This is a genomic window from Gaetbulibacter jejuensis, assembly GCF_039524015.1.
GTDB lineage: Bacteria > Bacteroidota > Bacteroidia > Flavobacteriales > Flavobacteriaceae > Gaetbulibacter_B > Gaetbulibacter_B jejuensis.
In genome coordinates this window covers 115,343-507,001 of sequence record NZ_BAAAGF010000003.1, presented here as the reverse complement: position 1 = coordinate 507,001, position 391,659 = coordinate 115,343, and the positions used below count along the sequence as shown (strand labels likewise).

Sequence of the window (391,659 nt, the reverse complement as noted above, 5' to 3'; positions counted from 1 at the left end):
ACCTCTTACCTTTCCGAACAGAGAAGTTAAGCCCGTTAGCGCCGATGGTACTGCAACAGTGGGAGAGTAGGTCATCGCCTTTTTTAGAAAAGCATTCATAATTTTATGAATGCTTTTTTTTTGTTTTTAAGGGTTATGATAGATGATATTTGTTAAGAATAAATTATAGTATAATTACTAATTATTAAACATACTATCTAGAATAGTTTTTAAGCCTTTAAAAGCAAAAAAAATAGCTAACCCACAGATTAAACATCCAATAATTAAAATAGGAATATAGAGTGGTTTTTCTTGATTGCTAAATGCGATGTAAATTAGAGTAGGACCAAGGAACATACACAATAAAGAGAGTCCCATTTTTTTTAGGCCTTGTATTAAAACTTCTTTATTTGTTCGTTTAGTTTCCATGCTTATAGTTTTGAATAGCTAAGCGTACACTTTTATGTTTATTTAGTAAGTGTTGTGCTTCCTCTTGCTGAATGTTAAGTTCGCTCATGATCATTTTTGTACCTCTATCAACTAGCTTATTGTTGCTCAATTGCATATCTACCATTTTGTTTCCTTTAACATGGCCAAGTTGAATCATAGTGGTTGTTGTAATCATGTTTAAAACAAGTTTTTGAGCTGTTCCTGCTTTCATTCTTGAGCTTCCTGTAACAAACTCTGGACCAACAATAATTTCTATAGGAAATTGAGCTGTAAGTGACAATGGACTTTTATAATTACAGGTTATGCATCCAGTTACGATGCCTTCTTCATTACATTTTTCTAAACCACCAATAACATAAGGTGTTGTACCAGATGCTGCAATACCAACGACTACATCTTTTTTAGAGACTTCATATTCCTTTAAGTCTTTCCATGCTTGGTCTTTTGAGTCTTCAGCGAATTCTACCGCTTTTCTTATTGCTGTATCTCCTCCTGCAATTAAAGCTATAACTAAATTGTGTGAGACACCAAATGTTGGAGGACATTCTGACGCGTCAACAATTCCAAGTCTGCCACTTGTGCCAGCTCCTATGTAAAATAATCGACCTCCATTTTTTAATTTTTGAACTATTACTTTTACGAGTGCTTCAATTTGAGTAATTGCTTTTTCAACAGCCATTGGGACTGTTTTGTCTTCGTTGTTGATGTTAGTCAATAACTGGTTTACTGTCATCTTTTCTAGATGATTGTAATTGGAATCTTGCTCTGTGGTTTTTGTAAAGTCCATAGCTCAAAAATAATGATTTTTTTGCTGCGTTAATGATGGTAGTGGCATCCTTTTTTGTTTTACAAAAAAGATATAACGGACAGCATGACCCGAAGGGTAACGCCCTAAAAATAAAAAAGCTCCTAATTAAAGGAGCTCTTATATTAAATTGAGTTTATAATATTGTTGAAGGTGCTGCTTGGTCGCATTACTTTGCTTTCGATGTCGTCTTCGGTTAGGTAATAGCCTCCAATATTTGTTGTTTGACCTTGAACTGCATTTAGCTCGTCAACAATTTTGGTTTCGTTTTCGGTAAGAGCTTTAGCAACTGGTGAGAACATAGTTTTTAGTTCGCTGTCGTTTGACTGATTAGCCAAAGCTTGAGCCCAATACATTGACAGGTAGAAGTGACTCCCACGATTGTCTAACTCGCCACATTTTCTTGAAGGTCCTTTACCGTTTTCTAAGAGTTTTCCGGTTGCTTCATCTAAAGTGTCAGCTAAAACTTGGGCTTTCTTATTGTTGAAAGTTTCGCTTAAATGCTCTAAAGAAACCGCTAAGGCTAAGAATTCACCTAGAGAATCCCAACGTAAATGGTTTTCTTCTAATAGTTGTTGTACGTGCTTTGGAGCTGATCCACCAGCACCAGTTTCGAACAAACCACCACCATTCATTAATGGTACGATAGATAGCATTTTTGCACTTGTACCTACTTCTAATATTGGGAAAAGGTCTGTAAGGTAGTCTCTTAATACGTTCCCTGTTACTGAAATGGTATCTTTTCCTTCCTTAATACGTTCTAGTGTGAATTGCGTTGCAGCAATTGGGTCTAAAATTCTTAGATCTAATCCAGAAGTATCGTGTTGTGGTAAATATTGGTTAACTTTTTTGATTAACTCTGCATCGTGAGCACGATTTTCGTTTAACCAGAAAATTGCTGGGGTTTGTGATGCTCTTGCTCTAGTTACTGCAAGTTTAACCCAGTCTTGAATTGGTAAATCTTTAGTTTGACACATTCTCCAGATATCACCAGCTTCAACTGTGTGCTCCATTAATGTGTTTCCTGATGCATCAACAACTTTTACTGTTCCGTTAGAAGTAATTTCAAACGTCTTGTCGTGCGATCCATATTCTTCAGCTTTTTGAGCCATTAAACCAACGTTAGGAACTGTTCCCATTGTTGTTGGGTCAAAAGCACCATGTTTTTTACAAAAATCGATTGTAGCTGTGTAAATACCAGCATAACTACTATCAGGAATTACAGCTTTAGTATCTTGTTGTTTTCCTTCGGCATTCCACATTTGACCTGAAGTACGTATCATTGCAGGCATTGAAGCGTCAATAATAACATCGCTTGGTACATGTAGGTTAGTAATACCTTTATCACTATTTACCATAGCTACTGCAGGACCATTATTGAAAGCTTCGTTAATTTCAGCTTCGATTAAAGCTTTTTTGTCGGCTGGTAATTTTTCTAATTTAGACACAAGGTTACCAAATCCGTTATTTTCTTCTACACCAATTTCTTCAAGAATATCTCCATATTTTTCATACACATTAGCAAAAAATACTCTTACTGCATGACCAAAAATAATAGGGTCAGACACCTTCATCATTGTAGCTTTCATGTGTAACGAAAAAAGTACTCCTTGTGCTTTGGCGTCTTTAACTTGTTCTTGTAAAAAGTTTAATAATGCTTTTTTGTGCATTACAGTACCATCAATGATTTCACCTTTTAAAATTGGGAAACTATCTTTTAAAATGGTTTCATTACCATTTTGGTCTGTATGAACAATTTTTATGCTAGTATCGTTATCTAGTGTAAGTGATTTTTCGTTGTGTGCAAAATCTCCTTCAGTCATTGTAGCAACATGAGTTTTAGAGTCTGAACTCCAAGCTCCCATTGAATGTGGATTTTTCTTAGCGTAGTTTTTTACCGCTTTAGGTGCACGTCTGTCTGAGTTACCTTCACGTAACACAGGGTTTACAGCACTCCCTTTAATTTTGTCATATCGTGCTTTGATAGCTCTTTCTTCGTCATTTTGAGGATCTTCAGGATAGTTAGGTACATTGTAACCTCTTTCTTGAAGTTCTTTAATTGCAGCTGTTAATTGCGGAATTGAAGCACTAATATTAGGTAATTTAATAATATTTGTTTCAGGTAATTTAACAAGTTCACCTAGTTTAGCTAAGGCGTCTTCTACTTTTTGGTCTTCTTTTAAAAAGTCAGGGAAGGTTGCTAAAATTCTTCCTGCTAATGAGATATCTTTAGTTTCTATAGTAATTCCAGACGATTTTGTAAATGCTTTTACAATTGGTAAAAAAGATTGAGTTGCCAACGCTGGAGCTTCATCTGTTTTTGTATAAAATATAGTAGAAGATTTTGTCATTTGTTGTTAAATTTTATCTATTTATGAACTTTGTATTTTTAAAATCTTGCAAATATAATAATTTCAAGTGGCTATCCCTTGTAGTTTATAGGCAATTATTCAATTATGATATTGTATGTGTTTAAAAGCCCAAAAATTTGCTCTTTTGAAAATTTTGCTTGATTAATATTATTAATTTCTGGATTGATGCTGTAGTTAATTGCCGACCTTAAGTCGGCTTTTTCAAGGTTGGTGTTATCAAAAACAGCATTTTTAAGATCACAATCCGTAAAGATTGCTTTAGAAATATTGGTTTTTGTAAAATCTACTTGCTGTAAATTACAGTTTAAAAAAGGAGTGTCTTTAATATTTAGATTTGTAAATGAAGCTAGATTTAAACTACAGGAATTGAATGTAAAGGATAATAAAAAATCATTACAATCATGAAAGTGGAGCCCTAAAAGTTTACAATTGTTGAACTGTACATTATTGAAAGTAGTATGTTTTATGTTAGCATTACTAAAGTTACAATTGGTAAACTCACACTCCAGGAAACTAATATTTGAGACATCAGCATTAGAAAAATCACAATCTATAAACGAGCAATTGTCGTATTCAGCTTTAGGTAAAAGGGTTTTTGTGTAGTTTTCAGCGCTAAATGTTTTATCTAAGAGTAGTGGTAGGTCCATATTATTGTTTAAAACATCAAATATAGGTGTAAAAAAACAAAAGCCATATCATTGTAGCTAACTACCTTGACATGGCTTTCTCTGAAACTGTTACTACGTGATCTAATTAACACTTCTGCTAAATCAGCCGTATTGGAATTTACATTCACAATCGTCTTTTTCAATTCAAGTTTCACAGTATCAATGAAACATCTCTATAACTTTCAAAATGTATTGACTTGTTATTCAATGTTTCAGTTTAATTGTTTTTCTTGATGTTTTGTCTGTTAAGCTTCGTTTTCACGTTACTTACTTTTCAAAACATTGCACCTATCTTAACATTCGCTTTCGTTCCTGTTACCTTCGAGTACTTTCCACTTTTCTAGTTTTTGTCTGCCTAAACATACAGTACTTTTAAAAGCTTCATGGTTTTTCAACTTAATCATGCATACACATGCTGTTTCAAAACCTCAAAAAACAATTTTATAAAGAACGTTACTTTATTCCGACTTTAACATTAACACCTTTTTTATGGTGACCAACTCAAGGTTGTTGTTTAATCGTTTAGCTAATATAGGTCAAGAAATGAAAATTGCAAATTTTTTAGACCATTAGATATCAACCATTTATGAACCGAAGTTATTAACAATGGTTAATAAAAAAGCCTTGAGAGTATCAAGGCTTTTTTATTATATGGTTTGAAGTGCTTATTTTCTAACTTCTTTAATTCTTGCTTTTTTACCAGTAAGACCTCTAAAGTAGTAAATTCTTGCACGTCTAACTTTACCTCTTTTGTTAACTTCAATTTTTTGAAGTGCTGGTAAGTTAATTGGGAAAATACGCTCTACACCAATTGTTCCAGACATTTTTCTAATGGTAAATGTTTCAGAAGTACCAGATCCTTTACGTTGTAATACTACACCTTTAAAAAACTGAGTACGTGTTTTACTACCTTCTTTAATTTCGTAGTATACAGTAATTGTATCACCTGCACCAAATTCAGGTAAGTCTTTTCTTGTTACAAATTCGTCTTGTACAAATTTTACTAAAGAATTCATTTTGTTTAATTTTAAAATGGTTGATTCAAACCAACATTCACGGATCTCGCCAGAGGTTAATCTGAAATTGGCTGCAAAGATAATTAATAAATACTAACGTACAATTAATAATTAATAATTTTTTGGTGTTCCCAAGCCAAAGTGTAAACACTTGTCTTGGTCAGGCTATCCATTGTATCTTTTTACGTGTCTTCGTCAAGCCTTGACTGACGTAAAAAGGATGCCATTTCTATCCTTAACACAATAACACTACCTAGTCTTTCACTTTTAAGAAGGATATTTAATATTGTGTTACTCCTCTAATAAATCAGGTCTGCGCTCTTGTGTACGCTTGTAGGCTTGTTCTTCGCGCCATTTTTCAATTTCAGGGAAATTACCACTAAACAAAATTTCAGGTACTTGCATACCTTTATACTCACGAGGTCTAGTATATATTGGAGGTGCTAAAAGATTATCCTGAAACGAATCGGTTAGGGCAGAGGTTTCATTACCCAATACACCAGGAATTAAACGTATTACAGCATCGCATAATACAGCAGCTCCTAACTCGCCACCAGATAACACATAATCGCCAATTGAAATTTCTTTGGTAATAAACTTATCACGTACGCGTTGATCAACACCTTTATAATGACCACATAATATAATAATGTTTTCGTGTAAGGACAGTTGGTTAGCAATACCTTGGTTTAAGCGTTCACCATCAGGTGTCATATAAATAATTTCATCATACTTGCGTTGTGCTTGTAAACCAGAAATACATTTGTCAATAGGTTCAATCATCATGACCATTCCTGCTCCACCACCAAACTGATAGTCGTCTACAGACTTGTAATTATCGGTTGTGTAATCTCTAAGGTTATGAAAATGAACTTCTACCAAGTTAGCATCAATAGCTCGTTTAAGTATAGAGGCTTCAAACGGACTACTTAATAGCTCAGGTAAAACGGTTATAATATCTATGCGCATGTTTTAAGTATTGGCTGCAAAGATAGGTTTAATTAGATTATGTTTTTAGGAGGTAATCAACTTCAATTATAAATAGTATGGATTCAATAATTTATAGATGTTTCATGGGTCTAATATTGATGTTTTGCAATAATTTTTGTTAAAAAAATATCTTTTAAACAAAAAAACGTGCTTTTTGTCGGTGTTTTTGAGGATTCAGAATAAAAAAGCAAATATTGTTTTAGTGATAAATGGAGTGAAAGCATATAAATTAATGCTTGAAGAAGGATTTTAAAGTGTAGCGTTATGAAGTTTAAAATAAAACCTGAGTTTTTTTTTAAGAAGTTATTAATTGTTATTTTTTTATTATTAATTGGTAATATAATTGTTAATTTTTTAAAATTCAGTGATTTTCCCAAACCTCGAATAGTTGAAATTATAATCGTCTTTTTTGATTTTGATTTAGAAGAAAACCTACCAACATTTTACTCTACGTTAGCTATATCAATAGCTAGTTTGTTGCTTTTAATTATTGCAATGCGAAATAAGAAAAGGAACCTTAAATATATCGATTGGTTAGGGTTATCTTTTGTGTTTTTGTTTTTAGCAGTTGACGAGTTTACTAGAATACATGAATATTTATGGAACCCGACACATAATTTATTACAAACTACAGGACTCTTATACTACTCTTGGTACATACCTTATGCCATATTGTTTTTAATAATAGCTGTTTTTTATATAAAATGGTTTAATAGATTGCCAATTGAAACCAAAAAGTTGTTTGTTGTATCAGGACTCATTTTTATAACAGGAGCTATTGTTTTTGAAGCGGTTTCAGGATATTTTGATGAGCTATACGGTGTTTCTAATTTTTGGTACTGCTTTTTCTATACCATTGAGGAGTTATTGGAAATGCTAGGAATTGCATTGTTTATTTATGCATTATTAGAGTATATATCTGAAACAAAGTATTTAAAAATTAAAATATCTTAAACTTTTAGGTTGTTTTTTTATTCAGATATTTTGGTTCATTAATTTCTTTTTCAAATTCAGATTGTCGAAAAAATGGCCATACTCTTTCGTCTCCATCTTCAATGTTTTCCAATTCTTTTTCGTCCGAATATTTAGAATAAATTCCGAACGTTATTAAATTTAAAAACCATTTAATGGGATTCGGAAACTTTTGGTCTTTCCATTCGTATTCGTTGTCCGATTTTAGAAATAGAATAAATCGTTTGATGTATTTTTCCGTTTCATCAGTCAACTTATGTTTTCCGAGATTTCTGTGTTCCCTTAAATCATCGTAGTAAAACCAAAATTCGCTTTCAATTGCTCGAATTCCTTTATCGTCTGTTGGGTAAATAGGCTCAATTCTATTCATAAACTCAAAGTTAGTTATTGTTCCAGATAGATAGTGTCGAAGGTTTTCAGCTAATATGTTTCTCTGATTTCTGTTCATTTCACAATTTTTGGTCAAATGCATTAAATAATAAAGATATGGATTATCTATATCGACAGTTAAACGAAGTTAGTAAATTTTAGAGGACTTTTCGATTAGGAAATCAAATGTAATGTGATTACTCTATTGTATTACTCTTTTCCATATAGTGTTGACAGTGTTCCGTTTAAACAAAAAGGGATTACTGATGTATGAGTTTCGTTTCTATAAATGTACCAATCTATATCAACATTATCGTAGTTTCTTTTTTTAAGGAACATACTAAATTTAATCATATTTGATACCATCATTGGGCTTTCATTTTCTCCAGTAGAAATGAAAACTTTGGTTGGAACAATATTCCAGTTTTGGTTATCTGTGAATTTAATAATTGCTGGTTCTAAAAAGATTTCTTCGTTAAGTTGAAATGACGGACTGTTTATACCAAATCTTGTAAAGTAATTATCAGAATTTACAAAACAATATGCCGTAAACAGACCTCCAAGAGAATGTCCTGAAATCCCTCTATCGGAATTTGTTTTATAGTGTTTATCTATAAATGGTACAATTTCTTTTTTAAGACATGCTAAAAATTTATCAGCTTTACCAGTTTTGACTGTTCCTTCTTCTACACCAAATTTTTTCTCAATTCTTCTTTCGGTTATCGTGTCACGATACGGTGTGTAGTCATTAAATCTATTAATGTTTGATTCTATTCCATTTACCTTATGGCTGATTCCAACAAGAATCACATCTTCTATTTTTTCATAATCAATGTAAGATGATTCGAAATATCCAAATGTGCTTTTCCCATCCAAAACATAAAGCACAGGATAAGTTATGCTGTCCTGAATAGAGTAGTTCTCTGGAAAAGACATATGGATTAAATAGTCCTTGTTTGTGATTTTAGAATTAATGATATGGTCTGGTTTAAAGCTATCACGTCCTTTTGGGTCTAATTTTTGTGCAAGTGATATATTTTGAAAAATCAACAAAAGACAAGTAGCAATAAGTAGTTTTTTAGATGTTATAAATATCATTATTTCTTCTTGGGTTTAAATTTGGACTAAGCCAACTTAATAAATTTTTAAGGACTTTTCGATAGGGAAATCAACTGTAATAAATTATATAAGTTGTTGACAATAGTTATTTTTCATATTTACAATTTGTTCCTTCTTCAAAAGAACCGTCAGTTTCACAAGTCTTAATTAACTTTCCGTTTTTATAATATTTCCGAAAAGTGTATTTTTTATTTTCCATAAAGGTTTCTACTTTGTCAAAACCATCGAAATTGTAATGTGTATTTGTCAATCCACTAACTTTTTCATCATCTGAATATATAATTCTGGAATATTGTTTTCCATCTTTTCTGTTATAAATATGCAATCCTTGTTTTAAACCATAAATATCAACAAAGTTTATTGTGTCATTGTTTAAAATGGAAAATGTAGGGTTTTTTCTAACTACTCTAAATTTATGTTCGGATTCGGTTATTTTTTTACCATTTAAAGTTATTGTATAATCTTTATTTTTAAGTCCTTTTATTTTATATGACAGATTAAAAGCACAATCACAATCAGCTACTTCTTCAATCCATTCTTCAGTGACTAAATCGAGTGAATCATTTACTTTTTCTTTGTTAACTTTATATTCTCTTAATCCATGAAAAGTCAAATTTAGTGTATCGTTTTTTAGCTCTATTTCACCTTTTTCAGTACGATTACAATTTGCAACAGCAAAAATGTTATATGTGTGAAAATCGTCTTCTTTATTTATTTCGATAATTCGATTCTGTAATTTGTATAAGTTTGGATAATAGATTCCTTTTTTACACTCACTGGAATTATAATTAATCAATTCAATTTTTGGTTGTGAAGTACAATTAAAATTGACTAAAAATAAATTAATCAGACTTATATAAAATATTCTATGAAGTTTTTTCATTTAATTATTGCCAATAATAAAGATATGGATAGTTTTAATAAACAAAAAATCCGTAAAAACTTTACGGATTTAGTATTCATCTAAAAAAGCAAACCATTATATGCCTTTTTGTTTATTAATTTCATCTTGAAGTTGGCGTCTTACTTTTTGCTCTCTTTCTAAAGCAGTCCTACGATGTTCTTCAAACTCTTCTTCGGTTTCAGCTAACGATTTTTTAGCTTGCTTAGTAATAGCATTACTGTTTTTAAACTTATATATAAAGAGTAGCAACAGTGCAAATAATCCTCCAATAATACTCCACATAAGTACATTGTAGCCTCCTTTGCTCATTTGCATGCCAAACAATGCCATACTATCTTTTTCAAGATTGGTTTTGTCTAATGTGTCTTTGGTATTTGTAAGATTACTTTTAAGCTCAGTAATCTCTAAGGCTTGTGTGTCTACTATAGCTTGTGTGTCTGCCAAATCCTTGTGTATGGCTTTAAGCGAATCTAGTGTGTGTGCTTTTAGTGTATATAACCAGTTCTTTTTTACAACTTTATACTCTTGATAATTGTTTGAGCGTTGTATAACGAATTCAAATTGATTGTCAATACTCCCTTCGTTTAATGATAATTTGTCTTCTTCAGTAGTTTCCTGAGCAATTAGGGTTGTAAAGGATAATATGCAAAGTGTTGTAAGAAAAAGGGTTTTAAAATATTTCATTTTAGTTAGGCTGTTTTTAGCTGTGGTTAATTTTGAACAATATAGCAATTTCTATTGATGTTTGATTATTTTTTAAGCAAATAGCCTCACATTTTGTGAGGCTATTTTATATACGAATGGTTTTATGTTTTGGACGTTTTAGTCTATTAATAATAGGTGTAACGTCTTACTTTTGCAATATATTTTGCTAACCTAATCACCTGATGGCTATAACCATACTCATTATCATACCATATATATAGTATCACATTTTTACCATCTTTTCTAACAATGGTTGCTTTACTATCATAGATTGAAGGAGCAGAGCTACCAACGATATCGCTAGATACCAATTCGTCGCTCATTTCATATTTAATTTGTTCTACCAAGTCACCTTCCAGCGCATATTTTTTCATAATGGTATTGATACCTTCAACAGATGTTGATTTCTCTAATTCCAAATTCAAAATTGCTAAAGAGCCATTTGGTACAGGAACTCTAATTGCGTTAGAAGTTAATTTTCCTTCTAAAGATGGTAATGCTTTAGAAACTGCGCTTCCTGCTCCAGTTTCGGTAATTACCATGTTAAGTGCTGCAGCACGACCACGACGGTATTTTTTATGGAAATTATCAACTAAATTTTGATCGTTGGTATAGGCGTGGATAGTTTCTAAATGACCAGTTTTTACTCCAAAAGTGTCTTCAACAGCTTTTAATACAGGTGTAATTGCGTTGGTTGTACAAGATGCTGCTGAAAAGATATTGATGTTGTCAGGATTGTTTTCAAGATGATTAACACCATGAACAATATTTGGAACACCTTTACCAGGAGCAGTAAGTAATACTTTGTCAACACCTTTTGATTTTAAGTGTCTGCTTAAAGCTTCATTGTCTCTAAAGGCTCCAGTATTGTCAATTACTAAGGCTTTATCAATTCCGTATTTGGTATAATCGATATCTTCTGGTGCATTTGCTGAAATGATATTTACAGTTGTACCATTTATAATTAAAGCGCTGTTTTTTACATCGGCAATAACAGTTCCTGGGAAATCACCATGAACAGAGTCGTTACGTAATAAAGATGCTCTTTTTTCTAAAACAGTTTGGTCTATGGCGCCTCTTGTAACAATAGCTCTTAAGCGTAATTGACTTCCTTTTCCTGTTCTGGTCATTAGCTCTCTAGCTACCAAACGACCAATTCTACCAAAACCATAAAGCACAACATCTTTAGGTTCAATAGAGTTGTTTTTACTAGCATCTTTAAGTTTGTTGGCTACAAATGCAGTTGCATTACTGTATTTTTGATCTTCTAAGTGAAACTCATAGGTTAATTTTCCTATGTCTAGTTTAGCAGGAGGAAGGTCTAATGTTTTAATAGCCTGAGCGATTTCAACAGAGTCGAAAATAGAAATTGGTTTTTGTACAAACTCGCCTGCATATTCGTGTAAGTTCAAAATCTCGCTAACATTTCTGTCAATTAATTGATTTCTGAACAAAACTAGCTCTATGGATTTGTCATACCAAAGGTCGCTAACAATTTTGATAAATTCTACAGTTGCTCTTCTACGATCTGCTTGAAAAGCCAATTCACTTTCATAAGTTTTTGTAAGACTCATTTTATAATGTTTAGTGTGTTGTTAAAATGAAATTTTTTGCAAAAGTAATATATTTCAAACGTTTTCGTAAACTATTTTAACAAATAAAAAACCCTTTAACTGTTAAGTTGTTAAAGGGTGATTTTGAGTTATTGTTATCAAAATGAGTTTACTTCCAATAGAAGCTCTCTTTTTTTCCATTTTTGTTGATGATTTCAAACTTTAAAGGGTCATTACTTGATTTATTTTCAAGTGCATGTTTTACTTCATCAATACTGTTTACAGATTTATCATTTATAGCTGTAACAATGCTTCCTTCTTCAATTCCATTCTTTTTCCAAAAACGCTCATACGTTTTGTCTAACGATGAAATTTTAACACCATTTTGAGCATCTAGTTTTCTTAAGTCTTTCTCTTTGGCATTTTTAACCAACCCAATAATAGGAAGTTGTAAGGTTTGATTCCTTATTAAAGTTACAGGAACAATTTTAGTGTCGTTGTCTCTTAATAATGTTACGTTTACAACATCATCAGGACGTTTGGTGCTCAAATATCCTTTTAGGTCAGAAAACTTAGAAATTTTAATATCGTCTAGTTTTTTAATAACGTCACCACTTTGTATTCCTGCCAAATCAGCACCAGAGTCTTCTTCAACACTGTTTACATAAAATCCTTCAGTAGTAGCAACACCTAATTCTTCGGCATATTTACTATTTAATGATCCACCAGTTACTCCTAAAATTCCATTTTGAACATCACCATACTCCATAATATCTTCAACCACTTTTCTGGCAATGTTACTTGGTACAGCAAAAGAATATCCAATGTAAGATCCTGTTTGCGATGAAATAGCTGTATTTATTCCTACCAAATCACCATTAGCATTTACTAAAGCTCCACCTGAGTTTCCAGGGTTTACGGCAGCATCAGTTTGAATAAACGACTGATGGTTTTGACCTGTTAAATCTCTTGACTTCGCACTGATAATTCCTGCAGTAACAGTGGAAGTAAGGTTAAATGGGTTACCAACTGCTAAAACCCATTCGCCAATTTTAGCTTGATCAGAATCTCCAAAAGTTACAAAAGGAAGTTCTTCATCAGTATCAATTTTTAAAAGCGCGATATCTGTTTTTTCATCACTACCAATCAATTTAGCATCATAAATTTTATTGTCGTTAGATGTAATAGATATTTGATTTGCGCCATTAATAACATGATTGTTGGTTATAATATATCCATCAGGAGAAATAATAACACCACTACCTGTTCCTACTTGAGCACGTTGAGAGTTTCTTCCGTAGAATAAATCTTCAAATGAAGTTGGTCCTTTTACAATAGTTGTGTTTTTAACGTGTACCACTGCGTGTACTGTTTTTTCGGCTGCATCAACAAAATCAGGAACATTTGAAATGTTGTAAGCGCTTGTTACAGTATTGTTTGTGGGCAGAAAAGATACCTGCTCATTATTATTTGTAGTAGATGCCAAAGCACTGTTGTCTTGTTCTAAAAATAGCTTGTAGGCGGATAATGTTATAATTCCACCTAATACTGAAACTAAAACTAAGGTTAAAATCTTTTTCATTTGTTTTATTAGGTTTTGAGTTATGATTTGATAATTATTTAACGATTAAAATTAACTATTTATTGAATTAACAGTTTCAATTTAACGATTTTTAACGTCGCATTTAACGCGTATTTAACACTGCAAAAACCAATGTTTTATTCCTATATTTGTACCGCTTATGAAACTTAATTTCTATAAATATCAAGGTACAGGAAACGATTTTGTAATGATCGATAACCGTTCATTACACTTCGACAAAAACAATACCAAACACATTGCTTTTTTGTGTGACAGACGTTTTGGCATAGGTGCTGACGGACTGATACTGCTTGAAAATCATCCTGATTATGATTTTAAAATGGTGTATTACAATGCCGATGGTAACGAAAGTTCTATGTGTGGTAATGGTGGTCGTTGTTTGTCAGCTTTTGCAAAGCAACTAGGTGTTATCAATGATAAAGCTACTTTTATAGCTATTGATGGTTTACATCATGCTGTTATTGAGCAAGGTGTTGTGAGTCTTCAAATGCAAGATGTTTTAAAAGTTAATAAACAGCAAGACTATGTGTTTTTAGATACTGGTTCGCCTCATCATATAGAAATGGTTAATGACTTAGAACATTTTGATGTCAAAACAAAAGGTTCAGCTATTAGATATGGTAATTTATATGGTGAAGCAGGAAGTAACGTAAATTTTGTTGAAAAAATTTCTGAAGATACTTTTGCTGTAAGAACTTATGAACGTGGAGTAGAAGACGAAACGTTGTCTTGCGGAACAGGAGTGACTGCTGTAGCTTTGGCGATGCATTATATTGGAGAAACCGAAAAAAATCTAGTGACATTAAAGACAAAAGGAGGCGATCTTAAGGTGTCTTTTACTGTTGAAAATGGCACGTATAAAAATGTATGGCTTATTGGACCAGCCACTTTGGTTTATAAAGGGACTTTTGAATGATAACTCTAAAAGGAAAGCATATTTATTTAAGAGCGCTCGAGCTAGAGGATTTGGAGTTTATCCATCAGGTAGAAAATGATGAATCCATTTGGGAAATAAGCAGTACCATTACACCATATTCCAAATTTTTAATAAAACAGTATTTAGAAAATGCGCACAAAGATATTTTTGAAGTCAAACAATTACGACTAGTCATTTCTAGTTATAATGATGACGCTTTAGGACTCATTGATCTTTTTGATTTTGATTTCAGAAATAAAAGAGTTGGTGTTGGTATTTTAATTAAAAATCCTGAGGATAGACAAAAAGGGTTTGCTAGTGAAGCTTTAGGATTGCTTATAGATTACTGTGTAAAACATCTAGATGTGCATCAATTATATTGCAATATTTCAGAAGAAAATACTGCAAGCATTAATTTGTTTGAAAGTCATGGGTTTCAAAAAATAGGACTAAAAAAAGATTGGACCTATACTAATGGTTCTTATAAAAACGAATATTTATTACAACGTATTTCAATTTAAATGTATATAAAGAAAATTCTTTGGGCAATTGCTCTTATAGGTCTAGCAGTAGCTGCTTACTTCGCGTATTTTGTGTATAGTGCAATGTTTAAGCCTAATACAAGTTTTAATAATGAAAATGCCTATGTGTTTATTCCTACAGGAGCCGACTATAACGAAGTAAGAGCACAATTGGAACCATTGTTATTGGATATTGATGCTTTTGATGCGTTAGCAAAGCAAAAAAAATACACAGCTAATATAAAAGCTGGTAGGTATGAAATTAAAAAAGGAATGAGTAATAACGATATTATCAATTCCATTAGAAGTAATAATATCCCAATTAAAGTATCTTTTAATAATCAGGAAACATTAGAAAAACTTGCAGCTAGAATTGCAAACCAAATAGAAGCAGATAGTTTGTCTTTAATTGAAACTATGACTTCTGAAGCATTTTATGAAAAAAGCGGTTTTTCAAAACAAACAGCCTTAGGGATGTATATTCCAAATAGCTATGAGTTTTTCTGGAATACTTCAGCTGAAGAATTTAGAGATAGAATGCTAAAAGAATATAACCGATTTTGGAACGACAGTAGAAATGCGAAAGCTAAAGCATTAAACATGTCTAGAGATAAGGTTATGGCTTTAGCGTCTATTGTATATGAAGAGTCAAAGCAAGCTAGCGAGCAACCTCGTATTGCAGGTGTGTATATGAATAGGTTGCGAATAGGAATGCCTTTGCAAGCAGACCCAACATTAAAATTTGCAGCTTACCAATTGCCTCAATATAAAAATACAGTAATAAAACGTGTATTGAATATTCACAAAGAAATAGAGTCACCTTATAATACATACATGAATGCTGGATTACCTCCAGGGCTTATCGCAATGCCAGATATTTCGGCAATTGATGCTGTGTTGAATTATGAAAAACACAATTACCTTTATTTTGCTGCTGATGCTAAACGCTTAGGGTTTCATAAATTTGCTAAAACCTTAAGTCAGCACAATGTAAATGCTAGAGAGTATCAGCGTTATTTATCTGCTCAAGGAATAAATAGGTAATTTTAATGCGAAAAAAAATCTGTTATATAGCCTTTCTATTTGTATCAGTATCTTTTTCGCAATCTACATTTGAATCGTTTTTAAAGCCTAGTGATAGTTTAAATCCTTCAAGACGTAATGCAGTTGTAATAGCTGAGTCTTCTTTAGCAGGACTAACGCTTATTGGTTTAGATAGACTTTGGTATGCCGATTATCCTCGTTCAAAATTCCATACATTAAATGATAACAATGAGTGGTTGCAAATGGATAAACTTGGTCATGTGTTTACATCTTATCAATTAGGAAGAGTAGGTGCTAATGTTTTAAATTGGAGTGGTGTACGTAAAAAAGACCAGCTTATTTATGGTTCTACTTTAGGCTTTACCTTTTTAACAGCAGTTGAAGTTATGGATGGTTTCTCTGAAGAATGGGGTTTTTCTTGGGGAGACATGATAGCTAATGCAGCAGGAACAGGCTTGTATGTTGGTCAAGAATTACTTTGGCAAGAACAGCGTATTGTTTTAAAATATTCTTTCCACCAAACTAAATATGCTGCTCAACGTCCTGATAAACTTGGAGATGGCTTTTTTGAAGAGTTTTTAAAAGACTACAATGGTCAAACCTATTGGCTCAGTGCTAATGTACACTCGTTTTTCAAGGATAGTAATTTTCCTAAATGGCTTAATGTAGCTATTGGTTATGGAGGAGATGGTATGTTATCTGGTGAAAATGAGACTGTTAATAACTCAATGATAAGTCAAAATAGAATTCGTCAATTCTATTTAAGTTTAGATGTAGATTTGTCAAGAATTAAAACGAACTCTCGTTTTTTACGAACGATATTTGACGTTTTTAATGTTATTAAGGTACCATTTCCAGCATTGGAGTTTACCGATAAAAATGGCATAAAGCTCCATGGAATCTATTTTTAGAGCGGTTAAACGATTAATTTTCAGGTTTTAAAAAAAAGTTATATCTTTGCACGCTGAAATTTTAGGTCCATTTTTGGGGAATTAAGGACTTAATAAATTAGCTATTATGATAAAAAAGAAAACTAATTTTTTTGTTATCCCTCTTGCAATTGGCGCTTTAATTTTTTTAGCGTTGTATTCAAACACTAAAGTAGATTTAACAAATTATTCTACTGAGGGTTTGGAAATAGATTTTACAGTATCTAAGGACATTGCTTTATTAGCAAAAGATTCTAAAGGTGCAGTATCACCTATTTCAAATGACATTCAATTTCCTTACTTAGGGAAATCTTACGTAGGTTTTAAAGAAGCTCTTGGATTCAAAGAATCTGGTAGCAATTATTTTAGAGTTAACACACTTGGTTATTTAGGAAAGTACCAATTTGGTGCTGAAACATTAAAATTGATAGGTATTTATAACCCTAATCAGTTTTTATACAATCCTGAATTACAAGAAAAAGCTTTCTTAGCAAATGCTGAACGTAATAAATGGATATTACGTAAAGACATTAACCGCTTTGTTGGAAAAACAATAGGAGGTGTTAATGTTACTGAATCTGGTATTTTGGCTGCAGCGCATTTAGCAGGTCCAGGAAGCGTAAAAAAGTATTTAAGAAGTTATGGTTCAAACAACTTTAAGGATGCTTACGGAACTTCAATTAGACATTACCTAAAGAAGTTTTCTGGTTATGATACATCGCATATTGTACCCAACAAGAAAGCAAAAGCAGTACTTTAATAAAGATTAATCTTTATGAATAGCAAAGATTGACGGACGTTTATGTAAGTCAATCTTTGTTTTTTTCCACTCATTCACGGTTTGCGTTTTTATATACTCAGTAGGTAATGTAATATCACAAGCAATACATATTCTTGTATTTTGGTGTAACAAACTGCAAATATCTTCTAGCATTTTATTGTTTCTGTAAGGAGTTTCAATAAAGAGTTGTGTTTGATTTTGTTCAAAAGATAACTTCTCAAGTCGTTTTAAAGCAGACTTTCTTTCAGCTTTGTCTATTGGTAGGTAGCCATTAAAAGCAAAATTTTGTCCGTTCATTCCAGAACTCATTAATGCCAAAATAATAGAAGAAGGTCCAACCAAAGGTACAACTTGTATGTTGTTTTGGTGTGCAAGCTTCACAATTTCAGCACCAGGATCGGCAATTCCTGGACAACCAGCTTCAGAAAGCAAACCCATGGGTTTTCCTGCTTTACAAGCATCTAAAAAGTTTGAAATCTCAAAATCTTCAGTGTATTTATTTAATACATTAATATTTAACGAAGGCTGCGATTTTCTTGGGCTTACTCGTTTTATAAAATGTCTAGCTGTTTTTTGATTTTCAACAATATAATCGTCAACCATTTCAATAATCTTCTTTACTGAAATTGGTAAAACTTCAAGTGGAGGATTATCTCCTAAACGTGTAGGTATAAGGTATAATTTACCGTAAGTATTGTTCATTCTTAATTAACAATGAGCTTTTTAAATTGTGTTTGTCCATTATTATTAACTAGTTGTACTAGATAAAGTCCGTTTGATAATTCTTTTGTAGAAATAGTAGTTAACTGATTGTCAAATTCATTAACAGACTTTACAAGCTTACCTTGCATGTTAAATAAATGAACAGAATTTAATGATGAATAAAATTGTAATAGGTCTATAGTGAAACTTTCGTTTGCAGGATTAGGATATAATTTAATGTCAGATAATTGATGCTCATCAACACTTAAATTAGCATCAATGATTTTATAGATCGTTCCAGAAGACAAGCCAGCAACATATAATTCTCCATTAACATCTTCACCAAAACAACTCCATCCATTTCCTGAATATTGTTCAGTAAAGGTATAACTCCAAGTGCCTTCGTTGTTACTTAAAATTCCTATTTCATTACTGCAGTAATCAGCAAAAAAGTAAACACCATATAAATTAGGTTGAGTTGAACCTCTATAAATATAACCACCAGTTATTGAGCATTTAAAGGCTCCAGATGAGGTATGACCATATTCAGCAACCGGAAAAGTCATTTCAGCCATAGGAGGACAGTCGGCTGTGTTATAGGTAGAATTTCCTTCATAACAACGCCATCCATAATTAACACCTAAAGCAGATGCAGAAGGAGTAGCCATATTTATTTCTTCGTACTCATTTTGTCCAACATCAGCAATCCAAATGTCATTGGTTAGACTGTCAAAAGAAAACTTCCAAGGATTTCGCAGTCCATAAGACCAAATTTCGTCAAGAGCAGTTGCGTCACCAACAAAAGGATTTGTAGCAGGAATAGCATAGTTGTTTCCTCCACTAGTATTGTCTACATCTATTCGAAGCATTTTACCTAATAAAGTACTGAGGTCTTGAGCTCTATTTCCTGGATCACCACCTGAACCTCCATCTCCTGTAGCTATGTATAAATAGCCATCATTTCCAAACGCCATGTCACCACCATTATGATTGATATAAGGTTGAGAAATAGTCATTAATATGAGCTCAGAACTTGAGTCTGCTGTATTGCTATCGCTTCTTGTGAATCTTGAGATTACAGTATCACCTGCGTTGTTTATATAATTAACATAAAAATAACCGTTCGAAGCATAATTTGGGTGAAAAGCTAATCCTAAAAGTCCTTGTTCACCACCATTATCAGTAACGTTTACGTCAATATCTAAAAAAGGAGTTGGGTTAATTGTGCCTTCTTGGTTTATGATTTGGATATAACCAGATCGTTCTGCAACAAAAAGTCTATTATCACCTGAATGCTTGATGTTTACAGGGTTTGAAAGTCCTGTAGCAAAAGTTTCAATCTCAATATCTTGAGCAAACCCAATAGAAAAACTAAAGAGTATAACTAGAGAGGTTAACTTTTTCATAGTATTAATTTAAGGGAGTTTGTTGCAACAAAATACAAAAAATCTAACAATATCAATGAATTTAATTGTTAATCAGGTTTTTAGAAATAATGTTGCATGAATTGTCAAGAAGAGAGTATACATGCTCAAAATCTTTAATTGTTCCATAGTAAGGATCAGGAACATTTTTGTCTTTGATGTGAGGGTCTACTTCTAAAATAAGCTTTACTTTAGAACTATCATGAGTGTTCCTAGCGAGTTTAATTACGTTTTCAAAATTAGATTGATCCATCACAAAAATATGGTCAAAAGTATCAAAGTCAGAAACTTTAAACTGTCTTCCGCGTTGGTGCGAAATGTTAATTCCGTTAGCTTTTGCTACAGCAATTGACCTATGGTCTGGGCTGTCTCCAACATGATAGTTTGCTGTACCAGCTGAATCTACATAAAACTTGTCAGAAGGTAGCTTAGATTCTAAAATACCATGAGCCAATGGTGAGCGGCAAATATTACCTAAGCAAACCATTAGAATACTTACCATAACTTAATTTTAGAGCGATAATTTTTTAGAAAGATCTTCTACGTATTTTCTAAACTGTTTGTCAGTAGAAGATAAATTGTCTACAGTTTTACAAGCATGTAATACTGTTGCGTGGTCACGTTTTCCAATTTGAGAGCCAATACTCGCTAAAGAAGCTTTAGTGAATTTTTTAGCAAAAAACATGGCTAATTGTCTAGCTTGTACAATGTGACGCTTTCGGGTTTTAGACTGTAATGTGCTAACGTCCATTTGGAAGTAGTCAGAAACTACCTTTTGGATATAGTCAATTGAAACTTCTCTCTTGGTGTTCTTAACAAATTTTTCAACAATATCCTTAGCTAAGTTTATTGTAATTTCCTTTTTATTGAATGAAGATTGTGCTATTAAAGAGATTATAGCGCCTTCTAATTCTCTAACGTTAGTTTTAATGTTTTTAGCAACATACTCTATAATTTCTTCAGGCATTTCAACACCATCTCTGTAGAGTTTGTTTTTAAGAATAGATACTCTTGTTTCAAAATCAGGACTCTGTAGTTCTGCAGAAAGTCCCCATTTAAAACGAGACAATAAGCGTTGCTCAATATCTTGCATATCAACAGGAGCTTTATCACTTGTTAAAATGACTTGCTTACCATTTTGGTGTAAATGGTTGAAGATATGGAAGAATACATCTTGAGTTCCAGATTTGCCTGAGAAAAACTGAACATCATCAATAATTAAGACATCAATAATTTGATAAAAATGAATAAAGTCATTTCTGTTATTCTTTTTTACTGAGTCAATATATTGTTGTGTAAATTTTTCAGCAGATATATAAAGTACCGTCTTTTCAGGATACTTGTCTTTAATATCAATACCAATAGCATGAGCTAAGTGGGTTTTTCCTAATCCAACACCACCAAAAATAAGTAATGGGTTAAACGATGTTCCTCCAGGTTTGTTAGCAACTGCTAAACCTGCATTTCTTGCTAACCTATTTGAATCTCCTTCAAGGAAATTTTCAAAGTTGTAGTTAGGATTTAATTGAGACTCAATTTTTACATTTCTAATTCCAGGAATTACAAATGGGTTTTTAAGCTCAGGATTTTTATTGTTTAAAGGAATATCAACATCTTGCGACTTAACAGCTGTCCTGTTAGAACTTGGTATTTTTTCAGTAAATGGTTGTTTGTTACCATAGGTGTTTTCCATTTTAATAACATATACCAATTTAGCAGTTTCACCAAGTTCTTTTGTAAGCGCAACTTTAAGGATTTTTACATAGTGCTCTTCAAGCCACTCGTAGAAGAATTTACTAGGTACTTGAATGCTTAAAGCATTGTCTGTAAGTTTAACTGCTACAATTGGTTCAAACCAAGTTTTGTATGCTTGGGGCTGTATGTTATCTTTTATAAAAGAAAGGCAATTATTCCAAACCGATTGCGCAGTTACATTCATTCTCTAAGTTAATTTTTGATGTTTAGTTAGTTTAGTTTAGTAAAAAAAAGAGAAATTCGAGTTTCTCTTGAGTCATTTTTTTTACCTGACAAATATGTGAACAAAATTCTTAAAAAAAAAATCAAAACTCGTTGAATTTTAAGAATTTTTTTCTCATGTTTAAAACTTGTTGAAAGTACAAAAAAAAAATTAAAATTTTATGGTTAATCCTACAAAATGCTCTGAAAATCAGATTAGAGTACGTTATGGTGAAACAGATCAAATGGGTGTGGTTTACCATGGAAACTACGCGCAATATTTTGAAATAGGTAGAACAGAGTGGTTAAGAGAATTAGGAGTAACTTATAAACAAATGGAAGAAGATGGTGTTATGCTTCCGGTTATATCTTTAAGTGTAAAATTCAAAAAGTCAGCGTATTATGATGATGTTATTAAAGTGATAACAAAACTAAAAAAAATGCCAGCAGCAACTATAGAATTTGACTACGAAATTTTAAATTCTAAAAATGAAATTTTAACGACAGGAAATACCGTTTTGGCGTTTATAGATATTAACAAGAATAGACCTACAAGATGTCCAAAATATATTTTAGACAAATTACAAGATTAATCGTTTAATGGGCTTATAGAAACTTCAAATAAGCTATCAAAAGCATTAAAAATAGATTCGCTTTCTTTTAATCTTACAGAAATATTAAGTTGGCAATCTAATTCTAGTTTTTGATCTAAAACCTTTATGTTTTTTTCTTTTATAATACGCATCACTTTATTCATGTTTTTGTAATCAAAAGTGATTTTGTAATGCCTGTTAATAGTTTTAGTAACAATTTTTGAAGCTTCTAAACTTAATTGAGCCGCTGTTTTATAAGCATTTATTAAACCACTAACACCTAGTTTTACGCCTCCAAAGTATCTTACAACTACAATTAAGATATTTGTGACTTCAAAAGATTGTATTTGCCCATAAATAGGCATGCCTGCACTGTTGTTGGGTTCACCGTCATCATTTGCTCTAAACTGTATATTGGTTTCGTCTGTTCCTATTTGGTAAGCATAACACCAATGTCTGGCTTGGTGGTGTTGTTTTTTTAAATCTTCTATATATTGTTTAACCTTATCTTCAGAAGACACAGGAAACGCATATCCAAAAAATTTACTGTTTTTGTCTTTGAATAAGATTTCTTCAGATGGTTTGTTTATGGTTTTGAAAGTATCTTTCATTATGCTAATGTCACTAAAATTATCGAGACAATCGCCAAAACAATACCTATCCAGTTTTTAGCTGAAAGTTTTTCTCCAAATAAAACCAAACCTGTTAAAGTGGAAAGCATCACAATACCTACATTATTTACTGTAAATAGAGTAGAGCTCTCAAACGTTTCGTGGTCTAGTGCTTTTAATAAAAAGTAAATAGAACTGTAGTTTATAATACCAAGAGTAATACCTCCTAATAAACTTTTAGGTTGAAATTTAAATTCGCCTTTAAATAGTTTTGCAATAAGGGTTAATACGCCAATTAATGCTGCGCAACCAAAAATTGTTGCAGAAAAAATAGGAATTCCATTTTCAGGAACGTAAGTAGTTTCTAGATATTTAATAGAGGTGTCTATAACTCCAGAACCTAAAAACAAAAGTATAGGAAAGAGTAAGTTTTTCTTAAAATTGATTTTAGAACCCGCTTTTATGGAAGCTAAATATACTGCAGCTAAAGCTAGCAATATACCTATTAGCTTTTGCAAGCCAGTACTTTCATTATAGACGTAAATACCAAAAATAACAGGAATTACAACACTCATTTTTGAAGCTACTGAAGCAACAGAAACACCGTTTTTTTGAACTGTAATCGCCATTACAATAAAAATACTTATAAATAAAACACCTAAAAAAACGGCTCCCAAAAACCATTTTGAGTTGGTGATTTCAGAAATACTGATAGGCGAATCGTAAGCGATTAAACCAACAATACATGCTATAAAATAGTTGACAACTATAGCTTGAGTAGTGTCGATTTTAAATCGTTGAAAGAGCTTAAAAACAATAAAAATTAAAGTTGAAGCGAGTATGCTAAAAACTAAATACATTAAAATAAATGGTTGTTTATAGTGAATAAATTTACAACATCTTCAGTAGTTGGGTTGATGTTCCAGGTATGAATGCCAAGTTTTGATGCAGAATCAGTGTTCTCTTTGGTGTCGTCAATAAAAAGGCACTCTTCAGGTTTTAAATTGTTTTCATGGAGTACAAACTCATAAATGTTAGCGTTAGGTTTTCTTAAATTGATTTCGTGCGATAAATAAAACACATGAAATTGGTTTTTAAAATCGTCGTAAAATTCCACCTTGTCTTTTATCCAATTAATATGTAATTCATTAGTATTACTTAATAAAATTAGTTTGTAGTCATCAGTTTTAGCTAGTGTTTTTAAAAACTCTAAACGATGAGTAGGGAAATCTCTCAAAATATAGTTCCAAGCATCAAGAATGGATTCTTTTGAGAGTTTAGGGAAATTCTCTACATAAAACTCTATAAACTCTTCGCTAGATATTAGTCCTTGTTCATACAAACTATTTATGGCAATGAGTTCTTCAGGGAAAGTTTCAACTTCAAACAAATTAAGAGCGTTATTCATTGCGCCTTCTTTATCTAAGTTGATAAACACATCACCAAAATCAAATATTAAGGTTTTAATCATAGTTTTTTCGTGTAAACGGATTTTTTTTAGTTATACATCCTTATCAGGATTTTCATAAATCCTTAAAATATCATTTTTAATGTTTTCTTCAGAAATTAGCTTTCCTGTAAAATTTGGTGCTTTTATACCTTCTTTAAACATAGTTTGTCCTGTAAATACACGCGCTTCATCCCAAACACCAGAATCTATAAAAAGCTGTAAGGTTTTTGAGCCTCCTTCAATAATTACAGAATTAATTTCAGCATCATATAAAGCTTTGCAAATTGATTGTGCTGACGTGTCTTTGACTACTATGGTTTGCGCTTCATTATTAAAGACCTTATATGCTTTTGAAAGCGTTTCGTTTTTGTCTAAAACCACACGAATAGGATTTGTTCCAGTCCAATCCCTTACTGTCAAGCTTGGGTTGTCTTGTAAAACAGTATTTGTACCAACCAAAATAGCTTGTTCTTCACTGCGCCACTTATGCACTAATTGACGTGAGTAAGTGTTAGTGATCCAAACAGGCTTTTGTTCTTCTTTAGTTAAAGGAGCAATAAAACCATCAGTAGTTTCAGCCCATTTTAAAATAATATAAGGACGTTGCTTGTTGTGAAACGTAAAGAAGCGTTTATGATGTTTTTTACAAGCGTCTTCTAAAACGCCAACAACAACATTGCATCCAGCATTTTTTAGTTTTTCAATACCTTTTCCTGCAACTTTACTATGAGTGTCAATAGTACCAATTACAACTTTAGGGATGTTATGTTTAATAATTAAATCGCTACAAGGCGGTGTTTTTCCAAAATGACTACAAGGTTCTAAAGTAACATAAAGTGTTGCTTTTTCTAGTAAAGACTTGTCTTTTACTGATGCTATGGCATTTACTTCTGCATGATTGCCGCCATAAGGACTTGTAAACCCTTCTCCAATAATAGAGTTGTTATGCACAATCACGCAACCAACCATTGGGTTTGGTCTTGTGGTTCCCAATCCGTTTTTGGCAATTTCAATACAGCGTTTTATGTAATAGTCGTGTTGTTTCAAGAAGAGTAATAATTAACAAATATTATAATTTATATTTATAGAAAATTAAAATAACATTGAAAAATTTCTTTTATCGCTTATTATCTTATTTAGTTTGCATTTTTATAATGATAATAGGTTATTCACATATGATTTCAATACCTAAGATGGAGTTTCCATATGTATACAAATCAATCTTAACAAGCGCTATTGTAGCATTTTTTCTGATAGCTTTACCATTATTATATATAATTAAAGATTTAATTAAATGGTTGAGAAACAAAAACTGAAATCTACCAAAGCAATTGAATGATTTCTTATCAAAATCGAATTTATAATATGTATCTTCATCCCGAAAAATTTCGGGATAAAAATAATACAATAAAGTGAGCAATAATAATATTGTAATTAGAGAAATACAGCCTGAAGATGACCAGCAAATTGCAAAGGTTATTAGAGAGGTGCTTATTGAGTTTGGAGTGCCTAAAGTTGGAACAGCCTATGAAGATAAAGCTTTAGATTGTATGACAAAAACGTATGATACTCCTAAATCTAAATATTTCGTTATTGACCACAATGGTAAAATTATTGGTGGAGCAGGTATTTCGCAATTAGATAACTACGAAGGAAATGTTTGCGAGTTGCAAAAAATGTATTTTTTACCAGAAGCTAGAGGTACTGGTTTAGGTGCAAAAATGATGGCAGTTTGTCTTGAACAAGCTAAACAGTTTGGGTTTGAGCACTGTTATTTAGAAACCTTGCCATATATGAAAGCAGCCACAAAACTCTACGCTAGAGTAGGGTTTCAGTCACTAGATAAGCCAATGGGATATACAGGACACTATTCGTGTAATGTATGGATGATAAAAAAGTTATGAAGTTAAAAGACATTCAAACATTATTTCATAAAACGCTAGATACTGTTTATGGTAAACAAGAGGTCGATAGCTTTTTCTATCTCTTGACCGAGCATGTTGTTGGTTTAAATAGAATGGTTTTAGCTTTAGAGCCAAATGCTATCATCAATAAAAAAAACGAAGAAGTTTTTCAAGATGCTTTAAGCAGACTAGAACAGCAAGAGCCTATTCAGTATATTATTGGAGAAACCGAGTTTTACGGTTTAATGTTCAAGGTCAATCCAGATACCTTAATTCCAAGACCTGAAACCGAAGAACTTGTAGAGTGGATTATCAAAAATCACTCAGCTCAAAACCAAGATGCTCAATTAAACATTTTAGACATTGGTACAGGAACAGGTTGTATTGCGATTTCTTTGGCTAAACACTTGCCAAATGCTAAAGTTTATGCTCTAGATGTTAGTAAAAACGCATTGGAAGTAGCGAGACAAAATGCTGAAAATAATAATGTATCTGTGCAATTTATAAATGATGACATTTTAAATCCTGATGGGTTTAAATCAGATTTTAAATTTGATATCATAGTGTCCAATCCGCCTTATGTACGACAACTTGAAAAGCAGGAAATAAAACCAAATGTGCTCAATCATGAGCCACACCTAGCGTTATTTGTTGATGATCATGATCCGTTGTTATTTTATCGATCTATATGTGAATTTTCAACTATTTATTTGAAAGAAAAAGGCACTTTGTATTTTGAAATTAATCAATATTTAGGAAAAGAAATGGATGATTTAATACAGACATTTTCTTTTAAAAACGTAGAGCTCAAGCAAGATTTATTTGGTAATGATAGAATGGTGAAAGCAGTAAAGGTTTGAGGTTTTTAATAATTCTTAATGACTAATTGCACTTAATATGGCTTTAATTTTTTTTGAGTCAGAAAAGGTGAGAGGTGTTGAAAATAACGAACCATCACTTTCAATGGTTGAAGAAGCTGATGCGTGAATTTCCTTTAATCCTATTTCTTTAAAACGTTTAGCGTTATTTTGGTTAATGCCACCACCTGCTAAAATGGTAATTCTTCCTTTAGCTTTTTCGTTTAGTTTTTTTAGAGTATTAATGCCTTTTTCAGCTGAAGGTTGTAAACCGGAAGTCAGTACTCTTTCAGTACCTAAATTGATGAGCTGTTCGAGAGCTTCTTCAGGATTTTTAACGCAATCAAACGCACGATGAAATGTAAAAGAAAGTGGTTTGGAGAGTTCTACAAGTTCTTTTGTTTGTTTTAAGTCAATAGTATCATCTGCATTTAAAACCCCTGAAACGATGCCTTGAAAACCTAAGTCTTTACATAGTTGAATGTCTTGTTTCATGATGTCAAGCTCATCTTCTGTGTAGACAAAATTACCACTTCGAGGTCTGATTAATACAAACACCGGAATTGAAAGTGTATCTCTTACTTGTTTTAATAAACCATAACTAGGTGTAATGCCACCAACAGAAAGTTCTTGACATAGCTCAATGCGATGAGCTCCTGCGTCTTGAGCGTTTTTAGCTGATTGATAGGAATTGGCACAGATTTCTAAAAGCATGTTTTTGTGTTTGTCACATCGAGTGATTTTGATTTATCAAAATTGTATCGAGATGATTGTTCTCGATACAAAATTATTACATAATTTCACTCGAACTGACTATTATATTGGTTAATTCACAATTATTTCATCAATAAACGTCCATGCTTTGTTACCAGCACCTTGTTTGCCTTCTGGAATAATACCATGGTTTGGGATTTTAAAGGTGATATAACGTCCTGAAACATTGGGTTCAAACTTTATGCTGATAAGTTTTTCTGTTGCATTCGGAATCTGCATTTTTTCAACTTCATTTTCGATTTCTATTTCGATTTCATTAGGAGCATAAATCCATTGGCCTTGTCCATTGTAAAATCTAGTTTCAATAGAATTGATTTCTGTTTCTTCACCTAAATCAATAATGATCTCAATATCTTCTCCCCAAAATCCCAACCATTCTTTATCTCCATAACGTGAATCGCTTCCAGAAACACCATTGATTAATCCTTCAGCACCACTTCCAAGATAGGATTTGTGAGGTGCTTTATTTATGGTAATCTTTTTTCCTACTGCCTTATGATGATTAATGTTTTGAGTGAAAACTTTGCCTAATTGTTTTTCATTATTAAACAGGGACGCTTTTATGGTCACGCTTTTAGTAATTGGAATAGGTTGATTATAAATTTCTGATTGCAGTGTAGGTTCCGAACTGTCTAGGGTGTACCTTATAGTTTTACCGTCAGTTAGCGTTTTTAGTTGATAGCTAAGGTTATCATTTGATAGTAACTCACCTTCAATCTCATAAAGATGATTAGCATAATTAATATCTAAAGCATCGAGTCTCTTGTGAAAATTCTCAACACGCTTCACAAAATCAGGATAATTTTTGTTTTCTGGTTTTGACCATACCACTTCGCTCATGGCTAACATTCGTGGAAAAGCCATATATTCCAATTGACTTTCGGTGTTAATGTACTCTGTCCAAATGTTCCCTTGTGCACCTAAAATGTATTGTGCTTCGTCATCATTGAGTTCCTCAGGGATTGGGTTAAAACCATATACTTTTTCTAATGGTAAAAAACCACCAATAGCTAAAGGTTCGTTGTCGTTTTCACTTTGATAATAATCAAAATAACAATGAGACGTAGGTGTCATAATTACATTGTGGTGTTGCTTCGCAGCTTCAACAGCACCTTCAATTCCTCTCCATGACATTACAGTTGCATTTGGAGCTAAACCGCCTTCAAGAATTTCGTCCCAACCTATAATTTGCTTGCCTTTGCTGTTAAGATATTTTTCAATACGTGCTATAAAATAGCTTTGTAGTTCGTGTTCGTCTTTCAAACCTTCATTCTTTATGAGTTTTTGACAATATTCACAGTTTTTCCATCTGGCTTTTGGAGCTTCATCACCACCAATATGAATGTATGTGCTAGGAAAAAGAGTAGCAACCTCGTCTAAAACATTTTCTAAAAAAGTAAATGTTTCTTCTTTTGGACAAAAAATATCTTCAAAAACTCCCCATGTTGTAGCAACATCTATTTGTTTTCCAGTACAACCTAATTCAGGATAAGCAGCAATGGCAGCTTGTGCATGACCAGGAAGTTCAATCTCAGGAATTACGGTAACAAATCTACTTTTAGCATAAGCCACAACCTCTTTAACTTCTTCTTGTGTGTAAAAACCTCCATATGTTTTACCGTCAAATTGTTGAGGTTGGTCGCTATAATGACCAATAAGGGTTTCGTTTCTATAAGCTGCAATCTCTTGCAGTTTTGGATATTTTTTGATTTCTATTCGCCAACCTTGATCGTCGGTTAAATGCCAGTGAAACGTATTCATTTTAAGCATCGCTAAAGCATCAATATATTTCTTTATGAATTCAACTGAAAACATGTGTCTGGATACATCTAAGTGCATACCTCGATGCTCGAATTGTGGCTCGTCTTTTATTGCGGCACAAGAGATAAGTGCTTTTGCTTCAGAAAACGTTTTATTTTCAAATTCGGTAGGTAGCAATTGTCTTAATGATTGTATTGCATAAAATGCACCTTGATCTGTTTTGGCTTTGATTACAATTGACTTCGGAAGAATTTCAAGCAAATATCCTTCTGGATTTTCAATGCTATCATCTTTTATGAATGAAATAGAATTATTGTCCTGTAGCTTTATGGAACTTCCATTTTCAATGTAGGATTTTAAAAATTCTGCAGAGATTTTAAAATCGTCAGTATACTTTATTCCGGTAGAATTGTCTAAAACAAAATGTCCTTTATTAATAGTTTGCTCTGAAGGAATTGGGATAATTTGAGGCTTAATGTTGGGTGTTTCAGTGTTTTGACAATTGAATAAAAAACTGATAAAAACAATACAAACGGCTATTTTCTTGAAAGGCATTTTAGTATATTAGATGCTTTAAATATAACTTAAAAAAGATAACTTTTCTCAATTACTTTAATGGATATTAAACAGCAAATAGAAACCCTTCGTGATGAATTGCGTAAGCATAATTATAATTACTACGTATTGGATAATCCTACAATAAGTGATTTTGATTTTGATGTAAAGCTTAAACAGCTTCAAGAGTTGGAAGCAAAATATCCTGAGTTTTATGATGCAAGTTCGCCTACATTGCGTGTAGGAGGAGAGGTTACAAAGAATTTTGAAACTGTTGCTCATGAGCATCGTATGTATTCTTTGGATAACTCTTACTCTAAAGAAGATTTGTTAGATTGGGAAACTCGTATTAAAAAGCAAGTTGATGGTGAAGTACAATATACTTGTGAACTTAAATATGATGGTGCGTCTATTAGCTTAACGTATGAAAACGGACAACTTACAAAAGCGGTTACAAGAGGTGACGGATTTCAAGGTGATAATGTTACCACCAATATAAAAACCATTAAATCGGTTCCGTTGCAGTTGAAAGGCGATTTTCCTCCTAAATTTGATATAAGAGGTGAAATTGTATTGCCTTTTGAAGGGTTTAATAAAATGAATGAAGAGCGTATTGAAATAGGAGAAGAACCATATAGAAACCCAAGAAATACAGCTTCAGGAAGCTTGAAGCTACAAGATAGTACTGAAGTAGCTAAACGTCCTTTGGAGTGTTTGCTTTATAATATTACAGGAACTAATTTGAATATTTCCACACAATTTGAAAGTTTAGAAAAAGCTAGAGCTTGGGGATTTAAAGTTCCGCAAGCCGCTAAACTTGCTAATTCAATTGATGAGGTTTTAGAATTTATTGCCTATTGGGATGAGCATAGACATAATTTACCTTACGAAACAGATGGTGTTGTTATAAAGGTAAACAGTTTGTATCAACAAGAGGAATTAGGATATACAGCCAAAGCACCACGTTGGGCAATGGCTTATAAGTTTAAGGCAGAGCAAGTTTCTACTCGATTAAATGAAATTACTTATCAAGTAGGACGTACAGGAGCAATTACTCCAGTTGCAAATTTAGAACCTGTAGAATTAGCAGGAACAACTGTTAAACGAGCGTCATTGCATAATGCAGACCAGATTGCTAAGTTGGATATTAGAGAAGGTGATGAGGTGTATGTAGAAAAAGGAGGAGAGATAATCCCTAAAATTATAGCTGTAGATTTAAGTAAACGACCAGCAGATTCTAAACCAACTGAATATATTACCCACTGTCCAGAATGCAATACTGAATTAGTAAGAACTGAAGGTGAAGCACAACATTATTGTCCGAATTACAATGGATGCAATCCTCAAATTATTGGTCGCATACAGCATTTTATTTCAAGAAAAGCAATGGATATTGATGGCTTAGGAGGAGAAACCGTTGCTTTGTTGGTTAATGCAGGTTTAATTACAAATTATTCTGATTTATATGAATTAACTGTAGACCAAGTGTTGCCCTTAGAACGTATGGCTCAAAAAAGTGCTGAAAACCTTATTAACGGAATTGAAGCATCTAAGCAAATTCCTTTTGAGCGCGTTTTGTATGCGTTAGGTATAAGGTATGTTGGAGAAACCGTTGCTAAAAAACTAGTTAAACATTATAAAACAATTGATGCGATTAAAAATGCTTCGGAAGAAGAACTTGTCAATGTAGATGAAATAGGAGTGAAGATAGCAGAAAGTGTTGTTGCCTTTTTTGCTTCGGAAGCGAACAGCTCTATTATTGAAAGACTGAAACATTTTGGAGTGCAATTGGAAATTTCAGCCGAAAAATTAGCAAATCAAACCAATAAATTAGAAGGATCTACGTTTGTAGTATCTGGCGTGTTTACTTCTGTGTCAAGAAATGAGCTTAAAAAGCTTATTGAAGACAATGGAGGTAAAGTGTCTTCTTCAATATCTTCTAAAACAAGCTATGTTGTTGCTGGAGACAACATGGGACCAAGTAAAAAAACAAAAGCAGAATCCTTAAATATATCTATTCTTTCAGAAGAAGAATTTTTATCAATGATTAGGTAAAATCCTACAAAATGTTAATTTTTATCGATAAAATGCATTTTTATTCGTTTAATTGTATTTTTTATTTATATTTGTCCCAATAAGGGATTAATTAAATAAATGCAAAAACCAAAAACATTAATAGCATTGCTTGCTGTACTTAGTGTTGTCTTTTTAGGATTACAACTCTTTAAGTATGAGTATTATGCCTCAGGTATTAGAGCATTGCTTTTGGTCTTGCTTAGTATCTTATACTGTTCGCGCGTTGAAAATAAAAGAAAGTTTTTCTTTTTGTTTTTAATAACATTTACAATTGCTGATGTTTTTAACTTCTTGTCTTGGCAAATTTCTCCTGATAGTTTTATGGCTGACTACTCTTATTACATTATTAATGCAATGTATATTTTATCATACTCGTTTTTGATTGTTCAAATATTAAAAACACTGGATATTAAACAAGTGGTTACCAAATTGCCAGTTCATATAATAATTTTATTGGTTTTAGATATTTCGTGTGTAATTGTGGTGACTAATACTACAAAACCTGAATTACAATTTGCAGAGTACTTACTTGAGTTTGTTTATAATACTGTTATAATGGCTTTGTTGTCTGTAGCGCTTATAAACTACATATACAAAGACGATAAAAAATCGATGAACTTTTTAGTGGGTTCAATTTTTATAGTCTTTTCAGAAGTAATACAACTAGCTTATTTTTATGTTTCGGAAGTAAACGTATTAAATGTACTATGTTCTATCTTCTTAGTGCTTGCTTTTGTATTCTTCTATTTACAGGCAAAAATTAGCCACGAGGAAAATTATAATAAACTAGAAGTTTAATTTTTTTCCAATCACAGGAATGTCTTTTTTGTAAAAATAAAGGATAATAGCAGAAAGTATAAAAGTTACTACTGCAGTTGAAAATAAAACTCCTCCATCATTATTAACTTGAATACCTAGTTGTGTTAAATGCATAACTATTGCACCAAAAATCACACCTAATGTTAGTGTTGCACCTGCCCAAACAGTTTTGGGAATAAGTAAAAGTATTCCGGCTATTAACTCAAGAATTCCAATAGCAATCCTGCCATAAGGTTCAAGACCAACTTGCGAAAAAATGTATACACTATCAGGATGTGCTGTAAACTTAAATCTAAGAGTTTGAATTAAAATAATTGCAACTGCTAATCTGAGGATAAAAAGAAGTTTAGTTTTCATGAGATTATTTTTAGTTAATATCCCATTTAGACGCAAAACTAGTTTAACCCTATCATTTTAGTGTTAAAATTCTAAACTATAATAGAGGTTCCTTCAGCAGCTTTGTTTTTATCAGCATCAAAATAAAAGTCGATTTTACCTAGGTTTATACCATAGCAACCTACTTGGTTTACAAGGGTGTTTTTACCTTCAATATTTTTAACAACAGTTGGTTTAGGCAAAAATGTATGTGTGTGTCCACCAATAATTAAGTCAATATCTTTGGTGGCTTTTGCTAAGTTAAGATCGCTTACTTTTTCAGGACTGTTTTTGTAGTAATACCCAATATGCGAAAGACAAATAATTAAATCGCAACGTTCAGCCTCTTTTAAAACGCGCGTCATTTCCTGAGCAGTTTCAATAGGATCCATGTATACAGTTTCTTTATACATATCTTTACCTACCAAACCATCTAACTGAATTCCAAGACCAAAAACACCAATTTTAATACCTTCTTTTGTAAAGGTTTTGTAAGGTTTTACATGAGTGTCCATTATGGTATTTTTAAAATCATAATTAGCTGAAATAAAATCAAAATCAGCATGTGGTAATTGTGCATATAAACCATCTATACCATTGTCGAAATCATGATTTCCAATTGTAGCTACATCGTATTTAAGCATACTCATCAGCTTGAACTCCAATTCGCCACCATAATAATTAAAGTAAGGAGTGCCTTGAAAAATATCGCCAGCATCCATTAATAAGGTATTAGGATTTTCTTTTCGTATCGCTTCAATTAAACTAGCGCGTCTAGCAACACCACCTTTATTTGCGTTTCTGCCATCTTCAGGTCCAAAAGCATCAATATGACTATGTACGTCATTGGTATGAAGAATGGTGATTTTTTTTGGAGGAGTTGCAAACGATTGTAGTCCTAAACCACCTAATCCTATTAAGGTTGATGCAGCAGCTGTTTGTTGTATAAAGTCTCTTCTTTTCATGGCTTAGTTTTTTAATTGAATAAATCTGTCATCAATTACAGGATTAATAGTGTCTACTTTTTTGAAATAATCTATGAGAGCATTTCTAATTTTGTAATCTAAATCATAAAGACTGTCGTTGGTTTTGAAAAAATCCATGTGGTCACCACCATTGTATAAGTAATCATTGGTTAAAACAAAATAATTTTTATCAAAGTCAATAGGAGAGTCGTGTAAACTAGCTGAAGCAACATTGAAATCTGCGTCAATAGCTAATTTTAATTTAGAAATTGGATGCGCTCTTTTTGCTTTAGCTAAATATTCTAATAATTCTTTTACTTGAGCGCCTTTTAAGTCAACCACAACCATTGAGTTTTCAAAAGGCATTAATCCATAAGCAGTTCTTGCTGTAACATTACCTTTAGAGAGTATAGATCGAATTCCACCATGATTAAGTAAAACAAAATCGATGTCTTTTCCTGTTCTTTTCTTAAATACAGGGTTTGCTTGTTCGTAGATAGCATCAGCCATAAAATTTCCTACAGCTGTGTTGTATTCTCCATCGTTTTTTGAGTAGGTATCAACAGAATATGCTAAAACACTATCAAGGTTTTTGTTAACATGTTCACGATAGGGTTTAATGAATGCTTCAACGTCAGAATTAGCTTGAAGACTATCGGTAATTTGTATCTGTTTACCTTCAATTCTATATAAATGATTTTCTTGTTTACAAGAGGTGAAAATCAAGACTGAAGCAACAACTAAAAGGTGTTTGAAATTCATAGGATATTTTAAAAAGTTACAAAAAGATGTAGCACTATTTACTACATTTGCAAAAAGGATAAAGATAAATGATTTTAAAGGCATTTAGGGAAAAATCAAATCAAAAATATATCAACAAATTGTTAAATTCTAGGAATGTGTCTTTTAGCAATACTAAGGTTGATAAAGTAGGAGTGATTTTACACTTAAGTGAATTTTCTGATTTTGAAGCTTTCAGAACGTTTTTTGAGTCCATAGACATTAAGCGAAATAAAGTTAAAATTGTCGCTTATGTTGAAGATAACAAAGATAGTAACGACCTTTGGGATACGTATTTCAATCCAAAAGATTTTGGTTGGAACGGAAAAATAAAAAACGTAGAACTTCAAACCTTTATTGATACAGAGTTTGACATCTTAATTAGCTTTTATAAGCAAGATGTTTTAGACCTTAATTTAATTAGTGTAGCTTCAAAAGCTAAGTTTAAAGTAGGGTTAGCAGGAATTGATGATCGTTTTTACGATTTAATAATAAATGTTGCACCAAAAGAGTTTACGCTATTTAAAAACGAATTAAAAAAATATTTAACGGTTTTAAACAAAATATAATGAATACATTTTACGGCACAGGAGTTGCCTTAATAACGCCTTTTAAATCTGATTTAACTGTAGATTTTGAAGCACTTACAAATATTGTTAATTACAACATAGATAACGGAACAGACTACTTGGTTATTAGTGGTACAACAGGAGAGAGTGTAACCATCACTTCCGAAGAAAAGAAAGCCATAATTAATACTATAGTTGAAGCAAATAATGGTCGTTTACCTTTAGTTTTAGGAATTGGAGGTAATAATACAGCAGCAGTTATTGAAGAGATTAATACAACCGATTTATCTCATATCGATGCTATTTTATCAGTGTCTCCATATTACAGTAAGCCAACACAAGAAGGCATTTATCAGCATTTTAAGACCATTTCGCAAGCGTCTCCAAAACCTATTATTTTATATAATGTACCAGGAAGAACATCGTCAAACATGTTGCCAGAAACTACATTGCGTTTAGCAAATGATTTTGAAAATATCATAGCAGTTAAAGAAGCAGGTAACAATGTGGCACAATACTTAACCTTGATTAAGAACAAACCAGAAGATTTCTTGATTATTTCAGGAGATGACGATTTAGCGCTTGGTGTAGTTTTAGCAGGTGGAGCAGGAGTGATTTCGGTAATTGGGCAAGCATTACCTAAACAATTTACCAAAATGATAAATCTTGGTCTTGAAGGAAAAGCAAGTGAAGCTTACGCAATTCACTTTGATTTAATGGATATTACAAGTTTAATTTTTGCAGAAAACAATCCTGCAGGTATTAAGGCTGTTTTTGAAACGCTTGGTCTTGCAAAAAGCACAGTAAGATTGCCACTTGTAGAAGCAACAGAAGGGTTAAAATCTAAAATTAAAGAAGCGGTTAATAAGCTAGATTAAACCTAAAAAGTTAAAGTTTATATAAAGCTTACTCATAACACGTTACAACCTTTATTTTAGCACAAAATTTTTGTTTTTATAATACGTTATAAATACGTACTTTTGCATTCTGTTTAAATTTTATGAAGAATTTATTTTACACACTTTTATTAGGATTACTGTTAACCTCTTGTAGCGAGTTTCAAAAAGCACTAAAATCTGAAGATATAGCTGAAAAGTTCACTTTAGGAACTGAACTTTTTGAAGCTGAAAAATATAGTAAAGCTAACAGGTTGTTTGCTCAAATAGTTCCGCAATACAGAGGAAAACCACAAGCTGAAAAGTTAATGTATATGTACTCTAAGTCTTATTACATGATGAAAGACTATCACTTGTCTGGTTACCAGTTTGAGCGTTTTGAAAGCAGTTACCCTAGAAGTGAAAAAGCTGAAGAGGCTTCGTTTTTGTCAGCAAAAAGTTTCTATATGCTGTCTCCAGTTTATAGTAAAGAACAAAAAGAAACTTATGAAGCATTAGATAAACTTCAAATCTTTATTTCTAAATATCCTAATTCTGAATACTTACCAGAAGTAAACGAAATGGTAAAGGAGTTGGATTACAAATTAGAAAAGAAGGCATATGAAATTGCAAAACAATACAACAAAATAGCTTATTATGACGCTTCAGATTATGAAGCAGCTATAAAAGCTTTTGATAATTTTTTAATAGATTACCCAGGAACTAGTTTTAGAGAAGATGCTATGTTTTATCGTTTAGATTCAGCATTTACTCTAGCTATAAATAGTGTAAGAATTAAAAAAGAAGCACGTTTAAATACTGCTGTTGCCTATTACAATTCTTTTATTAAGTTTTATCCTGAGTCTGAACATGCAGAAGCAGCCAATAAAATGAATGAAGAATTACAAACAGAATTAGAGACATTCAAAGTAAAAAGTTAATTATTAAGATAATGGATTTAAAGAAAACCAATGCTCCTGTTACAACTGTAACTTATGACAGAAATGAAATTGACGCTTCAACAAGTAATATTTACGAAGCTATTTCTGTAATTTCAAAAAGAGCTGAACAAATTAACACTGACATTCGTAGAGAACTTATCGATAAACTTGAGGAGTTTGCAACCTACAATGATAGTCTTGAAGAAATTTTTGAAAACAAAGAGCAAATAGAGGTGTCTAAGTTTTATGAAAAATTACCTAAGCCTCATGCACTAGCTGTTCAAGAATGGTTAGATGACAAAATTTATTTCAGAAATACTGAAGACAACAATCAGGAATAAGATTTAAGATGTCAATATTAAGCGGCAAAAATATATTACTTGGCATCACTGCTGGTATTGCTGCTTATAAAACAGCTAACCTAGTAAGGTTATTTATAAAAGCAGGCGCAAACGTAAAGGTCGTTATGACGCCTGCTTCTAAAGACTTCATTACACCTTTAACACTTTCTACATTATCAAAAAATCCAGTTCATTCTTTGTTTACAAATGAAGAAGATGACAATGCTGTGTGGAATAATCATGTAGAACTTGGGCTTTGGGCAGATATTTTTGTGATAGCTCCTGCAACAGCCAACACCATGTCTAAAATGACTAATGGTACTTGCGACAATTTACTTTTGGCTACTTATCTTTCAGCTAAATGTCCTGTGTATTTTGCTCCTGCTATGGATTTGGATATGTACAAACACCCATCTACAGTGCAGTCTTTTAAGGCTTTAAAATCTTTTGGAAATATTATGATTCCTGCAACAAGTGGCGAACTTGCAAGTGGTCTTGTAGGCGAAGGCCGTATGGCTGAACCAGAAGATATTGTTGACTTTATTGAAAAAGATATTTTAAACAAACTACCACTTCGTGGAAAAAAAGTATTGGTTACTGCTGGACCAACGTATGAAGCTATAGATCCTGTTCGCTTTATAGGTAATCATTCTAGTGGTAAAATGGGATTTGAAATTGCCAAAGCTGCAGCAAACCTTGGAGCTGAGGTTGTATTAGTGTCAGGACCTAGTCACGAAACAGTATCTAGTAGTTTAATAAAATTAATACGAGTTACCAGTGCTTCTCAAATGTATAATGAAGCGCATAACTACTTTAATGATGTTGATATTGCAGTGCTTTCAGCTGCAGTTGCAGACTACAGACCAAAAAATGTTGCAGACCAAAAAATAAAAAAGAAAGAAGCAACGTTTAGCATAGAGTTAGAAAAGACTAAGGATATATTAGCTTCATTAGGAGCTATTAAAACCAAACAGTTTTTAGTTGGCTTTGCATTGGAAACCAATAACGAGTTAGAACATGCAAAAGGAAAATTAAAAGCTAAGAATTTAAATTTAATTGTATTAAATTCGTTAAACGATAAAGGAGCAGGTTTTGGAGGTTCAACAAATAAAGTTACTTTTATAACTAATGATGACCAAATCATTGCCCAAGAGCTAAAGTCTAAAACACAAGTAGCTGAAGACTTAATGAATCAAATATTAAAACAACTCAATGCGTAATTTTCTTTATATCTTATTTTTATGTTTCGGTTTAAGTGTTACTGCTCAAGAACTTAATTGTAACTTGGTAGTTAACGCGCAGCAAACTGGTAACGAAAATGTTCAGGTGTTTAAAACTTTAGAAAGACAATTAACAGAGTTTGTAAACAACACAACTTGGACAGATAAAAATTTTAAACCACAAGAACGCATCAATTGTAGTATGGTAATCAATATTTTAGATTACAATAGCGATGTGTTTAATGCGACGTTGCAAATACAATCGTCTCGTCCTGTTTTTAATTCAACCTATAGTACTCCAGTTTATAATTTTAACGATAAGAATTTTACATTTAGATATCTTGAGTTTCAAAATTTAGTATTTAATCCTAATCAGTTTGAATCTAATTTGGTATCGGTTTTAGCATACCATATTTATATGATTTTAGGTTTAGATGCTGATACTTTTGAGCAAAATGGAGGTGATGAATATTACAGACAAGCGCAAACTATTTTAAACTATTCGCAGCAAGAAAACTTTAAAGGTTGGAAGCTAGAAGATGGTCAGCAAACACGCTTTGTTTTAATAGACAACATTTTATCTCCAATGTTTAAAGAATTTAGAAATGTGATGTACGCTTATCATATGGAAGGATTAGATAAAATGCATAGAAACGCAAAATCTTCAAAAGAGGAAATAGCTTCGGTTATAGAAGAGTTAAAAGCTATGAATAGCAGACGACCTAATTCTTTTCTTATGCGTGTGTTTTTTGATGCAAAATCCGAAGAAATTCAAGACATTTTTTCAGGAGGACCAAGTGTAAACATTACTGAGGTAATCACATCACTTACTAGAATAGCTCCTATGCATGCTTCAAAATGGAGAAACATAAAATACTAGACACTTTAAAAAAGTGGTACTAGTATAGATTTTTGTTGAAACTTTAGCTTACAATACATTGCTTACATCACTATCCATAAAAAATTACGCTTTAATTGATAACCTTCAGGTTAATTTCAATAATGGGCTTACCATAATTACTGGAGAAACAGGAGCAGGAAAATCAATACTGCTTGGTGGCTTGTCTTTAGTGCTTGGTAAAAGAGCCGATTTGAGTAACGTTAAAGACGCATCAATAAAATGTGTTATTGAGGCCACTTTTGATGTTGCTAATTACAACCTAAAATCGCTTTTTAAAGACGAGGACTTAGATTACGAACCATTAACCATTGTACGTCGCGAAATATTGCCTTCAGGTAAGTCTAGAGCTTTTATAAACGATACACCTGTAAACTTAGATAGTTTGCAAACCTTAGGCGAACATCTTTTAGATATTCATTCGCAACATCAAACCTTACAGTTAACCAATGACGATTTTCAGTTTCAGGTTATTGATGCATTGGCAGATAACGCTAAGTTGCTTTCAGAATATTCTAACAAACTTTCAACATATAAATCGCTAAAACGAGATTTAACTCAATTGCAAGAGCAAAAAAATGAGTTTACCAAAGAGCTAGATTATAACCTGTTTCTTTTAAAAGAATTAGAAGCAGCAAAGTTGGAAGACGACGACTTGGAAACTTTAGAAGAAGAGTATGAAACGCTTAATAATATAGAGGAGATAAAAGATAAACTTTCAGCATCTTATCAATTGTTAAGTAATGAAGATATTGGTGTTATTAGTAATTTAACAGAACTCAAAAATCAGTTTGCTAAAATTTCAGAATATTCGGCAAACTATAAAGCCATTTTTGAAAGAATCAACAGTAGTTTAATAGAGTTAGACGATGTCTTTTCAGAAATTGAAACAGCTCAAGACCAGCTAGAAGATGACCCTAACCGATTAGAAGTAGTGAATGCTAAACTGCAAGTGCTTCATAATCTAATGCAAAAGCATATTGTATCTAATGTTTCTGAATTAATTTCTATTCGAGAAAACCTTAAGGAAAAAGTATCTGTAACTGAGAATATGGATACTCAAATTGTTGCTATTGAAAAGAAACTTAAAACGATTGAACAACAATTAAATCAACTCGCTAAGGATATTCATAAAACACGAGAAAACGCAATACCAAGTTTAACTGAGCAATTAGAAGCTATTTTAGGAAGTTTAGGAATGCCTAATGCTAAATTTAAAGTAGAGTTAAAGCTGGTAGATAAATTCCTTTTAAACGGAAAAGATGAATTGAGCTTTTTGTTTTCAGCCAATAAAGGTGGTCAATTTAATGAGCTTAAAAAAGCAGCATCAGGAGGAGAGTTATCTCGTATTATGCTTGCTATAAAGTCAATTTTATCAAAATATACGCAACTACCAACCATTATGTTTGATGAGATAGATACAGGAGTTTCAGGAGAAATTTCAAACAAAATGGGATCTATTATGCAGCAAATGAGTAAAACAATGCAAGTGTTTACAATAACACATTTACCGCAAATAGCATCAAAAGGAGATGCACATTTTAAAGTCTTTAAAGAAGATGTTGATGAGGTAACCCAAACGCAGTTAAAAAAATTAACTTCAGAAGAACGTATTGTAGAAATAGCACAAATGCTTGGAGGTGCAACACTTTCAGATTCGGCTTTAGAGCATGCTAAACAATTATTAAATTAAGATATTGTGAAAAGCAAGTATTATTTAATAGTCTCTTGTTGTGCGGCTTTAATGGTATTAAGTAGCTGTAATAACGATCCTTGTGATGTAGCGCATACAGTTGTAGATGGCGAGTGTATACCAGATTATGTCTTTCCTCAGAATGAAGACCTAATATCAGGAGATCGATTTTACCATGCCAAATATGGAGTTATTACCTTTAAAGACGATAATTGGTATAATGATGAAGGAAGTATTATTACAGAATTGAACAGTAAAAAGCAGTAATACATTTAAAGTTTTATTAATTTTGAATTTAATATTGATAAAACCTAAATAGGTAATCAAATACCAACTAAATTATAAATATTCAAAAAACTAGTAATATGTCATATAACTTATTAAAAGGAAAAAAAGGAATTATTTTTGGAGCATTAGACCCAAACTCAATAGCTTGGAAAACTGCAGAGCGCGTTCATGAAGAAGGCGGAACATTTGTGCTTACCAACGCACCAATTGCTATGCGAATGGGACAAATAAATGAACTTGCCGAAAAAACAGGTTCAGAGATTATTCCTGCAGATGCTACATCAATTGAGGATTTAGAAAATTTAGTGTCAAAATCAATGGAGATTTTAGGCGGAAAGATTGATTTTGTTTTGCATTCTATTGGAATGTCTGTAAACGTGAGAAAAGGAAAAGCTTATACTGATCAAAATTACGATTGGACTCAAAAAGGAACCGATGTTTCTGCAATGTCATTTCATAAGGTAATGCAAACACTGTATAAAGCAGATGCAATGAATGAATGGGGAAGTATAGTAGCCTTAACATATATGGCTGCACAGCGTGTGTTTCCAGACTATAATGATATGGCAGACAATAAAGCCTATTTAGAAAGTATAGCGCGTAGTTTTGGGTATTTCTTCGGAAGAGATAAAAAAGTAAGAGTAAACACTATTTCGCAATCACCAACACCAACAACAGCAGGTCAAGGTGTAAAAGGGTTTGATGGTTTTATTGCTTATGCTGATAAGATGTCGCCTTTAGGAAACGCCACAGCTTTAGACTGTGCTAACTATACAGTCACTTTATTTAGTGATTTAACCAAACGAGTAACACTTCAAAACTTATTTAATGATGGTGGATTTAGTAATATGGGCGTAAGTGATGCAGTTATGGAAAAATTTGTTGAATAGATAACATACATAATTTTAATACATATAATTAAAAAGAAGAAGGGCTTTTGGCTCTTCTTCTTTTTTTATACAATCACTTGATTTTTAAGTAACTGTTTTTTGTCGGCTTTTTTAGTTTTTAATCGATTAGAATTGAGAGTAGTTTCTTAACAGAAAATTAATCAATACATTTATACATTAACGTTTTATTAACTATTAATTAAAATAACAAATTATGAAAAAAATTACTTTATTGATAGCGTTGGCTATTTTTTCATTTTGTTGGCAATCAAATGCTCAAATTTCTGAAGATTTTGAAGTTGACCCTCCTTCAGGATGGACATTTATGCAAACAGAAGGAGATGACCCAGGATTTGTACAAACAAGTAGTCGAGCAAATTCTGGCACCTATTCTTTTTACCATAATGATGATAATATTGCAACAGAGTCTACTTCTTGGATGATTTCACCATCATATACTGTTTCTACAGGTGATGTTTTAGAGTTTTATTATAATCATAACTATACTTCAATAGGTTATGGAGTAGAAGAAGGAATTTGGATATCTACCACTTCGGCTGATCCAATAAATAATCCTGGAGACTTTACATTATTATATGATTTACTTGCCAATGCATCTGAAGATGTTTGGACTTTATATTCACAAAGTCTAGATGCTTATGCAGGTCAAACGGTTTATTTTGCTTTTAAATATGTTGGTGATTGGGAAGATGAACTTTATATTGATGACTTTTTTGCTGGAGCTCCACCTACTTGTCTTGAACCGTCTGCTATGACGGCTAACAATATTACTTCTACATCTGCTGATTTGTCTTGGACTTTAGGTGATGCAGAATCAATGTGGAATTTAGAGTGGAAAGCTGGAGCTGACTTTAATCCTGGTGCAGGTGAAGAAGATGGGTCAGATTCAGTATCAGGATCTCCTGAATATAATAGTCAATTAACAGGTTTAACTGCCAATACAGAATATTATGTGTATTATCAAGCTGATTGTGGTGGTGGAGATACAAGTACTTGGGCATCATTTACGTTTACTACGCTAGCAGAAACACCTAACTGTGCTGAAGCACCTATTACACCATTAGACGCAGCTGTTGATGTTGAAGGTGAGACTGTATCTTTAAGTTGGACTGCTCCATCATCTGGACCAACTCCAACAGGATATAATATTTATTCTTATGATGATGCCACCGGAACAAACCCAGTTTTAGAGACAACTGTAGCAACAACAACAGCTTCAGTAGATTTTTCTTATAGTCAAGTTGTGTATTGGTCTGCTGTTCCTGTTAATGTTTCTGTAGAAGCTTCTGGTTGTGCTATTTGGAGTTTTACTATTGAAGGTGCTCCAATTGGTTATGACTGTAGCAACCCAATTGTTGTTTCATCAGTACCTTATTCAACATCAGATGACACAGCAAATTATGGAGACGCATATGATCCTTCTGATGTACCTGCTTTAACAGGCGCTCAGTATACTAATGGAACAGGAAGCTCATCTTACTTAGGGTCTAATGACGCTGTATACTCGTTTACACCTGCTTCTGATGGCGTATATAGTTTTGATTTAACATTACCTACATCTGATTGGCACTCTTTATGGTTATTTGAAGGTTGTCCTTTTTCATCGGTAGTGGCTTACCATACTTCAACCAGTGGTTCAACTAGAAGTTTACCTTTAATTAGTTTAACGAGTGGTACAACGTATTATGTTGTAGTATCAGCTTGGACAAGTTATCCTCAAACATCAACTTATGATTTAGATATTTATGAAGTTACTTGCCCTGCGCCATCAGGTATGACTGCAGATAATTTAACTGAAACTTCAACTGATTTATCATGGAGTGCTGGTTATGCTGAAACAACTTGGAATATTGAGTGGAAAGAAGGTGCTGATTTCACTCCTGCAATGGGAGAAGAAGATGGATCAGATACTGTAAGTGGTACACCAGAATATAATGGTATGCTTACAGGGTTGAATGAGAGTACTACTTATTATGTGTATTATCAAGCCGATTGTGGTGGAGAGACAAGTGATTGGGTGGCGTTTACCTTTACAACACCAGCTGCACCACCAGCTAATGATGAATGTCTAGGAGCTATTGAGTTAACAGTTGAAGGAGAAATAGCAGATTTACCTTCTGCAACTCAAATTCCTGGAACAATAGCAGGAGCAACAGATTCAGGTATTGCAGCACCTACAGGTACAGCTAATGATGATGTTTGGTATAGCTTTACAGCAACTGCAACAGATATAAATATTGATGTAACTGATGATTTTGATGGAGTTATCCAGTTATTTTCAGGAGATTGTAATAACCTTACCTCAATTGAATATGATGACTATGACAGTACTTATGGAAATCCAAGAATAAGTCGTACTGACTTTGTTGTAGGACAAACATATTATGTAAGAGTATATTACTATTATTCTGGAACACCAACTTCATCAGATTTTACAATAGCTCTATGGTCTACTTCTGAAGTTTTATCGGTTGGTGATGTAGAAGAGAATAGTCAATTTACATATTTCCCTAACCCAGTTAATGATAAATTAACGCTTAACGCTCAAAGCAACATTCAAAATGTTGCAGTATATAATATATTAGGGCAAGAAGTAATAAACGCTTCTCCAAACACATTAGATGCTGAGGTTGATATGGTAAATCTTAATAGTGGTGCTTATTTTGTTAAAGTAACAATTGATAATGCTACAAAAACTATTAGAGTTATAAAAAACTAAATAGTTTTTAAATAAAAAGAAGAAAAGCCTTAGCTAAATAGCTAGGGCTTTTCTTTTTTTAGTACTTTTAAAATTAAACACTTATATAAATGAAAAAAAACATTTTATCTTTTAAAATAGTATTTCTAATGAGTGTAATTGTTTACTCTCAAACATATTTTTCAGATCAAGCTTCTAATATCGGATTAGGTTTTAGTAGTGGTAATACTCCTTTTGGTAGTGGAATAACTTTTTATGATTATGATAATGATGGTTGGGACGATATAACTTTGGCTTCTCAAGCTGGAACTGCTTTACGCTTTTTTAAAAATGTTAATGGCGTTTTTGTTGAAGAAGTGCTAATTGTGCCAAAAATAAACTCACAATCAAAGCAAACAAATTGGGTTGATATTGATAATGATGGAGATAAAGACCTTTATGTGACAAGTAACGTGTCAGGAAATAGGCTTTTTGTTAATAACGGAAGTATGAGTTTTCACGAAGTTACTTCAACTTGTGGTTTACCAACTAATAATATTTTTACTTATGGTGCATCTTGGGGAGATTATAATAACGATGGCTACCTTGATGTTTTTTTAAGTAATAGAGATGTTACAGGTGTAGTGCCAAATTATTTGTATAAAAATAATGGTGATGGAACATTTGTAAATGTAAGTAATCTTGTAGGTATACTAGAAGTTAGTGATTTATCTTTTTGCTCTGCTTTTTTTGATTATGATAAAGATGGTTGGCAAGACATTTACGTTTCTAACGATAGAGTAGATAACCCAAATGTACTTTATAAAAACAATGGAGACGGTACTTTTACTGATGTTAGTGTTAACACAGGTACCAATCTTTACATCGATGCTATGTCTGTAACAATAGATGATTATAATAATGACGGTTGGTTAGACATTTATGTAACAAATACACCAAGTGGAAATGTGTTATTACAGAATAATAATGGAGAGACGTTTACCAATGTTGCTTCAACAGCAGGAGTCCTTTTTAATAGCATAGGTTGGGGAGCAGTTTTTTTGGATGCTGAAAATGATATGGATTTAGACTTGTATGTAAGTGGAGAATTTAATGGTTCAGTACCAGGTTTTTTATCAGCTGCTTTTTATGAAAATAATAGTAGTGGCTTTTTTAGTATTCCTACCAATGTTGGTTTTGTTAATGACTACAGAAAAAGTTTTTCTAACGCAATTGGAGATATTGATAATGATGGGTTTCCTGATATTGCTGTGAATAACATTAATAATGAAAATATATTTATTTGGGAAAATCAAACAGTTTCAAGTAATAATTGGCTAAAAGTAAAACTTCAAGGAACTGTTAGTAATAGAGATGGTATTGGTTCTTTAATAGAAATTTCAATTAATGGAGAAAAGCAATATAGATATACACTTTGTGGAGAAGGTTATCTCTCTCAAAACTCAGGGACCGAAATTTTTGGACTTGCAGATAATACAGTTGTTGATTATGTAAAAGTAACATGGTTAAGTGGTATTGTTGATGTTATTAATAATGTAAATGCAAATCAAGTTTTAGAGATTATAGAAGGTGAAAACTCGCTGTCTAAAAATGATAATGAGTTTTTAGATTTTAATTATAATAATCCAATATCTGACTATTTAAAGATAAACTCACAAAACAATTTAAATAAAGTTTCAATTTTTAATATGTTAGGGCAAGAACTGTTAACTAAAACACCAAATTCTTCAAAAGTAATTATAGATGTAACTGATTTAATAAAAGGAGTATACTTGGTAAAAGTCTTGACTAGTGAAAGAACTGAAAAGACAATTAAGGTAGTAAAAAAATAATCTATTTTAAATACAACCTAATATAAAAAATAGACTTAAATAGTGTTGTGCGATAATCAAAAGTGTTTTCAACTAAGAAAAAAGTATTTTATCTAAGTTTCGAACTTTAAAACAAGGGTTTAATCTTTTTTTAATATTTTTAATGAGTTATTAATCTAATTATAAATGAAATATGAAAAAAATTACTTTACTACTCTTTACAATTGCTATTAGTTCATTTACACTAAATGCACAGCATACATTTTCAACTGTTCCTGGGCCTGTGAACGTAGCAGAAGGTTCACCAGTTACTTTAAACATCAATGATATGGTAAATTCAGCATCTGTACCTGCTGGGTCATATTTGTCTTACACTGTCACTCTTGATTGGGCGGCAGGAGGAGGAGGTCCTTGGTCAAATGAAGCTGAGGTTAGAGCTTTAACAGCTGCAGGGGCAACCAGTTTATCACCAGCAACTTCTGGTGCTGGAAGTGATGGTAATCCAACTACAATGACTTTTGAAGGAATTTTTAGTGATTTTTATGATCCAACGGTAGATGGAACACTTGATATTGTTCTTTTTCAAACTTATTCTGGTTCTGATGCCAATTTCTCTAATATTGTAGTTACAATTGATGCATACACACCACCACCACCACCAGCTACTGTAGCTACAATTACTATTGGTACAGCACAATGCGGTGTAACACAAACCACAACCAATGCTTATGACCCTGGAGTATCAGACGTAAATTGGATTGAATTTGTATACGATGGAACTTGTGATGCTCTTACTTTTGATACATTTTCTTCGGTATTAGAAGATACAGAAATAGGACTATATGATAGTGATGGGATTTTTATAGACTCTAATGATGATGCTCCTTCAGGAGGATTGTTAAGTGAACTTAGTATATCTAGTTTAGCTGCTGGCACTTATTATATTGTTGTTGGAAGTTATGATATAACATTTGGACCAATATCTTTTAATGCTACTTCTGATGGAACTGAAGTGAATGATATCACTGTTAATGTTTTGGCAGATGCTCCTTTATCTTTAGATAATGTAGATGCCTTTGATAACTTCTCTTATTTCCCTAACCCAGTTAAAAATGAGTTGAATTTAAAAGCTCAAAGCAATATACAAAATGTATCTATTTACAACATGTTAGGACAAGAAGTTGTTAGAACTGCTCCTAATAGTTTACAAAGTGAAGTTAGCATGAGCAACTTAAGCAATGGTGCTTACTTTGTAAAAGTTACTATCAATGATGTAACTGAAACTATCAGAATTATAAAGCAATAAAAATATTAAATATTGTATTTTCAAAAGCCACCAATTAGGTGGCTTTTGTGTTTAGTTTAATTACCTTTGTGGTATATGAATACACTTGATTTTTCATTTATAATACCAGTATTTAATAGGCCTGATGAGGTTAATGAGCTTTTAGAAAGCTTTACTTTGTTAGAAGGCGATTTTAGCTTTGAAATAGTTATTGTAGAAGATGGTTCTAATATTGACTGTAAAGCAATAGTAGCATCTTATATTGACAGATTGAATATTTCCTATTACTTTAAACCTAATTCAGGACCTGGAGATTCTAGAAACTTTGGAATGAAAAAGGCAAAGGGAAATTATTATATCATATTAGATTCAGACTGTTTATTGCCTAAACATTACTTACAAACGGTTAAAAGTAGTCTAGATAACGAATTTGTTGACTGTTTTGGAGGTCCTGATGCGGCTCACCATTCGTTTACATCGCTACAAAAAGCTATAAACTTTGCTATGACTTCTTTTATTACTACTGGTGGAATAAGAGGAGGAAAGACAAAAGTAGATAAGTTTCAACCACGAAGTTTTAATATGGGATTGTCTAAGGCTGCATTTGAAGCTTCAGGAGGGTTTGGTGTAATTCATCCAGGTGAAGACCCTGATTTGTCAATACGGTTAATTAATCTAGGTTTTAAAACTAAATTGATTAACGAGGCATTTGTATATCACAAACGCCGAATTTCTTGGTCTAAATTTTACAAGCAAGTCAATAAGTTTGGGTTGGTTAGACCTATTTTAAACCAATGGCATCCTAAAACAGCAAAACTCGTTTATTGGCTACCAACATTGTTTTGTTTAGGTTTTTTAGCTTCAATAATTTTGTTTGGTTTAGGAATTGACTTAGGACTAAAATTATATGCTTTATATTTTATAGCAGCCTTTATTTTAGCATTAATTAGCTCCAAAAGTTTGGTTGTAGCTATACAAGCTATTATTGCAATAGCAATACAGTTTTTTGGTTATGGTTATGGGTTTTTAAAGTCTACATTAGCTTTAAAGTTTACTAAGAAAACTCCAGAGCAGGTATTTCCTCATTTATTTTTTATACATGGTTAGTAAACTAAAACATAAACTGCTAAAGTCAATAAAGAGTAAAAAACTCAATGTGTTTGGGTTGTTTTTGCTTTTAGCATTTTTGTTTTTGGTAATTTCAAAACTATCCAAAGAGTATACTGAGTCGGTTAATTTTGCAATTAAATTTTCCAATGTTCCCGAGCATTATGTGTTAACAAAAAATGACTCAGCCAATGTAAATGTAGTGATGAACTCTCATGGGTTTAATTTAATGCCTTTATACTTTTCAGATCATTCTTTAAAAGTAGATTTTGAAAAAGATCTAAGCTTGGTTGACGACCATTATATTTGGGTGCCTAATGCAACTGTCCATAATATAAAACCTCAGTTAGGAGATAAAGTTGAAGTTGTATCAATAAAACCAGATACTTTAAAGTTTTCGTTTCAAACGTTAGCAGTTAAAAAAGTACCTGTTGTTGTAGATTCTAAAATTTCATTCTCTTCAGGGTATGATTTACTAAACGGTTTAACGGTTTCTCCAGATTCAATAAACGTTATTGCGCCTCAAAATGTAATTGATAACATAGAGTTTTTAAACACCAAATCACTAGCTTTAAAAGAGGTGAAATCTAATATCAACTCAAAGGTTAATGTGGTTTTACCTAAGGTTGATTATAACATCAAATTATCAGAAAATAATGTCACAGTAACTGGAGACGTCGAAAAATTTACTGAAGGTACAATAGAAGTACCGTTGAATATAAATAATACGCCTAATAATGCCACAGTAAATTTTTTCCCTAAAACCGTATCTGTATTGTATTATTTACCTTTAAAAAACTTTAAAGAAATTAAATTACAAGATTTTAGAGTAGAATGTGATTACAATGAAGTTTCAGGAAGCAATCGTACGTTCTTAACGCCTAAAATTACCAGATTACCTAATGTGGTTAAAAATGCCAAAATAAAACAAAGCAAAGTAGATTTTATCTTAGTAGAATGAAAATTGTAGGTCTTACAGGTGGTATTGGTAGTGGGAAAACAACTGTTGCTAAATTGTTTTCTGAATTAGGTGTGCCTATTTATATCGCTGATGTTGAAGCTAAAAAATTAATGAATAGGTCTAAAGTAATCCGCAGAAAGTTGATTGCACTTTTTGGTGAAAAGGCTTACACTAACGAAGGCTTAAATAGACCTTATATTGCTTCAAAAATATTTAATAACAAAGAACTGCTTGAACAAATGAATGCTATTGTGCATCCAAAAGTAGGTGCGCACTTTAAGCGTTGGCTTAAAAAGCAGAATGGTGCATATGTTATTAAAGAAGCAGCTATCATTTTTGAAGAAGGTATGCAATCTCAATACGATTGTATCGTTTTGGTTACTGCAGATTTAGAAGAACGCATAAATCGTGTGTTACAACGCGATAATACTTCAAGAGAAAAAGTTTTGGCAATAGTCAATAACCAGTTAAGCGATGAAGAAAAGATTAAAAAATCTGATTTTGTGATAGTTAACAATACTATTGAAGATACAAAAGTTCAGGTTTTAAAAATTCATAAATCATTGATAAAGTAAGTCAACAACTCAAATTTTAACATTTTTGTTAATGTAAGGTTAAAGGGTACAAAAACTAAATGTTAAAATCTTAAATTTGAACGATGGGCAAAAAGCTATTCATTTTAATGGTGGTTTTAATGAGTTTATCACTCATAGGGATTATTTTCGTTCAAGCATATTTTATTAATAATACGCTTATAAATGAAAAAAATCAGTTTACCTTAAACGTAAAACGTTCGTTAAGTTTTGTTTCAAAAGCAATTGAAGACAAAGAGTTCGCTGTTTTTGATAATAAACTTCAAGAGTTTATAGAAAAAGGAGGTAAGCCTGATACTACAGCACTGTCTGAAATAATCCTTAAGTATCAAGATAACGCTAATAACGAAACCGTAATTTTTAGAAACGGTATTTTAGAAGAAAGCTATAAAATCCCATCACTGTTCTTTGAAATAGGTTTAGATAGTATAAGTTTAAACAGGGTACAAAGCAATCAGGAAACAAAAGTATACAGCAATAATAATTTAACAGGAGAATTTAAGATTAGTCCTGAAAAATCATTTCAAAATATACAATCTATGTCGCCTTTGCAGCAAGCACATTTTATTGCAGCTACAAGAGAGCGTTTTAAAAACATTCCGGTTTATAAAAGAATTACCAGCGAAGAGGTTTCAGGGTTTTTAAAAAAGCAACTTAAAAATAATGGTATTGATATCAATTTTGAGTTTGCTATTTACGATAAAGATTTGGCTACCAAAGTACAGTCTGATGATTTTGAAGTATCGAGTGCTACACTTGGTGTTCCGGTATTTTTAGATAATAATGGAGAAAGTGATTATAGACTATATGTCGATTTTCCTGAGCGTAATAAGTTTTTGTTTTCAACCATTTTAAAAATGTTGTTGCTTTCAATAATCTTTACAACAATTATTATTGTGGCATACTCAAGTGCTGTTTATCAGTTGATAAAGCAACGTAAAATATCACAGATAAAAACAGACTTTATCAATAACATGACGCACGAATTTAAAACACCAATAGCAACAATTAATTTGGCTTTAGATTCAATAAAAAACCCAAAAATAATTGGCGATCAAGAAAAAGTGATGCGCTATTTGGGAATGATAAAAGACGAAAACAAGCGTATGCATGCCCAAGTTGAAAACGTTTTGCGTATATCTAAACTAGAAAAGAATGAGCTTAACATTAGTAAGGATAGAGTGAAGTTGCACGACTTAGTAGAAGACGCAATTACACATGTAGAGTTGATAGTTGAAGATAGAAAAGGTTATGTAAATATGCATTTAGAAGCTGCTAAATCATCTGTTTTAGCTAATGAAAGTCATTTTACCAATGTTATTGTAAACATTCTGGATAACGCTATAAAGTATAGTGACGATGCACCAAAAATAGATGTATATACAGAAAACGTAGGCAATAACATACTATTAAAAATAGCCGACCAAGGTAACGGAATGTCAAAACAAGTTCAAAAACGTGTTTTTGAAAAGTTTTATAGAGAGCATACAGGAAATGTTCATAATGTAAAAGGCCATGGTTTAGGTTTGGCTTACGTAAAAAGAATAGTAGAAGACCATCAAGGTCATATATCAGTAGAAAGTGAAAAAGGAAAAGGTAGTGTATTTACAATTAAGCTGCCACTAATATCATAATTATGGAAGAACTAAATAAGAAAATTCTATTAGTAGAAGACGATCCAAATTTTGGGACTGTATTAAAGGATTACTTAACCATGAACGAATATACAGTTGTTCATGCTAAAAACGGAATGGAAGGTTTTGAGAAATTCAAAAAAGACGATTTCGATTTATGTATTCTTGATGTCATGATGCCTTATAAAGATGGATTTACACTTGCTAAAGAAATTCGCGAAAAAAACGCTGATGTTCCAATCATTTTCTTAACTGCTAAAGCTATGAAAGAAGATGTTTTAAAAGGATATAAAGTAGGAGCAGACGATTACCTAAACAAACCTTTTGACAGTGAAGTATTGCTTATGAAAATTAAAGCAATTATGCAGCGTAAAGCAACTGACTCTGTAGCTGATAGCAAACAATTTGAATTTAAGATTGGTAAGTTTGACTTAAACTCTAAATTACGTTTCTTAAAATTTAATGGAGGAGAACCAGTTAAGCTTTCTCCAAAAGAAAACGAATTATTACGTTTATTGGCTTTACATGAAAACGATTTAATGCCAAGAGAATTAGCATTGACCAAGATATGGAGAGACGACAACTACTTTACTTCAAGAAGTATGGATGTTTACATAGCTAAACTACGTAAGTACTTAAAACCTGACGAAAATGTTGAAATTTTAAACATACATGGAGAAGGGTTTAGGTTGGTTGTCAATCAAAACGCATAAATTATATAAGAAAGCCTATCGATTTTGATAGGCTTTTTTTTTATGATTTTATATTACGTTCAATTGTAGCTATGATCTCTTTGACATTGGTTTGGTAGTCAAACCAAAAGGTGTCCTTATTCTTTTTAAACCAAGTTAATTGGCGTTTTGCAAAACGCCTTGTGTTCTTTTTTATTTCTGAAATGGCAAAGTCTAAAGTCCACTCGCCATTAAAATAATTGAAAAGCTCTTTATAGCCTACTGTGTTTAGTGCATTTAAATGTTGTTTTGGTATTAAAGCTTTAGCTTCTTCTAGAAGACCTTCTTTAACCATAATATCTACACGAGAGTTTATTCTATTATAAATTATTTCTCTGTCAGCAGTAAGCCCTATTGAAATGGTTTTAAACTGTCGCTGCTTTTTGTCTTTGTTCAAAAAAGAAGAGTAGGGTTTGCCCGAACCAATGCAAACTTCTAAAGCTCTTATCACTCTATGCGGATTCTCAATGGCTATGGTGTTATATGTTTTAAGGTCTAATTCTTTTAATTGTTCTTGTAAGGTAATTAGTCCTTTAGTTTCTAGTGCTGTGTTAAGTTGTTCTCTAATTTCTGGTTTTACATTAGGAAACTCATCCAAACCTTTGGTAACAGCATCAACATAAAGACCAGAACCACCAACCATAATAACAACATCATGTGTTTGGTATAATTCAGAAAGTTTTGTAATAGCATCAACCTCAAAAGCACCTACATTATAGTTGTCTTCAATGCTTTTATGATGAATAAAATGGTGTTTAGCTGCACTCAATTCGTCTGCTGTTGGAGCAGCAGTACCTATTTGCATTTCTTTAAAAAATTGTCTGGAATCAGCCGATACTATTTCGGTATTAAAATGTGTAGCCAATTTAATACTTAAAGCGGTTTTGCCAATAGCAGTAGGACCAACAATGGAGATTAGATATTTACTCATGTTCTAGCTTATTGCCACAGTTGTAACAAAAATCGGCTTTTTGCTTATGGTCGTCAACACCACAATTAGGACAAGGATAATCTTTTTCTAAAGTAAATAACCCTTTTTTCTTTCTGTTTTGAGCAAATTCAGCAGTAACAATTCCTGTAGGAACAGCAATGATACCATAACCCAAAATCATGATTAGCGAAGCAATAACCTGACCTGTTGGAGTAACAGGATGTATATCTCCATAACCAACAGTTGTTAGTGTTACAATACACCAATAGATACTCACAGGAATACTTGTAAAACCATTAACCTCGCCTTCAATAACATACATTAATGAACCTAAAAGCACACAAACTACGAGTACAAAATAGATGAAAACAATTATTTTGGTTCTACTTGTTTTAATGGCTAAACGAAGCTCTGAGGCTTGACCAGTAAAGTGTACTAAGTTTAAAATTCTGAAAATACGTAAAAGCCTTAATGCTCTTACTACGGATAAAATTTGTGCACCACCAAAAAAGAACGATAGGTACATTGGTAGAATTGCTATAAAGTCGATAATTCCATAAAAGCTAAAAATGTATTTAGATGGTGTTTTAATGGAAATAATCCTCAGGATATATTCAATAGTGAAAAATACCGTTATAACCCATTCGCAAATTAAAAGCACGTTGTGATACCTTTCGTCAACAGAGTCAACGGTTTCTAGCATCACCATAAGAACACTTAGTAAAATTAGACCAAGCAGGACAATATCAAAAGCTTTTCCTGCTACAGTGTTGGTGCCATAAATTATGATGTGCACCTTTTGTCTAAAAATATCAAATTTTGATTTCACTTTTATTATCTATTGACGCTAAATACCAAATCTACAAAATTATAGTTGAATGCTGTTGAGTACTCTGCTCTTTCTTAATTTACTTATTATTATTGCTTTTTCTTTAATAAAATAAGTGAGTTTTTTTGAACATCAACTATTTTCCCAAAAAAGGTTTTTAAACTATCATAATATTGAGGTTCGTAATAAGACTGAGTAAAATTAAATTTAAAATATAACAAAACAGAATTCTCATTTACAGTTGTTGTAAAGGTAAGTGATCCAGTATTGTTTGGTAGCTTTAAAACACAGTCTTCAGGAGTTTCTAAAATCTCATAAGCGTCACCAATTTCGAGCCTTAGCATATATAAGTAAGCATCTTTATAGCCGAAATCAATAGGGTAAGTTCTTTCTTGTAGTTTAAAAGGGTTTTCTGTGAAGAATTTAAATAAAAACGGATTTAAATAAATGTTATTAGCAGTTATATCACTTTCGTAAACAATTTCAAACTCTTCTTCAAATTCATAACTGGTTTTTCCTTCGCTGAGTACTTTATGGTCTAAGAAGTCAAGGTTTACATAGGTTTCTTTAAAATAATCTAAGTACTGATTGTTGTTAGAGTAATAGCTTCTTTTTAAAGGTAACCCATGGTATCCTGTGGATTTCGAAGAAATTATTCCTGAAATGTTAGCTTCAGCATCTATGCTAAGCTCAGCTTTGTAAAATCTTGAAGATACTTTTTCATCACTAATATCTATCCATGAACTAGCATCTTTGAAGTCTAATAATCTTCCGTAGTGATTTAAACATTTAAATGGTATTTCTCCAAAGGATAAGTATTCATCAGTAGCGTCTAAAAAGTACTGCTCGTTGTTAATGGTTGCAGCTACAATAAGATAATTAAATTCAGAGATTACTGGGAAAAGCTTAGTAGGCAATCCATTATTTCTAGTAGAAATTAAAACAGGTTTAACATTGATGTCATTTTCTTCAAGTAAGTTATGAAGTAGGATATTGATTTCTGAAGCACTACCAGATTTTTCCTTTATTAAATTTTTTACTGATGTGTCTTTAAACAGGTTGTGTTTTCCATTCCACGTATAATTGTTTTGTACGTACTCGAGAATTTTAGAGGCTTTTTTTAGTTCGTCATTTTCATTTATGATACTATCGCTTAGTAAATTTTTTAAACCACCACTTTTTCCTAATTGACGACCTATGTTATTATCTGTTTTTAGTTCTTTATCTGTCGTTTTCCAGTTTTTTGTGATATTGTCAACTCTTCCATCAAAACCTCTAAACACTTTAAGTTCATATTCAATCCTAGATAAATAATTACTTTTTGTGGTCATGTAATCTTCTTCAATAAAGGCTGGTATATCTTTCATTATATATCTTGTATCTGTACAATTAGCATAACCACCATTTCCAACTGATAAGCAGTTGTGCCTTATGTTGCTGTCTTGGTGAAACAGTTTTAAAAACCCAACCAGTTTAATGTTGTATTCGTAGTTACCAGGAATGCTAGTATTATACTCGCTATAAAGTTTAGGAATATCTTCTTGAAAGCTCCATCCTTTATATTTGAAAACAAATGGAGACTCTAATGTGTAACTATAAATAATTACAGAACCTTCCTTAATATTTGGAAAAGTAGATTTTACTATAGTATAGTTTTCGTTATATTTTTCTTCAAATATTTCACTGTTTTTAAGTTTGGTTTTAGTGACCGAACCATTTTCAAGATTGTATGTGGTAGCTCTTAAATCAGATACTTTTTCCTTTTTGTTTTTGTTGTTGTATAGAAATATTTCCAAGTTGGCTTTATCAAATCCGTTTCGGTTAAAAATCTTAACCTTTTTAGTGATTTCGGTTTTAAGTTTAAAACTATTTTTATCTATATAGCTGTTACCATATTCATAAATAACCAAAGCATTAGCAGTCGAGTCCTTTTCGTAATAATTTGTTTCTAGATCTGCTTTTGTTACAGATGCGCCTTCGGAGTTAAAAACAGACTGACCAGTAAATGTAAAAGAAGTAAAAAATACAAGTACTAAAGCGAAGTATTTCATTTAGTGTTGATTAAGGTTGATGATTTTTAGATTCTTGTTTTTTCGTAAGTAGTTTTGAATAATATGCTGAGAGTCTCTATTGTTTTCCATTGGAGTGATTAAAGACTCTAATACATCCATATTGGTAATTTGATAGTTTAAATTGAAGTGTCCTAAACCGTTGAACAATCCATTTTTTATCAATACTACGCTACGTTCATCAACTTCTCGTCCTTTATCAATAATAAGCATATTCTTATTTGTGTAACTGTTTTTATCAATTAATTGCTTTACACGATTGTTGTAGTCAGTAATACTTTCTTCTTGTATACAAGCTCCTGAGCATTGTTTTATAGTATAGTTAAAGCAATTACTTTTTGTTGGATATACACCAGAAAGCTTTTGACAAAGCTGGAATTCTTCAATAGCTTTAAAGATAAAATGTTTTGCACTTTGCTTATTACTAAATGTGGTAATTGCATGTTTTCTACCATCGGCTTTGTCTATAGTTAGGTTAATATAACCATTGTCATCAGTAAAACTATATAACGCATAATTAAAAATGTGTCTGCGTAAAGCTCTATTAAATAAAGGCTTGTTCTTTTTTATTTCCTGAGATTCTTTTAGTAAGGCAATAAGTTCACTGCCAGTTTCTTCATAAGTTACAGCTGCTGTTTGTAGTTGAATTTTTTTAGACTTAGAACTGGTGTTGGTAAAATGCTGGCTAATTCGGTTTTTTATGTTGTTGCTCTTGCCAATGTAAATGATTTCACCATCTTCATTGTGTATGTAATAGACTCCAGTGCTGTTAGGAAGTTCGTCAATTATACGCTTTAAACTAGGTTTTAGTTTTGATTTAGCTTCAACTTGTATTGCATCTTGAACAATAAATTTTTCAAGGTCTTTGGTCAATAACATTTTAAACAACTTTACAGTTGCCATAGCATCACCAGCAGCTCTATGTCTGTCGCTTACAGGTATTCCCAATGATCTGGTAAGTTTACCTAAGCTATACGACTCTTGACCAGGAATAAGCTTTTTAGATAACTCTACAGTACACAATGTTTTTCGCTTGTAACCAAAACCCAAACGCTTAAATTCGGTTTTTAAAATACGATAATCAAACTGCGAATTGTGCGCAACAATAATACAGTCTTCGGTAATTTCAACAATACGTTTAGCAACCTCATAAAACTTAGGAGCATTTTTGAGCATGTTGCTATTAATGCCTGTAAGGTTTACTACAAAAGGTTGAATTTCTCGCTCAGGATTTACAAGACTTATAAATTGATCAACTACTTTATGACCATCAAATTTGTAGATTGCAATTTCGGTTATACCTTCTTCATTGTACTTTCCACCAGTAGTTTCTATGTCGAGTATTGCGTAAATGAGTATGCTTGTAAAAAGTTGTTAATTATAATTTCTAGCTCCAAATATACTACTTCCAACTCTAATCATGGTACTTCCGTTTTTAATGGCAAGTTCATAATCGCCACTCATTCCCATTGAGATGGTTTGTAGGTTACAATTTTCAGTTTGAAGCGGTTTTAATGTTTCAAATGTAGTTTTTAGGTACTGAAACTCTTTTTCAATTTGATTGGTATCTTCAGTAAAAGTCGCCATACCCATTACTCCAGTAATACAAACGTTTTGTAGTGTTGAAAGTGCTTCAGAAGTTATTAATGCTTTAGCGTCGTTTGCAGACATACCAAATTTACTGTCTTCTTCAGCAATTTTAATTTGAAGTAAACAATTAATAGTTCTATTGTGTTTTTGAGCTTGTTTGTTTATTTCTTTAAGTAACTTAAAGCTGTCTACACCATGAATGAGGTTAACAAAATCAGCCATATACTTTACTTTATTTCGCTGAACATGACCAATCATATGCCATTCAATATCTTTTGGCAATTGCTCGTGTTTGTCAACCATTTCCTGAATTTTGTTTTCACCAAAAATGCGTTGACCGCAATTGTAAGCTTCCATAATAGCGCTTACAGGTTTGGTTTTTGAAACAGCTACCAAAGTAACATGCTCAGGAAGTTGAGATTTTAATGTATTTAGTTGTTCTGAAATTGTCATTATTGTTTCAATACTTTTATAAAATGGTTTTAAAACTCATAAATAGTTACACCACTACGTATTTTGGGTTCTATAAACGTACTTTTTGGTGGCATTTTAAGTCCATCGTCAGCAATTTGCTTCATGTCTTCAATATCCACAGGAATCATACCAAAACCAACAGCAAACTCACCATTGTCAATACAACTTTTTAAATTAACAATATCTTTTTTTCCGTTGATGTAGGTAATTCTAGAGTCGTTACGTAAATCGTCAATCCCTAAAATAGGTTGTAGAATGGTTTTATATAAAATTTGAGTATCAAGAGCATCCAACGACGTTTTAAAATCATAAAGCGATTTTCTAAGATACAGTGAGTAGAACTCACCATCTAGATACATGCTGAAATGATGTTTTTTAGAGGGTTTGTATGGCATAATGCCTCTATTTTCAATTCGGTAAATAGCATCTAACTGAATTAAAAACTCCTCTTTGGTCAATCCGTTAAGGTCTTTTACAACTCTGTTAAATTCATGAATTTGTAGTTCAGATTCAGGAATCAGATAACTCATAAAATAATTATAAGTTTCAGAACCATTGTGGTTTGTGCTGTTTTCTTTCAAATCTTTATACAGCAAATAAGATGATGCAGACCTATGATGACCATCAGCAATATACACTGTAGGCATGTTTTTAAACTCCTCTTGAATGATGTTAATAGTGTCTTGGTTGTCAATCATCCAAAGATAATGTGTGTCTCTGTATGTTGTTGTAAATTCAAACTCAGCGCGTTGTTGCTGTATGTTTGAAATTAAATTTTGAATTGTACTGTTATCAGGATAGGTGAGGAGTACAGGTTCTGCATTAAAACCAACCGTTTTTAAGTAGTCTTTAAACACATGCTCTCTGTGAACAATAGTGTCTTCGTGCTTTCGTATCACATTGTTTTCGTAATCTTCAGCACTTGCCGCAGCTACAATACCATTAAAAACCTGACCTTCTCGATTTACAATTTTATAAACGTAAAAACAATTGGTTTGGTCTTGTACAAAAATGTTATCTTCCTTAAACTCTAAATAGCGATTTTTCACCAGTTTATAGCGTTCAATTCCAGAAATTTCCCTGTCGTATTTATACCCTGGATTTACAATATGTAAAAATGAAAACGGATTATAATCCAATCGTGCTTCCCTTTCAGCTTGTGTATAGGTTTGGTAAGAGCGAGATGCTACCAAACTCACTTTGTCTCTTGTAGGACGAACAGCTTTAAAAGGGATTATTTTTGCCATAGTACTTCCTGCGAAAGCAGGAATTTCATTTGTTATTAAATTAAGTGTGTTGTTATGAAAAGATTGCGAAACTTAGTTTTGTAAGTTTCGCAATACAATATAATGTTGTTTTGTTATGCAAACTGCTTCGCTACGGTTTCAGCTTTTCTGCTTTCTGAATAATCATAAAACCCTTCACCAGATTTTACACCTAATTTTCCTGCTTGTACCATATTAACAAGTAATGGACAAGGTGCGTATTTTGGGTTTTTAAATCCATCATACATAACGTTTAAAATAGATAAGCACACGTCTAAACCAATAAAATCAGCTAATTGAAGTGGTCCCATAGGATGTGCCATACCTAATTTCATTACAGTATCTATTTCGGTTACACCAGCAACTCCGTTGTAAAGCGTTTCAATAGATTCGTTTATCATTGGCATTAAAATGCGGTTAGCAACAAAACCAGGATAATCGTTAACCTCAACAGGAACTTTACCTAAGGTTTTTGAAAGTTCCATAATAGTATTGGTAACGTCATCACTAGTGTTATAACCTCTAATAATCTCAACCAATTTCATAATTGGTACAGGATTCATAAAGTGCATACCAATTACTTGTTCTGGTCTTGAGGTTACGGCAGCTATTTGCGTTATGGAAATTGATGATGTGTTTGTTGCTAAAATAGTGTCTTTAGGACAAGCTTCGTCTAGTTGCTTAAAAATATTAAGTTTTAAATCTACATTTTCGGTAGCAGCTTCAACCACTAAGCTCGTGTCTTTAACACCATCAGTAATGCTTGTAAAGGTTGAAATATTGCCTAGAGTTTCTTCTTTTTGAGCTTCAGTAATTTTTTCTTTAGCTACCATTCGGTCTAAGTTTTTAGAGATGGTATCCATTCCTCTTTTAAGTGAAGCTTCACTAATGTCTATTAAGTTTACTTTAAAACCACTTTGAGCAAAAGTATGTGCAATACCATTTCCCATGGTTCCAGCTCCTATGACAGCGACATTTTTCATAAATAAATTAATTTTTGTTCCTGCGAAAGCAGAAGTATTTGTTATCTGTTAGTTTAAATAATTAAGAGTTCCATTTAAAACTGCTCAATAATCATTGTAGCTATACGTAAGGCTTCAGTACCATCGTGTAAGGTTACAACTGGTGTTGTATTGGTAGTGATTGCATGAGCAAACGTTTCTAGTTCGTCTAGTATAGCATTATTATTAGCAACTTCAGGATTGTCAAAATAGATTTGCTTTTTGATGCCTTCAGCATTTTGAAGAATCATATCAAAATCACCTGGAGTTTCAGGTGCATCTTTCATTTTTACGACCTCACATTTTTTCTCTAAAAAGTCCACTGAAATGTAAGCGTCTTTTTGGAAAAAGCGTGTTTTACGCATGTTTTTAAGCGATATTCTACTTGCGGTTAGGTTTGCAACACAACCGTTTTCAAACTCTATTCTTGCATTGGCAATATCTGGAGTATCACTAATTACCGAAACTCCACTTGCCGAAATAGCTTTAACTTTAGATTTTACGACGCTTAAAATAATATCAATATCATGAATCATTAAGTCCAATACCACAGGAACATCAGTTCCTCTAGGATTAAACTCAGCCAAACGATGCGTCTCAATAAACATTGGGTTTTCCAGCTTATCTTTAATAGCTGTAAACGCTGGATTAAAACGTTCTACATGTCCAACTTGTCCACGAATATCGTGTTGCGCTAACAACTCTCTTATATGTTCAGCTTCTTCTACAGTATTGGTAATAGGCTTTTCAATAAATATATGTTTGCCTTTAGCTATTGCTTTTTTTGCACAATCATAATGCGAAAGAGTTGGTGTAACAATATCTACCATATCAACCGCATCAATAAGCGCATCAATAGAATTAAAATATTTATAACCAAACTCAGCTTCTACCTTTTTTGCGTTGGCTTCATCAGCATCATAAAACCCTATAAGGTCATATTTTTCAGATTGTTTGAGAAGTCTTAAATGAATTTTACCTAAGTGACCAGCACCAAGTACACCTGCTTTTAGCATTGTTTTTTACGTTTTTAACAAAAATAAGATTTTAGTTTTAGAAATTCTAGATTAGAAATTAGAAAAAATGGTTAAACTTCAACTTTTAGACTTTGAACTTTTTTGGGTTTGAATTACCTTAGCAACGAAAACCTGCCATACATTGAAAGATACATTTAAGCATCAAGGATTACGACAACAATTGGTTAATACCATTAAAGAAAAAGGTATTACAAACGACAACGTTTTAAAGGCTATTGGAAAAATACCAAGACATTTATTTATGGATTCTGGTTTTTTAGACCATGCTTATCAGGATAAAGCGTTCCCAATTGCTGCAAACCAAACTATTTCGCAACCCTATACTGTGGCTTTTCAAACTGAATTATTACAAGTAGAAAAAGGACACAAAATACTTGAAATAGGCACAGGAAGCGGTTACCAAACTGCTGTGTTATGTTTGCTAGGAGCTACTGTGTATAGTATTGAACGCCAACTAGAGCTGTTTAAAATTACTAGCAAATTTTTACCTAAACTGGGTTACAGACCAAAAAAATTAATTTTTGGCGATGGTTATAAGGGGTTAAAAGAAGAAGCTCCTTTTGACAGTATTATTGTAACTGCTGGAGCACCAATGGTACCTAAAGCCTTGTTGGGTCAATTAAAAATTGGTGGACGTTTGGTGATTCCTGTTGGAGAGGATGTGCAAACCATGACCTTGTTTGTTAGAAAAGGACCAAAAGACTTTGAGCAAAGAGAGTTTGGTGAGTTTAGGTTTGTGCCAATGCTTGAAGATAAAAACTAGTTGGCAATAAAATGAAAAGATTATATAGAATAATTACTGGAGTTATATTCATAGGAATCTTTTGGTTGTGCGAATATAATTTGAGTCATGGTGAATTTGAGATTTACCTCAAAAGAGACATTAATGAATTAAAAGATACTCTATTCTTTGTCTCGATTCTTATCTCAATTGTTGTTGCGTTCTTCATGGTCTTTGAAGAAAATCTTGCAGACGGGAAATGGAAAAAAATTGACCATATTTTATATATAGGAATTATGTCTTTTCTAATTTATCCTATGACTGAGAAAATAGTATTAATTTCAGGACTTAAACTAAACCGAATTTCAGAAAGTGGACAATACAATGAGCCATTTATTATTTCTGTCAAAGACCATTATAGCAATAAAGACAATTATGTTTGGGGAAGAATCCCAAATAAAACGGAATCTGGACAAGCGGAAAAAATAAAGTTAAGCCAAACACTATATGATGAAGTAGAAGAAAACCAAAAAATTAAATTGAATTTGAAAAAGGGAATATTCGGAATTCCTTATGACCCAATCGGGACAAAATAAAATTAATTAAATATGAATACATGAAAGATGAATGGATTGATCTTTCCGACTTATTCCTGCAAAGAAAAAAACTGAAAAGAATAAAAAACATTAATCTCGTAAATAAATACTAGGTATAGGGTTTTTAGCAGTTTCTTTTGCCCAATATAAATTAATAATCCACCAACGTTTTCCGTCGTAAAGCAACTGTATACTATTAATACCTCTCATAAACGGTTTGCTGTCTAACTTGCTATGATAGGCTTCATAAGTGCTAAAAACATGAGTAATTTTGCCAAAGGTTTCGGTTTTTCTATGAATTTCTTTTTCAATGAAACCATTTTCAACCAACCATTTTGCTGATGATTTTATATAGTCTTGAGGTGACATATAGCGTACTCTGTAAATACTGTCTTTAGGCTTTGTAGATGCTATAAGTTTAGCTTCTGGTTTAAATAAATATTTAAAAAGATCCCAATTGCGCTCTTCTTCTTTTTCTCCTGAAATAACCTTGTATAAGGTCGTAACAATAGAGTCTAGCGATTTCACATTTTGAGTATAATCAGGAACTGTAGCGATGTCTTGTGCTTGTGTTGAAAACGCTATCAACACAAACAAAATGGTGCAAAATTTATTCATACTTCAAAAGTAATTAAAAAAACTTGAGACCAAACAAAATGGCATCACTTTGAAATCCGCTTTGGTAGGAACGTAAATAATCCAGTCGTAAAAATCTAAACTTCCCAAAACCAATATTGTCTATACCAATGGTATATTCTTGATAAGGTTTGTTGTCTGGTGTTGCAAGGTTGTGTGCACCAATTATTAAATTGAAATTAAGCTTGTTTAATAACGGAATCTTTCCAAGGATAAACCCATTAAAATCGTGTTCAGCATGCATTTCTAAGTACGAATCGTTTGTACTTGCAGTATAGTAAGGCAAGTTATTAAAAACATTTAAGTATGAACCTTGTCCAATATGGGTTTGGTTACCATTAAAGTGTTGGTAATCCATAAACGCAATATTATCAGCATTAAAGAATTTACCTGCTTTTATGTTGTATTGAAATAGGCCTTTATCGGCAATATTAAAGCTTTGGGTAAGTCTTGCTTTTACTTGGTCAAAATTGTAATCATCTACTGAAGCCGAAAACCCTTTTTCATAGCCTAAGTAAAGCGTTGGGAACTTTCTGTTTGGGATATTGTATTTACTATCAGGATAACTTAAGTAGTCTTGGTCAAAGTTTATTCTTGCATCAAGACTCGCTTTTATAATGTTGTGTGTTTCAAAAGGAGCAACGCCATAAGCTGTTGGATCTATTGGGTTATTGCTAGTGTAATCCCTGTCATCTTGTGGATACCAAGCTTGGTCTGTGGTATTAAACAATGCTTTTCGTCTTTGGTAGCTTAGGCTTGCGTTAAGTCTTAGTCCATTAAAAACTTCGTCAGAAAAGGCTACATTAACATAGCTTAAGTCATACAGTTTCATGTAATTCTTTTCTGCTAATAGCGAATATGCTGAATTGAGCAGATTAGAAATAGGTTCACTAGAATTGAATTGCTGTACAACAACACCTCCAGAAACCGATAAAAATGGTCTGCTAACATCATTAAACTTGTATGTTGCGCTAAGCGTTCCTCTTAATCTGTCGTCACTAAAACCATAGTTTAGATTTCCGTTTATGCTTAAATATCTTTTATAATCATCATAGTTTTTTCTGAAATAACCACCAACATTTGCATTCCAACCTTGAACAGTGTTAAAACTTATTTTTGATATTGGCGAAGTGATACCAGCACTCCAGTTTTCATAAGTGTTTGAATAATTGTAACCTGAAAGGATATCGCCTAATTTAAACTTATTATTTACAGCATCTACTGAGTCTTTGTAGGTTTTGGAGTCTCTAACCACTTGAATGCTATCTTTCTTTTGGTAGTCTAAAACTTCTTCGTCAGTAAGCGGAACTGGTCTTAGTGTTTTCCAGTAGGTAGAATCTTTTTTATTGGCTTCGTCTTCAAAAGAGACTATTTCTCTGCCAAAATCTTTTTGGGTTAAATCCGTATTGAAACTGTAATTGCTGTAAACCGCAGTAAAACGACCATCTCCTTTTATACCAAATAAGCCATATTGAAAATCAATAACCTGAGAAATTTTTGCCCAAATAGCATAGTTTTGAGAGTAGGAGTAGTTTTGAGTGATGGTTATTTTGTCAGCAGCAGGAATTTTTGCCTGAATACCTGTAATATCTAATTCAATTCCATAAACGGTCCATTGGTCTTCAACAATATAGATAAACCCTGAAAACACTGGGTCGTTGTCTCGTTTTGGTGTCGCCTTAATTTTATTAATGAGATTACCTTTGTCATCATAAAACACACCTTCTAGCTTGTAATTGTAGTACCCAAAAGCGTTGTTGGCAATAGGAGAAACAATTTGATTACCAAGTTCAATAGTATTATCATAAATTTCAAAATCTACATCAATAGCATTGTTAAAGCTAAAACCATTGTCGTCTCCACTAACTTTTGAAGCTATTATTTTTTCTTTTAACCTGTTAGGTCTTAAAAATTCTAGTTTTGAAACCGTTTCTGAAAGGTAAATAACACCACTTCTTGTAGAATCGAGTCCACCACCAAGATCACCAATTTCCTGTCCTAGTATTTTCTCAGGAGCGTTTTTAATTCTAATTAAACCTCGTGAGTAAAAATCGGCTTTATAGCTTTGGATTTTTTCAAGATTTTCTTTTCGCTTAGCGATTGCTTGCCTAATAATTTTATTGGCAGGATTTTCTTCGGAATTAATAACTACTTCGTTAAGTGTTATTTCCTCGTCAATTAGCACAGCATCTAAAGTGTATGGGAAACTACTGATGTCAACTTTCTTTTTTAAAGTTTTATAGCCTAAAAACTGAAAAACAACAGTATGTGCTCCTGTTTTGGTCAGGTTTAGCTCGTAGTAACCTTCAGTATTACTGGTGGTTCCTGTGTAAGTGTTTTCAATGTAAATGTTTACAAAAGGTAGTGCTTTGTTGTTTTTGTCGGTAACTGTACCTTGTATTTGAGCGAATGAGGTGTAAGCGGTAAAAAAGCAAAGAGCAAGAAGTAATTTTTGTTTCATTAGGTTGTTGATTGATGGGTTCTATAATAATAGACGCACTTTTTTATAAAAAGGTTGCCTTAAGAACACCAAACATAGCTATAATTTTTAGCTGTAATTGTTAAACTATCCTAAATTACTTATAAATTTTCTTAATTCTATCAAGATTTCGCTTATTGTCCCTGTCTTTAATCGTATCGCGTTTGTCGTATAGTTTTTTACCTTTTCCTAAAGCAATTTCTACTTTAGCTAAGCCTTTTTCGGTAATAAATACTCGCAAAGGAACAATAGTGTTTCCTTTTACATTTACTTCGCGTTCTAGTTTTTTAAGCTCTCTTTTGTTGAGTAATAATTTGCGTTCAGCCTTAGGTTTATGGTTGTAGTAGTTGCCATACACATACTCTTGTATGGTCATGTTAATAACAAAAAGCTCGCCTTTGTCATTAAATTCGCAAAAGCTTTCTGCAATTGACGCTTTACTATCTCTAATAGATTTTATTTCGGTACCAGTTAATACAATACCAGCAGTGTAAGTATCAAGAATTTCATACTCAAACTTAGCTCTTTTGTTTTTTATGTTTACTGGTTTTTGCATAGGAGCACAAAGCTACGCTTTTTTTGCATTTACCAAAAGAAACTAAGCTTACTCTATGGTTAATAATTGATGTGAAGCAACACCATTTGTAACTGTTACAATGAATAATGATGTGTAATTGCTTTCGTCTAGTTGCTTGTAAACCTCTTCACCAATAATTGTGTTTGCAAACACAGGTGTTGTATTGCTGTGTCCTACAACCAATACGGTTTTGCCTTTGGTGTTTTCGATAAAAGCTTTTTTATCCATTTTAAAAGGATCGTAGGTTGTGATCTCCAAATTGTGTTTTGAGGCAGAGGGTTGTGCGGTTTCTATTGTTCTGTGGTAGTTGGTAGAGTATACTGCATCTAATTTAATATTGGAAAGTAGAGTACTCCATTTTACAGCTCTTGATTGCCCTTCTTTGGTTAAATGCGGATTTCTATTACTAGAGTCGCTAGTGTCTTTTTCTGCATGTCTTATAAAATAGTAGGTTGTAATTTCAGAAGGGGAAGCGTCTTGAGCATTTACCATTGGTATTAAACCAAAAGTGAATACTAGGAGTAAAACATATTTCATACTAAATAAAAACAAATGATGATTACCAAAAATAGAGGGTAATCATCATTTGCTATAATAAATATATGTTAAAGTTTTGATTTGTAGCTGCTAGTAGTTGGCAGTTGCTAAGGAGCCATTAATTATATCAACTCCAGAGGATGTGCCTATTCTATCAGCACCTACATCAATATATTTTTTTGCAGTTTCGTAATCTCTAATGCCACCAGAGGCTTTAATTTTAGCATTATCGCGTACAGTCTTTTTTATGATTTTTACAGCAGTAAGTGTAGCTCCACTTTTTGTAAAACCAGAAGAGGTTTTAATAAAATCTACTTTAGCATCTAAGCAAATTTCACTGGCTTTAATAATCTCATTTTTTGAAAGTTCGCTAATTTCTATAATTACTTTTAAAGGTGTTCTTCCAATAGCAAGTTTAACATCGCTTATGTCTTTAAATACCGCAACATAGTTTTTGCTTTTTAGGTAACCAATATTAATTACCATATCAATTTCATCAGCTCCTTTTTCAATAGCGTCTTTAGCTTCAAACACTTTCGCTTCGGTACTCATTGCTCCAAGAGGAAACCCAATAACAGAGCAAATCTTTACACTGCTTCGTTCTAGTAATTGTTTTGCTAATGCTACGTAGCTGCTATTAATACATACAGAATAAAACTGATGCTCCTTGGCTTCATTGCATAAGTCGATAATATCCCTTTCTGTGGTATCGGATTTTAATAAAGTGTGGTCAATATATTTATTGATCTTCATGGATGTAGGTTAATAGTATTATTCACAGTTCTTCATAATCATGAGGGAACCTGTGAGTAAAGGTTAATAATACAGTTTATGTAATTTGAGGACTAATAGCAATTCAAATTTAGTAAAATAATCTTATATATTTTAATGAGAAAACCTAAAGTTTTATTGTGTTGACGTTAAAGTTTCCTAATGTTTTCAATAAAAAAACCTCTATGAAAGAGGTTTTATATTGATAATGAGAATGTTGTTTTTTTACATTATAGGTTTTACTGTATAGCCTTTTTTCTGTAATAATTTTATTACTCCATTTTCTCCAGGTAAATGTCCTGCACCAACACCAAAAAAAGTAGGTTGCTGTTTAGCGAAGTCTTCTATTTTAGCAATCCAGTTTTTGTTTCTGTTGTCTAAAATGACATCTTTGTGTTTAGTATTGGTAAGATTAACATCTTCTTCCATAAGTTTAGCAAGTCCTTCAATATCTTTTTCAACATAAAGTTCCATCATTTTTTGAAAAGCAGCTTTATCAAAACTCATATTGTCTTTAGCTGATCGTAATAAGTCCTGTGCTTGGTCTTTATAAGGAATTTGATCAAAAACTGCCATTTGTTCTTCTACAGTTTCTAGACCCAAAACTTCTTCTTCTTGTTCGTGAGCTATTTTCATAAGTTCGTTTTCAAACGATTGTACTGCTGCACAGTCTAAAAGTTTTGGATACATCATAGCTGTAATAAAAAACGGTTTGATGTTACCAATCATTTCAGCAGGCATTCCTGTTTGTGTTTTTAAAAAGTCACTAAGAATTGTGTAGTCTTCAGCACTCACTAAATCCTTAAGGGTTTTACCATCTTTCATATATATATCGTTTGCCATTTTCACTGCCATAGAAGGGTCGTCCATATCTATTTCTAAAACTAGGAGTGATGTGTCGTCTAAGGCTTTTTTGATATTAGCATCTAAAGAAGCATCACAGGTCATGTGAATGGTTCCATACAGATAAGAAGGTTGTTCTAATCCGTTTCCAGAAATTTCCCAAAGTAAAGATTTTTCAAGGGTTTGAGCAGTGCTAGTTGTTGAAAATAAACTAACCGCAAACAGTAAAAGAAAAGTAAAGTGTCTCATAATTGTGTTTTTTTAATTAGTGTATAGATGCTTAAAAATGTTACAAAAAAAAGCAACACTCCTCTAATTAAAGACTTGTGCTGCTTTCACTAACCAACCAATATAAAGACGTTTTAAAACTACATTTGTTACAGTGTTTAGTATTCTTCTGAAACTAAATCGCCTTGGTTTCTAAATACTAATTTATCATCAAAAGCATCTAGTAAAATAATACTGTCTGTAGATACTTTTCCAGATAGTATTTCTTTACTTAACTCGTTTAATACTTCTCTTTGTATCACTCGTTTTACAGGTCTTGCACCATATTCTGGATTATAACCTTTTTCAGCTAAGTACTCAACAGCTTCAGGTGTTGCGTCAAAAGTGATACCTTGTTTTGCAATCATTTTAGTAATGCCTTTTAGTTGTAAACCAACAATAGCTGTAATGTTTTCCTTGCTTAAAGGCGTAAACATAATAGTATCATCAATACGGTTTAAAAACTCTGGTCTTACCGATTGTTTTAATAAGGCTAATACATCTACTTTTGCGGCTTCCATAGCAGCATCAATATCTTTTGTAGCTTCAAAACGCTCTTGTATCACATGACTTCCCATATTTGAAGTCATAATGATTATCGTGTTTTTAAAATCTGCTAAACGTCCTTTGTTGTCTGTTAGATGTCCTTCGTCTAGTACTTGTAATAAGATGTTGAAGGTATCTGGATGCGCTTTTTCAATTTCATCCAATAATACTACAGAATACGGTTTGCGTCTTACTGCTTCGGTCAATTGTCCGCCTTCGTCATAACCTACATATCCTGGAGGCGCACCAACCAATCTGCTTACCGAATGACGCTCTTGGTATTCACTCATATCTATACGCGTCATCGCATTTTCGTCATCAAACAGATATTCTGCCAAGGCTTTTGCCAATTCGGTTTTACCAACACCTGTAGTTCCTAAAAACAAGAAAGTTCCAATAGGCTTTTGCGGATTTTGTAAACCTGCACGACTACGCCTTACAGCATCACTTACAGCAGCAATAGCTTCTTCTTGTCCAACCACACGCTTGTGTAATTCGTCTTCAAGCTTTAGTAGTTTTTCACGTTCGCTTTGTAGCATTTTGGTAACAGGAATTCCTGTCCATTTTGCAACCACTTCGGCAATATCATCATAAGTGACTTCTTCCTTAATCAATGAGTTTCCAGATTGATTCTCTTGAAGTTCTTTTTGAAGTTTATCTAACGATTCTTGGGCTTCCTTAATTTTTCCGTAGCGAATTTCAGCTACTTTACCATAATCGCCTTCGCGTTCGGCACGTTCAGCTTCTAGCTTGTAGTTTTCAATAGCTTGTTTGGTATTTTGAATATTGTCAACTACTTCTTTTTCGCTTTTCCACTTGGCGTAAATTTCGTTGCGTTCTTCTTTTAGGTTTGCTAAATCTGAACGTAAAGACTTTAATTTTGCTTCATCTTTCTCACGTTTTATGGCTTCAATCTCAATTTCCAACTGCATGATTTTTCTGTCTAAAACATCCAGTTCTTCTGGTTTTGAATTGATTTCCATACGTAGTTTAGATGCAGCTTCATCCATTAGGTCAATCGCCTTGTCTGGAAGAAAACGGTTGGTGATATAACGCTCTGATAATTCTACAGCACCAATAATCGCTTCGTCTTTAATACGCACTTTATGATGTGTTTCGTACTTTTCTTTAATACCACGAAGTATTGAAATGGCACTTTCGGTATCAGGTTCATCAACCATAACTTTTTGAAAACGTCTTTCAAGGGCTTTATCTTTTTCAAAATATTTTTGGTATTCATCTAAAGTTGTTGCACCAATAGCACGTAACTCACCACGCGCTAACGCTGGTTTTAAAATATTGGCAGCATCCATAGCGCCTTCGCCTTTTCCAGCACCAACAAGTGTGTGAATTTCGTCAATAAAAAGTACAATGTCGCCTTCGCTTGTGGTTACTTCTTTTACAACCGCTTTTAATCGCTCTTCAAACTCTCCTTTATATTTAGCACCAGCGATAAGTGCTCCCATATCCAAGGCAAATATTTGCTTATCAACTAGATTTTCAGGGATGTCACCATCTACAATTCTATGTGCTAAACCTTCAGCAATAGCCGTTTTACCAGTTCCTGGTTCACCAACAAGAATTGGGTTGTTTTTCGTACGACGTGATAAAATTTGAAGAATGCGACGTATTTCTTCATCACGACCAATAACAGGATCCAATTTTCCGTCTTTGGCTAATTGGTTTAGGTTTTTAGCGTATTTGTTTAACGAGTTATAAGTGTCTTCTTGACTTTGAGACGTTACTCGATCACCTTGACGTAGCTCATCAATGGCTTTTACAAGGTCTTTTTCAGTAACGCCTTGGTCTTTTAGCATTTGTGCAATCTTACTGTTTGACTTAAACACAGCAAGAATAAGATGCTCAACAGACACATAATCGTCATTCATTTTTTTAGCAATAATTGCTGCTTCGTTAAGGCTTTTTCCAGCTTCGCGAGAAAGCATAATGTCACCACCAGATACTTTAGGTAAACTTTCTAGTTGTTTATCTAAAACCTGTTGTAGGGTCTGAACGTTTACATTTAGCTTTTTTAAAATAAATGGTAATACGTTTTCATCAACAAGCGTAATGGCTTTAAAAATATGCTCATTTTCTATTTGTTGATGTTGTAAGCTTTGGGCAAGCTGTTGCGCTTGCTGTATCGCTTCTTGTGATTTTATTGTATAATTATTAAAGTTCATGTGTTTAAATTTTTCCTTTCTTTGTGGAGTATAAGTCAATAATCTTACCAACACGTTTTGTGAGACAAAATGTCGTTTTACAGCAGTTATAACGTGACTTTTAGTCAGTTTGTAAGATTTTAAGTTTAGAACGACTTAGTAGTATAAGGTATGAATTCCGTATCGAGACGGAATGAAAAAAACAAATGTTATGGGATTTTTAAAAAACATATTTGGCTCTTCAGAACCTAAAGACGAAAAGGTATTGCCTTGGATATTTTTAGACGATATACAACAATTAGATTTTATAGAAGAAAAGTCTAAAACCAAACCACAACTTATTTTTAAGCACTCTACACGATGTGGTATTAGTCGAATGGTTATGCGACAGTTTGAAGCACAATATCCTTTTAGTAGTGATGATGTGGATTTGTACTATTTAGATTTATTGACCTATCGAGACATCTCCAATACCATAGCGCAACGTTTTGGTGTATTTCATGAATCTCCACAATTACTAGTGGTAAAAAATGGAGTAGTGGTTACTGCTTCTTCGCATGGTGCTATTAACGATTTAGAGTTAAGTACACTACTTTAATTTTTTTAGTTATTTAAAATTTTATGGTTTTTATTAAAACCTTAACAATTTATTTCTAAACGATTGTTTAGATTTGTGGAATAGTATACCGCTATAACTTTATTAAGTATTAATTTTTGTTCAAAAAAGATATCAAACCCTAAATAAAATAAGCATAATGAGAAAATTTGAAAAAGCAATTATAGGAATCACTAGTTTGTTAATGGGTTTAGTATTAGTAAGATTCACCATTTCTAAACTTGCAGGTTGGGAAATATCGGTAAACGCATTTATTGAAATGGCAAAACCATTAGGGATTAACCCTACTTTTTTTAGAGTTTTTACAGGAATTTTAATTCTACTAGTTGTAACCCTGTATTTTACAACAGTAGTGTTTGCTCTATTTGAAACTAAATTGCAATCTTATAAAAAACTGAACTTTATATCAGTTAGCACGTATTCAAATACTTTAGGCTTACTCACCATGGTAGGCGCTTTGCTTGCTGAGTTTTATTTGCGTGTGCAACCTAAGTGGTTGCTAGTTTATATTGCAGCCGCTATTGTTATCTTTTCGGCTATAAACCTATTGATTATAAAAAAGCAACAAAAGCAATTAACACAAATCACTATATAAACACTATCACCATGAACATTTTAAAAACACTAAGCCTATGCTTGGTAATGAGTTTAACGTTTTCTTGTAAAACAGAACAAAAAAAAGACGAAAAGTCAACAACAGAAACACCACAAGCCACTATGGAAGAACTAACACCTACGCAAACAGAAGCTCTTGAAGCTCGTAAATCAAATTTTAGTAAACAAGCAGATGATAAAACCAAAGCTATTTATAAAGATGGTTTAGATGCTGTATTAGAGTCAGGAATATTAGACAACGCTAAGCAAGTAGGCGATGCAGCACCTACTTTTACGCTTAAAAATGCAGTAGGCACTGAAGTAGCATTGCAAGATTATCTTGCTAAAGGACCAGTAGTATTGGTATGGTATAGAGGCGGATGGTGTCCTTACTGTAACATCAATTTGCGCTATTTGCAAGAAGAATTACCAAACATAAAAGCACAAGGAGCTAATCTGCTAGCTATTACACCAGAGTTACCAGACCAATCGATAAGCACAAGTGAAAAAAACCATTTAGAGTTTGAAGTCCTAAGCGATATAGGTAATGGTGTTGCGAAAGAGTATGGTGTAGTTTTTAAACTTACCGATGAAGTAGCAAAAATTTATAACCAAAAGTTTGACCTTAACAAACACAATGGTGACGACTCTAACGAGTTACCACTAGCAGCAACGTATATTATAGATACTGATGGAACTATACGCTATGCCTTTTTAGATTCTGACTATAGAAAACGCGCAGAACCTAGTGATCTTACTGCTTTTTTAAAGCAAATGAAACAATAGTTAATTATTACTTAAAGTATTAAAAACACCCTTATTGGGTGTTTTTTTTGCTTAAAAACTACGTAACGTTACGTATTGTTTGGTGTTTTTAAGTTGGCTATATTGCTATGTTTTGAAGTGGATAATTATAATTTAATTCATATGTTTAAAGTAGGCTTAATACTTCAAATTCATTAATTTAACTAGTTATTGTTAAAAGATGAACGCAACCATTTGATGAAATATGCATCTATATTACATAAACTTAAAAACAAGTTTCTTATGAAAAAATTAGTTTTAGTTGTTTTGGCACTATTTTTTATTAATTGTAGTAATAGTGAAGATATTTCTGAACTCAACAACCAGAGTACAATTGATGTCTATGTTGCAGGACAAAAAAATGGTAATGCAACTTATTGGAAAAACAACACTGAAATCACTTTAGATAATGGTGGGTTTAGTACTTCAACTGCTAATAAAATTATTGTTCATAATAATAATGTTTATGTTTTTGGAAGTAGTGGTTCTACATATATACTATGGGAAAATGGTAGCTTAACAAACTTAAATGAAGAATTTCAGGAACCAAGCTATGAGTTAGACTATATAACTGATATGATAATAGATAGTAATGATGTGTATTTTATAGGATATTTAAAGAGTTTAACCAATCCAACAATTTATGATTTAGTTTATTGGAAAAATGGTATAAAAACAGTTATTCTTTCAAATTGTATTTATAGACATCAACAATCTTCAATTAAAGTTATTGATGATAATATTTATGTTTTTCAAAAAACAATAATAATCAAAAAGGTGTTTTTATAAATAATAGCTTTATTCCTATTGAGTCTTCACATTTAGCATATGGTATAAAAGTAAAAGAGAATGATATTTATGCCTACGGTACTATAACAGGAAATTCTGATATATTAGGTTTTTATAAAAATATCATAACTGGTATAGAAACAACTGTTGAACAACCTATTGTAAATTTGGCTTTTGATGTGAGTGATATTTATACTGTAGCATTTCACATTGATAATAATCCTTATAGTTCCCGAAGAGAAATTTTAAAAAACAATGAATCTTATTATGTCTCACCTGAGGGTTTTGAATCGCATATCATAGATTTAAAAGCTGTTAATGGTGATGTCTATGTTATAGTTAGAGAATTAACTTCTGCTAATTTAGGTCCAAATAAATTATTGATTAACAATGAGGAAGAATTAATTCTAGATGAAAATCCTTTCAACCTATTAAATAGTGTTTACATTGAAGTAAATTAAGGGTTAAACGAAGTACTAAAGCTAATGTTGGTAAACAATCGCTATTGCAGGCTTATCTTTAAAATCCCTGCCGAATTTTTTAGCTTATCATGTGCTTGAAAAGTCTTTACCAATACACACTCTCATACACTTAACCGTTAACCAAAACACATCAAAATACACCCTTATTGGGTGTTTTTTTTTGCTCAAAAACTACGTAACGTTACGTATAGATTTTTAATTTTTAAAGGTTAACTTCGCTTAGCGCTCACTACAGATTATAAAAGCAATCTATATATTTTAAAGAGTTAGCAAATATTAGAACCAAGTCTATGAAAGGTATATACATAACAATCATACTTTCTATTTTTTTTAGTTGTTCTTCATCTAAAACGGTAATTAGGGAAGAGAAATGTCCAGAAATTTACAAGAATAAGTATACGGAAATTTTGAATGAAAAATATGTTGCTGTAAATGGAAAAGACACTACAGAAATTAATGAAATTAGATATGAGTGTGTATATTCTGCTTTTTACACTCATAAAGTGATGTATGATAAATTTGGGAAATGGGATAAGGAAATTTTTCCGAGTAACAGAAATCACCCAATACTAATGTGGAATAATATAGACCTTTTGTCAAACGGAAAAAAATATACAGTTTTTACAAACGGACTAGAGGAATGGAAACATATTTACGCATCTGTTATGATATTAGATGAAAAAGAAAGAGACGTTTTGACGGAACAAACTGAAGAAAAAATCGCAATAACTAACCGCTTTGGAGAATTGATAAAACACCACAATCCAGAAAAGAAAGATTTTTATGAAGTTTATTGGAAAATGGTTGACCAAAAGCGTTAGGACCTAATTAAGCAGTATCAAAAGAATATATAACGTTTGCTAAAAAAGGTAATGTGTAATAGTTTGTTATTGCTTACTTTTTTTAGATTATATAACAGGTTTAATTTGAAGCTTTTGTTGGTTTGGGCTGCGTAACGTTATTAACAGTTTTTTAATTTTTAAAGATTGACTTCGCTTAACTGTTGATTTTAGATAATTAAAATTAACTTGTGGATAATTTGAAACAGTCACTAGAAATTGAGAAAAATATGAGTAAATACCTTGATGCAAGTCTTGAAGCTGGAAAAGAGTTCTATAAAAATTTCAAGGACAAAGGAAAAGTTCTGATGTTGAACTTACTGAAATTTAGGGTGACTGCTGATTATTCAGGTATAGATAAATTAAAGCCTAACACTGAAATCAGCGGCGAAGAAGCCTATCAATTGTATATAAAAAGTACTCTACCTGAATTAGAGAAAGCGGGAAGTAGAATTGTCTATTTTGGAAGGAGCCTAAATTTCCTTATTGGACCCGAATCTGAAAAATGGGATGCAATTTTGCTAGTAGAACACGAATCTGTTTTGAAGTTTATGGAATTTGCTCAGAATCCGGATTACCTTAAAAACGCAGGACACCGAATAGCAGCATTGGAAGATTCTAGATTACTACCATCAAATGAAATAAAAAATTACATTTAGTAAACCTTGCAAAAACTGTTAACCAAAACACATCAAAACACCCAACAAGGGTGTTTTTTATTTTGAACTTTAATCGTTTAAAAATCATATCTTTATTGAGTAAATGTTAACTAAAAAAACAAATATGAAAATTTACCTAGTAGTTACTTTAACTTTTCTAACCTCAATAGTAGGGTTTTCTCAAACGTCTGAAACAGACTCCATTTCTAAAGCTAAAATAAAAGAATTACAATTTATGGTAGGAAACTGGAAAGGAACTGGTTGGATGATGGGAAGACATGGAAAATCAGAATTTGACCAAACTGAAAGAATAGAGTTTAAGTTAGACTCAACAGCTGTACTTATTGAAGGAAAAGGACTATCGAAAGGGAAGGTTGTCCATAATGCTCTTGCTATTTTAACTTATGATAAAATTAAGGGTAATTATGTATTTCGTTCATACTTACCAAGCGGACTGAATGCAGAGTTTAAGGCTGAAATAATTGAAAACAAATTGTATTGGTATCCTACTGAAAATACTCGATATATTATATGGCAAAATGAGAAAGAACAGTGGTACGAAACAGGAGAATATAAAATAGGACAAAACTGGAACCAATTTTTTGAAATGACTCTTGATCGAGAAAAATAACGACTAACACTATTTTTTACCATAATTGTAAAAACTCAATCTAAATTAAAAAATATAGTAACTTTTAAACCGTAATAGAAGGTTGTGTGAACCTGATAGGTAAATTACAAAGGATTAGGCTTTTACTACATTTCATCAAACCCATTTAACAATTCAGGAATTATTAATTTTAATTCTTACCAAAGTAATAGACTTTTGCAAGTGTAAATAACTAACACTAACACATACTACTATGAGCAAAAAGAAAACCATAATACTTAGGGTCATTTTACTTGTTGGTACAGTAACCTCATTGTTTTTTGTGCCATGGCTTTTGGTAAAAGCTTGGATACTTCCATTACCAAATACGGTTCAAGAACAGCTAGACGAAGCCATAGGTCATGGCTTTGATGGAATGGTTGTGTATGTAGACCAAGCCAACAAGCCACCTCAGTATTTTGCTTCTGGTTGGCACAATAGAGATACTAAAATACCAGCTAAACCCAATGCACTTTTTAAAATAGCTAGTATTAGCAAGTTGTATGATGCTGTTGCTGTTACTAAGTTGGTGAACGATGGTAGGCTTTCATTGGACAAAACCATTGCAGATTACCTACCAGAACTTGTAGGACGAATTGAAAATGCCGATAAAATAACTTTACGATTAATGATTCAGCATCGAAGTGGGATTCCTAATTTTACTGATGCGCCAAACTTTTGGGGAAATCCAGCTACTAGCTATGAAGAAAGTTTAGCGTTGATATTGGATAAACCAGCCAATTTTAAACCAGGTGAGGACTATGAGTATTGCAACACCAATTATTTGTTAATCAATAAGATTATGGACGATGCTTTAGGGTACCCAAACTATCAATTTATAAAAGAGGAAATCCTAGTGCCATTAAAACTTAACAATACGTTTGGCTCGTTAAGTGAAGTCAATATTGATGATGTAATGAGTGGTTATCATGTTGGGTATCCTTATGATTTAAAAGAGGACGAACGTGGTATGGTAGCCACTGCAAAAGATGTAGGTACATTTTTAAGAGCCCTAAACGATGGTTCCCTATTTAAAGAAGGAGAACAGGACATTTATAGTTCAATATATGAATACGAACACTCTGGTTGGGTTCCAGGATATCAAAGTTTTGCCAAATACTATAAAGATATTGATGCTGTGGTAGTACAGTTTTACAGTACAACCGATCCAAAACTTTACAACTGGAACCTATCGGAAATAGTGAACAGCAGAATTAAAAAAATAATAAGCAAAGACAAAACAGAATAGAGTTAGATAAGCATTAAAACAATTAGTGAAAACACCCAAGTAGGGTGTTTTTTTGGTTCAACTACGTAACGTTACGTATTGTTTGGTGTTTGGAGAGTATGTATATTGCTCTATTGTAGATGTATAAATCGAATAGTTTAAAAACCTTAAGACATTAAAATACTATTTGTAGCCTATGCTATAAATGTTTCGTTGACGCTTTTTTTAACCAACCTGAAAAACACCCATCTTGGGTGTTTTTTTATTAGTATTATATTGTTATGTGTTGATTTTGTGGTTTTTAAGTGTTAAATTCGTTCGGTAATCTAAGTAGTGTAGTGATAAATTTATAGTTTAAACCAATCGTAATCTTAATGTTTAATATCTAAAACGAAATCATGAGAACACCCATCTTATTCATTTGGACAGTAGTTTTAATATGTTGTGTAACAACTCAATTACAAGCCCAAGAATCGTGGATTGACACTTCTATTCATGATGGGTTAATAGAGTTGCAAACTAAATATTCTTTTAAAACTTTGGTTTCTAATGATTCCATTAATACTACAACAGAGACTTTAAGTCATTTAAACAACGCAAAGCTGTATTTTGATAAAATTTTTCAAACCGAATTAGATTTTGCTGTTCTGTTTATAGAAAATAAAAAGTGGAATAAACATGCATATTTTCCTCCACCAGGATTGCCACAAGCAGGAAAAGGAAATATAATACTAGGACTTGATAAGTCAATAGTTTCACAAGAAGTTGAAAAAATGATTACTCAATTACCTAAACAGTATTGGGCTACATTAAAACCAGTTTATGGTGAAACTATTAATTTGGACCTATTTTATCGAGAAACTTTAGCAATACACGAGTTGGCTCACCTTTATCATTTTAAAGAAGGCACTAAGCCGCAAAGAAAGTGGTTGCAAGAACTGTTTGCTACAATGAGTATGTATTCATTTATAAATGAACAACAAAATTCTTTATTTGACTTAATGAATACCTATCCAGAATTTGTTTTGCAGTCTGGTGATAGAATGGCTGAATATAAAACTCTGAAAGATTTCGAAGAGAAATATGTTCAAAAACTCACGCCTCAAAATTATGAGTGGTATCAAATGCAACTTTATAAAGCAGCAAAGTCAATAATTGATTCAAAAGGTAGTGATATTTTAATACGCTTACATGATTTTTTAATTCGTACAGATTTAAGCAAAACTGAATTACTGACTGACTCAGAATTATCAAGGCGCTTATCGGCTGAAGTCGGAAAGGAAATAGCAGATATTTTAACAAACTGGATGTATAAGTAATCAACTGTTCTAAACTGGTTTTAAAATATAATAAAGTTAAAATTGAAAGCAAGATGTAGCATGTAGTAAAAACGCTAGTTATAAGCTGATAAAACCTAATGATAATGGAAATTTTAGATGCAATTTTAAACGTTGATCCCAACTATATAATAATCGGTTTGTTGGCTTTTTTCTTTACGCTCGAACAGCTGTTAGACAACCCTTTTTCTTTCAAAAAACGCGGAACCCATTTATTACAAAACATTCTTTTTCAAATAGTATTTTTTGCAATTAACTTATTTTTCATTTCTATTTTAGTCTATTGTATTGAGTGGCTTAACGCTCATGAAATAGGACTTCTCTTTTTATTTGATATACCGTTTTGGATAAAACTAATTTTAAGTGTAATGCTTTTTGATTTTGCGACATATTGGTTACATAGAGCGTCGCACAAAGTTCCTCTTTTATGGCGATTGCATAGAGTGCACCACAGTGATACAACTATGGACTCTTCAACAACATTTAGGTTTCATCCTATTGAGCTCGCAATTATTTACCAAGGCGGTAATATTGTAGCAGCAGGAATTTTTGGATTAGATGTAACAGCATTGGCTTTTTACTATTTTATAGTTTACATTTTCTTCTTTTTAGAACATTCAAATTTAAATTATCCCAAATGGTTAAATACCACACTAGGCTTAATCTTTGTGATGCCAGATCATCATAGAGTGCATCACCACCAAGAACAATTTTATACAGACTCAAACTTTGCAGATATTTTTATCATTTGGGACCGAATTTTTGGAACGTTTAAACTAATTCCTACTGCACAAATGAACTATGGCTTAATTGAATTTGAAGAAGAAAAAAAACAGTCCTTTCTCTATTTAATGAAAAGTCCATTTATAAATATTAAAAGAAAATAAAACCGCGTTTTAACTTGATATTCTAATGGTGTTTTATGGGTTTTGATTTGTGATGTGTTGACTATGTGGTTTTTAAGTGTTAAATTGCTTAGCATAGACAATATATAGTCTTGATACACTAACCAATCAATATAATAGTATGAACCGTAAAAAATTTTTAAAGTCTACAGCAGTTGGTATTGGAGCATTTTCAATGATACCTATGCTTAATGCTTGTAAAACAGAATCGACAAAAGAGGCTGAAAGCGAATCTTCAGAGGTTAAAGAAAAGCCTTCTTTAGAGCATAAAATAGTTACTAATGATAATGGTGATGCGTTGAATGTTTTGGGCGATAATCAAACTATTAAGCTAACAGGAAAAGATACTAATGGACAATTTACATTAATAGAACAAAACAATGACCCTGGAGTAGGAATTCCGCCTCACGTTCATGAAAACGAAGATGAAGTATTTCAAGTACTGTCTGGTAAGGTTGAAATGAGCATAGACAATACCACTACTGTTCTGCAAGCTGGCGATTTAATTTTTTGCCCTAAAGGTGTACCACATTCTTGGAGAGTTATAGGCGACGAAAAAGCTAAGGCAATGTTAAGTATTTTTCCAGCTGGATTAGAGGATATGTTTTCAGAATTATCGCAATTACCTAGTGGACCTCCTGACATGAAAAAGGTTACTGATATTTGTGCAAAGTATAAATTAAAATTTGTTTAAATCTAGTCCCTTTATCACTCTATAGTTGAGAGGTATTAGGCAAAATAAACACATTAAAAAACATCCAAAATGGGTGTTTTTGTGTTAGTACAGTTACAAATTGATTTTATGCTTAAAAAAAATTAACTTCGTGATGTTACTATAAACAGATATAATTACTTGTAATAATGTAATTTAAAATAAAAACAATGAAACACATTAGAATAATTATTATAACGATATTGCTAAGCTCATTTAGTGTTCAAAATTCACTTTTTGCTCAAAGTAGTAGTGAGCAAAGGTTTCAAACCAAATTAAATCAAACTCTTGAAAAAAACAAAAAAGGACTTATAGATTACGATACAACTTTTAAGGAAATATGGTCTCATTTACAATTTGTTTCAAAAGAAAAGGAAAAGTTAAATTGTGTCAATAATAACCGTAAAGCCTTGCAAGAAATTGATATGCTTTATCCTATTTATAAAGCAATGCGTGAAGGTAGATATATACCAGTATATAACCCTATAACCGAAAAATGTAATGATTGTGAAATAAGCTTAGGTTTAGTAAAATATGCTGCTAATTCAGGTAATGCCGATGCTAATTGGTATTTAGGGTTGCTTTATGATTCGACCAGTAGGTTCCATAGTGATTTTAATTTTAAACCAGATTTCCAAAAGTTTCAAGATTATCTATCTAAAGCGCATCAGTTAGGTCATAACGAAGCTGCAATTGTACTTGCAAATGCCTTTGAAAACAAACAAAAATATTCTAAAGCTGTCGAGTGGTATGTTAAAGTAAAAAGTCACTTACGCTCCCAAGCACTTACATCAGTTAGTGTTATTTACAGAGAAGGAAAAGGTGATGTTGTTAAAGACCAAAAAACAGCTAACGATTATCTAGTGGCTGCAGTTAATGATAAAGGCAGTGACCCTTCAAGTAAAGAGTATGCTCAATTTCTCTATGCTAAGTATTTGTATCTTGGAATTGAAGGGTTTAATAAAGATATCCAAACAGCAAAAAAAATATTACAAGCCTTAAATTATAAAGAGGATTATAGTGCTGAAAAATTTATAAAAGAACACAACATAAAGTTTTAAAAGTTAATACACTTATATGCTCTGTGTTTTGTATCTAATTTTATACGCTCTATCTTAGCTTAAGATAAAAATGTAATCATGAATAAATTTACACTGTTACTTTTAGTATTTACACTAACGTTAAGTTGCTCAAACAATGAGAAAACTAGTAAAACCCAAGAGGAGTTAAGCCAGTTGCAAACTGAACTAGACAGTATAAAGCAGTTGTACAAAGACAATATAAAAACTACAACCAACCAAATAGCTACATTTTTAACTTTTCAAAAAGGAGATGCCGAACAAGCCATGAACTTTTACATAACCTTGTTTGATAATTCTAAAATTGAAGATGTAAAACGTTGGGGAAAAGATGCTCCAGGACAGGAAGGAACAATAATGCATGCAACATTTAGTTTAAACGGAAAACAGTTTATGTGTAGCGATAGTCCTGCAATACACGATTGGGGATTTACTCCAGCAGTTTCTAATTTTGTAGAGTGTAAGGATAATAGTGAACTAGAAGAATTATTCACAAAACTATCAGAAAACGGAACAGTGATGATGCCATTAAACAACTACGGTTTCAGTCAGAAATTTGGTTTTGTCGAAGACCAGTTTGGTGTGTCTTGGCAACTCAATTTAAAATAAAAACGAGGGTAATCTTTTGTTGACACTTTTTAACTAACCCATCTTAAAACACCCAATTCGGGTGTTTTTTTATTGTAGCTACTTTTTACAATCCTCTAAACCCCATTCGTCTAATCCTCTTAAAATAGTTTCTAACGATTGTCCTCTTTCACTCAATCGATACTCAACTTTAGGAGGCACTACAGGAAATACTTTTCTTGTAATAAGTCCATCGTGCTCTAACTCTCTCACAGTTTGGGTAAACATTTTATTAGAGATACCAGGAATTTTCTTTTGCAAAACGCCTGAGCGTAATCCTCCTTCTAGCAAATGAAATAATATTAAAGGTTTCCATTTTGTGCCTATTAAATTCATGGTGTAATTCAAAGGGCAGTGAAGTTCTTTATTCAAAATTTAAATTTTATTATATTAATAATTAGCATTTTACTCCTTTTGGTAACTATACTACTTTTTGGTAAGTTATTGCCTATAAAGCAAATATAAATTAATTTTGCCATTAAAAATAAAGTTTATGACATCTATTAAAAATTATCCAAAATCATTTTCGCATATAGGTATTACAGTACCTGATATTCATAAAGCTGCAAAGTTTTATTCTGAAGTAATGGGTTGGTATACCATTATGCCACCTTCTGAAGTTAAAAAAGAAACCGATACTGCCATTGGGCAAATGTGTATTGATGTGTTTGGTAACGATTGGGACACTTTTGAAATTGCTCACTTAGCCACATCTGATGGAATAGGAGTGGAGCTCTTTAGTTTTCCACATGGTAAAAAAGAAGCACCAGAGTTTAATCCGTTTAACACTGGTTTATTTCATTTTTGTGTTCAAGATCCTGATATTGAAGGTTTAATTGAAAAAATAGTAGCTGCTGGCGGAAAACAACGAATGCCAATTAGAGAGTACTATCCAAACGATAAACCGTATAAAATGTGTTATGTCGAAGACCCTTTTGGGATTGTTTTTGAAGTTTACACACACAGTTACGAGTTAACCTATTCGTCTGGTGCTTATGCACATAAGCAATAAAACAATAAAACGTCGTATTAAAAATAATGTGAGTATATAAGAAATAAGCCAAAAGAGTTAAAATAAACTAATCTTACAAAACTTAAACACTATAAAAACTCCCTAATCTGGGAGTTTTTTTATGAAAATTACGTAACGGTATTACGTGTATAAAATTTAAAAATATTAATTTCGCTCAGCAATTTGTATGGGTAATGAAAACGACCCATATTTTTATTTTAGCAAACATTTTAAACCCCAAATATTTACCAATTATGAAACAAATTTACTTTTTAGCAATTTTTATTTTGAGTATTAATAAAATTAATGCACAATTAAATGATGTAGTTACAACAGGATTAAACACACCAAATAATATTATTCTTAACGGAAATGATTTATACATTTCTGAATATAATGGAAATAAAATTTCAAAAATTGACATTACAGCTACAAATCCAGTTGTAACAGATGTGATTTCAGTAAATAGTGCTTATGGAATATGTCTTAAAGGAAATGATTTGTACATTGCTGAATATCATGGAGATAAAATTTTAAAAATAGACATTACAGATACAAATCCAGTTGCAACAGAAGTGGTAACAGGTTTGACTAACCCTTCTGGACTTGTATTTGATGGAGATGATTTATACATCGCTCAAGGTAATGCAAATAAAATTGTAAAAATTGACATTACAGATACAAATCCAGTTGCAACAGATGTAATAACAGGCTTAAATAACCCTTATGGACTTGTTATTAATGGAAACTATTTATACATCGCTGAATATAGTGGAAATAGAATTTCAAAAATTGACATTACAGCAACAAATCCAGTTGCAACAGATGTGATAACAGGTTTAGCTAATCCTGAAGGTATTGTTCTTAAAGGAAATGATTTATACATCTCTGAATTTGGTGGAAATAAAATTTCAAAAATTGATATCACAGCAACAAACCCAACAATAACAAGTGTGATAACAACAGGCTTAAATAATCCTTCTGGGCTTGTATTTGATGGAGATGATTTATACATCTCTGAATTTAGCGGAAACAAAATTTCTAAGTATACAGATCTTACGTTATCAATTGACAATATCTCTTCAGAAAATGTTGCAATTAAAGTCTATCCTAACCCAACAGCTAACATTATTAAAATAACCAATTTAACTGAAAGTGAAGATTATATAATTTATAATATCTTAGGGATGGAAATAAATAGAGGAACTATTTCTAACAATGAAAAAATCAATGTTCAAAATCTTACTGATGGAACATATTTTTTAAAATTTAATACTGGAAACGCAGTAAAGTTTATAAAAGAATAATACTGCTAGTACTGTATATAAACTATGGCTTTGTTTGTCCTTATATGCGAAATCCTACAGATTTTTACGCAGCGTACATAGTCAAAGCCATTAAGCGAAACATAAAAACTCCCAATTTGGGAGTTTTTTTATGAAAACTACGTAACGTTACGTATTGTATACTGTTTTAGGAGTTGGTATCTTGCTGTGTTTTGGATAGGGATAATTAAAACAACCCACATCTTATAAAGTTACCTGTAATTAACCAAACAACGAAAATAGAAAATGAGTAAAACATATAGACTTTCTTTTTTAGGCTTATCATTTCTTATTTTAATAGTTATAGGAAAGCTTCTAACTGGTAACTTTGATTTTATTTTAAACCATTTTTGGTTTACCTCTGGTTTACTTCTATTAATATTACTTTCATTAATTGACCAACCTCATTTCTCTAAAGATTCAAACATATTTGTAAATGCTATTACTGCTGGAATTTCACTTTTAATAGTTAAAGAAGTTGACAGAGATTTTATTTTTTACACTTTTCTTTCAGTAATAACATATCTAATTATAAGTAGTTATCTATTGTTATGGTTAAGACAAAAAAGTTTAGGTTTAGAATCAAAAATAATAAGGTTTATATCTAGAATTAACAGAGAAATAGGTAAACCCGAAGCTTTGTTTTCTAGTTTTTTCATTTGGGGAGCATTCAAGCAATTTGGAACTGGAAACGATCAATTCAACGGATTACTACTATTTTGGGCAATCTTTATAACATTAAATATTCCATCTTTATCAAAAGCAATTGAAGACTTATTTCAAATAGGTAAAGATAAAAGTAACAAACTCGCTTTGGGTCAAATTTTTGGTGTTCAATCTAAAAACACATTTTTAGTACGTCTTTATGATTCATCCGAAAGAATTGTAAATACTAGAATATTTGACTTTGTAGAATTTAAATATTCAACAGATAAAAAAATACGAAAAGGGTTACTTCTTGATACATATCTACTAAACCAACAACAATGGGTAAAAGTCTTATCTAATAATGAAATAGAAAAAATATTTGATAAAAACATTTTTGACAATCACAAATCAGATGTTGTATATAGAATCGACAATATCCCTGAAAATGATTACTTAAATAGATTTGTAGGTATTGTCACTGAAAATAGTACAATTAATAAAATTAGATTTATTTATAATTCTAAAATTAAAATTAACGAAGGTCAACTATTAGAAGTTAATATTCATAATCAAAAGATTCTTTATCAAATTGTCGAAGGAACAACTAAAATCGAACAGTTAGAACAAAAAAACCAAACGGGTTTAATAATTGGTGAAGCAATTCAGCTTGGTACTTGGAATACTGGACTATCAAGATTCGAACAATTTGGGTGGGTTCCTGAAATAAACTCACCAATATACCTTTCTTCAAGAATAGAAGAACAACAAAATAATAATAATGAATATACGATTGGATATATTCCTAATACTAACTATCCCGTAATTATAGATAAAGAAACATCAATAACTCATCATACAGCTATTTTAGGAATAACAGGTTCTGGAAAATCAGTATTCACTAGAAATCTTATAAAACAAATAACTTCAGACACAACTAAAGTCATTATAATAGATTTAACAGGAGAATACAGAGATAAAATAAATGACATAAAAGCTATAATTACTGATGAAAGTGCTAAAAAAGCATTTGATGCAATCGAGTTATTAAGTAAGGAAAAAGCGAAATTTCAAAATCAATGGGATCACGAATTAATTGAGGCTCAAGAAAAGATTATAAAAACTGAATTCTACAACTCAATAAAACTATTTCTAGAAGGAGATGAAACGGAATCAATTTTTGAATTACCAGACATATCTAACAGCTCAAATGTTTTAGATTACACAAAATGGTTTTTCTTAACATTATTTAAAACTGCAAAAACTAAAGACAGTTTTGGAAAAAGAGTTTGTGTAGTTCTTGAAGAAGCTCATACAATAATTCCTGAATTAAATGCAATGGGAGTTTCAGATTTTGCATCAAAAGCATCAGTAAATACAATTTCTCAAATTGCTTTACAAGGTAGAAAATACAATATTGGATTTTTTGTTATTGCTCAAAGAACAGCTAATGTTTCAAAAACAGTTCTAACTCAATGTAATTCAATAATATCTTTTCAGGAATTAGATAAAACAAGTAGTGATTTCCTTTCTAATTATATGGGACAGGAATTTGTAAAAATACTTCCGAATTTAAAATTCAGACAAGCAATTGCAGTTGGAAAGGCATTTAAATCAAATGTTCCTATGATATTTGAGGTACCTGAAATAAATGAAGATGAAGAATAATAACTACAGGTAACAACGTATAAAATTAATTGCTAGTTTTAGATAATTTACGAAAGTCCTCGCAGATTTTCTATTCGGTTTGTTCTTGCTATATTAGTTACTGAAGCACTTTAAGTGAAACACAAAAAACTCCCAAACTGGGAGTTTTTTATTTAGTTATTAAAATCGCTAATAATGTTTTTTAGCTGTAGTTTAAGGTCTTCACCAGTATCGTACACCATTTGTTCGTTACTAGGAAATGGTACTCTACGGTTGTTCACTAGGTCTAGGTCTTCGCGTGTTAAGGCACGTTTGTCGCCTCTAAAGGTGGCAAACAGGTTTTCAAACACAAAGCCACTATCAATAGGAAACGCATCTAGCGTAGTGTTGCTTTTTAAATCGGTATACACCACATTGGCAACTACCTGTGAGCTTTTACGTTGCAATACTTCAAACAGTCTTGCTTTTACTGTCACAATTTTATCTACTTTAATATCGTTACCAAGGCTATCCTTCATCACATTACCATTGCTATCAAGTTGGTATTTCCAACCATCAACAATTTGCTTTTCGCGTAGTAATTGACGCTCAGTAATTTTTTCAGGTGTAATATTAATACGCTTTAACTGTAATTGCATTGCAAAGTCATAGTCAATCTCATTGCTTGGATTAGCATGGTAAGCTGTCCAAAATTGGTCTAAACCATAGGTGTCAAAATTAAGTAACTCATTTTCCAAACGTTTAGGAATAACCTGATTGGTTTGGTTTTGTATAGTTACAATTACATAATGGATTCCACGTTCGTGCGCTTCTTGCATTAAAGCTCTAGTATCTTCATAGTTTGGGTTAATCTTTTCAATATATTGATAGATACTGTAGGCTTCACGAATGTTGTACTTGTCTTCGGTTTCTAAAAGCGCTAAGCCTTTTTCATATAAATAGTCTGACGCAAACTCTCTGGCTTCAATAATATCGTTGGTATAATCATTAAACTTAAAGTTTATGGTTTTACCATCAACTACCAAAGGCAATACAGGTTTTACTGCTTCCTGACGTGCATTAAGCGCAAGGTACAACTCATAAATGTTAGTGTACAGCTCTGGGTTGTTATCCTTTTTAAGATGCTTTATGTTGTTTAAATCGCGCTCATTAGCTTTGTAGTAAGCGTCTTGAAGCATAAGCGCATAATCTTGTTTACGTTTGCTGTTTTTATTGGTTTCAAGCTTTTTTAAAGCATCATAAATCGCTTGGTTGTAATTACCAGTATTTATGGCTTTTTCAACTTGTTTTCTTCCACTACAGGAAACTAATACTGAAAGTAATACCGAAAGGAGTAATAATCGTTTCATAAGCTGTAATTTTAGGGTTATAGAAAAGTGTTTTCAATTTTGATGCCAAAAAAGAACCCTCATTGCTGAGGGACTTAAAATTAGTTGGTTGATTATTTAACTTTTTTGGGTTTGAAAACAGGCAGCAATTGTGTGGAAACTTCTCCAAAGCCAATGCGAGTACCATCTTTTTCGCAATAACCTCTCATGATAACCGTATCGTAATCGTTAATGAATTTTCGTTCGCTACCATCTTTCATTTTTAATGGTTTTTCACCTCTCCATGTCAATTCAAGCATAGAGCCATAAGAGTCAGGAGTAGGACCAGAAATGGTACCACTTCCCATCATATCACCAGAGTTTACAGGACAACCGTTAATAGTGTGGTGTGCCAACTGTTGTACCATATTCCAGTACATGTATTTAAAGTTGGATTTGCTCACTATGGTTTCTTTAGCGGTTTTAGGCTTTATAGATACTTCTAAGTTAATGTCATAACTCTTTTTACCCTTGTACTGTAAGTAAGATAATTGTGGTTTTAAAGGCTTAGGGCTTTCTACTCTGTAAGGTTCAAGCGCATCTAATGTTACAATCCATGGTGAAATGGATGATGCAAAGTTTTTAGCTAAAAAAGGACCAAGTGGCACGTATTCCCATTTTTGGATATCGCGTGCTGACCAATCGTTAAACAGTACCAAACCAAAGATGTATTCTTCAGCTTCTTCAATTGGGATAGGTTCACCAAGGTCGTTGGCATCTGTAGTAATAAAAGCCATTTCTAGCTCAAAGTCTACCAACTTAGAAGGTCCAAACTCAGGAGTATCACTACCTGCAGGTAAGGTTTGCCCTTGTGGACGATGCACAGGAATACCAGAAGGGATGATAGAAGAACTTCTACCATGATACCCTACAGGAATGTGCAACCAGTTAGGCATTAAAGCGTTTTCTGGATCACGAAACATGGTTCCTACATTGGTAGCATGCTCAATGCTTGAGTAAAAATCGGTATAGTCACCAATTTGAACAGGTAATTGCATTTCAATTTCGTCTAAACGAAAGAGAACAATTTCTTTATGTTTTTTGTTGTTTTTTAAAGAGGTGTTGTTGCTGTCAAAAATTTGTGCAATTCTATTTCTTACAGCTCTCCAAGTTTTTCTTCCATCAGCAATAAAATCGTTTAAAGTATCTTGAAGAAAAATATCATCTGTTAATGGAATATCGTCAAAGTAACCTAGTTGGTGCAATGCTCCCAAGTCAATGGCAGTGTCTCCAATACGAGTACCAATAGTAATGATATCGTCTCTAGTAAGGAAAACGCCAAAAGGGATGTTTTGGATAGGAAAATCAGAATTCTTTCCAACGTGCAACCACGAAGTTCTATCAGGATTATTTGCAGATAATGGCATAGGCTATTGTTAATTATAAGTTTTATAAAATCTATTCAAACCTACATAAATTTTTTAATCTTTTTGAATAAAAACCATAAAAAGTAGGTTGGTTTTATATAGTTGATAAATTGTTGAAAATACAATAGTAAATATATAGGTTTTGGTGTATTTAACAGATTGTATTTATTATTTTTGATAAATTTTTTAATCAAACCCAATATTATGCAACGCGATCAAGAGATATTTGACCTAATACAAGAGGAAAAAGAAAGACAACTACATGGTTTGGAGCTTATTGCTTCAGAGAATTTTGTTAGTGAGCAGGTTATGGAAGCTGCTGGCTCAGTATTAACCAATAAATATGCTGAAGGGTATCCAGGAAAGCGTTATTATGGTGGTTGCGAAGTGGTTGATGTTGTTGAGCAAATTGCTATTGACAGAGCTAAAACCTTATTTGGTGCTGCTTATGCTAATGTGCAACCACACTCAGGAAGTCAAGCAAATACAGCGGTTTTTGCTGCATGCTTAAAACCAGGAGATAAAATATTAGGTTTTGATTTGTCTCATGGAGGACATTTAACTCATGGTTCGCCAGTAAACTTTTCTGGTAAGTTATACAATCCTGTGTTTTATGGTGTAGAAGAGGAGACAGGAGTATTAAACTATGATAAAATACAAGACATAGCTACTAAAGAACAACCACAGCTTATAATTGCTGGAGCTTCGGCATACTCTAGAGATATCGACTTCAAGCGTTTTAGAGCTATAGCTGATAGCGTTGGCGCAATTCTTATGGCAGATATATCGCATCCTGCAGGTTTGATTGCTAAAGGTATTCTTAACGACCCAATTCCTCATTGCCATGTGGTGACAACAACTACACATAAAACTTTAAGAGGACCAAGAGGAGGAATGATTTTAATGGGTGAGGATTTTGACAATCCGTTTGGTTTAAAATTGAAAAATGGTAACCTACGTAAAATGTCGTCCTTGTTTGATTCGGCAGTTTTTCCAGGAAATCAAGGTGGACCATTAGAGCATATTATTGCTGCTAAAGCAATTGCTTTTGGCGAAGCTTTAACTGACGAGTTTATGCATTACATACTTCAAGTAAAGAAAAATGCAGCAGCTATGGCAAAAGCGTTTGTTGATAGAGATTACCATATTATTTCTGGTGGAACCGATAACCACATGATGCTTATTGACCTAAGAAATAAAGACGTTTCTGGTAAAGATGCTGAACAAGCCTTGGTAAAAGCAGAAATAACCGTTAATAAAAACATGGTGCCTTTTGATGATAAGTCGCCTTTTGTAACTTCAGGAATACGCGTTGGAACAGCAGCAATTACTACCAGAGGATTAAAAGAAACTGATATGGAGTACATTGTTGAATTGATTGATGAGGTTATCAAAAATCATGATAACGAAAGTACTTTAGAGGCTGTTGGAGAAAAAGTTAACGCGTTAATGCAAGACCGACCATTATTTTCTTAAATTTATGAAATGAAGTTGAACAGAAACATATTAGTATTTTTCATTTGTGCTATTGTTTTAGTAGTTCAACCTGTACATTCACAAATTTTTTTTGAAGAACAAGCCAATGCACTCGGAATTAATATTTCGGGAGGCTCTACTGTACGACTTGGTGGCGTAAGTTTTTTTGATTACGATAACGATGGTTGGGATGATTTAACTTTTGGAACTAAAGATGTTGATCCTGTTCGGTTTTTTAAAAACAATAACGGCACTTTTGTAGAAGAAACCTTTAATATTAATATCAATGGTCACTCCAAACAAGTTATTTGGGTTGATTATGATAATGATGGCGATAACGATTTGTTTGTAGCCAGATTAGATGCAAACAATAAGCTGTTTCAAAATGATGGTAACTTCAATTTTACCGATGTTACTGCTTCAGCAGGTTTTTCAAATGCAGCATTGATTTCTTATGGTGCTTCCTTTGGCGATTATGACAATGATGGCTTTTTGGATGTATTTATATCCAATAAAGATGATGATGGCATTATTCCTAATCAGTTATACCATAATAATGGAGATGGTACGTTTACTGATGTTTCGGTAGCTGCAGGAATTAGTACAGTTGGGCATTTATCGTTTTGTTCTGCCTTTTTTGATTATGATAAAGATGGTTATTTAGATATTTACATTTCAAATGACCGAATGAACAATCCTAATATAATGTACCACAACAATGGAGATGGTACGTTTACTGATACTAGTGCTGCAACAGGAACTAATATTATCGCTAATGCTATGTCTACAACTATTGGCGATTATAACTACGATGGTTGGTTAGATATATATGTAACCAATACTTCTGAAGGTAACTTTTTACTTAAGAATAATGGAGATGGTACCTTTACTGATATGGCAAACTATACAGGAACCTTGTTTCACAGTATAGGTTGGGGAGCAATTTTTTTGGATGCTGATAATGATATGGATTTAGACATGTATGTATCAGGAATGATTAACAATCCAAATATTGGTGTGTTAACTTCTGCATTCTATGAGAGTGTTCCTGGTTATATATTTCAAATTCCTTCTAATGCTGGATTTGCAAATGATAACTACCGAAGCTTTGCCAATGCCATTGGTGATGTTGATAATAATGGTTATCCTGATTTTATTGTAATGAACGAATCGCCAGATAACCATACCTTATGGCAAAACTCAGGTGGTACTAATAACTGGTTAAAAGTAAAGCTCGAAGGTGTTATTAGTAATAAAAACGGAATTGGTTCGTGGATTGAAATTATGGCTAACGGACAAGTGATGTATAGGTATACTTTATGTGGAGAAGGGTTTTTAAGTCAGAATTCTGCTAGTGAGTTTTTTGGATTAGGAACAGCAACCACTATAGATTATATAAAGGTAAATTGGTTGAGTGGAGTGGAAGACATGTATTACAATGTAAATCCAAACCAAACCCTAACATTAGTTGAAGGTGAAACCTTGTCTACTAACGAGTTTTCTCAAGCTAATTTTCATTTAACACCAAATCCTACTACAGGAATTATACAAGTGTTTAATATAACCCAACCTACAAAAACTGTAGTGTATGATGTTGCTGGACGCTTAATAGACGAAATGACATTAACTTCTGTAAATCATACTATTAACCTTAAAGCACAAGCTAAAGGCATGTACTTTGTTACCTTAGAGCAAGGTGGACGTAAAGTTGTTAAAAAAGTAGTATTGCAATAAGTTTTATTGCATTAATCTTCTTCAAATATAATATGCTGATATGCTCCTAAATCAGGACTTGTGGTTCTGTTAGTGTTTAAAATATCAACAGGTACTTGAGCAGCAAAAAAGTCGTATAAGTCATTGCCTAAGTTATTTGCTCCAGAATCTTCACCAATTCTTAAATCGTTTTCAAAAGGAAGTTTAAAATCAGGATCACTATTGAAGATACAATTATCATAAAGCTCACTATTGTTTAAATTATAGTTGTCACCAGGAAAGTTATTGTTATTATCTTGGAATCGTATCAAGCAATTGGTGAATTTAAAACCAAAATCGGCTCCATCATTTTCATCTAAAATAATCTCAGGATTATCATTTCCGTAAATGATACAGTTATTAAAATTAGCGTCTAACACATTAGGCGTAGCATTTTCGTTTTCATCTAACAAATAGTTATTTAAAAACACTGATGGAAATTGTCTAAAACTACTATCCCAATAGTTGGCAATGGTACAGTGTGTAAAATTGTAAGTTCCTCCAAAAGTTCCAGCAAATGACGACTGACCAGAGTTGTTAATCACAAGATTTTCTCCTGTTATAGCACTAGCTCTCGCCAAAATACCAAAGTTACTAGAGTTGTAAATTTTAGAGTTAGTGATGTTTAATTTGTTAGGATCGTTTTGGTTGCCTTCGGTTAAAACACCTACAGTTGCATTTTTAATAGTCGCAAAATCAATGCTATTGTTTGTGCTACCACTATATAACCAAATGGTTCCCCATTGTCCAGGAATGTCTTCATAAAGTGGTTCTAAACGGTCTCCTTGTATAATGACTTCGTTTTCTAAAATATCTTGGTCAGTACTTAATGCGCCATTAATTTGTAAAGACGCAGTATTAGTAATTAAAAGCCCAGAATTAGCATGAAAATGGACTCTTGCTCCAGCTTCCATTGTAAGGGTTTCACCTTCGTTTACAGCAGCATAACCATAAATAACATAAGGTTTTTCGTTGGTGAAAGTGAGTTCGTCATTTTCTAAAAAGCGACCTTGAATTTCGGTCTGGTCTGGTGTACCATCACCATCTACATCAAAAGCCAATGTTTCAATAACACCATTAGCATCTTTGCTTGGGTAAATAAATACAGCATCTTTAACTAAGGTTACCAAGTCCACTTTTTGATAATTACTACCAGAATCGAATTCAATGACATCAGTATATAAAAACTGATTGTCACTAGCTGCAAGCGCTTCAATATCTATTGTGGTTTCAATGAACACGTACATGCTATCTTTTGCCAATAACTCGATGTTTTGAAATTCCTTTCCTGCCATTCCATCGACATTTAAGCGGTAGTTAGAAGCTTCGCCTTGTCCAAGTCTAAGCGTTGGGATTACAATATCATCATTACTTCGGTTATACACTTTAAGGTTGTAAGTACTTGAGCCAATATTAGTAAACACAGTGTCTAGATATACAGTGTCTTTAGAGAACTCAAGGTTACCAGTACTTGGAGAAAAATCGAAATCCTCACGACAAGAACTCCAAAATACGAGAACAAAAAGTGTGAATACAAAGTATAGAATTTTTTTCATGTTAATGTCTTTATCTGTAGCAATATGCCAAAAATATAACTTTTGAAGTCATATTTTTATTATAAAGACGAAAAATTATTTGTTCATTTTTTTGAGGTTAAAAGACTTTGAAGTTAATGCTTTAATCTTGCTGTTGTTCTTTTAGCATCAAATTAAATTCTTTACTCAAGGTGTTTAGTCTATCTAATAGCGGAAGTTCTTGGTTGGTATCAATTAATGCTTTGTTGATGTTTTTAGCACTACAAAAGTCAAAGAACAGTTGATGATATTCATTAGGTATCTTTAGCTCTTTGGTGAGCATTCGTGAGTTAAAAAACGAATGTGTTTCAAACAGATGAATAAAATCTTCAGTTTCTGCATAAACTATTTCAGGAGTTTTGTTTTTCTTTTTAAAGAGCTTGCCAATTAGTTTTGCAATAGCAACAAAGTCCATATTGCCACTAGGAGGTGGTTGGTATAAATAAGGTCTTTCTTTATAGTCGTTGTTGATTTGTGTGCTAAACTCTTCAGTATATACTATAGAATCGAACTTTTTCTCCTTGGCTTTTAAAATTTCAACTTCATCGAGTTCGTTAGTGATTTTTTTAAGTTCTATAACAGTGTCTTCTTTAAAATGTTCTGATGTTACAACAATTGTTTTTTCATGATGAAAGAGTGAACTAAACACTAAAGTGTCATTAGGTTGAGCACTGATATTAAAAACACCTTCGTCGTTAGTGTATGAAAGTATGTGTTGTGTGCTATTAATGATTTTTGCACCTTTTACTGTAGCTTCAGCGTCGTAAACAATACCTTTTAGTTGTTGCGCATTTAAAGACAGTGAGACTAGAAGAAAGAGAATGATTGATAATGATTTCAATTGTAATAGCTTAGTTGGTTATTTCAAATAAAGAGAAATAACTGCATAGCTAATTCAGGATTAAGAAACTTTAACAACGGTTTTAGGCAATTTTTAACTAAAGAGTGTCGCAATTTCTGGAGTAATGCGTGTTGGTCGATGTGTTGTTTTAGACATCAAGCACCATTCAGTTTCTGAGGTAGTCAGTAATTTATTGGTTTGCTGGTTGTAGATTTCCACAACTCTAGTAGATTTGACACCTTCGGCTTTGGTTACAAATGTTTTGAGAGTGATTACATCGTTTAAAATTGCTTCACCTTTATAGCGTATGTGATGGCTTAACATTACCCAATAAAACGTATCAAGTATTTCAGGTGTTGCTCTCGCGTTCCAATGTTGCTCAGCTATATCTTGAACCCATTGTACATACTGTACATTGTTTACATGGTTGAGCATATCTAGATGCTGATTGGAAACAGTAATTTGGGTTTCAAAAGTTTGCATGCTATTGCTCAATAATTTCAACTTCAAAAAGTTTATCCCAACGTTTTCCTGTTACAAATAAAGTATTGGTATCAGGGTTGTAGGCAATACCATTAAGTACGTCCAGTCCTTGATGTTGTGTAACCAGTTTGTGTAAAGGTGAAAAGTCGATAACCGCTTCCATAGCACCATTTTTTGGATTGATAATAGCTACACCATTAAATTGATATAGGTTAGAGTATATTTTTCCGTTAACCCATTCCAATTCGTTTAGACCAACAACTTTTCCTTTTTCTCTATACACTTGTATGGTTTCTTCTTCGGCAAGAGTTTCAGGGTTTAGCAACCAGATGTTCTCTGTGCCATCACTTTTAAAAATACGAGTACCATCGTTACAAAGTCCCCAACCTTCGTTGCTTTTTCCGTAGGTGAAACTGCTCAACTTCTCAAAACTGTTGACGTCATAAACAAAGCCTGTGTTTTCTCTCCATGTCAATTGATAGATTTTATCGTTTAAAACGGTTAAGCCTTCTCCAAAATATTGGCTCTGTAAGTTGATGTTCTTTAAAACTTCGGCAGTTTTATAATCTACTTTTCTCAGTTTAGATTCTCTATATTGTCCAGTGCTTTCATACAATTCACCATTGTAAAACTCAAGACCTTGTGTGTAAGATGTAATGTCGTGAGGATAGGTGTTTACAATCTTATAAGTGTAAATCTTAGGCTTGGTATTATTTAAAACAGTAATTTTTGTAGACACATCAGCAGTCGTATCGTCGTAGCTAATAGTTGCTGTTAGCGTTTGAACACCTAATTTTAAATCGTTTGTTGCAAAAGATTCAGAAACCTGTTTGTCGTTAATTTTATAAGACACAGCAGTTATAGTTTCATTTTTTGGGTTCTTTATAGAAAGATTTAAGGTTTCACCTAAGGTTATAACGTTGTTTTTAGCATTAGTTTGAAGCGAAAAGTTATGTTTTTTAGTTTCGGTACTACTTCCGCAAGCAAATAGAGATAAGGCTAAAAGTGTGATTGATAATAGTTTAAAGCTGTTGTTCATGCCTATAAATTTTGAAGCAATTTATTTAATAAAATTCAGTTTAAAAAACTATTGCAAAAGTATTAAAAGGTTGTATCTTTGCAGTCGGCAAGTCCTACACAACCAGCTCCTGTTTAATCCTCCAGGGCGGGAACGCAGCAAAGGTACGCGGTCGTAGCGGTGTGATGTAGGTAGCTTGCCTTTTTTTGTACCCAAAACTCAAATCTTTTTCACTTTTTCTTCTGAATGAATATTACATTGTTAATTTTACAGTATTAATTATAGTTTATGTCTAAAGTTGTTTTAATCACAGGAGGTTCTTCAGGTATAGGGAAATCTATTGGAGAGTTTCTTTTAGAAAAAGGATTTGTTGTTTATGGAACCAGTAGAAATCCTGAGCGATATTCTGAAAGTAAGTTAAACCTTTTAGCTTTAGATGTTTCAAATACCCAAACTATTACCAAAGCTGTTCAAACTATTATAGACAAAGAAGGTCGACTAGATGTCTTGGTTAATAATGCAGGAGCTGGAATTACTGGACCTATTGAAGAAATTCCAGACGAGGAGATAAAACGTAATTTTGAAACTAATTTTTTTGGACCTATCAATGTAATAAAAGCGGTATTGCCACAAATGCGTAAGCAAAAAAGTGGACTAATTATCAATATCACCTCTATTGCTGGATACATGGGATTGCCATATAGAGGCGTTTACAGTGCAAGTAAAGGTGCGTTGGAATTAATTACGGAAGCCTTTAGAATGGAGATTAAAGATTTTAATATTGAAATGACCAATATTGCTCCAGGAGATTTTGCTACTAATATTGCTGCTGGTCGTTACCATGCACCAGTACAAGAACAGTCGCCTTATAAAACACCTTACGGAAACACTTTAAAACTGATGGATGCGCATGTTGATAGTGGAAAAGACCCATTGTTGATGGCAAAAGCAGTTTATAAAGTGATAAGTACTAAAAACCCAAAAGTGCACTATAAGGTAGGCGAGTTTATGCAAAAATTTTCTATTGTTTTAAAACGTATTTTACCAGACAAGGTGTATGAAAAAATGCTGATGAAACATTATAAGCTGTAATAGTAATCCATTTCGTTTTTTACTACCGTAGATTGTTAATATTATTTCATAATATTTCTAATTAAAACCTGCATATAAATTGTAATTTTGCAACTTAAATAACACAACAAATAAATTAAATACATGAAATTTTTTATTGATACAGCTAACCTAGATCAAATCAAAGAAGCTCAAGATATGGGTATTTTAGATGGTGTAACTACAAACCCATCTTTAATGGCTAAAGAAGGTATTACAGGAACAAACAACATTTTAAAACATTATGTTGATATCTGCAACATTGTAGATGGTGATGTAAGTGCTGAGGTTATTTCTACCGATTTTGAAGGTATGGTTAGAGAAGGTGAAGCACTAGCTGAATTACACGATCAAATAGTTATTAAATTACCTATGATTAAAGATGGTGTAAAAGCATGTAAATACTTTAGTGATAGAGGTATAAAAACCAACGTAACTTTAGTGTTTTCTCCAGGACAAGCCTTATTGGCTGCAAAAGCAGGAGCAACGTATGTGTCACCATTTATTGGACGTTTAGATGATATTTCAACTGATGGACTAAACCTTATTGCTGAAATTCGTCAAATCTATGATAACTATGGGTTTGATACTGAAATTTTAGCAGCTTCTGTGCGTCATACAATGCACGTAATTGATTGTGCTAAACTAGGAGCAGATGTAATGACAGGACCTTTAAGTTCAATTACAGGGTTATTAAAACACCCACTTACTGACATAGGTTTAGAGAAGTTTTTAGCCGATTATAAAAAGGGTAACTAAGAATTAGAAATATATAGAAAAAGAAAACTCCTGAATAATTCAGGAGTTTTTTTATTGGGTTTATCTGCTAACGAGCGTTTGTATCTCGTTTTCAAAATCTTTATTAAAGAGGCTTCCTCTAGAGGTCACTATTTTACCGTCATCATCAACTAAAATTACAGTGTAAATTGAGTTGATAGCCAAAACATTTGACATGCTTTTATCTTTAAATCGATATTCGTTTTGGGTTGGAAATTTTGAGTTTTGTAGCGTGCTTTTCCAGTATTTTTTGTCGTCGTTGTTAATATTAATAGCAATAAACTCTACCTCAGGAAACTTAGCTTTTAGACGTTTGGTTCGGTAGTGGCTATTCTTAAAAATTAAATCGTTGTTAGAAGACCAGAAATAAATAACTGTTGGTTTAGATATTAAGCTATTCAGCATAACATCTTCATCATTAAAACCTACAAGTTCTGCATTTGGTAAATTTTTTCCTGGTTTTAAATTATTTAAAATAGTTAATAGCTTATTTATATCTTTTTTGTCATTATCGTCAGTTGCTTTTTCTAAGTAAGAGTTTAAAACTTGAGAAATTTCATCAGAGTCTGTACTGTTGTAAACAAACTCTCTGGTGTTAATTTTCAATAGGTAGTTTTTGACTTTATTAGAGGTTACTAAACTATCTATTAATCGTAATTTTTCTAGATTATAGTTAAGCGATTGTTTATCAAAAGCTTCATGGTAAGCTACGTTGTCATAATAATCAGTTAATGCCAAATTATTAAAGTGAGCTAGCATAAATTGATTGTAGCTTGGATATTCACTTAAATGGTCTAGTCCATAATCTATTTCTTTTCTGTAATCATAAAAATCTTGAGGCAAATCTTTGTAATGGGCTAGTTGATGATTACCGTAGTAACCAAAAGGGTAAATTTCTTTATAATAATAGTAATTGTAGTCAATATTGGCTTCAGCAATAGACTTAAATAAGTCAGAAAAAGGTTTCTTGTCTAAAAAACTATTTAATTCTTCAAGCTTTATTTTTTTTGTAGAGTCTAAATACGATTCAAGCTCTTCAGGCGACATTCGGCAAAACGTATTACGCTTTTTTATTTCAATTTCATTTTCTAAAAATGTTTTAATCAGGTAATTGTTCTTTTTTGAACCAAGACCTGTAAATACTAAAGACTCGTCAAAATCTATAGTGTTTAGTCTAAGCATAATACTATCACTAGGCTCTAAAAGTACCAATTGGTATTCGCCTCCATGCATAAAAGAAAATAAACCAGGTTTAAAAGTCTCTAGCTTTTTTAAAAAACGATTCTGCTTATCAAGAAATAAAGTATCGTATCCAGTTTCTGGACTGTATAATGTAACGTGATTATTTTTAGGGTTAATAATTTCACCGCCAAAATAGGTGTAATCACTGTTTTCAGTTGAAATATCTTTGCATCCAAAAACCAATACAGATGCTAAAAAACTTATGATGTAAAACTTCATATATATTACTATAACGTAGGCTAAATATGCATATCACACAAAAATAAAATTTGAAACGTATATGTGTTGTTAATACGCTGTTAAAACTTGAGTTGCAAGCTTTTTTAATACATCGAAAAAACAGCTTTAAGTTTCTTCTTTATGGATTCATTTTTCTACTTTTGCAAAAAATTAAAATAGACACTATGTTAACAGTATCTAATCTTTCGGTTCAATTTGGTAAGCGTATTTTGTTTGATGAGGTAAATACCACATTTAATCAAGGTAATTGCTATGGTATTATTGGAGCTAATGGAGCAGGAAAATCTACTTTTTTAAAGATTTTATCAGGAAAAATGGATCCTACATCTGGTCACGTTCACCTAGAGCAAGGTAAGCGTATGTCAGTTTTAGAGCAGGAGCACAATTTATATGACGAGCATACTGTGTTAGAAACTGTAATAATGGGAAATAAACCATTATTTAAGTTAAAAACAGAAATAGATGCGCTTTATGCAGATTATACTGATGAAAACGCTGAAAAAATTGGAGAGCTGCAAGTACAGTTTGAAGAAATGAACGGTTGGAATGCCGATAGCGATGCTGCAGCAATGTTGTCTAACTTAGGTATCAAAGAAGATCTTCATTATACCTTAATGAAAGATTTAGATGGTAAGCAAAAAGTAAGAGTGTTATTGGCACAAGCCTTATTTGGAAATCCAGATGTGCTTATCATGGATGAGCCTACCAACGACTTGGATTATGAAACAATTTCATGGTTAGAAAATTTCCTAGCCAATTATAACAACTGCGTTATTGTGGTATCTCACGACCGTCACTTTTTAGATGCAGTATGTACACATATTTCTGATATTGATTTTGGAAAAATCAATCACTTCTCAGGTAACTACACATTTTGGTACGAGTCTTCACAATTAGCAGCAAGACAAAGAGCACAACAAAACAAAAAAGCTGAAGAAAAGAAAAAGGAGCTTGAAGAGTTTATTAGACGTTTTTCTGCCAATGTTGCAAAATCTAAGCAAGCTACCAGTAGAAAGAAAATGATTGATAAGCTTAATATTTCTGAAATTAAGCCATCGAGCAGACGTTATCCTGCAATTATTTTTGAACGAGAAAGAGAAGCAGGGGATCAAATTTTAAACGTTGAAAACTTATCAGCTTCAATTGATGGTGAAGTACTATTTCAAAATGTAGATATCAACTTAGCTAAAGGAGATAAGGTAGTAGTGTATTCTAAAGACTCTAGAGCAACTACCGCGTTTTATCAAATTATTAACGGAAAAGAAAAAGCCGATTCTGGTAAGTATGCTTGGGGAGTTACAACCTCTCAATCTTATTTACCACTTGATAACAGCGAGTATTTTGAAAACAAACTTACGCTTGTAGATTGGTTACGTCAATGGGCAACTACCGAAGAAGAACGCGAAGAGGTTTACATTAGAGGTTTTCTTGGGAAAATGATTTTTAGTGGTGAAGAAGCCTTAAAAACTGCCGATGTATTATCTGGAGGTGAAAAAGTGCGTTGTATGTTGAGTAGAATGATGATGATGAGAGCTAATGTTGTGATGTTGGACGAACCAACAAATCACCTTGATCTAGAAAGTATTACAGCATTCAACAACTCATTAAAAAACTTTAAAGGAACAGTCTTGTTTACAACACATGACCACGAGTTTGCTCAAACGGTTGCAAATAGAGTAATAGAACTAACTCCTAACGGAATTATTGATAGATATATGACTTTTGATGAGTATATGGATGATAAAAAGATAAAGGAGCAAAGAGAAAAAATGTATGCTGTAACAGCATCTTAAAACTAAAATCCTGATGAATTTCATCAGGATTTTTTTTATACTTTAAGTTCAGATTTTACTGATTCTACAATGGGTAGTGCGTTGTCCAATTCGTCTTTGTTAACAAAGAGTTCTTGAAATCCTTGAATGGATGACCCAAAACCAGCAAGCCTACCAGATTCTGATTCGTCTTTAATAATAGCATTAATGCCAATGCTTTGTAATCTGTCCAATACCAATTGCACAATAATAAAATTACCTGAAAACACTTTTATATAATTAACATCCTCCATAATAATTCGCTTTAAATTCTTTCTATAAGATACAAAAAAAGTACCATAGAATTTCAAAATAAAACAAAAATTTAACAAGGTAACAAAGCATGACTAGTTTGATGAATTACTGAGGACTTTTATTTTTTTTAAAAACCGCTTGATGAGTTTTTTCGTTTATATACCAAACAATTATAAACTTAAATCTAAAGTATTATGAAAAAGATTAAATTATTCAGTTCAATTATTTTGTTAGCAACATTTACTATAGGCACAAATACTATAGCACAAAGCAAAATGAAGAAAGAGGATACCAAAATGGTAGGTGGAGCTGCAATGTACCCAAGTAAAAATATTGTAGAAAATGCTGTAAACTCTAAAGACCACACTACACTAGTTGCAGCAGTTAAAGCAGCAGGATTAGTTGATGTGTTAATGAGCGAGGGACCTTTTACAGTTTTTGCACCTACAAATGATGCTTTTGGTAAGTTGCCAAAGGGCACAGTTGAAAACCTATTAAAGGAAGAAAACATCTCTACACTGCAAACTGTATTAAAATATCATGTGGTTGCAGGAAAATGGAGCGCTAGTGACGTTATGGGAATGATAAAGAAAGGAGATGGAAAAGCAAAAATAGAAACTGTAAGTGGTGGATGGTTAACAGCGTGGACCAAAGGAGGAGATGTTTACATTACTGATGAAAATGGTAACTCAGCTAAAGTTACAATAGCAGATGTTAACCAATCCAATGGAGTTATACACGTTGTTGATACAGTGCTTCTTCCAAAATCATAATAAAGTTGTATTAGTCATTAATAAAGGTCTCAATTGAGACCTTTTTTTTGTTTTAATTACTGTTTGTTATTGAATTTTTGTTTTCTATAAGTTTTATCAATAATAATATTATTTATAAAAATGTAATTTTTAATCTTTTAGGATGCATTTTTCTTAATTTTATAGAATATAGAATCATAAAAAAATAATAAAAATGGAAAACAATAATCATTCTAACAATTCAGACCCAAACAAGTGTCCTTTTTTAAGCGGAAAGCAAAATACTGTTGGTGGAGGTGGAGTAAAGAATAGAGATTGGTGGCCAAATGAATTAAAATTAAATATTTTAAGACAACATGCTGCAAAATCGAATCCACTAGGAGAAAATTTTAATTATGCTGAAGCATTTAATAGTATAGACTTTGCAGAATTAAAACAAGATGTTTTAAATATTATGACCGACTCGCAAGATTGGTGGCCAGCAGACTATGGCCATTATGGAGGTTTTATGATTCGTATGGCGTGGCATAGTGCAGGTACTTATAGAGTTGGAGATGGTCGTGGAGGAGCAGGTACAGGTAATCAGCGCTTTGCACCAATAAATAGCTGGCCAGATAACGGAAACTTAGACAAAGCAAGATTATTATTATGGCCAATAAAAAAGAAGTACGGTAATAAAATCTCGTGGGCAGATTTAATGATTCTTGCAGGGAACTGTGCGTTAGAGTCTATGGGATTCCCAACCTTTGGTTTTGCTGGTGGACGAGAAGATATTTGGGAACCTGAGCAAGATGTATATTGGGGAAGCGAAACAGAATGGGGAGCAAACGAAGAGCGTTATGGAAATAGTGATAACTACAATGAACGAGATTTAGAAGATCCTCTTGCTGCTGTTATGATGGGATGGATTTACGTAAACCCTGAAGGTCCAGATGGAAAACCAGACCCAATGGGTTCTGCTAAAGATGTAAGAGAAACTTTTGGTCGTATGGCAATGAATGATGAAGAAACAGTTGCTCTTGTTGCTGGTGGTCATACTTTTGGTAAAGCACATGGAGCTGCAGATCCTGGTCAATATGTAGGTGCTGAACCACATGGTGCACCAATAGAACAAATGAGTACTGGTTGGAAAAACACTTATAAAAGTGGTGTGTTAGACGATACAATTACTAGTGGTATTGAAGGTGCTTGGACACCAAACCCAACGCAATGGGATGCCGATTATTTTGATGTGTTATTAAATTATGATTGGGAATTAACCAAAAGTCCTGCAGGAGCACATCAATGGACGCCAACAGCAGCGTCTAAAGCACGTATGGCTCCAAAAGCAGGTGACCCAAACGGGAAGCAAGCCTTAATGATGACTACAGCAGATATTGCTTTAAAAACAGATCCTGAATATTTAAAAATCTCACAACGCTTTCATAAAGACCACAAAGCTTTTGAAGATGCTTTCGCTAGAGCTTGGTATAAGTTAACGCACAGAGATATGGGACCAATTGATCGTTACTTAGGGCCAGAAGTTCCTAGTGAGCAATTAATTTGGCAAGATCCTGTTCCTAAAGTGGATTATAAACTAAGCGACAGTGACATTACCTCATTAAAGAAAATGATTTTAGCGTCAGGTTTGTCTATTTCAGAATTGGTAAGAACAGCTTGGGCTTCGGCTTCAACGTATAGAGATTCTGATAAGCGAGGTGGGGCAAATGGAGCACGATTAAGATTAGAGCCACAACGCAGTTGGAAAGTAAACAATCCAGAAGAATTAAATAAAGTTTTGGGTGTTTATGAAGGCATTCAAAACCAATTTAACGGAACAATTTCTATGGCAGATTTAATTGTGCTAGGAGGTGTTGCGGCTATAGAAGAAGCTGCTAGTAATGCAGGTCATACTATTTCAGTGCCTTTTGCTCAAGGTAGAGGAGATGCTACTCAAGAGCAAACTGATGTTGAGCAATTCAACTATTTAAAACCACTAGGTGATGGATTTAGAAATTATATGAACCCAAATGTTAAGGTTGCTGCTGAAGATTTATTAGTAGATAAAGCTAATCTTATGGCATTGTCTATTCCTGAAATGTCAGTATTAGTAGCAGGTCTAAGAGTTTTAGGTGCTAACTATGATGGTTCTAAGCATGGAGTATTTACTGATAATGTAGGGCATCTTACCAATGACTTTTTCAAGAATTTAGTAGATATGACCTACACATGGAGTGCAACTTCTAGTGATGACCAATTATTTGAAGGAAGAGATAGAAGAACTGGTGAAGTGAAGTTTACAGGTACTCGTGCCGATTTAATTTTTGGTTCAAATACTGAATTAAGAGCAGTAGCTGAAGTATATGCAGCCGATGATGCTGAAGAGAAATTTGTTAAAGATTTTGTGGCAGCTTGGACTAAAGTGATGAATGCTGATAGATTTGATTTGAAATAATTGATAAATAGTAACTCTAAAAAGGAATGCATTAGTTATGTAATGTGTTCCTTTTTTTATTGAATACATAGATATGAACGAAAACGAATTATTTTTTAGAACCATACAGTCTGGTAATACCGAAAACATAAAACTACAACTTGATAGAAACCCTAAATTAGTTAGTATAACTGATGCAAGAGGTTTTACGCCTTTAATTTTTGCTAGCTACTTTGATAAAGAAGGTATTGCTAAAGTGTTATTAGAGCATCATGCAGATGTTAATGGAAAGGATGCTTCTGGTAATACAGCCTTAATAGGAGTGAGTTTTAAAGGAAATCTTGCGTTGGTTGAGATGTTGCTAAAACATGATGCTAATGTAAATGCGCAAAACAATAATGGTACAACTGCTTTAATGTATGCAACACAATATAACCAAGAGGCAGTTGTAGATGTGCTTTTAGCTCATAATGCTGATAAATCACTTAAAGATTTAGAAGGTAAAACAGCTTTGGATTATGCTAAAGAAAAAGAACTAAAGACAATAGCAGAGAAATTATAAAACATAAAAAAAACCACTTCATTTGAAGTGGTTTTTTTATTCTTCTTTTTCAATTAATGCTATTATTTATCGATAGATCCAAGAACACGAGACATAAAAGTATTTAAAGCTTCCTTTTTTGGTGTGCCATCTTTTACCATTTTGTGTACTTCAATTGCACCATACATATTAGAAATTAATTCACCTATAACATCTAACTCCTCATCTTTTAATGATGGTACTTCGGTTAGGTTTTCTAAGGTTTCAATAGTCTCTAATACGAAGTCTTCGTCATTATCTTCGATAAACTGGGTTAATTGTTTTATTACTGGTAACTTCATAATTTAAATAACTTCATTAACAAGTTCTTTTAAAACATCGAACTTATTAGTTTGTACTTGATTTTTGAATTCACCATTTTTAAAAGTAGCAAACGTAGGTAAGTTGTCTACAGTTGCTAATTTTCTACTCTCAGGAAATTTTTCAGCATCAGCAATAACGAAAGTAATATTTTCATTTTCTGTTGCTAATTTCTTGAACTTTGGCTTCATTATACGACAGTTTCCACACCAAGTTGCTGAGTATTGCACAACAACTGTATCGTTTTCAGAAACTATACTTTGTAAATTGTCTTGATCTAATTCTTGAACCATAACTAATACTTAGTTTAAGTGTGCTTTTAAATACTCTTTAGTACCTTGAGCATTAGCTTGCATTGCATCTTTACCTTCTTCCCAGTTAGCAGGACAAACTTCACCTTTTTCTTGCACGTGAGTTAAAGCATCGATGATTCTTAAATATTCATTTACATTTCTACCAAGTGGCATGTTGTTGATACTCTCGTGTTGTACGATACCTTCTTCATCAATGATGTAAGTAGCTCTGTAAGTTACGTTATCGCCATCTACAGTTACAACTCCAGTTTCTTCGTTGTAAGTTTCGTTAGAGATATCTAAAATACCAAGAGTTGATGCTAAGTTTCTGTTAGAATCAGCTAAAAGAGGGTAAGTTACACCTTCAATTCCACCATTATCTTTAGCAGTACTTAACCAAGCAAAATGAACTTCAGCAGTATCACAAGAAGCTCCAATTACTATAGTGTTACGTTTTTCAAACTCACCTAAAGCAGCTTGAAAAGCGTGTAATTCAGTAGGACATACGAAAGTGAAATCTTTCGGGTACCAAAATAATACTACTTTTTTGTTATTGTTTTTTGCTTCTTCAAGAACGTTTAATTTAAAGGTGTCACCCATTTCGTTCATTGCGTTTACATTTAAATCTGGAAATTGTTTTCCTACGAATGCCATGTTTATTTATTTTTTAAGTGATTATTAATTTCACTACAAACATAAGGACTTAAACAGCGTGTTTTGATAGAAATAAATAATATAAAATTATATACAAATAGTATTAGAATATGACATCAAAATAAGGTGTTGATTTTTGTTAAATCAGCAATTATTGATACTCTAAAATATCAACTTGGTAAAATGAGTTTAAAATGATTGAATTAATAATTATTTCTTAGCAGATAATTGTTTGATTTTAATCGAAAACGCAGCAAAAGTTAAGGTCATAAAAGGGCTTAACCAGTTAAATATGGCGAAAAAGAAATAATCTACAACAGGTACTCCAAGCACACCACTTTGGTAGGCTCCACAAGTATTCCATGGTACTAAAACAGAAGTTACAGTACCAGAATCTTCAAGAGCTCTACTTAGGTTTTCTGGAGCTAACCCTTTATCTTCATAAGCTTTTTTAAACATTTTTCCAGGTACAACTAATGCTAAGTATTGGTCTGATGCTGTAATATTTAAAGCTAAACAACTAGCCACTGTACTTGCAAAAAGACCAAATGTGGTTGTTGCTAAACTTAGTAGTGCTTGACTAATTCTTGTTAATGCTCCAATGGCATCCATAACACCACCAAAAACCATTGCACAAAGAATTAACCAAATGGTTCCTAACATACCATACATTCCTTTTCCTGAAGCAGAAAATAAATCTTGTAGTGTTTCATTGTCAGTAGCTATTGTAGTTTTTACTGTAATAGCATCCATAACACCTTTGTAAGCAGAAGTTAATGTTAAAGAGTCAGTTCCTGCAATTTGTGTGACTATGTGTGGTTGAAATAGCAATGCAAAAATTCCTCCTAATAATGTTCCTATCAAAAGTGCAACAAGTGGAGGTGTTTTTTTTATGATGAGTACAATAACAAATATGGGAACTAAAAACAGCCAACCATTAATATTAAAAGTGCTATCAATATCATTAAGCAGTAAAGAGGTATCAGCATTTCCTGTTGCGTCTTGCGTAAATCCTAAAATGATAAATACTATTAATGTGATTACAATTGTAGGTACTGTGGTTAAAGCCATATACTTTATATGTGTAAATAATTCACTTCCTGCCATGGCAGGAGCAAGGTTTGTAGTATCACTTAAAGGAGACATTTTATCTCCAAAATAAGCACCAGATAAAACAGCACCTGCTGTCATTCCTAAAGAAACACCAAGCGCTTCGCCAATACCAATTAAGGCGATACCAACGGTTGCTGAAGTTGTCCAAGAACTTCCTGTAGCTACTGATATGATTGCACATATAATTACACAAGCAGCTAAAAATATGGTAGGATTTAGTATTTGTAAGCCATAATATATCATAGCAGGAATAATACCACTAATAAGCCATGTCCCTGCTAAAGCACCAACCATGAGTAGAATTAAAATAGCTCCTGTGGTTGATTTTACATTTTCAGCCACTTCATCAATCATTTGGCTAAACGTTACTTTATTATAAAAGCCAACAACAGCGGCAACAGCAGCGCCTAAAAGTAAGATAAACTGATTGCTACCACTAAGCGCATTATCACCATAAACAAATACATTAAAAGCTAGCATACCAACTAAAGCAATAACAGGTATTAAAGCTTCCCATATATTTAATTGTTTGTTTTCAACAATATGTTCATCTTGTGGTTGTCTAGGCTTTATATCTTGGCTTTCCATAGGTGTTAGTTAGAAGTTTTATTGATGTAATGTTACGATAATGTTGTCTATAAAGCAAATGCAGATGTTTAACTGTTTTTAAATACTTGAATTATAATGATTTTGTAAAATAAAAAAGACGCTTTCGGTTTATGAAAGCGTCTTTAGTGTATTAATTATGTCAAAAAAATTAAACTAAGCTAGCTTCACTTTTTTTATCTAAGATGTTTAAAGATTCCATACATTCACGCATCATGTTGTATGTGCGTTCAATATCAGCATCTAGTCCTATAGAAAAACGAATAAGACCATCGCTTAATCCCATTTCTTTTTGCTCATCTTCTGGTATTTCAGAAGATGTTGAAGAACCTGGAGCAGAGAATAATGTTTTATAAAACCCTAAACTTACAGCAAGATACCCAAGGTTTTTTTCTTGCATTAGTTCCATAAGTGCATTGGCCTTATCAAGTGAACCAACATCTATGGTAAGCATACCTCCAAAACCATATTTTTCGTTCATCATGCTTTTAAATAACTCATGTGAAGGATGCGATTCTAATCCTGGATATACCGTTTTTAAACCATCTGCTTGAAATTTTTGAGCTAAATATGTAGCGTTATGGCTATGTTGTTGCATTCTTATGTGTAGTGTTCTTAAGTTTTTTAAAACAGAAGCAGAGCGTAAACTATCCATTGTGCTTCCTAATAGCATACAAGCACCATCATTAACGTTTCTTAAGGCGTCAATAAATTCTTGAGTTCCACACACAACACCACCAACAGTATCGCTAGAGCCATTAATAAATTTCGTTAAACTGTGTATAACAATATCAGCACCTAATTTAACAGGTGATATTGATAATGGCGAAAACGTATTGTCTACTACAAGTTTTAAATTATGTTTTTTTGCTATAGCAGCAAGTCCTTTTATGTCGGCAACTTCTAATAAAGGGTTACTAACCGATTCGCAGTATAAAACTTTAGTATTTTCGGTAATTGCAGCTTCAACAACATCTAGTTTAGTAATATCAACAAATGAGGTACTAATATTAAGTTTTGGTGTGAAGTTTTTAAGAAACGCATAAGTACCACCATAAATAGTTCTACTAGATACCACATGATCTCCAGCACCACAAAGCTGTAAAATTACAGGTGTAATGGCTCCCATACCTGATGCAGTTACATTAGCAGTTTCAGTACCTTCCATAGCAGCAAGAGCTTCTCCTAAATAAAGGTTAGAAGGCGATGAGTGACGCGAATACAGGTAGCAACCATCTGCATTACCTTCAAACGTATCAAACATAGTTTTTGCTGATAAAAAGGTGTAAGTAGATGAATCTGAAATAGAAGGGTTAACACCTCCAAACTCACCAAAATATTGTAAGTCTTGTATATTATTTGCGGGTTTAAATGACATAGTAAAGTGTATTTAGTTAATACATCAAAAATCCGAATAAATAGATGTATTATCAATATATATTTAAAATTTTAGATTATTAATCTGTTATTTGTTACTTTTATAAAAATATTTTACGAATTCAATCTACTAACATGTTAGTTTGAAGAAAATTTTTCAATATGATTTTTGACGATATAGATAAAAAGCTTCTGCATTTGCTTCAGCAGGATAGTAAACAAACCAATAAAGAGTTGTCGTTAAAACTGAATTTATCGGTAACTGCTGTTTATGAGCGTATCAAAAAGTTAGAGCGTGAAGGTGTTATCAATAAATATGTAGCGCTAATTAAGAAAGAAAAGATTGATAAGTCGTTTATTGCTTTCTGCCATATAAAACTTATTCAGCATACTCAAGAATATGTGGTTAAATTTGAAAAAGATGTTGCTAATTTAGAGGAAGTCGTAGAGTGTTTTCATATTAGTGGTGATTATGATTACCTTTTAAAAGTTATAGTAAGCGATATGGAAGCCTTTAGAGAGTTTATGGTTAATAAATTAACCTCTATAAACCATATTGGTAGTACACATAGTATGTTTGTAATTAACGAAGTTAAACACACAACAGCAATACGCGTTTAATTATGAAATCTAACACTTATAAACTCATAGAGTTTTTCATTATTTTCATTCTAATACCAATAAGTTTTGCGTTAGAGTATTCACCATTTATTAAGTTAGGTATTGGGTTAGGAGGATTCTTGTATGTTATATATCTATTACTTAAAGTTGAACAGAAACAATTTAAAGTAGCCAAAGGTTTAAACTGGAAACAGTTTTGGAGAGAAACTGTCATAAAACTAGCCATTATAGCTGTATTAACCACGCTTTTCGTTTGGTTTACTGATAATGTTCGTTTATTTGAAGTGTTGTTAAACAAGCCCTTGCTGTGGTTGGTCATTTTGTTTGTTTATAGTGTGTTTTCGGTATATCCTCAAGAACTTATTTATAGAACGCTTTTTTTTGAAAGATACGCTGTATTGTTTCAAAGCACCTCTTTTGCAATAGTTTTAAATGCAGTAGTGTTTTCATTAGCACACATCATGTTTAAAAGTACTTTGGTGCTTGTTTTAACCTTTCTTGGCGGACTCTTGTTTGCGCTAACCTATACCAAAACAAAATCAACACTTTTGGTTTCCATTGAGCATGCTATTTATGGGTCTTGGTTGTTTACAGTAGGCATGGGAACTATGCTAGGTTTTCCTTCTTAAAGCGAAATGAGTTTTAGAGATTTACAAATCGTAATACTCAAGTAAATTATAGCTTTAAAATTAGTGAACTCACATTCGTAAATAAAAATACAATGTTGTATTTTTGTAATAGTTTTAAATAAAATCTGACAAAAAACAATCTTATGAATTCATACGATGTAGCCGTTATAGGCTCTGGTCCTGGTGGATATGTTGCAGCTATCCGTTGCGCTCAACTAGGAATGAAAACTGCAATCATTGAAAAATATTCAACTTTAGGAGGAACTTGCCTTAACGTTGGTTGTATACCAAGTAAAGCACTTTTAGACTCGTCTCACCATTACGAAGATGCTATTAAGCATTTTGAAGAGCATGGAATTGATATTTCTGGTGAGGTTAAGGTAAACTTAGAAAAAATGATTGCTCGTAAGCAATCTGTAGTAGACCAAACTACAGGTGGAATTGATTTCTTAATGAAGAAGAATAAGATTGATGTATATGAAGGTTTAGGAAGCTTTAAAGATGCTACTCATATCCTTATCAAAGGAGAAAAAGAAGAAGAAATTGAAGCTAAAAACACCATTATAGCAACAGGTTCTAAACCATCTAGCTTACCATTTATAAATATTGATAAAGAACGTGTAATCACTTCTACTGAAGCGTTAAAACTTAAAGAAGTTCCTAAACATTTAATTGTAATTGGTGGTGGAGTTATTGGTCTTGAACTAGGTCAAGTATACAAGCGTTTAGGAGCTGAGGTTTCTGTTGTGGAGTATGCAGATAGAATTTTACCAACAATGGATGCTGGTGTTTCTAAGGAGTTGAATAAAGTATTGAAAAAACAAAAATTCAACATCAATGCCTCTCATAAAGTAAAATCGGTAGAGCGTGTTGGAGATGAAGTTATCGTTAAAGCTGATAATAAAAAAGGCGAAGAAGTAGAATTTAAAGGCGATTACTGTTTAGTATCAGTAGGTCGTCGTCCTTATACTGATGGTTTAAATGCTGAAGCTGCTGGAGTAAAAATAAACGACAGAGGTCAAGTTGAAGTAAATGATCATTTACAAACAAGCGCTTCAAACATTTATGCAATAGGAGATGTTATTAAAGGTGCAATGTTAGCGCATAAAGCTGAAGAAGAAGGTGTGTTTGTTGCTGAAACCTTAGCAGGACAAAAACCACATATAGATTATAACTTAATTCCTGGTGTAGTTTACACTTGGCCAGAAGTTGCAGCTGTTGGTAAAACCGAAGAGCAACTTAAAGAAGCTGGAGTAGAGTATAAGGTAGGACAATTTCCTATGCGTGCTTTAGGACGTAGTAGAGCAAGTATGGATCTTGATGGATTTGTAAAAGTTTTAGCAGATAAAACTACCGATGAAATTTTAGGAGTACACATGGTTGGTGCTCGTGCTGCTGATATGATTGCAGAAGCAGTTGTAGCTATGGAGTATAGAGCAAGTGCTGAAGATGTATCTCGTATGTCTCATGCACATCCAACATTTACTGAAGCTATTAAAGAAGCAGCTTTAGCTGCAACTGGAGATAGAGCTTTACATGTGTAGATTTATAATATTGTTATTCTGAATTAAATTCAGAATTTAAAAAAAGCAAGCCATAAGGTTCGCTTTTTTTTGTTTTAGATAGAATGAAAGACAAAGGAAAGCGTAAGAAAATACTCAAAATGAGTATATAAACATATTCATATAATCTTTAGATTTGTTAAAATGTAAGTTATTTCTTAACCCTAAAATCTGAAATCATGAAAAACAGTCTATTAATGATTACATTATTTATTTCTATTAATACTATTACAGCGCAAACACTAGAAGAAATAAACCAAGCCTCTATAAAAATGTGTGAGTTTTTTGATGCCGATAAATCAAATAAAACAAGGAAAGAGATCCTTGAAGAATTTTGGAAAACCGAAACCAGACCATATCTCCTACAGTCAACTAATTTTCAACATTATGAGTTGTATCAAATTTTAGAGACTAGACTGTTTTTTAATTGTAAAGCGTATCATGACCTAACTATCTCTGACCCTGAACCCATTATAGGTCCAGATACTTCATATGAGCGCATAAAATCAGAGGTGTCTAAATCAAGTGTGGAAAAGTTTTTAAAGCAAAAGCAATTTTATTACGAGATGGCTTTTGTAGGTAAAACCTATTTTGAAATAGCTGATGGCATATGGAAAATACATAAAGATAAAACAGATGATTATACATTATATAAGTACAAACAACTTAATGACACACAATTTGAGCTAGAATTTATAGAAAGTAATGACAGTGAAAATAAATACCTTAAAGGCGACAAGCTAATTATTGAAATAATCTTCTTTGATCGCAAAGACAAGCTATTTAAACTTTCTAAAAGCATAAAGGGAACGTCTATTTATGATTTTGAATATTATTACTACGACTAGACGTCTTCTTTTTTAAAATCAAAATAACTATTATGAAAAAAAACCTACTACTAATTACAACATTACTCTTCACAAGTATAGTTTCTGCACAATGGACAGAGTTAGTCAAAATGGCAGAAGAGAGAAACAAACCAGAAGAATACTATGAGTATTATGAAAATGGTAATGTAAAACTAAAAGCATTTAAAGATAAAGATGGAAATTTTAATGGCATGGCTATAGTTTATTATGAAAATGGAAACATCCAAGTCAAAGGTAACTTTGTAAAAGATAATTTTGATGGAGATGTATATTTTTATAATGAAGAGGGAGTATTAACTGAATTAAAAAAATTTACTTTAGGTACCGTAAATACTAAGTATGTATACTTTGAAAATGGAAAGATAAAAAGTATAAATAATTTTGAAAACGATTTATTAAATGGCGAGTTTAAAGAATTTTATGAAAGCGGGAAATTAAAATATCATTTATATTATAAAGACAATAAACATCACGGTGAAGGTAAAACCTATTATGAAAACGGTAATTTAGAATCTAAGGGAAACCTAATTGAAGGCAAACAAGATGGATTGTGGAAGTATTATTATGATAATGCATCATTGGCATCAGAAGTAGTCTTTAAAAATGGAGAAATAGTTTCTCAAAAAGAATACGATCGAAAAGAAGAGTCTAATACTAATGATTATGACGATATGTTTTATTGGTCAGACTCCTATTCTTCATCTAATGAGGATATTGATAAAGCCTTTAAAGAGTTAACATCAGTTAGAAATTTACAGTTAGTAAGTATAGATGAAATAAAAAATAATTCTGGTTATTTTGGAAGCAATAACTCTACCACACATAGTTTTAAAATTAAAACAGATGAAAGCACCAGAAAATTATTTGCTTCAATAAGGTATGAAGCAGATAAAGTATATTATGAAGGACGTTATTATTATGATGTATTATATGATGTGCAAATAATATTTGATGATGTTTATGAAGTGTATCAAAATGGTGATAAAATTGAATTTGTTTTTTATGAAGATTATGGGTTTTTAAGAAGAGCAAAACCACAAGGCGAATATTGGTCTGATTATGTTAAAAATGAATTTAACTTTTCAATTACTATTTATGACGATGACATTAGAGAAGAAACATTAAAGAATTTTAAGTACTTAGTCGAAAACCCAATTATGAAACGTGAATAATAAACATAAACAGATGAAACAACCTATTGGTGTGAAAAAAACAGCTTTTATTATCTCACTTTTTTTATTTTCTAGCTTTGTTATAGCCCAAGATATATCAGACAAACAAATCCTAAAACATATTAAAGGAAAAGAAATTGAGTGGATTACTGACGAAAATAATTTGGCAAAAGTAAAGATGAAATCCACCAAAAAATGGGGAGTTTACAATATAGATGCCTATTATGATTTAGATGAAGCAATCATCGATTTTGATGAGGTAGTAGCTCCAAAATTCGATTCTATTGGCTGGTTTAAAAATATGGAGCCTTTTACTATTGTAAAAATCAAAAAAAAATACGGTATTCTTTTAAATCCTTATGAAATACATGATGCAGCTGAGAGAGCCAACTGCATTTATGATGCTATAAAAATGAAGGAAGTAGATGGTAGGTATTATGCGCTTGTAAAGCAAAATGAAAAATGGGGATTAGTAGATTGGTTTGAAGATATAGTTTTAGTAGATCCCACTTTCGATAACCCTGAAGATGTACCTTTGGTTTGGATAGAAGGTTGGGCAAAAGATATGTTTGTAACTTCCAAGAAAAAACTAAAAGCGGATATACTCATTTTTGATGAAAGTAATGGCGATGGTGTTTTTAAAGCAAGGAATAAAGCCACTAAAAAATGGGGGATGTATCAATCATTGGGCGAAAATGATTTAACAACACTTATACCTGCAAAATACGATAGTATTCGTTTTTTTGGATACAACTCAAAATATACAGCAGTTTACAACAAAGGTAAAGTGGGTATGCATTTGTCGTATTGGAGTTATAATGAAAACACAAAACTGTCAGTACCTTGTATTTACGAAGAGTATAAAAATTTTGATGCAGATGGTGTACTAAAATTAGCTGTGAAAAAAGATGGAAAATGGGGTTGGGTAAACTGGTTAACAGGCAAAGAACAATCAGAATTTAAATACGAAACGCTCGACGATTTACCATATCCTTATTATAAACAAGACATTTGGATTGAAGACTAAATAAATCTTACATTAGTAATTTTTGAAAATGAACCTTCAACCCTTAAAAATACCAGCAGGCTGGACAGTTGATTGGAATTTGTTAACCGATACAGATCCAACTGAAGACACCATACATGAGTTTACAGGCAGTTCTCTATTGCTTATCAGTTCGCATACACTATTAAAAGCCATTGATGTATCATGGCGACCAGAAGGCGATATTAATGGTGCATACCAACTACAGGTTATATGTTTGTTGCCAAAGTTCAATACTAAAACTAATGCATTAGATTATGAAGGAGTTTGGGAAGCGCCAGAATTAGAGTTTTCTACCAAGAACCGATTAGAACTGGTCGATAAACTAAATCATTTACTGTTTTATTTAAAGCCTTATACAGATACACGTATTTTACTACAACCTGGTGTTGTAGACAAACCTAATGAAGCTATAAGACAAGAGTTGTTAACTAACGATTTAACGGAAGAGCTTGTAGAAAAAATAATAGCATCTAACCATAAAAAACTTCAGGAGTTACTTCTAGACCACAAAGCTGTTTCCTATGCTGATGTAGAAAAATTATCAAAAGAAGGTGCTACTAAAGGTGTAAAAAACAAGGCGAAGCAACTGCTAAACAGTAAGCAGTTTAGAAATCTGAAATCTGAAGTATCATCAAACGTTGATAAGACTAAACTCATTTCATCAATTACGAATAAGATGGAAGCTGTTCTTGCAGAATTACAGCAGCTAAAACCAGAAAAAGAATTCACGCTTAAAACTCATGAGCCCAATGGCTATTGGAGCTTCCATTGGAAAAGCAACAAGCTTTGGAAAACTGAACATTATTTAAAAGAATGGTTTACTGTTAGTTTATATGGTAATAGTGATGCGTTCTCATTAAGTGGCTCACATAGTATTAAAGATGTTTTTGAACAACTTGAAGAGGGACATTTTCTATATAAAGGAAAAACAATAAAAACGCTTTTTAAAATGCTTGATACCATTGAAAAGGAAACAAAAGATGCAGTTTTAAAAGCTATAGATCAACAATTTGACCCTAGTTTCTAAAAAAACAGTAAATATTGCGTAATTAATTATAACTAAGACAATCATTGATTATGATAAAATGCAACCTAATAACTTATGTGCTTTCTATACTTTCAATAGTATTGTTTTTAGGCTGTGATGATGCTAAGAATAAAACAGAAAACGAATTTTTAATAACAAAAGAAATTATTAAAAAGTTTACTGATAATCCGTCAAATGACTTTTATACTAATTGTATATTCCAAAAAGGACTTCCTATTGTATTTAATAAAAAAGAAAATCTAGAATTAGTAAAGGCAACATTAAACCTCAATGATGATTTTGAGACTAAAGTAAAAAATGCAGAAGGTTTTATTATTCCAGACACTTTACTACCTAAACTAAATATCATCACTCAAAAGCAAATAGATAGTTTAGAAGCTATAAAACATACTAAAGACAGAAGAACAATTTATGAAGAGTTAGGTTGTTTAGATGGTTTGTTAAGTGTTACCAAACCAATTTACAACTATGAAAAAACTAAAGCTTATATAAGTCTGTATTTTCATTGCTCAGGAATTTGTGAAAAAAAAGGTATGTTTATTTTGAGCTTAGAAAACAATTCGTGGTCAATAGAGAGAACCTTAGTTGACTAAAATTATTTTAATACTTTTTTCTACGTTTTTTTTGTTGTCCCTGGTTTTAGTTTTTACAATTCTTCATCTTTAATAGGTTTGCTAAAAGATATTTCTTACCGCTTGATTGTGTGTGTATAGCATACTTTAAATTGTACATTCTTCAACTTAAATAAATCTGTTTTTCAAGAAGATTTAGTAAATTAAAAAAAAGTTACACAAAAAAATGTGACTTTAATTAGATGTAGGTGTCTAAATATAAAACCATATTTAAAATTATTCCCTAGCTATTGGAAACCATTAATAACATTAATGCAGTATCTGATGAGGATTTGGTAAGAAAAATTGTCAAAACCAACGATACATTGCTTTTTGAAGTGCTATATGACAGGTATGCCACTATGGTGTATAATAAGTGCTACGGTTTCGCAAAGGATGAAGATGAGGCAAAAGATTTGACTCAAGATGTGTTTTTAAAGCTCTTTGTTAAATTGGCTAGTTTTAAAGAAAAATCAAAATTTTCTACTTGGCTTTATGCATTTACATACAACCACTGTGTAAACTATGTTACTAGGAACACAGCAAAAAAAATAGAAAAGAACGCAGTAGATTATCAAGATATTGAGAACATTTCTTTTGAAGAAGATGATAAAGACTTCCTTCAAATGAAAGTTCATAATTTAAAAGAAGCCCTGAACCTAATTTCTCCTGAGGAGAAAATGATTTTATTACTAAAATACCAAGATTACCTTTCTATAAAGGAAATTGAAAGTGTTTTAGGTATTGGAGAAAGCGCAGTGAAAATGAGAATTAAGCGCGCCAAGGACAAACTTATTAATGAGTATAAAAACAACTTTGAGTAATGGAAAATCCGTTTAAGCAAATAGACAAGCCTTTAAAAGAGGTGCCTGATGAATTGAAGGCAAAAGTCATGAATGATATTGCCATTGCTAAATTACTTATGGAACTAGCTAGTCTGTTTTCAGTAGACGTGGCAAAAATTATTGAAGCAACTATTAAAGAAAGGAACAAATAAAAATCAACTAAAAAAGCAATACATGGAAAAAATAACTGAATGGAACGAAGACGTGATGAACTCTTTGTCTGTTATGACTACCGAAATAGGTAAGGTAATACCCAATATAATTGGTGCTATTGTAGTATTAATTATTGGATGGATACTTACAAAAGTAGTTGTTGGTATTATCAAAAAAGCATTAAAGTTTGCTAAAGCAGATAAGCTTGATGATAAGATTAATGAAATAGAAATTTTTGAAGGTAAAAAGTTAAACTTCAACATTATAAAAATTACCTCAAAGTTTGTAAAATGGGTAATGTATATCATGTTAATTATTGTAGTTTCTGATATACTAAACTTAACAATGGTTTCTGAAGAGATAAGCAACTTACTTCGTTATTTACCTCAATTATTTACAGCTTTAGTCATTTTTACAGTTGGATTGTTATTAGCAAATTTTGTCAAAAAGTCGATTAGGTCATTTTTTGAATCTATGGAGCTTTCAGGTGCAAAAATTATAAGTCAAATAGTGTTTTTGTTAATTCTAGTGTTTGTGTCAGTTACAGCTTTAAACCAAGCAGGAGTTGACACTGATATTATCACTAGCAATATCACTATGATAATGGCTGCCTTTTTATTAGCATTTGCTTTGGCATTTGGTTTTGGAGCAAAGGTAGTAGTAGGAGATATTTTAAGAACCTATTACGCAAGAAGAACCTATGAGATAGGACAAATCATAGAGTACAATGGTAAAACGTATGAGGTTTTAGCTATTGAAAACATATCAGTAATATTAAAAACTGATACAGGAAAACTTATTGTGCCAATTAAAGATATATCCGAAAGTCACATTAAGGTACAAGGTTAACTATAGTTAGGGTTATAGTAATTTAAATTTGGTTAATATTTAAAGAACCTTGATACCTTGTGGCTTTCTTAAACCCTTTTCATTAATTTGAAGAGGGTTTTTTTATTTCCTTTTCTTTTTTTTGTTGTAGTTTTTGTCGCCTCTAGTTTTAGGCTTCTTATATTTTTTGGCTATTTCTCTTCGGTACGAACCGCCTTGGTTTGTTTTCTTGTTTTTTTCTTTCTTTTCATGAAAAGCAGCGCCTGGTTCATAATCATCTTTGTTACGTTTTAAAGGGTTGTAATGCTCCTTTATTTGCGGTCGTTCTTCTTCAATTAATTCCGTAGAAACAGTTACTTCCTCAGGAAATTCAATTAATGCTATTTTTAAATTCATGTAGTTTTCAATAGCTTCAATGTAATCCTGCTCGTCTTCGGTAGAAAATACAATACTGGTTCCTGAGTTTTCAGCTCTACCAGTTCTACCTATTCTATGCATATAGTTTTCAGGATATTTTGGTGTGTCAAAATTTATTACATGACTTACATTATCAATATCCAAACCACGAGCCATAACATCTGTAGCTATTAAAATACGATGTTCGCCACTTTCAAAAGCTTCAATACTACGTAGTCTGTAGTTTTGTGTTTTGTTGGAGTGAATCACACAACAATTACCAGGAAAGATGTCTTCTAGCTTTTCAAACAAGCGGTCAGCCATTTTTTTATTAGACACAAAAATCAGCACTTTATTAAAAGTTGCTTTATCAAATAGCACATGTTCTAATAGGTTAACCTTTGTGTAAAAGTTCTTTACCTCGTAGCGTTGTTGTATAATGTTTTCAAGAGGTGTTCCTGTAACAGCAACAGTAACGCGTTGTGGATTGATGAAAAAGTTTGTGATTAATTCATCTACATCTTCGGTCATAGTTGCTGAAAACATAATGTTTTGTCTGCGTTCAGGTAAAATATCGAAAATGTTCATGAGCTGATGTCTAAACCCAAGGTCTAACATAACATCAACTTCATCAATAACCAGTTTTTGAATAGACTTAAGCTGTAATACTCTACTCACGGCAAGGTCGTACAATCTACCTGGAGTAGCAACTATAATGTCGGTTCCTTGAGCAACAGCTTGTTTTTGAGTGTTGATGTTTGTACCACCATAAACACCCAAAATTCTATTGTTGATGTATTTAGAAAGTTTTTCAATTTCCTCAACAACTTGTACAACCAATTCTCGAGTTGGTACCAAAACCAATACACGTGGGTTTTCTTGTCTAGAATATTTTAGGTTTCTAAGTATAGGAAGCATGTAGGCAAAGGTTTTACCAGTACCTGTTTGTGCAATTCCTACCACATCTTTACCAGAAGCTACAACATTAAATGCTTCTGATTGTATAGGAGTTGGTTTTACAAATCCTAAATCGTCAATGGCATTGTAAAGTGGTGTGTTAAGGTTTAAGTCCTGAAAAGTAACATCGTGTTCCATGTTGCAAAAATAGGCTTAATCCATTAAACTTAGTAGCCATATTCTATTAAACTTGGAATAAGGTTTTTGGTTTGTGTTTTCCAGTCCTTTTCAACGCTATCCCATTCAGTATAACATTTGTACCTTTCGTATGGTGTTTTTTGAGAGATTTCTTTTATTGGTCCTACAATGGCTAAATACTCTTCACCTTCAGCTTCTTCGTATTCATATCCAAAAGAAATAGCATAGTATTCGTCACCTTCATTTTTAATTTTCCCAACTACAGTCATAGTGTCTGGATAGCCTTCGTCTTCGCCAACATAATTGTAAAGTGCAAGTTTTGCAAACTCTTCAGGTTTAATATATTTTTTAGGAACTTTATTAAACTGATTAGTTTTGTGGTAGGCTTCCATGATTTCGTATCTAGAAAACAAACTATCCATTTGTGTTTCAATAAAAGCGTTGTCAAGTGGGTAGTTGTTAACAATTCGTGCTGTTGTTGCTTGTAAGCTAAACCATTGGTTGTCTTTTTCTTTTGCTAGAGTAGAGGTGAAAGTATCGGCGAATTCATTCTTGTATGAAGACTTATTTAAAAAGTTTAAATACGAATAGATTAATGAGTTCATTGAATAGTCGTACTCGTCTTTATCTTTTTCTTCTAAATATTTTTGAAGATCAGACTCCATGTACTGAAACAGTTTTTCCATATTGTCACTTACCAAACTACTGTGACCTGTACTGTCTTGAAGGATGTTTAATGATACATCTAACACATCTGAACGGTATTTTTCATGCTTGATTAAGGTTGAAAAATCTTTGTAGTTTTCAATAGCATAATTAAGTGAATCGGTAAATGGTGATACTACTCCCCAAGTGTAATTTTCAGTATTTACAGGTGGATTATTAAGAAATAAATCTTTGTAAACACTCAAGGCATCATCATTTTCTAAATCTGGAATAATTGTTAAAATTGTTGCTTTTAAATCATCGTTTGTACTTTCATTGGTATACAGATTTTTTAAAACGTCTAAAGTTTTACTATCGCTAACCAATGAAAATTGTTCAGCTATTTTGTCTTTTATAAGATTGGTTTTTTCTTGAGAATCGTAGCTGTAGTTTAAAGCTTCGTAGAGTTTAGGAAGATCGGTTGTTTCAAACTCATAATAATCAAAAGCGCCAAGTGCATTATGGTATACAATTGAATCTTTTGAGCGTAAGTCGTTAAAAATAGCATCAGTTTTTGAACTGAATACATCAAACTCAGGTTCTTTTGAAATGACTTTAAAGGAGTTGAATATAGAATCAGTTAGTTTGCTGTCGCGTTCTTCGTCGCTTAAATAACCTGTCATTAAAAACAAGCGTTTGTTTTGAAGCCATAATTGATGTTTAGTAATCACCTTTGTACCTTCATTTTGAATATGAAATTCAACACCATCTTCATTACCAACTTTGATGTTTTTTTGCTTTATAATACTGTCATTCCAAGATTTAAGCGCGTCAATATTGGTTTCAAAAAACTCATCTTTAGATGCTATTTTAAAATAATCTTTCAAATCGCTGTATCCAAACTGATAGGTTCCTCCAGACATTTCATTGAGTGCAAAATAGTCGTTGGAGTTTTTAAGATAGGTACTTTCATAACCAACAGTGTCAATAACTCTTTTAAGGTCGTCAAAAAACAGAACTTCAAAGTTTGTGCCTCTTGGTTGTAAGGTTGTAAGCTCAGGAGTTTTGTAAGGTTCAAACTTAAAACTATTAAAAAAAGTATCGTCAGTAGTCGCTTTTTCTTTCTCGTTTAGTTTTTGTTTTAGTAAAAGGTATGCTCTGTTTCCTCTTAAATAAATTCTGCAGATAGTATGAAATTTACCATCAAGCAATAATTCATATTCTCGTCCTTCATTACCATCTAAAAATATAGTTTTAGGAGGTGATAATAATTCAGCTCTTGCAGTTAATGTTTCTTGCATAGACTCAAATCCACCAGCAGGATCTTCCATAAAATATCCAAGCGGTTGGTCGTTATATCTAAATAGGTAATTATCGTCGTTTTTATAGTCTGGTGCAGAATAAAGGTATAAATAGTAAGGTTCACCATCTTCTTCTAACGGATTTGGGTATTCGCGCGACAAGTCAGTAGGTTCTTCTGGGATAGTGATAGAAAATGCACCTTTTTCACTCACAAAATCCAGCCATTCTTTAACTTCCATAGGTTTAGCGCTTGTAACTTTAAGCGAATTAAAGAAGCGTTTGGTATTGTTGTTGTCAACACTGTCTTTTAAATCTTCAACCGATAAGTAGTACAGTATATTATTTTGTAAAGTAAACTGAGCACTCATTAGTTTTTCTTCATTAATCTTTACAAGTATCTTGTATTGGAGTCCATCACTGTATTTTATTTCCTTTTTGTCTAGCAGCTCTCCATTAAGATTGTTGACGATGTTGTTTGTGAAATTATCAACAATTTCACTCGGTTTACTATCTTGATTTCGATCTCTTAAGTCTAAAGCAAAAAAGGAATACACGCGCTTTGAATTCGTGTCATTGTAGGAATAGATGATAAAACTATCATAATCATCTTGATAGTTTGGTTCATTAGGTAGCTCTAATGAGTAACCCAAATCGGTATTTGTATACGTATACCAATCCCAAAGAGTTAAATTTGAAAAACTAAGGTTAGAAACCAAAACAAAACATACTGTAAGAAGTATGTTGGTTGAAAAAGAGCGCTTTAAGTTCATGTGCAAAAAGTAGATTTTTGTTTAGTATTAAGTAAAGTCTTTTATATTATTCTAAATTGATAGTTTCTTAATAAATTTGGAAACTTATAAGAATTACCCTTTTGAGAACAATATCCAAGCAAAACATTAGTAACGTTGAGCAATATAAACAAAAATTATTGCATTGGAGCCAACAGTTTCGCGAAGTTGTTTGGTTAGATACAAATGCTTTCAACACTCAATATTCTACATTTGATGCAGTTTTAGCAGTAGATGCTATAACGAGTATTCAAACCGATTATGAAAATGCATTTAAAGCATTAAAGGACTATCAAACCCAAACAAAAGATTGGATTTTTGGATATTTAACCTACGATTTAAAAAACGATGTTGAGCACTTGACTTCAAGAAATTTTGACGGTTTGCAGTTTCCTGAATTGTTCTTTTTTCAACCCAAAAAATTATTCCTTTTTAAAGATGATGTGGTTGAAGTTCGGTATTTAAATTTTGTTAGCGATGAGCTTGATGTCGATTTAAAAACTATAGATGCTATAGATGTTTTAAATACCGTTGAAGAGCCTCAAACCGAAAACATTAAAATAAAGCTTCGCATCCACAAAGATGACTATTTTAACAAGGTGAATACCATGTTAAAACACATTCATAGAGGAGATGTTTATGAAGCTAATTTTTGTCAGGAGTTTTATGCTGAAGACACTTTAATTCAACCCTTAAACATTTATAACAAGCTTAATGCTATTTCCAAACCGCCTTTTGCAACGTTTTTAAAATTAGACGATAAGTATTTACTTTCGGCATCACCAGAACGTTACCTAAAAAAAGAAGGAACTACAATTGTGTCGCAACCTATTAAAGGGACAGCTAAACGTTCAAAAGATAAAGACGAAGATGACAGACTTAAAACAGAGCTTGCTAAAGACGAAAAAGAACGAAGTGAAAACATTATGATAGTGGATTTGGTAAGAAACGATTTGTCTCAAACTGCCACTAAAGGCAGTGTAGAGGTGAAGGAACTTTGTAAAGTCTACAGTTTTGAACAAGTACACCAAATGATTTCAACCGTAACATCTCAAATTGAATCCACGACACATCCAGTTGATGTAATAGCAACAACATTTCCAATGGGAAGTATGACAGGAGCTCCAAAAATTTCGGCAATGAAAATTATTGAAACTTTAGAAGAAACCAAGCGTGGTTTGTATTCTGGAGCTGTTGGGTATTTTACACCTCAAGGCGATTTCGATTTTAATGTAGTGATACGTAGTATTTTGTACAATCAAAGCAATCAATATGTGTCCTATTCGGTTGGAGGTGCAATTACCGCAAAAAGCGACCCTTTAAAAGAGTATGAAGAATGCTTGATTAAAGCTAAAGCTATGCGAGAGGTGTTGGAGAGTTGAAAATTTCCGCTTAAAGTTTAATGTTAAAGGTTTCAAGTTGTTATATTTGAAATAGGTATTAAAAACTAATGCTAGAAAGATTCAACAAACATATCATCCAAAATCTTCCTTTTCTAAAAGAAAGTAAACTCCTTATTGCAATTTCTGGCGGAATTGATAGTGTGGTGTTAATGCACTTGTGTCGTGCTGCTAATTTTAAGTTTGCTTTAGCACATTGTAATTTTAATTTAAGAGGAAAAGAAAGCGATGCAGATGAAGATTTTATCGTTCAACTTGCTGATGATTTAGAAATTGAAGTGTTTGTGCAGAATTTTGAAACCGAAACCTATGCTAAAACACAAAAACTATCTACGCAAATGGCAGCAAGGGAGTTGCGCTACAACTGGTTTAATGACTTAGCAACACAACTTAAGTTTGACTACATTTTAACTGCTCATCATGCTGATGATGATTTGGAAACCTTTTTAATCAATCTCACAAGAGGAACAGGTTTAGAGGGTTTTACAGGAATTCCTATTATAAATAACAATACGGTTAGACCATTATTGCCATTTTCTCGTTTGGAAATTGAAGCGTATGCCAACGACAATAATTTAAAATGGAGAGAAGATAGTACAAACGCATCCACAAAATATTTGCGCAATAAAATACGTCATGAGGTTATTCCTGTATTGAAAGATATTAATCTGCAATTATTGCAAACCTTTAGTCAAACTCAAGCCTTTTTAAAAGACTCAAAAGCAATAATTGACGATAGGATAGATGATGTTTCCGATAAGGTTATAAAAGACATTACAGAGTTTGAAATTCAATTTGATATTTCAGAAATTAAGAAACTCAGTCATCCAAAAGCCTATTTGTATGAATTATTAAAAGTATATGGTTTTACCGAGTGGAACGATGTATTTAATTTGTTAGATGCGCAATCAGGTAAACAAGTGTTTTCTGAAACCCATCGTTTAATAAAAGATAGAGATTACTTGCTGTTGAGTGATTTAAACACTGAAGATAAGCAGCAAGTAATAACAATTTCTGAATGTGACGATAAAATTAAAACTACTGCGGGAGTTCTCTTTTTTGATGAAGCTGATGCAATTTTCGGAAAAGACGCTAATCGTATTTTTGTAGATAAGAAAAAGCTCAAATTTCCTTTAACAGTAAGACATTGGCAAGAAGGCGATTATTTTCATCCGTTAGGAATGAAAGGAAAAAAGAAATTAAGCAAATACTTTAAAGACGAGAAGATGTCGCTCTTAGACAAGGAACACACACTTTTGCTATGCTCTGGAGATTACATTATTTGGGTTATTGGTAAACGTGCCGACAGTCGTTTTAAAGTTACTGACAAGACTAAGAAAATTATTAAAATAGAATTAAAATAACTTGATTTTACAAGGACAAATTGTCGATATTCTTAATCGACGCATCTTTAAAGGTGAAATTACTATTAAAGATGGAAAAATAGTAGCTATTGAAGAGAAAGCACATAACGTAAACCAGTATATACTACCTGGTTTTGTAGATGCTCACATACATATTGAAAGTTCTATGCTAGTGCCAAGTGAGTTTGCACGAATTGCTGTAACTCATGGTACAGTGGCAACGGTTTCTGATCCTCATGAAATTGCGAATGTGCTTGGAGTAGAAGGTGTGGAGTTTATGATTGAAAACGGAAAACAAACACCTTTTAAATTCAATTTTGGTGCGCCTTCATGCGTTCCTGCCACTACTTTTGAATCGGCTGGAGCTGTTATAGACTCTGATGGAATTAAGCAATTAATGGCAAATCCAGAGATTAAGTATTTAGCAGAACTTATGAATTATCCTGGTGTGCTTAATGACGATCCAGAAGTTTTAAAAAAAATAGAATGGGCAAAACACTTTAATAAACCCATTGATGGTCATGCTCCAGGTTTGAGAGGTGAAGCAATTTCAAAATACATCAACGCAGGTATTTCAACTGATCACGAATGTTTTACGTTTGAAGAAGGTTTGGAAAAGCTCCAAAAAGGTATGAAAGTCTTAATACGCGAAGGTAGTGCAGCTAAAAACTTCGATGCTCTAATCGATTTGTTACCAAAACATTTTGAAAACATGATGTTTTGTAGTGATGATAAGCATCCAGACGATTTAATACTTGGTCACATCAATACGTTGTGTGCAAGAGCTGTAGCAAAAGGTATAGATGTGTTTAAAGTGCTGCAAGTAGCTTGCATAAACCCTGTAGAGCATTATAATTTAGATGTAGGTTTGCTAAAAGTTGGCGATGCGGCTGATTTTGTTATTGTCAATGATTTAAAGGATTTTAAAACCCTTCAAACCTATATTAATGGTGAGTTGGTTTATGATAAAGGTGAATCTAAAATTCAATCAACTCCTTTTGAAGTGTTGAATAATTTTAATACTGAAAAAAAGCAAGTTGAAGACTTTAAGTTTAAAACAACTTCTAAACAAATACGCGTTATTGAAGCACTAGAAGGACAATTGGTAACAAATGAAATTATTGCTGAAAGCTTGCTTAAAGATGGAAATTTGATATCAAATATTGAAAACGATATCTTAAAGATGACTGTCGTGAACCGTTATCAAAATCAAAGTCCAGCTCTAGGGTTTATAAAAAACTTCGGACTTAAGGAAGGAGCTATAGCAAGTTCGGTAGGTCATGATTCGCATAATATTATTGCTGTTGGAGTGGATGATGAAGCGATTTGTAAAGCGGTTAATCAGGTTATTGAACATAAAGGTGGTATTTGTGCGATTTCCAATTCCGAAGAAAAAATAGTACCACTTCCTGTTGCAGGAATTATGAGTGATAAAGATGGTGTTGCTATTGGAAAAGACTATGCAGCATTAGATGCTATGGCAAAACAATTAGGTAGCACGTTGAATGCGCCATATATGACTTTGAGTTTTATGGCGTTGTTAGTGATTCCGTCGTTAAAGTTGAGTGATAAAGGGTTGTTTAATGGTAGTACATTTACGTTTACACCAGTAGAAGTGAGTTAATAATGCCAATAGTAGAGTCAAAGTACAAAGCGCCTTATTTTTTTAGAAACGGATTTGTGTCAACAGTGTATTCTGGTTTGGTGCGACGCGTTAAAGATGTTGTTCAAGAACGAGAACGAATCCATTTGCCAGATGGCGATTTTCTGGATTTAGACTGGAGTTTTTCAAAAGAAAAAACCAATAAACTTATAGTATTGTTGCATGGATTAGAAGGTCATGCGCAACGACCATACATTACAGGAACTGCAAAACTGTTTAATACAAACAACATAGATGCTGTAGCAGTTAATTTTAGAGGATGTAGTGGAACACCAAACTTAAAATTTCGTTCGTACCATTCTGGTGCTACCGAAGATTTAGAAGCTGTTATTCAACATGTTTTAGAGCAAAAATCATATGCGCATATATACATAAAAGGCATCAGTTTAGGCGGTAATATGGTTTTGAAATATATAGGAGAACGCGATGATGTACCTAATCAAATTAAAGCTGTAATTGCTGTTTCGGTACCTTGTAGTTTAAAAGGATCTTCGGGTGAATTACATAAAATGAATAATATTTTATTTCACAATAATTTCAAAAAGCATTTGCTAAAAAACTTGAAAGAGAAGCAAACACAACATTCTGGTAAATTGAGTGATAAGGAATTTAATTCAATTAAAACTTTAAAGGATTTTGACGATGTTTATACCTCCAAAGCGCATGGATTTAAAGATGCTTTTGATTATTATGAGAAGAGTAGTAGTCTTCAGTTTTTATCAAATATAAAAATACCAACCTTACTTATTAATGCCTTAAACGATTCGTTTCTATCACCAGAATGTTTTCCTGTTAAAGATGCAAAGCATAATCCTAATTTACATTTAGAAATGCCTAAGTATGGAGGTCATGTTGGGTTTATCGATAGGAAGAACATCTATTACAACGAAAAACGAGCCTTGGAGTTTATATCTTCTGTTAATTAGCTTTTAAACTTTCAGGAAAGCCATTAACAGTAATATCCCAAAGTAGAGGCAGCATAAAATACACAAACAAGGTTAAAATGACTATTGATATAACATTCATTATAATGCCTTTGCGAACCATATCAGGAATTCTCAAATAACCAGAACCAAAAACCACAGCGTTTGGAGGTGTTGCCACAGGAAGCATAAAAGCGCAAGATGCAGCCACTGCAGCACCAACCATAAGAATATAAGGATGCATATCTACAGCTATTGCCATTGACGCTAAAACAGGTAATAGCATAGCTGTGGTTGCTAAGTTGGAAGTGATTTCGGTTAAAAAGTTTACAGCAGCAATAAGTAATAACACAATTAGTATTGATGAAATTCCTACTAAGGTTGTCATTTGGTTGCCAATCCATTGTGCTAATCCGCTTGTTTCAAATCCCTTTGCTAAAGCCATTCCTCCTCCAAAAAGCAAAATAATTCCCCAAGGTAATTTTACAGCATCTTCCCAAGTCATGAGTTGCTCTTTTTATCTTTGGAAGGAATAAAAAATAAGACTATAGCAAAAATAATAGCTATGATGGTATCATCGAGCTGTGGTAATATTGTATTGAATAAAAAGGAGCGTGTAATCCATAAAAATGCTGTTGTAGCAAAAACAATGGCTACAGCTTTCTCTTCGTAACTCAGTTTTCCTAAGTTTTTTAAAAGTCTTTTAATTTCTTGTTTTCCACCAGGAAATTCTTTCTGTTTAAAAGTGAAAGCAAAATTGGTGAGGTATTTCCAACAGATGAAAAGTAATAAGATTGAAATAGGAAACCCAAACATAAACCACTGTAAAAATGTAATTTCATAGTTGTAAGTATCTAGAACAACACCAGCTAAGACAAGATTTGGAGGAGTGCCAATTAAAGTTGCAATGCCACCAATAGAGGCGCTGTAAGCTATGGCAAGCATTAGAGCTTTACCAAAAATTAGGTTTTCGTCTTCAATTGTGTCAGGATTATCTTTTAATTGAGAGACGATAGCAATGCCAATAGGTAGCATCATTACAGAAGTAGCTGTGTTGGAAATCCACATCGATAAAAACGCTGTAGCAACCATAAACCCAAGAATAATATTTTTAACGTTTGAGCCAATAATGTTAATAATGTTTAAGGCAATGCGCTTGTGTAAATTCCATTTCTCAATAGCAATTGCAATAATAAAACCACCTAAATATAAAAACACAAACTTATGACCAAACGCACTTGTGGTGTCACTTAAACTCAAACCGTTTGATAAGGGAAACAAAGCTATAGGAAGTAGTGCAGTTGCTGCAATAGGAATAGCTTCGGTAATCCACCAAACTGCAATCCATGATGTAGATGCTAGTATAGCATTGGCTTCGCTTGATAAGCCTTCTGGATGAAAAAAAAGTTTGATGATAATAAATAAAGCAGGTCCTAAAATAAAACCGATACGTTTGGAGGTGTTCATAGTCTATTAATGCAAATATGCAGTAATGATAGTAAATTTTAATCAATTTATTATTTGTCTTTTTTTATTACATTTAAGGAAACCAATCTTTTATGCTTAAAAAAGTCTTTGGAAGCGCAGTTTTTGGCGTTGAGGCAACAACCATTACTGTTGAGGTAAATGTCGATAATGGAGTGGGTTATCATTTAGTAGGTCTTCCTGATAACGCGATTAAAGAAAGCAATTATCGTATTGCGGCTGCACTTCAAAATAACGGTTATCGAATTCCTGGAAAAAAAATAATTATCAATATGTCGCCTGCCGATTTGCGTAAGGAAGGTTCTGCTTATGATTTAACATTGGCAATCGGAATTTTAGCGGCTTCTAATCAAATAAAAGCTGAAAACCTAGAAGACTATCTCATAATGGGAGAATTGTCTTTAGATGGAACATTACAGCCTATTAAAGGTGCGTTGCCTATTGCTGTTAAAGCTAGAGAAGAAGGTTTTAAAGGGTTTATTCTGCCAAGTCAAAATGCAAAAGAAGCTGCGATTGTTAATGATTTAAAAGTTTTTGGAGTTGATAACATCAAACAGGTTATTAACTACTTTGATAAAGATGAAGCTTTAGAGCAGACTATTATAAACACAAGAGAAGAATTTTATAAAAATCTCGATTTTCCTGAGTTTGATTTTGCTGATGTAAAAGGTCAGGAAGGAATAAAACGCTGTATGGAAATTGCTGCAGCAGGTGGTCATAATATTATTTTAATAGGGCCTCCAGGAGCAGGGAAAACAATGTTGGCAAAACGATTACCAAGTATTTTACCTCCAATGACATTGAGTGAAGCGTTAGAGACTACAAAAATCCATTCGGTAGTTGGTAGAGTAAAAGAGCATACAGGACTGATGTCACAACGACCATTTAGAAGTCCTCATCATACTATTAGCAATGTTGCTTTGGTTGGTGGAGGAAGCTACCCTCAACCAGGAGAAATCTCTTTATCTCACAATGGTGTGCTTTTTTTAGATGAATTACCTGAGTTTAAAAGAGAGGTTTTAGAAGTAATGCGTCAACCTTTAGAAGATAGAGAGGTAACGATTTCTAGAGCTAAATTTACAGTAACCTATCCATCGTCGTTTATGTTGGTAGCAAGTATGAATCCGAGTCCTGGAGGATATTTTAACGATCCTGATGCTCCTGTAACTTCGTCTCCTGCTGAAATGCAACGGTATTTAAGTAAAATTTCTGGGCCATTATTGGATAGAATTGATATTCATATTGAAGTCACGCCTGTACCTTTTGAAAAACTATCTGATGACAGAAAAGGTGAATCTTCGGTTGATATAAGAAAACGCGTTACTGCTGCTCGAGAATTTCAAACTAAGCGATTTAAAGAGTTTGATAATGTGCATTATAATGCGCAAATGAATACAAAACAGATTAGAAAATTTTGCGTTTTGGATGATAATTCAAAACAATTGCTTAAAACAGCAATGGAGCGTTTAAATCTTTCTGCTAGAGCTTATGATAGAATTTTGAAAGTAGCACGTACTATTGCAGATTTAGAGGCTAGTGAAGCAGTAAATGGAGCGCATATTTCAGAGGCTATTCAATATAGAAGTTTAGATAGGGAAGGTTGGTTAGGCTAATGAAAGCATGGTTTAAAAATATAGGTCCAGGACCATTGGTTGCAGCGGCTTTTATTGGACCTGGAACAGTAACAGTTTGTACGCTTGCAGGAGTTGGGTTTGGTTATGCGTTGCTTTGGGCTATGTTGTTTTCAGTATTTGCTACAATAGTATTGCAAGAAATGTCAGCGCGATTAGGAGTAATTACTCAAAAAGGCCTTTCGGAAGTTATAAGAACTGAAATTAAAAATCCTGTTTTAAAGACTATTGTAATTGTTTTAATGTTGTCAGCGATAGTTGTAGGTAATGCAGCTTATGAAGCAGGAAACATTAGTGGAGGCGTATTGGGTTTGGAAACGTTATTTGGTAATCCGAGTGTTGAAATTGGTGTGTTTGATGTGAATGTTTTTAGTTTAATCATCGGTTTGGTTGCGTTTTTAATTTTAACTATTGGAAATTATAAAACACTAGAAAGAATATTAGTAGCTATGGTTATGGTAATGAGTGTTGCTTTTTTAGTGACAGCAATACTAACAAAGCCTAACTTAATTGAGATTTTTAAAGGCTTGTTTGGTTTTAAAATGCCTAAAGAAAGTGTGTTGACTGTTGTTGGTTTAATAGGAACTACTGTAGTGCCTTATAATTTGTTTTTACATGCAGCATTGGTTAAAGAAAAGTGGCGTGCTGAAAGTGATTTGAAGCATGCTAGAAAAGATACTATAGTTGCTGTTGTGTTGGGAGGAGTGGTGTCAATGTGTATTATTATTTCAGCTTCAGCGATTCAGACTAAAACAATTAGCAATGCTGCGGATTTAGCTTTAGGGTTAGAGCCTTTGTTTGGTAGTTTTTCAAAGTATTTTATGGCTATCGGACTGTTTTCGGCAGGCATTACAAGTGCAATTACTGCGCCTTTGGCAGCTGCTTATGTTGCTAGTGGGTGTTTGGGTTGGAGTACCAATTTAAAATCTAAGACCTTTAAAGGTGTTTGGTTGTTTGTTCTAGTTTTAGGAGTTGTATTTTCTTCTTTAGGAATAAAATCTATAGAGCTAATCAAGTTTGCACAAGTAGCTAATGGATTGCTGTTGCCTGTAGTTGCTGTGTTTTTGATTTGGGTTATGAATAAATCTGAATTGCTGGGTAAATATAAAAACAGCTTATTGCAGAATATTGTGGGAATAGTGATTCTTTTAGTGGCTATTTTCTTAGGTTTAAAAAGTGTTTTAAAAGTGTTTAATGTGTTATGATGAATGGATATACTGTAGATATTAATGTTGATGTTGGAGAAGGTTTAGGTAACGAAGCTAGGTTGTTGCCTTATGTGTCTTCGTGTAATATAGCTTGTGGAGGACACGCTGGAAATGAGGAAACAATGATTGTTGTTGCTAAACTAGCTAAAGAGTTTAGTGTAAAAATTGGTGCGCATCCTTCATTTCCTGATATAGAGAACTTTGGGAGAAAGCCAATGGAGATGTCTTGTGCTGATTTATATACTTCGGTAAAACAGCAGGTTAGAGGGTTTATGAATGTGTTGCGTACCGAACATCTTGCATTGCATCATATTAAACCTCATGGTGCATTGTATAACCTGGCGATGAAGGATGAAAAGACTGCTAGTGTGATTATTGAGGTGATAAAAAGTATAGCGCTACCCGTAAAATTGTATGTGCCTTATGGTTCTGTGATAGCAAATTTAGCTTTGAAAGAACAAATTCCTGTAATGTATGAAGCGTTTGCAGATAGAAATTATAATGAAGATTTAAGCTTAGTGTCAAGAGATAAAAGCAATGCTATTTTAAATTATCCTGAAGCAGTTTTTGAACATGTTTTTAATATGATTTCAAGGCAGAAAGTAAAAACAATAAGTGGAGTAGAAGTCGATATAAAAGCAGATACTTTTTGTGTGCATGGAGACTCTCCAAACGTTGAAAAAATATTGCAATATCTTACCGGAAAATTAAAAGAACTTCATGTTAAAATAGCCTAATATTTTGATGGATTTTAATCTAAAATATAAAGCTTATGGTGAGCGTTCAATTTTAATAGAATGGCCTAATGAAATAAATGAAATTATTCTTGAAGATATTCTAATTTTTAAAAATAGTATAGCTGATAATTATATTAAAGAAGTAGTTGAGATAAATAATGCATATAACTCGATATTAATTATTTGCAAATTTACTATTGATAATATCAATGATGAAATTTCAGCATTGAAATCGATTTATTTTAATCGTAAAAAAGTTGGACATAGAAGCCAATTGTTGTGGAAAATTCCTGTGTGCTATGATGCGTTTTTTGGTATTGATTTAGAAGAAATCTCTGCTCAAAAAAAGCTGTCAAAATCAGCAATTATAAAACTACATTCGCAAGCTATTTATACTGTTTTTTTTGTAGGCTTTTTACCTGGTTTTTTATACTTGGGAGGTTTAAAAAATCAACTACATTTTCCTAGAAAATCTTCCCCTAGAATGGAAGTAAAAAAAGGAGCTGTTGCCATTGGAGAATACCAAACAGGAATATACCCAAATGTGAGTCCTGGAGGCTGGAATATTATAGGTAATTCGCCAGTTGAGTTTTTTGATGTTTCCAAAGACGAGCCTTGTTTTGCGAAGAGTGGAGATAAAATTCAGTTTTACCCAATATCTTTAAATGAACATAGAGCTATTTCAGAATTAGTAGCATTGGAGAGTTATGAATTAGAAAGTGAGGTAATAAATGGTTGAGGTTTTAAAATCAGGATTATATTCAACTATTCAGGATTTAGGTCGGTTTGGTTTTCAGCGTTATGGAGTACCTTTTTCTGGCGCTATGGATGCCTACAGCTCAAAAATTGCAAACACAGTTTTAGGCAATAATGAAAATGATGCTGTTTTAGAGATTACAATGACAGGACCAAGGCTTCTTTTTAAAACACAAACAGTCATTTGTTTAACAGGAGCAGACTTATCTCCAAAATTAAATGACGTATCAATTAGTTTAAATAAAGCGATAAAAGTGAAAGCAGGAGGTGTACTTTCATTTGGTAAACTAAATTATGGTTACAGGTGTTATTTAGCGGTTTTGGGAGGTTTTCAGTCTGAAAGTGTAATGGAGAGTAAAAGTATGTTTTCAAACGTGACTAAAGCAAATAAAATAGCTGTGGGAGACTCTTTGAAGATTAATACAGCTTCCGTTTTTAATTTAGAACATAATGCAACACTTAAAGTTAATACGAATCACTTTAAAAGTAAAACTATAGAGGTATTTGAAGGACCTGAGTTTGAAAGCTTAAGCGATAGTCAAAAAGCGTTACTTTTTAACCAAGAGTTTTCAGTGTCCCAACTTAATAACCGGATGGCTTATCAACTTAATGAAAAGTTAGAGAATAACTTATCGCCAATAATAACCTCAATGGTTTTACCAGGAACTATTCAGTTGACACCTTCAGGTAAGCTAATTGTTTTAATGCGAGATTGTCAAACAACAGGCGGTTATCCTAGAGTCCTTTATTTAAACGAATTGTCTATTAGTAGATTAGCGCAAAAAAAGCCTAATGAAAAGATAAGATTAAAATTGTTAAAGCAGTAAAACAATAAAAAATACTTTACAGTATTGAAAGATTTCAATATTTTAGAACCAACTATTAATTCAAAACTTATGAAAAAACTAATTTTACTTTTGTTAGGATTTGCTTTAGGAGCAGTATTGACTTACTTTTTTTGTTGTAAACAATCTGAAACAGGAATGGAGAACTTAACACCTCCTAAAGGATTGATAACACCTCAAGAAGCTAAAGCTTTGGATACGGCTTACAATCCAAGGTATCAATTAATCAGTGACTCTATTGTGACGCGAAGAGGAGGAGATAACCGATCATCTTGGTATTCACTTGATGATATGAGAGCTTACTTGGATTATGCTGAAAACGAAGCCGATTCGTTAGGGTTTACAATGAATGGTATTAGGGTATATCTTGGAGCTTATCCAGATGCTAACGGTATTCCAGGTTATACAACGATGTTTTTTGTGCCAACAGGCTATCTAAAAAGTGCAACCAACACATCTGATGGTAGTATGAATGCTTTTAGCCACTTTATGCAAGGAGGAAAAGGAGATATTACTGGAGGTAGTGGATTTAATGAAGGCGGTAATGGGCATCCTCCTGGAGCTAATTATCCTCAATAAATTATAGTCTACTTTTGGTCAAGTTTATAAATGATTATGCAAGCTACCTCTACTTAGTGGTAGAAATAATAGCAGCTGTAACGGGTTTAATCTTATATAAAAGATACCGTCATACAGCTGCTAAATACTTTATTTACTTTTTAATTTATGTGGTAGCGTTTGGTGTTATAGGACGCTATACTTTTTGGGTTAGAGATGGAATTTTTAGCTTTTTACAAGGTACTTTATTAGAAAAAAACTATTGGTGGTATACAATATGTTGGAGTTTAGGGGCAATTGTGTTTTTTGTATGGTATTATCTCAAGATTCTCACTAATCAAAGGGCTAAAAGTACTTTGAAAATAGCGCTTGCTTTATTTTTAATAGCTTCACTTTGTATTATCATTTTGACTCTACCTGATTTTTTTAAAACTTCTATTCCTTCAATTAGTGTTTTAGGAGCAGTAATAATTATGCTCTGTGTGTTTTATTATTTTTTTGAAATGCTACAAAGTGATAAAATTTTAAAATTTTATAAATCACTGAATTTTTATATCAGTTGCACTATTCTTGTCTTTTGGTTAGTAAAAACACCTTTGGCTTTTTTTGAGCCTTATTTTAGACTAGCAGATATGGATTATGTTAATTTAAGAGGGTATATTAACTTATTTGCGATTTCATTAATGTATTTGACTTTTACTGTAGGTCTTATAGTTTCAAACCCTGATTATGACTAATTTTTTAATGATTTTTTTACAAGAACAACAACCAATATCAACTTCTGCTGAAAGGAATTTGTTGATTTATATGGTGTTTGTGCTTTTTATTTTATGCGGATTTATCGTTGTCTTTTTTATAGTGTTTCAAAAACGAAAAAATAAACTCTTACTAGACAAAATAGCGCAACAGCAGGCGTTTGATGAAGAAATTTCAACAGCTCAAACCGAAATACAAGAGCAAACCTTAAAGCATGTAGGTTGGGAGTTGCACGATAATGTCGGTCAATTGTTGTCTTATGCTAATATGCAACTGAATATGCTAGGAGCATTAGTTCCTGAAAACATAAAAGGGAAAGTTGATGAGACATCAAACATCGTTAAAGATAGCCTCAAGGAAGTTAGAGCACTTTCAAAGTCTTTAAACAATGAAGTATTACTAAATATGGGTTTTGAAGACTCTGTAAGTAATGAACTTAACCGATTAAAGCGGATGAAATTTTCATCAACTGAATTGGAAGTTAAAGGCGAAAGAAAAGAGTTTAGCGATAAAAAGCATGAAATAATTGTATTTAGAATTCTACAAGAGTTTTTTTCAAACACAGTTAAATATTCCGAAGCTCAAAACTTAAAAGTAACGCTCAACTATCAATCTGAAGAACTAATTATAACAGCAACTGATGACGGTAAAGGTTTTGACATGAAATCTGCTGAAAAAGGCTCTGGACTGATAAATATGAAAAGTAGAGCAGAATTAATTGATGCTAAGTTTGATATATATTCAAAACCTGATGAAGGGGTTACTTTAACCTTAACCTATCCTTTAGGTTAAAGGCAAGCGTCCCAAATAGTATCTTTTGGTAAAGGCGCAATAACCGAAATGGCTTCTTTTTTTACAGGATGAGTAAATTCTAGTTGTCTAGCATGCAAACTAATGCTTGCATCAGGATTACTTCTTTTGAAACCATATTTTAAGTCGCCTTTTATAGGACAACCAATACTTGCTAATTGACAACGTATTTGGTGATGTCTTCCTGTTTCTAGTTCAATTTCCAACAAGAAATAATTGTCAAGTTGCTTCAAGATTTTATAATGTAAGATAGCTTTTTTACTATCTGAAGTTTCTTTTATAAAAGCAGTAGACTTATTGTTTTTAGGATTTTTACGTAGCCAATGAATTAACGTATCTTGTTGTTTAGGTGGTTGGTTTTTAACTAAAGCCCAATAAGTTTTATTAGTTTTTTTCTCAGCAAATAGCTTGTTAAGTCTTGGGAGTGCTTTACTGGTTTTTGAAAACAATACAATTCCTGTTGTGGGTCTGTCTAAACGATGTACAACACCTAAATACACATTTCCTGGTTTGTTGTATTTATCTTTAATATAGCTTTTTACAACATCACTTAAAGGCTTGTCACCAGTTTTATCGCCTTGTACAATATCACCTGCACGTTTATTAACCACAATAATGTGATTGTCTTCAAAAAGTACCTGAAGATTTGATTTATTTGATAGAATTTTTTCTGACACGTGTTTAGTTAGTGATTAAAAAAAAGTAATGAGCCCATTAAAGAGAGCATAAAGTTAATAAAGAAACAAATAACACTAGTTTTAATTGAAGAAGTGATTTCTTTTGTTTTAAGATAATTGACTGTAAATAAAAATATCATTGAAATAAATCCAATTAAAGAATAACCAAAAGTCCTATATATAACATTTTCTATTAGATCAGACTTCATTATCAGATACTGTTCGTGTGAACCTATGAAGAAGAAACTTGATAAAATAAAAGAAATTAAGCAAGTTATTAAAATCAAAGCTAGATTAAATGCTTTTAGAAAACTCACTTGTTTTAAGATTAATACTGTTCAGAGTCGTTAGGGAAATTAACCGATTTTACATCACCTACATATTGCGAAATAGATGTTGTCATCTCTTCGTATAAATTCATATAGCGACGTAAAAAACGTGGGTGGAACTCATGAGTCATTCCTAACATATCATGAACCACTAGTACTTGACCATCAACACCATTTCCAGCTCCAATACCAATTACAGGAATACTAACACTCTCAGCAACTTCTTTTGCTAATTTTGCAGGTATTTTTTCTAACACAATAGCGAAACAACCTGCTTTTTCAAGCATTAAAGCATCTTCTTTTAATTTTTTTGCTTCTTCTTCTTCTTTAGCTCTTACTGTGTAAGTTCCAAATTTGTATATAGATTGAGGTGTTAAACCTAAATGTCCCATAACAGGAATTCCAGCATTCAGTATACGCTTTATAGATTCTTTAATTTCTTTACCACCTTCTAATTTTACGGCATGACCTCCTGATTCTTTCATTATTCTAATAGCAGATCGCAAAGCCTCTTTAGGATCACTTTGGTAGCTCCCAAAAGGTAAGTCTACAACCACTAAAGCTCTGCTTATAGCTCTAATTACCGAAGAGGCATGGTATATCATTTGATCTAAAGTAATTGGCAGTGTAGTTTCATGTCCTGCCATAACATTACTAGCAGAATCACCAACCAAAATAACATCAACTCCTGCGCCATCAACAATTTTTGCCATGGTATAATCATAAGCAGTAAGCATGGAGATTTTTTCTCCGTTTTGTTTCATCTCTATTAAAGACTTTACGGTAATTCTTTTGTATTCTTTTTTAGCTACTGACATAAGATTATAGTTTGTTTATTTCTGTAAAAATAATGAGTTTTAATGAATTTTTATCAATGGAACAGTCTACAAATAAGGAAAGATTAACAATCCACTAAATTTACACCAACTGCTAAACCGCCTTCACTGGTTTCTTTGTATTTGGAATTCATGTCTTTAGCGGTTTCCCACATCGTGTTTACTACTTTGTCAAGCGGAACTTTTACGTTATTAGGATCAGTATCTAAAGCTAATTCTGCAGCATTAATCGCTTTTATAGCTCCCATAGAGTTGCGTTCTATGCATGGGACTTGTACCAAACCACCAATTGGGTCGCAGGTTAGTCCTAAATGGTGTTCCATAGCAATTTCGGCAGCAACTAGAACTTGTTCAGGAGTTCCTCCAAGCAATTCACACAAAGCTCCAGCAGCCATTGCTGATGATACTCCAATTTCGGCTTGACAGCCTCCCATTGCAGCGCTTATAGTTGCACCTTTTTTAAAGATACTTCCAATTTCTCCTGCAACTAGTAAAAATCGTTTGACATGCTCAAAATCAGCTTCATGGTTTTCAATTACCATATAATACATCAATACAGCAGGTATTACACCAGCACTACCATTGGTTGGTGCAGTAACCACACGACCTAATGAGGCATTTACTTCATTTACAGCAAGTGCAAAGCAGCTTACCCATTTTAATATTTGTCGAAACTTTACTTCGGTTTTTCTAATAACTTGTAGCCATTCTTCAGGAGATTGATAAGGTAAATCACCTTTAAGTTTTTGGTGCATGTCATAAGCGCGACGTCTCACATTTAATCCTCCAGGAAGATTTCCTTCTGTATGACAACCTACATACATGCATTCTAGCATAGTGTTCCAAATTCTGCTTAACTCTGAATCGATATGGTTTTCATCATTAATAGACTTTTCATTTTCCAATACCACTCCAGAAATAGGTAGATTTAAGTCTTTACAAAACTTAAGTAAATCAACTCCTGTTTCAGTAGGATACGGAAATGTGCAGTAAAAAATGATTTTATTGGCTTTGGCTGTTTTTCGTTCTTCCTGTACAACAAATCCGCCTCCAATAGAGTAGTAGGTAGATTTATAATTTCTACCATTTATAGTAGCCGTAAACGTTAAAGCATTGGCATGAAACGGTAAAAACTTTCTGTTGAAAGTAATTTCAGTTTTTGGGTTGAATTCTAAAGGCTTTTCATTGTTGAATAAAAGGGTGTTGGTGTTTTTTATTGATGCAATAATGACATCAATGGTGTCAACAGGAATACGTTCAGGATCAGCACCACTTAAACCTAGCATAACCGCATAGTCTGTAGCATGTCCTTTTCCTGTTAAGGATAAAGAACCATACAAGTCAACAGCAATTTTTTCAACTTTATCAAACCTGTTTTTATCTTTTAATTCTTTAATCCAGCGTTCAGCTGCTCGCCAAGGACCTAAAGTATGAGAGCTTGAAGGACCAACGCCTATTTTTAGCATATCAAAAACCGAAATACACTCCATTCACGAAATCGTTTTAGTGCGCCAAATATACTCACATTTGAAGCATTCTCAATATAATAATGTGTAAAATTAAAGTTATAAAAAGTGACATCGTGTCATATTTTTTGTCATGGCACAATCATTGACTTATACAAACCGAATTAAAATTAGAACACAACATTTCTGCGAAAGCGGAAATCTTAAAAACAAATAAAAACAAATTATGAGTAAAATTATTGGAATCGATTTAGGTACAACAAACTCTTGTGTTTCTGTAATGGAAGGTAATGAGCCAGTTGTAATTCCTAACGCAGAAGGTAAGCGTACAACACCATCTGTAATCGCTTTCGTAGAAGGTGGTGAAATTAAAGTTGGTGACCCAGCAAAACGTCAAGCAGTAACAAACCCAACAAAAACGGTTTATTCTATCAAGCGTTTTATGGGTAACAAATATTCTGAATCAAAAAATGAAGCAGAACGCGTACCTTATAAAGTAGTAAAAGGTGATAACGATACACCAAGAGTTGATATTGATGGTCGTTTATATACACCTCAAGAATTATCAGCAATGATTCTTCAAAAAATGAAGAAAACTGCTGAAGATTATTTAGGTCAAGATGTAAGTGAAGCTGTAATTACAGTTCCTGCATACTTTAATGACTCACAACGTCAAGCAACAAAAGAAGCTGGTGAAATCGCAGGATTAAAAGTTCGTAGAATTATAAACGAACCAACTGCTGCAGCTTTAGCTTACGGATTAGATAAAAAAGGACAAGACCAAAAAATCGTAGTATTTGACTTTGGTGGTGGTACACATGACGTATCTATCTTAGAATTAGGAGATGGTGTTTTTGAAGTATTATCAACAGATGGAGATACACATTTAGGTGGTGATGATGTTGATGAAAAAATCATTAACTGGTTAGCAGATGAATTTAATGCTGAAGAAGGCATGGACTTACGTAAAGACCCAATGGCTTTACAACGTCTTAAAGAGGCTGCTGAAAAAGCAAAGATTGAATTATCATCTTCTGCACAAACAGAAATCAACTTACCTTACGTAACAGCTACAGCTAGTGGACCAAAGCACTTGGTACGTACATTAACACGTTCTAAATTTGAGCAATTAATTGACGATTTAGTAAAACGTACTATTGAGCCATGTGAGTCTGCATTAAAAGCAGCAGGTTTAAGTAAAAGTGATATTGACGAAGTTATTTTAGTTGGTGGTTCTACACGTATTCCTGCAGTACAAGAAGCTGTAGAAAAATTCTTTGGTAAAAAACCAAGTAAAGGTGTAAACCCAGACGAAGTTGTATCATTAGGAGCTGGAATCCAAGGTGGTGTATTAACAGGAGATGTAAAAGACGTACTTTTATTAGACGTAACACCATTATCTCTTGGTATTGAAACTATGGGTAACGTAATGACCAAGTTAATTGAAGCGAATACAACTATTCCAACAAAGAAAAGTCAAGTATTCTCAACAGCTGCAGATAATCAGCCATCAGTAGAAATTCACGTATTACAAGGTGAGCGTCCTATGGCAGCAGACAACAAAACAATTGGTCGTTTCCATTTAGATGGTATTCCACCAGCACAAAGAGGTGTTCCACAAATTGAAGTAACGTTTGATATAGATGCTAACGGTATCATTAAAGTATCTGCGACTGATAAAGCAACTGGTAAATCTCAAGATATCAGAATTGAAGCGTCTTCAGGATTAACAGAAGATGAAATCCAAAAGATGAAGCAAGAAGCAGAAGCAAATGCTGAAGCTGATGCTAAAGCAAAAGAAACTGCTGATAAATTAAACAGTGCTGACGCTATGATCTTCCAAACTGAAAGTCAGCTAAAAGAATTTGGTGACAAATTATCTGATGATAAAAAGAAACCAATTGAAGAAGCACTTGAAGAATTGAAGAAAGCTTACGAAACAAAAGATATCGCAGTAATTGATCCAGCTTTAGAAAAAATAAACGAAGCTTGGAAAGTAGCTAGCGAAGAAATGTACAAAGCACAAGCCGAAGCACAACAAGGTGCAGCAGGAGCAGAGCAACCTCAAGGTGATGCAGGAGCATCTAACGAAGGTAGCGATGTAGAAGACGTAGACTTCGAAGAAGTGAAATAAGTTCGGAGCTGTCATGCTGAACTTGATTCAGCATCTCAAAAATTTTTACATAACATTTGAAAAAGCGCAATCAGTCATGGTTGCGCTTTTTTATCCCCAAAAAAAAATGAAAACACAAATTCCTTATTCTATATTAGAATTGGCCACTGTAGCAGAAAATACTACCATTCAAGATACTTTTGCTAACAGTTTAGATTTGGCACAACAAGCTGAAAAAATGGGATATCATCGTTTTTGGCTTGCCGAACATCATAATATGAAAAGTATTGCAAGTTCAGCAACTTCAGTGTTAATTGGCCACATTGCAGGAGGCACAGAAAAAATACGTGTAGGTTCTGGTGGTATTATGTTGCCTAATCATTCACCACTAATTGTTGCAGAACAGTTTGGTACTTTAGGTAACTTATATCCTAATCGAATTGATTTGGGTTTAGGTCGTGCTCCAGGAACCGATCAGGAAACAGCTCAAGCTATTAGGTCTGATAGAATGACAGCTGTATATCAATTTCCTGATGAAGTGAGTCGAATTCAGAATTTTTTCACAAGTTCTTACAGAGGTAAAGTTCGTTCATATGTTTCGGAAGGTGTAAATGTGCCGTTATATATATTGGGTTCTAGTACAGATAGTGCTTATGTTGCTGCAAAAAAAGGACTGCCTTATGTGTTTGCTAGTCACTTTGCACCAGCACAGTTAAAAGAAGCTCTAAACATTTATCGTCAAAACTTTAAGCCTTCTGCATATTTAAAAACACCCTATACTATGGCAGGAATTGGTGTAATTGCAGCCGAAACTAATGAGATGGCAGAAACGTTATCGTTATCAATGTATCAAATGATTTTGGGTGTACTTACAGGAAATATCGATTATGTAAAAGCTCCAAGTGTTATAACACCAGAATTGCGAGATGTTATTAACCATCCTAAAGTACAGCAAATGACACAGTATAGTTTTATAGGAGATAAGGCTACTGTAAAATCTAAAACAAAGCAATTTTTAGAAGATACCAAAGTAGATGAGTTAATTGCTGTTTCGCATATTTACGACCATCAAGATAGGGTTGCGTCATATCGTATTTTTTCTGAAATCATGCAGGAGTTATAAGGTTTTTATTTTATGGGTTTATCTAGGGAATTTTACTAAACTCAACACATATTATGTAGAAAACAATCATCTGTTTGGTTGTTTTTTTTATTTTCAAACACTTACTTTTATATAAAAATTACACATGTCATTTTCACCAAAAATTCAATCAACGTATCAACCTAAACGGTTAGCTGTAAAACTCACAGCAAAAGGCGAGCAGTTTGTTTTAAACGCGCATCCTTGGGTATTTTCTAACAGTATTGTTAAGATAAATGACGACGCAAAATCAGGTGATTTGGCAATTGTTTTCAATAAGAATAAAAATAAAGTTATTGGTTTAGGCTTGTACGATGCGTCATCACCAATTCGTATTAAAATGCTACATAGTGGCATGGAAAAAGCTGAAATTAATGCAGCGTTTTTTAAGCACAAGATTGATACAGCTTTTGAAAAACGATTGGATTTGTTACAAACTAAAACCAATAGCTACCGTTTATTATTTGGAGAAAATGATGGTTTTCCAGGTTTAATTGCAGATGTGTATGCATCTGTTTTGGTCGTTAAACTATATTCTGAAATTTGGTTACCCTATTTAGCAACCATATTGCCAATGCTTCAAGAAACAGCACAAGCCAAAACGGTTGTCATTAGATTAAGTCGTGGATTACAAAACTCAAAAGCGCATCAACTAAAAGATGGCGATGTAGTTTTTGGAACGTTAGAAAATGAAGTCATTCAGTTTGTAGAGCATGGTGTAAATTTTTCGGCAAACGTTATCAAAGGTCATAAAACGGGTTATTTTTTAGATCATCGCGAAAATCGAAAACGCGTAGGTGAGTTGAGTCAAGGTAAAACAGTGTTAGACGTATTTTCGTATGCTGGCGGATTTTCGGTGCATGCTTTGGCTAATGATGCTACAGAAGTAACAAGTTTAGATATTAGTGAGCAAGCACTAGAAATTGCTATTGAAAACGGAAAGCTAAATACCTACTCTGGGATTCATAAAACCATTGCAGGCGATGCTTTTGACGAAATGCAAAAACTGATTAATGTAGGTAAAACCTTTGATGTAGTAGTGATAGATCCTCCAAGTTTTGCCAAGCAAGAATCAGAAATAGCATTAGCCAAGAAAAAGTATGCGCAATTAGCTGCTTTAGGAGAACAGCTAACAGCTAAAAAGGGTATGTTAGTATTAGCTTCGTGTTCGTCAAGAGTTCAGTATCAAGCCTTTTTTGATATTAATTCGCAAGCTTTAAAACAAGCAGGTAGACCATTTCAATTACAGTTAAAAACACAACACGATAGCGATCATCCAATTGGATTTCCAGAAGGCGCTTACTTAAAATGTGGTTACTATAAGCTTGGGTAGTTCATTACAGACTAACTAATTATTAGCATGTTTAAAATGTCAAATTGACAATTTTTTTGTGTATAAAGCTTTTTAGATCAGTTGGTTTGGTAAATGAAATGTTAAAATAAATGACAAAGATTCATTTTGGTATTTTTTTTGAAATATAGTATCATGAAATCAGATTAGATTTCAAATTTGAAATAATGTTTAACTTAAATTTTTTAATTATGAGCAATTTAGTAACTGTTCCAAAAAATGGAAGTTTAGCAACTACAAATTCAAATTTAAACTTCCCAACATGGTCTAATTGGTTAGATGATTTATTTAATAGAGAATTACCTTCGGTTTTCACTTCCAACTTTAATACAGGAATTACCTTACCAAAGGTAAATATTAAAGAAACAGCAGACGCTTATTATGTTGAAATGGCTGTTCCAGGACTTAAAAAATCAGATTTCCAAATAGATTTAGACAATCAAGTTTTATCAATATCTACTGAAGTAAAGCAAGAAAATGAACAAAAAGAAGCGAATTACACGCGTAGAGAGTTTGGTTACTCATCATTTAAACGCACCTTCACATTACCTGAAACAGTAGATGAGGATAAAATCCAAGCAAGCTACACAGAAGGTATTTTAAATATTCATTTACCTAAAAAAGAAGAAGCCAAACAAAAACCGGCTAGGACTATTAAAATATCTTAAGTGTTTTTTCTAGAGTTTTAATACAATATTCAAGAAGAGGTTCATAGACAATCTCTTCTTGAATTTAATACAGTTTTGTTTAACTTTTTAAGGCTTTTAGTTATGAAGAAGTATATGTTTTTACTCGTGTTATTTTCATGGTGTGTAAGTTGTAATGGACAAAATTCAGAAGAGAAAAAAGAGTTAAGCAACTTAAAAGAGCATGTTAATAATGATAAACCAAAAGGCAGCTGGAAGGTAGATAAAGAGTTTGATGAACACGGAAACTTAATTAAGTATGATAGCATTTATTCATGGTCTTCTAGTAGCCATTTAAATAATTTGTCTTCTTTAGACAGAGATAGTATAATAGAATCTTTTAAATCAAAATTTCATTCTAGCTTTTCAAAATTTAATGATGATAATTTTGGTGCTATTTTTTCTCAAGATTCACTTTTTAACCAACGCTTTTTCAACGATACTTTTTTTGATAGTAACTTTGGAAAGGATTTAATGGAGTTAGATAAGTTAAGGGAACAGATGATAGCTAGACAAAAAGAATTTCTTAAAAATTACTATCCACAGATTATCAGTCCAGAAAAATAAGAACTTAACCAATAGGGTGTTTTTTTTCTTTGGCTTGCTTTTAGAATTCACTTAAAATATTATGCATGCATAGTAAAAATATAGTATATTTGTTAGACAAAATATACAAACAATGAGCACAAAGCTAACAGAGTTATTAGATATAAAACACCCTATTATTATGGCGCCAATGTTTTTGGTGTCTAATGTAGCAATGGTTAAAGAAGCTATGAAATGTGGTATTGCAGGTTGTATTCCAGCATTGAACTACAGAACTTTAGAGGAGTTACGTGCTGCAATTAAAGAGTTAAAAGCAGCAAAAGTAGAAGGCGGTTCGTTTGGGTTTAATTTGATAGTTAATAAATCTAATCCTAAAGCTAAAGACCAACTGCGTGTATTGTGCGAAGAAGGTTGCGATTTTATTTTAACCTCATTAGGAAGTCCTGAAGAAACCATCAATCAAGCACATGCTGTAGGAATTAAAGTTTTTTGTGATATAACCGATTTAAAATTCGGTCAAAAAGTGGAAAGTTTAGGTGCTGATGCTGTTGTGGCTGTAAATAATCAAGCAGGTGGACATCGCGGAAATATAGACCCACAAGCACTTATAAAAACGCTAAACGATAATTTATCTATTCCTGTTATTTCAGCAGGTGGAGTAGGAACCAAAGCCGATGTTGATACTATGTTAGCTTATGGAGCTGCAGGTGTTTCAGTTGGTAGTCCGTTTATTGCTTCAGAAGAGGCAGGAGTTACTAATGAGTACAAACAAGCTTGTGTAGATTATGGTGCTGATGATATTGTTATGACCGAACGTATTTCAGGAACACCTTGTACAGTAATTAATACACCTTATGTAAAAAAAATAGGCACCAAATCACCTTGGTTAGAACGTATGCTTAACAAAAACCGAAAGCTTAAAAAATGGGTAAAAATGGTCCGTTTTTATATTGGCATGAAAGCCACTGAAAAAGCAGCACAACAAGCCACTTATAAAACGGTTTGGGTTGCAGGACCAAGTATAGAACATACCAACGCTATTTTACCTGTTAAAGACATTGTAAGTAAATTAATTTAGAAGTATTGAAACGGTTAAGCTTTCTAGTTCTCATTTTAAGTGTTGTTTTTGCGTGTAGTGATTCAAACAAAATACAATCAGGAGATATTGTTTTTAGAAGTGCAACAAGCAGTTCGCTCTCTGAAGCAATTAATAATGTAACACAAACTCAAAAAGCAACAAACTATAGCCACATTGGTGTTTGTGATGTGGTAGAGGGTACAGTTTACATTTATCATTCCGATTTAGGTAAAGGTGTCGTTCACGAATCTCTTGAAGCCTTTATGAATTCAGCTGATAGTGTAAAATATGTTGCTGATTTTTACAGAATTAAAAACATAACTTCAAATCAGGTTGAAAATGCGCTCAATCGTGCCAAAACATTTTTGGGCCAACCTTATAACACCACATATATTTTAGAAGACAACGGACTCTATTGTTCAGAATATATCTACGAAGTGTTTAAAGAAGACACTATTTTTGAGCTAGAGCCTATGACTTTTAAAAACCCTGAAACCAAAGTATTTCACGAAGGTTGGATTAAGCATTATAAAGAATTAGGTATTGAAATTCCTGAAGGAAAACTAGGTTGTAACCCTAATGGAATGGCAAACAGCAAACATTTAGAGTTTGTAAAAAGTTTAACAACCAATTAATAACAAAAGTTTTGTAGCTTTAAAGTATGGAAATCACTCTAAAGTATACAGACGCTTCACATTCAGACTTTATAACATTAGTCAGTCATTTAGATGCCGACTTAAAAATTCGTGATGGTGACGACCACGAGTTTTACAATCAGTTTAATAGTATCGAAGCCTTAAAACATTGCATTGTAGCTTATCATGGTAATCATGCAGTAGGTTGTGGCGCCATAAAACCTTTAGATGATACCTCAATGGAAGTAAAACGAATGTTTGTATTTCCAGAACAACGCGGTAAAGGGATTGCTACTACAATTTTAAAAGCTCTAGAACAATGGACCAAAACATTGGGTTATACCTCTTGCAAGCTAGAAACAGGAATTAAACAACCAGAGGCCATTGCACTCTACAAACGCAACGGTTATAACATCATTTCTAATTACGGTCAATACGCAGGAGTAGAAAATAGCGTGTGTTTTGAGAAGCAAGTATAACGCATAATTGCTTTTTTGAATTGAGAACACTAAATTAGTTAACACGTAATTTAATCCTATTCTATGTATACAAAAAAAGTTTTCGGCATTAAAGACATGGCGATGTGGACGCGCTATGAAACCATTGTATTTTTAATAATAGCAATTATTGAGGTGGCACTATTTGTATGGAGTGACCAAGTCATTCAATTTCCATTTACACCTGTTGCACTTATTGGTACAGCAGTAGCATTTATCATAGGTTTTCAGAGTAATTCGGCTTATGGTCGTATTTGGGAAGCTAGACAAATTTGGGGAGCAATTGTCAATTCGTCTAGAACATTTGGTATGATGGCTCAAGATTTTATCACTAATGAGCATACTAAAAACCCAATTTCAGAAGAAGAACTCCAAAACGAACGTAAAATAGTTATCCATAGACACATTGCTTGGTTAACCGCTTTACGCTATTCTATGAGGCAATCAAAACCTTGGGAATATGTTATGCGAGAACACACCAATAAAGAATGGGCAAAAAAGATATATGTTCCAGAATTTAACGAAGACTTTGATGCTACGATAAAAAACTATCTTACAGAAGACGATTTTAAATACCTTTCCAATAAAGGCAACAAGCAAACCGCAGTACTATATTTACAATCTAACCATTTGCGTCAATTAAAAGAACGTGGACTCATTTGGGAATTCTCATTTTTAGAGTTAGAAAACGTAATAGAAGAATTATTTACACACCAAGGAAAATCTGAACGTATTAAAAACTTCCCATATCCAAGGCAGTTTGCCTCGTTAATGCATTATTTCACATGGATTTTCTTGTTGATTTTACCTTTAGCAATGGCATCACAGTTTGGTGAAATAGCAGTAAAAATTTCAGATAAAATAGGGTCTTGTCCAGATTGGATTATCTGGTTGTCAGTTCCGTTTTCAATGGCAGTAATGTGGGTATTCCATACCATGAATAGAATAGGACGTGTTGGTGAAAATCCGTTTGAAGGTTCAGCAAACGATGTGCCTATTTCAACCATAGCAAGAGGCATTGAAATTGATATGCGCCAAAATTTAGGCGAACCAAAAGAGGACATTCCAGCACCTTTTGAAGTTAGAAACCACACGCAAATGTAAACCAAAAAGCAGCTTAAAAATGAGCTGCTTTTTTTATATCTTTAAGAAATGAGAGAAGACTTTAAAACTATTCCGTTAGTAAAAAATGAAACCCAAAAACGTTTCGAGATAGAGGTAGATGGTCATTTTGCTTTTATCAATTATGGCGAATTTGGTAATCAAATCGCATTAGTACATACCGAAGTTCCAGAAGCATTAAGTGGTAGAGGTGTAGCAGCAGTTTTGGTTGAGAAAACCTTAAACTACCTAGAAGCACAAGGCAATTCACTTTTACCATTTTGTCCGTATGTATTTGCCTATATCAAAAAACATCCAGAATGGAAACGTATAGTAAACCCAAAATTTAAGGGTTATGATAAACTTTAAACACAACAAAAAATATGTCTAATACCAAATTAATAATTGAAGAACGCGCAGCTAACATAGGCAATTTTATTGTTGGTAGATTGTTACCCTTTCGTCAAAAACGAATGGTAGGACCATTCATTTTTATTGACCACATGGGTCCAGCTTGTATGAGCGACCAAGATAATATGGATATTGCTATGCATCCGCATATTGGTTTGTCTACCTTAACCTTTTTGTTTGAAGGTGCTGTAATGCATCGTGATAGTTTAGGAACTGCTATGGAAATTACTCCTGGAGCTGTAAACTGGATGACCGCAGGAAAAGGCGTTGTACATACCGAGCGTACACCAGACCGTTTACGAGATTCTAAAAAAATGCTTCATGGGTTACAAATTTGGGTGGCTTTACCAAAAGCCGATGAGCAATGCGAACCATCGTTTACACACGTTTCTGCAAACGACATTCCTAGTTGGACAGACAACAACGTGCAATTTAAACTCATAGCAGGTAAAGCCTTTGGTAAACAGTCGCCTGTGCCAGTGTATAGTCCGTTGTATTTTATCGAAATTAAAACAACCGAAACCAAAACCATTTCCATTGGCGAACATTTATTTGGCGAAAGCGCGCTTTACATTCTAGAAGGTAGCATTACTAGCGATGGTCATACCTATGGACCTAAACAACTTTTGGTAGCTAAAGACGCGACACTTTGTGCTTTTGAAATTGAAGCCAATTCAACCGTGTATATTTTTGGTGGTGATGCTTTTCCAGAAGAACGTTTTATTGAGTGGAATTTTGTGGCTTCAGACAAAGCGCTTATTGAAAAAGCCAAACAAGATTGGAAGGACAACAAATTTCCGAGTGTACCAACCGAAACCGTTCGTATTCCATTACCAGAACCAAAACGTTTTGGAGGATGATATTTTCATTGAAAATGAAATCGAAGATGAAATTTAAGTTGAATTACATTAATAATACCAATAAACAATAATGAAAACTGTATCAGCTGCCATTGGCACACAACTTTATAAAACCGAAATTCAAGCTAAAAATCATATTATAACTGCCGATGAGCCAGAATCGGTTGGCGGACAAAATTTAGGCTTAACACCAACCGAGTTGTTAGAGTCGTCATTAGCTGCATGTTCTGCTATGACTATCAGGATGTATGCCAATAGAAAGGAATGGGATTTACAACAAGTAATTGTAAATGTTGGTTTTAAACGCAATATAACCACACAAACGGTAACCTTTAAAAAGGAGATTGAGCTCATTGGTAACCTTGATGATGAACAACGCCAAAAACTCTTACAAATGGGTTCAAAGTGTCCTATTGAAAAAATGATTACAGGTGAGATTGTTGTTGAGTCTGCGTTAAAATAACACAAGTTAAAACATAAAATTATGAGAGATTTTGAAACCTTAAGTCAAGCTATGAACGCACTACGCGAAGAAGGCTATGTTGAAGACTTTAACCTTAAGCAAAACTGTATTGAGTGTAGAAATGGTGAGTATACAGTATTTCATAATGAGTTTGAAATAGACGAGTACTTCCGTTTTGAAGGCATGAGCGATCCAGGAGATAATAGTATACTGTATGCCATTTCATCAGAAAAGTATGGTTTAAAAGGACAATTGGTAAACGGTTATGGTATTTATACCGAACCTATTACCAACGAAATGCTACAAAAGCTTAAGATGGATTAAAGCTGTTTTTTATAGCACTTTTGTTAATAACTGTTTACAAGTTAAAAGTCTAAGGTGTTGGTTTTAAGGTGTTAAAAAATTAACTTCGCTTAACGGTAGATATGGATATTAAAACTATACATATCCTTTTAAAGTTGTGTGTAAGTTTGACGGACGGTACGAAAAAAAAAGAAAAATTGAACAAAAAACAAAAGTGTAAACATATTGAATGTGACATAGAAACTGAAGGCTATTTAGGTTACTGTCAATTTCACTTTTCTGGAGGTGTTCTTGGTAATGGAGAAACTTACGAACAATATGAGATTATTGAACAAGATTTTATAGATTTTATTAAAATTGTTCCAATTAATGAAACTGAACATTTAAAAGTTCATTCACCTATTTTAAGAGATATTATAATCAGATGTTGCGTTCAGATAGAAGTTTTCTTTAAAGAATGGGCTAAATATATTTGCTCTGAACATAACGATATAGAATTATTTACTTTATATCACGAAAAGTATAGAAAAACACAAGAATTTAAAAAAGCAAGAAACTGGAACTTTAGGAACTATTTTATAATAAAAGATACTTATATAAAGTCAAAGCCTTTATTTGTAAGACCAATGGAAAAAAACATTGAGCCTTTTGATTCTTGGATTACAGAAGAAAAAATCCCTGACTGGTGGAACGCATACAATGCTATCAAACATGATGGTTTAAACAGTAAAAAAATGGCGAACTTACAAAATGCCTTAGATTCATTAGGTGCTTTATTCACTTTACATTGTGCAAATAATTATTCCAAAGCATACTTAAAGGAATTTTCAAGTCCAAAAATAATTAATAAATTAGGAAAACTAAGTGTTAGCTTTGGACAAATAACTACACCTTTAGACTCGAAAAAGTATTTATTTAAAGATGTCTATAGTAATTTCGGAAGTGGAATTGAAATAGAAACAAGCAGTAAGTTTAGAGACAGAGCACGTGGAAAAGATAAAAGTGTATAAAAACCTACACACAACAATGTATAAAATTAATTGCTTGTTTCTAGCCTACTTCTGAAAACCCTCACCTTGAATTACAACTCATTTCTGTTAAACTTTTTTTTAAATTAAAAGACTATTAACAACAAACAGCAACAATTTTAAATAGATATAGATATTGATTATTAAAGCAATCTATATTTTTATAAAGTTGATTTTAATATGAAAAAACTAGTAATCATATTATTTCTGGGACTTCTTTCATGTAAAACAGAAAAAAATATTTCATCTAAAAAATGTTATGAAAGTGAACAACGGGATGTTTTGGAGAATTCAGTTCGATTGTTTGAACTTAAATTAAAAAAACAATATCCTGAGCTTTCCAATGAAGCAGCTTATTTTGAATTTATTTCTGATTGGAGTGACAAAAAACTGTCAGTAGATTTTTTTAAAGATTCACTGGAATTAAAAATCCGTAATCTGAATTTATGGACAGAGTCCAATCGCTCGGGAAAAGACATGGAGTTGGAAAAGAGGTTATTCAATGTTGATTCAATGAATCCAATTAGGATTAAATTGAACGAACAATTTTCTAAATGTATTGCATTTTCAACAAAAGTAGAAGGGATTAGAAATTTTTTAATAGTAAATACTAAGTATCGATATAGTCCAAAACTTGCCAAGAAAAGTTTATTACATACAAGTGAATATGATTTAAAAGAGTTTGATAATAGATTAGTTATAGTTCTTGGTGTATATTATCAGACAATGTTTAACATAAAAGTACTTTAGACAGCAACTTTTATAGCTTATTGCGGCTAAACTTTTTTTAAACTAAAAAGAACATTAACTAAAAGTAACAACACTGAAAAAATATGAATAACGATAAACTTTTGAAAACGGTAAACGAGATTAAAAATTCAGACATTTATGAGAATTCTGAAAATTGGGAAGCTCGTGGACTTAACTCTTCAGACCAGCAAGTAATTGATATACTCAGAAAAGCAACTAATAACTTTCTCGATAGACTTGTCAAAATTGACAATTCAAATGAAACATCTGAAACAAAATTGAAACAGATTTCTAATCTCGTTGACGAATTGCCTTGGGACGAACTCGACACAGAAGAAAAAGAGTTTATGGCAGACACTCTAGCACCTGCAATTGAAGCGGCTGGATTCAACCCATGGAAGATATTTTAAAAAACCCATTCCTGCCTATCAGTTTGGCACACAGCTTGTTTGTAACAAAACACAATAGTTTACTACTTATAAGTAAACACGTTTAACCTTAAAAAATATAGTTATGATACATAAAGGTGCAATAGTACTAGGCGTACTTATAGGAGCAGGAGTAGGAGTGTTGCTAGCTCCAGAAAAAGGCAAAGTAACCAGAGATAAGCTTAAAAAAGAAGGTAAGGACATAAAAGACCAAATAGTAAGCGACTTTACCGAAGTAAAAGACGATGTGTCTAAAGCGGCACAATCTGGTAAAGAAAAGTTTAAAGCAGAGGCAAAGGATTTTGCATCTAAAGCCAGTTACAAAACCGAAAAAGCCATTACTTTTTTAGAAAAACAATTGGCTGTGCTTAAAGAAAAAAATAAAACCTTACAGCAAACCAGTTAATCGTTTTTTAATGTTTTGGTGACTACTGTTTACCAAAAAAAGTGTAACTTCAAGATTAATAAAACACATCTAAGACATGAAAAAACTATCTTTTGTACTACTGCTGTTAGTATTAGTGACAGCTTGTAATTCTTCAAAATCTTCAAGCGAAGATGCGTTGTATAACACACAATGGGAACTGGAGCATTTATCTGGTCCGCGAATCGCTTTTGAGGGTCTTTTTCCTGATAAGAAACCACAAATAACATTTAATAAAGAAGACCAAAAAGTCACTGGTAACAGTGGTTGTAATGGGTATTCGGCTGGTGTTACTATTGATGGTAATAGTATTTCTTTTGGCGAACCAGGACCTGCAACAATGATGTATTGTGGTGAAGGTGAAAACCATTTTAAAAATATTATTAAAAAAGTAAATGCTTATACAATTGATGAGGAAGGTAAACTGCATTTGTTGATAGACGATGTCACAATGATGCGATTTAAAAGCGTAACACCTTAACTTATTAAGCAATGAAACAAATCGTTTTAATAGTATGTGCTATACTAAGCTTAAGTAGCTGTAAAGACAATAAAGACACTACAAAAGAGGTAATACACGATGTTAAAGAGGTTATTGCAAATGAAGAAACACTAACCGCTTTGGTAGAGTTGGGTTGCTTTGAGTATAGTAAAGACAATAACAAGGTAAGGTTTAAAATCACCAATATTTTAGAAGATAGTATTACAGGAACTTTAAGTTATGCCTATGCTGAAAAAGATGCAAACCAAGGTGTTTTTAAAGGAACTTTAAACCATGATAAACTTATAGGAACTTATACATTTACTTCAGAAGGTGTTGAAAGTAAGCGTGAAGTTGCATTTAAGGTCAATGATTCTGTTTTAATTGAAGGCTATGGAGAATTAAACGACTCTGGAACAGCGTTTCAAGACAGAGCAACTATTAAATACACGTCTACAATGCCATTGGTAAGAACTACGTGTGAGTAACAACTTTAATTAAATTCTTTAAAAATGGTCAACTTTATAGTTGGCCATTCGTCTTTTAAAATACCATAGCAGCAGGTATTACGTCGAAAACCATCTTTTAAAACGACATCGCGTCGAAGAATGCCTTCAAGCGTAGCACCAAGTTTTTCTACAGCTTTCCTAGAACGTATGTTGCGCTCATCTATCCTGAATTCTACTTTTTCAAAAGCTAAAGTTTCAAAGGCATATTGCAGCATTAAAAACTTCATGTTGGTATTGAGTCCGCTACCTTGAAACTCGCGTCCTATCCAAGTCCAACCAATATGCAGTGTTTTATTGTCCCAGTTGATGTGACCAAAGCGTGTGCTACCAGCAAATTTCTGTTCTTGTTTATCGTAGATAATAAACGGAATAATGGTTTTATGGTAAAATCCATCAACAGCAGTTTGCACGTAGTTTTTTAGCTTTTCAGGAGAAGAAATATCGCTAGGCGAATAGGCAATTAAGTCTTTTTCGTTAGCGACCTCTTGTAACTTTTTATAATTGCTTAAACCCAGTAAGGTTAAGCTAACACGATCGTTTTCTATTGGAGGAATATTCATGCTCTTAGTGTCTTGTGGTAACAGGTAAATGTTTCACTATAAAGATACTAGTTTTATCAATTGAATGTTACAATACACACATAAGTATTAAATAAAGGTTAATGTACTTTTTAAATTCTAACCGATTGTTTAGTTTTGTATGGTAATTTAGATGTTTATTTAGTTACATGGCAAGAAAAAAAGAATATAACGAAGATGTAGTCGTTGAAAAAGCTATGAATGTGTTTTGGCGCAATGGCTATGAAGCTACATCTATGCAAATGCTAGAAAAAGAAATGGGAATTAACAAATTTTCTATTTACTCTAGCTTTGGCAATAAACACGGTCTTTTCTTAAAAAGTTTGCAATGCTATAAAAACAAGGTAAGTGTCATTTTTGAGAAGTTTAAAAACGCTACCAATGGCGTAGATGATATTAAACAGTTTTTTTATGATTCAGTTGATTTGGAGATTAAGAATACGACTCAAAAAGGCTGTTTAGTAACGAATACGTATAATGAGTTTTGTAATAGTGAAGATGCATTGATAAAATCACAAATGGATGATTTTATGTCTAACCTCAAAGCTATTATCATTGAAAAGTTACAAACAGACAATAGCAAGTCCCAAGACACTATTTTAAAACAAGCTAATTACTTGTTATTAGCAAAACATGGACTTGCAGCAGCAGCAAGAGTAAACACAGATCAAGAGATTAAAGATTATATAGAAATGACCTTTAGCAATCTATAATCCTTTTTTTTGGACTAAAACTAAACGAACGTTTAGAAATAATTAACATAAAAATTAAAATCTATTATTATGACAACATTAAAAATTCATAACATTGAAACTGCTCCAGAAGCGAGTAAAGCATTATTAGAAAACTCACAAAAAGCTTACGGAATGATTCCTGGTTTACATGGTGTATTGGCAGCAGCTCCTCAAGCTTTAGAGGCCTATCAAAAAATACACGAATTGTTTACACAAACGTCGTTTAATGAAGAAGAGTTAACTGTGGTATGGCAAACTATAAATGTAGAGCACGAATGTCATTACTGTGTGCCAGCACATACAGGAATTGCAAAAATGATGAAAGTAGACGATGCTATTACTGAAGCTTTACGTAACGAAACACCTTTGGCTGATTCAAAACTAGAAGCCTTACGTACTATGACACTAACCATTGTTAGAAATAGAGGTAATGTTACTCAAGCAGATTTAGATGCGTTTTATGCTGCAGGTTATGGTGAAACACAAGTACTAGAAATTATTTTAGGACTGTCGCAAAAAACCATAAGTAACTATGTAAACCATATTGCAAACACACCAGTTGATGCAGGTTTTAAAAAGTATGAATGGACTAAAGAGACTGTAAATTCATAATTAGAAAAACCAATAACAACTGTATGAAAAAGAATAGGAGAGACTTTATTAAAAATATGGGTTTAATGGGAACAACAGGTCTTTTAATGCCCAATATAGTATTAGCAAACACAAAAGAGAACACACAAAGTATGATACAAAAAGAGCGACCAAAAGTTTTGTTTTTTGATGTAAATGAAACGCTTTTAGATTTAACCGATATGAAAAAGCAAGTAGGAGAAGCTTTAAACGGTCGCGAAGACTTACTATCGCTTTGGTTTACAACAATGCTTCAATATTCATTAGTAACAACAGCATCCAATCAATATGAGCATTTTGGATACATTGGAGCAGCAGCATTACAAATGGTTGCTGCAAATAACAATATTAGTATGTTGCAAGATGAAGCTAGAAACATTATTGTAAAGTCTTTACGTGGTTTGCCAGCACATCCTGAAGTAAAAGAGAGTTTAACGCAACTAAAAGAAGCGGGTTATAAATTGGTGTCGTTTACAAATTCTTCAAACGAAGGTGTTAAAAAGCAATTTGAAAGTGCAGGATTAACTCATTTTTTTGATGAACGATTGAGTGTGGAAGACATCGGGAAGTTTAAACCGTTTACTGATACCTATACTTGGGGAGCACGTAAAATGGGCATTAAACCAGAAGAATGTATGCTAGTAGCAGCTCATGGTTGGGATGTTGCTGGAGCACTTTGGGCAGGTTGGAGAGCAGCTTTTATTAGCAGACCAGGACAACAACTATTTCCGTTGGCACCTAAAACAGAAATCTCTGAACCTGATTTAAAAAAGATTGCAGATATTTTAGTAACTTATAAGTAATTCTTAATTCTTTACATACAAAAAAGGCCATCATCACAGATGGTCTTTTTTTATGCTAAGCGTTTAATTAAATCAGCATTTACAACATGTTTACCTTCAAAAGGATGAATGCTTACTGTATCTCCAAAAAGGGACTTTGCACGTTGTATTTCAGAAGCAATACGTTCTTCGTTTAAATATTCGTCTTCAGTACCATAAATTAGAGACACTTTAGTGCTTAAATAACTAAAATCTTCAGGAGTTAATTCTTTAGGAATTCCACCAGAATGAATATATAAATGAGAGCATTGTAGTTTGCGTTTTGCAAGATAGCGCATTGCTACACTAACACCTTGCGAGTAACCAAGCACAACAAAATTGAGGTTATTGGGTATATTTTCAGCTTCAAAAACAGCATCAAAATAACGCATGACATTTTCGGTTTCTTTCACAGTGTTTTCTTTGGTAAGCCAACTTGCACCAACATATTTAGATTTTGGCGGAATATAATATTTACTTTGTGCTTGTGGTGCAATAAAATAGTTTTCATTAGCATCAAATTGTTTGAAATATTTTAGAAAATACCGACTTAAATAACCCATGCCATGACACACAAACCATACAGTTTTAGTGCTTTTGGTTAACGTGTTTAAAGTGGAGTATGAGTTTGTAGTAGTATAGCTTATTTCCTTTTCAACTTGAGTCATATTTTGCTCTTGGTTTTTGTATTTTTGTTAGCGACATTAAAAATACAGTATTTATGCCATTAACTAAAGAAGAGATATTAAAACAAGCTAACGCAATTAGTAAGAATACCTTAATGGAAACCTTGCAAATTGAAATGATTGATTATGGAGATGATTTTCTAGTTGCAAAAATGCCTGTAAACTCTAGAGTGTACCAACCAGATGGAGTATTGCATGGTGGAGCAACAGCTGCTTTGGCTGAAAGTGTTGGTAGTTTTGCTTCAAATATATTCTCAAACTTAGAAGAGGTTTTTGTACGTGGTATTGAGATTACTGCTAACCATGTAAAAAGTGTTACCGAAGGTCATGTGTACGCTAAAGCTACTTTTTTACATAAAGGAAGAACAACGCAGTTGTTAGACATTCGTGTCACTGATGATAACGATAACTTAGTCTCTATTTGTAGATTATCTACTATAAGTTTGCCTAAAAAGAAATAATGGAGTTTCAGTCTTTAATAGCGCGATTATCTCAGCAATATAACAATCAATTGCCTTTTGTGGTTTACAGATCACCAAACCAGTCAAGACTAAACGCTTATTTGCAGTTAAATGATATCTTGTTTTCGGTTGAAAATTTCTCAGAAAGAGGTTTTGTTTTTGCACCTTTTAATTCTGAAGCTAAAACAGTTTTAATTCCGCAAGCAGCTTCAAAACATATTGTTAGTGATTATAAATCTACTAATACCAAAGTTGAGGTTGAGGTTTCTGTTGAAGAGCAAGAAGATGAAAAGCAACAACATATTCAACTTATAAAGCAAGGAGTTGAGGCCATTGTTTCTGGAGAATTTGAAAAGGTTGTATTGTCTAGAAAAGAGACTGTAAATATAAAGTCTAAAACCATATTTCAATTGTTTGAAGATGTCTTGAAAAATTATCCTACTGCGTTTGTATACCTATGGTACCACCCAAAAGTTGGGTTGTGGATAGGTGCGACACCTGAAACATTGTTATCGGTAGAGAATAATAGATTTTCAACAATGGCATTGGCAGGAACCCAAGAATATAAAGGGAATATGGATGTGGTTTGGGGACAAAAGGAACAACAAGAGCAGCAAATAGTAACTGATTTTATTGTTGATGGACTGTCTAAAACTGTAAAAAGTATAAGCATTGGTGAGGTCAATACAGTAAAAGCTGGAAATTTATTGCACCTTAAAACTAAAATAACAGGTTTGCTTAAGGACGATTTACAGCATGTGATAGAAATTTTGCATCCAACACCAGCTGTATGTGGTTTGCCTAAAGAGGAAGCTAAGACCTTTGTTTTAAAACACGAAAACTATCAAAGAACCTTTTATTCAGGGTTTTTAGGAACACTTAATTTACAAGACAGTAAAACCAGGAATCGCAATCGACGAAATGTTGAAAACAATGCGTATGCAACAGTAAAAACAACCACAAATTTGTATGTGAATTTACGTTGTATGGAAATTGTAGATGATACTGCTACTGTTTTTGTAGGAGGAGGGATTACAAAAGACTCCAATCCAGAAGCTGAATGGTTAGAAACGGTTGCTAAAGCCAAAGTGATGAAACGAGCAATATTGTTATGACATCATCTCATTTACACGAATGGCAAAGTAAGTTACCTTACAAAGACACAGTACAACCTGTGTTATTTGTAGGACATGGTTCGCCTATGAATGCTATTCAAAACAATGCATTTACACAAGAGTGGAATGCACTAGGCGAAACTTTGGAAACACCTATTGCTATTTTATGTATTTCTGCACATTGGTTAACTAACGGTACATTTGTTACTAATATGGAAGCACCAAAAACCATTCATGATTTTGGCGGTTTTCCTCAAGAGCTTTTTGATGTTCAATATCCTGCAAAGGGATTACCTACGTTAGCTGAAGAAATTACGCATCATATCACATCAACTCATGTAGGATTAGATGATGAATGGGGACTCGATCATGGTGCTTGGAGTGTTATCAGTCATATGTATCCAAAAGCTAACATTCCTGTTGTGCAAATGAGTATAGACTATTTTAAACCACCTGAATATCATTATAAATTAGCACAACAGTTGTTAGAATTAAGAAAAAAAGGAGTGCTTATTGTTGGTAGTGGTAATATGGTACACAACTTAAAAATGATTGCTTGGGATAAGGTTGAGCAGACTTATGGTTTTGATTGGGCTTTAGAGATTAATGAGCTTTTCAAAACCAAAATAACATATGGTAATCATAAGGATTTAATCAATTATAAATCATTGCATAACGACATTGTTAAAGCCATACCAACTCCAGATCATTACTATCCTTTATTGTATACTTTAGGACTTCAAACGTCTAAAGATGATATACAATTTTTTAATGATACACCTGTTGCAGGTTCACTAACGATGACTTCGGTAAAAATAGGGTAGTATTAAAATTCGTTAAGTCGTGCATATTAAGTAATTTTGTAAGACTATTTTATAGAATTGTATGTCATACCCAAAAATTCCGCTAGCACAAACAGTTATTCAGCTTTGTAAAGCTAAAAATATTAAGCATATTGTATTGTCTCCAGGTAGCAGAAATGCACCTTTAACTATAGGTTTTACTCACGATCCATTTTTTACTTGCTATAGCATTGTAGATGAACGTAGTGCTGCTTTTTTTGCTTTAGGAATCGCTCAAAATACTCAGCATCCTACTGCATTAGTGTGTACTTCAGGAAGTGCATTATTAAACTATTATCCAGCTGTTGCTGAAGCATTTTATAGCGATGTTCCCTTAGTGGTGATTTCTGCAGATAGACCTAAACACCTAGTTGGTATTGGAGATGGACAAACCATCAATCAAAAAGACGTTTATAAAAATCATATTTTATATTCAGCCAATTTAAAGCTCGACATTAAAAACTTGCCAAAAACAAGTGGAGACGATGATGAGCCTGCAATAATAAAAAGTATTGAAAATAAACTGGAACGCTTTTTAGGAATTAAACAAGCTCTACAGGAAGAAAACGAAGAAGAAATAAATCTTGCACTTAATACTGCAATTCACAAATTAGGACCTGTGCATATCAATGTTCCGTTTGATGAACCTTTGTATGAAACGGTTAAGGAATTGTCAGTTAACCCAAAAGTAATTACAGTAGATGCTTCACCGAAAAAAGTTGATAGTGTCGATTTAAAGCTGTGTTTAGAAGATTGGAGTGATGCTTCCAGAAAAATGATTTTGGTAGGTGTTAATCCTCCAAACGAAATTGAGCAAAAATGGTTAGACGAATTGGCAAATGATAATAGTGTTATTGTGTTTACTGAAACCACATCTAATTTGCATCATAAGGAGTTTTTTCCAAGTATCGATAAAATAATTGCACCACTTACTGATGCTGAGTTTACTGAGTTGCAACCTGATATTTTGTTAACTTTTGGAGGTATGGTAGTGTCTAAAAAAGTGAAAGCTTTTTTAAGAAACTACAAACCTAAACAGCATTGGCATATTGACAGTAAAAAAGCAAATGATACCTTTTTTTGTTTAGAAAAGCATATTGAGACCACACCTAATGAGTTTTTCTCTGAGTTTCTTCCCAAAATAACACACTTTAAAAAGAGTAACTACAAGTCAGTTTGGAAAGCAGTAAAACAAAAACGAAACGATTTACATAAAGCGTATTTAGCAGAAATCCCTTTTAGTGATTTTAAAGTTTTTGATACTGTTTTTAAAGCATTACCAAAACAAACAGCATTACAAATAGGTAATAGTTCAGCCATTAGATATTCGCAATTGTTTAATATTAGCAAATCTTTGCAGGTATTTTGCAACAGAGGAACAAGTGGTATTGATGGAAGTACAAGTACAGCTATAGGTTTTGCAGTTGCCAATAAAAACCAAACAACCTTTGTTACTGGTGATTTGAGTTTTTTATATGATAACAATGCCTTGTGGAATAACTATATTCCTAAAGATTTCAGGATTATTGTTGTTAACAATGGAGGAGGAGGTATTTTCCGTATTCTTCCAGGACATAAAAACACCGAAAACTTTGACCAGTATTTTGAAACCAAACACAACCTTACAGCAAAGCAGTTGTGCGAAATGCATGGTTTAGATTATAAAACAGCTCATGATCAAACGCAGTTGAACGAGCAGTTATCAACCTTCTTTAATGCATCAAAACAACCAATGTTGCTTGAGGTGTTTACACCTTCAACAGTAAATGACGAAATATTGCTTAACTACTTCAGTTACATTAAGTAATCGTTAAAAAGTGACTTTTAGGCTTTTTAGGTGTCTAAAAAATAGCTATATTTAATAACGATTAATTTTTTAAAAACTAAAATTTTACAAAATGAGCAAAAGAGACGAACTAATTGCAAAATATGCAGCTGATTTAAAAGACAAAGTTGGTGTAACACCAGATATGGACTTATTAACAAAAGTAACTATTGGTTGTGGACCATCAATATATAATGCTGATGCATCTACTGTATCAGGTTCTGATGAGTCAGAGTTGGCTACTGTAAAAAACAACTTCTTAATCAAGAAATTAGGATTAAAAGACAGTCCAGATTTAGATAAAGGTATTGCTAAAGTAATGGAGCAATATGGTCAGTCTAACAGAAATAAATACAGAGCTGTTGTATATTATTTATTGACTAAGCATTTTAAGAAAGAATCGGCTTACTAAAAGTCTGTTTTAAAACAATATATAAGCGTTACAAACTTGTAGCGCTTTTTTTATATCCATAAACTAATATCATTACCTTTGCAACATGATAAATATAGGAGAATACAATACATTAGAAATCCTTAGAGAAACCGATCCAGGATTGTTCTTAGGAGATGATGAAGGTAATGAAGTTTTATTGCCTAATCGTTACGTGCCTGAGTCTTTTGAAATTGAAGACAAACTAGAAGTATTTGTTTATCTTGATAATGAAGAACGTCTTGTTGCGGTTACTGACAAACCCTACATTAAAAAAGGCGATTTCGCAGTATTAAGATGTAATCAGGTTACTAAGTTTGGTGCTTTTTTAGATTGGGGAATGGTAAAAGAACTGTTTTGTCCATTTAAAGAACAAGCATTTAAAATGAGAACAGGTGGTTGGTATTTGGTGTATTGCTATTTAGATGAAGAAACTGAACGCCTTGTAGCTTCAAGTAAAACCAATAGGTTTTTAGATAATAAAGAATTGACTGTATCACAGTTTGAAGAAGTTGATATCATTGTATCCCATCCATCTGAAATAGGAATGAATGTAATTGTCAATAAAAAGCATTCAGGACTTATTTTTAACGAAGACATTTTTAAAGATATTAGCATAGGAGACCAACTTAAAGGTTATATAAAAAAAATACGTCATAACAACAAGTTAGATATTGTTTTAGAACAAATAGGTTACAGAAGTATAGAACCTAATGCTGAACTCATTTTAAAAGAACTTGAAGATAACTCAGGCTATTTAAATCTTAATGATAAGTCTGATCCAGACACCATTAAAGACCAGCTTCAAATGAGTAAAAAGAGCTTTAAAAAAGCAATTGGTACATTATACAAGCAAAAACGTATTGAAATTAAGGAAGACGGAATTTACCTTAAATAGTCACATTAGAGTTATTTAACTCTTTTCTCATCCATTTTTCACTTTCTAGTAAGCAAGTAAAGTCTTTTCTTTTTATATGACAAAAGTAGCTTTCCAGTTTAGAAATATCTGTAGTACGATTAGAATAAGCGACAACAGCTTTGGCTTTAGCGTTTGGAAATCTCTGTTTAAATTTTTCAGAATCTAAAATATTTATGGAGTAAGAATTTACTCTGTTTGAGATAATACCAAAAGGCTTTTGAGTACCAAAATGTAAATCGATAAGCGAAATTAAGTCTTTAGAATTTTCAAAATCACTAAAAACACCTTCACTTGTTTCAATAACAACAAAGTTTTCAAAAAAATGAGCGATACCATTTTTTAAGTTGTAGGTTTTTAGGATTTTAGATTTTAATTGGGACTCTGTTAATCGCATTAAATAGGTTGTTTTTAAAAAAATCAGCGGCAAAGATACTGTGTAACAAGAGGTCTTAAATGTAATCCATTGCACTTTAACGTTTTTAGTGTTAATTTTATAATAGTTAATGTGTTTTAGTGAGAAGTTTTTAAAGTTTTGCTTTTGAGCTTAATTGGTTTGCAAACAGTTGATTAATAATTGTTTGTGTGTTGTTTGTAGCGAAAACGATTGCGTTTGTTTATAAGTGATACAAAACGTCAAACAAAGCTTGTTTTAATGATTTTCTTTAACGCTTTGAGTAGCTAAAACTACTTTTTTGTTCACCCAATTAAAAGCATCAATGAACGCGTTAAACCTTTTTCTTTTTAAATTGAAATAGTGGTCTTCCACTATAAGCATTCGTTTTGAATTATGGCTATAAGTAACTATAGCATAAGCGTGCAACAGTTTAAGTTTTTTTCGATGCTCTTGTGCATCAACTAGGTTTATAGAATAAGAATTAACTCTGTTAGAGATAAAGCCAAAAGGCGTATTATTAAAAATATCAAGACATAGCTCATAAGCTTCTTTATAATCTTCAAAAGAAACATAAGCACCTTGTTTAAATTCTGCAACTACAAGATTTTTGAAAAAATGAAAATCGCCAACCTCAAGGCAATATGTAGCCTCGACCTGATTTGCTATAGGAGAATCTAAAACCTTCATTTATCAATCGTCTTTTGTGCAAAATTAGTTACGCGTCAAAGTCCGACCAAAAAAATGAATTTAAATTAGATGTAAATATGTATTTTTACGCTGAAAACAATTCTTATGAGTAAAATTGATTGGCAAACAGCCAAAGAGTATACAGATATTACCTACAAAAAGTGTAATGGAGTTGCTAGGATAGCCTTTAACAGACCTGATATTAGAAACGCTTTTAGACCAAAAACAACAAGCGAACTTTACGATGCATTTTACGATGCAAATGAAGATACAAGTATTGGTGTAGTGTTACTTTCTGCCGAAGGACCTTCAAGCAAAGATGGAATTTGGAGTTTTTGTAGTGGAGGAGACCAAAAAGCTAGAGGACATCAAGGGTATGTTGGTGAAGATGGTTACCACAGACTTAATATTCTTGAAGTACAACGTTTAATTCGTTTTATGCCAAAAGCGGTTATAGCTGTTGTTCCAGGTTGGGCAGTTGGTGGAGGACATAGTTTACACGTAGTTTGCGATTTAACGCTTGCTAGTAAAGAGCACGCTATTTTTAAACAAACTGATGCAGATGTTACCAGTTTTGATGGTGGTTATGGATCGGCTTATTTAGCTAAAATGGTAGGTCAAAAGAAAGCACGTGAAATCTTTTTCTTAGGAAGAAACTACTCTGCACAAGAAGCCTTTGAAATGGGAATGGTAAACGCTGTAATTCCTCACGACGCGCTTGAAGATACAGCCTATGAGTGGGCTCAAGAGATATTGGCAAAATCACCAACCTCTATAAAAATGCTTAAATTTGCGATGAACCTAACCGATGATGGTATGGTAGGACAGCAAGTATTTGCTGGTGAAGCAACACGTTTGGCTTATATGACTGATGAAGCTAAAGAAGGTAGAGATGCCTTTTTAGAAAAAAGAAAGCCAAATTTTGATAAAAAGTGGATTCCTTGATTTAGCCATAAAAATTATTTGAATGAGTAAACTTAAACCTTGGTTGTCTGCTTTTCGACTAAGAACACTTCCTTTATCTGTTTCTGGAATTATTATTGGAACCTGTTTCGCGTTTTATAGCGGAAACTATAATACAGCCATTTTTGTACTTGCTATTTTAACTACTGTAGCGTTACAAATTTTATCAAATCTTGCTAACGATTATGGCGATGGTGTTAAAGGTACCGACAACAATGAACGACAAGGACCAGAACGTGCTATACAAAGCGGAAGCATTACTCCAGCTCAAATGTTGGAAGCCATTAAGGTAAATATACTTATAGTTATTGTATTATCACTTTTGCTTATTTATATGTCTTTTGGGCAAGGTAATCTATTGTATTCTCTATTGTTTATTGTGTTGGCAGGACTTAGTATTTATGCAGCAATCAACTACACTATGGGTTCAAAAGCCTATGGTTATAGAGGATTAGGGGATGTTTTTGTGTTTATCTTTTTTGGACTTGTAAGTGTAATGGGTAGCTACTTTTTATATGCTAATAAGATAGACCACAATGTGGTTTTACCTTCAATTTCATTAGGGTTATTAAGTGTTGGTGTACTCAATTTAAACAATATGCGAGATATCGATTCTGATATATTATCAAACAAGATTACACTTGCCGTAAAACTAGGTAAGCAACATTCTAAAACGTATCATTTAGCATTAATTTTTGGAGCTATATTGGTTTCGCTGGTGTTTACTATTTTGTATTACACTTCACCACTAAACTTTTTGTTTTTTGTGGCTTACATTCCGTTGATAATTCATGCCAAAAAAATAAGTAAAGCTAAAACTGCTTCAGACTTCGATTCGCAGTTAAAAGTATTAGCACTTACTACATTTTTATTTTCTGTACTTTTAGGCGTAGGGTATATCTTATAAAAAAAAATATTTTTATAAATACTTGTAAATCAATAAATTAATTTATATATTTAATTCGAAAATTTTGTAGGTCAGCATATTTTGCTACAGTGTTGGCAATGAAATTTGGGGCTTTAAAACTCAGACATATGTATTTCAATGTGTCTGAGTTTTTTTGTACTTTTCTTCCTTAAATTAACAATAAAACACTTACATGAAAAAACTCGCCCTAATTGTAATGCTTTTGGCATTACATTTTACTACAGCCCAAGAAAGTACTACTAAACTAACTGTTACCGAAAGTGAAGAATACAAAGACAAAGTTAAAGCCAACGATATCCTTTCAATTCATACTACAGAGTCTGGACTTACAGGTATAGTGCGTAATAGTAAAAGAGATATTCTGTTTGATATTTTTGACGCTAATCTTAAAAAAGTATTTAATGAGGTTGTAGAGAGCGATAAAAAAGAAACGTTTGTAGGTGAGTTATTTTATGACAACGAGATTAAATTTTTTACTGTTTATGCGCCAAAAAAGACTGAGCGTATTGTGTACTGCCATATTTTTGACATTGCAGCTAAAACTCATAAAAAGGTCAAACTTTTTGAAACTACAGTAGAGAAGAAGCAGTTGTTGTTTTCAGGACAAAACAAGCGTCAAACCAGTTTTGCCATTTCACCAAACGGAAATTATTTTGCCATAACTACCGATAATATTAAAAAGAACAGCAACTCTTACACTATTAGAGTGTTTAATTCTAACAATTTAAGTTTGCTTTACGAAAAGGCGTACCAAGAACACGAAAAGCGTTTTTATGAGCACAACGATTTATCTATTGACGATAACGCAACGGTTTATGGACTAGGAAAATTGTTTATTAAAGGACGTTCGTTAAAACGAAAAGGAGATGCTAATTATGAGTTTGTACTTAACAAAGTCACACAGTCTGGTACAAATGATATCACAATTTCTTTAGGCGAAGATGAGCACATCCAGTCGCTTAATATTTCAATCATTCAAGATGAATTGCACTTGCTTGGGTTCTATTCTGAAAAAAATGTATTTAAGATTAAAGGTGGTTGCAATTTTGTAATTGATACCAATGCGCTTGCTGTAAAACGTAAACGTTCTTATGAGCTGCCAATTGAGGTATATAAAGACTTGTATGGTGAAAACAGAGCAGACCGAAAAAAATCTAAAGGGAAAGAGATTTCTAACTTTTATGTAGATTATGTATTGCAAGATAACAATGGTAATACTTACATTTTAGCTGAAGAGTTTTATATTACACAAACCTATGTGTCAACAGGAACTACAGGAGGTTATTGGGTAACAACCTACCATTATGACGATATTTTAATTATGAAATTTGATGCTAAAGGAGAGTTAAGTTGGGGACGAAGCATATTTAAAAAAGCAACAGCACCTTCGTATAATGCTTTTTTAAAAGACGACCAATTGCACGTTATTTTAAATTCTGGTAAGCGACTTACCGAAAAGAATGATGGAAGAACCAAAGTATCAAAAGGTTTCCTAGAATCTACTGCGTTATTTGATTTTGTATATTCAGCTGATGGAAAAGTGTCTTACGACAAAATACAAGACAATAAAGGCAATACCTACTACACACCATACTTTGGTACCTTTGAAAACAACACCTTTATTATGGCTAGTGATGGTAGAAAGAAAAAACAATTTATGATTTTAAAATAAAACAGTAATCCTATGAAAATTACATTTTACGGTCATGCCGCTTTAGGCATTGAAGTTAACGACGTACATATTTTGGTAGACCCTTTTATTACTGCCAATGACAAGGCAAAACATATAGACATCAACAGTTTAAAAGCCGATTATATTTTGATTACGCATGCGCATCAAGATCATATTTTAGATGTCGAAGCCATTGCAAAACACACCAATGCAGTTATTGTATCTAATTTTGAAATTACCTCGTATTATGAAGCTCAAGGCTTTGAAGTACACCCAATGAATCATGGTGGTTCGTGGGATTTTGAATTTGGCATGGTAAAATACGTTAACGCTATTCATACCTCGTCGTTTCCTGATGGAAGCTATGGTGGACAACCAGGAGGTTTTGTGATTGAAGGCGAACACAAAAACATTTACATAGCAGGTGATACAGCCTTAACTATGGATATGAAACTGATACCATTGCGTACTAAACTAGACTTAGCCATTTTACCAATAGGTGACAACTTTACCATGGGAATTGAAGATGCCATTACAGCGAGCGATTTTGTGCAATGCGATAAAGTATTGGGTTACCACTTTGACACTTTTGGATATATTGAAATTGACCACGAAGAAGCCAAACGCCAATTTTTTGACAAAAACAAAGACTTAATGCTGCTAGAAATAGGTGAGAGTATTGAGCTGTAGCTGTTAATAAAAATGTATAACTAACTATTTGTAATTTAGTTTTTTACAGTAAATTGGTTGGACGAAAAAATGCTTGACTAAAGGTGTGGATTGTTAAAGCAATCCATATCTTTTTAAAGTTGTGTGTAATGTAACAAAACCAACAAACATTGAAGAAAGAAACCATAATACAAGGCTCATTATTTGAGGAAGACTATTTAATTAGAACTTTAGGAAGTCTTGGAAATTCGCCAGAAGTCGCACTTACTGAATTGGTTGCTAATGCTTGGGATGCTGGTGCTACAATTGTCGATATTTACATTCCCGAAGAAAAAGGACTGAATCTAATTATTGAAGATAATGGTGTTGGTTTATCAAAAGACGAATTTTATTCAAGATGGATGAAATTAGGTTATAATAGACTAAAACATCAAGGAAAAAAAGTCCTTTTTCCAAAAGGCGTTGACCAACAAAGATATGCTTATGGAAGAAACGGAGTTGGAAGACACGGAATGCTTTGTTTTAATAATGAATACAAGGTTATAACTAACAACAGTGGGAAAAAATCTGAATTTACAATTACCACAAAAAGTGAAAAAGAGCCCTTTATTATCAAAGAACAAAACTTTGGAACTTCTGAAAAAGGGGGAACAAAACTTATAGTTGAAGTCGTTAAAAACTTACCTAAACCCGAACACATTTTAGAAGTAATTTCTGCAAGATTTCTACACGACCCAAATTTTAAAGTTTCAATTAACAGAAAAACAATTCAGTTAGAAGAACATAAAGGTTTGATATTTTCAGAAACAGTAAACATTGAAGATATAGAACTCAAAATACATCTGATAGATTCCAAAAAAGCACGAAAATCAACATTATATCAAGGAATTGCTTTTTGGCAAAGTGGTAGGCTAGTCGGCGAACCTTCTTGGATTGTAGGTTTCAATATGGTTTTAGATGGCAGAACTAAACAAGCAAAAAGATATTCAGTTGTTGTACAAACCAATGATTTAGCAGAATTCATAAAAGAAGATTGGACAGGATTTAAAAACACAAAAGAACTAAATCCAATTTTTGACAAAGTTGACGAGACCGTCCATAAGATGTTTTCGGAAATTGCAAAAGAGAACATAGAAGAAACAACAAAACAAATAAAAAATGAATATAGAAAAGAGTACAACGAATTAAGTCCTCTTGGAAAATATGAATTTAATGAAGCAATAGAGAGTATTGCTTTAAATAACCCAACAGCAAGACAAGATTCTGTTAATCTAGCGGTTGAAACCGTTATAAATTTAGAAAAAACAAGAAGCGGAAGCGAACTACTTCAAAAACTTTCGTTATTCTCTGAAGAAGATGTTGAGGGTTTAAATAAACTTCTTGATAAGTGGACAGTTAAAGATGCATTGACAGTATTAGATGAAATAGATAAAAGAATTTCAGTAATCGAAGCTATAAGAAAATTATCTAGCGATAAATCGGTTGACGAACTTCACGTTCTTCATCCTTTAATTGCAAGTGCGAGGTGGATTTTTGGCCCTGAATTTGATTCTCCTGAATATGCTTCGAATAATCAACTTCAAACAACAATCGAAAAAGTATTTAATAAAAAAATAGATAAATCTGTTTTTAACAATCATAAAAAGAGACCTGATATCGTAGTTGCTGGAGATTCTACGTTCTCAATCACAGGAACTGTAGATTTCGATACTTCTAATGGAATCACGAATATTAATAAGGTTCTGATTATCGAACTTAAAAGAGGTGGATTTAAGTTAGGAAAAACAGAAAGAAACCAAGCAGTTGGTTATGTTGAGGATTTTATGAATTGTGGAACATTAATCGGTTCTCCTTATATTAATGCTTTTGTAGTCGGAGAAACTTTTAGTGAAAAAATTCAACCTATATCAAAAGTTTCTAATGGAAGTGATGTAGAAATGGGGAAAGTTCAGATTTGTCTTTTTTCACAAATTGTTGACTCATCCGAAAGGAGACTTTTTAACTTGAGAAAGAGATTAAACAAACGATATGATAATGCTTCTGGTATGGAGTTATTTGAAAGACAGAGAAAAATAGTAATATAAAAAAAACACTACACACAACAATGGCAAAAAGTAATTGTTTGTTCTGCCTACTTCTGAAAATTCTAGCAGATATTCACACAACAAACCATACACAAACACGTTAAACGATATAAGTCAAAAAAAAAATCTACTAGCAACTAGTAGATTTTTTTTGTGTTTTAAAACGACGCTTCATTAAAAATAATGAGAGGTACTTTAGCGTGGTGACTTATAGATTTACTCTGGCTTTTATTAAATAGCTTTTCAAAGAAATTGTGTTTTTTAGCAATGACACACATCATGTCTAATTGTCTGCTTTCACTAAAAATACGAGTTCCTTTTGCTACTGAGACATCAGTTAATTGATAAAAATGAGTTGGTACTGGGTTTAAAAACGCAATAAGTTTCTCTTTACTAGACGCTTTTTCAGGTGTTAACGCTTTATCTTTTAAAATATGAACCACAGAAACTTGTGCTTCAAAATGTTCAGCTAGCGCTTTTAATAAGCTTAAACCATTGGTATAAGATTTTATAGAGTAGTCTACAGCAAAACCAATTTCGTTAATGTCATTAAATACAACGTTAGAAGGTACAGCAATTATTGGGCAAGTGAGTTTACCAATTAAACCAGCAGTGTTGCTACCCAACGTTACTTCTTTTAAACCACTAGCACCTTTGGTTCCTAAAATTACTGCATCAATACTATGCTCTTTTACTTTTGCCTTTACAGCACTTGTAAAATAGTCGTTAATTATAGAGGTTTTAAACGTGTGGTTTTCGTTTTTAGGTAAGGCATCTATCTGTTTTTTTAAGCGGTTTAGTTCAGAGATAGCTTCGTTTTTCATAGACTCCATAATTATAGAGTTGGCACGCTTAGAGGTAACTGCTGTTGATGGAGCAGCAACTTGTGGCTCGTACGAATGCATTAAGTAAAATGTACATTCAGCATCTTTAAGCAGCTCTAAAGCGTATGAAATCGCTTTCCATGAATTATCAGAAAAATCGGTAGGTAATAGTATATTCTTCATTTTTTTGCTTTGAAATAATTACACTATAAAATTAAAGGTTTTTTGGCAAACAGTATATGATAAATATCAGTAGTTTTTATCTGTTTTTACCAGACTTTAACCATTCTTCTCGCAAATCGTCACTAAGTTTTCCTGTACCATCGTGTTTCCAACCTGGTGGCTTGGTAAGGTAATGCCAACGGTCTTTTAACGATTTTTTTCCTGAAAACGCATCTTTAAGCATATTGTACCATTCAACAAAAGCAATCTTTACAGGATTGTATGTGTTGATATTAGTTACCAAACCATAACGTACTTTTTCCTCGCTAAGTTCGGGTTGAAATGTACCGAACATCTTATCCCAAATAATAAGGATGCCAGCGTGATTTCTATCTAAATAAATAGGGTTACTACCATGATGTACTCTGTGATGCGAAGGTGTGTTCATAACAGCTTCAAACCACTTTGGCATTTTATGGATAGCTTCTGTATGAATCCAGAATTGATACAGTAAGCTAATAGACATTTGCAGTAAAATCATAGCAGGATGAAAGCCCAAAAGCGGTAACCACAACCAAAAAATAAACGAGTAAAACCCACCAGACCACGTTTGTCTTAATGCTGTACTTAAATTGTAATGTTGCGACGAATGGTGCACCACATGAGATGCCCAAAACAAACGACACTCATGCGAAATACGATGAAACCAGTAGTAAGAGAAATCATCAGCAAAGAAAATTAAAATAAAACTCCACCAAGCCACAGGAATGGTAAAGAGCCTAAAGTTTTCATAAATCACTACAAAAGCTCCAAGTACAATAGCTTTACTAAAAAAGCCTAAAAACACATTGCCTAAACCCATAGCAATAGAGGCAAAGGCATCTTTGGGTTCGTAACCTTTGGTTTCTTTAAATTTTTCGCGTGTGGTAACATATAATTCCAGTGCCATTGATAAGATGAAAAAAGGAATGGCAAAGTGGATGATATTTGGAAATTCAGGCATTAAGTAAGATATTTGTGTTTCTAAATTTAATACTTTTTTTATTATCCTAAATCAGGATTAAAACAATCCAAAAATATAAATGCTATGACCAAAACAGCTCGTGTTTTATTATTATTTTCCATTTTAACAGTATCATTTACGCAATCCACTAAAGCCCAAAACCCAGACCAAATGGGAGCGTGGTACATGTATTTTTTTGATACTCAGTTTAAAGAGAGCAAATTTGGGTTGCAAGGTGATGTGCAGTACAGAAACTGGAACATCATGGGAGATTTAGAGCAGTTGCTTATACGTTCTGGTGTTACGTACAGACCAAAAAATACGTCAGTAAAATTAACCTTAGGATATGCGCATATTACATCTGGAGCCTTAGGTGAAAGCGATGATACTTCGGTTGAAAGTAGAATTTACCAAGAAGCACTTTTACCACAAAAAATAGGAGGTCGTGTGTATTTAACGCATCGTTTTAGATATGAGCAACGTTTTGTTGAAGACCAAGATTTTAGAACGCGTTATCGTTATAACCTGTTTATGAATATTCCGTTTAATAAAAAAACGTTCGAGAAAAATACCATTTATGCAGCGTTATACAACGAATTATTTATCAACGGACAACAAGATATAGGTGATGATAGAACGGTTGAGTTTTTTGATAGAAACCGTACGTATTTAGGATTAGGTTATGTGTTGAACTCAAAAATTAAGTTTCAATTGGGTTGGATGAACCAAAAAACCAATGCACAAGGAAAAGGGCAACTACAAGTGAGTATGCACCATAAATTTTAATGTATTTCATCATGTTGATTACCCAATGAAAGCCACATACCACAAGTACATTCTTAATTTTAAACAACCTAGTGGAACATCTAGAGGAATTCTTAAAACCAAAGAAACTTGGTTTATTAGTATAGAAGCCAATGGACAACAAGGTATAGGCGAATGTGGGATTTTACGTGGTTTAAGTGCAGACGACAGACCAGATTACGAAGAAAAACTAAAATGGACTTGCAATAACATTCATTTAGGTTTAGAGGAGCTGTATAGTGAGCTTGTTGAATTTCCTAGTATTCAATTTGGGTTGGAAATGGCTTTTAAATCTCTTGAGAGCGCATCGTCGTTTCAATTATTTCCTTCTAAATTTACTAACGGAGTAGACGCTATTTCAATTAATGGATTGATATGGATGGGAACCGAAGCTTTTATGAAGCAACAGATAAAAGAGAAAATTGAAGCAGGTTTTTCATGTATTAAAATGAAAATTGGCGCTATCGATTTTCAAACAGAATACAATCTGCTTAAATCTATAAGAAAAGAGTTTTCAAAAAGCGATATCGAGCTTAGGGTTGATGCCAATGGTGCGTTTTCGGTTGATGACGCTCTAGATAAATTAAACTATTTAAGCGAGCTCGATTTACATTCTATTGAGCAACCTATTAAGCAAGGGAATTGGTATGAAATGGCGAGTTTGTGTGAAGATACACCATTACCAATTGCTTTAGATGAAGAACTTATAGGTGTTTTTGATACCTCTGAAAAGCAAAAACTATTACAAATCATTAATCCGCAATACATTATTTTAAAACCAAGTTTTATAGGTGGTTTTAAAGGAAGCAAAGCGTGGATTGACTTAGCTGAAGAGCGAAGTATAGGTTGGTGGATTACTAGTGCATTAGAGAGTAATGTTGGGTTAAATGCCATTGCACAATGGACGTATACTTTACAAAATACAATGCCACAAGGCTTAGGCACAGGCAGTTTGTTTACTAATAATTTTGATAGTCCGTTATTGGTAAAAAATGGTAAATTGCACTTCAATAAAAATTTAGATTGGAACTTTAACTTATAATTTATGTATATAGCACAAGCGTTTAATGTCTTACACGATTGGTGGAGATATTTTATAGGGTTTATAATAATAGCAGCTGCTGTTGTAGTTGGTCAAATACCTTTTACTGCATTGGTGATGTTTAAAGCAATAGAAGAAGGAGATGACCTTGCGAATTTAAACGAACAAGCAATGCTTAGTATGCTTGAACCTAATTTAAATTTGTTTTTAATGCTGCTATCCTTTGCTATTGGTTTGGTTGGAATTTTTATAGCTATTAAAGCATTACACAAGCAAACCATAACACATTTAACAACCTCTAGACCTAAAATAGATTGGAAACGTGTGTTCTTTGCCTTTTTCTTTTGGGGAATTGTATCTAGTGGCTTAACACTGTTAGATTACTTTATGTCACCTGATGACTATGTAGTGAATTTTAAACTTGGTCCTTTTTTAATTCTTTGTGTTATTGCCATTATTATGGTGCCTTTACAAACCAGTTTTGAAGAATATTTGTTTAGAGGTTATTTAATGCAAGGAATTGGGGTATCTACCACAAATAGAACATTTCCTGCTACTTTTATGGTGTTATTGATAGCAGTAATAGTATATTTTGCTTTACCTTATTTAATTGATTTTAAATGGTATTTTAAGCTGTTGTATTTATTAGTATGTTTAATCGCTTTAGTATTGGTAAATTCTGTTTTCAAGAACAGTTTAGAAAGCGAAAAATTTGATAGCATATTCAAACTATTCAATAGGAACTGGGTACCGTTACTAGTTACATCGGCTGTCTTTGGATTGTTGCATATTTCAAACCCTGAGGTTAAGCAATTGGGTAATGTAATTATGGTGTATTACATTGGTACAGGACTCTTTTTAGGGATTATGACTTTAATGGATGAAGGTATGGAGTTAGCTTTAGGGTTTCATGCTGCAAACAACTTGTTTACAGCTTTATTGGTAACTGCTGATTGGACTGCTTTTCAAACACATTCTATTTTAAAAGATATGTCTAACCCAACTGAAGCAGGATTTATAGATGTATTTTTACCAGTGTTTGTGATGTTTCCAATACTGTTATTTATCTTTTCTAAAAAGTACAAATGGACGAATTGGAAAGATAAATTATTTGGTACTGTAGAAGAGCCACCAAAAGAAGATTATAAAATATTAGAATAAAAAAAGCGACCGTTTGGTCGCTTTTTTGTTGTCTTGTTTTTGCTTTCTATTCTATAGGTTTAAATAGAATAGCTGCTTTGTTAAAATCGGATGCTGCATTAATTACATTTCTGAATTCTTCGTAACGGTCTAAATCATATTCTAACGTCTTATAAAACTCTTGAATGGTAATTACTAATGTATTGCCATCTAACTTATAACCAGATTCAAACTTACATACTTTGTTACCCTTACTGTCTTTGTAGCTTTCGTCAATATTTAAACTGCTTAAACCTTCAACAGTATATCCTTCAGGAATATTAACTGTAATAGTGTAGTTATATTCATTAGGATAAGTCATTTCAATTGGGTTAACTCTTTCGGTTTCCTGGTACAGTTCGCTTTGTGTACCAATAATTAATCCAGCTTGAAAAATATAACTGTCACCAGCATCTTCAATTAAGGATTCTGAAGACACCTTAGATTCAACTATAAAAGGTAGGTTATATTCTGTTTGGTTAATTTCCCCATTTTTAGTTTCAAAGCTTAAGCTTTCTTTGTCTTCAATACCAGAAGCTGTAAGATAGTCTTTGAACTCTTTTACACCTTGTTCTGACGATAAGTTAAGAACAGCTCTGTTAGTAACAGACCAATGTCCTGTGAACTCTTGGTGCATGTCGATAATAGTGCTTTCAAAATCTTCGGTAAACGTAATGTCTGTAATACGATTCACTTGACTATAATCAGGATCTGCCTGAGAGATTTTAGAGAAATAGTGGCTAAAATCACTTTTAATAAACAATCCGTAGTTGCCTAAAATATTGAAAGGAGCTTCACCAACTCTGTATTCAATTCTATCAGGAGCGATGTATTTTTTCTCAGTAGGTAAGTAGATTAAGAAATCTCTAAGCATATTAGGAATAAAGAAGTCTGGGTCAAACTTATACTGAAATCTATTAGCAGTAATAACAACTTCGTATTCAATATCTAAAGCTTTTAAAAAGTTTGCATATACTTTTATGATACCAAAGTCACTTGCTGAACGGTTTTTAAGAATATAGTCTAAATCAGACAGCTCGTCATTGTTGTTTTTGATAACATTAAAGTTACTTTTAATAAAATTATCTACTCTAGATGCTTTTTCAAATACCGAAAGGTCAGTTTTTCCTTCGATAATGGTAGCTAAATCTGCATCAATTTTACTGGTTGCAGTTTCAGGGAAAAATCTTCCGCCAACATTATTGGAAACGTTAGTCCAAAACATGTCTTGGGTAATGTCTTGACCTTGCGGAAAACATTGATATACTACTGTAATTTTATTGGCATCTGGTGTAGCATATTCTTCTTCAACCATTGCAGGAATGTTTTTTAAAGTCAACGATTTGGCATTGTCACCATCAATTGTAACGTCTTTAAATGTAGAGTCAGTTCTATATGCTTTAACATTGGAATTAAGTTTTCCTGTGATAAAAATAAACTGTGCTTCGTTGATTTTGTAGTTGCTCTGCATAGTTTCTGAACCATACATGTCAAACTCTTTTTCAACTGTGTAAAGCACTTCTATTTCTGAACCTTTTTCAACACCTTCAATAGCAAAAATCTTGAAGTCTCCATATTCGTCAACATTTTTAACCTCTTTAATATTGTCTTGGTTAAGCACAGTAACTTTTCCTTTGGCGTTAATGGTTCTTGCTTTTATGTCTACAACCTTTTTTACTTCGTACATTGGGATGTAAACTGTGTTGTGTCTTGCAATACCTTTATCATCGTTTACTCGTGTGATGGTATGTTCGGTCTCATAGCGTTTGGGCTCAGGAGACATCATACTAGACGCGTATTCAACAATATGCTTTTTTAAAATACCTATTGAGGATTCTTTTTCATCTTCAGCAGATAGTTTATGAAGTTTAGGCTTTTCGGTCCAATCGTAGGTTCTAAAATGTTGGGAAAAACTACTACTTGTACTTACAAATAGTAATACAATCAATGCTTTTTTTATCATTATATCTTTTCTATTATTATACTTTTTTTGTAGGCTTTTATAAGGCTTTTGATAAAGCTGTTCCAAGTTTCAAAATCTTTGTTTTGAATGCTTAGCGTTTTTACATAAATAGATTTGTTTTGAGTAATGGTATCTTCATCTACAGTGTAAGAAATGCTGTAACCATACTTTGGGTTATCAAACGTAAGGTCTTTAGGAACATAGTTTACTTTGTAGCCTTCAGGAACTTTAAACGTTGTGGTGAAGCTTTTTATAAACTCATGGTCAATTTTCTTGCTGTATTTTCGGTCTTCTAAATCAATACTGCTGTTTGATAACGATCTGTCTATGTTTAGGTTAATATACGTTTTATTGCCAATAGTTTTAGCATAACTATCAATACTAAGGTCGTAACCTAATTGTAATGGAGTACTTTTGTTATCAAAATTCTCCAGAGTAATGTTGGAGTAGTTGGTCTTGTTGTTTCCAAGAGATAACGTAGTATTTAGGAACTCCTCTTCGGTTTTATCATCTTTTTTATAGGTGTAATCTGAAATGAAATTCACTTTTTCATAACCTTTAAGCGCTCTTTTTTCAGAGACTTTTACAATACCATCTTCTAATGAAAAATGACTTGTAATGGTAGATGTGTTTTTATCTGCATTTTGAACAGGTACTTTGATAACTTTGAAATTATCAGCATCAATACCTAAAAGCGCTTCTTTGGTTTGTGTAAACTCACTAGGCATTCCAAAAGGCACATAACTATCAGTAGCATCTAAAAATATAGTGTCGTTTTCTACCATAGCAGTTGTTATCATGTGGTTGTCTACCATTGGAGTAGGTACTTCAAAATAAGAATAGTGTCTGTCTCTAGTTCCAATCCAAGTTCTGTAAGATTCAATACCTACATGATTAAGCATTTCGTAGAGCAAGTTTGCCATGTCTTTACAATCGCCATAACGCTTGTCACAAACACTTGCAGCACCACGAGGAATAAATCCTCCAAGACCATCTTCAAAAGCAACATAAGTAATATTGTCTTGTACCCAATTAAAAATGGTTTCGGCTTTTTCTCTATCGGTAGTAAGGTCTTTTGTGATGTCTTCAGCAATAGCATATACTTTTTGTAGAGAAGACGTATCTATTTGATCAACCAAAGAGCTGTACCATTTGTATAAATCATTTACATCGTTTAATACATTGTGGACTTTACCGTCTTCTTCATAGTTTTTGATGTAAACGATAATGTGTGGTAAATAATACAGAATAGCTTCACTGTCTTCTTCACCTTGGTAGCCTTTAATATTATCTACAGTCCAAGTGTAAGTGTAACCGTTTTTGGTGTCTTCTTTTTTGAAGTCTAGATTTATGTTTTCGGTATTAAAATCGATGTACCCAATATTTACATTTTTAGGAAACTCAATAGAGAGTTGCGCACTTTTAGTAGGCACATAAGTTCCAAATCTGAATAGTCCTAAAAAATGAGGGTCTTTAATAATTTCTTTATAGCTTAAATTGGTAATTGCACCTTTAGTAACAGCAGGAAAAATAAAGTTTTTAGACTCTTGGTCACTGTAAAACACACCATTGTCAAAAGCACGTTTGGTTTCGATATAATCTACCTTTACTTTTTTATCTTGACTAGGAATGTAGGTGTAAGCATCAATATCTTCTATTGAAGTAAAGCTGTCAAAGTGCATAGATTCGTTAGCAAAATAAAGTTTGTTAGAAGTTAAAAATTCAGCTTGTTCTGATATGTTTTTGGCAATATCAAACTTGTGATTTTTTAAACCAATTTTTATGTGCTCGTGACGTTTTAAATAAATATAATCCTCGTTCGAAAAATCTTGAGCAAATAGAAAAAGAGGACATAACAATAGGATTAACAGGGACTTCTTCATAATTCGTGCTTTATTGTCAAATATATATTTTTTTAATTTTAAATTTTTAGTACAATTCGTTAAAAATACTATAATTTTAACACATCTAATATCATACCAAAAATGATTCCTACTTTTGACAAGATACATTTAAAATTTAAGCTTAATAACACTAGTTATAACCATGAGGAGCTTAAAGAAGTCTCGTATAGTTTAATAAAAGAAGGTGAAGCTTATGAAAAAATTATAGGCAATTTTCTTTTAGATTGGTTAGACGAAAAGGATTTTCTGTATGTGAAAACCTCAGGTTCTACAGGTAACCCTAAGCTTATAAAAGTAAGCAAGCAAGCTATGGTAAATTCTGCAATAGCAACAGGGAATAGGTTTAAGCTATCTCCAGGAGATACAGCATTACATTGTTTGCCTACAAACTTTATTGCAGGTAAGATGATGCTAGTAAGAGCAATGATTTTAGGTTTAGAACTGGACATTGTTGAACCAAGTACACTACCAGCTTATGACGATGAAAAGCCATATAAATTTTGTGCTATGGTACCAATGCAACTACAAAAATCATTGAAAAGACTACAAAATATAAATACATTAATTGTTGGAGGAGCTGCAGTTTCAAAATCATTATTAAAAGATATTGAGCCATTAAAAACAAAAGTATTTGCTACTTATGGTATGGCAGAAACCTTAAGCCATATCGCTATAAAACCATTAAATAATTACAAAGGAGAAGCGCATTTTAAACTATTAAAAGACGTTAAAATATCACAAGATGATAGAAACTGTTTAGTGGTTGAAGCGCCAAAGCTTACAGGCAAAACTATTGTAACCAACGATATTGTAAAATTATATTCTAAAACAGAATTTGAGGTTATAGGTCGTTATGATAATATGATTAACTCAGGTGGTGTTAAATTATTTCCTGAGCAAATTGAAGCAAAGCTAGACGGAAAAATAAGCCAACGTTTTTTTGTGGCTTCTCAACCAGATGACACTTTGGGAGAACGTGTGGTATTGGTTTTAGAAGGACAATCAACTGAATTAGATACAGCTATTTTTTCTGATTTAGAAAAATACGAAGTGCCAAAACAAATATTTTCTGTAGAACAATTTGCTGAGACGTCATCGAAAAAAATCCAGAGGGCTAAAACGCTAAGTAAATTAAACTAATTTGTTTCTAGTTTTTTTAATTCATTTGTAAATGCATTTGAAGCATCAATACTAAAATGACTTGTTTTAAATAGGTATACACCCATGCTGTTGATGGTTAACATAAAATCACAGGTTTCATAACCTCTGTCAAAAAGTGATGAAATAATTTTTTTTTCATCATGTAAGCTGTAAAAAGAGTTGTAGCCTGAATCATAATGAGCTATTAATAAATCGGAATTCATTTTTGTTTTCAATTTATTTAATAAGTCTTTGTTACTATCACTACTTATATTTTGATAATTATCGTACCAACATTTATTCTTGGACTTTAAATATGATATGGTTAAATATTTTAAACTATCTAAATCTTTATTGAAAGTTTCTTTTAAATATTTTTTTAAATCAACAATTTCTTGCTTTTTTAGTTCTCCAACTTCTATTGATGACGTACTTGTTTTTATATCTGAAAGGGTGTAGTCTTTCGTATTCTTTTCAGTATTGTTTTTAGTAGATTTACAGGAAAAGGCAAATAAAACGAATAAAATCAAAAATAAATTTTTCATAAGAAAGCAAAGCGTTTTTGTTTTTAGTCTTTATGAAGAAATAACATAGTATGATTTGTGGTATTTAGTATTTCTTTAGCTCTTTCATGTTGATCTTCAAAAGTTTTTAAATCAGTGCCTTTACAAATACCATAAGAATAATGATATCTTAGAATTTCTAAATCTATTTTTGAGAGCTCGATTATAGATGAATTGCATTCAGCCAAAAAACTATCACATGATAATATTACTGTTTTATGAAAAAAGCCTAAAGAAGAGAAAAAATCTTTCTTAGCATCAAATATTAATCGTTCTTTATTGAATAAAATTTGAGGATTTAATTCTAACATACACTTGTAAAACTGTTGCTTTCCATCCCAATTTATATAATAGCCAACTCCATCTTTTCCTTTTATTCTTTGTTCGTATTTATAATCTTTTTCTGAATTTAAGCTATAGATAAAATAATTAGCATCATTTTTAGAATTAACTTCTCTAATTTTTAAAGAATCAACTTTATCAGATAAATCTAAAGCAAACTTTAAAAGTTCTTTTTTAACAGTTTTATCGACAGTTTTGTCAAAAAATAATTTTACTTCATCTTTCCAATATTTTATGGTTTGCTTTTCTTTAACATGTTTCTTCCAATGTTTACTGCTTTGAAAAACAACATCTTTATACAATTCTAAAAATACAGAATCTCTTTCCTCGTAAGGAACCGTAACTCCATCAGTTCTATTTCCATAATTTAATGATACTACAGAGTCTTTATAAATAATTTTTTTTGTCTCTAAGCTATCTTGAGACCTAAGGCTATTAGAACCCAAAAAAAGCACTAAAGCTATAATGAAGAAGTTGTTTTTTTTGTGCAATACCATTAGTTTAATCAATTATAAATTTAGTTTGGGTTGGATGCTCTTTTTTTAATAAAGAATATTTTTCAATTAAACGTTCGTAATTAAAGATGGTTACATCAGAATCATAAACGTTTTTATAGTGAAAATTTAAAATATTAAAATCTAAATCAGTAAGCCTTTTGGTTGGACTATAGCAATCAGCTAGTATGCTTTCACATGGTACATTGTTAATCAACCAAAATTGACCTAAAGATTTGAAGAATTGAACTTTTAGACTATTGATTTGATCATTAAATGAAAAAAAAGATAAAGTATTTAATCGTAAAACACCACTGTAGAATTTGTTGTTAGAGTGTAATAAATTATAGGTTATTGGTTTTTGTTGAATAATATTAGGATGCTCTTTATCTTTTTTTGAATTAATATAGTAGATTAAATAATTAGAGAGTTCTAATTTTGAAACGACACTTATTTTTAAAGAATTAGAATTTTTTGAGATTTCATTAAAAAAAGAACTTAGTTCTTTTTTTGTCTTCTTATCAACACTTTTATCAAAATAAACTTTGATGTCAGATGTCCATAATTTAACATGAGATAATTTGAAGTTTTTTCGTCTAGTTTCTTTATTTCCAAAAACAGCGTCCTTATAGTGTTCAATAAATTCAGGGTCAAAATCTCCAAAATCAACCTCAAATTCTCCCATTGGAATACTTTTTTCAACAACTAGTGTGTCGTTTTCAAGATAAATTGCATTTTTTAAATTGATATTTTTTGAATTTTTTAAGCTTTTTATACTTACATACTTTCTATTAATATCTAAATTATTTTGCCCAATACTTATTGAACTTATTAAAACGAATAAAATCAAAAATAAATTTTTCATAAGAAAGCAAAGCGTTTTTAAGTTAAACCTGCAACACACCCAAATTAAAAGGTTTTTCAATAGGAGCATGGTTAGCGGCTTCAATACCCATACTAATCCAGGTTCTGGTGTCTAAAGGATCAATAACCGCATCGGTCCATAATCTGGCAGCAGCATAGTAAGGCGATACTTGGTTGTCGTAACGCGCTTTTATCTTGTTGTAAAGTTCGTCTTCTTTCTCTTTGGTGAATTTTTCACCTTGTTTCTCTAATGAGGCTTTTTCTATTTGTAATAATACTTTAGCAGCACTATTTCCACTCATTACAGCAAGTTCAGCACTAGGCCATGCAAAAATAAGTCTTGGGTCGTAAGCCTTACCACACATCGCATAATTACCAGCACCATAACTATTACCAACTACAACGGTAAATTTTGGCACCACACTATTACTCACAGCGTTTACCATTTTAGCTCCATCTTTTATGATTCCAGAATGTTCACTCTTACTACCTACCATAAAACCGGTAACATCTTGTAAAAACACTAACGGAATCTTCTTCTGGTTACAATTGGCAATAAAGCGCGTGGCTTTATCGGCAGAATCATTGTAAATCACACCACCAAACTGCATTTCGGCTGGTTTGGTTTTCGATCCAGTAGTTTTTACAATATGACGCTGATTTGCAACAATACCAACAGCCCAACCATCAATTCTGGCATAACACGTAATAATGGTTTGTCCGTAACCCGCTTTATATTCTTCAAACTCACTATTATCTACAAGACGTTTTATAATCTCGTACATATCGTATTGATCGGCACGACTTTTAGGTAAAATACCATAAATATCTTGTGGGTTTTCTTTAGGTTTTTTTGCAGCAGTACGATTAAAACCAGCTTTGTCAAAATCACCTATTTTATCAACAATATTTTTTATTTTATCCAATGCATCTTTATCATCTTTAGCCTTGTAGTCCGTAACACCGCTAATTTCACTATGCGTTGTTGCACCACCGAGCGTTTCGTTATCAATACTTTCGCCAATAGCCGCTTTTACCAAATAACTACCAGCAAGAAAGATACTTCCTGTTTTGTCCACAATAAGCGCTTCGTCACTCATAATAGGTAAGTAAGCACCACCAGCAACACAGCTACCCATTACAGCAGCAATTTGTGTAATGCCCATACTGCTCATAATGGCATTGTTTCTAAAAATACGACCAAAATGCTCCTTATCAGGGAAAATTTCGTCTTGCATTGGCAAATACACACCAGCCGAATCCACAAGGTAAATAATTGGCAATTTGTTTTCAATCGCAAGCTCTTGTGCGCGCAAATTCTTTTTTCCAGTTATAGGAAACCACGCACCAGCTTTCACAGTCGCGTCATTAGCCACTACAATACATTGTTTCCCTTTTATATAACCAATTTTTACCACAACACCACCAGACGGACAACCACCATGTTCTTTATACATGTCATCACCTGCAAAAGCGCCAATTTCAATACTTTTGGCTTTATCATCAAGCAAATAATCAATACGTTCTCTAGCAGTCATTTTTCCTTTAGCGTGATGTTTTTCAATACGCTTTTCGCCACCGCCAAGTTTTACTTTTGCAAGTCGTTTCTTAAGTTCAGAAACCAATAATTTATTATGATCTTCGTTTTTGTTGAAGTTTAAATCCATCAGATGTTATATAGTTAATTAGGGCGTTCCCACGCAATAGCGTGGTCGGGTTTTTCGCTATATCTCCCTAAAAATAGGGAGGATGCCGCTGCAACCCCTAACGCAAGTTGTTAATGCAGGCTAAAAATACAAAACTTAACCTTGCTACGAAAACGTTGTAATGTAAAAGCTATGTTAAAAATATTACCATGTAAATAGTTTCCTTGGAAAATAAAATATTTTGTTATATATTTGCCATGGAAAATAAAAACAATCACACATGAAACATATTATAGCATTCGCAGGAAGTAACAGCACAACATCAATTAACAAACAATTGGCTACATACGCTTCAGGGTTAGTAGAAGGAGCTAAAGCAGAAGTATTAGATTTAAATGATTTTGATGTGCCGCTATTTAGTACAGATTTAGAAAAAAGCATGGGCGGACAACCAGAAAACGCTCACAAGCTATTCAATAAAATAAAGGAAGCTGATGGTATAGTTATTTCATTAGCAGAACACAATGGCGCTTATGCTTCAGTTTTTAAAAACCTATTTGATTGGATATCTCGTATAGAAGCCAAAACATTTTTAGGAAAACCTATGTTGCTTATGGCAACATCACCAGGAGCAAGAGGCGGACAATCGGTATTGACCATTGCTGAAGACCGTTTTCCAAGACATGAAGCAGATATTGTAGGCGTGTTTTCTTTACCGCAATTCGGAAATAATTTTTCTGAAGGAAAGATTACTAATAAGGAATTAAACGACCAATTATTAGTTGAAGTAGATAAATTTCAAAACGCAATATAGTTATGAACATCCAGCAAGAAGACGATACTAAAAAAGGTGCTTTTTACATAGAGCAAGATGCGAAACGAATAGCTGAAATGACTTACGTTTATGCAGGAGAACAAAAAATTATTATCGATCATACCGAAGTAGATGCAAGTCTAAAAGGTCAAGGTGTTGGTTACAAACTAGTAGAAGAAGCTGTAGCATTTGCAAGAGAAAGAGCGTTAAAAATTTTACCACTTTGTCCGTTTGCAGCAGCAGTTTTTAAAAAGAAAGCGGATGATTATAATGATATAAAAGCCTAAAAACTATGGGAGATATTTCAAAAGACGTTAATTCTTCGTTTAAGGACAACCGTACAAAAGCGTTGATTAATATTTTGTACACAGCCAATTGGATTACTGGAAAACAAAATACATTTTTTGCAAAGTTTGGGTTATCACCACAACAATACAATATTTTACGCATTTTACGTGGTGCAGATAAACCATTGACAATGCAAGATGTAAAATCAAGAATGATAGACAGAGCGCCAAATGCCACACGATTGGCAGACAAGCTTTGTGCAAAACAACTCATTGAGCGTATCCCATCTGAAACAGATAGACGTGTGGTACAAGTTGCCATCACCAGTGAAGGATTAAAACTTTTAGAAGATATATCAGACAATTTTAATGACGATTGGTTAAAAAATATCACAGAAAAAGAAGCATCACAATTAAGTGATTTATTAGATAAATTAAGATAAAAGGGGAAACCCAGAAAGGATAATAAAATGAAAACAGTAGTTCACAAAGCAGGAACAAGAGGATTTGCAAATCACGGATGGTTACAAGCCAATCATTCGTTTAGCTTTGCAGGTTGGTTTAATCCAGAGCGCATTCATTTTGGAGCGTTACGCGTATTAAATGATGATGTTATTGCACCAAAAATGGGTTTTGGAACACATCCGCACGATAATATGGAAATTATCACCATTCCTTTAAGTGGAGAGCTTAAACATCGCGATTCTATGCATAACGAATGGCAATCTGTATTACCAGGAGAAGTGCAAGTAATGAGTGCCGGAACTGGAGTGCAACATTCTGAAATTAATGGTTCTGAAGATTCGCATTTAAGTTTGTTTCAAATATGGGTAATACCTAACAAACAAGGTGTTTCACCACGTTATGACCAAAAAACATTTAGTGATTCCGATAGGAAAAATAAACTACAAACTTTGGTAACATCTATTGATGATAATCATGAAGGAAGTTTAAAAATTCATCAAGATGCTAAACTATCTCGCATTGATTTAAGTCAAGGTGAAACGTTTACCTATAACCTAAAAAGTAGTAACCATGGTGTTTACGTAATGACTATTTATGGAGACATTATAATAGGTGATCAAAACCTTGAAACAAGAGACGCTATAGGTGTTTCAGAAACTGAAAGCTTTTCAATAGAAACAAAACAAGATTCTGAATTGTTGTTTATTGAAGTTCCTATGATGACTTTGTAAAACAGGTAACAATTATCATATAAAAAGCACTTATGAAAATGAGTGCTTTTTTACTTTTTTTGCTTTTCTATTTTTTAAAGTAAATATTACTAAAGCAATAAAAATACCACAACCAGCCATAGCAGCACCAACCCAATCAGCAGCTGTATATCCATAACCCATAGCAATAGGAAGTCCTGCAAAATAAGCTCCTGATGCATTACCAACATTAAAAGCACTTTGATTTAACGAAGAACCTAATGTTTCAGAGCCTTTAGCCGATTTTATAATAAGCATTTGTATAGGTGTTGATATAGAAAAAGAAACAATACCTATTATAAAAGTCATCACTAATACAAGTACTTTATCTGATGCTAAAAATGTATTTAGAGAAAGGCATAAAACCATCATGCAAAGCACAATTGTTACGGTGTTTAATGGAGAGAACTTTTCAGTAAGTTTTGCGCCTAAAAAATTACCAATTACCATTCCTAATCCAGCTAAAATCATGGCATAAGACACAACACTTTCAGGATGTCCAGCAACATCAGTAATCAATGGAGCTATATAACTATACCAAGCAAAAAATCCACCTGTACCAATGGTTGTTAGTAGTATTATCAGCCATAACTCCAAACGTTTAAAAACCTTAAATTCACTTAAAAAATTTGTGTTGTTTGATTGTCTTATTTTTGGCATCCAAAACTTTACGCCAAGAACAGCTAGAACACCAACAAATCCAACCATTAAAAATGAAATACTCCAACTAAAGTTTTTACCTAAATAGGTTCCTAAAGGCACGCCCAAAAGGTTTGCAACAGTTAATCCGCTAAACATAATAGCAATTCCTTGTGCTTCTTTACCTTCTTTAGATAGTTTCCCTGCAACTACAGCACCAATACCAAAGAAAGCACCATGTGGTAAGCCAGATAAAAAGCGTAAAATCATAAATGAATTGTAGCCAGTAGCAAAAGCAGAAAGTGTATTAAAAACTGTAAACCAAAGCATAAGTATTAATAGCACTTTATTTGCAGGCCATTTACTTCCTAAACCTGTAAGAATAGGAGCGCCAATTACAACACCTAAAGCGTAGGCTGAAATAAAATGTCCAGCATCAGGAATGCTAATACTAAAAGCATTTGCAACATCAGGTAAAATACCCATAATAACAAATTCTGTGAGTCCTATTCCAAATCCTCCAATGGCTAATGATAGTAAGGCTTTATTCATATTTTTATACGTAGATTTTTCAAAAAGAAATAAACAACAAAATTAGTTCTATTATTAAGTAATCAACGCATAAAAAATGATAAGAAAAAGTTAATTAAGAAATTAAGAAAAAAGAGTTGTTAGAATTAAGAATTTCAAAATTTATTGTGATATATACAGCGTATTTGTGAGGCTAAATTTACAGCTTGAAAAAGATATTTTCTTAAAGAAAAATTAAAAGCACCTTACTTTGGTTGAATTTTGTGAGTTAAAACACGATATTTGTATTTGCTAACTAAAAATAAAGATTAAGAAATGGCAATGAATAAAAATACAGTGTTGGCTTGGGCCACATGGATTATGATTTTTGTAGGATTAGGTTTAATAGGACTAGGAGCTTTTCGCTATGACGATGTTGCAGGTTGGGGATTTGCTGCTGTTGGTTTTGGCTTTTTCTGTATTGCTTGGGTGTTTAATGCATTAAAAGGAAGAGTATAATTATGAGCGACGATAAAAAAGTAATTTTTTCAATGTCTGGTGTTACCAAGACATTTCAATCGGCTAATACGCCAGTACTTAAAAATATTTATTTAAGCTTCTTTTACGGAGCTAAAATTGGTATTTTAGGTCTTAACGGTTCGGGTAAATCTACATTATTAAAGATTATTGCAGGTGTAGATAAAAACTATCAAGGCGATGTGGTTTTTTCACCAGGATATTCTGTTGGTTATCTAGAGCAAGAACCACAACTAGATGATGAAAAAACAGTGATGGAAGTAGTGCGAGAAGGCGCTGCCGAAACTGTAGCTATTCTAGATGAATACAACAAAATAAACGATATGTTTGGTTTGGAAGAAGTGTATAGCAATCCTGAAAAAATGGAAAAGCTTATGAACCGTCAAGCCGAATTACAAGATCAAATAGATGCTTCTAATGCTTGGGAATTGGACACCAAATTAGAAATTGCCATGGATGCATTACGTACTCCAGATGGCGATAAAAAAATAGGTGTACTTTCTGGTGGTGAGCGTCGTCGTGTAGCTTTATGTCGTTTATTGCTACAAGAACCAGACGTATTACTTCTTGATGAGCCTACCAACCACTTGGATGCAGAATCGGTACATTGGTTGGAGCATCATTTAGCACAATACAAGGGAACAGTTATCGCTGTAACGCACGATAGATATTTCTTGGATAACGTTGCAGGTTGGATTTTAGAGCTGGATAGAGGAGAAGGTATTCCTTGGAAAGGGAATTATTCTTCATGGTTAGACCAAAAGTCTAAACGTATGGCTCAAGAAGGAAAAGCAGCTTCAAAACGTCAAAAAACATTAGAACGCGAGTTAGAATGGGTACGTCAAGGTGCAAAAGGACGTCAAACCAAGCAAAAAGCGCGTTTAAAGAACTACGATAAATTAATGAGTCAAGATCAAAAACAACTTGACGAAAAGCTTGAAATTTACATACCAAATGGTCCACGTTTAGGAACCAATGTTATAGAAGCAAAAGGTGTGAGTAAAGGTTATGGCGATAAGTTATTGTACGAAGATTTAAACTTCAATCTACCTCAAGCAGGAATTGTTGGTGTTATAGGACCTAATGGTGCAGGTAAAACCACGATTTTCAGAATGATAATGGGTGAAGAAACACCAGATAAAGGAGAATTTGTAGTAGGTGATACTTCAAAAATTGCTTATGTAGACCAAAGTCATTCTAATATAGATCCAGAAAAAACCATTTGGCAAAACTTTAGTGATGAGCAAGAATTGGTAATGATGGGAGGAAAGCAAGTCAATTCTCGTGCGTATTTAAGTCGTTTTAACTTCTCTGGAAGCGAACAAAACAAAAAAGTAAAATTACTATCAGGAGGAGAGCGTAACCGCTTACATTTAGCAATGACACTAAAAGAAGAAGGAAACGTACTACTTTTAGATGAGCCTACAAACGACCTTGATGTAAACACGTTACGTGCGCTAGAAGAAGGTTTAGAAAACTTTGCTGGTTGTGCTGTGATTATTTCTCACGACCGTTGGTTTTTAGATCGTATATGTACGCACATATTAGCTTTTGAAGGCGATAGCCAAGTCTATTTCTTTGAAGGTAGTTTTAGTGATTACGAAGAGAACAAGAAAAAGCGTTTGGGTGGCGACTTAATGCCGAAACGAATTAAGTATAAAAAATTAGTTAGATAGATAAAAAAAGCCTGCAAAATGCAGGCTTTTTTATTTAAGTGATTTTAATTTATTCATACAAATGGCCATTTGTAAAATCTTTATAGCTCTCCTCAACGTCATTTTTTAAAGATTCCATTTCAATAAGCTTCTTATTTTCAGCCTTTAACTTTCTCATTTTTATTACTGCAACCACAATAAAAAACATAAATACTGCTGCTGTAATAATGAGTACAACCGTAAGCTGAGTAGTGCTTACAAGTAACTTTGGAATTGAATATAAAGCATTCATAATTAGGTTGATAGTTGGGGTTAATCAAGCCAAATATACAATTTTAATTAAAACCGTAACTATTTCATTATAAATTTGTTAATAAAAAAATGGAGTAATCACTATTTGTACCAATCTAATTGAACGACTTCAATAGCATCATTTTTATCATTCACAATGGTTTTAAATTTTTCCACATCGCTAAGTCCACCTTGGCCTCTGTAATGGTATGGATATACTTGCTTTGGTTTAAAATCTAGAACAGCACTTGCAGCACTTTCAACATTCATGGTATATGGTAAGTTCATACATACAAAGGCCATATCTATATCTTTTAAGTTGCGCATTTCAGGAATGTCTTCAGTATCACCTGAAATATAAATTCGTTTTCCTCCCATGGTTAAAATGTAACCATTACCACGTCCTTTTTCATGGAATTTTAAAGCCTCTTCTCTTAAGTTGTACATTGGTACAGCTTCAATATTAATTTCAACACCATCAAAAGTGTAGTCTCTATTTTGCGAATTATTAAGAACCAATGTGCGATCTCGTAAAGGTTTTGGTAGCAATTCAGCTACTGCACCAGGAGCTATAATCTTAATAGCACTTCCTAATATTCCTGACAAGGTTTCTTCATTAAAATGATCACCATGAATGTCGGTAACCAAAATAATACTAGGTGGTTTTTGTCCATCAAATTGTTCTGCTCCTCCAACAGGATCAACATACACCACAACATTTTTATACTCCAAGACCATAGTAGCATGTTCAATAGGAGTAATTTTTATTTCAGAAGAAGTATCAGAAGTTGTTGTTTCAACATCAACATTGTTTTCAATAATTGTCTCAGTGGTTGCTGGTTCTTTTTTATCTGTTTTACAGCTTATAAAACACAATGCTAAAATAGCGGTAATAAAAATTGAATTTCTCATAATAGAAGTATTTGAGTACTAAAGATAATGATTGCGTTACATTTTTTAAAGCCTGTAACATTTTTAATTTTTTTACTACTGATATTTTAAGAGCATTAGTTTTGAAAATGATATTTTTTAACGAAATTGCTTATTCAAAAATTGTTCAACTATAAAAACACTACACAATATGTCTGATGATTTTGATTTATTAGAAACCAATTCCAATGAAAAACAGGAAAAAGTAGATGTTAATTGGGGAAAAGCCATTGACACTATGAAATCTAAATTGGCACAGGAAGATGATCCTGAAGTGCGTCAAAAAATACTTAATGCAACATTGGACGATGTAGTGCATATGGCAGAAAAAGATAGAACGTCTTTACTAGATGCCATTAAAGATTTAACTGATTATCAAGACGAAGTTGGGATTATTTTTGAAGATTTCTCTAGCTTAAATGCTGATGAGCAAAAAATCATTGACAATGCCATAAAACGTCTAGAACGCGCAAGAGTTGAACTAGAAGATGCCGAAGCTAAACCAGATACTTGGTGGAATAACCTTTGGGGAAGAAAAAGCAAAATCAAAAAAGCACAAGACGAGCTTGCTGCTGCCCAAAAATCTCGTGACGAAGCTGATAACAAAGCCAAAGCAATGTTTCAGCAACGTATAGAATCGGCAGATGTACAAACTTTATTAAATGAGTTATCGTTTAAAAGTCAGGCAGCTGTAAAGCGTTTAAAAGATCGTGAAGTAGAAATTAAAGAAGTTGAAGACAAACTTCAAGACGCGATTGTTGAAGCTACAAAAAACCATACAAAAGCTTTAGAGAAGAAGAAAGAAGTAGAAGCAAAGCTTGAAGAAAACTATGCTTTACTAAAACAAGCACGTCAAGAGTTAGAAGAAATTGTAGATAAGCAATCTGCTGAATATGCTGAAGCTGTTGGTAAAGTAACCACTTTAGAGCAAAAAGTAGAAGAGCTTGAAGGACTTAAAAATGCCTATACAACGCTTGCTGCAAGTAAAGACAGTTTTGTGCATAAGCATAACTTAACCATCAAGGTATTAACCTCTTTACGTAGTAATTTACAAACACATCGTGCAAAATTAAAGAGTGATACTGAAGAGCGTTTAAAATATTACGACGGTTACGTAGTGGCTTTAAAAGCGCGAACTGACCAAGAATTTGCAGCTATTTTAGAGCATTTAGGTGTAAAAACTGATGAACATATTGGAGAAACTCTTGCATCAATGCATACAGCAAGTGCTAAAGCACGTCAAGAAATGATGGATAATATTCCTGTGCATGAAAAAGTAATGCAAGGTGTTTACAGCAGTTATGCTGAAGCGTTACAGGAAATTCGTACCAAAGATTCTGAAATTCAAAAGAATTTTGCTGAGCGTTATGGTATTGATATGAAAGAAATTTTTGAAGATTACTATAAGGCAGATGCTAATAAACCTTCAGGTGAAGGAGAGCCAACTGGCGACAAAAAGCCTGAAAATAATGACGACTTATTATCTTAAAAAGTAATTGGTATTCAGTTTGCAGTTAGCAGTATTTTTATAATTGACTGCAAACCGAATACTGTTCACTGCAAACTCAAAACATGATTGTAACTCCTTTAGATTCCGCTACACTAGACTCCAAAGCGCAATATGTATTCTATCATAAAATGGTAGACTTTGCCCTAAAGGAACTCATTGTAAGTGTTCAAAATCAAGGATTATGTAGCACACAAGAAGTTGTTTATTTTAAGCAGTTTTGTGATTTGTTATTGTATTCAGTCGAAGCTATGCGTATTAAATATATGTACGACGATGAAGACAATATGAAAGTAGATTTAACCGATTCAGGTTTTCCTAACTATTTGGAGTTCAGGTATCTTTTTAATGATTTATCCTTAAAAGAAGACTACATTTCTAAACTCAAAGATGTTAGTCAATTACAAGATGAGTTTTTACATGAGTTACTTCATAAAAAACAACCCATAAAACGAGAAAAACTGTTTCAAGCGGCTTCAATAGTTTATTACACCTCAGTAGAGCAAAAGTATATTTTTAATCGTTTTGTACAAGGTCGCATTATGGAAACACCTAAAGGCGTTTCACCAGAGTTTATGACCAGTTGGAGTTTTTATGATGTAGCACATAATAGGCCATTTATATGTTTCATGTACTTTGATTATAGTGGAGGACGAAATCTGTTAAAAGACAGAGATAAAATTTACGAAGTCTTAAAGACCACTGCCGACAGAGATATGGATTTAGACACTATGGCTTATGGAATAGACAGAAAACTGCCTGAAGTACATCCAAAACACATTAAACGAATAGATTTAGGCCCTTTTCATAATGTATTTGCAAAAGACGAGAATGAAATCACACATGCCATTTTAGAAGGTATTGCCAAAAAAGAATTAAGTCTAGAGTCGTATGCACTGTCACTGAGTATTGACGAAGTATTCTCAGGAAGTGAGTTTAAAGAAGGTAGCTTTTTCAATAAGCAAACCTTACAAAAGTGGAGCGAACCTATACATCAAAAATATGTATTTGCACCACATCGTATTATTCAAATGCTGTATAACAAAACACCTGAAATCATGAATAGACTAGCTAAACCGCCTATTCAGGTTTCTGAATTAAAAATTAAAAAAACAACGTCATAACGAGGAAGAAAGTGACGTGGTTCTCTTTTAAGCAAGAGGTTGCTTCATTTCATTCTCGATGACGACAAAATAGAAACATGGAACACAACTCAACATTTCCTATAAAGCAAACCGAACTTGATATGCTTCGTGATGAAGCAACATCCTATTTAAAAAGTGTACAGTGGGAGCAAGGTCAACGTGCAAAAAACAAAGATAAAGATGCTAAAGATGAATCTATTTTACTGTATTTGTCACGTGCCAATAATGGAAGCAATGTTGAGCTGACTTCAGTTTCAAAAACTATATTAGCTTTAAAAAAGCGCTTATTACCAGACTCTGTTGCTATTCCAATTCACTTAAACCAAACCTTATTTGCAGTTCAAGAAGGTGTTACTTTGGGTATTTGGATAAAAGACAGTTACTACGATGCTTCAGGATTATCAAGTTTAAACGAGCGAAAATCTGCTTTAGATACTTCAGGAAAACGAGAGTACGAAAGCAAAATGCAAACCGCAACAGCCTTTATGCTATATGCTACGGCTTACAATATTTTGCATAACCTTAAAACCATTGCTTCAGATGATTTAAGCGTTATGAAACAAAAATTTGCAGGTCTGCCAGAAGTATCTTTGTTATCACCATTAAAAGGAATTTCGTGTTGTCTGTACTATTACGACAAGTATTTGTCGCATCCAGATATTATAAAAAGTGATAAAGACGTTACCGATTTTACGGTTGTGTATTTTGAAGCTTTAATAGACGAAATCCAAATGCGTAAAAGCACGTTGGAGTACACCGAAACTATTTTAGATAGAACCTATAAATTAGAAAAATCGGACTTTGCCGTATCTGGTTGGGACAATGTATTTGCAGGAGCTGCCAAAAGTGTAGAGTTTAATAAAATTCAATTTGAACAAATAGTAGGTAACAGAGATGCAAAACACTTTGCACGACGTTTAACCGAGCGTATGTTAAGCTACGATTTTACAGCAAAAAAGAATCCGTTTCAGGAGTTAGGAGGTTTTATGCCAGTGTTTATGGGTTACGGAATTCCAGGAACAGGAAAAAGTATGCTTATTGCAGCTATTGCTACACGCTTAAAAGAGCATTGTGACAATCTCGATATTCCATTTTTATTTCATCCAATGCCTGATACGTTGATATCAACATTTCAAGGTGGATCTGCCGAAAAAATGGTAGAGTGGATGAAACCATTACAAGATCCTTCAAAACTCATTTTTGCTCCAATTGATGATGCCGAAAATAATCTTCAAGAACGAACTGCACAAGGTGTTTCGGCAGGTGTAAAAGAAGTTATAGGTGTGTTTTTAAGATATACCGAAGGTGCTTATGCTGTTAATTACGGTAATAGCTCAATTGGATTGTTTACTAACCTTCCAGAAATGTTGGATAAAGCAGTAATTTCACGTGTTCAAGGACGATTTAAAATTGATGGAGCACGTACTGAACAAGACTTTTTAGATCAAGATCATTTGTGGTGGCGAAAATTACAAGACACTATGCCTGATTTTGTAAATATGAACAATCCAGAGGCTTACACTTATTTAAGCGATCAAGGTTTGGCTAAAAACATGGGAGACATTTTAAAAGCTGTTGAAAAACCTTCAGAAGAGCGTGTTATGGAAACTTTTGAAAAAGTAGAAAAAATGCATCGCTTTGAAGACCACATGTTTTATGCATCATTATATACTGAAATCCAGAAGATATTTCCATTCTTTTCATCGCGTGATGTTCGTAATATACAATCGGCAATTTCATTGCGTTTAACTGACTTTGACTTAGAACAAGATTGGTTTGACAATCCTGAAATCTATTTCAAAAAAGATTATGATACTAAATTAGGAATGCTTCAGGAACTCATGCGTGCTAATATGAAAGGGCTTGATTTTTCTGATATAAGAAAACAAGAAGTTATTAGATACCTAGATAATGTAGCAACTATTGCAGATACCGATTTTAAACGAAAAGTTGATGCAAGAGTTAATCAGCTTAATATTGAATTGGAAGCAAGAACTCAGTTTGACAAAAAGAACGATTAATGCAAAAACTAAAAGCAGCAAATCTATATCAAAGTGAACTACTTCCTGTAAGTGGTAAGTTGGTTGAGCGTTATAATCAGTGTTTAAAAACATTAGGGTTTTCGCCAACAAAGCTTACTAGTTTTTCAATTGATGGTATAGGTTGGAGTCCTGAAATTGCTGAAGAAAAAAAGGAATTACTTTACTTAAACCATGGCGAAGCCAATGCACATGCCATTATTATTTCTCCGTTGCAAAAAGGAAAACCTGTCTATTTGCCTACACATACGTTTGACAGAGAGTTAATGAAATTGGTTTTTAAAACCTATGGTAATAAAATAAACGATATAACTAGAGACTCGGCAATTTGTCTCGATTTTGATCAAGGTATCGATGCATTTTATGGACCTATGGATGTTTTAAAATACAAAACTATAAACATTCATTTTAGGTTAATAAACAACCTTAATAAAGCACAAAAAAAACAACACGAACTTATTGAGCAGTTTAAAGAAGGTAATAATTTTATTGATGAAACCTTACACGAAAAATTATTGCAATCGGCAAATACCTATGGAGATTTGCGTAACAGGGATTTAGAATTACCAGAACTTCAATATAGTGTGAGTTCGTTTTATACAAGAGCTTTTGGAGGTGTGTATGTGTTACGCGATTTTATTTCGGATATTATCGTGTTTGAAGATGAAAAATGGTACAAAGAAGCTATTAATGATACTACACATGATGTGTTGATGTACCATATCAATCATGATGAATTAATTGAAAAACTACGAAATCATTTAATTGCTGAATGCGATTTGGATGAAGTGATTAAAACCCCAAGATACGATCGTGTAAAAAAATATGAACTCTCTCAACAACTTAAAGAGACTCAACACTCTCTAAAAGAAATATTTGAGAGTAAAATTTTATATAAGAGTTATTTAAATAAAATTGATATCAATGCACTTAAAAAAATTAATAGTGTAGAGTTATATTTAGAACGCTTAGAAGTTAGCAACGAGTATAAATTAAAGGACATGGTAGATGTTGATCTATACCATGCATTACACCAACCTCATTCATCTTTAGAGCCAATGCATCAAGATTTAATATGGAAGCTTTTAATAAATGTTTCTCCAAAGGATGTGTTGTTTTTGTATTGGTATGATAAAGAACAGTTTTATAAAACCTATGAGACTTGGGATGACTCGTTTAAAGATTGGGTAATTGACACGATACGTAACAATATTTAAATAAAATAGACTAATTTTATAAAGCATTCACTTAAAAAACAAACACATGGGACTAGATCTTGTAATTTTTATAGCTGCTATACTTTTTGGCATTTTCTTGTATTGGAGAGAGTCTAATGGTAATGGAGCATATCGTTTTGTGAATAAAATTGTAAACAGTAAAGAGTTACAAATGAAGCCTGATAGTAAAAAAGGATTCATTTATAAGCAAACCTTTATACCTAGATTAATTTTTGTTGTAGCCTTATTTTTGGTTGTAGCTGTGGCTGTTCAATTTTTAACTCCGTTTCAAATCTTTGGAAGCTATAATGGAGTTTCAGCTTTTGCTTCAGTTATTGTTGGTACACTTGTAGGAACTTACATTGCAAATTTTGTAATTAAATCAACTAAAATTATTGAGGAGAAAAGTGATTCTTTAGAAGATAAGTTTGATGACGCTGTTGAAAAAGGAAAAGACTTTATTGAAGACTTAAGAACTAAAGACGCTGAAATCGAAGAAGACATTAAACCTGAAGTTGAAGCACCAAAACCTAACGAGAAAAGTGCTCGTGAACGCTTGAAGGATAAAGGATTGATGTAAATTCACTAACAACTAAAAACTAAACATGAGATTATTCTGGAAAAACGGAAAGCCTGCAATTTTAACTTACATTTTATTAGTGTTGGCATTATTCTTCTTTAGGGACGATTATCAACCAGTTTTATTATTTCTTAGAAAATACATTTTTATTATTCTGTTAAGTGGTATAGTCTTGTTTTTTGGATTACGAAAGTTTAGAAAAACAGCAAGTACAGGTGGTCGATTAGGTATTTTAGGTATTTTGCTTGTGTTTTTTGGTTTGCTCTATATGGTTGGATGGCATTTTAAAATGTATGATTACATGAAAACCTACAATGTCTTTAATCATTTAAATAAAGTTGAAATCAACGAGCTTCCTCTAACTCAAAACGAGCGTATACAACCTCTTCGTAACATTTTCTCAATGGCAAACGAAAGTGTAGGAGAGACTAAAGATGTGTCGTTACCTCACTTAGTTCGTGTCGATGGCGAAAACAAATGGACTATGGCCATTCAACCTTCAGAAAAATATACATTACAGCAAATAAGCGATAATACCGAAGAGGTTTTTTCAGTCTCTAGTACAACACCATTTCCTAGGTTTTCAAGTGAAAATCGTATTCCTGTAGTGTTTTCAATAGGTGAGTCTTTAAAATTTAGTAGAAACACTTACAACGCAGTAGTGCAACGTTTCAACCCTTGGATGTTGTTTAATTATGAACCTGGAGATGTGTTTTATATGAAAAACGATTCCGGAAAATGGGTAGAAGTAGTGAGTTTGATAAAATGGAAAGGCTTCTTGTTTCCTTATCCAACTTTTGGAGGTGTTATGGTTATTGATAATGGTGAACACGATATTAACGATTATTTTGAGCGTGTTTTAATAGGAAAAGGGTCCTATATAAGTCCAGACGAGATGAACAATCATCCGTATTTAACACGTCAAAATACATTGTCTGAAAAAGTATCTCGCATACAAGCAGAATCTTTAAAATTCCTTGGAGGTTTTAGCGACCCACTACCTTGGAACATGGAAACAGCAGTCAAGATACCAGATTTACCAGACGATCAAAACGAGCAGCCTTTTGTAACTGATTTTGATTTTTCTGACACAGATACCAATGCTTATAGCGGATTGTATCATTGGTTTGGTTTAGAACCAGTAGGTGATGAGCGCACAAGTTTAACATTTAGTGTTTTTATTCCTGCAGACGGAACTGATAAGCTGTATTATTATGATCATGCAGCTAAAAAACAAGGTTATGCAGGTGTTTCGGCAATGCCTTTAAAAGTTATAGAGTCTCGTAAAGAGTTTGACTGGACAGTTAATAAACCTGTTGAATTTAGACCTTATATAAAAGATATTGCAGGAAGAAAACGTATGTTTTTTTTAGGAACTATTTCAGCAATTCGTGAGGGTTCAGACAATTTTGATGGCTCTGCAACACCAGACTTAGCCTTAATTGATGCTGAATATAGAGATGTTATTTGGATTGATGTAAAACACCCAAGTCAATGGGATAAAACAGTTTATGACCAATTAAACGAAGCTTGGAGATCGAGTGAAGGTATTGGGTATTATTTTGTTGAAGAGACAAAAGATATTGATATTGTTGAGCAAGCTATAGACTCGGTTTTGGCAATCCCTAGAGTTGATAAAAATGCTGAAGAAATTGAACGCTTACAACGTCAAATAGACTCTTTAAAATCTATTGAGAATTAAGGTTGCTATTCTTTCTACATTCTTAAACTATCAACATTTATATTATTTTAATTGGATTGGATTCCGCATCAAGTGCGGAATGACAAATTAATTTCAAACCTCTAAAATCATCTTTATATCACTACGTTTATAAGGAGAATTTTTTTCAACAGGAATTTCTATAAAACCATATTTTCGGTATATATAAATTGCGTTTTCCAACTTGGTGTTAGAGTACAACATTAAAGCTTTAAACTGATGTTGTTTTGCGAATTCTATACAATATTGCATAAGCTGTTGCCCAATTTTATAACCACGATGTTTTGGTGAAACTGCCATTTTAGTAAGTTCAAATACATTTTTAGCGCTTGTTGGCATTAACGCAACAGTTCCAAGAATAGTTTCATTAAGTTTAGCAAAAAAGATAAAACCGCCTTTATTAATGATGTACTCTTCAGGTTTACTTAAGACTTCTTCATCATAAGGTTCTACATAAAAATAGGTTTTAAGCCATTCAATATTCAAATCATAAAAATGTTGAGAATATCTAGTATTAAAGGGGATGATTTCAATTTGCATGAGCTTTAATAAAATCGGTAATCAAATAAGTAATCAATTTTCCAACTTGGGTTTCGGTTTCTGGAGTAGGAGCAGCTTCGCAAATATGCAAATATTTTGCATTTTCGTGAGCACCAAAAAAGGTGGCGAACTGTCGTGCTTTGTTAGTGCTAAAACCACTTGGTGTCATTGCACTGCTTGGAATATTCAATATAGCATCGCAATCTATTTCAACACCAAAAGCAGTACCAGAAACATGCTCTAAAGCACGTTGCATTTCTGCTTTAAACTTAAGCTCTTTTCTAATTTGTATAGCCTCAAAAGTATTATATGCTACAGATTTTACTTTATCTAAAGTTTTAAATGTAGTTGAAGATGTATAGTTTTCGTGTAGTCCAAACACAAAATAGTTTTTCAAAAAGCCTTCAGCGTAAGCATAACTAAAGCCATTGCCACTGTGTCTGCCTTCTTCAGCTCTAAAATCGCTATGCGCATCAAAGTTTACAGCGTTAATTGTTGAGTTTAGCGCTAGCGAAGTTCCTTTAATATTTCCGTAGGCATTATTGTGTCCTCCACCAATAACAATTGGTGTTTTACCTGCTTTAACTATTTGATGGATTAAATGTGAAACTTGTTTGTCGATTTTAGCTACTTTTCGACGTGCTTTAGCAATATCCTTTTTGTTGGTTTTATCTAAGTTTTGAAGTTTTTGTAATGATTTAGAATAGTCTAAATGACCTAGGATAACTACTTTACTAGCATTTAAAAACGCGTTACTTTGTATATTTGTTAAAATTTTTATTGTAGCATCCCATGCTTTTGAAGTCCCTGTGTTTCCTAGGTTTCCAAAGACTCCAATATCTTCAGAAATACCAAAAATTACATAGTCAACATCTAAATTTACTAATTCATCGTATATATTAGTGGAGTTAGGAAGTAAAATAACTTGTTCTCCAAACTTGGTTTCGCCTGAGCGTTTTTTTAAGATGGTTTTTAAAGTATCTTTATCAAAAAGTATAAGGTTGTCCATATTGGAAATGTTATTAAAAAATAATAATTAAAAATACAGTTTTATTTATTTTCAGGCTTAAAATTAAATTTAATTAAAAGATTAAAAACAAGAATTAACGTTTAAATAATTTAAAAAAGAAAAAACAATGGAGAATTCAAACAGTAAAAGTACAGGATTAAAAGTTGCTTTAGGTATTTTGTTGGCTCTTTTCTTAGGAACAGGATTTTATACCTCTAAACTTTATAATGACAAGAAAGAAACCGAAGCGGTTTTAACCAAAGAAAAAGAACAGGTAATGGCAGACCTAAATAACATGGCTAAGCAATATGATATTGCTATTGGCGAAAATGAAGTTGCCAATCAAAATTTAGTTGAGGCTAGAGCACGTATTGAAGGCTTAATGGACTCACTAAAAATATCTCAAAACAGTGTTAACAGTTTGTGGAGATACAAAAAACAATTTTTAGCATTACAAGAAGAAATGGATGTATTGCTAGCTGAAAATGACAAGCTAAAAGTAGAAAACTCTTTATTAGCAACATCATTAGATAGTACTCAGTTACAATTAGCAGAACGTACAATGTTTACTGATTCATTATTAGTGCAAAATACTGAGTTAGCAACAGTAGTTGAAAACGCTGCAGTATTACAAACTGTTGGACTTAAAGCTTACGGAGTTATTGAGAGAACTTCAGGTAAATTAATACCAACAGAGCGTTCTAGAAGAAGTGATAAAATTAGAGTTTGCTATACTGTTGCTAAAAACACTTTAGTAGGTGCAGGTGATAAAGAATTATATGTTCAGGTATTAGATCCTAATGATAATGTACTTGGTGCTAACGAGCAAATACAGTTTGAAGATAAAATATTAAACTATAGCTTGGTGAGTAAATTTAACTACGAAAACAGAAGTTTAAACATTTGCGAATTTGTAGCTCCTAATAACGATGAGTTTGAAGAAGGACGTTATACAGTAAATGTTTTCAATGAAAAAGAATTAATCTCATCAACTGAGTTTACATTGAAATAAGCAAATTAATTGATTGATTGTAAAAAGCCGAATGAAAATTTTCATTCGGCTTTTTTATTTTAATCTAATCTAATACCATTAATAATAACTTCATCAATTAAGTTTTCTCCAAACGCATAAGGAATAAACTGGTAATTAGGAATCTCTTTTGTAATGATTACATTCGCTTTTTTACCTCTACAAATACTGCCATACATATTGCTTAATCCCATGGCATAAGCACCATTTATGGTTGCAGCATTAATAGCTTCTTCAGGAGTCATTTTCATTTTTATACATGCTGTACTTACTACAAAATTCATATTTCCACTAGGTGTTGAACCTGGATTATAATCGGTTGCTAATGCTAGTGGTAAGCCTGCGTCGATCATTTGTCTTGCAGGTGTGTAGGGAATACTTAAAAAATAGGAGCAAGAGGGTAGAGCAACAGGCATTGTATTACTGTTTTTAAGTGCTTCAATATCTTCTTTATTCATTTCTTCTAAATGATCTACTGAAAGCGCATCATATTTCACTCCTAAAGCTACACCTCCAAAAGCATTAAATTGGTTTACATGTATTTTAGGTTTTAAACCATGAGCGACACCTGCTTTAAGTATTTTTTCTGTATCGTCTAGGTCAAAATAGCCTTTTTCACAAAATACATCAATGTATTCGGCTAGATGCTCTTCAGTAGCTTTTGGTATAAGTTCGTTTACTACCAGATCTACATAAGCACTTTTATTATTACTGTATTCTTTAGGAACAGCATGAGCGCCTAATAGTGTAGGCTTAATAAAAGCAAGCGATTCGCGTTTTAATCGTTTTATCACTCGCAACATTTTAAGTTCTGCGTCAACGGTTAAGCCGTAACCCGATTTTATTTCGACAGTACCAGTACCTAGTTTTATGACTTCATTAAGACGTTTTAGTGATTGTTGGTAAAGTTCTTCTTCAGAAGTGTTTTGAAGTTTTTCAGCAGAATTTAAAATACCACCACCATTATTGGCAATTTCTTCGTAGGACAAGCCATTAATTCTATCTACAAATTCTCTAACTCTATTTCCTGCGTATACAATGTGTGTATGAGAGTCGCACCAAGAAGGCATCACCACTTTTCCTGTGGCATCAATAACTTCATCAGCATCAATATCTTGGTAATCGTCCATTGAGCCATACTCAACTATAGTGTCATGCTCAATAAATAAGTAAGCGTTTTTTATTACAGGAAGTGTTTTCATGTCACTGCCTTTTACAATGGTAACATTGGTATCACGAACTTGAATAAGTTCTTTTATGTTGGTTATTAGTATTGACATAGCTAAGGGTAAAATCATAAAATTAACAAAATTACTTCTGTTATCAGGAAATGGAACCAAAATTTTTTCTAAATACGATGTATAAAAAAAGCGCTGACTGTTTGTCAACGCTTTTTATAAGATGTATTTAAAAGTTTATTCTTTAACAAACTTAAAAGTTTTGTTATGTCCTTCAAATTTGATAATGTAAATTCCATTGTATAGAGATGATACATCTAAAGGGTTATTAGGTGAAATAGTTGAATTAACAACGTTTTTTCCTAAAATATCATAAACTGATACATTGTAACTTTCATTATTAGGAGCCTTAACGTAAAGCTTATTTTTAACTGGGTTAGGGTAGATGTTAAAAGTGTTTTGAGTTAAATCATTAATTCCTAAAGTATATAACTCGTTTTCAAACCAATTCACATCAAAGTTTTGATAGTCAACAGTAGCTATATCTAAGTCGCCATCATTATCAAAATCATCAATAGCTAATGTGAAAATTTGGGCTTGAGTAGCATCAATAACAGATTCGCTATTAAATCCACCAATATCCGTACTTTCAAACCAAATTAAATCATTACCAGCAGTTCCTCCATTTGTAATGACAAGATCATTATAACCATCATCATCCATATCAGCAGATTCAACAGTTCCTGGATTAGCCATAGAAATTGAAATTATATTTTTAGTATACGTGCCATCTAATTCCTTATTGAACCAAGCTAAATCACCAAAACTATCAGAAACTAAAATATCAATATTTCCATCGTCATTTACATCAGCGAAATCTACATCAAACAAATAAACGTTTCCTGAATCAGTTACAGGGTTTGCATCAACTGTAAAAGCTACTGATCCACCAGGGATTAAATCGTTATAGTATACATCAACTCTTCCGTTTGCTGCATATTCAGCAGTAGAAATAACTATATCTAAATCACCATCATCATCAAAATCTATCATATCAATATCTCCTGGTTGGTTTAATCCAGAAACTATCGTGTTTTCACCTCCAGGGAAGTTTCCAGTTCCATCATTAGCATACCAAACTACTTTATCATCACCATTAACAGAAACAATTACATCAATATAAGTGTCATTATTAACATCAGCAGTATGTATGCCTGCAGCGCTAGTTACGCTACTTGAAATTACATTTTCAGTTCCAAAACCACCAGAACCATTGTTAGCAAACCAAACTGCTTTATTATCGGCATAAGAAGCAGCAACAATGTCTAAGCCATTAATCCCATCAATATCAGCTAATGATATACCTCCAACTTGAGATAGAGTAGATGAAATTGTCACAGGAGCAGCAAATGATCCATCTGCATTATTGATATATAATTTAATAGTACTAGCGTTATAAGCAGATACAACTAAATCAGGATATGCATCATTATTTATTAGCCCAGATACAACAACATAAGGGTTTGTTCCTGCATTAGTATCAATAGGCATTTTTGTCGAAAATGTAGTTTGAGATGTTGAAGTTGACAGTATAAAAACTCCAAAAAGTAAAGTAAGTAGTGTTCTTTTCATAAATGTAGTAAATTGAATTAGTTAATAATATATTGATTTATTTCATGTTACCAATCATATCTTCTGGTTTTACCCATTCGTCATATTCTTCAGCTGTAACATATCCTAAATTAATTGCTTCTTCTTTTAATGTAGTTCCATTTTTATGAGCTGTATTAGCAATTTCAGCAGCTTTGTAATAGCCTATTTTAGTATTTAATGCTGTTACAAGCATTAAAGAGTTGTTTAGTAACTGTTTTATTACTGAATGATTAGGTTCAATACCACTAGCACAGTTTTCTTCAAAACTTACACAAGCATCTCCTATAAGTTGAGCAGATTCTAAAATATTTGCAGCCATCATAGGCTTAAATACGTTTAGTTCATAATGTCCTTGAGTACCACCAACAGTAATAGCAACATCATTACCCATAACTTGCGCACAAACCATTGTAAGGGCTTCGCATTGCGTTGGGTTAACTTTTCCAGGCATAATTGAGCTACCAGGTTCGTTAGCAGGAATTATGATTTCTCCAATACCAGAACGAGGTCCTGAAGCCATCATTCTAATATCATTTGCTATTTTATTTAATGATACCGCAAGTTGTTTTAAAGCACCATGCGTTTCAACAATTGCATCGTGAGCAGCTAGAGCTTCAAACTTATTTTCAGCAGATACAAATGGAAGGTTAGTAAATTTTGCAATGTATTGTGCTACCAGTTCAGCATAACCCTCAGGAGTATTAAGACCTGTTCCCACTGCAGTACCACCTAAAGCTAACTCAGCAAGGTGAGGTAAAGTGTTTTCGAGTGCTTTTAATCCATGGTCCAATTGTGATACATAACCAGAAAACTCTTGCCCTAAAGTTAGAGGTGTTGCATCCATAAGGTGTGTTCTACCAATTTTCACACAGTCTTTAAACTCAATAGATTTTGTGTGTAACGTGTTTCTAAGTTTTATAACTCCTGGAATTGTAGTTTCTACAACTTTTTTATAAGCTGCAATATGCATTCCTGTTGGGAAGGTATCGTTTGATGATTGCGATTTGTTAACATCGTCATTAGGTTGAATGGTTTTATCGCCTTCACCAATAACTTTACCAGCAAGTTGATGTGCTCTATTGGCAATAACCTCATTTACGTTCATGTTGCTTTGTGTTCCTGAACCTGTTTGCCAAATTACTAACGGAAATTGATCGTCGTGTTTGCCTTCTAAAATTTCATCACAAACTTGAGCAATTAAATCGCGTTTTTCGTCTTCTAAAACACCTAACTCATTATTAGTATAAGCAGCAGCTTTTTTTAAATATGCAAAACCATATACTATTTCTAAAGGCATAGAAGCTGGTGCGCCAATTTTAAAATTATTTCTTGAACGCTCAGTTTGCGCTCCCCAAAGTTTATCTGATGGGACTTTTACTTCTCCCATCGTGTCTTTTTCTATTCTATAAGTCATGATGTTTGTTTTATTAGATGCACAAATTTAACATTTTTCATCGTTCTTTTAGGTTTAAAAAGCATGAAGTTATGTGCTTAAATATTAAAAAAAACTTAAATGTTTTTAATTCCTACCAATTTAGTAGATTAATAAGTATCTTTATACTTTAATTTTTAAAATCATAAACATGGCAACAATTAGATTAGGAGATGTAGCACCAAACTTTACTGCACAATCTTCAGAAGGACAGATTAATTTTCATGACTGGTTAGGTGATGGATGGGGAATCTTGTTTTCGCATCCTGCCGATTATACTCCAGTTTGTACTACAGAGCTTGGTACTGTAGCTAAATATAAATCAGAATTTGATAAACGTAATGTTAAAGTAGTAGCGTTAAGTGTTGATGGAGTAGAGTCTCATAAAGGATGGATTAACGATATTAATGAAACGCAAAACACAACAGTAAACTTTCCAATAATTGCAGATGAAGATCGAAAAGTATCTGAACTTTATGATATGATACATCCTAATGCAGATAGTAAATTAACTGTTCGTTCTGTATTCGTGATTGATCCTGATAAAAAAGTAAAACTTATTATTACTTATCCAGCTTCAACAGGTAGAAATTTTGATGAGTTATTACGAGTTATCGATTCGTTACAGCTTACAGCTTATCATAAAGTAGCTACACCTGCTAACTGGAATAATGGAGATGACTGTGTTATCGTTCCTGCGGTTGCAGATAAAGATATTCCTGAGCTTTTCCCTAAAGGGCACAAAGTTGTAAAACCTTATTTGCGAACAACTCCACAACCTAATTTAGATTAGAGGATCAACAATTAAAAAGATTAAAAAACATCATGTAGTTAATTCATGGTGTTTTTTTATATATGTGAAAAGATTTATAAATAGGCTGTTACTGTTTTTAGATTGCTCAGTAGTGAATAAGCTGTTAATAAATTTTAGTTTCGTATTGTAAAACAAAACACTTTGTTTTATCTTTGCATCAACAACAAAAAAATAGCACATGTTTGAATTTGATCAATACTTAGGATTTTTAGCATTTTTAACCATTTTAACAATTGGATTTTGGTTAATGATATTTTTATTGACTTTCGTAATCCCTTACTGGATTTTTGGTGCTTCAATTGAAAGACTTAAAGAAATTAGAGCTGAAAAGAAAGCTCAAAGATTACAACAATAATTTTTTACTATATATTATAAAAAAAGGACGCAATTGCGTCCTTTTTTAGTTTTATACATTTTAGGTTTACCCTTCAAACTCAAAGTCGTCTCCACCACCATTACCATCGCCACCTCTTTGACGTTGGTTGTTTCTATTTTGTTGGTTAAATCTATAAGTGAACGACAGGTTAAAAGTACGTTGTCTCCATTGAAACTCACTATGACTAATAAACGTATCGGTTGTAGAGTCAGAAATTCTTTTTCTGCTGTTAAATACATCACTCACATTAAAAGCTATTGAAGCATTTTCATTTAAGATGTCTTTACTAAAAGCAACATCGGTTGAAAACATTCCCTTTGTTTTATTTTGAGCATCTTCACTTGGTCCTCTATAAAATAAACGTGTTTGCCAATCGATTTTTCCTGGTAAAGTATATTTATTGTTTAATCGAGCAAACCAACTAATGTTTTCAGCTCCAAAATCGGTTCCGTTATAAAAACCTTCGGTTTTAGATTGGAATAAGTTGAAGTTTCCGTTTAAGTTCCATTTTTTTGATGGTCTGTAGGTTACGGTAAACTCAAAACCAAAACGGTCGTTTGTTGCTAAGTTAATAGGAACACGTCTTATTACTGGTACTTCAGTTCCTCCAACAGTAACTGTTTGTCCTGTATCTTCTGTAATGAAAGTAAATACATCTGTAGCATGTTGAAAGTAAATAGAAGAATTTAAAGTTACTTTTCCAAATTTGTTTAAGTATCCAATGTCAACAGTATTTGAGTAACTTGGGTCAATATCAGGATTTCCTTGAAACAGGTTAGTTGCACTACTTCTTGATGGAAATGGATTTATAAAACGAGAACGTGGTCTTCTAATTCTTCGGTTATAACCAAATGTGATGCTTTGGTTTTCAGTAATTTCATACCCTAAATTTACGGTTGGGAAAAATCCAACATAGTTTTTCTTGTCGAAATCACCACTTGTAACTTGGTCAATAGTTATACGTGTAGATTCCATACGTAAACCTAATAAATAAGAAAATTTGTCTTTTATTTTACTACCAAATTGAGAGTATACAGCGTTAATATATTCTCTGTAAACTAAGTTATTACTTACATCAGTGTCTAAAACATAATCATTACCATCATAAAACTCTAACGCATAATCGGTATCTAATTCGTTAAAGTTACCTCTATACCCAAATTCAAATTGACCTTTTTCACCAATAGGCATTACGTAGTCACTTTGTAATAAAATTTGATCTTGTTCTTCAAGAGTTGTTACTCTTTCAGAAGCATCTCCATCTTGCTGAATTAAGGAAAACTCATCCTCGTTACTATTTTCATATTGAAAATCGAACGTAAACCTGTGCTCACTGTTTCCATTAAATTGCTTGTCGAAATTAACAGAGTACTGTAAGTTTCTGTCGTCTTCTTTTTCAAGTTCAAGTCTTGGAGATTCATTAATTAATGCTCCAGTTGCATCAACCTCTCTAATAGTGTTAGTAGTTTCATCGTCATCATCACTTTTTCTGTATACAACCGAAGCTGTTAATGAAGCAGTGTCATTAATGTACCATTCAACACCTGTATTAGTTGTAATTCCTTTTCGCTGTCTGTCAAAATCTCTGTATTCGTTTAAAAATGTGTTAGGGTCGTCACCATTAAAATATTCAGTTTCAGTAAGTGAATTCCCAGGAGATTCTCTGTAATTATATCCAGTAGTATTGAAAAAGTTGAAATCTCCAGTTCTGTAGTTAATATTCCCAGAAATTCCAGCTTGTGTTGGATGTCCTGCATTTACAGTAACAGCACCATTTAATCCTTGTAATTTACTACGTCTTAAAATAATATTTAAAATACCTGCAGTTCCTTCGGCATCATAACGAGCAGAAGGAGAGGTGATTACTTCAACACGCTCAATAGATTCAGCAGGTAGTTGTCGTAAAGCATCGGTTGAATTTAAACCTACCAATCCTGAAGGTTTACCGTTAATTAAAATACGTACGTTGTCTTGACCTCTTAAAGATACATTTCCTTCAACATCAACAGAAACCGAAGGAACGTTATCTAGTACATCACTTACTGTACCACCACGAACCGTAAGGTCTTTACCAACATTATATATTTTCTTGTCTAGTTTTATTTCAACAGTAGTACGCTCTGCAATAACTTCAACCTCTCCAAGAGCTTCTACATCTAAAGCTAAACCTACAGTACCAAGATTTATATCGCTAGTTAATGATTTATCATAATAAGTTTTCTTTTCGTAAGAAATGTATTCAACTGATATGTCATAAGTTCCTGCAGGTACATTTATAGAGAATTTACCTTCGCTATCTGTAATGCCTCCAGTAACTATTTTATTCTCTTTTTTACTAAAAAAAGCAACAGTTGCATACTCTAATGGTAAGTTTACCTCACTGTCCATTACTATACCAGAAACGGTTATTTCGTTAGGTGTTTGCGCAACAATTGAGTTGAAGCTTAAAAGTAGAATAAGTGTTTTAAATAGATGTTTCATGAATTGATTTTGGTTGGGTTAATTTTTGTTTTTCTTTTTTCTCTTGTTCTTTTTTTTATGTTCCAAAGGGTTTTTAACTGCTTCTTGAATTTTACCAATAACTTCATCTTTACATATATCTTTTAATTCAGTAAAATGAGTTCTGTCCAATTCATTTAATTTTTCTTCGCGTATATATGAAGGGAAGTTTGATTGATGAATTTTCTGTTTTTCATCAAAATAGGAGTTTAGTTTTTGCTTGATGATTTCTTTTTGAAAATCGTCAACACTTAAGCTGCTAACAAGATTTTCTATAAATTCAAGTTTGTCAGCTTCATATTGTTCTTTCATCTCTTGCATTTGCTTCTCATTACTGTTTTGAGAATGTGTAGCTAGAGAATAAAAACTGAAAAAAAGTAAAAAAAAGAATAGTTTTTGCATGCCTAGTTTTTTAGTTAGACAGCAAAAATATGGTAAGGTTTAGTGGGTTTTGGTTAAAGTTGTGTTAAAGAAATAAACCTTATTAAGGCTAAATAATTTCTAAAATTTTGGTAGCAGGCCTGCCAATAACAGCCTTTTTACCATTAATAGCTATTGGTCTTTCAATAAGTTTTGGGTTTTCAGTCATAGCTTTTATAATTTGATCGTCAGTAAGGTCTTTACCTTTAAATTCTGATTTCCAAATAGCTTCATTTTTACGCACTAATTCAATAGGTTGAATTCCTAATAAATTAATGATGTCTTTTAGTTCTTTTTCAGAAGGAACGTCTTCTAAATATTTAATGACTTTAAATGGTTTTCCATAAGTTTCAAGAACTTCAATACCTTGTCTTGATTTACTACATCTAGGGTTGTGGTAAATTTTAAGCATAATAATTTTTTATAGTGTTTGTTGTGTGTCTTCTTTTTGTCCCATCATCATTAAATAGGCTTTTAAAAATGGCTCAATATCTCCATCCATAACAGCGTCTACATTACCTGTTTCATGACCAGACCTTACATCTTTTACTAGTTTATATGGGTGCATAACGTAATTACGTATTTGACTTCCCCATTCAATCTTCATTTTTTCGGCTTCAATATCATCTCTTTGAGCCAATTGTTTTTGCAATTCTATTTCGTATAACTGCGATTTAAGCATTTGCATTGCTCTTGCTCTGTTATCATGTTGCGATCGTGTTTCGGAACAAGAAATTTGAATTCCTGTAGGCTTGTGAGTAAGCTGTACTTTGGTTTCAACCTTATTAACATTTTGACCACCAGCTCCACTTGAACGCGCTGTTGTAATTTCAATATCGGCAGGATTGATTTCTATTTCAATTGTATCATCTACCAAAGGATAAACGTATACCGAAACAAAACTTGTGTGTCGTTTGGCATTACTGTCAAATGGCGAAATACGTACCAAACGATGCACTCCATTTTCACCTTTTAGCCATCCAAAAGCATAATCGCCTTCAATCTCTAAAGTTACCGTTTTTATACCAGCAACATCTCCTTCTTGAAAGTTAAGTTCTTTAACCTTAAAACCATTTTTTTCAGCATACATAAGATACATACGCATAAGCATACTTGCCCAATCGCAGCTTTCGGTTCCACCAGCTCCAGCAGTAATTTGAAGTACAGCACTAAGGCTATCTCCTTCATCTGAAAGCATGTTTTTAAACTCTAATTTTTCAATTTGAGTTACAGCTTTTTCAAATCGGTCATCAACATCTTCAGCAGTAGCTTCATCTTCTTTATGAAACTCATAAATAACTTCTAAGTCTTCTACAAGTGTTTTTGCAGTGTTATAATCTTCAACCCATTTTTTCTTTTCTCTTAGCGACTTCATTAATGCTTCAGCAGCTTTGGAGTCGTTCCAAAAGTTTGGGTCAAATGTTTTTTCTTCTTCGTTAGCTATTTCAATTAATTTGGCATCTACGTCAAAGATATTGTCTAAGCGAACCTAGACGGGAATTAAGATCTTTTATTTGATCTGATGTAGTCATAAAATTGTAAATTTTGACAAATTTAAAATTAAAACCTGCATTGTAAAAGATTTGCAAGGATATTTTTAAAGGAATTTGTTTAGTTTTATGCCTTAATACTCAATTATGAAAACGCTTTTTTTACATTCATTTTTACTTTTATGTATTTCTACTTCCTTTGCCCAAGGATTAACAGGAAAAGATTTAAAAAATTACGAAGGATATTTTAATTTCTTTTATGAAGAAGCTCAAGATAAAATCTATCTAGAAGTTACTCAGTTAGATGAGGAGTTTTTATATGTAAACTCACTAGCAACAGGAGTTGGTTCTAATGATATTGGTTTAGATAGAGGACAACTTGGAGATAACAGAATTGTAAAATTTGTTAAAGCAGGAAACAAATTACTTTTAGTACAACCTAATCAAAATTACAGAGCAATAACCGATAACGAGTTAGAAAAGAAAAGTATTGAACAAGCTTTTGCAAAATCGGTGTTATTTGGGTTTAAAATAGAAGAGGAGTCCAACGGAAAATACATTATCGATATTACTTCGTTTTTAATGCAAGATGCTCATGGAGTAGCTGATAGATTGCAAAGCCAAAACGAAGGACGCTACAGTTTAGATATGAGTAAAAGTGCATTATCACTAGAGCGTACAAAGGCTTTCCCAAAAAATGTTGAGTTTGAAGCATTGTTAACTTTTAGTGGAGACTCAAAAGGCCGAAACATAAGAAGTGTAACACCAACAGCTTCTTTAGTGAGTGTTATTCAGCATCATTCATTTGTAGAATTACCGGACGATAATTATAAAAAGCGTGAGTTTGATGTGCGTAGTGGAGCCATTTCCATTTCGTATATGGATTATGCAACTCCTGTACAGGAGCAAATAAAGAAGCATTATATTATTCGTCATCGTTTAGAAAAAAAGAACCCAAACGATTCCATTAGTGAAGCAGTTGAACCTATTATTTATTATTTAGATTCTGGTACTCCTGAACCTATTCGTTCTGCTTTATTAGATGGAGCGCGTTGGTGGAATGAAGCCTACGAAGCTATTGGTTTTAAAAATGCTTTTCAAGTTGAAGTGTTGCCTGAAGATGCTGATCCTATGGATTGCAGATACAATGTTATTCAATGGGTACATCGCTCAACAAGAGGTTGGAGCTATGGTGGAAGTGTTATTGACCCAAGAACAGGAGAGATTATTAAAGGACATGTTAGTCTAGGAAGTTTACGTATTAGACAAGATTTTATGATTGCTCAGGCGTTATTAAATAAGCCATTCGCTAATCGTGATGATAATTACCAACCTATGTTACAAATGGCTTTGGCAAGAATACGTCAGTTGAGCGCGCACGAAGTGGGACATACTATTGGCTTTGCACATAATTTTGCAGCAAGTACTAATAATAGAGCTTCGGTTATGGATTATCCGCATCCAAAAGTAAAACTTACAAATGGCGAAGTTGATTTAAGCGATGCTTATGATGTTGGTATTGGAGATTGGGATAAAGTTACTGTGGCGTATAGTTATTCTCAATTTAAAGACACTGAAAATGAAACAGAAGCATTAAACAATATTTTAAAAGAAGCAACCAATTCTGGTCTTCGATTTATAACCGATAGTGATGCACGAGCACAAAATGGTGCTCATGCCTATGCTCACCTTTGGGATAATGGTAAAAGTGCTTCTGAGGAGTTAGAAAATGTGCTTAAAGTGAGAGCTAAAGCAATTTCAAATTTTTCAAAAGATAACATTAAGACAGGAGAACCTTATTCAGTTTTAGAAGATGTGTTTGTGCCTTTGTATTTCTTTCATCGTTATCAAACCGAAGCAGCTACTAAGCTTGTAGGAGGATTGGATTATAATTACGCGGTAAAAGGCGATGGTCAAATGATTACAAAAGCTATCGATGCTAAAACTCAAAAAGAAGCACTACAAGCTATACTTAAAACCCTTTCTGCAGAGACATTGGCTATTCCACAAGATAAGTTAGGGTTGTTTCCTCCAAGAGCATTTCAGTATTGGCGAACAAGAGAATCATTTCGTGGTAATACAGGAGTCGCTTTTGATCCTTTTGCACCTGTAGAAACGTCAAGCGATATGACTTTGGGATTATTATTAAATCCTGAACGAATGAACAGAGTGTATCAACAAAAGGTTTTAGATAAATCGCAATTAGGTTTAAAAGAATTTTTAGAAATCTTGATAGATGCCACTATAAAAAAGAAAACAGAAAACAGTTACCAAGGCGAAGTACAGCAGGTTATCAATCTTTCGGTTTTAAATAATATTATGGCGTTATCAGCTAGCGAAAAATTAATGCCACAAGCTCAGGCTTTAGTGAATTTTGAAGTGATGAAACTAAAAGTGAAGCTACAAGAGCGAAGAGTTGACCCAATGGCAATGTTTATGGTGAAAGAGATAGATAAATTTTTAGGAAATCCTAAAGGTTTTAAAGCACAAAGTTCACCAAAAATTCCTGATGGTTCTCCAATAGGAAGTGATACTTGTTTTTATCATTCAAACTAAACATAACAGAAAAATAGTTTAAAAATTCCCATTTCTTAGAAAATAGATATGATTATAGATTTAAGAAGCGATACAGTTACAAAGCCAACAAAAGACATGTTGGAAGCAATGATGCAAGCGCAAGTTGGCGATGATGTTTTTGATGAAGACGTTACTGTAAAAATGCTAGAGAGCAAACTAGCTGCTCAATTTGGAAAATCACACGCCTTATTTTTTCCTAGCGGAAGTATGGCAAACCAAACTGCTTTAAAATTGCATACGCAACCAGGAGAGCAGGTAATTTGTGATAAAACAGCTCACATCTATAATTATGAAGCTGGTGGAGCGTCATTTAATAGTGGTATTTCGTGTAAGTTGGTTGATGGTAACAGAGGTATGTTTACAGCACAACAAGTAGAAGAAGCTATTAATCCTGATGCGTTTTATTATGCTAAAACAACTTTAGTAGAAGTTGAAAATACGGCAAATAGAGGAGGAGGTTCTTGTTGGGATTTTGAAGAGTTGAAAAAAATACGTCAGGTTTGTGATAGACATAAACTAGGGTATCATCTTGATGGTGCTCGATTATGGAATGCGCTTGTTGAAAAAGACGAAACCACAATGCAGTATGGAAAACTGTTTGATACTATTTCAGTGTGTTTGAGTAAAGGTTTAGGTTGTCCTATAGGTTCTGTTTTAATTGGTGATGAAGCGCTTATGAAAAACGCAGTGAGAATTAGAAAAGTATTTGGTGGAAATATGCGTCAAGTAGGATATTTAGCTGCTGCTGGATTATATGCTTTAGAAAACAATATCAACAGACTAAAAGACGATCACAGTAAAGCTAAAGACATTGAAACGGTTTTAAAAGCATTGTCTTTTATACAATCGGTTGAACCTGTAGAGACCAACATTATTATTTTTGAGCTACAGAAAGGAATTAGCGAATCTGCATTTGTACAAAAGCTAGATGATAATGGTATTAAGATTATTGGTATGGGAAGTGGAAAATTACGTATTGTAACTCATCTTGATTATACCAATGTAATGCACGATAAGTTTTTGAGCGTATTGAGAAAGCTTGAGTTTTAGTATGAAACTTTTATTAAATACTACTAATAATAAATACAGTTTGTATAACTCCAATTAATTAGCTAACCAAACTAACCCTAAAATTAGATTTAGGGTTATTTGTTTCTTTTATAATGAATTTTCATTTTTCAGGATTTACATCAACACGCTAAAAAATCACTTAAACATATCCAAACCAGGAATGTTTGGCATACCATCTTTGGCAACTGCAGCAATTTCGGTTTCATTTACAGTTGTGGCACGCTCTATAGCTTTGTTTAGGGTTAAAACAAGGTAATCTTCAAGCATATCTTTATCTTCAAGCAATGCATCATCAATAGCAATATTTTTTATGGTTCTGTTTGCAGTAATAGTTACTTTAAGTTTATTATCAGTACTGCTTTCATCAATTAAAACAGTGTTTAAACGAGCTTTAGTGTCTTCAACTTTTTTTTGGGTTTCTTTCAATTTATTCATCATACCCATCATATCTCCAAACATAATTTTTTCTTTTTATTAGGTTAAGTCGCAAAATTACTAAAATCATTAGTAATGCATTAACAGTTCAATTCTAATTTTAATTCTATTTTTGCATACTTCTTAAACTAATTTTTAATGATAAAAGAAAGGGTTGTACCTCCTGTAGCTAAAAGAGTTCCTAAAACTTTAAGCATTCACAACGATACCAGAATTGACGATTATTTTTGGCTCAACCAAAGAGAAGACCAAGATGTTTTGGATTATTTAAACGCTGAAAACGCCTACTTTGAAGAAATGACAGCGCATACCAAAGCTTTTGAAGACAACTTGTTTAAAGAAATGAAAGCAAGAATTAAGGAAGATGATGAGTCGGTTCCTTATAAATACAATGGGTATTGGTATATTGTAAAGTATGAAACAGGAAAAGATTATCCAATTTATATAAGAAGAAAAGATACTTTAGATGCTCCTGATGAGTTGATGTTTGATTGTAACGAAATGGCAAAAGGACACGACTATTTTAAACTAGCAGGTATAAGCATAAGCCCTGATAATACTAAAGTTGCGTATGGTTTAGATACAGTAGGAAGGCGTCAGTATACTATTAATTTTAAAAGTTTAGTTGATAATGAACCAATTACTGATACTATAGAAAACACTACAGGTTCAGCGTCTTGGGCTAACGATAACGCGACTTTATTTTACACTAAAAAAGATGAAGAAACGCTGAGGTCTGATAAAGTGTTTAAACACAAATTAGGGACTAATGAAAGTGAAGATAAATTGGTTTTTCACGAAATTGACGACACATTTGGAGTAGCAGTTTACAAGTCAAAATCTAGAAAATATATCATTATTGCTTGTTACAGTACTTTAACTAATGAGTATCACATTTTAGATGCCAACACACCTAATGCTGGTTTTAAGGTGTTTCAAGAGCGTATAAGAGGGTTGGAGTACAGTATTTCGCATTTTGAAGACCATTTTTATATGGTTACCAATAAAGATGAGGCTACTAACTTTAAGCTAATGAAAACCGATGAAACCAAAACAGAAGTTTCAAATTGGGTTGAGGTTATTCCGCATCGAGAAGATGTGTTACTTGAGGATATTGATATTTTCAAAGACTTTTTAGTTATTAGTGAGCGTAGTAATGGTTTAAACCAAATACGAATTACACGTTGGGACGAAACCGATGATTACTACTTACCTTTTGATAGTGAAACCTATACAGCCTACACAGGTACTAATGTCGATTTTGATACTGAAGTGTTAAGGTATAGTTACAATTCGCTAACCAATCCTGCGTCAACCATTGATTTTAATATGGTAACCAAAACCAAAACCATAAAAAAGGAGCAACAGGTTTTAGGAGGTACATTTGATAAAAACAATTATCAATCAGAGCGCTTATGGGCAACTGCTGATGATGGTACCAAAATACCAATGTCTGTAGTATATAAAAAAGGTGTTAAAAAGGATGGCAACAGTCCAGTGTTACAATATGCTTATGGCTCTTACGGTTCAACTATAGATCCTTATTTTTCTAGCATACGTTTAAGCTTGTTAGATAGAGGCTTTATTTATGTAATTGCTCATGTAAGAGGAGGAGAGTATTTGGGTAGAAATTGGTATGAGCAAGGTAAACTACTTCAAAAGAAAAACACCTTTACCGATTTTATTGCGTGTTCAAAGTTTTTAATCGAAAACAATTATACCTCTCCTAAACATCTTTACGCTTTAGGCGGAAGTGCAGGAGGACTATTAATAGGTGCTGTAATTAATATGGCACCACAGTTATATCATGGTGTTATTGCTGCTGTACCTTTTGTAGACGTGGTAACCACAATGTTAGACGATAGTATTCCGCTAACAACAGGAGAATATGACGAATGGGGAAACCCAAATACCTTAGAGTATTATAACTACATGAAATCCTATTCGCCATACGATAATGTAAAAGCGCAAGACTATCCACATATTTTAGTAACTACAGGACTTCATGACTCTCAAGTACAATATTGGGAGCCAGCAAAATGGGTTGCAAAAATGAGATTTCTAAAAACTGACACTAATAAATTGTTTTTAAAAACCAACATGAATGCAGGTCATGGTGGCGCTTCAGGACGTTTTGAAGCCTTAAAAGAAGATGCCGAAGAGTATGCCTTTTTATTAGACTTAGAGAATATTACTAGTTAATTAAAAAAAAACTCTTATTTTTGCGAGGTTTTAGGTTACTTTTTTTAATTTGTGACTGATAAATAGCATTTATGAAAGACAACTTACAAGTGTTTGATAACGTGTTGGATCTTATAGGAAAAACACCTCTAATCAAATTAAATAAGCTAACTGCAAGTTTTGATGGTGATTTCTACGCTAAGGTAGAAGCCTTTAATCCAGGACACTCTTCAAAAGATAGAATAGCACTTCATATTATAGAAGAAGCTGAAAGACAAGGAATTTTAACTCCAGGAGATACAATTATTGAAACCACATCTGGTAATACAGGATTTAGTATTGCTATGGTAAGTATCATTAAAGGATACGAGTGTATTTTGGCTGTGAGCTCAAAGTCGTCAGCTGATAAAATAGATATGCTTAAAGCCATGGGAGCAACAGTGTATGTTTGTCCTGCTCATGTAAGTGCTGATGACCCAAGGTCGTATTATCAAGTTGCAAAACGCTTACATGAAGAACGAAAAGGTTCAATCTATATCAATCAGTATTTTAATCAATTAAATATTGATGCACATTATAACACTACAGGTCCTGAAATTTGGAAACAAACAGAAGGAAAAATTACACATCTAATTGCTTGTAGTGGAACAGGAGGAACAATTTCAGGAACTTCTAAGTTTTTGAAAGAACAAAATCCTGACGTTAAAATAATAGGAGTAGATGCTTATGGTTCGGTATTAAAAAAATACCACGAAACCAGAGAGTTTGACGAAAACGAAATCTACCCATACAGAATTGAAGGCTTAGGAAAAAACTTAATTCCTACAGCAACAGATTTTGACCTTATTGACAAGTTTGTAAAAGTAACCGACGAAGACAGTGCACACACTGCAAGAGAAATATCTAGAACCGAAGGTTTATTTGTTGGTTATACAAGTGGAGCAGCAATGCAAGCCATAAAACAACTTAGTGAAGAAGGAGAATTTAAAAAAGGAGACAAAATTGTTGTGATTTTCCCAGACCATGGTTCAAGATACATGAGTAAAGTGTATAGTGACAAGTGGATGGAAAGTCAAGGTTTCTTTGACAGTAAAAATGTCACTTCCGAAACAATTCAGTACATAAAGTAAATACATTACCTATCCTATTTTACCCTAATAATATGATAGGTTTTTTGTGTCTTATTAGGTTATGAACACAAGTTTATAAATTAATTATGTTGTCATAATATAATTAATTAATTTTGCCTCTCAAACTAGACTAATTTAGCTTAAATGAAAGATTTATTTGAAAAGATATACAAGGATAAAGGTCCTTTAGGAAAATGGGCGTCTCAAGCAGAAGGATATTTTGTGTTTCCTAAACTTGAAGGTCAAATATCCAACAGAATGAAGTTCCAGGGAAAAGATGTAATTACCTGGAGTATTAATGATTATCTTGGTTTAGCTAACCATCCTGAAGTACGAAAAACCGATGCTGAAGCTGGTGCAGCTTATGGATCGGCTTACCCAATGGGAGCTCGTATGATGTCTGGTCACACAGATTTACACGAAAAACTTCAAAATGAGTTGGCTTCATTTGTAAGTAAAGAAGCAGCTTACCTTTTAAACTTTGGTTATCAAGGAATGGTATCTACTATTGATGCTTTGGTATCTAAAGATGATATTATCGTTTACGATGTTGATGCACACGCTTGTATTATAGATGGAGTACGTTTACACATGGGTAAACGTTTTACTTACAAGCACAACGATGTTGAAAGTTTAGAAAAAAACCTTGAGCGTGCTACCAAAATGGCAGAACAAACAGGAGGTGGAATTTTAGTAATTTCAGAAGGTGTGTTTGGAATGCGTGGTGAGCAAGGTCGTTTAAAAGAAATCGTAGCACTTAAAGAAAAATACAATTTCAGATTTTTAGTTGATGATGCTCACGGTTTTGGAACCTTAGGAAAAACAGGAGCTGGAGCAGGTGAAGAGCAAGGTGTACAAGACGGAATAGATGTATATTTTGCAACTTTTGCTAAGTCTTTAGCAAGTACAGGTGCATTTATTGCTGCAGATCAAGAAATTATTGATTATTTAAAATACAATTTACGTTCTCAAATGTTTGCTAAATCATTGCAAATGCAATTGGTTGTTGGTGCGTTAAAACGTTTAGAGATGTTAAAGACAATGCCAGAGCTTAAAGCAAAACTTTGGGAGAATGTAAACGCATTACAAAAAGGTTTAAAAGAACGTGGTTTTGATATTGGTACAACACAAAGTTGTGTAACACCAGTATATCTAAAAGGAAGTATTCCTGAAGCTATGGCTTTAGTAAAAGACTTACGCGAAAACTATGGTATTTTTTGTTCAATAGTAGTGTATCCAGTAATCCCTAAAGGGTTAATATTATTACGTTTAATACCTACTGCGACACACACGCTAGAAGATGTTAATGAAACTTTAGATGCGTTTGATGGTATTAGAAGTAGATTAGAAAACGGAACTTACAAACGTTTATCTGCCGCAGTTGCTGCTGCAATGGGAGAGTAAACGATAGTTAAATATATCAACAAAAAAGCCGATGATTTTTCATCGGCTTTTTTTATTAAAGATCTTTTCTAAGTGTAAAACGCCTTTTGTTGGTTTTAGGATTAAAATGTTTCCATATTTGATGAATAGCTTTATTATCTGCTAATTCAGGTGTTCTAATACAGTTTTGAATGCCTTTTTCCTTAAACACCTTATAGTATTCATCAAATATAATTGCTGTAACTCCTTTGTTTTGATATTCTGGTAAAACACCAATTAAGTAGAATACCACATCCTTACTTTCTTTTTTAGCTTTTAGTAACTTAAGAAACCCAAACGGAAATAGTTTTCCTTTTGCTTCCTGTAAAGCTCTAGCAAATGATGGCATTACTATTGAAAACGCAATTAATTCATCGTTTTTATCAACAACAAACTTGATGTATTCAGGGTTTACAAAGCTTATAAACTTCTTTTTAAAGTATGCCTTTTGAATATCGGTAATCTCAACAAACGATGATAACGACGAATAACTCTTATTGAATAAGTCAAACATTTTATCAGCATAAGGCATTACCTCTTCTGTTTTGGTAAAAGCTAATGAACGTAACTGATATCTTCTTTTTATAAGGTCTTGCACTTTTGCAAAGAACTCAGGTTTTACATTTTTAAAAGGGAAAAAGTTCTCGATGTATTCTTTTTCCTCAGTATACCCATGAGATTTGTAATGGTTGATGTAGTATGGATGGTTGTACCATGTAATCATAGTGCTAAGTTGGTCAAAACCTTCGGTAAGCACACCTACTTTGTCTAAGTTAGAGAAACCAACAGGACCTTCGCAATACTCAAGGTTATTTTCTTTACCAATTTCTTCTACTTTTTCAAGAAGCGCTTTAGAAACTTCTAAATCATCAATAAAATCAAACCATCCAAATCGCATTTTCTTTTGGTCTTGCTTTTTTACTTCAAGCCAATTGATAATTGCAGCGACTCTACCTACAATTTCATTATTCTTATATGCTAAAAAGAAACGAGCTTCAGCATCTTTAAATATTGGGTTAACATCTTTGTTAAAGGTTTCTAACTCTTGTTTTATAATAGGAGGAACCCAATACTTGGAGTCTTTATAAATTTTAAACGGAAACTTTACAAATTCCTTAAGCTCATTTTTAGAGCTAATTTCTTTAATTGTAATCATAAAATAGTTGGCTTAGTTGCCATTATCGTCATTAAAATCGGTTTCAGCTCTTCTGCTTTTTTTACCTCTTGATTTTCGTTTAGCTTCTTCATCGGCAGAATTACCATTGTCAATTTTATCCTTATGGAAATCAAATCTATAAGATGCTCCAAAATTAACGCTGAATACCGAAGGTGTATCTTTAGTGTTCAAGGTTAAAGCTGTGTCTAACTGTAAGTCTTTGCTTAAGAGGTAAGCACCTCCAAATCTAAATAAATTATCGGCATAAAAGTCACTCTTAATACCATGAGCTTCTCCAAAAATCACCCATTTTGGATTGAACGAATGTGTTAGTGTAAGGATATATTGAAAATCAGAAAAGTCGCTACCAATTCTGTCTTTAATTAAATTCATAACAAGTACCCAACCACCAGCAAAGTTGTTTTGTGTTGCAACCATTACTTTAGGACTAAAACCTTCAACGTCTGGAGCAGTGTAAGGGTTGTTTTTAGAATCGTAATTTGCACCTAAATATACAGCAACAGCAGGAATTAAGGATTTCCATTTAAAAGCTCTATTAGCATGGTAGCTATAAATGTTTGGTTTGTCTTCTTCTGCATTTTTATAAGGATCGTAAACTAAATATTTAGCGCCAAGAGTAAAGTTTTTAAAATTTGAGCGTTTATCTTCAGTTGAGAATGTTGAGCGATTATCAGTAAACGTATCGTTTTGGTAAGTACCTTCAAGGTTGATTTCCAATTCTTCAAATAGTAGTCCGTAACGCGCAGCAAAATCTACTCCAAAACCAGACACTTCATACATTAAAGGCGTGTGTTTTTCTTTAACAATGTAAGGGCCAACTTCTAATTGAGCTACATTGGTTCCCACAGAAAAAGCACTTCTAGAAACTCCAGGTCTATTGGAATTTATAACTTCGGTATATTGCGAAAATGTATTGAAAGACACTGCAAAACACACCAATAACATATACTGTTTAATAGATTTCATCTGTTTGTGTTTTAGTTTTTTAATTGTCAAACGGAATGCCTTTTTCATTTTATATTCTGATGTAAAAATTAGCTTTGTAGGCATTTCATAGGTGATTTGTTAAATTCAAATATAGAGATTTTATACTTTTTTTAAGTATTTATAACTTATTTTAAAGTATGATAATTGTATTTTTGAAAAAAATATCTTTTTAATGGTACAAACGGCTTCTTTTATTGGTTTTTTAAGAACCATTTTAATCATACTATTAGTGTATTATGGTATAAAGCTACTTATGCGAATTTTTGCTCCATACCTTATGCGCTATATGTCTAAAAAGATGCAAGAACGTTTTGGAGGTCAATTTCAACAATACCAAAATAACCAACAAACACAACAAAGAGAAGGCGAGACTGTAATTGATAAAATGCCTGAGCGTCAGAAGTCTTCAAATAAAACTGTTGGAGAGTACGTGGATTACGAAGAAATTGATTAATTTTCACAATCATTCTTTAAAACATATTCATGCAGTTTTCAATCAAAAGAATTCTTCCTCATCTTTTAATTTTAGTAGGGTTTGTTATTGTTTCATTAGCATATTTTAACCCAGTTTTAAAAGGCAAAAAGATTTTTCAAAGTGATATTAAGCACTACATTGGAATGTCTCAACAGCAAAATGACTTTAGAGCAGCCACTGGAGAGGAAACCTACTGGACTAATAGTGCGTTTGGAGGTATGCCCACGTATCAGTTAGGTGCAAAATACCCTCATAATTATATTAAAAAACTAGACCTTTCACTACGTTTTTTACCACGACCAGCCGATTATTTATTTCTTTATTTCCTAGGGTTTTATGTGTTGTTACTTGTGCTAAAAGTAGATTTTAAACTCGCTGCACTTGGTGCATTGGCCTTTGGTTTTTCTACCTATCTCATTATTATATTAGGTGTAGGACATAATAGTAAAGCGCATGCTATTGCCTATATGCCTTTAGTGCTTAGTGGTATTCTACTCACGTTTAGAAAACATTACATTGGTGGTTTTTTATTAACCACTGTGGCTATGGCTTTAGAGATATGTACTAACCATTTTCAAATGACCTATTATTTGATGCTGTTAGTTGTGGTTTTAGGAATAGCTTATTTAATAGACGCTTACCGAAAAAAGGTATTACCACATTTTTTCAAATCGGTTGGGATGCTAGTTGTTGCAGTACTATTAGCTGTTGGGTTAAACGCCAGCAATATTATGGCAACCAAAGAGTATGTTAATGAAAGTACACGAGGAAAAAGTGAACTTACTATAAATCCTGATGGCTCTCCTAAAGCAGTGACTACTGGATTGGATAAAGATTATATTACAGAATATAGCTATGGTATAGCGGAAAGTCTTAACTTGTTTATTCCAAGACTTTTTGGTGGTGGAAGTCATGAAGATGTTGGTGTCGACTCTGAAACATTTAAATTTTATAGAAATATTGGAGCGTCGCCTGTTGAAGCTACTCGCGAAGTTAAAACAACACCTACTTATTGGGGAGCACAAACCATTGTTGAAGCACCAGCGTATGTTGGAGCAGTAGTTATTTTCTTGTTTGTATTTGCTTTGTTTTTGGTTAAAGGCAGACTCAAATGGTGGCTAGTTGGTGGTACTGTACTATCATTATTGTTGTCTTACGGAAAGCATTTAGGGTTTTTAACTGATTTCTTTATAGACTTTGTACCTATGTACAACAAGTTTAGAGCAGTAAGTTCTATTCAGGTAATTTTAGAACTCTGCATACCTGTATTGGCTATTTTTGGTTTGGTACGTTTATTCAATGATTTTGAAAGCAAAGATGAAAAGCTAAAAGCGTTAAAATATTCCGCGATAATTACAGGAGGACTTGCAATTTTACTCTTGCTTATAAAATCGTCATTCGATTTTGTTGGTGTAAACGATGGGTATTACAGACAAGCCTATGGCGAGTATGGACAAAGCTTTGTTGACGCACTAAGAGCCGACAGACAAACCTTCTTTACACAAGACACGTTAAGAACTTTACTTTTAGTAGTGCTTGCAGCAGCAACAATTTTTGGCTTCTTAAAACAAAAGCTATCAGAAGGAAAAGTGATTATTGTATTTGCTGCTTTAATTTTATTTGATTTGGTTGGTGTAGACAGACGCTACGTTAATAACGATAATTTTGTGTCTGCAATTCAAGTTGAAAAACCTTATAAAGCTAATGCTGCAGATAAAGAGATATTAAAGGACAAGACGCACTTTAGAGTTTTAGATTTATCTAGTGAAGGCTCTAGAAATCCAGGAAAAGCAGCTTATTTTCATAACTCGTTAAGTGGTTATCATGCTGCAAAACTTGGGCGATTTGATGAACTGTATGATTTTCATATTTCAAAAAATAATATGGAAGTCATTAATATGTTGAATACCAAATATTTTATTGGAGAAGACGATAAGGGTAATGTATTTCCTTATAACAATGAAGATGCCAATGGAAATGCTTGGTTTGTTTCATCATTACAACAGGTTAGTTCTGCTAATGAAGAAATAGTTGCTTTAGACAGTTTAAGTACTAAAACAAAAGCGATTACATCAATGCCATTGGAGTCAAGAACCTATACTGTAGACTCTTTATCTACAATTAAATTAGTAGCACATCAACCAAACTATTTAAAGTACGAATCTAACAACAGTAACGATGGTTTTGCTGTGTTTTCTGAAGTGTATTATGGCCATGGTTGGGTAGCAACAATTGATGGAACCGAAGCACCTATTCAGCGTGTTAATTATGTGTTGAGAGGACTTGAAATTCCTAAAGGAAACCATACTATTGAGTTTAAATTTGAGCCTCAAGTAGTAAAAACGGGAAGTACTATTGCGTTGTCTAGTTCAATTATACTAGCATTATTGCTTCTAGGAGGCCTATTGTATTCGTTTAAAAAAGACCAAGCTAGTGCGTAAAAAAGCACTTATAATAACATACTATTGGCCACCTGCAGGAGGACCAGGTGTACAACGTTGGTTGAAATTTGTAAAATACTTACCAGAATTTGGAGTAGACCCTGTTGTTTATTGTCCTGAGAATCCTAGTTATCCAATTACAGACTTGCAGTTGGAAGACGAAGTATCTCATGCTGTAACTGTTTTAAAACAACCTATAAACGAACCTTATAAGTTTGCTAATTTACTTTCGAAAAAGAGTTCTAAATCGATAAGTTCAGGCATTATTCCGAAGAAAAAAAAGCAATCTCTTATTGAGCGTTTATTATTGTATGTAAGAGGAAATTTCTTTATTCCTGATGCGCGAAAAGGTTGGGTAAAACCTTCGGTTGCTTATCTTTCAGAATATATAAAAAACGAAGGTATTGAAACGATTATCACTACTGGACCACCACATAGTTTACACCTTATAGGTTTGCAGTTAAAAGCGCAATTGAATGTAAAATGGATAGCCGATTTTAGAGACCCTTGGACAACTATAGGTTACCATAAAGATTTAAAACTCACCAAAAGCTCTAGACAAAAACACGAATTGTTAGAGCAAAATGTTTTACAATCTGCCGACCAAATTATAGTTACCAGCACTGTTACAAAGCAAGAATTTGCGCTTAAAACCCAACAACCCATAACTGTTATTACCAATGGTTACGATACGTATGCTATTGAAAAACCAGAGAAAGACCAACGTTTTACAATAGCTCATATTGGCTCATTACTTTCTGAACGTAACCCAACTCAATTATGGGACGCATTACGTGAGTTGATAGCTGAAAACGAAGCTTTTAAAACTGCGTTTCAGTTGAACTTGATAGGTGTTGTGAGCGATGATGTGTTACAGACATTATCACATTACCAACTAGATGATTATGTGAATGTTGTAGGCTATGTTAACCATGAGGAAGCGATGCAGTTTCAAATGCAATCGCAAGTGTTGTTGTTAATTGAAATAGACTCACAAGTAAGTAAAGCTATTATTCCTGGGAAGTTATTTGAATATATGGTTTCCAATACGCCAATACTAGCTATAGGACCACAAGAATCTGATGTTGAAGACATCATTAAAACTACAAATACAGGACATTATTTTTATTACAATGAAAAGCAGCAGATAAAATCTCAAATTTTATTGTATTTTAATGCCTATAAAACCAATTCGCTGCAAACGCAACCTATAGGATTGCAAAAGTACAGTAGAAGGGAACTAACAAAAACTCTAGCGCAACTTGTATAAATGGGAATTGTAGTTAAACAATCCTTTAAAAACACTATTAGTACCTATTTAGGGTTTGGTATAGGAGCAATTAATACATTGTTTCTGTACACTAATTTTATTACGGATGAGTACTATGGTTTAATTGCCTTTGTGCTATCTACAGCAAATATTATGATGCCTTTAATGGCTTTTGGAGTTCATAATACACTTATAAAGTTCTATTCTACATTTAAAACCAAAAATTCACTTAACAGCTTTTTAACCTTAATGCTAATACTACCTATGTTTGTAGTAGTTCCTGTAGCATTGATTGGCTATTTTGGTTATGATGTTATAAGTGATTTGTTATCACAAAGAAATGGTATAGTAAAAGACTATGTGTGGCATATTATTATTGCTGCTATTTCTATGGGTTATTTTGAAGTGTTTTTTGCTTGGGCAAAAACCCAAATGCAGACTGTTTTTGGCAACTTTATGAAAGAGGTATTTCATAGAATTGGGATAATGTTACTGCTGTTTTGTGTGTATTTGGGATATCTTAATGTGCATGAGTTTATCAATGCAATTATTATAGTATATGTATTGCGTATGGTTATAATGAAACTCTACGCATTTATTATTCGTTGGCCAGTACTTAAGTTTAATAGAATAGAGAGCTTTAGGGCTATTATTAAATACTCATCGCTTATTATACTTGCTGGTTCGGTAGCGACACTTATTTTAGATATAGATAAGTTTATGCTTGGACAATATATTGATATAGAGGAAGTCGCTTACTATAGTGTTGCAATTTATATCGCATCGGTAATTTCGGTTCCGCAACGGTCTATGCATCAAATATTAATGCCTATTACTGCTAATTATTTAAATGAAAAAAATAAGGTTGCTTTAAAGGATTTGTATCAACGCTCGTCACTTAGCCTTTTTATTATTAGTGGCTTGATATTTTTACTGATTGTGCTTAATATTAATCAGTTGTATTTAATTATCCCTGAAGAATTTAGTTATGGACTAACCGTTGTGTTTTTAATAAGCTTAGCAAAACTCTACGACACGCTTTTAGGAAACAATAATGCTATTTTATTCAATAGTGATTATTATAGAGTGGTACTACTTTTTGGAGTGTTACTTACGGTATTGATAGTTATTTTAAATATGGTATTTATTCCGTTATTAGGAATTGATGGAGCAGCAGTTGCAACTTTTATAGCTATTTTTATTTACAATACAGCTAAAATTTACTTTGTAAACCGAAAGTTTAAAATGCTTCCTTTTACAAAAGAATCTTTAAAAGTAGGAGTATTGATTTTAGTAAGTGTTGCTGTGTTTTATTTTTGGGAATTTCCTTTTCATCCTATAGTTAATATAGCATTTAAGTCTTTACTGATAGGATGTGTGTATGTCTTTGCAGTGTATAAGATGAATGTCTCTAAAGACATTACAGGAATACTAAAAAAGTACTTACCAATTAAATAGTTTTTGCTGTGTTACTAGCCTAAAACGGGAAAATCCCACAAGGTGCTTTGAGGCATACGACTTGCAGGACTTTCCAACTAACCAACCAAAAAATTATGTATCGTTATATTATCTTCTAGATCTTGTACTGTTTTGTGAACTTCTAGATTTAGTCGCATTTGACGACTTTGTTCTGTTATTTTGAGTTACACGCTGAGTACTTTTGTTTTGTCTTGTATTATATTTACGTATTTGAGACGTATTTGGTTTTCTTACCGTTGAATTTTTTTTAGTATTCACTTTATTAGACACAGTGGTTCTTGTTTTGGTCACATTTCTTTTGGTAGTAACCGAACTATTTTTAGGCCTATTAGTATTAACTGTAGCTCTAGACGATGTGTTTGTTCTATTAGTAGAACTTGATACTCTAGGAGTGGTAGTTCTTGTTCTAGTAGGAGCTGTTACAGCACTATTATTACGTCTTGTGGTATTGCTTCTATCTACAGAAGTACTTCTTCTAGGTGTAGCATCTTGTCTATATCTATCACTCATACGTGTTTGTTGTGCGTTTGAACGCCTTCCGTTGTTAGCTACAGTATTACGACGACTGTTTATGTTAACAGGCTGACGGTAATTGTTTCTGTATGGTCTGTAATAGTGATGTCTAATAGGAGTGTAATACTGTCTATAAGGTCTAGTGTTTACAATACAGAAGTTTACAGAAGGTACAGCATAATATCTGTGCCATGGACGGTACACATAGTATCTATTATAAACGTTTATAAACCCTGTGTAGTGCGAAAATACTCTGTTACGATAGTGAATGTATAAACCACCTACACGAGCTACACGTCCAAAACTGTTATAGTGAATGTTTACATTTCCTGCTCTTGTAATTCTTCCGTAGAAGTCATAATAAATAGGTGTATTTTCTATTTGAACAATAGCACCAAAATCGTCATATTGTACATAAGGGTTGTAATCATAACCAGTGTTAAAGCTTATGGATACATTAGGAGTACTAAAGCCAACATTTACGTTTGGACCATAATTAGGGATGTAAAAGTCGAACTGACCATCAGGAAATACTGAAAATTCAATACCATTCTCTACAAATATGAAAGAGTTGCCATAACCATTAGCATAAGTGTTAAAAGTATTTACTGAATTTGTGCTGGTGGTTGTTGCGTTTACAGATACGCTTCCTAAGAGTATTGCTGTAAAAAAATAAATAATTCGTTTCATAATTGTAAGGGTTTTAATTATACAACTAATAGTAAACAAACAGCGTGCCAAAAAACAGAAATAATATTTAATATATTGATTTTAAGCAGTTTGTGTTTGTTTGGGTTTTTTGTAGGAAAAACCGCGTTTTACATGGACTATACATGGACTAGCTATGGAGTAGCTATGACTTAGGTATAGAGAAGCTATTTAGCGATTGTTTTTTTCGTGCTTATTGAATAATGATAGTTGTTGAAAAAGATTATATTTAAGAGTTTTATAAATCAAATAAAATGAAACATATTAAGAGACGGTTTTTTTATCAAACAAATTCTAATGATCCTATTTTTAACGGAAAAAAAATAGAAATGATTGATTTAAGAGCTAATGTTGAAGAAAATATATTATCTGATAGGAAAGGTGAAATAGCTTTTTTAGAATTAGAAGATGATACTTTAATTGGTGGCTTGGTGAATAAGATTGATGGTATAAATTATCTTGTTCCAATTCCTGATCCCACTTTAATTTATTTTAATAATGCTCAGATGGGCTTGAAAAGAATTTCAGAACAGAGAAAAATATTAATTTCTAAATTAAATTTATCATCAGAAGATAAAAAGCCACCAATTCATGAATTGTATGATTTTTTTGGTTTATCTAGTGGTTTTGTGATATACTTATTTACGGCTATTGAATCTTTTATAAATTCAATGATAAAGGATGACTATAATTATATTGATAGACAAAAAAACAAAACAATAATTTATAATAAAATGCAAATTCAAGAATCCTTGGATTTTAAGACTAAAATCAAAGTCATTCTTAAAGAGAATACAGGAAAGGATTTTTTTAAAAACAATAATCTAAATAATCAGTTAATTTGGAAATTGAAAGAATATAGAGATGATATAATTCACACAAAGCAAGAGAATGATTTTCTAAGATATAAAAACTTAATAAAAAAAGGATTTGATTTTAAATATTTAGATACATTGAAGTCAGTGGCTAAATTTATGAATTATTATAAGGAAGATTACATTATCGAATGTAATTGTGGTCAGGATTTTTAATTCTTAATTATAACTCTTTATGATAATTTATCAGCTATTTTGAAATTAATTATTTGTTGGCAACAATATGATGAAACGCAGAAATCATAATAAGCGAAATCGATTCTCGATTTTATTCCCAATTTTGACAATACTCGGAATTGGAATTGTTGTTGTATTATCTTCATTCTATGAAAAAAGTTGGTCACATAATTGGAATAATGTATCGAAATCTATAAAGGACTCTGTTTTAGTTGCAAAAAACACTGGATATACAGGAGGAGTTGGTCCAAATGGAAGGTCAATGGAAAAGTTTGCCAAAACAAGACTTTGGATAATGAATAATGCCAGCGAAAATGAACTGTTGAACTTAATAAAATACCCAAACGGAACTGTTAAAGCAATTGGATACGAAGGGCTTTTAAGGAGGAGTGATTATAGTAAAAAATTAGATTTGATTTCAAAATCAATTAATGACAAAGAATATAAGGTTTATTATTCAGCAGGTTGCGAAGGAATCGAATTAGAAATTAGCCAATATTTAATTCAATGGTTTTTAAAAATTGATAATCAAATGCCACCTTTCCGACCTGAATTAATTGTTGATTATGGGTTGTCGGAATCAGAAAAAGAAAAAATTCTGATTGAGTTTCATAATGGAAAAAAATAAAATACTGTTGCCAACAATGTATAACCGCAATTACGGCGGATTCGACTACGTCCGAATCCACTCGGAATTGCTAACGTCTGTGTTTAACCGAAAAATAGTAACTTTAATCCCGTAACTGACGGTTATACGAGACCGTTACCTTCACATATCAAAAATTAACAACACATTCAGCACTATGAGTATTACCACACCAGAACATGATGAACGTATTGCAAAAATGACTTTTGCATCGGTATATCCACATTATGTTACTAAAGTTGAGAAAAAGAATCGCACCAAAGCCGAGTTACACCAAGTCATTGAATGGTTAACAGGCTTTGACGACAATAAGCTGCAACAACTTATAGACGATAAGGTAACTTTTAAAACGTTTTTTGAGCAAGCAACCATTCACCCAAATGCACACTTAATTAAGGGTGTAATATGTGGTTACAGGATAGAAGATATTACTACCACGTTAACTCAACAGACCAGATATTTAGATAAGCTCGTGGATGAGTTAGCAAAAGGTAGAAAAATGGAAAAGATACTTAGAGAAGGATAAACTTTTTATAGTTAGTATTGATGCTCTATAAAAAGACAATCCCGAAGTACTTGGGGACGTACAACGGGATTATCAATTAACTAACCAATCAAAAAAATCTATTTATACTTTTATTTTAATCTTTTTTTGTTTTTTCACCTCACCACCTTGTCTGTAGTAATAGTAATCATCAGCATCATCAAAATCACTATAATAACCATATCCAAAATTACCTGAAGTGTTGTTACTGTATACATAACCTGAATTGTTATGGTTTACTACACCAGAAGCATGAACAATTTCTCCCCAAGCGTTGTAGTTTACACGTAAACCACCAACTTGTTTTAATCTTCCATTACCTCTTTGGTAACTCATATATACAGTTCCAGCTCTTTTAATTCTACCTTGTCTGTCATAATTTAAGTACACATTACCAATTCTTCTAATTTTACCATCACTATCATGTTGAATAAATACACCTTGATTAGATCTTGGAGTAGAATAGTGTACTCTACTAACAGTACCAGGAGCTCCATAAGTAACGTTTACCGAGCTTCTACGAGTAGTTGTTGATCTGTAGTACACATTACCTGTTTGGTAGGTGTTTTCAATGTTAGTATTGAAATCGAAACTTCCGTCAGGAAAAATCATAAACTCTACACCACGCTCTACAAACATTATTGGTTGTGCATAACGATAGCGTGTATTGTTTAAACCTTCACCTTGTGCTGTTGCTGTTGCAGATGTTAAACCTAGTAACATCGATGCTAATATGAATACAATTTTTTTCATAATAATAGGGTTTTAGATTATGCCTACTCATTTAGCTTTTCGGCTTACGCTATTTGTTATGTTAGTTTTCAATTTGCGTGCCAAAAAATGTAAGTATTTAATTATTAGTATGTTATTGGTTATTGAGGACGTTTGTGAAAAACACTTTACATGAGCGTTCAATTTTTTTTATACTTTTATATAGCCAATCAATTATTATGGAAAAAACTCAGGTTAACTGTCCAAACTGCGAAAAGCAATTTGAAGAAGGGTTTCAATTTTGTCCGCACTGTGGGCAAAAAGCAAAAGACGACCTTACTCTTGGTGTGTTGTTTTACAACACTATTAGCAACTACTTTTCTTTTGATGCTCGTTTTTTTAAGAGCTTTATCCCTTTAATGATACAACCAGGTTATTTGGCTAGACGTTTTGTAGAAGGAAAACGCTTATTGTATTTGCATCCAGCTCAGATGTACCTGTTTATTTCGGTAGTATTTTTCTTTTTATTCTCTTTTATTGCAAGACAAACTACGCAAAGCGTTGATGAGGCTATGAAACGCGAACTAGAACGTTCAAAAACTGTTATAGACTCTTTGAGAAATAAACCTTTAGATTCGGCTCAAATAGCTCAAATAATGCAGCCTCTTGAGGTAAATAAAGAGAAACTAGGATTAAAAGATAAAGAGTTTAAAGAGCTTGATTCTATTATAAAGCAAGAAGCTACTAAAGAATCTAAAATGAATACTAATTTTAGTTTTAGCCGAAGTGAGATTGATTCTTTAATTGAAGCAGGAGCAAGTGAGGATGAGATCTATAAGGCTATGGGAATGGATGACGATGATGGCTATTTTACCAGAAGACTATACGCACAAGCCTTAAAGTTTTTTAAGAATAGGAGTGGAGGTTCAATATTGCAAGCGTTTTATGATAGTATCCCAATAGCAATGTTTATACTCTTGCCAATATTTGCATTTATTTTAAAGTTGTTATACTATAGAAAAGGACGTTTTGCTCATCATTTGGTGTTTAGCTTTTATTTCTTTTCGTTTTTGTTTACAGTTTTTAGCGTGCTTATGTTGTGTAATTTTATTTGGGATAATTTTCCAGGTTGGATTATGACATTGGTTATGCTATCAACTTTCTTTTACCTCTTTATAGCTGTAAAACGATTTTATGGACAAGGTTGGTTTTTAAGCTTCTTTAAAAGTAGTGTGGCAACCTTTGTGTTTTTAATGTTTGTAATACCATTTGCTGCTGGTATTATGGCACTTATGGCGTTGTTGACTTATTGAGCATTGTGTGTTTTTGCATGCCATATTGGGATGTTTAAAAAATCACTTAAGATATGTGCATCGTTGATTATGGATTTTAGATTTCCGTGATCCACTACATTTTTTCTAGAATAGTCATTTAATACTAGATTAAGCTCAAAACTTCCATAAGAACCATCATCACTAGTTATGCGTTCTCCAATGATTTGAATAGCTATAATTGATTTTAAAGGAATTAGTTTTTTTGAAGTGTTTTTATCTCTATTAAAATCAACTTTATAAGCTTTATAGTAAAGACCAAGTTGTTTATCGAAAACTCTAGGCATGTAAGACCAATACGTCAGTAAAGCTCCAACAGTGGCAAAGATAATTCCTATAAGTAGCATGAACCAACTTACAGGTTTTACTGTTGAAAAAACACCAATAATATTAAGTATGCAAGCTATTGTAATTATAAGTCCAATACTAAGGAACAAAATAGAAAATGCAGCTCCACCTACTGAAGGTTGATAGGCATATTTTGAAGACGATTTTTTTACTAAAGAGTGTGTTTTAAAATTCGCACCTCCAGGTTTTAAAGGTGTAACAGCTATATTAACGTTTTTTGGAGTATTTGTAGAAAAATCAATAGACTCAATAGAATGAAGTTCATCCTTATTGTTGTCTATGTTTTCTGAGAGCTTCACAACTATAGTTTTTCCTTTAAGTAGCTACCAGTAACCGAGTTTTTATCAGCTACAATGTCTTCGGGAGTACCATGAGCTACAAGATGTCCACCTTGTTCACCTCCATCAGGACCTAAATCAATAATGTAATCGGCACATTTGATAAGCTCTAAATTATGTTCAATAACAATTATGGAATGTCCTTTAGCAATTAAAGCCTGAAAAGAGGTTAGTAGTTTTTGAATATCATGAAAATGTAAACCTGTTGTAGGTTCATCAAAAATAAATAGAGCATTATCACTTTTGCTTCCTTTGCCTAAAAACGATGCTAGTTTAATACGTTGCGCTTCACCACCAGACAAGGTTGAAGAGCTTTGGCCTAAAGTAACGTAGCCCAAACCAACATCTTGAAGCGGTTGTAACTTGCCTTGAATTTTAGATTGGTTATGCTTGCTAAAAAACGCAATAGCATCATCAATAGTAAGGTTTAAGATGTCATCAATAGTCTTATCTTCAAAGGTAACTTCAAGTACTTCTTTTTTAAAGCGTTTACCATTACAAGTTTCGCAAGTAAGATGAACATCTGCCATAAACTGCATTTCTATGGTTACTTCACCTTCGCCTTTACAAGTTTCACAACGTCCACCATCTACATTAAACGAAAAATGTTTTGCTTGGTAGTTTCTTATTTTACTCAGCTTTTGATTAGCAAATAAAGCTCTTATGTCGTCATAGGCTTTAATGTAAGTCACAGGGTTTGAGCGCGAAGAACGACCAATTGGATTTTGGTCAACAAACTCAACATGTTTAATATTACTAAAGTTGCCTTTTATTTCAGTAAACTGTCCAGGTTTATCGCCAAAATCAGTTAGTTTTTTCTGTATGGCAGGAAATAGTATTTTTTTAACCAAAGTACTCTTTCCACTTCCAGATACTCCTGTAATAACGGTTAACATTTCCAAAGGAAACGTAACGTCAATGTTTTTTAAGTTGTTTTCGCGAGCTCCAATAACATCAATATGATATTTTGAAGTGCGCCTTTTTTTAGGAACTTCAATAGATAGATTTCCGTTTAGGTATTTAGCGGTTAGCGAATCTGAAGCTAAAATAGTGTTATAGCTACCAGTTGCTACAACATGTCCTCCAAAAGTACCAGCTTCAGGACCAATATCTATAATTTCATCAGCAGCTTGCATAATATCTTCGTCATGCTCAACTACAATTACTGTGTTACCTAAATCGCGTAAGGCTTCTAAAACTTTAATTAGTTTTTGAGTGTCTTTAGGATGTAAGCCTATACTAGGTTCATCTAAAATATACATTGAGCCTACTAAACTGCTTCCTAGTGAAGTCGCTAGGTTAATACGTTGACTTTCACCACCAGATAAGGTGTTTGAACGACGGTTAAGCGTTAAATAATCTAAGCCAACATTTGATAAAAACGACAAACGATTATTGATTTCTTTTAATAGTCTGCTAGCGATTTGAGTGTCATAATCGTTTAACTCTAGCTCTTTAAAAAACTGAGTGAGTTTTTTAAGAGGCATTTCAACCAAATCAGTTATTGTGGTTTGTCCAACTTTTACATAGTTAGCTTCAGGACGTAAGCGTTTTCCTTTACAAGCACTACATTTTGTTTTTCCTCTGTAACGCGAAAGCATTACTCGATTTTGAATTTTATAAGCTTTAGCTTCAAGTTCTTCAAAGAAACTGTTTAATCCTTCGAAATACTCATTACCATCCCAAATGAGTTGTTTTTGTTCATTAGACAATTCAAAATAGGGTTTGTGTATTGGGAAATCGAATTTATGCGAATTATTGACTAGCATATCTCTATACCAACTCATGCTTTCTCCACGCCAAGCGAAAATTGCATTTTCGTAAACCGACAAACTAGTATTTGGGATGACTAAGTCTTCATCAATTCCTATAATATCTCCATAACCCTCACATTTAGGACAAGCTCCATACGGATTGTTAAAACTAAAAAGATGAACATTAGGCTCTAAAAAAGACATGCCATCTAGTTCGAACTTATTATTGAAAGCATGTAGTTTTTTTGTGGAAAGCGATTCAATAATACAAGCGCCTTTTCCTTCAAAAAAAGCAGTTTCGATAGCATCAGCAAGTCGGTTGTAAAAATCCTCTTCGTGTTTAACCACAATTCTATCCACCACTAAAAAGACGTCTTTGGCTAGTTTTTTATCGATAGCATCATCTATACGCAATACATCATCACCAGATTTTATTCTAGCATACCCTTGTTGAAGTAGCACTTTAAGTTTATCTACCATAGTACGTCCTTCTTCTAAAATAATAGGAGCAAGGAGTAATAGTTTTTCTTTCTCTTCAAATTGTTTTACCAACTCCAGTACATCCTTAGTGGTGTGTTTTTTTACCAATTCACCAGAAATAGGAGAGTAGGTTTTACCAATTCGCGCAAAAAGAAGTTTTAAGTAGTCGTAAATTTCGGTAGTTGTACCTACAGTAGAGCGTGGGTTTGTTGAGTTCACTTTTTGCTCAATAGCAATAGCAGGTGCAATACCTTTAATGAAATCTACTTTTGGTTTATTTAATCGTCCTAAAAATTGACGCGCGTAACTAGATAAGCTTTCAACATAACGACGCTGACCTTCAGCATAAAGCGTGTCGAATGCTAAACTAGATTTACCAGAACCTGATAAACCAGTTATAACCACAAGCTTGTTTCTTGGTATAACAACATCAATATTTTTTAAATTATGAAGTTTAGCACCTTTTATGATGATATTTTGCTTTTGATTAACTTCAGAAATATTAACGCTCATATTGAAAATTATGCTTTAGAATTCGCAAAGATACTACAACTATCTCAGCCTTGAAAATGGATTTTTGTTGATTAAAATGTTAAATTTTAGTCTGTTTTTTTGGAATTTCGGAATGATTGTTGTTATATTTGAGACATAAACAGTTAAAAACCATTCGCCTATAGCGTAACATTACTTTAGAAATTAACCCCAAGCTAAGAAGTAAATTCTTTGCCCTTAAAGTAATGATTATGAAACACGAACTTATCACTGACGCTGTTTTAGTAAAAAACTACATTCAAGGAGACGAAAGCGCTCTTTCGGTTTTAATCCACAGACACAAACAAAAGATTTACAGTTTTATCTATTCAAAAGTATTTGATAAAGATATTACTGAAGATATTTTCCAAGACACTTTTATTAAGGTTATTAAAACGCTTAAGCTAGGAAAATACAACGAAGAAGGTAAATTTTTACCTTGGGTTATGCGTATTGCGCATAATTTAGTTATTGATCATTTTAGAAAAAGCAACAGAATGCCAAAGTTTGATAACTCTGGTGAGTTCAGTATTTTTTCGGTATTAGGAGATTCTGCCTTAAATGCTGAAAAACAGCTTATCAAAGAGCAGGTAGAATGTGATTTAAGACGACTTATTGAAGAGTTACCAGACGACCAAAAAGACGTTTTAGTAATGCGTATGTACAAGGATATGAGTTTTAAAGAAATAAGTGATAGTACTGGTGTTAGCATCAATACAGCCTTGGGTAGAATGCGTTATGCATTGATAAATTTAAGGAAGGTAATCGAAAAAAATAATATAGTTTTAACAAATTGATATAATAAATAGAGTTTTACTGCGTTATTGAAATTGTACTAACTTAAAATTCCGATAATGGCAAAACTTTACTCTAATTATCCTCAAACAAAAAACAACCTGAACCCTAAAAAAGAAACTGTAGATTTTCTTTTAAATTACTCTAAGGCTTTAAGTGTTATACATTGTAATAAATTGAAGTTTGAAGCACTTCTAAATTAAATTTTGAAAAGTCCTGATCGGTTAGTCGTCAGGACTTTTTTGATTTGTAATAGTCTTTTATTACAGATGCCCTACCAATAGTTTTGGTGATGATGTCTTTTTCTAAATTCCAACCTCTAGCAGGAGAGTATTCTCTACCATACCAAATGATTTGCAAATGAAGATCATTCCATAATTCTTCAGGAAATAATCGTTTTGCATCTTTTTCGGTTTGTACAACATTTTTACCATTACTAAAACCCCAACGATACATTAATCGATGTATGTGTGTATCTACAGGAAAAGCAGGAATACCAAACGCTTGCGATAATACAACTGCTGCAGTTTTATGTCCAACAGCAGGGAGTTTTTCTAGGTCTTCGTAGGTTTGAGGAACTTCTCCGTTGTGTTCCTCAATAAGTATTTTTGAAAGCCCATGTATACCTTTACTTTTCATGGGTGATAGTCCAACTGGTTTAATAATTTCACGAATTTCTTTAACCGTAAGTTTTATCATGTCATAAGGGTTATCAGCTTTTTCAAAAAGTAAAGGTGTAATTTGATTTACCCTAACATCTGTACTTTGTGCAGACATAAGTACAGCTATTAACAATGTATAAGGGTCTTTATGGTCTAAAGGAATAGGAATGGTTGGATAAATAGATTTTAAGGTATTTATAACAAAATCTACCTTTTCTTGCTTAGTCATTAATTGTATTTTTACATAAAATTCAAAGTTAATAAATATGACTAAATTAAAAGCAGGAGATAAAGCTCCAGATTTTACAGCAAAAGACGAACAAGGAAACACAGTATCGCTTTCAGACTATAAAGGGAAAAAGCTTGTGATTTTCTTTTATCCTAAAGCCAATACACCTACTTGTACTGTAGAAGCTTGTAATTTAAGAGATAATTACAGTGAGCTTACTGATAAAGGCTACGAAATTTTAGGTGTGAGTGCTGATACTGAAAAACGACAAACTAACTTTAAAAATAAGTTTAGTTTTCCTTATCCATTATTAGCAGACGTTGATAAAGAAGTAATTAATGCGTTTGGTGTTTGGGGACCAAAAAAGTTCATGGGACGAACATTTGATGGTATTCATAGAGCAACTTTTGTTATTAATGAAGACGGTATAATCGAAAAAGTTATAGATAAGGTTAAGGCTAAAATACACTCAGAGCAAATATTGGAATAGCAATATTTTTCATAAAAAACACATAGGTTATTTAAGAAAATGTTAAAAATTAGATCAAAAAGTTTATTTTAGCTGTATAACTAACTAATACTTTAGATTATGATAAAGAACTTTTTAACAATTATTTTTTTAGTAACATGTTGTTTAGGAGCGTATGCTCAAGAAGAACAACCAGAAGAAGAAACTGTAGATCCTTATGAATTTAGAGCTGCATTTAGTGTAGGAGGTACTGTAGGAGGAGACTATGCTAATGAAGTTTTCTCAACCAATGCAGCGTTTGACGTTACGTATTTGTACAATTTAACTAAGGATTTAAAAGTAGGAGGAACGCTTGGAGCAATGTATGCATTTCAAAACAACTCTAGCAACACTCTTATAAAAGAAGGTGACGGGAAGTTTGTATCGTTTGCAGGAACGTTTAGATTTCATACTGATAATGATAAGTTTCACGTAGGTGGAGACGCAGGTTATGCTTATGGATTAGATGAAGGCGGTTTCTTGTATAGACTTAGGCTTGGTATGCAAGTCTCAAAATGTTCAGGTATTGTAGCTTCATACACAGAAGTTATGGATACCTACAGTTATTCTGCAGTTAATATAGGATATGAGTTTACATTTTAAGTAAAGTTTACCCTCTTAACCATAAATAAAAAAAGCGACCATTTGGTCGCTTTTCTTTTTTATTCTTTATGAAATATTTCTTCCGATTCACAACCGAAGAGGCTTTTTTCTTTAATTAATTTAGAAACACCCTCAGGTAGCATAGTTTCCCATCCATCTTCCCCTTTGGCAATCATTTTAAGTACTTTTCTTGAGAAAATAGCTAAAGTAGAAGGGTCAAAATCGGTAATGTCTACTACTTTTCCGTTGTATTTGAAGAACTTGTAAAGTTCTTTCATTCTAGGATGTACTTTAAGATTTTCACTATTAGTTAGCGTACCATCTTCATTTTGCATTGGATATAAGTAAACTCTTAAATCTTTAAAGAACAACTTACCAAAAGCTTCTAGAATACCTCCACTTAAGTGTCTGTAGTATTTTTCATCAAAAATATCTACTAAGTTGTTGACACCCATTGATAAGCCCATTCTGTTTTTAGAGTATTGAGAAAAATATTCAACAAGTTTATAATACTCCTGAAAGTTTGAGATAAGAACTGTTTGCCCTAAAGAACATAATAGTTTTGCTCTATCCATGAAATCTTGCTCATCAATTTCACCTTCAGCACGAAGGTTGGATAAGGTAATTTCAAAGATGACTTGAGTTTTATCGACATCAACTTTGTTTTCTTTAATGAACATGTCATAAGACTTTTGAAACATGTCCATGTTTACTTTGGTTACAGGTCTAAAACTACCACGTAACGCTAGTATATTCTTTTTGTATAAAACCCTTGCTGGTAATACGTTGTTTCCGTCAGGAGCAAACATTACGGCATCAGTCATACCGTTTTTAACTAGTTGTAAGCTCATTAAACGGTTATCAATGTCTTTAAATACAGGTCCAGAGAAGTTAATCGTATCGATTTCTAACTGGTCTTTATCTAAATGATCGTATAAGTAACGTAATAATTTTTTAGGTTCATTGTACTTATAAAACGCACCATAAATTAAATTTGTACCTAAAACCCCAAGTGTTTCTTGTTGTAAACGCGCATCAGTTTCTTTAAACCTAATATGAATAATGATGTCGTTATACTCTTGGTCTGGTTCTATTTGGTATTTAATACCTACCCAACCATGTCCTTTATAGTTTTTAGCAAAATCTATTGTAGCAACAGTATTTGCATAAGAGAAAAACAATTTATTAGGATGTTTGTCTCTAGGTAGTCTTTTTTCAATTAAGTTAACCTCATGATTTAGCATTTTTCTTAAACGCGCTTCAGTAACATAACGTTTGTCATCTTCTATACCATAAATAGCGTCGCTAAAATCCTTGTCATAAGCAGACATTGCTTTTGCAATTGTACCCGAAGCACCACCAGCTCTAAAAAACTGACGTACAGTTTCTTGTCCAGCTCCAATTTCGGCAAAAGTACCGTAGATATTTTCATTAAGGTTAATTCGAAGTGCCTTAGTTTTTAACGAAGGTACGTCATCAAATTCTCTGTCTCCCTTTAAGGTTATTTCCATCTTTTAAATCCGGGTTTTAGTATTGCACAAAGGTATTAAAATAGCATGGTAAACAAAAAAATAACATTATTTTTGTTTCAAACTTCTAGAATTGAAAATAACATTTTTGGGTACAGGCACATCGCAAGGAATTCCAGTTATAGGAAGCACACATCCAGTATGTTTAAGTGATAATCCAAAAGATAAGCGACTTAGAGTTTCTGTGTTAATTGAATGGGACAATTATGCTTACGTTATTGATTGTGGTCCTGATTTTAGACAGCAAATGCTTACTGCTAATTGTAATAAAATTGATGGTATTTTATTTACTCATGAACATGCAGATCATACAGCAGGATTGGACGATATTAGACCTTTTAATTTTAGGCAAGGTGACATGCCTATTTATGCTCATAAAAGAGTTGTAAAAGCTTTGCAACAGCGATTTGCGTATGTTTTTGAAACTAAAAATAAATATCCAGGAGCTCCTGGAGTTGATATACACGAGATTGAGAATACACCTTTTGAATTAGGAGATACTACTGTAGTACCAATAAACCTAATGCATGGTAATTTGCAGGTGTTTGGGTTTAGAGTTAATGATTTTGCCTATTTAACAGACATGAAAACCATTGCAGAAGCAGAAATGGAAAAACTAAAGCATTTAAAAGTTTTGGTTATAAATGCCTTAAGAGAAGAATCTCACCACTCACATTTAAATTTAGAGGAAGCCTTAGCATTTATTGACAAAGTAAAACCTGAAAAAGCATACCTTACTCATATTAGTCATTTATTAGGTTTTCATGATGAAGTTGAACAAAAATTGCCAAAACATGTATTTTTGGCTTATGATAATCTACAAATAACACTTTAAAATTATGAAGAGCAGAATATTTATGTACTTGTTTATTTTTTCAGTACTACTAATCATTTTTCAGTATGTAAACTCAAAGAATATACTTGATGTTTATGAAAAGGATATAAATATCTTGAAGGAAAAGGTTGATAAATACGAAGCTGAAATATCAAGCTTAACAGAAAAAAATTCTGAACTCATGCATTTTAATATCGACAATGATGATGATGCACTTACCTATTTTGAAGATAGAGGTTATGATACTGAAACCTTAATTCCGTTTATAAAAGATGAATTGTATAAGTTAAACGTTTATGAAGGTGATGACCATCCAATTGTACCTTATGCATCAATGACAGACTCTAAAATGTCAATAAACACAGTAAAAGTGCTTAATCACAAATGGATTTTAGCCGATTTTACTGATGGAAAACATTGGGGACAAATGTTCTTAACCTATGAAATTATCGACCAGGAAGAACTTAAGTTTAAGCTAGTAGAATATTTTTTATACAGACCTAGTTACTAGAGCTTGTCGTTTAACCAAGTTCTAAACTCATAAAAATTTTGTGGTGCAACACCATGGCCTACAGGAAATTCAGAATACTTGTGTTTAATGTTTAAAGCCTCTAAAAATTTAGGTGTTTTTCTTGCCCATTCAACAGGAATAACTTGATCTACACTACCATGAGAGCAGTAAAAATCTAGTTTGGTGTAATCATTAGGGTTTAAGTTTTCAGGCAAAATGTCTTCACTTACATAACCGCTAAGTGCTATAATATTATTTACCTTGTTAGGGTAGGTAAGCGCAACAGCATAACTTAAAATACTCCCTTGACTAAAACCTAATAATGTAATATTGTCCTTGTTTACAGGGTAAGTATTGCAAGCCTCGTCAATAAATTGAGCAATTAAATCTCTTGATGCTGTGGCTTGTTCATTGTCGTTCCATTTGTTGTGTTCCGCATCAAAATTAATAGCATACCAAGCATTGCCAAAAGGTTGCATTGGATATGGAGCTCTCAAGGAAATGATAAACAATTCTTCAGGAAGTTCAGATGCAAATGAAAACAAATCGTTTTCGTCACTACCATAACCATGAAGCATGATTAATAGCGGAGCATTTTCTTTTATAGAAGAAGGTCTTGTAATGTGGTGTATACTTAATTCAGCCATTAGTTGTTAGTTAATTTTTCTAAACCAATCTTGAAATAATTCACCAACTACAGGAATTGGCTTTTTTTCTCCTGTAAAGGCATTGTATAAACCATATAGCCAGCAAACAAAAGTGATAATCCATAAAACCGTACCAAACCAGCTATTTATATATTTTTCTGAAACGTTAGAAACCAATAGCATTATAATGAGTCCTAACATTTGCCTTATATGGAAAAACGTAAACGGATTGCGTTTTTCTAAATTCATAATAATAGCTATAATTAAACCTATAAAGGTCAAGTAGCTTACTATAGCTAAGGTTTTTCCTTCTTTTATAATATTTTCTGTCATTATTTTAAAACAAGTTGGTTGTTAGCGTAAATACCGTAAACAATTCCTTTTAAGTCATGGTTTTCAAAGCAACTGTTTTTGGAGTTTGAAACTATATTATCTTTTGTAAACGTATAACTTTGGTTTGGGTTAAAAAGTGTGATGTTTGCTTTTTGGCCTTGTTGTATTGAGCTGGATTGCAGATCAAAACGCTCTTTTCCTTTTGTAAGTAAGTCTATAGTTTTCTTAAGTGTGAAAATAGTTTGTAAAGCACCAAAAGCACTTTCTAAACCTATTGTACCATACATTGCGTGGTCAAACTCAACTTTTTTGTGTTCAATATCAATAGGGTTGTGGTCACTAGTAACCATGTCAATTGTACCATCTTTTACACCTTCTATTAATGCATCTATATCAGATTGCGAACGTAATGGAGGTAACACTTTATAATTGGTGTTGAAATTTACCAGATCTTTATCGGTTAGTATCAGGTTGTGTATAGCTACACTACAGGTAACATTAAGCTTTTTCTGTTTTGCAGCTCGTATAAGCTCAACAGATTTTGCTGTTGAAATTGTTGGAATATGAAGTTTTCCTTCAGTGTATTCTAAGATAAACAAATCTCTTGCTATTTGTAGTTCTTCAGCTAAGGAAGGGTTTCCTTTGAGTCCTAAAGACGTACTTGTGACATGTTCGTGCATGACACCAAGACCAGAAATTTTAGATTCTTGTGGAAAAGACATCACTAAACCATCAAAATTGCTAGCATATTGAAGAGCAATCTTTATAAGATTTGGGTTGCTTATGGGTTTTTGGTAGTCGTAAAAAGCAACAGCTCCAGCGCTTTTCATGTCAAACAGTTCAGCTAAATCAACGCCTTTACTTTCTTTGGTTAAAGCACCTAAAGGATGTAAGTCTACAGCATTTCCATTGGCTTTTGCTTTTAAAAACGAAACATCAGCATTAGTATCAATTACTGGATGTGTATTAGAATTTAATACAACAGATGTAAATCCTGATAATGCAGCAGTTTTTAAGCCGTTTTCAATGGTTTCGCGTTCTTCATAACCTGGTTCTCCAAAACTCACACTACTATCAAACCAGCCTTTTGAAACATGGAGATTGTCTAGCTTAATTTCTTTGTAGTTTTTTGGATTGCTAATGCGTTTTGAAATCTGCGAAATGACTCCTTTTTCAATTAAAATATCAACAGTTTGATTGTGAAAATCGCTTTTTGGGTCAACTATTGTTGCAGATTTTAGGAGTACGTTCATTTAAAATATTTTAAGATGAGCATTTCAATGATTAAAAAAGCTAATGCAAAAATAACAAACCATTTCCATAGCTCATTAACATTTGTAGCACTTTTTATATCGTTAATTGCCGAAGCGACACTTTTAGTTACGTTTAAACCTTCAATGTTTTCTAAATCATGATAGTATAAATTACTTTCAGTTCTATTGTAATTAAAACTTAATTGTTTTAATACTTCATTCTTGTTCATTACAGGAATAATACCAGCTTTTTCAGGGTATTCATTGGTAATTAACTCCACTTTATTGGTAAAGGTTTGTTGTAAAGGAATACTAGCGTTGTTTTCGTTTCCTAGTTTTAATATATCGTCTTGTTGTAGCTTGGTGTTTATGTCTATTTTATTTTCCTTTCCAATAGTGTAGTACAATTGAGACAGTTTAAGACTTTGCTTCCCAATATTATACAACACAGGAACAATTAAAGGCGAATTTTTGAAGTTTGAATTGTCTTCATTTAAAGCCGCTGTAAAAGTGTATAGATTTTCGTTTTGGCTTAAAAAAGGAGTACTGTCTTCAAAGTTTAAAACCGAAGCACCACTAGGTCCTGAAAACACATATCTTTTATTAGTTTTTGGATATTGAAAATTGCTGATTTTTTTATCAAAAACATTAGTCAATAAAGGATGTGAAAACTGAATAGAAGTTATCCTTTTCTCTTCAGGAGTTGTAGTATTGAATGTTGAAATGTTGTAATTTATAAATAATTGATTATAAGAGCTTAATTCGGAATTACTTGAAGGTATAATTAATAGTGTTCTACCATCATCAGTAAATGCTTTTAAAGCAGTTGTTAGCGAATTTGGAATGTTTTTTATCTCGTTTAAAACAATTAAATTTTGAGATGAAATAGTATTGTAATCTAACTCGTTTAGCTTGTATGATGTGTAGCTGAATTCATCATCAGTATATATCTTTTTTAAGAAGGTGTCATCAGCTTCATTTATGGATAATACCTTTATGGTTTCACTTTTATCTAAGTTAAAAAACAAGGTGTTGTCATAAGTTAAACCAGCATCTTCAATACTTAGTTTACCATTAAACATTTGATTAAAAGGAAGTGTGAAAACCACAGAGTCATTTTCAGTACTACTTATTGAACTTTTAGCTACTAAATTGTCGTCATTGTATAATGATACAGGTAAGTTATCAATAGGATTACCAGAATTTTTTATGGTAACGCTCAACTCAATGTTTTCAGCATTAGCTTTTGAAATATAAGCACTATCAATAGCAACATTGTAGTTGTTTACAGGTTTTAGCTGTACTAATTTTAACTGGATTGAAGAATCAGTAGCTGTGTTGAATACGTTGTTATGCTGTTGAAAATCGGAAATCAGCACCAAATTTTTAAGCGTACTTTTATCTTTAGAAAAGGCATTTTTTCCTTTTAATAGTGCAGCATCATAAGTAATTTGATTTGGCGAATTTGATAGTTGAATCAATTCGTTCTTTATAGCTTTAACCGTTGTGTTGGGTTTATAACTATTATTAGTAAAAAACGTAATCTTTTCGTTTTCGTCAATATGTTCAATAATATCTTGTATAGCACTGTTTAAAAGCGTTCCGTTACTTCCTTTGGCTTGCATGCTAAACGAATTGTCTAAGTAAATTACCGTTTCGCTTTTGGTTTTATAACTGCTAGATTTAGAAATGTAAGGTTGTGCAAATGCAATTATAGCACAAGCTAAAAGTAGTAAACGAGTAAGTAGTGTTAACCACTTTTTTAGTTGGGAACTTTTACGAGTTTGTAAAGTGATGTTTTTTAAAAACAGAACATTTGTAAATTCAACCTTTTTAAATCTACGTAGCTGAAATAAATGAACAATTATAGGAATGATAAGCAGGAGTAAGGCGTAAAGAAGTTCTGGGTGTTTAAACTGCATTCCTAATGATTAATTGTACTAGCTTTCAAATATAGAAAATGATGAGCGATTATTGCGGTTGGGTTTTGAGAAATTTAACGTTTTGTCTGGTAATTGAAATCTAGCAAAAGAAAAAATAATCAATCATTGGTTCCATTTGTTGTTGTTTAAAATAAGATGTAATTTCTTGTTGTGCTTGCTCATTAGCAACTGTAACAATACTTTGTGGTTGGTGTAACTGTTTTAAATGTTCAAAGTTATGCAGTTTAACACCATAAATGCTTTTGCCAATTTTTTTGGGATTATCGCAAATCCAAACAAAAGGTATTTGTTTAGCTTTAAGTTGTTTGGCAATGCTTTTTCCTTTGGCACCAGCTCCCCAAACTGTAAGTGTTCTATTAGAATTGTAATCTAGCTCTAAAAAATAATGAAGTTTTAATTCTAAAAATGTGTTTTCGGCATAATGCTCGTGAGTTCGTGAGCTGCGATAACTGTAGTCTCTCCAATGATGCAATACTGTATCACAAGGAATACACTTGTAATTATGCTTGTAAAACCTAAAGGTTAAATCGTAGTCTTCAGGATATCTATTTGGGTGAAAAGCATCACAAGCAATAAAATCTTCTCTGTGAATTAACCAACAAGGTGAAGGAATGACACATTCTTTATAGATTTCAGAATAGTTACTGCCAGTTTCTGTAAGGTTATTCAGCCAAGTTTCATAACGTGCATAACCATCGCTAATTCCAACATCACTAAAATACTTTACCTTGCCAACAGCTACATGTTTTTTACCATAATCCAATAAGCTATTGAGCATGAGTTGTAATCGGTCTACATGCATAATATCGTCACTATCCATCCTAGTTACATAACTCCCTTTACTTTCTTTAAAAGCTAGTTGTAGTGCATCAATAATACCGCTTCCAGAGTTTGTAAGCAATTTTATTCTAGGGTCTTGTTGCGCAAAAGCGTTAACAATTTCAAAGCTATTATCGGTTGAGTGATCGTCAATCATCAAGAGTTCCCAGTGTGTATAACTCTGATTAATAATAGAGTTTATGCAGTCTGGTAAAAAGGCTGCTGTGTTTTTAAAAGGCGTAAAAATACTTATCAAAGGTTTAGGCATGCTGCTAAGATAGTGATTCATCATTTTAACAAAATATTGGCTCGCAAAAATGTAACATAATCCTAAATTTGTTGTCCCTTAAAAGAAAATAATAGCATGAAGAATATACTTGCCCTAATTGGGATTAGCGTTTTGTTAACTTCTTGTGGTTCTGTATCTAAGTCAGTTGATGATTTAGCAGTAAGCAACCCAATTAATACCTCTATCGATATTACAGCTGTTAATAACGATAAATTACCTGTAACTATAAATCCAGGACGTTTTACTCAAGATTCAGTAATTTACAGATTACCAAAAATAGTTCAAGGTACTTATGATATAAGTAATTTTGGGGCTTTTATTGATGATTTTGCAGCTAAAGATTACAATGGTAATGTATTGCCTTCTAAAAAGATAGATGAAAACTCTTGGGTTATTACCAACGCACAGCAACTTGACGTTATCACTTATTGGGTGAATGATAGCTATGATGTAGAAAGTGATCCTAATTATCCTAGCTTGTTTTCGCCACAAGGAACAAATATTGAGTCAGATAATTATGTCCTGAATTTACATGGTTTTATTGGGTATTTTGATAGTTTGAAAAATGCACAATACAATTTAGATGTTACTGCACCTGCAACTTTTGAGCGTACTTCGGCATTACAAAATGTAGGTGTAAAATCTAGTAGCGATGGTACTAAAATAACGACAAGCTATTTTGCTCCACGATATTTTGATATTACTGATAACCCAATGATGTATGGAAAACTTGATGTAGAGGAGTTTATGGTAGGGGATATTAAAATTGTACTTAGCGTTTATTCTCCAAACAAAAAACACACTGCTGCAAGTTTAAAAGAAACGATGTTTACTATGATGGAAGCCCAAAAGAACTACTTGGGAGACATTAACAGTACAGCACGTTATGATATTTATTTATACTTATCTGATGGTTCAGATAAAGCACCTAAAGGGTTTGGAGCTCTAGAGCATCATACCTCAACAGTTGTGGTTTTACGCGAATGGGCTTCAGTAGAATATTTGGCAAAATCTATGGTTGACGTGGTGTCGCATGAGTTTTTTCATATCGTAACACCACTTTCAGTGCATTCTGAAGACGTGCATTATTTTGATTATAATGATCCAACATTTTCAAAACATTTATGGATGTACGAAGGTGTAACAGAGTTTTTTGCACAACACTTTCAAGTGTATGAAGGATTAGTAACACCTAAAGAATACTACAGAACAATTCAAAATCAAATAACAAGATCAAAATATTATGACGATAGCATGAGTTTCACTGAAATGAGTGAGAATGTTATTGAAGACCCTTATGCTAAAAACTATACTAACGTTTATCAAAAAGGCGCTTTAATAGGGATGTGTATTGATATTTTAATGCGAGAAGAAAGTAATGGAAACAGAAGTATGTTGTCTTTAATGAAAGAACTTTCGGCTAAATATGGAGTGCATAAACCGTTTGATGACGATACTATTATTGAAGAAATTACTAAAATGACCTATCCATCAATTGGGGAATTTTTACAAACACATGTGGTTGAAGGTGTGCCAATTGACTATGGTGCGTTTTTTGAAAAAGTAGGTTTAATGTATGAGTTAACACAAACAGAAACCAATTATGTACAATCAGGAATGGGCTTTGTTTTTGATGCCAATGAAGAAGACGATTACGTGTTCTTTTCCAGTAACGTATCAGAAAACACTTTTTGGGAATCGCAAGGTGTAAGAGAAAATGACATTATTACTTCGGTTAATGGAACAGATGTTAAACTTAACAATCTTAGAATGGTTATGGGACAAATGTTTAGATGGAAAGAAGGAGACGAAATTGAAGTAAAATTGTTAAGAAATGGAGAAGAAAAAGTTATTAAAACTAAGTTAACTCCAGCATTTACAAAAATTAAAACAATAGTAGAAAACTTAGAGGCTACCAAGTCTCAGGTAAAACTAAGAAATGCTTGGTTAAACCAAAGTGATACTTTGTAAGTAAACACATATAAGAAATAGAAAAGCGAATTAAAGTTTTTTAATTCGCTTTTTTGTTTTCTGTTGTGTCTTCAATGAACTCAGTAAACTTTTTAATAGTTTTAAAAAAGTCTTTTTTATCTCTTTCAGGATTAAGTTCTAATTGAAAACTTACCATAGTATTGATAAAATTGTAATTACAGTCTATCGGATTAAGATAACTGTCAAGGTCGTTAAAAACTAAAATGTTTGTGATTGCATTCTCAACATCAGACTTATTTTCAATTGAAACGGATTTAATATCCAATTTCTCAAAAAAAACAGTCTTTATTTGAGATTTTTTCAATCTAAAAGAGTGCTTCATTTTTTTGGTTAGTTAAATTAGGGTAATATGAAGCAAATATATAAAATTAAAAGCTTTCAAATACACCAAGCCCAAAAAGTGCAAAATCGTATTTTACAGGGTCTTTTGGGTCTAATTTCCTTAAATTAGTATCAAGTTCAAACAGTGCTTTTGCATCATTTTGTTTACGTGTTAAAAGCCCTAATTTTCTAGCTACATTTCCTGAGTGTACGTCTAAAGGACAGGAGAGTTGACTAGGTGAAATGTTATTCCAAATCCCAAAATCTACTCCAGTATTATCATTTCTAACCATCCAACGTAAATACATGTTGATTCGTTTTGCTGCTGAATTTTTTAAAGGATCACTCACATGCTTTTGAGTTCTAGGTAAATGCTCAATTTCAAAAAAGTGAGTTTTAAATTGGCTTATTGCTATTTGTAGCGACTCGTTTTTAGCAGTTTTTCTAAATACGGTTTCTAATCCACCATGATTATTATAAATGTGTTTTAGCGCTTTCACAAAGGTGATTAAATCGGTTCCATTAAATGTGCGATGCACAAATTGCAGTAAAGGTTCTAGGTCGCTTTCATTGTGATTTAATACAAAATCATAAGGTGAGTTATCTAACAAATCCATCATTTTAGATGCATTGTTGATAATGCTTTTTCGGTTTCCCCAAGCAATGGTAGCAGTTAAAAATGCTGTAATTTCAATATCTTCTTTTTTTGAAAAGCGATGTGGTATTTGTATTGGGTCGCTTTCAATAAACTTTGGGTTGTTGTATTGTTCAACTTTACTGTCTAAAAACTCTTTAAGTTCTGTTTTATTAATGAATTTCACTTTTGCTGTTTTGGTAATAAAGTGCAAAAGTAATCATTAAAACAGTTTTGAAATGTATTTAAGGTTATTCAGCAGTAATAGTTGTAGTTACTGTAGAGCGCTCAATAAATTCTCCATTTTCTAAGGAGACACTAATTTTGAATGACGCACTAACATCTTCATTAATTGGATTAGCTAAAACGAATTGATAAAAATCACCATAGTAATAAGTGTCTTGGTTTATGTAATCCAAAATACTATCTACCGTTTTAAGTGCTCCATTGTGGTTTAGATAGAATAATTCATTCAATGAATTTCCTGCCTCTATATTTTGAAAAGTAGCGTCAGAAGTAATTTCAACTTGAGTTGCTTTATTTCTGACAATGTAGGTTTCATCACAACTTGTAGCATAAGCTTTGTTGGATAGTCTTGATAATTCTTTTTTTAAGTAAGTAAGCTCTGTTTCATAAGTAAGAAACAAGTTTAGTTGTAAATCTTCATGTTTTATTGTGGTAATGTCAAAGTCGGCATTATCTTCAACGGTAAAGTTTATGCTTGTTAAATAAAGATTATACTCATCTTCACAACAAGAAACTACTAAAACTTCAAGTAAGCAAAAAAACAGAAAAGAAAAAGTAACTTTTTTAATCATAGCAACCATTTCTCTTAAGATGCCGAATTGCTAATTTGGTTGCGTTGTAGAAGGTAGTTATTTTACAATCTTCCCATCAACCATAGTGAGTTTACGGTCAGCCATATTAGCGAGTTCTTCGTTGTGCGTAACAATTACAAAGGTTTGACCATACTCATCTCTAAGTTTGAAAAATAGGTTGTGAAGGTTTTCTGCACTTTCGCTATCAAGATTTCCTGAAGGTTCATCGGCAAAGATTAATCCAGGATTATTTATCAAAGCTCTAGCTACTGCAACACGTTGTTGCTCACCACCTGAAAGTTCGTTGGGTTTATGGTTGTAGCGTTCTTTAAGTCCTAAAAAATCCAATAATTCTTTAGCACGTTTTTCGGCTTCAGTTTTAGGAGTGTTTTTTATAAAAGCAGGTAAGCAAACATTTTCCAAAGCTGTAAATTCAGGTAACAATTGATGAAATTGAAAGATAAACCCAATATGCTCATTTCTAAATTTAGCTAAAGCTTTATCTTTTAACTGCAGTACATCAACATCATTAATTAATAACTGACTTTCGTTGTTGCTGCTGGCTTTATCTAAAGTACCAAGTATTTGCAGTAAAGTGGTTTTTCCTGCACCAGAAGCACCAACTATAGAGACTACTTCGCCTTTGGAAATAGTGATATCAACACCTTTTAAAACGTGTAAATCATTATAGTGTTTATGAATATTTTTGGCTTTAATCATGCTTTAGAAAATAATAACGTAAACATACTATTTTAAGCTGTGATGCACAATTTAAGAGTTAGTTTTGTTTTTCTTCTTAAAGACATTTTTTAAGTCACTGTAATTTAAAAAGTATTGTAATCGCAGTGAAAATGTATGTTGGATAGGTTGGTCAAAGAGTCTGTCCAAGCTTTGTCTGTAAGTCTCAGTAGCTGCAGTGTCAGAGTTAAATAATTGATTTCTGTATAACGCAGTTAGGAAACTTCCAGGCGCAAATTGCCATGAGTAATTTAAATCCAAATTCCATGTGCTGAAATTGATATTTGGGTTGTTTTCTAAATCACCAACCGTAAAGCCTGAGTCTTTTGTAAGTCTACCATTATCTCTTAAGGTAAACAATTCATCTTGATAAATAACGGTTGACCAATAGTTTCTAAACGTTAAACCCAAAGAGTGGAAGGAGTTAAAGTTATAAGTTCCAGAAATACTGTTTACCAATATTTTTCTGTCTCTTTCTCCAAAAATGATATTATCATCTGAAAGCGTTGTAAATCCTCTATCCTTGAAAATTTTATTGTAGTCAAAAGAATACACTACTAAAAATTTATCATTAAATCGTACTCTTGGGTTTAACCCAAACCAATACTCGTTAGTGTCTCTATTATCTTCAAAATAAGTTGCTCCACCAAGATTAGCATCTATAGCAAAGGTGTTGTTGTAATTTGAAGAAATCCAAACGTTTGAGTTTATTCGGTTTTCATAGATAAAATAACGTCCTTCAACACGAGGTTCAAAGTAATCAAACTGTTTACCAACTTGGAAATTTATGTTTCCACCAAAGTTGTGAAGTGTTTTAGTTACTGCGTCAAAGTTTACGCCAAAGCTGCTTCCTGTGTACTCTCCAGGATTAGCTAATCTTGTATAATTAACATAAGTGCCAATATAGTAGTTGTTAAGCTTTTTGGTAGGTTCAAAAATTCGATAGGTAAGGTCCACACCAAAGTTGTTGTAATTGTTTCTTGAGATAAATCCTAAATCGTTAATGTCGTACTTGGTGTCAGCATAACTATGGTCAAAACTATATCTTAACTTTCCATGTGATTTTCCTGCAAAAAAGAAAGTGCTGTAACCAGTTTGGTTTCCGTCAGCTAAGTTTAGATTACTCATTTTAGCTTCACCATAAAGATTATAAGTATTTCGTTTGTTTGAAATATCAAACAGTAAACCAGTAACATTGGCATCTCTAAAATTACCATCTCTAGTTACGTTGGTGTTAATTAAACTTACTGATGAGTTTTGATTAAATTGTTGGTCAAGTACCAAAATGTTATAGTTTGCAAGAGGCTCGACAACTTCTTCTCTTACTTCACCAGTTTCATTATCTCTAATTTTAGCTTTGGTTTTTTCGGTAATAGCATTAAAAACACCAATTCCTAATCCTTTTTTAGTTCGACCAGAAACTTTAGCAGCATTAAGTACTTTAACTGTATTAGGACGATCAATAATTTCCTCGTTTTCATTGAGCTCAACATTACCTATTGGTCTACTACCTACACGTCTTGAGAAAAATAAATTACCTTTATTAAACAAATCAACACCTTCGGTGAAAAACTGGCGTTGTTCAGAAAAGGTTTGCTCAAAAGGTCCAAGGTTTAGTACCAAATTATCAAATCCTGCTTGACTAAAATCAGGTATTAAAGTCATGTCTAACGTAAAGTTTTCGGTAATTCCGTATTTGATGTCTAAGCCTAAGTTAAAATCGGTATCGGTTTCACCATCATAAGTGTTTAAAAGCCCTGAAGTAAAAGGGTAGAAGCTAAGCCTTACAGGAGGCTCAATATTTTCAATGCCTTTTAATTCACCATGATATAATCCTATGTTACCTTTGGTTCTGTCTATTGGATTCCACGAATATTGCGCTCTAGTAGTTCTAAAATGTCTATGGAATTGTAATCCCCAAGTTTGAACATCTTGGTTTGAAAATCGTAAATTAAAGTATGGAATTTTCATTTCAACAACCCAACCATCATCTACAATTTTCACAGCGCTTTCCCAAACAGCATTCCAACCAAAATCTTCCCCAATACTAGGTGAAGCAATAGCATCTGCTTGATTTCCTGACGGAAAAATAAAAAACTCAGTATCGTTTTGAGCGTCGTTGTTAGGGTTGAAGATAACGCCAAAAAAATCTTGTTGACCAAAATTATCTCTGCTGTTAAACTGCTTCATGATTTCCTCTGGCTTATCATAGAGATATGCACCAACATATATAGCATCGTCGTCATAAGTAATTTTCACAACCGTTTTTTGATAATCGGTTTCAGGAACATCCATTTCAGGTCTAAATTGAGTAAAGTCTTTTGCTTCATCAGCATTTTGCCAAACAACATCGTCTAATACTCCATCAATTTTAGGAGGTGTCGTCGTTCTGGTAATAGTTAAGGTTTTTTTATCCTGAGCTTGAATTGTAGAAAAACAAAAAAGCACAGAGAGAAAGATAGTTAAGCGGAAAAACATTTTAATGATTGATGATTTAATTAATTTCTAAAAGAAAGACATTAATTAATTTAATTTGTTACAGTTAGTGATACAAATCTATTAGTTGAAACCGTTTTTTCTCTTAAATAAAAGTTAAATGAGCTTTTTATGATACTAGGGTTTCAATTGAATTTTACGTATTTTTATGTATCAAAAAAAAAATGAATATGCCTTATAACAAATTTGAAGAGTATAATATTAATATCACAGACGACACTAAAAATCGCTTTAAAGACATAATTAAAGATATAGGTGAAGATGTGGAAAGAGAAGGTTTGCTCAAAACGCCTGAGCGCGCTTCAAAAGCGATGAAATTTTTAACACAAGGCTATCATCAAGATGCAGCGGAGATTCTTAAAAGTGCAATGTTTAAAGAGTCTTACAACGAAATGGTAATCGTAAAAGACATTGAACTATACTCGTTATGCGAACACCACATGTTACCATTTTTCGGGAAAGCGCATATTGCCTATATACCAAACGGACAAATTGTAGGGCTTAGCAAAATACCAAGAATTGTAGATGTTTTTGCACGACGATTGCAAGTACAAGAGCGCTTAACAGAGCAAATATTAGACTGTATTAACGATACTTTAAAACCACAAGGAGTAGCTGTTGTAATTGAAGCCTCTCATATGTGTATGATGATGCGTGGTGTGCAAAAGCAAAACTCTGTAACAACTACATCAGGGTTTAGAGGTCAATTTGAAAAAATTGAAACGCGAAATGAGTTTTTAAAGCTCATAAGCGAAAAATTGTCATAATACTATTTTGGTATGTTTCTTGTTATAATATAAAGTATAACAACACATTATAAATTATGAATTTAGAAGGATTAAGCAAATACAAAAAACTAGCATTAAGTATTCTTTTTGATGCTATTGGTTTTATTACCATTATAGATATTATTTGGGCACCACTTTCAGGAGTTTTGATGGCTAAAATGTATAGTGGAAACAAAGGTAAGGTTGCTGGTGTTATATCTTTTATAGAAGAGATTATACCAGGACTAGATATTATACCAACTTTTACAATTATGTGGTTTTATACCTATGTATTCAGTAAAGAGAAAGAAACAGTTATAGAAATTAAATAAAAAAAAGCGTTCATTTAGAACGCTTTTTTTATAACTGTATTACAAGGCTTAATTTATTGAACTGTTATAGGGAAAGTAACCTCTACATCAGTACTTCCTCCAGCAGCAGCAGCTGTTCCATCGTTAGGTTTTGTTGGCTCATGCTTTAAGATGATAGTTAAAGATCCTGTACCAGCAGCTCCTGTAGTTAATGTAGACTCAATTCCAATTGGATTACCATCTACATCCATGTCATCTTTAGTAATAGTGATGTCATTAATTGTTGATGAAAAGAAAAACTCGTGTTCATCGCCTTCTTCTTCAACCTCTAAAGTAATGTTATCAGCAGGACTTTCGGTTTCATTTAAAAGTTGTAATGTACCTGTGTAAGTTGTGCTTGCTGCTAAAGGACCAGAAACAGTAGAAGTTCCGTCTTCACCACCTTCACCATCTAAATCTTGAAAAGTTAATGTAACTACGTTTGTACCATCGCTTAAAGTGTAAGTTACAGTAGTGATTAATTCTTCCTCGTGGTCGTGGTCATCGTGATCGCCATCATCGTCACTTGAACAGCTTACAAGTGTTAAACTTGAAACAAAGAATAAAGCTAAGAGTTTTATTGTTTTAATAGATTTTAAATTTTTCATGATTTTTGTTGTTTTAGTAATTTATTTTAATTTTTAAATTGAAGTTCCTACCCAATTCATCAGCAAAGTACCTTAGTCTGTTAAGATGTTCTCTGTAAGATGTGTTAAATAGGTTTTCTATATTAAATTCTAGTTTTAAGTTCCCTTTTTTAAACGCTTTAAAATTCATTGAACTGTTAAAACCAAATAGGGAATAGGCAGATGGCGTAGAGCTAATATCTACATACACATCTTCTTGCGAAATAGGGTTGAAGGTGTAAAAATTATAATCAGGATATCTGTTTTGTTGTAATACAGTTTTGTGACTTAAACCAATAGTTAACTGGTTTAGGTCTTCTTTATAGTAAGATATTCTGTTTGAAAAATTAGTAGCAGGCATAAGTATTAAAGGAATGTCATCAGATTTGTTATCACCTTTTAATAGGCTTATGCTTCCGTTATAATTAAATGAGTTGCTAATTTTCTTATTTACATCTATATCAACACCAAATATTTGCGCGTTAATTTGATTGTATTCCCAAACAGGAAAAGCACCTCTTATTGTGGTGGTAATTCCAACAGGAATGAGTTGTATATAATCATTTATATACTTGTAATACGGACTAATTGAAAATCCTAAATTTTCATTATTACGTTCAAAAGAAGCCACAAATTTATGGGCAACTTCTTTATTTAGTGTTAACAAACCTGTTTCTATTCTTGCTGCACTATGGTGTAAACCGTCGCTAAACAATTCTGACGGATTAGGAACTCTTGTTGCTAATCCGTAATTAAGATATATTGACATATCGTTATTAAATTGTTTTGAATACCCAAGATTAGCAGATATGTTATGATATGAAAACTCAGGATAAGTCAATATTTGAGAATTATCAGTTGTGTTTGATTCAAACTGAGGGAATAACTCATCGTAGTTATTGTCTTCCCAGTCAGAAATATTATACCATTTTGTGGCTTCTATCCTCGAGTAATCATAACGTATTCCTGCACTTAACTCAGCAGTATCACTTAAATCATAGTTTCCTATAGCATAAATACTTGCATCGTATTTGTCAAAATCGGGAATTAAAGGACTTGCTCCAGTACCAGAGATAGCATCGTTTTGTTGATAACGCACCATGATACCTGTGTCAATTTTAAGGTCATCTATATAATCAATATGCAAATTAGATTGTAAAGCGTTTGTAAATAATCTAAGATCAATAACTGGTGTGTTAGCTAAATCACCTCTTCTTAAATCAAACTCTTTACGTCTATTAATTTGTAAATCATATTGAACAGATAGTTTCCCTAAACCCTTAAAACGTTTGTAAGCTTCAATTTTTCCTAAATGATGTAAAATTTCTTGCTTTGGATAATCTATATCATAAGAAAAATCTTCAATAACTCTAGGTTCTTTACTGTTAATAGCTGTAACCAAATCGTTTACATTACCTATGTGTGACGATTGTAGAATAGCTATTTCATTGCTTACTACACTGTAATAAGCATCAAAACCTTTTTCAAAGCTATTGTAACCAGCTGTTAAAGAAGCGTTGAAATTTTTAAGTCCACTATTTGTTAAATAATAATCAGGTGCTTTAAAATCTCCAAACTGCTTGTAACTAGATTGTAGCTTAGCATAATAACCCGATTTAAACGTTTTTACGAGTTCGGTATTGATATTACCTCCACGACCATTTGAGTTTAATGATAGCATTGTGCTTCCAAATAAACTATCTACAGGAGAATATTTTTTAGGCTTTACTAAAATTAATCCACCAACGGCATCACTACCATATTTTAAGGTGTTTGCGCCTTTAACAACTTCTATTTTGTTGCTAGAGTTAATATCAATATTTGGTGCATGTTCATCTCCCCATTCTTGGTCAAATAAACGTACATTATTATTGATAATTAATAGTCTGCTACTGTGTAAACCATGAATCATTGGTTTTACAATAGTGTTTCCAGTATTTAAAGACGAAACTCCACTTAAAGAGTTTAGTGCATCACCAAGAGATTTGTCGGTGTAATTTTCAATGATTTCTTTATTAAGAGATTGCTCTATGCTAGTGTTTTCTGTTTTAAGATTAGAATTCACAACAACTTCAGTTAACTCTTCTAAATGGTGTTCTAAATAAATTTCTTTAAACACATCATTATTAACTTGATATGAAACTGTTTTTGTTTCACAACCTATATGAGAAATAGTTAATGTTATTGTACCAGAGCATAGGTTTTCTATTTTAAACTTTCCATCAAAATCTGAAACTATATACTTGTCTTGTTCGTTTATATAGATAGTTGCAGAAGGGATGGAAGATTTATCATGGAAATCCTTAACTTCTCCTAAAAAAGTGTAATTGCAATCTTGACCATATGTATAGCAACTTAAAGCTATAAATAAGCCAAAAAATATTTTTTTCATTGTAATTGTTTTGTTTGTAATAATAGAAAATGAAGTTCTAAACAAACAAAGGAGGCCCTCTTAAGGAAAAATGTAAGCGTTGATAATCACTTAAAAAGAAGTATTGAGATACTATTATTTCGTGGTTGTCTCTTATTTCAGGGATTTCGAAATTAAACTCAGGAAGAGTGTAAGAATTATTAAGCTTAAATTTATAAAAGCTACAATCTACATCTAGTGTATGAAGGTGAGTTTCACTTTCTCCATGACAAACTTCATGCTTATGATGATTGAATGCGTGTGCAAACTTTTCAGCTTCAGGTGCAAACAACCCAAGCACTAATAAAAGTGCTGATAATTTTATAAAAATATGTCGTTTTGTTTGCTGCATCAATCAATAAACCGTTTTAAACCAAACCTACGAAGCATCTTTTTTTCAAATTCCCAAAAGAAATTGAACTGACCAAAGAGCCATCCAAAAAACACCAAAAGCAGTTGGTAAAAAATGAGCCCAATAATAATAAATAAAACCCAATAAACTATAGGGTTTAAGTTTTCTTTAGTAATTCCAAGCAATGAAAAAATAGGCTTGCCTATATATGCCGAAGTTGATCCAGTTATAGCAAATACAATAAAAACCCTAATCATTTCCCACTTGTATTGTAATATCCATTTCTTTTCCAGTTTTTTAAAAAGAAATAAAAAGAACTTAAGCAAGGCATAAAAAACAGGGACACTCACTAATACTATTAACCAAACTGTATCTATAAACAAAGATGAAAGTTTGTAGGAAGAGTAGAGTAAAGCAACTATACCTATAATTGGAAAGAGTAGTTGCCAGTTATGTTGTATTTCCCAGTTTTCTTTAAATTTTTTCATAGCAATTTTTGCTATGCAAATATAGTTTAAATTCTAGGAACGAAGCCTGCTAATTTTTGTTTGTAAGTGAGTTGGAAATAGATAAAGTAGTTGTACAGTTTATAATTTACCTCATAGCCATAATCAATTCCATTTTGATAGTCAATTTGCATAGCGTAAAGATCTGGATTGAATTGTTGAGGCTGCATAACACGTTGGTTCCAAGCTATAACGTATTGTAAGTTTCTGTTTTCTAAAAAATCTTGAGAATAGTAGCCTTCAGGTCTTGCAACACTTTGTAACCAAGTATTAAAACCTGGTTCAATAATAATGATTTCATACTCTAGTTCATCATTAGTTATTCTAACTGTGTCTTCTTCTGAAATTGTTTTAGGAGTAGAATTTTCAGTAACAGTTTTTGTGCTGTTGCAACTAAAGACAAAAAGCGCTAACAGTATTGTGTAAACAAAGGCTTTCATAGCTAAACGTTTCTGTTAAAGGTACAAAAATTATGCCTTAAATTATTGGTTTTTAACTCATTTAACACTACAGAAAAAGCCAAACATTTCGTTTGGCTTTTAGTATTTATGATTTAGAAAAATTTATTTGTTTCCAAATAAGCCTCCTAGAAGTCCTCCTAATCCACTTTTCTTTTTGTTTCCTCCAAGAACCATTCCTGCAACATCATCAATTACACTTCCGTCGCCATCAGCATCAAGTATCGATTCTAAAAAGCTTTGTTCTTGTTGTGGAGAGTTTCCTTTAATTAAACCTCCTAAAAGTCCTTCAAGTCCTGATTGACTAGATACATTACTTTGTCTACTTTCTTTACCTAAAACACCCATTAAAATAGGAGCTGCTACTTTAAGTATTTGTGCTACAGAAGCAGCATCCATACCAGACTTAGCACCTAAGGTATTAGTTACATTTTGTTGCTTGTTTCCAAGTACATGTCCTAAAATTTTGCTTCCATCGTCTAGCACACTAGAGTCAACACCACCACTAAATAATCCACCAAGATTATCTAAGATACTTCCATCGTGTTTAGAGTTGTTTAATGCGCCTAATAATCCTTCAGCTCCTTGAGGAGTAGAAGCATTTCGTTTCATTGCTTGCATTAAAACAGGCAAAGCCATTGTTAATACACTGCTTGTTTTGTCTTCTGGTTGATTGGTTTGCCCAGAAACTCCACTAATGATAGTTTTTCCTAGGTCGCTGTTTAATAAGTCTAGTATACCTGACATGATTTTTAATTGTTATTTGGTTAATAAAATGACTATACAATTTACAAAAAAAGTCCTAATTGTATTAATTAGGACTCACTTTTAATGATTTGGTCACATTATTATTTTAGCAACTCTATAATTTGAGTGGCTAGTTCGGTTCCAATTCTATCTTGTGCTTCGTTAGTTGCAGCTCCTGTATGAGGTGTAAGCGATAACGAAGGATTCATTAATAATTGAATTTCTGGTTTAGGTTCTTTTTCAAAAACATCTAACGCAGCACTTGCAACTTTACCTGATGTAATGGCTTCTACCAAGGCAACTTCATTAATGACACCACCACGAGCAGCATTAGCTATAATTACACCATCTTTCATAGTGTCAAACTCAGCTTTGTCAATAACGTAGTCTTTTTGAGCAGGTACATGAAGTGTAATAAAATCTGATTGTTTTAAAACGTCTTCTTTTGAAATGGTTTTTATTTCAAAACTTAATTTTTGACCGTCAAAAAACTCTAACTCTAAATCGGTTTTTTCAATAAAAGGGTCAAATGCAAGTACTTTCATACCAAGTCCTAAAGCTACTTTTGCTGTAGCTTGACCAATTCGTCCAAAACCAATTACACCTATTGTTTTTCCTTTTAATTCAGTTCCTTTAGAATAGTTTTTCTTAAGACCTTTAAAATTACTATCACCTTCTAAAGGCATATCTCTATTAGATTGATGTAAAAATCTTGAAAGACCTAATAGGTGAGCAAAAACAAGTTCAGCAACCGAATGTGAAGAAGCTGCTGGTGTGTTTATAACGTGAATGCCTTTGCTGCGAGCATAGTCAACATCAATATTATCCATACCAACACCACCACGACCAATGATTTTTAAATTTGGACAATTGTCGATAATGTCTTTTCTAACTTTAGTTGCACTACGCACTAAAAGTACATCTATTTGATTGTCGTTTAAATAATTTGCCAATTGCTCTTGAGCAACTGTTGTAGTGTTTACTTCAAAACCTGCATTTTCTAAAGCATCAATACCACTTTGAGAAACACCATCGTTTGCTAATACTTTCATTATTTAAGTTAAAAGTTAAAAGTTATGGACTAAAAGCTGTGAAACAATTAGCTTAAACTTTTAGGGTTAATTATTTTTTATAATTTGAGTAAAACCAACTGCATACTGCAACTGGTTTACTAATTTTTGAATTATGCTTTTCGTTCTAATTCGCTCATAACTTCAACAAGTACAGCAACACTTTCTAATGGAAGTGCATTATACATTGAAGCTCTGTAGCCACCAACACTTCTATGACCATTTAAACCATTAATTCCTGCATCTTTTACCATAGTGTCAAATGTTTCTTTAAGGTCTTCGTTTTCAAGAGTAAATGTAGCATTCATGTTTGAACGGTCTGCTTTTGTAGCGAATCCTTTAAAGAGTGGGTTTAGGTCAATTTCAGAATAAATTAACTGTGCTTTTTTCTCGTTTTCTTTTTCAATAGCTTCAATACCTCCTAGGTTTTTTAACCATTCTAGAGTAAGCATTGATGTGTATACTGCAAAAACAGGAGGTGTATTAAACATGCTGCTTTTATCAATATGCACTTTATAATCCATCATTGAAGGGATTTTACGAGATACTTTCCCTAGTACATCTTCTTTAACAACAACTAGAGTAGTACCTGCTGGACCCATGTTTTTTTGAGCTCCTGCATATATAATGTCAAACTTTGAAAAATCTAGTTGACGAGAAAAAATATCACTACTCATATCACATACCATAGGTATTGGACAATCAGGAAATTCTTTTATCTGTGTTCCAAAAATGGTGTTGTTTGATGTACAGTGAAAATAATCGTAATCAGTTGGGATATCATATCCTTTCGGGATATAGTTATAGTTAGCATCTTTAGAAGACGCTACTTCGTAAATGTCGTCATAAATTTGAGCTTCTTTAATGGCTTTAGCGCTCCAAGTACCTGTGTTAAGGTAACCAGCTCTTTTTTCTAACATGTTAAGCGCAACCATTAAAAACTGAGTACTTGCTCCACCTTGAAGAAATAATGCTTTGTAGCCTTTACCTTCTAGACCTAAAAGTTCAAGAGCTAATGCTCTGGCGTTTTCCATAACGTCTACAAACGCTTTACTACGATGGGATATTTCTATTAGCGATAAACCGTTGTCGTAATCTAAAACTGCTTGAGCAGATTTTTCAATAACTTCTCTTGGTAATACGCAAGGTCCTGCGCTAAAATTGTGTCTTTTCATTCTTGTAAATGTTTAAATGTAGTCTTGACAAAGGTGGTAAATTCTATTAAAAAAGTCGTTAAATAATCTATAATTTATCAACTATATTTTTAACAAAAATTCAATGGTATCTACATTATCTGCATAATCCCAAAGATTTGGTTTTTGAGTGTTGCCAAAAGCAATTTCAGATGCAAAAATACCATCGGAAACTATACATTGAATTTTGTCAGAATCTTCAGTTAGTGTTTCTTTAAGTGTGTCAATACTATCATAGTATTCATAAAATACAGTTGCTATTGGCGAAGCGTAGCTTTTATCTTCTTTAATCATTAAAAACCCGTTCTCAAGCATATCAAATTCACTCATTAAATACACTGCTTTGTTGTAGTCGTAATTGTTAGCGTATTTAGCTTGATTGATAATAGGGTTCCATTTATACATTGCCTTAAAGAACTTGTCAAAATCATAACCTTTTGGTACAAATAACTTAGAAACACTCCTACAACCCAAGCCATAGTATCTAAAAATATCTTCAGATAAACTATCTAGCTGCTCTTCAGTTTCATTTCCTGTAAGTATAGCAACCGAATTTCTATTTTTTCTAATTATAGAAGGTTTGTCTTTAAAGTAATATTCAAAATAGCGTGCGGTATTATCACTTCCTGTAGCTATTACAGCGTCAAAATTGTTTAGTTTTTCTTCTGTAAAACTAATTTTACCTTTAAAACCTGGTTCAACATACTCTATATATTTAGCTAAAAAAGGAAGCAAGCTCTTATCGTTTGATGATTGCTTAACTAACACATCATGACCAGACATTAAGACAGATAAAAAATCATGAAAGCCAACTAAAGGAATATTTCCTGCCATTATAATGGCAATTTTTTTAGGGTTTACTATGTTAAAGTTATAGTTCTTAATCCATTCTTTAATGTTTTCTATTTCAAGTGATTTGCTCCATCCTTCTAAAGCAAATAAAACATTACTTTCAGTAAACCAACCATTTTGCTCTTCGGAAATTTTAATTTGATGTTTAAAGCCATCAAAAAATAATTCGTTGTGAAGAATAGTGTCTTTTTTTGAGTAACCTTCTGTAGTAAATTGACTTAAAAACTTGCCTAATTTTACGAATGCATTAATTCTTTGTTCTAAATTCATTCTTAGTTTGGTTATGAATTGTTTTGGCTTTATTTTTGTTGTGCAAAGTTAGAAAAATGAAAGTGAACCTGAGTTTTATTTTATGGATTAAATAAAATTCAAAAAACCAAGAACAACCTATGGCAATAATTATAACAGACGAATGCATTAACTGTGGCGCTTGCGAACCAGAATGCCCAAATACAGCAATTTATGAAGGTGCTGACGATTGGAGGTATAATGATGGAACTAGTTTATCTGGTTCGGTAGTGTTACCAAACGGAAAGCAAGTAGATGCTGATGAGGCACAAGAACCTATTAGTGATGAAATTTATTATATAGTTCCTGATAAATGTACTGAGTGTAAAGGGTTTCATGAAGAGCCACAATGCGCAGCAGTATGTCCTGTGGATTGTTGTGTGCCTGATGACGACCATGTTGAAACAGATGAAGAGTTGTTAGGAAAACAAGCATTTATGCATCCTGAGGATTAAAAAAAACATTTTTAGTATTAAAATTTAAAAACCTCAAGTTTAACTTGGGGTTTTTTGTTAGCTATATCTTATTTTAGTAAAAAAAATATAATGCGTTATATAAGTGTAATTTGTGTTTTGGTTCTTTTTTTGTTTTCGTGTAATGAAACACAAAATAATGTTGATGATTTGCTTCAGTCGGTAAATTGGAACGAAAGAAAAGCAACAACGGTAAATGATTCATTATTAAAAAATAGTGGAAGTACTTACTTGTCAGTCTACTCGCAGATTTATAGTTTAACCGAACATAGAACACATAATCTTACAGCTACAATAAGTATGCGAAATGTGAGTAGAACAGATACTATTTATCTTAAAGCGGCAGATTTGTATGATACTCATGGTGATTTAGTAAAAAAACATATTGATTTTCCTGTGTTTTTAAAACCGTTGGAAACATTGGAGATTGTAATAAAAGAATCTGATAGAAGTGGAGGTACAGGAGGTAATTTTGTTTTTGATTGGGTAACTCCAAACAATGCTCCTGAACCTTTATTTGAAGCTATAATGATTTCTACTATGGGACAACAAGGCTTGTCGTTTAGTACACAAGGTAAGCGTATTAAATAAAAAAGATTGAAAACCTTGTTAAGCAAATAAAGTTACTACAATACCTTTTCAAAAGACAGAAAACGAATACTTAACTTAATAGATTTTAACGACTTTAAATCCTTAGTTTAGGCTTAGTATTTAGTAGTAATTATTTTGTTGTTGATTATAACTAAATGTCTACCTTTGCACACGCTAAACCAAACACTTGGTTTTATACATTAAATTTAATTGCCAAATAAATTATGAAAGCAGGAATTGTAGGATTGCCAAACGTAGGTAAATCAACGTTGTTCAATTGTTTGTCTAATGCTAAAGCGCAAAGTGCAAACTTTCCGTTTTGTACTATCGAGCCTAACGTAGGAGTGGTAAATGTACCAGACCCAAGACTCGAAAAACTTGAAGAATTAGTAAAACCTGAGCGTGTTATTCCTGCAACTGTTGAGATTGTTGATATTGCAGGTTTAGTTAAAGGAGCAAGTAAAGGTGAAGGTTTAGGAAATCAATTTTTAGCAAACATTAGAGAAACTGATGCAATTCTACATGTGTTACGTTGCTTTGATAATGATAATATTGTACATGTTGATGGAAATGTAAACCCTATAAGGGATAAGGAAACCATTGATATGGAACTTCAGCTAAAAGATTTAGAAACCGTTGAAAAGAAACTTGACAAGGTTAAGCGTGCTGCAAAAACAGGAAACAAAGAAGCACAAAAAGAAGAAGAAGTCTTAAGTAAGCTAAAAGCAGGTTTAGAGTCTGGAGTTTCTGTGAGAGCTGTTGAAGTTTCTGAAGATGATTATTTAGAATTCGTTAAGCCGCTACAATTTATAACAGATAAACCAGTAATGTATGTTTGTAATGTTGATGAAGGTTCTGCTGTTTCAGGTAATGCTTATGTTGAACAAGTAAGAGAAGCTGTAAAAGATGAAAATGCCGAAGTATTGGTGTTAGCTGTAGGTACTGAGGCAGATATTAATGAGCTAGATGATTATGAAGAACGCCAAATGTTTTTACAAGACATAGGTCTAGAAGAACCTGGTTCATCAAAATTAATTAGAGCTGCTTATAAACTGTTAAGTCTTCAAACGTATTTTACTGCTGGTGTTAAAGAGGTTAGAGCATGGACAGTAAATATTGGAGCAACTGCACCACAAGCTGCAGGAGTAATTCATACCGATTTTGAAAAAGGTTTCATTCGTGCTGAAGTAATCGCTTACAGTGATTACACAAGCTATGGTAGCGAAGCAAAAGTTAAAGAAGCAGGAAAGATGCGAGTTGAAGGTAAAAACTACATTGTAAAAGATGGTGATGTTATGCATTTCCTATTTAATGTATAATGTTACTTTTTTATGTGACTTTGTTAATATGTTGTGTCTAAACTTTAAAAGCAAAGACTAAGTCTTGTGATCTAATAAGTTAGCTAAACATATGCCCTCTATAAAAACAGAAACTTTAATCAATGCGAATATAAAATTGTGCTTTGATTTAGCTCGAGATGTAGCTATTCATGAACAATCCCTAGACAGAGCATCATTAAGAGCTGTATCTGGTAAAACTTCTGGAATATTAGAATTAGGTGAATGGGTGAGTTGGGAAGAAGAGCATTTTGGGTTTCTTCAACATTTAACATTGAAAATTTCAGAACTTGAAGCACATAATTATTTTGTAGAAGAAATGGTTGAAGGTATTTTTGAGTCCTTTCGTAATGAATTTCACTTTAAAGCTTACGGAGAAAAAACGTTACTTGTAAATGTTCTTAGTTTTGAATTGCCTTATGGATTTTTAGGAAAAATGACTAAGAAGGTAATTATGAGAAATTATGCCAAAAGTTTACTTAAAAGTAGGGTTGAATATTTAAAATCAGCTATTGAAGATTCAGCTAAAAAATAGATTTGCTCCTCATTAGCAAATTTTTAACCTCTTAGCCTACGTTATCAACGACATAGGCTTTTTTATTGTTAATTACTTTATGGGTTGTGTATTTCATTTTTTAAAGTGATATATTATATTAGCATCCTATCACTAAATTCACTCAATTCTATGTCAGAACAAACCAATTATACCGAAGATAATATACGCTCACTCGACTGGAAGGAACATATTAGAATGCGTCCTGGAATGTATATTGGTAAACTTGGTGATGGCTCATCTCCAGACGATGGTATTTACATTCTTTTAAAAGAAGTATTAGATAACTCTATTGACGAGTATGTCATGGGAGCAGGAAAAACCATTGAAATTTCCATACAAGGAAACAAGGTTATAGTTCGAGATTATGGACGTGGCATTCCGCTTGGTAAAGTTGTAGATGTTGTGTCTAAAATGAATACAGGTGGTAAGTACGATTCTAGAGCGTTTAAAAAATCGGTAGGACTTAATGGTGTTGGTACAAAAGCTGTAAACGCATTATCAAACTATTTTAGAGTAGAATCTACACGTGATGGAAAATCAGCTTCAGCAGAGTTTGAACAAGGAAATCTTACAAACCAAGAAACTTTAGACGATACATCTAGACGAAAAGGAACCAAAGTATCTTTTATTCCTGACGAAACCATATTTAAAAACTATAAGTATAGAAATGAGTATGTAGAAAAAATGCTCAAAAACTATGTGTACTTAAATCCTGGATTAACCATTGTCTTTAATGGAGAAAAGTATTATAGTGAAAATGGTCTTAAAGATTTACTGTCAGAAAACATTAGTGAGACTGATGTGCTATATCCAATTGTGCATTTAAAAGGCGACGATATTGAAATAGCTTTAACTCACAGTAAAACGCAGTATAGCGAACAATATCATTCTTTTGTTAACGGACAAAATACCACTCAAGGAGGTACGCACTTAGCGGCTTTTAGAGAAGCTTTAGTGAAGACCATTCGTGAATTTTACGGTAAAAACTATGAAGCTTCAGATGTTAGAAAATCTATAGTTGCTGCTATTTCAATAAAAGTAATGGAGCCTGTTTTTGAAAGTCAAACGAAAACAAAATTAGGTTCAACTGATATGGGAGGCGATTTGCCCACTGTAAGAACTTATGTAAATGACTTTATAAAAACATACTTAGACAATTTTTTACATAAAAACCCTGATACTGCAGAGAAAATTCAACGTAAAATTTTACAGGCAGAACGCGAGCGTAAAGAATTGTCAGGAATTAGAAAGCTTGCAAAAGACAGAGCTAAAAAGGCAAGTCTTCATAATAAAAAATTAAGAGACTGTCGTGTTCATTTTGGTGATACCAAAAACGAAAGAAACTTAGAAACTACCTTATTTATTACTGAGGGAGATTCTGCATCAGGAAGTATTACAAAGTCTAGAGACGTGAATACTCAAGCGGTTTTCAGCTTAAAAGGAAAGCCTTTAAACTGCTATGGACTAAGTAAGAAAATTGTATACGAAAACGAAGAGTTCAACCTATTACAAGCAGCTTTAAATATTGAAGAGTCATTAGAAGACTTACGTTATAACAATGTGGTTATTGCTACTGATGCCGATGTTGATGGTATGCATATTAGATTGTTGTTGATTACGTTTTTCCTGCAATTTTTCCCAGAAGTTATAAAAGAAGGGCATTTATATATATTACAAACACCTTTATTTAGGGTTCGTAATAAGAAAAAAACCATTTATTGCTATACAGACGAAGAACGTCTAAATGCTATAGAAGAATTAAAGCCAAAACCAGAAATCACACGATTTAAAGGTCTTGGTGAGATTTCACCAGATGAGTTTAAACACTTTATTGGCGAAGATATTCGTTTAGATCCTGTAATGTTAGACAAAGACATGTCTATTGAAGAATTACTGTCGTTTTATATGGGTAAAAACACACCAGACAGACAAGAATTTATCATTAATAACCTTAAAGTTGAGTTAGATATCGTTGAGGAGAGTGTATGAGAACCAACAACTCAAAAGTTAGAAATGTGATAATATCGGTATATTTTATACTGATAGTGCTTGCCATATTTTTTGCAACCGTTTTTAGCGCATTTAAGGATTTAACTAGCAATCCGTTACTTACATTTGTCATTATAGCCTTAAGTTTTGCGTTTTTGTTCTTTGTGGTGCATAGTATTTCTAAATATTTTGAGTATGATAGTGATGGACTTAAAGTAGTAGTGTCTAATAAAGGTTTATTACTTTCAGATCATTTTAACTATCGTGAGCATACTGTAGAGTTTGAAAAAGAAAATCTCACAGGATATAAGTTTGTGAATTTTATAATTTATAAAGGCTTAATACTTTATATTAAAGATAGAAGAGGACACACAAAAAAAGAACGTTTTAATGTAACTTTGGTTTCTAAAAAAAAGCGCAAGTATATAAGACAGTCATTGAGTAAAATGATTAAACTAAACCGAAAACAACACTAATTAATGAGCGAAGAAAAAGACGATTTGTTGAATGAACATGACGATAACCAGGAAACAATTACCAGAGTTACTGGTATGTATAAAGACTGGTTTTTGGATTACGCATCGTATGTAATTCTAGAACGTGCTGTACCAGCAATTGAAGATGGTTTTAAACCAGTTCAACGACGTATTATGCACTCTATGAAAGACTTAGATGATGGTCGTTATAACAAAGTAGCTAATATAGTTGGTCATACTATGCAGTACCATCCTCATGGAGATGCAAGTATTGCTGATGCCATGGTACAAATTGGTCAAAAAGATTTACTCATTGATACCCAAGGAAACTGGGGAAATATTCTTACAGGAGATAGTGCTGCAGCATCGCGTTATATTGAAGCACGCTTATCTAAATTTGCTTTAGATGTGGTGTATAACCCAAAAATTACTGAGTGGCAAGCTAGTTATGACGGTCGTCGTAAAGAGCCTGTAAACCTTCCTGTGATGTTTCCGTTATTATTAGCTCAAGGTGGAGAAGGTATTGCAGTTGGACTGTCAACTAAAATTTTACCTCACAACTTTATTGAGTTAATCGATGCTTCTGTTAAACACTTAAAAGGAAAGCGCTTTACAATATATCCAGATTTCCCTACTGCAGGAATCGCTGATTTTACTAACTATAATGATGGAAACAGAGGAGGTAAAGTTCGTGTTAGAGCAAAAATTTCTCAGTTAGATAAAAATACTTTGGTAATTACCGAAATTCCTTTTGGTACTAACACCTCTTCATTAATTGATTCTATCCTTAAGGCGAATGAAAAAGGAAAAATCAAGATTAAAAAGATTGAAGACAATACTGCAGCAGAAGTAGAAATACTTGTGCATTTACCTAACGGAATTTCGCCTGATAAAACCATTGATGCACTTTATGCGTTTACCAATTGCGAGACCTCAATTTCGCCATTAGGTTGTGTTATTGAAGATAACAAACCCTTATTTATTGGTGTCTCTGAAATGTTACGTCGTTCTACAGACAATACTGTTCAGCTTTTAAAAAGTGAATTAGAAATAAAGCTAGGAGAGTTTGAAGAGCAGTGGCATTTTGCATCTTTAGAGCGTATTTTCATTGAAAACAGAATTTATCGTGATATTGAAGAAGAAGAAACTTGGGAAGGTGTTATAAAAGCTATAGATAAAGGACTTCAGCCACATATTAAACATCTAAAACGCGCAATTACTGAAGACGATATTGTTAGATTAACTGAAATACGAATTAAGCGTATTTCAAAATTTGATATTGAAAAAGCACAACAAAAAATAGATGCTCTTGAAGAACAAATCGCCGAAGTAAAACACCATTTAGATAACCTTATCGACTATGCTATTGCTTATTTTGAGCGATTGAAAAAAGACTATGGCGAAGGTAAGGAGCGAATGACCGAAATTCGTGTGTTTGATGATGTTGATGCTACAAAAGTTGTAATTAGAAACACAAAACTTTATGTGAATAGAGAGGAAGGTTTTGTAGGTACTTCGCTTAAAAGAGATGAGTATGTGTGCGATTGTAGTGATATTGATGACATTATAGTATTTACACGAGAAGGCAAAATGATGGTTACCAAAGTGGATTCAAAAACATTTATTGGTAAAGACATTATTCACGTAGCTGTATTTAAGAAAAAGGACAAGCGTACCATCTATAATATGATTTATAGAGATGGAAAAGGAGGTCCAACGTATGTAAAACGTTTTGCCGTAACTTCAATAACTCGAGATAGAGAGTACGATTTAACTAATGGCTCGAAGAGCTCTTTAGTGTATTATTTCTCTGCTAATCCTAATGGCGAAGCAGAAGTGGTAACTGTTTTGTTACGTCAAGTAGGTAGCATCAAAAAGCTAAAATGGGATTTGGATTTTGCCGATGTACTTATAAAAGGTCGAGCTTCTAAAGGAAATTTAGTTACTAAATACTCTGTAAAACGCATTGAGCTTAAAGAAAAAGGAGTTTCAACTTTAAAACCAAGGAAAATCTGGTTTGATGATACTGTACAACGATTAAATGTTGATGGTAGAGGAGAGCTGGTTGGTGAGTTTAGAGGAGAAGATCGTATTTTAATCATAACTCAATCTGGTATAGTAAAGACTATTATTCCTGAAATTACCACGCATTTTGATGACGATATGATTGTCATGGAAAAATGGGTGCCTAAAAAGCCTATTTCAGCTATATATTATAATGGCGAAAAAGAGTTGTACTATGTCAAGCGCTTTTTAATTGAGAATGAAGGAAAGGAAGAAGTTTTTATCTCGGAACATCCTGAGTCTCGTTTAGAAATTGTTTCAACCGATTGGAAACCTGTTGCTGAAATTGAATTTACCAAAGAAAGAGGTAAAGACCGTAAACCTAATTTAGAAATTAATCTTGAAGAGTTTATTGCTATTAAAGGAATTACAGCTTTAGGGAATCAACTAACAAAAGACAAAGTAAACCAAGTAAGCTTACTTGAGCCATTGCCTTATGAAGCTCCAGAGGAAGTGCCTGCTGATGATATAGAGGTTGTTGACGAAACTGAAGTTAGTAATGATGACAATGCTCCTAAAGCATCAAGCGACAATAAGCCAGAGTCGAATTCATCAAACAGTTCAACTAATAATGACGACAACAATTTTGAAACTGATGAAGAAGGACAAATTACACTGTTTTAAGCTTTAATTAGCTAAGAACAAAATTTATTTGTTCTTGTTTTTTGTAACTCTGTAATTTAAAAATTCTACAAACAGTGAAAATGCTATAGCAAAGTACAAATATCCTTTTGGTATAGCTCCAACAGTTTGTCCAAAAACAGAAGTGTGAGATAAATGCGCAGCTTCAGTAATAAGCATAAAACCAATAAGTATTAGAAACGCTAATCCTAATATTTGCATACTTGGATGTGTGTCTATAAATTTTCTAATTGGGTTTGCAAAACCTATCATAATTATTATTGAAATAACTACAGCAATAATCATAAGTACTAAAGCGTAATTATGGTTTGGGTGTAAACCATTGGTCATTCCTACAGCAGTTAAAATAGAGTCTACCGAAAAGATAAAGTCAATAATTAAAATTTGAGTAATGGCTTGCGATAACGAGGTGATTTTTTTGTGTTTTACATTATTTTCGTCATGGCTTGGAGTTTCAACTTTTTCTCTAATTTCAGAAGTACTTTTATAGATAAGAAAAAGTCCACCAACAAATAAAATAATAGCTTGCCAACTAATACCAACATGTAGCCAAGAGTTATCTATCGTATAAAAAGGCTCTTTAAGTCCAATTAAAAAGGAAACGAAAAACAACAAAATAATACGTTGTAACATGGCTAGTAGTAAACCAATGTTTGTGGCTTTGCTACGTTGGTGTTCAGGTAGCTTGTTGGCAGCAATAGATATGAAAACGATATTGTCTATTCCTAAGATGATTTCAAGGAATGTCAATGTTAACAATGCCATTATAGCATCTGGTGTAAGTAAAAACTCTAACATTTTTTAATCGATTTTAGTGGCAACTCCTTTTTCAACACGGTTAGATCTATTTTGCTCTTTTACAGCATAGGTGTATTCAAACGTATATGAATTGTCAGTTGTATTTAGAATTTTCATGTGTATAGCTTTTGCTTCTTGTGTAGACTTAGGGTGTAGTTTTTTTAAAATAAACTCGCAGTCGTTTATCCATCGTACAGAAGACGAATCAGCTTTTCCTTCAATGAAATCAATACTATAATCTTCCGTTCTGGTAAATTTTGCAGTTTTCTCTACACCATTGTCGAGATAAGAAAATTCAAAAGTTCCTGTTTTGTAATCACTACAATTACGTTCAGTTTGAAAACAGCTCGAAAACAAGGCTAAAAAGCAAATACAAATAAGTAGTCTCATAAAAGTTAATTGTAATACAAAATTACGAAAAGAAACCTACCAATTTATTTGTTGCTATTATAAAAAGAATGTGAGTAAAACTATTTAACAAAATCTTCAAAAGTACCATCGTCATAAAATATCACAATTCTATTTATTTTCTTTTCAGATGAATTTGAAGTAGGAGAAGGTGATTGGGTTATTGTTTCAATAGTTTTAATTTCGGGTTGAACAATTTTTTGCTTTTCGGTAGCAGGAAATTCTCCCTTACCATTCATTAACCAATACAATTCAACTTCGGGATAGGAGTGTAGCACTTTCAAAACAAAATCTAAACTAGGCTTATTTCGTCCTGAAAGTATATGCGAAATACTAGAGCGTTGCACACCAATTTTTTCTGCAAAAGACGATGCGCTTTCACCATAAAAATCGATGACTTTTTGTAGTCGGATAATGAATTCTTCGTTGTTTATCATTGTAAACATACAAATTTAAGATTTGGTGTTACAAATGTAACAAATAATATGATATGCAGATTATTATTGTTTCATATTTAATAATTTTATATATATTTTCACTTTAAGTAAAATATATTAAATATCTGATAAATAATATTTTAAATAAATAAATACGCAATTGTTAAAAATTGGATATTTAAATGAAGTGTTCCCAGTTTAAAAATTAAATTTTCTGTTTACAAGTGTATTTATTCCATCATTTTTTTGTGTTTACAATTGTAAATTTACAATTGTATACCTTTGTAGCATTAAAGAAAATCTATGGATATTGAATTGATTAAAAACGCCTATAGTTTTAGTAAGGAAAAGTCATTGCATCATCGATATATTTGTAATGATCATATTGTTTCTTTACTTAATAATTTACCATCAAATTTTAGAGTTGATGTCATTGGAGAATCGGTTAATGGAGAAGATATTTTTTCTGTTACTGTTGGTAAAGGTGATAAACGTTTATTGTTATGGTCGCAAATGCACGGTAATGAAAGCACAACTACCAAAGCGCTTTTTGATGTGTTTAACTTCCTTACATCTAATAATAGTTACGCTAAGGCTATTTTAAATAACTGTACTTTAAAAATCATTCCAATACTTAATCCTGATGGTGCTAGAGCATATACACGAGTTAATGCAAATGAGGTTGACCTAAATAGAGATGCTCAAAACCTTACTCAGCCAGAAAGTTTAGTTCTTAAAACGTGTTTTGAAGACTTTAAACCAGACTATTGCTATAATTTACATGGTCAGCGTACAATTTTTAGTGCAGGAAAGTCCAATAACTCAGCCATAGTATCTTTTTTGTCTCCAGCGCAAGATGAAGCTCGTAGTCTTTCTAAAAATAGAAAAATAGCTATGGAAGTGGTTTCGGTTATGAATAATGCATTGCAACAAGTTATACCTAATAAAGTTGGTATTTATGATGATGCGTTTAATATAAATTGTGTAGGAGACACGTTTCAGCATAAAGGTGTGCCTACTATTTTGTTTGAAGCTGGACATTTTCCAAATGATTATGCTAGAGAAGAAACTAGAGCGCTTATCTTTAATTCGCTATTAACATCTTTCAATTATATTGCAAATAATAATGTTGAAGGAGAAGGTTATGAGTCTTATTTTGATATTCCAGCAAATGAGAAGCTGTTTTTTGATATTATTATCAGAAATGCAGATGTAAATGGTGAAATTTTGGACATTGCGATTCAATATGAAGAGCGATTGAAAGAAAATTCCATCATTTTTGTGCCGAAAATTCAAAAAATTTCAAAATTGGAAAACTTTTATGCTCACAGGGAAATAAACGCCAACAATAGCAAGGTTTTAGGTGCTAAAAATGGTACTCTAAAAGAGGAAAGCGAAAACGATTTCGTTTTCATAAATAATCAAAAAACTTCATTATATCTTTAAAAAAATCACTTTTCCTTGTATTATCTTCAATAAAAATCTACTATTTTTGCTTTAAATTTAAAGAAAATTAAAAATGGCAAAATTCAAATTAGACGATATAGATCACCAAATTCTAGATATGTTGATCGATAATACAAGAGTTCCTTTTACAGATATTGCAAAAAAATTAGTTATTTCTGCAGGTACTGTACATGTGAGAGTGAAAAAAATGGAGGAAGCTGGTATTATTCAAGGTTCGTCTTTGACACTCGACTATAAAAAGTTGGGATATTCTTTTATAGCTTATGTTGGTATATTTTTACAAAACACCTCTCAAACTAAGTTTGTTTTAGAGCGTATTAATGAAATACCTTTTGTTACTGTAGCTCATATTACTACAGGAAAATTCAATATTTTCTGTAAAATTAGAGCAAGAAATACTGATCATGCTAAAGATGTCATTTTTAAACTAGACGATATTGAAGGTGTTTATAGAACTGAAACTATGATATCTCTTGAGGAAAGCATTAACGATAAAAAACGTTTAATGCACACTATTTTTAATGATATGTAACCATCACTAACTAATAAACATAACAAGAAGCCCTTTGCTCTAGAGTAAAGGGTTTATTTTTTGTAGTATTCAAAGGCTTCAATTATAAGCTCGTTGTCCACTAAACAATCAATTTTTGGTGTTCCTATGGCTTCTAGTAGCACAAAATTGATGTTTCCGTGTTCGTTTTTCTTATCGTGTTTTAAGAGCTCAATTATCTCAGGGTAATCATTATCATCAAAATCTACTTGAGCAAATACATTTAAAATTACTTTTTTCACTTCTTCCAAATCTGCTTCAGGGAAATTGAATAGTCTTGACGAGATATAAGTTTCTAAAATCATACCAATAGCTATAGCTTCACCATGAAGTAAATCGGTTTTATTCGGATTACTTAAAAAGTAAGACTCTATAGCATGACCAAGTGTGTGACCATAATTAAGTGTTTTTCTGACGCTATTTTCAAAAGGATCTTTAGTAACTATAGTGTTTTTTATAATAACAGATTCGTGGATAAGTGCATCTAAATCGTCAAGGTTGAGTTTTGATAAGTCGGTCATTTTATCCCAATAATTTCTATCGTAGATTAAACCATGCTTTAGCATTTCGGCTAACCCTGATTTTAAATGACTTTGTGGTAAAGTAGAAAGAAAGTTAGTGTCAATTAATACCATATCACCAGAGTCAATAACTCCTATTTGATTTTTTAAGCTCCCTAAGTCAACTCCAGTTTTTCCTCCCACAGAGGCATCTACCATAGCTAAAAGGGAAGTAGGAATGTTTATGTATTTAATCCCACGTTTAAAGGTACAAGCAACAAAACCACCTAAATCGGTTACGACACCTCCACCAAGGTTAAGTATTAAGCTTTTTCGGTCTCCACCAAGCTCAGAAAGCGCATTCCAAACACCAACGCAAGTCTCAATGGTTTTATGGGTTTCTCCAGGTTCAATTTCAATAATTTCAATAGCAACATCAGTTTCTAGACGCGATAAAAACTCAGGTAAGCAATTTGTATTCGTGTTAGAATCGGTAATTATAAAAATTTTAGAAAACCTATTAGAAGCCAAATACTCATTAATGGCAGTGTAACAGTTTGAATTAAAATGAATTGTGCTGTCTTTGGTTGTAATGGAGTTCATAAAATGCATCTATACTTTAAATAGGGTATGAAAATAAGTAGATTTTGATTAAAAATAGAAGATGAATAAATATATTTGCTATTATTTTGTTCAGATAATGATAGATAAAAATTTATTTGAAAACACTGAGGTTGCTTTTCAGTTAAAAAGTGACTCAGAGTTAGAGCGTGCTTATTTTTTGTTTAAAATGATTTCTCACGAGCCATTAGTGAGAATAGGAACTGCGGCTACAAACTTTGCGCTAAAAGCACATTTACCTGTTGAAGGTTTAATTAGGTCAACTGTTTTTGATCACTTTTGTGGTGGTGTAAGTGAAGATGATTGTCTTAATGTGATTGATAAGATGTATGAAAAGGGAGTGTGTTCGGTTTTAGATTATTCGGTAGAAGGAAAAGAAGTTGAATCACATTTTGATGATGCTATGGAGAAAACCTTGAAGATTATAAGGTTTTCAGATGAAAAGGATGCGATGCCTATTGCTGTATTTAAGCCTACTGGTTTTGGTAGATTTCACTTATATCAGAAAAAAGGCGAAGGAAAAGCGTTTACTAGTGAGGAGCAAGATGAGTGGAATAGAGTAGTGGAACGATTTCATGCTGTATGTAAATTGGCAAAAGAACGCGATGTTGAATTGCTTGTTGATGCTGAAGAGAGTTGGATGCAAGATGCAGCTGATGATCTAATTGAAGAAATGATGTCTATTTACAATAAAGAAAAACCTATTGTTTACAATACACTGCAAACGTATCGTTGGGATAGATTAGATTATTTAAAGAATTTACACACTAGAGCTAAAGAAAAAGGGTTTACAATAGGTGTGAAAATTGTTAGAGGTGCATATATGGAGAAAGAACGTGAGCGTGCTGAAAAGAAAGGTTACGAATCTCCTATCTGTGAAAATAAGCTAGCTACTGACAATTGTTTTAATGATACGCTTACTTATGCTTTAGAGCATTTAAAGGATATTTCGGTTTTTATAGGTACTCATAATGAATACAGTTGTTATCTAGCTATGGACTTGATGGAGCAGCTTAAAATAGAGAAAGAAGATAACAGAGTGTGGTTTGGTCAACTTTATGGAATGAGTGATCATATTAGTTTTAATCTGGCTGATAATGGCTATAATGTTGCAAAATATGTCCCATTTGGACCAGTTAAAGATGTAATGCCATATTTGATAAGAAGAGCAGAAGAGAATACATCTGTTGCAGGACAAACGAGTAGGGAACTTAGTTTATTAAAAACAGAAAAGAAGAGAAGAAAGTTATAAAAAAACTCCAATCAATCGATTGGAGTTTTTTGTTTATTTAAACTGATACCATTTTTTCTTTCTGTTTGGGTTGTTGCCATAACCGTATCCATAACCTCTTTTGTGTAATGTGCCATTAAGTAAAACAGCCATATTAGGTAAACGTTTTTCAGTGTACATGGTTTGAGCAATGTGTAATTGACGTTTGTCAATGTTATTTGCACTAACAACATAAATAAACATATCTGCAAACTTGCTAATCAATAAAGTATCAGTGACTAAACCTACTGCAGCTGTGTCTACAATAATATAATCATATTTTTTCTTTACGGTATCAAATAAGTGCTTTAGTCTGTCGCTCATTAATAATTCAGCAGGATTTGGAGGGATAGCTCCAGAAGGAATGACATCAAGAAAAGGGTTGTCTTTTACTTTTATAGTAACATCTTCAACTTTGAGTGACTTGTCGGAAATATAATTGGTTAATCCTACGTCGCCTTTAATGTTTAAATAGTCATTAACTCTAGGTACTCTAATATCAGTTTCAACAATTAGGGTTTTCTTTTCTGAAAAAGAAAAAGACGAAGCTAAGTTTATTGAAGTATGTGATTTCCCTTCTTGACTAGTGGTTGATGTTACAAAAATAGTCTTACACTCAGTTTCAATGTCTTGAAGTAAAAAATGAGCATTTGTTCTTATTATTCTAAATGCTTCAGCTTTAGGAGAGTAATCTATTTTTTTGATTAGTTTTGATTTAGTGTTTGATTTTGGAATATCACCAATAAAAGGAGCGCTTACTGCTTTTAAAACATCATCTTTATCTTGTATCGTATTGTTAAGTAGATCTCTAGTGTAGATTACAGAAAAAGGAACTAGAAGGCCTAATAAGATAGCTGCTAGATAAATTACTTTTGGTTTTGGAGATATTGGACTATCAAGAGTATATGCATAATCTATAATTTTAGCATTAGGTGAAGACATGCCAAGAGTAATAGCTGTTTCTTCACGTTTTTCTAGCAAGTATAGGTATAACGACTCTTTAATGTCTTGCTGGCGTTTAATATCTCTAAATTGTCGTTCTTTACCTGGAGCAGAGTATATTTGCCCACGTATTCTTGAATCCTCTTGATTAAGGTTATCTAAAGTTATCTTATTGGCAGACCTGATGTTGCTTAAACTTTGTTGAAGATTAGCTTTAAGTGCCATAATCTCATTGTTTAAGTTGATAACAACAGGGTTTTTTTCACTTGAATTTTTTAGAATTCTATTTCTCTTCAATACAAGCTCATTGTGAATTTTTGTTATTTGAGAAACATCACTATCAGCAATTCCTACATCAGGAGGTAGTAAATCAGAATTGCTATTGTTTTCTGATAGGTGATCGCTCATGTAATCAATAAGCTGTATTTGGTTTGAAGTGTTGATTATTTTTTCTTCGTTAATTTTTTCGCTTTCCAGAAAGATATTTGCTTGAGAGGATAAAGCTGTTAGCCTATTGTTTTTTTGAAGGTTTTCAGCAGTGAAATCTACTTGTTCGAGCTCGTTGGATACTACGTTTAGTCTGTTGTTAATGAAGTCAGAAGTTGCTTTTACAATTTGTTCTTTATCATTGATAACATCTTCATTGTATTTTTCGATAAGCTTGTTAAGGATTAATCGAGCTTTTTCTTTGTTTGCTTCTGTTAAAGATAGTTTTACTACATTAGAGGTTGGGTCAGAAGCAAGTTTGATTTTTCCAAGATAAGATTCAACAACGCTATGCACTGGTCTTATGTGTATTTCAACTAAAGAACCAGGAGTAGAGCCGTAAGTGTTTGTATTGGGTGTTAGAATAAAATCACCAAAACTACTGGTTACTTTTTCTCCAAAGTTGTGGCTAGTAGTAACACCACTATCAAACTCTAAAACTTTCATAGTGTTAGTGGTTGACATTTCAAATTTTTCTGAAGAAATTATCTTTATGTAAAGATTTGTGTTTATGTGGTTTATAATAGAGTCTTCAACAAAAAAATTAATATTTACAGGAGGGTTTAGGTAGACTTCCTCTTCTTTGACTTTACCACTTACATAATAACTTATGTTTAGGTTTAAATCTTGTACTACTTGAGAAATAATAGATCTAGATTTAATAATTTCAATTTCGTCTGTAACATTAGTAAAGTTGTTTGAAAACAAACCATAATTTTGAAGACTTGAAATTTCTGATAATTTTTGAGAATTCTCATCTTCCTTTATTTTTATAGTGGCATTTGCTTGGTATTCAAACGTACTGTATCTAACTTTTACGTAAGCAATACCAACTGCTATAATTAAGCAAAGTAAAATAAACTTCCACTTAGCTAAATATAGCTCAACTGCTTTTATGATGCTTTCTTTTGTGTTTTGAGTGTTTTGTGGCATTTTTGAAAGGTTAGTTCTAACGAATTAATATAGCAGCTATAGTTGCTAAGGTTGAAATTGCTGAGATAATTACAGCTGTGTTTGGGTTGTAAGTAGATGATTTTACTTTAGCATCATTAGGTTCAACATATATCACATCGTTTTGAGCAAGGTAGTATAAAGGAGAGCTAGTTATGCTAATTGATGTTAAATCTAGTTTCGCAAAACGTTTTTCACCATTTACTTCTCGTATTAAAAAAATGTTATTCCTTTTTCCTGTATTAGTTAAATCACCTGCTAAACCAAGAGCTTCAGGGATAGATACTCTCTCATCTTGTATTGTATATGTTCCAGGTCTGTTAACATCTCCTATAACAGTTATTGTAAAATTCACCAACCTAATGTTTACTATTGGGTCTTTAACATATTCAGAGAGTTTCTCTTTCATCATTTCTGTTGCTTGCTCTCTAGTTAGTCCGCCAATTTTTATTGTTCCTAAAGTAGGAAATTGAATGTTGCCACTATTATCAACTAGGTATGTTCTCATTGTGAGTGTACCCTGAACAGTTAACGCGCTTTCACTATAGCTAACAGCAGGCAGGTTAAATGGTTTTACAACTTCTGGATCTAATGCTGCTACATCTATTGTTAATAAATCGTTTGGTTGATAAGTTATATCAACAATGTTGCTTAAAGTGGAAGATTCAATAGCTGGTTCGTCTTGAAAATATACATACTCTTTTCTTGAAGCACAAGAAGATAGTGTTATTAACATTAAGACAGCTAGTTTAAAGAGTATTTTGTTATTCATGATAAATTTATTTGTTAGGGATTTTATTTTTTTGAGTCTAAAACTTCAAATTTTGAATTGTTAGAAATGTACTCAGGGATAATTTCTTTTATTAAAGACACTATTTCTAGTGTTTGTGTTTTTGAGTTTATATTGCAAAGATTGAGTATTCTTGACTCTGTATCTTCAGCTATATTTACTTGCTTTGTTTTTGCAATCATTATCTTTTCATGATAGGTTGGTATTGTGTTTTCACCATCAGCGAGCAGTTCTTCAAATATTTTCTCACCAGGTCTAAGTCCGGTTATTTTTATATCAACATCCTCAGGATACTGTAAGCCTGAAAGAATAATCATGTTTTTTGCTAGGTCAAATATTTTGATTGATTTACCCATATCAAACACAAAAATTTCACCTCCATTTCCCATTGTAGCTGCCTCCAAAACTAATTGGCAAGCCTCTGAGATGGTCATAAAATAACGAGTGATTTCTTTATGGGTAACAGTAAGAGGTCCTCCGGCTTCAATTTGTCTTTTAAATAAAGGAATTACTGATCCATTTGAGCCTAAAACGTTGCCAAAACGAGTAGTTATAAATTTTGTTTGACCTTTTCCTTTAAGACAGTTAACATAAAGCTCTGCAATGCGTTTTGATGCACCCATTACATTGGTTGGGTTAACTGCTTTATCGGTAGAAATTAGTACAAATTTTGCTATGCTGTGCCTAACAGCTAAACTAGCAATGTTTTTTGTGCCTCTAATATTTACACTTACAGCTTCGTATGGATTGTTTTCCATTAGAGGAACATGTTTATATGCTGCAGCATGGAAAACAATTTTTGGTTTGTAAACATTAAATAAATATTCCATTCTACCATAATCTCTAACATCAGCCACTATTGCTATGAAGTTTTTGATTCCATTCTGGATAAACTCTTGCTGTAAATCGTACAATGCAGACTCAGCGGAATCTATTAAGATGAGCTTTTTGTAACTGTAATTATTGATTTTCCTAGCAATTTCACTTCCAATAGAGCCAGCAGCTCCTGTTATTAAGATAACTTGATTTTCATATTCGTTATTAAGGCTAGGGTTAATGATGTTTATAGGCTCTCTACCTAATAAATCTTCAATTTTAACGTCTTTAATTTGTCCAACACTCAAGTCTCCATCAATCCATTGTTGAACAGGAGGAACAATTTTAACTTTAAGACCTAATTCGAATAATTGAGCTGTAATTTGTAATAAGCGAGTAGAGTCAACACTTTGAATAGAGATGATAACTTCTTCAATGTTGTTTTTTTCTATGAAATTCTTGGTTATTTTATCTAGACCATAAACAATTAGTAAGTTTATTTTCTTTCCTATTTTACTAGGATTGTCATCAATAAACCCAACAACTTCATATCCTCTTTTAGGGTCGTTAGAAATAGCATCATATGTTATAAGTCCTGAGTTTCCAGCTCCATAAATAAGTACATTGGTAAAAGTTTTGTAGTCTTGCTGCAAGTTGTTGTAAATGGACTTAATGACTAATTTAGAGCCTACTAGCAATAATATGTTAAGTAGTAGGTGTATATATATAATTGTTCCAGAAATGTTGAAAGTACTATCAAAATTAAATTTTCTACTGAAAAAAGTAGATATAATTAATATAGTAGCTAATATGTTAACACCAATTATTATATTGATAACATCTTTATATCCTGTAAATCTAACTACTCCTTTGTGGGACCCAACAGCCAAAAAACTAATTAAAGCAGCTAATACAACAAAAGGCAGTTGTTTAAGCATTAATGTGAGGTTAAAAACGAGGCTGAAATTAAATCTAATTAAGTAAGCAATAAAAAAAGTGAAAACTACAATACATAAATCAAAGATGAGCACCAACCATTTTGATGCATATCTGTTTGAAATTTTATGTAAAAGTTCCATTAACATATTCAAAAATAGGCTTTTATTGTTGAAATTACTCTATTTAGTTCATTGTCAGTTAAATTTGAACCACTTGGTAAGCATAAACCACGTTCAAATAATCCATCAGAAATCCCATTAAGATATTTAGGAGTATCTTTAAATACAGGTTGTTGGTGCATTGGTTTCCATAATGGACGTGTTTCAATGTTTTCTTTTTCTAGCTTAAGCCTAATGTTTTCTCTTGTTTTAAAATCGGGTGTTAATATGCAACTTAACCATCTATTTGAAAAACAATCTTCAGGTTCATCTAAAAACTCAATAGCATCAATTTTATTTAATTGGTTGTAGTAAAACTCAAAGTTTTGTCTTCTTTTAATTACATACTGGTCTAAAACAGTCATTTGACCACGACCAACACCTGCTAAAACATTAGACATTCTGTAATTATATCCTATGTTTGAATGTAGATATGAAGGGTCTTTATCACGAGCTTGGGTAGCTAAAAAAACAGCTTTGTCTTTTATGTTATTATCTTTTGTTACAAGAGCTCCACCTCCAGAAGTGGTAATTATCTTATTTCCGTTAAAGGATAGAATAGAGATATTAGCTAAAGTTCCACATTTTTTGTTTTTGTAAACACTGCCTAAAGCTTCTGCGCTGTCTTCGATTACTGGTATATTGTAAGTATTAGCAATACTGTTTATTTTGTCAGCTTTATAAGGCATTCCGTATAGGTGTACAGCAATAATGGCTTTTGGTTTTTTACCTTTCTTAATTCTGTCTTTTATAGCAATTTCAAGTAATTCAGGACACATGTTCCAAGTGTCTTTCTCACTGTCAATAAAAATTGGTTGAGCGCCTTGATAAATTATTGGGTTTGCAGATGCAGCAAAAGTAAAACTTTGGCATATAACTTCATCACCAGAGGAAACTCCTAGTAAAACAAGAGCTAAGTGTATTGCGGCAGTTCCAGAGCTTAATGCAGCTACGTAACTATTGCTTTTAAGGTAACTTTCTAAATCAGATTCAAAACCGGATACATTAGGACCTAAAGGAGCAATCCAATTTGATGCAAAGGCTTCACTGATAAAAGATTGCTCTTTACCAGACATATGAGGAGAGGAAAGCCAAATTTTAGGATTCATAGGTTAATGTTTGAGTATTAAAACTAATGCTTATAATATTTTTTCTAGGGCTCAAGTTAAAAATAGCTTAATTGTATTAAACTATTTATTGTATTTCTTGTTAAATATCATTCAAATAGAGAGGACTAAACAAATAAACACGATAAAAAACAATTTTTTACGTTGATGAAAGGTAATTGTTGAGTAAAGTGTTTAGTTTGTTGTGTTAATCATTGATAATCAGTTTTGTTGTTAGGATTTAGTAATTCTTTTAAAGATGAAGGAAGACTAAAAATGATTAATACATCATCATCTTTTTTTTTATTGCAAAAAGCGACAGATGCAATGTAGTTTTCATTTAACGCAAAGCTTAACACTTTTAAATTTTTAAACTTATTTAAAGAGTTAAGGTTTGTAGTATGTCTTCCATCAATTGAAGGGATTTGACTTAAGTTGTCATTAATTCCTTGTCCAGAAAATTTTGCAATAGCCTCTTTTCTTGTCCAGTATTTGTAAAATGTATCTATTTGATTTTTAGAGTTTAAAACATGTTTTGTTTCAGCTTCACTATAAGAGTGGTTTGTTATTTCAAGAAAATCGAATTCATTATTTTTATATTCTAAATCAACTCCAACATTAGAATTGCTTATAGCTATAATAGCACTGTCTTCACTATGGGAAAGGTTGAAATTTATAGAGTTATTAGAAACTAAATAAGGTTTTTGGTTAATATCTTTTTTAAGTTTTATATCCAAAATATCTTGCTCTGTGTACTGAGCTAGTATAATTTTTAATATGCTTCGGCAAATTATAAACCTGTTTTTGTCTTTTTCGAAATGATAACGTTCAGCTCTGCTTGTTTCGGTTTCGTCTAGAACCGCTTTAAGAGTTGTGATGTCTTTATAATAGTTGGGTATATCAATATGAAATAAAAATAAACCGGATTTATCAATTGGTTTAACTTTATAACTTTGATTCAATACTTTAACAGTTTCACAATGCACATTAGTCATAATGCTCTAAGTTATAGTTGTCTAAAACATTTTGAAGTTTATTGGCAAAGTCCTTAACGTGTGGTTTTTCAAACATATCTACATGATTACCTGTGACCATTTGTTTTCTAATACCCTTGAGAGCCAATTTTTTCCAGCCCAAATATTTATGATCATGTACTAAATTTACCTCTTCAGAAGCTCTAAAAAGATCTATAACAATGTCTTGTGGAGTAATTGTATACTTACTAGTTGCTTTATTGTGGTAATCAAGGAGTTTTATGGGTACATTAAACTGCATTTCATATTGTTTAGCTCTTCCATGTCGTAATCTAAGATAATAGCCTTTAAATAACAGCTTGAGTAACTCATAACGCCTTACAAAATTCTTCTTGCTGCTAAACATGTTTAGTATTAAATACCCTACTTTTCCTATAACATAAAGTATGGAGATTGCTTTTTTTATTATAGGACTTTTATAGTAATATTGAGGAAACACATAGGTGTCAAACTGAGCAAGAATGGTGACTTTTTTTCCTTGAGCTCTTAATTGTCTTGCCATTTCATAGGCAACTATTCCACCATAAGAAAAACCTGCTAGCGCATAAGGACCTTTTGGGTTTGATGCTACAATTTCTTTAATATAATCAGCAGCCATTTGATCAATAGAATCATGAGGTTCATCAATGCCATTTAAGCCTCTAGATTGAAGTCCATAAACGGGTTGGTCTTTATCCATAAATTGCGCCAATGCATCAAAAATTAATACTTGGTGGTTTGCGCCATGTACAATGTATAAAGGTGGTTTTGTTCCAGTTGGTTTTAATGTAACTAAAGAGTCCCAAGTAAAGAATTCTGTATCCATGTAAGTTGAAAAAGTCCTGATTGTTGGATTTTTGAGTAAACCTACCAAAGGAATACGTTTACCTGTTTCTTTTTCAAGTTTAGCCATTACCTTTACACCAATTATTGAATGTCCACCAATTTCAAAGAAATCGCTATCTATATCAATATTATCTAGCCCAAGTACTTCTTCCCAAATTCCGGCAACGATTTTTTCAGAAGTTGTTGAAGCAGTTGTGTGGTTTTTGGTGACTGATTTGCTTGGTAGTTGTTCCAACAAAGCTTTTCGATCAATTTTCCCATTTAGTGTTTTAGGGAATTCTTTAACTAGATTAAAACGTTGCGGAATCATGTGTTTTGGAAGATATTCTTTTAGTGCATTTTTCCATTCGGAAATTTGATGCATATCCTCATTAGTATAATCTGATGCGATTAAATTAGCAATTAATTGATCGTCATTTAAAATCACAACAGAGGATTGTACGCTATTTAAACTATCCAAAGCTTGCTCAATTTCTCCTAATTCAATACGTTGACCTCTAATCTTTACCTGATGATCTAATCTGCCTAAACACTGTACTTTTCCATTTGGAAGCAAGCGTGCTAAATCGCCTGTTTTATAAAGTTTTGAACCCGAATCGTTACTAAATGGGTTCGGTATAAATTTTTCAGAAGTCAATTCTGGTCGTTTCCAATACCCTTTAGTAACACCATCGCCAGCAATACATAGTTCACCTGTATTTCCTGGCGGAACAATTTTTCCGTGTTCGTTAACTATATACAGTTGGGTGTTATTCATAGGAAATCCAATAGTAATCAAATCATCAGACTCTTTAATTTCGGTAAAAGCTGACCAAATAGTTGTTTCTGTTGGCCCATATAAGTTCCAGAGTTCATCAACTAAAGGAAGCATCTTTTTAGCAAGAGCTATAGGTAAAGCTTCTCCAGTACTTATAATTCGCATTGGTAAATGCTCATTCCACCCAGAGTCTAATAACATCTGCCAAGTTGCAGGTGTAGCTTGCATAATGGAGATATTCTCGTTCTTCATTACATCTAGCAACATTCTTGTGTCTTTAGCTGTTTCTTCACTGGTCAATATTAGTGTAGAGCCTTTTAAAAGAGGTGCAAATATCTCTGCCATGGCGATATCAAATAATATGGTTGTAATGGAAAGAAATTTATCAGACTCTTTAAGTCCAGGTTGCTTTAAGAAACTGTATAAAAGATTGACTAAGTTTTTATGTGTTACCTCAACACCTTTAGGTTTTCCTGTTGATCCTGAGGTATATAGTATGTAAGCTGTTGTTGAGTTGTCAATTTTTAGGTTTAAAGGCGTTTGAGGGGAATTGTAACTATTTGTAAATAATTGATTTAAAAACAATGGCTTCGAGTTTGTGTTTAAAGTTGAAGCTAATGTTTCAGTAGTAATAACATATTTTGCCTCAGCATCTTCAAGCATAAACTCAATTCTTTTTTTAGGGTAACTTGGGTCTAAGGGTAGGTAAGTGGCACCACATTCCATAATTCCCATTAAAATTGAAATCAGTTTTATGGATCTTGGCATTAAAACAGCAATACGATCATTATGTTCAATACCTATGTTTTGAAGATAATGGGCTAATTGATGGGCTTGTTTTTCTAAGTCTTTGTATGAAATTTGATCATTCTCAAATTTCAAAGCTACTTTATTTGGTGAAATTTTAGCTTGTTTAGCTAATAATTCATGTAATGGTAAATTAGGATAAGTTGAAGCTGTATCATTCAACATGCTATAGGCTGATTGATCAAACTCAATAATATTCCCTAATTGAATGTTTGGGTTTTCAATTATTTTTTTTAGAATTTTTTCAAAAGTGAGCATCATGCCTTCAATAGTTGATGCTTTAAATAATGTTGTATTATATGACCATTCTAAAACAAAACTATCTTCTGATCCACTTGCATTCAGAAAAATTTCAAAAGTTTCAAAAGCTCTTGGGTTGCTTAGCAATTTAAAGGTTAAGCCTTCAAAATTAACATTACTATCCATACCCATATCAATATTGAAAACAACAGGGATTAAAGGTACTCTCGAAGGGTCTCTTTGAATTTTCAACTCTTGAAGTAATTCTCCAAAGCTTAATTGTTGATGATCATATGCATCAAAAACAGCTAGTTTGCGCGCCTTTAAATAATCACTGAAAGACTGTTCAGCGTTTATTTGACTTCTTAAAGGAAGTAAATTTACACAATGTCCTATTAAATGTTGTTGACCTGTGGCTGCTTGTCCTGCAGAGGGTAACCCAATAACAATATCGTCTTGTCCTGTTTGTACGTAGAGTAGTACTTCAAAAGCTGCCATTAACGCAGTTACAAAACTACAACCAGACTTAACACCAACTTTCTTAAAACTAGCAACTAATTCCCTGTTCATGTGAAAGTCAAGACGTGCACTGTTGTGAGTTCTTAGTTCTGGTCTTGGATAATCAATAGGTAAGTTTAACTGCGGAACAGATTGTTTGTATTGATCTAACCAAAATTGTACTGTTTTCTTGTGTTCAATACTGTCAGTATACGATGTTAACTCATCGGCAAAAACACTAAAACTATCAGCTTCAGGAAGTGCATGTGCTGTTTTATTGATTTGAGCAGAATATAATATGCCTAATTCATATAAAATAGTACCTAATGACCAACCATCACAAATAATGTGGTGTCCAGTTATGACAAGATGATGCTCAGTAGCCTTTGTTTTTAGTAATCCCATTTTTAGTAATGGACCATTAACCAAATCAAAAACATAGTTGGCTTCAGCTTTCAGGTAATTTGATATTGATGATTTTTGTTCTAATTCAGTTTGATTTGAAATATCTAAATACTCTAGTTTGAACGGTTCATATTCTAGAATACTCATAAAACGACCATTAGCACTAAATATAGATCTAATTGCTTCATGTCGTTGTATCAATTGTTGAATAGCAGTATCTAAAGCTTTATAATGCAATTGACCATTAAAAACTAGAGAGATAGACTCATTATAAGCTCTATTGGCGTCGTCACCACCAAGAGTGCAAGAAATCCAGATTTCAGCTTGTGGCTGAGTAATAGGTACTACCTTTTCAATTTGAGGTCCTTTAAATGGATTAAAACTGATTATGTTTTTTGAAGAGTTCATCAAATTAATTCGAAAAATAAGATGAATATAATAATTTAAAAAGTTAGAATGGTTTAATTATCAGTGATACTGGTTTTTTATTTAATTATGGGCTTTACAACAGAAAGATATACACTAACCATTTTAGCTAGTATTTTATTTCTTTTAGAAACTTTTGTTACAACTTCATTTTTAAATCTTTTCCAATTAGAATTGTTTAAAGAATCTAAAGCCACTGAAAGTGTAATGCTTAATGAGTGTGCTGTATGCCACCAGCCATTAGGGATAAACAAGGTTTCTCCAGGACCAACAGTAAAGGTGATAGGTGTAATGTTTTTACATAGAGGAAATTTATCTAAATCTATGTTTTTAATGTCTGGTACTTCAGAAACCCATGGGTCATTGGGTTTAGGGTAAACATATTCAGTTTGTTCAGGAGGGATTACCGTAAATTCTTTTACACCATATAGTTGAGTGATAAAAGCGTGTAATCCCATATAATCATAATGTACATATGGGAATTGACCTCCAGGACTTCCAAGAAAAACCTCATAAGTATCAGCGCTACCAAGAAGAGGTTCTATAAGTTTGTTGTGACACCAATCTGGTTCTGAAAATTTAAACCTAGGGGAAATATCTGGTAAAAGCTCTGGGTAGTCCCTATCTAGTTGTAGCTTGCATGGATAAGGTGCTGGATTTTCAATTGAAGACTTTTCCATTAAATCAATAAAATCTTTCAAAAGATAGTCTTTACCTTCAACTGTAACCTTTCGGTCTCCGTATTCAGATTTAAAGAAATCTGGTGTAAATTTATCTTTTGCTTTCCAGTCTTTACAGGCATCACCTATTACAACAGGCTTACACGCAAAAAGATGGTCTTTGGCAAATTCTTCGTAGGTCATGCCATATTTCTTCTCTACTACAAGATTTCCATTGTTTACTAACTCAATAACTTTTGTCGCCATAATTTTTTGTTATAAATCTATTTGTAAATATTCTCCAACATTATCTTTGTCAGCAACAAACCAAGCTGGATTGCCTTCTCTGTCAATCCCTAAACGTGCTCCAGAAACTGGAGGTTGATTTAAGTCTTTTGTTGTAGTCTTATTACTATTGTTTGAATTCGTTAAAGAAATTGTTTCAGGTTGAAGAATGCCAACTTCAGAAAGGATTTCTACACACTCAATAGAAGTGTTAATTAAGCGTGTGATATCATCTTCTGTGTATGCTGTTGTGACATAACAAGGAAAACCATCCCAAACATGAATACCACGTTCTCTCATTAGCACAAAGAATAATTCAGCGTAAGCTACATCTTCAAGCATTACTAGTTTCCAAAGCGAACGATAGTATACAATTTCCATTGGAAGCTTGTGTGATTTTAAATAATTATTTACTTCGGTAGCAAAGCGTTCTGTTTTTCTAGCTAATTCATCTTGAAGCGCAACACCTTGTTCTTTCATGTGTAAAAGAGAAGCTTTACAAGTAGCTAAGGCTAGTGGATGGCGTACAAAAGTTCCTGCAAAATAGGTAACACCTGCTTCAGGAATAGAGTCATCTCCAAAAGACCAGAAACCACCATCAAGTGCGTCCATACATCTTTTACTCCCAATAATTGCACCAATAGAGATACCACCACCTATAACTTTTCCATAGGTTCCTAAATCGGCTTTTACACCAAATAGAGCTTGGGTGCCACCAGGATGCATCCTAAATCCAGTAATGATTTCATCAAATATTAGTACAGATTCTGATGCTTCGGTTATTTTTCTAACTTCCTTAAGGAATTCTATTGGTCTAAAGTTTGGTCTTCTACTTTGTACTGGTTCTACTAATACCGCTGCAATTTCATCAGCACGTTCTCTAATGATATTTAAACTCTCTTCAGTTCCATAATCTAATATGAGCATATTTTTTACAGCTTCAGGTAAAATACCTGAGGCTGCAGGGAATGATTTTAATTTTTTAGATCCTCTAACAATAACCTCATCATTAATACCATGGTATGATCTTGAAAAGGCTACAATTAATGAGCGTCCAGTTACTGTTCTTGCGATACGCATAGCGCCTAAAACAGCTTCAGATCCTGTGTTGCATAACGCAGCACGATCTTGATTGGTAAACTCACATAATAATTCACAAACTTCTCCTGCTAATGGATGTTGAGGACCTACTTCAAAACCACGTTCTACTTGGTCATTAATAGCTTTTTTAATGAAGTCTGGTTGATGACCAAATAAACAAGCTCCAAAACTGTTTAACACATCTAGGTATTCATTGCCATCAATGTCCCAAAGACGACTACCAGAGGATTTATCTACCACAAGAGGGTACACTAACTCCTTGGTTTCAGGTTTAAAACCTGTAACCACTCTTGGGTCTGACATATGAGCTCTGTGTTTTTGCGTATAGGCTTTACTGCTAGCAGTTTTTTTATTGTAACTAGCAATTAAATCGTTTAAAAATGCTTGTTGTTCTTTATTTAGCCCTGTAGATTGCTTTTGAATTTTTGGAGATGCACCAAACGGTTTTTCATGCTCTTTCTTTTCGTCTTCATCTAAATCATCATTTGATGTTGTGCTTATATTGTTGGCTAAAGGCGTTGGTTTAGTTTGAGGAGTAGTATGATTAATAGAAGGAGAAGCAATAGGTTGGCTTGTGCCTTGCATTAATTGTATTTGTTGACCTAACAATTGGATTTGCTGTGCAATAAGACTTAATGCTGTATTAGGGTCTCCAGTGCCAATATTGGCCATGGGTTGCGACAATGGAATTTGTTGGTTTGAGCTATTGGTAGTTGAAATGGTATGACTAGCTTGGGCTATTGGAGCAGGAGCTAGCTCTTCTTTAGGTAGTATCTTATCAATGTGTGTTGCTAATAAGTCGGGTGAACCTAATTCACCATTTAATTGTCTAAAAGTTATTGGAGTATTAAATTCATTTTTCAGATTGATTGCCATTTGAGTAAGTACTAATGAATCTAACCCAAGTTCTAAAAAGCTCAGATTATACTCACTTGTTTCTATTTCGATTCCAGAATTATCTTCTACAATTTCAGCTATTTTATCAAGAATTATGGGTTTTCTCATAATTTGAGTGTTTTGGTTTGGTATAGGTTCTACAGATTGTTCTAGCGGTATTGCTGTAGTAATATTATTAGGTGTTGAATTTATAGTTGTTGATTGATTTGTAGGTGGGTTGATCCAACATGGTTTACGATCAAAAACATATGATGGTAACCAAACACGTTGTTGACTTTGGTGTTTGTAAAACGTATTCCAGTTTATGTCAACGCCATTTAACCAAAGTTCACCAAGAGCAGACAAAACAGTATGGTACGCGGTTTCATCTTCATCAGGAATAGTTAAACTAGAGATCGATGCAAGTGCTTTTAACCCTTTTTTCTGCTTGGATAAGGTTGTTAAAGCACGACCTGGTCCAATTTCTAAAAGTATAGTGTCCTCAAGGTTTAAAACTGTTTCCATAGCTCCAGAAAAATTCACTGTAGCTCTTAAATGGTTAGCCCAATATTTTGGGTCTATAGCTTCTTCGTCCTTTATCCAATCGCCAGTAACAGTTGATACTAATGGTAGACGAGGAACATTTAATGTTACTTTTTTAACCTCTGCTTCAAAAGTATCTAAAACAGGATCCATCATGGTAGAATGAAATGCATGACTTGTAGACAATAATCGGTTTGCAATACCTTTATCATCTAGCTGTTTTGCAAAGTCTGCTATAGGTTTATCTGGTCCAGAAACCACAATTAGTTGATCAGAATTAATCGCAGCAATAGAAAGATGATCAGGAATTAAGTGTTTGACATCTTCTAAGCTTTTTCGAATCGACAACATACTTCCTTTAGGGAGTTCGCTAACTAGTTTTCCGCGTCGCGTAATTAAGTGTAAAGCATCTTCTAAAGAAAATATACCAGCCAAATGCGCAGCAACAAATTCGCCAATACTGTGACCGCATACTAAAGTGGGTTTAATTCCCCAACTCATCCAAAGTTGAGCAAGTGCGTATTCAATAACAAATAGAGCAGGTTGAGTGTATTGTGTGTCTTTTAGTTGTTCTTCAGCTTTTTCAGAATGTTCTTTTGGATAAATAATATCTCTAATGTCTAGTTTTAATTCTGATTTTAAGAGTTTAGCACAAGTGTCCACAGCAGTTTTAAATACGGTTTCATGTTCATAAAGTGCTTTACCCATTTGAAGATATTGAGACCCTTGACCTGGAAATAAAAATGCTAATTCATCTGGTTCAGATGATAATGTCTTAGATTTGATTGTATTGGTTTCTAATGTTGCTAATTGCTGCTTAGCTTGTAATGTTGAGCTAGCTATTAAAAAGCGTCGTTCTGCAAAAGTAGCTCTTGTAGTATTTAAACTATATGATACATCAGCTAGTTCAATAGACTTAGAAGTGTTTAAATAACTGTTTAATGCGTGTTGGTAACCATTTAAACTGTTTTTTGTCTTTGCAGACCAAGTTAATAGTTGTAAAGGTCGACTAGGGTTTGATGTGTTGGTTTTTTGTTCATATTCTTCAAGAATGATATGTACGTTTGTGCCTCCAACACCAAAGGAACTTACACCTGCTTTACGTTTGTTTTTAGCATTCCATGGAGTTAAAGTACTATTGACATAAAATGGGCTATTATCAAAATCGATTGATGGGTTAGGTTGTTCGTAACCTAAAGATGCTGGAATCTCACGATGTTTTAATGCTAATATCGTTTTGATAACACCAGCAACTCCAGCAGCACCAGTAAGGTGTCCCATATTACTCTTTATAGAGCCAATAGCGCAAAATCCTTTTTGTTCTTGTTCTCCAAAAGCAATTTTAAGGCCTTCAATTTCTATTGGGTCACCAACCGGAGTTGCAGTTCCATGGGTTTCTATATAGCTTATTTCAGAAGGGTTGGTGTTGGCATCTTGAAGTGCCCTAACAATAGCATTGGCTTGCCCTTCAGTGCTAGGAGCTGTAAAACTTCCTTTATTTCCACCATCATTATTAACTCCAACACCTTTTATTACAGCATGAATAGTATCTCCATCACGTTCGGCATCTTCCAGTCGTTTTAATAAAACAACTGCAGCACCATCACTAAAAATAGTTCCTTTGGCATTTGCATCAAATGGTCGGCATCTACCATCAGGACTCATAATTGACCCTTCTTGGTATAAATGACCAGTATGAATTGGAGCAGTTACACTTGAGCCACCAGCTATAGCAGCATCACATTGTCCGCTTCTAATAGCTTCAACAGCTTGAGCAATAGCTAACGATGAAGTGGAGCAAGCAGATTGTACACTTACTGCAGGTCCTTTTAAATTAAGTTGATATGCTGTTCGAGACGCGATGTAATCTTTTTCATTAAACGTATCGGCAAGGAAACTTCCTATTCTATCCATTACTGTTGTATTGGGAAGAATATTGTTTTTGTAATAGGTATTCATTCCAGTTCCAGCGTAAACTCCAATGGTACCACTGTAATGCTCTGGTAAATGACCTGATTGTTCTAAAACTTCCCAAGCAATTTCTAAAAAGATACGCTGTTGCGGATCCATAGCTTCTGCTACTTTTGGATTGAGTCCGAAAAAAGCAGCATCAAATTCTTTAGCAGAAGGAACAATGCCACGAGCAGGAACATATAGAGGGTCGTTTTTAATTGCATCAGGAATTGAAGGGTCTAATTCTTCTGGAGAGAAGAATGTAATCGTGTCTTTGCCTTCTCTTAATACATTCCACAATTCTTGAATTGTATTAGCTCCAGGAAAACGACCTGCCATTCCAATTACTGCAACATCTGAAGTGTCTTGATTTCGTTTTTTGCTTTTTTTATACTGAATTCCAGTATTTTTTTTAGGCTCTAAGAAATTTGCTAACTCAGCAATGGTTGGATGTTGATATAATTTTATAATAGGTACTTCATATTGATAATTAAGACGTAAAGCAGAAACCGTTTTTTGGGCTAGAAGAGAAGTTCCTCCCATTTCAAAAAAGTTATCTGCAATACCAATTTTTGGAATACGAAGAATATCAGACCAAATTTTTGCAATATGCTTTTGTACTTCAGTTTTTGGTTTCTTGTAGATAGGTGCATTACTTGGACGCTTATATTCAGGAACAGGTAGTGCTTTTTTGTTAACTTTTCCGCTAGATGTTTTTGGAAATTCATTGACCCAAACATAATAGTTAGGAAGCATGTATTCAGGCAATACAGAACTTACTTTTTCTCTAAAACTAGTATCGTTTTTTAAAGTAATATTATCGGTCTGTATATAGGCGATTAACTGTGGTTGCGAAGAAAAATGTGTGCTTGCAACAACAACTGCCTGCTTTATATTAGGTAGTTTACTAATAGCAATTTCGACTTCGCCTAATTCAATACGATGTCCACTAATTTTTACCTGTTCGTCTTCACGACCTAAAAATTCAATATTACCATCAGGTAAAAACTTTGCGACATCACCTGTACGATACATTCTAGTTTTTGTTCCATCTGGAAGTGTTAATGTAGTAAAACGTTCATTGGTTAATGTCTCATTGCCTAAATACCCTTCAGCAAGACAATCTCCTGTGATGCATAATTCTCCAACTTCACCGTTAGGAAGGATGCTTTGGTTTTTATCTAAAATATAGATAGTTGTATTATCTATAGCTTTTCCAATATTGGGTAACCCAGGCCATTCTTTAGGCTGTCCTTCAAGCTTCAATTCAGTAACTACATGACACTCAGTAGGACCATATTGATTGTAAAGCGTGCAGTGGTTTAGTTTTGTGAAAAATGTTCTTAATTCTTTAGTGATTTTAAGCTGCTCACCTGCGGTCATAATTTCATTTAGACTATCAGGATATTTGTCTAAGCTTACAGCTGTTTCTGCAAGTGCTTGTAATGCAACAAACGGAAGGAATAACCGATTGACTTGATGTTTGTTTATTCTTTCTAACAACTGCACCACATCCAGTCTTTGTTCTTCGTTAATTAGAACAAGACATCCACCATTTGAAAGTGTTGTCATTATTTCTTGAAAAGACACATCGAAACTTAAAGGAGCAAATTGAATAGTTCTAGTACCTTGAGTTGCTTTAGAGTTTTTATGCTGCCAGTTAATTAGATTAACTGCTGCGGTATTTCCCATACAAACTCCTTTTGGTTCTCCTGTTGACCCTGAAGTATATAAAATATAAGTGCTATTATCAGCCATAGAAGACTGTTGTAATAGTTGTTTTGGGGCTTTAAAATTATCATTAGATAATACAGATAAACCCATTTCTTCAGCAAGTGTGGATTCCTTAAGGTTAGTTAAACAGAAATTGAGATTTGAGTTCTTTATGATTTTAAGAATTCGGTCTTTAGGGTACTTAAAATCTATTGGTAAATATGCTTTTTTAGCTTTTAAAATAGCAAGCATAAATACAATTTGATCTATGCCTCGTGTTGTTGATAATCCTATTATTTTTTCATCATTGGCATGTTCAATAATTAAATTGAATACACTTAGTATTTTATCGTTTAATTGATTGTAGGTTATAGCTTTGTCTCCTTCGATTAAACAATCATCATTAGGATATAATTTTACTGCTTTTTCAAATAGTGAATATGTTGCAGTTGAAACCATAATTTAAATTATTATAAGATATTTTAAATCTAAATATTTTATTTCATTAAGCTATTAATCAAAATTAAAGGGGATATAAAGAAATATTAAAGGGTAATTAAAAGTAAACTCAAAATAATTTTTACTAAAAAAAAATAGTTATACAGCACTTTAATTCGTTTTAGCACAAACCTTAAAGATTTATTAGTCTAATTTTTAGCGCCAATAAAAGTTTGTTTACTTTCTCCTTCTAGTTGTATCTGTGAAAAATGCCATAAAGTAAAACCTGCATTTTTAAATAGTTTTGGGTAATTGTGCGAAAAAGAAGGTTCATCACCATAAAGCTGAGTATTTGGGTCTTTATCAAAATCGTGACTAGCTCCATTGGGCTCTATGGATACAAAAAAAATGTTTTTTAGCTTATTTATTTCTATTAAAAGCTCTTGTAATTGCTGTTCTAAAAAGTATTCTAAAACACCATTGTAAGTAACAAAAACAGTATTCTTTTTACCATTTTTTTTAATCCAATCATAGGCGTCACTTGTTACGAACTCAAGTTTAGTGTTTTGTTTATATTTTTTTTTGTTTATCTCAATTTGATTGGCGCTTAAATCAATTCCGATAAGCTTTTTAAAATTTGGAAACTCAGTGCTTAAGTGATTAAGAATGCTACCGTTTCCAGTACCTATTTCTACCAGTGTGTCAATTTCTTGATCTTGATTTGAAATTTCTTGTTTTAACAAATCAAAAATAAAAGTACAATGCGGAATGAAAAACGTATTAATTGAATCTTTAGTTTCGGTAAACAACTCTGTAGCGCTTTCATTTATCCAAAAAGTTTTGTTTTGTTCGGCTATTTTATTGTGATCGTCTAATGTTTCTAGTTTTTGTACTAGCGCAAAACGCATTAAACGTTCTTGAAAACTTAAATTATTTTTGTTTTTATGAACTAGTGTAATTCTGTTTTCTGAAAGTTCTTGAGCTTTTTTGGGTCTTAAAAATACAAGTACATTACCAATATGTTTTGCAATAGTTCGTGTGAAGTTTGATTTCATGTTATCGAACATAATAATTTTTAGGCAGTTGAATAACGTAAAGTTATGTTTTATTGCTAATTATTAAATGAAAAACACTAAATATTAGTTTATTATACAGTTTTATACTTTGAAATGAAGTTTAGCTGTTAAATTCTAGTTGAGTATTGCTTCTTTAGCATTAAATATTTTACCCATGATAACTTTATAGACTTTAACCAATGATGCTAGTTTTGGATAATTTTTTTTAGCTGAAAGGTAGTATTCATCCATAAAAAAGTTCCAGTTAAAAGAGTTTACATGGTCTATGGCATAGGTTAAATTAAAATTATGAATATATGTTGTGTGCCACCAACCAGCTGGTATAAATAAGGTTTCTCCAGGTTTTAGTGTGGTTTTTATAGCTACTGCGTTTTTGAACAACGGATATTTTTCTAAATCAGGGTCAAAAATATTTACTGGACTTTGGTTTCTTCTTATTTTATCAGGATAAAAACATGCTGACTGATCAGGAGAGTATAAATAAAAGTCTTTATCTCCAATTATTTGTGTTAATTGCGTATGAACACCAAGGTAATCTATATGTAACGTTGGAAATGAACAGTCTTTTCCTCCAAAAAACAACTCTCTTTTGTTGGTGTACTTAGCAATAAATCTTGGAAGCATTTTGCTTTGTAGTCTATTTGATTTTCCATACAATAACTCTGGTATTTCATTAAGTAATTCGGGAAAATCTCTTTTTACGTCATAAATGTTAGGGTAGGGAGCTTTGTTCTCTTTTGTAGATTTCTTACAAAGTTCTATAATTTCAGATAAAGAATAACTTTTACCGTTAACAGTTCGTGTTAAATGATTATAGTGTGATTTTAGGTAGTCAGTTGAAAACTTGTCAGACCAAACCCATTCACCTTTATCGGTTAATACAACTGGTAAAGATTTTTTTACGTAAGAATTGTAAAATTCTTTTTTAGACAGTCCTTCTCGTCTGTCAATTTCAAAAGCATTAGTCATGGTGTCCCATTTTATTTTGAATTACTTATGCTATTAATAAGGAGATGAACTTGTTTTAAGTTGTTTAAATTTAGCTAATTAAGTGTTAACTACTTTGGTAGGTTGGTTAAAATCGGTAAAATATACTCTTTAAACGATTATTTGTCTGTAAAATATTGATAATTAATTTGTTGTAGTGTTTTTCTTGTTAAAAAAGATTTGATAGAGTCAATAAAATCTATTTTGTACGATAAGCAGGAAAGTAATTGGTGTTTGTTACTTCGTTTTTAGATGATAATTTATTGTAAGCATCTACATTAACAATATATTTCCATAGACTAAATGTTTCTAGTTCTTTGGAAAAAGATTTCTTAAAGCGTAATAATGAGTCTTCTTTACTGCCAAGACCACCACCAAGGTTTAAGTATTTATAACCTTTGTTTGTAGCTAATATTCTCATTTCGTCAATCAGCATTTTTACAGGCATAATATTAAGGAAGTCTGTTTTAGTTCCAGATAAGTGATATTGCACAATTTGGTTTGTTTTAACGAACATTACACCTGATATGTATTGATTGGTTTCATTATCAATAGCTAATAACAGGTCAGTTTTAAAATCATTACATTTTAGAAACTTGAAGAAATAATCTTTGTCAAAATAATAAGAGTCTTCGGCATCTACACGATTCATGTTTTCATAATAAATGTCAATAAATGCTTCAATTTCTTCTTGTGTTTGTGCTTTTTTAATAGTGCACAATCGCCTCGATTTATTAATGTGTGATTTGATTCTACGTTGATATCCTTGACGCTGTACTTCAATATCATTAGTGAGATCGATAAACACAACAGAACTTAAGTCTTCACAGTCTCCTAAATTTTTTAAAATGTCTTTTTGATGATTGATAAATGGGTTTAATCTACTAAATACAGAAACAATCTTTTTATTAAAGAGGTATTCTTTAAATTCAGTTATAAATTGTGTGTTGTTAAAATTGTAAGATATGTTTTTAGAAACAGGACCAGAATAACCGTAAACAGAAGTGATATCGAAACAATCAGTCCCTTCAATTGGTCTTATAATTAAAGGTATGGCTATTAGGTAATTGTCTTTTTCAAAATGTAAGAGTACACATTCTTCATCTTCTTGTTTGGATATTGTATGATAGTCATAAGTGTGATAAAAGTCGTAAGTATCAACTTTACTGAGAACATTATCCCATTCTTGCTTTGAAGTTATTTCTTTTATCATTTTCTAAAATCGTTTAAGACTTTTTTAAATAGTTTTTATACTGACTTAGTTGTTGTATAGTGTTTATGCTTATTATAGAGGTTTTTACGTTTTTGTGTTTATACACATAATCTAAACAATCACTAATTATGCTTTCAGATGAGTTAGAAGCATCATTAAAAAGTTTTCCTGCAAAAAATGGTCTTATGGCTATAAAAGGGACTGAATTTGCAAAGTGGGAATAATCAGTTTCAGATTTATTGAGATAAGAAATAATTCCATCAACAGATTTTAGTTTTATGACCTCATGTGCAAAGTTTACAGAGTAGGGGAAAGCAAACACGTGTTTGATTTTGCCTTTTTCTTTTAAGTTTGATAAACTTGTTTCTATGGTTTCTTTTTGATAGAGTAGAACTGATAGTCTGTCGTTGTCATTAATAGGTTCTGATCTTACTAGCCATTGCAAAACATCAATACAGTCGACTTTTAAGTGTTTTAACTCATTATCAATAAGTTTTTCTAGCTTTTCAGCTGAAAATTTTGACTCTCCAAAATGAGGGGAAGATAGTTTAACAATGTGTTTGATATGAGGCTTGCAACTGCTTTTGTTTAAGGCGTTTGAGTATAAGGAATAAGAATTGTATTCAAATGAAGAATGGTGAGTATTAATGCCTAGATTAAAACTCTCTTCAATAAGTTTTACTGTTTCCTTGATACTGAGGTTTTTATCAACGAAACGCATTGTTCCTAAAGTGATTTTTCCCAGATTTAAAGTATTCATCATCCTACCCACTTAAAGCCGGTTTTCCAGATGTAGCGGTCGTTGGTTTTTTTTGCATCATAAGATGTACGACCATGTAATACATATTGATCCCACCATAAAACAGATTCTCCAGGATTAAGATATACTCTTTCTACTAAATGTGAGTGAGCTATGTATTCTTGTAAAAATGTAAAAAACTCTTTATTAAGCTTTTTATTTTCTTCAGTTTCATTTGGGTCAATACAATAGTAGTTAAAGTTTAAGGTAATTTTACCATTGTCTTGAATGTCTATAATTTTTTCGGTTCGCGCTTCATCTGCTTTTCTGTAGCATATAGATTTTGATGTTAAGTCATCCAACATAATTGGCGCATTTTTCTTCATGTAGTCTACTAGAATTTGTCCATCAATAAAAGTTGTGGCTCCACCAGCAGGTGCTTTATTAACGCAGTAAAACAGCATTATATCAGCAGGATTTGTTAGGTAAGACTCATCAGTATGTAATGGCTGCGCATTTTTACTGTGCCTGTATGCAGCAAGATCAGGAATGTCGTCATCATATCTAATTTCTAACCAACGTTCACCAGTTAAAACGCCTCCTTTTGTAAAATCTTCACCACCATTTACTACAGGACCTAAATAATCTACAAGCTTATCGTAGAAAAGACGCAAATCACCTAAATACCACTCAGGAGTAACTTTAAGTACTTTTGTATTTTTTAGAGTTTCTTTTATCATTTCACCACTTTCAACTGGGTCGTTAGTGCGTAAGTTTAGATTGTTGTAGAAATTCATATCTTTAGTTTTTACCATTAAATTTTTCGGCAGTTACTTCTAAATTACCATCCTGATTTACATCTAACGTGCTGAAAATCTTAATCAAAGTTAAAAAAAGTATTTTAATATCTAGCTTAAAACTTAGGTTGTTTATATACCAAATGTCTAAGTCAAATTTTTTATTAAATGTTAAGTTGTTTCTACCATTTATTTGCGCCCAACCTGTTATTCCTGGTTTTACATTTAAACGTTGTATTTGATGGTCATTGTAAATTGATAGGTACTCAGCAAGCATAGGTCTTGGGCCAATAAGGCTCATGTCACCTTTTATTATGTTTATTAGTTGAGGTATTTCGTCTAAAGAAGTGTTTCTAACAAAGTTTCCAATTTTCGTTAGTCTTTGCTTATCTGGAAGTAAATTTCCATTTGCATCCTTTTTGTCGTTCATGGTTTTAAACTTTATTATCTTAAAAACGGTTTTGTTTTTACCACCACGTTCTTGAATGAAAAAGGGTTTGCCTTTATTAGCTATAGTTAATAGTAGAGTTGTTAATATGAAAACAGGAGATATGGCTATTAACCCAAGTATAGCGCTTAGCTTGTCGAGTAATGGTTTGAAAAAATGTTTGTATATCTTCATTCTTCCAGTGTTTTATAAAGAGATAGTAGTTCTTTCCAAACAATATCCTGACTGTATAAATCTGTAATTGTGTTTCTAGATAGGAGAGACATTTCTTTTACTTTTAGAGGGTTGTTTAAGCAAAATGCCATTGCGTTTTTTAGTGATTTGGTATCTTTTGGAGGAATTATTATCCCATTAATTTCATTTTTTATAATTTCATTACAACCATTAATATTTGAGGCAATACAAGGCACTTGCATTGCACATGCTTGTAGTACTGCGTTTGGAAAACCTTCTCTGTAACTAGGAAAAGTTAAAACATTTGAAATTGATAAATAAGGTCTAATATCGGTTTGAAAACCTAATTCTATAATGTTTTTATTTTCTTTTAGAACTTTTAGAGATTTTTTGGATATTGGGTCTAAGTGACTTTCTTTATGACCCAAGAGAAGTAACTTTATAGTACTGTATTCTTTGTTTAATGAGTTAAAAGCCTTAATTAACTCATTGATACCTTTGTCTCCAACTATACGTCCTACGAATATGAACACAAAATCATTGGGTTGAATACCAAACTTTAGTCTTAATTTTTCTTTTTGTGATTCAGATATTGTCTCAGGATTGAAGTGCTCAACATTAATGCCATTAGAACTTCCATTACCTATAACCTTTAATTTAGATTGATTTGTAAATTTTAAATCAATAATAATTTGTTTAAGACCAAAAGAGTTTGGTAGTACTATGGTAGAGCAGTTGTAAGTGCATTTTTCAACAATGTCTAACAGCTTTCTTTTTAAGCCTTTACTTTCTAATAGAGGTAACCCAGCAACAGTGTGTAAACGATGTGGTACTTTGGCTAATTTGGCAGCAAGCATACCTGCTATACCTGCTTTAGGAGTATGCGTGTGTACAATAAAGGGTTTTTCTTTTTTAAATAATTTATAAAGAGAATAGGTAGCAGCTAAATCTCTAATAGGAGTAATTTTTCGAGTCATTTCTACAGCATAAGTAGGAATGCCCTCTTCCTCACCAATACTTTTGAGTCTTCCACCTTCATTGCTTGACACAGCTAAGATGTTGTAATGTTGACTCATAAAGCCTAATTGACCTTTTAAAAGTGAATTTATTGATCCTGGCATTGTTGTTACTCGAATTATTTTTTTCATTTAATTTTTTTAAGATGTAAGTTGTTGTTGAACATCTTTTTATCACTAAAAACTACTAGCCGAAGATATCAAATATTTAAATTGTAATAAATGATAAAAGGATTAATTAGTTGTAAGGAAAGGTTTATAGGATGAAGGTAAAAACAACTTAAATGATTGTTTGAGATTTAAGTTATTGCAATAATTTTTTTAATAAACTTGTCAATGTCTCTATCGCTAAGGTAATTGTCAAATTTACTTCTGTTACTTGTACTGTTTGATGTAGAAAGTGCTTTCTCAATAGCAATTTTTAAGCTTTCAGCATCATTTGGTTTTGATAAGTAGATACCTTCGATTTTATCAATTCCACCAGCACATGTTGTAGATACCACATTGTTGTTTTGCGACATCATTTGCAAAAGAACATTAGGAAAACCTTCGATTCTTGATGATACAACACATAGTTTTGCAGACTTAAAATAGGATAATACATTGTTTACATGACCTGGTAATATTATATCGTTGTCCAAACTTAAAGATTTAATTTGCGCTACTAAATCAGCTTTTAATTCGCCATCACCAAGAAGTATTAATTTTAAATTTGGGTAGGATATCTTAACATAATAAAAGGCTTTAATTAATAAATCAAGTCCTTTTTCTGGAATGAATCTACCAGCTGATACGATAAATTCAAAAGGAAGATTTACGCCTTCTTTTGCTCGTTCATTAAGTAAATATTCAAAATTTAATGGATTAGGGATGGTTACTATTTTTGTTTTCTTTTCAATACTTTTAAAATGTTGTATTAACTGGTTTTTCATCAATTCAGTCTGACAAATCAATAAGTCTATTTTTTTATACCCAATTTTATATGCTAGTTTATATAAAAATAGTTTTAATCCTTTGTACCTAAGGAAAATTGAGGTTGATTCTCTTGCGATAAACTTTTTAGTTTTTAAAATTTTAAGTTTTAGTAGTATTCCTACTAAAGCGTTAATATAGATATGAGATGTAAAAACGTAATCATACTCTTTTTTTTGTTTTTGACTTAGAGAAAGAAATTTTAAAACACCCAAAAATTTATTGCTAGTAGAGCAGAAGTGTTGATTAGTGTTATTTTTTATATCGTCCCAAAGCTTTGTGTCATAGGCTGTGATAAAATAAATATCTACAGTTGCTTCTTTAAAGTAGGATGCAACCATTTTTAAGTATTGTTCTGCACCACCAAGTGCATCGTTTGGAATGATTATTAGTACTTTCATGGTTTTGATTTAGATGAAAGACTATTAAACAAAGCTTCATACTTTTCTAAAATTAACTCTTTATTGTACTTTTTCGTAACTGATGCATTGATATGTTTAGGGTCCCAAACTTTTTGAACCATCATATTCAACGTTTCAATAAATTGAGTGGTGTTTTCTACAATATAACCATTTATGCTCTCTTCAATAATTTCTTTGGTTCCACCAGGAGCATTAAACGCTATTACAGGAGTTCCAACCACACAACTTTCTAGTAATGCATTTGGAAAACCTTCTACATATGAGCCTTGGATAAAAATATCGCTGTTAGATAAATATTGAGCTACAGTATTGGTATGCGGAATAATTTTTATATTATCAATAATTCCTAAATGTTTTGCATGCTGTATAATTGCATCTTTTTCATCTCCAGTTCCAATAATTGTATAATTATATTCAAAGCTTAATTTAGAAATTGCTTCTAAAATTCTGAGATGACCTTTTTCTTTACTTAATCGTCCTATTGTGATAAATTCTTTTACTGTAGTGATAGGCTTAGAAGATTTAATAGGTAAATAACCAGATATAGGATTGTTGATTATGTGTATTTTTTCTTTGGAAAATGAATTGTTTAATATTAGGTCATTAGCCATGTCAATAGACTGACAAATTACAGCATCTAAATACTTGTGGTAGTTTTTAAAAAAAGGAAATTGAAAAACACTTTTTTTTGTATTGAAACTATTCATAATACTTAATACACTAGCTTCTCTACCAACAAATTTAGTATTAAAGAAAAAGATAGATAACATAGCTAGCACTCTGTTAACATGAGCAATAGACCCAACAACTATATCAGGATTTTTTATTAGTATATGTTTAAATAATTTAGGTATTGCATTTAAGACTCTTCTTTTATTAAGAAAAAGAACCTCAATAGCTTCAGTGTTGTATATAGCATCTTTTTTTTGACCAACAACAATTAGTGTGCATGTAAATTTATTTGGGTTTAAATTACTAGCAATAAAAGAAATAACTCTTTCGGCACCACCAGCCTTTAATGATGGTAAAACAAAAAGTATATTTATTTTAGACTTAGACATAAGTTAGCTTATACTTATTCCTTTTCCATTAGTACTTAACCATTGTTTTAATACTAATAAAGACCATATTAAAGGGTATCTATTCCAGGTGCCATCCATATGTTGGTTAATCATAAACTGCACTTTTTTGGCGTCAATACAAGGTAGCGATTTTAAAGTGTCTTCATTTAATTCACTTAAAACATAGTCTTTTAAATCTTCTCTAAACCATTCAGAGAATGGCATAGTAAAGCCTGCTTTTGGCCTATTAAATATGTGCTTTGGAACTGATTCGTACAACACATCTTTTAGAATGCGTTTCATTTCTTTTTTATGAAATTTAAAAGATGTTGGTAGCGAATTTGCAAACTCAACTATTTGATGGTCTAGCAATGGAGCTCTAACTTCTAGTGAAAAAGCCATCGAAGCTCTATCTACTTTAGTGTTTATATCCCAATTAAGATAAGTTTTAGTGTCAAAATCACTAATACGTTCAAATAGGTTTTTATTATTGTGCATTAAGTATTTTGATTCGTCAACTAGTCTAGTGTTATAGTCTGTGTTTATATGAGATAAATCTACACCAGTCATAGCGCCTAAGTAAACTTCATTTACGTCTTTAAACTGTAAAGCTTTAGCAATAACATTTAGTCTATAGTGAGGTAATAGAGATAAGACTCCTGCACCAAGTTTTCTGATAGGTAATGGTAGTTTGTAATAAACTCCTCCTTTTTTTGCCCAATTGTATCTGTGATATCCAATAAAACTTTCGTCACCACCATCACCAGAAAGAGCTACTGTTACATGTTTTTTGGTATGTTTAGCTAAAAGCATTGATGGGATTGCTGAAGAATCAGAAAAAGGCTCATCGTAATAATGGCAAAAATTCTTAATTAAATCGATGCCTTCGTTGTAATTACATTCAATTACATGATGATCTGTTTGTAGGTGGTCTGCAACTTGCTGTGCATAATGACTTTCATCAAAGCCTTTTTCGTTAAATTTAACCGAAAATGTTTTAACCTTAGCCCTAGATGTTTGCCTTGCAGTAGCAGCAACTAATGAAGAGTCTACTCCTCCAGATAGGAATACACCAACAGGAACATCGGCAAATAACCTGCTTTTTACAGCGCCATTTAAAATTGTTTTAAGTTCTTGTTTAGCATCTTCATAACTTCCTTTATAAAGGTTTTTATTTGTGTAATCAATATCCCAATAGGGTTGTGATTTGAACTCACCAGAACTAAGGTTAAATGTAAACTTATGTCCTGCTTTAAGTTTTTTAACTTGACTGAAAATAGATTGAGGATCTGGTACATTTCCCCAAGATAAATAATAAGCTATTGCGCGTTCAGAAATTGTGAGGTTGTTGGAGTGTAATTGAATTGAGGATATTTGACTAGCAAATTCAAAATCTTTACCATCGTGGTAATAATAAAATGGTTTTTTACCTAGTCTATCTCTTGCTCCAAAGAGTATGTTGTTTTTTTCATCGTAAATTACAAACGAAAACATTCCAACAAAGTAATCTACACATTTTTCACCATACTCTAAATATGCAGCACAAAGTACTTCGGTATCACTAGTTGTTTTAAAACTATATCCTTTTTTACTAAGTGTTTCTTTAATTGTTTTGAAATTGTAAACTTCTCCGTTAAAAACAATATGAATTGTATCGTAATAAGTAAATGGTTGATTTGATCTAGGGTCTAAATCTATTATTGAAAGTCTGTTATGACCAAAAATGACTTGTCTATTATCTTTTTTATAAAACTGCCAACCCATTTGATCAGGACCTCTAAAAGCTGTTCGCTTGAGTTTGTCCTTAACTTGCTGTTCGTTATAATTTAATGTTGTTCCGTAAATACCGCACATAGTATGATTTGAGTTTACTTTTATAAAGTTATTTCATTTTCTTGAGAGTTATTTGTACTCACTTTATTAAATAACCAAATAGTTATAAATAGTATTAGGTAGTAATTAAAATAGTTATGCATTGTTAATAAAATAGCGCTTAATGATATGGCTAGGAGTAATTTATCAGTATTGGTTTTGTAGCCGTAAATAGTTTTTCTAATTAAATACAAATAAATACCAATAATAATCAAAAAGGGGATGATACCTGCTTCACCTAAAACCATTAAGTAGGTGTTATGCACACCTTGTTTAACATTGTCTATACCGCTAAAACTTTTATAACCATTTCCAAAAATTGGCTTATCTAAAATATCATTGTAATAGGTAGACCATCTGCTCATTCGGCTATCTTCAGTTAGTCGTTCTGTTTGTGCATTATTATTTAATAATCCAATTAATAGAGAAAATCGAGTAGTGTTAACTTGTAATATTGTGGCAAAACTTATTAATAGAGCCAATGTGCCAATACCAATTCCAAATAATTGCAAGTTTTTTCTGTTACTTATTGCAGAAAGTAATGTTATTAGAAACCACATTAAAAAAAAGAACCTTGAAAAGGTTAAAATACCTGCAAAAGTAAAAATGAATGTAAATAAATACTTTGTAGTTTTATTGCTAATGTTAAATGTTAAGCAGTAGCCTATTAGGCATACAAAAGCTGCTCCATTAGGATTTAAATAAAAGCCACTATACCTGCCATAGTTATCAGCGAAAAATAAAGAATGAATTAATACACTTGCTGCTCCAATTAAAAGAAAAAGTATTAACTCTTTTGAAGATGTGTCTCTAGCTACTTCAGCACCACAAATAATTAGAATACCGTATTTGATAAACTCATTGATGTAAACTTCATAATTATCAATATATGTTAGACCTGAAATTATAAAATAACTAACCCCTAGGATGGCTAAAGGGATAATTACAGGACGCTTTCTTGCAAAGAAATAATACCCAAGTAATAGTATAAAAGTAAGATGACTAACATAACCACCTATGGTTTCTCCAAACACAAAAAATGAGAAGCTATCAATACCCCAAAGAATTAAAATTAGAATTATGTATTTTAGGATTTTCATATTAAGTTCTTACTAATTTTAATGGAATATTCAACATAAATATCACAAAGCATGTAAGCTTTTTTACAAAAGACAAGCGATTGGTTCTTCGTTTTAAATATAGGTTAGATTTTATGTATTGAAATGCATAAAACCTATAAAATTTGTATTTTATAATATCATTTAAGGATACGTTTTCTAACTCAATCAAAGCACTGTTGTAATAGACTTTGGCTTTTCTTTCTTTACTTGTTTTTGTGGCAATAAGTCCATCGTTAGAATGGAAATAAATTCTATGGGCAATATTTATGCATAAAAAATCAAATGATCTATTAATATGGTTCCAAGTGTGACTTTCGCCAATATGACATTCATTACTTAAAATCATTTTGTTAGATTTTAAAACATTAGTTTTCCAACAATGCCATTTTTCGCCTTCAATGTTATGTTTGAGAACTCTAGTCTTAAAATCTACTTTCCAATAATCTTCAGGAAACTTATCTCCAATAATTTGACCGCTTTCATCCTTAGTGAGTGTCCAAATAGCTCCAATGCTATTATCAGTATTGTTAGTCCAAATATCTTTTAAATCTGATATTGTTTCTGGAACAAAAGTATCATCGCTATCTGCAATTATGGTGTATTTTTCTTTACACAAATCTATTGCAACGTTTACAGCATTAGATTTTCCTTTATTAATATTTAGTTTATGGTAAGTAATTTTAAATTCGGTAGTGTTTTTTATCCATTCACTAATTAGTTGATATGTGTTATCAGTACTACCATCATCAACAATAATCCATTCAAATGTTTTGGTGGTTTGTTGTATTAAAGATTTGTATACTCTAGGTAATGTATGCGCTCTATTATATGTTGGTGTAATTATATTAAACATAGGAACTGTTTAATTTGTTTATATAGACATATAAAATGATACTATTAACAATGGAAACTAACGATGTAGCTAATGCTAATCCATAAACTCCCATTACATCAATTAAAATAAAATTGAACACAATATTTAGAATTAAACTTACTAAAGAAGTTAATACCATAAAATTATTTTTATTTATTGATGTTAAAAACTTAACCATCACTAAGCCACTAATATAAGAAGGTATTTGTAAAATATACATTTGTTGTATTTTTGATACAATTACAGTGTCTGAACTTGTAAAAGCATTTCTCTCGAAAACAAGCCATATAATTGGAGAAGAGAGAAGAACTAGTATAATTACTATAATAGAGCTACTAATTATAAGGTATTTAAGTATTAGTTTTAGTTTTTTAAAAGTAGCTTCTTTATTATCAACAGCATTTTTAGAAAAATAGGGCAGAAGTACATTACCAACCGCAATACCTACAATTGAGATGGCAAAAGCAGGAATTTTGATTCCATAATTTAATGCAGCTATTGAACCAACAATTAATTGAGCTGAAAAGTATTGGTCTATAAGTGGGTTAATACCACTTAGCAAGCTAGATGACACTTTAGCAGGTATTTGCTTAAATAATACTTTAATGTTAACCGAAATAAAATCAGGTGTTTGTAATGTGATAATTTTTCGATTAAGTGCTACTATCAACAAAAACAAGAAGTTTAGGATACTTCCAAATAATGTACCTAAAGCAAGTACCAAACTTCCAAGAGCCTCTTTAAAAAAAACGAGACATATAATAATTGATATAGGCGTAAAAATACTTGCAATTGAAGAAAATTTAAACTCGTCATCAATGTTTAATAATCCGCTTATTAAAGAAGAAAGTCCCCAAAATAAAATACAAGGAGCTACATAATAAAATTGTGTTTTAATTAAACTATAGTATTGTGTAGTGTGACCTTTAAAAAATGTTTCTAAATAAGTGTCAGTAAAAAGTATAGCAATAAGTAAAAACACTAAGGATATTACAATTGTTACAATAAAACTGGTGCTTTGAAATGCTCCTATGTTTTTTCCTGTTTTTAATTCGCTAACATAGTTTGGTATAAAAACGCTTTTAAACGAATCTAGAAAAACACCACTTATAAATGTAGGAAACAATATAGCTATGTAAAAAGTGTCGAGTAATTCCGAAAGACCAAAGCTATTAGCTACAACTATTTCTTTAAAAAAACCAAGCCCACTTACAATTAAAGTAGTTACTCCAACGGTAATTACATTAGTAACCGTTGAGTTTTTAAGTAAGTTACTTATAAAAGATTTTAAATCGAATTTTGAATTCAATTGTACTGGTATTGGTTAAGTCTATTTTAGAAATCTTCTAATTGGCCATAATAGTACAAAGAAAAACTTGATAATAGGTGAATCAATAGATGTTGTGTAGTTTTTTAGGTTGAAATCTAAATAATTAGATAATCTTAGTAAAAAGTATAAGTTTTTTATAAAGTATGTTGGTGCTTTTAAAAAGTTCTCTTTAAAGAACCAATTAAAGTTAGCAATGAGTTGTGTAGCAGATCCTAAAGCAGTTTTTTCAATGTTAGAACTAGATATTGAGTTTTCAATGTTAGTATGATAAATACGTAATGCCTTATTAATATAAACAGTTATAAAACCTTTTTTAGCTAATAGATTCCAAACAAGTCCTTCAGGCATAAAACCGTTGCTAATAAACGCTTTGTTGTAAACTATATTCCTTAAAATATTAGTTTTAGTAAAACCCCATTTTTCACCTAAAATTCTCTTTACAGTATATGATTCAAAGGTATTACTAAAATATGGACTCGTAGGATAAGAGTCACCTACCTGATCACCATTTTGATCAATGCATAGAGCTGTAATAGCACCAATAGTGTTTTTTTTCTCAATAGGTATACTGTTGTAAGTACTATTAAACACCTCTAAAGCGTTATTAACGCATTCATCATCAGCATCAAATGTTAAAAAAAAATCACCATCGGCTAATTTAATGGCTTGCATAAAACAGCTCATCTTATGCTTGTTTTTGGAGTTATGTATATACTTAATGTCTAAAGGAGACTTTTTTATAATGCTTGAAATGGTGTTGTGAGAACTATCGGTAGAGCCATCATTAATGATTAACCATTCAAAATCCTTAAAACTTTGTTTAACTAAACAGTCGTGAACACGTTCAATTGTTTTTTCACAATTATATACAGGTGTAAAAACAGTAAATTTATACTTAAATGCCTTAGTTGGTTGTTCAATGTATTTTGGAATTAAATCTCTAAACATTATATAAGTTTAATTATGAGTTCGTTCCATTTTTCAGCAACTTGACTTACTTCGTATGCCTTAGCGGTTTTAAAAGCTTCTTTTCCTAGTGAATCTCTAAGGGTATTATTATCGATTAGTTCTATAAGTCTGCTTTCTAATTGTGATTGATTGTTGACTTCAATTAGGAAGCCATTTTTGGTGTTTTCAATAATATCTGAAGGTCCTGTCGGACAATCTGTTGATATGCATGCCATTTCAAAATACATAGCTTCTATTAAAGCATTAGGAAAACCTTCAGACTTTGATGTAAAAGCAAAAATACTAGCTGTATTGTAATAATTTTGAACATCGTTAATATTGCCTGTAAATATAACCTTGTTAGCTATATGTAACTTTTTAGTGAGTTTTTCATAGTCTTTTCGTAATTCACCATCGCCAATTAAAACAAGTTTCCAGTCCTTTTTATTTATGCTCGCAAATGCTTTTAATAATACATCTTGAGCTTTATTACTGTCTAACCGTCCAACATTAATTATAGTAGGTGTTCTTTTTTTAGAAATATTTTTTTGAGAACTTAATGTTTCAGAAATAGGATTAGAAAGGATTAAAACTTTATTGCTCTTAACAAAAGTTTGATAATAATTTTTAATCAAGTTTGATTGAACTACTAAGAAGTTAGCTTTAGGGTAGGTGTATTTTACAAGTTTATCCCAAAAAGAATTGTTTGTGTATATGTATGGGTTACTTCTTTCTGAAATTATACATGGTATTTTTAAAGATCTTGAAGCAATTAAACTTAATACATTTGATGTGGTCATAAAACTTAATACTAAGTCAATATTTTCACTCTTTAAATGTTTTTTTATTGTTTTAATGAGCTTTGTGTTATTCTTTAAAGCACTAACTAAGTTTTTACTATTGTTAATCTCATTGACACAAGACTTCAATGTAATTTCTTTATTTAAGGTATAAAATGGTGTAGTATTAACAATTGTTATTATGGTAACATTGTATTGTAATGCAAAATAATTGGCTAATGTAGTTACTACGCGTTCAGCTCCTCCAGAGTTCAAACTATACACAACAAAAGCAATATTTTTTTTGGGCTTCAAATTCTAATAATTTATGTAAATGTAGTTAATTTAATAGTTCTTTATTCATTATCAATTATGTAGGAATTTACTTTTAAACGTTAAAATTGTGTAGTTAGTCGACTTTTTTTACATTCTGCACGTATATTTGTTGACGCTAAAATCACTATTTCATCCTGAAAAATCTTTATTTGTAAGAAAAATATTTCAAATATTTTCTTTTTGTCGAATATTAATGCGTTAAAACGTATTTTTAAATATTATTTATATAGATTGCCAGTATAATAGCAAGCCCCAAAGATTAATAGTAGATGAAGCCCCTAAATTTTGGATGCCATAATTATGGCCTATTGTGTTTTAAAAAAGCACTGTGTTTAATTTTATTTGTATCGTATTATAGTATAGCTCAAGTTTACCCACCTGATGTTAATGTTAATTCAGTTGATTGGGGAACTTATCAAGTACCAACTAGTGTGCCTGATTATTTAGCTACGTTTACGGACCCATTAACAGGTAATAATGTTACCCGAATAAGTGATGAAAATGTATTTGGTTGTGATTGTTCTCAATTACGACATATTTATGCCAAAAAGCAACCTTGGAATGCTGATGGCACTAAAATTATGACTGCAGGTTGGCCATCAAAAATTTTAGATGGTAATACTTATGAGGTGTTAACTACTGCTTATTGCCGTTCATTATGGAGTAATGTTGAACCAGACATTACGTATGATTCACATGAGAACCAATTATTCAGAAGAAATATAGTTACACAAAATGAAACTGTTTTAAAAACATTTTCAGGGTATTCATCTGTAAGTGTTGGAGATGGAGAAGGTAATTTATCTAATGATGATCGTTATGTGGCTTTAATAGCGACTAGTGGATCACAAAAAACGATATTAGTTTACGATATATTTAATGATGAAATTCTGGGAACAAAGTCTCTAGGAACTGCTAGTATTGATTGGGTGTCTGTATCACAATCGGGTGAATATGTGGTAATGAGTGGATACTCTGATGGTTCAGGACCATTGCAAGGCATTAAAGCTTACGATAAGTACATGAATAATGAAATACACTTATATAGCGGAAGACCTCATGGAGATATAGGATACGATGCTCAAGGAAATGAAGTTTATGTTGCATACCAAGGTGTTAGTGGTTATAGTTTGTCTTATGCAAGATTAGACAATGGAGCAAAACAAGGAATTTTTCCATTCTCAGGAGGAGCAGGTGATAGTGGTCTTTGGGGAGGACATATTAGTACTAGAAATTTAGACAGACCAGGATGGGCTTATGTAAGTGAACAAGGGCATCCATCTAATGTAAATAATTATGAAGCAACAAGAGAGATTTTTGCTATTAAGTTAGATAATTCTCAAACTATAGAAAGATTTACCAAGCATAATACTAATTTAAATTCAGGATATAGCCATCAAGCTCATGCAGTACCAAATAGAGATGGGTCTAAGGTGATATTCGCAAGTAATTGGGATAACGCTAGCTTAGAAAGCAATTCTTATCCTTTGTTGTGGGTTGTAGAAGCACCACAAGATTCAGCAGGCATAACTGCAAACGCAGGAGAAGATGTGTCGATTTGCGAAGGAGATGAGGTGGTTTTAACAGCTTCTGGAGGAGCAACGTATGAGTGGAGTACAGGTGAAACTACACAAAGTATTACAGTAAGTCCAACTGAAACAACAACCTATATTGTTACTGCTTATGATGAATCTGGAAGTAATTCAGATCAAGATGATGTTACTGTAACAGTAAATGCACTTCCCATAGCTAATGCAGGAGAAGATGTGTCTGTTTGTTTAGGTAACTCTATTACGCTAACAGCTTCAGGAGGAAGTACATATTTATGGAGTACAGGAGAAACTACAGAAAGTATAACTGTATCACCAAGTGAAACAACAATATATTCAGTTGAAGTTTTTGAAAACGATTGTTCTAGTAGTGATGAAGTGCTAGTAACTGTTAGTGAGCTTCCTGTGATTAATGCAGGAGAAGATGTAACAATTAATCTTGGAGAAAGTACAATGCTTACAGCTTCAGGAGGAGATACATATTTATGGGATACTGATGAGACATCTGAGTCAATAACAGTAAGTCCAATCGAAACAACTACTTACACAGTAACAGGTTTTGTGGCTGATTGTGAAGCTTCTGATACTGTAACTGTAACAGTTGTTGATAATAGTGTAGTTGCTGATGCAGGAGAAGATGTGTCAATTTGTGAAGGCGATGAGGTTGTTTTAACAGCTACAGGAGGAGCAACGTATGAATGGAGTACAGGTGAAACCACACAAAGTATTACAGTAAGTCCAACTGAAACAACAACCTATATTGTTACTGCGTATGATGCATCAGGAAGTAATTCAGATCAAGATGATGTTACTGTAACAGTAAATGCACTTCCCATAGCTAATGCAGGAGAAGATGTGTCTGTTTGTTTAGGTAACTCTATTACGCTAACAGCTTCAGGAGGAAGTGCTCATTTGTGGAGTACAGGAGAAACTACAGAAAGTATAACTGTATCACCAAGTGAAACAACAACATATTCAGTTGAAGTTTTTGAAAACAATTGTTCAAGTACTGATGAAGTGATGGTTACTGTAAATGAATTACCAATTGTTGATGCAGGTTCTAATGTTACAATAAATGTAGGAGAAAGCACTACGCTTACAGCTACTGGAGCAGATTCTTATTTATGGAGTACAGGAGAAACTACCCAAAGTATAACAGTAAGTCCTGTAGAGACAACAACTTATTCAGTTACAGGATTTACAAATGGATGTGAAAACACGAACATTGTTACTGTTTTTTTGCAAGGTAGCACTGTAGTTGCTGATGCAGGAGAAGATGTATCGATTTGCGAAGGCGAAGAGGTGGTTTTAATAGCTACAGGAGGCGCAACGTATGAATGGAGTACAGGTGAAACCACACAAAGTATTACAGTAAGTCCAACTGAAACAACAACCTATATTGTTACTGCTTATGATGAATCTGGAAGTAATTCAGATCAAGATGATGTTACTGTAACAGTAAATGCACTTCCCATAGCTAATGCAGGAGAAGATGTGTCTGTTTGTTTTGGTAACTCTATTACGCTAACAGCCTCAGGAGGAAGTACATATTTATGGAGTACAGGAGAAACTACAGAAAGTATAACTGTATCTCCAAGTGAAACAACAACATATTCAGTTGAAGTTTTTGAAAACAATTGTTCAAGTACTAATCAAGTGATGGTTACTGTAAATGAATTACCAATTGTTGATGCAGGTTCTAATGTTACAATAAGTGTAGGAGAAAGCACTACGCTTACAGCTACTGGAGCAGATACTTATTTATGGAGTACAGGAGAAACTACCCAAAGTATAACAGTAAGTCCAGCAGAGGCCACAACTTATTCAGTTACAGGATTTACAAATGGATGTGAAGCATCAGATTCTGTTTTAGTATCAGTTGAAGACCTAGTAATTGCCAACGCAGGAGATGATGTTAGTATTTGTCAAGGTTACGAAACTGTTTTAACAGCTTCTGGAGGTGAAAGTTATCTATGGAGCACAGGAGCTACTACACAAAGTATAACAGTAAGTCCTAGTTCAACCTCAACCTATTCGGTTATTGTTTATGTAGGTGATCAACAAGATGAAGATGAAGTCACAGTTACTGTTAATCCTAATCCAAATGTTATTATTCAAAATGGAGATGAAGTTATGATACTGCAAGGTGATTATATTACTTTATCAGCAACAGGAGCTAATAGTTACCAATGGAGCAATGGTGCAACTCAGCCTAACATAGCTGTTAATCCTAGTGTTACAACAACATATTCAGTTACTGGATTTATAAACAATTGTGAAGATGAGAAGCAAATAACAGTTAATGTATTAGAAGAAGTTACAGCAGTTGTTGATGTTGAGCAAAATGAAATTTGTTTAGGAGAGACTGTTACACTTACAGCTTCAGGAGGAGATGAGTATTTATGGAGTACAGGAGATACAACTGAAAGCATAACTGTATCGCCTGAAGAGAGTTTAGAATATTCAGTAACAGTATTTAATGCGTTAGATTTTGATGAGACCTCAGTAATTGTTTCAGTGGTTGATTGTTCATCAATAGAAACTCCTGATGAGCCTGAGGAGTTTGATTTTCTTGTATATCAAGACCCACAAACAGATGTGTTAAAAGTACGCGTATCAGGTTATCAAAGCGTTAATGTGAATAACATGTCTATATTTGATATTACTGGAAAACACGTGTTCTCTATTGATTTTGAAGAAGAAGATGAGTCAATTGTTGTAAAAGAAATAGATACAAGCTCATTCTCTAGAGGAATCTATATCATTAGGTTGATATACGATGATAAAGCACTCGTTAAAAAAATTCCTATTCGATAAAAAAAGAAAAGACTTGGTTATCCAAGTCTTTTTTATTTAAAATCTATTGAAAGAACAGTAGCTACTGAATCACAGTTTCTGATATGAAGTGCAATATCACTTTTATTTAACTTGTTTTCAATTACATAAGTTTTGCAATCTTCAGACTTTGTATCACTTTCTTGAAAGTTAACATCTCCAGTTAAAATTAAATTAGTGATAGTAGTAGTGTCTATATCATGAGTATTCATAATTGCTTTCGTTTCATCTGAGAGCAATCGTTTTTTAATTGAAATGTTTTTAATGGTTCTTGCGTTTGGACCATAATCACAAGAAGTATTTTTTCCTCTTAAAAAAAAGGCTAAAAGTATTAAACCTATTGAAAATCCTCCTAAGTAGTAACCTATACGTTGTATTAATTTCATTAGTTAAATTGAAAATTTTCTGTAAAAATACAACCCTTTTTAACCTTAGCAAAACTCCAACTTAGTAAAGATGAATTGAACTAAAAAATAAGCAAGTTTACGTCATTATAGTTAAGACCAAACCAATCAGCTACCGACTTATTGGTTAAAACACCATGATATAAGTATAAACCGTTTTTTAAACCTCTATCAAACCTGATAGCATCTTCAATACCACCATCTTCAGCAATTTTTAGTAGATAAGGTGTGAAAATATTACTGATAGAAACTGATGCAGATCTAGAGTATCGAGCAGGAATATTAGGTACACAATAGTGAGTAACTCCATTGACTTCAAAAGTTGGATGGTCATGATTTGTAATTTCACTAGTTTCAAAACAGCCTCCCATATCAATACTAACATCTATTACAACAGCTCCATTTTTCATGCTGCAAACCATTTCTTCAGTAACAACAATAGGAGCTCTATTGGTTCCTCTTACAGCTCCAATAGCAACATCACAGCGTTTTAGGGCTTTAATTAAGTTTTTTGGTTGAATGGTTGAGGTGTATATTGTTCTTCCTAAGTTAGACTGTAAACAACGTAATTTGGTAATAGAGTTGTCAAAAACTTTTACATTGGCTCCAAGCCCAATAGCTGAACGTGCAGCAAATTCACCAACAGTACCAGCACCTATAATTACAACTTCAGTAGGAGGAACACCACTAATATTACCAAACATTAATCCGTTACCACCATTAACATTAGATAGTAATTCTGAAGCAATTAAAATTGAAGCTGTTCCAGCAATTTCACTAAGTGATCGCACAGCAGGATATGCACCATCTTCATCTTTAATAAATTCAAAAGCTAAAGCAGTAATTCGTTTAGAAGCAAGAGCTTCAAAGTATTTTTTACTTTGAGTTTTTAACTGTAATGCAGAAATAAGAAGCGTTTGCGGATTAATAAGTTTTATTTCGTCAAGAGAAGGTGGTTCTACTTTTAGAATAATAGGGTTAGAGTAGACCTTAGCTGTATCTTTGGTAACTTCGGCACCTGCTTCACTGTAGTTTTTGTCTTTAAAGTTAGCGCCTTCGCCAGCTCCAGATTCTATCATTACTCTATGTCCATTTGACACTAAAGCAGATACTGCATCAGGAGTTAAACAAACTCTTTTCTCTTGAAAATAAGTTTCTTTTGGAATACCAATGTATAGTTTGCCTTTTTTTCTTAAAACTTCTAGTTTTTCTTCTTGAGGCAAAAGTTGAGCCCTTGTAAAAGGAGATAAAGATTTACTCATTTGTGATTGAAATAATATTCAAATTACAAATAATAATTTGAATTTTAAAAGAACTCTTTAAAAGTAATCTTTAAGTTTTCCTAAAATACCTTTTGGCTTAATTTTAAATTCATCTTCTAAGTCCTGCATAGTCTTATCAGCATCATTTAATTTATCAAAGATTCTAACTCTTATAAGGTATATTGAAGGAACAACTATAGCCATAACAGGTAGTAAATAAAAAATTTGCTTGCTAGTATCTATAAACTCTAAATCGTCATTAAATATTTCAATTACTTGATATACATACATTGCAATTGGCACTAATAGTGCATGATACCACCAATGTCTTGATGTAAAAAACCAAACAAAAATAAGTAATAACGGAATTAACTTATTCATAAGTGTCCAAGCTGTGATTTGTGCACTAGTGTAATAGTTACTGCTATATGTAAACAAAAAAGTGTCCCAAACTTTAACGTTAGGGACACTCTCGTAAAAGGTAAAAATATATGGAGTTAAAGCTATTAAAGTAGCAATAATAGTTCCATATACTAATGACTTAGCACTATTTTCCTTGACCTGGAATTTTGATTTTTGCTTTTTCGATGTTTGTTGTTGTTTGGTCATTTAAGTCAATTAAATTTGTAGCCTGTGCTGCAAATAACATTCCACCGAAAATAGCAACTGCTAATACGTACTTTTTTGTTTTCATAATTCAAGGGATTTAATTAATTAATTACTTCAAATTTAGAATCAACAGGAGTTAAATTCTGTTAAAGAAATGTTAAAATAATTTTCAGAAATCGCTTGAACGTTACGGTTTTTCCGTACTTTGCAACTATGCTCTATTGGTGTGATGCCACTTTTTTTACAAAAAATTTTGCTGCTCCATAGGTTTTTTTTTGGTTAATTTTATGTTTTGGTCAAATTTGAGGGTTCTTTTACCATTTTCATCAGAAAGAATTGTTATAATTTCTGCGTCATCTGGTATTAAATTTGGAATTTTTTCTGGCCATTCTACAAGTTTCCATGCACTAGAGTAGAAGTAATCTTCAATACCAAAATTTAATGCTTCTTCCTCGTTTTCAATTCTATAAAAATCAAAATGAAAAATCGTATCAGAAGGAGATGAATATTCGTTAACAAGTGAGAATGTTGGACTACTTACCAAATCATTACTACCAAGATGTTCAACAATCGCTTTTATGAGTGTAGTTTTGCCAACACCCATTTCTCCGTAAAACAAAATTGTTCTAGAAGATGCATGTTTTATAACTGCTTCAGCAATTGAATGAATATCAGATATTTGATAAGTTATTTCCAAAATTGTACTTGCTAAGTATAAAATTCAGCACAAGTATAAGAATAAAATTCGAGAAAAACCAATAAAAAGTGTATTTCGTCGGATTTTTTTGCATTACATAGATTATTTTGGACTCATGACAACAAACGGAATAATCATTTCTTCTAGAGACACTCCACCATGTTGATAAGTGTTTCTGTAATAGCTTACATAATGGTTATAATTGTTTGGATAAGCTAAAAAGACATCGCCTTTTGCGAAGATATAAGAGCTACTCATCGTGATTGAAGGCAAATGTATGGTCTTTGGATCTTTAGCTGCAAGTACATCTTTATTTTCATAAGTTAGGCTACGTCCAGTTTTGTATCTTAAATTTAAACTAGTATCTCTATCACCAATTACTCTTGATGGGTTTTTTACATTAATGGTTCCATGGTCTGTAGTTAAAATAAGCTTAAAACCAAGAAGCTGTGCTTGTTGAATCATTTCTAATAATGGAGAGTTTTTAAACCAGCTTTGTGTTAAAGATCTGTATGCCTTATCGTTTGAAGCTAACTCTTTTACAACTTCCATTTCGGTTTTAGCGTGAGAAAGCATATCTACAAAATTGTAAACCACTACAGTAAGGTCGTTGTCTTTTAAAGCTTTAAAGTTTTCAACTAGTTTTTTTCCAGACTTTAAGTTTGTGATTTTGTGATACTCATGTTTTAAGTGTGATAACCCTAAGCGTTTTAATTGTGCTTCAAGAAATTCTGCTTCGTGTAAATTTTTACCACCATCATCAGTGTCGTTTTTCCAAAGGTCTGGATGTAGCTTTTCCATATCACTTGGCATTAAACCAGAAAAAATAGCATTTCTTGCATATTGCGTAGCTGTAGGGAGAATACTGTAAAACGGCTCTTCGTATGTTTTTTTGTAGTAATTGTTTACAATAGGCTCAAATGCTTTCCATTGGTCGTAACGTAAATTATCAATAACCACAAAAAGAGTTGGTTGTTTGTCGCTTAATTCAGGAACAACCTTTTCTTTAAATAAGGTATGCGACATTATAGGTGCTTCGGTATTGTGATCAAACCAACTAGGGTAGTTCTTGTCTATAAATTTTCCAAACTGTTGGTTAGCTTCACTTTTTTGAGATTCTAAAATCTCAGTCATGCCAACATCTTCAATATCTTCAAGCTGTAATTCCCAATAAATCAGTTTTTGATACAATTCTTCCCATTCTTTAAAAGAGTTAACCATAGATAAGTCCATAGCTATTTTCCTAAACTCTTGTTGGTAGTTAGAAGTTGTCTTTTCTGAAACTAACCTAGAATGGTCCAAATTCTTTTTTAAACTCAGTAGTATTTGATTTGGGTTTACAGGTTTTATAAGGTAATCGGCTATTTTACTACCTATAGCTTCTTCCATAATGTACTCTTCTTCACTTTTAGTAATCATAACTACAGGAAGGTTAGCACGCTTTTCTTTAATCTCATTTAAGGTTTCCAATCCTGTAAGTCCTGGCATGTTTTCATCTAAAAAAACAATATCAAAATTAGTATCGTTAATAATTTCGATAGCTTCAGTACCACTTTTGCATGTAGTAACCTTGTATTGCTTTTGTTCTAAAAAGAGAATATGCGGTTTAAGTAAATCAATTTCATCGTCAACCCAAAGAATATTTATATTGTTCATGTATATTTGTTTAAATTTAAAGTAAAAATTGAAGTTTGAATAAGGTAAACAAACTTAAGATATTTAACGACCCAATTTACGGATTTATTACTATTCCAAATTCGTTAATTTTTGATTTAATCGAACACAGATACTTTCAGCGTTTAAGACGAATAACCCAAATGGGAATGTCTTATCTGGTTTATCCAGGTGCACATCATACTAGATTTCATCATGCAATTGGTTGTATGCATCTAATGCAAAAAGCGGTGAATGTGCTTCGTTTTAAAGGAGTTGCCATTTCTGAGGAAGAAGAAAATGCGCTCTATATTGCCATTTTATTACACGATATTGGTCATGGTCCGTTCTCGCATGCTATGGAACATAGTATTGTTAGTGGAGTCTCGCACGAGGATATTTCAATGCTTTTTATGGAGCAGTTGAATAAAGAATTTAACTCAAGTTTAACGCTTGCTATAGCTATTTTTAAAGGTAACTATTCCAGAAAGTTTTTATGTCAATTAATATCTGGTCAATTAGATATGGATCGATCAGATTATTTAAAGCGTGATAGTTTTTACACAGGAGTTGCTGAGGGAAATATTAACAGTGAGCGATTAATAACTATGCTTAACGTAGTTGACGATGTGTTGGTTGTTGAAGAAAAAGGTATTTATAGTGTTGAGAAATTTTTAGTAGCAAGACGTTTTATGTATTGGCAAGTGTATTTGCATAAAACTAGTTTGGCTGCTGAGCAGTTGTTAATGAGAGTGTTGAGTAGAGCTAAGGAGTTAACTAATAAAGGAGTTCATTTGCAAGCAAGTGAGCCTTTGCAGTATTTTCTTAAGAATGAAATCTCTCTAGATGATTTTAATAAAGAAACTCTAGAAGCCTTTTCAAGATTAGACGATTATGATATTGTTTCAGCAATGAAAACATGGCAGTTTCATGAAGATTTTGTACTGAGAAACCTTTGTGAAATGATTATCAATAGAGATTTACTTAAAGTTAAAATAAAGAATAAAAAGATAAAGAAAGATGTTTTGCTAAAACACACTCAAAACCTAATGAACAAGCATTCAATATCTAAAGAAGAAGCTGAGTATTTTGTGTTTTATGGCGAAATTTCTAATCAGGCTTACAACGCCAAAAAGCAAGGAATTAATATTCTTCAAAAAAATGGAAAGATAGTAGACATTGCTAAAGTATCAGACCAGTTTAACATCAAGTCCCTTTCAAAACAAGTGACTAAATATTATATATGTTATCCTAAGGATAAAATGTGATACATTTTTTCTATTTTTGCGATTAATGAAATTCACAGCAACACAAATAGCAGGAATTTTAGAAGGTGATATTATTGGAAATCCCGATGTTGAAGTTTCTAAGCTTTCCAAAATAGAAGAAGGAACCGAAGGGTCATTGACCTTTTTGGCTAATCCTAAATACAAGCCTTATATTTATTCTACAAAGGCATCAATTACAATAGTTAATAAAACTTTTGAAGCAGAAAACGACATCACTACAACTTTAATAAAAGTTGAAGATGCTTATAAATCGTTCTCAAAATTGTTGGAGTATTACAATCAGGTAAAACTTAATAAAAGCGGAGTTGAACAACCCTCGTTTATTTCAGAAACAGCAAGCTATGGAGAAAACGTTTATGTAGGCGCATTCACTTATATAGGTGATAAGGTAAAAATAGGAGATAATGTAAAAATATTTCCAAGTGCTTATATAGGAGACAATGTTACAATTGGTGATAATACCATAGTGTTTTCTGGAGCTAAAATTTATTCTGAAAGTTGCATAGGCTCAAACTGTGTGATTAATTCAGGAGCTATAATTGGAGCTGATGGTTTTGGTTTTGCACCTAATGAAAAAGGAGAATATAGCAAAGTGCCACAAACCGGAAATGTAATTATTGAAGATTATGTAGATATTGGTGCTGCTACCACTATTGATAGAGCAACGTTAGGCTCTACAATTATTAGAAAAGGAGTTAAGCTTGATAACCAAATACAAATTGCACATAATGTTGAAGTTGGTAAAAACACAGTTATTGCTGCTCAAACAGGTGTAGCAGGATCTACTAAAATTGGTGAAAACTGTATTATAGGTGGTCAAGTTGGTATTGTAGGACATATAACAATAGGAAATAATGTAAAAATCCAAGCACAATCAGGAATTGGACGAAACATTAAGGATAATGAAGTGTTACAAGGTTCGCCAGCATTAAGTTATGGTGATTTTAATAAGTCCTATGTATACTTTAAAAACCTTCCTAAGATTGTAAAAGATATTAATGAAATAGAAAAAAAAGTAAATGGCAATAATTAAAACAGACGTTAAGCAAAAAACCATTCAAAAAGAAGTTTCGCTTACAGGTGTTGGGTTGCATACAGGAAAAAATGTAACACTTACTTTTAAACCTGCTTCTGTAAATAATGGTTACTCTTTTAAAAGAATTGATTTAGAAGGTAATCCAGTAATCGAAGCTGACGCAAACTATGTTACCAACACACAACGTGGTACATGTTTAGAAAAAAATGGAGTTGTTATTCAAACCTCTGAACATGTTTTGGCTGCTTTGGTTGGAATGGATATTGACAACGTTATTATTGAGCTAAACGCTTCAGAACCTCCAATTATGGATGGGTCTTCAAAATTCTTTGTTGAAGCATTAGAAAATGCAGGAATCGAAGAGCAAGACGATTTTAGAGAAGAATATGTAGTGTCTGATGTTGTGTCGTATTCAGATGAAGAAACAGGTAGCGAAATTATTGTTATGCCTTCAAAAGAATATCAAATTACAACAATGGTTGACTTTGGTACAAAAGTATTAGGCACTCAAAATGCAACTTTAAATCATATTTCCGATTTTAAAGATGATATTTCAGACTCTAGAACCTTTAGTTTCTTACATGAGCTAGAAATGCTTTTAGAGCATGGTCTTATTAAAGGAGGCGACTTAAACAATGCAATAGTTTATGTTGATAAGGAACTGTCAAAAGAAACTACCGAAAAACTTAAAGTAGCTTTCAATAAAGAGACTCTAGCAATAAAACCAAACGGGATTTTAGATAATCTTACGTTACATCATCCTAACGAAGCGGCTAGACATAAACTGTTAGATGTAATAGGAGATTTAGCTTTAGTAGGAACTCGTATTAGAGGGAAAATTATAGCTAACAAGCCAGGACATTATATCAATACGCAGTTTGCTAAAAAAATGTCTAAAATCATTAAAAATGAAAGACGTAACAATGTTCCTAGTGTAGATTTAAACCAAGAACCATTAATGGATGTCAATCAAATTATGGCAATGTTGCCTCATAGACAGCCATTTTTGCTTATTGACAAAATATTTGAATTGACTGATAGTGGTGTTATAGGTATGAAAAATGTCACTATGAATGAGCCTTTCTTTGCAGGCCATTTCCCAGGAGCTCCAGTAATGCCAGGAGTTTTAATAGTTGAAGCTATGGCACAAACAGGAGGTATTCTGGTGTTAAGTACAGTGCCAGATCCTGAAAACTACTTAACCTTCTTTATGAAAATAGATAATGTTAAGTTTAAGCAAAAAGTAGTTCCTGGTGACACATTGATATTTAAGTGTGATTTAATTACACCTATTCGTCGTGGTATATGCCACATGCAAGGATATGCTTATGCAAACGGAAAGTTATGCGCTGAAGCAGAGCTTATGGCCCAAATATCTAAAGTGAAATAAACATGAACCAGACAGAAACTTATATTTTAAGTGCTTTGGTCAATCAAATAGGCGAATACATTTTCACCTATTCATTTAAATTAAAATTACAAAAATGAACCAACCATTAGCATACGTGCATCCTGGAGCAAAAATTGCAAAGAATGTCGTAATAGAACCTTTTACAACAATCAACAATAATGTAACTATAGGTGAAGGTACTTGGATTGGAAGTAATGTTACCATTATGGAAGGTGCAAGAATAGGAAAAAACTGTAATATTTTCCCTGGTGCTGTAATTTCTGCAGTTCCTCAAGACTTAAAATACAAAGACGAAGACACGCTTACAATTATTGGAGATAATGTAACTATAAGAGAGTGTGTTACCATTAATAGAGGTACAACCGATAAGATGAAAACAGTTGTAGGAGACAATTGTTTAATTATGGCGTATTGCCATATTGCTCACGATTGTATTGTAGGTAATAATTGTATTTTTTCAAATAACTCAACATTAGCAGGTCATATTACTGTTGGTGATTATGTTGTACTTGCTGGTATGACTGCTGTACACCAGTTTTGTTCAATTGGTAATCATGCTTTTGTAACAGGAGGGTCTTTAGTAAGAAAAGATGTTCCTCCATATGTAAAAGCAGCAAGAGAGCCTTTGTCTTATGTTGGTATTAATTCTGTAGGACTAAGACGAAGAGGGTTTTCAACCGAAAAAATTAGAGAAATTCAAGATATATACAGAATTCTGTATCAAAAAAATTATAACAATACCCAAGCTGCTGAGATTATTGAAGCTGAAATGGAAGCGACTTCAGAGCGCGATGAAATACTTCAATTTATCAAGGACTCTCAACGAGGTATTATGAAAGGATATTTTAAATCAAATTAATTTATGGCAACTACAAGTGATATTAGAAACGGATTGTGTATTAGATACAATCATGATATTTATAAAATTATAGAATTTTTACATGTAAAACCTGGTAAAGGTCCAGCGTTTGTTCGTACAAAACTAAAAAGTGTAACTACAGGAAAAGTTATAGATAATACCTTTTCTGCAGGACATAAAATTGAAGACGTTAGAGTAGAAACTCACAAGTTTCAGTTTTTATATAACGATGGAGAATTTTACCATTTTATGAATACTGAAGATTATACTCAAATTCGTTTATTGGAGGCTGCATTAGACAGACCTGAATTAATGAAAGAAGGAGAAGTAGTAACTGTGCTTATCAACACAGAAGATAATTTACCTTTATCTGTTGAAATGCCTGCAAGTGTTATTCTAGAAGTTACTGCAACCGAACCTGGAGTTAAAGGAAACACAGCAACTAATGCAACAAAACCTGCAACTGTTGAGACAGGAGCAGAGGTTAATGTTCCTTTGTTTATTAATGAAGGAGACAAGATTAAGATTGAAACTGAAAAAGGAACTTACAAAGAGCGTATAAAGGAGTAGTTTAATTCCATGAAAAAAAGGAGTTTAGTTTTAATTTTAATCGTTTTTTGTTTGTCTGCAACTTCATGCTTTGATTTAATTCAAAAAGCAGGTGAAGCGACTTCTAGTGGAATGGATTCTTCAGAGTCTACTTCTGCTTCAAATTATGTAACAGTAGGTGTTGACGGTTCATTTCAAGTGGATTTACCACGTCATATGAAATCTACTTCCGAGCTAAATGATGAAGCTGTTTTGCAATATGCAAATATTTTTAAAGACACATATTTTATTGTAATTCAAGAAAATAAAAGTGAGTATGTAGAATTGTTCAAGCAATTTGGAGAGTACAATACTGAACTTTCGGTCATTGAAAATTATAAAAACTCCCAAAAGGAATTGTTTAAAGAGGGTATAGTTAATGCAAGAATCCAAGAATATGGATTGAATAGCATTAATAACTATGCGGCTAGACAATTAAAAGTTTTAGGAGAGGTAGATGGGACACAAATTGCATATGTTGTTGCTTTTATTGAAGGCGATGACGATATATTCATGCTAATGAATTGGACAGCTAAAGAAAAATTTAACAAGTTTGAAAACTCTTTTGAATATATAAACGGGACTTTTAAGCTAATGGATTTATAAATGAAATTTCTTAAACCACATACTTTAAAAGAAATAGCTAACATAATTAAGTGTGATTATGTTGGAGAAGAGACCTTTCCTGTTTTGGGCATGAACGAAATTCATGTGGTTGAACCAGGAGACATTGTGTTTGTTGATCATCCTAAGTATTATGATAAGGCATTACAATCTGCTGCAACCATAATATTAATTAATAAAGAGGTAGAATGTCCTAAAGGAAAAGCATTACTAATCAGTGATGACCCTTTTAGAGATTTTAATAAACTCACGCAACATTTTAAACCGTTTCAAGCTTCTGATATTGCAATATCAAAGACTGCAAAAGTTGGAAAAAACACAGTTATTCAACCCAATTGTTTTATTGGTAATAATGTTATAATAGGTGACAATTGTGTTATCCATTCTAATGTAAGTATTTATGATGATGCTGTTATTGGTGATAATGTTACAATACATTCAGGTACTGTATTAGGAGCAAATGCGTTTTACTACAAAAAAAGACCAACTGGTTTTGATCGTTTACTTTCTGGAGGTCGAGTAATTATTCAAGATAATGTTGATATAGGAGCTTCTTGTACAATTGATAAAGGTGTTACAGGAGATACTACCATTGGAGAAGGCTCTAAGCTAGATAACTTAATTCAAATAGGGCATGATACTGTTATTGGTAAAAAATGTCTCATTGCATCGCAAGTGGGTATTGCAGGTTGTGTAGTAATTGAAGACGAAGTAACTATCTGGGGACAAGTAGGTATTACCAGCGGAATTACCATAGGTTCAAAAGCAGTTATTTCTGCACAATCAGGAGTAAGTAAATCTCTTGAAGGTAACAATAGCTATTTTGGGACACCAGCAGACGATTTTAGATCTAAATATAAAGAAATAGCTTCTATCAAGAAGATTCCTGAAATTTTAGAACAATTAAAAAATAAATCATGACTCCAAAAGAATATGTAAAACGTTTTTATGAATCAGATTTTGCCAATGATACAACTGTAATTGATAATTATCTACATAAAGATTGTTTACTGCATTGGAGTAGTAGTAAAGGGTTTTCTGTTTTAAAGTTTAATGATATTAAAGATTTATTCTTAGATATCAGTAGAACGTATGAATCGTTTAGAGTTGAAATCAGTCATCTGTTAGCCGATGAAAATTTTGTGACTACGAGATATACTGTCTATGTAAGAACAATTGAAGATCCTGATGAAGAACAACCAATGGCACATTTTATAACTATCTGGGAGTTAAAAGACAATAAACTCTATCGTGGTTACGAAATAAGCCAGCAAGCAGATGTAAGTTTAGAGAGTCTTAAATCATTTTCAAAAATAAAAGTATAAAACACTTTTTTATAGGTGTTAAAACAGTATTTTTGTAACGTTTTTTAAAATAAAAATCAAAATATAGATGAGCGTTTTAGTAAATAAGAATTCAAAAATTATAGTACAAGGTTTTACAGGTAGTGAAGGTACTTTTCACGCTGGACAAATGATTGAGTATGGAACCAATGTTGTTGGAGGTGTTACACCAGGAAAAGGTGGTCAAACTCATTTAGATAAACCAGTTTTTAACACTGTAAAAGAAGCTGTTGATTCAGTAGGAGCAGATACAACTATTATATTTGTACCACCAGCGTTTGCTGCTGATGCAATTATGGAAGCTGCTGATGCTGGTATTAAAGTAATTATCACAATTACTGAAGGTATTCCAGTTGCTGATATGATTACGGCTTCAAACTATATTAAAGATAAAGATTGTCGTTTAATAGGTCCTAACTGTCCTGGAGTAATCACTCCTGGTGAAGCTAAAGTAGGTATTATGCCTGGTTTCGTTTTCAAAAAAGGAAAAGTAGGGATTGTTTCAAAATCAGGAACATTAACTTATGAAGCGGCTGACCAAGTAGTAAAACAAGGTTTAGGAATTACTACAGCAATTGGTATTGGTGGAGACCCAATTATTGGAACAACAACTAAAGAAGCTGTTGAGTTGTTAATTAACGATTCAGAAACTGAAGCTGTTGTTATGATTGGAGAGATTGGAGGTCAATTAGAAGCCGATGCTGCTAAATGGTATAAAAACAGCGGAAGCAAAAAACCTATTATTGGGTTTATAGCTGGTGAAACTGCGCCTGCTGGACGTACAATGGGTCATGCTGGAGCTATAGTTGGAGGTAGTGACGATACTGCACAAGCTAAAAAAGCAATTATGAGAGATTGTGGAATTCATGTAGTTGATTCACCTGCTGAAATAGGTAAAAAAGTAGCAGAAGTTTTATCATAACTTTTTGTTAAAATATATACAAAAATATCTCGTTATCATTCCGTTGGCTGTATCTTAGTCAACGGAATTTTTTTATCAATTAACAAATCAACAAATGAAACAATTTAAATTACTTTACTTGTGTTTATCACTGTTTGTAGTATTTAGCTGCAAGACCGATAAAGGCAATGACACTTTGGCTTATGCTGTTGAAACCCATAAAGACGCTAGTGGGTTTTCTTATGAAACTGTTGAAAACGACCCAACAGGTTTACGTTTGTATACTCTAGACAATGGTTTAAAAGTATACTTAAGTAAAAATAATGACGAGCCAAAAATTCAAACTTATATAGCTGTTAGAGCTGGTTCTAACTACGATCCTAAAGAATCTACTGGATTAGCACACTACTTAGAGCACATGGTGTTTAAAGGTACTGATGAGATTAGTGCGTTAGACTGGGAAAAAGAAAAAGAGTATTTAAAGCAAATTTCTGATTTGTATGAAGAACATAAAGCTGAAACTGATCCTGAAAAGAAAAAAGCGCTTTATAAGAAGATAGATGAAGTATCGCTAGAGGCTTCAAACTATTGTGTAGCTAACGAGTATGATAAAATGGTAAGCTCTCTTGGTGCTACAGGAACAAATGCACATACTTGGTTTGAGGAAACAGTTTACAAAAACAAAATTCCTGCTAATGAGTTAGATAAATGGTTAAAATTAGAGAGTGAGCGTTTTAGTCAATTAGTATTAAGATTGTTCCATACTGAACTTGAAGCTGTTTTTGAAGAGTTTAACAGAGGTCAGGATAACGATTACAGAAAAGCATATGCTGCAATGTTAGATGGTTTATTTCCAAACCATCCTTACGGACAACAAACTACTATTGGTACAGGAGAACATTTAAAAAATCCTTCAATGGTAGCAATTCATAATTATTTCGATAAATATTATGTGCCAAACAACATGGCAATGGTATTAGTTGGTGATTTGGATTTTGATGCTACAATAAAAAAAGTGAATGAAACTTTTGGAAAATTAGAACGTAAAGAAGTTACTCATCCTACGCTTCCAGTTGAAGAACCAATAACTGCTCCAATTGTAAAAGAAGTGTTTGGACCAACATCAGAAAGTGTATCTATAGCTTTCCGTTCTAAAGGTGTAAATACTGATGAAGAAAAATTAATGACACTTGCCGATATGATTTTAGCTAATGGTAAAGCAGGTTTAATTGATTTAAATTTAAATCAGCAACAAGCAGTACAAAATGCAGGTTGTTCACCAATGTTTTTAAATGATTATGGATATCATACATTTAATGGTTCTCCTAAAGAAGGACAAACATTAGACGAGGTTAAAGATTTATTATTAGCTCAAATAGATAAGCTTAAAAAAGGAGAATTTGAAGATTGGATGTTAGACGCAGTTATTAACGACCTTAAGCTTAGCGAAACTAGACAATACGAAAACAGTACCGCTTTAGCTTCAATGTATTATAATGCTTTTATTCACCACGAAGATTGGCAAAGAAAAGTGAAGTTTTTAGATGATTTAAAGAAAATCACTAAACAAGAATTAGTAGATTTTGCTAATGGTTTTTACAAAGACAATTATGTAGTAACCTATAAGCGTCAAGGAGAAGATAACTCAATCGTAAAGGTTGAAAATCCTGGTATTACTCCTGTAAATCTTAACAGAGATAAGAGCTCTGAGTACTTAACAAACTTTAATGCTATTGAAGCTGCTGAATTACAGCCACAATACGTTGATTACAAAACAGCGATTAAAGAATCCAAAACCGATAATGGAATTAAAGTATCTTATATTGAAAATGAGTTGAACGATCTTTTCGACTTAAATATCATTTTTGACATGGGAAGTGATAACGATAAAAAGTTAGGATTAGCTGTTGGATATTTAGAGTACTTAGGAACTGATAAATATTCAGCTGAAGATCTTAAGAAAGAATTTTACAAATTAGGTATCGATTATTATGTAAGTGCAGGTTCAGAGAAGTCTTATGTAGGTTTAAGTGGTTTAAAAGAAAACTTGCCTAAAGGGCTAGAGCTATTAGAGCATTTATGGGCTAATGCTGTTCCAGACCAAGAAGCTTATGATAAGTATGTTGATCAAATCATTAAAGGAAGACAAGACGGTAAAACTCAAAAAGGAAATATTCTTTTTAACGGATTAATGAACTATGGTAAGTATGGTGATAATTCAAGATTAAGAAATATTATGCAAGCTAGTGAACTAGCAACAATAAATCCACAAGAGTTGGTTGATCTAGTTAAAGACGTGAAAAATTACAAACAACGTGTATTCTATTACGGTAAAGATGTTGATGCAGCTATTGCAGCATTAAATACACACCACGTTTTACCTTCAGAATTAAAAGAATATCCTGAAGCTACAGCTTATGTTGAAAAAGAAACAGGCGGTAATGTGTACTTTGTAGATTATGATATGGTACAATCTGAAATGTTATTCTTAGCTAAAGGAGAACCTTTTAAAGCTGAGAACATGGCAGCGTCTACTTTATTCAATACATATTTTGGTAGTGGTTTATCATCAATTGTATTCCAAGAAATTAGAGAGTCTAAATCGTTAGCTTACTCAGCGTTTTCTAGCTATAGTAATGCAAGTGATAAAGACGAGTCTAACTATGTAATGGCTTACATTGGTACTCAAGCAAACAAGATGCCACAAGCAGTAGATGCAATGATGGAACTTATGACTAATATGCCTGAAGCTGAAGAGCAATTTAATGCTGCTAAAGAAGCTACATTAAAAAAGATTGCAGCACAACGTATTACAAAATCTAATATCTTCTGGACTTATGAAGGGCTTCAAAAAAGAGGTATAGATAACGATAACAGAGAAGAAATCTATAACACTATAAAAGATATGACTATTGAAGATTTAAGAAACTTTTTCAATACAAATATTAAGGGTGAAAACTATAACGTAATGGTTATTGGTAACAAAAAAGAAATCGACTTTAAAGCGTTAAGTAAGTTAGGTGAAGTACAAGAAATGGATGTTGATCATTTATTCAACTACGAAAAGCCTGAAGACGTAAAGCTGTAATTGAAGTTATCATTCCGAAACAGGTTTCGGAATCTCAATAACAATGTTAAAAACCTCACAAGAATTTGTGAGGTTTTTTTATTTCGTGCAACTTGTATTTGCTATATTTGAACATCAACTAATATTAAAACTAACAATGAAAATTTTAGAAGGAAAAACAGCTATTATAACAGGTGCAAGTAGAGGTATTGGAAAAGGAATTGCTGAAGTTTTTGCACAACATGGAGCCAATGTGGCTTTTACTTATAGCTCTTCTGTAGAAGCTGCTAATCAATTAGAAAATGAATTAAACGCACTTGGTGTTAAAGCTAAAGGCTATCAAAGTAATGCTGCAGATTTTAATCAAGCTCAAGAGTTGGCTGATGATGTTGTAAAAGAATTTGGAAGCATTGATATATTAGTAAACAACGCAGGTATTACAAAAGACAACCTGTTAATGCGTATTACTGAAGAAGATTTTGACAAGGTTATTGAAGTTAACCTTAAATCTGTTTTTAATATGACAAAAGCAGTACAACGAACTATGCTAAAACAACGTAAAGGATCTATCATTAATATGAGTTCTGTTGTTGGTGTTAAAGGAAATGCAGGACAAACTAATTATGCAGCATCAAAAGCTGGTATAATAGGATTTTCAAAATCAGTTGCCTTAGAACTAGGTTCAAGAAACATTAGAAGTAACGTGATTGCTCCTGGGTTTATAGAAACTGAAATGACTGCAAAACTAGATGAAGATACAGTAAAAGGATGGAGAGATGCAATACCGTTAAAACGTGGTGGTACACCAGAAGATATTGCAAACGTATGTGTGTTTTTAGCTAGTGACATGAGTGCTTATGTTACTGGTCAAACCCTAAACGTTGATGGAGGAATGCTAACCTAATCAATATATTAATTCAAATCTTATGAAAAAACTCTCTTATTTAATTGCAATTTGTTGCTTATTATCTATTCAGGCAATAGCTCAAGATTGGCAAAAGTACAAATCTGAAGATTTAGCCTTTATAGCATATTTTCCCGAAACGCCTAAGCGTACTGTACAACAAGTTGATACAGCAGTAGGAACACTAGATATGCATATGGTTATGTGTACTCCACAACAAGACGATAATGTTGTGTATAGTACAATAAAATCTGATTATCCTGAAGAACAATTTATAGATGCAGATGATAAGTATAATACTACTGTTTTAGATGGAGCAGTTAAAGGAGCAGTAAGTAATGTAAACGGCACTTTAATATTTGATAAAAAAATCACCTTCAATGGCTATCCAGGAAGAGATGTAAAAATTGAAATTCAAGGCGGTTTTATATACATACGTGTTGTTTTAGTTACAAACTCAATGTACATTTCTCAAGTAATTTGTACTCCTGAAAATGATAATAATAGTAAAATAGAACGTTTTTTAGACGGTTTTGAAATTATAAAAGTTAAACAATAGTGCAAGAAAGCACCATTATATATATAATACTATCTGGAATCATAGCGCTTTTATTAGCGCTTTTTCAGTATATATATAAATCAAAAAGTAAGAGCAATAGTCACAAGTTTTTAGCTGTTTTAAGATTTGTGACTTTGTTTGCTATTTTGCTTTTACTTATCAATCCAAAATTTGAGCAAACCACTTATTACAATGAAAAACCAACACTTGTTGTAGCTATTGATAATTCAGAGTCTGTTAGGTATTTAAATCAAAACAATAACACCAATGAGTTAATTGAACGCTTAAAAGCCAACGACTCTTTAAATGAAAATTTTAATCTAGAGTTTTACACCTTCGGAAAAACCTTAGCTAAAACAGATTCGTTATCCTATTCTGATAGACAATCTAATATGGCTTTAGCATTTGACCGCTTATCAGAAATTTATAGTAATTCTGTAGCTCCTACACTCTTAATAACCGATGGAAACCAAACCTACGGTAACGATTATGAGTTTTCTACAAACAAGTATAAGCAGGCTATTTACCCAATAATTTTAGGAGATACTACACAGTTTATTGATTTAAAAATTCAGCAGTTGAATGTCAATAAATATGCATACTTAAAAAATAGATTTCCTATTGAAGCTATTCTTGTTTACAGTGGAGAAGGTTCGTTGTCAACCACTTTCAATATCACTTCAGAAAACACAGTTGTGTATTCGCAAAATATCAATTTTACAGCAACAAGCACTTCAAAAGTCATTAATTTAACTTTACCAGCTAATAGAGCAGGAGTGTCAAGTTATAAAGCTGAAATTGTTCCCATAGAGAACGAAAAAAACAAAGTAAACAATATCAAAAACTTTGCTGTAGAAGTTATAGACCAAAAAACAAACGTAGCTATAGTTTCTGATATTTTGCATCCTGATATTGGAGCCTTAAAAAAGAGTATTGAAAGCAACGAACAGCGTCAAGCAACACTTGTAACACCTGAAGAGTTTGTTTCCAACGCAGGCGACTATCAGCTAGCAATAGTGTATCAACCTAATATGAAGTTTAAACAAGCGTTTGATGAAATCAATCGTTTAAAAATTAATAAATGGGTAATTGCTGGTACAAAAACAAGTTGGAATGCACTTAACGCGCTACAAAGTAATTACAAGCAAACAATAACCAATCAAACCGAAGATTTTTTACCAGAGTTAAACTTAAATTACACACCTTTTATTATTGAAAATGTCAGTTTTGATGAATTTCCTCCTTTGCGTTCAGAATATGGCGAAACCGAATTTAACTTACCAATTCAAACTATTTGCTATAAAACTGTAAATGGAATAGCTATAGGAGAACCTTTGCTAGCTACTTTTGAAATTAATGAAACACGAGAAGCCTTACTTAATGGTGAAGGTATTTGGAAATGGCGAGCACAAAGTTTTCTTGAACAAAAATCTTTTGAACCGTTTGATAATTTTATCGGTAAGATGGTTCAATATTTAAGTTCTAAACAAAGACGTACAAGACTAAACGTTGAATACGAATCTTTTTACAACGGAAATGAAGACTTAAAAATTAATGCTCAATATTTTAATAAAAACTATGAGTTTGACACTAGTGGTAATTTAAACATCACTTTAAAAGATAAAGAAACTAACAACTCCAGAACACTTCCTTTTGTACTAAAAAATAATGGTTATCAGGTAGATTTAAGTGGAATTCCTGCTGGCGAATACAGTTTTACGGTATCAGTTACTGGTGAAAATGTATCTCAATCTGGCGAACTGAAAATTTTAGACTATAATGTAGAACAACAGTTTCTTAATGCTGATGTCGCTAAGTTAGAAAGACTTGCAGCATCCACTAAAGGAAACTCTTTTTTCATCGATAATACCAGCAGCTTAGTAAAAACGTTAACGAGCGATACTAGGTTTGCAACACTACAAAAAAGCAGCAAAAATGTTGTACCTTTAATCGATTGGAAATACTTACTCGCTGTCATAGTTTTAAGTTTGACTGCTGAGTGGTTTATCAGAAAATATAACGGATTAATTTAAAAACTAACAAAATGGATAAGTTGCCTAAAATAGGTCTACCCATCATAATTGGAGTAGTACTTTTAATAATTGTATTAGCTAAATCTGCAGTAACCATTGGTTCTGGTGAAGCAGGTGTGTTATATAAAACTTTTGGAGGAGGTGTAGTGACTGATAAGCCACCTTTAGGTGAAGGTTTTCATATTGTAGCGCCTTGGAACAAAGTGCATGTTTATGAGGTTAGAAGACAAGAGATTTTCGAAAAAATGAAGGTACTTTCCTCTAATGGATTAGACATACAACTAGATGCTTCTGCTTGGTACAAACCAGATTATGATAACCTTGGAAAACTTCACCAGGAAATTGGTGAAAATTATCTGCAAAGAATCATTTTACCTACCATTAGGTCTGCTGCGCGTAGTGTAGTTGGTCGTTACACGCCAGAGCAATTATATTCTAGCAAACGTGATGCAATTCAGCGTGAAATCTTTGAAGAAACTAAAAAAATTGTTGATGACCAATATATTGTTTTAGATGAAATCTTAGTTAGAGATGTAACTTTGCCACCAACAATTAAAGATGCTATTGAGCGTAAACTAAAGCAAGAACAAGAGTCTTTAGAGTACGAGTTTAGATTGGTTACTGCAGAAAAAGAGGCTGAAAGACAAATTATTGAAGCTCAAGGTAAAGCAGATGCAAATAAAATTTTAAGTGCTTCCTTAACCGATAAAATTCTTCAAGACAAAGGTATTGAAGCAACTATTAAACTATCAGAGTCGCCAAATAGTAAAGTAATTGTTATTGGTTCAGGAGATTCTGGAATGCCAATTATTTTAGGAAATCAGTAAGTCTTTTAAATGAGAAGTTTTATTCTTTTTCTATTGTGTAGTTTCACGCTATTTGCTCAAGATAATGACCAAACGCATTATCTAGAGTTTGTTGAATCCTACTACGATAAAGAATCAAAGCAACCAATATACATTTATGACGATATTGATGGTAGAATAGTTGATACCTTATATAATAACGAATCAAAATATTCATGGTACAAAATAGCAATTATTGAAAGTAGCTACGGTTGGTTTAAAATCAAAAACATACAACGTTTACCTGATGCTTACAAAAATTACGACTATGAAAATCATTGGGTTAAAAGTTCAGGATTTTTAGTTTCTGTTGATGTCTATGAAGATGGTAACAAAGTTTATCTTTATGATTTAGCCTCTAAAACGTCTAATAAAATCCATAAAATAAGCGATTTTCAAAAAGTCAATATTATAGAAATTAGCGATTTATGGGCTAAAGTGAGTTTTAATGTTGGCAAAAAATCAGTGTCTGGTTGGTTAAGTTTTAAGGACCAATGTGCTTATCCTTGGACAACATGCCCTAAATATGATTAATTCGCATTTTTGACTTAAAATACTAACAAAATCATAAAACCTCTTATAAGATTTGGATTTTTAAATTTTTATTTTAAATCTTTGTACAGACAAAAACAACAAATGAATTTTATTCAATTACATCATCATCATTTTCATACATGCACTCAAGCGAGCTGAAAATGTATTGAATAAAAACAAGATATTTTTAAAACCGTTTGAGTAAATCAAGCGGTTTTTTGTTTTTACAAACGTAAAAATATCTCCCAAAAAAGATTTACTCAAACACATTAAAACCAAAATGAGTAAATTAAAAATTGCAGTTCAAAAATCAGGTCGGTTACACGACGATTCTATGAAAATCCTTAAAGACGTTGGGATTTCTATAGATAATGGCAAAGACCAATTAAAAGCTTCGGCTAGAAACTTTCCTTTAGAGGTCTTTTATTTAAGAAATGGTGATATCCCTCAATACCTTAGAGATGGTGTGGTTGATGTTGCCATTATAGGAGAAAACGTATTGGTTGAAAAAGGTAAAGATATTTCCATAGTTGAAAAACTAGGGTTTTCTACCTGTAAAGTTTCGGTAGCTGTACCAAAGTCTACCAAATATTCAACAATTCAAGATTTAGAAGGCAAGCGTATTGCAACATCTTATCCAAACACTGTTAATGGGTTTTTACAATCAAACAATGTAAATGCTGAATTACATATAATAAATGGTTCGGTTGAAATTGCACCAAACATAGGACTTGCCGATGCTATTGTAGATATCGTTTCCAGCGGAAGTACCTTGTTTAAAAATAACCTAAAAGAAGTTGAAGTGCTTTTAAAGTCAGAAGCTGTTTTAGCAGTGTCTCCAAGCATTAGTGAAGATGAACAACAGGTATTAGAGAAACTACAATTCAGGATCAAATCGGTTTTAAAAGGAAGACAAAACAAATATGTTTTACTAAATGCTCCTAACAAAAACTTAGAATGTATTATTAACATTCTTCCAGGAATGAATAGTCCTACAGTAATGCCTTTAGCAAAAGAAGGTTGGAGCTCACTACACTCAGTAATCAATAAAAATGACTTTTGGGAAATTATAGATGAACTTAAAGCAAATGGAGCTGAAGGTATTCTTGTTTGTCCAATAGAAAATATGGTAATATAGTATGGAAACAATCATAAATCCAAGTAAAGCACAATGGTCAGAAATTTTACAACGACCAACAAAAACCATTGATGACATTGAAAACACTGTAACGCAAATTTTTGATGATGTTAAGCGTAATGGAGATAAAGCTGTTAGTAAATATACTTCCCTTTTTGATGGAGTAGATTTAGAAAGTAGCTTGGTTACAAGCTCAGAAATTCAAAAAGCAGTTGAAAGTGTACCTTCAGAATTAAAACAAGCCATTCAATTAGCTAAAGCTAACATTGAAACATTTCACGCAGCTCAAAAAACCCAAAATGTAGACGTAGAAACCACAAAAGGAGTTCGTTGTTGGCAAGAAAAACGTGCTATTCAAAAAATAGGCTTATACATTCCAGGAGGAACAGCGCCATTGTTTTCAACGGTTTTAATGCTTGCAGTTCCTGCTAAAATTGCTGGTTGCACAGAAATCATTTTATGTTCACCACCAAATAAAAATGGACAAATTGCTAATGAAATTTTATATGCAGCTCAGTTGTGTGGTGTGACTAAAATTTATAAAGTTGGAGGTATTCAAGCAATAGCGAGTTTAACATTTGGAACCGAAACTATTCCGCAAGTTTATAAAATATTCGGACCAGGAAATCAATTTGTTACTGTTGCAAAACAACTAGCTACCAAATATGGTGTTGCAATTGATATGCCTGCAGGACCAAGTGAATTATTGGTGTTTGCTGATGATTCTGCTAATGCAGCTTTTGTGGCTTCAGACCTATTAAGTCAAGCTGAGCATGGTACAGATAGTCAGGTTATTTTAGTGACAACTTCAAAAGCAATGGCTTCGCAAGTAGAGGATGAAGTTAAAAAGCAATTACAAGTTTTACCAAGAAAATCAGTTGCAGAACAGTCTATTTCAAATTCAAAAATTGTTTACCTGAATTCTATTGCTGAAGCTTTAGAGTTAATTAATGAATATGCACCAGAACATTTTATTGTGTGTGCAAAGGACGAAGCCTTTTTTATTGATGGGATTATAAATGCAGGCTCTGTATTTATTGGTAATTACACACCTGAAAGTGCTGGTGATTATGCTTCAGGAACAAACCATACTTTGCCAACAAATGGATTTAGTAAATCCTATTCAGGAGTTAATTTAGATAGTTTTACTAAGAGCATTACGTTTCAAAAAATTAGTGAAGAAGGTATAAAAAATATAGGGCAAAGCATTGAGTTAATGGCAGAGGCTGAAGGTTTACAAGCTCACAAAAATGCAGTTACCATTAGACTTAATACATTGAAGTTATGAAGCAAGTATTCGATATAGATTCATTAGTAAGACCGTCAATTAAGGCTTTAAAGCCGTATTCTTCAGCAAGAGATGAGTTTAAAGAGTTCAATAGAGACATGATGTTTCTAGATGCTAATGAAAATCCTTTTAATAACGGATTAAATAGGTATCCTGATCCTCAACAAAGCAGCTTAAAAGAAAAATTATCAAAAATTAAAGAGATTAAAAGTTCTCAGATTTTATTAGGAAATGGAAGTGACGAAATACTCGATTTGATTTTTAGAGCATTTTGTGAACCTACCAAAGATGAAGTAATGGTTTTACCTCCAACTTACGGTATGTACGAAGTGTTGGCAAACACCAATGCTGTAAAGGTCATTGAAATTAATTTGGATGAAACATTTCAACCTAAGGTAAAACCTATCTTAGAGAGTCAAAAAGAAAATACCAAATTGCTTTTTTTGTGCTCACCTAACAATCCTACTGCTAATAGTTTCAATGCGAAAAATATTGAAGAGTTAATTAAAGGGTTTAATGGTATTGTGGTTATAGATGAAGCGTACATTGATTTTTCAAATCAAGAGAGTTGGTTGAGTAAACTAGAGGATTTTCCTAATTTAATTATTACTCAAACACTTTCTAAAGCTTATGGATTAGCAGGTATAAGACTAGGTGTATGTTATGCTTCAGAAGCTATAATTTCGATATTAAACAAAATAAAACCGCCTTATAATGTCAATGCATTAACACAACAAAAAGCTCTTGAACGATTATTAGAAATTAATAAAGTGAAGCAAGAGGTAAAGACTTTAATTTCAGAAAGAGAAGTATTGATAAAAGCACTTGGGGATTTGAAATTTATAGGAAAAATTTACCCTTCTGATGCAAATTTTATCTTGATGAAAGTAGATGATGCCAATTTAAGGTATGGGCAATTAATTGCAGAAGGAATTGTAGTTCGTAATAGAACTAATCAACCATTATGCGAAAACTGTTTAAGGATAACAGTTGGAACACCTGATGAAAACAAAAAATTAATTAAGACATTAAAATATTTAGACTAATGAAAAAAGTATTGTTTATAGATAGAGATGGAACGTTGGTACTTGAGCCTCCTGTAGATTATCAATTGGATAGTTTAGAGAAATTGGAGTTCTATCCAAAGGTGTTTCAGTATATGAGTAAAATAGCTAATGAACTCGATTACGAATTGGTTATGGTTACTAATCAAGATGGTTTGGGGACTAATTCTTTTCCTGAGGACACGTTTTGGCCAGCTCAAAACAAGATAATCAATGCATTTGCTAATGAAGGTGTTGTTTTTTCTGAAGTTTATATTGATAAAACATTTCCTGAAGAAAACGCTAACACTCGTAAACCTAGAACAGGCTTACTGACTAAGTATTTTTCTGATGCGTATGACCTAGAAAATTCGTTTGTTATTGGAGACAGAATTACTGACATGGAACTTGCAAAAAACTTGGGAGCTAAAGGTATTTATTTGTCTCAAGACCCAAATTTAGGCGCCAATGAAATTGAAACATCTTTACAGAGTATTACAGATTGTATCTCAATAACAACGACAGATTGGAAAGCAATTTATCAATACTTAAAAGTTAAAGATCGTTCAGCTAGTATTGAAAGAAATACTAAAGAAACCCAAATAGCAATCAATCTTAATGTTGACGGAACTGGTAAAAGTAATATTGATACAGGAATTGCATTTTTTGACCATATGCTAGACCAAATTGCAAGACATGGTCAGCTTGATTTAGATATTAAAGTCAATGGTGATTTAGAAGTTGACGAACACCACACTATAGAAGATACAGCAATTGCTTTAGGCGAAGTGTTTTCAAAAGCATTAAGCAATAAGTTAGGAATGGAACGTTACGGATTTTGTTTACCAATGGATGACTGTTTAGCTCAAGCAGCTATTGACTTTGGAGGACGAAATTGGTTGGTTTGGGATGCTGATTTTAAAAGAGAAATGATAGGTAAAATGCCAACCGAAATGTTCTTTCACTTTTTTAAATCGTTTACTGATGGTGCCAAATGCAATCTCAATATAAAAGCTGAAGGTACTAACGAACATCATAAAATTGAAGCCATTTTTAAGGCATTTGCTAAAGCTATTAAAATGGCAATAAAACGAGATGTAGAAAAAATGATTTTACCATCAACTAAAGGAGTTTTGTAAATGTCACTTCTAGTGATTTTGTACAACAAAATTATATCGATAAGAAATGAAAGTAACTATTATAGATTATGGAGCAGGAAACATTAAGAGTATTCAGTTTGCTTTTAATAGGTTAGGAGTAGAAGCGATATTGACAAATAATTCTGAAGAAATTAAATCAGCAGATAGAGTGATTTTTCCAGGAGTAGGAGAAGCATCATCAGCAATGAATATGTTGAAGAGATCAAAACTTAATCTTTTAATTCCAGAGTTAAAGCAACCTGTTTTAGGGATTTGTTTAGGGATGCAATTGCTTTGTAATTTTACCGAAGAAGGTAACACTCAAGGTTTAGGTGTATTTAATGTTAGTGTAAAACGGTTTTCTGATGCTTTAAAAGTACCTCAAATGGGATGGAATTCCATTACCGATTTGAAGTCACCTTTATTTAAAAACAATAATGAGCAAGATTATATGTATCTGGTGCATAGCTACTTTGCGGAAGTATGTAATCAAACCATTGCTAAAACTAATTATGGGTTAACATATTCTTCTGCATTACAAAATAAAAACTTTTATGGCGTACAATTTCACCCAGAAAAAAGTAGTACAGCAGGAGAACAAATTTTAAAGAATTTTATAGAACTATAATGTTATGCTGAACCAGTTTCAGCATCTCAAAATAAATTATTAATTAAAAAAGAGTCCTGCTTTTGCAGGAAAGAAATCATGAGGATAATTCCAGCAATAGATATCATAGACGGTAAATGTGTGCGCTTAACCAAAGGCGACTACAATACCAAAAAAATATATAATGAAAACCCTTTAGAAGTAGCAAAACAATTTGAAGGTGCAGGTATTGAGTATTTGCATTTAGTTGATTTAGATGGTGCAAAAGCAAAACATATAGTAAACTATAAAGTTTTGGAACTTATTGCCTCTAAAACTAGTCTTAAAATAGATTTTGGAGGTGGTTTAAAATCTGATGAAGACTTACATATCGCTTTCAATTCTGGAGCAAAACAAATTACAGGAGGTAGTATAGCTGTAAAAGACAGTGTAACTTTTGAAACATGGATTGAAAAATATGGAGGAGCAAAAATCATATTAGGAGCCGATTGTGAAAACGAAAAAGTAGCCATCAATGGTTGGCAGGAGCAAAGTAGTTTAGAAATAGTTCCCTTTATCAAAACGTACCAAAAGAAAGGAATACAATACGTTGTTTGTACTGATATTGCTAAAGATGGCATGTTAGAAGGTCCTTCGTTTGATTTGTATAAAAAAATTATTGACAACTGTTCTAATAGCGAAAGTCAATCTATTAAACTAATCGCCTCAGGTGGTGTAACTTCAATTGATGATATTAATAAACTCGAAGATTTAGGGTGTGAAGCAGTTATAATAGGAAAAGCACTTTATGAAGGCGCTATAAACTTAAAGGACTTAGAAAAACAGTTTTAAAATGCTAACAAAAAGAATCGTACCTTGTTTAGACATCAAAAACGGTAGAACTGTAAAAGGTGTCAATTTTGTCAACCTTATTGATGCAGGAGATCCAGTTGAGCTAGCTAAAGAATATGCTACTCATGGAGCTGATGAATTAGTGTTTTTAGACATTTCAGCAACTCAAGAAGCGAGAAAAACCACTAAAGACATGGTGCTTAAAGTAGCTGAACAAGTTAATATTCCGTTTACGGTAGGTGGTGGTATTTCGTCCATTGAAGATGTAAGTATATTATTGAAAAATGGAGCAGATAAAGTTTCGGTAAATTCTTCTGCGGTTAAGCGACCTCAACTTATTAATGAGCTTTCTGAAAAGTTTGGTAGCCAATGTATAGTTGTTGCTATTGATGCAAAGCAAGTAAATGATGAATGGAAAGTACACCTAGCAGGAGGAACAATTGAAACAGAATTGAATTTGTTTGATTGGGCACAAGAAGTAGAACAACGAGGAGCTGGTGAAATATTGTTTACTTCTATGGATCATGACGGAACAAAAAATGGTTTTGCAAATGAGGCCTTAGCAAAATTATCCAAAATGGTAAACATTCCAATAATAGCTTCTGGAGGAGCAGGAAGTATTCAACACTTTTCTGATGCATTTACTAAAGGAAAAGCTGATGCTGCTTTGGCTGCAAGCGTATTCCATTTTGGAGAAATAGAAATTATTCAACTTAAAAAAGAATTACTAAAACTCAATATTCCTGTAAGGCTATGAACATAGATTTTAATAAAAACAACGACGGATTAATACCAGCTATCATTCAAGATGTAACAACCAAAACAGTATTAATGTTGGGTTATATGAATGAAGAAGCGTATAAAAAAACAATCGATACAAAGCGAGTAACATTTTTTAGTAGAAGTAAGCAGCGTCTTTGGACAAAAGGAGAAGAAAGTGGGAATATACTTGTTTTAAAAGACATAAAAGTAGATTGTGATAATGATACATTGCTTGTAAAAGTTGAGCCATTGGGTCCTACTTGCCATAAAGGAACTGATACTTGTTGGGATGAAGATAACTCACAAACTTATGGGTTTTTGTCTAGTTTAGAACATATTATTTCTGATAGGAAACATAATTCCAAATCTAATGAATCTTATGTTGCTGCACTTTTTGAAAAAGGAATAAATAAAATTGCTCAAAAAGTTGGTGAGGAAGCTGTTGAAGTTGTGATAGAAGCAAAGGATGATAATGACAATTTATTTTTAAATGAAAGTGCAGATTTGTTGTTTCACTATCTAATTCTCCTTCAGGCTAAAGGGTTTAAGTTAGAGGATATTGTATCTATTCTTAAACAAAGACACTAAGTTCAAAATCATCGATTAAACGTAAATATTTTCGACAAAGCGTTGTTTTTTTGTAAAAAAGTGTATATTGCAAGCCCAAAACTATAAACTAGATTTCATGAAAAACTTTACTATTTATGTTGTAATGGTAGTGTTTTCTTTGTTTAGCTATTCTACTTTTGCTCAGCAATGTGCATTTGATACTCAAAGAGAATTATTATTACAAGACCCTAACTATGTTCAACAAGAGCAACTTGCTGAACAGAAAATTCAAAACTTTATTTCAAACAATACGTTAACTCAACGAAATGGAACAGTATATACTATTCCTGTTGTTGTGCATGTATTGCATCTTGGAGAAGCCGAAGGTACAGGATCTAATATTTCTGATGCTCAAATTTTAAGTAGTATAAACAACTTAAACGATTTTTACAGAGGTCTAACTCCTAATAGTTCTATTGATTTTGAAATAGAATTTGCTTTAGCACAAAGAGACCCGAACTGTAACGCTACAACAGGTATTAATAGAATTAATGCTTCTAGTTTACCAGGTTACTCACAATATGGTGTTAATGTTACTGAGTCAAATGGAGCTAGTTACAATGATATTAAGACTTTAATTAGCTGGCCGCAAACTGATTATTTTAATGTTTGGGTTGTAACTGAATTAGACGATAATAATGGTGGCTATGGTTACCAAGGATATGCATATTTCTATAGCGAAAGTTCTAGTAGCCATGGATCGGTAATGATGTCAACCGTTTTTGGTTACGATCCAGGAAATACTAATGGTTGGGGATTAAACTCCAATGGAGACAATAGTACTGTAGTGCATGAAGTTGGTCACTATTTCCATTTATATCACACGTTTCAAGGAGATGATACTGACAGTGATGGAGTAGGTGATACTTGTCCTGCCGATGCTACTGTAGGTGTAGATAGTGATGGTTGTGCAGATACTGTTCCTCACTTAAGAGAAACAAGTACTTGTCCAGTAAACAACACTTGTACAGGTAGTCCTTGGGTTGATAACAATACTGTTAATAATATAATGAGTTATTATTATTGTACTGATAGATTAACCGAAGACCAAAAAACAAGAGCAAGAGCAGCAATGACTGATACTGGAATTGTAGCGTCTAAAGGAGATGAAGCTCCATCACCAGGATTTACAGCTCCTGCAGCAGTATGTTTAGCAAATTCACCTGCTGGAAACAATTACTCAGGTGTGATGAGTGTTGAATTAAACAATACAACTTATACAACATCTACTACAGGAATTGATGGTGGTAATCTTGATAGAAGTGTTAATTGCACTGGTCTTTTCAATATTGATGCAGCAAATTCTTATACAATGAATGTTGAAGTTGCGCCTGGTAACTTTCATCAGTTAGGTGTGTGGATAGATTGGAATAATGATGGTGATTTTGATGACGATGCTGAAACGCAAAGTTTTACTCAAGATATAGCTGGTGGAGCAGTTGTGCCAGTAACAATAGCATATCCTACAAGTATTCCTTATGATAGTTATGTGAGATTAAGATTGATGACTGATGTTGATGATAGATTTGGAGGAGTTAATCTAATAGACTCAGCGTGTTACACCTCTTTAGTATATGGACAAACTGAGGACTATACAATTTATGTTGAACCATCTGGGACGCTATCAATTGGTGAAGCTAATGCTAGTGAGTTGAATATCTTTTCTGATAATACCAATAATGAATTAATTGTAAAAGGACAGTTGTTTGGTGAATCAACAGTTAACTTATACGATATTCAAGGTCGTTTAGTTAAAACTAAAATGTTAGATACTTCTGCAACAAGAAACAGTATTGATGTATCAGGTTTAAACAGTGGAATTTACATTGTAAAAGTATCAAATCAATCTCAACTAAAAGTTAAGAAAGTAGTTATAGATTAATAATTAGTTAGTAATTTTTTAAAAGGCTGTCAAGCTTCGTGCTTGATGGTCTTTTTTTATAAATATTAGACTTTGGATTGTTCAATAAAATAACGTTCTTGCCATTATGTTTGATAAGCGCTATTACTACCTCATAAAAATTCAATATTTAGGCTATAGGTTTCATGGTTGGCAAAAACAACCCAACTTAAAAACCCTTCACCTTATGGTGGATCGTACATTTAATTACATACTTGAAGGCAAATATTTTAAAACCTTAGTTGCAGGTAGAACTGATGCAATGGTGTCAGCAAATGAAACAGCTATAGAGCTATTTTTAAAGCATGAAATTGACGATAAAGACTATTTTTTAAAATGGTTTAACTACAACTTGCCACAAGATGTTAGAGCCTTATCAATTGAAGAAGTCGATAAAGAGTTTAATATCATTCAACACCCAAAAGTTAAAGAGTACATTTACTTGTTTGCCCATGGCGAAAAATGCCATCCGTTTTGTGCACCAATACTCACAACTATTTTAGATGAACTGGATATAGATGTAATGATTAAAGGCGCTAAACTTTTTCAAGGCGAGCACAATTTTAAAAGTTATTGCTATAAAGCAACAGGAAATGGATTATACACTAGGACCATTGAAAGCTGTGAGCTTATAGAAAACAAAGAATACACAGCAAGTTTCTTTCCAAAAAACACATACATGCTAAGAGTTAGAGGAGAAGGTTTTGGCAGAAATCAAATAAGGTTAATGATGGGAGCTTTGATAAAACTAGGAAAAGGCGAAATAACCTTAGATGATATCACTGCGAGTTTGCAAGAAGATAGTGATATAGCAATTGACTACATTGCACCTGCTTCCGGTTTAATTCTTAACAAGATGTTGTTTAAATAAAAAAGCACCTTATAAATAAGATGCTTTTTTATTCTTATGTGGATTGGAATAGTTTAGCGGTTATAAATTGTTTTAAGTACTTTTATTATTCAGTTAGAGTAATTATTACACCATTTATTTCTGTCCCGCTTTTCAATTCTGTTTTTTCGATTTTGTAATATGGTTCCCACTTTTCTATAATCAGTTTATCGTTATTTGTCCAACCTTTGATTTTATATCCATCTGGAATTAAACCTTTTATGAGGTCTTGTTCCTTGTCTTCATTATTATCAACAACTGACCAAAAAACTCTTGAATGTCCAAATCCACCATTGTCAAATTGATATTCGTAATATCTATATTTTAGATTTGGAGAAGTAGATTCGGAAATTAAAATAAAACTAGACTCTTTTAGAGAGTGTTCTGAATGAAAAGCTTTTGAAACTTTGTCAAAATCGGAGTTAATTTTAATTCCGATTCCAGCAATTCCAAATAGGATTATTACGACTAATGTTAAAATCCATTTTTTCATTCAATACGATGATGAGTATTTCAAAATCTTGTGTAATACTATTTTCATTACGAAATCCAACCTTTAGCTATAGACTTGTTAGAAAACATAATAAGATATAGCGCAATAATCAATATAATTATAGGCATAATTAATCCTTTAGTACCATAAACGTCTAAAGCATCGCTTACAAAAATATTGTAAGAAGTCTGTATCAACACACCTATTAATGAAATAATAAATAGGCTTTTAGCCCATTTTTTTCTTAAAAGTAAAAGTAAGCATCCTAACGCACCTCCAAAAACACCAATAGCAAATGCAGCAGTTGCCCAAGCAGGTACATTGGTATAAAGAGCTTGTTCGGCTTCAGGTAAAGCGCTTAAATCAGCATCAGACATATAGGCTTGACCTAAGTAGGCCATAACACCCATTAAATTCCATATTAATGCAATAACACTAATAATCCAAAACCAAATTGGTGGTTTTGTTCTAGTTGAATGATTCATAAATTATTTTATTTAGTTAGTAAAATTTTAAAACAATTTATGAAAATAATCTAAAAGTATATCTAAATAATTGCGAAATGAATAAAAAAGTATAAGAAGTTAATCTTCCATAACGTGTAAAACAGGTTCTTTGTTAACCCATTTTCCGTTTTTAGATTCTCCTAAAATAATAACTTCTTTGGCTTGTTCATACTCCTTAATTGTTCTAAGCATTTGAGCCTTAGTGTCTCTGTAAAGTTTAATTCCTGTTTTTGACCCTTTGTTTCTAATTTCTAAATAAAAACCATCTTTGAGTTTCTTAGGTTTTGTCGCTGGTCTTCCCATATATTCTATTTGAAGGATTTAATTTGCATAATAATAAAAATTTATCCAAAATGCAAGTCGAATTCCAATTATTCAAATATAGCTGGTTTTAACTTTTTTACAGTCAAATTTCAATTGTTATTAGTTATTCTTAAATTGATGTGTTCAATTGCTCTAAGTTTTATACTTTTAGTCTCCAAGTTATTTTAATGATGAAAATCAAAAAACGTAGAAAACCCAACAAAGCATCCAACCTTCCACCAGGAACTATTTCCTACAAGGGGAAAAAGTTTTCTGATGTTACTACTGTTGAAATTATCAATTACAGTGTAGATTCTTACACAAAGTTAGATTCTAAAAATGTTGAGGATGCCTTTAATTTTAAAGAGACCAATCAGGTAACTTGGATTAATGTAAATGGGTTAAACGCAACTAAAAACATTGAAAAACTTGGTTTGCATTATCACTTACATCCACTAACACTCGAAGATGTAGTTGATACTACACATCGTCCTAAAATTGATGAGTTTGAAGATTACTTATTTATCGTTTTTAAAATGCTTTATTTTAAAGATGATGGTGTGTTAAACTATGAACAGGTGAGTATGGTAGTTGGTGAAAGCTACGTACTTACGTTTCAAGAAGCCGATGGTGATGTTTTTGATGAATTGCGAGAGCGTATCTCTAACGCTAAAGGTCGTATTAGGTCTCAAGGTTCCGATTATTTAATGTATGCAATTTTAGATGCTGTTGTGGATAACTATATGTCAGTTATTGAAGATTTTGGAGATAGGATAGAGGATTTGGAGACAGATGTTTTTGCTTCGGAATCAAATGGAAGTACACCAAGTCAAATACAAGGGTTAAAACGAGAAATTCTAAAAATTAGACGGTCTATATTTCCGTTTAGGGAAATCATTAACCGTTTAGAAAAATCGGAATGTAAAATCATAGACATTAAAACCCGAAGCTACCTTAGAGATTTGTATGACCATACCATTCAGGTGAGTGAAACCATTGATTTGTATCGCGAAATGATATGGAGCATTATGGATATGTACATGACGCTTATTAGTAATAAGATGAACGAAGTTATGAAAGTGCTTACCATTATTGCTACTATCTTTATTCCGTTAACCTTTATAGCTGGTGTATATGGTATGAATTTCAATAATATGCCAGAACTGCATTACAAATATGGTTACTATGTTGTGTGGGCTGTTATGATTGTTCTGTTTATTTTAATGTTAATTTATTTTAGAAGAAAACGTTGGCTTTAACATAATTTGTGTTAAATGTGTCTCTATTCAGTTAACATATGTTAAAAACTATGGTAATTCGCTCACTGTTTGTAATTTAGAGGTAAATGCTGTTGGTATTATCCGCTTAGCTAACAGTAATTATTTATTCAAGTATTTTCCCCTTTTAAGCTTTATTTTACGTATTTAAAATCTCTAAACGTTAGAGTAGCTTTTTGTATTCACAAAGCTTTTAGTGTAATCATAAAACAATAAAATTATGTTACGTTGGACAATTGCCTTTATTATTATTGCTCTTATCGCTGGATTCTTAGGATTTGGCGGAATAGCAGGTGCATCAGCTGGAATAGCTAAAATATGTTTCTTTATCTTTTTAATACTCTTTGTAGTATCACTACTTAGAGGGCTTATGAAGAAAAGCTAATCAGTACCAAAACAATAAAACAATTAATAACCATTAAAAACCAAATCATGAAAAAAATAGTTTTAGCATTAACATTAATGTTCGCATTATCTACAGTATTTACAAGCTGTAGAGAAAAGAAATCAGCAGACGAAACCGTTGAAGAAGCCATTGAGGATGTAGGAGACGAGGTAGAGGATGCTGTTGACGAAGTAACTGATGATAATTAATAACTAAATTGAATTCTCTTATGATCAGTTCAATTAAAGTCCTGCGTTATGCAGGACTTTTTTTGTACTTTTAAATAAAAATTTAAGCAACACCAATGAGTTCGATTTCCAAAGACACTTTCGATTTTTTAAACAGATTAGAGCAAAACAATAATAGAGACTGGTTTAACGACCATAAAAAAGAATTCAAAACCATTGAAGCCAATACCAAAAAGGTGTACAACGAATTGTTTGAAGCTTTAAAAACCCATGATGAAATTGACCGTCTTAAACTGTTTCGCATTTATCGCGATGTGCGTTTTTCAAAAAACAAAACTCCTTACAAAACGCATTTTGGTGGATCATTCCATAGAAAAAAGCCTGAGCTACGTGGTGGTTATTATTTGCATATTGCACCAAACAACCAATCGTTTATTGCTACAGGGTTTTGGGAACCTAACAAAGAAGACTTATTGCGCATTAGAAAAGAATTTGAGGCTGACGATACCGAAATTCGCGAAATCATAAACAACAAGTCATTTAAAGCAGTCTGGGGAGATTTTGTTGGCGACGAACTTAAAACTGCGCCTAAAGGCTTTGATAAAGAACATCCTGCAATAGACTTAATACGAAAAAAGCAATACATCTTCACCAAAAATTATACTGATAAAGATGTGTTAAGCAATAATTTTATAGACGAAGTCAATATAGCTTTTAAAGCCATAAGACCTTATTTTGATTATATGAGCGATGTGTTAACAACAAACATAAATGGAGAGTCTATAATTTAAAAATAATTGTAAACCTAAAGGTTTAGAAGAGTTCAACAGTATTGTGGTTGTACATTGTTGTACTGCGTTTTATTTCGCAAAATGATCTAAAACCATGTATTCAATATTTGTGTTTGACGCATTTATAATTTTAATCCGCAATCCTTGAAATCCAATAATATTGCTTTCAGATAAATCATACTGTATATCTTGACTGAAAGCAGGTCTAGCATAATCATTTATATATTCTCGATAAATAAATTTAAGGGAATTAGCTATACGACCGTTATAAATAAACTCCTGTTTGAAGTAATCTTTCTTTTTTGCTTTTACTTTGGTGTAATTAAACTCTATTTCGTCATTAGGTTCTATGAAGTTAATTCCAGATTGACTAAAACTAGTTTGGTAAATTCCATCACTGTTGTTGATTGTAAAAATTAAAGTGCTATTGCCTTCTTTTGCTATTGCTATACCATAATTCAAATTATAATGATTACTGTATAGATTATAATTTTTTGTAGAGTATTCATTAATAAAAATCTGACCTTCCTCAATATTCTCTAATAAATTATCATACTTGATTTCAAATGCTTTTGTGATTTCTATTGCATCATACATGAAGCCAATTTCTTTTGAAGTAAGGGTAACACCTATTTCTGAATTTCTTATTTGATTTAATTCAGGGAAAAAACTAACAGAATTCTTTGGAGCAACAGTGTTTTTTTGAACTCCACAAGAGAGTAATACTACTAAGAAAAATAATAAAATTATTCTTTTCATTTAATTTTAAAATGTTAGAAAATAGATTTTGTGTACGACTCGTTTTGTGAAAGATAACAAATAAGATTTAATTCATCTTAGGTTTAAACTAGTTGTTATAAGATGTTATTCTATTCTTTCTTTTTATCTACTATAACATAAGTGTTAGATATTTGATCGTGCCAACCTCTATCTGAAAACAAAAATGACAATGGATCAAAAGGAATAAGTCTAGCTGTATTTCGTCCAAGAATATTCATAAATGAAGGCTTGTTTCCGTCATTTTTTACAACTTTAGTTTTCGTTAAAAATTTACCAGGTGTTTTTCCGAAAAAATGTTCAAATAAGGCATGATACATCACATATAGAAAAAAGAAATAAAACACAAACCAATCTGAACCTTCTTCTGGTATAATCCCTAACCATTCATCTAATACCATTGCATGTAAGAAAACAATAAAATAAAATCCAATAGTGTCAATTATATTATGTCCAAACCTTGTTCCTTTTTCGGCTAAAATTAGTTTTTGACTTTCATTTGGTTGATTATTGTGCATTTAGTTTGTTTTTAATGTGTTATGATTTTTTTGTGTAATGGGTTATGAAAAGCGACAAATTCACTTTCTCAAATATCAACTAACCTCAGTAATGGTATATGTAGTTCCGTTAAAGCTAATAACATCGCCTTTGGTTTTTCCCATCAAGAGTTCACCAATGGGTGAAGACTTAGAAATCACAAAAAAGCTATCATTGGCAAGTTCAACCTTACCAACGCTTACAGCAATAAAAAAAGAAGTGCTTGAGGTTTTCACTAAGCTGCCTAAAACCACATAGTCATTTACCGTTTTTGGGTTAATAAGTTTTAAGATGTCTAGCATTTTGGTAGCATCACTAAGGTACTGAGCGTTTTTTTCTAAGTCGTTAAAAAGCTTTCCGTTACCTGAGTCGTCATCCTCATCATTGCTTTTGTCATTATTTTCAATAGACTCTTTTATGGTCTCTATCTCGTCTTTATAACTCGATATACGCTTGTTAACGTAGCTAAAACAAGCGTCTAGTAATTCGTGTTTAATCATTATATAGCCTTAGCAATAGGATGCTGAAAAAGTTGAATATTATTTATAAAACCTTCTTTTACGATGTTCATCATGCGCTTGTTTAAAGCTGAAGAGTTTTGAATATAAATACGGTACTCTTCAATTGTAAACTGTCCTATAATCATACCCTTTAAGGAGTTTCTAAACTTCATATCCTTATGTATGGCATTCTCTATATAGTCCAATTGTTTAGTATGCGACAAGTCGTAAAACACATTTTTGTGTTTTGAAACATAGTTTTTAAACACTTCAATAAACAAGTCACTTTGCAATTTTATTACAGGTCGTAAAGTGTTGTTTTGGAAGCGTTCATCGCTACTCATATTATCATGTACTAAAGCCGAAGAAATAACAGGACGAATCTGTTCTAATTGTGTAGATCTGTTTGACATGGAACTTTTGTTTTATTAAAAATATAAATTAAGACTCTGCATAAGAGTCACTTCAAAATATGTTGTTAACTGCGTTATTAACAATATTGATTCTACTGATAATAATATAAGTCTTTGATATGGATTGTAATAAGTGGTATGACTGCTTTTGCGTATCTTTGAATGCATTTAAAAAATGAGTTCAAAATGAAATTTGGAAGTGTTAGCAACCCTCAAGATATAGACTTTACCTTTCCTAATGACCACATAGATACATTAAGAGTGTTAAACGCAGTTAAAGATGATAATTTTCCAAGCGTTTATGTTGGTTGTGCAAAGTGGAATAGAGCAGACCTTAAAGGCTTTTATCCAAGAGGCACAAAAGATGAACTAGCGTATTATTCTACACAGTTCAACTCCATAGAGCTTAATGCAACATTCTATCGTATTTTTCCTGCAGAACAGTTTGAAACTTGGTATGAGAAAACACCTAAGAACTTTAAATTCTTTCCAAAACTAAATCAAGAAATTAGCCATTGGAAACGTTTAAACGAGGTTAAAGCAGTTGTGGAAAACTATTTGTATAATGCGTCTAACTTAAAAGAGAAGTTAGGAACTATCTTTTTACAAATGCATAATAATTTTGCACCAAAAGATTTTGAACGAGTAGTTCATTTTGTTGAAAGTTGGCCTAAAGAAGTCCCTTTGGCTATTGAGTTTAGACATACCAATTGGTATAACGACGAAGTAGTAGCAAATCAGTTATACGGTTTATTGGAATCCAATAATATTTCAAATGTAATTGTCGATACTGCTGGTCGTCGCGATCTTATGCACATGCGATTAACCAACGCTACAGCTTTTGTACGTTATGTAGGAGCCAACCATGAAAGCGATTACACACGATTGGACGATTGGGTAAAACGTCTCAACGAATGGAAATCACAAGGCATTAAGGAAATAGATTTTTTTGTGCATCAAAACATTGAAAAAGCATCACCTTTATTATCAGCATATTTTATAAAACAATTAAACGCCACATTAGGAACCGATTTAGTTGTTCCGCAAATGGGTAATCAAAGTACAAACACATTATTTTAATAGATGAGATTTCACACACGCAAATGGGTAAAACCCGAAGACCTAAACCCAAACCAAACCTTATTTGGAGGACAGTTACTAGCTTGGATTGACGAAGAAGCTGCATTGTATACTATCATTCAGTTAGAAAACTCTAAAATTGTAACTAAATACATTTCTGAAATCAATTTTATGTCATCAGCAAAACAGGGTGATATTATCGAAATTGGTATCGAAGTCCTAAAATTTGGTAGAACTTCTTTAACAATGAAATGCGAAGTGCGTAACAAAATGACTAGAGAAACCATTTTAACAGTTGATAACATCATTATGGTAAACCTTGGTGAAGACGGTAAACCTGCTCCTCATGGTAAAACCAAAGTAGAGTTTGTAAAAGATAGGCTAGAAGAGTAGCATTTACTCGTTAATAATCCCTGTTGTTAGCTCAAACAGTTCTAAGTCAAAATAAGGTACTGCTGCTAAAGCATGGTCAAAAATATCAGACATGATATACTCATAGTTTTGCCAGCGTTTATCACTACTAAAACAATAGATTTCTAATGGTAAACCTTGTGGTGTTGGCGCTAATTGGCGTACCATAATAAACATGTCTTTATTAATTGCCGAGTGACCTTCAATATACGATTGTAAATACTTTCTAAATACACCTAGGTTTGTTAAGTTTCTACCATTAATTAGAACCGATTTATCTGCTCCACGTTCTTCATTAGATTTTAAAATATCATTTTGACGCTGGTTTAGGTACTCGGTAATCAACTGTATTTTTTTAAAACGTTCTATTTGCTCATCAGTAAGATAGCTAACGCTTTTTCCTTTTAGTAGTATAGAGCGCTTTATACGTCTACCACCTGAAGCTTGCATACCTCTCCAGTTTTTAAACGAATCAGAGATTAGTGCATAGGTTGGAATGTTGGTAATAGTCATGTCAAAGTTCTGCACTTGTACAGTAGATAGGTTAATCTCAATCACATCTCCATCAGCGCCATATTTTTCCATAGTAATCCAGTCACCAATACGTACAGTATCGTTTATGGCTACTTGTATACTAGCTACAAAACCTAAAATAGTATCCTTAAAAATTAAAAGCAATACTGCTGAAGCTGCTCCTAATGTGGTAAAGAACTTAATAAACGACAGATTGATTAATATTGCAAGAATAGAAGCTACACCTATAATCCAAATAAATAACATAGCTACTTGTATGTAGCTGTCAATAGGCTTGTCTTTTAGTCGTGGTAAGGTTTTAAAGTATGATTCAAAAGTTTTTAATACACTTCTTATAATCCAGATGGTGAGTAAAATACCATACACCTTAAGAATCATTATGATGTATTTTTCAAAATGTGGAAAATCTTGAAAAACAATAGGAAACAAATTAATGGTAAGCACTAACGGAACAAGGTGCGCAATGCGTCTTGGTGCACGATGACTTACTAAAAGGTTGTCAAAATCGGTTTTAGTTCTTTCTGAAAAAGCAGTAGAAAACCGAATAATAATTCTGCGTGCTATTCTATCAGCAATAAACAGTAGTATTGATAATATAATCAATAAACATAGCATGTTTAAATACTTCGCAGCAGTTTCTGAAACTCCAGAGGCTACAAAAAGATCATAAAAAAAGCACTGAATGTCTTGCATTACTTAGCAGTCTTTAAATATTTTTTTTCAATGTAAAAAGTACCAAATGGTATAATTGAAGCTACGAGTACTATTGCTGATGTTTTCTTGCTCCAGTTCATTTCACTTCCTACCATTATCGCTAGGATAATATAAGCAATAAATAATAAACCATGAGGCATACCCAATAGTTTTACATACTGTGGGTCGTCAGCAAGATACTTTATAGGAGTTGCAATAAATAGTAATAAAATGTAAGAAAGACCTTCTAAAAAGGCGACAATTCTAAAGGTATTAAACAATGAAAACATAAGGTACTTTATTTTACTACAAAAGTACCTTATGTAAAGTGTTTTATCTAGTTTTTAACAATTTTTTTAACGTCTACAATGTGGTTGTTGGCGTCAATAAACTTTGCTACATACACACCAGTTGATAAATTGTTTAAGGATAGGGAAGTAGGACCATTATTAGTAACGGTAGTATCTAGTATTTGCTTACCATCTAAGCTATACAATGACAACTGTAAAGTACCACTAAAATTATGAGATACGTGTAATTCTTCTTTGAAAGGAACAGGATAAAGCCTAATACTACTAGTCTCAAATTCCTGTTCTTGAGTGTTAAGTGTTCCGTTAAAATACTGAGTAGCTAAATTGTAAGCTTCTACGCCAATTTTATTACCTATAATTCGTCCTCTAATATCATCAATAGGTGGATGAATTCCACCCCAAATACGAGATAAACTACATTGGTCTGATGCATCTTTATAGGTTGCCCACTGTAGCTCAATGTTTTGTGACGGACCTTCTTCGAACACTAAAAATTGGTTTTGGTCAGCATCAAAAACTCCCATTCCTCCAGGAAAATAAGCGTCACCAGTAAATAAAGTCAAAGTTTCTGCTGCAGCTCTTGAAAATGTTGAGTGACCAGATAAATACCCAGCAAATGGAGGAGATACAAAACTGGGTCTTTGGTAGGGCCACCAACGTGTACCTAATATCCAATCTACATGTGCAATATCAGTTTCAGGATCACTAATATAATCAGGTCCTTTCCAAGCATATATTTTAATCTTTCCTACGTTCTCATCTCCCGAACCAGCTAGCGGATCTCCAGCTTCAATAAGTTCAATGCGTCCAGGTATTAATGGTAAGCCATGTGGATCGTAACTTGGTAACGACATATCACTACTTTGTCCTTTCCAAGCCATATAACGAATAGCAGATACTGGTCGTACATAGTCATAATAACCTTTAATTCCCCAAATATTTACTGCGCAATCGTGTACTGAACCACCAAGAGCTAAATAACTCTTTACATCCCATTCTAGGTCATCTACAATTGGGCCTACACCTCCTATACGTTTTTCTAATTCAGGATGGTCAGTTACATAATTTAATATTGTAAACCAGTGTCCTGGTGGTGTTTCAGAGTCTGGTCCATCTGCCCAAAACTCAGCAAGTATACGTCCATAATCACCTCGTTTTACCATTTGTGGTGTATATGGTAATCCTGTTGACGGATTTACGGTATATCCTGGGCTTGGGTCACCACCTTCCATAAAATCATAAAATACTTTATATTCTTCAAAAGTAGTTGGTAAGCTTGCAAAATCAATATTACCTATAGATGCTGGTGATATATCAATTAGTGTTGGGTCGTCAGGGTCTAAATGTGAAGACCATGAAGCTACTAATGAAAAGTTCCATTTGTAAGGGTCATCAAATCCATCTTCATTAGAATTTTGAATATAAGCTGGTGGTCCTGGGTCGTTATATACATAACAATCAAAACCATCGTTTAAAATATCAAGATCGGTTGGTTTTAAGCAAAATGGTGTAACTGCTCCCCATTCAGGACTTAAAAACGAAGGTGTATCTACAGGATACACATTACCACTTTGGTCTATAAACGTGTCAAACGATAAAGGTTGCCAGCGGTTTGGGTCTTGCATATCGTTCATGTCATCATAATAACCAGACTGCATAATTAATGGTGTGTTGCTAGGTGTGTAATATACATTTGCATAGCCACCTTGCTCATTGGCACCATCTTGCAACCCAAAAGCTATAAGTTCTTGTGCTAAATAATTACCAAGTGCAGCATAAGAACCTATTGAATAGTCAGTAGAAGTAAAGCTGCTATCGTATCCTAAACTAGAAAAATGATCATCAAACAATTGTTGTGTTGTTCCTGGGTTAGGCGAATTGGCGAATCTATGGGTTAACAATCGGTACATAGCATAACTCATCATTTCATGGCGTGCAGCAGCAACGTCTGTTGGTGTTGTTATGCCATTAAAAGCACAGTTATAGCCACCAAAGACTTTTCCTAAAAATACTGTTTCAGCAGTAGTATCAAAAATAGCCCAAGAGTCATACATAGCTATTGAAGTATGAAATAAGTTACGAGCATGTACAGTAGGTCTTGCAAAATCTAGTCGTATAGCACTAAGTAAAGTCTCGTTCCATTCTCTAGCAACAGATTCTTGAGCACGAGTTGTGCTAAATGATAATACAAAAACTAATAAGAGTAAAGTAATGTTCTTCATAAGCAAATACGTTAGGGTTTGGTAATCAAAGTAAACCAAATGTAAAAAGTTTTTTTAACAAAACCCTAACATTTAAGAAGAACTAACAAAAAAGACCGTTAAACTAATAACGGTCCTTTTATTAAATGGAATAATTAACGTGGTTAAGTTTTAATATGGTTTGAGCTATTAGTTGCTAGCCATAAGTGCAAAAAACTTATCAAGATTAGGTAAAATCACAATACGTGTTCTACGGTTTTTAGCTCTATTTTCTTTGGTGTCGTTAGCAGCAATAGGCTGGTAAAAACTTCTACCTGCAGCAATAAGCTTCTCAGGTGCAATATTAAAGTCGTTTTGTAATTTTTTTACTACCGATGTAGCACGCAATACACTCAAGTCCCAATTATCTTTTACCGATGCGTTTTGTACCATTGCTTTATCATCAGTATGTCCTTCAACCATAACGTCTAAGCTCTCCTCAGAGTTTATCACATCAGCAATCTGTTGTAAAATAGCATCAGCTTTATCGCTAACTTTATAACTTCCCGATTTAAATAGCATCTTGTCCGAAATAGAAATCATCACTACAGTTTCTTCTATATTAATGGCAATATCATCACTTTCATCAATAGTATCTACCGAGTTTTTAAGGTTATAGGATATTGCAGCATTCATAGAGTCCTTTAAAGTTTTTGAACCCATTAAGTAAGCAGGAGGGACGCTCTTTAAGGTTTCGCGCATTTGCGCTTTAGTGTTTTCAGACATTACTACGCCATCTACATTCACTAGTTTAGAGTCGTTGTCTTTGGTAAGGGAGTTTATTTTTGAGTTATACTGGTCTACACGTGCTTGTATTGCTGCAAACTTTGCTTCCAGTTCTTCATTTTCTACTTTGGTTTTGGTCAGTTCGCTTTTTAGTTCGCCATTGTCTTGCTCTAGAGCTAAATATTTTTTCTTTGATACACAAGAAGCTAATACTAAAGCGCTAAAACAAATAATTGCTGTTTTTTTCATAATTGAATTGTTTATCGTTTTTGGTTTATATGTATATGTACGCGCAAACTCAGGATATAGACTTTAGGCATCCCAATTTTATATTTTTAAGAAGATAATTTGTGTGTCCTAGTGTACAAAAATTAGTTAACAAAAAAGTTGTTAATTGCTTGATAAATATGAAGTTGGTAAAATGAAAATCTGTTACTACAAATAGTTTTCACGTAACGCTTCGTCTTTTAGCGCCTTGGTGTTTGTTAAAAACTTGGTAAGTAAGTATAATGACAATGAATGACAAATAATAATCAATACTGTAAACGTGGAGTCGAAATAAAGAAATTCATTAATAATACTTAGTGCTACTTGAAATAAAGAGAAAATACCTGAAGCTAACAGTATTGTACCTGTGTCATAGTAATCACTCAAATAAATTTTTCCAATAGGAAATAAAAATAAAAGCATACTTAGCTCACATAAAACAGCAAAATACACCTCTATACCATACACTTCAGTAATAATTAAATTAAAAACAGTATATAAAATGTAAACAACAAAAGCGATACTTATAAATACTGAAATAGTCATCGAAGCTCTTGTTTTTCCATATTTAACATATGGCTTTAATACTAGCGCAGAGCATATTAAAAAAAATGTGTTAAGTAGCGAAATCCATAAAAGATAATCTTTAAAAGAAGTAAAGACCAACACATCAGAAACAAGAATACACAATAATGCAATTAAAAATAAGACCTTAAACTTCCGTTTAGTTTCATAGATATATTTCCCTATTATGCTTAATACAACAAGTGGCATAGTATATATTAAATCTTGCATTTCTGCAACTATACCAATAACAACCGACACAACAAGTAGCAATAAAAAAAGCAGATCAAAAAGCTTCAACCTGCTTGCGAAATGTGTATGTGCTTTGGTGTTTTTCATATACAAAACTACATGCATATAAATGTAGGAAAAATTTTATAATATTACCTAACAATTACTTCTATTCATAGTCATTATAAATACGAAAATAGCAATTCTAAAGTTCTGTAATTCTGAATATAACATAATTTTCAGCTCTATCATAATAGGTTTTATCACTTAGAGCTTGTTGAAGAGTTGAACAAGCAACATGTATTATTAAAAATTCTAAAAGCGGTCTAAATAAAGAGGCGAGTTGTCTGAAAGAATGTCATAATAGTAAAACAGTAAGACTAACCTAAGCAATAACTTCACCTTTTTCAGCAATTACATAAGTTCCCCATTCAGCAATAGCAAGTAAAACAGGTCTTAAACTTTCACCAAAGGCAGTCAATTCATATTCTACACGCAATGGAGGTTTCTTTGTATACACCTTTCTAACAATAAGACCATCCTGTTCAAGTTGTTTTAACTGTAAACTTAATGTGCGCTCAGTAATTGTTGATATAAGTTTATACAACTCATTGTAGCGTTTCTTTCCGTTGAGCAAATAAATAAGAATTACACTTTTCCATTTGCCTCCAATAAGTTCCATAGCAACACTTGTAGAGCAGGAGTACTCTTTTTCGTTAAACTTAATCAGGCGTTTTTTATACTCAATTTCCATAGTAATAGTAATTATTAGTGCAAAAATACTATACTATCATAAATTATACAACTATACTTTTTATAGTAATTTTAACATTTAACTAAATATTTGATAATTAGTGGTTTAAGCGGTTGAAATATTAATTATCTGTTACTATCATTTTTGACCGTTATTGCGAGGAATGTAAAATGAAAATACTTTTGTCACTATACTTTTGATAGTTAAAATTAAAAACATAATAAAATCAATTAAAAATGAATTTAAAAGAAGTACTTAACTGGAGATACACCACTAAAGAATTTGACCCAACCAAAAAAATAACTAAAGAAGATATGGATCAAGTAAAAAGCTTGTTAAGAATGAGCGCTTCAAGTGTAAACTTACAACCTTGGCATTTTATTATTGCTGAAACTGAAGAAGGAAAAGCACGTATGGCAAAAGGCACACAAGGTTTTTTCCATTTTAACGAACCTAAAGTAACTAATGCTTCAGCTGTAGTGCTTTTTTGTGCAAAAACAGATGCAGATGAAGACTATTACAAGCACATTGCAGATGTAGATGATAAAAATGGACGATTCCCAAATGAAGACATAAAAAACGGATTTATAGGTGCTGTTAAAACATTTGCAGACATACATAAATACGATTTAAAAGATTTAAATCATTGGATGGAAAAGCAAGTGTACCTTAACATAGGTAGCTTTTTGTTGGGTGTTGCGAGTTTAGGAATTGATGCTACACCTATGGAAGGTATTGATATAAAAGCTTTAGATGAAGAATTTGGTTTAAGAGAAAAAGGCTTCACAGCTTTAGTTGCCGTTTCTATAGGCTATAGAGCAGAATCTGACTTTAATTCTACAGATAAAACACCAAAATCTAGATTACCGGAAAGCGAAATCTTCACTGAAATATAGATCATATTAAAACCATAGTGATGAAAAAATTTATAATGGTTGTTTTGTTGTTGGTGACGACTAAATTATTGGCCCAAACACCAACAACAGATTCAGCAAAATCTAAAAACGAAGTCGTTACTGTAGACAATGTAGAATGGGGCTGGTTAAATCCATTGCGTGGCGATAAAAGTCCTGCTGCAGGAAAACTATGGGGCGACCGTACAAAAAACGAGCCTGCAGGTTTTTTAGTGAAATTTAAAAAAGGATTTTCATCACCACCACATATTCACAATATTACCTATCGTGGTGTGGTAATAAAAGGATTGTTACATAATGATGATGAAAATGCCGAAAAACAATGGTTGCCAGCTGGTTCGTATTGGCAACAACCAGCAGGCGAAGCACATATTACAGCTGCAGATGCTGAAGATAATATGGCGTTTTTAGATATTCAAGAAGGACCATATTTAGTGAAACCAACATCGGAAGCGTTTGATAATGGCGAAAAACCAGTGAACGTTGATAAAACCAATTTAGTTTGGTTAAATGCTAATGATATTGAATGGGTTTCAGAAAAAAGTAATGTGGAAACTGCTTTTTTATGGGGAAGCCATGAAAAAAATCAACTTCGTGCTACTCTTTTAAAATTACCAGCTGGTTTCAAGGGTAAAATTAAAAACTTAAGTCCGAATTTTAGAGCTGTAGTTATTTCGGGTAAAGTAACTCATCAATTTTCTAAAAAAGATGACGTAAACGTGTTGGAACCAGGTTCTTATTTTGGTGCAGAAGAAAAAGCTTCACTACGTTTAAAAACTGATGTTGAAACGGTTATTTACATTCGTTCCAATGGTGAATTCAAAATAAAATAGACATTATAGTTTAGTTTGATTGATTAATAGCAGAAAAAGCCACCAAATGTAAAACACATTCTGTGTGGCTTTTTTTTATAACACTATCAAATTAATATGATGTCAGAACGTCATAAAAACCAATCAGGCACATATTTTGAAAGCGATAAAGGAAATTACAATAATGCGCATCCTGATGCATATGATGAAGACAAAATAAAATTATTACTAACTTTAACAGAAAGCATAATTAGCAACTAAAGTTTAAAAGTCAACCAAAATAGCCAATGAAAAAAGTACTCATTCTTTTCGCACATCCCAAATTTGAAAAATCTCGAGTAAATGCAACACTTATCGATAGATTAAAAGATAAAGCGCACGTAACGTTTCACGATTTGTATGAGCATTATCCAAACTTTCATATTGATGTACAACGAGAACAAGAGTTACTACTTCAACACGATATTATTATTTGGCATCATCCGTTGTATTGGTACAGTAGTCCTGCCATTTTAAAGCAATGGAAAGATTTAGTTCTAGAATTTAATTGGGCATACGGTCCACATGGAAAAGTATTGCACAATAAAACCGTATTTAATGTTATTACTACTGGTGGATCTCGCGAAGTGTATTGTACAGAAGGTTATAATACGTATACAATCAATGAATTTTTAAGACCTTTTGAACAAACTGCTACATTGTGTGGTATGAACTATTTACCGCCTTTTGCTGTTATGGGAACGCATCATTTGTCAGATGAAGATCTGTTGAATTACGCCAACCAATACGAACAATTAATAGATTTCCTACAAGGTGATTTTAATGCAACCCAGCTATCCAATTGTTTTTTCTTAAACGATTTAGAAATTTTAACCGCGTAATATATGTCTGGAAGTTTATTATTTGAAGCGATTGTTTTCCTTGCTGGTGCCATTATTTGTGTATCGATAGCAAAGCGATTAGGATTAAGTTCGGTAATTGGATATTTATTAGCTGGAGTATTAATTGGTCCATATGTGTTAGGGTTTATTGGTGAAGAAGGTGAAGATATTTTACACTTTGCAGAGTTTGGCGTGGTAGTAATGCTGTTTTTAATTGGTCTAGAAATTGAACCAAAAAATTTCTGGAACATGCGAAAATCCATACTTGGTATGGGTGGCATACAAGTTGCATTAACCGTTGGTTTAACCTATGTGTTGTTTGCTGTTTTAGGTTACCAATGGCAGGTTGCACTCGCTATTGGTATGGCTGTAGCACTGTCATCAACCGCAATTGCATTGCAAACTATAAAGGAAAAAGGATTAATGAATACCACCTTTGGTTCTAGTTCATTTTCCATATTATTATTTCAAGATATCATCGTCATATTTATGATTGGTGCTTTACCGTTATTAAGTAATACCAATGAGCATGCTGAAGGTAATGGAGGTCACTCTTCATCTACATTAATAGAAAGCTTACCAATTGGTTTACAAACCTTAGCTATTATTTTATCTGTGGTAGTTATTATATTGGCAGGTCGATTTGTTATTGTGCCAATGCTACGTAAAGTGGCTAAAACAGGAGTAAGAGAACTATTGATAGCCGCTGCGTTTTTAATTGTCTTCGGAATTTCTTTTCTAATGGAATTTGTAGGCTTAAGTCCTGCCTTAGGTGCCTTTTTAGGTGGAGTAGTGTTATCTACTAGTGAATTTAAACACGAGTTAGAAAGTACGCTAGAACCATTTAAAAACCTGTTACTTGGACTCTTTTTTATGGCTGTTGGAGCATCTATTAACTTTGTGGTTATTGCTAATAGTCCGTTAACTATAGGAGGTATTTTACTTGCTATAATTATTATAAAAGCATTAGTGTTATTTGTCACTGGACGAATCTTTAAACTTAAATTAGATCAAAATGTATTGCTAACATTCAGTTTAGCTCAGGTTGGTGAATTCGCTTTTGTATTACTGTCATTTGCTTTTCAACTTGAGATTTTAGAACAAGAACAAATGGATACGATGTTAGTAATAACTGCAGTATCTATGTCGTTAACACCAATTTTAGCGGTAATCAATGAGCGACTAATTCTTCCTAAAGTAGGTACAAAAGAATCTATAAAACGTCCAATGGATCATATTGCTAAATCGCAAAAGGTAATCTTAGTAGGCTTTGGGCACTTTGGTAATACAGTAGGACGTTTTTTACGCTCACATGGTATTGAAGCTACAATTTTAGATTTTGATTCTAACCGTGTTGATTTTCTTCGTAAAATGGGATTTGAAGTGTATTATGGTGATGCCACACGCGAAGATTTATTAGAATCTGCAGGAATAGCTGAAGCTAAATTATTGATTTGCGCTACTAACAAAGTGTCTGTTGCTAAAGCTATTACCAAAATTGTAAAAGAAAAATATCCACACGTAGAGCTTTTGGTAAGAACCAAAAATAGGTATGACGCTTATGAGCTTCTTAATATGGATGTAAATAATATTTATCGTGAAACCTTAGATACGTCATTGGCTTTAGCTAGTGATGCTTTGCATAAGCTTGGGTTTAGAAAATATACACTTAACCGTCAGGTGCAAAATTTTATTAAATATGATGAAGCCAGTTTAAGGCGAATGGCAGAGCAACCAAGGCGTGACGATGACTATATTTTTAAAGCTCGTAAAGAACTAGAGCAACAAGAAAAACTCCTTGAAGCTGATTTTAAACGAGGTATTGTAGCTTACGATAATCATTGGGATAGTGATCATATAAGAAAGCAATTAGAAAAATCTAGTGAAGCGTAAACTTTTAAAATTTTTAAAGGGAATGGTGTTAAGCATCGTAATAGTTGTTGCTGCAATCGCATTGATTGTGGTGTTATTTGTACAATTTAATCCTCAATTTGGCGGAAAACCCTCTAAAGAAGCAATTGAAAGTTATAAAACTTCAAAAAATTATAAGGATGGTGTATTTAAAAACACCAAAGATGTTAAACTCGATATGAGTTTAAAAGATATGGGTAAGGCCTTAATGGGTTTTTTTAAAAGTCAGCCAAATACAAAACCAGAACATGATTTACCTTCAACAAAAATTGATTCTTTAAATATTGCTAATTACAACGGTGATACACGGTTAGTTTGGTTTGGGCATTCAACATTTTTACTGCAAACACAAGGTAAAACTATTTTAATAGACCCGATGTTAAGCAGTGTTCCTGCGCCACATCCAACTTTAGGAAGTAAGCGTTTCTCTGAAGAATTACCAATTACAATTGAACAATTACCAAAAATTGATGCCGTACTAATTTCTCACGATCATTACGATCATTTAGATTACGAATCGATAAAGGCTTTAAAAGATAAAGTTGGTCATTTTTATATGCCACTTGGCGTTGGTGCACATTTACTTGAATGGAAAGTTGATAAAAACAAAATTACAGAACTCGATTGGTGGGAAGAAACTACGTTTAACGATTTAAAATTTGTATGTACACCAGCTCAACATTTTTCTGGTCGCGGATTATCCGATAGAGCAAAAACACTTTGGTCGTCGTGGGTAATTCAGTCCAAAAATGACAATATTTTCTTTAGTGGCGATAGTGGTTATGCCGATCATTTTAAAGAAATAGGTGAGAAGTACGGACCGTTTGACTTCGCTATGATAGAATGTGGACAGTACAACGAAATGTGGCCAGACATACATATGTTTCCTGAAGAAACCGTTCAAGCAGGCTTGGATGTAAATGCGAAAAAAGTAATGCCAATACATTGGGGCGCATTTAAACTTGCAATGCATACATGGACAGATCCTGTAGAGCGATTTACAGCAACAGCAAAAACAAAAAAGTTAACTGTGGTAACACCTAAAATTGGTGAAGAAATATATGTTAAAGATAGCAGCTATACCACAAAAAAATGGTGGAAATAATTGATGCCAAAAGATTAGTTAAATACTTATAAGATAATTTTTCTTAAAAACTTTTTCATAAATATCTTTACTAAACATATAGAGTTTAGCTGGTTTTTTTGAAACACCAAATTGTTTTTCGTCTAGAGGGATGATGTATTTTTTATTTATTAATTTTCTTCTAAAATTTCGGTTATCTATTTCAATCCCTAAAATAGACTGATATGCATCTTGCACATCGTTTATAGTGAATTTATCTGGAAGTAATTCAAAAATGATAGGTTCAGACAAACACTTTGTTTTTAAATCCTCTAATGCTTCTTTTATTATTTTTTCGTGATCAAAACCTAATTTCGGTAAGTTTTTTGTTGGAAACCATTTTGCATCATATTTATTGTTTTTTAAATCTACATCTTCTGTTTTAAGTAAAAAATAATAAGCAATCGTAATAGTGCGCTTATCGAATTTTTGGTCTTTAATCCAGATGAGATCTGTTTCATTCGTTAAACGATCAGGATTTCCAAATGCTTTAAATTGTTTTTTATACAGATTAGTAAGACCTGTCAATTCTTTAAGTACTCTAGTTGCAGATTGATCTAAAGTTTCATTTTCTAATACATGATAACCTGTTAATACATGGTCATTTACTAATATCTGTTTTTTATCTTCAGATTCTAGATATCGTTTTATTAAAAGTACGTTTAATGCTTTTGTATTAAGATCATATCCAAATACTACGCAATCTACAGATATATTTAAAATTTCTTTTGAAGTCATAATTGCATTTTAAACGTCATTAAAACATTTAATGTGGGTGTGATTTTTTAGCGATATTTTCTGTTGAAATATCAATATTACATATAATAATGCTAAAATAATACATATTTTTTTGATTTTTTGTATGAAATTAAAAATCAATTCATACATTTGAAAAATAAACGTAATAATGACGTTTAATATTTTTCACTAATAATTTATATTATGACTATTTTGGCGATAACTCATAATGAATCATTTAAGACTTTATGTAAAAGAGAAGTATTCAACCTTTTGTTTACAAAAACTCTAAAGGCGATTGTTTTAACAATTGCAATAAGTAGCATTATGTTGTTTTCAACTTATGCTAATGCTCAAAATAGTGAAGTTGATAATGTTTACAAGCCTTTTTCTATTAATGCACATCTTAAAAACATGCATATCTGGCATGGATTTGTAGTACATCCAAGTGCTTTATTTGCAACAAGTTTAGAATATAATACAAGAAATAAGAAGTTTACATTTGGATTTTGGGGAGGCGCAAGTTTTTCTGGTGTAGATGTAGAGCACAAAGAAACAGGTGAGCTTGTAAGTGCTAATTACAAAGAGTTTTCAATATATACTAAATATCAGTTTAACAATCGTTTTTTTATTGAAGCCGTAACACACAATAATTATACAGGTGTGGAAGAACGAGGAGATAAATTAAGCTATTGGAGCTACGATAAAACACAAGGTTATAATTTTGTAGATGTTAATTTGGGGTATTACGTAACACCAAAAACGCTATTGTATTTAGCGACCATTATTGGTGGTGGATCAGGAGATTATGAAATACAAGATGATGGTAGTTTAAAAGATTCTTGGACTCATTATTTTGAAGTAAAACATAAAATTTGGGAAAACGATACTTCTCATTTTTCTGCTTTTGTTGGTGGAGCTTGGTCTTTTATAACAGATAAAACGTTTTATACTGAAAGTGCAGGAAATGTAATTAATGTTGGTGTTGCTTATAACAAATCGATTTCTATTTCTAATCATAATATTCCTATAGAAGTTACAGCTATGTGGAATCCTGAACAAGAAAAAACAGTACTGCAACTCGATATACAACTTTTTTAAAATCTTGATATAATATTTATATGTACTAAAGAGCTACTGACTAACTAACTAATAAATAATCAAAAGAAAATGAATACTAATACTAATTTTCAGCAGTTTGAAGCGCTAGAGGTAGATCAGCTGCCAATTGCAAAAAACAAATTGCATAACTGGAATCATTTTGCAGGTTTATATGCTGCAGAACATGTAGCTGCTACCGAATTTGTTATTGGAGCAACATTTGTAGCCTTAGGCGCATCAACAAAAGATATTTTATTAGGCCTTTTAATAGGTAATATTTTAGCAGTTTTAAGTTGGACACTTATTACATCACCAATAGCTGTAGAAACACGTCTTAGTTTGTACACCTATCTTAATAAAATTGCTGGAGATTCTATGACAAAGTTATACAATTGGGCTAACGTTGTCATTTTTACAGTTATATCTGCTGCCATGATTACGGTTTCTGCGACTGCTGTTAGATTTGCTTTTGATATACCACCACAATTAAACTGGTATCCTACAAATTTTTGGTTTGTAATTATTGTACTTATTGTTGGATTAGTGGTTGTTGGTATTGCTATCTATGGTTTTAAAGCAGTTTCAGAATTTTCTAGTATTTGTGCACCTTGGTTGTTTGTAATGTTTATAAGTGGAGCTTTTGTGTTATTGCCGGAATTATCCTTAGAGGTTCTTGGTACTACAATCCCAAAAAATTGGTCAGAAATCATCAGTCTAGGAGATCAATCTATTTGGACAGGTCTTAATAGTGAAGGTGAAAAAGGTATTGGTTTAGCAGAAGTTATTGGTTTTGCTTGGGCAGCAAATACCATTACACATTTTGGATTAATAGACATGGCATTATTTCGTTTTGCAAAGAAGAAATCTTATGGTTTAGCAACAAGTACAGGAATGATGTTTGGACATTACGTCGCTTGGATTGCAGCAGGAATTATGGGAGCAGGAGCAGCTGTAATATTAGGAAAGACAATAGTAGAATTAGATCCTGGTGATGTTGCGTTTTATGCTTTAGGTTGGTCTGGCTTTGTTATTGTAATCGTTGCTGGTTGGACTACAGCTGTTGCAAATTTATATAGAGCAGGATTAGCAGCTCAAGCAGTTTTTCAAAAAACGTCAAGAAAAAAAACAACGCTAATCGTTGGATTAATTACAGTTTTAGTAGCGTGTTTCCCGTTTGTGTTCTCACAAATTTTACCGCTGTTAACATACGCAGGTTTAATTGTTGTTCCTGTTGGAGCTATTGTTTTCGCTGAACATCAAATTTTCCCAAAAATTGGCTATTCTAGATATTGGCTTCATTATAAAAAACTAACCACTAGTACACCTGCAATTGCATCTTGGGCAATAGGTTTGGTATTTGGTTTTGGGCTAAATGCACTTAATGTAATGTCCTTCTTTTACTTATTTATCCCAACTTGGATTTTCACTATAATTCTATATACCATTTTAGCTGGTCGTTATGGAGCTAAGGAAAAATACCCAGAAGAAGAAGCAAAAGAAAATTTACGTAATGAACAGGTTGAAAAATACCAAGAACATAAAGCTAATACTGAAGAAATAATAGTAAAAACCAGTACACCATTCTCTAAACTGCTTAGAATTATTTCGGTTACTGTATTGGCAATCTCTCTGATATTAGCGTGCATTGTATTATTTGGAAGTGATACTAAAGAGGTGTATATAAACAATCGTGAAATCTTTTATAAATACACTTTTATTTGTACTTTATTATACTTTGTAACAGCTTATTGGGCATTAAGATTAGAAAAATCAAGTAAAAGCTAGTAGCTATGACAACATATAAATTAAATCAGGAAAATTTAAGCAAAATAGCAGATCGTATCTCTATTCCTGCTTATGATAGAAATGCAATAAAAACAGGAATAATTCATGTTGGTGTTGGTGGTTTTCATCGAGCACATCAGGCACTATATACAGATCGATTACTTCATGATTCATCCATTACAGATTGGGGAATTTGTGGTGTAGCCTTATTGCCACATGACAAAAAAATATACGATATTTTAAAAAATCAGGACGGTTTATATACACTAATGGTAAAAGAATTTGATGGTTCTTTGAGTAAGCGTGTTGTTGGGTCTATAACTGAGTTACTCTTTGCGCCAGAAAATCCAAAAAGTGTCATTGATAAAATGGCTAGTCCAGATATTAAAATTATTACTTTAACTATTACAGAAGGTGGCTATAATTATAGTGAAGCTTTAGAAGCTTTTGATGCGCAAAATCCAGATATTCTATATGATATAGACCATCCAGAATCACCTAAAACTATTTTTGGTTATCTCACACAAGCTTTAAAATTAAGAAAATCACAAGGTGTTGATGGTTGTACAATTCAATCTTGTGATAACATTCAAAGTAATGGTGATATGACAAAAGCGATGTTATTAAGCTATGTGAAATTAGCAGAACCAGGTTTAGTATCGTGGATTAACAAAAACGTTTCGTTTCCTAATAGTATGGTAGATCGTATCACACCTGCTACTGCAGCAGAAGACATTGATATGTTGAAAACAGAAAGTGGAGTAGAAGATGCTTGGCCTGTTGTATGCGAGCCTTTTAAACAGTGGATTATTGAAGACGAATTTGTAAACGGAAGACCTTTGTGGGATATTGTTGGTGCCAGATTTGTAAAAGACGTAGAACCTTTTGAAAAAATGAAACTACGTTTGCTTAATGCTGGTCATACAGTTTTAGGAATTTTAGGTGCATTAGTTGGTTATGAAACTATAGATGAAGCTGTAAATGATGTAAATATTAGAGAGTTTTTAAAGAATTATTTGCATCTAGAAGTTAAACCAACCCTTAAAGATTTAGAAAATGTAGACTTAGATGCTTATATAAAGTCACTAATACAACGTTTTGGTAATGTAAGTATTAAAGATCAAATAGATCGTATTTGTTCAGAGAGTTCTGCAAAATTCCCAATTTTTGTTTTACCTACAGTAAAATCAAATTTAGAAATAGCAAAGTCTACGGAATTAGCAGCTTTTGTTGTTGCAGCTTGGGCTATCTATAGTCTAGGTAAAGACGAACAAGGAAATAACCTTGTTGTTAAAGATGCATTAGCTACAACATTACACGAGTACGCTGTACAAGCAGCACAAGAACAACCAAAATACTTTTTGGAAATAGAATCTGTTTTTGGAAACTTAAAAGCATCCGAAGCATTTATTACAGCTTATGAAAACGCATACCATAGTATTGTAAATAAAGGTGTTATTAATAGTGTGAAATCAGAAAATTCATCACGAGTAAAAATAGCCTAATGAGTAATATAGTTTGTTTTGGAGAAGTATTATGGGATGTATTTCCTAATAGAAGAACCATTGGTGGTGCGCCATTAAATGTGGCTTTGCGCTTGCAATCTTTTGGTCATGAGGTTTCAATAATTACTAAAATCGGAGATGATGAAGATGGAGATGCTATTTTAAAATATATAAACGATTACGAATTAGATAGTACATATATTCAAAAAGATACAGAATTAGCAACAAGTAGTGTAGAGGTAAAACTAGATTCACAAGGTTCAGCAACGTATATAATTCACAAACCAAGAGCTTGGGATAAAATTGCTTTAAACCAAAACACAATAGAACGCGTAAAACAATCAGATGCTTTTATTTATGGAAGTTTAGCCTCTAGAAGTCAAAATACTAAGGAAACTTTGTTTCAACTTTTAGAAGTAGCACCTTATAAGATTTTTGATGTTAATCTTCGCAAACCACATTATACTTATCAGCTCATAAAGGATTTAATGAAAAAAGCTGATTTCATTAAGTTTAATGATGATGAAATTTTTGAAATATGTGAGCATTTATCTGGTAAACAATTACAGCTAGAAGACGCTGTGTTATATATTTCTAAATACACAAATACCAAAACAATATGTGTTACTTTGGGTGCAAATGGTGCATTAATTTATATAAATAACATCTTTTATTATAACGAAGGTTATTCTATAGAAATTGAAGATACAGTAGGTGCAGGAGATTCTTTTTTAGCATCATTAGTACATCAATTATTAAATAAAAATTCACCACAAAAAGCTATAGATTATGCAAGTGCTGTTGGAGCATTAGTGGCAAGTTATGCAGGTGCTAATCCTAAAATATCAAATAAAGAAATTGAAGAATTTATAAATGTAAAAACTCAATAGTGGTCATATAATATAAGTAGTGAGTTTAATTTCCCTTATAGTTAAATGAACTATTTGTTAGTTGATTAATAGCAGAAAAAGGTTGTCTTAATGGCAGCCTTTTTCATTTTTACAAATATTAAAACCTAAGCTCAAGCTGTAAGAACTTGTTTAAGTTGTGATGTAAAAGCAAAAAATAAAATAAAAGGTGCTATGGAAACTTTTACAGCAGTGAAAATAGTTTTATTAAGTAAATTGGTTTAATCGGCTTAACAAATATGTATTAATCCTCAACATATATGTCTTGAAAACCTTCTAAAATGGATTCTCTATATACTTTAGTACATTTTATAGTGTTATTTTGATTATTTATTTAAATTTTAAAGTCTATATTAAAACTTTATACTTAAAAACCATTAATTTTCTATTTTGTTTTTGTACGGAAAATTTTACAGAATATCTATCTAATCTACTTATGAAAAGAATCCATTTGTCTTGTTTTGTTTTAGTCTGCATTTTATTTCAATCAATTTCAATCTACTCCCAAAATAGGGCAATAGATAGCTTGGAAAATGTATTGAAAACTTATCAAAAGCAAGACACGATTCGAGTTAATACACTCAATTACTTGGCGTTTTATAATTATAGAAACAACCCACCTCAAGCTATAGCATATAATGATGAAGCATTAAATCTAGCCAAAGCATTAAACGCTACCAAGTTTATAGCCCACAGCTACTACATAAGAGCCGTTGTTTACACAGAGCAGGTCAATTTTGAAGTTGCCATAAAGAATTACAACAAAGCCCTAGAAGTTTACAACTCCATAAATGATTTAAATGGTTTGAAAAAATGCAACAATGGTTTAGGCGTTTTGCATCAATATAGAGGTAATTATGATTTGGCCTTAAAACATTTCAAAGAAACCTTAAGCATTTCAGAGCAGTTAGGAGATAATTCCAATAAACATAGTTATTTATATAATATTGGAAATGTCTATTCAGAGACTGGTGAGTATCAAAAAGCTCTTGAAAATTTTAAACTAGCCTTAGAGAATAATATAAAAAACAGAGATTCATTGGGTATGTTGAACTGTTACAATTCGATTGCGAATGTGTATTACCAGCAAAGCAATTATCCATTAGCTTTAAATTATCACAATCAATCTTTAGACATAGCTCAAAAAAGTAAAGACTCTATTGGTATATTTCAATCCTTGATTAATTTAGGGAATTTGTACCGATTTCAAGGCTTAAATGATAAGGCATTAAGCTATTATAACAAAGCGCATGCCATAGATAATGCTAAATACAATGTAAAAAACATAACAGCCTTAAAAAATAATATTGCGGGTATTTATTATGATAATGATGAGTTGGACAAAGCCATAACATATTTTAAGGAATCTATAGTGTTGAGTAAAGAAATTGATGATAAAGTAAATTTAGCTACAGCACTTAATGGTTTGGGGTTTGCCTATTTTCAAAAGAAAGATTATGCTACAGCTTTGAGCTATTTTGATCAAGCCTTAAACATAAATTTGAAAATTAACCAATCGTACGATATGATGGATTCCTATCATGGTTTAGCTGACACCTATTATCGTTTGAAAACATATGATCTGGCGTTGGAGAATGCTCAAAGATTAGCAGATTCATCGGAGAAGCATGGTCTTTTAAGGCATAAAAAAAATGCCTATGGTTTGCTTTCTGATATTTATGGGAAAACCCGAAATTATAAAAAAGCATTTGAAAGTCATCAGCAATACAAAATATTAAATGACAGTATTTTCAATGAAGATAATATTGAAAAGATGACGCAATTAGAGTACGAATACAAATACAAACAAGCACTAGACTCTGCAAGTATAAGAGAGCTTAAACTAACTAAAACAGTACAAGCTACGTCTCAAGATTTACAAAAGTCAAAGCGTAATTATTTATGGGCAATTATTTGTGTGTTATTGGTGTCAATTATCCTTGGTTCTATAATTTTTAGTCAAAGATTAAAAAACGAAAAGTCAAAAACCCAAAACGTGGTTATGGAGCAAAAACTATTACGCTCGCAAATGACGCCTCATTTTATATTCAATTCGTTGTCAGTACTACAAGGAATGATTTTAAACAAAGAAGAAAAGAAATCTATTCAGTATCTATCTAAGTTTTCAAAGTTACTACGTATAACCTTAGAAAATTCAAGAGATAAAATGGTATCGCTTTCGCAAGAATTATTGGCAATTCAAAATTATCTTACACTTCAAAATTTAGAGAATGACACTTTTAATTGCACTATTTTGGTAGATGAAGCTATAGATGTTACATTGTTTGAAGTTCCACCAATGCTCATTCAACCTTTTGTGGAAAATGCTATTGAACACGCGTTTAAAGACCAAACAGATAACAAGCGTATAGATATAAAACTTGCATACACTAACAAAAAACTGTTATGTACCATTGCTGATAATGGTATTGGTATTGATAGTGTTAAAAAATCTGAGAACAAAAATAAAAGTTCATTAGCGACAGTTATTACTGCCGAACGTCTTGCAGTATTATCAAAAGATTATAATATGGAAGGGTCGGTAACTATTGAAGATCGAAAAAAGTTTGATGAGCAAGGAACTTTAGTTACTTTAGTAATTCCTCATAAAATCATTGCTATTTCATGAAAACACTATTAGTTGAAGATAAAGCGTACATACGAAAAGGGTTATTAAATCTTCTGCAACTTATTGATACTAATGTGAATGTATTGGGTGAGTGCGAATCGGTTAAAGAAGCAGTTGTAGTAGCCAATGCCTGTAAACCAGATTTAATTTTCCTAGATATTAATCTTACTGATGGAACTGCTTTTGATTTTCTAGATCAAACAGAACACCTCAACTTCAAAATAATATTTATTACTGCTTATGAAGAATATGCGCTACGAGCTTTAAAAATAGGAGCTGTAGACTATATTCTTAAACCTGTAGATATATCAGACCTTGAAGTTGCTTTAAAAAAAGTGACCAACTTAACTGTAGCTGAGCAAAAACAACAAATTAAAACTGTTAAGTCTGTTTGGAATAATGAAGATTCTAAAATTATTTTGTCGCTTCATGACAGTTTTCAGGTTATAGACTTAAAAGAACTTATGTATTGCGAATCTGATAAAGGTTACACGTCTTTTTATTGTAGTGATGGTAAAAAACATGTAGTTTCAAAAACACTCAAGGCCTTTGAGGACCAGCTTAGTGCTGCAAACTTTACACGTCCTCATCAATCGTATATGGTGAATCTTCAGTTTATTGATAAATATGATAAATCTGGTATCATTTATTTAAAAAACGGTAAAAAAATACCAGTATCTTCTCGAAAGAAAGACCAATTTGTAGCTGCGTTCTTAAACAAGAATTAGAAAATCTAGCACATTCTGTTTTTCAAATATGTTTTGAAGTACCACGCTTATGGATTCATAAATAGTAGAAATCCATTTCCTATTTCATAGACAATCATCGTAACATACATTTATACTACCTAAAACTATAAGTGTATGAAAAACAAGATTTCAAAATTAAACAAGCAGGTTGTAATCGTATGTATTACAACACTACTTTTTATGGCATGTAGCGATAATTTAAGTCAACAGCCTACAACTGCAAAAGGCTTTAGTGCTATAGAGCAGGAGCTAAAAAGCAAATTTGGTGAAGATGCATACTATACCAACTTAAGTGTTATTCACAATGAAACAATTGGTAATACTATTAATGTAACTGTTGCACAAGATCCAGAATCCATGAAAATGGAAGAGTGGAATGTGGTGCAAAACAACTGGAAACAAAGTTCTGATATTGTAATTGAAGTGCCTCAAGGCACAAAAGCTACCGATTATATGTATCAACTAGGGGACAATATAAACCTAACAAAATTGGGTGGTTTGGTAGAAACGTCTACACAAAAACTAAAGGATATGAAAAACCTTAAAAACCCAAAATTAAGCATTGCGTCTATAAAATTTCCTAAAAATGGTGATGTCTCTAAAGCAGAGTATCTGGTAACGCTAGAGCCTGAACATGGAGGAACAGCATTTAGCTTTTTCTACACTTTAGATGGCAACCTAATTAAAATGGATTACTAAAAAAAATAGTTATTAATTATAAACCTTAAATCATGAAAAAACAATTACTTATTTTAATAGCAACTCTATTGTTTTCAATAAGTTACGCTCAGACAGTTGGAGATACTTTTATAGACAATTTTATAACCTATGAAATTACCTCACTTTCACCTAACAATGTTGAAACTGTAGATTATGATACAAATGGAGGTGCAGTAGTTACTATTCCTGATACTGTCACTTATAATAACATTGTATTTGATGTAACAAGTGTAGGTTCAGCATGTTTTTTTGATAAGCAGTTAACTAGTATTATCATTGGGAATAATATTATTAGCTGTGGTCAATCAGCTTTTAGACAAAATCAATTAGTCAATGTTGTGATTCCCGATAATGTCTTAAATATTGGGAACTATTCATTTTTAAATAATCAGTTAACTAATATAGACTTTGGAAGTGGTTTAACAAGTATTCCCGAACAATCTTTTCAAAATAATCAATTTACAAGTCTTAATATTCCAGATAATATTACAGCGATTGGTTGGAGAGCATTTGAAAGTAATAATCAGCTAACCTGTATAACAGTAGAAGCTACAGTACCACCTACAATAATTACAGGTACAGGCGACTCTTTTAACACTCGTAGCAACATAGACTTAACCATACCAACAGGAACAGCAAATGATTATGCAGCTGCAACATGGACAGGTTTTAATAGTGTAGCGGAAGGAATAACAGGAAATTTTACTGTAAACCATATTACATATGCAATAACTTCTTCAACAAATAATACTGTAAAAACTACCGATTATAATACTACAGGTGGTACTGTGGTTAATATACCTGCTACGGTTACTAGAGGTTGTGAAACCTACACTGTTACTGAAATAGGTAACAATTCTTTTCTTCAAAATCAATTAACAAGCGTAACCATTCCAGATACAGTTATTTCTATAGGTGAAGGAGCTTTTAATAACAATAGCATTAGTTCATTAACACTAGGAAGTAATGTTGAGATTATTGGTAATTGGGCTTTTAGGCACAATAGTTTAACGAGTCTTACTATTCCTAACAGTGTGACAAGTATTAGTATTTATGCTTTTGGTAATAATAACATCACAAATTTAAGTTTAGGTAGTAGTATTGAAATTATAGGTGATTCAGCTTTTTCCGAGAATGATATACTAAGTCTTACTATTCCAGATAGTGTAATTTCTATAGGAGACAATGCTTTTATATACAGTGATAATATGACCAGTTTAGTTATTGGAAATAATGTTACAAGTATAGGTGATTTTGCTTTTGCAATGAATCCTTCATTGTCAATACTCACAAATGTTACAATACCTGCAAGTGTTACTGCAATTGGAGAGTATGCTTTTGGGATTTCTTCATTAACCGATGTAACAGTACTTGCTACAATACCTCCAACAATTACTACTGGTGGTACTTATGATACATTTGCAACGTACCGTAGTAATATCCATCTACATATACCTCCTGGTACTATGGGAGCGTATGTGACTGATCCAGGAGCATTGTGGACAGGTTTTAATCCAGTAACCGAAGACGCTTTAAGTGTTGATGAGTTTCAACTACAACATGTTGTGAAAATCATAACAAACCCTGAAAGCTTAACTATAACTTCAACTAATAGCCTACAGTTGAATAGTTATACACTATATACTATTACTGGAGCAAAAATACATACTGGTGCAAGTACCGAAATTTCAACGAGTACAATGTCAAAAGGTATTTACATCCTTGCATTAGATTTTGATCAAGGAATGCTGATTAAAAAAGTAATGATTAATTAATCGGCGTTATGAAAGCAATAGTAACATTGTTATGTGTATTCTTAGGGTCTACAATAAGTTGGGCACAAGTCATTACTTTTGATGACCAAGGTAGTGTTGATGGTCAAGCTTTGGGAAACCCATACATGATAGCAAATAACGGAGAAACATTTGTGTTTACTGTTAGTGGAGTAACTGGAGGACCAACAACTCATAGGTATAGAACTACAGATTCTTTTGGTTGTGGTAATACAGGTTTAAGTCACTTGAGTTCAGGAACATTTCCTGCTACAACTTGGACTATAGAGACTCAAAGTGGAAATGAAGTTGATTTTGGAACTATACAATTTGATAACTTTTTTCAATGTTATGTTTTCGCTTACGAATTGACAATTGAGGGTTTTAAAAACAATGTATCAACAGGCTCTCAAACATTCTCGGTTGGAGGAATGAATTCAATTTTTACTCCCAATGCTGCTTTTGATGATGTAGATAAAATAGTAATTACTTGTGCCGATTTGGGTAACTTAGGTATTGACAATATTAACTGGTCATCCTCAACGTTACATAATCAGTCTTATTTATTGTCTGATAGTGTGCAATTACGTTACAGTAAAAACTCAAACACTATTGAGATAAATACTCTCAATTCTGGCGCGCACTTGTATAAATATACTATGTATGATATATCTGGTAATCAAGTAAAAGAAGGAAATGAGTCTAAGATAGAAACGTTTCAGTTGTCTAAAGGGATTTATTTTGTAAAACTAGATTTTAATATAGGAACTGTCCTAAAGAAACTAACGTTCTAACAAAAATTATAACGAAATGTTTAATTAAAATAAAATGCTATGAAAAGAAAAATGTTAATTCTGTGTGTGCTTATTCTGGGTTACGCTTGTAGTTCAGATGACAACACAAACCCAAATGAACAACCAGACAATTTTTATGCCTTAACGGTAGGGAATACTTGGGAGTATGTCTATTACCTCAAAGATAACGACACAAACACCTTTTTGCCCACAACAATAATCGAAACGGTTAATATTACTGAGACTGTAGAAATTGATAATAATACCTACTTTAATTTTAAGCATGTGGTAACAGGTAATGATGGAACTTACCCTTACTTTCCTGATAATGGCGAAAGAAACTACACGTTAAGAGACTCTCTGGGATTTCTAATAGACGAGGTTGGACTTATCAAATACAACAATAGCGATTATAATGAGTATTTCATGTTCAATTTAGATTTTGATTATTCGTATCATTTGGCGCTATCTAATGTCATGGATAACATCACAACCAACGCAGGCAGTTTTACCTGCTATGATAATCATTACTATTTTAAAGATTTCAATGGTAATATCGCTAATGCATTAGATCATATCTATAGAGAAGATGGGATAGGAGAGGTGTTAAGTACTATGTCTTTTGTAACCCAATCTGAACACTTCATTGAAAAGCGCTTGGAGTCTTATGTCATTCAATAACCGAAAACCTTATATTATGAAAACTAAATTCTTAAACCAAAAAATAGCTATTTTAAGTCTATTGATGCTGTGTTCATGTGCTCCAGAAGATGTTAGCAATGAATACAATACCAATACGCAACAAAATAGCCAATCAGAACAAAGAACTAGACAAGGCAATCCAAAAGCGGCACCATTTGCAGTAGCCTCAATTACAGGCTGTGGCTATGGCTTTAAAGTAGATATGACGCTTTTTGCTTTACCATCAAATCAACAATTTTATTATCAGGTATGGGATGCATCAGGAACAATTTTAATTGATGAAGATACTGTCTCTCAAGGCATGAATACAAATTGGATTTTATCTCCCTGTACAGATTACCAATTTAAATTTTGGGGATGGCCATGGGCAGGACCTCTTACAGGGCAAGCACCTTCTCAAATTTTAACAGGAACTACCGATGGCTGTGGGAATGTTTTTATTTGTTAATTAAATTACCTAGTAAAAAACTGCATATTTAAACATGGTTAAACTATTAGAAGAATATAAATTAGAATTGTTTTTACTAATATTCTACACTGCTATTATTTTATGGATTGTGTTGTAGTGCTTTAGTTTGTTGCAAGATTGAGCAGTAATATTTGGGTTAATTACTGCTCATTTCTTTTTTATAATCGCATTGAATTACTATAAATGATACCTTAAAGCTTACTTTTAGCGTTAATAGAATAACTTTAAGGGATTTAACATTGCAAATTATGAAAATCGTTTACGTTTTATTTCTGTGCCTATTAAGCTCTTGTGCTCAAAACATAAAAGAACCAAAAGCAAAAACAACAGAAGAGACTGCATTATCTCAGGAGGAAATTATAAATTCTGTTGTTAAAACACTTCATTTAGATCGAGACGAAATCAAATTAGGAACTATTGTATCTAAAGTATTCCCAAGTAATTCAGATGAAATAATTATAATTATTCCTGAAATAGTAAATGAAGAAGAAGATATTTATGAGCTCAACAGTCATATTGTTATAGCTAATACTACTACGGAAAACATCAAACACAAGTATTTTGAAAGTTCTAAAACCAACGGTTGGATTTCCGATGCAGTATTTATTGAAGACATTGCGATAGAAGATTCAGAATATAAACTTAACGATTCCGTTACTGCCTTTGGAATCATGGTCAAGTTTAGAAATAATTCTCAACCTAATCCTTACAGTACCTCAATAGTATCTTTATACGCTAAGAAAAATCATACTCTGCAAAAGCTATTAGACAATTTTACAACTTACGAAAGTTCAGGAGAGGTAAATGTCAATTTTAGTGACTGTTATGCTGATATAGTTAAAGAAAAAAATGAACTATCCATAAGCGATGTAACAACAAATGGGTATTACAATATAACTGTCTTACAAACCATAACACAAATTAATTATGCCAAGGATGAAAACGAGGAGTGTAATCCAATCGAGAAAAGAAAAAGTGAACAGCAGTATGTTTTAAAATTTAATAATGAATCATATGAAGCTATAAAAGTCATTGCAGAAGAAAACACAGTAAACTTTGATACACTAATTACCAATACTAAAACCAGAACGCTACCAATAACAGATAGCACAAATTTTGATGATTTTATTGATGAAGATGATTATAAAGTAATTGATGTAAAAGGTTTTAAATTAATAGATGTTTATCCAAACTTTTACAAAGAAGGTTATAATTTCAATGCGATAGCCTCATACAAAATTGAAATGTCTAATAACTTTCATACAGCTGTAATAACAGTTCGTAAAGGCAATAATGAAATGGAGTCTGTATTGATTAACTATAATCTTAATGGCGATGTTATCGACTATGAAGTTGTAGCTTATGATGAAACTGCTGAAGGAATTGCAAGAATAACCTCAAAAATTGAAAACCATACTATTGAAAGAACATATACCTTATGGCTCGAAGAGAAAGAAGTGTCTATAGAGCGTTTTGAAATTGATGAAGAAGGGAATATTAAACCAGAGAAATAATTCACAATATCATAAAATTAGGTTTTATGAGTTGTTATTCTAAAAGCTTGTTAATCATAAAGAAATAAAATGAAGCATCAATCAATTCTATTATTCTTTTTAGTATTTATTGCAATAGCTTGTAAAAATCCTGAAAAAGAAAATCCGCAAAGCAACAACGTCATTACTTCTGATGTTATAAACTTTTGGAATGCCTATGATCATATCGTCGCAACTCAAGATTCAGTATTACAATATAACTATTTAGATAGCTTATATTTCAAGAAAGGAACTGTAGGGTTAGAAGGTGTTAGACAAGTAAGAAATTATACAGCACAAGATTATATTGAGGCTATCAACAACTATCCTAAATTTTGGAATTCAATAAGAGAGAACACATTAGAGGCTCCTAAAGTCAGTTCAAAATTACAAGTTGGAATTGAAAAACTAAAAACATTATATCCAGAACTAAAACCAGCCAAAATATATTTTACAATTGGAACTTTCCGTACACCAGGAACTACAATAGACAGTTTGGTGCTTATTGGTGCAGAACTAGCAATGAGTAATCCTAAAACAGATACAAGCGAGTTTCCTGAAAACATATCACATTTAAAAACCTATTTCGCTACCAATCCCAATAAAAACTTGGTGTTTTTAAACATCCACGAGTTTGTACATACCCAACAAAAACCGAGAGTTAATAATTTATTATCTTCAGTGATTTATGAAGGTGTTGCAGAGTTTGTAACAGTACAAGCACTCAATCAGCCATCACCAAATCCGCAAATAGAATTCGGAAAAAACAACGCAGAACGTATTAGAGAAGTGTTTGAAGACGAAATGTTTTATGTCGCTAACTTTGGCAAATGGTTAAATAGTAATGAGGCTAACGAATTTGGTATGCGAGATTTAGGCTATTATGTAGGGTATCAAATTTGTGAGAACTATTACAATCAAGCAAAAGATAAGCAAGCTGCTATAAAGTCTATGATTGAATTAGATTATGAAAACGAATCTATAATTGAAACATTCGTCCAAAAAGCAAATTATTTTTCAACGTCTCTAAATGAATTGGAGCAAAGCTTTGAAAGCAAAAGACCAACCGTTATAGGTATTGAACAATTTGAAAATAAAAGTCAAAATGTAAACCCAAGTACAAAAGCCATAACTATAAAATTTTCTGAAGCTTTAAATGGCTATCATACAAGTGTGGATTTGGGTAACTTAGGAAGAGAAGCATTCCCAAAAGGAACTTTAAATGGAAGAACATGGGCTGAAGACAACAGGTCTTGGACAATTCCTGTGGAGTTAGAACCTAACAAAACCTATCAAATTTTTATAACAAATAATTTTAGGACTCCAGACAACAGACCGTTAAAGCCTTATTTAATAGAGTTTAAAACAAGATAAACTATGAAAAACTACATTTTTCTGCTTGCTTTTGTGCTGGCAACAAAAATAAGTCTTGCACAATGCCATACCGAATTGGAACAATACACCACAGGCTTTAAGTCTGTTCAAGCTAGTGAGTTTTCATTTCTAGACAATGTACTCAACGATATAAGAATTGTGGGTTATGGTGAAGATACTCATGGAACAGCTGAGTTCACCTTACTAGCTCAAGAGTTAATGAAATACCTTTCTGAACAACACGATTTTAAAATACTGATTATCGAAACCGGTTTTGGTGAAGGCTTGTATCTCAATGATTATGTACAAGGAAAAAGAGACGATTTAAAAACTATCCTAAATCAGTACAATTCATCTTGGAGGTATAGAACCAAAGAGTTTTATCAGTTAATGGATTGGATGCGAACCTACAATCAAAATAATGAAGATAAATTGTATCTATACGGTTGTGAGATGCAGTACGTAGCTTCAGAAGTGAATAAAATTAAAGAATACCTTTTAAAAGTAGGTTCTGATTATAAAGTAGAAGGGTTTGAAAAACACCTTTGGCAAGCGTTTAATGAACAGGAAAAAACAATGTATTTCATGGCGTATGCAAATTTAAAACAACACTTTGTTGAAAACAATGAGAACTTTAAAAGCAAGTCTTCAGAAGAAGAATTCAACTTAAACTTTCATCTAGTGGAAATACTTGGTCAGTTTGCCACTACCATCAATCAAAATAACGAACAGAGAAAATCCGATTTTAGAGATATTTACATGGGTGAAAACATACTGTGGATTATGAATTATTATAACCATAATAAAAAAGCAATGTATTGGGCACATAATGCGCATGTAGGTGATTGGGTAGATAATGGTATTGTAGATGTTACAGGTCACCAGTTAAGAAAACTGTATGGCGATTATTACTTTAACATAGCTACCGATTTTGGTGTAGGTACTTTTATAGCATATCCTAATGATGCCAATAAAACAAACGATTGGCGTTTTAAAACAATTACAATTGATAAAGTAGTTGAAGATACATTTACACAATGTCTAAAAAACTTTGGAACCCCTAACACTTTCCTAAACTTTAGAGCAGCAAGAGCAAACAAAGATTTAGCGTATACTCTTAATTCGCCATTGATGTCAATGAGTGGAGCAGGAGCACGTGCTAGAAGTTCTGAAACAGAATCTAAAGCATTTGGAAGCGCTTTTGATGCTATTATTTATCTTGATAAAACCAATGCTATTAATTGGGCAGATTAATCTTGCAATTAAACTCTGAATACATGAAAAATTTAGTTGTCATTCTATTTCTGTGTGTTGTTAGCTGTGATAGAAGCCATAGGTCTTCAAATTCAATAGAAAGTGATTCAACTTGGAACCAACAAAAAAGAGAACAATACCTTACCAACCGAAACGATTCAACAACATGGGATATTAAAATGCTTGAAACTGACAAGCAAATGATTGGTATTGGTGAT

At 32.5% G+C, this 391,659-nt stretch carries 373 protein-coding genes, 1 rRNA gene, 1 other RNA gene and 1 pseudogene (1 of these 376 running past the window's edge); 217 read left to right on the top strand and 159 right to left on the bottom strand.

Annotated features, from left to right (window positions below):
* Positions 1-83 (top strand): 5S ribosomal RNA (gene rrf / locus ABD011_RS15770); the annotation flags it as partial.
* 94 nt (positions 84-177) lie between these two features.
* On the opposite strand, the gene ABD011_RS12000 is transcribed toward rrf, so the two are convergent.
* From ABD011_RS12000 to trmD, 6 genes are all read right to left on the bottom strand, one after another.
* Positions 178-408 (bottom strand): DUF6095 family protein, encoded by a 231-nt coding sequence (locus ABD011_RS12000; protein WP_243832958.1) that lies wholly within the window; start codon positions 406-408, stop codon positions 178-180.
* Entirely contained in the window at positions 398-1,216 is an 819-nt protein-coding gene (gene murQ / locus ABD011_RS11995; RefSeq protein ID WP_343798552.1) for an N-acetylmuramic acid 6-phosphate etherase, read from the bottom strand. Before murQ ends, ABD011_RS12000 begins: the two co-directional genes overlap by 11 nt.
* 143 nt (positions 1,217-1,359) lie before the next feature.
* A complete protein-coding gene (locus ABD011_RS11990) occupies positions 1,360-3,585 on the bottom strand; it encodes an NADP-dependent isocitrate dehydrogenase (RefSeq protein ID WP_343798550.1) in 2,226 nt (741 codons plus the stop codon).
* Positions 3,586-3,680: 95 nt separating this feature from the next.
* A complete protein-coding gene (locus tag ABD011_RS11985) occupies positions 3,681-4,253 on the bottom strand; it encodes a pentapeptide repeat-containing protein (protein ID WP_343798548.1) in 573 nt (190 codons plus the stop codon).
* 686 nt (positions 4,254-4,939) lie between these two features.
* On the bottom strand, positions 4,940-5,290 hold the full coding sequence (rplS, locus tag ABD011_RS11980) for a 50S ribosomal protein L19 (protein ID WP_129760375.1): 351 nt from the start codon (positions 5,288-5,290) through the stop codon (positions 4,940-4,942).
* 291 nt (positions 5,291-5,581) lie between these two features.
* Positions 5,582-6,259 carry a tRNA (guanosine(37)-N1)-methyltransferase TrmD gene (gene trmD / locus ABD011_RS11975; RefSeq protein ID WP_129760374.1) on the bottom strand — a complete coding sequence of 226 codons (678 nt, stop codon included), beginning with the start codon at positions 6,257-6,259 and terminating at the stop codon, positions 5,582-5,584.
* A gap of 285 nt (positions 6,260-6,544) precedes the next feature.
* On the opposite strand from trmD, the gene ABD011_RS11970 reads away from it, so the two are divergent.
* The gene (locus ABD011_RS11970; protein ID WP_129760373.1) at positions 6,545-7,234 is read left to right on the top strand and encodes a hypothetical protein; all 690 of its coding nucleotides are present in this window, start codon (positions 6,545-6,547) and stop codon (positions 7,232-7,234) included.
* A 4-nt stretch (positions 7,235-7,238) separates the two neighbouring features.
* Here the strand turns inward: ABD011_RS11970 and ABD011_RS11965 are convergent, their stop codons facing one another.
* The 6 genes from ABD011_RS11965 to ABD011_RS11940 all read right to left on the bottom strand — a co-directional run bounded on the left by ABD011_RS11965 (position 7,239) and on the right by ABD011_RS11940 (position 13,484).
* Positions 7,239-7,700: a hypothetical protein gene (locus ABD011_RS11965; protein ID WP_343798545.1), complete on the bottom strand. Its 462-nt coding sequence runs from the start codon at positions 7,698-7,700 to the stop codon at positions 7,239-7,241.
* Between the two features lie 131 nt (positions 7,701-7,831).
* Entirely contained in the window at positions 7,832-8,719 is an 888-nt protein-coding gene (locus ABD011_RS11960) for an alpha/beta hydrolase (protein ID WP_343798543.1), read from the bottom strand.
* A gap of 106 nt (positions 8,720-8,825) precedes the next feature.
* On the bottom strand, positions 8,826-9,623 hold the full coding sequence (locus ABD011_RS11955) for a hypothetical protein (protein ID WP_343798541.1): 798 nt from the start codon (positions 9,621-9,623) through the stop codon (positions 8,826-8,828).
* 96 nt (positions 9,624-9,719) lie between these two features.
* A complete protein-coding gene (locus ABD011_RS11950) occupies positions 9,720-10,328 on the bottom strand; it encodes a tRNA (guanine-N1)-methyltransferase (protein WP_343798538.1) in 609 nt (202 codons plus the stop codon).
* 146 nt (positions 10,329-10,474) lie between these two features.
* Positions 10,475-11,923: a glyceraldehyde-3-phosphate dehydrogenase gene (locus tag ABD011_RS11945; RefSeq protein ID WP_343798536.1), complete on the bottom strand. Its 1,449-nt coding sequence runs from the start codon at positions 11,921-11,923 to the stop codon at positions 10,475-10,477.
* 148 nt (positions 11,924-12,071) lie between these two features.
* Complete coding sequence (locus tag ABD011_RS11940) at positions 12,072-13,484, bottom strand: trypsin-like peptidase domain-containing protein (protein ID WP_134199360.1); 1,413 nt, start codon at positions 13,482-13,484, stop codon at positions 12,072-12,074.
* A 160-nt stretch (positions 13,485-13,644) separates the two neighbouring features.
* On the opposite strand from ABD011_RS11940, the gene dapF reads away from it, so the two are divergent.
* From dapF to ABD011_RS11915, 5 genes are all read left to right on the top strand, one after another.
* Positions 13,645-14,421, top strand: coding sequence for a diaminopimelate epimerase (gene dapF / locus ABD011_RS11935; protein ID WP_343798532.1), 777 nt, complete (start codon positions 13,645-13,647; stop codon positions 14,419-14,421).
* Positions 14,418-14,942, top strand: coding sequence for a GNAT family N-acetyltransferase (locus tag ABD011_RS11930; protein WP_343798530.1), 525 nt, complete (start codon positions 14,418-14,420; stop codon positions 14,940-14,942). Before dapF ends, ABD011_RS11930 begins: the two co-directional genes overlap by 4 nt.
* Entirely contained in the window at positions 14,943-15,986 is a 1,044-nt protein-coding gene (gene mltG / locus ABD011_RS11925) for an endolytic transglycosylase MltG (protein ID WP_343798528.1), read from the top strand.
* A gap of 5 nt (positions 15,987-15,991) precedes the next feature.
* The gene (locus ABD011_RS11920; RefSeq protein WP_262733686.1) at positions 15,992-16,897 is read left to right on the top strand and encodes a YfiM family protein; all 906 of its coding nucleotides are present in this window, start codon (positions 15,992-15,994) and stop codon (positions 16,895-16,897) included.
* Positions 16,898-17,003: 106 nt separating this feature from the next.
* Positions 17,004-17,675 carry a peptidoglycan-binding protein LysM gene (locus ABD011_RS11915; protein ID WP_129760364.1) on the top strand — a complete coding sequence of 224 codons (672 nt, stop codon included), beginning with the start codon at positions 17,004-17,006 and terminating at the stop codon, positions 17,673-17,675.
* Positions 17,676-17,681: 6 nt separating this feature from the next.
* On the opposite strand, the gene ABD011_RS11910 is transcribed toward ABD011_RS11915, so the two are convergent.
* The 4 genes from ABD011_RS11910 to dnaA form a co-directional block, all read right to left on the bottom strand.
* Positions 17,682-18,398, bottom strand: a complete 717-nt coding sequence (locus ABD011_RS11910) for an SAM-dependent methyltransferase (protein WP_131507178.1) — start codon at positions 18,396-18,398, stop codon at positions 17,682-17,684.
* Positions 18,399-18,400: 2 nt separating this feature from the next.
* The gene (locus ABD011_RS11905; protein WP_343798525.1) at positions 18,401-19,804 is read right to left on the bottom strand and encodes a PQQ-dependent sugar dehydrogenase; all 1,404 of its coding nucleotides are present in this window, start codon (positions 19,802-19,804) and stop codon (positions 18,401-18,403) included.
* 61 nt (positions 19,805-19,865) lie between these two features.
* Entirely contained in the window at positions 19,866-20,324 is a 459-nt protein-coding gene (locus tag ABD011_RS11900; protein ID WP_343798523.1) for a low molecular weight protein-tyrosine-phosphatase, read from the bottom strand.
* A gap of 9 nt (positions 20,325-20,333) precedes the next feature.
* Positions 20,334-21,761: a chromosomal replication initiator protein DnaA gene (gene dnaA / locus ABD011_RS11895; RefSeq protein WP_129760360.1), complete on the bottom strand. Its 1,428-nt coding sequence runs from the start codon at positions 21,759-21,761 to the stop codon at positions 20,334-20,336.
* A 199-nt stretch (positions 21,762-21,960) separates the two neighbouring features.
* On the opposite strand from dnaA, the gene ABD011_RS11890 reads away from it, so the two are divergent.
* Complete coding sequence (locus tag ABD011_RS11890) at positions 21,961-22,371, top strand: acyl-CoA thioesterase (RefSeq protein WP_343798520.1); 411 nt, start codon at positions 21,961-21,963, stop codon at positions 22,369-22,371.
* Here ABD011_RS11890 and ABD011_RS11885 read toward each other — a convergent pair.
* From ABD011_RS11885 to ribD, 4 genes are read right to left on the bottom strand one after another with little or no spacing between them, the layout of a single operon-like run.
* Positions 22,368-22,982, bottom strand: coding sequence for an IMPACT family protein (locus ABD011_RS11885; protein ID WP_131507172.1), 615 nt, complete (start codon positions 22,980-22,982; stop codon positions 22,368-22,370). The two genes, ABD011_RS11890 and ABD011_RS11885, sit on opposite strands and share 4 nt — an antisense overlap.
* Positions 22,982-23,842, bottom strand: a complete 861-nt coding sequence (locus tag ABD011_RS11880) for an EamA family transporter (protein ID WP_343798518.1) — start codon at positions 23,840-23,842, stop codon at positions 22,982-22,984. Before ABD011_RS11880 ends, ABD011_RS11885 begins: the two co-directional genes overlap by 1 nt.
* Positions 23,842-24,453, bottom strand: a complete 612-nt coding sequence (locus ABD011_RS11875) for an HAD family hydrolase (RefSeq protein ID WP_343798516.1) — start codon at positions 24,451-24,453, stop codon at positions 23,842-23,844. Before ABD011_RS11875 ends, ABD011_RS11880 begins: the two co-directional genes overlap by 1 nt.
* 30 nt (positions 24,454-24,483) lie before the next feature.
* Entirely contained in the window at positions 24,484-25,479 is a 996-nt protein-coding gene (ribD, locus tag ABD011_RS11870; protein WP_343798514.1) for a bifunctional diaminohydroxyphosphoribosylaminopyrimidine deaminase/5-amino-6-(5-phosphoribosylamino)uracil reductase RibD, read from the bottom strand.
* 365 nt (positions 25,480-25,844) lie between these two features.
* Here ribD and ABD011_RS11865 point away from each other — a divergent pair, with 365 nt between their 5' ends.
* The gene (locus tag ABD011_RS11865; RefSeq protein ID WP_343798512.1) at positions 25,845-26,336 is read left to right on the top strand and encodes a GNAT family N-acetyltransferase; all 492 of its coding nucleotides are present in this window, start codon (positions 25,845-25,847) and stop codon (positions 26,334-26,336) included.
* A complete protein-coding gene (gene prmC, locus ABD011_RS11860) occupies positions 26,333-27,196 on the top strand; it encodes a peptide chain release factor N(5)-glutamine methyltransferase (protein WP_343798510.1) in 864 nt (287 codons plus the stop codon). The genes ABD011_RS11865 and prmC overlap by 4 nt, the downstream gene beginning before the upstream one ends.
* A 15-nt stretch (positions 27,197-27,211) precedes the next feature.
* On the opposite strand, the gene ABD011_RS11855 is transcribed toward prmC, so the two are convergent.
* Together ABD011_RS11855 and ABD011_RS11850 are read right to left on the bottom strand one after the other, a co-directional pair.
* Positions 27,212-27,907, bottom strand: coding sequence for a copper homeostasis protein CutC (locus ABD011_RS11855; protein ID WP_343798508.1), 696 nt, complete (start codon positions 27,905-27,907; stop codon positions 27,212-27,214).
* 111 nt (positions 27,908-28,018) lie between these two features.
* Positions 28,019-30,283, bottom strand: a complete 2,265-nt coding sequence (locus ABD011_RS11850) for a beta-N-acetylhexosaminidase (RefSeq protein ID WP_343798506.1) — start codon at positions 30,281-30,283, stop codon at positions 28,019-28,021.
* 60 nt (positions 30,284-30,343) lie between these two features.
* On the opposite strand from ABD011_RS11850, the gene ligA reads away from it, so the two are divergent.
* On the top strand, positions 30,344-32,338 hold the full coding sequence (gene ligA, locus ABD011_RS11845; RefSeq protein ID WP_343798504.1) for an NAD-dependent DNA ligase LigA: 1,995 nt from the start codon (positions 30,344-30,346) through the stop codon (positions 32,336-32,338).
* 99 nt (positions 32,339-32,437) lie between these two features.
* Positions 32,438-33,157, top strand: coding sequence for a hypothetical protein (locus tag ABD011_RS11840; RefSeq protein ID WP_343798502.1), 720 nt, complete (start codon positions 32,438-32,440; stop codon positions 33,155-33,157).
* On the opposite strand, the gene ABD011_RS11835 is transcribed toward ABD011_RS11840, so the two are convergent.
* The 3 genes from ABD011_RS11835 to ABD011_RS11825 form a co-directional block, all read right to left on the bottom strand.
* Positions 33,146-33,535: a DoxX family protein gene (locus ABD011_RS11835; protein ID WP_343798500.1), complete on the bottom strand. Its 390-nt coding sequence runs from the start codon at positions 33,533-33,535 to the stop codon at positions 33,146-33,148. The genes ABD011_RS11840 and ABD011_RS11835 overlap by 12 nt on opposite strands.
* Positions 33,536-33,606: 71 nt before the next feature.
* Positions 33,607-34,518 carry a bifunctional metallophosphatase/5'-nucleotidase gene (locus tag ABD011_RS11830; RefSeq protein WP_343798498.1) on the bottom strand — a complete coding sequence of 304 codons (912 nt, stop codon included), beginning with the start codon at positions 34,516-34,518 and terminating at the stop codon, positions 33,607-33,609.
* A gap of 3 nt (positions 34,519-34,521) precedes the next feature.
* On the bottom strand, positions 34,522-35,280 hold the full coding sequence (locus tag ABD011_RS11825; RefSeq protein ID WP_129760346.1) for a 5'-nucleotidase C-terminal domain-containing protein: 759 nt from the start codon (positions 35,278-35,280) through the stop codon (positions 34,522-34,524).
* Positions 35,281-35,348: 68 nt separating this feature from the next.
* Here ABD011_RS11825 and ABD011_RS11820 point away from each other — a divergent pair, with 68 nt between their 5' ends.
* The 17 genes from ABD011_RS11820 to ABD011_RS11740 all read left to right on the top strand — a co-directional run bounded on the left by ABD011_RS11820 (position 35,349) and on the right by ABD011_RS11740 (position 53,836).
* Positions 35,349-35,867, top strand: coding sequence for a DUF6913 domain-containing protein (locus tag ABD011_RS11820; RefSeq protein ID WP_129760345.1), 519 nt, complete (start codon positions 35,349-35,351; stop codon positions 35,865-35,867).
* The gene (gene dapA, locus ABD011_RS11815; RefSeq protein WP_343798493.1) at positions 35,867-36,745 is read left to right on the top strand and encodes a 4-hydroxy-tetrahydrodipicolinate synthase; all 879 of its coding nucleotides are present in this window, start codon (positions 35,867-35,869) and stop codon (positions 36,743-36,745) included. Before ABD011_RS11820 ends, dapA begins: the two co-directional genes overlap by 1 nt.
* A 122-nt stretch (positions 36,746-36,867) precedes the next feature.
* Positions 36,868-37,683, top strand: coding sequence for an outer membrane protein assembly factor BamD (locus ABD011_RS11810; protein ID WP_129760343.1), 816 nt, complete (start codon positions 36,868-36,870; stop codon positions 37,681-37,683).
* A gap of 11 nt (positions 37,684-37,694) precedes the next feature.
* Complete coding sequence (locus ABD011_RS11805) at positions 37,695-38,024, top strand: DNA-directed RNA polymerase subunit omega (RefSeq protein WP_187347850.1); 330 nt, start codon at positions 37,695-37,697, stop codon at positions 38,022-38,024.
* 8 nt (positions 38,025-38,032) lie between these two features.
* On the top strand, positions 38,033-39,244 hold the full coding sequence (coaBC, locus tag ABD011_RS11800) for a bifunctional phosphopantothenoylcysteine decarboxylase/phosphopantothenate--cysteine ligase CoaBC (RefSeq protein ID WP_343798489.1): 1,212 nt from the start codon (positions 38,033-38,035) through the stop codon (positions 39,242-39,244).
* A complete protein-coding gene (gene porD, locus ABD011_RS11795; RefSeq protein WP_335975440.1) occupies positions 39,237-40,124 on the top strand; it encodes a type IX secretion system protein PorD in 888 nt (295 codons plus the stop codon). Before coaBC ends, porD begins: the two co-directional genes overlap by 8 nt.
* Positions 40,125-40,182: 58 nt before the next feature.
* Positions 40,183-41,835, top strand: coding sequence for a DNA repair protein RecN (gene recN / locus ABD011_RS11790; protein ID WP_343798487.1), 1,653 nt, complete (start codon positions 40,183-40,185; stop codon positions 41,833-41,835).
* A 6-nt stretch (positions 41,836-41,841) separates the two neighbouring features.
* The gene (locus tag ABD011_RS11785) at positions 41,842-42,102 is read left to right on the top strand and encodes a hypothetical protein (RefSeq protein ID WP_343798485.1); all 261 of its coding nucleotides are present in this window, start codon (positions 41,842-41,844) and stop codon (positions 42,100-42,102) included.
* A gap of 98 nt (positions 42,103-42,200) precedes the next feature.
* Complete coding sequence (locus ABD011_RS11780; protein ID WP_129760337.1) at positions 42,201-43,013, top strand: enoyl-ACP reductase FabI; 813 nt, start codon at positions 42,201-42,203, stop codon at positions 43,011-43,013.
* A 214-nt stretch (positions 43,014-43,227) separates the two neighbouring features.
* Positions 43,228-45,753 (top strand): T9SS-dependent choice-of-anchor J family protein, encoded by a 2,526-nt coding sequence (locus ABD011_RS11775; RefSeq protein ID WP_343798482.1) that lies wholly within the window; start codon positions 43,228-43,230, stop codon positions 45,751-45,753.
* Between the two features lie 89 nt (positions 45,754-45,842).
* Positions 45,843-47,564, top strand: coding sequence for an FG-GAP-like repeat-containing protein (locus tag ABD011_RS11770; protein WP_343798480.1), 1,722 nt, complete (start codon positions 45,843-45,845; stop codon positions 47,562-47,564).
* Positions 47,565-47,736: 172 nt separating this feature from the next.
* Entirely contained in the window at positions 47,737-48,849 is a 1,113-nt protein-coding gene (locus ABD011_RS11765; RefSeq protein WP_343798478.1) for a T9SS type A sorting domain-containing protein, read from the top strand.
* Between the two features lie 75 nt (positions 48,850-48,924).
* Positions 48,925-49,935 (top strand): glycosyltransferase family 2 protein, encoded by a 1,011-nt coding sequence (locus ABD011_RS11760; protein ID WP_131507130.1) that lies wholly within the window; start codon positions 48,925-48,927, stop codon positions 49,933-49,935.
* On the top strand, positions 49,928-50,896 hold the full coding sequence (locus ABD011_RS11755; protein ID WP_131507128.1) for a CdaR family protein: 969 nt from the start codon (positions 49,928-49,930) through the stop codon (positions 50,894-50,896). Before ABD011_RS11760 ends, ABD011_RS11755 begins: the two co-directional genes overlap by 8 nt.
* Positions 50,893-51,471: a dephospho-CoA kinase gene (gene coaE / locus ABD011_RS11750; protein ID WP_343798475.1), complete on the top strand. Its 579-nt coding sequence runs from the start codon at positions 50,893-50,895 to the stop codon at positions 51,469-51,471. The genes ABD011_RS11755 and coaE overlap by 4 nt, the downstream gene beginning before the upstream one ends.
* A gap of 83 nt (positions 51,472-51,554) precedes the next feature.
* On the top strand, positions 51,555-53,123 hold the full coding sequence (locus ABD011_RS11745) for a sensor histidine kinase (protein WP_343798473.1): 1,569 nt from the start codon (positions 51,555-51,557) through the stop codon (positions 53,121-53,123).
* A gap of 2 nt (positions 53,124-53,125) precedes the next feature.
* Positions 53,126-53,836 carry a response regulator transcription factor gene (locus tag ABD011_RS11740; RefSeq protein WP_129760330.1) on the top strand — a complete coding sequence of 237 codons (711 nt, stop codon included), beginning with the start codon at positions 53,126-53,128 and terminating at the stop codon, positions 53,834-53,836.
* Between the two features lie 40 nt (positions 53,837-53,876).
* Here ABD011_RS11740 and miaA read toward each other — a convergent pair whose 3' ends face one another.
* The 8 genes from miaA to ABD011_RS11700 form a co-directional block, all read right to left on the bottom strand.
* On the bottom strand, positions 53,877-54,785 hold the full coding sequence (gene miaA, locus ABD011_RS11735) for a tRNA (adenosine(37)-N6)-dimethylallyltransferase MiaA (RefSeq protein WP_343798471.1): 909 nt from the start codon (positions 54,783-54,785) through the stop codon (positions 53,877-53,879).
* The gene (locus tag ABD011_RS11730; protein ID WP_131507122.1) at positions 54,778-55,623 is read right to left on the bottom strand and encodes an ion transporter; all 846 of its coding nucleotides are present in this window, start codon (positions 55,621-55,623) and stop codon (positions 54,778-54,780) included. Before ABD011_RS11730 ends, miaA begins: the two co-directional genes overlap by 8 nt.
* A gap of 80 nt (positions 55,624-55,703) precedes the next feature.
* Positions 55,704-57,665, bottom strand: coding sequence for a hypothetical protein (locus ABD011_RS11725; protein ID WP_343798469.1), 1,962 nt, complete (start codon positions 57,663-57,665; stop codon positions 55,704-55,706).
* On the bottom strand, positions 57,666-59,036 hold the full coding sequence (locus tag ABD011_RS11720) for an exonuclease domain-containing protein (protein WP_343798561.1): 1,371 nt from the start codon (positions 59,034-59,036) through the stop codon (positions 57,666-57,668).
* A gap of 21 nt (positions 59,037-59,057) precedes the next feature.
* Positions 59,058-59,726: a YggS family pyridoxal phosphate-dependent enzyme gene (locus ABD011_RS11715; RefSeq protein ID WP_335975466.1), complete on the bottom strand. Its 669-nt coding sequence runs from the start codon at positions 59,724-59,726 to the stop codon at positions 59,058-59,060.
* A gap of 29 nt (positions 59,727-59,755) precedes the next feature.
* A complete protein-coding gene (locus ABD011_RS11710) occupies positions 59,756-60,994 on the bottom strand; it encodes a DUF1015 domain-containing protein (RefSeq protein WP_343798467.1) in 1,239 nt (412 codons plus the stop codon).
* Between the two features lie 113 nt (positions 60,995-61,107).
* Positions 61,108-61,995: a 3-hydroxyacyl-CoA dehydrogenase family protein gene (locus ABD011_RS11705; RefSeq protein ID WP_262733731.1), complete on the bottom strand. Its 888-nt coding sequence runs from the start codon at positions 61,993-61,995 to the stop codon at positions 61,108-61,110.
* Positions 61,996-62,069: 74 nt separating this feature from the next.
* Positions 62,070-63,029, bottom strand: coding sequence for a Gfo/Idh/MocA family protein (locus tag ABD011_RS11700; RefSeq protein ID WP_343798465.1), 960 nt, complete (start codon positions 63,027-63,029; stop codon positions 62,070-62,072).
* Between the two features lie 142 nt (positions 63,030-63,171).
* Here ABD011_RS11700 and ABD011_RS11695 point away from each other — a divergent pair, with 142 nt between their 5' ends.
* Both ABD011_RS11695 and ABD011_RS11690 read left to right on the top strand, forming a co-directional pair.
* The gene (locus ABD011_RS11695) at positions 63,172-63,813 is read left to right on the top strand and encodes a protein-L-isoaspartate(D-aspartate) O-methyltransferase (RefSeq protein WP_129760321.1); all 642 of its coding nucleotides are present in this window, start codon (positions 63,172-63,174) and stop codon (positions 63,811-63,813) included.
* An 11-nt stretch (positions 63,814-63,824) separates the two neighbouring features.
* Positions 63,825-64,367, top strand: coding sequence for a hypothetical protein (locus tag ABD011_RS11690; RefSeq protein ID WP_343798462.1), 543 nt, complete (start codon positions 63,825-63,827; stop codon positions 64,365-64,367).
* A 90-nt stretch (positions 64,368-64,457) separates the two neighbouring features.
* Here the strand turns inward: ABD011_RS11690 and ABD011_RS11685 are convergent, their stop codons facing one another.
* The 7 genes from ABD011_RS11685 to clpB all read right to left on the bottom strand — a co-directional run bounded on the left by ABD011_RS11685 (position 64,458) and on the right by clpB (position 73,206).
* Entirely contained in the window at positions 64,458-64,985 is a 528-nt protein-coding gene (locus ABD011_RS11685; RefSeq protein ID WP_343798460.1) for a hypothetical protein, read from the bottom strand.
* A 13-nt stretch (positions 64,986-64,998) separates the two neighbouring features.
* Positions 64,999-67,464 (bottom strand): DUF5686 and carboxypeptidase regulatory-like domain-containing protein, encoded by a 2,466-nt coding sequence (locus ABD011_RS11680; RefSeq protein ID WP_343798458.1) that lies wholly within the window; start codon positions 67,462-67,464, stop codon positions 64,999-65,001.
* Between the two features lie 115 nt (positions 67,465-67,579).
* Positions 67,580-68,038, bottom strand: coding sequence for an SsrA-binding protein SmpB (gene smpB / locus ABD011_RS11675; RefSeq protein WP_129760317.1), 459 nt, complete (start codon positions 68,036-68,038; stop codon positions 67,580-67,582).
* Positions 68,039-68,086: 48 nt separating this feature from the next.
* Positions 68,087-68,596 carry a histidine phosphatase family protein gene (locus tag ABD011_RS11670; protein ID WP_343798454.1) on the bottom strand — a complete coding sequence of 170 codons (510 nt, stop codon included), beginning with the start codon at positions 68,594-68,596 and terminating at the stop codon, positions 68,087-68,089.
* A 90-nt stretch (positions 68,597-68,686) separates the two neighbouring features.
* Positions 68,687-69,349, bottom strand: coding sequence for a deoxyribose-phosphate aldolase (gene deoC, locus ABD011_RS11665; protein ID WP_335975479.1), 663 nt, complete (start codon positions 69,347-69,349; stop codon positions 68,687-68,689).
* Positions 69,350-69,592: 243 nt separating this feature from the next.
* Positions 69,593-70,459, bottom strand: a complete 867-nt coding sequence (locus tag ABD011_RS11660) for a TraB/GumN family protein (RefSeq protein WP_343798451.1) — start codon at positions 70,457-70,459, stop codon at positions 69,593-69,595.
* A gap of 137 nt (positions 70,460-70,596) precedes the next feature.
* Positions 70,597-73,206 carry an ATP-dependent chaperone ClpB gene (clpB, locus tag ABD011_RS11655; protein ID WP_343798449.1) on the bottom strand — a complete coding sequence of 870 codons (2,610 nt, stop codon included), beginning with the start codon at positions 73,204-73,206 and terminating at the stop codon, positions 70,597-70,599.
* 190 nt (positions 73,207-73,396) lie between these two features.
* Between clpB and ytxJ the strand changes: the two genes are divergently transcribed.
* From ytxJ to ABD011_RS11585, 14 genes are all read left to right on the top strand, one after another.
* Positions 73,397-73,783 carry a bacillithiol system redox-active protein YtxJ gene (gene ytxJ, locus ABD011_RS11650; RefSeq protein ID WP_343798446.1) on the top strand — a complete coding sequence of 129 codons (387 nt, stop codon included), beginning with the start codon at positions 73,397-73,399 and terminating at the stop codon, positions 73,781-73,783.
* A gap of 157 nt (positions 73,784-73,940) precedes the next feature.
* Complete coding sequence (locus ABD011_RS11645) at positions 73,941-74,396, top strand: hypothetical protein (RefSeq protein ID WP_343798444.1); 456 nt, start codon at positions 73,941-73,943, stop codon at positions 74,394-74,396.
* Between the two features lie 11 nt (positions 74,397-74,407).
* Entirely contained in the window at positions 74,408-75,181 is a 774-nt protein-coding gene (locus tag ABD011_RS11640; RefSeq protein WP_343798442.1) for a peroxiredoxin-like family protein, read from the top strand.
* 261 nt (positions 75,182-75,442) lie between these two features.
* On the top strand, positions 75,443-75,988 hold the full coding sequence (locus ABD011_RS11635) for a hypothetical protein (protein WP_343798440.1): 546 nt from the start codon (positions 75,443-75,445) through the stop codon (positions 75,986-75,988).
* A gap of 167 nt (positions 75,989-76,155) precedes the next feature.
* Positions 76,156-76,449 (top strand): hypothetical protein, encoded by a 294-nt coding sequence (locus ABD011_RS11630; protein ID WP_343798438.1) that lies wholly within the window; start codon positions 76,156-76,158, stop codon positions 76,447-76,449.
* Between the two features lie 311 nt (positions 76,450-76,760).
* Positions 76,761-77,291, top strand: coding sequence for a hypothetical protein (locus ABD011_RS11625; RefSeq protein WP_343798436.1), 531 nt, complete (start codon positions 76,761-76,763; stop codon positions 77,289-77,291).
* 218 nt (positions 77,292-77,509) lie between these two features.
* The gene (locus ABD011_RS11620) at positions 77,510-77,968 is read left to right on the top strand and encodes a DUF1330 domain-containing protein (protein ID WP_343798434.1); all 459 of its coding nucleotides are present in this window, start codon (positions 77,510-77,512) and stop codon (positions 77,966-77,968) included.
* Positions 77,969-78,092: 124 nt separating this feature from the next.
* Positions 78,093-78,599 carry a hypothetical protein gene (locus ABD011_RS11615; protein ID WP_343798432.1) on the top strand — a complete coding sequence of 169 codons (507 nt, stop codon included), beginning with the start codon at positions 78,093-78,095 and terminating at the stop codon, positions 78,597-78,599.
* A 232-nt stretch (positions 78,600-78,831) separates the two neighbouring features.
* Positions 78,832-79,866: a serine hydrolase domain-containing protein gene (locus ABD011_RS11610; RefSeq protein WP_343798430.1), complete on the top strand. Its 1,035-nt coding sequence runs from the start codon at positions 78,832-78,834 to the stop codon at positions 79,864-79,866.
* Between the two features lie 377 nt (positions 79,867-80,243).
* The gene (locus ABD011_RS11605; RefSeq protein ID WP_343798428.1) at positions 80,244-81,164 is read left to right on the top strand and encodes a hypothetical protein; all 921 of its coding nucleotides are present in this window, start codon (positions 80,244-80,246) and stop codon (positions 81,162-81,164) included.
* 104 nt (positions 81,165-81,268) lie between these two features.
* Complete coding sequence (locus ABD011_RS11600; RefSeq protein ID WP_262733437.1) at positions 81,269-82,069, top strand: sterol desaturase family protein; 801 nt, start codon at positions 81,269-81,271, stop codon at positions 82,067-82,069.
* A 139-nt stretch (positions 82,070-82,208) separates the two neighbouring features.
* Positions 82,209-82,781, top strand: a complete 573-nt coding sequence (locus ABD011_RS11595; RefSeq protein ID WP_343798426.1) for a cupin domain-containing protein — start codon at positions 82,209-82,211, stop codon at positions 82,779-82,781.
* Between the two features lie 188 nt (positions 82,782-82,969).
* Positions 82,970-83,860 (top strand): tetratricopeptide repeat protein, encoded by an 891-nt coding sequence (locus ABD011_RS11590; RefSeq protein ID WP_343798424.1) that lies wholly within the window; start codon positions 82,970-82,972, stop codon positions 83,858-83,860.
* A 78-nt stretch (positions 83,861-83,938) separates the two neighbouring features.
* The gene (locus tag ABD011_RS11585; protein ID WP_131507079.1) at positions 83,939-84,487 is read left to right on the top strand and encodes a VOC family protein; all 549 of its coding nucleotides are present in this window, start codon (positions 83,939-83,941) and stop codon (positions 84,485-84,487) included.
* A 78-nt stretch (positions 84,488-84,565) separates the two neighbouring features.
* On the opposite strand, the gene ABD011_RS11580 is transcribed toward ABD011_RS11585, so the two are convergent.
* On the bottom strand, positions 84,566-84,841 hold the full coding sequence (locus ABD011_RS11580; RefSeq protein ID WP_131507233.1) for a winged helix-turn-helix transcriptional regulator: 276 nt from the start codon (positions 84,839-84,841) through the stop codon (positions 84,566-84,568).
* Between the two features lie 157 nt (positions 84,842-84,998).
* Here ABD011_RS11580 and ABD011_RS11575 point away from each other — a divergent pair, with 157 nt between their 5' ends.
* From ABD011_RS11575 to ABD011_RS11565, 3 genes are all read left to right on the top strand, one after another.
* Positions 84,999-85,517: a lactoylglutathione lyase family protein gene (locus ABD011_RS11575; protein ID WP_131507077.1), complete on the top strand. Its 519-nt coding sequence runs from the start codon at positions 84,999-85,001 to the stop codon at positions 85,515-85,517.
* 254 nt (positions 85,518-85,771) lie between these two features.
* Entirely contained in the window at positions 85,772-86,824 is a 1,053-nt protein-coding gene (locus tag ABD011_RS11570; protein WP_343798421.1) for a T9SS type A sorting domain-containing protein, read from the top strand.
* Positions 86,825-87,088: 264 nt separating this feature from the next.
* Positions 87,089-89,155 (top strand): ATP-binding protein, encoded by a 2,067-nt coding sequence (locus ABD011_RS11565; protein ID WP_343798419.1) that lies wholly within the window; start codon positions 87,089-87,091, stop codon positions 89,153-89,155.
* Positions 89,156-89,307: 152 nt separating this feature from the next.
* Here ABD011_RS11565 and ABD011_RS11560 read toward each other — a convergent pair whose 3' ends face one another.
* Positions 89,308-90,483 (bottom strand): hypothetical protein, encoded by a 1,176-nt coding sequence (locus tag ABD011_RS11560; protein WP_343798417.1) that lies wholly within the window; start codon positions 90,481-90,483, stop codon positions 89,308-89,310.
* A gap of 92 nt (positions 90,484-90,575) precedes the next feature.
* Positions 90,576-91,868 carry a fumarylacetoacetase gene (fahA, locus tag ABD011_RS11555; RefSeq protein WP_343798415.1) on the bottom strand — a complete coding sequence of 431 codons (1,293 nt, stop codon included), beginning with the start codon at positions 91,866-91,868 and terminating at the stop codon, positions 90,576-90,578.
* 204 nt (positions 91,869-92,072) lie between these two features.
* On the opposite strand from fahA, the gene glyA reads away from it, so the two are divergent.
* The gene (gene glyA, locus ABD011_RS11550; RefSeq protein ID WP_129760303.1) at positions 92,073-93,344 is read left to right on the top strand and encodes a serine hydroxymethyltransferase; all 1,272 of its coding nucleotides are present in this window, start codon (positions 92,073-92,075) and stop codon (positions 93,342-93,344) included.
* A 9-nt stretch (positions 93,345-93,353) separates the two neighbouring features.
* Positions 93,354-95,078: an FG-GAP-like repeat-containing protein gene (locus ABD011_RS11545; RefSeq protein ID WP_343798412.1), complete on the top strand. Its 1,725-nt coding sequence runs from the start codon at positions 93,354-93,356 to the stop codon at positions 95,076-95,078.
* An 11-nt stretch (positions 95,079-95,089) separates the two neighbouring features.
* Here ABD011_RS11545 and ABD011_RS11540 read toward each other — a convergent pair whose 3' ends face one another.
* From ABD011_RS11540 to ABD011_RS11525, 4 genes are all read right to left on the bottom strand, one after another.
* Positions 95,090-96,652 carry a hypothetical protein gene (locus ABD011_RS11540; RefSeq protein ID WP_262733425.1) on the bottom strand — a complete coding sequence of 521 codons (1,563 nt, stop codon included), beginning with the start codon at positions 96,650-96,652 and terminating at the stop codon, positions 95,090-95,092.
* Positions 96,653-96,773: 121 nt separating this feature from the next.
* Complete coding sequence (locus tag ABD011_RS11535; protein WP_343798409.1) at positions 96,774-97,511, bottom strand: carboxypeptidase-like regulatory domain-containing protein; 738 nt, start codon at positions 97,509-97,511, stop codon at positions 96,774-96,776.
* Positions 97,512-97,604: 93 nt separating this feature from the next.
* Entirely contained in the window at positions 97,605-98,015 is a 411-nt protein-coding gene (locus tag ABD011_RS11530) for an acyl-CoA thioesterase (RefSeq protein ID WP_343798407.1), read from the bottom strand.
* Complete coding sequence (locus ABD011_RS11525) at positions 97,996-99,033, bottom strand: glutaminyl-peptide cyclotransferase (RefSeq protein WP_343798405.1); 1,038 nt, start codon at positions 99,031-99,033, stop codon at positions 97,996-97,998. The genes ABD011_RS11530 and ABD011_RS11525 overlap by 20 nt, the downstream gene beginning before the upstream one ends.
* Before the next feature lie 85 nt (positions 99,034-99,118).
* Between ABD011_RS11525 and ffs the strand changes: the two genes are divergently transcribed.
* The 3 genes from ffs to fsa all read left to right on the top strand — a co-directional run bounded on the left by ffs (position 99,119) and on the right by fsa (position 100,881).
* Positions 99,119-99,217, top strand: an RNA gene (gene ffs, locus ABD011_RS11520) — signal recognition particle sRNA small type.
* Between the two features lie 83 nt (positions 99,218-99,300).
* Positions 99,301-100,104: an SDR family oxidoreductase gene (locus ABD011_RS11515; protein ID WP_343798403.1), complete on the top strand. Its 804-nt coding sequence runs from the start codon at positions 99,301-99,303 to the stop codon at positions 100,102-100,104.
* Between the two features lie 123 nt (positions 100,105-100,227).
* Positions 100,228-100,881, top strand: coding sequence for a fructose-6-phosphate aldolase (gene fsa, locus ABD011_RS11510; protein ID WP_129760296.1), 654 nt, complete (start codon positions 100,228-100,230; stop codon positions 100,879-100,881).
* A gap of 60 nt (positions 100,882-100,941) precedes the next feature.
* Here fsa and ABD011_RS11505 read toward each other — a convergent pair whose 3' ends face one another.
* Complete coding sequence (locus tag ABD011_RS11505; RefSeq protein ID WP_134199237.1) at positions 100,942-102,360, bottom strand: TlpA family protein disulfide reductase; 1,419 nt, start codon at positions 102,358-102,360, stop codon at positions 100,942-100,944.
* A 185-nt stretch (positions 102,361-102,545) separates the two neighbouring features.
* Here ABD011_RS11505 and ABD011_RS11500 point away from each other — a divergent pair, with 185 nt between their 5' ends.
* Entirely contained in the window at positions 102,546-104,174 is a 1,629-nt protein-coding gene (locus ABD011_RS11500; RefSeq protein ID WP_129760294.1) for an ABC-F family ATP-binding cassette domain-containing protein, read from the top strand.
* A gap of 35 nt (positions 104,175-104,209) precedes the next feature.
* Here the strand turns inward: ABD011_RS11500 and ABD011_RS11495 are convergent, their stop codons facing one another.
* Complete coding sequence (locus ABD011_RS11495) at positions 104,210-104,446, bottom strand: putative signal transducing protein (RefSeq protein WP_131507050.1); 237 nt, start codon at positions 104,444-104,446, stop codon at positions 104,210-104,212.
* A 195-nt stretch (positions 104,447-104,641) separates the two neighbouring features.
* Here ABD011_RS11495 and ABD011_RS11490 point away from each other — a divergent pair, with 195 nt between their 5' ends.
* From ABD011_RS11490 to ABD011_RS11480, 3 genes are all read left to right on the top strand, one after another.
* A complete protein-coding gene (locus ABD011_RS11490) occupies positions 104,642-105,220 on the top strand; it encodes a fasciclin domain-containing protein (RefSeq protein ID WP_343798397.1) in 579 nt (192 codons plus the stop codon).
* Positions 105,221-105,413: 193 nt separating this feature from the next.
* Positions 105,414-107,633 carry a catalase/peroxidase HPI gene (katG, locus tag ABD011_RS11485; protein ID WP_343798394.1) on the top strand — a complete coding sequence of 740 codons (2,220 nt, stop codon included), beginning with the start codon at positions 105,414-105,416 and terminating at the stop codon, positions 107,631-107,633.
* A 73-nt stretch (positions 107,634-107,706) separates the two neighbouring features.
* Positions 107,707-108,174 (top strand): ankyrin repeat domain-containing protein, encoded by a 468-nt coding sequence (locus ABD011_RS11480; RefSeq protein ID WP_343798392.1) that lies wholly within the window; start codon positions 107,707-107,709, stop codon positions 108,172-108,174.
* Positions 108,175-108,236: 62 nt separating this feature from the next.
* Here the strand turns inward: ABD011_RS11480 and ABD011_RS11475 are convergent, their stop codons facing one another.
* The 5 genes from ABD011_RS11475 to ABD011_RS11455 all read right to left on the bottom strand — a co-directional run bounded on the left by ABD011_RS11475 (position 108,237) and on the right by ABD011_RS11455 (position 112,557).
* Positions 108,237-108,494, bottom strand: a complete 258-nt coding sequence (locus ABD011_RS11475) for a DUF6952 family protein (RefSeq protein ID WP_129760290.1) — start codon at positions 108,492-108,494, stop codon at positions 108,237-108,239.
* Between the two features lie 3 nt (positions 108,495-108,497).
* Positions 108,498-108,806, bottom strand: a complete 309-nt coding sequence (locus tag ABD011_RS11470) for a thioredoxin family protein (protein ID WP_262733418.1) — start codon at positions 108,804-108,806, stop codon at positions 108,498-108,500.
* Positions 108,807-108,815: 9 nt separating this feature from the next.
* Positions 108,816-109,460 (bottom strand): peroxiredoxin, encoded by a 645-nt coding sequence (locus ABD011_RS11465; RefSeq protein WP_131507042.1) that lies wholly within the window; start codon positions 109,458-109,460, stop codon positions 108,816-108,818.
* A 210-nt stretch (positions 109,461-109,670) separates the two neighbouring features.
* On the bottom strand, positions 109,671-111,161 hold the full coding sequence (gene nhaC / locus ABD011_RS11460) for a Na+/H+ antiporter NhaC (protein ID WP_343798388.1): 1,491 nt from the start codon (positions 111,159-111,161) through the stop codon (positions 109,671-109,673).
* Positions 111,162-111,330: 169 nt separating this feature from the next.
* Positions 111,331-112,557 (bottom strand): aminotransferase class I/II-fold pyridoxal phosphate-dependent enzyme, encoded by a 1,227-nt coding sequence (locus ABD011_RS11455; RefSeq protein ID WP_343798386.1) that lies wholly within the window; start codon positions 112,555-112,557, stop codon positions 111,331-111,333.
* 161 nt (positions 112,558-112,718) lie between these two features.
* On the opposite strand from ABD011_RS11455, the gene ABD011_RS11450 reads away from it, so the two are divergent.
* From ABD011_RS11450 to ABD011_RS11400, 11 genes are all read left to right on the top strand, one after another.
* A complete protein-coding gene (locus ABD011_RS11450; protein ID WP_129760285.1) occupies positions 112,719-113,177 on the top strand; it encodes an Lrp/AsnC family transcriptional regulator in 459 nt (152 codons plus the stop codon).
* 2 nt (positions 113,178-113,179) lie between these two features.
* Positions 113,180-113,806 carry a CPBP family intramembrane glutamic endopeptidase gene (locus tag ABD011_RS11445; RefSeq protein ID WP_343798384.1) on the top strand — a complete coding sequence of 209 codons (627 nt, stop codon included), beginning with the start codon at positions 113,180-113,182 and terminating at the stop codon, positions 113,804-113,806.
* A 143-nt stretch (positions 113,807-113,949) separates the two neighbouring features.
* Positions 113,950-115,350, top strand: coding sequence for a dihydrolipoyl dehydrogenase (gene lpdA, locus ABD011_RS11440; protein WP_131507035.1), 1,401 nt, complete (start codon positions 113,950-113,952; stop codon positions 115,348-115,350).
* A 197-nt stretch (positions 115,351-115,547) separates the two neighbouring features.
* Entirely contained in the window at positions 115,548-116,216 is a 669-nt protein-coding gene (locus ABD011_RS11435) for a hypothetical protein (RefSeq protein ID WP_343798381.1), read from the top strand.
* A gap of 32 nt (positions 116,217-116,248) precedes the next feature.
* Entirely contained in the window at positions 116,249-117,409 is a 1,161-nt protein-coding gene (locus ABD011_RS11430) for a toxin-antitoxin system YwqK family antitoxin (protein ID WP_343798379.1), read from the top strand.
* A gap of 13 nt (positions 117,410-117,422) precedes the next feature.
* Positions 117,423-118,436, top strand: coding sequence for a WG repeat-containing protein (locus tag ABD011_RS11425; RefSeq protein WP_343798377.1), 1,014 nt, complete (start codon positions 117,423-117,425; stop codon positions 118,434-118,436).
* Positions 118,437-118,464: 28 nt separating this feature from the next.
* The gene (locus ABD011_RS11420; protein ID WP_343798375.1) at positions 118,465-119,484 is read left to right on the top strand and encodes a hypothetical protein; all 1,020 of its coding nucleotides are present in this window, start codon (positions 118,465-118,467) and stop codon (positions 119,482-119,484) included.
* 50 nt (positions 119,485-119,534) lie between these two features.
* On the top strand, positions 119,535-120,098 hold the full coding sequence (locus tag ABD011_RS11415) for a hypothetical protein (protein WP_343798373.1): 564 nt from the start codon (positions 119,535-119,537) through the stop codon (positions 120,096-120,098).
* Positions 120,099-120,367: 269 nt separating this feature from the next.
* Positions 120,368-120,940: an RNA polymerase sigma factor gene (locus ABD011_RS11410; protein WP_129760279.1), complete on the top strand. Its 573-nt coding sequence runs from the start codon at positions 120,368-120,370 to the stop codon at positions 120,938-120,940.
* On the top strand, positions 120,940-121,113 hold the full coding sequence (locus tag ABD011_RS11405) for a hypothetical protein (RefSeq protein ID WP_165353687.1): 174 nt from the start codon (positions 120,940-120,942) through the stop codon (positions 121,111-121,113). Before ABD011_RS11410 ends, ABD011_RS11405 begins: the two co-directional genes overlap by 1 nt.
* Before the next feature lie 22 nt (positions 121,114-121,135).
* Positions 121,136-121,963 (top strand): mechanosensitive ion channel family protein, encoded by an 828-nt coding sequence (locus ABD011_RS11400; RefSeq protein WP_262733409.1) that lies wholly within the window; start codon positions 121,136-121,138, stop codon positions 121,961-121,963.
* Positions 121,964-122,065: 102 nt separating this feature from the next.
* Here ABD011_RS11400 and ABD011_RS11395 read toward each other — a convergent pair whose 3' ends face one another.
* Positions 122,066-123,433 (bottom strand): DEAD/DEAH box helicase, encoded by a 1,368-nt coding sequence (locus ABD011_RS11395; protein WP_343798369.1) that lies wholly within the window; start codon positions 123,431-123,433, stop codon positions 122,066-122,068.
* Between the two features lie 29 nt (positions 123,434-123,462).
* Positions 123,463-126,150 (bottom strand): hypothetical protein, encoded by a 2,688-nt coding sequence (locus ABD011_RS11390; protein ID WP_343798367.1) that lies wholly within the window; start codon positions 126,148-126,150, stop codon positions 123,463-123,465.
* Positions 126,151-126,251: 101 nt separating this feature from the next.
* Here ABD011_RS11390 and pabB point away from each other — a divergent pair, with 101 nt between their 5' ends.
* The 4 genes from pabB (at position 126,252) to ABD011_RS11370 (ending at position 131,521) form a co-directional block, all read left to right on the top strand.
* Positions 126,252-127,550 carry an aminodeoxychorismate synthase component I gene (gene pabB, locus ABD011_RS11385; RefSeq protein WP_343798365.1) on the top strand — a complete coding sequence of 433 codons (1,299 nt, stop codon included), beginning with the start codon at positions 126,252-126,254 and terminating at the stop codon, positions 127,548-127,550.
* Positions 127,551-127,618: 68 nt separating this feature from the next.
* Positions 127,619-128,932: a tRNA lysidine(34) synthetase TilS gene (gene tilS / locus ABD011_RS11380; RefSeq protein ID WP_343798363.1), complete on the top strand. Its 1,314-nt coding sequence runs from the start codon at positions 127,619-127,621 to the stop codon at positions 128,930-128,932.
* A gap of 1 nt (position 128,933) precedes the next feature.
* On the top strand, positions 128,934-130,556 hold the full coding sequence (gene ade / locus ABD011_RS11375; protein ID WP_343798361.1) for an adenine deaminase: 1,623 nt from the start codon (positions 128,934-128,936) through the stop codon (positions 130,554-130,556).
* Between the two features lie 2 nt (positions 130,557-130,558).
* The gene (locus tag ABD011_RS11370; protein ID WP_343798358.1) at positions 130,559-131,521 is read left to right on the top strand and encodes a YheT family hydrolase; all 963 of its coding nucleotides are present in this window, start codon (positions 130,559-130,561) and stop codon (positions 131,519-131,521) included.
* On the opposite strand, the pseudogene ABD011_RS11365 reads toward ABD011_RS11370, so the two are convergent.
* Positions 131,514-132,985 (bottom strand): annotated as a pseudogene (locus ABD011_RS11365) (SLC13 family permease). The gene ABD011_RS11370 and the pseudogene ABD011_RS11365 overlap by 8 nt on opposite strands.
* Positions 132,986-133,077: 92 nt before the next feature.
* Here ABD011_RS11365 and ABD011_RS11360 point away from each other — a divergent pair.
* From ABD011_RS11360 to ABD011_RS11325, 8 genes are all read left to right on the top strand, one after another.
* On the top strand, positions 133,078-134,616 hold the full coding sequence (locus ABD011_RS11360; RefSeq protein ID WP_131507005.1) for a YifB family Mg chelatase-like AAA ATPase: 1,539 nt from the start codon (positions 133,078-133,080) through the stop codon (positions 134,614-134,616).
* The gene (locus tag ABD011_RS11355; RefSeq protein WP_343798356.1) at positions 134,616-135,839 is read left to right on the top strand and encodes an Nramp family divalent metal transporter; all 1,224 of its coding nucleotides are present in this window, start codon (positions 134,616-134,618) and stop codon (positions 135,837-135,839) included. Before ABD011_RS11360 ends, ABD011_RS11355 begins: the two co-directional genes overlap by 1 nt.
* Positions 135,836-136,579, top strand: a complete 744-nt coding sequence (gene pxpA, locus ABD011_RS11350) for a 5-oxoprolinase subunit PxpA (RefSeq protein ID WP_343798353.1) — start codon at positions 135,836-135,838, stop codon at positions 136,577-136,579. The genes ABD011_RS11355 and pxpA overlap by 4 nt, the downstream gene beginning before the upstream one ends.
* 7 nt (positions 136,580-136,586) lie before the next feature.
* Positions 136,587-137,318: a 5-oxoprolinase subunit PxpB gene (gene pxpB / locus ABD011_RS11345; protein ID WP_343798351.1), complete on the top strand. Its 732-nt coding sequence runs from the start codon at positions 136,587-136,589 to the stop codon at positions 137,316-137,318.
* Positions 137,311-138,162 carry a 5-oxoprolinase subunit C family protein gene (locus tag ABD011_RS11340; RefSeq protein ID WP_343798349.1) on the top strand — a complete coding sequence of 284 codons (852 nt, stop codon included), beginning with the start codon at positions 137,311-137,313 and terminating at the stop codon, positions 138,160-138,162. The genes pxpB and ABD011_RS11340 overlap by 8 nt, the downstream gene beginning before the upstream one ends.
* A 69-nt stretch (positions 138,163-138,231) precedes the next feature.
* Positions 138,232-138,759 carry a hypothetical protein gene (locus tag ABD011_RS11335; protein WP_131506997.1) on the top strand — a complete coding sequence of 176 codons (528 nt, stop codon included), beginning with the start codon at positions 138,232-138,234 and terminating at the stop codon, positions 138,757-138,759.
* 56 nt (positions 138,760-138,815) lie between these two features.
* Positions 138,816-139,475, top strand: coding sequence for a hypothetical protein (locus tag ABD011_RS11330; protein WP_343798347.1), 660 nt, complete (start codon positions 138,816-138,818; stop codon positions 139,473-139,475).
* Positions 139,468-140,286: a sensor histidine kinase gene (locus ABD011_RS11325; RefSeq protein WP_343798345.1), complete on the top strand. Its 819-nt coding sequence runs from the start codon at positions 139,468-139,470 to the stop codon at positions 140,284-140,286. The genes ABD011_RS11330 and ABD011_RS11325 overlap by 8 nt, the downstream gene beginning before the upstream one ends.
* Here the strand turns inward: ABD011_RS11325 and ABD011_RS11320 are convergent.
* From ABD011_RS11320 to ABD011_RS11310, 3 genes are all read right to left on the bottom strand, one after another.
* On the bottom strand, positions 140,283-140,981 hold the full coding sequence (locus tag ABD011_RS11320; RefSeq protein ID WP_343798343.1) for an RluA family pseudouridine synthase: 699 nt from the start codon (positions 140,979-140,981) through the stop codon (positions 140,283-140,285). The two genes, ABD011_RS11325 and ABD011_RS11320, sit on opposite strands and share 4 nt — an antisense overlap.
* Before the next feature lie 328 nt (positions 140,982-141,309).
* Complete coding sequence (gene panB, locus ABD011_RS11315; protein WP_343798341.1) at positions 141,310-142,128, bottom strand: 3-methyl-2-oxobutanoate hydroxymethyltransferase; 819 nt, start codon at positions 142,126-142,128, stop codon at positions 141,310-141,312.
* Positions 142,129-142,211: 83 nt separating this feature from the next.
* Entirely contained in the window at positions 142,212-143,636 is a 1,425-nt protein-coding gene (locus ABD011_RS11310; protein ID WP_343798339.1) for an L-serine ammonia-lyase, read from the bottom strand.
* A 202-nt stretch (positions 143,637-143,838) separates the two neighbouring features.
* Here ABD011_RS11310 and dnaK point away from each other — a divergent pair, with 202 nt between their 5' ends.
* The 19 genes from dnaK to ABD011_RS11215 all read left to right on the top strand — a co-directional run bounded on the left by dnaK (position 143,839) and on the right by ABD011_RS11215 (position 158,396).
* Entirely contained in the window at positions 143,839-145,746 is a 1,908-nt protein-coding gene (dnaK, locus tag ABD011_RS11305; protein WP_131506987.1) for a molecular chaperone DnaK, read from the top strand.
* Positions 145,747-145,852: 106 nt separating this feature from the next.
* Positions 145,853-146,848: an LLM class flavin-dependent oxidoreductase gene (locus ABD011_RS11300; RefSeq protein ID WP_343798335.1), complete on the top strand. Its 996-nt coding sequence runs from the start codon at positions 145,853-145,855 to the stop codon at positions 146,846-146,848.
* 124 nt (positions 146,849-146,972) lie between these two features.
* The gene (locus tag ABD011_RS11295; RefSeq protein ID WP_343798333.1) at positions 146,973-148,199 is read left to right on the top strand and encodes a class I SAM-dependent rRNA methyltransferase; all 1,227 of its coding nucleotides are present in this window, start codon (positions 146,973-146,975) and stop codon (positions 148,197-148,199) included.
* Between the two features lie 209 nt (positions 148,200-148,408).
* Positions 148,409-148,885 (top strand): Hsp20/alpha crystallin family protein, encoded by a 477-nt coding sequence (locus ABD011_RS11290; RefSeq protein ID WP_129760257.1) that lies wholly within the window; start codon positions 148,409-148,411, stop codon positions 148,883-148,885.
* Between the two features lie 102 nt (positions 148,886-148,987).
* On the top strand, positions 148,988-149,470 hold the full coding sequence (locus tag ABD011_RS11285; protein WP_343798331.1) for a hypothetical protein: 483 nt from the start codon (positions 148,988-148,990) through the stop codon (positions 149,468-149,470).
* 112 nt (positions 149,471-149,582) lie between these two features.
* Positions 149,583-150,527 (top strand): NAD(P)H-dependent flavin oxidoreductase, encoded by a 945-nt coding sequence (locus tag ABD011_RS11280; protein ID WP_131506983.1) that lies wholly within the window; start codon positions 149,583-149,585, stop codon positions 150,525-150,527.
* 5 nt (positions 150,528-150,532) lie between these two features.
* Positions 150,533-151,162, top strand: a complete 630-nt coding sequence (locus ABD011_RS11275) for a YiiX/YebB-like N1pC/P60 family cysteine hydrolase (RefSeq protein WP_343798329.1) — start codon at positions 150,533-150,535, stop codon at positions 151,160-151,162.
* A gap of 26 nt (positions 151,163-151,188) precedes the next feature.
* The gene (locus ABD011_RS11270; RefSeq protein ID WP_343798327.1) at positions 151,189-151,641 is read left to right on the top strand and encodes a GNAT family N-acetyltransferase; all 453 of its coding nucleotides are present in this window, start codon (positions 151,189-151,191) and stop codon (positions 151,639-151,641) included.
* 63 nt (positions 151,642-151,704) lie between these two features.
* Positions 151,705-152,763 carry a bestrophin family protein gene (locus ABD011_RS11265; RefSeq protein WP_343798325.1) on the top strand — a complete coding sequence of 353 codons (1,059 nt, stop codon included), beginning with the start codon at positions 151,705-151,707 and terminating at the stop codon, positions 152,761-152,763.
* Positions 152,764-152,811: 48 nt separating this feature from the next.
* Positions 152,812-153,129, top strand: a complete 318-nt coding sequence (locus ABD011_RS11260) for a GNAT family N-acetyltransferase (RefSeq protein ID WP_343798323.1) — start codon at positions 152,812-152,814, stop codon at positions 153,127-153,129.
* Between the two features lie 14 nt (positions 153,130-153,143).
* Complete coding sequence (locus ABD011_RS11255) at positions 153,144-154,031, top strand: pirin family protein (RefSeq protein WP_262733387.1); 888 nt, start codon at positions 153,144-153,146, stop codon at positions 154,029-154,031.
* Between the two features lie 70 nt (positions 154,032-154,101).
* Complete coding sequence (locus ABD011_RS11250; RefSeq protein WP_131506974.1) at positions 154,102-154,494, top strand: OsmC family protein; 393 nt, start codon at positions 154,102-154,104, stop codon at positions 154,492-154,494.
* Positions 154,495-154,515: 21 nt separating this feature from the next.
* Positions 154,516-154,818, top strand: coding sequence for a phosphoribosylpyrophosphate synthetase (locus tag ABD011_RS11245; RefSeq protein ID WP_131506972.1), 303 nt, complete (start codon positions 154,516-154,518; stop codon positions 154,816-154,818).
* Between the two features lie 176 nt (positions 154,819-154,994).
* Complete coding sequence (locus tag ABD011_RS11240; protein WP_343798319.1) at positions 154,995-155,807, top strand: hypothetical protein; 813 nt, start codon at positions 154,995-154,997, stop codon at positions 155,805-155,807.
* Positions 155,808-156,005: 198 nt separating this feature from the next.
* Entirely contained in the window at positions 156,006-156,575 is a 570-nt protein-coding gene (locus ABD011_RS11235; protein WP_343798317.1) for a hypothetical protein, read from the top strand.
* An 83-nt stretch (positions 156,576-156,658) separates the two neighbouring features.
* Positions 156,659-156,985 carry a hypothetical protein gene (locus ABD011_RS11230; RefSeq protein WP_343798315.1) on the top strand — a complete coding sequence of 109 codons (327 nt, stop codon included), beginning with the start codon at positions 156,659-156,661 and terminating at the stop codon, positions 156,983-156,985.
* 103 nt (positions 156,986-157,088) lie between these two features.
* The gene (locus tag ABD011_RS11225; RefSeq protein ID WP_131506962.1) at positions 157,089-157,409 is read left to right on the top strand and encodes a YtxH domain-containing protein; all 321 of its coding nucleotides are present in this window, start codon (positions 157,089-157,091) and stop codon (positions 157,407-157,409) included.
* 76 nt (positions 157,410-157,485) lie between these two features.
* On the top strand, positions 157,486-157,908 hold the full coding sequence (locus tag ABD011_RS11220) for an META domain-containing protein (RefSeq protein WP_343798312.1): 423 nt from the start codon (positions 157,486-157,488) through the stop codon (positions 157,906-157,908).
* Positions 157,909-157,919: 11 nt separating this feature from the next.
* Positions 157,920-158,396 carry a hypothetical protein gene (locus ABD011_RS11215; RefSeq protein WP_343798310.1) on the top strand — a complete coding sequence of 159 codons (477 nt, stop codon included), beginning with the start codon at positions 157,920-157,922 and terminating at the stop codon, positions 158,394-158,396.
* A 5-nt stretch (positions 158,397-158,401) separates the two neighbouring features.
* Here the strand turns inward: ABD011_RS11215 and ABD011_RS11210 are convergent, their stop codons facing one another.
* A complete protein-coding gene (locus ABD011_RS11210) occupies positions 158,402-158,977 on the bottom strand; it encodes a GNAT family N-acetyltransferase (RefSeq protein ID WP_343798308.1) in 576 nt (191 codons plus the stop codon).
* 167 nt (positions 158,978-159,144) lie between these two features.
* On the opposite strand from ABD011_RS11210, the gene ABD011_RS11205 reads away from it, so the two are divergent.
* The 3 genes from ABD011_RS11205 (at position 159,145) to ABD011_RS11195 (ending at position 161,162) form a co-directional block, all read left to right on the top strand.
* A complete protein-coding gene (locus tag ABD011_RS11205) occupies positions 159,145-159,708 on the top strand; it encodes a TetR/AcrR family transcriptional regulator (RefSeq protein ID WP_343798306.1) in 564 nt (187 codons plus the stop codon).
* 69 nt (positions 159,709-159,777) lie between these two features.
* A complete protein-coding gene (locus tag ABD011_RS11200; RefSeq protein ID WP_131506952.1) occupies positions 159,778-160,341 on the top strand; it encodes a carboxymuconolactone decarboxylase family protein in 564 nt (187 codons plus the stop codon).
* 23 nt (positions 160,342-160,364) lie between these two features.
* The gene (locus ABD011_RS11195; RefSeq protein WP_343798303.1) at positions 160,365-161,162 is read left to right on the top strand and encodes a haloacid dehalogenase type II; all 798 of its coding nucleotides are present in this window, start codon (positions 160,365-160,367) and stop codon (positions 161,160-161,162) included.
* A gap of 50 nt (positions 161,163-161,212) precedes the next feature.
* Here ABD011_RS11195 and ABD011_RS11190 read toward each other — a convergent pair whose 3' ends face one another.
* Positions 161,213-161,848, bottom strand: coding sequence for an alpha/beta hydrolase (locus ABD011_RS11190; RefSeq protein WP_343798301.1), 636 nt, complete (start codon positions 161,846-161,848; stop codon positions 161,213-161,215).
* A gap of 53 nt (positions 161,849-161,901) precedes the next feature.
* On the opposite strand from ABD011_RS11190, the gene ABD011_RS11185 reads away from it, so the two are divergent.
* The 6 genes from ABD011_RS11185 to ABD011_RS11160 all read left to right on the top strand — a co-directional run bounded on the left by ABD011_RS11185 (position 161,902) and on the right by ABD011_RS11160 (position 167,437).
* Positions 161,902-162,327 (top strand): PaaI family thioesterase, encoded by a 426-nt coding sequence (locus ABD011_RS11185; RefSeq protein ID WP_129760246.1) that lies wholly within the window; start codon positions 161,902-161,904, stop codon positions 162,325-162,327.
* Positions 162,327-163,442, top strand: a complete 1,116-nt coding sequence (locus ABD011_RS11180) for a chorismate-binding protein (RefSeq protein WP_343798299.1) — start codon at positions 162,327-162,329, stop codon at positions 163,440-163,442. Before ABD011_RS11185 ends, ABD011_RS11180 begins: the two co-directional genes overlap by 1 nt.
* Complete coding sequence (ygiD, locus tag ABD011_RS11175; RefSeq protein ID WP_343798297.1) at positions 163,439-164,266, top strand: 4,5-DOPA-extradiol-dioxygenase; 828 nt, start codon at positions 163,439-163,441, stop codon at positions 164,264-164,266. The genes ABD011_RS11180 and ygiD overlap by 4 nt, the downstream gene beginning before the upstream one ends.
* Positions 164,267-164,327: 61 nt before the next feature.
* Positions 164,328-166,091: a 2-succinyl-5-enolpyruvyl-6-hydroxy-3-cyclohexene-1-carboxylate synthase gene (gene menD, locus ABD011_RS11170; protein ID WP_343798294.1), complete on the top strand. Its 1,764-nt coding sequence runs from the start codon at positions 164,328-164,330 to the stop codon at positions 166,089-166,091.
* 91 nt (positions 166,092-166,182) lie between these two features.
* Complete coding sequence (locus ABD011_RS11165) at positions 166,183-166,521, top strand: DUF2853 family protein (protein ID WP_129760242.1); 339 nt, start codon at positions 166,183-166,185, stop codon at positions 166,519-166,521.
* 85 nt (positions 166,522-166,606) lie between these two features.
* Positions 166,607-167,437 carry a CvfB family protein gene (locus ABD011_RS11160; protein WP_343798292.1) on the top strand — a complete coding sequence of 277 codons (831 nt, stop codon included), beginning with the start codon at positions 166,607-166,609 and terminating at the stop codon, positions 167,435-167,437.
* Here the strand turns inward: ABD011_RS11160 and ABD011_RS11155 are convergent.
* Both ABD011_RS11155 and ABD011_RS11150 read right to left on the bottom strand, forming a co-directional pair.
* Positions 167,430-167,852: a hypothetical protein gene (locus ABD011_RS11155; RefSeq protein WP_131506940.1), complete on the bottom strand. Its 423-nt coding sequence runs from the start codon at positions 167,850-167,852 to the stop codon at positions 167,430-167,432. The two genes, ABD011_RS11160 and ABD011_RS11155, sit on opposite strands and share 8 nt — an antisense overlap.
* Positions 167,853-168,107: 255 nt before the next feature.
* A complete protein-coding gene (locus ABD011_RS11150) occupies positions 168,108-168,539 on the bottom strand; it encodes a hypothetical protein (protein ID WP_129760239.1) in 432 nt (143 codons plus the stop codon).
* A gap of 105 nt (positions 168,540-168,644) precedes the next feature.
* Here ABD011_RS11150 and ABD011_RS11145 point away from each other — a divergent pair, with 105 nt between their 5' ends.
* From ABD011_RS11145 to ABD011_RS11125, 5 genes are all read left to right on the top strand, one after another.
* Positions 168,645-169,484 carry a 1,4-dihydroxy-2-naphthoyl-CoA synthase gene (locus ABD011_RS11145; RefSeq protein ID WP_343798289.1) on the top strand — a complete coding sequence of 280 codons (840 nt, stop codon included), beginning with the start codon at positions 168,645-168,647 and terminating at the stop codon, positions 169,482-169,484.
* A gap of 22 nt (positions 169,485-169,506) precedes the next feature.
* The gene (gene menA / locus ABD011_RS11140; RefSeq protein WP_343798287.1) at positions 169,507-170,409 is read left to right on the top strand and encodes a 1,4-dihydroxy-2-naphthoate octaprenyltransferase; all 903 of its coding nucleotides are present in this window, start codon (positions 169,507-169,509) and stop codon (positions 170,407-170,409) included.
* A 193-nt stretch (positions 170,410-170,602) separates the two neighbouring features.
* Entirely contained in the window at positions 170,603-172,102 is a 1,500-nt protein-coding gene (locus ABD011_RS11135; RefSeq protein ID WP_131506934.1) for a hypothetical protein, read from the top strand.
* A gap of 12 nt (positions 172,103-172,114) precedes the next feature.
* A complete protein-coding gene (locus ABD011_RS11130; protein ID WP_129760235.1) occupies positions 172,115-172,792 on the top strand; it encodes a metal-dependent hydrolase in 678 nt (225 codons plus the stop codon).
* Positions 172,793-172,941: 149 nt separating this feature from the next.
* Entirely contained in the window at positions 172,942-174,855 is a 1,914-nt protein-coding gene (locus ABD011_RS11125) for an ATP-binding protein (RefSeq protein ID WP_343798284.1), read from the top strand.
* Between the two features lie 158 nt (positions 174,856-175,013).
* Here ABD011_RS11125 and ABD011_RS11120 read toward each other — a convergent pair whose 3' ends face one another.
* Positions 175,014-175,862, bottom strand: coding sequence for a universal stress protein (locus tag ABD011_RS11120; RefSeq protein WP_343798282.1), 849 nt, complete (start codon positions 175,860-175,862; stop codon positions 175,014-175,016).
* Positions 175,863-175,938: 76 nt separating this feature from the next.
* Positions 175,939-176,844: a sterol desaturase family protein gene (locus ABD011_RS11115; RefSeq protein ID WP_343798280.1), complete on the bottom strand. Its 906-nt coding sequence runs from the start codon at positions 176,842-176,844 to the stop codon at positions 175,939-175,941.
* A gap of 84 nt (positions 176,845-176,928) precedes the next feature.
* On the opposite strand from ABD011_RS11115, the gene ABD011_RS11110 reads away from it, so the two are divergent.
* The 3 genes from ABD011_RS11110 to ABD011_RS11100 are packed head-to-tail and all read left to right on the top strand — an operon-like array spanning position 176,929 to position 179,851.
* A complete protein-coding gene (locus tag ABD011_RS11110) occupies positions 176,929-177,630 on the top strand; it encodes a DUF2490 domain-containing protein (RefSeq protein WP_129760230.1) in 702 nt (233 codons plus the stop codon).
* Between the two features lie 25 nt (positions 177,631-177,655).
* Complete coding sequence (locus tag ABD011_RS11105; protein WP_343798278.1) at positions 177,656-178,690, top strand: o-succinylbenzoate synthase; 1,035 nt, start codon at positions 177,656-177,658, stop codon at positions 178,688-178,690.
* A 3-nt stretch (positions 178,691-178,693) separates the two neighbouring features.
* A complete protein-coding gene (locus ABD011_RS11100; RefSeq protein ID WP_343798276.1) occupies positions 178,694-179,851 on the top strand; it encodes a CPBP family glutamic-type intramembrane protease in 1,158 nt (385 codons plus the stop codon).
* Positions 179,852-179,897: 46 nt separating this feature from the next.
* Here the strand turns inward: ABD011_RS11100 and ABD011_RS11095 are convergent, their stop codons facing one another.
* A complete protein-coding gene (locus tag ABD011_RS11095) occupies positions 179,898-181,832 on the bottom strand; it encodes a DUF3857 domain-containing protein (RefSeq protein ID WP_134199120.1) in 1,935 nt (644 codons plus the stop codon).
* Entirely contained in the window at positions 181,832-183,715 is a 1,884-nt protein-coding gene (locus tag ABD011_RS11090; RefSeq protein WP_343798273.1) for a DUF3857 domain-containing protein, read from the bottom strand. The genes ABD011_RS11095 and ABD011_RS11090 overlap by 1 nt, the downstream gene beginning before the upstream one ends.
* A 102-nt stretch (positions 183,716-183,817) precedes the next feature.
* Here ABD011_RS11090 and ABD011_RS11085 point away from each other — a divergent pair, with 102 nt between their 5' ends.
* Entirely contained in the window at positions 183,818-184,876 is a 1,059-nt protein-coding gene (locus tag ABD011_RS11085; protein WP_343798271.1) for an AMP-binding protein, read from the top strand.
* Here ABD011_RS11085 and ABD011_RS11080 read toward each other — a convergent pair.
* The 4 genes from ABD011_RS11080 to ABD011_RS11065 are packed head-to-tail and all read right to left on the bottom strand — an operon-like array spanning position 184,873 to position 188,806.
* A complete protein-coding gene (locus ABD011_RS11080) occupies positions 184,873-185,421 on the bottom strand; it encodes a hypothetical protein (protein WP_343798269.1) in 549 nt (182 codons plus the stop codon). The two genes, ABD011_RS11085 and ABD011_RS11080, sit on opposite strands and share 4 nt — an antisense overlap.
* Positions 185,422-185,444: 23 nt before the next feature.
* A complete protein-coding gene (locus ABD011_RS11075; protein ID WP_129760223.1) occupies positions 185,445-186,278 on the bottom strand; it encodes a hypothetical protein in 834 nt (277 codons plus the stop codon).
* 4 nt (positions 186,279-186,282) lie between these two features.
* Complete coding sequence (locus tag ABD011_RS11070) at positions 186,283-187,140, bottom strand: hypothetical protein (RefSeq protein ID WP_129760222.1); 858 nt, start codon at positions 187,138-187,140, stop codon at positions 186,283-186,285.
* A 22-nt stretch (positions 187,141-187,162) separates the two neighbouring features.
* Complete coding sequence (locus ABD011_RS11065; protein ID WP_343798266.1) at positions 187,163-188,806, bottom strand: acyl-CoA carboxylase subunit beta; 1,644 nt, start codon at positions 188,804-188,806, stop codon at positions 187,163-187,165.
* A 259-nt stretch (positions 188,807-189,065) separates the two neighbouring features.
* Here ABD011_RS11065 and ABD011_RS11060 point away from each other — a divergent pair, with 259 nt between their 5' ends.
* Genes ABD011_RS11060 through ABD011_RS11045 form a run of 4 tightly spaced genes read left to right on the top strand, consistent with a single transcriptional unit; the run spans position 189,066 to position 191,082 of the window.
* Positions 189,066-189,599 carry an NADPH-dependent FMN reductase gene (locus ABD011_RS11060; protein WP_129760220.1) on the top strand — a complete coding sequence of 178 codons (534 nt, stop codon included), beginning with the start codon at positions 189,066-189,068 and terminating at the stop codon, positions 189,597-189,599.
* A gap of 2 nt (positions 189,600-189,601) precedes the next feature.
* A complete protein-coding gene (locus ABD011_RS11055) occupies positions 189,602-189,886 on the top strand; it encodes a GNAT family N-acetyltransferase (protein ID WP_343798263.1) in 285 nt (94 codons plus the stop codon).
* Between the two features lie 5 nt (positions 189,887-189,891).
* Complete coding sequence (locus ABD011_RS11050; RefSeq protein ID WP_129760218.1) at positions 189,892-190,329, top strand: MarR family winged helix-turn-helix transcriptional regulator; 438 nt, start codon at positions 189,892-189,894, stop codon at positions 190,327-190,329.
* A gap of 27 nt (positions 190,330-190,356) precedes the next feature.
* Positions 190,357-191,082, top strand: a complete 726-nt coding sequence (locus ABD011_RS11045; RefSeq protein WP_134199107.1) for a pirin family protein — start codon at positions 190,357-190,359, stop codon at positions 191,080-191,082.
* Between the two features lie 30 nt (positions 191,083-191,112).
* On the opposite strand, the gene ABD011_RS11040 is transcribed toward ABD011_RS11045, so the two are convergent.
* Positions 191,113-192,291, bottom strand: a complete 1,179-nt coding sequence (locus ABD011_RS11040) for an MFS transporter (RefSeq protein ID WP_343798259.1) — start codon at positions 192,289-192,291, stop codon at positions 191,113-191,115.
* A 294-nt stretch (positions 192,292-192,585) separates the two neighbouring features.
* Between ABD011_RS11040 and ABD011_RS11035 the strand changes: the two genes are divergently transcribed.
* A complete protein-coding gene (locus ABD011_RS11035) occupies positions 192,586-192,768 on the top strand; it encodes a CAL67264 family membrane protein (RefSeq protein ID WP_103052245.1) in 183 nt (60 codons plus the stop codon).
* 2 nt (positions 192,769-192,770) lie between these two features.
* Complete coding sequence (gene ettA / locus ABD011_RS11030; protein WP_343798253.1) at positions 192,771-194,462, top strand: energy-dependent translational throttle protein EttA; 1,692 nt, start codon at positions 192,771-192,773, stop codon at positions 194,460-194,462.
* A 49-nt stretch (positions 194,463-194,511) separates the two neighbouring features.
* Here the strand turns inward: ettA and ABD011_RS11025 are convergent, their stop codons facing one another.
* Positions 194,512-194,733: a hypothetical protein gene (locus ABD011_RS11025; protein ID WP_343798251.1), complete on the bottom strand. Its 222-nt coding sequence runs from the start codon at positions 194,731-194,733 to the stop codon at positions 194,512-194,514.
* 101 nt (positions 194,734-194,834) lie between these two features.
* Positions 194,835-195,644, bottom strand: a complete 810-nt coding sequence (locus tag ABD011_RS11020) for an MBL fold metallo-hydrolase (RefSeq protein ID WP_343798249.1) — start codon at positions 195,642-195,644, stop codon at positions 194,835-194,837.
* 169 nt (positions 195,645-195,813) lie between these two features.
* On the opposite strand from ABD011_RS11020, the gene ABD011_RS11015 reads away from it, so the two are divergent.
* From ABD011_RS11015 to ABD011_RS10990, 6 genes are all read left to right on the top strand, one after another.
* Positions 195,814-197,151, top strand: a complete 1,338-nt coding sequence (locus ABD011_RS11015) for a coiled-coil domain-containing protein (RefSeq protein ID WP_343798247.1) — start codon at positions 195,814-195,816, stop codon at positions 197,149-197,151.
* An 83-nt stretch (positions 197,152-197,234) separates the two neighbouring features.
* Entirely contained in the window at positions 197,235-198,293 is a 1,059-nt protein-coding gene (locus ABD011_RS11010) for a hypothetical protein (protein ID WP_343798245.1), read from the top strand.
* A 77-nt stretch (positions 198,294-198,370) separates the two neighbouring features.
* Positions 198,371-200,335 carry an AAA family ATPase gene (locus ABD011_RS11005; RefSeq protein ID WP_343798243.1) on the top strand — a complete coding sequence of 655 codons (1,965 nt, stop codon included), beginning with the start codon at positions 198,371-198,373 and terminating at the stop codon, positions 200,333-200,335.
* Positions 200,335-201,570, top strand: coding sequence for a DUF6638 family protein (locus ABD011_RS11000; RefSeq protein ID WP_343798241.1), 1,236 nt, complete (start codon positions 200,335-200,337; stop codon positions 201,568-201,570). Before ABD011_RS11005 ends, ABD011_RS11000 begins: the two co-directional genes overlap by 1 nt.
* Before the next feature lie 46 nt (positions 201,571-201,616).
* Positions 201,617-202,150 carry a hypothetical protein gene (locus ABD011_RS10995; RefSeq protein ID WP_343798239.1) on the top strand — a complete coding sequence of 178 codons (534 nt, stop codon included), beginning with the start codon at positions 201,617-201,619 and terminating at the stop codon, positions 202,148-202,150.
* A gap of 25 nt (positions 202,151-202,175) precedes the next feature.
* Positions 202,176-203,852, top strand: a complete 1,677-nt coding sequence (locus ABD011_RS10990; protein WP_343798237.1) for an AI-2E family transporter — start codon at positions 202,176-202,178, stop codon at positions 203,850-203,852.
* Between the two features lie 93 nt (positions 203,853-203,945).
* Here ABD011_RS10990 and ABD011_RS10985 read toward each other — a convergent pair whose 3' ends face one another.
* Entirely contained in the window at positions 203,946-204,410 is a 465-nt protein-coding gene (locus ABD011_RS10985; protein WP_343798234.1) for a GNAT family N-acetyltransferase, read from the bottom strand.
* The gene (locus ABD011_RS10980) at positions 204,400-205,419 is read right to left on the bottom strand and encodes a formimidoylglutamase (protein ID WP_335975712.1); all 1,020 of its coding nucleotides are present in this window, start codon (positions 205,417-205,419) and stop codon (positions 204,400-204,402) included. The genes ABD011_RS10985 and ABD011_RS10980 overlap by 11 nt, the downstream gene beginning before the upstream one ends.
* 127 nt (positions 205,420-205,546) lie before the next feature.
* Here ABD011_RS10980 and ABD011_RS10975 point away from each other — a divergent pair, with 127 nt between their 5' ends.
* Positions 205,547-206,431 carry a chromosome partitioning protein ParA gene (locus tag ABD011_RS10975; protein WP_129760198.1) on the top strand — a complete coding sequence of 295 codons (885 nt, stop codon included), beginning with the start codon at positions 205,547-205,549 and terminating at the stop codon, positions 206,429-206,431.
* 59 nt (positions 206,432-206,490) lie between these two features.
* Here the strand turns inward: ABD011_RS10975 and hutI are convergent, their stop codons facing one another.
* From hutI to fumC, 3 genes are all read right to left on the bottom strand, one after another.
* Positions 206,491-207,729, bottom strand: a complete 1,239-nt coding sequence (hutI, locus tag ABD011_RS10970; RefSeq protein ID WP_343798231.1) for an imidazolonepropionase — start codon at positions 207,727-207,729, stop codon at positions 206,491-206,493.
* A gap of 135 nt (positions 207,730-207,864) precedes the next feature.
* Positions 207,865-209,259 (bottom strand): FG-GAP-like repeat-containing protein, encoded by a 1,395-nt coding sequence (locus ABD011_RS10965; RefSeq protein ID WP_343798229.1) that lies wholly within the window; start codon positions 209,257-209,259, stop codon positions 207,865-207,867.
* A gap of 37 nt (positions 209,260-209,296) precedes the next feature.
* Positions 209,297-210,694 (bottom strand): class II fumarate hydratase, encoded by a 1,398-nt coding sequence (fumC, locus tag ABD011_RS10960; RefSeq protein WP_129760195.1) that lies wholly within the window; start codon positions 210,692-210,694, stop codon positions 209,297-209,299.
* A gap of 169 nt (positions 210,695-210,863) precedes the next feature.
* Between fumC and ABD011_RS10955 the strand changes: the two genes are divergently transcribed.
* Positions 210,864-211,505 (top strand): peroxiredoxin, encoded by a 642-nt coding sequence (locus tag ABD011_RS10955; protein ID WP_129760194.1) that lies wholly within the window; start codon positions 210,864-210,866, stop codon positions 211,503-211,505.
* A 199-nt stretch (positions 211,506-211,704) separates the two neighbouring features.
* Positions 211,705-211,881, top strand: coding sequence for a hypothetical protein (locus ABD011_RS10950; protein ID WP_165353684.1), 177 nt, complete (start codon positions 211,705-211,707; stop codon positions 211,879-211,881).
* A gap of 66 nt (positions 211,882-211,947) precedes the next feature.
* On the opposite strand, the gene ABD011_RS10945 is transcribed toward ABD011_RS10950, so the two are convergent.
* From ABD011_RS10945 to prfB, 4 genes are all read right to left on the bottom strand, one after another.
* Positions 211,948-214,383: a TonB-dependent receptor gene (locus ABD011_RS10945; protein ID WP_131506873.1), complete on the bottom strand. Its 2,436-nt coding sequence runs from the start codon at positions 214,381-214,383 to the stop codon at positions 211,948-211,950.
* 18 nt (positions 214,384-214,401) lie between these two features.
* Positions 214,402-214,803, bottom strand: coding sequence for a hypothetical protein (locus tag ABD011_RS10940; protein ID WP_343798226.1), 402 nt, complete (start codon positions 214,801-214,803; stop codon positions 214,402-214,404).
* An 88-nt stretch (positions 214,804-214,891) separates the two neighbouring features.
* Positions 214,892-215,233 (bottom strand): arsenate reductase (glutaredoxin), encoded by a 342-nt coding sequence (arsC, locus tag ABD011_RS10935; protein WP_129760190.1) that lies wholly within the window; start codon positions 215,231-215,233, stop codon positions 214,892-214,894.
* Between the two features lie 9 nt (positions 215,234-215,242).
* A protein-coding gene (prfB, locus tag ABD011_RS10930) for a peptide chain release factor 2 (protein WP_262733339.1) occupies positions 215,243-216,353 on the bottom strand; the annotation gives its coding sequence in 2 pieces (ribosomal slippage) (positions 215,243-216,289 and positions 216,291-216,353; 1,110 coding nt in all).
* A 105-nt stretch (positions 216,354-216,458) separates the two neighbouring features.
* Between prfB and ABD011_RS10925 the strand changes: the two genes are divergently transcribed.
* Both ABD011_RS10925 and ABD011_RS10920 read left to right on the top strand, forming a co-directional pair.
* The gene (locus ABD011_RS10925) at positions 216,459-218,867 is read left to right on the top strand and encodes a zinc-dependent metalloprotease (protein ID WP_343798222.1); all 2,409 of its coding nucleotides are present in this window, start codon (positions 216,459-216,461) and stop codon (positions 218,865-218,867) included.
* Positions 218,868-218,915: 48 nt separating this feature from the next.
* A complete protein-coding gene (locus ABD011_RS10920; protein ID WP_343798220.1) occupies positions 218,916-219,938 on the top strand; it encodes a threonine aldolase family protein in 1,023 nt (340 codons plus the stop codon).
* Between the two features lie 156 nt (positions 219,939-220,094).
* Here the strand turns inward: ABD011_RS10920 and ABD011_RS10915 are convergent, their stop codons facing one another.
* Positions 220,095-220,418 carry a YbaB/EbfC family nucleoid-associated protein gene (locus ABD011_RS10915; protein ID WP_129760184.1) on the bottom strand — a complete coding sequence of 108 codons (324 nt, stop codon included), beginning with the start codon at positions 220,416-220,418 and terminating at the stop codon, positions 220,095-220,097.
* Positions 220,419-220,532: 114 nt separating this feature from the next.
* Between ABD011_RS10915 and ABD011_RS10910 the strand changes: the two genes are divergently transcribed.
* The 3 genes from ABD011_RS10910 to capB all read left to right on the top strand — a co-directional run bounded on the left by ABD011_RS10910 (position 220,533) and on the right by capB (position 225,109).
* Complete coding sequence (locus tag ABD011_RS10910; protein ID WP_343798218.1) at positions 220,533-222,596, top strand: S9 family peptidase; 2,064 nt, start codon at positions 220,533-220,535, stop codon at positions 222,594-222,596.
* Between the two features lie 71 nt (positions 222,597-222,667).
* A complete protein-coding gene (gene capA / locus ABD011_RS10905; RefSeq protein WP_129760182.1) occupies positions 222,668-223,705 on the top strand; it encodes a cysteate synthase in 1,038 nt (345 codons plus the stop codon).
* A gap of 144 nt (positions 223,706-223,849) precedes the next feature.
* Positions 223,850-225,109 (top strand): cysteate-C-fatty acyltransferase, encoded by a 1,260-nt coding sequence (gene capB / locus ABD011_RS10900; RefSeq protein ID WP_129760181.1) that lies wholly within the window; start codon positions 223,850-223,852, stop codon positions 225,107-225,109.
* 55 nt (positions 225,110-225,164) lie between these two features.
* Here capB and ABD011_RS10895 read toward each other — a convergent pair whose 3' ends face one another.
* Both ABD011_RS10895 and ABD011_RS10890 read right to left on the bottom strand, forming a co-directional pair.
* Positions 225,165-226,283: a GNAT family N-acetyltransferase gene (locus ABD011_RS10895; RefSeq protein ID WP_134199067.1), complete on the bottom strand. Its 1,119-nt coding sequence runs from the start codon at positions 226,281-226,283 to the stop codon at positions 225,165-225,167.
* Between the two features lie 12 nt (positions 226,284-226,295).
* Positions 226,296-227,270: a transporter gene (locus ABD011_RS10890; protein WP_131506854.1), complete on the bottom strand. Its 975-nt coding sequence runs from the start codon at positions 227,268-227,270 to the stop codon at positions 226,296-226,298.
* 193 nt (positions 227,271-227,463) lie between these two features.
* Between ABD011_RS10890 and ABD011_RS10885 the strand changes: the two genes are divergently transcribed.
* Genes ABD011_RS10885 through ABD011_RS10870 form a run of 4 tightly spaced genes read left to right on the top strand, consistent with a single transcriptional unit; the run spans position 227,464 to position 232,935 of the window.
* Entirely contained in the window at positions 227,464-227,745 is a 282-nt protein-coding gene (locus tag ABD011_RS10885; protein ID WP_129760178.1) for a DUF4834 family protein, read from the top strand.
* Between the two features lie 29 nt (positions 227,746-227,774).
* On the top strand, positions 227,775-230,207 hold the full coding sequence (locus tag ABD011_RS10880) for a YfhO family protein (RefSeq protein WP_343798210.1): 2,433 nt from the start codon (positions 227,775-227,777) through the stop codon (positions 230,205-230,207).
* Positions 230,200-231,477 (top strand): glycosyltransferase, encoded by a 1,278-nt coding sequence (locus tag ABD011_RS10875; protein WP_343798208.1) that lies wholly within the window; start codon positions 230,200-230,202, stop codon positions 231,475-231,477. Before ABD011_RS10880 ends, ABD011_RS10875 begins: the two co-directional genes overlap by 8 nt.
* Positions 231,478-232,935 (top strand): oligosaccharide flippase family protein, encoded by a 1,458-nt coding sequence (locus ABD011_RS10870; protein WP_343798207.1) that lies wholly within the window; start codon positions 231,478-231,480, stop codon positions 232,933-232,935. It abuts the gene before it with no gap.
* 108 nt (positions 232,936-233,043) lie between these two features.
* Here the strand turns inward: ABD011_RS10870 and ABD011_RS10865 are convergent, their stop codons facing one another.
* The gene (locus tag ABD011_RS10865) at positions 233,044-234,159 is read right to left on the bottom strand and encodes a hypothetical protein (RefSeq protein ID WP_343798206.1); all 1,116 of its coding nucleotides are present in this window, start codon (positions 234,157-234,159) and stop codon (positions 233,044-233,046) included.
* A gap of 272 nt (positions 234,160-234,431) precedes the next feature.
* Between ABD011_RS10865 and ABD011_RS10860 the strand changes: the two genes are divergently transcribed.
* The 3 genes from ABD011_RS10860 to ABD011_RS10850 all read left to right on the top strand — a co-directional run bounded on the left by ABD011_RS10860 (position 234,432) and on the right by ABD011_RS10850 (position 236,401).
* Positions 234,432-235,208, top strand: a complete 777-nt coding sequence (locus ABD011_RS10860; protein WP_343798204.1) for a hypothetical protein — start codon at positions 234,432-234,434, stop codon at positions 235,206-235,208.
* Positions 235,209-235,275: 67 nt separating this feature from the next.
* Positions 235,276-235,857 (top strand): hypothetical protein, encoded by a 582-nt coding sequence (locus ABD011_RS10855; protein ID WP_343798202.1) that lies wholly within the window; start codon positions 235,276-235,278, stop codon positions 235,855-235,857.
* A gap of 175 nt (positions 235,858-236,032) precedes the next feature.
* Positions 236,033-236,401, top strand: coding sequence for a DUF2200 domain-containing protein (locus ABD011_RS10850; RefSeq protein WP_129760171.1), 369 nt, complete (start codon positions 236,033-236,035; stop codon positions 236,399-236,401).
* 102 nt (positions 236,402-236,503) lie between these two features.
* On the opposite strand, the gene ABD011_RS10845 is transcribed toward ABD011_RS10850, so the two are convergent.
* The gene (locus ABD011_RS10845; RefSeq protein ID WP_343798200.1) at positions 236,504-237,172 is read right to left on the bottom strand and encodes a hypothetical protein; all 669 of its coding nucleotides are present in this window, start codon (positions 237,170-237,172) and stop codon (positions 236,504-236,506) included.
* Between the two features lie 197 nt (positions 237,173-237,369).
* Here ABD011_RS10845 and ABD011_RS10840 point away from each other — a divergent pair, with 197 nt between their 5' ends.
* Entirely contained in the window at positions 237,370-238,443 is a 1,074-nt protein-coding gene (locus tag ABD011_RS10840) for a DUF3667 domain-containing protein (RefSeq protein WP_343798198.1), read from the top strand.
* On the opposite strand, the gene ABD011_RS10835 is transcribed toward ABD011_RS10840, so the two are convergent.
* Both ABD011_RS10835 and uvrA read right to left on the bottom strand, forming a co-directional pair.
* Positions 238,437-239,108 carry a hypothetical protein gene (locus tag ABD011_RS10835; RefSeq protein ID WP_343798196.1) on the bottom strand — a complete coding sequence of 224 codons (672 nt, stop codon included), beginning with the start codon at positions 239,106-239,108 and terminating at the stop codon, positions 238,437-238,439. The two genes, ABD011_RS10840 and ABD011_RS10835, sit on opposite strands and share 7 nt — an antisense overlap.
* Before the next feature lie 2 nt (positions 239,109-239,110).
* The gene (gene uvrA, locus ABD011_RS10830) at positions 239,111-241,894 is read right to left on the bottom strand and encodes an excinuclease ABC subunit UvrA (protein ID WP_343798194.1); all 2,784 of its coding nucleotides are present in this window, start codon (positions 241,892-241,894) and stop codon (positions 239,111-239,113) included.
* Between the two features lie 230 nt (positions 241,895-242,124).
* On the opposite strand from uvrA, the gene ABD011_RS10825 reads away from it, so the two are divergent.
* Both ABD011_RS10825 and ABD011_RS10820 read left to right on the top strand, forming a co-directional pair.
* The gene (locus ABD011_RS10825) at positions 242,125-242,709 is read left to right on the top strand and encodes an RNA polymerase sigma factor (RefSeq protein ID WP_129760166.1); all 585 of its coding nucleotides are present in this window, start codon (positions 242,125-242,127) and stop codon (positions 242,707-242,709) included.
* Positions 242,710-242,766: 57 nt separating this feature from the next.
* Complete coding sequence (locus tag ABD011_RS10820; protein ID WP_165353683.1) at positions 242,767-242,910, top strand: hypothetical protein; 144 nt, start codon at positions 242,767-242,769, stop codon at positions 242,908-242,910.
* 28 nt (positions 242,911-242,938) lie between these two features.
* On the opposite strand, the gene ABD011_RS10815 is transcribed toward ABD011_RS10820, so the two are convergent.
* Positions 242,939-243,598: an endonuclease III domain-containing protein gene (locus ABD011_RS10815; RefSeq protein ID WP_335975774.1), complete on the bottom strand. Its 660-nt coding sequence runs from the start codon at positions 243,596-243,598 to the stop codon at positions 242,939-242,941.
* Positions 243,599-243,635: 37 nt separating this feature from the next.
* On the opposite strand from ABD011_RS10815, the gene bcp reads away from it, so the two are divergent.
* Together bcp and ABD011_RS10805 are read left to right on the top strand one after the other, a co-directional pair.
* A complete protein-coding gene (gene bcp / locus ABD011_RS10810) occupies positions 243,636-244,088 on the top strand; it encodes a thioredoxin-dependent thiol peroxidase (RefSeq protein WP_131506834.1) in 453 nt (150 codons plus the stop codon).
* 99 nt (positions 244,089-244,187) lie between these two features.
* Complete coding sequence (locus ABD011_RS10805; protein ID WP_343798189.1) at positions 244,188-244,709, top strand: hypothetical protein; 522 nt, start codon at positions 244,188-244,190, stop codon at positions 244,707-244,709.
* A 59-nt stretch (positions 244,710-244,768) separates the two neighbouring features.
* Here ABD011_RS10805 and ABD011_RS10800 read toward each other — a convergent pair whose 3' ends face one another.
* Positions 244,769-246,220, bottom strand: a complete 1,452-nt coding sequence (locus tag ABD011_RS10800; protein ID WP_129760162.1) for a TonB-dependent receptor — start codon at positions 246,218-246,220, stop codon at positions 244,769-244,771.
* 91 nt (positions 246,221-246,311) lie between these two features.
* Between ABD011_RS10800 and ABD011_RS10795 the strand changes: the two genes are divergently transcribed.
* Together ABD011_RS10795 and ABD011_RS10790 are read left to right on the top strand one after the other, a co-directional pair.
* Positions 246,312-247,073, top strand: coding sequence for an MBL fold metallo-hydrolase (locus ABD011_RS10795; RefSeq protein WP_343798186.1), 762 nt, complete (start codon positions 246,312-246,314; stop codon positions 247,071-247,073).
* Between the two features lie 4 nt (positions 247,074-247,077).
* Positions 247,078-247,584: a hydrolase gene (locus ABD011_RS10790; protein WP_343798184.1), complete on the top strand. Its 507-nt coding sequence runs from the start codon at positions 247,078-247,080 to the stop codon at positions 247,582-247,584.
* Here the strand turns inward: ABD011_RS10790 and ABD011_RS10785 are convergent.
* From ABD011_RS10785 to ABD011_RS10765, 5 genes are all read right to left on the bottom strand, one after another.
* A complete protein-coding gene (locus tag ABD011_RS10785) occupies positions 247,581-248,231 on the bottom strand; it encodes an alpha/beta hydrolase (RefSeq protein WP_343798182.1) in 651 nt (216 codons plus the stop codon). The genes ABD011_RS10790 and ABD011_RS10785 overlap by 4 nt on opposite strands.
* Positions 248,232-248,237: 6 nt before the next feature.
* Positions 248,238-248,564: a DUF4870 domain-containing protein gene (locus tag ABD011_RS10780; protein WP_343798180.1), complete on the bottom strand. Its 327-nt coding sequence runs from the start codon at positions 248,562-248,564 to the stop codon at positions 248,238-248,240.
* A complete protein-coding gene (locus ABD011_RS10775) occupies positions 248,564-249,817 on the bottom strand; it encodes a dihydroorotase (protein WP_343798178.1) in 1,254 nt (417 codons plus the stop codon). The genes ABD011_RS10780 and ABD011_RS10775 overlap by 1 nt, the downstream gene beginning before the upstream one ends.
* The gene (locus ABD011_RS10770; RefSeq protein WP_343798176.1) at positions 249,814-251,739 is read right to left on the bottom strand and encodes a vWA domain-containing protein; all 1,926 of its coding nucleotides are present in this window, start codon (positions 251,737-251,739) and stop codon (positions 249,814-249,816) included. Before ABD011_RS10770 ends, ABD011_RS10775 begins: the two co-directional genes overlap by 4 nt.
* A gap of 100 nt (positions 251,740-251,839) precedes the next feature.
* The gene (locus ABD011_RS10765) at positions 251,840-252,847 is read right to left on the bottom strand and encodes a glycosyltransferase (RefSeq protein ID WP_425545559.1); all 1,008 of its coding nucleotides are present in this window, start codon (positions 252,845-252,847) and stop codon (positions 251,840-251,842) included.
* 96 nt (positions 252,848-252,943) lie between these two features.
* Between ABD011_RS10765 and ABD011_RS10760 the strand changes: the two genes are divergently transcribed.
* Positions 252,944-254,839 (top strand): M61 family metallopeptidase, encoded by a 1,896-nt coding sequence (locus ABD011_RS10760; protein WP_343798172.1) that lies wholly within the window; start codon positions 252,944-252,946, stop codon positions 254,837-254,839.
* A gap of 40 nt (positions 254,840-254,879) precedes the next feature.
* Here the strand turns inward: ABD011_RS10760 and ABD011_RS10755 are convergent, their stop codons facing one another.
* The 5 genes from ABD011_RS10755 to ABD011_RS10735 form a co-directional block, all read right to left on the bottom strand.
* The gene (locus ABD011_RS10755) at positions 254,880-255,182 is read right to left on the bottom strand and encodes a hypothetical protein (protein WP_129760155.1); all 303 of its coding nucleotides are present in this window, start codon (positions 255,180-255,182) and stop codon (positions 254,880-254,882) included.
* 46 nt (positions 255,183-255,228) lie between these two features.
* Positions 255,229-255,993 (bottom strand): TIGR02757 family protein, encoded by a 765-nt coding sequence (locus ABD011_RS10750; protein ID WP_343798559.1) that lies wholly within the window; start codon positions 255,991-255,993, stop codon positions 255,229-255,231.
* Positions 255,994-256,066: 73 nt separating this feature from the next.
* Positions 256,067-256,633, bottom strand: a complete 567-nt coding sequence (locus ABD011_RS10745; RefSeq protein ID WP_343798170.1) for a hypothetical protein — start codon at positions 256,631-256,633, stop codon at positions 256,067-256,069.
* Positions 256,634-256,690: 57 nt separating this feature from the next.
* Positions 256,691-257,353, bottom strand: coding sequence for an ABC transporter ATP-binding protein (locus tag ABD011_RS10740; RefSeq protein WP_343798168.1), 663 nt, complete (start codon positions 257,351-257,353; stop codon positions 256,691-256,693).
* 51 nt (positions 257,354-257,404) lie between these two features.
* Positions 257,405-259,849 (bottom strand): DUF5916 domain-containing protein, encoded by a 2,445-nt coding sequence (locus ABD011_RS10735; RefSeq protein WP_343798166.1) that lies wholly within the window; start codon positions 259,847-259,849, stop codon positions 257,405-257,407.
* A gap of 188 nt (positions 259,850-260,037) precedes the next feature.
* Here ABD011_RS10735 and folE point away from each other — a divergent pair, with 188 nt between their 5' ends.
* Complete coding sequence (gene folE / locus ABD011_RS10730) at positions 260,038-260,634, top strand: GTP cyclohydrolase I FolE (RefSeq protein WP_131506811.1); 597 nt, start codon at positions 260,038-260,040, stop codon at positions 260,632-260,634.
* A gap of 56 nt (positions 260,635-260,690) precedes the next feature.
* Entirely contained in the window at positions 260,691-260,966 is a 276-nt protein-coding gene (locus ABD011_RS10725) for a hypothetical protein (protein ID WP_129760150.1), read from the top strand.
* A 53-nt stretch (positions 260,967-261,019) separates the two neighbouring features.
* Here the strand turns inward: ABD011_RS10725 and ABD011_RS10720 are convergent, their stop codons facing one another.
* The 9 genes from ABD011_RS10720 to ABD011_RS10680 form a co-directional block, all read right to left on the bottom strand.
* Complete coding sequence (locus tag ABD011_RS10720; protein ID WP_343798163.1) at positions 261,020-261,592, bottom strand: type 1 periplasmic binding fold superfamily protein; 573 nt, start codon at positions 261,590-261,592, stop codon at positions 261,020-261,022.
* Between the two features lie 13 nt (positions 261,593-261,605).
* Entirely contained in the window at positions 261,606-264,002 is a 2,397-nt protein-coding gene (locus ABD011_RS10715) for a TonB-dependent receptor (protein ID WP_343798162.1), read from the bottom strand.
* 37 nt (positions 264,003-264,039) lie between these two features.
* Positions 264,040-264,372: a hypothetical protein gene (locus ABD011_RS10710; RefSeq protein ID WP_131506807.1), complete on the bottom strand. Its 333-nt coding sequence runs from the start codon at positions 264,370-264,372 to the stop codon at positions 264,040-264,042.
* Positions 264,372-264,860 (bottom strand): DUF6787 family protein, encoded by a 489-nt coding sequence (locus tag ABD011_RS10705; RefSeq protein ID WP_343798159.1) that lies wholly within the window; start codon positions 264,858-264,860, stop codon positions 264,372-264,374. Before ABD011_RS10705 ends, ABD011_RS10710 begins: the two co-directional genes overlap by 1 nt.
* A 26-nt stretch (positions 264,861-264,886) precedes the next feature.
* Positions 264,887-265,318, bottom strand: a complete 432-nt coding sequence (locus tag ABD011_RS10700) for a DUF6146 family protein (RefSeq protein ID WP_131506804.1) — start codon at positions 265,316-265,318, stop codon at positions 264,887-264,889.
* 123 nt (positions 265,319-265,441) lie between these two features.
* A complete protein-coding gene (locus ABD011_RS10695) occupies positions 265,442-266,083 on the bottom strand; it encodes a DUF937 domain-containing protein (protein ID WP_129760145.1) in 642 nt (213 codons plus the stop codon).
* Positions 266,084-266,184: 101 nt separating this feature from the next.
* Entirely contained in the window at positions 266,185-267,135 is a 951-nt protein-coding gene (locus tag ABD011_RS10690; RefSeq protein WP_262732744.1) for a D-2-hydroxyacid dehydrogenase, read from the bottom strand.
* Positions 267,136-267,266: 131 nt separating this feature from the next.
* A complete protein-coding gene (gene serC, locus ABD011_RS10685) occupies positions 267,267-268,328 on the bottom strand; it encodes a 3-phosphoserine/phosphohydroxythreonine transaminase (RefSeq protein WP_129760143.1) in 1,062 nt (353 codons plus the stop codon).
* 81 nt (positions 268,329-268,409) lie between these two features.
* Positions 268,410-269,468 (bottom strand): acyl-CoA reductase, encoded by a 1,059-nt coding sequence (locus ABD011_RS10680; protein ID WP_343798154.1) that lies wholly within the window; start codon positions 269,466-269,468, stop codon positions 268,410-268,412.
* Positions 269,469-269,587: 119 nt separating this feature from the next.
* Here ABD011_RS10680 and ABD011_RS10675 point away from each other — a divergent pair, with 119 nt between their 5' ends.
* The 7 genes from ABD011_RS10675 to ABD011_RS10645 all read left to right on the top strand — a co-directional run bounded on the left by ABD011_RS10675 (position 269,588) and on the right by ABD011_RS10645 (position 277,596).
* Positions 269,588-269,941: a 4Fe-4S dicluster domain-containing protein gene (locus ABD011_RS10675; protein ID WP_129760141.1), complete on the top strand. Its 354-nt coding sequence runs from the start codon at positions 269,588-269,590 to the stop codon at positions 269,939-269,941.
* Positions 269,942-270,031: 90 nt separating this feature from the next.
* The gene (locus ABD011_RS10670; protein WP_343798151.1) at positions 270,032-270,550 is read left to right on the top strand and encodes a DUF3124 domain-containing protein; all 519 of its coding nucleotides are present in this window, start codon (positions 270,032-270,034) and stop codon (positions 270,548-270,550) included.
* A gap of 224 nt (positions 270,551-270,774) precedes the next feature.
* Complete coding sequence (gene ychF, locus ABD011_RS10665) at positions 270,775-271,869, top strand: redox-regulated ATPase YchF (RefSeq protein ID WP_343798149.1); 1,095 nt, start codon at positions 270,775-270,777, stop codon at positions 271,867-271,869.
* A gap of 91 nt (positions 271,870-271,960) precedes the next feature.
* A complete protein-coding gene (locus ABD011_RS10660) occupies positions 271,961-272,422 on the top strand; it encodes an SRPBCC family protein (RefSeq protein ID WP_343798147.1) in 462 nt (153 codons plus the stop codon).
* Positions 272,423-272,572: 150 nt separating this feature from the next.
* Positions 272,573-274,432 carry a DNA topoisomerase IV subunit B gene (locus ABD011_RS10655; protein ID WP_134199023.1) on the top strand — a complete coding sequence of 620 codons (1,860 nt, stop codon included), beginning with the start codon at positions 272,573-272,575 and terminating at the stop codon, positions 274,430-274,432.
* On the top strand, positions 274,429-274,908 hold the full coding sequence (locus ABD011_RS10650; RefSeq protein ID WP_131506790.1) for a hypothetical protein: 480 nt from the start codon (positions 274,429-274,431) through the stop codon (positions 274,906-274,908). The genes ABD011_RS10655 and ABD011_RS10650 overlap by 4 nt, the downstream gene beginning before the upstream one ends.
* Positions 274,909-274,911: 3 nt before the next feature.
* Positions 274,912-277,596, top strand: a complete 2,685-nt coding sequence (locus ABD011_RS10645; RefSeq protein ID WP_343798144.1) for a DNA gyrase/topoisomerase IV subunit A — start codon at positions 274,912-274,914, stop codon at positions 277,594-277,596.
* 24 nt (positions 277,597-277,620) lie between these two features.
* On the opposite strand, the gene ABD011_RS10640 is transcribed toward ABD011_RS10645, so the two are convergent.
* From ABD011_RS10640 to ABD011_RS10630, 3 genes are all read right to left on the bottom strand, one after another.
* Positions 277,621-278,412, bottom strand: a complete 792-nt coding sequence (locus ABD011_RS10640; RefSeq protein ID WP_343798142.1) for a TerC family protein — start codon at positions 278,410-278,412, stop codon at positions 277,621-277,623.
* Between the two features lie 3 nt (positions 278,413-278,415).
* On the bottom strand, positions 278,416-278,802 hold the full coding sequence (locus tag ABD011_RS10635; protein WP_129760132.1) for a hypothetical protein: 387 nt from the start codon (positions 278,800-278,802) through the stop codon (positions 278,416-278,418).
* 80 nt (positions 278,803-278,882) lie between these two features.
* Entirely contained in the window at positions 278,883-279,257 is a 375-nt protein-coding gene (locus ABD011_RS10630; protein WP_134199017.1) for a helix-turn-helix domain-containing protein, read from the bottom strand.
* 303 nt (positions 279,258-279,560) lie between these two features.
* Here ABD011_RS10630 and ABD011_RS10625 point away from each other — a divergent pair, with 303 nt between their 5' ends.
* Both ABD011_RS10625 and ABD011_RS10620 read left to right on the top strand, forming a co-directional pair.
* Complete coding sequence (locus tag ABD011_RS10625) at positions 279,561-280,703, top strand: M14 family zinc carboxypeptidase (RefSeq protein ID WP_343798138.1); 1,143 nt, start codon at positions 279,561-279,563, stop codon at positions 280,701-280,703.
* A 73-nt stretch (positions 280,704-280,776) separates the two neighbouring features.
* Positions 280,777-281,256, top strand: coding sequence for an Lrp/AsnC family transcriptional regulator (locus tag ABD011_RS10620; protein WP_131506780.1), 480 nt, complete (start codon positions 280,777-280,779; stop codon positions 281,254-281,256).
* A gap of 53 nt (positions 281,257-281,309) precedes the next feature.
* On the opposite strand, the gene aroB is transcribed toward ABD011_RS10620, so the two are convergent.
* Positions 281,310-282,377 carry a 3-dehydroquinate synthase gene (gene aroB / locus ABD011_RS10615; protein WP_129760128.1) on the bottom strand — a complete coding sequence of 356 codons (1,068 nt, stop codon included), beginning with the start codon at positions 282,375-282,377 and terminating at the stop codon, positions 281,310-281,312.
* Between the two features lie 61 nt (positions 282,378-282,438).
* On the opposite strand from aroB, the gene ABD011_RS10610 reads away from it, so the two are divergent.
* Positions 282,439-283,647, top strand: a complete 1,209-nt coding sequence (locus tag ABD011_RS10610) for a proline dehydrogenase family protein (protein WP_370450269.1) — start codon at positions 282,439-282,441, stop codon at positions 283,645-283,647.
* A gap of 33 nt (positions 283,648-283,680) precedes the next feature.
* Here the strand turns inward: ABD011_RS10610 and ABD011_RS10605 are convergent, their stop codons facing one another.
* The 23 genes from ABD011_RS10605 to ABD011_RS10495 form a co-directional block, all read right to left on the bottom strand.
* Positions 283,681-286,026, bottom strand: coding sequence for a GumC family protein (locus ABD011_RS10605; protein WP_343798135.1), 2,346 nt, complete (start codon positions 286,024-286,026; stop codon positions 283,681-283,683).
* Positions 286,027-286,042: 16 nt separating this feature from the next.
* Complete coding sequence (locus tag ABD011_RS10600; protein WP_262732757.1) at positions 286,043-286,816, bottom strand: polysaccharide biosynthesis/export family protein; 774 nt, start codon at positions 286,814-286,816, stop codon at positions 286,043-286,045.
* 23 nt (positions 286,817-286,839) lie between these two features.
* Entirely contained in the window at positions 286,840-288,588 is a 1,749-nt protein-coding gene (locus tag ABD011_RS10595) for a polysaccharide biosynthesis protein (RefSeq protein ID WP_343798133.1), read from the bottom strand.
* A gap of 149 nt (positions 288,589-288,737) precedes the next feature.
* On the bottom strand, positions 288,738-289,856 hold the full coding sequence (locus ABD011_RS10590) for a DegT/DnrJ/EryC1/StrS family aminotransferase (RefSeq protein WP_343798131.1): 1,119 nt from the start codon (positions 289,854-289,856) through the stop codon (positions 288,738-288,740).
* A gap of 209 nt (positions 289,857-290,065) precedes the next feature.
* Positions 290,066-290,848 carry a 4'-phosphopantetheinyl transferase family protein gene (locus ABD011_RS10585; RefSeq protein ID WP_343798129.1) on the bottom strand — a complete coding sequence of 261 codons (783 nt, stop codon included), beginning with the start codon at positions 290,846-290,848 and terminating at the stop codon, positions 290,066-290,068.
* Positions 290,841-294,827, bottom strand: a complete 3,987-nt coding sequence (locus tag ABD011_RS10580) for a non-ribosomal peptide synthetase (RefSeq protein WP_343798127.1) — start codon at positions 294,825-294,827, stop codon at positions 290,841-290,843. The genes ABD011_RS10585 and ABD011_RS10580 overlap by 8 nt, the downstream gene beginning before the upstream one ends.
* A gap of 77 nt (positions 294,828-294,904) precedes the next feature.
* Entirely contained in the window at positions 294,905-295,771 is an 867-nt protein-coding gene (locus ABD011_RS10575; protein WP_343798125.1) for a cupin-like domain-containing protein, read from the bottom strand.
* Positions 295,772-295,780: 9 nt separating this feature from the next.
* The gene (locus ABD011_RS10570) at positions 295,781-302,434 is read right to left on the bottom strand and encodes an amino acid adenylation domain-containing protein (RefSeq protein ID WP_343798123.1); all 6,654 of its coding nucleotides are present in this window, start codon (positions 302,432-302,434) and stop codon (positions 295,781-295,783) included.
* Between the two features lie 188 nt (positions 302,435-302,622).
* The gene (locus ABD011_RS10565) at positions 302,623-303,468 is read right to left on the bottom strand and encodes a class I SAM-dependent methyltransferase (protein ID WP_343798120.1); all 846 of its coding nucleotides are present in this window, start codon (positions 303,466-303,468) and stop codon (positions 302,623-302,625) included.
* Between the two features lie 135 nt (positions 303,469-303,603).
* Positions 303,604-304,458 carry a cupin-like domain-containing protein gene (locus ABD011_RS10560; protein WP_343798118.1) on the bottom strand — a complete coding sequence of 285 codons (855 nt, stop codon included), beginning with the start codon at positions 304,456-304,458 and terminating at the stop codon, positions 303,604-303,606.
* A 217-nt stretch (positions 304,459-304,675) separates the two neighbouring features.
* Positions 304,676-305,689 carry a peptidoglycan bridge formation glycyltransferase FemA/FemB family protein gene (locus ABD011_RS10555; RefSeq protein ID WP_343798116.1) on the bottom strand — a complete coding sequence of 338 codons (1,014 nt, stop codon included), beginning with the start codon at positions 305,687-305,689 and terminating at the stop codon, positions 304,676-304,678.
* Positions 305,690-305,702: 13 nt separating this feature from the next.
* Positions 305,703-306,452, bottom strand: coding sequence for an aldo/keto reductase (locus ABD011_RS10550; protein WP_343798113.1), 750 nt, complete (start codon positions 306,450-306,452; stop codon positions 305,703-305,705).
* Complete coding sequence (locus tag ABD011_RS10545) at positions 306,449-307,225, bottom strand: TauD/TfdA family dioxygenase (protein ID WP_343798111.1); 777 nt, start codon at positions 307,223-307,225, stop codon at positions 306,449-306,451. Before ABD011_RS10545 ends, ABD011_RS10550 begins: the two co-directional genes overlap by 4 nt.
* 4 nt (positions 307,226-307,229) lie before the next feature.
* Positions 307,230-307,841: a sugar transferase gene (locus tag ABD011_RS10540; RefSeq protein ID WP_343798555.1), complete on the bottom strand. Its 612-nt coding sequence runs from the start codon at positions 307,839-307,841 to the stop codon at positions 307,230-307,232.
* A gap of 2 nt (positions 307,842-307,843) precedes the next feature.
* Positions 307,844-308,995 (bottom strand): glycosyltransferase family 4 protein, encoded by a 1,152-nt coding sequence (locus tag ABD011_RS10535; RefSeq protein WP_343798109.1) that lies wholly within the window; start codon positions 308,993-308,995, stop codon positions 307,844-307,846.
* A 167-nt stretch (positions 308,996-309,162) separates the two neighbouring features.
* Positions 309,163-310,236, bottom strand: coding sequence for a glycosyltransferase (locus tag ABD011_RS10530; protein ID WP_343798107.1), 1,074 nt, complete (start codon positions 310,234-310,236; stop codon positions 309,163-309,165).
* Positions 310,233-311,318: a glycosyltransferase gene (locus ABD011_RS10525; protein WP_343798105.1), complete on the bottom strand. Its 1,086-nt coding sequence runs from the start codon at positions 311,316-311,318 to the stop codon at positions 310,233-310,235. Before ABD011_RS10525 ends, ABD011_RS10530 begins: the two co-directional genes overlap by 4 nt.
* Before the next feature lie 3 nt (positions 311,319-311,321).
* On the bottom strand, positions 311,322-313,172 hold the full coding sequence (gene asnB, locus ABD011_RS10520; protein WP_343798103.1) for an asparagine synthase (glutamine-hydrolyzing): 1,851 nt from the start codon (positions 313,170-313,172) through the stop codon (positions 311,322-311,324).
* A gap of 20 nt (positions 313,173-313,192) precedes the next feature.
* Positions 313,193-314,290 carry an O-antigen ligase family protein gene (locus ABD011_RS10515; protein ID WP_343798101.1) on the bottom strand — a complete coding sequence of 366 codons (1,098 nt, stop codon included), beginning with the start codon at positions 314,288-314,290 and terminating at the stop codon, positions 313,193-313,195.
* A 1-nt stretch (position 314,291) separates the two neighbouring features.
* On the bottom strand, positions 314,292-315,164 hold the full coding sequence (locus tag ABD011_RS10510) for a glycosyltransferase family 2 protein (RefSeq protein WP_343798099.1): 873 nt from the start codon (positions 315,162-315,164) through the stop codon (positions 314,292-314,294).
* The gene (murJ, locus tag ABD011_RS10505; protein WP_131506745.1) at positions 315,157-316,494 is read right to left on the bottom strand and encodes a murein biosynthesis integral membrane protein MurJ; all 1,338 of its coding nucleotides are present in this window, start codon (positions 316,492-316,494) and stop codon (positions 315,157-315,159) included. Before murJ ends, ABD011_RS10510 begins: the two co-directional genes overlap by 8 nt.
* Before the next feature lie 21 nt (positions 316,495-316,515).
* Entirely contained in the window at positions 316,516-317,463 is a 948-nt protein-coding gene (locus ABD011_RS10500) for a glycosyltransferase family 2 protein (protein WP_343798097.1), read from the bottom strand.
* Positions 317,463-318,557, bottom strand: a complete 1,095-nt coding sequence (locus ABD011_RS10495; protein ID WP_343798095.1) for a glycosyltransferase family 4 protein — start codon at positions 318,555-318,557, stop codon at positions 317,463-317,465. The genes ABD011_RS10500 and ABD011_RS10495 overlap by 1 nt, the downstream gene beginning before the upstream one ends.
* A 290-nt stretch (positions 318,558-318,847) precedes the next feature.
* Here ABD011_RS10495 and ABD011_RS10490 point away from each other — a divergent pair, with 290 nt between their 5' ends.
* A complete protein-coding gene (locus tag ABD011_RS10490) occupies positions 318,848-322,945 on the top strand; it encodes a T9SS type A sorting domain-containing protein (RefSeq protein WP_343798093.1) in 4,098 nt (1,365 codons plus the stop codon).
* Positions 322,946-322,977: 32 nt separating this feature from the next.
* Here ABD011_RS10490 and ABD011_RS10485 read toward each other — a convergent pair whose 3' ends face one another.
* The 6 genes from ABD011_RS10485 to porX all read right to left on the bottom strand — a co-directional run bounded on the left by ABD011_RS10485 (position 322,978) and on the right by porX (position 327,591).
* On the bottom strand, positions 322,978-323,349 hold the full coding sequence (locus ABD011_RS10485) for a hypothetical protein (protein WP_343798091.1): 372 nt from the start codon (positions 323,347-323,349) through the stop codon (positions 322,978-322,980).
* A gap of 80 nt (positions 323,350-323,429) precedes the next feature.
* Entirely contained in the window at positions 323,430-324,629 is a 1,200-nt protein-coding gene (locus tag ABD011_RS10480) for an alanine dehydrogenase (protein ID WP_343798089.1), read from the bottom strand.
* A 57-nt stretch (positions 324,630-324,686) separates the two neighbouring features.
* On the bottom strand, positions 324,687-325,238 hold the full coding sequence (locus ABD011_RS10475; protein WP_129760105.1) for a hypothetical protein: 552 nt from the start codon (positions 325,236-325,238) through the stop codon (positions 324,687-324,689).
* A complete protein-coding gene (locus ABD011_RS10470; RefSeq protein WP_165353677.1) occupies positions 325,177-325,323 on the bottom strand; it encodes a hypothetical protein in 147 nt (48 codons plus the stop codon). Before ABD011_RS10470 ends, ABD011_RS10475 begins: the two co-directional genes overlap by 62 nt.
* Before the next feature lie 156 nt (positions 325,324-325,479).
* Positions 325,480-325,935, bottom strand: coding sequence for a tRNA (adenosine(37)-N6)-threonylcarbamoyltransferase complex ATPase subunit type 1 TsaE (gene tsaE / locus ABD011_RS10465; RefSeq protein WP_343798087.1), 456 nt, complete (start codon positions 325,933-325,935; stop codon positions 325,480-325,482).
* Between the two features lie 102 nt (positions 325,936-326,037).
* On the bottom strand, positions 326,038-327,591 hold the full coding sequence (gene porX / locus ABD011_RS10460) for a T9SS response regulator signal transducer PorX (protein ID WP_129760103.1): 1,554 nt from the start codon (positions 327,589-327,591) through the stop codon (positions 326,038-326,040).
* A gap of 35 nt (positions 327,592-327,626) precedes the next feature.
* On the opposite strand from porX, the gene ABD011_RS10455 reads away from it, so the two are divergent.
* From ABD011_RS10455 to ABD011_RS10335, 25 genes are all read left to right on the top strand, one after another.
* A complete protein-coding gene (locus ABD011_RS10455) occupies positions 327,627-328,856 on the top strand; it encodes an HD domain-containing protein (protein WP_343798085.1) in 1,230 nt (409 codons plus the stop codon).
* 25 nt (positions 328,857-328,881) lie between these two features.
* Positions 328,882-329,910 (top strand): UDP-3-O-(3-hydroxymyristoyl)glucosamine N-acyltransferase, encoded by a 1,029-nt coding sequence (lpxD, locus tag ABD011_RS10450; RefSeq protein WP_129760101.1) that lies wholly within the window; start codon positions 328,882-328,884, stop codon positions 329,908-329,910.
* Complete coding sequence (locus ABD011_RS10445) at positions 329,897-331,303, top strand: bifunctional UDP-3-O-[3-hydroxymyristoyl] N-acetylglucosamine deacetylase/3-hydroxyacyl-ACP dehydratase (protein ID WP_131506737.1); 1,407 nt, start codon at positions 329,897-329,899, stop codon at positions 331,301-331,303. Before lpxD ends, ABD011_RS10445 begins: the two co-directional genes overlap by 14 nt.
* Positions 331,304-331,397: 94 nt before the next feature.
* Positions 331,398-332,183, top strand: coding sequence for an acyl-ACP--UDP-N-acetylglucosamine O-acyltransferase (gene lpxA, locus ABD011_RS10440; RefSeq protein ID WP_129760099.1), 786 nt, complete (start codon positions 331,398-331,400; stop codon positions 332,181-332,183).
* A gap of 3 nt (positions 332,184-332,186) precedes the next feature.
* A complete protein-coding gene (efp, locus tag ABD011_RS10435; protein ID WP_129760098.1) occupies positions 332,187-332,753 on the top strand; it encodes an elongation factor P in 567 nt (188 codons plus the stop codon).
* A 51-nt stretch (positions 332,754-332,804) separates the two neighbouring features.
* Positions 332,805-333,377 (top strand): hypothetical protein, encoded by a 573-nt coding sequence (locus ABD011_RS10430; protein WP_343798081.1) that lies wholly within the window; start codon positions 332,805-332,807, stop codon positions 333,375-333,377.
* Complete coding sequence (locus tag ABD011_RS10425; protein WP_343798079.1) at positions 333,378-334,316, top strand: UDP-3-O-(3-hydroxymyristoyl)glucosamine N-acyltransferase; 939 nt, start codon at positions 333,378-333,380, stop codon at positions 334,314-334,316.
* On the top strand, positions 334,313-334,720 hold the full coding sequence (locus tag ABD011_RS10420; protein WP_131506735.1) for a nuclear transport factor 2 family protein: 408 nt from the start codon (positions 334,313-334,315) through the stop codon (positions 334,718-334,720). Before ABD011_RS10425 ends, ABD011_RS10420 begins: the two co-directional genes overlap by 4 nt.
* A 67-nt stretch (positions 334,721-334,787) precedes the next feature.
* On the top strand, positions 334,788-335,660 hold the full coding sequence (sucD, locus tag ABD011_RS10415; RefSeq protein WP_129760095.1) for a succinate--CoA ligase subunit alpha: 873 nt from the start codon (positions 334,788-334,790) through the stop codon (positions 335,658-335,660).
* Positions 335,661-335,754: 94 nt separating this feature from the next.
* Complete coding sequence (locus tag ABD011_RS10410) at positions 335,755-338,727, top strand: M16 family metallopeptidase (RefSeq protein ID WP_343798076.1); 2,973 nt, start codon at positions 335,755-335,757, stop codon at positions 338,725-338,727.
* A gap of 136 nt (positions 338,728-338,863) precedes the next feature.
* Complete coding sequence (fabG, locus tag ABD011_RS10405; RefSeq protein ID WP_131506733.1) at positions 338,864-339,610, top strand: 3-oxoacyl-[acyl-carrier-protein] reductase; 747 nt, start codon at positions 338,864-338,866, stop codon at positions 339,608-339,610.
* Positions 339,611-339,632: 22 nt separating this feature from the next.
* Positions 339,633-340,169, top strand: a complete 537-nt coding sequence (locus tag ABD011_RS10400; protein ID WP_343798073.1) for a hypothetical protein — start codon at positions 339,633-339,635, stop codon at positions 340,167-340,169.
* On the top strand, positions 340,169-342,202 hold the full coding sequence (locus tag ABD011_RS10395) for a VWA domain-containing protein (RefSeq protein WP_343798071.1): 2,034 nt from the start codon (positions 340,169-340,171) through the stop codon (positions 342,200-342,202). Before ABD011_RS10400 ends, ABD011_RS10395 begins: the two co-directional genes overlap by 1 nt.
* A gap of 11 nt (positions 342,203-342,213) precedes the next feature.
* Positions 342,214-343,029, top strand: a complete 816-nt coding sequence (locus ABD011_RS10390) for a prohibitin family protein (protein WP_131506730.1) — start codon at positions 342,214-342,216, stop codon at positions 343,027-343,029.
* A 9-nt stretch (positions 343,030-343,038) separates the two neighbouring features.
* Positions 343,039-343,581 carry an SH3 domain-containing protein gene (locus ABD011_RS10385; protein WP_343798068.1) on the top strand — a complete coding sequence of 181 codons (543 nt, stop codon included), beginning with the start codon at positions 343,039-343,041 and terminating at the stop codon, positions 343,579-343,581.
* A gap of 280 nt (positions 343,582-343,861) precedes the next feature.
* The gene (hisG, locus tag ABD011_RS10380; protein WP_343798066.1) at positions 343,862-344,719 is read left to right on the top strand and encodes an ATP phosphoribosyltransferase; all 858 of its coding nucleotides are present in this window, start codon (positions 343,862-343,864) and stop codon (positions 344,717-344,719) included.
* Position 344,720: 1 nt separating this feature from the next.
* On the top strand, positions 344,721-346,007 hold the full coding sequence (gene hisD / locus ABD011_RS10375; protein WP_343798064.1) for a histidinol dehydrogenase: 1,287 nt from the start codon (positions 344,721-344,723) through the stop codon (positions 346,005-346,007).
* Complete coding sequence (hisC, locus tag ABD011_RS10370; RefSeq protein ID WP_343798062.1) at positions 346,004-347,053, top strand: histidinol-phosphate transaminase; 1,050 nt, start codon at positions 346,004-346,006, stop codon at positions 347,051-347,053. The genes hisD and hisC overlap by 4 nt, the downstream gene beginning before the upstream one ends.
* Complete coding sequence (gene hisB / locus ABD011_RS10365) at positions 347,053-348,189, top strand: bifunctional histidinol-phosphatase/imidazoleglycerol-phosphate dehydratase HisB (RefSeq protein WP_343798060.1); 1,137 nt, start codon at positions 347,053-347,055, stop codon at positions 348,187-348,189. The genes hisC and hisB overlap by 1 nt, the downstream gene beginning before the upstream one ends.
* A gap of 46 nt (positions 348,190-348,235) precedes the next feature.
* A complete protein-coding gene (hisH, locus tag ABD011_RS10360; RefSeq protein ID WP_343798058.1) occupies positions 348,236-348,817 on the top strand; it encodes an imidazole glycerol phosphate synthase subunit HisH in 582 nt (193 codons plus the stop codon).
* A 78-nt stretch (positions 348,818-348,895) separates the two neighbouring features.
* On the top strand, positions 348,896-349,627 hold the full coding sequence (hisA, locus tag ABD011_RS10355; RefSeq protein ID WP_129760084.1) for a 1-(5-phosphoribosyl)-5-[(5-phosphoribosylamino)methylideneamino]imidazole-4-carboxamide isomerase: 732 nt from the start codon (positions 348,896-348,898) through the stop codon (positions 349,625-349,627).
* Between the two features lies 1 nt (position 349,628).
* Entirely contained in the window at positions 349,629-350,384 is a 756-nt protein-coding gene (gene hisF / locus ABD011_RS10350) for an imidazole glycerol phosphate synthase subunit HisF (RefSeq protein ID WP_343798054.1), read from the top strand.
* Positions 350,381-350,977, top strand: coding sequence for a bifunctional phosphoribosyl-AMP cyclohydrolase/phosphoribosyl-ATP diphosphatase HisIE (hisIE, locus tag ABD011_RS10345; RefSeq protein WP_343798052.1), 597 nt, complete (start codon positions 350,381-350,383; stop codon positions 350,975-350,977). The genes hisF and hisIE overlap by 4 nt, the downstream gene beginning before the upstream one ends.
* Before the next feature lie 97 nt (positions 350,978-351,074).
* On the top strand, positions 351,075-352,880 hold the full coding sequence (locus ABD011_RS10340; RefSeq protein WP_343798050.1) for a zinc-dependent metalloprotease: 1,806 nt from the start codon (positions 351,075-351,077) through the stop codon (positions 352,878-352,880).
* A gap of 106 nt (positions 352,881-352,986) precedes the next feature.
* A complete protein-coding gene (locus ABD011_RS10335; RefSeq protein WP_343798048.1) occupies positions 352,987-353,769 on the top strand; it encodes a tRNA pseudouridine synthase A in 783 nt (260 codons plus the stop codon).
* Positions 353,770-353,854: 85 nt separating this feature from the next.
* Here the strand turns inward: ABD011_RS10335 and ABD011_RS10330 are convergent, their stop codons facing one another.
* The 3 genes from ABD011_RS10330 to ABD011_RS10320 all read right to left on the bottom strand — a co-directional run bounded on the left by ABD011_RS10330 (position 353,855) and on the right by ABD011_RS10320 (position 355,089).
* A complete protein-coding gene (locus ABD011_RS10330; RefSeq protein WP_343798046.1) occupies positions 353,855-354,280 on the bottom strand; it encodes a hypothetical protein in 426 nt (141 codons plus the stop codon).
* Between the two features lie 47 nt (positions 354,281-354,327).
* Positions 354,328-354,765, bottom strand: coding sequence for a hypothetical protein (locus tag ABD011_RS10325; RefSeq protein WP_343798044.1), 438 nt, complete (start codon positions 354,763-354,765; stop codon positions 354,328-354,330).
* Between the two features lie 99 nt (positions 354,766-354,864).
* A complete protein-coding gene (locus ABD011_RS10320) occupies positions 354,865-355,089 on the bottom strand; it encodes a hypothetical protein (protein ID WP_129760079.1) in 225 nt (74 codons plus the stop codon).
* Between the two features lie 188 nt (positions 355,090-355,277).
* Here ABD011_RS10320 and corA point away from each other — a divergent pair, with 188 nt between their 5' ends.
* From corA to ABD011_RS10300, 4 genes are all read left to right on the top strand, one after another.
* Entirely contained in the window at positions 355,278-356,348 is a 1,071-nt protein-coding gene (gene corA / locus ABD011_RS10315) for a magnesium/cobalt transporter CorA (protein WP_343798042.1), read from the top strand.
* Between the two features lie 238 nt (positions 356,349-356,586).
* Positions 356,587-356,751, top strand: coding sequence for a DUF1328 domain-containing protein (locus tag ABD011_RS10310; protein WP_131506716.1), 165 nt, complete (start codon positions 356,587-356,589; stop codon positions 356,749-356,751).
* A 47-nt stretch (positions 356,752-356,798) separates the two neighbouring features.
* Positions 356,799-356,960: a hypothetical protein gene (locus ABD011_RS10305; protein ID WP_165353676.1), complete on the top strand. Its 162-nt coding sequence runs from the start codon at positions 356,799-356,801 to the stop codon at positions 356,958-356,960.
* 95 nt (positions 356,961-357,055) lie between these two features.
* Positions 357,056-357,730 (top strand): DUF2461 domain-containing protein, encoded by a 675-nt coding sequence (locus ABD011_RS10300; RefSeq protein WP_343798040.1) that lies wholly within the window; start codon positions 357,056-357,058, stop codon positions 357,728-357,730.
* Between the two features lie 69 nt (positions 357,731-357,799).
* Here ABD011_RS10300 and ABD011_RS10295 read toward each other — a convergent pair whose 3' ends face one another.
* From ABD011_RS10295 to ABD011_RS10280, 4 genes are all read right to left on the bottom strand, one after another.
* Positions 357,800-358,489: a hypothetical protein gene (locus ABD011_RS10295; protein WP_343798037.1), complete on the bottom strand. Its 690-nt coding sequence runs from the start codon at positions 358,487-358,489 to the stop codon at positions 357,800-357,802.
* A 110-nt stretch (positions 358,490-358,599) separates the two neighbouring features.
* Positions 358,600-359,025 (bottom strand): RDD family protein, encoded by a 426-nt coding sequence (locus tag ABD011_RS10290; protein ID WP_343798035.1) that lies wholly within the window; start codon positions 359,023-359,025, stop codon positions 358,600-358,602.
* Between the two features lie 75 nt (positions 359,026-359,100).
* Positions 359,101-359,544, bottom strand: a complete 444-nt coding sequence (locus ABD011_RS10285) for a transcription elongation factor (protein ID WP_343798033.1) — start codon at positions 359,542-359,544, stop codon at positions 359,101-359,103.
* Positions 359,544-359,957 carry a glyoxalase gene (locus ABD011_RS10280; RefSeq protein ID WP_131506711.1) on the bottom strand — a complete coding sequence of 138 codons (414 nt, stop codon included), beginning with the start codon at positions 359,955-359,957 and terminating at the stop codon, positions 359,544-359,546. The genes ABD011_RS10285 and ABD011_RS10280 overlap by 1 nt, the downstream gene beginning before the upstream one ends.
* Before the next feature lie 186 nt (positions 359,958-360,143).
* Between ABD011_RS10280 and ABD011_RS10275 the strand changes: the two genes are divergently transcribed.
* Positions 360,144-361,037 (top strand): DUF72 domain-containing protein, encoded by an 894-nt coding sequence (locus ABD011_RS10275; protein WP_343798031.1) that lies wholly within the window; start codon positions 360,144-360,146, stop codon positions 361,035-361,037.
* A 3-nt stretch (positions 361,038-361,040) separates the two neighbouring features.
* Positions 361,041-361,430, top strand: coding sequence for an acyl-CoA thioesterase (locus ABD011_RS10270; protein ID WP_131506709.1), 390 nt, complete (start codon positions 361,041-361,043; stop codon positions 361,428-361,430).
* A gap of 3 nt (positions 361,431-361,433) precedes the next feature.
* Here the strand turns inward: ABD011_RS10270 and ABD011_RS10265 are convergent, their stop codons facing one another.
* The 6 genes from ABD011_RS10265 to ABD011_RS10240 all read right to left on the bottom strand — a co-directional run bounded on the left by ABD011_RS10265 (position 361,434) and on the right by ABD011_RS10240 (position 367,768).
* Positions 361,434-362,675: a mechanosensitive ion channel family protein gene (locus ABD011_RS10265; protein ID WP_134198973.1), complete on the bottom strand. Its 1,242-nt coding sequence runs from the start codon at positions 362,673-362,675 to the stop codon at positions 361,434-361,436.
* On the bottom strand, positions 362,675-362,965 hold the full coding sequence (locus ABD011_RS10260; RefSeq protein ID WP_262732818.1) for a DUF3817 domain-containing protein: 291 nt from the start codon (positions 362,963-362,965) through the stop codon (positions 362,675-362,677). Before ABD011_RS10260 ends, ABD011_RS10265 begins: the two co-directional genes overlap by 1 nt.
* Positions 362,966-363,012: 47 nt before the next feature.
* Positions 363,013-365,208, bottom strand: a complete 2,196-nt coding sequence (locus ABD011_RS10255; RefSeq protein WP_343798026.1) for a DUF6851 domain-containing protein — start codon at positions 365,206-365,208, stop codon at positions 363,013-363,015.
* Between the two features lie 168 nt (positions 365,209-365,376).
* The gene (locus ABD011_RS10250) at positions 365,377-366,201 is read right to left on the bottom strand and encodes an OmpA/MotB family protein (protein ID WP_129760067.1); all 825 of its coding nucleotides are present in this window, start codon (positions 366,199-366,201) and stop codon (positions 365,377-365,379) included.
* Between the two features lie 186 nt (positions 366,202-366,387).
* Positions 366,388-367,122: a hypothetical protein gene (locus tag ABD011_RS10245; protein ID WP_343798023.1), complete on the bottom strand. Its 735-nt coding sequence runs from the start codon at positions 367,120-367,122 to the stop codon at positions 366,388-366,390.
* Positions 367,123-367,399: 277 nt separating this feature from the next.
* A complete protein-coding gene (locus tag ABD011_RS10240; RefSeq protein ID WP_343798021.1) occupies positions 367,400-367,768 on the bottom strand; it encodes a winged helix-turn-helix transcriptional regulator in 369 nt (122 codons plus the stop codon).
* 236 nt (positions 367,769-368,004) lie between these two features.
* On the opposite strand from ABD011_RS10240, the gene nfsB reads away from it, so the two are divergent.
* The 6 genes from nfsB to ABD011_RS10210 all read left to right on the top strand — a co-directional run bounded on the left by nfsB (position 368,005) and on the right by ABD011_RS10210 (position 373,391).
* A complete protein-coding gene (gene nfsB / locus ABD011_RS10235; protein WP_343798019.1) occupies positions 368,005-368,664 on the top strand; it encodes an oxygen-insensitive NAD(P)H nitroreductase in 660 nt (219 codons plus the stop codon).
* A gap of 20 nt (positions 368,665-368,684) precedes the next feature.
* The gene (locus tag ABD011_RS10230) at positions 368,685-369,515 is read left to right on the top strand and encodes a DUF4437 domain-containing protein (protein ID WP_343798017.1); all 831 of its coding nucleotides are present in this window, start codon (positions 368,685-368,687) and stop codon (positions 369,513-369,515) included.
* 96 nt (positions 369,516-369,611) lie between these two features.
* Entirely contained in the window at positions 369,612-369,755 is a 144-nt protein-coding gene (locus ABD011_RS10225) for a hypothetical protein (protein ID WP_343798015.1), read from the top strand.
* A 26-nt stretch (positions 369,756-369,781) separates the two neighbouring features.
* A complete protein-coding gene (locus ABD011_RS10220) occupies positions 369,782-370,375 on the top strand; it encodes an NAD(P)H-dependent oxidoreductase (protein WP_343798013.1) in 594 nt (197 codons plus the stop codon).
* A gap of 3 nt (positions 370,376-370,378) precedes the next feature.
* Entirely contained in the window at positions 370,379-372,268 is a 1,890-nt protein-coding gene (locus tag ABD011_RS10215) for a monovalent cation:proton antiporter-2 (CPA2) family protein (RefSeq protein WP_343798011.1), read from the top strand.
* Positions 372,258-373,391: an MBL fold metallo-hydrolase gene (locus ABD011_RS10210; protein WP_343798009.1), complete on the top strand. Its 1,134-nt coding sequence runs from the start codon at positions 372,258-372,260 to the stop codon at positions 373,389-373,391. Before ABD011_RS10215 ends, ABD011_RS10210 begins: the two co-directional genes overlap by 11 nt.
* 18 nt (positions 373,392-373,409) lie before the next feature.
* Here the strand turns inward: ABD011_RS10210 and ABD011_RS10205 are convergent, their stop codons facing one another.
* Positions 373,410-374,147 carry an NUDIX hydrolase gene (locus ABD011_RS10205; RefSeq protein ID WP_343798007.1) on the bottom strand — a complete coding sequence of 246 codons (738 nt, stop codon included), beginning with the start codon at positions 374,145-374,147 and terminating at the stop codon, positions 373,410-373,412.
* A 327-nt stretch (positions 374,148-374,474) separates the two neighbouring features.
* On the opposite strand from ABD011_RS10205, the gene ABD011_RS10200 reads away from it, so the two are divergent.
* The 15 genes from ABD011_RS10200 to ABD011_RS10130 all read left to right on the top strand — a co-directional run.
* Positions 374,475-375,248, top strand: coding sequence for a hypothetical protein (locus ABD011_RS10200; RefSeq protein WP_343798005.1), 774 nt, complete (start codon positions 374,475-374,477; stop codon positions 375,246-375,248).
* Between the two features lie 69 nt (positions 375,249-375,317).
* A complete protein-coding gene (locus tag ABD011_RS10195; RefSeq protein WP_343798003.1) occupies positions 375,318-377,033 on the top strand; it encodes a purine-cytosine permease family protein in 1,716 nt (571 codons plus the stop codon).
* A gap of 5 nt (positions 377,034-377,038) precedes the next feature.
* Entirely contained in the window at positions 377,039-378,538 is a 1,500-nt protein-coding gene (locus tag ABD011_RS10190) for a mannitol dehydrogenase family protein (protein ID WP_343798001.1), read from the top strand.
* Positions 378,538-379,428 carry a carbohydrate kinase family protein gene (locus ABD011_RS10185; protein ID WP_343797999.1) on the top strand — a complete coding sequence of 297 codons (891 nt, stop codon included), beginning with the start codon at positions 378,538-378,540 and terminating at the stop codon, positions 379,426-379,428. Before ABD011_RS10190 ends, ABD011_RS10185 begins: the two co-directional genes overlap by 1 nt.
* Positions 379,429-379,984: 556 nt before the next feature.
* A complete protein-coding gene (locus ABD011_RS10180; protein ID WP_343797997.1) occupies positions 379,985-382,075 on the top strand; it encodes a tetratricopeptide repeat protein in 2,091 nt (696 codons plus the stop codon).
* A complete protein-coding gene (locus ABD011_RS10175) occupies positions 382,072-382,803 on the top strand; it encodes a LytR/AlgR family response regulator transcription factor (protein ID WP_343797995.1) in 732 nt (243 codons plus the stop codon). The genes ABD011_RS10180 and ABD011_RS10175 overlap by 4 nt, the downstream gene beginning before the upstream one ends.
* Before the next feature lie 135 nt (positions 382,804-382,938).
* Positions 382,939-383,523 carry a hypothetical protein gene (locus ABD011_RS10170; protein ID WP_131506693.1) on the top strand — a complete coding sequence of 195 codons (585 nt, stop codon included), beginning with the start codon at positions 382,939-382,941 and terminating at the stop codon, positions 383,521-383,523.
* 32 nt (positions 383,524-383,555) lie between these two features.
* Positions 383,556-385,319 (top strand): leucine-rich repeat domain-containing protein, encoded by a 1,764-nt coding sequence (locus tag ABD011_RS10165; protein ID WP_343797993.1) that lies wholly within the window; start codon positions 383,556-383,558, stop codon positions 385,317-385,319.
* 8 nt (positions 385,320-385,327) lie between these two features.
* Entirely contained in the window at positions 385,328-386,110 is a 783-nt protein-coding gene (locus ABD011_RS10160; RefSeq protein WP_343797991.1) for a T9SS type A sorting domain-containing protein, read from the top strand.
* A 39-nt stretch (positions 386,111-386,149) separates the two neighbouring features.
* Complete coding sequence (locus ABD011_RS10155) at positions 386,150-386,791, top strand: hypothetical protein (protein ID WP_343797989.1); 642 nt, start codon at positions 386,150-386,152, stop codon at positions 386,789-386,791.
* A gap of 16 nt (positions 386,792-386,807) precedes the next feature.
* Positions 386,808-387,260: a hypothetical protein gene (locus ABD011_RS10150; protein ID WP_343797987.1), complete on the top strand. Its 453-nt coding sequence runs from the start codon at positions 386,808-386,810 to the stop codon at positions 387,258-387,260.
* A 269-nt stretch (positions 387,261-387,529) separates the two neighbouring features.
* Positions 387,530-388,795 (top strand): PA3715 family protein, encoded by a 1,266-nt coding sequence (locus tag ABD011_RS10145; protein ID WP_343797985.1) that lies wholly within the window; start codon positions 387,530-387,532, stop codon positions 388,793-388,795.
* A 69-nt stretch (positions 388,796-388,864) separates the two neighbouring features.
* The gene (locus ABD011_RS10140) at positions 388,865-390,187 is read left to right on the top strand and encodes a gliding motility protein GldB-related protein (protein WP_343797983.1); all 1,323 of its coding nucleotides are present in this window, start codon (positions 388,865-388,867) and stop codon (positions 390,185-390,187) included.
* Between the two features lie 3 nt (positions 390,188-390,190).
* Positions 390,191-391,441, top strand: a complete 1,251-nt coding sequence (locus ABD011_RS10135; protein ID WP_343797981.1) for an erythromycin esterase family protein — start codon at positions 390,191-390,193, stop codon at positions 391,439-391,441.
* Positions 391,442-391,464: 23 nt separating this feature from the next.
* Positions 391,465-391,659 carry the 5' portion of a hypothetical protein gene (locus tag ABD011_RS10130; protein ID WP_343797979.1) on the top strand. The gene runs 555 nt beyond the window's last position, so only the first 195 of its 750 coding nucleotides appear in the window; it begins with the start codon at positions 391,465-391,467; its stop codon lies off the right edge, out of view.

Coding starts and splice junctions, on each gene's coding strand:
- ABD011_RS10870 (WP_343798207.1), top strand. CDS start 231,478: ATGGGAATTGTAGTTAAACAATCCTTTAAAAACACTATTAGTACCTAT.
- ABD011_RS10590 (WP_343798131.1), bottom strand. CDS start 289,856: ATGAATCCTAAAATTTGGCTTTCCTCTCCTCATATGTCTGGTAAAGAG.
- ABD011_RS10510 (WP_343798099.1), bottom strand. CDS start 315,164: ATGTTTAATATAATTACACCAACATATAATAGAGCGCATACATTACCT.
- porD (WP_335975440.1), top strand. CDS start 39,237: ATGCGTAATTTTCTTTATATCTTATTTTTATGTTTCGGTTTAAGTGTT.
- ABD011_RS11445 (WP_343798384.1), top strand. CDS start 113,180: ATGAAATCTAACACTTATAAACTCATAGAGTTTTTCATTATTTTCATT.
- ABD011_RS11880 (WP_343798518.1), bottom strand. CDS start 23,842: ATGTATTTAGTTTTTAGCATACTCGCTTCAACTTTAATTTTTATTGTT.
- ABD011_RS10550 (WP_343798113.1), bottom strand. CDS start 306,452: ATGATGAATACTTTAAATCTGGGAAAAATCACTTTAGGAACAATGCGT.
- ABD011_RS11725 (WP_343798469.1), bottom strand. CDS start 57,665: ATGAAATACTTCGCTTTAGTACTTGTATTTTTTACTTCTTTTACATTT.
- ABD011_RS10525 (WP_343798105.1), bottom strand. CDS start 311,318: ATGTCTAAGTCTAAAATAAATATACTTTTTGTTTTACCATCATTAAAG.
- ABD011_RS10640 (WP_343798142.1), bottom strand. CDS start 278,412: ATGTTAGAGTTTTTACTTACACCAGATGCTATAATGGCATTGTTAACA.
- ABD011_RS11690 (WP_343798462.1), top strand. CDS start 63,825: ATGAAAAGATTATATAGAATAATTACTGGAGTTATATTCATAGGAATC.
- ABD011_RS10490 (WP_343798093.1), top strand. CDS start 318,848: ATGAAGCCCCTAAATTTTGGATGCCATAATTATGGCCTATTGTGTTTT.
- coaBC (WP_343798489.1), top strand. CDS start 38,033: ATGTCAATATTAAGCGGCAAAAATATATTACTTGGCATCACTGCTGGT.
- ABD011_RS11580 (WP_131507233.1), bottom strand. CDS start 84,841: ATGAATTTAATAGGCACAAAATGGAAACCTTTAATATTATTTCATTTG.
- ABD011_RS11360 (WP_131507005.1), top strand. CDS start 133,078: ATGCTTAAAAAAGTCTTTGGAAGCGCAGTTTTTGGCGTTGAGGCAACA.
- ABD011_RS10420 (WP_131506735.1), top strand. CDS start 334,313: ATGACTCCAAAAGAATATGTAAAACGTTTTTATGAATCAGATTTTGCC.
- ABD011_RS10335 (WP_343798048.1), top strand. CDS start 352,987: ATGTTTGATAAGCGCTATTACTACCTCATAAAAATTCAATATTTAGGC.
- ABD011_RS10260 (WP_262732818.1), bottom strand. CDS start 362,965: ATGTTTTCATTGTTTAATACCTTTAGAATTGTCGCCTTTTTAGAAGGT.
- fsa (WP_129760296.1), top strand. CDS start 100,228: ATGAAATTTTTTATTGATACAGCTAACCTAGATCAAATCAAAGAAGCT.
- ABD011_RS10625 (WP_343798138.1), top strand. CDS start 279,561: ATGGATATTGAATTGATTAAAAACGCCTATAGTTTTAGTAAGGAAAAG.
- ABD011_RS10145 (WP_343797985.1), top strand. CDS start 387,530: ATGAAAATCGTTTACGTTTTATTTCTGTGCCTATTAAGCTCTTGTGCT.
- ABD011_RS11025 (WP_343798251.1), bottom strand. CDS start 194,733: ATGAATGCTTTATATTCAATTCCAAAGTTACTTGTAAGCACTACTCAG.
- pxpA (WP_343798353.1), top strand. CDS start 135,836: ATGATGAATGGATATACTGTAGATATTAATGTTGATGTTGGAGAAGGT.
- ABD011_RS10195 (WP_343798003.1), top strand. CDS start 375,318: ATGAATACTAATACTAATTTTCAGCAGTTTGAAGCGCTAGAGGTAGAT.
- ABD011_RS10290 (WP_343798035.1), bottom strand. CDS start 359,025: ATGCACAATAATCAACCAAATGAAAGTCAAAAACTAATTTTAGCCGAA.
- ABD011_RS10880 (WP_343798210.1), top strand. CDS start 227,775: ATGCAGTTTTCAATCAAAAGAATTCTTCCTCATCTTTTAATTTTAGTA.
- ABD011_RS11525 (WP_343798405.1), bottom strand. CDS start 99,033: ATGAACAACAGCTTTAAACTATTATCAATCACACTTTTAGCCTTATCT.
- ABD011_RS11570 (WP_343798421.1), top strand. CDS start 85,772: ATGAAACAAATTTACTTTTTAGCAATTTTTATTTTGAGTATTAATAAA.
- ABD011_RS11635 (WP_343798440.1), top strand. CDS start 75,443: ATGAAAAAATTAGTTTTAGTTGTTTTGGCACTATTTTTTATTAATTGT.
- ABD011_RS11905 (WP_343798525.1), bottom strand. CDS start 19,804: ATGAAAAAGTTAACCTCTCTAGTTATACTCTTTAGTTTTTCTATTGGG.
- hisF (WP_343798054.1), top strand. CDS start 349,629: ATGCTAACAAAAAGAATCGTACCTTGTTTAGACATCAAAAACGGTAGA.
- ABD011_RS11155 (WP_131506940.1), bottom strand. CDS start 167,852: ATGCGATTAACAGAGTCCCAATTAAAATCTAAAATCCTAAAAACCTAC.
- ABD011_RS10150 (WP_343797987.1), top strand. CDS start 386,808: ATGAAAACTAAATTCTTAAACCAAAAAATAGCTATTTTAAGTCTATTG.
- ABD011_RS11120 (WP_343798282.1), bottom strand. CDS start 175,862: ATGAAGAATATACTATTACCTACCGATTTTTCTGATAATTCATGGAAA.
- ABD011_RS10135 (WP_343797981.1), top strand. CDS start 390,191: ATGAAAAACTACATTTTTCTGCTTGCTTTTGTGCTGGCAACAAAAATA.
- prmC (WP_343798510.1), top strand. CDS start 26,333: ATGAAGTTAAAAGACATTCAAACATTATTTCATAAAACGCTAGATACT.
- ABD011_RS10545 (WP_343798111.1), bottom strand. CDS start 307,225: ATGAATTTCTACAACAATCTAAACTTACGCACTAACGACCCAGTTGAA.
- ABD011_RS10855 (WP_343798202.1), top strand. CDS start 235,276: ATGATGAAACGCAGAAATCATAATAAGCGAAATCGATTCTCGATTTTA.
- hisH (WP_343798058.1), top strand. CDS start 348,236: ATGAAAGTAACTATTATAGATTATGGAGCAGGAAACATTAAGAGTATT.
- ABD011_RS11145 (WP_343798289.1), top strand. CDS start 168,645: ATGAGTAAAATTGATTGGCAAACAGCCAAAGAGTATACAGATATTACC.
- ABD011_RS10735 (WP_343798166.1), bottom strand. CDS start 259,849: ATGTTTTTCCGCTTAACTATCTTTCTCTCTGTGCTTTTTTGTTTTTCT.
- ABD011_RS10310 (WP_131506716.1), top strand. CDS start 356,587: ATGTTACGTTGGACAATTGCCTTTATTATTATTGCTCTTATCGCTGGA.
- ABD011_RS11450 (WP_129760285.1), top strand. CDS start 112,719: ATGATTTTTGACGATATAGATAAAAAGCTTCTGCATTTGCTTCAGCAG.
- rplS (WP_129760375.1), bottom strand. CDS start 5,290: ATGAATTCTTTAGTAAAATTTGTACAAGACGAATTTGTAACAAGAAAA.
- ABD011_RS10285 (WP_343798033.1), bottom strand. CDS start 359,544: ATGATTAAACACGAATTACTAGACGCTTGTTTTAGCTACGTTAACAAG.
- ABD011_RS11285 (WP_343798331.1), top strand. CDS start 148,988: ATGAAGAAGTATATGTTTTTACTCGTGTTATTTTCATGGTGTGTAAGT.
- ABD011_RS10650 (WP_131506790.1), top strand. CDS start 274,429: ATGAGAACCAACAACTCAAAAGTTAGAAATGTGATAATATCGGTATAT.
- ABD011_RS10770 (WP_343798176.1), bottom strand. CDS start 251,739: ATGCAGTTTAAACACCCAGAACTTCTTTACGCCTTACTCCTGCTTATC.
- ABD011_RS11885 (WP_131507172.1), bottom strand. CDS start 22,982: ATGAAAGATACTTTCAAAACCATAAACAAACCATCTGAAGAAATCTTA.
- capB (WP_129760181.1), top strand. CDS start 223,850: ATGAAAGATTTATTTGAAAAGATATACAAGGATAAAGGTCCTTTAGGA.
- ABD011_RS10560 (WP_343798118.1), bottom strand. CDS start 304,458: ATGACTAATGCTTTTGAAATTGACAGACGAGAAGGACTGTCTAAAAAA.
- ABD011_RS10170 (WP_131506693.1), top strand. CDS start 382,939: ATGAAAAACAAGATTTCAAAATTAAACAAGCAGGTTGTAATCGTATGT.
- ABD011_RS11035 (WP_103052245.1), top strand. CDS start 192,586: ATGGCAATGAATAAAAATACAGTGTTGGCTTGGGCCACATGGATTATG.
- menA (WP_343798287.1), top strand. CDS start 169,507: ATGAGTAAACTTAAACCTTGGTTGTCTGCTTTTCGACTAAGAACACTT.
- ABD011_RS11475 (WP_129760290.1), bottom strand. CDS start 108,494: ATGAAGTTACCAGTAATAAAACAATTAACCCAGTTTATCGAAGATAAT.
- ABD011_RS10755 (WP_129760155.1), bottom strand. CDS start 255,182: ATGAAGCACTCTTTTAGATTGAAAAAATCTCAAATAAAGACTGTTTTT.
- smpB (WP_129760317.1), bottom strand. CDS start 68,038: ATGCAAAAACCAGTAAACATAAAAAACAAAAGAGCTAAGTTTGAGTAT.
- ABD011_RS10245 (WP_343798023.1), bottom strand. CDS start 367,122: ATGAAAAACACCAAAGCACATACACATTTCGCAAGCAGGTTGAAGCTT.
- ABD011_RS11745 (WP_343798473.1), top strand. CDS start 51,555: ATGGGCAAAAAGCTATTCATTTTAATGGTGGTTTTAATGAGTTTATCA.
- ABD011_RS11050 (WP_129760218.1), top strand. CDS start 189,892: ATGGGAGATATTTCAAAAGACGTTAATTCTTCGTTTAAGGACAACCGT.
- ABD011_RS11425 (WP_343798377.1), top strand. CDS start 117,423: ATGAAACAACCTATTGGTGTGAAAAAAACAGCTTTTATTATCTCACTT.
- ABD011_RS11220 (WP_343798312.1), top strand. CDS start 157,486: ATGAAAAAACTATCTTTTGTACTACTGCTGTTAGTATTAGTGACAGCT.
- ABD011_RS10945 (WP_131506873.1), bottom strand. CDS start 214,383: ATGAAACATCTATTTAAAACACTTATTCTACTTTTAAGCTTCAACTCA.
- ABD011_RS10790 (WP_343798184.1), top strand. CDS start 247,078: ATGAAGAGCAGAATATTTATGTACTTGTTTATTTTTTCAGTACTACTA.
- ABD011_RS11825 (WP_129760346.1), bottom strand. CDS start 35,280: ATGAATTTCAAACACCTTTTAGTTGTTGCTTCAGTCTTGATTTTCACC.
- ABD011_RS10220 (WP_343798013.1), top strand. CDS start 369,782: ATGAAAAAAGTACTCATTCTTTTCGCACATCCCAAATTTGAAAAATCT.
- ABD011_RS10890 (WP_131506854.1), bottom strand. CDS start 227,270: ATGAAATCTATTAAACAGTATATGTTATTGGTGTGTTTTGCAGTGTCT.
- ABD011_RS11135 (WP_131506934.1), top strand. CDS start 170,603: ATGAAAAAACTCGCCCTAATTGTAATGCTTTTGGCATTACATTTTACT.
- ABD011_RS11710 (WP_343798467.1), bottom strand. CDS start 60,994: ATGGCAAAAATAATCCCTTTTAAAGCTGTTCGTCCTACAAGAGACAAA.
- ABD011_RS11765 (WP_343798478.1), top strand. CDS start 47,737: ATGAAAAAAATTACTTTACTACTCTTTACAATTGCTATTAGTTCATTT.
- ABD011_RS10140 (WP_343797983.1), top strand. CDS start 388,865: ATGAAGCATCAATCAATTCTATTATTCTTTTTAGTATTTATTGCAATA.
- ABD011_RS11325 (WP_343798345.1), top strand. CDS start 139,468: ATGACTAATTTTTTAATGATTTTTTTACAAGAACAACAACCAATATCA.
- ABD011_RS11245 (WP_131506972.1), top strand. CDS start 154,516: ATGAGAGATTTTGAAACCTTAAGTCAAGCTATGAACGCACTACGCGAA.
- ABD011_RS11470 (WP_262733418.1), bottom strand. CDS start 108,806: ATGGTTCAAGAATTAGATCAAGACAATTTACAAAGTATAGTTTCTGAA.
- ABD011_RS10675 (WP_129760141.1), top strand. CDS start 269,588: ATGGCAATAATTATAACAGACGAATGCATTAACTGTGGCGCTTGCGAA.
- ABD011_RS11190 (WP_343798301.1), bottom strand. CDS start 161,848: ATGACTCAAGTTGAAAAGGAAATAAGCTATACTACTACAAACTCATAC.
- fumC (WP_129760195.1), bottom strand. CDS start 210,694: ATGACTTATAGAATAGAAAAAGACACGATGGGAGAAGTAAAAGTCCCA.
- fahA (WP_343798415.1), bottom strand. CDS start 91,868: ATGCCATTATCTGCAAATAATCCTGATAGAACTTCGTGGTTGCACGTT.
- ABD011_RS10595 (WP_343798133.1), bottom strand. CDS start 288,588: ATGCTTAAACAACTGCCTTTTGTTGTATTAGCTGCTTTAATTAGTTTT.
- ABD011_RS10725 (WP_129760150.1), top strand. CDS start 260,691: ATGAATTTAGAAGGATTAAGCAAATACAAAAAACTAGCATTAAGTATT.
- ABD011_RS10605 (WP_343798135.1), bottom strand. CDS start 286,026: ATGCCACAAAACACTCAAAACACAAAAGAAAGCATCATAAAAGCAGTT.
- ABD011_RS10785 (WP_343798182.1), bottom strand. CDS start 248,231: ATGGCTGAATTAAGTATACACCACATTACAAGACCTTCTTCTATAAAA.
- ABD011_RS10155 (WP_343797989.1), top strand. CDS start 386,150: ATGAAAAGAAAAATGTTAATTCTGTGTGTGCTTATTCTGGGTTACGCT.
- ABD011_RS11225 (WP_131506962.1), top strand. CDS start 157,089: ATGATACATAAAGGTGCAATAGTACTAGGCGTACTTATAGGAGCAGGA.
- pxpB (WP_343798351.1), top strand. CDS start 136,587: ATGGATTTTAATCTAAAATATAAAGCTTATGGTGAGCGTTCAATTTTA.
- dapA (WP_343798493.1), top strand. CDS start 35,867: ATGAATACATTTTACGGCACAGGAGTTGCCTTAATAACGCCTTTTAAA.
- ABD011_RS11900 (WP_343798523.1), bottom strand. CDS start 20,324: ATGGTAAGTATTCTAATGGTTTGCTTAGGTAATATTTGCCGCTCACCA.
- arsC (WP_129760190.1), bottom strand. CDS start 215,233: ATGCTTAAAATTTACCACAACCCTAGATGTAGTAAATCAAGACAAGGT.
- ABD011_RS10500 (WP_343798097.1), bottom strand. CDS start 317,463: ATGTTTAGAGATTTAATTCCAAAATACATTGAACAACCAACTAAGGCA.
- ABD011_RS10410 (WP_343798076.1), top strand. CDS start 335,755: ATGAAACAATTTAAATTACTTTACTTGTGTTTATCACTGTTTGTAGTA.
- ABD011_RS11560 (WP_343798417.1), bottom strand. CDS start 90,483: ATGAAACGATTATTACTCCTTTCGGTATTACTTTCAGTATTAGTTTCC.
- ABD011_RS10990 (WP_343798237.1), top strand. CDS start 202,176: ATGAGATTATTCTGGAAAAACGGAAAGCCTGCAATTTTAACTTACATT.
- ABD011_RS11940 (WP_134199360.1), bottom strand. CDS start 13,484: ATGAAAAAGATTTTAACCTTAGTTTTAGTTTCAGTATTAGGTGGAATT.
- ABD011_RS10715 (WP_343798162.1), bottom strand. CDS start 264,002: ATGAAAAAAATATTTTTTGGCTTATTTATAGCTTTAAGTTGCTATACA.
- ABD011_RS11740 (WP_129760330.1), top strand. CDS start 53,126: ATGGAAGAACTAAATAAGAAAATTCTATTAGTAGAAGACGATCCAAAT.
- ABD011_RS10575 (WP_343798125.1), bottom strand. CDS start 295,771: ATGGCGACAAAAGTTATTGAGTTAGTAAACAATGGAAATCTTGTAGTA.
- ABD011_RS11215 (WP_343798310.1), top strand. CDS start 157,920: ATGAAACAAATCGTTTTAATAGTATGTGCTATACTAAGCTTAAGTAGC.
- ABD011_RS11640 (WP_343798442.1), top strand. CDS start 74,408: ATGAACATTTTAAAAACACTAAGCCTATGCTTGGTAATGAGTTTAACG.
- ABD011_RS11670 (WP_343798454.1), bottom strand. CDS start 68,596: ATGAAATATGTTTTACTCCTAGTATTCACTTTTGGTTTAATACCAATG.
- ABD011_RS11540 (WP_262733425.1), bottom strand. CDS start 96,652: ATGAAAAAAATTCTATACTTTGTATTCACACTTTTTGTTCTCGTATTT.
- ABD011_RS10860 (WP_343798204.1), top strand. CDS start 234,432: ATGAAACATATTAAGAGACGGTTTTTTTATCAAACAAATTCTAATGAT.
- hisB (WP_343798060.1), top strand. CDS start 347,053: ATGAAAAAAGTATTGTTTATAGATAGAGATGGAACGTTGGTACTTGAG.
- ABD011_RS11335 (WP_131506997.1), top strand. CDS start 138,232: ATGAAAAAACTAATTTTACTTTTGTTAGGATTTGCTTTAGGAGCAGTA.
- ABD011_RS11820 (WP_129760345.1), top strand. CDS start 35,349: ATGATTTTAAAGGCATTTAGGGAAAAATCAAATCAAAAATATATCAAC.
- ABD011_RS11405 (WP_165353687.1), top strand. CDS start 120,940: ATGGAAAATCCGTTTAAGCAAATAGACAAGCCTTTAAAAGAGGTGCCT.
- ABD011_RS11775 (WP_343798482.1), top strand. CDS start 43,228: ATGAAAAAAATTACTTTATTGATAGCGTTGGCTATTTTTTCATTTTGT.
- ABD011_RS10780 (WP_343798180.1), bottom strand. CDS start 248,564: ATGACAGAAAATATTATAAAAGAAGGAAAAACCTTAGCTATAGTAAGC.
- ABD011_RS11705 (WP_262733731.1), bottom strand. CDS start 61,995: ATGAAAAATGTCGCTGTCATAGGAGCTGGAACCATGGGAAATGGTATT.
- ABD011_RS10815 (WP_335975774.1), bottom strand. CDS start 243,598: ATGACTAAGCAAGAAAAGGTAGATTTTGTTATAAATACCTTAAAATCT.
- ABD011_RS11105 (WP_343798278.1), top strand. CDS start 177,656: ATGAAAGCCACATACCACAAGTACATTCTTAATTTTAAACAACCTAGT.
- ABD011_RS11950 (WP_343798538.1), bottom strand. CDS start 10,328: ATGAAATATTTTAAAACCCTTTTTCTTACAACACTTTGCATATTATCC.
- ABD011_RS11095 (WP_134199120.1), bottom strand. CDS start 181,832: ATGATAAAAAAAGCATTGATTGTATTACTATTTGTAAGTACAAGTAGT.
- dnaK (WP_131506987.1), top strand. CDS start 143,839: ATGAGTAAAATTATTGGAATCGATTTAGGTACAACAAACTCTTGTGTT.
- ABD011_RS11915 (WP_129760364.1), top strand. CDS start 17,004: ATGATAAAAAAGAAAACTAATTTTTTTGTTATCCCTCTTGCAATTGGC.
- ABD011_RS10680 (WP_343798154.1), bottom strand. CDS start 269,468: ATGAATTTAGAACAAAGAATTAATGCATTCGTAAAATTAGGCAAGTTT.
- ABD011_RS11680 (WP_343798458.1), bottom strand. CDS start 67,464: ATGAAACAAAAATTACTTCTTGCTCTTTGCTTTTTTACCGCTTACACC.
- ABD011_RS11000 (WP_343798241.1), top strand. CDS start 200,335: ATGCAAAAACTAAAAGCAGCAAATCTATATCAAAGTGAACTACTTCCT.
- ABD011_RS11070 (WP_129760222.1), bottom strand. CDS start 187,140: ATGAAAAATTTATTTTTGATTTTATTCGTTTTAATAAGTTCAATAAGT.
- clpB (WP_343798449.1), bottom strand. CDS start 73,206: ATGAACTTTAATAATTATACAATAAAATCACAAGAAGCGATACAGCAA.
- tilS (WP_343798363.1), top strand. CDS start 127,619: ATGCTAGAAAGATTCAACAAACATATCATCCAAAATCTTCCTTTTCTA.
- lpdA (WP_131507035.1), top strand. CDS start 113,950: ATGAATTCATACGATGTAGCCGTTATAGGCTCTGGTCCTGGTGGATAT.
- ABD011_RS10765 (WP_425545559.1), bottom strand. CDS start 252,847: ATGCCTAAACCTTTGATAAGTATTTTTACGCCTTTTAAAAACACAGCA.
- serC (WP_129760143.1), bottom strand. CDS start 268,328: ATGAAAAGACACAATTTTAGCGCAGGACCTTGCGTATTACCAAGAGAA.
- ABD011_RS10695 (WP_129760145.1), bottom strand. CDS start 266,083: ATGTCAGGTATACTAGACTTATTAAACAGCGACCTAGGAAAAACTATC.
- ABD011_RS11495 (WP_131507050.1), bottom strand. CDS start 104,446: ATGGAGGATGTTAATTATATAAAAGTGTTTTCAGGTAATTTTATTATT.
- ABD011_RS10390 (WP_131506730.1), top strand. CDS start 342,214: ATGGATAAGTTGCCTAAAATAGGTCTACCCATCATAATTGGAGTAGTA.
- ABD011_RS11960 (WP_343798543.1), bottom strand. CDS start 8,719: ATGATATTTATAACATCTAAAAAACTACTTATTGCTACTTGTCTTTTG.
- ABD011_RS11400 (WP_262733409.1), top strand. CDS start 121,136: ATGGAAAAAATAACTGAATGGAACGAAGACGTGATGAACTCTTTGTCT.
- ABD011_RS10800 (WP_129760162.1), bottom strand. CDS start 246,220: ATGGAAATAACCTTAAAGGGAGACAGAGAATTTGATGACGTACCTTCG.
- ABD011_RS11990 (WP_343798550.1), bottom strand. CDS start 3,585: ATGACAAAATCTTCTACTATATTTTATACAAAAACAGATGAAGCTCCA.
- hutI (WP_343798231.1), bottom strand. CDS start 207,729: ATGTCAATACTAATAACCAACATAAAAGAACTTATTCAAGTTCGTGAT.
- ABD011_RS10980 (WP_335975712.1), bottom strand. CDS start 205,419: ATGGACAACCTTATACTTTTTGATAAAGATACTTTAAAAACCATCTTA.
- ABD011_RS11165 (WP_129760242.1), top strand. CDS start 166,183: ATGAGCAAAAGAGACGAACTAATTGCAAAATATGCAGCTGATTTAAAA.
- ABD011_RS11945 (WP_343798536.1), bottom strand. CDS start 11,923: ATGAGTCTTACAAAAACTTATGAAAGTGAATTGGCTTTTCAAGCAGAT.
- capA (WP_129760182.1), top strand. CDS start 222,668: ATGAAAGACAACTTACAAGTGTTTGATAACGTGTTGGATCTTATAGGA.
- ABD011_RS10760 (WP_343798172.1), top strand. CDS start 252,944: ATGAAGAATATACTTGCCCTAATTGGGATTAGCGTTTTGTTAACTTCT.
- ABD011_RS11015 (WP_343798247.1), top strand. CDS start 195,814: ATGTCTGATGATTTTGATTTATTAGAAACCAATTCCAATGAAAAACAG.
- ABD011_RS10255 (WP_343798026.1), bottom strand. CDS start 365,208: ATGAAGAACATTACTTTACTCTTATTAGTTTTTGTATTATCATTTAGC.
- ABD011_RS10820 (WP_165353683.1), top strand. CDS start 242,767: ATGGCAAAACTTTACTCTAATTATCCTCAAACAAAAAACAACCTGAAC.
- bcp (WP_131506834.1), top strand. CDS start 243,636: ATGACTAAATTAAAAGCAGGAGATAAAGCTCCAGATTTTACAGCAAAA.
- ABD011_RS11230 (WP_343798315.1), top strand. CDS start 156,659: ATGAATAACGATAAACTTTTGAAAACGGTAAACGAGATTAAAAATTCA.
- ABD011_RS11255 (WP_262733387.1), top strand. CDS start 153,144: ATGTCTAATACCAAATTAATAATTGAAGAACGCGCAGCTAACATAGGC.
- ABD011_RS10330 (WP_343798046.1), bottom strand. CDS start 354,280: ATGAAAAAATGGATTTTAACATTAGTCGTAATAATCCTATTTGGAATT.
- ABD011_RS11715 (WP_335975466.1), bottom strand. CDS start 59,726: ATGACAATTTCAGAACAACTAAATACATTAAAATCTCAACTTCCTGAG.
- ABD011_RS11830 (WP_343798498.1), bottom strand. CDS start 34,518: ATGAAAAGAAGAGACTTTATACAACAAACAGCTGCTGCATCAACCTTA.
- ABD011_RS11060 (WP_129760220.1), top strand. CDS start 189,066: ATGAAACATATTATAGCATTCGCAGGAAGTAACAGCACAACATCAATT.
- ABD011_RS10600 (WP_262732757.1), bottom strand. CDS start 286,816: ATGAATAACAAAATACTCTTTAAACTAGCTGTCTTAATGTTAATAACA.
- ABD011_RS10385 (WP_343798068.1), top strand. CDS start 343,039: ATGAGAAGTTTTATTCTTTTTCTATTGTGTAGTTTCACGCTATTTGCT.
- ABD011_RS10515 (WP_343798101.1), bottom strand. CDS start 314,290: ATGAAAATCCTAAAATACATAATTCTAATTTTAATTCTTTGGGGTATT.
- ABD011_RS10645 (WP_343798144.1), top strand. CDS start 274,912: ATGAGCGAAGAAAAAGACGATTTGTTGAATGAACATGACGATAACCAG.
- hisD (WP_343798064.1), top strand. CDS start 344,721: ATGGAAACAATCATAAATCCAAGTAAAGCACAATGGTCAGAAATTTTA.
- ABD011_RS11110 (WP_129760230.1), top strand. CDS start 176,929: ATGACCAAAACAGCTCGTGTTTTATTATTATTTTCCATTTTAACAGTA.
- ABD011_RS11490 (WP_343798397.1), top strand. CDS start 104,642: ATGAAAAAGATTAAATTATTCAGTTCAATTATTTTGTTAGCAACATTT.
- ABD011_RS10805 (WP_343798189.1), top strand. CDS start 244,188: ATGATAAAGAACTTTTTAACAATTATTTTTTTAGTAACATGTTGTTTA.
- ABD011_RS10200 (WP_343798005.1), top strand. CDS start 374,475: ATGTTGTTTTCAACTTATGCTAATGCTCAAAATAGTGAAGTTGATAAT.
- ABD011_RS11310 (WP_343798339.1), bottom strand. CDS start 143,636: ATGGAGTGTATTTCGGTTTTTGATATGCTAAAAATAGGCGTTGGTCCT.
- ABD011_RS11395 (WP_343798369.1), bottom strand. CDS start 123,433: ATGGAACACGATGTTACTTTTCAGGACTTAAACCTTAACACACCACTT.
- folE (WP_131506811.1), top strand. CDS start 260,038: ATGCCTTATAACAAATTTGAAGAGTATAATATTAATATCACAGACGAC.
- ABD011_RS10690 (WP_262732744.1), bottom strand. CDS start 267,135: ATGAAAGTATTAGCAAACGATGGTGTTTCTCAAAGTGGTATTGATGCT.
- ABD011_RS11415 (WP_343798373.1), top strand. CDS start 119,535: ATGATAAAATGCAACCTAATAACTTATGTGCTTTCTATACTTTCAATA.
- ABD011_RS11265 (WP_343798325.1), top strand. CDS start 151,705: ATGTATACAAAAAAAGTTTTCGGCATTAAAGACATGGCGATGTGGACG.
- hisIE (WP_343798052.1), top strand. CDS start 350,381: ATGAACATAGATTTTAATAAAAACAACGACGGATTAATACCAGCTATC.
- ABD011_RS11300 (WP_343798335.1), top strand. CDS start 145,853: ATGAAAACACAAATTCCTTATTCTATATTAGAATTGGCCACTGTAGCA.
- ABD011_RS10190 (WP_343798001.1), top strand. CDS start 377,039: ATGACAACATATAAATTAAATCAGGAAAATTTAAGCAAAATAGCAGAT.
- lpxA (WP_129760099.1), top strand. CDS start 331,398: ATGAACCAACCATTAGCATACGTGCATCCTGGAGCAAAAATTGCAAAG.
- ABD011_RS10205 (WP_343798007.1), bottom strand. CDS start 374,147: ATGACTTCAAAAGAAATTTTAAATATATCTGTAGATTGCGTAGTATTT.
- ABD011_RS10580 (WP_343798127.1), bottom strand. CDS start 294,827: ATGAACTCTTCAAAAAACATAATCAGTTTTAATCCATTTAAAGGACCT.
- hisC (WP_343798062.1), top strand. CDS start 346,004: ATGAAGCAAGTATTCGATATAGATTCATTAGTAAGACCGTCAATTAAG.
- ABD011_RS11055 (WP_343798263.1), top strand. CDS start 189,602: ATGAACATCCAGCAAGAAGACGATACTAAAAAAGGTGCTTTTTACATA.
- ABD011_RS10480 (WP_343798089.1), bottom strand. CDS start 324,629: ATGAGTAAATCTTTATCTCCTTTTACAAGGGCTCAACTTTTGCCTCAA.
- ABD011_RS10865 (WP_343798206.1), bottom strand. CDS start 234,159: ATGAAACGAATTATTTATTTTTTTACAGCAATACTCTTAGGAAGCGTA.
- ABD011_RS10470 (WP_165353677.1), bottom strand. CDS start 325,323: ATGAAAACAAAAAAGTACGTATTAGCAGTTGCTATTTTCGGTGGAATG.
- ABD011_RS11805 (WP_187347850.1), top strand. CDS start 37,695: ATGGATTTAAAGAAAACCAATGCTCCTGTTACAACTGTAACTTATGAC.
- porX (WP_129760103.1), bottom strand. CDS start 327,591: ATGAACAATATAAATATTCTTTGGGTTGACGATGAAATTGATTTACTT.
- ABD011_RS10995 (WP_343798239.1), top strand. CDS start 201,617: ATGGGACTAGATCTTGTAATTTTTATAGCTGCTATACTTTTTGGCATT.
- ABD011_RS10265 (WP_134198973.1), bottom strand. CDS start 362,675: ATGCAAGACATTCAGTGCTTTTTTTATGATCTTTTTGTAGCCTCTGGA.
- ABD011_RS10165 (WP_343797993.1), top strand. CDS start 383,556: ATGAAAAAACAATTACTTATTTTAATAGCAACTCTATTGTTTTCAATA.
- ABD011_RS11065 (WP_343798266.1), bottom strand. CDS start 188,806: ATGGATTTAAACTTCAACAAAAACGAAGATCATAATAAATTATTGGTT.
- ABD011_RS11205 (WP_343798306.1), top strand. CDS start 159,145: ATGGCAAGAAAAAAAGAATATAACGAAGATGTAGTCGTTGAAAAAGCT.
- ABD011_RS11160 (WP_343798292.1), top strand. CDS start 166,607: ATGATAAATATAGGAGAATACAATACATTAGAAATCCTTAGAGAAACC.
- ABD011_RS11180 (WP_343798299.1), top strand. CDS start 162,327: ATGGAGTTTCAGTCTTTAATAGCGCGATTATCTCAGCAATATAACAAT.
- ABD011_RS11615 (WP_343798432.1), top strand. CDS start 78,093: ATGAAAATTTACCTAGTAGTTACTTTAACTTTTCTAACCTCAATAGTA.
- ABD011_RS10445 (WP_131506737.1), top strand. CDS start 329,897: ATGGCAATAATTAAAACAGACGTTAAGCAAAAAACCATTCAAAAAGAA.
- ygiD (WP_343798297.1), top strand. CDS start 163,439: ATGACATCATCTCATTTACACGAATGGCAAAGTAAGTTACCTTACAAA.
- ABD011_RS11085 (WP_343798271.1), top strand. CDS start 183,818: ATGATTCCTACTTTTGACAAGATACATTTAAAATTTAAGCTTAATAAC.
- ABD011_RS11250 (WP_131506974.1), top strand. CDS start 154,102: ATGAAAACTGTATCAGCTGCCATTGGCACACAACTTTATAAAACCGAA.
- ABD011_RS10585 (WP_343798129.1), bottom strand. CDS start 290,848: ATGACTAATGTGCATTGTGAAACTGTTAAAGTATTGAATCAAAGTTAT.
- ABD011_RS11850 (WP_343798506.1), bottom strand. CDS start 30,283: ATGCCTTTCAAGAAAATAGCCGTTTGTATTGTTTTTATCAGTTTTTTA.
- ABD011_RS11100 (WP_343798276.1), top strand. CDS start 178,694: ATGTATATAGCACAAGCGTTTAATGTCTTACACGATTGGTGGAGATAT.
- ABD011_RS11585 (WP_131507079.1), top strand. CDS start 83,939: ATGAATAAATTTACACTGTTACTTTTAGTATTTACACTAACGTTAAGT.
- nfsB (WP_343798019.1), top strand. CDS start 368,005: ATGAATTTAAAAGAAGTACTTAACTGGAGATACACCACTAAAGAATTT.
- ABD011_RS11370 (WP_343798358.1), top strand. CDS start 130,559: ATGCCAATAGTAGAGTCAAAGTACAAAGCGCCTTATTTTTTTAGAAAC.
- ABD011_RS11260 (WP_343798323.1), top strand. CDS start 152,812: ATGAGAGAAGACTTTAAAACTATTCCGTTAGTAAAAAATGAAACCCAA.
- ABD011_RS11455 (WP_343798386.1), bottom strand. CDS start 112,557: ATGTCATTTAAACCCGCAAATAATATACAAGACTTACAATATTTTGGT.
- ABD011_RS11045 (WP_134199107.1), top strand. CDS start 190,357: ATGAAAACAGTAGTTCACAAAGCAGGAACAAGAGGATTTGCAAATCAC.
- ABD011_RS10300 (WP_343798040.1), top strand. CDS start 357,056: ATGAGTTCGATTTCCAAAGACACTTTCGATTTTTTAAACAGATTAGAG.
- ABD011_RS11770 (WP_343798480.1), top strand. CDS start 45,843: ATGAAAAAAAACATTTTATCTTTTAAAATAGTATTTCTAATGAGTGTA.
- ABD011_RS10325 (WP_343798044.1), bottom strand. CDS start 354,765: ATGAATCATTCAACTAGAACAAAACCACCAATTTGGTTTTGGATTATT.
- ABD011_RS11500 (WP_129760294.1), top strand. CDS start 102,546: ATGTTAACAGTATCTAATCTTTCGGTTCAATTTGGTAAGCGTATTTTG.
- ABD011_RS11080 (WP_343798269.1), bottom strand. CDS start 185,421: ATGAAAAATTTATTTTTGATTTTATTCGTTTTATTTGCCTTTTCCTGT.
- lpxD (WP_129760101.1), top strand. CDS start 328,882: ATGAAATTCACAGCAACACAAATAGCAGGAATTTTAGAAGGTGATATT.
- ABD011_RS11430 (WP_343798379.1), top strand. CDS start 116,249: ATGAAAAAAAACCTACTACTAATTACAACATTACTCTTCACAAGTATA.
- ABD011_RS10950 (WP_165353684.1), top strand. CDS start 211,705: ATGTTTGAATTTGATCAATACTTAGGATTTTTAGCATTTTTAACCATT.
- ABD011_RS10840 (WP_343798198.1), top strand. CDS start 237,370: ATGGAAAAAACTCAGGTTAACTGTCCAAACTGCGAAAAGCAATTTGAA.
- ligA (WP_343798504.1), top strand. CDS start 30,344: ATGGATATTAAACAGCAAATAGAAACCCTTCGTGATGAATTGCGTAAG.
- ABD011_RS10160 (WP_343797991.1), top strand. CDS start 385,328: ATGAAAGCAATAGTAACATTGTTATGTGTATTCTTAGGGTCTACAATA.
- ABD011_RS10985 (WP_343798234.1), bottom strand. CDS start 204,410: ATGCAAATTGAAATCATCCCCTTTAATACTAGATATTCTCAACATTTT.
- ABD011_RS11920 (WP_262733686.1), top strand. CDS start 15,992: ATGCGAAAAAAAATCTGTTATATAGCCTTTCTATTTGTATCAGTATCT.
- fabG (WP_131506733.1), top strand. CDS start 338,864: ATGAAAATTTTAGAAGGAAAAACAGCTATTATAACAGGTGCAAGTAGA.
- ABD011_RS11390 (WP_343798367.1), bottom strand. CDS start 126,150: ATGAACTTAAAGCGCTCTTTTTCAACCAACATACTTCTTACAGTATGT.
- ABD011_RS11480 (WP_343798392.1), top strand. CDS start 107,707: ATGAACGAAAACGAATTATTTTTTAGAACCATACAGTCTGGTAATACC.
- ABD011_RS11685 (WP_343798460.1), bottom strand. CDS start 64,985: ATGAATAAATTTTGCACCATTTTGTTTGTGTTGATAGCGTTTTCAACA.
- ABD011_RS11575 (WP_131507077.1), top strand. CDS start 84,999: ATGACATCTATTAAAAATTATCCAAAATCATTTTCGCATATAGGTATT.
- ABD011_RS10425 (WP_343798079.1), top strand. CDS start 333,378: ATGAAATTTCTTAAACCACATACTTTAAAAGAAATAGCTAACATAATT.
- ABD011_RS11545 (WP_343798412.1), top strand. CDS start 93,354: ATGAAGTTGAACAGAAACATATTAGTATTTTTCATTTGTGCTATTGTT.
- ABD011_RS11270 (WP_343798327.1), top strand. CDS start 151,189: ATGGAAATCACTCTAAAGTATACAGACGCTTCACATTCAGACTTTATA.
- ABD011_RS10230 (WP_343798017.1), top strand. CDS start 368,685: ATGAAAAAATTTATAATGGTTGTTTTGTTGTTGGTGACGACTAAATTA.
- katG (WP_343798394.1), top strand. CDS start 105,414: ATGGAAAACAATAATCATTCTAACAATTCAGACCCAAACAAGTGTCCT.
- ABD011_RS10700 (WP_131506804.1), bottom strand. CDS start 265,318: ATGAAAGCCTTTGTTTACACAATACTGTTAGCGCTTTTTGTCTTTAGT.
- ABD011_RS11020 (WP_343798249.1), bottom strand. CDS start 195,644: ATGAGAAATTCAATTTTTATTACCGCTATTTTAGCATTGTGTTTTATA.
- ABD011_RS11930 (WP_343798530.1), top strand. CDS start 14,418: ATGATAACTCTAAAAGGAAAGCATATTTATTTAAGAGCGCTCGAGCTA.
- ABD011_RS10485 (WP_343798091.1), bottom strand. CDS start 323,349: ATGAAATTAATACAACGTATAGGTTACTACTTAGGAGGATTTTCAATA.
- ABD011_RS10320 (WP_129760079.1), bottom strand. CDS start 355,089: ATGGGAAGACCAGCGACAAAACCTAAGAAACTCAAAGATGGTTTTTAT.
- menD (WP_343798294.1), top strand. CDS start 164,328: ATGTCATACCCAAAAATTCCGCTAGCACAAACAGTTATTCAGCTTTGT.
- ABD011_RS11200 (WP_131506952.1), top strand. CDS start 159,778: ATGACAACATTAAAAATTCATAACATTGAAACTGCTCCAGAAGCGAGT.
- ABD011_RS10565 (WP_343798120.1), bottom strand. CDS start 303,468: ATGAAATCAAACTTCACACGAACTATTGCAAAACATATTGGTAATGTA.
- ychF (WP_343798149.1), top strand. CDS start 270,775: ATGAAAGCAGGAATTGTAGGATTGCCAAACGTAGGTAAATCAACGTTG.
- ABD011_RS11890 (WP_343798520.1), top strand. CDS start 21,961: ATGGTTAATCCTACAAAATGCTCTGAAAATCAGATTAGAGTACGTTAT.
- ABD011_RS11505 (WP_134199237.1), bottom strand. CDS start 102,360: ATGAAGTTTTACATCATAAGTTTTTTAGCATCTGTATTGGTTTTTGGA.
- ABD011_RS11605 (WP_343798428.1), top strand. CDS start 80,244: ATGAGAACACCCATCTTATTCATTTGGACAGTAGTTTTAATATGTTGT.
- ABD011_RS11040 (WP_343798259.1), bottom strand. CDS start 192,291: ATGAATAAAGCCTTACTATCATTAGCCATTGGAGGATTTGGAATAGGA.
- ABD011_RS11515 (WP_343798403.1), top strand. CDS start 99,301: ATGTCTAAAGTTGTTTTAATCACAGGAGGTTCTTCAGGTATAGGGAAA.
- ABD011_RS10775 (WP_343798178.1), bottom strand. CDS start 249,817: ATGAACGTACTCCTAAAATCTGCAACAATAGTTGACCCAAAAAGCGAT.
- ABD011_RS10925 (WP_343798222.1), top strand. CDS start 216,459: ATGAAAACGCTTTTTTTACATTCATTTTTACTTTTATGTATTTCTACT.
- ABD011_RS10655 (WP_134199023.1), top strand. CDS start 272,573: ATGTCAGAACAAACCAATTATACCGAAGATAATATACGCTCACTCGAC.
- ABD011_RS11955 (WP_343798541.1), bottom strand. CDS start 9,623: ATGAAAAAACTTCATAGAATATTTTATATAAGTCTGATTAATTTATTT.
- ABD011_RS11565 (WP_343798419.1), top strand. CDS start 87,089: ATGAGTAAAACATATAGACTTTCTTTTTTAGGCTTATCATTTCTTATT.
- ABD011_RS11235 (WP_343798317.1), top strand. CDS start 156,006: ATGAAAAAACTAGTAATCATATTATTTCTGGGACTTCTTTCATGTAAA.
- ABD011_RS10720 (WP_343798163.1), bottom strand. CDS start 261,592: ATGAAAAATTTAAAATCTATTAAAACAATAAAACTCTTAGCTTTATTC.
- ABD011_RS11130 (WP_129760235.1), top strand. CDS start 172,115: ATGAAAATTACATTTTACGGTCATGCCGCTTTAGGCATTGAAGTTAAC.
- ABD011_RS10670 (WP_343798151.1), top strand. CDS start 270,032: ATGCGTTATATAAGTGTAATTTGTGTTTTGGTTCTTTTTTTGTTTTCG.
- ABD011_RS10940 (WP_343798226.1), bottom strand. CDS start 214,803: ATGCAAAAACTATTCTTTTTTTTACTTTTTTTCAGTTTTTATTCTCTA.
- ABD011_RS10530 (WP_343798107.1), bottom strand. CDS start 310,236: ATGAAAGTACTAATAATCATTCCAAACGATGCACTTGGTGGTGCAGAA.
- ABD011_RS10535 (WP_343798109.1), bottom strand. CDS start 308,995: ATGAAAAAAATAATTCGAGTAACAACAATGCCAGGATCAATAAATTCA.
- uvrA (WP_343798194.1), bottom strand. CDS start 241,894: ATGAGCGTTAATATTTCTGAAGTTAATCAAAAGCAAAATATCATCATA.
- ABD011_RS10845 (WP_343798200.1), bottom strand. CDS start 237,172: ATGAAAAAAATTGTATTCATATTAGCATCGATGTTACTAGGTTTAACA.
- ABD011_RS11780 (WP_129760337.1), top strand. CDS start 42,201: ATGTCATATAACTTATTAAAAGGAAAAAAAGGAATTATTTTTGGAGCA.
- ABD011_RS11810 (WP_129760343.1), top strand. CDS start 36,868: ATGAAGAATTTATTTTACACACTTTTATTAGGATTACTGTTAACCTCT.
- ABD011_RS10475 (WP_129760105.1), bottom strand. CDS start 325,238: ATGACCAAACAACAACAAACATCGAAAAAGCAAAAATCAAAATTCCAG.
- ABD011_RS11115 (WP_343798280.1), bottom strand. CDS start 176,844: ATGCCTGAATTTCCAAATATCATCCACTTTGCCATTCCTTTTTTCATC.
- ABD011_RS11970 (WP_129760373.1), top strand. CDS start 6,545: ATGAAGTTTAAAATAAAACCTGAGTTTTTTTTTAAGAAGTTATTAATT.
- asnB (WP_343798103.1), bottom strand. CDS start 313,172: ATGTGCGGTATTTACGGAACAACATTAAATTATAACGAACAGCAAGTT.
- hisA (WP_129760084.1), top strand. CDS start 348,896: ATGAGGATAATTCCAGCAATAGATATCATAGACGGTAAATGTGTGCGC.
- ABD011_RS11185 (WP_129760246.1), top strand. CDS start 161,902: ATGCCATTAACTAAAGAAGAGATATTAAAACAAGCTAACGCAATTAGT.
- ABD011_RS10215 (WP_343798011.1), top strand. CDS start 370,379: ATGTCTGGAAGTTTATTATTTGAAGCGATTGTTTTCCTTGCTGGTGCC.
- ytxJ (WP_343798446.1), top strand. CDS start 73,397: ATGGGATTTTTAAAAAACATATTTGGCTCTTCAGAACCTAAAGACGAA.
- ABD011_RS11610 (WP_343798430.1), top strand. CDS start 78,832: ATGAGCAAAAAGAAAACCATAATACTTAGGGTCATTTTACTTGTTGGT.
- ABD011_RS10910 (WP_343798218.1), top strand. CDS start 220,533: ATGATAAAAGAAAGGGTTGTACCTCCTGTAGCTAAAAGAGTTCCTAAA.
- dapF (WP_343798532.1), top strand. CDS start 13,645: ATGAAACTTAATTTCTATAAATATCAAGGTACAGGAAACGATTTTGTA.
- ABD011_RS12000 (WP_243832958.1), bottom strand. CDS start 408: ATGGAAACTAAACGAACAAATAAAGAAGTTTTAATACAAGGCCTAAAA.
- ABD011_RS11010 (WP_343798245.1), top strand. CDS start 197,235: ATGATTGTAACTCCTTTAGATTCCGCTACACTAGACTCCAAAGCGCAA.
- mltG (WP_343798528.1), top strand. CDS start 14,943: ATGTATATAAAGAAAATTCTTTGGGCAATTGCTCTTATAGGTCTAGCA.
- dnaA (WP_129760360.1), bottom strand. CDS start 21,761: ATGAATGTAACTGCGCAATCGGTTTGGAATAATTGCCTTTCTTTTATA.
- ABD011_RS10620 (WP_131506780.1), top strand. CDS start 280,777: ATGGCAAAATTCAAATTAGACGATATAGATCACCAAATTCTAGATATG.
- ABD011_RS11355 (WP_343798356.1), top strand. CDS start 134,616: ATGAAAGCATGGTTTAAAAATATAGGTCCAGGACCATTGGTTGCAGCG.
- ABD011_RS11755 (WP_131507128.1), top strand. CDS start 49,928: ATGGTTAGTAAACTAAAACATAAACTGCTAAAGTCAATAAAGAGTAAA.
- ABD011_RS11295 (WP_343798333.1), top strand. CDS start 146,973: ATGTCATTTTCACCAAAAATTCAATCAACGTATCAACCTAAACGGTTA.
- ABD011_RS10920 (WP_343798220.1), top strand. CDS start 218,916: ATGATTATAGATTTAAGAAGCGATACAGTTACAAAGCCAACAAAAGAC.
- ABD011_RS10705 (WP_343798159.1), bottom strand. CDS start 264,860: ATGAAAAAATTTAAAGAAAACTGGGAAATACAACATAACTGGCAACTA.
- ABD011_RS10185 (WP_343797999.1), top strand. CDS start 378,538: ATGAGTAATATAGTTTGTTTTGGAGAAGTATTATGGGATGTATTTCCT.
- panB (WP_343798341.1), bottom strand. CDS start 142,128: ATGTCAGTAGCTAAAAAAGAATACAAAAGAATTACCGTAAAGTCTTTA.
- hisG (WP_343798066.1), top strand. CDS start 343,862: ATGAGTAAATTAAAAATTGCAGTTCAAAAATCAGGTCGGTTACACGAC.
- ABD011_RS11660 (WP_343798451.1), bottom strand. CDS start 70,459: ATGAGACACTTTACTTTTCTTTTACTGTTTGCGGTTAGTTTATTTTCA.
- ABD011_RS10225 (WP_343798015.1), top strand. CDS start 369,612: ATGATGTCAGAACGTCATAAAAACCAATCAGGCACATATTTTGAAAGC.
- sucD (WP_129760095.1), top strand. CDS start 334,788: ATGAGCGTTTTAGTAAATAAGAATTCAAAAATTATAGTACAAGGTTTT.
- nhaC (WP_343798388.1), bottom strand. CDS start 111,161: ATGGAAAGCCAAGATATAAAGCCTAGACAACCACAAGATGAACATATT.
- ABD011_RS11625 (WP_343798436.1), top strand. CDS start 76,761: ATGAAAGGTATATACATAACAATCATACTTTCTATTTTTTTTAGTTGT.
- ABD011_RS11090 (WP_343798273.1), bottom strand. CDS start 183,715: ATGAAGAAGTCCCTGTTAATCCTATTGTTATGTCCTCTTTTTCTATTT.
- ABD011_RS11340 (WP_343798349.1), top strand. CDS start 137,311: ATGGTTGAGGTTTTAAAATCAGGATTATATTCAACTATTCAGGATTTA.
- ABD011_RS11645 (WP_343798444.1), top strand. CDS start 73,941: ATGAGAAAATTTGAAAAAGCAATTATAGGAATCACTAGTTTGTTAATG.
- coaE (WP_343798475.1), top strand. CDS start 50,893: ATGAAAATTGTAGGTCTTACAGGTGGTATTGGTAGTGGGAAAACAACT.
- ABD011_RS10885 (WP_129760178.1), top strand. CDS start 227,464: ATGGTACAAACGGCTTCTTTTATTGGTTTTTTAAGAACCATTTTAATC.
- ABD011_RS10825 (WP_129760166.1), top strand. CDS start 242,125: ATGAAACACGAACTTATCACTGACGCTGTTTTAGTAAAAAACTACATT.
- ABD011_RS11435 (WP_343798381.1), top strand. CDS start 115,548: ATGAAAAACAGTCTATTAATGATTACATTATTTATTTCTATTAATACT.
- ABD011_RS10610 (WP_370450269.1), top strand. CDS start 282,439: ATGAATAAATATATTTGCTATTATTTTGTTCAGATAATGATAGATAAA.
- ABD011_RS11465 (WP_131507042.1), bottom strand. CDS start 109,460: ATGGCATTCGTAGGAAAACAATTTCCAGATTTAAATGTAAACGCAATG.
- miaA (WP_343798471.1), bottom strand. CDS start 54,785: ATGAGTAAATATCTAATCTCCATTGTTGGTCCTACTGCTATTGGCAAA.
- ABD011_RS10280 (WP_131506711.1), bottom strand. CDS start 359,957: ATGTCAAACAGATCTACACAATTAGAACAGATTCGTCCTGTTATTTCT.
- ABD011_RS10295 (WP_343798037.1), bottom strand. CDS start 358,489: ATGAAAAGAATAATTTTATTATTTTTCTTAGTAGTATTACTCTCTTGT.
- ABD011_RS11835 (WP_343798500.1), bottom strand. CDS start 33,535: ATGAAAACTAAACTTCTTTTTATCCTCAGATTAGCAGTTGCAATTATT.
- ABD011_RS10305 (WP_165353676.1), top strand. CDS start 356,799: ATGAAAAAAATAGTTTTAGCATTAACATTAATGTTCGCATTATCTACA.
- ABD011_RS11595 (WP_343798426.1), top strand. CDS start 82,209: ATGAACCGTAAAAAATTTTTAAAGTCTACAGCAGTTGGTATTGGAGCA.
- ABD011_RS10740 (WP_343798168.1), bottom strand. CDS start 257,353: ATGATTAAAGCCAAAAATATTCATAAACACTATAATGATTTACACGTT.
- ABD011_RS10250 (WP_129760067.1), bottom strand. CDS start 366,201: ATGAAAAAAACAGCAATTATTTGTTTTAGCGCTTTAGTATTAGCTTCT.
- ABD011_RS11590 (WP_343798424.1), top strand. CDS start 82,970: ATGAAACACATTAGAATAATTATTATAACGATATTGCTAAGCTCATTT.
- ABD011_RS11150 (WP_129760239.1), bottom strand. CDS start 168,539: ATGAAGGTTTTAGATTCTCCTATAGCAAATCAGGTCGAGGCTACATAT.
- ABD011_RS11005 (WP_343798243.1), top strand. CDS start 198,371: ATGGAACACAACTCAACATTTCCTATAAAGCAAACCGAACTTGATATG.
- ABD011_RS11075 (WP_129760223.1), bottom strand. CDS start 186,278: ATGGTATTGCACAAAAAAAACAACTTCTTCATTATAGCTTTAGTGCTT.
- ABD011_RS10850 (WP_129760171.1), top strand. CDS start 236,033: ATGAGTATTACCACACCAGAACATGATGAACGTATTGCAAAAATGACT.
- ABD011_RS11600 (WP_262733437.1), top strand. CDS start 81,269: ATGGAAATTTTAGATGCAATTTTAAACGTTGATCCCAACTATATAATA.
- ABD011_RS10630 (WP_134199017.1), bottom strand. CDS start 279,257: ATGATAAACAACGAAGAATTCATTATCCGACTACAAAAAGTCATCGAT.
- ABD011_RS11840 (WP_343798502.1), top strand. CDS start 32,438: ATGCAAAAACCAAAAACATTAATAGCATTGCTTGCTGTACTTAGTGTT.
- ABD011_RS11875 (WP_343798516.1), bottom strand. CDS start 24,453: ATGATTAAAACCTTAATATTTGATTTTGGTGATGTGTTTATCAACTTA.
- ABD011_RS10710 (WP_131506807.1), bottom strand. CDS start 264,372: ATGCAGCAAACAAAACGACATATTTTTATAAAATTATCAGCACTTTTA.
- ABD011_RS10570 (WP_343798123.1), bottom strand. CDS start 302,434: ATGGTTTCAACTGCAACATATTCACTATTTGAAAAAGCAGTAAAATTA.
- ABD011_RS10270 (WP_131506709.1), top strand. CDS start 361,041: ATGAGATTTCACACACGCAAATGGGTAAAACCCGAAGACCTAAACCCA.
- ABD011_RS11280 (WP_131506983.1), top strand. CDS start 149,583: ATGAGCACAAAGCTAACAGAGTTATTAGATATAAAACACCCTATTATT.
- ABD011_RS10635 (WP_129760132.1), bottom strand. CDS start 278,802: ATGAGACTACTTATTTGTATTTGCTTTTTAGCCTTGTTTTCGAGCTGT.
- ABD011_RS11910 (WP_131507178.1), bottom strand. CDS start 18,398: ATGAACAATACTTACGGTAAATTATACCTTATACCTACACGTTTAGGA.
- trmD (WP_129760374.1), bottom strand. CDS start 6,259: ATGCGCATAGATATTATAACCGTTTTACCTGAGCTATTAAGTAGTCCG.
- ABD011_RS10895 (WP_134199067.1), bottom strand. CDS start 226,283: ATGATTACAATTAAAGAAATTAGCTCTAAAAATGAGCTTAAGGAATTT.
- efp (WP_129760098.1), top strand. CDS start 332,187: ATGGCAACTACAAGTGATATTAGAAACGGATTGTGTATTAGATACAAT.
- ABD011_RS11210 (WP_343798308.1), bottom strand. CDS start 158,977: ATGAATATTCCTCCAATAGAAAACGATCGTGTTAGCTTAACCTTACTG.
- ABD011_RS10240 (WP_343798021.1), bottom strand. CDS start 367,768: ATGGAAATTGAGTATAAAAAACGCCTGATTAAGTTTAACGAAAAAGAG.
- ABD011_RS11855 (WP_343798508.1), bottom strand. CDS start 27,907: ATGCTTTTAGAAATCTGTGCCAATTCCTATCAATCAGCTAAAAACGCT.
- ABD011_RS10175 (WP_343797995.1), top strand. CDS start 382,072: ATGAAAACACTATTAGTTGAAGATAAAGCGTACATACGAAAAGGGTTA.
- ABD011_RS10955 (WP_129760194.1), top strand. CDS start 210,864: ATGGCAACAATTAGATTAGGAGATGTAGCACCAAACTTTACTGCACAA.
- ABD011_RS10975 (WP_129760198.1), top strand. CDS start 205,547: ATGGAGAATTCAAACAGTAAAAGTACAGGATTAAAAGTTGCTTTAGGT.
- ABD011_RS11700 (WP_343798465.1), bottom strand. CDS start 63,029: ATGCTAAAAGCAGGTGTACTTGGTGCTGGTCACTTAGGTAAAATTCAT.
- ABD011_RS11420 (WP_343798375.1), top strand. CDS start 118,465: ATGAACCTTCAACCCTTAAAAATACCAGCAGGCTGGACAGTTGATTGG.
- ABD011_RS10915 (WP_129760184.1), bottom strand. CDS start 220,418: ATGTTTGGAGATATGATGGGTATGATGAATAAATTGAAAGAAACCCAA.
- ABD011_RS10965 (WP_343798229.1), bottom strand. CDS start 209,259: ATGAAAAGAACACTACTTACTTTACTTTTTGGAGTTTTTATACTGTCA.
- murQ (WP_343798552.1), bottom strand. CDS start 1,216: ATGGACTTTACAAAAACCACAGAGCAAGATTCCAATTACAATCATCTA.
- ABD011_RS10340 (WP_343798050.1), top strand. CDS start 351,075: ATGAAAAACTTTACTATTTATGTTGTAATGGTAGTGTTTTCTTTGTTT.
- glyA (WP_129760303.1), top strand. CDS start 92,073: ATGCAACGCGATCAAGAGATATTTGACCTAATACAAGAGGAAAAAGAA.
- ABD011_RS11290 (WP_129760257.1), top strand. CDS start 148,409: ATGAGCAATTTAGTAACTGTTCCAAAAAATGGAAGTTTAGCAACTACA.
- ABD011_RS10745 (WP_343798170.1), bottom strand. CDS start 256,633: ATGATTAAAAAAGTTACTTTTTCTTTTCTGTTTTTTTGCTTACTTGAA.
- ABD011_RS10400 (WP_343798073.1), top strand. CDS start 339,633: ATGAAAAAACTCTCTTATTTAATTGCAATTTGTTGCTTATTATCTATT.
- ABD011_RS11760 (WP_131507130.1), top strand. CDS start 48,925: ATGAATACACTTGATTTTTCATTTATAATACCAGTATTTAATAGGCCT.
- deoC (WP_335975479.1), bottom strand. CDS start 69,349: ATGAAGATCAATAAATATATTGACCACACTTTATTAAAATCCGATACC.
- ABD011_RS11965 (WP_343798545.1), bottom strand. CDS start 7,700: ATGAACAGAAATCAGAGAAACATATTAGCTGAAAACCTTCGACACTAT.
- ABD011_RS10275 (WP_343798031.1), top strand. CDS start 360,144: ATGAAATTTGGAAGTGTTAGCAACCCTCAAGATATAGACTTTACCTTT.
- corA (WP_343798042.1), top strand. CDS start 355,278: ATGATGAAAATCAAAAAACGTAGAAAACCCAACAAAGCATCCAACCTT.
- ABD011_RS11985 (WP_343798548.1), bottom strand. CDS start 4,253: ATGGACCTACCACTACTCTTAGATAAAACATTTAGCGCTGAAAACTAC.
- ABD011_RS11195 (WP_343798303.1), top strand. CDS start 160,365: ATGAAAAAGAATAGGAGAGACTTTATTAAAAATATGGGTTTAATGGGA.
- ettA (WP_343798253.1), top strand. CDS start 192,771: ATGAGCGACGATAAAAAAGTAATTTTTTCAATGTCTGGTGTTACCAAG.
- ABD011_RS10660 (WP_343798147.1), top strand. CDS start 271,961: ATGCCCTCTATAAAAACAGAAACTTTAATCAATGCGAATATAAAATTG.
- aroB (WP_129760128.1), bottom strand. CDS start 282,377: ATGAACTCCATTACAACCAAAGACAGCACAATTCATTTTAATTCAAAC.
- ABD011_RS10555 (WP_343798116.1), bottom strand. CDS start 305,689: ATGATAAAAGAAATAACTTCAAAGCAAGAATGGGATAATGTTCTCAGT.